This is a genomic window from Rhodococcus globerulus NBRC 14531 (assembly GCF_001894805.1).
GTDB classification, from domain to species: Bacteria; Actinomycetota; Actinomycetes; order Mycobacteriales; family Mycobacteriaceae; genus Rhodococcus_F; species Rhodococcus_F globerula.
The window spans coordinates 628,999-1,090,371 of sequence record NZ_BCWX01000001.1; the positions used below are offsets into that span (position 1 = coordinate 628,999).

394 protein-coding genes, 4 tRNA genes and 2 pseudogenes (1 of these 400 only partly in view) are annotated in these 461,373 nt (G+C 62.2%); 262 read left to right on the top strand and 138 right to left on the bottom strand.

Features of this window, described 5'->3' with window-relative positions; all coding sequences use genetic code 11:
* Positions 1-26: 26 nt before the first annotated feature.
* From RG2_RS02705 to RG2_RS02740, 8 genes are read left to right on the top strand one after another with little or no spacing between them, the layout of a single operon-like run.
* Positions 27-1,667, top strand: a complete 1,641-nt coding sequence (locus RG2_RS02705) for an ABC transporter substrate-binding protein (protein WP_033235629.1) — start codon at positions 27-29, stop codon at positions 1,665-1,667.
* Positions 1,668-1,670: 3 nt separating this feature from the next.
* Complete coding sequence (locus RG2_RS02710; RefSeq protein WP_033235628.1) at positions 1,671-2,669, top strand: ABC transporter permease; 999 nt, start codon at positions 1,671-1,673, stop codon at positions 2,667-2,669.
* Positions 2,662-3,552, top strand: coding sequence for an ABC transporter permease (locus RG2_RS02715; RefSeq protein WP_033235627.1), 891 nt, complete (start codon positions 2,662-2,664; stop codon positions 3,550-3,552). The genes RG2_RS02710 and RG2_RS02715 overlap by 8 nt, the downstream gene beginning before the upstream one ends.
* On the top strand, positions 3,549-5,171 hold the full coding sequence (locus RG2_RS02720) for a dipeptide ABC transporter ATP-binding protein (protein WP_033235626.1): 1,623 nt from the start codon (positions 3,549-3,551) through the stop codon (positions 5,169-5,171). Before RG2_RS02715 ends, RG2_RS02720 begins: the two co-directional genes overlap by 4 nt.
* Positions 5,158-6,276: an LLM class flavin-dependent oxidoreductase gene (locus tag RG2_RS02725; RefSeq protein WP_033235625.1), complete on the top strand. Its 1,119-nt coding sequence runs from the start codon at positions 5,158-5,160 to the stop codon at positions 6,274-6,276. Before RG2_RS02720 ends, RG2_RS02725 begins: the two co-directional genes overlap by 14 nt.
* 25 nt (positions 6,277-6,301) lie before the next feature.
* Positions 6,302-7,672: an NtaA/DmoA family FMN-dependent monooxygenase gene (locus RG2_RS02730; protein ID WP_033235624.1), complete on the top strand. Its 1,371-nt coding sequence runs from the start codon at positions 6,302-6,304 to the stop codon at positions 7,670-7,672.
* On the top strand, positions 7,669-8,475 hold the full coding sequence (locus RG2_RS02735) for a DUF1684 domain-containing protein (RefSeq protein WP_033235623.1): 807 nt from the start codon (positions 7,669-7,671) through the stop codon (positions 8,473-8,475). The genes RG2_RS02730 and RG2_RS02735 overlap by 4 nt, the downstream gene beginning before the upstream one ends.
* A gap of 1 nt (position 8,476) precedes the next feature.
* Positions 8,477-9,616, top strand: coding sequence for an LLM class flavin-dependent oxidoreductase (locus RG2_RS02740; RefSeq protein ID WP_033235622.1), 1,140 nt, complete (start codon positions 8,477-8,479; stop codon positions 9,614-9,616).
* A gap of 106 nt (positions 9,617-9,722) precedes the next feature.
* On the opposite strand, the gene RG2_RS02745 is transcribed toward RG2_RS02740, so the two are convergent.
* Positions 9,723-10,631 carry an alpha/beta hydrolase gene (locus RG2_RS02745; RefSeq protein ID WP_045066596.1) on the bottom strand — a complete coding sequence of 303 codons (909 nt, stop codon included), beginning with the start codon at positions 10,629-10,631 and terminating at the stop codon, positions 9,723-9,725.
* A 173-nt stretch (positions 10,632-10,804) separates the two neighbouring features.
* On the opposite strand from RG2_RS02745, the gene RG2_RS02750 reads away from it, so the two are divergent.
* From RG2_RS02750 to RG2_RS02775, 6 genes are all read left to right on the top strand, one after another.
* A complete protein-coding gene (locus RG2_RS02750; protein WP_051730648.1) occupies positions 10,805-11,533 on the top strand; it encodes a hypothetical protein in 729 nt (242 codons plus the stop codon).
* Entirely contained in the window at positions 11,533-12,009 is a 477-nt protein-coding gene (locus RG2_RS02755) for an RDD family protein (protein ID WP_033235621.1), read from the top strand. The genes RG2_RS02750 and RG2_RS02755 overlap by 1 nt, the downstream gene beginning before the upstream one ends.
* Positions 12,006-12,353 carry a YidH family protein gene (locus RG2_RS02760; protein WP_033235620.1) on the top strand — a complete coding sequence of 116 codons (348 nt, stop codon included), beginning with the start codon at positions 12,006-12,008 and terminating at the stop codon, positions 12,351-12,353. Before RG2_RS02755 ends, RG2_RS02760 begins: the two co-directional genes overlap by 4 nt.
* Positions 12,354-12,444: 91 nt before the next feature.
* Positions 12,445-13,458: a glucose-6-phosphate dehydrogenase (coenzyme-F420) gene (gene fgd, locus RG2_RS02765; RefSeq protein ID WP_033235619.1), complete on the top strand. Its 1,014-nt coding sequence runs from the start codon at positions 12,445-12,447 to the stop codon at positions 13,456-13,458.
* Positions 13,459-13,605: 147 nt separating this feature from the next.
* Positions 13,606-15,684, top strand: coding sequence for a phosphate acetyltransferase (pta, locus tag RG2_RS02770; RefSeq protein ID WP_033235618.1), 2,079 nt, complete (start codon positions 13,606-13,608; stop codon positions 15,682-15,684).
* A gap of 2 nt (positions 15,685-15,686) precedes the next feature.
* Positions 15,687-16,889 carry an acetate kinase gene (locus tag RG2_RS02775; protein WP_033235617.1) on the top strand — a complete coding sequence of 401 codons (1,203 nt, stop codon included), beginning with the start codon at positions 15,687-15,689 and terminating at the stop codon, positions 16,887-16,889.
* Between the two features lie 23 nt (positions 16,890-16,912).
* Here RG2_RS02775 and RG2_RS02780 read toward each other — a convergent pair whose 3' ends face one another.
* The 3 genes from RG2_RS02780 to RG2_RS02790 are packed head-to-tail and all read right to left on the bottom strand — an operon-like array spanning position 16,913 to position 21,592.
* Positions 16,913-19,249 (bottom strand): serine/threonine-protein kinase, encoded by a 2,337-nt coding sequence (locus tag RG2_RS02780; protein ID WP_033235616.1) that lies wholly within the window; start codon positions 19,247-19,249, stop codon positions 16,913-16,915.
* Positions 19,250-19,256: 7 nt separating this feature from the next.
* Complete coding sequence (locus tag RG2_RS02785; protein ID WP_033235615.1) at positions 19,257-20,243, bottom strand: glutamate ABC transporter substrate-binding protein; 987 nt, start codon at positions 20,241-20,243, stop codon at positions 19,257-19,259.
* Complete coding sequence (locus tag RG2_RS02790; protein WP_230590261.1) at positions 20,240-21,592, bottom strand: GlnX family signal transduction membrane protein; 1,353 nt, start codon at positions 21,590-21,592, stop codon at positions 20,240-20,242. The genes RG2_RS02785 and RG2_RS02790 overlap by 4 nt, the downstream gene beginning before the upstream one ends.
* A 163-nt stretch (positions 21,593-21,755) precedes the next feature.
* On the opposite strand from RG2_RS02790, the gene RG2_RS02795 reads away from it, so the two are divergent.
* The gene (locus RG2_RS02795) at positions 21,756-22,346 is read left to right on the top strand and encodes an NUDIX hydrolase (RefSeq protein WP_045064023.1); all 591 of its coding nucleotides are present in this window, start codon (positions 21,756-21,758) and stop codon (positions 22,344-22,346) included.
* Positions 22,347-22,486: 140 nt separating this feature from the next.
* Here the strand turns inward: RG2_RS02795 and RG2_RS32195 are convergent, their stop codons facing one another.
* The gene (locus RG2_RS32195) at positions 22,487-22,618 is read right to left on the bottom strand and encodes a hypothetical protein (protein WP_255285215.1); all 132 of its coding nucleotides are present in this window, start codon (positions 22,616-22,618) and stop codon (positions 22,487-22,489) included.
* A gap of 209 nt (positions 22,619-22,827) precedes the next feature.
* Positions 22,828-23,520: a thiamine phosphate synthase gene (gene thiE, locus RG2_RS02800; protein ID WP_033235613.1), complete on the bottom strand. Its 693-nt coding sequence runs from the start codon at positions 23,518-23,520 to the stop codon at positions 22,828-22,830.
* Between the two features lie 175 nt (positions 23,521-23,695).
* On the opposite strand from thiE, the gene thiO reads away from it, so the two are divergent.
* The 7 genes from thiO to RG2_RS02835 all read left to right on the top strand — a co-directional run bounded on the left by thiO (position 23,696) and on the right by RG2_RS02835 (position 30,049).
* Positions 23,696-24,775, top strand: coding sequence for a glycine oxidase ThiO (gene thiO, locus RG2_RS02805; protein WP_033235801.1), 1,080 nt, complete (start codon positions 23,696-23,698; stop codon positions 24,773-24,775).
* Entirely contained in the window at positions 24,772-24,987 is a 216-nt protein-coding gene (gene thiS / locus RG2_RS02810) for a sulfur carrier protein ThiS (protein WP_033235612.1), read from the top strand. The genes thiO and thiS overlap by 4 nt, the downstream gene beginning before the upstream one ends.
* Positions 24,980-25,732: a thiazole synthase gene (locus tag RG2_RS02815; RefSeq protein ID WP_033235611.1), complete on the top strand. Its 753-nt coding sequence runs from the start codon at positions 24,980-24,982 to the stop codon at positions 25,730-25,732. The genes thiS and RG2_RS02815 overlap by 8 nt, the downstream gene beginning before the upstream one ends.
* Positions 25,733-25,839: 107 nt before the next feature.
* Positions 25,840-26,814, top strand: coding sequence for an ABC transporter ATP-binding protein (locus tag RG2_RS02820; RefSeq protein ID WP_033235610.1), 975 nt, complete (start codon positions 25,840-25,842; stop codon positions 26,812-26,814).
* A complete protein-coding gene (locus tag RG2_RS02825; protein ID WP_033235609.1) occupies positions 26,814-27,581 on the top strand; it encodes an ABC transporter permease subunit in 768 nt (255 codons plus the stop codon). Before RG2_RS02820 ends, RG2_RS02825 begins: the two co-directional genes overlap by 1 nt.
* Before the next feature lie 110 nt (positions 27,582-27,691).
* A complete protein-coding gene (locus RG2_RS02830; protein WP_174557325.1) occupies positions 27,692-29,149 on the top strand; it encodes a M28 family peptidase in 1,458 nt (485 codons plus the stop codon).
* A 42-nt stretch (positions 29,150-29,191) separates the two neighbouring features.
* A complete protein-coding gene (locus tag RG2_RS02835; RefSeq protein ID WP_033235608.1) occupies positions 29,192-30,049 on the top strand; it encodes an adenylate/guanylate cyclase domain-containing protein in 858 nt (285 codons plus the stop codon).
* 5 nt (positions 30,050-30,054) lie between these two features.
* On the opposite strand, the gene thiD is transcribed toward RG2_RS02835, so the two are convergent.
* Together thiD and thiC are read right to left on the bottom strand one after the other, a co-directional pair.
* The gene (thiD, locus tag RG2_RS02840) at positions 30,055-30,897 is read right to left on the bottom strand and encodes a bifunctional hydroxymethylpyrimidine kinase/phosphomethylpyrimidine kinase (RefSeq protein WP_033235607.1); all 843 of its coding nucleotides are present in this window, start codon (positions 30,895-30,897) and stop codon (positions 30,055-30,057) included.
* Entirely contained in the window at positions 30,894-32,519 is a 1,626-nt protein-coding gene (gene thiC / locus RG2_RS02845; protein WP_051730621.1) for a phosphomethylpyrimidine synthase ThiC, read from the bottom strand. The genes thiD and thiC overlap by 4 nt, the downstream gene beginning before the upstream one ends.
* Before the next feature lie 243 nt (positions 32,520-32,762).
* Between thiC and RG2_RS02850 the strand changes: the two genes are divergently transcribed.
* The gene (locus RG2_RS02850; protein WP_371851292.1) at positions 32,763-33,158 is read left to right on the top strand and encodes a GNAT family N-acetyltransferase; all 396 of its coding nucleotides are present in this window, start codon (positions 32,763-32,765) and stop codon (positions 33,156-33,158) included.
* Positions 33,159-33,176: 18 nt separating this feature from the next.
* Here RG2_RS02850 and RG2_RS02855 read toward each other — a convergent pair whose 3' ends face one another.
* From RG2_RS02855 to RG2_RS02865, 3 genes are read right to left on the bottom strand one after another with little or no spacing between them, the layout of a single operon-like run.
* On the bottom strand, positions 33,177-33,980 hold the full coding sequence (locus RG2_RS02855; RefSeq protein ID WP_033235606.1) for an exodeoxyribonuclease III: 804 nt from the start codon (positions 33,978-33,980) through the stop codon (positions 33,177-33,179).
* Positions 33,981-33,996: 16 nt separating this feature from the next.
* Positions 33,997-34,872, bottom strand: coding sequence for a GNAT family N-acetyltransferase (locus RG2_RS02860; RefSeq protein ID WP_033235605.1), 876 nt, complete (start codon positions 34,870-34,872; stop codon positions 33,997-33,999).
* A 5-nt stretch (positions 34,873-34,877) separates the two neighbouring features.
* Positions 34,878-35,468 carry a peptide deformylase gene (locus RG2_RS02865; protein WP_033235604.1) on the bottom strand — a complete coding sequence of 197 codons (591 nt, stop codon included), beginning with the start codon at positions 35,466-35,468 and terminating at the stop codon, positions 34,878-34,880.
* Positions 35,469-35,650: 182 nt separating this feature from the next.
* Here RG2_RS02865 and napA point away from each other — a divergent pair, with 182 nt between their 5' ends.
* The 5 genes from napA (at position 35,651) to RG2_RS02890 (ending at position 40,114) form a co-directional block, all read left to right on the top strand.
* Complete coding sequence (gene napA / locus RG2_RS02870; protein WP_033235603.1) at positions 35,651-36,004, top strand: nucleoid-associated protein NapA; 354 nt, start codon at positions 35,651-35,653, stop codon at positions 36,002-36,004.
* Between the two features lie 71 nt (positions 36,005-36,075).
* Complete coding sequence (locus RG2_RS02875; RefSeq protein ID WP_033235602.1) at positions 36,076-36,645, top strand: LytR C-terminal domain-containing protein; 570 nt, start codon at positions 36,076-36,078, stop codon at positions 36,643-36,645.
* Between the two features lie 89 nt (positions 36,646-36,734).
* Complete coding sequence (sodC, locus tag RG2_RS02880; protein WP_033235601.1) at positions 36,735-37,439, top strand: superoxide dismutase[Cu-Zn]; 705 nt, start codon at positions 36,735-36,737, stop codon at positions 37,437-37,439.
* A gap of 87 nt (positions 37,440-37,526) precedes the next feature.
* Positions 37,527-38,651: a glutamate--cysteine ligase gene (locus tag RG2_RS02885; RefSeq protein ID WP_033235600.1), complete on the top strand. Its 1,125-nt coding sequence runs from the start codon at positions 37,527-37,529 to the stop codon at positions 38,649-38,651.
* An 83-nt stretch (positions 38,652-38,734) separates the two neighbouring features.
* Positions 38,735-40,114 carry a phosphatase PAP2 family protein gene (locus RG2_RS02890; protein WP_033235599.1) on the top strand — a complete coding sequence of 460 codons (1,380 nt, stop codon included), beginning with the start codon at positions 38,735-38,737 and terminating at the stop codon, positions 40,112-40,114.
* On the opposite strand, the gene mnhG is transcribed toward RG2_RS02890, so the two are convergent.
* The 6 genes from mnhG to RG2_RS02920 are packed head-to-tail and all read right to left on the bottom strand — an operon-like array spanning position 40,080 to position 46,377.
* Complete coding sequence (gene mnhG, locus RG2_RS02895) at positions 40,080-40,424, bottom strand: monovalent cation/H(+) antiporter subunit G (RefSeq protein WP_033235598.1); 345 nt, start codon at positions 40,422-40,424, stop codon at positions 40,080-40,082. The genes RG2_RS02890 and mnhG overlap by 35 nt on opposite strands.
* On the bottom strand, positions 40,421-40,690 hold the full coding sequence (locus RG2_RS02900) for a monovalent cation/H+ antiporter complex subunit F (protein ID WP_202026106.1): 270 nt from the start codon (positions 40,688-40,690) through the stop codon (positions 40,421-40,423). The genes mnhG and RG2_RS02900 overlap by 4 nt, the downstream gene beginning before the upstream one ends.
* On the bottom strand, positions 40,690-41,259 hold the full coding sequence (locus RG2_RS02905; RefSeq protein ID WP_033235597.1) for a Na+/H+ antiporter subunit E: 570 nt from the start codon (positions 41,257-41,259) through the stop codon (positions 40,690-40,692). The genes RG2_RS02900 and RG2_RS02905 overlap by 1 nt, the downstream gene beginning before the upstream one ends.
* On the bottom strand, positions 41,256-42,911 hold the full coding sequence (locus tag RG2_RS02910) for a Na+/H+ antiporter subunit D (protein WP_202026177.1): 1,656 nt from the start codon (positions 42,909-42,911) through the stop codon (positions 41,256-41,258). Before RG2_RS02910 ends, RG2_RS02905 begins: the two co-directional genes overlap by 4 nt.
* 17 nt (positions 42,912-42,928) lie before the next feature.
* Positions 42,929-43,546, bottom strand: coding sequence for a Na(+)/H(+) antiporter subunit C (locus RG2_RS02915; RefSeq protein ID WP_033235595.1), 618 nt, complete (start codon positions 43,544-43,546; stop codon positions 42,929-42,931).
* Positions 43,543-46,377: a Na+/H+ antiporter subunit A gene (locus RG2_RS02920; protein WP_033235594.1), complete on the bottom strand. Its 2,835-nt coding sequence runs from the start codon at positions 46,375-46,377 to the stop codon at positions 43,543-43,545. Before RG2_RS02920 ends, RG2_RS02915 begins: the two co-directional genes overlap by 4 nt.
* A 193-nt stretch (positions 46,378-46,570) precedes the next feature.
* On the opposite strand from RG2_RS02920, the gene RG2_RS02925 reads away from it, so the two are divergent.
* Positions 46,571-46,984 carry an NUDIX hydrolase gene (locus RG2_RS02925; RefSeq protein ID WP_230590259.1) on the top strand — a complete coding sequence of 138 codons (414 nt, stop codon included), beginning with the start codon at positions 46,571-46,573 and terminating at the stop codon, positions 46,982-46,984.
* Here the strand turns inward: RG2_RS02925 and RG2_RS02930 are convergent.
* From RG2_RS02930 to RG2_RS02945, 3 genes are read right to left on the bottom strand one after another with little or no spacing between them, the layout of a single operon-like run.
* Positions 46,941-48,284 (bottom strand): hypothetical protein, encoded by a 1,344-nt coding sequence (locus tag RG2_RS02930; RefSeq protein ID WP_230590257.1) that lies wholly within the window; start codon positions 48,282-48,284, stop codon positions 46,941-46,943. The two genes, RG2_RS02925 and RG2_RS02930, sit on opposite strands and share 44 nt — an antisense overlap.
* A 13-nt stretch (positions 48,285-48,297) precedes the next feature.
* Positions 48,298-49,668, bottom strand: coding sequence for a hypothetical protein (locus RG2_RS02940; RefSeq protein ID WP_033235592.1), 1,371 nt, complete (start codon positions 49,666-49,668; stop codon positions 48,298-48,300).
* Positions 49,669-49,694: 26 nt separating this feature from the next.
* Complete coding sequence (locus RG2_RS02945; protein ID WP_033235591.1) at positions 49,695-50,309, bottom strand: TetR/AcrR family transcriptional regulator; 615 nt, start codon at positions 50,307-50,309, stop codon at positions 49,695-49,697.
* Positions 50,310-50,426: 117 nt separating this feature from the next.
* Between RG2_RS02945 and RG2_RS02950 the strand changes: the two genes are divergently transcribed.
* From RG2_RS02950 to RG2_RS02960, 3 genes are all read left to right on the top strand, one after another.
* On the top strand, positions 50,427-51,695 hold the full coding sequence (locus RG2_RS02950) for a cytochrome P450 (protein ID WP_033235795.1): 1,269 nt from the start codon (positions 50,427-50,429) through the stop codon (positions 51,693-51,695).
* A 91-nt stretch (positions 51,696-51,786) separates the two neighbouring features.
* Positions 51,787-52,539: an isocitrate lyase/PEP mutase family protein gene (locus RG2_RS02955; protein ID WP_033235590.1), complete on the top strand. Its 753-nt coding sequence runs from the start codon at positions 51,787-51,789 to the stop codon at positions 52,537-52,539.
* Positions 52,540-52,541: 2 nt separating this feature from the next.
* On the top strand, positions 52,542-53,558 hold the full coding sequence (locus tag RG2_RS02960; RefSeq protein WP_033235589.1) for a DUF2804 domain-containing protein: 1,017 nt from the start codon (positions 52,542-52,544) through the stop codon (positions 53,556-53,558).
* A 9-nt stretch (positions 53,559-53,567) separates the two neighbouring features.
* On the opposite strand, the gene RG2_RS02965 is transcribed toward RG2_RS02960, so the two are convergent.
* The 8 genes from RG2_RS02965 to RG2_RS02995 form a co-directional block, all read right to left on the bottom strand.
* Positions 53,568-55,151, bottom strand: a complete 1,584-nt coding sequence (locus RG2_RS02965; protein ID WP_371851303.1) for an amidohydrolase — start codon at positions 55,149-55,151, stop codon at positions 53,568-53,570.
* Positions 55,152-55,198: 47 nt separating this feature from the next.
* Positions 55,199-57,373 (bottom strand): AAA family ATPase, encoded by a 2,175-nt coding sequence (locus RG2_RS02970; protein WP_033235587.1) that lies wholly within the window; start codon positions 57,371-57,373, stop codon positions 55,199-55,201.
* Between the two features lie 21 nt (positions 57,374-57,394).
* Positions 57,395-58,231 (bottom strand): CDP-alcohol phosphatidyltransferase family protein, encoded by an 837-nt coding sequence (locus tag RG2_RS02975; protein WP_033235794.1) that lies wholly within the window; start codon positions 58,229-58,231, stop codon positions 57,395-57,397.
* 56 nt (positions 58,232-58,287) lie between these two features.
* A complete protein-coding gene (locus RG2_RS02980) occupies positions 58,288-59,001 on the bottom strand; it encodes a phosphatidylserine decarboxylase (protein WP_033235586.1) in 714 nt (237 codons plus the stop codon).
* A 117-nt stretch (positions 59,002-59,118) separates the two neighbouring features.
* On the bottom strand, positions 59,119-59,244 hold the full coding sequence (locus RG2_RS32200) for a hypothetical protein (RefSeq protein ID WP_255285216.1): 126 nt from the start codon (positions 59,242-59,244) through the stop codon (positions 59,119-59,121).
* 280 nt (positions 59,245-59,524) lie between these two features.
* On the bottom strand, positions 59,525-60,547 hold the full coding sequence (locus RG2_RS02985; RefSeq protein ID WP_033235585.1) for a DNA polymerase III subunit beta family protein: 1,023 nt from the start codon (positions 60,545-60,547) through the stop codon (positions 59,525-59,527).
* Positions 60,537-60,983: a hypothetical protein gene (locus RG2_RS02990; RefSeq protein ID WP_033235584.1), complete on the bottom strand. Its 447-nt coding sequence runs from the start codon at positions 60,981-60,983 to the stop codon at positions 60,537-60,539. The genes RG2_RS02985 and RG2_RS02990 overlap by 11 nt, the downstream gene beginning before the upstream one ends.
* A 35-nt stretch (positions 60,984-61,018) precedes the next feature.
* The gene (locus tag RG2_RS02995; RefSeq protein ID WP_033235583.1) at positions 61,019-61,486 is read right to left on the bottom strand and encodes an SRPBCC family protein; all 468 of its coding nucleotides are present in this window, start codon (positions 61,484-61,486) and stop codon (positions 61,019-61,021) included.
* Between the two features lie 159 nt (positions 61,487-61,645).
* Here RG2_RS02995 and RG2_RS03000 point away from each other — a divergent pair, with 159 nt between their 5' ends.
* The gene (locus tag RG2_RS03000; RefSeq protein WP_371851293.1) at positions 61,646-63,076 is read left to right on the top strand and encodes an amino acid permease; all 1,431 of its coding nucleotides are present in this window, start codon (positions 61,646-61,648) and stop codon (positions 63,074-63,076) included.
* Here the strand turns inward: RG2_RS03000 and RG2_RS03005 are convergent.
* Together RG2_RS03005 and RG2_RS03010 are read right to left on the bottom strand one after the other, a co-directional pair.
* Positions 63,042-64,295 carry an NAD(P)/FAD-dependent oxidoreductase gene (locus RG2_RS03005; RefSeq protein WP_033235582.1) on the bottom strand — a complete coding sequence of 418 codons (1,254 nt, stop codon included), beginning with the start codon at positions 64,293-64,295 and terminating at the stop codon, positions 63,042-63,044. The two genes, RG2_RS03000 and RG2_RS03005, sit on opposite strands and share 35 nt — an antisense overlap.
* A 141-nt stretch (positions 64,296-64,436) precedes the next feature.
* Positions 64,437-65,582: a PucR family transcriptional regulator gene (locus RG2_RS03010; protein ID WP_033235581.1), complete on the bottom strand. Its 1,146-nt coding sequence runs from the start codon at positions 65,580-65,582 to the stop codon at positions 64,437-64,439.
* 72 nt (positions 65,583-65,654) lie between these two features.
* Between RG2_RS03010 and RG2_RS03015 the strand changes: the two genes are divergently transcribed.
* The 3 genes from RG2_RS03015 (at position 65,655) to groL (ending at position 68,946) form a co-directional block, all read left to right on the top strand.
* On the top strand, positions 65,655-66,440 hold the full coding sequence (locus RG2_RS03015; RefSeq protein ID WP_033235580.1) for an HAD-IIA family hydrolase: 786 nt from the start codon (positions 65,655-65,657) through the stop codon (positions 66,438-66,440).
* 80 nt (positions 66,441-66,520) lie between these two features.
* Entirely contained in the window at positions 66,521-67,078 is a 558-nt protein-coding gene (locus RG2_RS03020) for a DUF6764 family protein (protein ID WP_080711786.1), read from the top strand.
* Between the two features lie 245 nt (positions 67,079-67,323).
* The gene (groL, locus tag RG2_RS03025; protein WP_033235579.1) at positions 67,324-68,946 is read left to right on the top strand and encodes a chaperonin GroEL; all 1,623 of its coding nucleotides are present in this window, start codon (positions 67,324-67,326) and stop codon (positions 68,944-68,946) included.
* 146 nt (positions 68,947-69,092) lie between these two features.
* Here groL and RG2_RS03030 read toward each other — a convergent pair whose 3' ends face one another.
* The 3 genes from RG2_RS03030 to RG2_RS32205 form a co-directional block, all read right to left on the bottom strand.
* On the bottom strand, positions 69,093-70,553 hold the full coding sequence (locus RG2_RS03030) for a wax ester/triacylglycerol synthase domain-containing protein (protein ID WP_033235578.1): 1,461 nt from the start codon (positions 70,551-70,553) through the stop codon (positions 69,093-69,095).
* A gap of 413 nt (positions 70,554-70,966) precedes the next feature.
* The gene (locus RG2_RS03035; RefSeq protein ID WP_033235577.1) at positions 70,967-71,161 is read right to left on the bottom strand and encodes a hypothetical protein; all 195 of its coding nucleotides are present in this window, start codon (positions 71,159-71,161) and stop codon (positions 70,967-70,969) included.
* A gap of 28 nt (positions 71,162-71,189) precedes the next feature.
* On the bottom strand, positions 71,190-71,318 hold the full coding sequence (locus tag RG2_RS32205; RefSeq protein WP_255285217.1) for a hypothetical protein: 129 nt from the start codon (positions 71,316-71,318) through the stop codon (positions 71,190-71,192).
* A gap of 1,610 nt (positions 71,319-72,928) precedes the next feature.
* Here RG2_RS32205 and RG2_RS03040 point away from each other — a divergent pair.
* The gene (locus tag RG2_RS03040) at positions 72,929-73,480 is read left to right on the top strand and encodes a VOC family protein (protein ID WP_033235576.1); all 552 of its coding nucleotides are present in this window, start codon (positions 72,929-72,931) and stop codon (positions 73,478-73,480) included.
* On the opposite strand, the gene RG2_RS03045 is transcribed toward RG2_RS03040, so the two are convergent.
* Positions 73,462-74,259 carry an IclR family transcriptional regulator gene (locus RG2_RS03045; RefSeq protein WP_033235790.1) on the bottom strand — a complete coding sequence of 266 codons (798 nt, stop codon included), beginning with the start codon at positions 74,257-74,259 and terminating at the stop codon, positions 73,462-73,464. The two genes, RG2_RS03040 and RG2_RS03045, sit on opposite strands and share 19 nt — an antisense overlap.
* A gap of 284 nt (positions 74,260-74,543) precedes the next feature.
* Here RG2_RS03045 and RG2_RS03050 point away from each other — a divergent pair, with 284 nt between their 5' ends.
* The 5 genes from RG2_RS03050 to RG2_RS31725 all read left to right on the top strand — a co-directional run bounded on the left by RG2_RS03050 (position 74,544) and on the right by RG2_RS31725 (position 77,180).
* A complete protein-coding gene (locus RG2_RS03050; RefSeq protein WP_033235575.1) occupies positions 74,544-75,986 on the top strand; it encodes a wax ester/triacylglycerol synthase domain-containing protein in 1,443 nt (480 codons plus the stop codon).
* 220 nt (positions 75,987-76,206) lie between these two features.
* Positions 76,207-76,398 (top strand): hypothetical protein, encoded by a 192-nt coding sequence (locus tag RG2_RS31420; protein ID WP_045063985.1) that lies wholly within the window; start codon positions 76,207-76,209, stop codon positions 76,396-76,398.
* A gap of 59 nt (positions 76,399-76,457) precedes the next feature.
* Positions 76,458-76,601 (top strand): hypothetical protein, encoded by a 144-nt coding sequence (locus RG2_RS31720; protein WP_165826254.1) that lies wholly within the window; start codon positions 76,458-76,460, stop codon positions 76,599-76,601.
* 82 nt (positions 76,602-76,683) lie between these two features.
* Positions 76,684-76,977: a hypothetical protein gene (locus RG2_RS03060; protein ID WP_092802275.1), complete on the top strand. Its 294-nt coding sequence runs from the start codon at positions 76,684-76,686 to the stop codon at positions 76,975-76,977.
* Between the two features lie 59 nt (positions 76,978-77,036).
* Positions 77,037-77,180, top strand: a complete 144-nt coding sequence (locus tag RG2_RS31725; protein WP_165826256.1) for a hypothetical protein — start codon at positions 77,037-77,039, stop codon at positions 77,178-77,180.
* A 68-nt stretch (positions 77,181-77,248) separates the two neighbouring features.
* Here the strand turns inward: RG2_RS31725 and RG2_RS03065 are convergent, their stop codons facing one another.
* Complete coding sequence (locus tag RG2_RS03065) at positions 77,249-77,452, bottom strand: PspC domain-containing protein (RefSeq protein ID WP_033235574.1); 204 nt, start codon at positions 77,450-77,452, stop codon at positions 77,249-77,251.
* A gap of 138 nt (positions 77,453-77,590) precedes the next feature.
* Here RG2_RS03065 and ppk2 point away from each other — a divergent pair, with 138 nt between their 5' ends.
* Positions 77,591-78,505 (top strand): polyphosphate kinase 2, encoded by a 915-nt coding sequence (ppk2, locus tag RG2_RS03070; protein ID WP_033235573.1) that lies wholly within the window; start codon positions 77,591-77,593, stop codon positions 78,503-78,505.
* A 44-nt stretch (positions 78,506-78,549) separates the two neighbouring features.
* The gene (locus tag RG2_RS03075) at positions 78,550-79,383 is read left to right on the top strand and encodes an alpha/beta hydrolase family protein (protein WP_033235572.1); all 834 of its coding nucleotides are present in this window, start codon (positions 78,550-78,552) and stop codon (positions 79,381-79,383) included.
* A gap of 4 nt (positions 79,384-79,387) precedes the next feature.
* On the opposite strand, the gene RG2_RS03080 is transcribed toward RG2_RS03075, so the two are convergent.
* The 3 genes from RG2_RS03080 to RG2_RS03090 form a co-directional block, all read right to left on the bottom strand.
* Positions 79,388-81,439 carry a prolyl oligopeptidase family serine peptidase gene (locus tag RG2_RS03080; RefSeq protein ID WP_033235571.1) on the bottom strand — a complete coding sequence of 684 codons (2,052 nt, stop codon included), beginning with the start codon at positions 81,437-81,439 and terminating at the stop codon, positions 79,388-79,390.
* 84 nt (positions 81,440-81,523) lie between these two features.
* Positions 81,524-82,570: an alpha/beta hydrolase gene (locus tag RG2_RS03085; RefSeq protein WP_033235570.1), complete on the bottom strand. Its 1,047-nt coding sequence runs from the start codon at positions 82,568-82,570 to the stop codon at positions 81,524-81,526.
* 176 nt (positions 82,571-82,746) lie between these two features.
* Positions 82,747-83,793, bottom strand: a complete 1,047-nt coding sequence (locus RG2_RS03090; protein WP_033235569.1) for an alpha/beta hydrolase — start codon at positions 83,791-83,793, stop codon at positions 82,747-82,749.
* Positions 83,794-84,016: 223 nt separating this feature from the next.
* Between RG2_RS03090 and RG2_RS03095 the strand changes: the two genes are divergently transcribed.
* The 3 genes from RG2_RS03095 to RG2_RS03105 all read left to right on the top strand — a co-directional run bounded on the left by RG2_RS03095 (position 84,017) and on the right by RG2_RS03105 (position 87,587).
* On the top strand, positions 84,017-85,003 hold the full coding sequence (locus RG2_RS03095; protein ID WP_033235568.1) for a dipeptidase: 987 nt from the start codon (positions 84,017-84,019) through the stop codon (positions 85,001-85,003).
* 49 nt (positions 85,004-85,052) lie between these two features.
* Positions 85,053-86,456, top strand: coding sequence for a dihydrolipoyl dehydrogenase (gene lpdA / locus RG2_RS03100; RefSeq protein ID WP_033235567.1), 1,404 nt, complete (start codon positions 85,053-85,055; stop codon positions 86,454-86,456).
* Positions 86,457-86,594: 138 nt separating this feature from the next.
* On the top strand, positions 86,595-87,587 hold the full coding sequence (locus RG2_RS03105; protein ID WP_033235566.1) for an iron-siderophore ABC transporter substrate-binding protein: 993 nt from the start codon (positions 86,595-86,597) through the stop codon (positions 87,585-87,587).
* Positions 87,588-87,629: 42 nt separating this feature from the next.
* Here RG2_RS03105 and RG2_RS03110 read toward each other — a convergent pair whose 3' ends face one another.
* Positions 87,630-88,043 carry a winged helix-turn-helix transcriptional regulator gene (locus RG2_RS03110; protein ID WP_033235565.1) on the bottom strand — a complete coding sequence of 138 codons (414 nt, stop codon included), beginning with the start codon at positions 88,041-88,043 and terminating at the stop codon, positions 87,630-87,632.
* Positions 88,044-88,161: 118 nt separating this feature from the next.
* Between RG2_RS03110 and RG2_RS03115 the strand changes: the two genes are divergently transcribed.
* Positions 88,162-89,013: an SDR family oxidoreductase gene (locus RG2_RS03115; RefSeq protein WP_033235564.1), complete on the top strand. Its 852-nt coding sequence runs from the start codon at positions 88,162-88,164 to the stop codon at positions 89,011-89,013.
* A gap of 52 nt (positions 89,014-89,065) precedes the next feature.
* Here the strand turns inward: RG2_RS03115 and RG2_RS03120 are convergent, their stop codons facing one another.
* Complete coding sequence (locus RG2_RS03120) at positions 89,066-90,664, bottom strand: MFS transporter (protein WP_033235563.1); 1,599 nt, start codon at positions 90,662-90,664, stop codon at positions 89,066-89,068.
* A gap of 68 nt (positions 90,665-90,732) precedes the next feature.
* Between RG2_RS03120 and RG2_RS03125 the strand changes: the two genes are divergently transcribed.
* A complete protein-coding gene (locus RG2_RS03125) occupies positions 90,733-91,308 on the top strand; it encodes a TetR family transcriptional regulator (RefSeq protein WP_033235562.1) in 576 nt (191 codons plus the stop codon).
* 7 nt (positions 91,309-91,315) lie between these two features.
* Here the strand turns inward: RG2_RS03125 and RG2_RS03130 are convergent, their stop codons facing one another.
* The 9 genes from RG2_RS03130 to urtA form a co-directional block, all read right to left on the bottom strand.
* Complete coding sequence (locus RG2_RS03130; protein ID WP_033235561.1) at positions 91,316-91,849, bottom strand: carboxymuconolactone decarboxylase family protein; 534 nt, start codon at positions 91,847-91,849, stop codon at positions 91,316-91,318.
* Positions 91,846-93,018, bottom strand: a complete 1,173-nt coding sequence (locus RG2_RS03135; RefSeq protein ID WP_033235560.1) for an MFS transporter — start codon at positions 93,016-93,018, stop codon at positions 91,846-91,848. Before RG2_RS03135 ends, RG2_RS03130 begins: the two co-directional genes overlap by 4 nt.
* 10 nt (positions 93,019-93,028) lie before the next feature.
* Positions 93,029-94,018: an LLM class flavin-dependent oxidoreductase gene (locus RG2_RS03140; RefSeq protein WP_033235559.1), complete on the bottom strand. Its 990-nt coding sequence runs from the start codon at positions 94,016-94,018 to the stop codon at positions 93,029-93,031.
* 103 nt (positions 94,019-94,121) lie between these two features.
* Positions 94,122-94,823, bottom strand: a complete 702-nt coding sequence (locus tag RG2_RS03145; protein WP_033235558.1) for a GntR family transcriptional regulator — start codon at positions 94,821-94,823, stop codon at positions 94,122-94,124.
* Between the two features lies 1 nt (position 94,824).
* A complete protein-coding gene (urtE, locus tag RG2_RS03150; RefSeq protein WP_033235557.1) occupies positions 94,825-95,517 on the bottom strand; it encodes an urea ABC transporter ATP-binding subunit UrtE in 693 nt (230 codons plus the stop codon).
* A gap of 3 nt (positions 95,518-95,520) precedes the next feature.
* A complete protein-coding gene (gene urtD / locus RG2_RS03155; protein ID WP_033235556.1) occupies positions 95,521-96,339 on the bottom strand; it encodes an urea ABC transporter ATP-binding protein UrtD in 819 nt (272 codons plus the stop codon).
* Entirely contained in the window at positions 96,336-97,442 is a 1,107-nt protein-coding gene (urtC, locus tag RG2_RS03160; protein WP_033235555.1) for an urea ABC transporter permease subunit UrtC, read from the bottom strand. Before urtC ends, urtD begins: the two co-directional genes overlap by 4 nt.
* The gene (gene urtB / locus RG2_RS03165; protein WP_033235554.1) at positions 97,439-98,323 is read right to left on the bottom strand and encodes an urea ABC transporter permease subunit UrtB; all 885 of its coding nucleotides are present in this window, start codon (positions 98,321-98,323) and stop codon (positions 97,439-97,441) included. Before urtB ends, urtC begins: the two co-directional genes overlap by 4 nt.
* 48 nt (positions 98,324-98,371) lie before the next feature.
* The gene (gene urtA / locus RG2_RS03170) at positions 98,372-99,634 is read right to left on the bottom strand and encodes an urea ABC transporter substrate-binding protein (RefSeq protein WP_033235553.1); all 1,263 of its coding nucleotides are present in this window, start codon (positions 99,632-99,634) and stop codon (positions 98,372-98,374) included.
* A gap of 321 nt (positions 99,635-99,955) precedes the next feature.
* On the opposite strand from urtA, the gene RG2_RS03175 reads away from it, so the two are divergent.
* From RG2_RS03175 to RG2_RS03215, 9 genes are all read left to right on the top strand, one after another.
* Positions 99,956-100,699, top strand: coding sequence for a TetR/AcrR family transcriptional regulator (locus RG2_RS03175; RefSeq protein ID WP_033235552.1), 744 nt, complete (start codon positions 99,956-99,958; stop codon positions 100,697-100,699).
* 116 nt (positions 100,700-100,815) lie between these two features.
* A complete protein-coding gene (locus RG2_RS03180) occupies positions 100,816-102,000 on the top strand; it encodes an ABC transporter substrate-binding protein (protein ID WP_033235551.1) in 1,185 nt (394 codons plus the stop codon).
* Between the two features lie 15 nt (positions 102,001-102,015).
* Positions 102,016-102,891: a branched-chain amino acid ABC transporter permease gene (locus RG2_RS03185; RefSeq protein ID WP_033235550.1), complete on the top strand. Its 876-nt coding sequence runs from the start codon at positions 102,016-102,018 to the stop codon at positions 102,889-102,891.
* Positions 102,891-103,895 (top strand): branched-chain amino acid ABC transporter permease, encoded by a 1,005-nt coding sequence (locus RG2_RS03190; RefSeq protein WP_033235549.1) that lies wholly within the window; start codon positions 102,891-102,893, stop codon positions 103,893-103,895. The genes RG2_RS03185 and RG2_RS03190 overlap by 1 nt, the downstream gene beginning before the upstream one ends.
* Positions 103,892-104,686: an ABC transporter ATP-binding protein gene (locus RG2_RS03195; RefSeq protein ID WP_033235548.1), complete on the top strand. Its 795-nt coding sequence runs from the start codon at positions 103,892-103,894 to the stop codon at positions 104,684-104,686. Before RG2_RS03190 ends, RG2_RS03195 begins: the two co-directional genes overlap by 4 nt.
* Positions 104,670-105,374 carry an ABC transporter ATP-binding protein gene (locus RG2_RS03200; RefSeq protein ID WP_033235547.1) on the top strand — a complete coding sequence of 235 codons (705 nt, stop codon included), beginning with the start codon at positions 104,670-104,672 and terminating at the stop codon, positions 105,372-105,374. The genes RG2_RS03195 and RG2_RS03200 overlap by 17 nt, the downstream gene beginning before the upstream one ends.
* A gap of 9 nt (positions 105,375-105,383) precedes the next feature.
* Positions 105,384-107,030, top strand: a complete 1,647-nt coding sequence (locus tag RG2_RS03205; protein ID WP_033235546.1) for a class I adenylate-forming enzyme family protein — start codon at positions 105,384-105,386, stop codon at positions 107,028-107,030.
* Positions 107,031-107,158: 128 nt separating this feature from the next.
* Positions 107,159-108,094 (top strand): alpha/beta hydrolase, encoded by a 936-nt coding sequence (locus tag RG2_RS03210; protein ID WP_230590255.1) that lies wholly within the window; start codon positions 107,159-107,161, stop codon positions 108,092-108,094.
* A gap of 133 nt (positions 108,095-108,227) precedes the next feature.
* Complete coding sequence (locus tag RG2_RS03215) at positions 108,228-109,250, top strand: alpha/beta hydrolase (RefSeq protein WP_033235544.1); 1,023 nt, start codon at positions 108,228-108,230, stop codon at positions 109,248-109,250.
* A 10-nt stretch (positions 109,251-109,260) separates the two neighbouring features.
* On the opposite strand, the gene ramB is transcribed toward RG2_RS03215, so the two are convergent.
* Genes ramB through RG2_RS03230 form a run of 3 tightly spaced genes read right to left on the bottom strand, consistent with a single transcriptional unit; the run spans position 109,261 to position 112,305 of the window.
* The gene (ramB, locus tag RG2_RS03220) at positions 109,261-110,673 is read right to left on the bottom strand and encodes an acetate metabolism transcriptional regulator RamB (protein ID WP_033235543.1); all 1,413 of its coding nucleotides are present in this window, start codon (positions 110,671-110,673) and stop codon (positions 109,261-109,263) included.
* Positions 110,674-110,729: 56 nt separating this feature from the next.
* Positions 110,730-111,989, bottom strand: a complete 1,260-nt coding sequence (fmdA, locus tag RG2_RS03225) for a formamidase (protein ID WP_033235542.1) — start codon at positions 111,987-111,989, stop codon at positions 110,730-110,732.
* A gap of 28 nt (positions 111,990-112,017) precedes the next feature.
* Entirely contained in the window at positions 112,018-112,305 is a 288-nt protein-coding gene (locus tag RG2_RS03230; protein ID WP_072782287.1) for an FmdB family zinc ribbon protein, read from the bottom strand.
* A 520-nt stretch (positions 112,306-112,825) separates the two neighbouring features.
* On the opposite strand from RG2_RS03230, the gene aceA reads away from it, so the two are divergent.
* The 4 genes from aceA (at position 112,826) to RG2_RS03255 (ending at position 118,700) form a co-directional block, all read left to right on the top strand.
* Positions 112,826-114,115 carry an isocitrate lyase gene (aceA, locus tag RG2_RS03240; RefSeq protein WP_003941533.1) on the top strand — a complete coding sequence of 430 codons (1,290 nt, stop codon included), beginning with the start codon at positions 112,826-112,828 and terminating at the stop codon, positions 114,113-114,115.
* A 185-nt stretch (positions 114,116-114,300) separates the two neighbouring features.
* Positions 114,301-115,197: a 3-hydroxybutyryl-CoA dehydrogenase gene (locus RG2_RS03245; RefSeq protein WP_033235540.1), complete on the top strand. Its 897-nt coding sequence runs from the start codon at positions 114,301-114,303 to the stop codon at positions 115,195-115,197.
* 90 nt (positions 115,198-115,287) lie between these two features.
* On the top strand, positions 115,288-117,594 hold the full coding sequence (metE, locus tag RG2_RS03250) for a 5-methyltetrahydropteroyltriglutamate--homocysteine S-methyltransferase (protein WP_033235539.1): 2,307 nt from the start codon (positions 115,288-115,290) through the stop codon (positions 117,592-117,594).
* 65 nt (positions 117,595-117,659) lie between these two features.
* The gene (locus tag RG2_RS03255) at positions 117,660-118,700 is read left to right on the top strand and encodes an NAD(P)-dependent alcohol dehydrogenase (protein ID WP_033235538.1); all 1,041 of its coding nucleotides are present in this window, start codon (positions 117,660-117,662) and stop codon (positions 118,698-118,700) included.
* Positions 118,701-118,719: 19 nt separating this feature from the next.
* On the opposite strand, the gene RG2_RS03260 is transcribed toward RG2_RS03255, so the two are convergent.
* Together RG2_RS03260 and RG2_RS03265 are read right to left on the bottom strand one after the other, a co-directional pair.
* The gene (locus tag RG2_RS03260) at positions 118,720-119,532 is read right to left on the bottom strand and encodes a SigB/SigF/SigG family RNA polymerase sigma factor (protein WP_033235537.1); all 813 of its coding nucleotides are present in this window, start codon (positions 119,530-119,532) and stop codon (positions 118,720-118,722) included.
* Positions 119,529-119,960 carry an ATP-binding protein gene (locus RG2_RS03265; protein ID WP_033235536.1) on the bottom strand — a complete coding sequence of 144 codons (432 nt, stop codon included), beginning with the start codon at positions 119,958-119,960 and terminating at the stop codon, positions 119,529-119,531. Before RG2_RS03265 ends, RG2_RS03260 begins: the two co-directional genes overlap by 4 nt.
* A 489-nt stretch (positions 119,961-120,449) precedes the next feature.
* On the opposite strand from RG2_RS03265, the gene RG2_RS03270 reads away from it, so the two are divergent.
* Complete coding sequence (locus tag RG2_RS03270) at positions 120,450-120,671, top strand: hypothetical protein (RefSeq protein WP_033235535.1); 222 nt, start codon at positions 120,450-120,452, stop codon at positions 120,669-120,671.
* A gap of 27 nt (positions 120,672-120,698) precedes the next feature.
* On the opposite strand, the gene RG2_RS03275 is transcribed toward RG2_RS03270, so the two are convergent.
* Complete coding sequence (locus RG2_RS03275; RefSeq protein WP_033235534.1) at positions 120,699-121,553, bottom strand: polyphosphate kinase 2 family protein; 855 nt, start codon at positions 121,551-121,553, stop codon at positions 120,699-120,701.
* A gap of 49 nt (positions 121,554-121,602) precedes the next feature.
* Positions 121,603-122,337 carry a TetR/AcrR family transcriptional regulator gene (locus RG2_RS03280; RefSeq protein ID WP_033235533.1) on the bottom strand — a complete coding sequence of 245 codons (735 nt, stop codon included), beginning with the start codon at positions 122,335-122,337 and terminating at the stop codon, positions 121,603-121,605.
* A 136-nt stretch (positions 122,338-122,473) separates the two neighbouring features.
* Between RG2_RS03280 and RG2_RS03285 the strand changes: the two genes are divergently transcribed.
* The 6 genes from RG2_RS03285 (at position 122,474) to RG2_RS03310 (ending at position 127,742) form a co-directional block, all read left to right on the top strand.
* Positions 122,474-123,757 (top strand): DUF445 domain-containing protein, encoded by a 1,284-nt coding sequence (locus tag RG2_RS03285; protein WP_033235788.1) that lies wholly within the window; start codon positions 122,474-122,476, stop codon positions 123,755-123,757.
* Positions 123,758-123,863: 106 nt separating this feature from the next.
* Complete coding sequence (locus RG2_RS03290) at positions 123,864-124,373, top strand: helix-turn-helix domain-containing protein (protein ID WP_033235532.1); 510 nt, start codon at positions 123,864-123,866, stop codon at positions 124,371-124,373.
* A complete protein-coding gene (locus RG2_RS03295; protein ID WP_033235531.1) occupies positions 124,363-125,232 on the top strand; it encodes a heparin-binding hemagglutinin in 870 nt (289 codons plus the stop codon). Before RG2_RS03290 ends, RG2_RS03295 begins: the two co-directional genes overlap by 11 nt.
* Positions 125,233-125,325: 93 nt before the next feature.
* Positions 125,326-125,619, top strand: a complete 294-nt coding sequence (locus RG2_RS03300; protein WP_033235530.1) for a DUF2516 family protein — start codon at positions 125,326-125,328, stop codon at positions 125,617-125,619.
* Between the two features lie 105 nt (positions 125,620-125,724).
* A complete protein-coding gene (locus tag RG2_RS03305; protein ID WP_033235529.1) occupies positions 125,725-126,660 on the top strand; it encodes an AurF N-oxygenase family protein in 936 nt (311 codons plus the stop codon).
* Positions 126,661-126,710: 50 nt separating this feature from the next.
* Positions 126,711-127,742 (top strand): alpha/beta fold hydrolase, encoded by a 1,032-nt coding sequence (locus RG2_RS03310; protein WP_033235528.1) that lies wholly within the window; start codon positions 126,711-126,713, stop codon positions 127,740-127,742.
* On the opposite strand, the gene purU is transcribed toward RG2_RS03310, so the two are convergent.
* Positions 127,739-128,626, bottom strand: coding sequence for a formyltetrahydrofolate deformylase (gene purU, locus RG2_RS03315; RefSeq protein WP_033235527.1), 888 nt, complete (start codon positions 128,624-128,626; stop codon positions 127,739-127,741). The two genes, RG2_RS03310 and purU, sit on opposite strands and share 4 nt — an antisense overlap.
* Positions 128,627-128,690: 64 nt before the next feature.
* On the opposite strand from purU, the gene deoC reads away from it, so the two are divergent.
* Complete coding sequence (gene deoC, locus RG2_RS03320) at positions 128,691-129,356, top strand: deoxyribose-phosphate aldolase (RefSeq protein ID WP_033235526.1); 666 nt, start codon at positions 128,691-128,693, stop codon at positions 129,354-129,356.
* 37 nt (positions 129,357-129,393) lie between these two features.
* On the opposite strand, the gene RG2_RS03325 is transcribed toward deoC, so the two are convergent.
* A complete protein-coding gene (locus RG2_RS03325) occupies positions 129,394-130,935 on the bottom strand; it encodes an HNH endonuclease signature motif containing protein (RefSeq protein WP_072782290.1) in 1,542 nt (513 codons plus the stop codon).
* 79 nt (positions 130,936-131,014) lie between these two features.
* The gene (locus RG2_RS03330; protein WP_033235524.1) at positions 131,015-131,785 is read right to left on the bottom strand and encodes an LmeA family phospholipid-binding protein; all 771 of its coding nucleotides are present in this window, start codon (positions 131,783-131,785) and stop codon (positions 131,015-131,017) included.
* Between the two features lie 126 nt (positions 131,786-131,911).
* Here RG2_RS03330 and RG2_RS03335 point away from each other — a divergent pair, with 126 nt between their 5' ends.
* The 3 genes from RG2_RS03335 (at position 131,912) to RG2_RS03345 (ending at position 136,188) form a co-directional block, all read left to right on the top strand.
* Positions 131,912-132,490, top strand: coding sequence for a type IV toxin-antitoxin system AbiEi family antitoxin domain-containing protein (locus RG2_RS03335; RefSeq protein ID WP_033235523.1), 579 nt, complete (start codon positions 131,912-131,914; stop codon positions 132,488-132,490).
* A 147-nt stretch (positions 132,491-132,637) separates the two neighbouring features.
* Positions 132,638-134,077, top strand: a complete 1,440-nt coding sequence (locus RG2_RS03340) for an Ig-like domain-containing protein (RefSeq protein WP_033235522.1) — start codon at positions 132,638-132,640, stop codon at positions 134,075-134,077.
* A gap of 83 nt (positions 134,078-134,160) precedes the next feature.
* Positions 134,161-136,188 (top strand): Ig-like domain-containing protein, encoded by a 2,028-nt coding sequence (locus RG2_RS03345; RefSeq protein WP_033235521.1) that lies wholly within the window; start codon positions 134,161-134,163, stop codon positions 136,186-136,188.
* A 72-nt stretch (positions 136,189-136,260) separates the two neighbouring features.
* Here RG2_RS03345 and RG2_RS03350 read toward each other — a convergent pair whose 3' ends face one another.
* The 3 genes from RG2_RS03350 to RG2_RS03360 are packed head-to-tail and all read right to left on the bottom strand — an operon-like array spanning position 136,261 to position 138,114.
* Positions 136,261-137,049 carry a hypothetical protein gene (locus RG2_RS03350; protein WP_033235520.1) on the bottom strand — a complete coding sequence of 263 codons (789 nt, stop codon included), beginning with the start codon at positions 137,047-137,049 and terminating at the stop codon, positions 136,261-136,263.
* Positions 137,050-137,055: 6 nt separating this feature from the next.
* A complete protein-coding gene (locus tag RG2_RS03355) occupies positions 137,056-137,556 on the bottom strand; it encodes a DUF2505 domain-containing protein (RefSeq protein WP_033235519.1) in 501 nt (166 codons plus the stop codon).
* 60 nt (positions 137,557-137,616) lie between these two features.
* Positions 137,617-138,114, bottom strand: coding sequence for a DUF2505 domain-containing protein (locus RG2_RS03360; RefSeq protein ID WP_033235518.1), 498 nt, complete (start codon positions 138,112-138,114; stop codon positions 137,617-137,619).
* 74 nt (positions 138,115-138,188) lie between these two features.
* Between RG2_RS03360 and RG2_RS03365 the strand changes: the two genes are divergently transcribed.
* The 4 genes from RG2_RS03365 to RG2_RS03380 all read left to right on the top strand — a co-directional run bounded on the left by RG2_RS03365 (position 138,189) and on the right by RG2_RS03380 (position 142,881).
* On the top strand, positions 138,189-139,232 hold the full coding sequence (locus RG2_RS03365; protein ID WP_051730646.1) for a UDP-N-acetylmuramate dehydrogenase: 1,044 nt from the start codon (positions 138,189-138,191) through the stop codon (positions 139,230-139,232).
* Positions 139,233-139,265: 33 nt separating this feature from the next.
* Positions 139,266-140,462, top strand: a complete 1,197-nt coding sequence (locus RG2_RS03370; RefSeq protein WP_033235517.1) for a L,D-transpeptidase — start codon at positions 139,266-139,268, stop codon at positions 140,460-140,462.
* Positions 140,463-140,548: 86 nt separating this feature from the next.
* Complete coding sequence (locus RG2_RS03375; RefSeq protein WP_133637945.1) at positions 140,549-142,072, top strand: hypothetical protein; 1,524 nt, start codon at positions 140,549-140,551, stop codon at positions 142,070-142,072.
* 59 nt (positions 142,073-142,131) lie between these two features.
* Positions 142,132-142,881, top strand: coding sequence for an ESX secretion-associated protein EspG (locus tag RG2_RS03380; RefSeq protein ID WP_133637946.1), 750 nt, complete (start codon positions 142,132-142,134; stop codon positions 142,879-142,881).
* Positions 142,882-142,896: 15 nt separating this feature from the next.
* Here the strand turns inward: RG2_RS03380 and RG2_RS03385 are convergent, their stop codons facing one another.
* A complete protein-coding gene (locus tag RG2_RS03385) occupies positions 142,897-143,646 on the bottom strand; it encodes an SDR family NAD(P)-dependent oxidoreductase (protein ID WP_033235516.1) in 750 nt (249 codons plus the stop codon).
* Positions 143,647-143,661: 15 nt separating this feature from the next.
* On the bottom strand, positions 143,662-145,983 hold the full coding sequence (locus RG2_RS03390; RefSeq protein WP_033235784.1) for an arylsulfatase: 2,322 nt from the start codon (positions 145,981-145,983) through the stop codon (positions 143,662-143,664).
* A gap of 317 nt (positions 145,984-146,300) precedes the next feature.
* Between RG2_RS03390 and RG2_RS03395 the strand changes: the two genes are divergently transcribed.
* Complete coding sequence (locus RG2_RS03395; protein WP_033235783.1) at positions 146,301-147,563, top strand: ROK family transcriptional regulator; 1,263 nt, start codon at positions 146,301-146,303, stop codon at positions 147,561-147,563.
* A gap of 15 nt (positions 147,564-147,578) precedes the next feature.
* On the opposite strand, the gene RG2_RS03400 is transcribed toward RG2_RS03395, so the two are convergent.
* A complete protein-coding gene (locus RG2_RS03400) occupies positions 147,579-147,938 on the bottom strand; it encodes a YybH family protein (RefSeq protein WP_033235515.1) in 360 nt (119 codons plus the stop codon).
* 70 nt (positions 147,939-148,008) lie between these two features.
* Here RG2_RS03400 and RG2_RS03405 point away from each other — a divergent pair, with 70 nt between their 5' ends.
* A complete protein-coding gene (locus RG2_RS03405) occupies positions 148,009-148,878 on the top strand; it encodes a LysR family transcriptional regulator (RefSeq protein WP_033235514.1) in 870 nt (289 codons plus the stop codon).
* Here the strand turns inward: RG2_RS03405 and RG2_RS03410 are convergent.
* The 3 genes from RG2_RS03410 to RG2_RS03420 are packed head-to-tail and all read right to left on the bottom strand — an operon-like array spanning position 148,844 to position 151,056.
* Positions 148,844-149,848 (bottom strand): tocopherol cyclase family protein, encoded by a 1,005-nt coding sequence (locus RG2_RS03410; RefSeq protein ID WP_033235513.1) that lies wholly within the window; start codon positions 149,846-149,848, stop codon positions 148,844-148,846. The genes RG2_RS03405 and RG2_RS03410 overlap by 35 nt on opposite strands.
* The gene (locus RG2_RS03415; RefSeq protein ID WP_033235512.1) at positions 149,845-150,237 is read right to left on the bottom strand and encodes a PaaI family thioesterase; all 393 of its coding nucleotides are present in this window, start codon (positions 150,235-150,237) and stop codon (positions 149,845-149,847) included. The genes RG2_RS03410 and RG2_RS03415 overlap by 4 nt, the downstream gene beginning before the upstream one ends.
* Positions 150,238-150,282: 45 nt before the next feature.
* Positions 150,283-151,056, bottom strand: coding sequence for a PIG-L family deacetylase (locus tag RG2_RS03420; protein ID WP_033235511.1), 774 nt, complete (start codon positions 151,054-151,056; stop codon positions 150,283-150,285).
* Between the two features lie 101 nt (positions 151,057-151,157).
* On the opposite strand from RG2_RS03420, the gene RG2_RS03425 reads away from it, so the two are divergent.
* The 8 genes from RG2_RS03425 (at position 151,158) to RG2_RS03460 (ending at position 159,680) form a co-directional block, all read left to right on the top strand.
* Positions 151,158-152,384, top strand: coding sequence for an MFS transporter (locus RG2_RS03425; protein ID WP_033235510.1), 1,227 nt, complete (start codon positions 151,158-151,160; stop codon positions 152,382-152,384).
* Positions 152,330-153,157, top strand: coding sequence for an alpha/beta fold hydrolase (locus RG2_RS03430; RefSeq protein WP_033235509.1), 828 nt, complete (start codon positions 152,330-152,332; stop codon positions 153,155-153,157). Before RG2_RS03425 ends, RG2_RS03430 begins: the two co-directional genes overlap by 55 nt.
* A 12-nt stretch (positions 153,158-153,169) precedes the next feature.
* Positions 153,170-154,528 carry a D-inositol-3-phosphate glycosyltransferase gene (gene mshA / locus RG2_RS03435; RefSeq protein ID WP_174557326.1) on the top strand — a complete coding sequence of 453 codons (1,359 nt, stop codon included), beginning with the start codon at positions 153,170-153,172 and terminating at the stop codon, positions 154,526-154,528.
* A complete protein-coding gene (locus tag RG2_RS03440; protein WP_051730615.1) occupies positions 154,525-155,058 on the top strand; it encodes a type III secretion system chaperone family protein in 534 nt (177 codons plus the stop codon). Before mshA ends, RG2_RS03440 begins: the two co-directional genes overlap by 4 nt.
* A gap of 134 nt (positions 155,059-155,192) precedes the next feature.
* Complete coding sequence (locus RG2_RS03445; protein ID WP_033235507.1) at positions 155,193-156,794, top strand: AMP-binding protein; 1,602 nt, start codon at positions 155,193-155,195, stop codon at positions 156,792-156,794.
* Between the two features lie 46 nt (positions 156,795-156,840).
* The gene (locus RG2_RS03450) at positions 156,841-157,596 is read left to right on the top strand and encodes a phosphoglyceromutase (protein ID WP_174557327.1); all 756 of its coding nucleotides are present in this window, start codon (positions 156,841-156,843) and stop codon (positions 157,594-157,596) included.
* Positions 157,597-157,758: 162 nt separating this feature from the next.
* Entirely contained in the window at positions 157,759-158,994 is a 1,236-nt protein-coding gene (locus tag RG2_RS03455) for a sensor histidine kinase (protein ID WP_033235781.1), read from the top strand.
* Complete coding sequence (locus RG2_RS03460) at positions 158,991-159,680, top strand: winged helix-turn-helix domain-containing protein (RefSeq protein WP_033235505.1); 690 nt, start codon at positions 158,991-158,993, stop codon at positions 159,678-159,680. The genes RG2_RS03455 and RG2_RS03460 overlap by 4 nt, the downstream gene beginning before the upstream one ends.
* 58 nt (positions 159,681-159,738) lie before the next feature.
* Here the strand turns inward: RG2_RS03460 and RG2_RS03465 are convergent, their stop codons facing one another.
* Entirely contained in the window at positions 159,739-160,524 is a 786-nt protein-coding gene (locus tag RG2_RS03465) for a DUF3109 family protein (RefSeq protein WP_033235504.1), read from the bottom strand.
* A 66-nt stretch (positions 160,525-160,590) separates the two neighbouring features.
* On the opposite strand from RG2_RS03465, the gene RG2_RS03470 reads away from it, so the two are divergent.
* The 3 genes from RG2_RS03470 to RG2_RS03480 are packed head-to-tail and all read left to right on the top strand — an operon-like array spanning position 160,591 to position 163,458.
* Complete coding sequence (locus RG2_RS03470; protein WP_033235503.1) at positions 160,591-161,541, top strand: Ppx/GppA family phosphatase; 951 nt, start codon at positions 160,591-160,593, stop codon at positions 161,539-161,541.
* Positions 161,541-162,620, top strand: coding sequence for an Rv0497 family membrane protein (locus RG2_RS03475; RefSeq protein ID WP_033235502.1), 1,080 nt, complete (start codon positions 161,541-161,543; stop codon positions 162,618-162,620). Before RG2_RS03470 ends, RG2_RS03475 begins: the two co-directional genes overlap by 1 nt.
* 7 nt (positions 162,621-162,627) lie before the next feature.
* Positions 162,628-163,458 (top strand): sugar phosphate isomerase/epimerase family protein, encoded by an 831-nt coding sequence (locus RG2_RS03480; protein WP_033235501.1) that lies wholly within the window; start codon positions 162,628-162,630, stop codon positions 163,456-163,458.
* Between the two features lie 31 nt (positions 163,459-163,489).
* Here the strand turns inward: RG2_RS03480 and RG2_RS03485 are convergent, their stop codons facing one another.
* The 4 genes from RG2_RS03485 to RG2_RS03500 all read right to left on the bottom strand — a co-directional run bounded on the left by RG2_RS03485 (position 163,490) and on the right by RG2_RS03500 (position 169,478).
* Entirely contained in the window at positions 163,490-164,923 is a 1,434-nt protein-coding gene (locus RG2_RS03485; protein ID WP_033235500.1) for an HAD-IB family hydrolase, read from the bottom strand.
* Positions 164,920-167,232: a glycerol-3-phosphate 1-O-acyltransferase gene (locus RG2_RS03490; protein WP_033235499.1), complete on the bottom strand. Its 2,313-nt coding sequence runs from the start codon at positions 167,230-167,232 to the stop codon at positions 164,920-164,922. The genes RG2_RS03485 and RG2_RS03490 overlap by 4 nt, the downstream gene beginning before the upstream one ends.
* 3 nt (positions 167,233-167,235) lie before the next feature.
* Positions 167,236-168,702 (bottom strand): wax ester/triacylglycerol synthase domain-containing protein, encoded by a 1,467-nt coding sequence (locus RG2_RS03495; protein WP_033235498.1) that lies wholly within the window; start codon positions 168,700-168,702, stop codon positions 167,236-167,238.
* A gap of 128 nt (positions 168,703-168,830) precedes the next feature.
* On the bottom strand, positions 168,831-169,478 hold the full coding sequence (locus RG2_RS03500; RefSeq protein WP_051730614.1) for a TetR/AcrR family transcriptional regulator: 648 nt from the start codon (positions 169,476-169,478) through the stop codon (positions 168,831-168,833).
* A 135-nt stretch (positions 169,479-169,613) separates the two neighbouring features.
* On the opposite strand from RG2_RS03500, the gene RG2_RS03505 reads away from it, so the two are divergent.
* From RG2_RS03505 to RG2_RS03535, 7 genes are all read left to right on the top strand, one after another.
* Positions 169,614-170,258 carry a MerR family transcriptional regulator gene (locus tag RG2_RS03505; protein ID WP_033235497.1) on the top strand — a complete coding sequence of 215 codons (645 nt, stop codon included), beginning with the start codon at positions 169,614-169,616 and terminating at the stop codon, positions 170,256-170,258.
* Positions 170,258-171,103, top strand: coding sequence for a thioesterase family protein (locus RG2_RS03510; protein WP_033235496.1), 846 nt, complete (start codon positions 170,258-170,260; stop codon positions 171,101-171,103). The genes RG2_RS03505 and RG2_RS03510 overlap by 1 nt, the downstream gene beginning before the upstream one ends.
* A gap of 34 nt (positions 171,104-171,137) precedes the next feature.
* Positions 171,138-171,953 (top strand): pyrroline-5-carboxylate reductase, encoded by an 816-nt coding sequence (gene proC / locus RG2_RS03515; protein ID WP_033235495.1) that lies wholly within the window; start codon positions 171,138-171,140, stop codon positions 171,951-171,953.
* A gap of 127 nt (positions 171,954-172,080) precedes the next feature.
* Positions 172,081-172,317 carry a helix-turn-helix domain-containing protein gene (locus RG2_RS03520; protein WP_003941845.1) on the top strand — a complete coding sequence of 79 codons (237 nt, stop codon included), beginning with the start codon at positions 172,081-172,083 and terminating at the stop codon, positions 172,315-172,317.
* Between the two features lie 244 nt (positions 172,318-172,561).
* Positions 172,562-172,663, top strand: coding sequence for a 30S ribosomal protein bS22 (locus RG2_RS03525; RefSeq protein WP_003402602.1), 102 nt, complete (start codon positions 172,562-172,564; stop codon positions 172,661-172,663).
* A gap of 320 nt (positions 172,664-172,983) precedes the next feature.
* Positions 172,984-174,075 (top strand): NAD-dependent epimerase/dehydratase family protein, encoded by a 1,092-nt coding sequence (locus RG2_RS03530; RefSeq protein ID WP_045066581.1) that lies wholly within the window; start codon positions 172,984-172,986, stop codon positions 174,073-174,075.
* Positions 174,072-175,097: a lysophospholipid acyltransferase family protein gene (locus RG2_RS03535; RefSeq protein ID WP_033235494.1), complete on the top strand. Its 1,026-nt coding sequence runs from the start codon at positions 174,072-174,074 to the stop codon at positions 175,095-175,097. The genes RG2_RS03530 and RG2_RS03535 overlap by 4 nt, the downstream gene beginning before the upstream one ends.
* A 54-nt stretch (positions 175,098-175,151) precedes the next feature.
* Here the strand turns inward: RG2_RS03535 and RG2_RS03540 are convergent, their stop codons facing one another.
* Entirely contained in the window at positions 175,152-176,147 is a 996-nt protein-coding gene (locus RG2_RS03540; RefSeq protein WP_033235493.1) for an HAD family hydrolase, read from the bottom strand.
* 201 nt (positions 176,148-176,348) lie between these two features.
* On the opposite strand from RG2_RS03540, the gene RG2_RS03545 reads away from it, so the two are divergent.
* From RG2_RS03545 to RG2_RS03595, 11 genes are all read left to right on the top strand, one after another.
* Positions 176,349-176,609: a glutaredoxin family protein gene (locus RG2_RS03545; protein WP_033235492.1), complete on the top strand. Its 261-nt coding sequence runs from the start codon at positions 176,349-176,351 to the stop codon at positions 176,607-176,609.
* Positions 176,610-176,750: 141 nt separating this feature from the next.
* Positions 176,751-177,644: a redox-sensing transcriptional repressor Rex gene (locus RG2_RS03550; RefSeq protein ID WP_033235491.1), complete on the top strand. Its 894-nt coding sequence runs from the start codon at positions 176,751-176,753 to the stop codon at positions 177,642-177,644.
* Positions 177,641-179,002 (top strand): glutamyl-tRNA reductase, encoded by a 1,362-nt coding sequence (locus tag RG2_RS03555; protein ID WP_033235490.1) that lies wholly within the window; start codon positions 177,641-177,643, stop codon positions 179,000-179,002. Before RG2_RS03550 ends, RG2_RS03555 begins: the two co-directional genes overlap by 4 nt.
* On the top strand, positions 178,999-179,973 hold the full coding sequence (gene hemC / locus RG2_RS03560; protein WP_033235489.1) for a hydroxymethylbilane synthase: 975 nt from the start codon (positions 178,999-179,001) through the stop codon (positions 179,971-179,973). Before RG2_RS03555 ends, hemC begins: the two co-directional genes overlap by 4 nt.
* 60 nt (positions 179,974-180,033) lie before the next feature.
* Positions 180,034-181,596, top strand: coding sequence for a bifunctional uroporphyrinogen-III C-methyltransferase/uroporphyrinogen-III synthase (locus RG2_RS03565; protein ID WP_033235488.1), 1,563 nt, complete (start codon positions 180,034-180,036; stop codon positions 181,594-181,596).
* A 77-nt stretch (positions 181,597-181,673) separates the two neighbouring features.
* Complete coding sequence (gene hemB / locus RG2_RS03570; protein WP_033235487.1) at positions 181,674-182,648, top strand: porphobilinogen synthase; 975 nt, start codon at positions 181,674-181,676, stop codon at positions 182,646-182,648.
* Positions 182,649-182,699: 51 nt separating this feature from the next.
* Entirely contained in the window at positions 182,700-183,350 is a 651-nt protein-coding gene (locus tag RG2_RS03575; RefSeq protein WP_033235486.1) for a hypothetical protein, read from the top strand.
* Positions 183,351-183,556: 206 nt separating this feature from the next.
* Entirely contained in the window at positions 183,557-184,018 is a 462-nt protein-coding gene (locus tag RG2_RS03580; RefSeq protein ID WP_230590253.1) for a hypothetical protein, read from the top strand.
* On the top strand, positions 184,011-184,532 hold the full coding sequence (gene mce1N, locus RG2_RS03585; protein ID WP_033235485.1) for a transport-regulating membrane protein Mce1N: 522 nt from the start codon (positions 184,011-184,013) through the stop codon (positions 184,530-184,532). Before RG2_RS03580 ends, mce1N begins: the two co-directional genes overlap by 8 nt.
* Complete coding sequence (locus RG2_RS03590) at positions 184,525-184,782, top strand: hypothetical protein (protein WP_033235484.1); 258 nt, start codon at positions 184,525-184,527, stop codon at positions 184,780-184,782. Before mce1N ends, RG2_RS03590 begins: the two co-directional genes overlap by 8 nt.
* A 31-nt stretch (positions 184,783-184,813) precedes the next feature.
* Positions 184,814-185,095, top strand: a complete 282-nt coding sequence (locus RG2_RS03595; RefSeq protein ID WP_033235483.1) for a metal-sensitive transcriptional regulator — start codon at positions 184,814-184,816, stop codon at positions 185,093-185,095.
* 13 nt (positions 185,096-185,108) lie between these two features.
* Here the strand turns inward: RG2_RS03595 and RG2_RS03600 are convergent, their stop codons facing one another.
* Positions 185,109-185,720: a TetR/AcrR family transcriptional regulator gene (locus tag RG2_RS03600; protein ID WP_033235777.1), complete on the bottom strand. Its 612-nt coding sequence runs from the start codon at positions 185,718-185,720 to the stop codon at positions 185,109-185,111.
* Positions 185,721-185,974: 254 nt separating this feature from the next.
* Here RG2_RS03600 and RG2_RS03605 point away from each other — a divergent pair, with 254 nt between their 5' ends.
* The 9 genes from RG2_RS03605 to RG2_RS03645 all read left to right on the top strand — a co-directional run bounded on the left by RG2_RS03605 (position 185,975) and on the right by RG2_RS03645 (position 195,707).
* Complete coding sequence (locus RG2_RS03605) at positions 185,975-186,721, top strand: 3'(2'),5'-bisphosphate nucleotidase CysQ (protein WP_033235482.1); 747 nt, start codon at positions 185,975-185,977, stop codon at positions 186,719-186,721.
* On the top strand, positions 186,718-187,623 hold the full coding sequence (cysD, locus tag RG2_RS03610; protein ID WP_033235481.1) for a sulfate adenylyltransferase subunit CysD: 906 nt from the start codon (positions 186,718-186,720) through the stop codon (positions 187,621-187,623). Before RG2_RS03605 ends, cysD begins: the two co-directional genes overlap by 4 nt.
* Positions 187,623-189,524, top strand: coding sequence for a sulfate adenylyltransferase subunit CysN (cysN, locus tag RG2_RS03615; RefSeq protein ID WP_033235480.1), 1,902 nt, complete (start codon positions 187,623-187,625; stop codon positions 189,522-189,524). Before cysD ends, cysN begins: the two co-directional genes overlap by 1 nt.
* A 24-nt stretch (positions 189,525-189,548) precedes the next feature.
* Entirely contained in the window at positions 189,549-189,908 is a 360-nt protein-coding gene (locus RG2_RS03620; protein ID WP_033235479.1) for a nuclear transport factor 2 family protein, read from the top strand.
* Positions 189,902-190,693, top strand: coding sequence for an SDR family oxidoreductase (locus tag RG2_RS03625; RefSeq protein ID WP_033235478.1), 792 nt, complete (start codon positions 189,902-189,904; stop codon positions 190,691-190,693). The genes RG2_RS03620 and RG2_RS03625 overlap by 7 nt, the downstream gene beginning before the upstream one ends.
* Positions 190,694-190,733: 40 nt before the next feature.
* A complete protein-coding gene (locus tag RG2_RS03630) occupies positions 190,734-191,876 on the top strand; it encodes a sulfotransferase family protein (RefSeq protein ID WP_033235477.1) in 1,143 nt (380 codons plus the stop codon).
* Positions 191,877-191,911: 35 nt separating this feature from the next.
* Complete coding sequence (locus RG2_RS03635) at positions 191,912-192,973, top strand: DUF1214 domain-containing protein (RefSeq protein WP_033235476.1); 1,062 nt, start codon at positions 191,912-191,914, stop codon at positions 192,971-192,973.
* Positions 192,974-193,092: 119 nt separating this feature from the next.
* Positions 193,093-194,706 carry an ABC transporter substrate-binding protein gene (locus tag RG2_RS03640; protein ID WP_033235776.1) on the top strand — a complete coding sequence of 538 codons (1,614 nt, stop codon included), beginning with the start codon at positions 193,093-193,095 and terminating at the stop codon, positions 194,704-194,706.
* A 125-nt stretch (positions 194,707-194,831) separates the two neighbouring features.
* Positions 194,832-195,707: a TIGR03619 family F420-dependent LLM class oxidoreductase gene (locus tag RG2_RS03645; RefSeq protein ID WP_033235475.1), complete on the top strand. Its 876-nt coding sequence runs from the start codon at positions 194,832-194,834 to the stop codon at positions 195,705-195,707.
* Positions 195,708-195,712: 5 nt separating this feature from the next.
* Here the strand turns inward: RG2_RS03645 and RG2_RS03650 are convergent, their stop codons facing one another.
* Positions 195,713-196,273 (bottom strand): TetR/AcrR family transcriptional regulator, encoded by a 561-nt coding sequence (locus tag RG2_RS03650; RefSeq protein ID WP_033235474.1) that lies wholly within the window; start codon positions 196,271-196,273, stop codon positions 195,713-195,715.
* Between the two features lie 135 nt (positions 196,274-196,408).
* Here RG2_RS03650 and RG2_RS03655 point away from each other — a divergent pair, with 135 nt between their 5' ends.
* Positions 196,409-197,431, top strand: a complete 1,023-nt coding sequence (locus RG2_RS03655) for an ABC transporter permease (protein WP_033235473.1) — start codon at positions 196,409-196,411, stop codon at positions 197,429-197,431.
* A 38-nt stretch (positions 197,432-197,469) separates the two neighbouring features.
* Here RG2_RS03655 and RG2_RS03660 read toward each other — a convergent pair whose 3' ends face one another.
* Together RG2_RS03660 and RG2_RS03665 are read right to left on the bottom strand one after the other, a co-directional pair.
* Positions 197,470-199,401: an acyl-CoA dehydrogenase family protein gene (locus RG2_RS03660; protein WP_033235472.1), complete on the bottom strand. Its 1,932-nt coding sequence runs from the start codon at positions 199,399-199,401 to the stop codon at positions 197,470-197,472.
* Positions 199,402-199,444: 43 nt separating this feature from the next.
* Positions 199,445-199,792 (bottom strand): hypothetical protein, encoded by a 348-nt coding sequence (locus tag RG2_RS03665; protein ID WP_033235471.1) that lies wholly within the window; start codon positions 199,790-199,792, stop codon positions 199,445-199,447.
* Between the two features lie 110 nt (positions 199,793-199,902).
* Between RG2_RS03665 and hemL the strand changes: the two genes are divergently transcribed.
* The 7 genes from hemL (at position 199,903) to RG2_RS03700 (ending at position 207,873) form a co-directional block, all read left to right on the top strand.
* Positions 199,903-201,228: a glutamate-1-semialdehyde 2,1-aminomutase gene (hemL, locus tag RG2_RS03670; protein WP_051730613.1), complete on the top strand. Its 1,326-nt coding sequence runs from the start codon at positions 199,903-199,905 to the stop codon at positions 201,226-201,228.
* A gap of 57 nt (positions 201,229-201,285) precedes the next feature.
* Positions 201,286-201,945 carry a histidine phosphatase family protein gene (locus tag RG2_RS03675; RefSeq protein ID WP_033235469.1) on the top strand — a complete coding sequence of 220 codons (660 nt, stop codon included), beginning with the start codon at positions 201,286-201,288 and terminating at the stop codon, positions 201,943-201,945.
* Positions 201,942-202,553, top strand: coding sequence for a TlpA disulfide reductase family protein (locus RG2_RS03680; protein WP_033235468.1), 612 nt, complete (start codon positions 201,942-201,944; stop codon positions 202,551-202,553). Before RG2_RS03675 ends, RG2_RS03680 begins: the two co-directional genes overlap by 4 nt.
* Entirely contained in the window at positions 202,550-203,380 is an 831-nt protein-coding gene (locus RG2_RS03685) for a cytochrome c biogenesis CcdA family protein (RefSeq protein ID WP_033235467.1), read from the top strand. Before RG2_RS03680 ends, RG2_RS03685 begins: the two co-directional genes overlap by 4 nt.
* Entirely contained in the window at positions 203,377-205,041 is a 1,665-nt protein-coding gene (gene resB, locus RG2_RS03690; RefSeq protein WP_033235466.1) for a cytochrome c biogenesis protein ResB, read from the top strand. Before RG2_RS03685 ends, resB begins: the two co-directional genes overlap by 4 nt.
* The gene (gene ccsB / locus RG2_RS03695; protein ID WP_033235465.1) at positions 205,038-206,000 is read left to right on the top strand and encodes a c-type cytochrome biogenesis protein CcsB; all 963 of its coding nucleotides are present in this window, start codon (positions 205,038-205,040) and stop codon (positions 205,998-206,000) included. Before resB ends, ccsB begins: the two co-directional genes overlap by 4 nt.
* A gap of 463 nt (positions 206,001-206,463) precedes the next feature.
* Entirely contained in the window at positions 206,464-207,873 is a 1,410-nt protein-coding gene (locus RG2_RS03700; RefSeq protein ID WP_371851304.1) for a MinD/ParA family ATP-binding protein, read from the top strand.
* Between the two features lie 100 nt (positions 207,874-207,973).
* On the opposite strand, the gene RG2_RS03705 is transcribed toward RG2_RS03700, so the two are convergent.
* Complete coding sequence (locus tag RG2_RS03705; protein ID WP_033235464.1) at positions 207,974-208,180, bottom strand: hypothetical protein; 207 nt, start codon at positions 208,178-208,180, stop codon at positions 207,974-207,976.
* A 138-nt stretch (positions 208,181-208,318) separates the two neighbouring features.
* Positions 208,319-208,525, bottom strand: a complete 207-nt coding sequence (locus RG2_RS03710; protein WP_033235774.1) for a BldC family transcriptional regulator — start codon at positions 208,523-208,525, stop codon at positions 208,319-208,321.
* A 237-nt stretch (positions 208,526-208,762) separates the two neighbouring features.
* On the opposite strand from RG2_RS03710, the gene RG2_RS03715 reads away from it, so the two are divergent.
* Positions 208,763-209,149 carry a DUF4229 domain-containing protein gene (locus RG2_RS03715; RefSeq protein WP_033235463.1) on the top strand — a complete coding sequence of 129 codons (387 nt, stop codon included), beginning with the start codon at positions 208,763-208,765 and terminating at the stop codon, positions 209,147-209,149.
* A complete protein-coding gene (cds1, locus tag RG2_RS03720) occupies positions 209,146-210,249 on the top strand; it encodes an L-cysteine desulfhydrase Cds1 (RefSeq protein WP_033235462.1) in 1,104 nt (367 codons plus the stop codon). The genes RG2_RS03715 and cds1 overlap by 4 nt, the downstream gene beginning before the upstream one ends.
* On the opposite strand, the gene RG2_RS03725 is transcribed toward cds1, so the two are convergent.
* The gene (locus RG2_RS03725) at positions 210,215-210,751 is read right to left on the bottom strand and encodes a GNAT family N-acetyltransferase (protein WP_045063817.1); all 537 of its coding nucleotides are present in this window, start codon (positions 210,749-210,751) and stop codon (positions 210,215-210,217) included. The genes cds1 and RG2_RS03725 overlap by 35 nt on opposite strands.
* 93 nt (positions 210,752-210,844) lie before the next feature.
* On the opposite strand from RG2_RS03725, the gene RG2_RS03730 reads away from it, so the two are divergent.
* The 4 genes from RG2_RS03730 (at position 210,845) to RG2_RS03745 (ending at position 212,858) form a co-directional block, all read left to right on the top strand.
* Positions 210,845-211,582: a lysophospholipid acyltransferase family protein gene (locus tag RG2_RS03730; protein ID WP_033235461.1), complete on the top strand. Its 738-nt coding sequence runs from the start codon at positions 210,845-210,847 to the stop codon at positions 211,580-211,582.
* 72 nt (positions 211,583-211,654) lie between these two features.
* A complete protein-coding gene (locus RG2_RS03735; protein ID WP_033235460.1) occupies positions 211,655-211,888 on the top strand; it encodes an HTH domain-containing protein in 234 nt (77 codons plus the stop codon).
* A gap of 4 nt (positions 211,889-211,892) precedes the next feature.
* On the top strand, positions 211,893-212,438 hold the full coding sequence (locus RG2_RS03740; RefSeq protein ID WP_033235459.1) for a Clp protease N-terminal domain-containing protein: 546 nt from the start codon (positions 211,893-211,895) through the stop codon (positions 212,436-212,438).
* A gap of 39 nt (positions 212,439-212,477) precedes the next feature.
* A complete protein-coding gene (locus RG2_RS03745; protein WP_033235458.1) occupies positions 212,478-212,858 on the top strand; it encodes a phage holin family protein in 381 nt (126 codons plus the stop codon).
* A 46-nt stretch (positions 212,859-212,904) separates the two neighbouring features.
* Here the strand turns inward: RG2_RS03745 and RG2_RS03750 are convergent, their stop codons facing one another.
* Positions 212,905-213,774 carry a 1,4-dihydroxy-2-naphthoate polyprenyltransferase gene (locus RG2_RS03750; RefSeq protein ID WP_033235457.1) on the bottom strand — a complete coding sequence of 290 codons (870 nt, stop codon included), beginning with the start codon at positions 213,772-213,774 and terminating at the stop codon, positions 212,905-212,907.
* Between the two features lie 61 nt (positions 213,775-213,835).
* Between RG2_RS03750 and RG2_RS03755 the strand changes: the two genes are divergently transcribed.
* Positions 213,836-217,030: an AfsR/SARP family transcriptional regulator gene (locus RG2_RS03755; protein WP_230590251.1), complete on the top strand. Its 3,195-nt coding sequence runs from the start codon at positions 213,836-213,838 to the stop codon at positions 217,028-217,030.
* Between the two features lie 10 nt (positions 217,031-217,040).
* Here RG2_RS03755 and RG2_RS03760 read toward each other — a convergent pair whose 3' ends face one another.
* Entirely contained in the window at positions 217,041-217,868 is an 828-nt protein-coding gene (locus RG2_RS03760; protein ID WP_033235455.1) for an ABC transporter permease, read from the bottom strand.
* Positions 217,865-218,872 carry a daunorubicin resistance protein DrrA family ABC transporter ATP-binding protein gene (locus tag RG2_RS03765; protein ID WP_033235454.1) on the bottom strand — a complete coding sequence of 336 codons (1,008 nt, stop codon included), beginning with the start codon at positions 218,870-218,872 and terminating at the stop codon, positions 217,865-217,867. The genes RG2_RS03760 and RG2_RS03765 overlap by 4 nt, the downstream gene beginning before the upstream one ends.
* A 242-nt stretch (positions 218,873-219,114) precedes the next feature.
* On the opposite strand from RG2_RS03765, the gene RG2_RS32600 reads away from it, so the two are divergent.
* The 5 genes from RG2_RS32600 (at position 219,115) to RG2_RS03785 (ending at position 224,984) form a co-directional block, all read left to right on the top strand.
* Positions 219,115-219,582, top strand: a complete 468-nt coding sequence (locus RG2_RS32600) for a type IV toxin-antitoxin system AbiEi family antitoxin domain-containing protein (RefSeq protein ID WP_307718100.1) — start codon at positions 219,115-219,117, stop codon at positions 219,580-219,582.
* Positions 219,579-220,007 (top strand): hypothetical protein, encoded by a 429-nt coding sequence (locus RG2_RS32605; RefSeq protein WP_307718101.1) that lies wholly within the window; start codon positions 219,579-219,581, stop codon positions 220,005-220,007. Before RG2_RS32600 ends, RG2_RS32605 begins: the two co-directional genes overlap by 4 nt.
* Positions 220,008-220,276: 269 nt before the next feature.
* On the top strand, positions 220,277-221,503 hold the full coding sequence (locus RG2_RS03775) for an ABC transporter substrate-binding protein (RefSeq protein ID WP_116538726.1): 1,227 nt from the start codon (positions 220,277-220,279) through the stop codon (positions 221,501-221,503).
* A gap of 26 nt (positions 221,504-221,529) precedes the next feature.
* Positions 221,530-224,250 (top strand): branched-chain amino acid ABC transporter permease/ATP-binding protein, encoded by a 2,721-nt coding sequence (locus RG2_RS03780; protein ID WP_033235452.1) that lies wholly within the window; start codon positions 221,530-221,532, stop codon positions 224,248-224,250.
* The gene (locus tag RG2_RS03785; RefSeq protein ID WP_051730611.1) at positions 224,247-224,984 is read left to right on the top strand and encodes an ABC transporter ATP-binding protein; all 738 of its coding nucleotides are present in this window, start codon (positions 224,247-224,249) and stop codon (positions 224,982-224,984) included. Before RG2_RS03780 ends, RG2_RS03785 begins: the two co-directional genes overlap by 4 nt.
* Positions 224,985-225,003: 19 nt before the next feature.
* On the opposite strand, the gene menE is transcribed toward RG2_RS03785, so the two are convergent.
* The 5 genes from menE to RG2_RS03810 are packed head-to-tail and all read right to left on the bottom strand — an operon-like array spanning position 225,004 to position 228,300.
* The gene (gene menE, locus RG2_RS03790) at positions 225,004-226,143 is read right to left on the bottom strand and encodes an o-succinylbenzoate--CoA ligase (protein WP_033235451.1); all 1,140 of its coding nucleotides are present in this window, start codon (positions 226,141-226,143) and stop codon (positions 225,004-225,006) included.
* Positions 226,140-226,445 carry a DUF3349 domain-containing protein gene (locus RG2_RS03795; protein WP_033235450.1) on the bottom strand — a complete coding sequence of 102 codons (306 nt, stop codon included), beginning with the start codon at positions 226,443-226,445 and terminating at the stop codon, positions 226,140-226,142. The genes menE and RG2_RS03795 overlap by 4 nt, the downstream gene beginning before the upstream one ends.
* A 4-nt stretch (positions 226,446-226,449) precedes the next feature.
* A complete protein-coding gene (locus tag RG2_RS03800) occupies positions 226,450-226,782 on the bottom strand; it encodes a DUF3349 domain-containing protein (protein ID WP_033235449.1) in 333 nt (110 codons plus the stop codon).
* A gap of 55 nt (positions 226,783-226,837) precedes the next feature.
* Positions 226,838-227,101 (bottom strand): hypothetical protein, encoded by a 264-nt coding sequence (locus RG2_RS03805; RefSeq protein ID WP_033235448.1) that lies wholly within the window; start codon positions 227,099-227,101, stop codon positions 226,838-226,840.
* Positions 227,102-227,115: 14 nt separating this feature from the next.
* Complete coding sequence (locus RG2_RS03810) at positions 227,116-228,300, bottom strand: inorganic phosphate transporter (RefSeq protein WP_033235447.1); 1,185 nt, start codon at positions 228,298-228,300, stop codon at positions 227,116-227,118.
* Positions 228,301-228,562: 262 nt separating this feature from the next.
* Here RG2_RS03810 and RG2_RS03815 point away from each other — a divergent pair, with 262 nt between their 5' ends.
* The 5 genes from RG2_RS03815 to RG2_RS03835 all read left to right on the top strand — a co-directional run bounded on the left by RG2_RS03815 (position 228,563) and on the right by RG2_RS03835 (position 234,157).
* Complete coding sequence (locus RG2_RS03815) at positions 228,563-229,987, top strand: ABC transporter substrate-binding protein (protein WP_072782293.1); 1,425 nt, start codon at positions 228,563-228,565, stop codon at positions 229,985-229,987.
* Positions 229,988-230,069: 82 nt separating this feature from the next.
* Positions 230,070-232,322 (top strand): ABC transporter permease, encoded by a 2,253-nt coding sequence (locus RG2_RS03820; protein WP_033236482.1) that lies wholly within the window; start codon positions 230,070-230,072, stop codon positions 232,320-232,322.
* Entirely contained in the window at positions 232,315-233,058 is a 744-nt protein-coding gene (locus RG2_RS03825) for an ABC transporter ATP-binding protein (protein WP_033236481.1), read from the top strand. Before RG2_RS03820 ends, RG2_RS03825 begins: the two co-directional genes overlap by 8 nt.
* A complete protein-coding gene (locus RG2_RS03830) occupies positions 233,055-233,798 on the top strand; it encodes an ABC transporter ATP-binding protein (RefSeq protein ID WP_051730716.1) in 744 nt (247 codons plus the stop codon). Before RG2_RS03825 ends, RG2_RS03830 begins: the two co-directional genes overlap by 4 nt.
* Positions 233,795-234,157: a hypothetical protein gene (locus RG2_RS03835; RefSeq protein ID WP_174557328.1), complete on the top strand. Its 363-nt coding sequence runs from the start codon at positions 233,795-233,797 to the stop codon at positions 234,155-234,157. Before RG2_RS03830 ends, RG2_RS03835 begins: the two co-directional genes overlap by 4 nt.
* Before the next feature lie 66 nt (positions 234,158-234,223).
* Here RG2_RS03835 and RG2_RS03840 read toward each other — a convergent pair whose 3' ends face one another.
* Both RG2_RS03840 and RG2_RS03845 read right to left on the bottom strand, forming a co-directional pair.
* Positions 234,224-234,610: a VOC family protein gene (locus tag RG2_RS03840; protein ID WP_033236479.1), complete on the bottom strand. Its 387-nt coding sequence runs from the start codon at positions 234,608-234,610 to the stop codon at positions 234,224-234,226.
* 49 nt (positions 234,611-234,659) lie between these two features.
* Complete coding sequence (locus RG2_RS03845; RefSeq protein ID WP_033236506.1) at positions 234,660-235,553, bottom strand: 1,4-dihydroxy-2-naphthoyl-CoA synthase; 894 nt, start codon at positions 235,551-235,553, stop codon at positions 234,660-234,662.
* A gap of 83 nt (positions 235,554-235,636) precedes the next feature.
* On the opposite strand from RG2_RS03845, the gene RG2_RS03850 reads away from it, so the two are divergent.
* The 3 genes from RG2_RS03850 to RG2_RS03860 are packed head-to-tail and all read left to right on the top strand — an operon-like array spanning position 235,637 to position 237,788.
* On the top strand, positions 235,637-236,281 hold the full coding sequence (locus RG2_RS03850) for a PaaI family thioesterase (RefSeq protein WP_033236505.1): 645 nt from the start codon (positions 235,637-235,639) through the stop codon (positions 236,279-236,281).
* 1 nt (position 236,282) lies between these two features.
* Positions 236,283-237,293, top strand: coding sequence for an o-succinylbenzoate synthase (locus tag RG2_RS03855; RefSeq protein WP_033236478.1), 1,011 nt, complete (start codon positions 236,283-236,285; stop codon positions 237,291-237,293).
* A 48-nt stretch (positions 237,294-237,341) separates the two neighbouring features.
* The gene (locus tag RG2_RS03860; protein WP_033236504.1) at positions 237,342-237,788 is read left to right on the top strand and encodes a DUF6918 family protein; all 447 of its coding nucleotides are present in this window, start codon (positions 237,342-237,344) and stop codon (positions 237,786-237,788) included.
* 67 nt (positions 237,789-237,855) lie between these two features.
* Here the strand turns inward: RG2_RS03860 and RG2_RS03865 are convergent, their stop codons facing one another.
* Together RG2_RS03865 and RG2_RS03870 are read right to left on the bottom strand one after the other, a co-directional pair.
* Positions 237,856-238,683: a siderophore-interacting protein gene (locus RG2_RS03865; protein ID WP_033236503.1), complete on the bottom strand. Its 828-nt coding sequence runs from the start codon at positions 238,681-238,683 to the stop codon at positions 237,856-237,858.
* 43 nt (positions 238,684-238,726) lie between these two features.
* Positions 238,727-239,326: a flavin reductase family protein gene (locus RG2_RS03870; protein WP_033236477.1), complete on the bottom strand. Its 600-nt coding sequence runs from the start codon at positions 239,324-239,326 to the stop codon at positions 238,727-238,729.
* Between the two features lie 67 nt (positions 239,327-239,393).
* On the opposite strand from RG2_RS03870, the gene menD reads away from it, so the two are divergent.
* Genes menD through RG2_RS03890 form a run of 4 tightly spaced genes read left to right on the top strand, consistent with a single transcriptional unit; the run spans position 239,394 to position 243,383 of the window.
* A complete protein-coding gene (gene menD / locus RG2_RS03875; protein ID WP_033236476.1) occupies positions 239,394-241,007 on the top strand; it encodes a 2-succinyl-5-enolpyruvyl-6-hydroxy-3-cyclohexene-1-carboxylic-acid synthase in 1,614 nt (537 codons plus the stop codon).
* Positions 241,004-241,447, top strand: a complete 444-nt coding sequence (locus RG2_RS03880; RefSeq protein ID WP_033236475.1) for a DUF3592 domain-containing protein — start codon at positions 241,004-241,006, stop codon at positions 241,445-241,447. The genes menD and RG2_RS03880 overlap by 4 nt, the downstream gene beginning before the upstream one ends.
* Before the next feature lie 57 nt (positions 241,448-241,504).
* A complete protein-coding gene (locus RG2_RS03885; RefSeq protein ID WP_207787499.1) occupies positions 241,505-242,647 on the top strand; it encodes a glycosyltransferase family 4 protein in 1,143 nt (380 codons plus the stop codon).
* A gap of 37 nt (positions 242,648-242,684) precedes the next feature.
* Entirely contained in the window at positions 242,685-243,383 is a 699-nt protein-coding gene (locus RG2_RS03890; RefSeq protein WP_033236474.1) for a demethylmenaquinone methyltransferase, read from the top strand.
* Between the two features lie 11 nt (positions 243,384-243,394).
* On the opposite strand, the gene RG2_RS03895 is transcribed toward RG2_RS03890, so the two are convergent.
* A complete protein-coding gene (locus RG2_RS03895; protein ID WP_033236501.1) occupies positions 243,395-244,657 on the bottom strand; it encodes a geranylgeranyl reductase family protein in 1,263 nt (420 codons plus the stop codon).
* Positions 244,658-244,761: 104 nt separating this feature from the next.
* Between RG2_RS03895 and RG2_RS03900 the strand changes: the two genes are divergently transcribed.
* Positions 244,762-245,811, top strand: a complete 1,050-nt coding sequence (locus RG2_RS03900) for a polyprenyl synthetase family protein (RefSeq protein WP_033236473.1) — start codon at positions 244,762-244,764, stop codon at positions 245,809-245,811.
* Positions 245,812-245,949: 138 nt separating this feature from the next.
* The gene (htpX, locus tag RG2_RS03905) at positions 245,950-246,813 is read left to right on the top strand and encodes a zinc metalloprotease HtpX (RefSeq protein WP_033236472.1); all 864 of its coding nucleotides are present in this window, start codon (positions 245,950-245,952) and stop codon (positions 246,811-246,813) included.
* Positions 246,814-246,884: 71 nt separating this feature from the next.
* Here the strand turns inward: htpX and RG2_RS03910 are convergent, their stop codons facing one another.
* Positions 246,885-247,376: a YajQ family cyclic di-GMP-binding protein gene (locus tag RG2_RS03910; RefSeq protein WP_033236471.1), complete on the bottom strand. Its 492-nt coding sequence runs from the start codon at positions 247,374-247,376 to the stop codon at positions 246,885-246,887.
* A 222-nt stretch (positions 247,377-247,598) separates the two neighbouring features.
* Between RG2_RS03910 and RG2_RS03915 the strand changes: the two genes are divergently transcribed.
* From RG2_RS03915 to RG2_RS04040, 26 genes are all read left to right on the top strand, one after another.
* Positions 247,599-247,681, top strand: a tRNA-Tyr gene (locus RG2_RS03915).
* Between the two features lie 425 nt (positions 247,682-248,106).
* Positions 248,107-248,179 (top strand) — tRNA-Thr (locus tag RG2_RS03920).
* Between the two features lie 45 nt (positions 248,180-248,224).
* Positions 248,225-248,297 (top strand) — tRNA-Met (locus RG2_RS03925).
* A 61-nt stretch (positions 248,298-248,358) separates the two neighbouring features.
* Positions 248,359-248,526 (top strand): 50S ribosomal protein L33, encoded by a 168-nt coding sequence (rpmG, locus tag RG2_RS03930; RefSeq protein WP_003941903.1) that lies wholly within the window; start codon positions 248,359-248,361, stop codon positions 248,524-248,526.
* Between the two features lie 155 nt (positions 248,527-248,681).
* Complete coding sequence (hadA, locus tag RG2_RS03935) at positions 248,682-249,167, top strand: (3R)-hydroxyacyl-ACP dehydratase subunit HadA (RefSeq protein ID WP_172936632.1); 486 nt, start codon at positions 248,682-248,684, stop codon at positions 249,165-249,167.
* The gene (hadB, locus tag RG2_RS03940; RefSeq protein ID WP_033236469.1) at positions 249,154-249,579 is read left to right on the top strand and encodes a (3R)-hydroxyacyl-ACP dehydratase subunit HadB; all 426 of its coding nucleotides are present in this window, start codon (positions 249,154-249,156) and stop codon (positions 249,577-249,579) included. The genes hadA and hadB overlap by 14 nt, the downstream gene beginning before the upstream one ends.
* 186 nt (positions 249,580-249,765) lie before the next feature.
* Positions 249,766-249,838 (top strand) — tRNA-Trp (locus tag RG2_RS03945).
* Between the two features lie 31 nt (positions 249,839-249,869).
* Positions 249,870-250,361: a preprotein translocase subunit SecE gene (gene secE, locus RG2_RS03950; protein WP_033236468.1), complete on the top strand. Its 492-nt coding sequence runs from the start codon at positions 249,870-249,872 to the stop codon at positions 250,359-250,361.
* Between the two features lie 83 nt (positions 250,362-250,444).
* Entirely contained in the window at positions 250,445-251,296 is an 852-nt protein-coding gene (gene nusG / locus RG2_RS03955; RefSeq protein ID WP_033236467.1) for a transcription termination/antitermination protein NusG, read from the top strand.
* A 61-nt stretch (positions 251,297-251,357) separates the two neighbouring features.
* Positions 251,358-251,792, top strand: coding sequence for a 50S ribosomal protein L11 (gene rplK / locus RG2_RS03960; protein ID WP_033236466.1), 435 nt, complete (start codon positions 251,358-251,360; stop codon positions 251,790-251,792).
* A gap of 111 nt (positions 251,793-251,903) precedes the next feature.
* Positions 251,904-252,623 carry a 50S ribosomal protein L1 gene (gene rplA / locus RG2_RS03965; RefSeq protein WP_003941982.1) on the top strand — a complete coding sequence of 240 codons (720 nt, stop codon included), beginning with the start codon at positions 251,904-251,906 and terminating at the stop codon, positions 252,621-252,623.
* Positions 252,624-253,052: 429 nt separating this feature from the next.
* Complete coding sequence (rplJ, locus tag RG2_RS03970; RefSeq protein ID WP_033236465.1) at positions 253,053-253,646, top strand: 50S ribosomal protein L10; 594 nt, start codon at positions 253,053-253,055, stop codon at positions 253,644-253,646.
* Positions 253,647-253,724: 78 nt separating this feature from the next.
* Positions 253,725-254,111, top strand: coding sequence for a 50S ribosomal protein L7/L12 (gene rplL / locus RG2_RS03975; protein ID WP_033236464.1), 387 nt, complete (start codon positions 253,725-253,727; stop codon positions 254,109-254,111).
* Positions 254,112-254,366: 255 nt separating this feature from the next.
* Positions 254,367-255,482 (top strand): ABC transporter ATP-binding protein, encoded by a 1,116-nt coding sequence (locus RG2_RS03980; protein WP_279306237.1) that lies wholly within the window; start codon positions 254,367-254,369, stop codon positions 255,480-255,482.
* Between the two features lie 9 nt (positions 255,483-255,491).
* Positions 255,492-256,286: an MlaE family ABC transporter permease gene (locus RG2_RS03985; RefSeq protein WP_033236462.1), complete on the top strand. Its 795-nt coding sequence runs from the start codon at positions 255,492-255,494 to the stop codon at positions 256,284-256,286.
* Positions 256,287-256,291: 5 nt separating this feature from the next.
* The gene (locus RG2_RS03990; protein WP_033236461.1) at positions 256,292-257,152 is read left to right on the top strand and encodes an MlaE family ABC transporter permease; all 861 of its coding nucleotides are present in this window, start codon (positions 256,292-256,294) and stop codon (positions 257,150-257,152) included.
* Complete coding sequence (locus tag RG2_RS03995; protein WP_033236460.1) at positions 257,149-258,510, top strand: MCE family protein; 1,362 nt, start codon at positions 257,149-257,151, stop codon at positions 258,508-258,510. The genes RG2_RS03990 and RG2_RS03995 overlap by 4 nt, the downstream gene beginning before the upstream one ends.
* The gene (locus RG2_RS04000; RefSeq protein ID WP_033236459.1) at positions 258,507-259,586 is read left to right on the top strand and encodes an MCE family protein; all 1,080 of its coding nucleotides are present in this window, start codon (positions 258,507-258,509) and stop codon (positions 259,584-259,586) included. The genes RG2_RS03995 and RG2_RS04000 overlap by 4 nt, the downstream gene beginning before the upstream one ends.
* On the top strand, positions 259,583-260,578 hold the full coding sequence (locus RG2_RS04005) for an MCE family protein (RefSeq protein ID WP_033236458.1): 996 nt from the start codon (positions 259,583-259,585) through the stop codon (positions 260,576-260,578). The genes RG2_RS04000 and RG2_RS04005 overlap by 4 nt, the downstream gene beginning before the upstream one ends.
* Positions 260,578-261,825, top strand: coding sequence for an MCE family protein (locus RG2_RS04010; RefSeq protein ID WP_033236457.1), 1,248 nt, complete (start codon positions 260,578-260,580; stop codon positions 261,823-261,825). Before RG2_RS04005 ends, RG2_RS04010 begins: the two co-directional genes overlap by 1 nt.
* Positions 261,822-263,054, top strand: coding sequence for an MCE family protein (locus RG2_RS04015; protein WP_033236456.1), 1,233 nt, complete (start codon positions 261,822-261,824; stop codon positions 263,052-263,054). The genes RG2_RS04010 and RG2_RS04015 overlap by 4 nt, the downstream gene beginning before the upstream one ends.
* The gene (locus tag RG2_RS04020) at positions 263,051-264,298 is read left to right on the top strand and encodes an MCE family protein (RefSeq protein ID WP_033236455.1); all 1,248 of its coding nucleotides are present in this window, start codon (positions 263,051-263,053) and stop codon (positions 264,296-264,298) included. Before RG2_RS04015 ends, RG2_RS04020 begins: the two co-directional genes overlap by 4 nt.
* A 102-nt stretch (positions 264,299-264,400) precedes the next feature.
* Positions 264,401-265,054 carry a hypothetical protein gene (locus RG2_RS04025; protein ID WP_230590359.1) on the top strand — a complete coding sequence of 218 codons (654 nt, stop codon included), beginning with the start codon at positions 264,401-264,403 and terminating at the stop codon, positions 265,052-265,054.
* A 36-nt stretch (positions 265,055-265,090) separates the two neighbouring features.
* Positions 265,091-265,906: a hypothetical protein gene (locus RG2_RS04030; protein ID WP_033236453.1), complete on the top strand. Its 816-nt coding sequence runs from the start codon at positions 265,091-265,093 to the stop codon at positions 265,904-265,906.
* A gap of 433 nt (positions 265,907-266,339) precedes the next feature.
* Positions 266,340-269,846, top strand: a complete 3,507-nt coding sequence (rpoB, locus tag RG2_RS04035) for a DNA-directed RNA polymerase subunit beta (protein WP_033236452.1) — start codon at positions 266,340-266,342, stop codon at positions 269,844-269,846.
* A 118-nt stretch (positions 269,847-269,964) separates the two neighbouring features.
* Positions 269,965-273,921, top strand: a complete 3,957-nt coding sequence (locus RG2_RS04040) for a DNA-directed RNA polymerase subunit beta' (RefSeq protein ID WP_033236451.1) — start codon at positions 269,965-269,967, stop codon at positions 273,919-273,921.
* A gap of 53 nt (positions 273,922-273,974) precedes the next feature.
* Here RG2_RS04040 and RG2_RS04045 read toward each other — a convergent pair whose 3' ends face one another.
* On the bottom strand, positions 273,975-274,361 hold the full coding sequence (locus tag RG2_RS04045) for a glyoxalase superfamily protein (RefSeq protein WP_033236450.1): 387 nt from the start codon (positions 274,359-274,361) through the stop codon (positions 273,975-273,977).
* A gap of 88 nt (positions 274,362-274,449) precedes the next feature.
* Here RG2_RS04045 and RG2_RS04050 point away from each other — a divergent pair, with 88 nt between their 5' ends.
* On the top strand, positions 274,450-275,457 hold the full coding sequence (locus tag RG2_RS04050) for an MsnO8 family LLM class oxidoreductase (RefSeq protein ID WP_033236449.1): 1,008 nt from the start codon (positions 274,450-274,452) through the stop codon (positions 275,455-275,457).
* Here the strand turns inward: RG2_RS04050 and RG2_RS04055 are convergent.
* A complete protein-coding gene (locus RG2_RS04055; RefSeq protein ID WP_033236448.1) occupies positions 275,454-275,951 on the bottom strand; it encodes a SixA phosphatase family protein in 498 nt (165 codons plus the stop codon). The genes RG2_RS04050 and RG2_RS04055 overlap by 4 nt on opposite strands.
* Before the next feature lie 73 nt (positions 275,952-276,024).
* Here RG2_RS04055 and RG2_RS04060 point away from each other — a divergent pair, with 73 nt between their 5' ends.
* The gene (locus RG2_RS04060; protein ID WP_033236447.1) at positions 276,025-276,225 is read left to right on the top strand and encodes a hypothetical protein; all 201 of its coding nucleotides are present in this window, start codon (positions 276,025-276,027) and stop codon (positions 276,223-276,225) included.
* Here the strand turns inward: RG2_RS04060 and RG2_RS04065 are convergent.
* The gene (locus RG2_RS04065) at positions 276,222-276,980 is read right to left on the bottom strand and encodes an acyl-[acyl-carrier-protein] thioesterase (RefSeq protein ID WP_033236446.1); all 759 of its coding nucleotides are present in this window, start codon (positions 276,978-276,980) and stop codon (positions 276,222-276,224) included. The genes RG2_RS04060 and RG2_RS04065 overlap by 4 nt on opposite strands.
* Before the next feature lie 150 nt (positions 276,981-277,130).
* Between RG2_RS04065 and RG2_RS04070 the strand changes: the two genes are divergently transcribed.
* From RG2_RS04070 to RG2_RS04080, 3 genes are read left to right on the top strand one after another with little or no spacing between them, the layout of a single operon-like run.
* Positions 277,131-277,913, top strand: coding sequence for a hypothetical protein (locus RG2_RS04070; protein ID WP_133637947.1), 783 nt, complete (start codon positions 277,131-277,133; stop codon positions 277,911-277,913).
* Entirely contained in the window at positions 277,882-280,041 is a 2,160-nt protein-coding gene (locus tag RG2_RS04075; RefSeq protein WP_230590357.1) for an Rv1355c family protein, read from the top strand. The genes RG2_RS04070 and RG2_RS04075 overlap by 32 nt, the downstream gene beginning before the upstream one ends.
* Before the next feature lie 30 nt (positions 280,042-280,071).
* The gene (locus tag RG2_RS04080; RefSeq protein WP_033236445.1) at positions 280,072-281,928 is read left to right on the top strand and encodes a putative bifunctional diguanylate cyclase/phosphodiesterase; all 1,857 of its coding nucleotides are present in this window, start codon (positions 280,072-280,074) and stop codon (positions 281,926-281,928) included.
* On the opposite strand, the gene RG2_RS04085 is transcribed toward RG2_RS04080, so the two are convergent.
* On the bottom strand, positions 281,917-282,612 hold the full coding sequence (locus RG2_RS04085; RefSeq protein ID WP_033236444.1) for a GAF domain-containing protein: 696 nt from the start codon (positions 282,610-282,612) through the stop codon (positions 281,917-281,919). The genes RG2_RS04080 and RG2_RS04085 overlap by 12 nt on opposite strands.
* Before the next feature lie 338 nt (positions 282,613-282,950).
* On the opposite strand from RG2_RS04085, the gene RG2_RS04090 reads away from it, so the two are divergent.
* The 4 genes from RG2_RS04090 to RG2_RS04105 are packed head-to-tail and all read left to right on the top strand — an operon-like array spanning position 282,951 to position 291,182.
* Positions 282,951-284,810, top strand: coding sequence for a non-ribosomal peptide synthetase (locus RG2_RS04090; protein WP_051730714.1), 1,860 nt, complete (start codon positions 282,951-282,953; stop codon positions 284,808-284,810).
* The gene (locus tag RG2_RS04095; RefSeq protein ID WP_080711839.1) at positions 284,807-286,033 is read left to right on the top strand and encodes a cytochrome P450; all 1,227 of its coding nucleotides are present in this window, start codon (positions 284,807-284,809) and stop codon (positions 286,031-286,033) included. Before RG2_RS04090 ends, RG2_RS04095 begins: the two co-directional genes overlap by 4 nt.
* Complete coding sequence (locus RG2_RS04100; protein ID WP_033236442.1) at positions 286,030-290,148, top strand: non-ribosomal peptide synthetase; 4,119 nt, start codon at positions 286,030-286,032, stop codon at positions 290,146-290,148. Before RG2_RS04095 ends, RG2_RS04100 begins: the two co-directional genes overlap by 4 nt.
* 41 nt (positions 290,149-290,189) lie before the next feature.
* On the top strand, positions 290,190-291,182 hold the full coding sequence (locus RG2_RS04105) for a glycoside hydrolase family 6 protein (protein ID WP_051730717.1): 993 nt from the start codon (positions 290,190-290,192) through the stop codon (positions 291,180-291,182).
* On the opposite strand, the gene RG2_RS04110 is transcribed toward RG2_RS04105, so the two are convergent.
* The 8 genes from RG2_RS04110 to RG2_RS04145 all read right to left on the bottom strand — a co-directional run bounded on the left by RG2_RS04110 (position 291,131) and on the right by RG2_RS04145 (position 300,542).
* A complete protein-coding gene (locus RG2_RS04110) occupies positions 291,131-292,420 on the bottom strand; it encodes a glycosyltransferase (protein WP_033236441.1) in 1,290 nt (429 codons plus the stop codon). The two genes, RG2_RS04105 and RG2_RS04110, sit on opposite strands and share 52 nt — an antisense overlap.
* A gap of 13 nt (positions 292,421-292,433) precedes the next feature.
* Positions 292,434-293,744, bottom strand: a complete 1,311-nt coding sequence (locus RG2_RS04115; protein WP_033236440.1) for a lipopolysaccharide biosynthesis protein — start codon at positions 293,742-293,744, stop codon at positions 292,434-292,436.
* Positions 293,744-294,682, bottom strand: a complete 939-nt coding sequence (locus RG2_RS04120) for a hypothetical protein (RefSeq protein ID WP_033236439.1) — start codon at positions 294,680-294,682, stop codon at positions 293,744-293,746. The genes RG2_RS04115 and RG2_RS04120 overlap by 1 nt, the downstream gene beginning before the upstream one ends.
* Positions 294,679-296,574, bottom strand: a complete 1,896-nt coding sequence (locus RG2_RS04125; protein ID WP_072782296.1) for a putative glycosyltransferase family protein — start codon at positions 296,572-296,574, stop codon at positions 294,679-294,681. The genes RG2_RS04120 and RG2_RS04125 overlap by 4 nt, the downstream gene beginning before the upstream one ends.
* Positions 296,571-297,740 carry a glycosyltransferase gene (locus RG2_RS04130; RefSeq protein ID WP_033236437.1) on the bottom strand — a complete coding sequence of 390 codons (1,170 nt, stop codon included), beginning with the start codon at positions 297,738-297,740 and terminating at the stop codon, positions 296,571-296,573. Before RG2_RS04130 ends, RG2_RS04125 begins: the two co-directional genes overlap by 4 nt.
* Positions 297,737-298,594, bottom strand: coding sequence for a glycosyltransferase family 2 protein (locus RG2_RS04135; protein ID WP_080711842.1), 858 nt, complete (start codon positions 298,592-298,594; stop codon positions 297,737-297,739). Before RG2_RS04135 ends, RG2_RS04130 begins: the two co-directional genes overlap by 4 nt.
* Before the next feature lie 139 nt (positions 298,595-298,733).
* Entirely contained in the window at positions 298,734-299,819 is a 1,086-nt protein-coding gene (locus RG2_RS04140) for a glycosyltransferase family 4 protein (protein WP_051730713.1), read from the bottom strand.
* A gap of 3 nt (positions 299,820-299,822) precedes the next feature.
* Positions 299,823-300,542, bottom strand: a complete 720-nt coding sequence (locus RG2_RS04145; RefSeq protein WP_051730712.1) for an ANTAR domain-containing response regulator — start codon at positions 300,540-300,542, stop codon at positions 299,823-299,825.
* A gap of 378 nt (positions 300,543-300,920) precedes the next feature.
* On the opposite strand from RG2_RS04145, the gene RG2_RS04150 reads away from it, so the two are divergent.
* From RG2_RS04150 to RG2_RS04170, 5 genes are all read left to right on the top strand, one after another.
* On the top strand, positions 300,921-301,886 hold the full coding sequence (locus RG2_RS04150) for an NADPH:quinone oxidoreductase family protein (RefSeq protein WP_033236436.1): 966 nt from the start codon (positions 300,921-300,923) through the stop codon (positions 301,884-301,886).
* Between the two features lie 88 nt (positions 301,887-301,974).
* Positions 301,975-302,445 carry a MarR family winged helix-turn-helix transcriptional regulator gene (locus RG2_RS04155; protein ID WP_033236435.1) on the top strand — a complete coding sequence of 157 codons (471 nt, stop codon included), beginning with the start codon at positions 301,975-301,977 and terminating at the stop codon, positions 302,443-302,445.
* Positions 302,442-303,968 carry a DHA2 family efflux MFS transporter permease subunit gene (locus tag RG2_RS04160; protein WP_033236434.1) on the top strand — a complete coding sequence of 509 codons (1,527 nt, stop codon included), beginning with the start codon at positions 302,442-302,444 and terminating at the stop codon, positions 303,966-303,968. Before RG2_RS04155 ends, RG2_RS04160 begins: the two co-directional genes overlap by 4 nt.
* Positions 303,969-304,115: 147 nt before the next feature.
* Complete coding sequence (locus RG2_RS04165) at positions 304,116-305,210, top strand: LLM class flavin-dependent oxidoreductase (RefSeq protein ID WP_033236433.1); 1,095 nt, start codon at positions 304,116-304,118, stop codon at positions 305,208-305,210.
* Positions 305,211-305,249: 39 nt separating this feature from the next.
* Entirely contained in the window at positions 305,250-306,236 is a 987-nt protein-coding gene (locus tag RG2_RS04170) for a pirin family protein (protein ID WP_033236432.1), read from the top strand.
* Between the two features lie 40 nt (positions 306,237-306,276).
* Here the strand turns inward: RG2_RS04170 and RG2_RS04175 are convergent, their stop codons facing one another.
* The 3 genes from RG2_RS04175 to RG2_RS04185 are packed head-to-tail and all read right to left on the bottom strand — an operon-like array spanning position 306,277 to position 308,507.
* Entirely contained in the window at positions 306,277-306,804 is a 528-nt protein-coding gene (locus tag RG2_RS04175; RefSeq protein ID WP_033236431.1) for a gamma carbonic anhydrase family protein, read from the bottom strand.
* Positions 306,805-306,849: 45 nt separating this feature from the next.
* Positions 306,850-307,710: an EamA family transporter gene (locus RG2_RS04180; protein ID WP_033236430.1), complete on the bottom strand. Its 861-nt coding sequence runs from the start codon at positions 307,708-307,710 to the stop codon at positions 306,850-306,852.
* Positions 307,707-308,507: a crotonase/enoyl-CoA hydratase family protein gene (locus RG2_RS04185; RefSeq protein ID WP_033236429.1), complete on the bottom strand. Its 801-nt coding sequence runs from the start codon at positions 308,505-308,507 to the stop codon at positions 307,707-307,709. The genes RG2_RS04180 and RG2_RS04185 overlap by 4 nt, the downstream gene beginning before the upstream one ends.
* 109 nt (positions 308,508-308,616) lie before the next feature.
* Here RG2_RS04185 and RG2_RS04190 point away from each other — a divergent pair, with 109 nt between their 5' ends.
* The 14 genes from RG2_RS04190 (at position 308,617) to tuf (ending at position 324,455) form a co-directional block, all read left to right on the top strand.
* Positions 308,617-309,438, top strand: a complete 822-nt coding sequence (locus RG2_RS04190) for a TIGR03084 family metal-binding protein (RefSeq protein WP_033236428.1) — start codon at positions 308,617-308,619, stop codon at positions 309,436-309,438.
* Positions 309,435-311,156 carry an acyclic terpene utilization AtuA family protein gene (locus tag RG2_RS04195; protein ID WP_033236427.1) on the top strand — a complete coding sequence of 574 codons (1,722 nt, stop codon included), beginning with the start codon at positions 309,435-309,437 and terminating at the stop codon, positions 311,154-311,156. Before RG2_RS04190 ends, RG2_RS04195 begins: the two co-directional genes overlap by 4 nt.
* On the top strand, positions 311,153-312,301 hold the full coding sequence (locus tag RG2_RS04200; RefSeq protein ID WP_033236426.1) for an acyl-CoA dehydrogenase family protein: 1,149 nt from the start codon (positions 311,153-311,155) through the stop codon (positions 312,299-312,301). The genes RG2_RS04195 and RG2_RS04200 overlap by 4 nt, the downstream gene beginning before the upstream one ends.
* Complete coding sequence (locus RG2_RS04205; protein WP_019744291.1) at positions 312,298-313,896, top strand: acyl-CoA carboxylase subunit beta; 1,599 nt, start codon at positions 312,298-312,300, stop codon at positions 313,894-313,896. Before RG2_RS04200 ends, RG2_RS04205 begins: the two co-directional genes overlap by 4 nt.
* An 8-nt stretch (positions 313,897-313,904) precedes the next feature.
* The gene (locus RG2_RS04210; protein ID WP_033236425.1) at positions 313,905-315,890 is read left to right on the top strand and encodes an acetyl/propionyl/methylcrotonyl-CoA carboxylase subunit alpha; all 1,986 of its coding nucleotides are present in this window, start codon (positions 313,905-313,907) and stop codon (positions 315,888-315,890) included.
* Complete coding sequence (locus RG2_RS04215; protein ID WP_033236424.1) at positions 315,890-317,050, top strand: acyl-CoA dehydrogenase family protein; 1,161 nt, start codon at positions 315,890-315,892, stop codon at positions 317,048-317,050. The genes RG2_RS04210 and RG2_RS04215 overlap by 1 nt, the downstream gene beginning before the upstream one ends.
* Before the next feature lie 25 nt (positions 317,051-317,075).
* Positions 317,076-317,873: an enoyl-CoA hydratase family protein gene (locus RG2_RS04220; RefSeq protein WP_033236423.1), complete on the top strand. Its 798-nt coding sequence runs from the start codon at positions 317,076-317,078 to the stop codon at positions 317,871-317,873.
* Between the two features lie 16 nt (positions 317,874-317,889).
* On the top strand, positions 317,890-318,501 hold the full coding sequence (locus tag RG2_RS04225) for a TetR/AcrR family transcriptional regulator (protein ID WP_033236422.1): 612 nt from the start codon (positions 317,890-317,892) through the stop codon (positions 318,499-318,501).
* Positions 318,502-318,537: 36 nt separating this feature from the next.
* Positions 318,538-319,095 (top strand): DUF3558 domain-containing protein, encoded by a 558-nt coding sequence (locus RG2_RS04230; protein ID WP_051730711.1) that lies wholly within the window; start codon positions 318,538-318,540, stop codon positions 319,093-319,095.
* On the top strand, positions 319,092-319,616 hold the full coding sequence (locus tag RG2_RS04235) for a DUF3558 domain-containing protein (RefSeq protein ID WP_033236421.1): 525 nt from the start codon (positions 319,092-319,094) through the stop codon (positions 319,614-319,616). Before RG2_RS04230 ends, RG2_RS04235 begins: the two co-directional genes overlap by 4 nt.
* A gap of 364 nt (positions 319,617-319,980) precedes the next feature.
* Entirely contained in the window at positions 319,981-320,355 is a 375-nt protein-coding gene (gene rpsL, locus RG2_RS04240; protein WP_003941908.1) for a 30S ribosomal protein S12, read from the top strand.
* Complete coding sequence (gene rpsG / locus RG2_RS04245) at positions 320,355-320,825, top strand: 30S ribosomal protein S7 (RefSeq protein ID WP_003941856.1); 471 nt, start codon at positions 320,355-320,357, stop codon at positions 320,823-320,825. Before rpsL ends, rpsG begins: the two co-directional genes overlap by 1 nt.
* Positions 320,826-321,029: 204 nt before the next feature.
* Positions 321,030-323,132 (top strand): elongation factor G, encoded by a 2,103-nt coding sequence (gene fusA, locus RG2_RS04250; protein ID WP_033236420.1) that lies wholly within the window; start codon positions 321,030-321,032, stop codon positions 323,130-323,132.
* Between the two features lie 132 nt (positions 323,133-323,264).
* Positions 323,265-324,455, top strand: a complete 1,191-nt coding sequence (gene tuf / locus RG2_RS04255; protein WP_033236419.1) for an elongation factor Tu — start codon at positions 323,265-323,267, stop codon at positions 324,453-324,455.
* Between the two features lie 132 nt (positions 324,456-324,587).
* Here tuf and RG2_RS04260 read toward each other — a convergent pair whose 3' ends face one another.
* Genes RG2_RS04260 through RG2_RS04280 form a run of 5 tightly spaced genes read right to left on the bottom strand, consistent with a single transcriptional unit; the run spans position 324,588 to position 327,104 of the window.
* Positions 324,588-325,151, bottom strand: coding sequence for a hypothetical protein (locus RG2_RS04260; protein WP_033236418.1), 564 nt, complete (start codon positions 325,149-325,151; stop codon positions 324,588-324,590).
* Complete coding sequence (locus RG2_RS04265; protein ID WP_033236417.1) at positions 325,148-326,146, bottom strand: DUF6286 domain-containing Asp23/Gls24 family envelope stress response protein; 999 nt, start codon at positions 326,144-326,146, stop codon at positions 325,148-325,150. The genes RG2_RS04260 and RG2_RS04265 overlap by 4 nt, the downstream gene beginning before the upstream one ends.
* Entirely contained in the window at positions 326,133-326,312 is a 180-nt protein-coding gene (locus RG2_RS04270; protein WP_033236416.1) for a hypothetical protein, read from the bottom strand. Before RG2_RS04270 ends, RG2_RS04265 begins: the two co-directional genes overlap by 14 nt.
* Position 326,313: 1 nt before the next feature.
* A complete protein-coding gene (locus RG2_RS04275; RefSeq protein WP_033236492.1) occupies positions 326,314-326,613 on the bottom strand; it encodes an Asp23/Gls24 family envelope stress response protein in 300 nt (99 codons plus the stop codon).
* A gap of 26 nt (positions 326,614-326,639) precedes the next feature.
* Complete coding sequence (locus tag RG2_RS04280) at positions 326,640-327,104, bottom strand: Asp23/Gls24 family envelope stress response protein (RefSeq protein ID WP_033236415.1); 465 nt, start codon at positions 327,102-327,104, stop codon at positions 326,640-326,642.
* A gap of 187 nt (positions 327,105-327,291) precedes the next feature.
* On the opposite strand from RG2_RS04280, the gene RG2_RS04285 reads away from it, so the two are divergent.
* On the top strand, positions 327,292-328,470 hold the full coding sequence (locus RG2_RS04285) for an NAD(P)/FAD-dependent oxidoreductase (RefSeq protein WP_230590365.1): 1,179 nt from the start codon (positions 327,292-327,294) through the stop codon (positions 328,468-328,470).
* 62 nt (positions 328,471-328,532) lie between these two features.
* Positions 328,533-329,300 carry a glutamate racemase gene (locus tag RG2_RS04290; protein WP_033236414.1) on the top strand — a complete coding sequence of 256 codons (768 nt, stop codon included), beginning with the start codon at positions 328,533-328,535 and terminating at the stop codon, positions 329,298-329,300.
* A gap of 34 nt (positions 329,301-329,334) precedes the next feature.
* Here RG2_RS04290 and RG2_RS04295 read toward each other — a convergent pair whose 3' ends face one another.
* Together RG2_RS04295 and RG2_RS04300 are read right to left on the bottom strand one after the other, a co-directional pair.
* Positions 329,335-329,700: an SPW repeat domain-containing protein gene (locus RG2_RS04295; RefSeq protein WP_033236413.1), complete on the bottom strand. Its 366-nt coding sequence runs from the start codon at positions 329,698-329,700 to the stop codon at positions 329,335-329,337.
* A 135-nt stretch (positions 329,701-329,835) separates the two neighbouring features.
* The gene (locus RG2_RS04300) at positions 329,836-330,921 is read right to left on the bottom strand and encodes a phospholipase D family protein (RefSeq protein ID WP_051730710.1); all 1,086 of its coding nucleotides are present in this window, start codon (positions 330,919-330,921) and stop codon (positions 329,836-329,838) included.
* 256 nt (positions 330,922-331,177) lie between these two features.
* On the opposite strand from RG2_RS04300, the gene RG2_RS04305 reads away from it, so the two are divergent.
* Both RG2_RS04305 and RG2_RS04310 read left to right on the top strand, forming a co-directional pair.
* Complete coding sequence (locus RG2_RS04305) at positions 331,178-331,924, top strand: DNA alkylation repair protein (RefSeq protein WP_033236412.1); 747 nt, start codon at positions 331,178-331,180, stop codon at positions 331,922-331,924.
* Between the two features lie 83 nt (positions 331,925-332,007).
* Entirely contained in the window at positions 332,008-333,252 is a 1,245-nt protein-coding gene (locus tag RG2_RS04310) for a glycosyltransferase family 87 protein (RefSeq protein WP_045070911.1), read from the top strand.
* Here the strand turns inward: RG2_RS04310 and RG2_RS04315 are convergent.
* Complete coding sequence (locus tag RG2_RS04315; protein ID WP_033236411.1) at positions 333,236-334,291, bottom strand: ferredoxin--NADP reductase; 1,056 nt, start codon at positions 334,289-334,291, stop codon at positions 333,236-333,238. The genes RG2_RS04310 and RG2_RS04315 overlap by 17 nt on opposite strands.
* Positions 334,292-334,653: 362 nt before the next feature.
* Here RG2_RS04315 and mdo point away from each other — a divergent pair, with 362 nt between their 5' ends.
* From mdo to RG2_RS04355, 7 genes are all read left to right on the top strand, one after another.
* Positions 334,654-335,928: an NDMA-dependent methanol dehydrogenase gene (gene mdo, locus RG2_RS04325; RefSeq protein WP_033236488.1), complete on the top strand. Its 1,275-nt coding sequence runs from the start codon at positions 334,654-334,656 to the stop codon at positions 335,926-335,928.
* Between the two features lie 86 nt (positions 335,929-336,014).
* Complete coding sequence (locus RG2_RS04330; protein ID WP_033236410.1) at positions 336,015-337,097, top strand: MadB family AAA-type ATPase; 1,083 nt, start codon at positions 336,015-336,017, stop codon at positions 337,095-337,097.
* Positions 337,094-338,611 carry a MadC family VWA domain-containing protein gene (gene madC / locus RG2_RS04335; RefSeq protein WP_033236409.1) on the top strand — a complete coding sequence of 506 codons (1,518 nt, stop codon included), beginning with the start codon at positions 337,094-337,096 and terminating at the stop codon, positions 338,609-338,611. Before RG2_RS04330 ends, madC begins: the two co-directional genes overlap by 4 nt.
* A gap of 41 nt (positions 338,612-338,652) precedes the next feature.
* A complete protein-coding gene (locus tag RG2_RS04340) occupies positions 338,653-338,976 on the top strand; it encodes a hypothetical protein (RefSeq protein ID WP_045070904.1) in 324 nt (107 codons plus the stop codon).
* Between the two features lie 316 nt (positions 338,977-339,292).
* Positions 339,293-340,435 carry an iron-containing alcohol dehydrogenase gene (locus RG2_RS04345; protein WP_230590363.1) on the top strand — a complete coding sequence of 381 codons (1,143 nt, stop codon included), beginning with the start codon at positions 339,293-339,295 and terminating at the stop codon, positions 340,433-340,435.
* Positions 340,436-340,448: 13 nt separating this feature from the next.
* Positions 340,449-341,831 (top strand): MadS family sensor histidine kinase, encoded by a 1,383-nt coding sequence (locus RG2_RS04350; protein ID WP_033236407.1) that lies wholly within the window; start codon positions 340,449-340,451, stop codon positions 341,829-341,831.
* Positions 341,831-342,535 carry a MadR family response regulator transcription factor gene (locus RG2_RS04355; RefSeq protein ID WP_051730709.1) on the top strand — a complete coding sequence of 235 codons (705 nt, stop codon included), beginning with the start codon at positions 341,831-341,833 and terminating at the stop codon, positions 342,533-342,535. Before RG2_RS04350 ends, RG2_RS04355 begins: the two co-directional genes overlap by 1 nt.
* Here RG2_RS04355 and RG2_RS04360 read toward each other — a convergent pair.
* Complete coding sequence (locus tag RG2_RS04360; protein ID WP_033236406.1) at positions 342,532-343,020, bottom strand: GbsR/MarR family transcriptional regulator; 489 nt, start codon at positions 343,018-343,020, stop codon at positions 342,532-342,534. The genes RG2_RS04355 and RG2_RS04360 overlap by 4 nt on opposite strands.
* A gap of 68 nt (positions 343,021-343,088) precedes the next feature.
* Between RG2_RS04360 and RG2_RS04365 the strand changes: the two genes are divergently transcribed.
* Positions 343,089-344,024, top strand: coding sequence for an ABC transporter ATP-binding protein (locus RG2_RS04365; protein ID WP_033236405.1), 936 nt, complete (start codon positions 343,089-343,091; stop codon positions 344,022-344,024).
* The gene (locus RG2_RS04370) at positions 344,021-345,685 is read left to right on the top strand and encodes an ABC transporter permease (protein WP_045070899.1); all 1,665 of its coding nucleotides are present in this window, start codon (positions 344,021-344,023) and stop codon (positions 345,683-345,685) included. Before RG2_RS04365 ends, RG2_RS04370 begins: the two co-directional genes overlap by 4 nt.
* An 8-nt stretch (positions 345,686-345,693) precedes the next feature.
* Here the strand turns inward: RG2_RS04370 and RG2_RS04375 are convergent, their stop codons facing one another.
* Positions 345,694-346,164, bottom strand: a complete 471-nt coding sequence (locus RG2_RS04375) for a MaoC/PaaZ C-terminal domain-containing protein (RefSeq protein WP_033236484.1) — start codon at positions 346,162-346,164, stop codon at positions 345,694-345,696.
* 73 nt (positions 346,165-346,237) lie between these two features.
* On the opposite strand from RG2_RS04375, the gene RG2_RS04380 reads away from it, so the two are divergent.
* Together RG2_RS04380 and RG2_RS04385 are read left to right on the top strand one after the other, a co-directional pair.
* Positions 346,238-346,681, top strand: coding sequence for a DUF6314 family protein (locus RG2_RS04380; protein WP_033236404.1), 444 nt, complete (start codon positions 346,238-346,240; stop codon positions 346,679-346,681).
* A 41-nt stretch (positions 346,682-346,722) separates the two neighbouring features.
* Complete coding sequence (locus tag RG2_RS04385) at positions 346,723-346,932, top strand: DUF4287 domain-containing protein (protein WP_033236403.1); 210 nt, start codon at positions 346,723-346,725, stop codon at positions 346,930-346,932.
* A gap of 3 nt (positions 346,933-346,935) precedes the next feature.
* On the opposite strand, the gene mftM is transcribed toward RG2_RS04385, so the two are convergent.
* The gene (gene mftM, locus RG2_RS04390) at positions 346,936-347,760 is read right to left on the bottom strand and encodes a mycofactocin oligosaccharide methyltransferase MftM (protein ID WP_033236402.1); all 825 of its coding nucleotides are present in this window, start codon (positions 347,758-347,760) and stop codon (positions 346,936-346,938) included.
* Between the two features lie 12 nt (positions 347,761-347,772).
* Complete coding sequence (mftR, locus tag RG2_RS04395; protein ID WP_033236401.1) at positions 347,773-348,372, bottom strand: mycofactocin system transcriptional regulator MftR; 600 nt, start codon at positions 348,370-348,372, stop codon at positions 347,773-347,775.
* A 103-nt stretch (positions 348,373-348,475) separates the two neighbouring features.
* Here mftR and mftA point away from each other — a divergent pair, with 103 nt between their 5' ends.
* The 7 genes from mftA to RG2_RS04430 all read left to right on the top strand — a co-directional run bounded on the left by mftA (position 348,476) and on the right by RG2_RS04430 (position 356,089).
* Positions 348,476-348,571 (top strand): mycofactocin precursor MftA, encoded by a 96-nt coding sequence (mftA, locus tag RG2_RS04400; RefSeq protein ID WP_072782308.1) that lies wholly within the window; start codon positions 348,476-348,478, stop codon positions 348,569-348,571.
* Positions 348,556-348,843: a mycofactocin biosynthesis chaperone MftB gene (gene mftB / locus RG2_RS04405; protein WP_033236400.1), complete on the top strand. Its 288-nt coding sequence runs from the start codon at positions 348,556-348,558 to the stop codon at positions 348,841-348,843. Before mftA ends, mftB begins: the two co-directional genes overlap by 16 nt.
* Positions 348,844-348,918: 75 nt before the next feature.
* Positions 348,919-350,133 (top strand): mycofactocin radical SAM maturase, encoded by a 1,215-nt coding sequence (mftC, locus tag RG2_RS04410; protein ID WP_033236399.1) that lies wholly within the window; start codon positions 348,919-348,921, stop codon positions 350,131-350,133.
* Positions 350,134-350,173: 40 nt separating this feature from the next.
* On the top strand, positions 350,174-351,352 hold the full coding sequence (mftD, locus tag RG2_RS04415) for a pre-mycofactocin synthase MftD (protein ID WP_033236398.1): 1,179 nt from the start codon (positions 350,174-350,176) through the stop codon (positions 351,350-351,352).
* A gap of 26 nt (positions 351,353-351,378) precedes the next feature.
* Complete coding sequence (locus RG2_RS04420; RefSeq protein WP_033236397.1) at positions 351,379-353,322, top strand: mycofactocin system FadH/OYE family oxidoreductase 1; 1,944 nt, start codon at positions 351,379-351,381, stop codon at positions 353,320-353,322.
* Positions 353,319-354,140, top strand: coding sequence for a mycofactocin-coupled SDR family oxidoreductase (locus RG2_RS04425; protein ID WP_033236396.1), 822 nt, complete (start codon positions 353,319-353,321; stop codon positions 354,138-354,140). Before RG2_RS04420 ends, RG2_RS04425 begins: the two co-directional genes overlap by 4 nt.
* Positions 354,140-356,089 (top strand): mycofactocin system FadH/OYE family oxidoreductase 2, encoded by a 1,950-nt coding sequence (locus RG2_RS04430; protein ID WP_033236395.1) that lies wholly within the window; start codon positions 354,140-354,142, stop codon positions 356,087-356,089. The genes RG2_RS04425 and RG2_RS04430 overlap by 1 nt, the downstream gene beginning before the upstream one ends.
* A 57-nt stretch (positions 356,090-356,146) precedes the next feature.
* On the opposite strand, the gene RG2_RS04435 is transcribed toward RG2_RS04430, so the two are convergent.
* Positions 356,147-357,385, bottom strand: coding sequence for an HNH endonuclease signature motif containing protein (locus RG2_RS04435; RefSeq protein WP_072782310.1), 1,239 nt, complete (start codon positions 357,383-357,385; stop codon positions 356,147-356,149).
* A gap of 165 nt (positions 357,386-357,550) precedes the next feature.
* Between RG2_RS04435 and mftE the strand changes: the two genes are divergently transcribed.
* The 9 genes from mftE (at position 357,551) to eutC (ending at position 368,651) form a co-directional block, all read left to right on the top strand.
* Positions 357,551-358,243, top strand: coding sequence for a mycofactocin biosynthesis peptidyl-dipeptidase MftE (gene mftE, locus RG2_RS04440; protein ID WP_033236972.1), 693 nt, complete (start codon positions 357,551-357,553; stop codon positions 358,241-358,243).
* Positions 358,244-358,313: 70 nt separating this feature from the next.
* Complete coding sequence (gene mftF / locus RG2_RS04445) at positions 358,314-359,711, top strand: mycofactocin biosynthesis glycosyltransferase MftF (protein ID WP_033236971.1); 1,398 nt, start codon at positions 358,314-358,316, stop codon at positions 359,709-359,711.
* Positions 359,708-361,195, top strand: coding sequence for a mycofactocin dehydrogenase MftG (gene mftG, locus RG2_RS04450; protein WP_033236963.1), 1,488 nt, complete (start codon positions 359,708-359,710; stop codon positions 361,193-361,195). Before mftF ends, mftG begins: the two co-directional genes overlap by 4 nt.
* Positions 361,196-361,268: 73 nt before the next feature.
* Positions 361,269-362,576: a sigma-54-dependent transcriptional regulator family protein gene (locus RG2_RS04455; RefSeq protein ID WP_033236962.1), complete on the top strand. Its 1,308-nt coding sequence runs from the start codon at positions 361,269-361,271 to the stop codon at positions 362,574-362,576.
* A 165-nt stretch (positions 362,577-362,741) separates the two neighbouring features.
* Positions 362,742-364,265 carry an aldehyde dehydrogenase gene (gene adh, locus RG2_RS04460; RefSeq protein ID WP_033236961.1) on the top strand — a complete coding sequence of 508 codons (1,524 nt, stop codon included), beginning with the start codon at positions 362,742-362,744 and terminating at the stop codon, positions 364,263-364,265.
* A gap of 58 nt (positions 364,266-364,323) precedes the next feature.
* Entirely contained in the window at positions 364,324-364,896 is a 573-nt protein-coding gene (locus RG2_RS04465) for a DUF779 domain-containing protein (RefSeq protein ID WP_033236960.1), read from the top strand.
* Positions 364,897-365,008: 112 nt separating this feature from the next.
* Positions 365,009-366,472 (top strand): ethanolamine permease, encoded by a 1,464-nt coding sequence (gene eat / locus RG2_RS04470; RefSeq protein WP_116538729.1) that lies wholly within the window; start codon positions 365,009-365,011, stop codon positions 366,470-366,472.
* Positions 366,469-367,881, top strand: coding sequence for an ethanolamine ammonia-lyase subunit EutB (locus RG2_RS04475; RefSeq protein WP_033236959.1), 1,413 nt, complete (start codon positions 366,469-366,471; stop codon positions 367,879-367,881). The genes eat and RG2_RS04475 overlap by 4 nt, the downstream gene beginning before the upstream one ends.
* On the top strand, positions 367,878-368,651 hold the full coding sequence (eutC, locus tag RG2_RS04480) for an ethanolamine ammonia-lyase subunit EutC (RefSeq protein ID WP_033236958.1): 774 nt from the start codon (positions 367,878-367,880) through the stop codon (positions 368,649-368,651). The genes RG2_RS04475 and eutC overlap by 4 nt, the downstream gene beginning before the upstream one ends.
* A gap of 15 nt (positions 368,652-368,666) precedes the next feature.
* Here eutC and RG2_RS04485 read toward each other — a convergent pair whose 3' ends face one another.
* Positions 368,667-369,542, bottom strand: a complete 876-nt coding sequence (locus tag RG2_RS04485) for a glycosyltransferase family 2 protein (protein ID WP_033236957.1) — start codon at positions 369,540-369,542, stop codon at positions 368,667-368,669.
* Between the two features lie 363 nt (positions 369,543-369,905).
* Between RG2_RS04485 and RG2_RS04490 the strand changes: the two genes are divergently transcribed.
* On the top strand, positions 369,906-371,603 hold the full coding sequence (locus tag RG2_RS04490; RefSeq protein ID WP_133637950.1) for a hypothetical protein: 1,698 nt from the start codon (positions 369,906-369,908) through the stop codon (positions 371,601-371,603).
* On the opposite strand, the gene RG2_RS31425 is transcribed toward RG2_RS04490, so the two are convergent.
* The gene (locus tag RG2_RS31425) at positions 371,560-371,964 is read right to left on the bottom strand and encodes a hypothetical protein (RefSeq protein ID WP_133637951.1); all 405 of its coding nucleotides are present in this window, start codon (positions 371,962-371,964) and stop codon (positions 371,560-371,562) included. The genes RG2_RS04490 and RG2_RS31425 overlap by 44 nt on opposite strands.
* A 158-nt stretch (positions 371,965-372,122) precedes the next feature.
* On the opposite strand from RG2_RS31425, the gene RG2_RS04495 reads away from it, so the two are divergent.
* The 8 genes and pseudogenes from RG2_RS04495 (at position 372,123) to RG2_RS04530 (ending at position 383,025) form a co-directional block, all read left to right on the top strand.
* Positions 372,123-372,869 (top strand): abortive infection system antitoxin AbiGi family protein, encoded by a 747-nt coding sequence (locus RG2_RS04495; RefSeq protein WP_080711877.1) that lies wholly within the window; start codon positions 372,123-372,125, stop codon positions 372,867-372,869.
* Positions 372,870-373,053: 184 nt separating this feature from the next.
* A complete protein-coding gene (locus tag RG2_RS04500; RefSeq protein WP_133637952.1) occupies positions 373,054-374,247 on the top strand; it encodes a DUF6615 family protein in 1,194 nt (397 codons plus the stop codon).
* A 420-nt stretch (positions 374,248-374,667) separates the two neighbouring features.
* A complete protein-coding gene (locus RG2_RS04505) occupies positions 374,668-375,213 on the top strand; it encodes a hypothetical protein (protein ID WP_033236954.1) in 546 nt (181 codons plus the stop codon).
* Positions 375,214-375,432: 219 nt separating this feature from the next.
* A pseudogene (locus tag RG2_RS04510) lies at positions 375,433-376,783 on the top strand (MFS transporter).
* Between the two features lie 166 nt (positions 376,784-376,949).
* Positions 376,950-378,587 carry an AMP-binding protein gene (locus RG2_RS04515; RefSeq protein WP_033236953.1) on the top strand — a complete coding sequence of 546 codons (1,638 nt, stop codon included), beginning with the start codon at positions 376,950-376,952 and terminating at the stop codon, positions 378,585-378,587.
* Between the two features lie 3 nt (positions 378,588-378,590).
* Entirely contained in the window at positions 378,591-380,258 is a 1,668-nt protein-coding gene (locus RG2_RS04520; protein ID WP_033236952.1) for a sigma-54-dependent Fis family transcriptional regulator, read from the top strand.
* Positions 380,259-380,365: 107 nt separating this feature from the next.
* Entirely contained in the window at positions 380,366-381,865 is a 1,500-nt protein-coding gene (locus RG2_RS04525) for an aldehyde dehydrogenase family protein (protein ID WP_033236968.1), read from the top strand.
* A gap of 47 nt (positions 381,866-381,912) precedes the next feature.
* Positions 381,913-383,025, top strand: coding sequence for an NDMA-dependent alcohol dehydrogenase (locus RG2_RS04530; RefSeq protein WP_033236951.1), 1,113 nt, complete (start codon positions 381,913-381,915; stop codon positions 383,023-383,025).
* A 36-nt stretch (positions 383,026-383,061) separates the two neighbouring features.
* Here RG2_RS04530 and RG2_RS04535 read toward each other — a convergent pair whose 3' ends face one another.
* A complete protein-coding gene (locus tag RG2_RS04535) occupies positions 383,062-384,525 on the bottom strand; it encodes a zinc-binding metallopeptidase family protein (protein WP_033236950.1) in 1,464 nt (487 codons plus the stop codon).
* 107 nt (positions 384,526-384,632) lie between these two features.
* Here RG2_RS04535 and RG2_RS04540 point away from each other — a divergent pair, with 107 nt between their 5' ends.
* From RG2_RS04540 to RG2_RS04555, 4 genes are all read left to right on the top strand, one after another.
* Complete coding sequence (locus RG2_RS04540; RefSeq protein WP_033236949.1) at positions 384,633-386,867, top strand: MMPL family transporter; 2,235 nt, start codon at positions 384,633-384,635, stop codon at positions 386,865-386,867.
* A gap of 42 nt (positions 386,868-386,909) precedes the next feature.
* Positions 386,910-388,424 (top strand): hypothetical protein, encoded by a 1,515-nt coding sequence (locus RG2_RS04545; RefSeq protein ID WP_230590425.1) that lies wholly within the window; start codon positions 386,910-386,912, stop codon positions 388,422-388,424.
* The gene (locus RG2_RS04550; protein ID WP_033236947.1) at positions 388,421-389,785 is read left to right on the top strand and encodes an outer membrane protein assembly factor BamB family protein; all 1,365 of its coding nucleotides are present in this window, start codon (positions 388,421-388,423) and stop codon (positions 389,783-389,785) included. Before RG2_RS04545 ends, RG2_RS04550 begins: the two co-directional genes overlap by 4 nt.
* Positions 389,786-390,145: 360 nt before the next feature.
* Complete coding sequence (locus tag RG2_RS04555; RefSeq protein WP_033236946.1) at positions 390,146-390,406, top strand: GlsB/YeaQ/YmgE family stress response membrane protein; 261 nt, start codon at positions 390,146-390,148, stop codon at positions 390,404-390,406.
* Positions 390,407-390,489: 83 nt separating this feature from the next.
* Here RG2_RS04555 and RG2_RS04560 read toward each other — a convergent pair whose 3' ends face one another.
* Entirely contained in the window at positions 390,490-391,218 is a 729-nt protein-coding gene (locus RG2_RS04560) for a GTP pyrophosphokinase (RefSeq protein WP_045071233.1), read from the bottom strand.
* Between the two features lie 67 nt (positions 391,219-391,285).
* Entirely contained in the window at positions 391,286-391,885 is a 600-nt protein-coding gene (locus RG2_RS04565; RefSeq protein WP_033236945.1) for an SACE_7040 family transcriptional regulator, read from the bottom strand.
* A 98-nt stretch (positions 391,886-391,983) separates the two neighbouring features.
* On the opposite strand from RG2_RS04565, the gene RG2_RS04570 reads away from it, so the two are divergent.
* From RG2_RS04570 to RG2_RS04630, 10 genes and pseudogenes are all read left to right on the top strand, one after another.
* Positions 391,984-393,573: a carboxyl transferase domain-containing protein gene (locus tag RG2_RS04570; protein ID WP_033236944.1), complete on the top strand. Its 1,590-nt coding sequence runs from the start codon at positions 391,984-391,986 to the stop codon at positions 393,571-393,573.
* A gap of 5 nt (positions 393,574-393,578) precedes the next feature.
* Entirely contained in the window at positions 393,579-395,618 is a 2,040-nt protein-coding gene (locus RG2_RS04575) for an acetyl-CoA carboxylase biotin carboxylase subunit (protein WP_033236943.1), read from the top strand.
* Positions 395,618-396,781 carry an acyl-CoA dehydrogenase family protein gene (locus tag RG2_RS04580; protein WP_033236942.1) on the top strand — a complete coding sequence of 388 codons (1,164 nt, stop codon included), beginning with the start codon at positions 395,618-395,620 and terminating at the stop codon, positions 396,779-396,781. The genes RG2_RS04575 and RG2_RS04580 overlap by 1 nt, the downstream gene beginning before the upstream one ends.
* Positions 396,782-396,792: 11 nt before the next feature.
* Positions 396,793-397,287 (top strand): MaoC family dehydratase, encoded by a 495-nt coding sequence (locus RG2_RS04585; protein WP_033236966.1) that lies wholly within the window; start codon positions 396,793-396,795, stop codon positions 397,285-397,287.
* Positions 397,284-398,102: an HpcH/HpaI aldolase/citrate lyase family protein gene (locus RG2_RS04590; RefSeq protein WP_033236941.1), complete on the top strand. Its 819-nt coding sequence runs from the start codon at positions 397,284-397,286 to the stop codon at positions 398,100-398,102. The genes RG2_RS04585 and RG2_RS04590 overlap by 4 nt, the downstream gene beginning before the upstream one ends.
* 12 nt (positions 398,103-398,114) lie before the next feature.
* On the top strand, positions 398,115-398,870 hold the full coding sequence (locus RG2_RS04595; RefSeq protein ID WP_033236940.1) for a CoA transferase subunit A: 756 nt from the start codon (positions 398,115-398,117) through the stop codon (positions 398,868-398,870).
* On the top strand, positions 398,867-399,517 hold the full coding sequence (locus tag RG2_RS04600; RefSeq protein WP_033236939.1) for a 3-oxoacid CoA-transferase subunit B: 651 nt from the start codon (positions 398,867-398,869) through the stop codon (positions 399,515-399,517). The genes RG2_RS04595 and RG2_RS04600 overlap by 4 nt, the downstream gene beginning before the upstream one ends.
* 495 nt (positions 399,518-400,012) lie before the next feature.
* Positions 400,013-428,617 carry a non-ribosomal peptide synthase/polyketide synthase gene (locus tag RG2_RS04605; protein WP_165826267.1) on the top strand — a complete coding sequence of 9,535 codons (28,605 nt, stop codon included), beginning with the start codon at positions 400,013-400,015 and terminating at the stop codon, positions 428,615-428,617.
* A 121-nt stretch (positions 428,618-428,738) separates the two neighbouring features.
* Positions 428,739-441,772 (top strand): annotated as a pseudogene (locus RG2_RS32210) (amino acid adenylation domain-containing protein); the annotation flags it as partial.
* An 889-nt stretch (positions 441,773-442,661) separates the two neighbouring features.
* Entirely contained in the window at positions 442,662-448,460 is a 5,799-nt protein-coding gene (locus RG2_RS04630; RefSeq protein WP_072782318.1) for a non-ribosomal peptide synthetase, read from the top strand.
* A gap of 8 nt (positions 448,461-448,468) precedes the next feature.
* Here RG2_RS04630 and RG2_RS04635 read toward each other — a convergent pair whose 3' ends face one another.
* The 5 genes from RG2_RS04635 to RG2_RS04655 form a co-directional block, all read right to left on the bottom strand.
* Positions 448,469-450,154, bottom strand: coding sequence for an amidase (locus RG2_RS04635; protein ID WP_033231389.1), 1,686 nt, complete (start codon positions 450,152-450,154; stop codon positions 448,469-448,471).
* A 153-nt stretch (positions 450,155-450,307) separates the two neighbouring features.
* Positions 450,308-451,360, bottom strand: coding sequence for an alpha/beta hydrolase (locus RG2_RS04640; protein ID WP_045070840.1), 1,053 nt, complete (start codon positions 451,358-451,360; stop codon positions 450,308-450,310).
* 132 nt (positions 451,361-451,492) lie between these two features.
* Positions 451,493-452,356, bottom strand: a complete 864-nt coding sequence (locus RG2_RS04645) for an ABC transporter permease (RefSeq protein WP_033231548.1) — start codon at positions 452,354-452,356, stop codon at positions 451,493-451,495.
* A complete protein-coding gene (locus RG2_RS04650) occupies positions 452,356-453,219 on the bottom strand; it encodes an ABC transporter permease (protein ID WP_033231388.1) in 864 nt (287 codons plus the stop codon). The genes RG2_RS04645 and RG2_RS04650 overlap by 1 nt, the downstream gene beginning before the upstream one ends.
* Complete coding sequence (locus tag RG2_RS04655) at positions 453,216-454,205, bottom strand: daunorubicin resistance protein DrrA family ABC transporter ATP-binding protein (RefSeq protein WP_033231387.1); 990 nt, start codon at positions 454,203-454,205, stop codon at positions 453,216-453,218. Before RG2_RS04655 ends, RG2_RS04650 begins: the two co-directional genes overlap by 4 nt.
* 337 nt (positions 454,206-454,542) lie before the next feature.
* Here RG2_RS04655 and RG2_RS04660 point away from each other — a divergent pair, with 337 nt between their 5' ends.
* Entirely contained in the window at positions 454,543-455,394 is an 852-nt protein-coding gene (locus RG2_RS04660) for a glycosyltransferase family 2 protein (protein WP_033231386.1), read from the top strand.
* A 13-nt stretch (positions 455,395-455,407) separates the two neighbouring features.
* On the opposite strand, the gene RG2_RS04665 is transcribed toward RG2_RS04660, so the two are convergent.
* The 5 genes from RG2_RS04665 to RG2_RS04685 form a co-directional block, all read right to left on the bottom strand.
* The gene (locus tag RG2_RS04665) at positions 455,408-456,358 is read right to left on the bottom strand and encodes a diiron oxygenase (RefSeq protein ID WP_033231385.1); all 951 of its coding nucleotides are present in this window, start codon (positions 456,356-456,358) and stop codon (positions 455,408-455,410) included.
* 9 nt (positions 456,359-456,367) lie between these two features.
* Positions 456,368-457,252 carry a prephenate dehydrogenase dimerization domain-containing protein gene (locus RG2_RS04670; protein ID WP_033231384.1) on the bottom strand — a complete coding sequence of 295 codons (885 nt, stop codon included), beginning with the start codon at positions 457,250-457,252 and terminating at the stop codon, positions 456,368-456,370.
* Between the two features lie 6 nt (positions 457,253-457,258).
* On the bottom strand, positions 457,259-459,358 hold the full coding sequence (gene pabB / locus RG2_RS04675) for an aminodeoxychorismate synthase component I (RefSeq protein ID WP_033231383.1): 2,100 nt from the start codon (positions 459,356-459,358) through the stop codon (positions 457,259-457,261).
* Positions 459,355-459,762 (bottom strand): chorismate mutase family protein, encoded by a 408-nt coding sequence (locus RG2_RS04680; RefSeq protein WP_080711579.1) that lies wholly within the window; start codon positions 459,760-459,762, stop codon positions 459,355-459,357. The genes pabB and RG2_RS04680 overlap by 4 nt, the downstream gene beginning before the upstream one ends.
* A 230-nt stretch (positions 459,763-459,992) precedes the next feature.
* Entirely contained in the window at positions 459,993-460,481 is a 489-nt protein-coding gene (locus tag RG2_RS04685) for a hotdog fold domain-containing protein (protein ID WP_033231382.1), read from the bottom strand.
* A gap of 502 nt (positions 460,482-460,983) precedes the next feature.
* Here RG2_RS04685 and rpsJ point away from each other — a divergent pair.
* Both rpsJ and rplC read left to right on the top strand, forming a co-directional pair.
* Positions 460,984-461,289 (top strand): 30S ribosomal protein S10, encoded by a 306-nt coding sequence (rpsJ, locus tag RG2_RS04690; protein ID WP_003938093.1) that lies wholly within the window; start codon positions 460,984-460,986, stop codon positions 461,287-461,289.
* A gap of 17 nt (positions 461,290-461,306) precedes the next feature.
* Positions 461,307-461,373 carry the start of a 50S ribosomal protein L3 gene (gene rplC, locus RG2_RS04695; protein WP_033231381.1) on the top strand. It continues 590 nt past the right edge of the window, so the window shows 67 of its 657 coding nt (coding positions 1-67); it begins with the start codon at positions 461,307-461,309; the stop codon falls past the right edge of the window.

The following is a 461,373-nucleotide window of genomic DNA, read 5'->3' on the forward strand; positions in this document are numbered from 1 at the left end:
TCCGCATGCCTCTTTAGGAGTTCTTGGTGTCTTCACGCTCAATCGGTGCGCGCTCACGCGTCACCGTCGCCGCTGGTATCGGCGCTATTTCGGTCCTCGGCACCGTGCTTGCCGGTTGCAGCACCAGTAGTGGCGACACCAGCGCCGACGCCGGGCCGGCCCAGTCAGGTGGAACCCTGCGCTACGGACTCTCGACGGCGCCTACCTGCGCCGACCCCGCACAGGCGGGCACGAATCAGACCGTGTATGTCACTCGTACCGTGGTTGATTCGCTGACCGACCAGGATCCGGAGACGGGTGAGATCACACCGTGGCTGGCAAAGAGTTGGGGCATCAGCCCCGACGCCGCAAGCTTCACGTTCACGTTGCGCGACGATGTCACGTTCAGTGACGGTACGCCGGTGACGGCCGAGTCGGTCAAGAAGAACTTCGACGTGGTCAAGGATCTGGGCCCGAACGCCTCACTGGCAAAGAGCTACCTGTCCTCGTACACGGGCACCGAGGTCGTCGACGCCCACACCGCCAAGATCAATTTCTCCGGTCCCAATGTTCAGTTCCTGCAGGCAACTTCGACCCCGCAGCTCGGCATTCTGGCGGACTCGACCACGGCACTACCGTCGGAGCAGCGTTGCGCCGGGACAGCCGTTGTCGGATCCGGCCCGTTCGTCTACACGGATTGGCAGCAGGATCGATCGGTCGCGATCGAGAAGCGCGCCGGGTACAACTGGGCCTCGGATGTGACCGGCCACCAGGGGGAGGCGTATCTGGACGGCGTCAACTTCACGGTTGTGCCGGAGTCGGGAGTGCGTGCGGGCAGCGTCGCATCCGGCCAACTGGACGCGGTCAGTGACGCGTTGACGCAGGACGCTCCGCAGATCGAAGCGGCAGGCGGGCGAATTCTCACCCGGCCCAATCCTGGTGTGAGCTTCTTCTTCCAGCCCAACGTGAGCCGCGGTGTTCTTGCCGATCAGGCTGTGCGCCAGGCAATCATCCCCGCCATCAATCGGCAGGAACTTGTCGACACGGTGCTGGATCCGTCGTTCTTCCCGGCGACGAGCCCACTTGCGCACACCACTCCGCTCTATGCCGATCAATCAGGTGTCGTGACCTATGACGCTGACAAAGCGGAAAGGCTACTCGATGCGGCAGGGTGGAAGGCCGGTTCAGACGGAGTGCGTGAGAAGGACGGCCAGAAACTGACTTTCGCGATTTCCTTCAACCCGGCGTTCGCCGGCAACCAGGCAATCCTCGAGCTGGTTCAGCAGCAGCTGCGGAAGGTGGGTGTGGATGCGAAGCTCAACCTGCTGTCCAACGGGGAACTCACCGAGAAGCAGACTTCGGGTGACTACGATGCTGTGTACTACAACGCCACTCGTGCAGATGCGGACATTCTTCGGGCGTCATTCGGCATCGACGGTCGAAACCTCAACAAGCGCACCGCCGATCCGGAACTCGACAAGGTTTTGACGGAGCAGCTCGCAACCACCGACACGGCGGCACGCGGTGAATTGGTCGCTCAGGCACAGGAACTGATCATCGATCGTGGACTCTCGATTCCGACGATCGAACTGTCGCAGGCAGTCGGCGCCGGAGCCTCGGTGCAGGATCTGAAGTTCGAGGCCTCCTCACGTCTGCAGTTCTACGACGCATGGTTGTCGGGTAAGTAAGTCATGACGCGATACGTACTCGCCCGACTGGGGCAGGCTGCGCTGGTCCTCTGGGCAGCGTTCACCATCTCGTTCGTTATTCTGTTCCTCCTGCCGAGTGATCCGGTCAGCATGGCTGCGGAGTCGGCAGGACAGGGTGTGGCGGTGGATCAGGCTGCACTCGAACAGCTTCGAGCGCGATACGGCCTGGACCAGTCGGTGTGGGCGCAGTACTGGACTTCGTTGACCAATGCGCTGCGCGGTGATTTCGGCACGTCGATCTCCACCGGTCAGTCGGTGACGGATGCGATCTTCTCGGCGCTGCCGAGCACGTTGGTGCTGGCAACCACGGGTTTGGTTCTTGCCGTGTTGTTCGGAGTGTCGATCGCGTTCTTTGCTACCTACACCCGTAAGCGCTGGCTCGCGAACCTGCTGTTCTCACTGCCTCCTCTCGGGGTGGCGGTGCCTACCTTCTGGGTGGGTCTGATTCTGCTGCAGCTTTTCTCGTTCCGGTTGCACATCTTCCCCGCATTCGGAGACAAGGGATTCGCGACGGTTATTCTCCCGGCGATCACCCTGGCGATCCCGACTGGCGCCGTGATCGCGCAGGTGCTCACGACCAGCCTGCAGTCGACGCTGCGTTCGCCACACGTGGAGACCGCGTACGCCAAGGGTGCAAGCCGGTGGCGCGTGCAGACCCGTCATGCGTTGCGACTCGCGAGCATTCCGGCATTCACCATTGCCGGTGTGCTGGTCGGAACTCTGCTGGCCGGTTCGGTGGTCGTCGAAACGGTGTTCTCCCGCGCCGGAGTCGGGCGTCTGACTCAGACGTCGGTGATGGCGCAGGACACTCCGGTAGTCCAAGGCGTGGTTGTCTTTGCATCCTTGGCATTTGTGCTCGTCAACCTGGCGGTCGATCTCTTCTATCCGTTGATCGACCCACGCATTATCTCGGCCAAGACGTCCGACACCGGGAAGTCACAGTCCGAAAGCTCGACAGATCTGGAGCCGGCGCATGTCTGACACGTTGATCGAACCACTCTTGCTCGATCCGATACCGGAGGCGAAGTCGTCGGCTACCACGCATCGGACAACTTCGGTGATCCGACGGATCAGTAAGCCGGGTCTGCTGATTCCGGTGCTGATCGTGGCTCTGGCCATAGGCTTTGCCGTGGCCCCTGGCGTATTTGCCAGTGGCGACCCGTTATCCGGCGTGCCGGCAGACAAGTTGCAGGGACCGAGCCTGGCGCACTGGTTCGGAACGGACAACCTGGGACGAGATCTCTACACACGATTTGTGCACGGCGCTGCGCTGTCCCTGACCGCGACTCTCGTGGCCGTCGGTCTCGCGTTGATCGTCGGATCGTTGATCGGGCTGATTGCAGGATTTGTCGGTGGGGTTGTCGACGCAGTGCTGATGCGCATCGTCGATGTTCTACTCTCGATTCCAGCCTTGCTGTTGTCGCTGGCACTGGTCACGGCGCTGGGTTTCGGCACCATCAACGTCGCGATCGCAGTGGGTGTGGCGATGGTCGCGAACTTTGCCAGGGTGATGCGTGCCGAGGTGATGCGGGTACGCAGCGCCCAGTACGTCGAGGCGGCTTTCGGTTCGGGAGTGCAGTGGCTCGGAGTTCTGCGCCGCCATATCCTGCCCAACTCGTACGCGCCCGTGATCGCATTGTCTGCGGTCGAATTCGGGCAGGCAGTACTTGCGGTGTCCGCGTTGAGTTTCCTTGGCTTCGGAGCCGTGCCGCCCACCCCGGAATGGGGATCGCTGGTATCCGAGGGACGGAACTTCCTCGCCAATGCCTGGTGGATGACAACACTTCCCGGCCTCGCCATTGTTGCCGTGGTCATCTCGGCGCATCGCATCGGACACGAGATCGAAAGGAGCAACCGGCGATGAGCACAACGCAGGATCAGTTGCTTTCCGTTACCGACCTACAGATCTCCTACGGAGCCGCACCCGCGGTACGCGGCGTGAGTTTCACGGTCGGCCGTGGTGAAGTTGTTGCAGTAGTGGGCGAATCGGGCTCCGGAAAGTCCACAACAGCGCACGCGATTCTCGGACTGCTCTCCGGCAGCGGACACGTCACCGGGGGCAACGTCGAGTTCGAGGGCGAACGTATCGACGACTACTCGGACCGGGCCTGGCAGAAAATCCGTGGTGCACGTATCGGTTTGGTGCCGCAGGACCCCACAACGTCGCTCAATCCGGTAACCCGGATCGGTGATCAGGTTGCCGAAGTCCTCCGTATTCACGGCCTGGCCGACCGACGGAAAGCGCGGTTCGACGCCATCGAGGTGCTCGAGCGCGCGGGAATCGATCGTCCGGAGATCCGAGCACGGCAGTACCCACACGAACTCTCCGGCGGTATGCGGCAACGAGTTCTGATCGGCATCGCGCTGGTCGCGAACCCGGCACTGATCATCGCCGACGAACCCACCAGCGCCCTGGACGTCACGGTCCAACGACGGATCCTCGACCACTTGGACGAGCGGATCGCCGAATCCGGTGCCGCAGTTCTCCTCATCACACACGACCTGGGAGTGGCCGCCGATCGCGCGGATCGGATTCTGGTGATGCACGACGGTCGGATCGTCGAATCCGGGCCCACCGAAACGATTCTGGGAAATCCTCGACACGACTACACGAAGAAATTGCTGAGCTCGGCGCCGAGCCTGTCATCGGGACCCATCGATCGCCCGGTCCGAGCGCAGACGACTCCGTTGCTGACTCTGGCGGGAATCACCAAGCGCTTCACCGTCGGACGAGGCAGTGCTATCACCGCGGTCAACGATGTGTCGCTGACCGTACCGCGTGGACAGACAGTGTCGTTGGTGGGGGAGTCCGGGTCCGGGAAATCCACGACGGCGCGCATCGCAGTGCGGTTGGAGCAGGCGGATTCGGGAACCATCACCTTCGACGGCGCGGATATCAGCAGGGTCAAGGGCAGCGATCTGCGTGAACTACGCCGCAAGATCCAACTCGTCTACCAGAACCCGTACGCATCCCTCGATCCCAAGCTCTCGATAGTCGACATCGTGGCGGAACCGTTGCGTGCCTTCAAAGTCGGCACTCGAATTCAGCAGCAGGCCCGCGCCGCGGAACTACTCGACCAGGTTGCCCTGCCCGGGCAGTTCGGTAGCCGCAGACCTGCCGAACTGTCCGGCGGGCAGCGGCAGCGTGTGGCGATTGCGCGAGCGCTCGCACTGAAGCCCGATCTGCTTGTCCTCGACGAACCGGTATCCGCCCTGGATGTTTCGGTGCAGGCACAGATTCTGGCGCTCCTCGACGAGTTGCAACGCGAACTCGGATTGACGTACCTCTTCATCTCGCACGATCTGGCAGTAGTGCGGCAGATCAGCGACATCGTCGGTGTCATGCAATCCGGCCAGCTGGTCGAAATCGGCACTACCGCAGAAATATTCGACAATCCCCGCCACGACTACACCCGAACACTGCTCGGTGCCATCCCCGGGCGGGACCACGCAGCCGGAAAGGCCGAACATGTCCGAGCATAATTCCGCAGCATTTCTGATCGGCCTCGAATTCGAGGGCACCGGTGTGCACCCCTATTCGTGGCGCCGCGAGGATTCGCGGGCCGAAGAAGTGTTCACCTCGTCCTACTGGGTGGACCTGGTGACCGCCGCCGACCGGGCCGGCGTAGACCTGGCCTTCTTCCCGGATTCGTTTGCCCTGCAGACCCAGGGGCAGCATGCAACGCGTGGTCGACTGGAAGCAGTTGCCACAGCTGCCCGATTGAGCGGCGTGACCTCGCGGATCGGGTTGGTTCCCACCGCGACCGTCACCCACACCGAACCGTTCCACATCTCGAAAGCGATCGCGAGTATCGACTTCTCGTCTTCGGGCCGGGCGGGTTGGCAGGTAGATGTATCCGACACTGACGCGGCTGCATCGCTGTTCGGCCGAAAGGCCGTGCAGAGCGAACACTCGCTGTGGGAGGAAGCATCGGAGGCCGTCGAGGTGGTCAGCCGCCTATGGGACAGCTGGGAGGACGACGCAGAGATCAGAGATGTGCCGACCGGACGATTCATCGACCGGGACAAGCTGCACTACATAGATTTCGAGGGCAAGAATTTTTCGGTCAAGGGGCCGTCCATCACGCCGCGCTCACCGCAGGGACAACCGCTGATCGTGGTGGACGCGAGCAAGCCGCAGGCGCGGGAGTTGGCAACCGAGCGAGCCGATCTCATCCGCATCTCCGCCGCCGACCTGGGTGAGGCGCAGGCTACCGTCCGGCTGGTCCACGACAAAGCCGCGGAGAACGGCCGTACCGTTCGGGTTCTGCTCGACGTCGATGTTCTGCTCGGTGCCGATCGCGGGGCAGCGGACGACGCCCTCGCCGAACTCGAAGAGTGGGCAGGAGTGCCGTACACGCCGCACTCGGTGTTCTACCGCGGCGACGCCGGCGGACTGACCACGCTGCTTCGCGAGATCAGTGGTTCGGCCGGGCTGGACGGAGTGGTGCTGCGACCGTTGGCTCTGGCAGCCGGGGCAGCGAAGATCACCGCCGATGTACTGCCCGCGTTCAATCCGAGGCCGAACCTCGCCCCGACGCTGCGGGAGCGGCTGGGTCTGGGACTCCCCGTCAATCAGTTTGCGTAGCGGCGAGAAAAGAACAGGAAATTCGATGACACAGAACAAGATTCGTAAGCAAGTTCATCTGGGTGCTCACTTCCCTGGTGTGAACAACACCACCGTATGGGCTGATCCGGCCTCGAAGAGTCAGATCGAGTTCAGCTCGTTCGAGCATCTTGCACGCAGTGCCGAACGCGGCCTGTTCGACTTCTTCTTCCTCGCCGAGGGGCTGCGACTGCGCGAACATCAGGGCAAAATTCACGATCTCGACGTGGTCGGCCGCCCGGACACCTTCAGCATTCTCAACGCGATTGCCGGTGTGACAACACATCTCGGACTTGCCGGAACAATCAACACCACCTTCAACGAACCGTACGAGTTGGCCAAACAGTTCTCCACGCTCGATCATCTCTCGGACGGCCGGGCAGCCTGGAATCTGGTCACCTCGTCGGACGCTTTCACCGGTGAGAACTTCCGCCGCGGTGGATATCTGGAACACTCGCAGCGATACGCCCGCGCCAACGAATTGGTCGACGCGGTGCGGACACTGTGGGACAGTTGGAGTGTCACTCGCCCGCTCGTCGACCGTGAGCGCGGAATCTTTGCCACCGACCAGCAGGTCGGCCAGTTCTCGCACACCGGCGAACAATTCGACATCTCCGGACGATTCGAAGTACCTCGAAGCCCGCAAGGTCACCCAGTTCTCCTGCAGGCAGGTGACTCCGACGAAGGCCGAGAATTCGGGGCAGCCAAAGCCGACGCCATCTTCACCGGCCACGGAACGCTCGAAGCCGGAAAGGCTTTCTACGCGGACGTGAAGGGGCGCCTCGCCAAGTACGGACGGACGCACGCCGACCTCAAAATTCTCCCCGCCGCCACCTTTGTCCTCGGTGACAACGCGGCTGACGCCCAGGAGAAGGCGTATCATATTCGGAGGCAGCAGGTCGGACCGCAGACCGCTATCGCCTTCCTCGAACAAGTCTGGGGCCGAGACCTTTCCGAGTACGACGCCGACGGCCCGCTGCCGAAGGAAGACCCGACGGACGACGTCAACATCACCCGTGGACGCGTCCGTCACGTCAAGGATCCCCGCGCCGTTGCTGACCAGTGGCGAGCAAAGGCCGAAGCGGAAAACCTCAGCATCCGTGAACTGATCATCGATGTGACTGCCCGTCAACAGTTTGTGGGCAGCGCAACGGAGGTGGCTGCCGAGATCGACAGCTACGTCCAGGGTGACGCGAGTGACGGATTCATCCTCGTCCCTCATCTCACGCCGGCGGGTCTCGACGAGTTCATCGACACCGTTGTACCCGAGTTGCAGGACCGCGGCAGTTTCCGCACGGAGTACGAAGGATCAACTCTGCGCAGCCACCTCGGGTTGCGTCATCCCCACGAGCAGGCCGAAGGAGTTCGCGCATCATGACCGTCACCGAGACCGGAGACACCACCTTTGTCGGCGAATGGACTGCGTGGCATGCGTTGCGCGACGCCACCTTTGCCGAGCCGCTCGGTTGGCTGAGCCTGACCGCCCTGCACTGGCTGGTGGACACCGATTCCACTTTCTCGGACCTACCGGGTGCATGGCGGGCCGACGCAGATGCTGTTGTCGTCACCGCGAGGCCGGCAGACGACCTCTCGATCGACGGTGTTGCCGTGGACGGTTCGGTCACCCTGACGCCCGTCGAAGGCGCGCCGGGATTGATCGTGAATCAGGGGCCGCGTCGAGTCGAGGTCATCCGCCGCACCGGTGAGGTCGCTCTGCGCATTCACGATCCGCTTGCACCGGCTCTGGCGCAGTTCAGCGGTATCCCGACCTTCGTTCCGAATCCGCAGTGGCGCATTGACGCTGTCTTCACCGCTTTCAACGAGGCTCGAACAGTGACGACGGGCGCCGTCGTCGAGAGGCTCGAACATCACCACGATGCGCGCGGAACAATCAGTTTCGAGTACGACGGTGAAACTCGGACTCTGATTGCCTTCGCCGGCAAAGACGACGGCTTTCACATTCTGTTCACCGATGCGACCAGCGGGGTGACCACCTATCCGGCAGCGCGTTCGCTGCACGTAAGCCCACCAGTGCCCGGTGGTGCGGTAGTCCTCGATTTCAATCGTGCGTCGAATCTGCCGTGTGCCTTCACCGATTACGCGACGTGCCCCGTAGCCCCCGCGGAGAATCGCCTTCCGTTTGCGGTCGAAGCCGGCGAGAAGATTCCGGAAGTGCATTGACATGACGGTGCCGCTGTCAGTTCTGGACCTGTCGCCGATCAGCGAGGGCAGTACGGCGCGAGACGCGCTGCGAAACTCGCTGGACCTCGCGCGATCTGCCGAATCCTGGGGGTACAAGAGGTACTGGGTTGCGGAGCACCATTTTGTCGGCGTCGCGAGCTCGTCCCCGGCAGTACTCGTCGGGCTGATTGCTGCTGCCACCAACACTATTCGCGTCGGGTCCGCTGCCGTGCTGCTGGGTAACAACACGGCGGCCGAGGTGGTGGAGGCATTCGGCACCGTCGACGCGTTGTACCCGGGCCGGATCGATCTGGGTATCGGCCGCAGCGGGCAACGCCGGGTGGAAGCGCTTCGAGCCGTTGCCGCCGGCAAGACCGTGCCTGGTGCATCCAGGGAGACAGTGGTGCGTGAGGGTGTTGTGATCCCGGCGCCGTTCGATATTTCCGGACTGCTCACGTCACCGCGTCTGCAGGCGTCGCTGGAGGCCTTGGCATTTCCCGGCGCACAGGCCCCCGAGTTCGAGGAGCACGTCGGCGAGATCCTGGCCCTGTTGAACGGCACCCACCGCACCCGTGACGGCATCGAATTGCACGCGAGTCCTGGCGAAGGCGCCGACGTCGAGGTGTGGGTGTTCGGCAGCAGTGCCGGACCGAGTGCGGAGCTCGCGGGCAAGCTGGGGTTGCCGTTCGGTGCGAATTACCATGTGGCGCCGTCGAGCACACTCGAAGCGGTGCAGGCTTACCGCGCCGCGTTCCGTCCCTCGGACACGCTGGCGGAGCCGTATGTCGTGGTCTCTGCGGATGTCGTCGCGGCGGAGGACGACGCCACAGCGCGGGAGTTGGCGTCCACCTTCGGGCATTGGGCGCACAGCATTCGCAGCGGTGCCGGTGCAATTCCGTACCCGGATCCCGCGACTGCGCTCCCGTTGCCCGAGCGCGACCGCGCCTTGGTGGAGGACAGGCTGATCACTCAGTTCGTCGGCTCGCCCAGCACTGTTGCCGATCGGCTCGAGCGTCTGCAGAAGCTGACCGGTGCAGACGAATTGGTGATCACCGGCGTTACTCATAGGCATGAGGACCGACTGCGCTCGTACCAGTTGTTGGCCAGGGAGTGGGGACTGCCCGCACTGCTGGCGGCGTGAGTGCGGCGAGTGAGCATAGGTTTCGGCAAGTGAGCAGCCCCTCCTGCAGACGGGAAGGGTTGCTCACTGCGCAGAACCTATGTCAGCTCTTCAGCAAGCCCGACTCCTACGCTCCGATCGCCCCCGCGATCATCGGCCAGGACGCGCGCATGTCCGCTTCGAAGAGCCCCCACGTGTGGGTGCCCTCGGGTCGGTAGCTGAATGTGGCCGGTATGCCGAGTTGTGCGAACCGCCCCTGCAGCGCAGCGGTACACAGTTGAGTGATCCCTTCGAGCACGCTGCCGGGAATGACTCCGGCGATCGCGGGGATCGAGTTGATGCCGTCCACCGGTCCGGGGATACCGTTACCCGTGGCGATGAAGAGCTGTGTGCCGCGGAGCTTTTCGGCGTTGACCAACGGGTCGTGGGCAGCCCACTGCGGTCCGCCCGGCCGGCCCCACATGTTGTGGACGTTGCCGCGTCCGAGAACTTCCACCATGGATCGAACCGCCATCTGCCCCAGCCCGTCGACGGTTCGAGGACAACCACTGTACGAACCGACAGCGCGGTACAGTCCCGGCGCCTGAATGGCGAGGTCCAGTACCGGCCCGCCGGCCATCGACACTCCGCCGAGAGCGTTCACCCCGGTTGTGTTGTAGCGAGAGTTCACCGCCGCGGGGAGTTCCTGCGTCAGGTACGTCTGCCATTTGTTGCGGCCGAGCGCCGGGTCGTCGGCATTCCAGTCGGTGTACATGCTGTACTTGCCGCCGATCGGCATCACCACGTTGACGTGTTTGTCGTCGAAGAAATCGCGAACCCCGGTGTTGTTGAACCACGAGATCCCGTCTTCGCCGCCGCCGACCCCGGTCAAGAGGTAGAACGTGGGCGCTGGGCCACCGCCGGCGGGGGAGATGACGTCGTTGCTGATCCACCGGTCCATGGAGGGTGAATAGACGTCGAACCTCGTGACCGTGGACTGTGCCGACGCAGTAGGGGCGGTCAGGCTCAGAAAGCCTGCGACCATTACCGCCGCCATCGTGAGATGGATACCGAAGTGCTTCCCGAATCGCGTCACGATCACGTCTCCCCACGCTAGATGCTGACGGTTGCTGCTCGTCCCGGCGAATTGTGTATACCAACAGTGGCACAATGCGAAGCAGAGTAACGAATGTCCGTTATTCAGCTGGATGAGTGGTGGAGGGCGGTCTCGTGGGTGCACAACCGGATCGACCTGCGCCCGATCTTGTGCGTCTGGGCTTTGGATTGGCGTCGATCACGCTTGCCACGGCCCGGCGAGCGGCGACTGCCGTGTTGGACTCCGTTCCGCGGATTCCGATCGTCGGAGAGCCATTGGACCACGCAATTGTTCAGGTGAGTGCCCTCGGCAACGACGCAATCGCCTCTACCGCCGCGTTTGCCGACACAACCTTGCGGACGGTGATCAAGGCCGTGGTGGCAGCGGCGCTGGACGAAGTCGACATCACCAAGATCGTCATCGACAACGTCGACCTCGACACTATTGCCGAAACCATCGACGTCGACAGGATCGCCGAACGTGTGTCGCTGGAACCGATCATCGATCGCATCGACGTGGACGACATTGCGCGGCGATTGGATGTCGAAGCAGTGATCAATCGGCTCGACCTCGACGGCATCGTCGATTCCGTCGACATCGAACGGCAGATCTACCGGGTTGATCTGGTGAAGATCGCGGACCAGGTCATCGAGGGCGTGGATCTGCCACAGATCATCCGCGAGTCCACTGGGTCGTTGTCCACCGAAGCGGTCCAGGGTGCCCGCGTGCAGGGGATGCAGGCAGACGACGCCGTTGCGGATTTTGTCGGTCGACTCTTCGGACGCGAGAAGACCGACAGGACCGACAGGACCGACAAGACCGACAAGACCGACAAGAACAACGAGAACGCAGGGCAGGAGTAGTGGCGACATCCCAGAATTCGGGTCCCGCCGGAATTGTGACCCGCGGTATCGCCGGAGCGATCGACCTGGGTGTCGTACTCGTTCTGATGGGCGGTGGATACCTCGCGGTGGCCTTTGTGCGACTGCTGTTCTCGCCGCAGACGTTCACGTTCTCTCAGCCCGGGATCTTCCTGTCCACGACGGCATTCATCACGGTCTCGACTGTGTATCTGACGGTGTGCTGGGCGACCACCGGCCGAACTGTCGGCAATGTGGTCATGGGCTTGCGGGTCATCACGTCGGGGCATCGGCTGGTTCGCTGGCCGCTGGCACTTGTTCGGGCCGTGCTGTGTGTGCTTTTTGCCTTCGGCCTCGGCTGGGCGGTCATCGATCGGCGTCGACGCTCGTTGCAGGACATCGTGCTGCGGACGACGGTGGTGTACGACTGGCGTCAAGATCCGGACATCGTCGTTACCCACGGAGTGGAGCACTCGTGACCGAACCCAATAGACCGGACGAACGATTCACCCTCGCCAGCGAGCGAACCTTCCTGGCGTGGATGCGAAGTTCGTTGGCGCTGTTGGCCGGTGGGATCGCGATAGTGCAGTTGGTTCCGGGGTGGAGTACCGGGTGGGTGCGCACCACGCTCGGTCTTGTCCTGATTGTGTTGGCGGCGGCAGCCGCACTGGTGGGGATGCGTCGGTGGTTGCAGGTGAAGAAGGCGCTCGAAGACGGAGCCCCGATGCCGGAACCGCACGCGCTCTGGCTGTTTGCCCTGGCACTGGCCGCCGTGGCGGTTGCGGCCGGAGTGGCAACGGTGGTTACGAGCCTCGCCCGCTGATCCACACGTAGAAGTCCTGGAGTGGCCTGGATAGTGTGCAGAGAAGGCGATTTACACGTCATAGCAAAACAAAGACGAAGAGGAGCACACAGTGGCGCAGGAGCTCAAGCTCGGATACAAGGCCTCGGCGGAGCAGTTCGGGCCTCGGGAGCTGGTGGAGCTGGCAGTTCTCGCCGAACAGCACGGCATGGATTCCGTTGCGGTCAGTGACCATTTTCAGCCGTGGCGACACAACGGCGGCCACGCACCGTTCTCACTGGCCTGGATGACGGCAGTGGGCGAGCGGACCGAGCGCGTGCAGATCGGCACGTCGGTGATGACCCCGACGTTCCGCTACAACCCGGCCGTTATCGCTCAGGCTTTTGCGACCATGGGTTGCCTGTACCCGGGACGCATCATGCTCGGTGTGGGCAGTGGTGAGGCGCTCAACGAGATCGCCACCGGATTCCAGGGCGAGTGGCCGGAGTTCAAGGAACGCTTTGCGCGGCTGCGCGAGTCGGTTCGGCTGATGCGCGAACTGTGGCTCGGTGACCGCGTCGACTTCGAGGGTGAGTACTTCACGACTCGCGGCGCCTCGATCTACGACGTTCCCGAGGGCGGTATCCCCGTGTACATCGCAGCCGGTGGACCGGTTGTCGCGCGGTACGCGGGCCGCGCCGGTGACGGCTTCATCTGCACGTCCGGCAAGGGCATGGATCTCTACACCGAGAAGCTGCTGCCGGCAGTGGCGGAAGGCGCAGCCAAGGCCGAGCGCGACGTTGCCGAGATCGACAAGATGATCGAGATCAAGATCAGCTACGACACCGATCCCGAAGCCGCGCTCGAGAACACCCGTTTCTGGGCGCCGCTCTCGCTCACCCCTGAGCAGAAGCACAGCATCGAAGACCCCATCGAAATGGAAGCAGCAGCCGACGCGCTGCCCATCGAGCAGGTCGCGAAGCGCTGGATCGTCGCGTCCGATCCCGACGACGCCGTCGAACAGGTAAAGGCCTATGTCGACGCCGGACTCAACCACCTCGTGTTCCACGCACCCGGACACGATCAGCGCCGGTTCCTCGAACTGTTCGAGCGCGATCTCGCACCGCGGTTGCGCGCACTGGGCTGACGGACAAGCACATCCTTGACGGTGCCTGCCACTCGCCGCGTGGCAGGCACCGTTCGTCTGTCTCGGTGCCACCGGTGGGCTGATTCTCGGTGACGGTCACCACTCATTCGAGCAAGCTGGATGGGTGGCCCCACTAAGCTGTGGGGCATGTCCAGCGCGCCTGCACCCGTGTCGAGTGTCTACATTGCTTCTCCCGAAGGTGATACCGGGAAGTCCACCATTGCATTGGGCGTGATGCAGATGTTGTGCGCGACGGTCGCCCGCGTCGGCGTCTTTCGCCCCATCGCCCGGTCGACTGCCGAGACCGACTACATCCTCGAATTGTTGCTCGAGCACACCACAGCCGATTTGTCGTACGAGGATGCTCTCGGTGTCACGTACGAGCAGGTGCACGAAGATCCGGAGGCGGCGCTCGCGGACATTGTCGCGAAATACCATGAGGTGGCCGAGCGCAGCGACGCCGTGGTGATCATCGGCAGCGATTACACGGATGTCGCGAGTCCCAGCGAGTTGGGTTTCAACGCCCGAATTGCCGCGAATCTGGGTGCCCCGGTGTTGTTGGCGCTGAAGGGCGCTCGTCGCACCACACCGGAAATACTTCAGCTGGCGCAACTGTGCGCGTCCGAATTGTCCTCGAACCACGCGCATTTGCTGGCGGTGGTTGCCAATCGCTGTGATCCCGCCACGCTCGACGACGTGAATGCCGCATTGGCCGGATTGGGTGTTCCGACCTGGAGCCTGCCGGAGATTCCGCTTCTCATCTCGCCCACGATGGCAGAGTTGATGGAGGCCACCGGTGGTGAATTCTATTCGGGCGATTCCGAATTGCTGCACCGCGAGGCATTGAAGGTGATGGTGGGCGGGATGACCGCCGAGCACATTCTGGAACGGCTCACCGAGGGAATGGTGGTGATCGCTCCCGGTGATCGCTCCGACGTTCTGTTGGCATTGATGAATGCGCATGAAGCAGAAGGATTTCCCTCGCTGGCCGGCATCATCATGAACGGTGGAATTACCCCGCACCCGGCGATCGCCGCACTGATGGCCGGGCTCAAGCAGCGTCTGCCGATCCTGACGACAAAGCTCGGAACCTTCGACACCGCCAGTGCCGCAGCGCAAACGCGCGGCCGCGTCGCCGTCGGATCGCAGCGTAAGGTCGACACCGCGTTGAGTTTGATGGAACAGCACGTCGACGCCGCAACCTTGTTGGGCCGGATGGCATTACCGATTCCGTCGGTCATGACGCCGCAGATGTTCGAGTACAAGCTGATCGACCGCGCTCGCGAGAACCGCAAGCACATCGTCCTGCCGGAAGGTGGCGACGACCGTATCCTGCGGGCCGCCGGCCGAGTTCTGCAGCGTCAGGTTGCCGATCTGACCATTCTCGGTGACGAGGAAAGCGTGCGCCGACGGGCCGGTGAACTGGGCGTCGACATCAGTGCCGCTCGGATCCTGGCGCCGGCGCAGTCCGAGTACACGGAACGATTTGCGCAGGAGTACGCCGCGATTCGCGCCCACAAGGGCATGACCGTCGAACGGGCCCGCGACGTGATCGCGGACATCTCGTACTTCGGAACCATGATGGTGCACTTGGGAATTGCCGACGGGATGGTCTCCGGTGCCGCGCACACCACCGCGCATACGATCCGGCCGTCGTTCGAAATCATCAAGACGGCGCCGGGTGTGTCGACGGTGTCCAGCATCTTCCTGATGTGCCTGGCGGATCGTGTTCTCGCATACGGCGATTGCGCTGTCGTCCCGGATCCGAGTGCGCAGCAGTTGGCGGACATCGCTATCTCGTCCGCGCAGACTGCGAGCCAGTTCGGTATCGATCCGCGCGTTGCGATGCTCTCGTACTCCACCGGGGATTCGGGCTCCGGCGCCGACGTCGACAAGGTTCGTGCCGCAACCGCCCTGGTGCGCGAGCGACGCCCTGACCTGCTGGTGGAAGGACCCATTCAGTACGACGCCGCGGTCGAGCAAAGCGTCGCCGACCAGAAGTTGCCGGATTCACTGGTGGCAGGCAAGGCGACCGTGTTCATATTCCCCGACCTCAACACGGGCAACAACACGTACAAGGCTGTGCAACGCAGTGCCGGGGCGATTGCCGTCGGCCCCGTTCTGCAGGGGTTGAACAAACCTGTCAACGATCTTTCGCGCGGCGCGCTGGTTCAGGACATTGTCAACACGGTGGCCATCACGGCCATTCAGGCGCAGGGAGCGTAAGCATGAGCGACGGCACCGTACTGGTCATCAATTCCGGCTCCTCGTCCATCAAATTTCAACTCGTACACCCGGATACGGCGGAGTTGGTGGCACACGGACTCATCGAGCGCATCGGTGAATCCGACGGCCACATCGTCTACAACCACCGCACCGGAACCTCGGACCGCAACCTTCTCATTGCCGATCATCGCGCTGGACTGAAGATGGTTCTCGAGATTGTCGCCGAAGTGGGGCGGCCACTGAGCGAGGCCGGCGTCATCGCTGTCGGGCACCGGGTAGTACACGGCGGGAACGTCTTCTACGCGCCGACGCTGATCGATGATTCTGTTGTCAAGGCCATCTCCGACCTGTCGACCCTTGCGCCACTGCACAATCCGGCAAACGTGATCGGCATCGAGGTGGCCCGCGAGGAATTGCCCGACGTACCGCACGTCGCCGTATTCGACACTGCCTTCTTCCACACACTGCCGGCGGCCGCGTCGACGTACGCGATCGATCGGGACGTCGCCGAAGCCAACCAGATTCGTCGATACGGATTCCACGGCACGTCCCACGAGTACGTATCCGGCCGGGTCGCCGCATTCCTGGGCAAGGATCCGGCAGACTTGAATCAGATTGTCCTGCACCTGGGCAACGGTGCGTCGGCGTCGGCGATCAAGGGTGGCAAGGCAATCGACACCACGATGGGCCTCACTCCGCTCGAGGGCCTGGTCATGGGAACCCGCAGCGGAGATATCGACCCCGGCATCATTTTGCACCTCAACCGGAACTCGGGCATGAAGGTAGACGAGATCGACGACCTTCTCAACCGCCGCTCCGGGCTGAAGGGACTCTCGGGTGTCAACGACTTCCGGGCACTGCTCGAGCTGATCGCAGCCGGAGACCAGCACGCGATGCTCGCCTACGACGTCTACATCCACATGCTGCGAAAGTACATCGGCGCCTTCATCGTTCAACTGGGCGGCGTCGACGTCATCACTTTCACCGGAGGAGTTGGGGAGAACAACATCGACGTCCGCCGTGACAGCCTCGCGGGCCTGAGGCGTCTGGGCATCGAGGTCGACGCAGTACTCAACGAGACGAAGAGTCGCGACGAGCGTCGTATCTCTGCATCCTCGTCGGCCGTGGAGGTGCTGGTGATCCCCACCAACGAGGAATTGGCGATCGCGCGCGCGGCGCAGGCGCTGGTTTCCGAACTCCGGTAAATCTCGCACTGCCCGCTTCGTGATCAGAAATTACTGTGCGGCCGAACGCTGTTCGCGAGGTCGACCAGAGCATAGCGATGCGTTCGGGAGACGGTGGTACGGGCCAGCGTCCGAAGACACATTTCGGCACCCGTGCGCAAACCGCGCTCGGTGAAGGGCAGATCGAGGATGGGTTCGAGTTCGTCGTGCGCTCGGTTTCCGGCCCTGATCCAGTCCAGTGCCGTGCCCAGTACCAGGGTCCGCATCTGCAGGCAGCGACCCTCGTCGGCCGGCAGGGCGCGGACGCGTCTGGCAGCCTCTCGGAGAGTTGCCTCGTCGAGGTTTGCTATCTCGGTGCGTGAGAGCATCGTCAGCACGCTGGTCATGCGGGCAACGTTGTAATGGCGTGAGCTGGTGGGGACCTCGTCCAGCGCCGTGACCGCGGCACCGGTGTCGCCGCGTTCGGCAAGTTGGCGTGCCAACCCGAATGCCGCGCTGACGTAGTTGTGGTCGGTCCGCCACACCGTGCGGTAGTACTTACCGGCGAAGCGGCACCATTGATCAGGATCCTCGGAATCCCATTGTTGCAGTACCAATTCGGCAGTTGCGGCCAGTGCGAGTTTAGGCGCCAACTCGCCGGGCAAAGCCGTGAGAACCGATTCGAAATGGGTGAAAGCCGATTCGAATGCGCTCTGCTGCAATCCCACCAGCCCGCGGTACCACTCGATCTTCCAATGGTCGCCGATGGTGGAATGCAGGTCGTCGAGTATCTTCTGCGCGGCTTCGGGATCACTCAGGTCCAGGTGCGCTTTGGCTTCGGCCAGTCGGAACTCCCCGGAAAACGCCGCCTCGGTTGCTGAGGCAACCCGATCGATCCCACCCTCACGGGCGCGGCGGAGTGCGTCGAGGGTCTGGGACGGCTCACTGTGGACGGCCGCGGCCAGCAACGGTGCACTCGGATCGGTGGGGTCGACCAAGGGGATGGGAAGTGCATGCGCAACCTCGAGTGGATCGAGACCGCTGTCGCGGGAATTGCCGTCGACGTACACGTCGGTCTGCGCAACCAGATCGTCGGTGCCGAAAGAGGTTCGTTGTCTACTGAATACGAGTGAGAGTCCCGGGTTTTCCTGGCCGCTCTGGTGCGCCAGTACCTCGTGGAGAACACCGACAAGTTGGCCGCCGATCTCGTCCGCAGACTGGAATCGTTTCTTCGGATCCGGATCGGTGGCGCGCAGAAGCAACCGGTGGAAGAACTCGTACTCGCTCAGCACCGGCTCGTCGGCAGGATCGGGAAGACCGTCGAGGTAACGGCCGTGTTTGGAGGGCATGTCGAGAGTGAGCACGGCAAGTGTACGGCCGACGGTGTAGATGTCGGACGCAACCGTCGGCCCGGTCTCGATGATCTCGGGGGCCTGGTAACCCGCTGTGCCGTACAGGTATCCGAAATCTTCGATTCCCGACACGGCGCCAAGGTCGATGAGTTTCAACTGGTCCTCGGTGACCATGACGTTCTCGGGTTTGAGGTCGTTGTACGCCAAGCCGGTGGAGTGCAGATAACTCAGGGCGGGAAGGATCTCCAGTACATACCCGATGGCCTGCTCGATCGGCATGTGACGGCCGTCGGGGAACGTGGCGAGTACTTCTCGGAGCGATCGCCCACCGACGTATTCCATGACGATGTAGCCCATGGGGGTGCCGTCGGGGCGAGGGTGCTCGACGAAGTTGAAGATCTTGACGATGCTGGGATGCGCTACTTCTGCGAGGAACTGCCGTTCGGCAACCGCGACGGCCTGTGCCTCGGAATCACCGAAGTGTAAGAGTCCCTTCAGAACTACCCAGCGGTCGCTGACATTGCGGTCGATCGCGAGATAGATCCACCCGAGGCCACCGTGAGCTATCGGCCCCTGCACCTCGTACTGACCGGAAACCAGTTCGCCTTCTTCGAGCAGCGGACGGAAGTCGAAAGTCGAACCGCACTTGGGGCACACACCACTCTGGCGCGCGGACGTGCCTGCCGCCTTGCGGCCCACCGGTTCTCCGCACTTCCAACAGAAACGTTTGCGTTCGGGAACCGTCGCATCGCTCATCACCGCCGACGCCGGGTCTACGTGGGGAACCGGGGGAACCTCGACCAGACCGCCGCCCAGACGGAGTTTGCGTGTCGAGCGCGAGCGGCGGGAACGAGTGGACCGGCCCGTCGGCGTCGACACGGAGGAGGGAACGGACTCACGTAACTGTGCGGATGTCTGCTCGGGGCGGGCAGTGGCCACGGTGAAATCCGGCTCGAATCGCGGCGCCGCCTGTGTGGCAGCGTGATCGGGCTCGCCGTTCCGATCCCCGCCGTTCTGATCCTCGTCTTTCGGATCTCGAGATTCTGTCATGACCGCCTCAATCCCGATACGCGGCAGGTGGGGGACCAGGAGTCGGTCCGAGCATGGTGAGCCAACGGTCGTAGAGAGAGTTCCAGGTGCCGTCGGTGCGGATCCGGTCCAGGGTGCCGTTCACGAATCGGACCAGATCGGTGTTGCCGGCGTTGATGCCGATCCCGTACGGTTCGGTGCCCAACGAACTTCCGACCATGTCGAGATACGGGTCCTGCGAGGCAAGTCCGGCAAGAATGGTGTCGTCGGTGCTGATGGCGTCGACCTGCCCTTGTTGAAGTACCACAAGGCAATCCGACCACATCGGGACAGTGACAACCGTGGCCGCGGGTTGTAGTTTCTGGATGCGGCTCAGTGACGTCGTCCCGTTCGCGACACAGACCCGTTTATCGGCCAGGTCGTCGATATTGCGAATATCGGATCCCCGGACGACCAGAATGCGTTGGCGCGCAGTGAAGTATTCACTGGAGAACTCGATCTTCTCCCGCCGCTCGCAGGTGATGGACATGGTCTTGACCACGATGTCCACGGTGGAATCCTGCAGGGCTTCGATCCGCTCGTCGGACGTCAGGATTCGGTATTCGATCTTCTCGGGATCGCCGAGGACATCGCGGGCAACTTCACGGGCGATGTCGACGTCGAAACCCTCGAGGCGTCCGGTTGCGGGATCGCGGAAGCTCATGAGGTTGCTGCCGGTATCGAGTCCGACGATGAGGCGGCCACGTTCGCGAATCTTGTCGACGCTCGGCTGCGGCGGGCGAGGATTTGCGTCGGACGGGACCGGACGCAGGCTGGCCGTCGGATCTCCACAGTCGGCCGACGTTGTCGGCGTAGGGCTGGGCGCGATGGTCGCCTCGGCAGGTAGCGGCGGCTGCGTGTATGGCGTGGTGGTGGACGAGATGAGCTCCTCGCCGGGTTGGCCGCCGCACGCAACCAGGAACAGCGCGGCCGCACCTGCCGCAACCAGCGCACGCGCTTTTCCTCTGCCGCTCACTGATACTCCCGCAGCCGTGGCCAGAATCCGGCGGCGATACCGACAACGCCAAGTATGGCCAGCATCGTCACTCCCGGAGCCGACGCTGACAACACACGCGAGGCGTGTGAGATGTCGGCGCGAAGGCTCTCACGGGAATCCGTTATCGCCTCCCACAAGGCGTCGTCGAGCGCGCGGTACTCGGCAGCGGAATCTTCCGCACCCGATCCGACGGCGATGTTCGCAGCTCCCGTGAAATCTCCGACGCCGAGGCGCAGAGCCATCCGATCGTGCGCCGCCACCCATTGATCGCGGGCGTCGATCGCCTGCGTGAGCACGGCGGTATCAACTCCCGACCGCCCATTGCCTTGCAGCTCACGGAGAATGGCGTCGACGTTGCTCACCTTGTTGATGAAGATGTCGGTCTCGTCGCCGTCGGAATCACGCTGGGCCAAACCCAGAGTCTCAACTGTTCGCGCTTGCTGGGCCATGATGCGGGCCTCGGTCAACTCGTGCAGCGGACCCGCTCCCGCGTCGAGCGCGCGGGTGGTGGTGATCGCCGAGATCAACCCGACCGTCAACAGCCAGATCAGCGCTGCAGCAACAGCTATCGAGGCGAGGATCAATCCGAGATTGAAGCGTCGACGGCTGTGTTGCGCGATGCGGATCTGGACTGCGATGAGCATGGACAATGCCAGTGCAAATGCGATGATCGGCCACCACGGTGGGCGGACAAAATCATTCTGAACCTTGGTGACCTGCGCTTCTTGTGCGGAATGCAGGTGCTGAGCCGTGGGAAGCAAGGACGTTTGCATCAGATTCGACGCCTCGCCGAGATACGCGGCGCCCACAGGGTTTCCGACGCGATTGTTGGCACGCGCCGTCTCGATCAGCCCGGTGTACACAGTGAGGTCGGTCGAGATGGAGGTGAGGGCGGCTTGGCCGGCCATGTCCACAGTGTCGAGTCCGGCGGACGCGTTCACTATTTCTGCCGACGCCTCGCCGATCGACTGTGTATAGCGGTCGCGAACCGCCGGCGGTTCCAGTCCACCCCAGATGAACGCGGTGGCTGCGGCCGCGTCGGCAACCGACAGCGCGCTGTAGAGATTCTGAGCGGAGTTGGCAAGCGGTTCGGTTTCCGTCAGGACGTTGCCCAGGCGCGCTTGACGGTTCTCGATAGTCGCGGCGGCCAGGAATCCCGCCGCCAGGGTGAGCAAGATCAGGACTATCCCGACAGCGGTGAGGCGCCCGGGGGTCGACGTCATGAAATCGCGAAGTTCGCTCTGGATCATCGGCCTGGAGGCGGCTGTATCCACCGGGTCCTCGTCAGGCGAAGCGGGCGCGGTGCGAGGCTCGAGGGAGGGTGTCACGCGGCTGACCATCGAACACCTCTCACTCTCTGCACTCGGGCTGGAGGATCACTGGATTGCGGCCTCTTCGCGAGCATATAAGTATGGTCCGCACCGAGGGCAGATTGAACGGGTTAGTGTGGGGCAGGATAGTGGCGAATTTAAAGGCAGGGCGAGGTAGTCGATGCGTGGTGACGGTGACGGTTGGTCGGTCGGATCGGACGGAACTCGGCATTGGGGGCGTCACGGCGCCGCCGGATTGTTGTTGCGTGCCCCTGACGTAGACGGAACTCCGATGGTGCTGCTCCAGCATCGTGCGGCGTGGAGCCATCAGGGCGGAACCTGGGCTTTGCCGGGTGGCGCGCGTGACTCGCACGAAAACACAACGCATGCGGCAGTTCGCGAAGCACACGAAGAAGCCGGAATCGACGAGTCGTCGGTGCGGGTGCGGGGAGACGTCGTCACCATGCGCGCAGAGAGCGGATGGACCTATACGACGGTGGTTGCAGACGTCGAAAGTCCACTCGAGACGGTCGCGAACGGTGAGAGCACCGAATTGCGGTGGGTGCGCGAGGACGACGTCGAGAGCCTGCCGCTACATCCAGGATTTCATTCGGCCTGGCCGAGTTTGCGAACGTCCGTGGTTCCGGCGGACGAGGGAACGGATCAGGGCGGTGCCCGGACTGTTGTATTGCCGGACGGACGATTCGGTTGGACGTCGGGTAGTGCGGATTCTCTACAAGACGCCTCGGAGGCATCTCGCGCCCAGGCGTAGGACGGCTTCTCGCGCTCAGGCGTAAGACACTCCCGAGAAATACAAGAAGGGTCGGACTCGTCAGAGCCCGACCCTTTTCGTTGTAGTTTCGGCGCGGGCGGGAACGCGAACGAAGGGTCCGCAGCCAGCCGAAACGGCGCTCAGCTGAGCGTGTTCAGCGCGGTGATGAAGGAAACGGCGGTGATGCCGAGCTTGAGCAGTTCGCTGATCTTGCCGAGGTTCAAGTCTTCGAGTGAAGCGGTGCTCAGCGAGGCGGTGTCGATCGATCCCATGAAAACTCCTAAATTCGAATTGTTAGCTGAAGGTAAGCTATATCAGGAGAGTGTTGAACGCGGGACCAATGGACAGATCTGTGACCAAAATCACTAATTGGGATCATTCGGGCTGGTTAACGGACAATCGTGCAGCTTGTTTCTTGTCGAACTGGACAAGTTGACCAGTCCGGAACTTGCAGCTGGCCGCGAGCTGAACTGGAAGGTAACTAGAACACCATCATGTCGGCGAGGCGGCGCGCGGCTGCCTGCGGATCCGCGGCTTCCGTGATCGCACGAACGACGACAATTCGGGTGGCTCCGGCTTCGATGACCTCCGGAACGCGCGCCTCGTCGATGCCGCCGATCGCAAACCAGGGGCGCGTCGGCGTTGCATCGGCAGTCGAGCGGACCAGATCCAAGCCGGCCGCGCTGCGGTTCGGCTTGGTCGGTGTCGCCCAGACGGGGCCGGTGCAGAAGTAGTCGACGCCCTCTTCGATTGCAGCCAAACTTGCCTGCGCGCGTGAGCTCGTGGAACGGCCGATGACAACGTCGTCGCCGACAACCGTCCGCGCGTAGGGGACGGGGATGTCGTTCTGGCCGAGGTGCAACACATCGGCGCCTGACGCCATGGCCAGGTCGGCGCGGTCGTTGACGGCCAGGAGTGCGCCGTGACGCCTCGCGGCAGCCGAGAGAACGCCAAGCGCGATCAGCTCGTCCTTGGCTTCGAGCGGCCCGAACTCGCGCTCGCCCGCGGAGCCCTTGTCCCGGAGCTGAATGATGTCGACGCCACCGGACAACGCGGCTTCCGCGAACTGTGCAAGGTCGCCTTTGTCGCGACGTGCGTCGGTGCACAGGTACAGCCGTGCTGCTGCCAGGCGCTCGCGCCGGTCGAAGAGGTTACTGGGATGTGTGGGGTGCACGAAGCAAACGGTAGCCTCTAGGAAGCAAGGTTCGACACGGGAGTCCCGAAACTGTGCTGTCGCATTTGTCGCGAAGGCAAAGTTCGTGGGGCTGAGAGGGGATCGCGGCAAAGATCCCGACCGTCAGACCTGACCCGGATCATGCCGGCGCAGGAAGAAAAGGGTGGAATTTGTCATGAGCACGCACGCACGCTCGGTTGCGGTGGTCGGCGGGGGAGTCATCGGACTGTCCATTGCCTGGTACGCAGCGCGCGACGGATGGGCAGTACAGCTGTACGACCCGGCGATCGGAACCGGCGCATCCTGGGTCGCCGGTGGAATGCTCGCCCCGCTGTCCGAAGGATGGCCAGGTGAGGAAACGGCATTGACCGTCGGCGCAGCCTCGTTGGAGCGGTGGCCGGATTTCGGCGCGCACCTGCAGAAGTTCGGACCGTCGGTGTTCACCACCGACAGTTCACTCACCGTCGCTCTCGACAGCGCCGACGCCCAGGACCTGGCGACCATCGCGGAATGGGTCAGCGCGCAGGGACACGAACTACAGATCCTCGGCCGAGCGCAGATCCGTGAACTCGAACCGATGCTCGGCCGCGGCATTCGCTCGGGGCTCATGGCTGTCGGTGAATCCGCTGTCGACAATCGTGTGTTGCTGGCCGCTCTGCAGGCCGCGTGCGTGGCGTCGGGCGTCGAATTGATCAACCGCGCTGTCCACGATCTCGCGGAACTCGATACCGATCAGATCGTGCTGAGCGCGGGAATCGCCTCAGCGAAGCTGTGGCCAGGATTACCCGTTCGGCCGGTCAAAGGTGAGATCCTGCGTTTGCGCAGCCGGCCGGGAGTGACGCCGGCGCCCAGTCGAACCATCCGCGGCAGCGTCCACGGCCGACCCGCGTACCTCGTGCCGCGCGGCGACGGAATCGTGGTCGGTGCAACACAATACGAATCGGGCGAGGACACGCAGGTCACCATGGCCGGTGTGCGAGACCTGATCAACGACGCCGAAGCACTCATGCCGGCGATCGGTGAATACGAACTCTACGAGTGCGCGGCCGGCTTGCGTCCGATGACGCCGGACAACCTACCGCTGATCGGGCGGGTCTCGGAGCGTGTTGTCATCTCTACCGGGCACGGCAGGAACGGTGTGCTCCTGACTCCGGTCACCGCAGACGCGACACTCGCGTTGTTGAACGGCACATCATTGGTCGAGGTCAAAGGAACCGAACCCCAGCGGTTCGCAGCAGTGAAGGAAAATTCATGAGTGAGCAGGTCCCGATCGGGATCACCGTCAACGGCGAAGAACTCGAATTCGATCGAGCCGTCACGGTGACCGAACTTCTGACACACCTCGAACTGCCAAGCAAGGGAATTGCCGTCGCCGTCGACGGTGCGCTCTTCCCGCGTGGACGCTGGGACGAATCCGTCTCGCGTGGTTGGGAAATCGAGATCCTCACGGCGGTGCAGGGTGGCTGAACACGATCTCCTGACTATCGCGGGCCGTACGTTCGGCTCGCGGCTCATCACCGGCACCGGCGGCGCTGCCAACCTCGCAGTTCTCGAGGAAGCGCTGGTCGCGTCCGGCACCGAACTGACCACTGTCGCGATGCGACGCGTCGATGCTGCCGGCGGTACCGGCGTGCTGGATCTGCTTCGGCGCCTCGGAATCGAACCACTACCGAACACGGCCGGATGCCGCGGCGCGGCCGAAGCAGTGTTGACGGCGCAGTTGGCACGTGAAGCGCTCGAGACCAGTTGGGTGAAACTCGAAGTCATCGCCGACGAGCGAACCCTGCTGCCCGACGCCATCGAACTTGTCTCCGCTGCAGAACAATTGGTCGACGACGGATTTACCGTGCTGCCGTACACGACGGACGATCCGGTTCTGGCGCTTCGGCTCGAAGAGGTCGGTTGCGCAGCGGTCATGCCGCTCGGTTCGCCCATCGGGACCGGGCTGGGCATCGCGAACCCGCACAACATCGAGATGATCGTCGAGCGCGCAGGCGTGCCGGTCATTCTCGACGCCGGAATCGGAACGGCCAGCGACGCAACACTTGCCATGGAGCTGGGCTGCGACGCAGTGCTTCTCGCAACGGCGGTCACCAGGGCCAAGAATCCCGCGCTCATGGCGTCGGCGATGCGTCATGCCGTCGTTGCCGGTTTCGAGGCCAGGCACGCCGGCCGGATCCCGAAACGATTCTGGGCGCAGGCATCCTCCTAGGGGTCTTCTCGGGGTGGTTCCCGGGGTCCACGTCCTACCTGGGTACCACGTCGAACTAGACCTGCGACCGATGTGCAGGCGGTGCCGGATCAGGCAGAGTTCTCCTCATGATTGAACTGAGGGGATTGACCAAGGTTTACGGACCGACCAAGGCGGTGGACGATCTGACGTTCACCGTCCGCCCCGGCATCGTCACCGGGTTCCTCGGACCCAACGGCGCCGGCAAGTCGACGACGATGCGGATGATCCTGGGGTTGGATCGCCCGACGTCGGGTGAGGCGCTGATCGAAGGCAAGTCGTACCGCGAGCTCAAGGATCCGTTGCGTACCGTCGGCGCTTTGCTCGACGCGAAGTGGGTTCATCCGAACCGCAGCGCCAGGGCGCACCTGCAGTGGATGGCCGCGTCGAACGGGATTCCGAAGTCTCGGGTGGACGAGGTTCTCGGCCTCGTGGGGCTGTCCGAGGTTGCGGGCAAGAAGGCCGGCGGGTTCTCGCTCGGTATGTCTCAGCGTCTCGGCCTGGCCGGTGCGCTGCTGGGTGACCCGAAGGTGCTCCTGTTCGACGAGCCCGTCAACGGTCTCGATCCGGAGGGCATCGTCTGGATCCGTAAGTTCATGCAGCGACTGGCTGCCGAGGGACGCACCGTGCTGGTGTCGAGCCACTTGCTGTCGGAAATGGCTTTGACCGCGGAACAATTGGTTGTCATCGGTCGAGGTCGACTGATCTCGGACTCGACTGTCGCCGAGTTCGTCGATCGTTCGTCCGAGTCGACGGTTCGAGTGCGTAGTCCTCAGCTCGATGCATTGCGCAGCGTGTTGACGTCGCAGGGATTGACGGTGCGCGAAGACGGTTCGAGTGTTGTTCCCGCTCTGGTCGTTGTCGATTCCACCACCGAAATCGTGGGTAACTTGGCTGGTGCGCAGGGAATTGTGCTGCACGAGTTGGCTTCTCAGCGTGGTTCGCTCGAGGATGCCTTCATGAAGCTCACCGGCGACGATGTCCAGTACCACGCGACCGGGGTCACAGGCCCCGCCGTCGCGCAACCGAACGCTCACCAGAATGTCATGGGAGGTGCACTGTAATGGCTGTTCTCAGTGCTGAACGCATCAAGATCACCACGACCAAATCGCCACTCTGGTGCTCGGTCATCATCGTTGTTCTCGCTCTCGGATTTGCCGCCATCATGGGCACGGTAGCCAAGTCTGCGCTGACGTCGGACGCCCAAGGCGCCCCCGAACTCGACGCGGCACTTGCCACCGCCGGAATCTCGGGCTTCGGAATCATGGTCCTCATGATCATGGCGGCACTCGCGATCACCAGTGAGTACCGCTTCGGAACGATTCGCACCACATTCCAGGCAGTGCCCAATCGGGCATCGGTTCTCGCCGCCAAAGCCGGCCTGATCGGTGGATTCGGGGCAGTCCTGACCTTCGTTCTGGCATTCGGTGCCTACGCGATGGCCAAGGTCTTGGCCGGTGCCGACGCCAGCGTCGGCTTGACGCTGTCGAGCAGCTCTGACTGGCGCGCGATGTACGGCATCCCGATCTACGCGTTCTTCTGCGTGGTACTAGCCGTGGGTGTCGGTGCGATCATTCGTCAGTCGGCCGGCGCGATCGCCTTGCTGCTGCTGTGGCCACTGCTCATCGAGAGCCTCTTTTCACTGTTCGGCAGCTTCGGCGAGAAGATCATGCCGTTCCTGCCCTTCAACAACGCAAACCACTTCCTCAGCCCTGAAATGACGACCGGCGATTTCCACTGGGGACCGTGGGGCAGCCTGATCTACTTCGCGGTGTTCGTGCTGGTCATCTTCGGCATCAGCATTGTCCTGGTGAATCGCCGCGACGCCTGACCTCGACGCCTGACCTCGACGCCTGACACTGTGCGCCCTTGTCGACCGCCCGCGGTTGATAAGGGCGCACTGCCGTTTCCTTATCGGCTCCCGCGGTTACTCTTTCGCGCATGAGACTCCATCACGCGTTGGCAATCGGCATAGCCGGGGTTCTGGTGCTTGGTGGATGTTCGGCCGGGGCCAGGCCCGCAGACACGGCACTGATCGAACCGCAGGCCTTTTCGGGGACGGTCACCGTCGACGCGGTCATGGGCCATCTCGATCAGTTCGGCAAGATCGCAGCTGCCAACGGTAATACTCGGTCCACGGAAACCCCGGGGTACGACGCCAGCGTCGACTACGTCGCAAACCTGCTCGAAGACAATGGTTTCGACGTGGAAACCCCGGAGTTCGCGTTCAGCTCCTTCGACCCGGGAACCGAGCTGTTGACCTCCTCAGGCGGAGTCGACTTTCCGGTCCGCGCATTGACCTACTCGACGTCCACCGGACCGGACGGGATCACCGCACGCGTCGTGTCGGTACCCGCAGACGAGACACCAGGTTGTGAAGCCTCCGACTACGACGGGCTCGATGCTGCGGGAGCTATCGTCCTCGTCACCCGCGGGGTGTGCCAGTTCGGCGCCAAGCAGACCATCGCAGCAGATCAGGGCGCCGCTGCACTGTTGGTGGTCAACAACGAAGACGCGATGTTGGGCGGCGGAACCCTGGGCGATCCGGATATTGCGCGGATTCCCACGGGAGGCATCAGCCTGTCGTCGGGGCAACAGCTTGCCTCAGAGGGCGGTGACGTCACTCTGGTGCTGGACACGGTCACCACCACAACACGCTCGCGCAACGTCATCGCGCAGACGAAGACCGGATCAAGCAGCGACGTTGTCATGGTGGGCGCTCACCTGGACAGCGTTCCCGAGGGGCCAGGTATCAACGACAACGGCAGTGGCAGCGCGGCCATTCTGGAGACGGCGCTGCAGCTCGGTAGTTCGCCGGACATCACCAACGCGGTGCGGTTTGCGTTCTGGGGCGCCGAGGAACTGGGCCTCGTCGGCTCGACCGAGTACGTTGCCGGGCTCAGCCCGGAGGAACAAGCGGCCATCGCGCTGTATCTGAATTTCGACATGCTCGGCTCACCCAACCCCGGATATCTGGTCTACGACGGTGACAATTCGGATGGTCTCGGCGAAGGTCCTGGCCCGGAAGGCTCCGCCGGTATCGAACGCACCTTTGTCGACTATCTCGGCGGTCGCGGAATTCCGGCAGAGGGAACCGACTTCGACGGACGATCCGACTACGGCCCGTTCATCGAGATCGGAATTCCGGCAGGCGGCGTGTTCAGCGGAGCCGAGGAGCTGAAAACCGTCGAGCAGGCACTGAAATGGGGCGGCGAGCCCGGCGTGAGTTTCGATCCGAATTATCACACCGCCTTGGACAATCTCGACAACATCGATCGGGACGCACTCGCCGCGAATTCCGCTGCGGTGGCGTTTGCGGTGGCAACGTATGCGCAGGATATCGGGGGCCTCAACGGAGTTCCGGTAGGCGAGGCCAGAAGCTTGGCTCGAACCCGGTGATCATGAGGCGCGCGGTGAGCAGCTCTAGGTTACTCTCGAGTAATGAGCGATCCGATCCCGAGCGAAGTACCCGGTGACGTGCGCGATGCCGCTCCTTCCGGCGTCCGCTCGGTCATCGGATCGGTGCTCAACACCGCGTCGGATCTGAACGGACACCAGCAGATCGTCGAGGCGCTACGACGTGTACGTCGGTTGCTTCCGGGCGACCCGGGGTTCGGCGACCCGCTCTCCCTGTCGGGGCCTGGCGGCGCCCGGGCGGTGGCACGCGTCGCCGATCGTTTTCTCGACCACAAACCGGCCGCTACCAGGGAAATGAGCCTCGGCGCGTTGCAGGTGTGGCAGGCGGCCCTCGAGAAGATGGGCCGAGGCCGTGGTGATCAGGAACTGACTATCGTCTTCACGGACCTCGTCGGTTTCTCCACGTGGTCGCTCCACGCCGGCGACGGGGCGACGCTCGCGCTCCTGCGGGCGGTCGCGCAGGCTGTCGAAACACCCATCACGGATCGCTACGGTCACGTCGTGAAACGGATGGGCGACGGACTCATGGCAGTGTTCACCAGCCCAGACGCGGCAGTGGCCGCGGTCTTCGCGGCGCAGGAAGCCCTGGCGCAGGTCAACCTCGACGGCTATCGGCCCAAGATGCGCGTCGGCCTCCACACCGGAACACCCCGGCAACTGGGCGACGACTGGTTGGGTGTCGACGTCACCATCGCCGCCCGGATGATGGGATTGGGCGGCGACGGCAACGTCATGATGTCTGCGGCAACTCTCGAAGAACTTGCGCCGGGAACCCTCGAAGAGCTGAACCTGGAGATCCGTCCGTGGCGCCGCGGATTCTTTGCGACGACGCCGAACGGAGTACCGCAGGATCTGGGTATCTGGCGCGTGTGGCAGGCCTGATACTCCTACATTTCGAGCCGCCACAACGGTGACACGGGGCCGTGACCGGCTCCGAGGTCGTACGACGCCTCGAGGCACTTGGTCACCCATTCCTTGCCGAAGGCGACGGCGTCGGGAACCGAATAACCGTGTGCCAGAGCGCACGTGATGGCAGCAGCCAGGGTGTCGCCGCCGCCGTGATCGTTGCCGGTCGCGATGCGGGGACTGCTGAACTCGAGGAAAGTGTCACCGTCGAACAACAGGTCGGTGCTCATGTCCGAGGTGCGCAGGTGTCCACCCTTCACGATGGACCACTGAGCGCCCAAACCGTGAAGGGCCTCGGCTGCGCGACGTGCGGTGGCGTCGTCCTGGACGTCGATGCCGGTGATCAACCGAATTTCGTCGAGGTTCGGTGTCACAACAGTTGCGGCGGGGATAAGGACGTTGCGGACAGCGTCGAGCGCTTCCGCGTGCAGGAGAGGATCGCCGTGCATCGACGCACACACGGGGTCGACGACAAGCGGGATCGGCCGGTCGCGGCCGATCCCCACCTCCGCGGCAACCGCAGCTACCGCTTCGATGATGGTTGTCGACGCCAGCATGCCTGTCTTGGCGGCGCCGATGCCGATATCCGAGACCACAGTCCGCACCTGATCGGCGACGACCTGCGGCGGAATCTCGTGGAAACCGCTGACGCCCACCGAATTCTGCACGGTGACGGCCGCAACGGCCACGCACGCGTGGACGCCGCACATTGCCATCGTGCGGGAGTCGGCTTGGATGCCGGCGCCGCCGCCGGAATCGGTGCCGGCAATGGTAAGGGCACGAATCGGCGTCTGGCCGGAGGGCGTCAGGGGAAGCAGGTTCACGTCGGAGAGCCTACCGATCGGACCTGGGGAAACCCCAGTTCGGTCCGGGCAGGTTCGGTTTCCAGGAGGTCCGCGTACTGACGGACGTCCGCCGAGATCCGCATCGAGCAGAATTTCGGACCGCACATCGAACAGAAATGCGCAGTCTTGGCGGGCTCGGCCGGAAGCGTCTCGTCGTGGAATTCTCGTGCCGTATCCGGATCGAGCGACAACGCGAACTGATCCAGCCAACGAAACTCGAAGCGCGCCTTGGACAGTGCGTCGTCCCGGGCCTGAGCGTTGGGGTGTCCCTTGGCGAGGTCCGCAGCGTGCGCGGCAATCTTGTACGTGATCACCCCGGTTTTCACGTCGTCGCGGTTGGGCAGGCCGAGGTGCTCCTTGGGGGTGACGTAACAGAGCATCGCGGTTCCGGCCCGCGCGATCATCGCCGCTCCGATGGCCGACGTTATGTGGTCATAGGCAGGCGCGATGTCCGTCGCGAGCGGTCCGAGTGTGTAGAACGGCGCCTCGTCGCACAGTTCTTCCTCGAGGCGGACGTTCTCTTCGATCTTGTCCATGGGAACGTGTCCCGGACCCTCGATCATGACCTGGACGCCCGCGGCTTTCGCGATCTGGGTGAGCTCGCCCAGCGTGCGCAACTCCGCGAATTGCGCGCCGTCGTTCGCGTCGGCGATCGAACCGGGGCGAAGACCGTCACCGAGGGAGAACGTGACGTCGTAACGCCGCAGGATCTCGCACAGTTCGTCGAAGTGGGTGTACAGGAACGACTCCTGGCGATGGTGCATGCACCACGCGGCCATGATCGCGCCGCCGCGAGAAACGATTCCCGTCACTCGGTTGGCGGTCAGAGCGATGTAGCCGATTCGCACACCCGCGTGGACGGTCATGTAGTCCACACCCTGCTCGCACTGCTCGATTACCGTGTCGCGGTAGATCTCCCACGTCAGGGCGGTGGGGTCACCGTTGACCTTCTCCAGTGCCTGATAGATCGGAACCGTGCCAACCGGAACGGGTGAGTTGCGCAGAATCCACTCACGGGTGAGATGGATGTCCTTGCCGGTCGACAGGTCCATGATGGTGTCGGCGCCCCACCGGATCGCCCACACCATCTTCTCGACTTCCTCTGCCACAGAAGATGTTACGGCGGAGTTTCCGATGTTTGCATTGATCTTCACGGCAAACTTCTTGCCGATGATCATCGGTTCCAGTTCGCCGTGTCGATGGTTGGCCGGGATCACGGCCCGGCCTCTGGCCACCTCGGATCGAATGAGTTCCGCGGAAACGCCCTCTCGGACAGCGCAATACCGCATCTCCGGAGTGATCACGCCGGCTCTGGCGCATTCCAATTGTGTCGAATCTCGTGCACTCCGCTCCCACGCGTCGCGCGTTCTGGGGAGGCCGCGGTCGAGGTCGATCGTGGCGGCGGTATCGGTGTACGGACCTGACGTGTCGTACAGATCCAGATGCTCACCAGTGGTGAGGGTGACGCGTCGAAGCGGGATCCGGAGCGAATCCGATTCGAGATAGTGCTTGCTGCTGCCCTCGATCGGGCCGGTAGTCACAGCTGCCACGCCGTGGACAGCCTTGTTGGGGACAGTCTTGTTGACAGACTTCTCGTGCATTAATGCGCTCCCTACGCCGGCATTACCCGGTCAGGTTCATCCGGTCGACGGCCCTAGCCGTCCTCTCAGCCCGCTGGTGCGAGCCCCCGTGGTGGTTGTATGAAATTTTGTGCGCGTGCGCTCACAACGGCACCGGGCGACTGTATCTCAGTACCGAAAGAAAATCTCGGTGCGATTGCGGTCGGGTCGTTCTCGGTGCGAAAATTGGGCGATCCCGGGACAGCGTCGTCGGCAACTGTTTCTATGAGTGTCATGGATCACAGTTTGGGTACCGTGCGTGCAGCAGTGGAGGTTTCCACCATGAACAACTCCGCCATGAATAACACCGACATCACGCTGATCGACAACCCGTCACATGAACGGTTCGAATTGCTCGCGGGCGACGAACTGGTCGGCATCCTCGGCTATCGCGACGAAGACGAGATCCTTGGGTGCGGCGACGAAGCCGGCGATGTGGTGGCGTACATGCACACTGTCGTCAAGGAAGAGTACGGCGGCCAGGGAATGGCAGCCGTATTGGTGCAGTTCTCGATGGATTGCGCCCGCGAACGTGAGTGGTCGGTTCGCCCGGTGTGCTCGTACGTGCAGCGATACCTCGGCGAGCATCCCGAATATCTCGATCTGCTCGTCGAGGACTGACCGCGCCGCTCCCGCTTTTCAGGAACCCAGCTGTGCGATCACAGGGGCGTGATCGCTGGCGCCCTTGCCTTTACGCTCGTTCCGATCGATTTCGGCTGACTCGACGCGAGCCGCCAGTGCGGGCGAGCCGAGAATGAAGTCGATGCGCATTCCCTGCTTTTTAGGGAAGCGGAGCTGCGTGTAGTCCCAGTACGTGTACACGCCGGGACCGGGAGTGTGGGGGCGGACCACGTCCGTGAAACCGGACGAGATGAACGCGTCGAAAGCAGCGCGCTCGGCCGGCGACGTATGAGTCTTGCCTTCGAAGACAGCGGGATCCCAGACGTCCTCGTCGGTGGGTGCGACATTCCAGTCGCCGACGAGGGCGATCTGCTCGTCCGGGTTCTGCTTCAGCCAGCCTTCGGCGTCGTCGCGCAGCTTGGCGAGCCAGTCCAGCTTGTACGCGTAATGGGGATCGTCGAGTTCACGGCCGTTGGGAACATACAGGCTCCACACCCGCACCCCGCCACACGTCGCGCCGATCGCGCGGGCCTCGCGCACCTGCTCCGCTTCGGGGTCCTTGGTGAAGCCCGGCTGATCCTCGAAGCCGATCTGCACGTCGTCGAGACCGACACGCGAGGCGATGGCAACGCCGTTCCACTGGCTGAGTCCGACGTGAGCGACCTTGTAGCCGATCTCCTCGAAACGTTCGTACGGGAACTGCTCGTCCTTGCACTTGGTTTCCTGCATCGCCAGGACATCGACGTCGGATCGGTCGAGCCAATCGATGATCCGGTCGGTACGGGCACGGACGGAGTTGACGTTCCAGGTAGCTATGCGCACGCGGGCAAGCCTAGCGTCAGGCACCGACAGGCGCGGTGGCGTACCGGTAGCGATGATGTTCGACGAAGCCGAGCGAGCGGGCTGTCGCGACTGCCGCGGTGTTGTCTTCGGGAACGGCCAGGTAAGCATGGGTTGCGCCCTGGATTCGACTCCACCCGAGCAAGTCAGTGCAGATCAGAGTGCCGATTCCGTGCCGTCGGTGTGCATCCGCCACCGCGAGATCGAGTAGACCTGCCCACCGACGGCCGTCGGGCGCGTCGCTGACGGCGGCTCGTGCCGAAGCCAGGATCATCGTGTCGGCGCTGCCGATCGTTCCGGTGGCCACGCGCATGAGGGAGTCCCCGGCGCGAGCGTCGTCGATGGTGGTCGTGAACTGTGGCGGCGTCGGGGCTACGTTGTCGAGGTCGGCGGCAAATATGATGCCCTCGCCGCCGGAAATCCACGTGGGTGGGGCAATTCCGAGGCGGTCGGGCAGCATCAGAGTGGTCGGACGTCCCCGATCTGCGAACCAGGAGCGGATGGCCGCCAGCGTTTCCGGGGTTCGCGACGCACTGCCGCCGGGTTCGCCGAGGGGGAGTGCCGAGTCCATGTCATGGGGCGAGTGCCCGATGCGCAGCAGCCAACCGTCGATCCGAGCCTGCTCGGTTCCCGGCGAACCGGCGGCCGCCGCGATCTCGAGGTTGCGGATGTCGCCCACCCGAATGGGCCGCGCTGCAAGAACTTTGAGCGCGATTACCTGATCCGCCGATACGGTGACAACACGCCCGTCGTTGCCGCGAACCGTGATCGGGTCCGCGGATTCGAGGGTGCCGATCACGTCGGTCATCGGATGCGAGTAGCCGGGTGGGAGCTTGTACCGCAGCACCACCCGGCTACCGATCGAGATGGGCAAATGTCTCAGTCTTCGTCGTCGTGGCCGAACGGATCGTCGACCGTACCCGGAGTCCAGGTCAATCCGGGCTTACCCCAACCGGACTGCTTGATGGCCTTCTTCGCGGCGCGCGCATTCCGGCCGATCAGAACGTCGGTGTACAGGAAGCCGTCGAGGTGGCCGGTTTCGTGCTGGAGCATCCGGGCGAAGAATCCGGTGCCTTCGTACTCGACAGGGTTGCCGTCGGCGTCGGTTCCGGTGACCTTGGCCCAGTCGGCGCGGCCGGTGGGGAACTGCTCGCCGGGAACGGAAAGGCAGCCTTCGAAGTCGTCCTCGGGATCGGGCATCGTCTCGGGGATTTCCGACGTCTCGAGGACGGGGTTGACCACAACTCCGCGTCGGCGGGTGTCGCTACGATCGTCACCTGGGCAGTCGAACACGAAAAGACGCAGCGAAACACCGACCTGATTGGCCGCGAGGCCGACGCCGTTGGCGGCGTCCATCGTCTCGTACATGTCGGCGATCAGTTCGGCGATTTCCGCCGGAGACTGCGTGACCGGCTTTGTGGGCTCGTGCAGTACCGGGTCGCCGACGATTCGGATGGGGAGGATAGCCATGGCGTCAAGGATAGTGCGGCGCGCCCGCGTGGTTATCGCGGCCCGCCCGATACCTCGTGGTTCAATGGTTGCTGAAGAACAACGATGTGATTTGTTGCTCGGTCGGGCCACGTACCCGGGGGAACGCGGGCAACAGGGGGACACAGTCTCACTGACGGCGAATACAGCAGTCGAGGAGTGACATGGACAGCGCAGTTGCGCGTAGTCGAAGCCGGACCGATGGCGCCGAGGTCGAAGATGCTGCGGGCGTCAGCTCTGCCGGAATCAACGATGTCGGCGAAGACGGGCTTACTCGCCGAGAACACGACATTCTTTCCTTCGAACGCCAATGGTGGAAGTACGCCGGCGCGAAGGAAGTAGCGATCAAAGAGTTGTTCGACATGTCGGCAACCCGCTACTACCAGGTGCTCAATGCACTCGTTGATCGCCCCGAATCGTTGGCGGCCGATCCGATGCTGGTCAAACGCCTGCGCCGGTTGCGTGCCAGCCGGCAGAAGGCCCGGGCGGCTCGTCGCCTCGGCTTCGAAGTGACCTGAAGCCGCAAAACCTACACACAAACCTCTGTCGATGAACGGTCGAACCGCCCACTGGCGATAGGGTCGAGAGTGTGAGTACCCCGAAAGAGCAGCCGTCCGGACCACCCCTACGCGCTATCGCCATGGTGCTGATCGCCCTCGCGATCGTGTTCATCGGGCTCGGTGCGGCGTCACTCGGCGGTTCCGATTCCGACACCACGGCGGCCGAGCAGACCGAGACGAGCGCGCCGGCCGCAACCACAACAGCGGTTGCCCCCGTGACAACAGCACCGGCTGCCAAAACCGGCACCGACTCCGCGGAAACCACGACGACACGCCCGTCCGCGACCACGACATCAGCCGGCGCGTCGGTGAGTGTCGATCCGTCGACTGTCAGTGTCCGGGTGCTCAACAACAGCACGGTATCCGGGCTCGCAGCAGGAACCGCGGAAGAATTGACCGCTGCGGGTTGGAACGTCGAGGAGACGGGTAACTACAGCGAAGGAACGGTGAGCACCACCACGGTGTACTACGGATCTTCCGCGGCAGAGAAGGCAGCGGCGCAGCAGATTGCCGCCGAACTCGGTGTGACGGCAGAGCCGCGATTTGCCGGTATCGCAAGCGCGTCGCCCGGTGTGATCGTCATCGTCACGTCCAACTGACCCGTCGGTTCGGACCACCCGTCGGGTCTGTGTACTACTCACGCCGTTATGATCAGTTGCACTTCCTCGCCACCCAAAGGAGCGGTTCGATGGCCCCCAGCAGCACCCGGCGTATGTCCTGGCGCGTCGTTGCCCCCGTAGTCGCACTAGCCGCTTTCGGCTTGACTGCCTGCAGTAACAACGAAGAGCCCAGCAACGTCCCCGGTACAACTCCGCCTGTGTGGACGGGTGCGGCCGACCCAAGCGCGCACGAGAGCGAAAGCCACGGAGCGTCGTCGACTGCTCATGCCGGTAGCTCCGCAACCGAGACGGTTACCGCAACGTTGAACGGCGCAGACGGCAGCAAGGTCGGCACTGTCACGTTCACGCAGGAAGGTAGTGACGTCAAGGTCACCCTCGATGCAAAGGGCCTGACGCCGGGCTTCCACGGCTTCCACGTTCACCAGATTGCCAAGTGCGAGACCAACTCGGTTGCGCCCAGCGGCGGCGAGCCGGGCAACTTCCTCTCGGCCGGCGGACACTTCCAGGCAGAGGGCCACACCGGCCATCCCGCCAGCGGCGACCTGACGTCCGTACAGGTTCTCGAGGACGGCTCGGCCACCCTCGTGACCACCACCGATGCGTTCACGGTCGATCAGCTGGTGGCTAACGGCGGCACGTCCGTCATGATCCACGCAGGTGCCGACAACTTCGGCAACATCCCGACGCGTTACGCGCCGGCGCCGGATCAGCAGACCCTCGATACCGGTGACGCCGGCGCACGCGTTGCGTGTGGTGTCATCACCGAGAGCTGATCCTGCTCTGAGTTCTGTATCACTTCGGCAACTACCACGCAGTAGCCAGCACGGTGTTCTCGCGATCATTGTGGTTGGATTCTCTGCGTGGTAGTTCCATTTCCGGGTTCGCCGCGTCCGACGCTGGGCGTGGAGTGGGAGATCGCCTTGGTCGATCGTGTGACCAGAGATCTCTCCAATACAGCTGCCGAGGTGTTTTCGGCGGTCGAGGAGCTTGCGGGCTCCGAGACTCCGCACATCACCAAGGAGTTGCTGCGCAACACCGTCGAGTTGGTGACGGGCATTCACGACACGGTCGGCGAAGCCATGAGCGATCTCGATGCGTCCCTCGACCTGTTGCGCCGGGCCGCGGATCCGCTGGCCGTCGACCTCATCTGTGCGGGTACCCATCCGTTTGCCCAGTGGTCCACCCAGTTGGTCACGCGCACGCCTGATTACGACGAGCTGATCGAGCGCACGCAGTGGTGGGGCCGGCAGATGTTGATCTGGGGTGTGCACGTCCACGTCGGAGTGTCTTCGGCGGATCGGGTGTTTCCCATCATCAATGCGCTGTTGCAGCGGTACCCGCATCTGTTGGCGCTGTCGGCGTCGTCGCCGATGTGGGCCGGTGTCGATACCGGCTATGCGTCCAACCGGGCACTGATGTTCCAGCAGTTGCCGACGGCGGGTCTGCCGTACCAATTCGAGAGCTGGGCCGAGTACGAGTCGTTCATCGACGACCAGATGAAGACCGGCGTGATCACCAAGATCGGTGGCATGCATTGGGACATTCGTCCGGCGCCCAAGTGGGGAACCATCGAAGTCCGGGTGTTCGACGGGGTGTCGACGCGCGCGGAACTGGGCGCGCTGGTCGCATTGGTTCACTGCCTCATCGTTGATCTCGACCGCCGCCTCAGCGCGGGGGAGACGTTGCCGAACATGCAGCCGTGGCACGTGAAGGAAAACAAGTGGCGCGCAGCCAGATACGGTCTCGACGCCGAGATCATTCTGGACTCGGCCGCAAACGAATGTCTGGTCACCGACGACTTGGAGCGACTGCTCGAAGATCTCACGCCGATCGCGGTGTCGCTCGGGTGCGCGGACGAGTTGGCATCCGTCGCCGATATTCCGCGCCGCGGAGCGTCGTACCAGCGTCAACGACGCGTCGCGGAAGCTCACGGTGGAGATCTGGTGGCAGTGGTCGACGCGTTGGTCGCAGAGTTGGGTACGTGACGCGCCGCTGAGCAGTTCGGACAAACAGTTCATTTGTCTAGACGCCGTCCAAGCACCGTTCACACGCCGTTTACTATTATCCGGTGTTGACAGACAGTGTGTCCCGAAGTGGGGCTTCGACGGGACAGACGGGCCAGTCCTGGGCGGCTTCGCACAAGGTCCTGATTCTCGGTAGTGCCGCAGTGCTTGCCCTCGTTCTGGGCGTGCAAGCTTTTGCGTCCTACAAGGGATATCTCGGTCCGGTGGAAAGCCTGTTCGGTGACTACTTCCTGGTTCCTCGTTCGGCAACGATGCCGTGGGTGGGGCTGGCATTGGCCCTGGTCGGGCTCAATACCCGGGAGCGTGTGTACGCGATCTCCGCGGCTGTTGCCATCGACCTGGTGGTCGGAGTTATCCGCTGGTCCGCCGGCGGTCCGATCACGATGGGCACCGGCGGCACCTGGGTGCTCACTGCTATTGCGGTGTACGCGTTCTGGAAACTCACCGGTGAGCGTCGGTCCGGCGTGCTTCGCGGAGTGGTGTTGGGTGCGTTGCTGATCCTCGCCGCGAAGGTGGCCGAGACCTGGCTTTCGATCACCATCCTCCTCGGCACCGACGTGTGGGACGAGTACGTCTTCCTGGCCGATCAGGCGCTGGGCAACCCGTCGTGGGTCATGGGTCAGTTCGTCGACGCGCTCGGCCCGGTGGGAGCGGCGATCCTCGACTGGATCTACGTCGAATTGCCGGTCGCGATCATCGTTGTCGCGCTGTACCAATGCCGTAAGGGCTGGCCGTCGCATCACCTTCTCCAGACGTTTCTGCTGATCGGTTTGATCGGGCCGATCTTCTACATTCTGTTCCCCGTGGTGGGTCCGGTATTTGCGTTCGGCCCCCGCGGGTTCGGATTCCAGATCGGCGACTTCTGGCCGAATATCGTTCCGAACGTGGATTTCTCGGCGCCGGCGTCGCTGCCGTTCGACGACGCAGCACCACGTAACTGCATGCCGAGTCTTCATACGGCGTGGGCTGTTGCGCTGTTCACCCACTCGCGCCGCGGCCCGTGGTGGCTGCGGACCTTGGGTACGTTCTGGCTTCTCGCGACGTTGACGGCAACCCTGGGTTTCGGGTTCCACTACGGCGTCGACCTCATCGCCGGCGCGGTTCTGTGCCTGACTCTCGATGCCGCACTGCACGATCCGGAACGTGGTTGGGGTTGGTTCCGCATCAGGCTGGTGCTCGGCGGAAGCGCGATACTCGTCGGACTACTGCTGTCGTACCGGTTCGCGTCCGTGCAGATGGCGGCGTACCCGGAACTGTTCGGGCCGCTGCTCGTCGGAGTTCTGACCGCGATGTCGGTGGCCTTCTTCGCGACGTTCTACGCCAAGCCTGGCACTGCGCTTGCGCAGTGGGGCGGCCGGAGCGAAGACGTCGCGGACCCTACGGATTCAGCTACGGACTCTGCGGCGGGTCTTCCAATTCGTTGATCTTCATGACGGCGTCCTGCTCGCGCTGCTCGCGGTAGGCCACACGGCCGACGCTGTGTGCGATCACCGGCGCTGTCAGCATGGTGAAGATTCCGACCAGGACGAGCATCCAGATGTCGACGCTGCCGCGCAGCAGGAACACCGCGCCCATGAGAACAAGAACAAGTCCGACGACCTGAGGTTTCGTGGCCGCGTGCATCCGGCGCAATGTGTCGGGGAATCGCACGATGCCGACAGCTGCGGTCAGGGCGAGCACCGAGCCGAGGAAGATGGCGAGGACGCCGATGACGTCGAGGATGTTGCCGATCATCGGTCACTCACCCGGAATCGTGCAACCGAGACGGATCCGATGAATCCGACCAGAGCGAGTGCAACGATCGCGGGAACGATCGTGGTGTCTCCGCTGTACGCGGCCCATACTGCGAGTCCACACATGGCAACGGCGACAATCGTGTCCAGCGCGACCAGACGGTCGAGTGAGCTCGGCCCGTCGATGAGCCGGAAAGTGGTCAGGACTGCGGCGACCGCGAGCATCACTCCGGAGATGATCAGGATGGTGGTGATGAATCCGTTCATTATTGATCCTCCGCTCGTGGCGCATCGAATTCGTAGTCACGTTGGTGCCACGGGCTTGGTTGCCAGTCGGAGTCACGCTCGAACGACGCGATGAACAGTCGCTCCAGATCTTCGACCGAGCGATAGAACGCGCTCACCGCTTTCTGTGAACCTACGTCGAGGACGTGAACGTAGACGATCCGGCGGTTCTGGTCGATCTCGAGAACCATCGTTCCCGGGATCAGGTTCAGCACGTCGATGCACAGCGTGAGTACCAGATCGGACTTGATACCAAGTTGGTAGCGCAGAACACCGGTGACGGGCGGCGGCGACGGCCGGATGGCAAGCCACGCCACCTGGATGCTGGAGACGGCCGCGTAGTACACGATCACGCCGATCAGACGCAGGATCGAGAGCACGTGCACTCGACCTTCCACGGGGACCGGCGGCAGCGGTAGAAGGACCATGATGACCAGGCCGACAGCAAGTCCACCGAAGATATTGCCCCAGCTGACGTTGCCCCACAGCAGAATCCACACGATCATGAGCCACAGGAGGACTCCGATGCGGAGTACGAGTGAGCGTTTCATCGCGGCGCCTCCTCGGTGTCAGTCACAGGCGTGTCAGTCACAGGCGTGTCGGCTACAGGGGCGTCGGCTACAGGTATCGGTCGGTGATCGCCGAGAACCGCGTCGATGTAGATGGACCGATCCTGTAGATCCTTCGCGGCTCGGTCGCTGATGTCGATGATCTGCCCGGCAAACACCGTCAACGCGAGGCCGACGCCCACGAGTGCGACTGTCGGGATCAGCATGAAGGCGGGAATCTTGCCGACGTCCTCGCGGTCGTCGAACGCGATGTCCTCTTCGGATTCGTCGATCAGAGCCGACGGGCTGACATCGGCGAGGTCGCCTTCGGGTGCGTCGGCTCGGGCGCGCCAGAAGGCCTTGGTCCACACACGGGCCACGGCGTAGAGCGTCAGGAGGCTGGTGACGGTACCGCCTGCGACGAGTACCCAGGCGAGTGCGCTGGCGTCGGAGGCTCCGGCTTGCAGCAGCGCAACCTTGCCGATGAAGCCGGAGAACGGCGGAATACCACCAAGATTGAGAGCGGGAACGAGGAACACGATAGCCAGAATCGGGCTGGCAGCGGCCAAACCGCCGAGGCGTCGTAGTGACGAGCTTCCGGCTTGTCGTTCGATCAGACCCACGACGAGGAAGAGCGTCGTCTGCACGATGATGTGGTGCGCGACGTAGTAGATGGCGCCCGACAATCCCGAGGTCGTGGAGAGCGCGATACCGAAGATCATGTAGCCGATATGGCTGACCAGGGTGAAGGACAGTAATCGTTTGATGTCGCTCTGGGCGATGGCACCCATGATGCCGACCACCATGGTCAACAGACCGCACACCATCAGGACATTGTCGAGTTCACCTTGCGGGAACAGCAGTGAGTGCGCGCGGATGATCGCATACACACCAACTTTGGTGAGCAGGCCGGCAAAGACGGCGGTGATGGGCGCCGGCGCCGTCGGGTAGGAGTCAGGAAGCCACGCCGACAGTGGGAAGACCGCAGCCTTGATCCCGAACGCCACGAGTAGGACGCCGAAGATCGCGGTGCGGGTGCCGGCGGGGATGTTGTCGAACCGCAGGGCCATGTCGGCCATGTTGAGTGTGCCAGTCGCGGCGTACGCAAAGGCGATGCCGGCCAGGAAGATCAGCGAAGACACCATCGACACCATGACGTACGAGACACCCGCTCGAACGCGGTCGGCACTCGCTCCCAAGGTCAGCAAGACGAAGCTCGCGGACAGCAGCACCTCGAACCCGACGTACAGGTTGAAGAGGTCACCGGCGAGGAAGGCGTTGGAAATACCCGCGGTCAGAGCCAGATATGTCGGCAGGAAGATCGACACCGGCTGCGCTTCGTTACCGTCGCGGATACCCTGACCGATCGCGTACACCATGACGGTGAGCAGGACGATCGAGGAGACGACCAGCATCATCGCCGACAGTCGGTCGACGACGAGAGTGATGCCGATCGGCGAATCCCAGCCGCCCACCTGAACTGCGGTGGTGCCGTCGCGGTCTGCCAGATACAGCAGCATGCCGGACACAGCCACGACGGCGACCAGTGCGATCAGGGTGATGACTCGCTGGAACCGGGGACGTCGGCCGACAACAAGTGTGGCGGCAGCGCCCAGCATCGGAATCAAGACGGGCAGGGGCGCCAGTGCGCCCATGAGGTTGGACGAAATGGTCACGTGCGCGCACCTCCCTTACCGTCTTTCTGGCGCTTCTCAGGTTCTTTCTTGCGGGCGAGGTCAGTGGCCCAGTCGGGCACGGGTTCGTCCTCGAAATCCCCGTCGCGAAGATCTTCGTAGCACTCGATGTCCTCGAGGTTGACCAGTTGTTCCAGGGGGATGGGGTTGCCGTCCTTGTCGAATGCGTCGCCGCCGATGCTCGGCGCACCGGTGACGGGGTCGTCGGATCGGTCGTGGTCGGGAGCGTCGGCGGGCAACCTGCGCAGCAAGACCTTGGTGTCCTCGGGATCGTCTTCCACGGCGTCGGCGGTGTTGATCTTGTAAGACCGGTACGCCAGTGCCAGAACAAAGCCGGCCATGCCCATCGTGATGACGATCGCGGTCAGGATCATGCCCTGCGCCAGAGGATCGGCGATCTCTTCGTGCACGGAGTCGCGGCCGACGATCGGCGGATTGCCGTCACTGCCGCCGACGGTGAGGATCAGCAGGTTGATGCCGTTTCCGAGCAGAAGCATTCCCAGCAACATGCGGGTGATACTGCGCTCGATCAGCAGGTACACGCCCGTCGACGTCAGGACGGCGATCAGGAGGAGCATTCCGATATTTGCGCTCATGATGCTTTCACCTCGATTTCTGCGTCGAGGCGTGCGCCGAGACTTCGGAGTACGTCCAGCACCAGGCCGACCACGATGAGGTAGACGCCCAGGTCGAAGAACAGTGCGGTGACCAGTTTGACGTGGCCGATCAGCGGGAGGGTGAACTCGAAGACCGCCGACGAGAGAGCCGGGGCACCGAGGAACAGCGAGATGATCGCGGTGCCGGCCGAGAGAGCCAAGCCCAGGCCGAGGATCTTTCCGGCGTCGATGGGAACGGCTTCACCGAGTTCGTAGCGTCCACCGGCGAGGTAGCGCAACACGAGCGCAAGCCCGGCCGTCAAGCCGCCGGCAAAGCCGCCACCTGGCGCGTTGTGGCCGGAGAAGAAGAAGTAGATCGACAGCACCATGATCGTCGGGAAGACCAACCGGGTGGTGACCTCGAGGACCAGGGAGCGGTGACGCGGATCGATCAGGTCGCCGCCGCGCAGCCAGGTCGTGTCGGTGCTTGCGGCCGCTTTGTCGACGATCACCGAAGGCGCGTCGGACACTCGGGGCGCGATACCGAAGCGGCGGTTGCGGAACACAAGGCTGGCGACGCCCGTCGCGGCAACCAGCAGCACCGAGATCTCGCCGAGAGTGTCCCAGGCGCGGATATCGACGAGCAGGACGTTGACCACGTTCTTGCCGTTGCCGATGGTGTACGCGGCGTCGGGAAGCAGTTCGTAGATCGGGCGCGTATTGCGAGCGTTGACTGCGTACGCCGCGATGGCGGTGATCGTGATTCCGACGGCACCGGCCAGAAGGGCGCGCGGCAACTTGAACCCGATCGCCTTACTCTCGTCGATCTCGGCCGGGAACTTTCGAAGCACGAGCACAAAGATGACCAAAGTCAGTGTTTCGACCAGGAATTGGGTAAGAGCCAGGTCGGGGGCACCATGCAGCGCGAACAACACACCGGAGCCGTAGCCGGTGAGTCCGACCAGGATCACGGCGGCCAGACGGTTGCGCATCACAGTCGCAGCGATGGCTGCGGCGATCATCATCAGCGCGATCGTCAACTGGATGGGGGAATCCCACAACCGGAGATCGACGCCCGTGTCGGTGTCGATGATCAGTAGGACCAGGGGAACGACAACCAGCGTCGCGAGGATGGTCGACTGCGTCCGGGGCAGTGAACCACGCTGCGTGACTCCGGTCAGACGCATGGAGATGGTGTCCATGCCGCGCAGGGTCGCGTCGTAGATACGGTCGGCGTTGCCGAGCGGAGGGTGCTCGAAGTGCAGGCGGCTGATCTGGCGTTGCGCGATGTAGAGCGCAAAACCTCCGGCGATGACCACACAGGTGAGCAGCAGCGGCGTATTGACGCCGTGCCACAACGCCAGGTGATAGTCGGCGTGCGGACCGGCGGGCAGGGTGGTGGAGTACGGCGTCAGTAGCTTCTCGAGCTGCGGCGACAGTATTCCGGCAGCCAGTCCGGCAACGGCGAGCAGACCAGGGGAGAACAAGAACAGAGCGCTGGGCGCATGCATCTTGCTCACGGCGGGGCTGGGCTTGCTCAGGGTCTTGCGTCCGAACGCGCCCCAGATGAAGCGAATGCTGTATCCGACGGTCAGAATCGAACCCATCACGATGACAGTGATGACGGCGATGGACGACCAGTGGCCGAGGACGTCGGTTTCGAGCACCGATTCGAGGGCAGCTTCTTTGCCGACAAATCCGAGAAGCGGCGGTAGCCCGGCCATGCTGGCGGCGGCTAGGGCCGCGATGATCGCCAGCGCGGGGGCCGTCTTACCGAGATGGGCAAGTTTGCGCAGGTCACGGGTGCCGGTGGTGTGGTCGATGATACCGACCACCATGAAGAGCGCAGCCTTGAACATGGCGTGCGCCACCACCATCGTCATGCCGGCGAGGGCCGCGTCGCGGGTTCCCAGACCGACCAGAACCATCATGAAACCGAGTTGGCTGACGGTGCCGAACGCAAGGACGAGCTTGAGGTCGTATGCCCGCATGGCTCGCCAACCGGCCAGGATCATCGACAGCAAGCCGAGGCTGATGATGGTGATGCGCCACGGCGGTGAATCCGCGTATCCGGGGGCGAGACGGGCAACGAGGTAAATACCGGCCTTGACCATCGCGGCGGCGTGGAGATAACCGCTGACCGGGGTGGGCGCGGCCATGGCGCCGGGAAGCCAGAAGTGCAGCGGGACAATTGCGGATTTCGACAGTGCACCGATCAGGATCAGGACAATCGCGACGGACGGCAACCATCCCGTCGGCGGGTTGGCGACCAGGTCGGACAGGTTGTAGCTGCCACCGGCTTGGCCGAGGATGATCATGCCGACCAACATCGCGAGACCACCAGCGGTGGTGACCAACAGTGCCTGGGTTGCGGCGCGGCGACTGGTAGCGCGCTCGGCGTAGTGGCCGACCAACAGGAACGACAGAACCGTGGTCAGTTCCCAGAACATGTAGAGCAGCAACATGTTGTCGCTGGTCACGAGGCCGAACATGGCGCCGGCAAATGCCACCATTTCGGCAGCGAAGATGCCGAGGCGGGGTTCGTCGTCGTTGAAATATCGTGCGCAGTAGATCAGAATCAGCGTGCCGACACCCAGGACCAGGACGGCCATGATCGCGGAGAGCGCGTCGAATCTGAAGTCGATGTCCATCGACAGGCCAGGAGCCCACGTGATGTGGAGTGTCTCGACTGTGCCCCATTTGTCGATGACCCAACCGAGGCTGACCAGCGGAACCAGTGAGAGCGGGAAGAATCCATTTCGCCCGAACCTGCGCACCACAAGCGGAGCCAAGAGGGCGGCAACGGCATGGGCAAGCAGAATACTGAGCAAAAGGCACTCCGTCGTGTTGTGTTCAGCGGGCGGCGGGGTGTCCGAACAAATCGAACCTATCGGTAATTTCGGGACGTAGCCCCTTCACAAGGACACCGTCTGGGTGTATACATTACCGGCCCGTCTTCATTTGCCGTGCAGTGCGTCGCTTCGAACTACAACCGTGTGAACTGATACACGTATGTTGGACCGGGTGAAAACGCAGATCATCCGCACCGCTGCCCTTGCACATATTCGGGATCGCCGACTGATTCAGACCCGGTCGGTCGGGAAGACAGCGTTCTACATGGCCGGCGGCAAAATCGATCCGGGTGAGACCACCGAACAAGCATTGCACCGCGAGATTCGTGAGGAACTCGATGTCGGACTTGTCCCCGGCACCGTCGAGTTTCTCGACGTGTTCGAAGCTCAGGCGTTCGGGCATTCGGTAGGGACGGCGCTGCACATGAGTTGCTATCGCGCCGAGATGGACGGCGAACCCCGTCCGACGAGCGAGATCGCCGAGTTCCGGTACTTTACGTGCGCAGAGTACGAAGCCATGGACGACGTGGCACCAGGTTCGCTCAAAGTGTTTCGACGCTTGGTGTCGATGGACCTGATTGACTGATCAGACGCAGTCGGCGGCTCGCGTAGGCGCAGACGACCACGATCACGAGGGCTGTGCCGTTGAGGATCAAGACGTCGTCGGACGGTGCGAACCGACTGGCCGTGGTAGCTCCGGTGATGGGCGTGTAGTCGGTCCACCCGTAGGAGAACTGCGGATATACCAGTAAGGCCAATGCCGTGGGTCCGAAGATCACACTGAGACCGACGAGCAGTCGCGACGCGCCGGTCCGCGCCGGTTCGGACTGCATGGCGCTGACAATCGTGTACGCCGCGCCGGCGCCGCAGATGCGGATCAGGACGTCGCTGACCGAAAGCGCGTTCTCCGAAGAGAACGTGGTTGTTGCGACGTAACTCGCAATTCCGGCAACGGACAAGACAACGAGCACGATGTAGCCGCCCACGAGTGAGGGACGAAACGCTGCGAGCGTTGCTGCCGCGATGATGAGGACCGTGAGAAAAACCGCAGTCGGAACGGGCGCCGATGCCCCGGTGCTCACGGACGCAGACAGGCTGTTTGCCACCGCGGATGCCAGCATGGCCGCGGCGGCCGTCGACATCAGCAGGATCTGGCCGCCCTTCTCCAAAACACGTGCGGCAATGACGGTGACCAAAATGGCACAGGCGACGACGGGAATCGCCGCCCACACCGTGTTGATGGTGATCCACCAGTTCACGGCCACGCCCATGAGCGTCAGCACTGCCGAGATCACCACAGGCCGCACTGCCATCCGTTCCGGTGGCTCGTCGCGATGTCGGTCGGCGTTGCTGCGCCACCAAACGAGCGCCGTAAGTGCAGTCAGTCCGAGGGCGATGAGTGTGGCGGCCACGATCGGCGGCTGAAACTGGGTGGTGTCTTGCGCGAGGTAGTCCGCATAGCGACGTGGAACTGCCGTGGGGTCGAGCAGTGCATCCGAAACGAACACGGCAACAAGCACACCCGCTACGGTGGCAGCCCGCACCATGCGGGGAATCGTGACCGTTATTGCTCCGAGCGCCACGCCGGCACCAACCGGGGACAGCGCCTCGAAGGCTTGGTAATACAGGCCTGGCAGTTCCAGCAGGAGTCCGCCGAATGCAACCAGCGCCGACGTCCGAATGCGAGTTCGAGCCAGACCGGCCGCGGTGCCGACAGCAACAACCGCCAGAACGCCGGCCCCGATCGTGCCGATGGACCAGAACCGATCGCCCGACCAAATCGACCTGGACTGGCTTTCCAGGAAGGGAGCCAAGCCGACCACGGTGACCACGAATGCCGTCACGCCGCCGAGTATCAGACGGGGCGTCCTGCTTATGACGGGCACCACTTCACGGTAGTCAATGAGCGTCGGATACGCCGGATTCTGCTGAATTGGAGTTTTGTGGAACTCGTCTGATGGCGGCGCCGCACACAGCGATGATCGCGACAAAGAGGAGTGCTGATCCGATTGTCTGGGCGTTGACGTAGTCGACTGGAATCTCCGCGGTGTATATCGCAGGCTCCACAGAGGCGAAATTCACCCGCACCGGTGGCCACGAAAGTTGATAGGCCAGAACAGTGATCGAGGTAAACGTCATTGCCGCGAACGGGATCGCGAGTCCGAGGGTGGCGTCGACCAGGCTGGCCGGAGCAAGCGCACCGAGCAACGCCGCTCCGCCGAACCCCAGGGCGGCGATTTTCACCACGATCGAAACGGCTCCGTGTGCAGTGGTGAAAGGGAGAAGCTCGGACAGGGGCACCGCGGCGAGGATGACCACTGCGACGGTGGCAGGGATGCGCTTGCTCAGTCGCAACCCCAGCGCGACCGCCACACCGGAGGCGAGCACCACAACCCAAGGGGATTCCAGCGATGCCCACTGGCCGAATTGGCCGTTGACAAGCAGGGTCGGTGTCGACGCGGCTGCGAGTGCTGTTGCGGCCCAGAGAAACTTGCCGCCCGCGCCGGACTGCTCGCCGAGTTGGCGGGCAACGATCGCCGTCAGGGCCAATGCCGCTGCGGCGCAGAGAATCATGACCACCCAGGCGGTGCCCTTGCTCGCGAATTCCTGTCGGTCGACGATGGATCCGAGTATCCGGTGCCCGATTGCCAAGGCGATCACGGCAATGAGCGCGACGCGGATTTCGCCGGCGTCGGGGCGTCTGATGCGGAATCCGGACTGAGCGCTTATTGCGCAGGCGACTGCCAGTACAGCAGTTGCCGCCAGCAGAAACCACGCTGGTTCGCCCACAGCGGAGGTGCTCATCCTGCCGGCTCCGGTACCGAAGGCGTGCGCGGACAGATATCCCGCGATCACACCCAGTAGCACGCCGTTCCTTGCGGCGGTCCGATCCCAGCTTGCGGCAACTGCGCAGCCCAGAATGACGCCTGCCGCAACACTTTTGAGTACCACGAGTGTGATCAGCAGGTCGAGGACGGCAACGTCCGGAACGGCAACCCGGATCAGTGCGATGATCGCTGTTGCCGCGGTGACAACGATCCACGCTGCTCGGCGGGAACCGCTCCGCTGCGACAGTGCGCACGCGAGGACGGCTACGACGGCGCCCAGTGCAACGGAGGTGGGACCGCTGCTGATCCAGCGGTCGATTTCGGACTGCGAGGCGACAATCGCCCAGTCCTGCAGCGGGGGATTGGTCAAGGCGAAGGCGGCAAGTGCCCCCGACGCGAGTGCCGCGAGGGTGGTGAGGATCGCTCGGAAATCGACTGGCATCGAACCAACCTATCGCGGGCTCGCTCTCAGGCCGGTGGGGTCAGCGCGGGAAACCAGATGTCGGTCAGGACGTCGGCGGCCACGTCGGCGCCGGCGGTGATGGCGCCTTGCTCGGCCCATCGGATGAAAAAACGCTCGATCTGCGTGAGTAGCAGTTCAACTCGGAGTTTTGCCTCGTCATGTCGCTCCTGCGGCCAGCGGGCAAGGTACGACGTCATCGCATTGGGGAGCGCCGAGATGCCGTCGCGCGCGAGTGTGCGAAATTCGGGTTCGAGAACCATGGCCTCGTCCCACGCGCGCATCAGGTGGTGATGATCGCGGCACCAGTCGAGTGTCCGGTTGATCCACCCCGCAAATTCTGCGCGTGAACCGGAATCGAGGACGTGGTCGAGGTCCTGGAATATCGCGAGCGTGCTGATGACGACGGAATTGGACCCGAGGGCCTTGAGTATGTCGAGTTTGCCGGGGAAGTGGAGATAGAACGTGGCTCGGCTGCACCCGACCGCGGCGGCGATGTCTTCGACGGTGACGGCGGCGTAGCCCCGTTCGGTGAACAGTGCGTCGGCTGCGGCCACCAGGTCGGCACGGGTCTGCTGCTTCTGCTTTTCGCGCAGAGTCGGTTTGGCGGCGGTGTCTGTCATTGGAGGAATCTTACGGCTGTCGACGAATTTGCACGAGACTATCCGTCTGTCACTTGACAGGCCGTTAGTGAAAGCTACTCTGTGGTGCAGGGCATAATCGACCGATCAGAGGACGCCATGACTATCTCGGATACAACGCGCACACCTGACCTGCCAGCCGGATTCGACGTCACGGACCCCGCGATTCTCGGCGAGCGGATTCCGTTCGAGGAATTTGCCGAACTTCGCCGAAGCGCACCGGTGTGGTGGTGCGAGCAGCCGCCTACCGTCGGCGGATTTCAGGACGAGGGTTACTGGGTTGTTTCTCGACACGCCGATGTCAAAGAGGTCAGTCAGCGCAGCGATATCTTCTCGAGCTGGGAGAACACCGCCATTGCGCGCTTCGCGGACGACATGCCGCGCGAGGCCGTCGAGATGCTGCGGCACCTGCTCCTCAACAAGGATGCGCCGGAGCACACCAAACTTCGCAAGCTGATTTCCAAGCTGTTCACCCCGCGGGCCATCAACGGGATGCGCGACGAGTTGGACCGGCGCGCACGCAGCATCGTCGACACCGCCGTCGGTGAAGGCCCGGGCGATTTTGTGAAGCAGATTGCCAGTGAGCTGCCGCTGCAGGCGATCGCAGATCTGATCGGCGTCCCGCAAGACGATCGCGACAAGCTGTTCAAGTGGTCCAACGAGATGATGGGCTACGACGACCCCGAGTACGTGGGTGATCCGGCGGTCGCGTCCACCGAGGTGCTCGGATACGCATACCAAATGGCCGACGCGCGTCGTACCTGCCCGGCCGACGACATCGTCACCACTCTCGTCCAGGCCGACATCGACGGCGACGCATTGAGCCCCGAAGAGTTCGGATTCTTCGTGCTGATCCTCGCGGTGGCGGGCAACGAGACAACCCGAAATGCCATCACCCACGGCATGATTGCGTTCCTCGAGAATCCCGAGCAGTGGGAGCTGTACAAGAAGGAACGGCCCAAGACCACGGCCGACGAGATCGTCCGCTGGGCAACACCTGTCACCGCGTTCCAGCGCACCGCCCTCGAAGACACCGAACTGGCCGGCGTCTCCATCAAGAAGGGACAGCGGGTGGTCATGCTCTACAGTTCCGCGAACTTCGACGAGGATGTCTTCGAGGATCCGATGACCTTCGACATCACCCGTAACCCCAATCCGCACTTGGGTTTCGGTGGAACTGGCGCGCACTTCTGCATCGGGGCGAATCTTGCCCGGATGGAGATCGACCTGATGTTCAATGCACTCGCCGACAATGTCCCCGACATCACCAAGATCGGTGATCCTCGTCGTCTGCGCTCGGGTTGGATCAACGGCATCAAGGAGTTCCAGGTTGATTACAAGAGCACAGGCTGCCCGGTAGCTCACTAGGGGCTACGCCCCTGTGCGCCTTTCTGGTAGCCAGCGCTACCAAAAAGGCGCACAGTAAGGTGACATATCGCCTACTTTCAGGAGCCACCGTATGACATCGATCAACGACAAGGCCACCGCTCTACTGGCGCTGCACCAGCCAGGAAACCCCGTCATTCTCCCCACCGTCTGGGATGCCTGGTCCGCAAATCTTGCGGTTGCGGCCGGTTTTGCAGCTCTGACCGTTGGCAGCCACCCGGTATCGGATTCCATCGGAAAGCCCGATAACGAGGGAATCACGTTCGGCGAGTTGGTACGCCGGATCAAGCAGATCACCGGCGCCGTCGACGCTCCGGTTTCCGTGGACATCGAGAGTGGATACGGACTCGAGCCCGCTGTGCTCATCGAAGGGCTGATCGATGCCGGCGCTGTCGGTCTCAACATCGAGGACACCGTGCACAGTGAGGGTGGCCGTTTGCGGGAGGCGCAGGAGCACGCCGATTTTGTGGGCGGGCTTCGCCAGGCCGCCGACGCCGCAGGTGTCCACGTTGTTGTCAACGCGCGCACCGACCTGTTCGTGAAGCAGGTGGGCGACGAGGCTGATCGTGTGGACCGCGCCATTGCTCGCCTGAAACTGGCCGCCGATGCGGGAGCCGATGTTCTCTACCCCGTCGGACGGCACGACGACGCGGTCCAGCGGCGTCTGACGTCGGAGCTTCCGTTGCCGGTCAATGCAATCGGGATCCCGGATCAGGACGACCCGGCTAGTTTCGGCCCGCTCGGCGTCGCCCGCGTGAGCTTCGGGCCGTTCTTCCAAATGGCGTTGTCGACTCGGGCCAACGAGATTTTGGGGCGCTGGAAATAACAATGCAGAACGTGATGTCGCCAGGCCCGCTTCTCGATGCGCGTGGGCACCTCGTAGAGGCGGGCTGGGCGCCGTCGGAGGTCAAGACTTATCGGCGGTCGGCCGTCAAGGCGCCGAAGTTCCGGCTCAAGGAGTGGGACTACTACTGCGTGCTCACACCGGAATACGGGATTGCGCTGACCGTCGCGGACAACGGCTACATGGGGTTGCTCGGGGTGTCGTGGCTGGATTTCACCACTCCGGGTGAGGTCACGGAAAACGTGATGCTCCCCTTCCCGATGGGCAAACTTGGGTTGCCTTCCAGTGCCGATTCCGGCGACGTCGTTGTGTTGAAAGGTAAGGCGCGCTTCGAGTTCAGGCATGTCGACGGTGGTCGTCGCCTGATCGTGGACTACCCGGCATTCGACCATGGTAAGGGATTGCACGCCGATCTGTTTCTCGAAAGCCCCGCCGATGACCGCATCGTGATCGCCACACCCTTTCCGAAAGCTCCGCGGTCGTTCTACTACAACCAGAAAGTCAACTGCCTGCCCGCAACCGGAACGGTTCGGGTCGGATCACAGGAATTTGCTTTTGCTCCGGAAGATGCCTTCGGAGTGCTGGATTGGGGCCGCGGAGTCTGGACCTACGACAACACTTGGTACTGGGGCTCGGCATCGGGATTGGTGAACGGCGAGCGCTTCGGCTTCAACATCGGTTACGGATTCGGAGACACCACAGCGGCCAGCGAGAACATCGTCTTTGTGAACGGTGTTGCGCACAAACTGGATCGCCTGGCGTTCGAGATTCCACGAACCTACGACGGTGCGCCGTGGAACTTCACGAGCAACGACGGCCGGTTCGAGATGAAGTTCGAGCCCATCATCGATCGCGCCGCGAAATTCGACGTGGGTGTCCTGCGGTCCATTCAGCACCAGGTGTTCGGCAGGTTCACCGGCACGGTTGGTCTCGACGACGGCACATCGGTGGAAGTTCGCGACCTCCTCGGGTTTGCGGAGGAAGTTCGGAACCGCTGGTAGGGGTGCTCGCTAGCGGGCGGTGTTCAGGTCTCCGTATACCGTTCGCCCCTCGAGTACGGTGGCGCGCACCTCGATGTCGGCCAATTCGGTGGGCGCCACATCGAGGGGATTGGCCGACAGCACAACAAGATCCGCGTAGGTGCCCGGGAAGATTGCGCCGATGCTCTCCTCGCTGAAGAGCTGCCATGCGGCGTTGACGGTATGAGCGCGCAGCGCAGCGTCGACGGGGATACGTTCCTCCGGCGCACGCACCTGGCCACTCGGCGAGAGTCGGGTGACCGCGTCCTGCATGTTCCGCAGCGGGTTGGCCGGGGTCACCGGGCCGTCGTTGTGGAATGTGAAGCGCTGCCCGGCGGCAAGTGCAGAACCTGCTGCCGCCCATGCTCCGCCGTGCTCGGGACCGAACAGATCGTCGACCAACACGTCGCCCCAGTAGTGCAGGTGATCGATGAAGATACTGACGGTGACGCCCAGCTGCGCGGCCCGGCGGAACTGATCCGCGCGCATCGCGCCGACATGTTCGAGGCGCAAGCGGTGATCGGACCGCGGAAACTCCTCTAGCAGTTGCTCCCACGCGTCGAGCACCATCGTGATTGCGTTGTCGCCGTGGGCGTGGCACGCGATCTGCCACCCCTGCTCGAAGTAGGCTGCGCTGATGTCGTGGATCTGCTCACCGGTGTAGTTGGCATGACCGTGGGTGCAGGCGATGCCGAGTCCGCGAGTGGCGGCTGTGTCGAGGTACGGGAAACTGGTCGCGACGTTGCCGACCCACGGTGAACCGTCCGACCACACTTTGATGCCGATCTGCTTGACCAGATCATCGCCCTCGCCGGGGGTGGCGTCCGTGGCGCGTTCCGGTGTCGACATTTCGTAGAGGCGGAACCTGGTGGTGAGCCCGCCCGCGTCGGCAATTGCCTTCAATGCCGGGCGCATTCGTGGGTCGAACGACATTTCGGCGACGGTGGTGATGCCGGCCGCATTGAGCCGGGCGCACTCGGCGGCCAACAGTTGGGGGTAGTCGCTCCCGATGGTCATCGCGTGGCCGGCAACGGCAAACACGGCCGGTGTCTCGTAGGCGGCGCCGTCGAGTTCACCCGAGGAATCGTGGCCGTACGATCCGCCGATCGGATCGGGGGTGTCGCGGGTGATCCCGGCCTGCGCTGCTGCTGCGGAGTTGAAGTATGCGACGTGGCCGGAGTTGTGCATGATCACGAGCGGGTGGTCCGGTGCGATCATGTCGAGCCACGCGAGTGTGGGTTCGGGTAAACCCGTCTGCAGCAGAGGATCCCAACCGTTGAGCGATGCACCGGCCGCGCCGCATGCTGCAACGGTGTCGATGACCGTGGCAACAACGGTATCTGCGTCGGCGATCGTGACGGGGCGGATGTCGACCACTGCCGGCCCCAGCACGATCGCCTCTTCGAGTGGGTGCCCGTGCGGTTCGATGAATCCGGGGAGAACGCAGGCTGTTCCGACGTCCACCACGCGGGTGTTTACGCCGATGAGCGAGTCGATCTCGGTCCGCTCGCCGACTGCCGTGATCCGGCCACCGGTCACGGCCAGAGCGTTCGCGCGCGGAGCGTCCTCGTGCATCGTGACGATGTCGCCGTACAGAACCAGATCAGCATCCACGTCAGTCCTCATCGGTTGTCGGCGTATGCCTGCAGGTGGGCTACCTGCTCGGGATCGAGTGACGGGCGGACCTTGTCGCGCGCGGTGGCAACGTCGGCGGCGGTCACGTCGGCGGCGTCCATGCTGCGGCGCATGGCTGCCAGGGCGGCTTCGCGTAACAGAGCTGAGCAGTCGGCTGCCGAGTAACCTTCCAGATCGACTGCCAGCGCGTCGAGGTCGACATCTTCCGCCAGCGGCACAGACTTGCCCGACGCCTTGAGAATTGCCTTGCGCGCGTCCGCGTCCGGCGGCGGAACAAATACGAGGCGTTCCAATCTGCCTGGACGCAGCAGTGCCGGGTCGATCAGATCAGGGCGGTTGGTGGCGCCCAACACCACGACGTCACGCAGCGGCTCGACGCCGTCCATCTCCGTCAGCAGGGCTGCGACGACGCGATCCGACACCCCGGAGTCCGAGCTCTGCCCGCGTCGCGGTGCGAGGGCGTCGATTTCGTCGAGGAAGATCAGCGAGGGTGCGGAATCGCGGGCACGCTGGAACAATTCGCGCACCGCTTTTTCGGATGCGCCCACCCACTTGTCCATCAGCTCGGCGCCCTTGACGGCGTGCACGCTCAGGTGGCCCGAGCTGGCAAGGGCGCGAACAAGATACGTCTTGCCGCAGCCGGGAGGGCCGTAGAGGAGGACGCCGCGGGGCGGGTCGACGCCAAGGCGGGCAAAGGAATCGGGGTGCTGCAGCGGCCAGAGCACTGCCTCCGTGAGCGCCTGCTTGGTTTCGACCATGTCGCCGACGTCGTCGAGAGTGACGCTGCCGATGGACAGTTCTTCGGTACTGGACCGGGACAGTGGCCGAATCACCTCGAGCGCTCCGACGAGGTCGTCCTGCGTGATCTCCGGCGCTTCGGCAGATTTGGACGCTCTGGTCGCGGCTCGCAGCGCGGCTTCGCGGCACAACGCGGCGAGGTCGGCAACCACAAAGCCGGGGGCGCGGGAGGCGATGGCGTCGAGTTCGAGTGTGCCGGTGGGAACTCTGCGGAGCAACAGTTCGAGGAGTGCCTTGCGGGTGGCACCGTCGGGCAGGCTCAGGGAGAGTTCACGGTCGCACAGATCTTGACCGCGCAGGCGGGCGTCGACGGCTTCGGGGTGCGCGGACGTGGCGACAAACGCGATGCCGGGGGTGGCGACGGCGCTGCGCAGCTGTTCGAGGATGAGCGCGGAGACGGGTTCCGGTGTGGCGGGCAGTAATGCGTCGATATCGGTGATCAGGAGAACCCCACCGCCGCGCACACCGGCTACGGCGTCGACGATGCGCTGGAGTCGGGTATTCGCTTCGGTTGCACCGACTCCGGGGCCGTCGAGTTCCACCAGCTTTCGCGCCGAGAGAACTGATCGGGCGAGTGTGGCTTTTCCGACGCCGGCGGGTCCGGTGATCAGAACACCGAGGTGCGGGGAGGCGCCGAGTGTGCGCAGCAGTTCCGGTTCGTCGAGCGCCAGGCCGAGCCACTCGGTGAGTTTGGCGGCCTGGGCCTGCGCACCCACGAGGTGGTCGAGGGGAACGGCAGGGGTGGGCTCGGCAGGGACAGCGACAGCGGCACTGGAAACAACACGGGCAACGCCGGCGGGACTGGCCGTTCCCCAGTCCACCGCCGAGTTCGGCTGCACACTCACCGGCCCACCGGCCGGGTCGACGCCGGTGACGGTGAGCAGTTCCGACGTCCAGGCGACACCGAAGGTGCGGGAAAGAGCTTGAGTGGCTTCGGAAGTGCTGGTTCCAGGGCCCAAGTCGCGGGGGAGAAGCGAGACGGTATCGCCGACGCTCACCACCTTGCCGAGCAGAGCTTGGCGCAGGACGGTGGGGCTGATCGAGCGGGTTGCCATGGTGGAACCGGTGACGGAGACGGATCGTGCTCCGTACACCGTCACCGGACCCACCACGACGGACGCGTTCTCGGTGAGCCCCACGTTGGACATCGTGACGTCGTCCAACAAGATCGTGCCCGCCGGTGTGCCGGTGGGGGCCCGCCCCGCCACGGCAGCGGTTCCGCGTGCGCCCATCAAGGCGATGGCATCCCACTCGCGGATACCCAACGCTGCCAAGGCTTCGGGATGCAGGCGCACGACACCGCGTCGTAAATCTGCTGCGGAGGTGTTGAGTCGGACAGTCAGGGCGAGTTCCGGCGAAGTCACATACCGAGACTACGTCCTGAGCTAGCGAGGCCGACGTAAGCCGAGGCGCACCATCGAGCGTCGTCCACCCGCTGTGGGTTGACGACGGATCGCCCGGCGCTCCGACGGCTTGATGTCCCACGTTTCCGGCCGCGCCGCCACCCAGCGCTTGGAGCGGACGGCAAAGGGAATGTGAACCAGGTAGATCGCAATGAGAACGATCAACAGCACGTACGGGAAGGTGATCAGTGCGGCCGCGGTCAAGGCCACGAGGACCAGCAGCGCGGCAGCCATGTGCGGCGGCACGGATACCGATTTCATGGCCAGGGTCGGGATGCGGCTGACGATCAGAGCTGCCGAGAACAACATCCAGATGACTACAACTACCTGCGACGACCACCACCCGTCACCCCATTGGATGGTTGCAGCCAGGGGGGTGAGGGCGATCAGGGCGCCTGCGGGCGCTGGCACTCCGACAAAGTACTCGCGGGCATATGCGGGGACGTCGTCTTCGTCGAGCAGGGTATTGAACCGGGCCAGGCGCAACACGATGCTGACGGCGTAGACCAACGCGATGATCCAGCCGAAGTTGGTGTCGTCCAACAACGTCACGTACAGGACCAATGCCGGGGCAACGCCGAACGAGATGGCATCGGACAGTGAATCGAGCTCGGCACCGATCTTGCTGGTCGCGTCGAGAAGGCGGGCGATCCGGCCGTCGAGTGAATCGAGGACCGCCGCAGCACCGACCATCGCGAGCGAGATGCCAGGCTCTCCGTCGAGTGCGAACTTGACGGCGGACAGGCCCGCACACAGCGCGAGGATGGTGATGACGGACGGCAACAACCGCACGGCTTGCGTGCGTTTGGGCACCTTCATGGCCGGGCTGGTTGTCACCACCGGTCTCTTCACGGCTGGCTTCATTCTCGGTGTCTTCACGGCAGTTGCGCGATGACGGTTTCAGCGCCAATTGTGCGCTGACCTGGTTCGACCAGCAAGGTCGTTCCGGCCGGGAAGTACGTGTCGACGCGCGATCCGAAGCGGATCAGACCGTAGGTGTCACCGATGGGAAGGGCATCGCCGACACCGGCGTAGCAGACGATACGACGCGCGAGCAGACCGGCGATCTGCACGACGGCAACGTCGTGTCCGCTCGCGGTCTCGATGAGCATGCTGTTGCGCTCGTTGACCTCGCTGGCGTCGGCCAGGTCTGCGGAGAGGAACTTGCCAGGCTGGTGAACAACCGTCTTGACGGTGCCTCCGACGGGAGCGCGCTGGACGTGTACGTCCAGAACCGACAGGAAGATGCTCACGCGGGGGCGAGGTTCGCTGCCGAGGTTCAGTTCGGCAGGCGGGACGGCATTGTCGACCAGTGCGACCTCGCCGTCGGCCGGGGCCACGACGACGCCGATGCGGTTGGGCGGTACCCGGTGCGGGTGACGAAAGAACGTGGCGCACGCAGCTGCAGACACAAGGCCGGCTCGGCGCACCCACTTACGGTTGCGACCCAGGGCTGCAACACCCAGCGGAGCCAGCACAAACGGTAGACCGGCGGGATGAAGCGGCGGAATCGCATGCCGAACCAGATCGACGATATGTCCGATTCCGGTGGGTTGCGGGGTTCCGGGGGGTGTGGGTCGGCGTGCCACAGGCTCCTCTAACTACTCGGTCGGTGTACTGCTGGCCGCACAGACACTACGGGGCGTCGTGCATCACTAGATTACGTGAGGCATCCGTTACTGCGGCATCTGTTGTTGCGGCACCCGCTATCGTCCGCCCCAGATCATGTAGGCGCAGTAGCCGAGCACACCGACCAGATAGAGAACGGTCGGGGCGACGAGGAGCCAGGTATCGACGGAACCATCCGTCGATGTGCCCGCGACCGCTGCCATCCAGGCAAGTAACAGTGCGGTGGCAGCGCCGAGCCATTCGAGGTCTTCGGAAATTCTTCGATCGAACTCGGCGCGATTGACCGGGTCCGTCCAGTATCGATGGTTCGCGATGCTGATCGCGTGCCCAGGAACACGGGGGATCAGGAACCTCGCTGACCCGAACGCGAGAGTGAGACCGAGACAGATTCCGCCGATCGGACCGAGGAACGACCACTTCGAATCCCACCGGGTTACCGCACCGGACGCGTCGAAGTGACCGGGAATCTCGTAGGCAACTCTATTACGTGTGCGCAGCCTGTAGCGGCATCAAGTACGAGAAGTACCCGGCGTAGTCGGTGGTGCGGATAGCAAGAGGCAGTGCCGCGCCGCTCGCCCGAATCACCAGTGCCCGACCGGGTTGCGCTGCCGCGGCCTCGCGAAGTCGCTGCCGATCGACCAGCACTCGGAACCTCTCTGCGGGAACCACGTCAGCCGGATCGATCCGAGCGCTTCCGTTGCCGTCGACGCTCACGATCGCTGTTTCCGTGGAGCCGTTGAGCAGGGCCGCCAGTTGGTCACCTCTCAGTTCGGTTGCGCCACGGTCCTCGCGCAGGATGCGATGGTTCGGAAATTCACCGTCCTCGATGAGCGGGCTCGACACCGATCCGCCGGGATACGACGCGGTCACCGATCGGGTGGCGAAGGTGAGCGTCACGACTCCGGCGATGTCTCGCATCCTTCGCGCAAAGGCGAGCGGAACGACTGCCGAGACGGTCAAATTGGATCGCACGCTCACTTCTGCGACCGCTAGCCGGTACCGATCAGTGGTGACAAACGCCGCGACGCCGTCGTGAATGTCGATATGTACTCCGCGAAGGATCGGGAACTCCGAATCGGCGTCCACGGCAAACAGCACGGCGTCGAGTGCGCGTCGTACATCCCAGGAATCGAGGTCGACGCCGGTAGCGGTCGGCCGGGAATCGATGAGCCGATGGATTCGATCGAGTTCGGCGCGGGCGTCGGCGAGCCCGTCTTCGAGATTGCGCAAGTGCGCGTCCAATCGGGAGTGTGGGTCCGGCCCGGTCAGGACGGCTGTCATTTCCCGAACCGGGACACCGACGCGCCGCATGCCCGCGATCAGGCGAGCATCACGGAGTTGGTCGTCGGTGTACCAGCGATAACCGGTGTGAGGGTCGACGGAGTGCGGAACCAGCACGCCTTCCTTGTCGTAGAAGCGCAGCGCACTGATCGGTAGCGCCGACGCCCTCGCCATCTCGCCGATTGTCAGGAGCGCAGGGGTCAGGAGCGCTGGGCTAGTGGTCACGATCGAATTCTGCCCGCAATCGCGCGATGGCGCCCCGAATCATCCGGCCGTATCCGTCGTCGGTCAGTGTTCCGGCCGCGTCTTCGGCCTTGGTCAGATGCTCGTGAGCTTCGGCGACTCGACCGAGTTTGTTGTAGTCGGCGGCCAGGTTGAGGTGCAACGACGGGTAGAAGCCTGCAACCTGCAGCGTCGAATGGTGTTCTTGCGCCCGAGCATCGGTCAGCGAATCAGCCGCCTGGAGCGCGCGTAGATCCCAGCGGAGTTCGTCGGCGGGATCGTCCTGAACGTCGGCCATGTAGTGCGCGAGGGTGACAACGTGCAGCGGATCAGTGCCGACGTCACGCCATACGTTTTCGAACGCAGAGCGAGCCCCGGCCCGATCGCCGGAGCTCGCCAATTCTTGTGCCTGCATTATTCGGTTCATCACGGGATCCATGAAAGGAGATCCTGAAGTCTCGACCTGGTTGAGGGTCAAGCGAGAACGCTGGCTGCTTCCGCTTCCTTCTTCACACGCTCGAGAGTGGCGTTCATGCCCTTGACGAGTTCGACCTCGAAGCTGTCGTTGCCACCGAAGACCGTCTTGACCAGGAACTGCGAGACCTGGGACGTTCCGGTGGGAGCTTCACGGCGCTCGGTGAGCTTGGTTCCGGTTTCGGTCGCTTCGATGTTGTACGACCAGATGGTGCGGTTCTCGGCGATACGGAACGCGACGGACTTGTTGGGCTCGAACCGAACAACCTTCGCTGTTGTCGGCCAGACGAGAAGGCCCTTGCGGTTGATGTTCAGGGTCTTGGCACCCTCACGGACGGTTCCACCGATGACCTTCATCTTCTTGCACTGGGGGCTCCATTCGCCCATCCGCTGCAGGTCGGCGACGATGGCCCACACATCCTGCGGGGATGCATTGATGTCGATGCTGGCTTCGAGGGTGTTGGACAATGGTTTCTCCAGTCAATTTGATGATACGGCGAGTTACAAACACTTTTGCCGACGGTACGCGATACGTCAATACCCGATGTGCCTCAGGTCACCTTACGGCCAGGTCGCAGGGGTGGGCGGGAGGCCGGCGGCCGGTAGCGGACAATAGACGGCGCACGCATGCCTGCCATCCGACTGGAGTACCGAGTGAACACCGACGCCTTGCCCGACGAACGGGCCGGACTCAAGAGGGGGCTGACGGCGCGGCACATTCGTTTCATTGCTCTGGGCTCGGCAATCGGAACGGGACTTTTCTACGGCAGTGCCGAAGCGATCAAGCGCGCCGGGCCGTCGGTTCTGCTGGCATACCTGATCGGTGGCCTCGCGGTGTACCTGGTGCTGCGCGCTCTCGGTGAGATGGCGGTACGCAACCCAGTCTCCGGTTCGTTCAGCGAATACGCCAACCAGCATCTGGGGCCGCTCGCCGGATTCATGACGGGGTGGACGTACACATTCGAGATGGTGATCGTCTGTCTTGCCGACGTCACCGCGTTCGGCCTGTATATGCAGTTCTGGTTCCCGGACGTGCCACGCTGGATTTGGGTTCTGGCCGTCGTCTTCTTCATCGGCGCCCTGAACCTGTTGAGCGTCAAGGTGTTCGGTGAGCTCGAGTTCTGGTTCACGCTGGTCAAGATTACCGCCATCATCGCGATGATCGTGGGTGGTATCGCCATCATCGTGTTCGGATTCGGCGTGCACGACACCGACGCGGGAGTCAGCAATCTGTGGTCGGACGGCGGATTCTTCGCTACGGGAATCGGCGGGTTCCTCGCGTGCTTTGCAATCGTCATGTTTGCGTTCGGCGGCACCGAAATCATCGGAATCACTGCCGGTGAGGCAGAAGACCCCGCGCGGACCATCCGAAAAGCGGTCAACACCGTTCCGGTACGCATCATTCTTTTCTACGTCTGCACCCTCGCAGTCATCATGATCATCATTCCGTGGCAGACCATCACCAGCGACAACAGTCCCTTTGTGCAGATCTTCGAGAACCTCGGATTGGGCACCGCTGCTTCGATACTCAACATCGTGGTCATCACCGCGGCGCTCTCCGCCATCAACAGCGACGTGTTCGGCGCCGGCCGCATGATGTTCGGCATGTCCCACGCCGGTCAGGCCCCGCAGGTCATGAAGAAGGTGTCCCGCAACGGAGTTCCGTGGATGACTGTAGTGATCATGACCGTCGCCTTGTTGGTCGGCGTGGTGCTCAACTACCTGATCCCGGACCAGGTTTTCCTCGTGATCGCGTCGCTCGCGACCTTCGCCACCATCTTTGTGTGGGTCATGATTCTGCTGTCGCAGTTCCGTTCACGCCGCCAGATGAGTGCCGACGAAACAGCGGCACTGAAGTTTCCAGTGCCGCTGTGGCCGTACGGTCAGATCTTCGCGATCGGTTTCCTGGTGTTTGTCATCATCTTGCTGGGCGTCATTTCCGACACCCGTGTTGCTCTACTGGTGGGCGCCGGATGGCTTGTCCTGCTGGCCGGCGCGTACTACAAGTGGGTGAAACCCGCCGTCAGCGCAGCGGATCGAAGTGGCGCATCACAGTAGGCATCGTGCCTGCCGTCATCGACTCCGACATCATCTTTCCGGTCAACGGACCCAACGCGATTCCCCACATCCCGTGACCACCCGCGACATGGACACGCGGCGACTTCGTAGCACCGATCAACGGCAACCCGTCAGTGGTACAGGGACGTGATCCGACCCATTCCTCGTCACGCGCAGTCCAGTCGATGCCGCGGAGCATGGGCTTTGCGGCGTCGATGATCGCCTGCACGCGACGCGGATCCAACGGTGCGTCTGGGCTGCGGAATTCCATCATTCCGGCGACGCGGAACCTGTCGTGCAGCGGCGTGCACGCCACGCGCTGAGTGGGGAAGTACACCGGGTTCTTGGGCAGGTGATCGGGTGTGACGCTGAAGCTGTATCCGCGTCCCGCCTGCACCAGTTTGCGCACACCGAACGGCGCTGCCAGCTTGTTCAAGCGAGCGCCACTGGAAATCACGACGGCATCTGCTGCACGCGAATCACCGTTGGCGGAGCGAACACTCACGCCGTCGGCACGGTCGTCGATTGACGCCACATCGAAGCCGGTGATGATGTCGGCGCCACGTTCACGGACAGCGTCGGCCAACGAGTTCACGAATTGCGGGGGATCGATGAAACGCTGACCACGCAGCCGGATTCCGGCCTTCACGCCGGTGCCGAGGGTCGGCTCGAGCGAGTGGATCGCATCGTGGTCGAGGAGATCGAAGTCGACCTCGCCGCCGGCGGACTCCACATGACGGAACTCCTCGACCAGGTTCTCGCGATCCTGCTCCGACGCAAACGCCGCGAGGAATGGATCAGCCAGTCGGGTGTGCTCCTTGACGCCACCGTCGGCAAGTTCGTCGAATGCGCCCAGCGCAGTTCGGTTGACCTCCGTGTAGACGGACATCGCGTCCTGCCACTTCGAGGGCGTGCAGTGGCGAGCAAATCCGACCAGGAACCGGATCAGTTTCAGATCGGTTGTCAGCGGAACATACACCGGCGACGACGGGCTGAGCATCGCGCGCAGGCCGTACTGAAGGACAGCGGGTTCGGGGAGCGGAAGCGTGAGAGCGGGGGCGAGCCAGCCGGCATTTCCCCAGCTGGCATCAGCGGCGACGCCATCACGATCGACGACGGTGACGTCGACTCCACGTTCCTGGAGGAACCAGGCCGTCGACAATCCGACCATGCCTGCGCCGACCACGACCACACGATCGGGGCTCTGACGAGTTCCCATGACCTGCTCCTTTAGCTCCGTTGACATACGAGACGCCGGTCACACCGGCTCTGTTTCAAGCATGGGCTGAGGGGAAGGTAAAAGGAGTGGCCGTTCGGCCACAGGTAGAGATCAGGCGTTGTGCATATGCACAACGGGCGTTCAATTCCGCAGTTTGAACTGGAGCATCAGGATCAGTCGAGTGTCCGCGTCGGTCAGGTCAACACCACACATGTCTTTGCAGCGACGTAGCCGATTGCGCAGGGTGTTGGGGTGAACGTGCAGTGCTGCGGAAGAATTCGCGACATCACCGCCCTTGTCGAGGAAGGCGCGGGCCGTGGCGACAAGTTCGCTGCCGTGCCGACGGTCGTGCTCGTCCAACGCGCCAAGGGGTGTGGCATCGCCCAGTCCGTCGAAGATGTCGGCGACATGCAATGCCAGTACTGACGCCAAGGTGTCGTTCATTCCCGCGACAATCCCGCCGGACCGGTTGTGCCGCAGCGCGCCCAGAACATGGTCGGCGTCGGCCCGCGATAGATGGCATTCGCTGGCGGATTTCACAGTTCGGCCCACCGCCACGGCAAGTTGTGCGCGTTCGCGGGCGCGACCGAGGAAGTCCTCAAGCAACCGGCGGGTGTTCGCTTCGTCAGCGGAGACAACAAGATAGGTCGCGTCGATCAACTGCGCGATCACTGCGTCGACGGCCAGTGTGTCGAGATACAGACCCAACGACGCCGCGACGGTGCTCGGCATGAAACCGGCTGTCGCGCCAACCGCTACGACGGTCAGCGGTCCGCGCAGTCGCAAGTCCTCGGCGGCGCGGAATGCCTGCTCGCCGCCGCCGATCAGTGCTTTGACTCGCTCGGTCTGGCGGCGTCTGGTGCTGTTGATCCGGTCCCGCTCGGACGCGATGTGCTCCGCAACCACGGGCACAGCAGCGCGAAGTGTCGATTCCTGGGACGGCGTCGGCTCGCCGGCGAGTGCAACCCAGATAGACCCGACGGCAATGTTGTTCTCACGCACGGCGATGACAAGCCGGGGAGTGATCGCCGGATCGTCGAGGTTGACGTAGATAGGGTCCGTCTCGCGATGGAGGCGTTCGAAAACACCTGCATTCGAGAGTAGTTCGCGAATTCGGCCGGGTACCTGCCGGCCGAGGATGGTTCCGATCCGAGCCTCGTCCACGGCTTGTTCACCACCGGAGTAGGCAAGGACGGTCGAGTTCTCGTCCTCGATGGTGACGGGGGCTCCGAGTAATTCCGCCAAGGATCCCGCGACGCTGAAGAGATCGTCGTCGCGCAGGTCCATGAGGCTGAGCCTACTGAGCCGGTTCGTTTCTTGTGGTGCGACGCGTAGGGGTTGCAACTATAGGCTGGTGCAATGGCTGACATCGAAGGTGTTCTGTTCGACATCGACGGAGTCCTGCTCACGTCATGGCAGCCCATCGAGGGTGCCGGCGAGGCGGTCCGCGATGTGCGTAGTCGGGGCTTGGCGTGTGGGTTTCTCACCAACACCACCTCCCGCAGTTCGACCCTGATTGCGGAGGGACTGTGTGACGCGGGAATTGCCGTCGAGCCCAGCCAGATTGTCACTGCAGCAAGGCTCACCGCAGAGTACGTGCGCGCCACATATCCCGAAGCGAAGGCCTGGGTGCTCAACAACGGCGATGTGTCCAGCGACCTCGAGGGAATCGAACTGGTCGACAAGAACCCGGATGTCGTCATCCTCGGCGGCGCCGGCCCCGAATTCACACACGAGGCACTGAGTCAGGTGCTCGAATATTTGCTCGACGGTGTCCCGGTGGTCGCGATGCACCGCGGAATGATGTGGGAGACAGATACGGGCTTGAAGATCGACACCGGAACGTACCTACCGGGTTTCGAGGAAGTTGCCGGCGTCAATATCGCGGCCGTCGGCAAGCCGTCGCTCACGGGCTTTCTCGCGGCCACCGAATTGATGGACGTCGACGCCGAAGCGACGGTCATGGTAGGAGACGATCTGATCGGTGACATCCTTTCGTCGCAAAGGGTCGGGTTGACCGGAGTTCTGGTGCGTACCGGCAAGTTTCGGCAGGCAGTGCTCGAATTGGCGACGCAACAGCCGGACTATGTCATCGATTCCGTGGCGGATCTACCGGGCTTGTTGGAAACCTTGCTCGAGTCGTGACCTGCAAAGCGTGACGGACGTCATGTGAGCGGGTACTCTCGCGCCCGAATCCATGAACGTGTTCCAAGAAGGAGTTTTCTATGCCCTTGATCTCGTCAGTCTGGTTCCGCCGCTCGTCCTCACGAGTTAACGGAAGTACCAGTAGTCGGTTGGGGGGCCGCCTGGCGAGAACAGGGGCTGTGGTGACCGCGGGGATGGGCTTGGTTGCGGGGCTGGCGCTGGCCGGCGGGGGAGTCGCTTCGGCTGCACCCGTTACGTGTGTGTCGCCGCCGTTGGTCAACGACATCCAGGTATCGGACACCGCGAGCTGTGGCGCACAGGCTGTTGGTGCGGGACGCTCGCAGGCCGGTGCCATGGAGAGCGGAACAGCTGTCAGCGTCTCGGCTGACAACAGCTACACCAACACTTACGCCAACGGTTTCGGAACGGCTCTCGGTGCTTCGCGCGGCAACGGTCAGGCTCACGCCTATGCACTCGGTGGCGGCATCGCCCGTGCCGGTGCGGCCGACGGAAACTTCACCGTTGCCATCGCCGGGTGGGGAGCGGGAGCGACGGCTGACGCCAACGGAGTCAACTGCATGGGCAACTTGTCCTTCGCTGTGAACTTCACCAACGGACAGTTCTGCATCGCCGGCTGAGTCTTGACCTTGCACTCGGCACGCTCGAGTGCTAAAAATGCAATTGGCACTCGCGAGCTGTGAGTGCCAGGTCGAGTCAGTGAGACCGGGATCCATCGACACCCCCGGTCGTCCGTCGCGGGCACTGACTTAAGACCGCAGGCTAGATGGGTGACCTAAGCAAAATTCGGTCGCCCTGTGCCGATGAGGTGACCCGACGAGCGGTCACCTTGTGTGTCACCCCCTATCCGGAGGATCACTTCGCAATGGCAAAGATCATCGCGTTCGACGAAGAGGCACGTCGCGGCCTCGAGCGAGGCCTCAATGCCCTCGCCGACGCTGTCAAGGTGACGTTGGGCCCCAAGGGTCGCAACGTCGTTCTCGAAAAGAAGTGGGGCGCCCCCACGATCACCAACGATGGTGTTTCCATCGCCAAGGAGATCGAACTCGACGACCCGTACGAGAAGATCGGCGCGGAGCTCGTCAAGGAGGTCGCCAAGAAGACTGACGACGTCGCTGGCGACGGCACCACCACCGCCACCGTCCTCGCACAGGCACTGGTCCGCGAAGGCCTGCGTAACGTCGCAGCCGGCGCGAACCCGCTCGGCCTCAAGCGCGGCATCGAGAAGGCTGTCGAGGCTGTCACAGCTCGCCTGCTCGAAACCGCCAAGGAGATCGACACCAAGGAGCAGATCGCTGCTACCGCCGGTATTTCCGCAGGCGACCCGTCCATCGGCGAGCTCATCGCCGAGGCAATGGACAAGGTCGGCAAGGAAGGCGTCATCACGGTCGAGGAGTCCAACACCTTCGGCCTGCAGCTCGAGCTCACCGAGGGCATGCGCTTCGACAAGGGCTACATCTCGGCGTACTTCGCCACCGATGCAGAGCGTCAGGAAGCCGTCCTCGAAGACGTCTACATCCTGCTCGTCAGCTCCAAGATCTCCACGGTCAAGGACCTGCTGCCCCTGCTGGAGAAGGTTATCCAGTCCGGCAAGCCGCTCCTGATCATCGCCGAGGACGTCGAGGGCGAAGCTCTCTCCACCCTCGTCGTCAACAAGATCCGTGGCACCTTCAAGTCTGTTGCCGTCAAGGCTCCCGGCTTCGGTGACCGTCGTAAGGCTCAGCTCGCCGACATCGCCATCCTCACGGGTGGCGAGGTCATCAGCGAAGAGGTCGGACTCTCCTTGGAGACCGCAGGCCTCGAGCTCCTCGGCCAGGCACGCAAGGTTGTCATCACCAAGGACGAGACCACCATCGTCGAAGGTGCCGGCGACGCCGACGCCATCGCAGGTCGCGTCAGCCAGATCCGCGCTGAGATCGAGAACAGCGACTCGGATTACGACCGCGAGAAGCTGCAGGAACGTCTGGCCAAGCTGGCCGGCGGCGTTGCAGTCATCAAGGCAGGCGCAGCAACCGAGGTTGAGCTCAAGGAGCGCAAGCACCGCATCGAAGATGCAGTGCGCAACGCTAAGGCAGCTGTCGAAGAGGGCATCGTCGCCGGTGGCGGCGTAGCACTCATCCAGGCAGCTCCCGCCCTGGACGACCTCAAGCTCGAAGGTGACGAGGCAACCGGCGCGAACATCGTTCGCGTTGCACTGTCCGCTCCGCTCAAGCAGATCGCATTCAACGCAGGCCTCGAGCCCGGCGTTGTTGCGGACAAGGTCTCCAACCTGCCCGCAGGTCACGGCCTCAACGCTGCGACCAACGAGTACGAAGACCTGCTCGCTGCAGGCATCAACGACCCGGTCAAGGTCACCCGCTCGGCACTGCAGAACGCAGCGTCCATCGCGGCTCTGTTCCTGACGACCGAAGCTGTTGTCGCTGACAAGCCGGAGAAGTCTGCTCCCGCAGGCGATCCCACCGGCGGCATGGGCGGCATGGACTTCTAAGTCCGTCCCCTTAGCTCCTAGAGGCCCGGTCCACCATTTGGTGGGCCGGGCTTTTACGTGAGTGAGGGTGTGGTGGGGCTCGACTTCACAAGTTTCTTCGCATGGCGCACGGCTTCGATCAGTCTGTTGATCGGAGGTTGTTTCTGTCAGGAAGTGACCTTGTTTCTGTCAAGATCGCGGGATCTCTCATCGGATGCCATCTTGAGCTGCTCGAAACTCGCGCGAAGAAGCCCAATGTAGTGATGGAGATCCGGCATTGCCACTGTGTCCGCTATGACATTGAGAGTTAACCCACCGCCGGATGCGGCGACCATAAAGTGCCGCAGCCCATCCCCGTCCACTGGCGGTTGTGTCGCGAGCACAGCTGCGCCCGGTGCCCCGTTCAAAGTTAGCCCGTCGACCGAGAGCGGAATATTGCTCACCATTGTGTGCTGGTAGCAGGGGTGGTTCAGGTCGTAGGGGTTCTTCCTACGTGTATATGCAATCAACCGCAGCAATGGTGCCGGCGCTGTTTCGATCGCAGCGCTTACACGGCGGATCGCGAGGTGGGAAGTGCGAGCTTTCTCCAAACGGGCAGACTCTGCAATGAGCGCCACCCGTTTCAACGGATCTTCGACGTGGGTGTGCATATCAATTGCCAGGATTACCAACTGATTTGCAGACTCCCAGTCTTCTATCTTGCGCATAGACCGTGGCACCATCGCAACGAGTGATCCCTTCGGCTCTTCACCCTTCTCCGTCAGATACCTCATCAGAGCACCGCCGACGACTGCTAGCAGAACATCGTTGATGGTTGCCCCGGAGACTGCATCCTTGATCTGGCGAACAGCTGCACCGGGCAGCGTGATCTGCTCGAGTGTCCCAGACCCGCTCACCTTGCCGTTGAAACGGGTTGTTGGATGATCGCGGAAACTCTCGACCCATTCGCCAGCAGCCTGTGCTTCGGCAACGGCCCTGTGAGCCGCACGATTGGCGGGCACGTGTCTGGCGAATCGTAGAACCTGGTTTGGCATACTCAGCACAGCATTGAGGAGCATGCGCGCCTTCAAAAACGGTATCGCAGGCTCGAACTCCGCCGGCCGCAACGTATCCGAAAAGATGGCTTCACCCAACATTCGGATCGCAATTCCGTCCGCGCCGCTGTGGTGCGACTTGAGGACTACAGCAGTCAGTCGGCCGGGCAGATCGTCCAGTCCCTCTATTCCATTGAAAAAGTGCAGTTCCCAAGGTGGACGTGTCAAGTCCATCCGGGAGGTCAACAACTTGCTAAGCGGATCCTGCAGTGCGGCCCAACCAGGCTCGGTGATATTGGTGACTTGCACGTGGTCACTCACGTCGAAGTTGCTGGCTGGGACCCAATGCGGATGCTCGAGGCTCAGTGGTGTTCGCTGAATGCGTTGCGTAAACATCCGGTTGTGGCCGAGGCGCGCAGTGACCCACTCGACGGCTTGTTCCTGTGAGAATTCCGAATCGGGGTGTCGCGAGGTCTCGAAGAAATAGACGCCAATGAGGTGTCCCAGATGCCCATCGGCTTCGTTGTAGATGTAATCGGCATCGCGTGGGCTCAATTGCGTAACCCTCATTGCGAATGGATTGGACAATCTCATGGGTGCTCCTCGTGTGGGGGTGCAGAGCTATATGCTGGCGCTGCTGAAGTCGAAAATCCCCGAGGCTTATGTCAGCCTCGGGGATTCTCTGAGTTCCATGGATGATGGCCAGAAGACCATGATCATTTGGTAGATCGACGGCTACCATCCGTCCACCCAGACCGTTCACTTGGGGTTCTTGATCACCATGCTTCCGATGGCCGTGTACTCGGTAACGAGCCCAACCCAGTTCAGCATGTGGATAAGGTACCTCTCAATCATTGTAAATTCCTCTCATTTCAGACTGGTTGGGTGAAGGAAGACAAGGTGTCGAGGTACTTCGCAAATGTACCTACCAGGTCAACAGAACCGAACGCGACCATGTCGGACAAGTAGGCCAGAAGAATATTGAACATTGTTGTTTTATCTCCTAATTACGTGCCGGCGATGGAGCCGAGGCCCGATTGGATGAGTCCGGAGGATCCCGCAGAACCGGTAACCCCAAGATTGATGGCCGCGGACACGGTTGCGAATATTCCGCCAACTATGCCCTTCATCGACTCCAATACCGGCAGCAATAGTGCTGCATCGATGCTCCCGAGCGCGCCCATAAGGCTCGAAGTATCCACGATTTATTTGCTCCTCAACGATTGATTATTATTGAACGGGATTGAAATTCATATCGATGGACCCCATGACGGGAATCACGAATATGAACCCAATAATCATCTTGACCAGTTCACCGTACGGCGGGTCGAACATATCGGCGATTGATCCGAGTTTCATCATTCACTCCTGTCGTCAGAAAATATTCGGAAAAGAACTGCATTGCGATCAGCTGTTGCTGACGGCCTCGGCCAATGACCCCGTGCCAGCATCGACTCCGGGAATTATTGATCCGGAATACAGAACTCCCATGAGGTCGCTGAACATCGTCGCGGTCGTCGCAAAAAACAGTGCGAGCATACAGAGTTCCACCCTTTCGGTAGATCGGTAAACGATAGTTGCGCATTCATAAACGCCGGCTTGTGTAAGTCCACAAAGAGTAAAAACGTGGGCAGAGCTCAGGAAACACTGGTGTTCCAAACACTCAGATTTTCGTTGACCTGCTTACTCTTTGTGGATGCTTCTGGCATCACGCTAATGCAGGATAGCTCGATTCGGTCACTTTTTGTCAAAGAAATTTTCCGCAATCTGCAACATGTTTCAGTTTTTGCTGGTCACGCCCCTAGTTTGCGAACAATCGTCCTTGTATCGGCCGATCGATGTGGCAACGGATCGGCCCTCCTGTGTGCTGGCCGGCGTGGATGCGGCCGATCATCTGTCGAATCCTGTGCCTGTATAGGTTACTTAGGCTGTCTACCAATAATTTTCGACGCATTGGCCGCTTGTCGACCGGTAATTCGTTCGATCCAAGTGAATCGACCAGAGCGGCTCGCGCACCTGGCGTATCCATCGAAAGTACTAGTGTCCGAAGGGAGTTCAGTGGAACTGTATCCGTCGAAAGTACTAGCGGGTGGCTAGTTTCGGCGCACCGCATCCTCTGAAAGTACTAGTTTCGGTGTACTGAACCCACTGAAAGTACTAGTCCAAGTGGATAATTCGGATGCGTCTAGGTTGGAGGGTGTCGCCACACTGATCGTCAGCGGGTGGGTGCTGTGGTCAGTGCTGTCGGGGATTTGTAGTCGGCTTATTGCTGCATGTTGCGTGCTACGTCATCTCGTTTCTTAAGCTCAGAATTTTCGGCCAATGACCTGGCCCTCGATCCCGTGTGGGTGACCAAACTCCATCAGGGAGCCGCGCGATAGTTAGTCGTGAGACTGCAATTTTTGCATCGAATTGCGCTTCTTGATCGGAAATACGGTTTCGGTCGGGGTGTTGTTAGACGTTGATCTTGTCGCTAATTTGCGGACGGGAATCGGATGTTGATCTGTTGTCGTCACCATGGGTAAGAGTGGTCTGTGACCGGTGCTAGTGCGAACCCGGCGCGACTAGTAGTTGTTAGAAGTCGTTTGTCGAGAGCCTGTTCGCGAAGTTTGATGCGATTGTGTCGGTCGGACGATCACAGACATCGTGTGGACGCGGTCGGATACTCATGGCTGAAGCAGTGCGTATGTTTGTCGGATTGGCTCGTTCGTTCGCGAGCTTGCTAGTGACGTTGACACAATTTCAGGAACACTGAGTACTGGGTCCAAGCCTTGCGTTGGGAGAGCCCGACCTGAGCGCCGCAGCGAATTCAGTTTAAGCTGCTGAGTGTCCGAGGCAGTAGCGGAAATCCACAGGTTGCGGAGGAAGCTCTTGCGCATTACCTCGCTGCCACGCGTCATCGACGTCGCAGGATAAGCAAAGGGAATGTGTGCGATGACCGACCTGAGTTTGCCGGAGGTACGAGAGTAATGGCTATTCGAAGCCTGAACCATGCGGTGCTGTTCGTTTCCGACGTCGAGCGGAGTGCGTCGTTTTACTGCGATGTACTGGGATTCGAGAAGCTTCCCGTGAATTTCCCCGGCGGCGCGTTCCTTCGCGGAGCGAACTCGGCAAACGATCACGACCTGGGACTGTTTCAAGCCAGCGCGCCGCGGGCGCGTGATGGCGCGGTTGGTCTCTACCACCTGGCCTGGGAGGTCGAGACGTTGAGCGAACTCGCGCAATGCCGCGATCGCATGCTGGCCGCAAATGCTCTCGGCGGAGCGTCCAATCACGCTGCGACCAAGGCCCTGTACGGTCGCGACCCTGACGGAATCGAATTCGAAGTCACCTGGCTGGTACCGGACGGGCTACTCGACGGTGAACTTGTGCCTGGTGTTGCGCACACGCGACCGCTGGACATCGCTGCCGAGATCGAACGATACGGCGCTTCGACGCCTGGTGGTCCGCGAACGGATCGTGCGATTTACGCGCAACTCATGGGGCGCATGGAGGAACAGAATCAGGACGCTTCGAATTGATTCTTGGAGCGAAGATCGTTTGCGACGCAGGTATCCCAGATATCGCGCGCTGCGATACGCACCGTTGATACGAGTTGGTTCATTTTCATGTCATCGATCGGTCCGCAGACAGAGAGTGCTGCGCGGTTGCCGTAGTAGTGATCGCGCGGACCGATTGACGTTGCCACGCAGGCAATTCCGAGCACTGATTCTTCGCGGTCCATCGCTACCCCGCGGTCGCGGACGCGATCCAATTCTGTGTAGAGGTGTTCTTGCGACGCGATGCTGTACTGGGTTGTCTTGCGAAGCGGAGCGCGAGTAATGCTCTGCATCTTGTCTGGTTCGAGATTGGCCAGAATCGCCTTGCCGACGGCGGTGACGTGTGCGGGAAGTCGCGAGCCGACACGGCTGGGGAGTGCTAGTGGCGTTCGTCCGGGGACGCGGTCCAAGTACAAGACATCACTGTTGTTCAGTGCCGCCAGATGGACCGTCAGCCCGGTCGAACGAGCCAACCGGTTCAAGACAGGCACGGCACCGTGGCGTAGCCGGTTCTGATTGAGTGCCCACTGGCCGAGTTCGTACGACTTGCTGCCGAGTTCGTATCGGTGTTCTTGCCGAGTGATCCACCGTTTGGTCACGAGTTGCTCGAGCAGGCGGTGAGCGGTGGAGCGAGGGATCCCCGTTCGCTGAGTTACCTCGGCGAGCGTGAGTGGCCCTGTGTTTTCGAAGGTTTCGAGGATGGCCGAAATTCGATCGACTACCGACACCGGATCGTCCACCTTGCGAGTGGTTCTCACCATGAACTCCTGTCCTCGCCGCGAATCTGTGATCGCAGTCACCTTAGTGTTGCCCGATTCGCGTCGGCAATTGTTCGGCCCAGCCAGCGGGAGTGGACTGCGACGGCTCGGTCGAGTGTCGCGTGCACGGTTGCCCGCAACTCATCGGGTGGACGGAGGGCTGTGCCTGCCGCCAGGAACTTGTGTGCACTCAGGTCCGGGGGAGAAGCCTGGGCAATCCCCGGATATTTGGACACCTGACCGATACAATCCGGACAGTCTTCCAGCGTCGGATGTGAGGGGCACACATGATCTTTCGGAACTCGTTGCCAACCGGGGTAGCTCAGTTGGGTCCGCGGGATGCGGAGTTCATCTACAACGAGTCCGAGGGCCACCTCAGTCATATGGTGTGCGCGTACTTCTTCGACACTGCGGGCCACCCGCTGGCCGACATGACACACGCCGACGCGGTTGGATGGATTTCGGAACGGTTCGGGTACTGGCCGCTGTTCACGAGCCGAGTGCAGCGAGTTCCCCTCGACCTGGACTATCCGTACTGGGTGCCGGCACCTGATTTCGATGTCGACGATCATGTGCGGGTGCACAAGGCGTCGGGGCCCGGATGGGCACCGGTGCGGGCGTTGCTGGGCAAGTCTCTGAGCGCGCCGATGGATCTGACGCGGCCGCCCTGGGAGTTGGAGGTCATGACGGGAATCAGCGGGATCGACGATCTACCCGGCGACCTGACGCTGATCATGCTCAAAACTCATCACAGCGCCGGCGACGGTTTGGAGATCAGGAACCTCACCAACCGATTGTTCTCGGGGCCGGCAAAACCCAAGGCGCCCGCACGGGAATCGGGTTTGCCGCTCGTGGAGATGATGGGGCGCAGTGTCCTCGGGTTCCCGGGACAACTGATCCGGTTCGGGAAGGGTCTCTCGGCGACAAAAGTAGCCGCAGAAGAGATCACACAGGCAGAGGAATCCGGTGAGTTGGCGAAGTACGTCGCAGACCGCCCGCCGACGCGTTTCAACCACGTGCTGGAGGGTGATCTGGCTCTGGAGTTCGTGACGCTCGACGGTGCTGACATCAAGGCGATCAGAGCCGCCGTGCCCGGGGTGACGGTGAACGATATGTTCCTGACGGTGGTGGCTGGGGCGCTCGAGAAGTATCTCGAGGAGAAGGACGAGCGGCCGGAACGCCCTCTGGCGGCAATGGTTCCGCGCTCGATGCGGCAGATTGCGGAATGGGAGTCGGCCAATCAGCTCGCGCTCCTGACCGTCGATCTGCACTCCGACGTTGCGGATCCGGTCGAGAAACTGACCCGGATCCGGGATTCTGCGCAAGTGGCCAAGGAGCGTAGCTCGCACCTCGCTGTCCGGAAATTCAGCACACGTATCGAGACGTCACCTGCGCCGTTACTACGTTTGACGGGGCTGGCCAGGCGCCTCAACAAGCTGAATACGGATCGTGAGGTCATGCAGCACACCACGATCAGTAATGTCCCGGTGACGATCGACGGAAACGTGTTCGACGGTGCGCCCGCAGTTGCCGTGTTGGGTGGGCAGGCGCCGGTTGACGGAGATGTTTTGCGCCACTTCCTGATTGCCGCGGCCGGCGGCGCGTTGACGCTCAACGTCATCGTCGCTCGCGGAGCGATGCCCGATCCGGAGCACTATGTCGTGCTGCTGCGCGAGAGTTTCGACGAACTGCGCCAGGCAGTTGAGTGCGACGTCCCCGCCGTCGAATGATTTTCCGGTCAGGTGCCCGCCGGGCCGGAATTGTTGTGGATCGCAATGAATTTTGTCCGGTAAATTGTTTCGAGAATGGGAAAATCGAGTTAATCGTTCATTTCGGACACAGGTTCTAGGATTAACACTAAGGTCGTAGACGACACATCAACGGTGAACCTTCGCCGGAACCGATTCTTTGGCGGTCGAGTGGGGATCCTTCTAGATAGGGAGTTCAGTCATGGGTTCTTTGATGGACATTCTTCTTGGACCGGACGGGATGGGCACTCAGCTGGGGAGCCTTCTCAACATGCTGATGGGATTGGATAACTTGGGTGCCAATCTCTTCGGCTCTCTGAGTGACACCTTCGGAGGGATCTCCGGATCTCTCGACACGATTAGTTTCCTGCCTGAAGTTATCCCGCCAGCTTGATCCTGCAATCTGAGCAGTTGGCACATCCACTTCACTCAACAGATATTTAGGAGTACAACATGATTGAAGGATCCGTCATGGATGCTGCGGGTTCCGTTGGCACCATTATCGGCCAGGGCATGGGCAGTGTTGCCGATATTGCTGTCAAGGGCCTCACCGCTCTTGCCGAACTGAGCGGTGGAACGCTGAAAGCCGCCAAGTAGCACAAAAGAGCTTGGTTTTGGGGCCCGGGCGCACGTCGCGCGGGCCCCAAAATGCTCTGTACCTGCATATTTGACCTTAATTATGGAGATTGACAGACAATTTTCCATTTCGCCACTGAATTCCAGTTTTGCCGCTAACGTGCTGATAGACAATGTTCGCAAGTTTTCTGTTGAGGAGTTAAAAATGGGGTCGCTGGCAAACATCCTCGGTTATGTTATGGAGAATGGCGAAACCGCAACTCAGGCACTGGTGAATGTGCTGTTAGGGTTGGATAACTTGGGTGCCAACTTGTTCGGCTCGTTGGGTGATACCTTCGGTGGGATCTCCGGATCTTTTGATGCAATCAGTTTCGCACCCGCCGTTGTCGCTCCGTAGTCTTGCAGCTCTGAATTATCTGACCATCCCGTAACTGTGCGGATAGAAGGAGAACAAACATGATTGAAGGCTCCGTAATGGATGCTGCGGGTTCCGTCGGAACTCTTATCGGCCAGGGGCTAGGCAGCGTCAGCGAAATCGCTGTCAAAGGCCTGACCGCGCTTGCCGAACTCAGTGGTGGAACGCTCAAAGCCGCGAAATAGGTCAAGAGTTTTTATTGTGGGGTCCACGCGAGAAATGCGAGGGCCCCACAATACTTTTCACGGGCGCGCTATCCCAATGGCATGAGCATCCAGGCTGCAAGATAAACCAAGGCTGCAGTTCCACCGGTGCAGACGGCAGCAATTACTGCCAGAACGCGAACCAGATTGACGTCGGCGCCAAAATATTCTGCAATCCCGCCGCACACTCCGGCGAGCATTTTGTTGTCGGTGGATCGGGTGAACGGGCGGGGTGTGTTGCTCTCGAATGTCATGGTTCAAGTCTGGCCTGACCAGGCCACTTCGACCATCGGGAATCACCCCCATCTATCCCTGATCTTCACCGAGCATCGAATTCGCCCGTTCATCAGGGCGTCACCAACTGGTTGCTGTTGACGGCTAGCCTGTCGGGAATGACCGAGATAGCAGAGCGCCGTCCTTTTCTCAGTGCCTTCGCCGACCTGTCGAGTGCGGTGGACCTGACTGACACGACGGCATTCACCGTCGACGACAGTGACGACGACGATCCCGTGTTGCTCACGGCACCAGGCGGTTTCGAGGTCGACACGTGGCGCGAGGGATACCCGTACGACTCTCGGATGTCACGCGAAGAGTACGAGATCGCCAAGCGTCTGCTGCAGATCGAACTCCTGAAGCTGCAGAACTGGTCCAAAGAAACCGGTGCCCGCCACGCGATCGTGTTCGAAGGCCGCGACGCAGCAGGCAAAGGCGGCACCATCAAGCGCTTCATGGAACACCTCAACCCGCGAGGCGCACGCGTCGTTGCATTGGAAAAGCCGTCGGCGCGAGAGTCGACGCAGTGGTACTTCCAGCGCTATGTGCAGCATCTTCCCGCTGCGGGCGAACTCGTGATGTTCGATCGCTCCTGGTACAACCGGGCCGGAGTCGAGCGTGTCATGGGGTTCTGCACGGACGAGGAGCACGAGCGTTTTCTGCGGCAGGTTCCGTTGTTCGAGCAGATGCTTGTCGACGACGGCATCAGCCTCATCAAGTTCTGGTTCTCCGTCTCACCGCTCGAGCAGCGGACGCGGTTCGCGATTCGGCAGGTGGATCCTGTTCGGCAGTGGAAGCTTTCGCCGATGGACATCGCCTCCCTCGACAAGTGGGATGCGTACACCGCAGCGAAGGAAGAAATGATCCGCTTCACCGATACGGAGACCGCTCCGTGGACCGTCATCAAGAGCAACGACAAGAAGCGTGCGCGGATCAACGCGATGCGGCATGTCCTCAGCCAGTTCGATTACGACAACAAGGATCACGACATCGTCGGAACGCCTGATCCGCTGGTTGTGGGCAGCCTGGAATAGCAAGACTGCTGACCGATGCCGTCGCGGTCGTTAGTGTGAGACGAATGGAGACCGTGCCGATCCAACTTCCCGATGGAACCGTCACTCCGATCCGCCTGTTTCCGGGACCGGTCGACGACGCTCCCGTTGTCGTGATGTTTCCCGGTCTCGGTGTGCCTGCTGGGTTCTACGATCCGGTGGCCGAAGCGTTGGTCACCGCGGGGTTCAACGCGGCGATCGGGGAATTGCGTGGCCAAGGCGACAGCCGGCCGCGACCAAGTGCGTCGTCGAGTTTCGGGTATCAGGAGTTGGTGTCGGTAGATTTCCCCGCCACCTTCGAAGTGGTGCGCGAAAGGTTCCCGGCGAGTACACCATTCCTGCTCGGTCACAGCATGGGCGGCCAGTTGGGGACGATGTACGCGGCGAGGATTCGCGGACGCCTCGGTGGGTTGATCCTGGTGGCGTCCGGTTCGCCGTACCACCGGGGCTTCCCGGGCATTCGCGCTCCGGGGTTGTATCTGGGTTCGTCGGCGATGTCGGTGACAGCCAACATCGCCGGGTTCTGGCCCGGTGATCGCCTGAGTGTCGGCGGCTTCGGGCGGCAGTCGAAAGTGTTGATCACCGACTGGGCCAGATTTGCGCGCACCGGCACCATCGAACCCGTCGGCGCGGACATCGATTACGAGGAGCGGATCGCCCGCCTGAACCTGCCGGTCCTGTCCGTCACCATCGACGGCGACGACCTTGCTCCGCGTCGATCCGCAAAGAACTTGGTGGACAAGCTCACCGGCTCACAGGTGACGATGGTGCACGTCGACGAACCACTCGGTCACAACGGCTGGATCCGGAAACCGGATGCTGTGACCGAGTGCATCGTCGCCTGGCTGCGCGACCGCTGATCGCTCAGCCGAATTTCTGCCACAGGAATTCGTAGGTCAGCGCGGTCTTGTAGGCCAACTGCGCGTTGTCCGCGGCGCCGCCGTGCCCGCCTTCGATGTTCTCGAAGTACAGCACCGGCTTGCCCAGTTCCTCCAGGCGCGCGGCCATCTTGCGAGCGTGCGCTGGGTGGACGCGGTCGTCGCGAGTGGACGTCGCGATGAGGATCGGCGGGTACGAGCCGTCCGCGTCGATGTTCTGATACGGGCTGTACTGCGAGATGAAGGACCACTCGTCAGCGTTGTCGGGGTCGCCGTACTCCGCCATCCAGGATGCGCCGGCCAGGAGGAGATGGAACCGTCGCATGTCGAGGAGTGGAACCTGGCAGACTATGGCGCCGAACAGCTCTGGGTACTTGGTGAGCATGATGCCCATGAGCAGTCCGCCGTTGCTACCACCCTGGGCGGCCAACAATTCCGGTGTGGTGATGCCGCGGTCGACCAGATCGCGAGCGACAGCCGCAAAATCCTCGTGCACCTTGTGGCGTCCGGACTTGAGAACCTGTGTGTGCCAACCTGGCCCGTACTCGCCGCCGCCGCGGATGTTGGCCACGACATACGTGCCGCCGCGAGTGAGCCAGGCCCGCCCGATGGAACCGCTGTACGACGGCGTCAGCGACACCTCGAATCCGCCGTAGCCGTAAAGAAGAGTGGGTCCGGGTGTGCTGTCTTCGGTGCCGACCACGAAGTAGGGGACCTGGGTACCGTCGGCCGAGGTTGCGAAGAACTGTTGCGTCACAATATTTGTGGCATCAAAAAATGCGGGCGCAGCCTTGACGACCGTGGGTTCGGATTCCCCGATGACTCCGTGCAGAAGCGTTGCCGGCGAGGTGTATCCGCTGGCGTTGAGGAAGTACTCGTTGCCGGAATCGGGATCGGTGTCCAGGATTTCGATGGTGGTGAGCTCGGGCAGGCCCTCGAAAGGCCTTTCTTCCCAAGTGTTGTCGGCGGGAGTCAGAATGCGCAGGGTGGTCCGGACGTCGGTCAGAACGACGAGAATCAGATGATCGCGGGTCCAGCTGTAGTGGTCGAGCGACGAATGATCGTCGGGCTCGAACAGGACCGTGAGTTCGCGAGCGCCCGCGAGGTAATCCTCGTACCGAGCCGCCAGCAAGGTGCCCGTCGCGTACTCGGTGTTCTCGACCGTCCACGGCGATTTGGTGCGAATCAGCAACCACTCGTGGTGAATCGAGATGCCGGCGTCTTCGGGTGTGTCGATCAGAACGAGTTCGTCGTCGAGCGTGAGCTGGAACCGTCGTGAGTTGTAGAAATCGACGGAGCGGGTGACGAAGTCCCGCTCGAAGCCAGGCGTCGGATCATGTGATGCGGAAATCGCAACGTCGGTGCTTTCGCCCTCGTACAGCGTTTCGGCGCTGGAGAGGGGTGTGCCGCGCTTCCATCGCTGTGCGAGACGGGGGTAACCGGAATCGGTGAGTGATCCCGGCCCGGTATCGGTTCCGAGATACACGGTGTCGATGTCGATCCAGTCGATGTCGGTCTTGGCCTCGGGAAGGTAGAAACCTGCATCGGGTCCGTCAGGAGAGAGGAATTGTCGTGTCTCCATGTCGAATTCGCGAACCACTGCGGCGTCGGCTCCGCCGCGCGACAAACTGATCAAGGCGCGATCGCGGTGGGGGCGCAGCAACTGCGTGCCCTTCCAGACCCAGTTCTCGCCCTCGGCTTCGGCCAACGCGTCGAGGTCGACCAACACGTCCCACTCGGGGTTGTCGCTTTGATACTGCTCGAGCGTGGTCCGTCGCCACAATCCACGAATATTGGTGCCGTCGCGCCAGAAGTTGTACAGATACTCGCCGCGGCGACGCACGTACGGAATGCGGGCGTCGGTGTCGAGGACCTCGCGGACATCCGATTGCATCTGCTCGAAGCGCTCACCGGTTGCGAGTTGTGCTTCGGTGACGGCGTTGTGCGCACGCACCCAGTCGAGAGCGGTCTCGCCCGTGACGTCTTCGAGCCACAGGTACGGATCGCTGTCGACGGGGGAGTTCTGATCGGATGTCATGGCTCCATTCTTACTGCTCTCCGTCGACAGCATTCGACCCCGCTCCCGAAAGGCAGTGGGAACGGGGCCGAAAAGTGGGTGGACTCAGACGTTCAGCGAACGCGCGATCATCGGCCACGAGTTGTGGAGATCGTCCTGCCAGTAGCCCCACGAGTGGGTGCCGGTGGGCTTGAAGTCGAACTGTGCGGGGATCTGGAGCTGGTTCAGACGGTAGGCGAGGTTGTGGGTGCAGTAGTTGACCGCTGCCTCGATGAGGCCGCCCACGATGATCTGGTTGGCCAGATTGGCGGGTTCACCGTTCATCGCCGGGTTGGCGAGGGTGTCGTGCGGGCCGGGCAGACCGGACCCGGTGGAGACGTACAGCTCGGTGCCGCGGAGCTTCTCGGCGTTGACAACCGGGTCGTTGTCGATCCAACCCTGACTGCCCACCGGGCCCCACATGTTCGCGATGTCAGCCCCACCACGGATACCGGTGACCAGCTGAATAGCGCCCTGGCCGACCGGAGTGCTGGTCTCGGCGCAACCGCTGTAGGCGCCGACGCTCTTGTACAGGCCGGGGGCCGCGATTGCGAGATTGAGAACCGAGGTGGCGGTCATGGAGATCGCGGAGATCGACTGGACCTTGTTGGTGTTGAATTCGGCGTCGATGACGGGCGGGAGTTCCTGTGTCAGGAACGTCTGCCACTTCTGACGACCGAGTTCGGGATCGTCGTTGACCCAGTCGGTGTAGTAGCTGAATGCGCCTTCGAGTGGCGTCACAACGTTGAGGTTCTTGTCCTGGAAGAAGTTCATGACGTCGGTCTTGCGCTGCCACGTCGCAGAGTCTTCGCCGCCGCCTGCGCCGTTGAGGAGGTAGAGCGTCGGGCGCGGTGCGCTGTTGTCTGCGGGGAGGATGACCTCGAGCGGAATGTTGCGACCCATCGACGCCGAGTACACGGAGATCGTGGACTTGCGGCCATTGTCGCTACGGCTCGCGAGGTACGAACCGGAGGTACCCGATGTGGCTTGTGCCGTTGTGCCGGATGAGTCGCCGCCCGCGGAGGCGATGGCGGGACTGATCAGCATCGGGATCACGGACAGTGCCGCTACTGCAGCGACCAAACGTCCCCGCGTGAATGTACGAGCGCCCATACGATCTGAAACCTCCACTACGTGTGCCCCGGCGTGTGTCCGGGGTCGATGTCACTGGTCAGTAAACCAGAATTGCCATGGTCAGGGGAGCGTTTGATGGTTCCAGCATCCATGTAGCACACAACCCCGCTCTCCAAGTCGAGGAGAGCGGGGTCGAGTGCTTGAAGCTGGTGGTGTCAGACGCCCATGGAGTTGGCGATCATCGGCCACGAGTTGTGGAGATCGTCCTGCCAGTAGCCCCACGAGTGGGTGCCGGTGGGCTTGAAGTCGAACGTTGCCGGGATCTGCAGTTCGTTCAAGCGGTACGCGAGGTTGTGGGTGCAGTAGTTGACCGCTGCCTCGATGATGCCGCCGACGATGATCTGGTTGGCCAACACGCCGACCTGGCCGTCGACTGCCTCGTTGGCGAGGGTGTCGTGCGGGCCGGGCAGACCGGAGCCGGTGGAGACGTACAGCTCGGTGCCGCGGAGCTTCTCGGCGTTGACAACAGGGTCGTTGTCGATCCAGCCCTGTCCGTCGAGCGGGCCCCACATGTTGGTGACATCCGCGTCGCCGCGCATGCCGACAACCAGTTCGATGGAGCTCTGGCCGACCGGGGTGCTGGTCTCGGCGCAACCGCTGTACGCGCCGACGCTCTTGTAGAGGCCGGGGGCTGCGATCGCGAGGTTGAGCACCGAGGTGGCGGTCATGGAGATCGCGGAGATCGACTGCACCTTGTTGGTGTTGAACTCTGCGTCGATGACTGGCGGGAGTTCCTGTGTCAGGAACGTCTGCCACTTCTGAACACCGAGAGCCGGATCTTCGTTAACCCAGTCGGTGTAGTAGCTGAATGCGCCCTCGATCGGGGTGACGACGTTGACGTTCTTGTCATTGAAGAAGTCCATGACATCGGTCTGACGCTGCCAGGTCGCGCGGTCTTCGCCGCCGCCTGCTCCGTTGAGGAGGTAGAGCGTGGGACGCGGTTCGCTCGTGTCAGCCGGAAGGATGACCTCGAGGGGAATGTCGCGACCCATCGACGGCGAGTACACGGTGATCGTGGACTTGCGGCCGTTGTCGGTGCGGCTCGCGAGGTAGGAATCCGTCGAATACGCTGCGGGAGCGGTACGAGTTCCAGCGGTGTCACCACCGGCAGAAGCCATGGCCGGACTGACAAGCATCGGCAGCACGGACACCGCTGCAATCGCGGCGACCACACGGCCGCGCTTGAATGTACGAGAACGCATAGGCTTAAGAACCCTCCACCTGAATTACCTTGTAGATCCGCCCCGGGTGGAACGATCCTTCGTCGACACTTCTCCGTATGGGTTTTTGCATCCCGACGCATATAGAGCGTGCAAGTCTTGATCTTTCTACAGCATCGGCGCGCTATTCGCCAGTGAACCGAAGATTTGCTGAACGATTGACCAGTTTCGAATTGACCTGGCTGTTTACCTATATGCTCAACGGGTGAACCGGACATATCCGATCTGGGAACAGCACTGCTGCTTGCCGTTGCAGTCCAATGCCTCTATTGCGGAGCTATTGCGGTACCGGCGGCCTGAGGGCAGTTACGTTTCGGTCAATGTCGGCTACGCGCCGCACACACGTGCGGATTCAACCGCCCTGGTCAAGAGTTTTGCCTGGCAGGCGCGCGTCGAGTATCCGGAAATCACACCGGTCTCGACGATTCTCGACGTTGCAGACGTCCAGCGATCCGGCGGAATCGCGCTGGCATTCGACCTCGAGGATTCAAACCCGCTGGACGGCGATCCCGACAACATCGCGTACTTCTACGATCTGGGCGTGCGGTCGATGTTGCCGACGTACAACCACGTCAACGCCGCCGGCTGTGGGTGCCTCGACGCCGTCGACACAGGCTTGACTGCGTACGGCCGCGAACTCGTGGCCGAGATGAACCGCGTCGGCATGATGGTGGACGGCTCGCACTGCTCGACCCGGACCGGTCTGGATCTGGCCGCTGCCACGACACGTCCCATGATCTACAGCCATTCGAATCTCCGCAGATTGTGGGAGCACCCCCGAAACATCACCGACGATCAGGCCAAGGCGTGTGCCGACACCGGCGGAGTTATCGGGATCAACGGCGTGGGAATCTTCCTCGGCGTCAACGGCCCCGACGACAACAAAGCCAGGCTGGAGGCGATGGCCGATCACATCGAGGAAGCCGTCGGACTCGTCGGTGTCGATCACGTCGGGATCGGTTCGGACTATTCGTTCGACGCGGAGGACTTCCTCGACGAGATACACAATCACGCGGCGTCGTTCTCCGAGGCGTACACCGCGTGGGGACCACTGCAGTGGGTTCCGCCGGAAGACACCCTCACCTTGGACGTCGTTCTGCGTCGGCGCGGTTTCGACGAGTCCTCGATCGAAGCGATCTACGGCGGAAATTTCGCCCGAGTTGCCGCAGAAGTTTGGTCTACTGGCCGGTAAGGCGACCATCCGGGGACAGGAAAACGATGCAGGACTACCCTGTTACATCGTGACCTCACACTATGACGTCGTTGTCCTCGGAGCCGGCCCCGGTGGGTACGTCGCTGCTATCCGCGCGGCACAACTGGGCCTGAGCACTGCCATCATCGAGCAGAAGTACTGGGGCGGTGTGTGCCTGAACGTGGGCTGCATCCCGTCCAAGGCGCTTCTCCGCAATGCCGAACTCGCGCACATCTTCACAAAAGAAGCGAAGACGTTCGGCATGTCCGGAGACGTGTCCTTCGATTTCGGCTCCGCCTTCGATCGCAGCCGCAAGGTTGCCGACGGGCGAGTCAAGGGCATCCACTTCTTGATGAAGAAGAACAAGATCGCCGAATTCGACGGCAAAGGCACGTTCGCCGACGCCAACACCATCAACGTCGAGCTCAGCAAGGGAGGCACCGAGACGATCACGTTCGACAACGCGATCATCGCCACCGGTTCCTACACCAAGCTGCTGCCGGGCACCTCGCTGAGCGAGAACGTGGTGACCTACGAAGAGCAGATCCTCACCCGCGACCTGCCGGGCTCGATCCTCATCGTCGGCGCCGGCGCCATCGGCATGGAGTTCGGTTACGTCCTCAAGAACTACGGCGTCGACGTGACGATCGTGGAGTTCCTCGACCGGGCACTGCCCAACGAGGACGCCGACGTCTCGAAGGAAATCGCGAAGCAGTACAAGAAGCTCGGCGTCACCATCAAGACCGGCGCCGCTGTCCAGTCCATCAGTGACGACGGCAGCAAGGTCAGCGTTTCGATCAAGGACAACAAGTCCGGCGAGATCGAAACCGTGGTCGTGGACAAGGTTCTGCAGTCCGTCGGCTTCGCGCCGCGCGTGGAGGGCTTCGGCCTCGAGAACACCGGCGTCGCCCTCACCGACCGCGGCGCCATCGCGATCGACGACTACATGCGCACCAACGTCGAGAACATCTTCGCCATCGGTGACGTCACCGCCAAGCTGCAGCTTGCACACGTCGCAGAGGCGCAGGCCGTCGTTGCAGCCGAGACCATCGGCGGCGCAGACACGCAGACGCTCGGTGACTACCGGATGATGCCGCGTGCGACGTTCTGCCAACCGCAGGTCGCGTCCTTCGGGTTGACCGAAGAGCAGGCCAAGGCCGAGGGCTACGACATCAAGGTCGCGAACTTCCCATTCGCAGCCAACGGCAAGGCACACGGTCTCGGTGACCCGACCGGTTTCGTCAAGCTGATCGCCGACACCACACACGGCGAACTGCTCGGTGGACACCTCATCGGACCGGACGTCTCGGAACTGCTGCCCGAGCTGACCCTGGCCCAGAAGTGGGACCTCACGGTCAACGAGTTGGCACGCAACGTCCACACGCACCCCACGCTCAGTGAGGCGCTGCAGGAAGCGATCCACGGCCTCGCCGGCCACATGATCAACTTCTAGGTAGGGCCTGCGGCCCCCGTGCGTCTTTCTGGTAGCTCACGCAACCAGAAAGGCGCACGGGCCTTTTTGTATTGCCAATACGCCAGATCGCGACTTCGAGTCCAGGTCTGAGCTGACGGCGCACTAGCGTCCCGATTCATGAAAACTCGTTGTGTACTGCTCGCGGCCGCTCTGGCTCTCGGTCTCACCGCGTGTGGAAGCTCGGCCGGTACCGAGTCGACCGCGGCTTCGACGGCATCCGCCGAAGCCGGCGCCTTTCCGGTGAGGGTCGACCACGCCTACGGTTCGACCACGATCGATGCCGAACCCATGCGGATCGTGACCATCGGATGGAGCAGCCAAGATTCGGTGCTTGCCCTGAACAAGGTGCCCGTCGCGATGGAGAGCTTCTCGGGCGACGGTGTCGAGAACAACATATTGCCTTGGGACGCTTCATTGTTGAACGGCGCGACGCCGGTTCTGATGACCACCAATCCGGATGTGCCGTTCGAGCAGATCCTTGCCCTCGACCCCGACCTGATCCTTGCCGTGTATTCGGGGATCACCGCGGAGAAATATCAGCGACTGAGTGACATCGCGCCCACCGTCGCATTTCCCGATCAGCCCTGGGACACCGCCTGGGACAAGCAGATGAGCATGATCGGTGCAGCGCTCGGGCAGCCCGCACGCGCACAGGAGTTGATCGACGACACCGGAGCGTATTTCGAGCGGCAAGCCGCCGAACATCCGCAGTTCGAGGGCAAGACGGCAACATACGCGATGCGCACCGACGAGGGCCTGATCGTGTTCTGCAACACCGATCCTCGCATCCGTCTGCTGGGTCAGCTCGGGCTGAAGACCTCGCCCGGGGTCGACGCGGTGTGCACGTCCGGCGACAGTTCGGTGTCCGTGGGGATGGAGTCCATCGAAACCCTCGACGCAGACGTCTTCATTCTGGTTGACGCCGACGGCACCAATCTCGACAAGCTGATGGCCTTCGGTCCGTTTGCCAACATGACCTCGGTGTCGAACGGCCGGATCGTTCGCCTCGTCGGAATGGACTACGCGATGGCAACGTCAGCGCCGACGGTCTTGAGCGTCCCGTATGCGTTCGACGAGTTCATCGCTCAGCTTTCGGGGGCGCTCGACTGACTCTCAGGCTTTACCGATTGCGGGCCTCCCTGATTGCGGGCGTCACTGATTGCGGGCGTCGTAAGACTCTTGTGACGCAATGATTGTCGGCACGCGGGATTCGAGCAATTCGATCAGGGCGGTGATCTTGCCGGCCACGTCTGCGCCGAGTTCGGTCAGGCTGTATTCCACTTTGGGCGGGATGGTTTCGAGCACTTCACGGTGCACGAGACCATCCCGCTCCAGTGTCTGCAGGGTCTGCGAGAGCATGCGCTCGCTGACGCCGTCGACGCGTCGACGTAGTGCGCTGAACCGGTACGGGCCTTCGTGGAGTGCTGCCAATGCAAGTGCGCCCCAGCGGCCGGTTGCGTTCTGGAGCGCTGCCCGAGAATTGCATCCGCGAGCGAACACATCGGCCTCGAGGGTGGGATCCTGATCTGTTTCGGCAGCACAGGCAGGGGTATCGGTGCTGGTCATGTCTCCAGGTTACTACTAAACATACCGATAGCGCTAACTTCCATGGTTGCACTTACGAATAATTAGTGCATGATGGTTGCAGAGCACATTTACGCTTCAACCTAAAACGGGAGTTCGCATGAGCATCGCAGTCACCGGAGCAACGGGAAACCTCGGACAACTTGTTGTCGAGGCACTGATCACGCGGGGCACACCCGCGTCGGATATCGTCGCCGTGGTTCGTAATCCGGAGAAGGCGGCGGATCTCGCAGCCCGCGGCGTGGTGGTTCGCAAGGCCGACTACACCGACGCCACCGCATTGGAAGCAGCCTTTGCCGGCGTCGACAAAGTGGTGCTGATCTCGGGCAGTGAGGTGGGCCAGCGGCTTGCGCAGCACACAAACATCATCAACGCGGCAAAGGCTGCAGGCGTCGGATTCATCGCGTACACAAGCATTTTGGACGCTCAGGATACGCCGATGAAGCTCGCAGCCGAGCACAAGGCAACCGAAGATGTTCTGGCTGCCAGCGGCATTGCCTTTGCGCTCCTGCGCAACGGTTGGTACTGGGAGAACTTCCTCAATGACCTGGCCGGCGTTATCGAGCGCGGCGCGGTGGCCGGAGCGGGCGCTGACGGAAAGATCGCCGCTGCATCGCGGGCCGACTACGCCGATGCTGCCGCAGTTGTCGTCACCACGGACGGTCACGAAGGCGCAGTCTACGAATTGGGTGGTGACGAGCGTCTGACGTATGCCCAGTTCGCGGAGAAGATCAGCGAATTTGCCGGCAAGCCTGTCGTGTATCAGTTCGTGCCGGAGGAGGCATACAAGGGCATTCTCGAGAGTGTCGGACTGCCCGCCCCTGTCGCAGAGATTCTCGCGGATTCCGACGCTGCAATCGCCAAGGGAGCGCTGGACACCGAGTCCGGTGATCTGCAGAAGTTGATCGGCCGCGCCAGCACGCCGGTGGCTGAGGTTCTGAAGAAGGCGTAACCGCCGGTGCGCCTTTCTGGTAGCGGGAACTACCAGAAAGGCGCACAGGGGTTTACCCCATATGGACAGCGCCCTCAGCGGGGAGGTCGCCCTTCTTGGCGCGGACGAGCACCACAACGACGGGTGCGATGATCGCCAACAGGATTGCCGCCCAACCGAATGCGGCGGTGTATCCGGATACCTCGGCGCCGAAGACGTAGTCGGTCATCGAGGCGATGAAGTCCTGAACCGGCTGGGGGAGCAGAGCCAATTCGTCGCCGGTCGGAACGGTCGCGTTCGACATGTCGACGGGAATGCCTTCCGGGGGGATCGGCGCCGCGTTATCGGTGGTGAATGCAGACTTGGCCGACGCGTAGATCGTGGTGAAGAGTGCGGTTCCCAGTGCGCCGCCGATCTGCAGCGTTGCGTTGACGAGGGCGCTGGCTGCGCCGGCGTCGTGGTCGGGAACACCGATCAGTGCAAGGTTCTGCATGGGCACCATCAGCAGGCCCAAACCGAAACCGAAGATGGCAAGACCCGGGAACACGTGGGTCCAGTAGGAGCTGTGGACCTCGATCTGGGTGAGCATGAGCAGTCCGACTGCGGCAACCAGGGGGCCGGCAACCATGAGCGGCTTGGGGCCGATCTTGGTGGACAGCTGGGCGGCGGCGGTGGATGCAAGCACGATGAAGAAGGCCATCGGCAGTGAGCCGACGCCGGCCATGACGGGGCTGAATCCGAGCACGATCTGCAGGTAGAACGTCAGGTACAACGTGCCGCCGAGAAGCGCTGCGCCGACGAGCATGGACCCGATCAGTGCGGCGCCGCGGTCGCGGTGCCACGGAACGCTCAGTGGCAGAAGCGGATTCTTGCTACGGCTCTCGACGACCACGAACAGTGCCAGGAAGACCAAGCCCAAAGCGATGAACAGGAGGGTATCGGTCTGACCCCACCCGTGCTCGGCGCGCGTGAATCCGTAGACCAGGGATCCGAGTCCGAGTGCGATGAGGACGGCGCCGGGAAGGTCGTAGCTCGTGTCGCCGTGCGCCTTGGTTTCCTTGACGATCGGGACGGCAGCACCAATCGCGATGAGCGCGATCGGGATGTTCACGAGCAGGCACCAGCGCCAGTCGACGTACTGCGTCAGGACACCGCCGAGCAGCAGGCCGATCGCTGCGCCACCACCGGAAATCGCGCCGTAAACGGCAAAAGCCTTGGCGCGCTCCTTTTCTCCGATGAAGGTGGTGGTGAGCATCGAGAGCGCGGCGGGCGCGAGCAGTGCCGCGAAGACACCCTGCCCGGCGCGGGCGATGAAGAGTTCGATACCGGTCTGGGCGATCCCGCCGATGCCTGACGCCACGGCAAAGCCGGCCATGCCGACGATGAAGGAACGCTTACGTCCCCAGTAGTCGGCGATGCGGCCACCGAGCAGAAGCAGTGCGCCGAATGCCAGCGCGTACGAGGTGACAACCCAGGCGCGATCGAGGTCGCTGATTCCGAGTTCTGCCTGCGCGGCGGGCAGGGCGATGGAGACGATGGTGCCGTCGAGCACCACCATGAGTTGTGCAAACGCGACGATGCAGAGCACCAGCCAACGTCGTTGATGATTCGGGTTCTCGGAGATCGCCGGAGACGGCGGCGTTGCGCCGCTTTCGACGTCAGTGGTGGTCATCGTTACAAGGTAAGTGAGCGCTTCTTCGAGAGTCAAACGAAATAGTTCGTTCGGTTACGATAATCACTATGGCTCCCACAGATGTGACCGCAACGAAGCAGCGAATCCTTGACGCAGCGCTAGAAGAATTCGGCACCTACGGACTCGCCGGCGCACGGATCGATCGCATCGCGAAGAACGGCAACGCCAGCAAGGAACGGCTTTACGCGTACTTCGGTGACAAGGTGGCGCTCTTTCACGCCGTGCTCGACGCGGATTTTGTCGAAGCCATGGAATGCGTGGAGTGGGTGGGCGGGGACATACCGCAGCATGCTGTCGAATTGTTCGATGCCATGACCCGAAAGCCGCACATCCAGCGCATGATGATCTGGGGCCAACTGCAAGGTGAAGGCCCGCGGATGCGTAAGCAAGCCGAAGAGCACTCCAGTTGGCTCCCGCGGATGGCTGCGATCCGCAAGGCTCAGGACGACGGCGGCATCGCAGCGCACTGGAATCCGGAAGACCTCATCACCTTGATCTTCGGCCTCGTCTTTGCTTGGGTGGTCGCACCCGGCATTGTCGACAATCAATCCGTGGATGCGCAGGAACTCGCGCGCCGCCGTGAAGTGGTGCGGGAAGCGACAATTCGTATTTGCAAACCCTGATGGCCGGCTACGAAAAATCGCGTTGGACGCGCAACGTCGCGATAGTGGTAGCCAAGCCGTCGTATTGGGTGACCAGCAACGTGAATTCGATGAGCCGACGGTCGTCGAGGTGCTGGGACAACATGTTCCAGGTCACGTCGGTGACGTCTTTGGTGGTGACCAACTCGTCGACCGCGGTCAAGATCGCGTGGTGACGAGAACTCAACCCGGAAGCGTTGGGGCCCTCGATAATTCGGGCAAGCTCCTGGGCGTCGATTCCAGCCTTTCGGCCGAGCCTGATGTGGTGATCCATTTCGTAGTCGCACTGCCTCAGGTGTGCGACGCGCAGGATGATCAGTTCGGTGTCGTGGCGTGAGATCCTGCCGCCGGGCATCAGTGACCCGGAGTAGTGCAGCCAACCTCGGAACAGGCCGCCGGTCCGACCTAACGTGCTGAACAGGTGTGCGTCCGGTGCGCCCGCGGCTTTCGAGAGGACACGCCAGATTCCCCAGTTGATCGGGCCAAGTTCTTTGAATCGGCCTGGCCGGATGCGTGCGGTCATGACGCGTACTCCTCGAGTGTCGTGGGTTGATACGACGCTAACACTGCCCGGAATCGGATTACGGCAACCAGCGCGGCAAGTGCGGCGAGAACGAGCATCGGTATCGACGGTCCCAGGCTCGGTTCGAGGACAACCAGCAAGACCGGCAGTCCGAAGCCGAGGTACGTGCCGACGTAGAAGATGCCCGTCAATGTTCCGCGTGACGCCGGTGGCGCAAGGGTTTCGAGGTCGAGGAGACCACTACGCAGGCACAGGCCGTATGCGGTTCCGAGCGTGAGGGCGCACACGACAAACAGGGCAAGCGGCGGGTGGGCTCCGCCGGCTGCGACGAGGCAGTATCCGAGCGCGGCTAGTCCGGCACCGGCGCTTCCGGCCTGCCTGCCCCAATCGCGATGACGGGCAATGGTTTGAACGATGATGCCCGCGCCGAGTGTGAGTGCTGCGGCTATTCCGGGGAGTAGTGGTCCGGAGTATCGATCGCCTAGTCGCGCGGACATCGTCACGAATGAGACTGTCGCACTGGCAAACACCCAGGGCGCGAGCGGTAGCGCCCAGATCAAGGCCGAGCGGACGGATCGTTCCCCGTCGGCCGGTAACGGGAGCACTGCCGAAGGTGAGGTCGGTGTTCGACTCCACATCGCCGCGGCGGCAACGGAACAGACGGACAGCAGCGCCGAGACGACAAAGGGCGTGGCCAATGGAAAGGCCGCGAACTGGGCCATCAGGCCGGAGAACAAGGGACCCAAGGCGAAACCGGAAGTGAGGACAACGCCGGCCATCACGGTTCCGGCTTTGCCGCGCAGATCAGCGGCCCAGGCTGTGCCGGCGCCGATTGCCAGACCGGCGCCGACGCCGACCACAAGACGGCCAACCAGGAGGCCGGAAGTGTTGTGCCACAGCAAGAGAAATACCGTGCCCAGCGACGCCACCAGAGCTCCTGGCAGGACAACGGCTGCTCGTCCGACACGATCGGACAGCACACCACCGGTCAACAGTCCGGGCAGCAGACCCAGCGCGTAGATGCCGAACACGCCGTCGAGAACGGCGTGCGAGAGTTCCTCGTGTTCCCGCAGTACCGGGATGAGGGAGGCAAAGTGGTTGGCGGCCCACCCCGTCGACAGAAGTACGGCAAGTACCGAGATGAACCCGCGACGGGATGGATCGCCCATGCCCCGCAGCTTAGGCGGGCACCAGGTTGCTGACGTCGGCGAGTAGTTCGAACGTGCGCAGCCACGCGGCGCGGTTGGTGCCGGTTGAGACGGTGATCAACTCGTCGGCCTGCGCATGCTCGGTGAATTCGTCCAGGTACGTGCGGACTTCTGCGGGTGTGCCGACGGCGCTGTACCTGGCCATTTGCAGAACCTGTTGACCGGCGGGGGAGTCGAGCAACATGTCGGCCTCGTCGTCGGTGAACGTGCGGCCACGGCCGAGGAGCAAGCTGACGCGGTTGCGCTTGGATTCGAGGAACTCTTGCTGAGCCTGCTCGGTGGTATCGGCGGCGATGACATTGACGCCCGCGATCACGTACGGCTCCGCCAACTGTTCCGACGGCTTGAACTCCCGGCGGTAGATGGTCACGGCGTCGCGAAGAGCGTTAGGCGCGAAGTGTGACGCAAACGCGTAGGGAAGGCCGAGCATCGCGGCAAGTTTTGCGCCGAACAGTGACGAACCGAGGATGTAGAGGGGGACATGGGTGCCCTTGCCTGGCACCGCGCTGATGCCCGGAATGCGCGAGGTGTCGCCAAGATATCCCTGAAGTTCGAGGACATCCTGCGGGAAGCTGTCGGACGAACTGGGGTCGCGGCGCAGGGCCTGCATCGTCTTCTGATCGCTGCCGGGTGCGCGTCCGAGGCCAAGATCTATGCGTCCGGGGTGCAGTGTCTCGAGCGTGCCGAACTGTTCGGCAATGGTGAGCGGTGCGTGGTTGGGGAGCATGATGCCACCAGCGCCAAGTCGGATCTTGGTGGTGTGAGTTGCAACGTGGCCGATCAGGACACTGGTCGCGGACGACGCGATGGAGCCCATGTTGTGGTGCTCGGCGTACCAGATTCGCTGGTAGCCCCACTCCTCGGCTCGCTGCGCCAGCGTGACACTGGCGTCGAAGCTGTCTTTGGCGGTCTCGTTCTGGCCGATGTGCGCAAGATCGAGGATGGAGAGTGGAACCGACATGAAGTGGGCACCTTTCGAGGCGGCAGAAAACAGTTGTTGTGAGGTGCAACCGCCGCGAGTGCATTCCTATTTCCTCACCACCCGAAAAATCGAAACGCGCCCGTCAGTATCGAACCGCACTCGCCAGTGCCGCCAACGACAACGCCTGCCGCGCGTGCTCGACAACCACGAGCCTGCCGTCGTCGATGTGCGCCCGCAACGACTCGAACGCTTGTGGCAACTTGTTGTCGAGAACAAGTTCAGCTATCGCGATGTGCTCGTCGATCGTCGCTTCGATCCCGGCCGGCGTCAGGTAGTCGAACATCCGTACCGGCCGGATTTTGGCATTGACGGTTGCCAAGGCCTCCGTCAGTGCGGGGTTTCCGGCCGATACAAGTAGTGCCGTGTGAAACTCCTCGTCGAGAGTGACAAAGCTGGAGTCCGGTTCGAGCGAATGGGTGCGCAGCGCATACCACTTTTCGAGTTCAGCACCCAGAATATCTGCGTCGTGACGGGCGTACTCCGTATCGATGACTCGGCGAATTCCCTGTAGTTCGAGCAATATTCGTAGCTCGTACAATCCGTTGAGATCTTCCAGGCGTGGCCGATAAGGATACAGCCCATGCTCGCCGCGTTGAACCAAACCGTCGGATTGCAAGCGGGCCAGAGCTTCTCGCACCGGAGTTCTCGAAACTCCGTAGATCTGCGCGAGCCGCTCCTCGCTCAGTCGTTCCGTCGGCGTGATCTTCCCGGCCATCAGATCGGCCCGGATCGACTGATACACCTGATCCCGCAGCGATCCGGTCGAATGTTCGACGGCGGACATGTCAGATGGCCATCGCTCGTCGGACGGCATCGGTGGATGTGGTGCCTCCCTCTCCGGTCGACGTCACATGACCGGCCGCGAGAACGCTGTAGTGCTGCGCTGACTGGAGCGCGAACCCGATGTGCTGTTCGACCAGGAGGACTCCGAGATCGCCGCGATTGGTGAGGTCGATGATGGTGCGTTCGATCTCGGCGACGACGTTGGGTTGGATGCCTTCGGTGGGTTCGTCGAGGATCAGAATCTTCGGTTCGGTGATGAGGGCGCGGGCGATGGCGAGTTGCTGTCGCTGCCCACCCGACAGCAAGCCGGCTCGGCGGTCGAGCAGTGTGGTCAGCGCGGGAAACATATCCAATGCTTCTGCAATCAGCGCCTTTCCGCGTTTGCGGCCGTCCGCGACAACCTGAAGGTTCTCGGCCGTGGTGAGTTGGCCGAAGGATTGTTGTCCTTGGGGGACATAGGCGAGGCCGCGGGTGACGCGGGCGCTCGGCCGCAGTGTCGTGATGTCTTCGCCGTTCAGGAGGATCGTTCCACTGGTCGGCTTGATCAACCCGACAGCGGCTCGGAGCAACGTCGTCTTTCCGGCGCCGTTGTGGCCCATGACGGCGGCGACACCGTTGCCCGGGACGGTGAGCGAGATTCCGTGGATGACCTCGGTGCGTCCGTATCCGGCGCGGACGTCCTTGATTTCAAGCATGATTCACTCCTCGCCGTGAGGCACAGCCGCAGCGGTGCCGAGGTAGACCTCTTGGACTTTGGGATCGGCCTGAACCTGCGCGACAGTTCCTTCCGCAAGAACCTTGCCTGCTGCGAGGACGGTGACCGAGGTGGCAAATGCTCGCATGAAGTCCATGTCGTGCTCGACGACAACCACGGTGCGCGCACCACCGATACGACGCAGGAGGTTGCCGGTTTCCTCGCGTTCTTCCAGGCTCATTCCGGCGACGGGTTCGTCGAGTAGAAGTACCGAACAGTTCTGTACCAGAAGCATTCCGATCTCGAGCCACTGCTTCTGCCCGTGCGCGAGGATTCCGGCGGGTGTATCGCGTAGAGCTTCGAGTCCGGTGGTTTCGAGGGCTTCCTCGATCTCGGGGAGAACGGATTTGCGGGTGCGCAGCAACTCCCACGGGGAGCGGCCCGCACCGGCAGCGATGTCCAGGTTTTGCAGAACGGAGAGTTCTTCGAAGACGCTGGCGGTCTGGAAGGTGCGCCCGACCCCGAGGCGGGCGATCTTGTGAACCTTCTTGCCCAGCAACTGTTCACCGGACTTGGTGATCGAACCCGTCGCCGGTACCAATCCGGTGATGGCGTCGACAAGGGTGGTCTTTCCGGCGCCGTTGGGTCCGATCAGAAAGCGAAGGTCACCCTGCATCAGAGTCAGGTCCACACTGTCGACGGCCTTGAATCCGTCGAAGCTGACACTCAAGTTCCGCACTTCCAGGTATTCGGAAGACATTCCGGCATTGCCGCCCAATACGGGGTTCGGTGCGCTTGTGTCGGTTGTACCGGTGCTGGTCATACGGACACCTCCACAGTTTCCGGTTCGCTGATTTTCGGTGTTTCGGGGGTGGTCTTTTCACGCTTTCGGCGGTGGCGCAGGAGCGCAAAGAGCCCGGCGACTCCGGCGGGGAAGAACCCGACGACGACGATGAACATCAGACCCTGGGCGTAGATCCAGCCGGACGGCATCTTCTCGGAGAAGGCCGACTGGGCCCAGGCAACACCGATGGCACCGAGCACGGGGCCGAGAAGCGTTGCGCGGCCGCCGATCGCCACGCCGATGAGGAAGGCGATGGAGGGAACGATCCCGACGTCGGCGGGGGAGATGATGCCGACGATGGGCACGAACAACGCTCCGGCGATACCGGCCAGGAATGCGGCGGTGACGTAGGCGACCAGCTTGATGTTGGCAGGGTCGTATCCGAGGAAGCGCACGCGCTCTTCCTGATCTCGCACTGCGACAAGCAGTTCACCGTAGCGCGAGTTCATCAGCTGCCGGATCAGGGCGACGGAGGCGAGGAGCACTCCGGAGGCGATGAAGAACAGCATCTGCTTGTTGGCGGGGTCGTTGAGGTTGAAGCCGAAGAACGTGCGGAAACGGTTGAGTCCGTTGCTGCCGCCGATGGTCTGCTGACCGATCAGCAGGATGGCGAATGCCGCTGCGAGAGCTTGCGAGAGGATCGCGAAGTATGCACCCTTGACGCGTCGTTTGAACACGCCGAGTCCGAGGAGAAACGCGACGGTCGCGGGCAGGAACAGTACCGCGAAGATCGCGACGAACGGGGAGGCAAACGGCTGCCAGTAACCGGGCAGTTCGGTCTTGCCGGCGATCGCCATGAAATCGGGTACCGCGTCACCTTTGAGTTCGGCGTCGGCGATCTTGAGGTGCATTGCCATGACGTAGGCGCCGATGCCGAAGAACACACCTTGGCCGAGGGTGAGCATTCCGCCTCTGCCCCAGGCGAGTCCGATGCCCACTGCGACGATCGCGAAGCACAGGAACTTTCCCAGCAGGGAGAGTCGGAAGTCGGAGAGCACGGCAGGGGCAAGTCCGAACAGGATGATCGCGGCGAGCGCGAATCCGCCCCAGACCCGGATTCGGGGATTGGTCAGGACGCTCATACGAGGCTCCTTGTCTTGACTGCAAACAGTCCCTGGGGACGCACTTGGAGGAAGACGACGATGATGACGAACAAGATGACCTTGGCAATCGATGCGGTGGTGGAGTACTCGATGAAGGAGTTCAGAATGCCGAGTGCAAACGCGGCGATCACTGCGCCCTTCATCTGTCCGAGTCCGCCGACGACCACAACCAGGAACGCGTCGATCAGATACGACTGCCCGATGGTCGGGCTGGTGGAACCGATCAGGGTCAGGGCGACACCGGCAACACCGGCGAGGCCGGATCCGAGGAAGAAGGTGGTGATATCGGTACGGCGGGAAGATATTCCGCTGGTCTCGGCCAGATCTCGGTTCTGGACTACGGCGCGGATGCGCCTACCCATCGACGACTGCTTGAGTGCCAGAGACAATGCGATCACCGCCGCGATTGCCAGCACCAGAATGAAGATGCGGGTTTTCGGAACTACGGCGCCGAGGATGTCGACACCGCCCGAAAGCCAGGACGGTGCGGTGGTGTTGACGGCAGGCGCACCGAAGATGTCGCGCGCCAACTGCTGAAGGATCAGTCCGACGCCGAACGTCACCAACAACGTGTCGAGCGGGCGGTGGTACATCCGTGACACCAGAAGCACTTCCAGGGCCACACCCATCAATCCGCCGACGATGAAACCGACCAGTAGAGAGATGATCAACGAACCGGTTGCATTGGAGATTACCTGCTGCACAACGTAGGCCGTGTACGAGCCGGCCATGATGAACTCGCCGTGGGCCATGTTGATGACACCCATTTGGCCAAACGTGAGCGATAGTCCCAATGCAGCCAACAACAGAATCGAGCCGATGCTCAAACCTGTGAACAGCTGTCCGATCACAACATCCATGACAGACGTTCCACCTCTCTACCAGTCGGTTTCATTGCGGTCAGGTTGTTACTTGCTGGCGCCGAGACCTGAGGCCCACGGGTAGCTCTCGAGGTACGGGTCGGGCTCGATCGGCTGACCGGAATCCCAGACGGTGTAGATCAGTCCGTCGCTTCGGATTTCGCCGATGCGGGCGGTCTTGGTGATGTGATGGTTGTCGCCGTCGATGGTGACGAGGCCTTCGGGGGCTTCGAAGGTGACCCCGTCGGCGTTGTCCTGAATATCCTTGACAGCAAAGGAATTGGCCTTCTCGGCCGTGTTCTTCCACAGGTACACCGACGTGTATGCAGCTTCCATGGGGTCGGACGTCGGCTTGTTCTGGCCGTACTTCGCCTTGTATGCCGCGACGAACTTGTTGTTTTCCGGGGTGTCGATGGTCTGGTAGTAGTTCCAGGCCGTCAGCTGTCCTTCGACGTTCTGCACGCCGATGCCGCCGACCTCTTCCTCTGCGATGGACACCGAGACGACAGGCATGTCGGCCGGCTTCAGCCCCACATTGGTGTACTCGCGGAAGAACGCGACGTTCGAATCGCCGTTGAGCGTGTTGAATACGGCGTCGGCGTCAGCCGTGCGCACCTTGTTGACGATGGTGGAGAAGTCGGTCGAACCGAGCGGCGTGTAGTCCTCGCCCTTGATCTCGATGCCGTTTGCTTCCGCGTACGCCTTGATGATGCGATTGGCGGTCTGCGGGAAGACGTAGTCACTTCCGACCAGGTAGAGGGACTTGACGCCCTTTTCCTTCAGGTAGTCCAGTGCCGGGATGATCTGCTGATTGGTCGTAGCGCCGGTGTAGAAGATGTTCTTGGAATCCTCGAGGCCCTCGTACTGAACGGGGTAGTAGAGGAGCGAATTATTGTCTTCGAAGACCGGGAGCATGGCCTTACGGCTCGACGACGTCCAGCCGCCGAAAACTGCTGCGACACAGTCGCTGCTGATGAGCTTCTCCGCCTTTTCTGCGAATACCGTCGGCTCGGATGCGCCGTCCTCGGCGACGATCTGAACCTTTTTGCCCAAAACGCCACCGGCGTCGTTGATCTCCTGAACTGCGAGTGCAATCGAATCGCGCACTGTCACTTCACTGATGGCCATGGTGCCGGACAACGAGTTGAGTGAACCGACCTTGATCGTGTCGCCGGAGGTGTCGACGCACGATGCTGCCGTGGTGTCACCCGACGTTGTATCAGAGGCTTTGCTTCCGCAACCGGTGAGTACCAAACCCAGAGCTGCAAGAGCTGCCGGAGCGGCGAGGGTGCGCTTCGAGAAGGTTCGCATAGACGGGCCTTTCGTCTTCATGACTTCAGTACCTGGCTTTTCACCTACGTGAAAACAGGCGCGTGGCTACAGGTACGTGGCTTCGGGGAACGGACTACCGGATGTGATGTATCCGGCTCGCGTATACGGCGTTGTATTCGTCGATGCGGATGAGCGTAGGGAGAACTTGTTTCTGAAAGAAATAGACTCGATCACCATCGTGTGTCCGATATGACGGTTTGATGAACGAGTGCTCACTCCGCAGGTCAGAGCAGGCTCGGTGTTAGCATCCTCGATATTCGATCAAGCATTCGCTTGACGATTGATGAGGGGACTAGACCAGTGCGTTCGACCCGACGGGAAGAGATACTCACTCACGCGGCAAAATTGTTCAGCGAGCGTGGTATCGCGGCAACGACGGTGCGAGATATCGCCGACGAGGTCGGAATTCTGTCCGGAAGCCTCTATCACTACTTCGAATCCAAGGATGCGATGGCGCACGAAATAGTCGTGCGTTTCCTCGAAGATCTCAACATCAGATACGAGGACTCGATCGAACCTGGTGGATCAGCTCGCGACCGGTTGGCCTCCATGGTCGAGGTGTCGTTCAATACCGCGCTCGACCACCCATACGCCACCGAGGTCTATCAAGGCGAAGCGATCCTGTCGTCCCAGCCTTCCGACGCGCTGATCACCGTTGCGGTCCATCAGGCGCACAGCTACTGGCGCACGGCAATTGCGAGTGGGATTGCAGACGGGGAGTTTCGCGAAGACATCGATCCTGAACAGTTTCATCGGTTGATGCGGGAGTCGGTGTGGTCGACGGTGGCTCAATACCGTTCACAGTTGGCCGAGTTGGCGCCTGAACTGCAGCGGAATTTGATCCTTGTGTTTCTCGACGGTTTTGCCCGCCGCGGCGACGGTTCCACAGCGCTCGCTCGGGTGAAGGTCAAGACTGACAATGTCGACGTTGCACCGCCGGTCGGCGAGGTTGCCGAACTGCGTTCGGACGTCGACGAGTTGAAGTCGGTTATCCGCGATCTGAGCACCGCGATTCGCGATCTGCAGGCCGAACAACGGGGCTGATCGCTCCCTGTTACGGCGGTTTTGACTATCTATGTGACCCAGTGCATACTTCTGCCCAGCGTCGTAAATCAAGCGCTTGTTTGATTTACCAAATATCGTTTGGACAGGAGTGGGATGTGAGACTCGCGAAGGCAATAGCCGTAGCCGCGGCAGTCGTGCTCGGGGCAGGTGCGTGTGCATCTGCTGGAGTCATTCCGGACAACGAGATCGTGATCGGGCTGGACGAGGATTCGACGGGCCCCGGTGCGTCGTACAGCACCATCGCGGGCAAGACGGTCCGCCTCAGCGTCGACTTGATCAACCAGGCAGGTGGGATCAACGGCAAGCCCGTCCGCCTGGTTGTCGAGAATGACGAGAGCAGTCCCACCAAGACGCCGTCGATCATTCGTAAGTTGGTCGATCAGGGCGCAAGTGCCGTCATTCTGGCGACCGGCAGCGGCTCGGTCCTGCAGGCGAAGTCGATTCTCGAGCAGTCGAAGATCCCGGCGATTGCGCCCGTTGTCCTCAGCGACGCGTTTGCTTCCCCTCCGGGCAACGACTATTCGTTCATGATCCCCAACTCGCTCAAGCAATATGCCGAGGTGTATTGCGGAGCGTTCGAGAAGCTGGGCTACCGCTCACTCGGAATCCTCGGTGATGCAAGCGCTTCCATCGACGGCATCATCAAGACGCTGCGTCCGGCGCTGGAGAAGTGCGCAACGGTCACTGCCGTCGAGAAGGCTCCGGTAGACGCCGCGGACCTCACGGCGCAGGTGTCGCGACTCGCGGAGACGAAGCCTGACGCCATTCTTGTGGCCAGCATCGGTGGGCACTTCGAGATTCTGGCGCACAACACACTTTCGAAGATCGTTCCCGAGACGCAACGTTTCTCACTGGCCTCCATCGGAAACCAGCCGGCGTCGTGGGCTTTGGCCGATCCGAAGGCCCTGAGTGGCATGGTCTACATGGGATCGCTCAGTGCCGACAATGCGCGAACTGCGGAGTTGACCGAGAAGGTCCGGGCGGTCAAGGGCGCCGACTATCAGTTGACCGCCTACGACGCGCAATCGTACGACGCGGTCATGATGCTGGCGAAGGCCATCGAGATTGCCGGTGATCATCAGGACCGGACCGCCGTTCGTGATGCACTCCAGCAGGTTTCGGGTCTTCCCTCCAGTTTCGGCCAGGACGATTTGACACTGTCCTTCAGCCCGGGCGACCACTTGGCCCCGGACAGCCTGTGCGGACTGGTGCTCATCGAATTCGGTGACGACAACAAGCCCGCCCATCCGTGGGATTCCTATCAGCCCCCGTGCGGATAACCGAGGAGCTTTGACATGACAGACGCACAACTCTGGCTTGCAGCCATCGAGATCGGTGCTTTCTTCTCGTTGATCGCCCTGGGGATGTACCTCGTGGTGGTCGGCGCGGATTTCTTCAACTTCGCGATGGGTCCGTACGCCATGGCAGCGGCTATGGCGAGCAGTTGGATCGCGGTCAATCACGGGTTGGCGCTGTGGTTGGCCATGCCACTGGGAATTGCTGTTGCAGTGGCGCTTTCGGTGCTGACCGAAAAGCTGGTGGTGAAGCAGGTTCAGAAGCGTTCGGGGCGCGGTGAGCTGCCGGCCTTGGTAGCCGTGACGGCGGTGCTCTTCGGTATTCAGCAGCTTGCGGGAACCGTATTCGGGCGTACGCCGTTGCCGGGGCAGAAGATCTTCGACTTCGATCCGATCACCGTTGGCGGCGCAACGCTCGACAGCGCGACTGTAGTTCTGATCGTGGCGACTGCGCTGGTGTTCATCGGAATCGGACTGTGGCTGAACAGGTCCACCGCCGGCCGGTTGCTGCGCGCCGTGGGCGACAACCCTGAGGCAGCACGGGTACTTGGCTTGCCGGTCGACCGTGTTCGACTGATTGCCTTCACACTCGCGGGCGTCATCGCCGCGATCGCCGGACTGTTGTTCGCTCCCAAAGCCGGCGTGCAGTTCACCAGTGGATTGTCCTGGACGCTCACCGCATTCATCGCTCTGGTCATCGGCGGTACCGGGCGTAGCTGGGCACCGCTGATCGGCGGAATGTTGCTGGGCATCGTCCAGGTATTCGCGCCGTACTACTTCGGTGCCAGCGCCGCACAGACCGCGATCCTCCTGATCGCTCTGGTCTTCTTCGCCTTCCGCCCGGAAGGTCTGCTCTCGAGAAAGGTGCGCGTCTGATGGGTGCGATAACCACACCTCGCGCGATCAGGTCGCGAGCGCGGCTCGGCAACGTGTCGCGAGAAGTCCTGATTACGGTGACAGTTGTTGCCGTACTTCTCCTGTGGATGGGGCCGAGCCTGTACCGGCAGGACCTTATCTTCCTGGCCGCGACGTACTCGCTGATTGCGCTGGGGATGTATGTTCCCTTCGTTCTGGCAGGTTCCCTGTCGATGGCCTACAGCGCCTACGCGGCGATCGGGGCTTACGCGGTTGCCTTGATGTCGGTGAAGACCGGGATGTCGATGTGGTGGGGGTGGCTCATCGGCGCTCTGGTCGCGGCGTGTGTGGCAGTGCTGCTCAGTCTTGCCACGCAGAAGCTTTCCGGGTTCTACCTCGCCGCTGTGACTCTACTGTTCGGAATTGCCTTCGAGCACTGGCTCATCGACGGACCGAGTTTCACCGGCGGTTCGGCGGGAATCTCGGGCGTCGCGGCTCTCACGATGTTCGGCTGGGAACCACCTCGTTATGCGTTGGTCGTTTTCGCGATTCTGTTCGTCTGCGTCATCGCCGTTGCGGTCGATCGACTACGGAAGTCCGTGTGGGGCCTGATGTTGCAAGCTTCGCGGGACAATCGGAATGTCGCCAGGGCATCCGGTGTCAACCCGATGCATCTGACCGTCGTGGCACTGGCTATCGGCGCGGCAATCGCGTCGACCGGGGGATCGCTCTTCACCGTCTCGGTTCAAGCGGTGACGCCGGAAACCTTCACCCTCAGCATCGTCTTCCTTGCCATCTTCATGCCGATCATCGGTGGCCGCGGTTCCGCGTGGGGTGCACCGCTCGGCGCTCTCATCGTGGTGATCGTGACACTCAACATGCCCGGTTATCAGGGCAGTGGTGAACTCTTGCTGGCCGGTGCGGTTCTGGTCATCCTGATCGTCGCGCCTGGCGGCGTGATCGGTTGGTCTCGCGCGTTGATCAACCGTCTGACTGCTACCTACCAGGAGCGTGATTCCCGATGACCGATCCGTTGCTCGAGGTTCGTGGGCTCCACAAGTCCTACGGCGGTGTGCGTGCCGTCGACGACGTGTCGTTCAGTGTCGGTCGCGGTGAGGTGATCGGTCTGGTCGGACCGAACGGCGCAGGCAAGACAACACTCGTCGACTGCATCTTCGGTACCCAACAAGCCGATTCCGGAACGGTCACGCTGGCCGGTAAGTCCCTGACCGGCCCGTCGGAACGTCGTGCCAGGCAGGGGCTCTCGCGTACGTTCCAGCATCCGCAATTGGCACTCGAACTCAATGCCGTCGACAACATCATCCCGGGACTCTACGGGCACCGGATCACGTCGCCGCTGCGCTCGCTGTGGTGGGCGATCAAGGGGCCGTTCGAGAACTGGGACAAAGCGTCGGACCAGGCTTCGGCGCTCGCGCGGGAGTATTCGATCAGCGACACCGAAAGCGCGTGCGGGGATCTGAGTCTGGGAGCGCAGCGGTTGGTCGAGGTTGCGCGTGCGATGGCTACCGGTCCGGAAGTGCTGCTCCTGGACGAACCGTTTGCAGGCGCGGATCACGACGGCATCGACGCTGTTTCGGGCGCTGTCCGTTCCATTGCCGCGCAGGGCAAGGGTGTTGTTCTCGTCGATCACAACGTCGACCTCATCGCAGAACTTGCGACAACGGTTGTCCTGCTGAACTTCGGCGGCGTCGCGTTTTACGGTCCGCCGCAGGACTGCCTGTCCAGCGACGCGATGCGTGAGGTGTATTTCGGTTCCGACGACGAAGAGGGTGTGAGCAATGCTCGAGGTCGATAAGGTCACTGTCCGTTACGGATCGGCCATCGCGGTACGCGACGTCAGCTTCGTCGCTGCCCCCGGTCAGGTCACCGCGCTGGTCGGACCCAACGGTGCGGGCAAGACTTCTCTGATGGGTGCAATCTACGGTTCCGTACCGGCGTCCGGCCGGATAGCCGTCGATGGCCGCAGTGTCGAGAAGATGTCGGCACTCGAACGCGCACGCAGCGGTTTTGCTTATGTTCCGCAGGGACGGCAGTTGTTCATGCGCATGTCGGTCCGCGAAAATCTACGCGTGGGTGCCGATCTTCTAGGTCTGAACGCGGACGCAGTGGATTCGGCTTTTGCGCGCTTTCCCATTCTGAAGGACCGCGCTGAGAGTTTTGCCGGGGTACTCAGTGGTGGTGAGCAGCAGATGCTGGTTCTGGGCCGGGCGTTGCTGGCAAAACCGTCGTTGCTGCTTCTCGACGAGATGATGACCGGTCTCGCGCCCAAGATCGTGGCTGAATTACGCACGCTTGTAGGACAACTGGCATCGGAAGGGGTTACGGTGATTGTGGCCGAGCCCGCTTTGTCAGCATTGAAGGCGGTCGTGGACCGTGGGTACGTGATGCAACGCGGCGAGATTGTGCGCGAATGCGATTCCGCCGCTTCGCTGGATGCTGCTTACAAATTGTCGATGGGCGTGCACAGCGCCGAGGGGAGATGAACGACGATCATGCAGGAACCCACAACGTTGGACGTGGCAATCGGCGAGTTTGCCCTCGATCCGGATCGATTTTCCGGCGTCAGCATCAGTGAAATAGTCCGTCACTGGTCGGAGACCATTCCGGACCGCACGGCCTTCATCACCCCGACTTCGCGAATTTCGTGGGCGCAGTACGACGCGGCCGCGGACGCCATTGCGTCGGCACTCGAACTTTCCAGTGAGGGATACGGGCATGTAGCGGTGCTGCTTCCGGACACCATGGTCTTCCACGCCGCGCTGTGTGCCGCGTACCGGACCGGCCGGGTGGCCGTGGGAATCGGATCGCGATCCGGGCTCCGCGAGATCTCACATCTGATCGAACGTTCCGACGCCACAGTTCTGGTGACGACGCGATCTTTGCGCGGCGTCGACACGACGGAGTTGATCTCACAACTGCGACAGGCGCATCCCACCCTCGACGTGGTGTTTGCCGACGACACCGGAGCCGTGAGTTTCGAACGGGCCGCCGCGGTGGGAGGTGTTGTCTCTCTTCCCGTGCCGAAGCGGGTTTTCGAGGCCTCGAGCCCGACCTTCTCGACGGCTGCCGTGTCCATGCTTAACTCGACGTCCGGTACGACCGGACTTCCGAAGCTGGTAACTCAGACGGAAGATCGGTGGGTTGCATTCTCCGAGATCGGCGCAGAGGCAGCCGATGTCGGACCGGAAGAAGTCTTCCTCGGGGCGGTTCCGGCTCCCTTCGGTTTCGGCCTGTGGACGTCGCATTTCCTGCCCGCGTTGCTCGGCGCCCCCAACGTGGTCATGGAGCGATTCGACGTCGCGGTGATGATCGATCTCATCGAACGTGAAGGCGTCACCGTGTTGAACTGTGTGAGTACACAATTCAAGATGCTGTTGCGATCCGACGCCGCTGCGAGCGCAAACCTCGATACGTTGCGCGTCATGTTTACCGGGGGAGAGGCGGTTCCGTACTCGGAGGCGCTGGCATTCGAGGAACGAACCGGAGCAGCAGTGCTGCAATTCTACGGTTCCAACGAAACCGGAGCAGTCTCCGTCACCACCGTCGACGACGACTCCGATACCAGGCTGCGTACCTGTGGTCACGTCATCGACCGGATGCAGGTTCGGGTATTCGACGACGCCGCAAAAGAAGTGGTCGGATCCATGCGCCGCGGGCAACCGGCGGTCAACGGACCGTTGATGTGTCAGGGCTACTGGGGCGACGTCGACGCCAACAACGAGCTGTACACCGAAGACGGCTGGATGCTGCTCGGCGATATCGTCGAAATCGACGAGGACGGTCGCGTCCGCGTTGTGGGTCGTAAGGCCGACATCATCATTCGCGGTGGCAAGAACATCTCCGCCGTCGAAGTCGAGGAATACGTCCGTGCGCACCCGCTGGTGGATTTGGTTGCCGCGGTCGGCGTCGACGACGCTCTGTTCGGGGAAAAGGTGTGCGCCGTTGTCGTGACCACGGACAGTGAGGCACTGTCCGCGGCAGAGCTCACCGAGTGGATGCGTGAGCAGGGCATCACTCGCGAATACATTCCGGAGTATGTGATGACGCTGGCGGAGTTGCCTATGGCAGCCGGCGGAAAGGTTGCCAAAGGCGCCGTCAAGGAACTTGTGCGCGAGAAACTGGCTGAGGCGATCTGTTGATCCGGCGGCTTCGACGGTGTCGGGTTAGTCTGATTCGAACCTAGTGCCGAGCTGTCAGGACTCCGATGCCATATCGACTCAGGACACCGATGTCCCATCGACTCAGGACACCGATGTCCCATCGACTCATGACTCTGCTTCGCAGCCCGAAGCCCGGCGCGCTGATTGTGCGCTGGGTTTTCGGCCGCGACGCCGCGAAGGTCACCGACAAGCTACGCAAGCACGCGCCGGGAGGCGTCGACGCAATTCGGGATCAGTACTATCGCACCGATGATTCCGACGCCCGACTGGATGTGTATTTTCCGGCTGGTACGCAGACCGCGCTCCCCACCGTGGTGTGGACACACGGCGGGGCCTGGATTTCCGGAAACAAGTCCAACAACGCCACGTACTACGAGTTACTTGCCTCTCGCGGTTTCACCGTGGTGTCGCTGGACTACTCCATCGGGCCGGAGCATCGGTATCCAACCGCGATCGGTCAGCTCAACGACGCACACGCGTACATCCTCGCGAACGCCGAGAGGTTGCACGTCGATCCGTCGAAGATATTTCTGGCCGGTGATTCGGCAGGTGCTCAGTTGTCGAGCCAATTGGCAACGATCATCACCAATCCGGAGTACGCGGACCTTGTCTGTGTGAAGCCGGCCTTGCATCCGGATCAACTGCGCGGAGTTGTGCTGAACTGCGGAATCTACGATGTTGCGAACATGGTGGGTGGCCCCGGCATCATCGGCTGGGGTGTCGATCGCTCGCTGTGGGCCTATACCGGTGATCGCCTTTTTGTCGATAGCACAGCGGCGCAACAGATGTCGACGCTCCATCACGTCACGGCCGATTTCCCGCCCGCCTATATCAGTGGCGGCAATGCCGACCCGCTGACAGATCGTCAGTCGAAACCTTTGGCCGACAAGCTGACTGGATTCGGCGTCAAGGTGGACACGTTGTTCTTTCCGGAAGATCACGAGCCGCCGCTCGGACATGAGTACCAGTTCAACCTCGATGGTGCAGACGGCGTGGTGGCGTTCGAGCGCACCGTGGATTTCCTGTCGGCGCGGGTTGATTGATCGTATCCCCTTGTTCTGCTTGAGAATTTGACAATCCCGGCAATCTGGTCGTCGATAATTGACAGGCAATTCCCAGGAACCGCATCTCCGCTAGCCTTGTGCCCGATGCTGTTTCCGACGCCCAGGAGTTGCCGTGCCCAAGTCGTCCACACGTCGATCGCCCAGGTGGGCGCTCGGCCTGTTGAGCGCGGTGTTCACGCTGATGATTATCGGCGGATTGGCGACGTACTTCAGCCCATGGCCGGGGACGTTGGCAATGCGGTGGATGGCGGAAGGAAGTGCAGATTCGGTTTCTGCGACGCTGTCGGAGTTGGCTCCGTCCGGCGTCGAGACGCGTACCGATGTGACCTACCGCGACGGCGATCCGGATGCCCTACTCGACGTCTACTTCCCGGATTCGGCGTCGGCAGCGCTGCCAACACTCATCTGGACTCATGGTGGTAGTTGGATCTACGGCGACAAGGAAGATTACTCGGGCTACTACAAGAGTCTTGCCGGCCAAGGGTTCACGGTCATCTCCCTGGACTACTCTCTGGGCCCGGACGCGACGTACCCGACAGTGCTCCGTCAACTGAACGACGCCTATCGGTACATCACCGACAATGCGGAGCAGTTGCACGTGGATCCGAACGCACTCTTCCTCGGCGGCGATTCTGCGGGCGGCCAGATCTCGAGCCAGATTGCTGCAATGATCACCGACCCGGTCTACGCCGCCGAAGTCGGAGTCACGCCGAGCCTGTCGCCGCAGCAGGTCCGGGGCGTCGTCCTGGACTGTGGCGTCTTCGATATGTACGAATTCCTCGATCCCGACGGCAGATTCGGGTGGACGGCAGACCGCGAATCCGTTTGGGCCTACACCGGGACCAAGGACTTCGAGAACTCACCGGCGGTCAGGCAGATGTCGACGATGAACATCGTCACATCGGCTTTCCCCCCGACCTTCATCACCGGCGGCAATGCTGACGAACTGACCGCCGGCCAGTCGAAACCTTTCGCTGACAGACTCCTTCGTCTGGGTGTCGACGTCGACGCGCTCTTCTACCCGGATGACTACGAACCGGCGCTCGAACACGAGTACCAGTTCGATCTGGATACTCCCGACGGGCAGATCGCGTTCGATCGCACGGTTGCATTCCTGCGTGCGCATTCGCAGTAGCGTCGAGCCTCTACCGAATTACGTACGGCGAGATCGAGCTTCGATGCTCGCTGATGTCCAAGGCCTTGCCCAATGGAGGGAAAGCGCGCTGGGGGCAGTTCAAGCGTTCGCACACCCGGCAACCCGAACCGATCGGTGTGCCGGGATTGGACTCGTCCAAGTCCAAGCCGTCGCCGTAGACGAGACGGTGGGCATGGCGGATCTCGCAGCCCAACCCGATGGCAAAGATCTTCTGGGGCTGACCGTATCTCGCGGCCCGACGCTCCACTGTGCGTGCCACCCAGAGGTACCGTCTGCCGTCAGGCATCTGGGCGATCTGCGGCATGATCTTGCCCGGGTAGGAGAAGGTTTCGTACACATTCCACAGGGGGCACGTGCCGCCGCTGGTGGAGAAGTGAAAACCGGTGGCGGACTGACGCTTCGACATGTTTCCGGCGCGGTCGACGCGGACGAACATGAACGGGACACCGCGCAGTTTCGGTCTCTGCAACGTCGACAGTCGGTGGCAGATCGTTTCGTAGCTGGCAGAGTAGAACGCTGACATACGTTCGATGTCGTACCGGAAATCTTCGGCCACATCGTGAAACTGTCCGTAAGGGAGGACGGTAGCCGCGGCGAAGTAGTTGGCCAGCCCGAGGCGAGCCAGCGACACCGATTCCTCGCTGGTGAAGTTGCCTTCGGCGACGAGGGAGTCGAGTAGGTCGTTGTGTTCGAGGTAAGCGAGCTCGGTGGCGAACTTGAATACCTGCTGACCACCGGACAGGTGCGACGAGATCTCGAGGACCCGGTTCACGGGGTCGTACCGATGCAGAATGTTCTCGCCGAGGTCGATTCGGCGAACGATCTGCACGTCGTGAATCGTTTCCAGACGGCGGGCGATTTCGCCCGCGATGTCGCCACGGTGGAAACGCAGGCGTGACGTCAGTTCTTCCGCGGCAGTATCAAGATCGTGGATGTAGTTCTGCCGTTGGTAGAAGTAGTCGCGGACTTCCTCGTGGGGCATCGTGATGGAACCACTGCCGCTGCCGTCCGAAAAGCGATCCTCGGTGGCCGCGGCCAGCTGCGCCGTGGTGTTGCGGAAGCGGCGGTGCATGTTGACCATCGCCTTCGCCAACCCCGGATGGCTCGACACCATCTCGGCGATCTCGTGCGCGTCGGCGTCGATCCCCATTTCCTGATCGAGAGCCACCTCGCGCATTTCGGCGATCAGTCGAGTGTCGTCCTGCGACGAGAAGAAGGTGGTGTCGACGCCGAACACCTCGCTGATCCGCAGCAGGACCGGCACGGTCAGCGGGCGGACGTCGTGCTCGATCTGGTTGAGGTAACTTGCCGATATTTCGAGCGTCTTTGCCAACGACGCCTGGCTCAGCCCACGCTCGGTACGCAGTTGGCGGAGCCGGACACCGACGAAGGTTTTCGACATTCAGCCAGGATACGAGGGGTGTAGGAAGTTCGCAAACTTGTGTTTGCAGACTTAACCTAGGCTTTGTTCTCCGAACGCGGAGCACCCATGCCGGGATCGATCTGAAACGGACCGTTCGCAGACGGGGCAAGTGGGAAGTCGAAGATCGCGGTCGGGAGATACACCGTCGAGCAGGAGTTCGGAATATCGACGACGCCGGAGAGCCTGCCTTCGATCGGCGCGGCGCCGAGTAGCAGATATGCCTGCTCCGGTGCGTAGCCGAACTTCGTGAGGTATTCGATCGCGTGCAGGCAGGCGCGCTGGTAAGACAGATGGGAGTCGAGATACTTCTGCTCACCGTCCAGCGTCACGGATGTGCCCGAGAATGCCAGCCACTCGGAGTACTGCGGATCTGTGTTGCCCGGCATGAAGATCGCATTCTCGGATACCCCGTAGGTGTCCATGCCGCCTTTGATGATGTCGACGCGCAGATCGATGAAGCCGCCCATCTCGATGGCGCCGCAGAAGGTGATCTCACCGTCGCCTTGGGAGAAGTGCAGGTCGCCGACGGACAGGTTCGCTCCGTCGACAAATACGGGGTAGAAGATTCGGCTGCCCTTGGTCAGGTTCTTGATGTCCTGGTTGCCGCCGTTCTCGCGCGGGGGAGCCGTGCGGGCAGCCTCGCCGGCAACACGCGTGTAGTCGTCGCCGGTGAGGGTGCCGAGTACGGCGTCACGGGGCTCGGGTGGAAGTGCCAGCGGGGGAACGCGATTGGGATCGGTGGCAATCAATGCACCTTCGCGGGCATTCCACTTGGCGAGCAAGGCCGCTGACGGCGCAGTGCCCATGAGTCCCGGGTGCACGATGCCGGTGAACGACACGTGTGGGATATGGCGCGACGTAGCGGTCTGTCCCGAGAAATCCCATACCGCTTTGTATGCGTCGGGGAACTGCTCGGTGAGGAATCCGCCGCCGTTGTTACGCGGGAAGATGCCGGTGTACCCCCAGCCCTGGCCGGCCAACGGTCCCGAATCTTCTTGGGGGATAGGGCCGATGTCGAGAATGTCGACGATCAGGAGGTCGCCGGGCTTTGCCCCTTCGACGGCAAACGGGCCGGAAAGCGTGTGCACGGTGGTGAGGGGCGCATTGAGGATGTCGTCCGCGGAGTCGTCGTTGTGAATGGCACCGTCGAACCACTCGCGGCAGTGAACACGGAACGCATCGCCCGGCTTCACCGTGACTGCGGCCGGAATATCAGGGTGCCAGCGGTTATGGCCGACGATGGCCTGCTCGGTGAACTTCTTGGTGGAATCGAGGGGGAACAGCAACTCCGGCATGTGAACTCCTCATCATCGAAGGTGATACTCAGGGGCGAGGTAGCTTGCGGTGCAACGGATTAGACGTAGTCGGGGTGACGGTGCGGCGAGTGCCCGGTAGTGAGCCGTTGACTACTGCCGGCTCATGGGCGGATCGCGCAGTGGCGTCGAGTAGTCCCATCGCGGCAGAGGATGCGTGACTCAATCTCGGTGTGGACATCACGCGTCGGGAATCAGCGGAGCATTGTGGGCACACAATCGACGAGGGAACCTCGGCCATCGCAAACGACCGTTCGAGCGGTCCGCAGCCGGTGCAGCGAAACTCGTACAGGGGCATGGCCGTCACGCTAGTGGAGGTTGGCGTCGGCGGCAGCGGAACGGCGAGCCCAGGTGCACACAAGTGTGCGAAATCAGGCCGAAGCGCACGTTTCGAGGCAACTTGTGTGCAATAAATCCCGCCTGCGCACGGTGAATCTGCGAATTCCACCCAGACGGGCGTGATTGCGGTCACTTCGAGTCACAAAATGTTGCTGGGAGTGATGCTGGAGTTGCCCATCGGCGGCGCGCTTGCGTCGTCGCAGTAGGTTGCGTGCATTTCGTTCACAGCCTGCAGTTTCTTGCTACCGGCCAGTAGGAAACCTGCCCGATTGGCGAGGTTTGAACCCCTCTCGATCTTCACAGTCTTAGCAAAGTGTGTTGAAAAGCTAGCGAAGATTGGCATTAGCAACAGGTAGACGGCACTTTTTCGATGTGTCATTCTCGATGAGTACACAAAAAGGGCCTGGCAAGGATGTGAAGCAGTACGCACGTACCGCTCACAACGGGCCGGACCAGTAGATCAAAGAGATGGAGTCTTGATGTCGACCACCGGCACCCCGAAGACCGCAGCAGAGCTTCAGCAGGATTGGGACACCAACCCTCGCTGGAAGGGCGTAACTCGTAACTACACGGCCGATCAGGTCGTCAAGCTCCAGGGCACCGTCGTCGAGGAGCAGACCCTCGCTCGCCGCGGATCCGAGATCCTCTGGGATCTCGTGAACAACGAGGACTACATCAACTCCCTCGGTGCACTTACCGGCAACATGGCTGTGCAGCAGGTTCGCGCCGGCCTCAAGGCCATCTACCTCTCCGGCTGGCAGGTTGCCGGCGACGCTAACCTCTCGGGCCACACGTACCCGGACCAGAGCCTCTACCCGGCCAACTCGGTTCCGACCGTCGTTCGTCGCATCAACAACGCACTGCTGCGCGCCGACGAGATCGCCAAGACCGAGGGTGACACCTCCGTCAGCAACTGGCTCGCTCCGATCGTTGCCGACGCCGAAGCCGGCTTCGGTGGCGCTCTCAACGCATACGAGCTGCAGAAGGCCATGATCGGCGCCGGCGCAGCAGGCGTTCACTGGGAGGATCAGCTCGCTTCGGAGAAGAAGTGCGGCCACCTCGGCGGCAAGGTGCTCATCCCCACGCAGCAGCACATCCGCACCCTGACCTCGGCTCGTCTGGCTTCCGATGTCGCGGACGTTCCGTCCGTCATCATCGCCCGCACCGACGCTGAGGCCGCAACCCTCATCACCTCCGACGTGGACGAGCGCGACCGCCCGTTCCTCGACGGAACCCGTACGGCTGAAGGCTTCTACGGCGTCAAGAACGGCATCGAGCCCTGCATCGCTCGCGCCAAGGCTTACGCACCGTACGCAGACCTCATCTGGATGGAGACCGGCGTGCCGGACCTCGAGGTTGCAAAGAAGTTCGCCGAGTCCGTTCGCAGCGAATTCCCGGACCAGCTCCTGGCCTACAACTGCTCCCCGTCCTTCAACTGGAAGGCACACCTGGACGACGCGACCATCGCGAAGTTCCAGAAGGAGCTCGGCGCGATGGGCTTCAAGTTCCAGTTCATCACGCTCGCAGGCTTCCACTCGCTCAACTACGGCATGTTCGACCTGGCCTACGGCTACGCCCGTGAAGGTATGACGGCATTCGTCGACCTGCAGGAGCGCGAGTTCAAGGCTGCCGAAGAGCGTGGCTTCACCGCCATCAAGCACCAGCGTGAGGTTGGCGCCGGCTACTTCGACACCATCGCCACCACGGTTGACCCCAACACCTCGACGGCAGCTCTCAAGGGCTCCACCGAAGAGGGACAGTTCCACTAAGAACTGACATCGGGTGGGGGAGAGGCTCGGCTTCGGGTCTCTCCCCTGCTTGTATCACCGCACTACTTCTCTTCCGTCTTCAAAGCAGTTCCGATTGCGCCGGCCATCAGCGTCGACGCGGTTCGAAGTGCTTCCACAGCTACACCTCCACCAGACAAACTCCACGAGACAAACAAGGAGCTGACGTGACCAGCGAAAAAATTCAGCGCGTCGGCGTTATCGGCGCCGGAATCATGGGTGCCGGAATCGCCGAGGTGTGCGCCCGCGCACATGTCGATGTTCTGGTCTTCGAGCAGACTCGCGAGCTTGCAGCAGCCGGGCGTTCACGCATCCTGCGTTCGCTCGACCGCGGCGTGAGCAGCGGAAAGATCACAGAACGTGAGCGTGAGCAGGCCGCATGGCGTCTGCGTTTCACCTCCGATCTGGGAGATTTCGCGGACCGCCAGCTCGTTGTGGAGGCCGTCGTCGAAGACGAGAAGATCAAGAGCGAAATCTTTGCCGAGCTCGACGCGGTCGTGACGGATCCGGATGCGGTTCTCGCGTCCAACACGTCGTCGATCCCGATCATGAAGCTGGGTATCTCGACCAAGCGTCCCGAGCGAGTCATCGGTATGCACTTCTTCAACCCGGTGCCGGTTCTGCCGCTCGTCGAACTGGTGACGACGCTCAAGACCAGCTCCACGGTGTCGCAGCGCGCCGAGGCTTTTGCCAGTGACGTCCTTGGCAAGCAGGTTGTCCGCAGTGCCGACCGCTCCGGCTTTGTCGTCAACGCACTCCTGGTGCCGTACCTGCTCTCGGCCATCCGCATGGTCGAGTCGGGCTTCGCCACCAAGGAAGACATCGACAAGGCAACGGTTCTCGGCCTCGCGCACCCCATGGGTCCGCTGGCTCTGACGGACCTGGTCGGACTCGACACCGTCAAGTCCATCGCCGACTCCATGTACGAAGAGTTCAAGGAGCCGCTGTACTCCGCCCCGCCGCTGCTCCTCCGTATGGTCGAGGCCGGTCTGACGGGTAAGAAGTCCGGCGCAGGGTTCTACGAGTACACCGACAACGGTCGTTCCGCCAAGCAGGCAAGCTAAGGCCAATGGCCCTGTGCGCCTTTCTGGTAGTTCCGGCTACCACAAAGGCGCACAGGGCGCTTGCGCCCCTCGGTTAGAAAGGTCGACCGCATGTCCAGCAGCACTGCAGCATTCGGCTCCAGCGTCCTGGGGTACCCGCGCATCGGGCCGCGGCGGGAGCTCAAGCGTGCCCTCGAGTCCTACTGGCACGGCAATTCCGACAAGGACGCACTTCTCGCGGTTGCCAAGGAACTTCAGGAATCGACCTGGAGCGAATTGGCTGCAACGGGATTGAGTCAGGTTCCCGGCAATACCTTCTCGTTCTACGATCACGTTCTCGACAACGCCTTGCTGTTCGGCGCCGTGCCCGAGCGGTTCAAGCCGCTCGAAAGCGCTTTGGACCCACTCGATTTCTACTTCACGATGGCGCGTGGACGTCCCGACTTCCCGCCCCTGGAGTTGGTCCGGTTCTTCGGCACCAACTACTACTACCGTCAGCCCGAGATCGACGCCGCTACCGAGTTCTCACTCCACTCGGAGGCGTTGCTCGACGAATTCGAGCGCGCCAAGGAACGAGGCATCGAACTGCGTCCCGTGATCATGGGACCGGTGTCGTTGCTTCTGCTCTCCAAGGTGGGGCCGGCAACCGAAGCGGTCGACGCCGATTTCACGCCGCTCGATCGACTCGACGATCTACTTCCCGTGTACGAGAAGCTGTTCGAGCAGTTGGCCAAGGCCGGTGCAACATGCGTTCAGCTGGACGAGCCTTCGGTGACGGAGGATCGCTCGGCAGAAGAGCTCGATGCGCTCAAGCGGGCGTACGAGAAGCTGTCCACCGCGCCGCTGCGTCCGCGTCTGCTGGTCACAGGACCGTACGGCAAGTTCGGCGAGGCTCTGAACATCCTGGCTGCCACCAAGATCGAGGCATTCGGACTGGACCTCGTGCACGGCCGGATCACGGCCGAAGAACTGGCTGCGGTTCCCCACATCAAGCGCAAGCGGATCTACGCCGGTGTGGTCGACGGCCGAAACGTCTGGCGAGTCGATCGTTTCAACACCTTGACGTACCTCAACGAGCTCAAGGACGTTGTCCCGGATCTTGTTGTCTCCACGTCGTCTTCGCTGCTGCACGTGCCGTACGACGTGCTCTCCGAGTACGACATCCCGGGAGACGTCGCGGATCGTCTGGCCTTTGCCAAGCAGAAGGTCGGCGAGGTCGTGACACTTGCGAAGGCCCTCACCGAAGGTCCGTCGGACAAGTGGCGCAAGCGTCCGACAAAGGTGCACTTCAAGCTCAAGCACGCCGTGCGAGCCCGGGTCAACGCAGTCAAGCCCGAAGATCGTATCCGCGCTCCGTACGAAGAGCGTCGTAAGGCTCAGCAGGAACGGTTGAACCTGCCCTTGGTGCCGGCTCAGACATTGGGCTCGTTCCCGCAGACCAACGAAATCCGCCAGGCACGTTACGAACTCGGCGAGGGTCGGTTGGAGTGGGAAGACTACTACAAGCGCATCCAGGAAGAGATCGAACGCACCATCCGCCTGCAAGAGGACATCGGACTCGACGTCCTCGTGCACGGTGAGCACGAGCGCAACGACATGGTCCAGTACTTCGCCGAACTGCTCGAAGGGTATGCCTTCACGCACAACGGTTGGGTGCAGGCCTACGGATCTCGTTGCACGCGTCCGCCGATTCTCTACGGAGACATCGCGCGTCCGAAGCCGATGACGGTCGAATGGATTGCGTACGCGCAGTCGCTGACCGACAAGCCGGTCAAGGGCATGCTTACCGGACCGGTCACCATGATCGCCCGTTCTTTCGTCCGTCAGGATCAGCCGCTCTACGAAACGGCAGAGCAACTGGCCCTTGTCATTCGGGACGAAATTGCAGATCTCGAAGCGGCCGGCATCGCCATCATCCAGGTGGACGAGCCTGCAATTCGTGAACTGCTGCCGCTACGTGAGGACGGCCGGGAGGCCTACCTGGAGTGGGCCGTCGACGCGTTCCGTCTGGCAACAGGTGGAGCCAAGCCGGAAACACAGATCCACACGCATCTGACGTACTCCGCTCGGTCGTCGGTGGTCGACGCCATCGAACGGTTGGACGCCGATGTGACGGCTATCGTCGCGACCCGCTCCATCACGTGGGTGCTCGACGCACTGAAGGAAGGCGCGCTCACACACGGCGTCGGACCCGGTGTGTACGAGTCCCGTTCGGCGAGGATCCCGGATATCGACGAACTCGACGAATTGCTCACGGAGGCAAGCGAATCGATTTCTCTCGATCGTTTGTGGGCAAACCCGGACGGTGGGCTCAAGACCCGCCATCCGTGGCAGCTCGAGCCGTCACTGCGCAACTTGGTTGCGGCGGCGAGACGACTGCGTCGCCGGGCCGAGAACGCTCAGGATACCGACAACTAGACAAATCGGTACAAGAAGGGACCTGCAATTTGCAGGTCCCTTCTTGCGCGAGTAGGCATGTACCCATGGTTACTGCTGCTGCTTACGCCGCTATGTCCGCTGACGGTCCTCTGGAGAAGACCACCATCGAACGACGCGAGCTCGGTCCACTGGACATTCTCATCGACATCAAGTTTGCCGGAATCTGCCACTCCGACATCCACTCCGCCCGAAATGAGTGGGGCGGAACAAAATACCCGGTTGTCCCGGGCCACGAAATCGCGGGTGTAGTTGCCGCGATCGGCTCCGAGGTGACGACGCACAAGGTCGGCGACCGCGTGGGTGTCGGTTGTTTTGTCGACTCCTGCGGGGAATGTGACATGTGCGTCGCCGGTGAGGAGCAGTACTGCCGCACCGGAGTGACCGGCACTTACAACGCCAAGGGTCGCGACGGCGAGCGCACCCAAGGTGGGTATGCGACGTCCATCGTCGTCAACGAACACTTTGTTCTTTCGATCCCCGACGGCATCGAACTCGATGTCGCGGCGCCACTTCTGTGTGCAGGTATCACGTTGTACTCGCCGCTACGGCACTGGAAAACCGGACCGGGCACGAAGGTTGCGATCATCGGCTTCGGTGGTCTCGGCCATGTCGGTGTGAAGATCGCCAAAGCGATGGGGGCCGAGGTCACCGTCCTGAGTCAATCACTGAGCAAGCAGGACGACGGTCTGCGTTTCGGTGCGGATCACTACTACGCCACCAAGGACCCCGGAACGTTCAAGGCATTGCGTGGACAGTTCGATCTGATTCTCAACACCGTTTCGGTCAACCTCGACATCGACGCGTACATGTCGTTGCTCGCACTCAATGGAACCTTGGTCGAATTGGGATTGCCGGAGAAGCCGATCGAGGTGCGCGCGTTCTCGCTTGCCGCGAACCGTCGTAGCCTGGCCGGCAGCATGGTCGGCGGCATTCCGCAGACGCAGGAGATGCTGAACTTCTGCGCCGAACACGGAATCGGAGCCGAGATCGAACTCATTCCGGCAAGTGAGATCAACGTCGCTTACGATCGCGTGGTCGCAAGCGACGTCCGTTACAGATTTGTCATCGACACGGCCACAATCTGATCGCGGTCGCTACTGCGGGTTAGTCGAGTTGCTCGCGAAGGCTACTGAGAGTCTTCGCGAGCAACCGCGACACATGCATCTGCGATACCCCGACCTTCTCGGCGATCTGCGTCTGCGTGAGATTGCCGAAGAACCGCAGCATCAACACGGTCCTTTCCCGGTCAGGTAGCTTCTCCAGCAGTGGCCGCAGAGCTTCGTGATTTTCGACATTTTCGAGAGCTGCGTCGTAATCGCCGAGAGTTTCCACCAGGGGTAGATCGTCGGTGTGGTTGGACGCAGCGCCGTCGACCGACACTGTTTGATAAGCGTTTCCGGCGATGAGCGCTTGGGCTACTTCTTCGCGTTCGACACCCAGCGTCGCCGCAAGTTCGTCGACGGTCGGAGCGTGCCCCAACTGCTGTGACAGCTCGCTGATCGCCTGGCCGAGTTGGAAGTGCAATTCCTTCATGCGGCGAGGAACGCGGACCGCCCAGCCGGTGTCCCGGAAGTGTCGTCGGACTTCTCCCATGACAGTGGGGACGGCAAATGATACGAAGTCCGATCCACGACTGACATCGAACCGGTCGACCGCGTTGACCAGACCCAGCCGTGCGACCTGAACAAGGTCGTCGTGTGCCTCGCCGCGGCCGTCGAAGCGCCGGGCAATGTGCTCGGCCAGCGGCAGGCAGCGCGTGATGAGCGCGGCCCGCACTCGCTCGTACTCAACTCCGTGACGATCGAGGGTGTCCAACTTCTCGAAAACGGCTATGACGTCTCGATACTCGTCTGTCGACCGACGACGCGGCCGCGGTGGGCCATGCTCGGGCGATGCCCCGCGAGCGGACGATGTCACTGGCGCCTGCCGTCGGCTTTGGTGAACTTCATAGTCGTGATGTACCCGGCGCCATTCGGATCTTCTTCTTGATCAAGGGAAATCGAGTCGGTGAGGGCGGTGAGGACGTGCCACCCGAAGGATCGCTGGTCGGCACCGTCGGACTCAGCTGTCGTGGTCGCGACCGAAATATGTAATTGGGACGCCGCGTAGACAAATCGGCACACCAGTACAGAATCGGGGAGAGCTCGGACGATGAGATGCGTACAGATCTCATCCATGGCCAGCCTGATGTCGGCGATGGCGTCGAGGTCGAAGCTCTCCTGAATCGCGACGGTCGCAGCGAGCGCCCGCAATATCGACAGTTGGTCAAGGGTTGCCCGGATTCTCAACTCGACGACGGGTTGAGTGCGATCCTGATCGGGTTCGATTGCGCTGAGATGTGGCATGAGTTCTCCGGATCGTCGTACCAGGTGCCGGCCCCGGACGCTGGTGCGGTGAACCATACCGACCGATACGATCACAGACACCCCTATACAGAAAATATCTACGCCGGTGCGCAGACGCTTAATGGGGATTACCTCCAAAGGGCGCAGTTCAAACCACAACTTTGCGCAACCTCGACCACCAGCTCGTGACGTGCGACCGAACCGAACGCTCACACCGCGCTTGTGACCTCCGTCATCTCGGGGTACTGTTCCTAACCGAGGTTGAGCACACAGCCGATGAGGGATTATCCATTATTTATGGGGCCCGATATCGCGTGCGCCCCTGGTGGATGTCCACCGTCCAGTTGGTCGGCGGATTCGATTCTGCGGAAAAGGTTTCCGATATTCATGTAATTCGGCTACCCCAGGTGCCGCCGGGGAAACCCGCTTGTCGGGCTGTGTGCTCAGGCGTACGGTCGAATCGAAAGAGATCCGATCCGAGGAGCCAACATGAAGCTCAATCTCTTTGCGGCCTGGGCGTCGTACTTCCTGGTTCTAGTCACTGTGGTCTGTCTGGGCGGATTCCTCTTCGCAGCCGGATCAGGCAACGCCGGCTGGGCGCTGGTTTCGGGGTTGGCGGCAGCGGTGTCCATAGGCCTCATGATCGCGCTGTACAGCGGAACCGTTCGGCACGATCACAAGGTGCATCGGGAAACGCCCCACTTGTTCTGACTCTCCATCAGGCTGTTCTGAATATCATCAGGACTCGGCGAGTCGAGCCTTCTCGATCTCGACGTCGAAATCGGCTGGCGGCCATGACAGGTCGAGGCTCTCGAATGCGTCGATCAACAGTTCGGTGACGGCGATGCGGCTGTACCACTTGCGATCACACGGCACGACGTACCACGGGGCGTGCTCGGTGGACGTCTTGTCGAGCATCGCCTGATAGGCCTCTTGATATGCGGGCCACAGTTTCCGTTCGGTCACGTCGCCCGGGTTGTACTTCCAGTACTTCTCCGGCCGGTCGAGTCGCTCCTGCAGACGTTTCTTCTGCTCGTCGAGCGACACGAACATCGCGACCTTGACGATGGTGGTGCCGGCGTCGACCAGTTCCTTCTCGAACTGATTGATCTCGTCGTATCGTGCTCCCCAGACATCGGGCGGCACCAGATCGTGAACTCGCACCACAAGAACGTCCTCGTAGTGGGAGCGGTCGAACACCCCGAGATAACCGCCGCGGGGGAGTTGCTTCTTGATCCGCCACAGGTAGTGATGCTGCTTTTCCTCGTCTGTCGGAACACCGAAGGACGCGTGGTCGACACCCTGTGGATCGACGTGCCCCACGACGTGGCGGACCATTCCGCCCTTGCCCGAGGTGTCCATTCCCTGCAGGACGAGGAGGACTGACCGCGAGTCACCCGAGCGACCGTTGGCATACAACATTTCCTGCAAGCCAGACAGCACGGCGCCGCGTTCTTCGAGGAGACGCTCGCCGTCAGCTTTCTTCCCGGTGAATCCCGGAGTGCTGTTGCGGTCGAGACCTTCGAGATCGAAGCCAGGCTGCGATCGAAGAATCGTCACGGCCGGTGTTTCCCACAGCGAGTCGTCTGTCATACCCGGAGACTGTGCCACAGCCGAGGTGGCCTCGGTGGGAACTTCAGGCTCAGTCGTTTTCGGGAGCGATCAGCGGATGCGGCATGGATTTGAACTTGGCCGGCGAACCCTTGACGGCGGCGATACCGGTGATGCCGCCCCACGTCATCATCGTCAAGTAGTCGATCAAGGATTCAGCGGACATCGACTTGTTGGAGATCCACCAGTGCGTCGCCAACTGAATACCGCCGACGATGCCGTACGCCCACGGCAGAGATCCGCCGGAATCCATTTCCATCTCGCGCAGACGATTGCCCAGCACCGTGGACAGGAGTTCGGCGATCATTCGCTCCGACTCGGCGACGACGTCACGACTTGCGCCGGCTCCGTTTGCCATGACATAGAGGTAGATCGCCGGGTCCGACGCAACAGTCTCGACATACGCGGTGATCGTTGCGTGTGTCAGTTCGAAATCGTCGAGTTCGTCGCTGATGGCCTGATAGATGCGCGGCGCGAGAATTGTCTCGACGTACCGCATCATCGTGGCCGTCGTCAGGTCACTCTTGTCAGTGAAGTAGCGGTAGAGGACAGTCTTGGACACGCCGATTTCGGACGCGATCTCATCCATACCGATTTCACGGCCACGCGCCCGGATCGCTGCGATGGTGCCGTCGACAAGCTCTTCACGTCGGGCGATCTTGTGTTCGCGCCAGCGTCGTTTGCGTCCGTCGGACTTCTCGGGCTTCGTGTCAGCGACAACTGGGCCGTCTACCTGCTCGTTGTCCTGCACAGCGTTCTTAGCCACGGGGTATCTCATATCTGTGGTGCGATCCACGTCCGAGCGGTCTCATTCCGTTTCAGCTTAGTGTTCGGGGAATTACGGTGGGCACGCACCTGCGGCTTCGACGCACCAGCGACAAGCTTTCGGCACAATGGCAAGGGTGCAGCAATTGAGCCCTAACGCTTTCGACTCGACTTTCGGCGACGACGCCAAGCGTCGGGACCTCCGCAAGATGAAGTTCTTCGCGACCGGTCTCCTCGGTTTCGCGACGGTCGTCTATCTGTTCTGTCGATGGCAGGAATCACGCGGCGCGGGCGAGTGGGTCGGGTACGTGAGGGCTGCGTCCGAGGCAGGAATGGTCGGCGCGCTGGCGGACTGGTTTGCCGTCACGGCGCTGTTCCGTCATCCGATGGGCATACCGATTCCGCACACGGCGATCATCAAACGCAAGAAAGACCAGCTCGGGGCCAGTTTGAGTTCGTTTGTCGGTCAGAACTTCCTGGCCCCAGACGTTGTGTCCGCGAAGGTGCAGCAGGCACAGATCCCGCTGCGGCTCGGGACGTGGATGGCCGAGCGAGACAACGCTGCGCGTGTTGCCGCGGAGACGTCGACGATCCTGCGGGGACTGGTAGAAGTGCTGCGCGACGAGGACATTGCGCAGGTCATCGACCACACGATCGTCAAGCGGTTGGCAGAACCGATGTGGGGCCCGCCGATCGGCCGGGTACTCGGTGAGCTTCTGAAGGAGAACAAGCAACTGCCGATCATCGAACTGCTGGCCGAACGCGCCCATCAGTGGGCGCTCGGCAGTCAGGAGACCATCGACCGGGTGATCGTCCGGGACTCTCCCGCGTGGTCGCCGAAATTTGTCGATGCGATGCTCGGCGAGAAGATCTACAAGGAACTGGTCGAGTTCACGTGGAAGGTGCGGGCAAATCCCGAGCACGAGGTTCGGCTGGCGGCCAATCGCTTCCTGATCGATTTTGCGGACGATCTGCAGAACGATCCGGAGACGATCAAAAAAGCCGAGGGCATCAAGGCCGAGATCATGGGGCGAGAGGAAGTCACCGGACTCGCGTCGGCGACGTGGAAGGTCGCGAAGCGGCTGATCATGGAATCGGTCGACGATCCCAACAGCACCCTGCGGACCAAGGTCGCCGAGAACGTCGTCGGATTGGGCATCCGCCTGCGCGACGACGAGTCGATGCGAGGGAAGGTCGACGGGTGGCTGGCCGCCGGTACGACGTACATCGCGGAGAACTACACCGACGAGATCACCGGTGTCATCAGCGACACCGTCGAGCGCTGGGACGCCGAAGAAGCAAGTCGCAAGATCGAGCTTCAGGTCGGTCGTGATCTTCAGTTCATCCGCATCAACGGCACGGTGGTCGGCGCGATAGCCGGTCTGTTCATCTACACGGTGTCGACGCTGATCTTCGGCTAGTAATCGGCCCTCGAATGTGACGTGCACCCCAGTGCTAGCAGTAGTGCTTGCAATAGTTAGCACCCTCTCCTACTCTGGGAAATGTCCACAGGAAAGGGAAGACGCAATGTCTGCGAAGTCGACGAACTCCGATGAAGGAGAACGTGAATCATCCGGTGCCGCAGCCGGAGCCAGCGACTTGGCAGCGCGCGTCGTCAGCTCTGCGGCACACGACATCGGGGGATTCATTCGTGCGCAGCGCGAAGCCGCACAAGTCTCGATGCGCCAACTTGCACAGCTCGCCGGTGTAAGCAATCCGTACCTCAGCCAGATCGAACGAGGACTACGGAAACCGTCTGCCGACGTGCTCGCGCAAATAGCAAAAGGGCTCCGAGTGTCTTCGGAAGTCCTCTACGTCCAGGCCGGATATCTCGAACAACGGCCACATAGTCCGATCCGTGACGCCGTGCTCGCAGATACCTCCATCAGCGAGCGACAGAAACAAGTGCTGCTCGAGATCTACGACTCGTTCTGTCGGGAGAACGATTCGACGCGGCCCGCTGCAGTAGCCCAGAGCGCAGCCCCCACCACAATTCCGGACTCAGACCTCCCAGAAGGAGAACAACATGACCGATAAGACCGCCATCGACAACGTCAAGACCTCGATCTACGCCGCAGTCGGCGCCGGCGACCTCGTCGTCCAGGCCGTTGCCGACGTTGTTGCCCAGGTTCGTGAGCGCGCCGAGACCAGCCAGGACGAGGTCACGGGCCGCGTCGACGGTGCACGCGAAAAGTTCGCCGCAGTGCAGGGCGACGTCGTGGAAAGCGTTGAGGCTCTTCGTGAGCGTCTCGCCGGCCTGCCGTCCGAGCTGCCCGAGGAGCTTGCCGAGCTGCGCGAGAAGTTTGCACCCGACGAGCTCCGCAAGGTCGCCGAGGCATACCTCAAGGTTGCGGGCGATCTGTACAACTCGCTGGCAGAGCGCGGCGAAGATGCAGTTGAGCGCATCCGCAAGCAGCCGGCCGTCGAAGAGGGCATCGCCGCTGCGGAGTCCGCTCTCGGTGACGCTGTCGAGCTGACCGAAGACGCACTCGGAACCGTTGCCCGTCAGACGCGCGCCGTGGGCGAGCAGGCTGCCAAGCTGGCCGGCCGCGCTGCCGGACGCATCTCCGACACCGCCGAAGAGGTTGGCGAGAAGATCTCCGACGCCGGCGAGAAGATCGCCGATGTGGGCGACGAAGCTGCGCTCAAGGTCCTCGACCTCGGCGACCAGGCAGACGAGGCTTCCAAGGAAGCTGCAGCTCGCGTGACCGCTGCCGCATCCGATGTCCAGGAGCGCGCAACGGCCGCTGCCAAGAAGACTGAACCCGCCAAGGCTGCACCGGCCAAGGCTGCGCCGGCGAAGGCTGCTCCCGCGAAGGCTGCTGCCGCACCGGTGAAGGCTGCTCCGGCCAAGACCGCTGCACCGACGAAGGCTGCACCGACCAAGAAGGCTTGATCGGCAGGCTCGACAAGTGAGAAGGCTCCTGCGCTCTCGGGTGCAGGAGCCTTCTGTTCGTGATGTCGGACTACGGAAACTAGGATGTAAGACGTGGTAGCTGTGGATGGCATTATCGGCCTGATTTTTCTCGCACTGAAGTTGCTTGCCTTGGCAGGTGCTGTCTTCGCGATCGTGCATGCCGTGCGGCAGCGCCCTGACGCGTTCACCGCAGTCAACAAGCTGACCAAGCCGATCTGGCTTGGCATCCTTGTCGTCGCGGCTTTGGTGTTGTTGGTGACGTCTCCGGTGGGAATGCTGGGCATCATCGCGGTAGTCGCAATCTGCGTCTATCTCGTTGACGTGCGGCCTCGCGTGGACGACATCCAGCGCGGTCCGCGCTGGTAGCGCGTCTTTCGCAGTTCGTCCCCACCGGGGTGGCACTATGCGGTGCTATTGTGGGTTAACGGCAGTCACACATAGATTGCCGGTCCTCGTGGGGAGTGAACTGCGATGTCTGTCGAGCATGACCGATCTACGAACGATCGGCGCCCATCCCGACTGACGCGTGCCGGTGACCGCCAGGAAACAGCGTCCAAGCTCCTTGCCTCGGCTGCCCGCACGTCCTACGACCCGTTGATCGAAATCGACTGGGAAGCTCCCGTCCCCGGCGACCTGTACGGGATGAGCCCCGAGTGGTGCAGCCTCTACGGCACGCCGATGTGGGACGAGATGACGCAGCAACAACGCATCACGCTCACCATCCACGAGGCCGCCAGCATCGCCGGCACCGGCATCTGGTTCGAAATGATCCTCATGCAGATGCTCGTCCGCGACATCTACTTCCACGATCCTTCCACGGCGCACGTGCAATTTGCGCTCACCGAAATCGCCGACGAATGCCGGCACTCCACGATGTTTGCGCGCTCCGCAGCCAAATTCGGCGTCCCGTCCTACCGCCCGAAGACCTGGATCCGCACCGCTGCGCGCCCGTTCAAGGCCACGGCCACCGGATCCCTGGCCTACGGCGGAACACTCTTCGCCGAAGAAATCCTCGACATGATGCAACGCGAATTCATGCGAGACACCCGAGTACAACCGCTCACCCGAACCGTCAGCAGAATCCACGTGGTCGAAGAAGCCCGCCACATCAGATTCGCCCGCGAGGAAACCGTCCGACGAGCAGCCAACATCACCCGGTTCCAGCAAGCCCGCGTCCGGTTCGTCCTTGCCGTCACCGCTTACTTCGTGGTCACCAGCCTCGTGAACAAGAACGTTTACGCAGCCGCCGGACTCGACGCCGAAGCGGCAATCCACGCCGCCAAAAACAATGTCCACTACCACGACATGGTGCGTCGAGGATGCGCGAATACCGTCGAGTTTCTTACCGAGGTCGGCCTGATCGGCGGCCCGTCAACGATGTTGCTGCGCCGAGCGCACATCATCTGACACCCATCATCCGTATCGATTTTCTTTCGAATTCAGTCAGGGGTACATGCATGTCCAGCAGTTCGCGAACCACCACACTCCGGGTATTGGCCGGAGTTGCCGGAGCCGGAGCGTTTGCGGCAGCCGTCGCCGCTATCCGTCGTCGTAGCTCCACCAGAGGGCTCACTCTCGTTGCCGACGTCGAACCGAACGCACTCTTGAAGACCCCGACGTTCAAAGCGGACATCAGCGAACTGACCACCGAAGACGGCGCGATCATCAACATCCGGGCATACGGCCCCGTCGACGGTGATCCCATTGTTCTCAGTCACGGCTGGACCTGCTCAACCGAATTCTGGTACCCACAGGTCAACGCGCTGGCCGGCGAGTACCGGGTCATCACGTACGACCAGCGCGGACACGGACGCAGTACTGTCGGCACCCTTCCGCTTGGGCCCGACGTACTCGCCGACGATCTCTCGGCAGTGCTCGGAGCGACCGTCCGTGAAGACAAGAAAGCCGTCATCGTCGGACACAGCATGGGCGGCATGAGCATCATCGCGTGGGCCGGAAAGCACCCCGGCGACGTCAAGAAGTACGCGTCGGCGGTAATGCTGGCCAGCACGGCAAGTGACCGTCTGATTGCCGAAACCACCGTGATTCCGCTGCCGGAACGCTTCCCGCGGGTGCCGGTTCCGGTCGGCCGCGCCATCCTCAGCTCGCCCGTGCCATTCGTGTCCTCGGGCGCGATGACCAAGGCGATCCAGTACGTCTCGATGTCGCCCAACGCCACCAAAGCCGAAGTTCAGTTCTGCGAGAACATCGTTCGAGAGTGCAAGCCGCGCATCCGCGGCGGTTGGGGAGCGGCCCTGAGCACTCTCGACATTCACGAGGGACTCGACAATCTCGAAGTGCCGACCACCGTGCTCGTCGGATCACTCGACCGACTCACGCCACCCGTCCACGCACGCAAACTCGCGCAGGTGCTCGACGAAGCAGGCAACCTCGAACGGCTGATCGTGATTCCCGGTGTCGGTCACATGTCGTCCATCGAGAGCATCGACGAATTCGACCGCGAGATCGTGCGGTTGCGCAATCTCTAGCTGAACACCACAGTCTTGCGGCCGTGCACCAACACCCGATCTTCGAGGTGCCAGCGCAAACCGCGAGAAAGAACAAGCTTTTCGATATCGCGACCCTGGCGGACCATGTCGGCAACATCGTCGGCATGGTCGACGCGGATCACGTCCTGCTCGATGATCGGGCCGGCATCAAGTTCCGCGGTGACGTAGTGGCACGTCGCACCGATCAGCTTCACACCCCGAGCAAAAGCCTGGTGGTACGGGCGGGCCCCGATGAACGACGGCAAGAAGCTGTGATGGATGTTGATCGCGCGGCCCGCCCAGTGCTCGCACAGTGACTGCGGCAGAACCTGCATGAACCGAGCCAGGACAACCGCGTCCGGGTCATGGGCGTCGACCAGGGCGCGCACCTTCTCGAAGGACGGTCCGCGTTCGGCCGGGTCCTTGGGAAAGGGAACGTGGTGGAAGTCGATCCCGTGACGCTCGGTCACGCTGCGCAAATCCTCGTGGTTTCCGATGACGGCGCTGATTTCGGCTGGGAGTTCGCCGCCGGCCGCGCGTCCGAGGAGGTCGTGAAGGCAGTGACCTTCCTTGCTCACCAGCAGGACGATTTTCTTGGGAGCCCCCGAATCGTGCAGCGTCCACTCGGTTTCGGGTCCGATCTCGGCGGCAACGGCCTTGAAACGCTCACGCAGTTCCTCGATGCTGATACTCACCGACGATGCCCGCACTGCCTGACGAGTGAAGAACCAACCGGTGTCCGCGTCAGCGTGATACGCCGCTTCGACGATCCAGCCACCGACATCGGTGAGGAAAGACGAAATGCGCGCGACGATGCCCGTCGTGTCCGGGCAGCCGAGGGAGAGTACGTAGCGTCGATCATCAGTCGAGGGTGCAGCGGTCATACCGCCTAGTCTCTCAGGTGTCGCAGTGCCGCTCGACGCATGGTCGTATGCCAAGCTTTCTTTCATGGCCCACGCTGCGCTCACTCGTTCACAGGTTGCCGCAATGGTCGACCACACCCTGCTCAAACCCGAAGCCACGGCCGCCGACGTCACGGCGTTGATCGACGAGGCCCGGGAATTGGGCGTTCTCGCTGTGTGCGTCTCACCGTCGATGCTGCCGATCCGGGCCGACGGTCTGATCACCGCCGCTGTGGTCGGCTTTCCATCCGGCAAGCATCACTCCTTGGTGAAGGGTGCCGAGGCTCGTCTTGCCGTTGATCAAGGTGCCCGCGAGATCGACATGGTCATCGATGTCGGGGCAGCACTCGCCGGTGACTACAACGCTGTGCTTGCCGATGTACTCACCGTCCGTGAAGCCATGGGCGAGCACGCGGTGCTGAAGGTGATCCTCGAGACTGCGGCACTGCCCGACGAAGCGATAGTCGAATGCTGCCGCGCGGCAGTACATGCGGGCGCGAACTTCGTGAAAACCTCCACAGGTTTCCATCCCGCCGGCGGGGCAAGCGTCGAGGCTGTTGCGTTGATGGCCAAAACCGTCGGGCCGTCGGTGGGAGTCAAAGCCAGCGGTGGAATCCGCACGACGCAGGCAGCACTCGACATGATCGCTGCCGGTGCCACCCGCCTCGGGCTTTCGGGAACCCGTGCTGTGCTCGACGGTCTGGGGGAGTAGCACTGGATTACCCGATCGGAAGTGATTCAGACCTGATTCAAAACGGTGGCGGGTCGTTGCCGTAGTCGACGGGTTTGTGGGGCACCTGCTTTCGGGGCACATGTTTTCGGGGTGTGGAGATCGGGAAGGTTTGCCGCCGTTTGCGTTCCGCATTCTTCGCCGCCCGGTTTTGAATCTTGACGCGGCGATGTTTGCGTTCACTTCGGATGTGGGCGGCTTTGTTTTCCAGTCGTGTTCGTCGCGGTTTGCCGCCTTCCGGTGGCGGTGGTTCCTGTTGGCCGGCGAGTAGTCCGGCAGCTCTGGTGCGGTAGCAATGGCCTGTCTGCGAGGTCAGGGTGATGCTGTGGTCCGGGTTCGGGTGGAGTTGCCAGTTTCCGGAGTGCTTGAGGCGGTGGTGGTTGCGGCAGAACGCGCTCAGATTCGACGCGACGGTTTTCCCGCCGTTCGCGGGGTTGGTGTGGTTGAACGGATCGTTGTGGTCGAGGTCGCAGTTCCAGGCGGGGACATCGCAGTGCGGCCATTGGCAGCTTCCCGCGCTGACCCGCAGCCAGGTGTCGAGTGCCGCCCGGGGGCGGTACACAAACGCCGATGCCGGCGCAGGTGTCGGTTCGGGTTCAGCATCTGCCGGGACTCGCACTTCCCGAACGTCTGCGTCTTTCGCGATGGCGCGGGCATGCTCGGCGCTGATGACGCCATACCCGTCGAGATGCGCGGGTTCATCCGACCCTGCGCGCAGTGCGGAATCGTGTATCACCACATGCACGAGTGGCCGGCGAATGATGACAACACCGCTACGGTCCTGCGGGCAATCACCGCGGTCGCAGTCGCACACCAACACCGTCGAACCGCTCACCAACGCGCCCAACGCATCCGCGCGCCGCTGCTCATACGTACGGGAATCACGGCGACACACCGACATCGCCAACTCCCGCAACCTGCCGTCAAAGGCGCGGGCCTGCTCCGCCGGGATGCTGCCCAGGATGCGGGCCATGCCGTCCTCGGCGGCACTGACCCCCACGAACCTGTCGGCGAGGGCGCGGCGTCGTCGTTCCCGCATCCCCTCCGGATCGACCCGGGCCACGATCCGGTCGATCGCCGCCGTCAACCGGCGACCCGTCAACCCGATACCGCCGTCCACAGGTGGAGCCAACACCTGCTCGAGCAACAAGCGTTCGACCTCGTCGATCAACTCGTCACCGACATTCGCCGTCGCGGACTCGATCAACCCCACCCGATAGAAATCGAGTTCACCGCGGGCCATCGCCGCCCGCGTGCGATGCAACCGCGTCTTCAACGCAAAACCCAACCCGATGAGCTTCCCGGCCGCAGCACGCCCCATCGTGAGGACCGCGCCGACCTCGGATTCGGCCAACTCGTGCGCCGACGACGTCCACGTGCCGCCGTCGACATGCTCGGCGCTGCGGCGGGTGAAGAACTCCGCCACCACCGCCAGTTTCCGCTCGACCAACATCGCTTCACACGAATGCAACTCGGCCATCAAATCAACCAGGGCGCAATCGGTTTCGGTACCACTCAGCTGCGCTGAGATACCGAAACTTCCCACCCCCGGATCGAACATTCCCCAACCGTAATCGAAATTCTGTTCGAATAGAACGGTTATTCGAAATCAGTCGGAAAAGTCCGATAACAGGTAGAGATCAGGTGAGAATTCCGCAGCTGTCAGGGACTGCGGATGCATTCTGGGCCGAGGCATTGGCAACGGGCATCGCGTAGGCGCCGCCCTCGAGTGAAATCTCGATCGCGTCATCGGTAACGGTGAGCTCGGTGGGCTTCATGTCCAACGGGTAGGTCTGCAGGCTGTCGGTCAGAGTCTGGACGATGCCGTCGACCAGGTCGGTCGGAAGTCCGAATCCCAGGATCTCGGCGCCGACGGTTTGTACGTCGACAACTCCGTTCGAGATAGTCGGCTTGACCGTGAGCTTCGCGAGACCTGCCGGTCCGACGTCGAAGGCCAAAGTTCCCGCGGCGGAATCAGCCGTGACACCGGTGACAAGTCCGCCGAAGGTCTGTTCCTGGAGGGTGGCCAGGATTCCGGCAGTGGACCAGGTGACATCGGCGCTCGAGCTTCCGATGGTTCCGCTGTTTCCGTCGGACGGTTGGAGATTGATGTCGTTGACCTTTGCGTGGACCTGCATTCCCGTTGCCGGCCCGAATGACGAATCGTCACTGTCGATGGTGATGTACGGGACCTTCTTGTCGATGGCCTGAAGCAGGACAGGCTTCCAGCTCAAGCCCACGTCTACCTGCGAGCCGAGTTCACTCTGAAACTGGTCGGCCATGCAGCTTTTGACTTGATTGCGAACGTAGAGTTCTCCGCCGACAAGCGCTGCGACCAGTACAGCGATCACGACGAGCAGGATGATGAGCACACGATTGCGCGGGGGCGCGTTGTTTGCTGCGACAGTCATCTCAGGGATTCTTCCCGACGACTCTGAACGAACTCTGTGAATACGCGCCCATCCGATACTGTGATCTGAAACACAGAATGCCGTAGCCTGGCGGAAAAGCGCTCCAGACGGTCACCGGAGGTGGTCATGGCTCCAGACTATGAAGCACTCGAATTGTTGGCACTGCGCCAATGTGGGTTTGTTGCGACTGATCAGGCCGCCGCCCTGGGTTTTTCCGGCAGTGACTGGGACTGGCTCTTGGAATCCGGAACCTGGGTTTCGGAGTGTCCGGGGCTGTTCCGACTGGATCGGGTGCGCCGCACCGCGATGGACGAGTTTGCCAAATGGTGTACGTGGTTTGCCGGCCGAGCAACCGTTTCGCACTACAGCGCTGCCGAACTTCACGGTCTCGGCCACTTACAGCCACGGTTCCTGCACTTGTCCGTCGGAGTGCCCGTTTCGGCGCCGACTCGTCAGCTTGCTCTGCACCGATGCTTGCTCGCGGAATCGGAATGCGAGCAGTTCGGAGCCATTCGAATTACGACGCCGGTGCGTACTGTCCTCGACATTGCGTCGGGTGGCATTTCCCAGGACCTGCTCAACGAAGTGGTGTCCGACGGCGTCGCGATCGGTCGACTCGACGCCCATGAGTTGTACCGCTCGTGCGAGAACGCCGCTGTCGACGTGGCTGTTCGCGTGGAATTGGCACTCACCGCAAGCCTGTAGTCGTAACCGACCTTGTGCCAAATGCACCAATTTGGCGAAAAGGGTAGTTGCGTTACAGGCAAAGGGATAACGTCACGGCATCAAAGCAGATGGACACTTGTCCTAGACACCTGTACTGGACGCCTGTCTGCTCCGTCGTCGAGAGGGATGTCTGTGAGTGGTGTTCGCCGTGTTGTCGGTGGTTTGAGTGTTTTTGCTGTTGCTGCGGGTTTCGTGGCGGTTGCGGGTGTCGGGGTTGCGGGGGCTGCTCCGGTGACGGCTGAATTCAATTCGAGTGGTTACAAAATCACTCGAACAATCAGTGACGGGACGCCGTCCGAAGGTGATCTGATCACCTCCACCACGGTATTCAAGCGGACCGACTTTGTGGTCAATTATCTGTACGCGGTTCGGGATTTTCATCCGTCGTGCATGACGTATGTCGAGGGTTCGGCGAAGGTGAACGGGAAGGCGTACGCGCCGGAGACTCCGGTGAGCACTGACTCGGTGCGCGTGAGCGCGAGCATCACCGATTGGCCGTTGTATCAGAACAATACGAAGTCGTTCGAGTTTCAGTATCGGGTCGGCGCAGGGTGTGAGCGCGGTAATGATTTGGCGAGCACAGTGCATTTCGACGGTTCGGCTTGGGTGAATGACACGACAAGCGGTCGTGGTCCGTCGATCAATGTTCGGAAGAACGTGTCGTCGACTGTCGTGTCGCCGGTCAGCAGTGCCCAGGTGGGGCAACCGGTGACGTTGAGCGCGACGGTGACCGGTGGTGCCGACGGTGATCCGGTGGAGTTCTTCGACGCCGGTTCCAAGATCGGCGCCGGCACGCTCGCCAATGGTGTTGCCACACTTGACTGGACACCGACCACTCGTGGGAATCACTCGATTACCGCGAAGTTCGCCGGCACCGCGAGAGCTGTCGAGTCGACATCGGCGGCGCTGAACGTGAATGTCTCGCAGGCTGATTCTCCGTCGACTACAGCGCTGGCGCCGATCTCGGGCGCTCAGGTGGGTAAGTCGACCACCCTCAAGGCGACAGTGTCTGCGCCGGGAACGGGTGGGACGGTGACGTTCAAGGTCGGCGCCACGGTTCTGGCTTCGGTGCCGGTCGCCGGCAATGGCGAAGCCACTTACGCCTGGGTTCCGACGGTTGCGGGCGCGCAGACGGTTGAAGCTGTGTTCGCGGGCCGATCCGGTGTCACCGGGTCGAGCACCACAGCGAGTACGACAGTTGCCGAGCAACCAGTCGGAACGACAGATTCCACAACAGTTCTCAGCGCCGGAGCGGGTCAAGTCGGTGTTGCGCAGACCGTTTCGGCTCAGATCAACCCGGCAAACGCCGGTGGCACAGTCACCTTTAAGGACGGTGAGTCGGTCATCGGCACAGCAACGGTCGATTCTTCCGGCAAGGCCGGCATTTCGTGGACGCCGGCAACTCAGGGCCAGCGCGTCGTAACGGCCGAGTACTCGGGCGCCGGAACAGTGACGGCTTCGGCCGATCAGGTCTCCGTTCAGATCGCAGCACCCGTCGACGGCGGAGAGCCAGGTACAGGCGGAACAGGTTCGCTCGGCAACCTTGGAAACATCTTCGGCTCCTAAGGCATTCGACACCTGGTGATGCCCCGTCCGCGTGAAGCGGTGGGGCATCACCCATATCGCTCGCTTCTCGAGAAGGAAAATCTATGTCTGTTGGTTCTGCACGCCGTGTTGTCGGTGGTGTGAGTGTGTTTGCTGTTGCTGCGGGTTTCGTGGCGGTTGCGGGTGTCGGGGTTGCGGGTGCTGCTCCGGTGACGGCGGAGGGAAATGTGCACGGTTACCATGTTGTGCGCACTATTTCGAACGGAACGCCCAGTGTGGGTGAGACGATTACCGTGAAGTCGGTACTGACTCGAACTGGTTCCCTCGAATACTTGCAGCAGGTCAAGGATGTTCATCCGGATTGTCTTACCTATGTGACGGATTCGGCCAAGGTTGACGGTTCGGTGATCGGCCGTGACAAGGTCGAGGTTGCTGCCGACTACGAGAAGATCTCTGGCAGTTGGGCGGTTTACTGGGATGGTGGTCTGATCAATCCGAAGTACCGAACGGTTGAGTTCAGTTATACGGTCGGTGCGGGTTGTGCTCGTGGTGTGGATTTGACGACTGAGTTGCATGTGAGTGGGACTTTGGGGTCGGGGCAGCTCAAGGGTGTCGGTCCGTCGATCAGCGTCGCGAAGAACGTGTCGACGACGACGCTGTCCCCGGTCAGTGGCGTGCAGTTGGGGCAGTCAGTTCCGCTGAAGGCGACGGTTACCGGTGGCGGCGACGGTGATTCGGTGGAATTCTTCGACGCCGGTTCCACGATCGGCACTGGCACGCTCACCAATGGTGTTGCCACACTTACCTGGACACCGACCGGCGTCCGCACACACACCGTGACGGCCAAGTACCTCGGCAACACGAAGGTGGCAACCTCGACGTCGTCGGCAGTCGACGTCGTTGTGTCCGAAGCGGACAAGTTCACGGCAACCACGATCACCGGCCCAACGACTGCGGACGCAGGTGAGTCCGTGACTCTCGAGGCTTCGGTCTCGCCTGTTCCGGTGGGCGGCACGGTGCAGTTCAAGGACGGCACAACCGATCTCGGTCGCGCAACGACCGTCGACGCCAACGGCAAGGCCTCGCTGACGGATTCCTATGCAGCCGGTGAGCATTCGATCGTGGCGGTGTACTCCGGTTCCGGTCTTTACCAGACCTCGACGTCGACGCCGCATACCTTGACGGTCGCTCCCGTCGTGGTCGAGCAGAGCACCACGACCACCCTCGTCGGTCCGTCGAGCGCTTCGACAGGAGAGGAATTGTCGTTTACTGCCACGGTGTCGACCGGCGCTGCGGGCGGCACGGTGCAGTTCAGGGAAGGGGCCAGAGATATGAGCTCGCCGATTCCCGTAGACGCCTTGGGTAAAGCCACGATCACACCGACGTTCAACGACGCCGGTGAATACAACATCACCGCAGTGTTCTCCGGTTCGGGGAACTTCCTGGGTTCGACCTCGAGCGTTCAGACTGTGAAGGTCGCCGCGCCGGCTCCCGTCGATCAGCAGACCCAGACGGTCTTGACTGTTCCCGCGAACGCAAAAACCGGTACGGCAGTGGGTCTTTCCGTGACGGTCACGCCGGCTCCGTCAGGTGGCACGGTGCAGTTCAAGGATGGTTCGGGCACTCTCGGCCTGCCCGTGGTGGTTGTCGACGGCAAGGCGTCGATGATGCATGAGTTCGGCAGCGTCGGTACTCACGACATCACGGCGGTGTACTCGGGTGCGAGCGGATTCCTCACGTCTACCTCGGTCGTGCAAGCGATTTCGGTCACGGCTCCGGCCGCAGAAGATCAGGAAACGTCTATCACCGTGAGCGCTCCGGCGTCCGCCACGAAGGGCGCAAAGGTAGATCTGGCTGCTGCCGTTGTACCTACGCTCAACGGCGGGACGGTCCAGTTCATGGACGGCGCCACCCCGATCGGCGGACCGGTTGCGGTAGTGAACGGTAAGGCGACACTCTCGCATGCCTTCACCGAGGTCGGCGATCGTCGGATCACCGCGGTGTTCAGCGGAACTGACGGATACCTCGGTTCCGAGACGCAGGCCGGCGTCACCGTCAAGGTCACGGCAGAGCCTGGCACCGGCGCTCCGACCGGTTCGCTCGGAGACCTGGGCGCCATCTTCGGTTCCTAGCTCGAAGCAGCATTGACGACACGCCCCGCCGCAGAGAACACCTCCGCGGCGGGGCGATTCGTGTCTGTGAGGTCAGGGGTTCGGGGCGACAACGTGCCATGGCACGGTCAGGATGCAGTCACGCACGCGTCGCCGCGCCGGTTGAACCGGAATGCCCTGCCCACGAAGTATTTCCAGTGCCGCCGCCCAGCGGTGTCTGGGGCCGAACGACGCATGGGGCGCCGCAGTGGCCCACGCGCGATCCGCGGCCGTGAGTAGCGCGTGAATCGGTTCTCCCGGAACATTGCGGTGAATGAGGGCCTTGGGCAACCGTTCTGCGATGTCTGACGGTTTCTCGATGTCGAAGGGATCCCACGCCAAGGTGAGGGTCAGGGGTCGGTGCGCATCGAGCAGCACCCAGGCGCACCGACGCCCCAGCTCGTCGCACGTCCCGTCGAGGATCAAACCGCCAGGCGCCAAACCGGACTGAATGTGCGACCACGCCGATTCCACCGCGTCTTCGGGGTACTGGCGCAAAACGTTGAAAGCGCGAACGAAAATCGGTGACAGGCCGGCCAATTCGAACCCGCCGCGCGCGAAACTGACTCCGTTGCGGCTTTCCACCACGCGGGCGGGGTCGATTTCGAGTCCGATGACCCGGCGGTCGCGTCGTACCGCGGTGAGTCGGTCGGCCATCTCGAACGTCGTGTCGGGGCGGGCGCCGTAGCCGAGGTCGACTATCAATGGGTCGGCAGCGTCGTGCAGTGCCCGTTGAACGGCCCGGTTGTGCACGAGCCAGCGGTCGCTGCGCCGCAGACGGTTGATGCCGGTTGTGCCGCGTGTGATGACACCCTCGATCTTCGGGGGTGGAGCAGTCCTCACCGGGGGTCAGCGAGCGGCGAGCCAGGTCGCGGTGACCTGAGCTTCGGTGCGGAACAGATCGACAAGATTGGTGAGCATCAGCTCTTCCAACTTCCCGCCGACAAAGGGGATGTGCACTTTGGCTTCCGACGACGTCCGCAAGGTGCATCCTGTTTCGGTGCCGAACAGTTCCATGGTTCCGGTGAGACTGCCCGGTCCGGCCGGGATGGAGGCCTCGTAGGTTCCGGTTACCGTGTCACCGAACGGGCTGTAGGACTCGGTGCGCGTGATGATCAGGTCGTTGCGCATGACGGTCTGCGCGATATCGGGCAGATCGGTGCGTGGCAGGACGTGGTGCAGGACGAGTTCGATTCCGGAATCGCTGACCTCGAAATGTTCCACCCGATTTTCGGAATGCTTGCGCATCTCCTCGACCCGGGCGTCCCAGTATCCGCGATCGGTCAGTGCTCCGTAGACCTGTTCGGGGGAGTGCTGGTAGCGGGCGGAGTAGTCGATGCGTCGAGCCATGATCGCAAACGATACCGGCTACCTGCTGTTACAGAAAAAACCTACCCCGCCCGCAACGCCCTATTTTGCGATCCAGTCCCGCGTGAAGTCCTGCTCGGCCTCGATCAGACGGGTGACCTCGTCGACGATCGCGCTTTCGATCTTGCCGCCGAAAATCGGGATCTTGACCTCGACCTCGCCGGTGGCACTCAAGGTGCAACCCGTGTCGTCTCCGCTGAGCACCTGGGTGCCCTCGATGCGGGCAGGGACGCCGTCGACGTGCGCCGAGAAGGTTCCCGTCGCGGTTCCGCCGTTGAGCGGTGCGATGGTCTCGCTGCGCTTGATGACGATGTCACCCTTGATGAAGTTGGAGACCATGGAGGGAAGGTGCTCGGCTGGAATGACCTGAGACATGGTGACTGCGACGGTTTCGTCCCGGACAGTCAGTTCGTCGATGGTGGCGCCAGGGCCACCTACTGCGGCGATACGGTCACGCCAGTACTGCTCCGACGTCACCGCCTCATGGACCTTGGCGACGGGGACGGTGTACTTCGATGAATGCTCGATGCGACGGCTCACGATTGTGGAGGCTACCGTTTACCGATGTGTGGGACGTAACCATTGGCCAACGCGTCGTAGATTCCGGCGCTTTCGTGTCCGAGAACATTGACCTGTCCGGATTGACGACGCTCCGGGTAGGAGGACCTGCGCGGCTGCTCGCGGAATGCCCGACGACGCAGTCTCTGGTCGACGTCGTTCGGCTTCTCGATCGTGAAAACGTGCCGACGCTGATCTTGGCGGGCGGGTCGAATCTCGTCATTTCGGACGAGGGTTTCGACGGAGTTGTGGTTCGTGTGGCGAACACCACGGTGACCCTCGACACGGATCGTGTTGTCGCCGAGGCCGGCGCCGTGTGGGACGAGGTGGTTGGTCAATCCGTCGCCGCGGAATTGGGCGGACTCGAAGCCCTGTCGGGAATCCCTGGTTCGACGGGCGCAACCCCGGTGCAGAATGTCGGCGCATACGGCGTCGAGGTGGGCTCGCGACTTCGGCGGGTCCAGTTGCTCGATCGCCGCACCGGAGAGGTGTCCTGGGTCGATCCGTCGACTCTGCAACTCGGCTACCGCTCGAGCGTCCTCAAGCATTCGGACGCAGCGCTGGTTCTGGCGGTCGAACTCGACGCGACAACGGATGGACTGAGCGCGCCCCTGGCTTACCGGGAACTGTTCACGGCACTCGATGCTCAGGAAGGTGATCGATTGCCGTCGTCGCAGGTCCGCGAAGCTGTTCTGGGTTTGCGCGCCGGTAAGGCGATGGTGCTCGACCCTTACGATCACGACACGTGGAGCGCGGGTTCCTTCTTCACCAACCCGGTTGTGCCCGAGGATCGGTTGCCCGCAGTTCTTTCCGCTATTACGACGCAGCTCGGGGAAGTGACTGTCCCGCAGTATCCGGGGGTCGGCGGAACCAAGCTGTCTGCGGGGTGGCTGATCGAACGAGCCGGCTTTTCCAAGGGATACCCGGGCGAGGACGCGCCGGCTCGGTTGTCGACTCGTCACACACTCGCCCTGACAAACCGCGGCGACGCGAAGTGCTCGGACATCGTGGCTCTCGCCCGCACCGTGCGAGACGGCGTGGACGCCGCGTTCGGTGTGCGTCTCGAGCCGGAACCGGTCACCGTGGGTTGCCGGATATGAGCTGACAATCGTTAGCGCGGGTAGCCTGTTGAGGTGCATCAGCTGGGTATTCGGAGAAAACGTTCGCGTCTTGCTGCTTTGGTAGCTGTTCTGCTTGCGGCGATGCTCGCTGTTGCGGGATGCACCATCGGTGGCGCCGAGACGGCCGGCGAGGCATCACCAGCTGACAAGGCACCCGTTGCGCAGGTTGTCGAGACGCCGGTTGTCGGTGCCAGGGACGTCAGCCCGATCGCCCCGGTATCCGTCACAGTCACCGGCGGCACTCTCGACGAGGTTGCGCTGAACAACTCTGCGGGTACCCCCGTCGCAGGTCAGCTGTCTGCGGACCGGACGTCTTACGTCGTCAGCGAGGCTCTCGGGTACGCGGCCACGTATTCGTGGTCTGGTTCCGCCACCGGCACGGACGGAAAAACCGTTCCCGTCGAGGGCAGTTTCACAACGTTGGCACCCGATTCGCAGACCGGCGGCACCCTCAACATCGCCGACGGTCAGGAAGTCGGAATAGCAGCGCCGATCACCCTCCAGTTCGACAACTCCGTCGTCGACAAAGCAGCAGTGGAGAAGGCGCTTGTTGTCACGAGCGTTCCGGCGACCGCAGGTTCATGGGCGTGGCTGCCGGACGATAACGGGGGCTCGCGCGCGCATTGGCGTCCCGCCGAGTACTGGGTCCCGGGAACCGTCGTTCATCTGGACGCGAAGCTGTACGGACTGAACTACGGCGGCGGCGCGTACGGCGATCAGGACCTCACTCTCGATTTCACTATCGGTCGTAGTCAGATCGTGAAGGCAAACGCGCCCAGCCACCGTATGCAGGTCGTCCGCGACGGCCAGACGATCATGGACATCCCCGTCAGCTACGGCGAAGGCAACGAGGCCCGCAACGTCACGCGCAGCGGCATCCACATGGTGACCGAGAAGTACGAAGATTTCCTCATGTCCAATCCGCCGTTCTACGAGAACGTCCGCGAACGGTGGGCCGTTCGCATTTCCAACAACGGTGAGTTCATCCACGCAAACCCGCAAACCACGGGAGTTCAAGGTTCGTCGAACGTCACCAACGGATGTATCAATCTCTCGATGTCGGATGCGCAGGAGTATTTCGGAACCGCGCTGTACGGCGACCCCGTCGAGGTGACCGGGACGTCGATCGACCTCTCCGCCGCCGACGGCGACATCTACGACTGGGCGATCGATCTCCCGACCTGGAAGTCCATGTCCGCGCTCGCCTGAGCAACAAGAATCTTTTCTCTCGACGGAACCCCTGGCATCACCGATGCGTCTATCCAGGTAGACGCGGATGAATTCGGGGGATAGTCGTGAGTCTTCATGATGTTGTGGCGGATGGTCTCGCCCTTGTGGCATCGGTGCCCGGTCGTGTCGCCGATGTGGCATTGGCCCCGACCGCTGTGCTCCAACATTTCACCGACGATCGCGGCGAGTTCGACGACACAATCGCCGAAGCATCAAAGGTCGCCGACCTGGAACGCGAAGTGAACTGGGCAATCCGCGATGCACTGACTCCGCGGGCGACGGCGTTGGAGTACAGCGAACACGCCATTATTGAAGACGATCCCTTCGACGCGATGTCTCATGCTCAGATTTTTGCGCATGTCGACGAGATGAAGCCCGACATTCTTGTCGCGATCAGTAAGGCCTGGACCGAGATATCGGAGCGGGTTGTGAATGGAATCTCGGCCTTCAACCTCGCCGTCGGATCGGCAATCGGTGACGGCTGGCAGGGCAAGGGTGGATCTGCGGCCTTGGAGGCTGTTCTTGCGTACTCAGCTGACGGACAGGAACTTCAGACACGAGTGCAACTGGTAGCCAACAAAGTCGAAGAAGCAAAGATCGCACTGGGACAGGCAAAACAGTCGATACCGCGTCCAAGCGACGCATCGCTTGGGGAACAGCTCATCAGCATGATTCCAGGGGAGTCGTGGCGTCAGGCGCAACATGAAGCCGAAGAAGCGGAGCGACTGGCGCGCCAGGTCATGAAGGAGATGTACCTGCCGTACATGAAACGTGCCGATGATCAGGTTCCCGTTCTGCCGCCCGCATTCAATCCCATCACCTCCGGCGGCGGAACCTCCGGCGGCCGTAGTCCGTTCCAGACCGGTACCGATCAGATGTCGTACGAGCAAGCGGCATCCGCTGCGGGCAACTACCAAACATCTGGCGGTGGTAGCGGATTGGAACAGCGCACAGCTGATTCGCCAGGTGGCGCCGGGACAGACCCGACGGTCGGCGGCGCGGGTAACGGTGCTTCGGCTGGTGGATCAGGTGCGACGCCAGGCGCTGCGCTCGGCGACAGCGGACGGGTATCCGGGTCGGGAATCGGCCGGAGTGAAAGTGGTTCCGGGCCGGCGACTACCTCGGCGGCTTCCGCTGTGCCGCAGTCTGTCGGCAGTGGGTCCATCCCTGGTGTCGGACATGGCACCGGACTTGGTGGAGGTACCGGTCTCACCGGCGGACCTGGGAGTGGCGGATTTGGCGGTGGCGGATCTGCAGGTGGGGCAGGTGGCGGCATCGCGGGCGGTGGATCAGGCGCCAATGGATTGGGCGGCAGTGGTTTGGGCGGCAGTGGTTTGGGTGGCAGTGTGGCAGGCGGCGGCCTGGGCAGTGCCGGCGGCAGCGGTGCCCGCGGCGGTGCGGCAGGCAGTCTCGGAGCAGCCGGTAGCCGGGGCATGATGGCCGGCGGAATGGGAGGCATGGCAGGCGGCCGCGGACAAGGCGACGACGACAAGATGCACGAGACGCCGGGCTACCTCATCACTCTCGACAACGGAAACGAACTGATCGGGGACCTGCCGATGGTCACGCCGCCGGTGCTGGGGCAGTGAACACTGGTGCTGGGGCAGTGAACACTGGTGCTAGGGCAGTGAACACTGGTGCTGAAGCAGTGAACACACAGTCACAGTGGCGCTTCACAGGAATGGAATTCCAGATTCTGTGGGAAGCCGTAGGTCGGGACAGATTGCCGTACCCATTGAAATTCCGTCCGGCGGCCGAAACCATGACCGAACTGACTATGCAGCGGAAAAACGCGGCACTGCGGATCCGGCAGATTCTCGACGAGAGTATGACCGACGCGTTGCAGATACTGGCGGAGCCCACTGTACGCATCGAAGTGTCAGGATTTCACGGCGCCCGGATGAACACGGTGACACGGCTGCACGGTGCGATCGCCGGCGAGTGGGGAGTGCTGGTTGAGCAGTTGCCAGGTGCGGCAGCTGATTCCGGCTCCGATGTTGTTCTTTCGGTGCAACGGGCGTCGGTGCTGGTGTCCGCGATGGTGACGCACCTGCCGCAATGCCAGGCGGGGAAGGTTCGGGTCGCGTCGGCTCGGAACACGAAACATATTCCGGGAGAGTCGATCCTGAGTCGAGCCGACGATTCGCGACCAGCGCAGGAGCTGGTGAGGTTCTTTCGTCGGCCGCGCACGTCGATCGGTGAAATCACTATCTCGTCGGGCAGTGCCATAGACAGCAGGCCGAACCGGGGTGACGTTGTCTTTCAATGGAACGACTTTGCCGACGACGGTAGGTACATCGTGAGAGGTGGTGAAACGCTCAGCGCTGTTGCGGCTTCCGCCCTCGACGTGGAAACGGCGATCATGGCCGCCGTTTCCACGAAGAGGCAACAACGCTAGGTGGTTGGGCTTGTGCTAGGTCGTAGTGCGGTGGAAGCGTCCAGCACCTGCCTGATCGCGAGGACGCACGACGATCTGATCCAGGTTCACATGTGACGGACGTGCCGCGACAAAGCCGATGATCTCGGCGATGTCCTGAGCCACAAGCGGAGTGATGCCTTCGTACACCTTGTCGGCCTTCTCCTGATCGCCCTCGAAACGGACCAGGGAGAATTCGGTTTCGACGGCGCCGGGAGCGATCTCCGTCAACCGAACGGGCTTGCCCAACAATTCGCCGCGCAGGGTCCGATGCAGAACGGCCTGAGCATGTTTGGCGGTGGTGTACCCGGAACCGTTGTCGTATGCCTCGAGTGCGGCGATCGAGGTGATGGTGACCACCAAACCGTCGCCGGAGTCGATGAGCTTGGGCAGCAACGCTTTTGTGACCCGCAAAGTGCCCAGCACATTGGTTTCCCACATCCAGCGCCAGTCGTCGAGATCGGCCTCCATGACTGTCGCCAGGCCCTTGGCGCCGCCCGCATTGTTCACCAGGACGTCGACGCGGGGCAGGACCGCGGCAAATGCGTCGACGGAATCCTCGTCGGTGACGTCGAGTTCGAGCGCAGTGCCGCCGATCTCCTCGGCGATCTTCTCGAGGCGATCGAGGCGCCGGGCCCCGATCACCACGTGAAATCCCTGATCGGCAAGCGTGCGGGCAGTGGCCTCGCCGATTCCGGAGCTGGCTCCGGTGACAACAGCGACGCGGGCATCGGAAGAAATGGTCATGACGTAATCGTAGGGCTAGTCGGCCGCGTACTCTGCCTCCCGCTCGATGGATTCGATGTGACGGGCCGGGACCTGGACGGTTCCCGGGGTGTACGTGACGGCTCGGAGCGCGCCGCTGTAGCGGAAGCTGCCGCGTCGCCCGTGCAGGTCCCAGGACACCGGTCCACGCGCATCGACGCCGACCGAGATGCCGGTCCACGGCGCCATGCCCACAAGTTGGACCTGATCGCGGAGGTGGCCGGCCGGAACGCCGTCGACGCTGACGTCGAGGTTCCAGCGCAGGCGCGGCGCGACTCTCACCGCAACGTCGATGCGGGTGCTGCCCACCGCGAGCGGCCCGGTGTCGATGCTTCGGTAGTCCCCGAACGCGTTGTATCCGAGATGGAGATGGCCGTCTTCGACGTACAGGATGTACCCGCCTTGGGGGTCGCCGTGCGCTACGAGGACGCCGGAGTCGCCGCCCTGGTAACCGCTCAGTTCTACGGTGATGTCGAAGTCGCGGAAGGCGATGAGCCGAGACGATCGGTATCGCTCGAGGGTTGGGGTTCCTGCCAGGATTCGCACCGGCCGCGACAGCGCTTGTTCTTCGGGCCGACGCACCGCTCCGACGCCGTTGCCCAACAGCGGGAAGACGGTGTTCGCCCACGCCGAGTTGTCCCAGGCGTCGGCAAGTTCGCGGACCTTGTCCGGGTACTGCGCGGCGAGATTGTTCAGTTCGGTGGGGTCTGCGGTGACGTCGAACAGTTGCCAGTCGGGTTCGTCGATGTTGTCGGGTGCCAGCGCCAGCAGTTTCCAGCCGTCCTTGTAGTACCCGCGGTTGCCGGTCATTTCGGTGTATTGCTCGGTGTGGGAGCTCGGTGCCACCGGTGAATGCAGAACGTGGGCAGCCGAGACTCCGTCGAACTCCTTGGCGGGAAGGCCATGACGCACGGTCGGAACGTCGATGCCCGCAAGATCGAGGAGGGTGGGGGTCAGATCGGTGACGTAGGCAAACTGGTCTCGAATGCCGTTGTCGGCCGCAGCCGGTTTGATACCGGCCGGCCACGACAGGACAAACGGCACTCGGACGCCACCGGCAAACGACTGGCCCTTGTAGAACCGGAACGGGGTGTTGGACGTCTGTCCCCATCCGCGAGGGTAGTGAACACCCAACTGTGGCCCACCGATCAACGATTCGTCGTGCGGGACGTCGCCTACCCACTCGGGATCCTGCACGTGCGCGAATTGCGCGAAGTAGCTGCGCGTGCCGTCCGAACCACCCTCGGCCGTGCCACCGTTGTCGGAGGTGAAGACGATGATGGTGTTGTCCAACTCTCCGAGTTCTTCGAGCGTCTCGACAATGCGGCCAACGCTTTGATCAACCGAATCCACCATGCCTGCATAGACTTCCATGTAGCGGGCAAACCGCGACTGTTGCTCCGATGTCAGGGAATCCCATTCGGGAACGTCGAAGCCAGGCTCGGAATTACGCGGTGCTTGCCGCGTACCTTCGGGGAACAGTCCCGCCGCGAGCTGAGCAGCAAAGCGGGATTCGCGGATTCGGTCCCAGCCTTCGTTGTAGCGGCCCCGGTACTTGGCTTGATCTTCGGGTTTGGCTTGCAACGGCCCGTGCATGGCGACGTGCGCAAAGTAGAGGAAAAACGGTTTCTCCGCATCGTGAGCCCGGAGGTCCTTGATGTAGCTGACAGCTTTGTCGGTGAGATCGTCTGTCAGATAGTAATTCTCGGGATACTCGTCGACGTCGACGACGGAGTTGTCGGAGATCAATTGATTGGGGTAGTAGAAGGAATTGAGGCCTTCGAGTGATCCGTAGTAGCGGTCGAATCCGCGCTGCGTCGGCCAGGAGTCGCGGCTGCGACCCGGCGCGAGGTTGGCGTCACGCACAAGGTGCCATTTACCGACGGCGTATGTGGCGTAACCGGATTCGCGAAGAATCTCAGGCAGGGTCAGGATGTCGTCACCAAGCTCGAGCCGTAAGCCCGGGTAGCCGGGGTCTGCGTTTGCCACGAACCCGTATCCCGCGCGATGTGGATTGACTCCGGTCAGGAGCGCTGCCCGAGAGGGGGAGCACAGCGGCGTCGTGTGATAGTTGGTGAGCCGAACACCTTGTGCAGCAAGTCGGTCCAGGGTCGGTGTCTCGATCTCCGATCCGAACGGGCCGATGTCGCTGTATCCCATGTCGTCGATCAAGACGACCACGATGTTGGGGGCATCCGACGCCGGTGACGCTGTCGACGGCCAAGACGGGATCGAGTCGGCTGCGGTACGGCCGATCCGCCCACCGAACCCCTCGTAGCCGCGTGCGTGTGGTGGGGGAGTGGTGTCTGCGCCGGTCATGTCAGCACTAAAACAGCTGTATTTGCGGTTGGCCATAGTTGCATTCACTGTGATCGTTACCGCACCCGATTTGTGAAACTGGGCAGAGCTGCTATTTTTGGATCTATGTCGACCGACCAGCCTGCCGCTTTGCGCGTCACCTATGTGACCGCTGCGTTGGGGTCGCGTCTGCCTCTGGCACGCGAACTGTGTTGTTGCCGCCGTTCTTTCTGCAGCTAATTTTCTGCGCCGCTCTCCACCCTTTCTTCCTTGACCAGCATTGATGCCGGTCCGAGGGCTGAAGTGTGCGCTTTCTCCTCCTTCTGCAAGGGACTGCCATGTCGACCCCCACACTTACTGCCCCGCAGCTTCGATCACGAACCGTCCTCTCCGGACCGCGGCCTCAGGTTGTTGCACCTGAGCTGCGCATCGCCGACGGACCGGCGGCTACGGTCCTCCGCATCGCTCGGCTGCGAGGCCCGATTTCGCGGGACACTGCTGCCAAGGCCTCCGGGTTGAGCATTGCAACCGTCAATCGGCAGGTCACGAGCCTGCTCGACCTCGGAGTGGTCCGTGAGCGAGCAGATCTGATTGCCTCAGGTGCCATCGGTCGCCCCAAGGTTCCGTTCGAGGTGAATCACGAGCCGTATCTGACGGTCGGCATCCACATCGGTGCAGCCGTCACCAGCATCATTGCCAGCGATATTCGGGGCCGGGTGCTCGGCGCCGTCGAAATCCCGACGCCCACCACCAATTCATCTGTTGCACTCGCGACCATCGCGCGTTCGGCAAAATCGTTCACATCCCGGTGGCACAAACGTCGACCGCTGGCTGTCGGCGTTGCGATCGGTGGACGCGTCGACTCTGCTACCGGCGTGGTCGACCACCCCCGATTGGGATGGAAGGGAGCAAAGGTCGGCGCCGTCATCGGAGCCGGATTGGGCTTGCCGGTTTCGGTTGCCGCGCACGTCGAGGCCATGGCCGCATCGGAATTGCTGCTGAGCGCCGATCGCACCGAGACACCGGCTACCGGGACCACTGCGCTGTACTTCTATGCGCGCGAAACATCAGGCATTGCGATCACTTTCGAGGGTCGCGTGCACACCCCGTCCAGCGGACCGGGCTCGATCGCGCACCTGCCGACGGGGTCGTCGGCCCGGTGCGCCTGCGGTTCCGTGGGGTGCTTGGAAGCGACCATCAGCGATCGAGCGATTGTGACGCAGGCGCTGTCGAGCGGCGCGGTGATTCAGGGTAGCGAGCGCATCACCATCGCCGACGTGTACGCGGCGGCCTCTGCCGGTTCGGCTGCGGCACATGAACTCCTGGTCGAACGAGCACGGGTGCTGGGTCGCACGGTGGCGCTGTTGCGTGATCTGTTCAACCCGGATCGTGTGATCCTCGGTGGCCAGGCTTTCACCGACTACCCGGCCGGCGCGCCGTATGTCGCCGAGGCTTTCTCGACGACATCGTCCCTGGAGCGTAAGGACATTCGGATCACCGGCTTCGGGAATCGGGTGCAGGAATATGCGTCGACCGTGGTGTCGCTGAGCTCGCTGTTCGCTGATCCGGCCGCAGCGATGCGCCGGGCCGCCGTAATCTGACTTCGTCTGTGCCGGTTACAGCTCCGGCCGGTCGAGTACCCGCAACCACCGTCCGTCGGGCTGGCGGCGCGCAACCTGAGTGCGTCCGCCGGTACCGTCGGCCGGCGCAGTGGAGGTCATCGCGAGATCACCGCTGACGACCGTCGGCAGCGCCTTCTCGACGGTGAACGTGGGTGCGGCAGCGAGCATCTGTGCGATCACGTCGCGGATGGCAGAACGCCCGACGGTAAGTGAACCGGGCGGAAATGCCATCACGGCGCCCTCTTCGTAGAGTCCCGCTACTGCGTCGGCGTCACCGGCGTTGGCGAACTCGACAAAGAGGCGAGCGAGGTCTTCCGGGGTCCGGGCTTCTCGAGTTGTGTCTGTTGTTGTCATGCCTCCATCGTGCTGCGATGCTGATGATAAGTCCAAGATCTGGTTTGTCTCGTAGCTAGAATCAAAAGTTATGGAACTTCGGCAACTCGAGTACTTCGTCGCAGTGGTCGACGAAGCGAATTTCACCCGCGCGGCCGAGCGTCTACACGTCGCTCAACCAGGTGTGAGTGCGCAGATCAAACGCCTCGAGCGGGAGTTGGGGCAGGAACTGCTCGATCGAAGCAGCCGGACCGTACGTCCCACCGAAGCGGGGCGCGCTGTGCTGCCCCACGCTCGCGCTGCCCTGGCCTCCGTGGACAGCGTCCGCGACGTCGTGGACGCGCTGAAAGGATTGGTCCGAGGCTCGGTTTCCGTCGGGATGGTGACGGCCTGTGCTTCGGCTGACCTGACAGATCTCCTGGCTCGGCTGCACCTCCGACATCCGGGTCTGGATATCTCTCTGGCCGAAGATGATTCACGCAACCTTCTTGCCGGTGTCGCGGACGGAACCTTCGACATAGCGGTTGTCGGGGTGGCGGGGGAGCTGCCCGAGGGCCTCGAATCCCGCGTGATCACCGATGAGCGACTGGTGGCGGGAGTGGCCGCGAATCATCCACTTGCCGAACGGGATACTCTGCCGTTCGCGGAACTCGGGACGCGGTCCGTGATCTGCCTTCCGTCGGGAACCGGTATCAGGACGTGCCTCGACGCGGCCTGCGCGGCGGTAGGCGTCGCCCCCACAGTTGCGCTCGAGGCCAGCAATCTCGGGATTATCGTCTCACTGGCAGCGCAGGGGTTGGGGATGGCGGTAATCCCGGAATCCGCAGTGGGACAGTTGCATCGGATCAACCTCGAACCTGAGGCCCGGTCCCGCTTGGAACTGGTGTGGCGCGCCTGCGGCGGCAAGAATCCGGCGGCGTCGGCGCTCATAGATCTGGCGCGATCTGCTCCCGTCTCGTGACTTCCGATTGGGCGCGGTCCAACCCGCCGTGCTCGAGGGCCGCGAGGTGAGAAGTGTCGGTCCAGTACACAGCGCCTCGCCGACGTACGGTCACAGTCAACGTGGCACCCAGATGTTCCAGTGCGCCAGGAACGTTGCGGCGCTGCGCGGGAAGAGGTACCGGGAGGATATGGGCGTCCGACAGGGGAGCGCTGCCCTCGATCTCGACACTCCAGAGGTGATTGCGGCCGCGTAGTGTCCAGCGGTCGTCGGCAACCACTGTGGTCACGGGCGAGGTGACCGGGTTTCCCAGCCGGAATACGGTTCCGTCGGGCAGTGCGACAACAACGGCGGTGACTTCGGTGCGAAGCGGCCCCGCGCTGATCTGCCCGCCTGCGAAGGCGATACATGCATTCGGGTCGGTGAACCCCTGAGCCTGGCCCCACCACCAGGATTCGGGGAAACCACCCTTGCCCCAGTTCTTCTCGCCGTACACCTGTGCTCCGGTGAGATCCCAGGTCTCGCCGTCGATGATCGCGGCGCCCTCGGCTCTGCCACCGAGAAGCCACGGATGCCAGTACTGATTGAGAGCGGGAACAGACTGGAAATAGCTGGAACCGCCGAAGCGTCGACGCGGCCAGAATCGCTGGTTCGAGATGCGAACGTCCAGACGCGCGGTCTCGAGATCGGCGTGTACCTGATCCGTCGTGCCGCGAAAAGCGTTGTCCGCATAGGCCCCTAGCCGGTCAGGATCGGCATATCCGCCGGGATGCTCTGTGTCGCTGAGGAAACCGCCGGGATGCGCGGCTATCGCGAGCGTCGACCAATGGCCGTCGGCCGCTCGATTGATTCCGGCCAGTGCAATGACAACGCGGCCGCTTTCCGGCAGCGTGAACCGCCAGAAATAGCCTTCCATCGCAACATCGTGCGAGGCAAGTAGATTGCCGTACGGCGCGGTGGCGCCGGATGACCGGTACCCGGGAAGGTTCACGGCCCCAACACTGCCTGGGATGCCGTGACCTGAGCGACCAGACGGCCCTCGTCGTCCCGGAGTTCGGTGACTATCGCGATGGTGCTGCGGCCGGCATGCAGTGGCCGGGCAGTTGCAGTGACGGTGCCCTTGCGGACACCCCGAGTGAAGACCGTCGACGAACTGGTAGTCGAGGTGCCGGCGCCGGGTGGCAGGTTGAGGAATGCACAGACGGCGCCGACGCTGTCTGCCAGCGTCATCAAGGCGCCGCCGTGCATTCCGTTACCGGCGGTGGTGCGGTGGTTGTCCCAATCGAGGTGCCCGACAACCTCTTCGGAGGTCGCACTGTCCAACTGCACTCCGGTATGAACGGCAAAAGGCATGCTCGCGACAAGCTGTTCGAGGTCCATGCCTACCGATGCTAACCAGAAGTCGAAGCCGATGTGGAGCTTCGGCTACAGCGGAAGCGCAGTTTCCGACAGGCCGTCCGGGGCGTTGCGTCGACGGAACCACTCGGTACCGAATGCCGCGGTGAGCTGCTCGGTGGGCATTTCGAGGAACGGCCCGAAATCCCCGACCTGTGTGGCGTGCGCGTACATGGCCGCGCGCTTCGAGCTGATCACCGAACTGACGTCGACGGCCGTGGTGAGCTGTTCGGCTGGAAGGCCGAACGTCTCGATGTCCGGTGGCTGCGCTTCTTCCGTCCACTCCGGGTTGGCAAGCATCAGCATCTTCATGTGATCGCGGTTGGTGGACGCCTCGTAGACGAGCGGTGTGCCCGCGAGCTCAGCCGCCCGAATGCCGACGTAGTGCACCTGAATGTGGTCCGGGTGTCCGTAACCACCATTGGCGTCGTAGATCGTCAGGATGTCGGCGTTCTCCTCGCGAAGAACTTCTGCCAGACGCTCGGCCGCCTCGTCTACTTCGGCATTGCAGAAAGCGTCGGGATTCTCGTTCTCGGGGGTGCCGACCATTCCGGAATCCGGATAGTGCAGCGACACGACACGGCTGGCACCGAGGGCATCGGTGGACGCCTCGAGTTCGCGGCTGCGACGCTCCGCCAATGATTCGTGCTCGTCCAACAGGCCGTCGGGATACTCACCCAGCGCACCGTCGGTGGCCGTGACGACAACAACGCGATGACCCGCGTCGGCAGCCATTCTCATGACGCCACCCGTGATGAATACTTCGTCGTCGGGATGGGCGTGGAAACACACCAGGACACTCATTCGCGCAATCGTAGGGCAAGCTACCGACAGGTCAACTCGAGCCGGGATTTGTGGTGGCTGCACATATTCTGTGAACCTTGTGGGGTGCACGAGAATCAGTCATGACCAGTTCCGACGATAAAGGCCTGATGGGGGCATATCGCGAAATATTCGCCGCCCCTGGCGCCATTGCCTTCTCCGCCGCCGGTTTCATCGCGCGGTTGCCGATCGCGATGATCGGCATCGGAATCGTGACGATGATCTCGCAACTTCGTGGTGACTACGGGCTGGCCGGCGCGCTCGCAGCAGTATTTGCGCTGTCCTGCGCCGTCATAGCGCCGTTGGTGTCCCGCACGGTGGATCGATTCGGGCAGCGCGCGGTTCTGCCCCTGGCCGCTGCGGTCAGCGCCATCTCGATCGGTGCGCTGCTGCTGTCCGTGAGATTCGAAGCGCCGGACTGGCTGCTGTTCGCTCTGGTGATCCCGGCCGGTGCGACCCCGACGATCGGTGCGATGGTTCGCGCCAGGTGGGTTGCGATCTACGTCGGAGAACCTGAGTTGCGCACAGCTTTTGCGTTCGAATCCGTCGTCGACGAACTCTGTTTCGTGGTGGGGCCGGTGCTCTCGGTCGGTCTGAGCATCGGGTTGTTTCCCGAAGCCGGTCCGCTCGCGGGAGTAATTCTTCTTGTGGTCGGCACGCTCCTACTGGTGGCGCAGCGATCGACGGAACCCAAGATTCATCCGCGCATACCGGGCCGGGGACGCTCGGTTCTCGCGAACCCGGCGATGTGGATCGTCATCATCGTGATGGTGATGCTGGGAACCATGTTCGGCGTCATCGACGTCGGTGCCATCGCGTTCACCCAGGAACAGAACTCGCCCGGGTCGGCGACCGTCGTCCTCGCCCTGTTTGCCGGCGGATCGGGAATCGTGGGCTTGGTGTTCGGGTCCCGGCACCCGACGCGCTCGCTACGCGGACAGCTGATGATCGCGTCCATTGCCGTCACCGTGCTGAGCATTCCGCTCCTGCTGGTCGGCAACGTCGCGGGACTGGCAGCGGCCTACATCCTGGCCGGCGCGACAATCGCGCCGACGCTCATCATCGCCACAGCTCTTGTCGAGCAGATCGTCCCACCCGAGAAACTCACCGAAGGTATGACGCTGACGGTGACCGGCCTGGGCGTCGGCGTGGCGCTCGGATCCGCGCTGGCGGGGCAGCTGATCGACCGCTACGGAGTCTCGTCGGCGTACACGCTTGCCGTCGGCGCAGCGGTCACAGCCTCTATCGTGACGGCATGTCTATTCGTGAAGCCGTCAGCGTCGACGGCACGTCCATCGTCTACCGAGTAACCGGAAACCCGGAAGCAACCCCGCTGGTCCTGCTGCACGGCTGGGCACAGTCCTCGCAGTGCTGGGGTGAGCAGGTTCTGAGCGAACTGGCGTCCTCGCACCGGTTGATCGCCGTTGATCTACGCGGCCACGGATACTCCGACGCCCCCGAAGACGGTTACGACAACAGCGCGAACTGGGCCGGCGATGTTGCCGCTGTCCTGGCAGCCGAGGGCATCACCGAGAAAGCCGTGTTGCTCGGGTGGTCGTACGGCGGACTCGTGATCTGCGATTACCTGGCAGCGCACGGAACGGACGCTGTCGCCGGCGTTGTCCTGGTCGGGGCGATCACGAGCATCGGACGCGGTGAGAAGGGCGGCAAGGTGGGTGCGGCAATGCGCAGCGCTGTTCCCGGTGCCATGTCGGAAGATCCCCGCGAGGCGATTCGGGCACTCGGCGCGTTCGGCAACGCGCTCACCGGCCCGCCGGAAGGCAAAGGGGCCCAGTCGCAGGCCCTGTTCGGTGCGAGCCTCGCGACCCGCCCGCGCGTGCGGGCCGCACTGTTCAACCGTGCGGTCGGTCACGACGAACTGCTCCGTTCCCTCGACATCCCGGCGCTGGTTCTGCACGGCGCCGAAGACTCCGTTGTCGACGTGAGTGCAGGTAAGCACGCCGAAGAGCTGATTCCGAAGTCGCAGGCGTCGTACTGGGACGGCTGCGATCACGGGCCGTTCGTCGAGGATCCGACCCGATTCGTGTCCGAAGTGAGAACGTTTGTCTCCAGCCTCGGTTAGAGTTCGCGCCCGGTGAGGGGGCACTATGGAGTCGTGACACCCACGCACACTTCGCGCCCTCGCCGGGTGGCCGTACTGTCGGTCCACACCTCGCCCTTGGCGCAACCAGGCACCGGTGATGCAGGTGGGATGAACGTCTACGTCCTGCAATCCGCGATTCAGTTGGCTAAACGTGGTGTCGAGGTGGAGATTTTCACCCGCGCGACGTCATCGGCAGACTCTCCCGTCGTCGAAGCCGCACCGGGGGTTCGGGTGCGCAACGTCGCCGCCGGTCCGTTCGAGGGCCTCGACAAGGCAGATCTCCCGACGCAACTCTGCGCGTTTGTCGCCGGAGTCCTGCGAGAGGAAGCGCGTCGTGAACCGGGCTATTACAGCCTGATTCACTCGCACTACTGGCTGTCCGGGCAGGTCGGCTGGTTGGCTCGGGACCGCTGGGGCGTTCCGCTCGTCCACACCGCGCACACTCTTGCCGCCGTCAAGAACCTGTCGATGGCAGAGGGGGACACGCCCGAACCCGCCGCTCGGCAGATCGGTGAGCAACAGGTTGTGGCCGAGTCCGATCGGCTTGTTGCCAACACCACCGACGAAGCCAAAGCTCTCCACGAGTTGTACGGGGCCGACCCGACGCGCATCGACGTCGTCGCGCCCGGCGCGGATCTGACGCTCTATCGTCCGGGCGATCGTGATCGGGCCAGGGCGTCGTTCGGCCTGAATCCCAACGAAGTGATCGTGACGTTCGTCGGTCGCATTCAACCCCTCAAGGCGCCGGACGTCCTTCTGCGTGCCGCTGCGGAAGTCATCAGCCGCAACCCCGGATTGCCGCTGCGCATCCTGGTCGTCGGTGGTCCATCCGGCACCGGACTGGCTCAGCCGGACGTCTTGATCGAGCTGGCACGCACCCTCGGCATCACGGCGCAGGTGACCTTCCTGCCGCCGCAAGCGCCGACGCGGCTGGCCGATGTGTATCGGGCGTCGGATCTTGTTGCGGTACCGAGCTATTCGGAATCATTCGGCCTGGTGGCCATCGAGGCTCAAGCCTGTGGGACTCCCGTGATCGCCGCTGACGTCGGCGGGCTGGGTGTTGCCGTTCGCAACGGTGAGACGGGCCTACTGGTGCAGGGGCACAAGACGCAGGATTGGGCAGGCGCTCTCGAAGCGCTGGTCACCGAACCCGCGCGTCTGGAAACTCTTGCCGAGCGCGCTCCCCGTCACGCGGAGAACTTCTCGTGGGAACACACCGCGGACGGACTCCTCGAGAGCTATCGCAAAGCCGCAGTCAACTACAACAACGGAACCGGTCCCAGTGACTTCTCGCCCCGCCGCGCGCGGGGACTGTGGCGTCTGCGACGGACCGGAGGAGTGCGTACATGAGCAGTGTTTCCGACATCATCGAGCAGGCCCTCACCGAGCGTGAACTCGAATTCACGAAGCGCGACGGCACCCATTTCATCGTCGAACTTCCCGGTGAGCACAAACTCAAGACGTCGACTTTGCTGACCGTCGGGAACCACGGTGTGCGGGTCGAAGCTTTTGTGTGCCGCAAGGTCGACGAGAACTTCGAGGGTGTCTACAAGTTCCTGCTCAAGCGGAACCGTCGCCTGTACGGGGTGGCGTACACGCTCGACAAGGTCGGGGACATCTACCTCGTCGGCAAGATCTCCGAACATGCGGTGACCGGTGACGAACTCGATCGGGTTCTCGGCCAGGTCCTCGAGGCTGCGGACGGCGATTTCAACGTCATCCTCGAACTCGGATTCTTCTCGTCCATCAAGCGGGAATGGGCGTGGCGCGTCTCGCGTGGGGAGTCGCTGGCGAACCTGCAACCGTTCAAGCATCTGATCGAAGAAGCGGACGGCGAGAAAGCGGACGCCGAAGAATTGGACACTGCCGCCGAGAAGTGATGCGTGAGACATATCGGCGATGTGTCCCGTAGGGTGTTCTTTACTTTGTGACTACCATCACGGAATAATGCTGTTTCCGTAAGTCACAGTAAATTGTTCGTCACCTTGCCGCGCAACCTTCACGAGGAGCACCGTTGAGCTTCAAGAGTCCGTTCCCCGACGTCGACATCCCCAACGTCAGCGTCTACGACTTCCTGTTCGGAAACATCGAACCCGCTGATCTCGACAAGACCGCGTTTGTCGAGGGCGCTTCGGGCACCGTCACCACGTACGCCTCGCTGATCGCGCAGATCAACGGCGTCGCTGGAGCCCTCGCCGCGCGCGGACTCGCTGTGGGGGACGTCGTCGCTCTGCATTCACCGAACGTCCCGGCGTTCGGATCCGTCTTCCACGGCATCTTGCGTGCCGGTGGCGTTGCGACCACCATCAACGCTCTCTACACCGCCGAGGACATCGCCAAGCAACTCACCGACTCGAAGGCCACGTTCCTCTTCACGGTCTCGCCGCTGCTTCCGCAAGCCGAGGCGGCGGCCGACGAGGTCGGCATCCCGGCCGAGAACGTGATCGTCCTCGACGGCGCCGAAGGCCACCTCTCGCTGCGCGATCTGCTCGGTGAAGGTGCGACGCCGCCCGAGGTTTCCTTCGATCCGGCCACCCAACTCGCGGTGCTGCCGTACTCGTCAGGCACTACCGGTCGACCCAAGGGGGTCATGCTCACCCATCGCAACCTGGTCGCGAATGTCTGCCAGATCATGCCGCGGATGGGCATCGGCTCCGACGACAAGATTCTCGCAGTCCTGCCGTTCTTCCACATCTACGGCATGACGGTGCTGCTCAACGCCGCGCTCTTCGCCCGCGCGAGCCTGATTACGATGCCGAAGTTCGATCTCGTCGAATTTCTGCGGATCCTCGCCGAGCAGAAATCGACATACATCTTCGTCGCGCCGCCCGTCGCGGTCGCGTTGGCGAAACATCCACTGGTCGACCAGTACGACCTGTCGAGTGTGCACACGATTTTCTCCGGCGCCGCCCCGCTCGATGCCGCCCTCGGCAAGGCCGTCGCCGATCGCCTGAACTGCCGGGTCCGTCAGGGCTACGGCATGTCCGAGATGAGCCCGGTCAGCCATGCAATTCCGTTCGACCGGGACGACATGCCGCTCGACTCGTGCGGCCCGACCATCGCGAACATGGAATGCAAGCTCGTCGATCCGGGCACCGGTGAAGAGGTTGCATACCCCGCGGCCGGTTCCGGCGAGGTCAGTTCGCCCGGTGAGCTGTGGTGCAAGGGCCCGAACATCATGGCCGGGTACCTCGGGAACGAGCAGGCAACCAAAGACACCCTCGACGCCGACGGTTACCTGCGTACCGGCGACATTGCGACCGTCGACGCCGAAGGTGTCGTCACCATCGTCGACCGTCTCAAGGAACTGATCAAGTACAAGGGCTACCAGGTTCCGCCGGCCGAACTCGAAGCGTTGCTGCTCACCCACCCGCAGATCGCCGACGCCGCCGTCATCGGAGTGCTCGACGAGGAGGGCGAGGAAGTGCCGAAGGCGTTTGTCGTCCTGCAGGACGGTGCCGCGTTGTCCGAGACCGACGTCATCGCTTTTGTCGCCGAGCGCGTCTCACCGCACAAGAAGGTTCGCAAGGTCGCCTTCATCAGCACGGTCCCCAAGTCCGCGGCCGGAAAGATCCTCCGCAAGGATCTGCGCACCGCAGAAGCAGCGCAAAGCTGATTTCGCGGCAGGGTTGATCAAGACGTGTTCCGGTACTCATGCCAGGATGAACGGCATGAGTATCGGAACACTGGTCCTGCTTCGCCACGGCGAGAGCGAATGGAATGCACTCAATCTGTTCACCGGCTGGGTGGACGTACACCTGACCGACAAGGGCATGGCCGAAGGCAAGCGCGCCGGCGAACTGCTCGCCGAGCACGGCCTGCTGCCCGATGTCCTCTACACCTCGCTGCTTCGCCGCGCGATCAGCACCGCCAACCTCGCACTCGATGCGGCCGATCGCCACTGGATCCCCGTCGTCCGCGACTGGCGCCTCAACGAGCGCCATTACGGCGCCCTGCAGGGCAAGAACAAGGCTCAGACCAAAGAGGAGTACGGCAACGATCAGTTCATGCTGTGGCGTCGTAGCTACGACACGCCGCCGCCGGCCATCGAAGCGGGCAGCGAATACAGCCAGGACACCGATCCGCGTTACGCAAACCTCGACGAGGTGCCGCTGACCGAGTGCCTGCTCGACGTCGTCAAGCGGTTGATCCCGTACTGGGAAGGCACGATCTCCCAGGAACTGCTCGCAGGTAAGAACGTTCTGGTCACCGCTCACGGCAATTCGCTGCGCGCCTTGGTCAAGCACCTCGACGGTATTTCCGACGAGGACATCGCCGGTCTCAACATCCCGACGGGCATTCCGCTGCGTTACGACCTCGACGAGAACCTGCAGCCGCTCAACCCGGGCGGCACCTACCTCGATCCCGAGGCGGCCGCCGCAGGCGCTGCCGCAGTGGCGAATCAGGGCGCGAAGTAGCGCCATCATGATGACTTCCGAAGCCCCTCGAACTGACTGTTCGGGGGGCTTCGGCGAACAGCAGATGAACGGCGCGCCAACGCCGCCCACCGGGCGGATGACGTGGGCGGAAATGCTCGAACCCGCCGTAACCCACTCGACGCGCGAACGTACGATTGCGCCGTGAGTGTCGCAACTGCAGTGCTGCTGATCGTGGTTGGCGGCTTGATCGGATACCTCGTCGGAGGTGTGCTGATTCCGAGGCTGAGCTCACGGCACCGCGAACGTGCTGCAGAACAGACCGGGTTGACAATGTCGCAGGTCCTGGACCTGATCGTGCTGGCGTCCGAGAGCGGTATCGCCGTTGTCGACGGCTATCACGACGTGGTGCTGTTCAATCCCCGCGCGGAAGAGTTGGGGCTTGTCAAGAATCGCCGCGTCGACGAGCGGGCGTGGCAGGCAGCCCTGAAGGTGCTCGAGACCGGGCAACCCGTCGAAGTGGATCTGACGGCCACAACCGTCCAACGCGGACGCGACAAGATCGCGGTTCGCGGGGTGGCGCGTCTGCTCAGCAAGGACGAGCGCAATTTCGTGGTCCTGTTCGCGGACGACGATTCCGAGCAGGTTCGCATGGAGGCGACGAGACGCGACTTCGTTGCGAACGTCAGTCACGAACTCAAAACCCCGGTCGGAGCGATGAGTTTGCTGGCAGAAGCACTGCTGGAATCCGCCGACGATCCGGAGTCGGTGCGGCACTTCGGCGAACGAGTGCACAGCGAGTCGATTCGCCTCGGCAAGATGGTGACGGAACTGATCGCGCTTTCACGATTGCAGGGAGCCGAGAAACTTCCCGACCTCGATGTCGTGGACGTGGATACCGTTGTCTCCGAAGCGTTGTCGAGGTCGAGGTTGTCGGCCGAGGCAGCCGAGATCACCGTCACCACCGATCATCCGAGTGGACTCGAAGTTCTCGGCGATCAGACGTTGCTCGTTACCGCACTGTCCAATCTCATCGAGAATGCGATTGCATACTCGCCCAAGGGCTCTCCGGTTTCGGTCAGTCGCTCGATGCGCGGTGGCAACGTCGCCATCGCCGTGACCGATCGCGGCGAGGGAATCGCAAAAGCCGACCAGGAACGCGTATTCGAGCGATTCTTCCGGGTCGACAAAGCACGATCGCGCCAGACCGGAGGCACCGGACTGGGGCTCGCGATCGTCAAGCACGTAGCGGCCAATCACAACGGCTCCATCGACGTATGGAGCAAACCAGGAACCGGGTCCACCTTCACCTTGCAGATACCAGCGCATGTGGAGGAGACCGACGACCTCGACGACGGCGACGCGGGAGCACTCGGTTCCGGGCGAAGCGGTAGACGAGACTCAGGCAGTAAAGACACAGGCATGGAGGCCAAACGATGACGAGGGTGCTGATCGTGGAGGACGAGGAGTCGTTGGCGGATCCGCTGGCGTTCCTGCTCCGCAAGGAAGGGTTCGAGACCACCATCGTCAACGACGGCCCGTCGGCCTTGGCGGAATTCGATCGTTCCGGCGCAGACATCGTGCTGCTGGACCTCATGCTGCCCGGTATGAGCGGTACCGACGTGTGCAAGGCGCTGCGCACTCGTTCCGGTGTGCCCGTCATCATGGTGACGGCCCGCGACAGCGAGATCGACAAGGTTGTCGGCCTCGAACTCGGTGCGGACGATTACGTGACCAAGCCGTATTCGGCCCGCGAACTCATTGCCCGTATCCGGGCCGTGCTGCGCCGCGGCGTCGAGAACGAGGCAGACCTGGGTTCGGAAAACGGTGTCCTCGAAGCCGGACCGGTCCGGATGGACGTCGAACGCCACGTCGTCCAGGTGGGTGGGAATCCGATCACGTTGCCGCTCAAGGAGTTCGATCTCCTCGAGTACCTGCTCCGCAATTCCGGACGCGTGCTCACCCGCGGCCAGTTGATCGATCGTGTGTGGGGAGCGGACTACGTCGGCGACACCAAAACCCTTGACGTGCACGTGAAGCGGCTGCGTTCCAAGATCGAAGCGGACCCGGCCAAGCCGGAGCATCTCGTGACCGTACGTGGTCTGGGATACAAGCTCGAAGCCTGAAAGAACGACGAAAAAGTTCAGCCGCCCCACACGTCGTGTGGGGCGGCTGAAGTTGTTTTTACGCCTGAGCTTTGTTCTGAGCGATCGTGGTTGCCGGGTGGACTGCGATAAGGCCGAGCCCGGCCCGGCGCCTGCAGAGGCGAGCCAGCTCGTCGTAAACGGCCTTCCCGAGTAACTCGGTCAACTCCGGGGCGTACGACTGCCACACCTGCTTCTGGCCGACATGAGCGTCGGGCGAGCCCGAGCAGTACCAGGACAGGTCGTCGCCGCCCTCGCCCCAGCCGCGGCGGTCGTACTCGGTGATCGTGGTCTTGAGGATCTGAACCCCGTCCGGGCGGTCCACCCAGTCCTGGGTACGACGGATCGGAAGCTGCCAGCACACGTCCGGCTTCACCTCGAGCGGCTCGATGCCCTTCTTGAGCGCCATCGAGTGAAGCGCGCACCCCTGGCCGCCCGCAAAACCCGGCCGATTAAGGAAAATGCACGCGCCCTTGTAGCGGCGGGTGCGCAGCGCCGGCTCGTCCTCGAGGTCGTCTTCCTCGACGTAGCCCTTCTTGCCGAGACCCTTCTCCATGAACTGCCAGTCCTCGGCTGTGAGCAGTTTCACTGACGCATCGAGCTTGTCCTGATCCTCCTGATCGGAGAGAAACGCGCCGTGCGAGCAACATCCGTCGTCGGGACGATCGCCGAGAATTCCCTGGCATGCCGGAGTGCCGAACACGCAGGTCCAGTGCGAGAGCAGCCACGTCATATCGGCGGCAATGAGGTGTTCGGAGTTGTCGGGGTCGACAAATTCGACCCACTCGCGCGGGAAATCGAGGTCGACCTCGGGGCTTGGAGTCATCTTGTGGGACCGGTCTGGGTTACCTGCTGTCACAAGGGCAGACCGTAGACCCAGTAACGTGGCGATGTGCGACTAGGGGTACTCGACGTCGGAAGCAACACCGTTCATCTACTGGTAGTGGACGCCCACCGTGGCGGCCACCCAACACCCATGAGCTCCACCAAGGCGACTTTGCGGCTGGCGGAAAACACCGACGACCGGGGCGACATCACCGTCGTCGGGGCTGATCGGCTGGTCTCCACGGTCGGGGAATTCGCCGGTATCGCCAAAATGTCCGGATGTGAGGAAATGATGGCGTTTGCCACCTCCGCCGTGCGCGACGCCAACAATTCCGAAGCCGTGCTCGCCCGCGTGCGCGCCGAGACGGGCGTAGGACTCGAGGTGCTCTCCGGTGTCGACGAAGCCCGATTGACTTTCCTTGCGGTCCGCCGTTGGTACGGCTGGAGCGCCGGACGCATCCTGAACCTCGATATCGGTGGAGGTTCACTCGAGCTCACCGCAGGCGGCGACGAGGATCCGGACGTCGCGTTCTCACTCCAACTCGGCGCAGGCCGGCTCACCAGGGACTGGCTCCACGCCGACCCGCCCGGCAAGCGCCGCGTCGCCGTGCTTCGGGACTGGTTGGACGCAGAACTGCTCGGACCAGCCAAGGAACTCCGCAGCGCCGGCGACTGGGACCGGACCGTCGGCACCTCGAAGACCTTCCGTTCCTTGGCCAGGCTCACCGGCGCGGCACCGTCCGCAGCCGGGCCGCGTGCCAAACGGACCCTGACCGCCAGCGGACTCAGGCAACTCATAGCCTTCATATCCAGGATGACGGCGTCAGACCGTGCAGAATTGGAAGGAGTGAGTGCAGATCGGTCACAGCAGATTGTGGCCGGCGCACTCATCGCAGAAGCAACCATGCGAGCGCTCGGAGTGGACGAACTCGAAATTTGTCCGTGGGCATTGCGCGAGGGTCTGATTCTGCGGAAGCTCGACACAGAAATGGGCGGTGAATTGGTGGTGAGTGCTTGATGACCGAGGACAGTCAGCAGATTTCCGTAGCGGAACTGCTCAAGCGGAACGGTCAGACGGTCGAGTCCCGCGGTGGGCGTCGTCGTCGGGGCGTGGCCGGAGGTATCTCCGTAGCTGAACTCACCGGCGAAATTCCGATCGTTCGGCCTGCCGGTTCACGTTCGGCAGCCGAATCGGACGCACCCCCGGCACCGCCTGAAACCAAGCCTGCCGAGACCGAGATCGTCGAGACCAAGACCGTCGAGACCAAGCCTGAGTCCACTCAGGCTCCGGTGACAGAGTTCACGCAGTCGGTCGAGAACGACGAGTCGGACGACACCAAGATCGACCTTCACAAGCCGATCTCCAAGAGCGCGCCGGGGCAGTGGGTCAGCCGCGCACCCGTCGAGCCGAAGAAGGCTGCGCCTCTCCCGCCGACCCAGGCTGTACGTGTTGTGCCTACTCAGGCTGTGCCGGTTGTGCCCAAGAAGGACGTGCCCGAGACCACGACCAGGAAGCCGGTGCCGGCTGGGCCACCGAAGGTGACGCAGGAGCCTGCTCTGCTGTCCGGTCAGACGTTGGCAGGTGACCTGATGCGGCAAGAACGCGAGGTTTCCCAGAATCCGTCGATGCGCTCGCCGATCCTGCCTCCGCGAGTCGCGCCAAGCCCGGCTGACGCTGATGTCAGCACCGAGATGATGGCCTCGATCAGCGACGAACCCGCCGAGAATGCCGGTTCGACGGAACCAGCCGCCGCAGCGCCGGAGCCCTCGCCTGCTTCCGTGGAAGAGGTTGCACCGACCGAGCCTGCCACTGCAGAAGACACCGGCGATCGGAACTCGATCCGTGAATGGGCGATCCTGGCCGGACAGGTTGTTGTTGCGCTCATCATCGGCGGCGCGATGTTCAAGGGTTTCGAGAAGCTCTGGGACATGCTGCCGTGGGTGGCGCTGGTACTTGCCCTGATCGTTATCGTCGGTCTGGTGGCGGTTGTTCGAGTTCTGCGGAAAACGGACGACATCACGAGTTTTGTGATTGCGGTCGTTGTCGGCATGATCGTGACCTTGGGTCCGCTGGCGTTCTTGTTGACCTCGGGTTGATCCGACGATGATCGCTGTGGGCTTGTCGACGGCATCGGTTTATCCCGAGAACACCGAAGCTGCGTTCCGCTACGCGGCCGATTTGGGATACGACGGCATCGAATTGATGGTGTGGGCCGAGTCGGTCAGCCAAGACGTCGGTGGCGTTGCGGCGTTGGTGCGCAAATACGGGATTCCGGTACAGGCCGTTCATGCGCCGTGTCTGCTGATTTCGCAGCGTGTGTGGGGCGCCGATCCGATCGAGAAGCTCGAGCGGTCCGTCCGCACTGCCGAAACGTTGGGCGCCACCACTGTGGTTGTGCACCCGCCGTTTCGGTGGCAACGCAAATATGCCGACGGCTTTGCGGATCAGGTCGTAGACCTCGAATCGCGAAGCAGCGTCGTCGTAGCTGTCGAGAATATGTTCCCCATGCGTGCCGACAGCTTTTTCGGCGGCAAGGACCGCTCGGCCGAGCGACTACGTAAGCGCGGCGGTCCAGGAGCGGCGTTGTCGGCGTTCAGTCCGTCGTACGATCCCACCGATTCCGATCATTCCCACTACACACTCGACTTGTCGCACACCGCAACTGCCGGCATGGACGCATTCGAACTGGCTGCGAGAATGGGCAAGGGACTCCAGCATCTGCACCTCGCGGACGGGCGAGGCGCGTCGATGGACGAGCACCTGATTCCCGGCCACGGATCACAACCCTGCGCCGAGATATGCCGACACCTGGCCGCAACAGGTTTCACCGGCCAGGCCGTCCTCGAGATCAACACCCAGAATGCTCGCACGCGGCGGGAAAGATCCTCGATGCTGGCGCAGGCACTCGCGTTTGCACGCGAGCACCTGGCCTGAATCTTTGGTGGCTGTCAGCGATGTCCGATATTCAGGGATGCCCGGCAGTGAGCGCTGCGTCGAACTGTGAGCGCACTTCCTCGATGTGAGAATCGAGGTCGTCGAGTTGCCATCCTGTAGTGGAGATGGGGTCGAGAACCGAAACGTAGACCGGGCCCGGATGGGCGACAAGGGAATTACGCCACATGCGTTCACCGGCATTGTGGATCACAACCGGCACGATGGGAACGCCCGCTTGCATGGCCAGGTGGAACGCACCCTTCTTGAATGCCCCGAGTTTTGGTGTGGCGGAACGTGTTCCCTCGGGCGCGATGACTATCGAGACGCCGTTTTTCAGCTTGTCGACGGCCGGTTGCAATGCCGCCTTGGCCTTGGCGGTGTTGGATCGATCGATGTACGCGACGTCCAACAGGGCGCCGATCGGAATGAAGCGAGGATCGTTTGCCGCTTCCTTCTTCGCCACTCCGGTCACGTCGCGTTTGATGACGGTGCCCAGTACCAGCAGGTCCAGCGAGCTTTGATGATTGAACATGAAGACGGCTGGGCGGTGATCCCATATATTGTGCTCACCGTCGATTTCGACGTCGATGCCCAGTAGCGACAGGGAGATGTCGGGGCCGTATGTGCCCACGAGGTTGGCTCCCAATTGCCGGTTGCCGGTGACCAAACCGGCCGAGAAGCCCACCACAGCAGTGGCAGCCAATGCGCCCATCGCGGTGGCGGTGCGCACCGTCGAGAGGGGAGTTGCTCCGCGTTGTGGTTTACGCAGCGTGACGGAGGGCCAGCCCTTGCGCCTCGCGACACTCGCCAGGGTGCGATCCGGATTCAAGGCGACGGGGCGGCCGACGGATTCGAGCATCGGAACATCTTCGGCACCATTGGAATACGCAAAGGCATTCCGCAGATCGACGCCGCGCTTCTCGGCGTAGGCCGCGAGTGCGTCGGCCTTCGCGGGACCCCATAGTGCCGGCGCCGACAGGTCGCCGGTGAGCATGCCGTCGATCACTTCGATTTCCGTGCACAGCACGTCTTCGATGTCGAGATCCGCGGCAACCCCTCGGGCCTGGAACGGCGTGGCCGATGTGGCCATCACAACGGTGTGACCGGCCTTTCGATGCGCCGCGAGAATCTCGCGAGCGTCGGGGTAGATCATCGCGGCGATTTCCTGCCTGAACAGCCGCTCGCCCCAGTCGTTCAGTTCTTCCTCGGTGCGGCCGGTAAGCGCGCGGACTGCGATGTCCATGAGCGCGCCGACGTCGGCACCGCGAAACTGGGTGTCGATGGCGGCGCCGGTGGTCCGCAGCAGTTCGCCGAGGCTGATATCGAAGCGCCGCAGTCGATCACGGTAGACAACGCTGGCGGAGTACCCGCTGATGAGGGTGCCGTCCAGGTCGAACGCGGCAATGGTGTCGGGTCCGGCTGGGGCCGCTTTGATCGCGGCGTGCAGACGCTCGAGTCCGGTCACGGTCCTGCTTCCTCGTGAGGGGTGGGATTGGGAGTGGCTGCGGCGCCATAGGATCTGGTTGCCGCGTCGAGGCGGGAGTGGGCGAGTTCGCGGATCCGCCGCAACCGGTCGACCAATACCCGGAGTTCCTCGGCAAAGGCGACTCGACGCTCGGCGACCCCGTCGTCCACGGCTTCCACGAGATTGCGATTGCGTGCCAAATTGAGTGCGGTGGCAAACAATTCGCCGGATACCGATTCGCTGCTGGCGATCTGCTGGCGCAACCGACGCTCGTGGGCCACGTCGATGCAGTTGCGGGTGAACGACTTTTCGTCGAAGGACTTCGACACCGGCGCGAGGACCAATTGGTCGGCCACCACCTGGTACGCCTCGAGGAACGGTTGCAGTACACGGTGGGCTAGGTAAGGGCGAACGCCTTCGATGATGTGCGCGGTGCGGTTCGGGTCGGCGGTGACCGAGCTCCAACTGGGGTCGATCAGGTCCAGTTCGGTGCGCATCTCTTCTTCGAAGGTGTCCCGGTCGCTGAAGAAGAACTCGAACTTCATCAGGTCCCGAATGCGTTTGGCCTCATTCCAGCCGTCGAGGATCGGGTCGGTGAACTGCTCGTCTACCGCCGCCTGCAGAACCAGTTCCGCGATTGCCCGAGCAACGAGGAAATGAATGGTGTTGTTGCGGTAGAACGCTGCAACAAGACCTTGATCCTTGCCCAGGTAGAAGACCTTTTCGCCGCCCTTGTCGAAATGCATCAGCACGCCCGACTCGACATGCGTCTGCAGTGCCTTGTCGATGACGTGCGGATCGTCGAGTTCCACATCGCCGGCGAGCGGTAGTTTGCGCGCCGTGATGTATTGGAACAGGGGCGTGAGGATGAGGGTGAGTTCAGTGACGGTGAGCGCGCGATCCTCGATTCCGAGGAAGGGGAGCATCGCGAGAGAGGACACCGTAATCGGCGTCACCTCGTTGATGCGGTGGCACACTTCGATCGCCGCCTTCTGAATGGCCAGGCGCTGGTCGGGTTCTTGCCGGAGTGCTTCGGCAAAGGAAAGTGGCCGCCCGATCGTGACGTGTGCGACGCCGTTCCTCTTGCCTTGCGCCCGAACGTATCCGAACATCCAGCGCAGGCCTTCAGGCTTCTTCTCGGCGCCGAGGGCCTCGGCGGCCATGGCACCGACTTCGTAGAGTTGGTCGTAGCTCAGCGCCACCGGCACCAGGTAGACGTCGGAGGCGCCGCTGACGTGAAAAGCCTTGGCCAGATACGTCATCAACCCGAAACGCGGCGGACGAAGTTTGCCCGTGCGTCCACGACCGCCTTCGATGTACCACTCGAGATTGAATCGTTTGGTGAGCAGGTACCGCATGTACTCGTGCATCGACCACTTGTAGACCTCGTCGTCGCCGATGCTACGACGGATGAAGACGGTGCCACTGCGCTTGAGGATGGACCCCATTGGCCAGAAACTGATGTTGAGTCCGCCCATCACGTGATTGAGCGGAAGGCCGTTGTTGATCAGTGCGGGGCGGAGCACCAGCGGATCGAGATACGAGCGGTGGCTGGGAAGGAAGACAAGTGAATGTTCCTTGTTGAGCTCCCGCAGTTCGTCGAATCGGCTGGTGTCGACATCGATCGTGTACGCGCGAGCGAAGTAGCGTCCCAAACGATCCCACACCGCGATTGCCTGGCGGCTCTGGGTGGCAACCATTTCCTCGAGTGCTTCGCGCGCACGCCGGTCCACTTCGGCAACGGCGATGCCGAGACGGTCGGAGAGGGCCATGGTCTCGGTGGTGAAGCGCCGGGTGTCGGTGATTTCGTCGACGACAAATCGCGACACCTTGTACTGCCCGCCGATCAATTCGAGTTCTGCTCGCTCGAGGGAGAGGGCAGCCTGACGGCGGATGAACTCGGGCAAAGATCCGCCGCCGCTTTCGTCGAGGCGGCGTGACAGGTCGCTGAGCGGGGCGGGCCGGCCCTCGATGACCTGGCACCGGTCGGGGTCGGTACGCAGTGTGCGGCGCTGCGCGCTCCGGCCGGGGTGCAACGGATCTCGCGGGGCGAGCGCATTGCGAACGCGCCCTGCTACGTTCTGTTCGGTTCGGTTGCTGGGTAGCCACACCACTCGCAACGGAGCGAGCATCGGGTCGTCGGTTCGGCGGGACAGTTCGCCGAGCGTGCGATCGGTGATCGCGACGGTAGTCGACGGCTGCGCTGTGCCGCGAGCTTTGTCGGCCAACCACTTTCGCAGCACGCCTGCTTCGGCCTCGGTCATCGGCTCGGTCAGGTATACATTCTGTCGGGTCACGTCTGCGGTCATGACTCACGCACCTTCCGCAGCGGTTCCGAGGGCCACGATCTCATCGAGGCTGTCTTGGATGCACTGCATGAGTAATGCAGGTTTGGTGACGGCTGCGGTGTCGATATTGATTCCGATGCAGCAGATTCCGACGTGCGAGACCAGCGTTGCCATCACGGCGCAGCCAGGGGCGGGACCGAACGGGAACATCCGCTCGATCTTCGCGCCGGCAAGATAGACCGGGACGGGAACGCCCGCAACGTTGCTCGCTTGCAGATCGAGTCCGGTGGACTGGGACAGGTACCAGCTCGCGAGGAGCTGATTTGGCAGGCGCGCGAGGACGGGCGCAGCCAGGTCGACGGCGTCGAGTGCCGGCTCTTCGCGAAGGTTCAGAACGATTTCGCGGACCTGCCGGATTCGTTTGGCCGGGTCCGTCTCCGAGATCGGGCCGCTGAAGCGAACGGCGGCAAATCTGTTGCCGCCGGACGGATCCGAACCGGTGCGCATGCTGACCGGCATCCCCATGGGAACACTGTCGACCGATTGACCGAACGCGTCGTGATAGCGACGGAATCCGCCGAGTAGAGCTGCGACGTACGCGTCGTTGAGTGAGCCGCCGGCCGCTTTTGCGCCCGCTTTGAGTTCGGGCACACCAACTTCCAAGGTTCCGAACCAGCGACCGAGACCGCGTTCACGTAGGAGTGGAGAACCGGAACTGGCCGGCGGAGTGACAATTCGGCGCAGCGAGTTGGCGTAGTCCAGGACCTCGGTGGTTGTGGTGATCGGTTGTGTGATCGCGGTGGCCGCGATGTTGGTGACGCCGCGCAGGAGTCGTGCTACTCGCGACGGCGCCCGACGGATCTCGCCGATAACTTCTTCGCCGAAAGCACCGATCGAGGACAGATGCTCTGCCGGCGGCGGGGTGCGATCGGGCTTGTCCGGCGTGGGATCGGCGCGCCTGCTGTGCAGGAGCGTCATCATCTGGATTCCGCCCATGCCGTCCGTGATGGAGTGGTGGGTTTTGACGACAAAAACCGCGCGGCCGTCGTCCAGTCCCTCGATGAGCAGTGCGCTCCACGGCGGGCGAGCCTTGTCGAACGGTTCGGTGGCGAGGTGGCGGCACATACGCAGTGCGTGATCGAAATCGGCAGGCGCGGGTAGACGGACGCGTCGCAAGTGGTACCCGATGTCGAATTCGGGATCTACCGACCAGACCGGGTTACCCAGGTTCAGGGTGGGTTCGACAGCGCGCATCCGGATGCGGGGTACGACGTGCGACGCCCATTCGACAGCCCCGCGAAGACGATCCCAATCGGGCGCCTGGTCGAGGACTTCTACCGCGACGATCGGCGAGCGCAATTGTGGTTGCGCTTCTTCCATCCGCCACATCCCGGTCTCGAAATCGGACATCGTCCGGTTCGCGCCCCACGCGACCGCAGAGAGGTCGACGTCGACCGCACTAGGAGGAACAAATGGATTGTTGTCGGCCATACTTCAAGAACTCCCTCGGTCTTCGGGTCCACCCCGTCGTTCTGTATCTAAGTGTGGACCCGAGACCGTCGGCGCGTCCCGGTTTCGGTGGCAGTGAACAGATGTGACGTTCGACTGGACCGGTCAAATCAGACAGTGGCGACGGCGCCCACTGCGTTGAGTGCGATTTCTCGATAGAAGACACTGACTTCGTGCGGTGTCTGCGGACCGTCCGGCCGGAACCAGAGCGCCACCGATTGGCACATACCCAGCATGGCGCGCCCGGTGCCGGCGATGTCGGTGACGGTGAACTCGCCCTGTTCGACACCGGCGCTCAGGACGTCGGCCAGAAGGTTCTCGAGATGCTTTCGCTTGGCCGCATAGGCTTTTCGCTCTGTGTCTTCGAGGTAGCGCAGTTCGGAATCGAGGAAAGCGATGTCCGTTCGGCTGGTCATGTGCAATACAACGGCCTCGACAAGGTTTCCGAATTGTCGGGTAGGGGAGGGTCCGGCAGCGTCGACCGCTTCGCGTGCCCGGACGGTGACCGCTTCGATGCCGGTCATCATCAAGGCGACAAGAATGCCCTGCTTGTTTTCGTGGTGGTAATACAGCGTCGGAACGGTGACGCCGGCGCGTTTGGCGATATCGCGGACGGAGGCGCCGTGGTACCCGAATTCGTGGAAGGTGGCCAGGGCTGCTGTGAGGAGCGGCGTCAGAGTCAGTGGTTCGACGGTGCGCCACCCTTCGTCCTGGGACAGTGCAGCGTCCTGGGGCGGTGCAGAAGGTTTTCTTGCCATTGTGCCTGTGAGCTCCGCTCGACAATCGTTTCTTAGTGTTCGCTAGAACGTCCGAGGATAGTCCACGCAGGGGTGGGATCACGGGCGCATTTCAGTTGGATAGTATTGGTATCTAGTGAGGGGGCGAGGAGCGCGATGAAGATTTCCGAACTGTCGGCCAGATCCGGCGTGGCACTGCCCACTGTGAAGTACTACCTGCGTGAGGGTCTGCTGATGGCGGGCGAACCCACCAGTGCGACCGGCGCACAGTACGGCGACGATCACATTCGTCGCCTCGGGCTGATCAGAGCGCTCTCCGGGGCGGGCCTCTCCATTCCGCGCATACGTGCGATTCTCGATCTCGTATCGGCGACGGACCTCTCCGAATTCGAGCGGATCGGACGCGCTATCGCCCAGCTGCCACCCCACGTCGACAACGATCCGGTGCACGAATTTCCGCGGGCGCAGAAGGTGCTGGAGTTTCTCGGGCAGGTGTACGACCCGCGGTATGTCGCCGTCGCTCATCTGGAACAAGCGCTGATCGGTCTCGAAGGAGCAGGTCTGACGTTGAGCGAGGAACGACTGCGGGCTTACGGAGAACACATTCGAGGAATTGCCGAAGTGGAAATCGATCTGATGCCGCTCGGTTCGACGGAAGAGGCAGTTCGGTACGCGGTCCTCGGGACCGCGATGTACGAACCGGTCCTGACAGCACTACGACGCTTGGCGCACCAAGACCTAGGATCCGCAAAGTTCACGTCACCTGCGGAGCACACGACAAACCGGATGAAGGAAAATTGATGAGCACCAGCCCTTTTCGTGATCTGAACCGACTGGAATCGCTCGGTGGCGGCCGTTTCCGCGCAACGATCGACCCGATCTGGACCATCGGACCCAAGGTTCACGGCGGGTCGATGATGGCAGTGTGCGCGGCGGCTGCGAGAGCGGCGTTGCGCGACAATGCTTCCGGCAACGACGGCGTGCGGGCGATGCAACCTATTGCCGTCAGTGCGAATTACCTCGCCGCACCCGATCCGGGTGACGTCGATTTGGCAGTGACAGTGCAGAAGCAGGGGCGCCAGGTGTCGCTGGTGGACGTCGAGTTGAGTCAGGCGGGAAGGATTGCCGTCCGCGCCGCGGTCACACTCGGCATTCCCGACGGCGACGTTCCTGCCTTCGTGAGCACCTCGTCGATCGACGACATGCCCGCGGAACCGTCGGAGCACGCCGCCGCGGTAGAGGGTGATCATCCGATGGCGCAGATCGTGCATGTCGGTCAAGGCTGCGACATGCGGATCGACACGACGTCCGCGCACTTTCTCACCGGCGCTCAGGGGGAGCCGGAGGTGCGGATGTGGGTGCGCGCTCGGCCCGATGACGAAGCGGATGTCGACACCGCGGTGTTGTTCGCGATCATGGCGGGAGACATCAGCGCTCCGGTCACGATGAACCGTGGACTGTTCGGCTGGGCGCCGACCGTGCAGTTGACGACGTACCTGCGCAGGCTGCCTGCACCGGGCTGGCTGCGGGTTCGGGCAAGTTCGGATGTGTTGGGCAGCACGTGGTTCGAAGAGGATCACGACATTCTCGATTCCACCGGGGCCGTGGTGGTGCAGAGTAGGCAGTTGGCCATGATGCCCCGGTAATTCCCCTCGATGTCGTCGTGGCAGGCTTGACGGCATGACAAGAATTGCGATTATCGGTGGCGGCAAGATCGGCGAGGCGCTGATCTCCGGGTTGCTGCACGCAGGCCATGCGATCAAGGATCTGGTTGTTGCCGAGCAGTATCAGCCGCGCGTGGAGGAACTGATTGCCGAGTACTCCATCCGCGTCACCACGATCGAGGACGCGGCCGACGGTGCTGACGTTATCGTGATCGCCGTCAAGCCGAACGACGTCGAGGCAGCTCTGACAGCGCTGTCGAAGGTGGATCTCGACGGTGATCTCGAGCAGTTGATCGTCTCGCTCGCCGCCGGTATCCCCATCGGGTTCTACGAAACGCGGCTTCCTGCAGGGTTCCCGGTGATTCGGGTCATGCCGAATACACCGATGCTGGTCGGCGAAGGCGTCAGCGTTCTGGCGCCGGGCCGACACGTCAAGCCGGAGCACCTGGAATTGGTGCGCGGAATTCTGGGCAGCGTCGGCAAGGTCGTCACGGTGCCCGAATCGCAGATCGATGCTGTCACGGCTGTATCCGGTTCTGGTCCGGCATACATGTTCCTGGTGGCCGAAGCGATGATCGATGCCGGTGTCAGTCTCGGTCTCACTCGTGCAGTGGCGTCTGAATTGGTTGTTCAGACGATGGTCGGTTCGGCCGCGATGCTCGATCGCACCGGAGACAGCGCCGGCGATCTTCGGGCTGCCGTGACCTCGCCAGGTGGCACGACAGCCGCAGCGCTTCGCGAACTCGAGGCAGGCGGTCTTCGAACCGCGTTCTACAACGCTCTCGAGGCCGCTAAGACGCGTTCAGTCGCAATGGGTGCCGCTGTCGAATAGTCGCCCATTACGCCACACCCGTCGCTTTAACCCCACAAGTACAGCTAAGCTCGGGGTTAGTACGTACGTGTCTGTTCCGCCGGAGGGGAAGCCGGCGGCGCGAGTCGTACTGGAGGTATGTGGATTTATGGTGTCTGCAAACAAGCCGTCCATGGGTTCGTCCCACGACGGGAAGCCGGCCGTGGCCGGAACACAATTCCTCACGGTTGCCGAGGTGGCAACGTTGATGAGGGTGTCGAAGATGACTGTGTACCGTTTGGTACACAGCGGCGAATTGCCCGCTGTTCGAGTGGGACGTTCGTTCCGTGTACATGCGAAAGCGGTGCACGATTATCTCGAAACCTCGTACTTCGACGCAGGCTGACCAGCCGATTCGGAGAGGACGACCTCGGCGTAAGCCCTGTCGCGGGCACAGCAGAAGCTGTGCCGGAGGCTCGGTTTATGTCGAGTGAGTCCGCACCGGTACGATAATCAACTGTCGTACCAGCAAGCTGGTGTCGTAAGGCGCTGAGCTAGTTAAAACGAGGGCCAGGCGCCAGTTGCTTGGCGCAGGCGTACGTGACCGGCGTGCGCAGGAACGCTATAGAAGAACGTGAGGGACACCCGCTATGGGTTCAGTGATCAAGAAGCGTCGCAAGCGCATGTCCAAGAAGAAGCACCGCAAGTTGCTTCGTCGTACCCGAGTGCAGCGCAGGAAACTCGGTAAATAAGCAGTACTGTGCACTAAGCGTCGATGCCCGCCACTTCTTCGGAAGCGGCGGGCATCGTTGTCTGTTCGGGGTCTGTTCGGGGCCTGTTCGGGGGGTTATGGACACGCCGTCCCACTCCGTGGGAGATATGTCTTGAATGAGTGTGATGCGGGTAAACAGCGCGAGACCCCGACTGGCCGTATGGTGGGGGAAACTTGTCACAAAAGTGATTCGGGAACGATCGTTCGTCCTGGATAGGGGGGTACTTGGTGGTAGTTCGTGACACAGCAGCCGACGAAAAATCAGCAGGCGACACGAAATCGGACAATGTAGTTCCCCGCGTGGTTCTCGTGACCGGCACAAGCCGATTTCTGGGCGGTTACCTGGTAACCCGACTGGCGCAGAATCCGGCAATCGAGCGAGTGATCGCCGTTGACTCCGTGAGCCCGAGCAAAGACATGTTGCGCCGAATGGGCCGTGCCGAATTCGTGCGCGCCGATATCCGCAACCCCCTCATCGGCAAGGTCATCCGAGGCGCCGAAGTTGATACTGTCGTACACGCGTCGACCCTGCAGAAGGCCCCCAAATCAGGTTCACGCGCAGCGATGAAGGACATGAACGTCATCGGCGCAATGCAGTTGTTCGCCGTGTGCCAGAAGGCCCCTACCGTTCGCAAAGTCGTTCTCCGCTCCGCGTCGGTTGTGTACGGGTGCAGTGCCAAAGATCCCGCCCAGTTCACGGAAGAGATGAGTGCGCGTCGGCGCCCGCCCGGAGGCTACGCCAGGGACACCCTCGAAATCGAGGGGTATCTCCGAGGCATGGGACGTCGCCGGCCCGACATCGACGTGGCAATTCTGAGACTTGCTCCGCTGATCGGCCCCCAACTCACCGCAACGGTCGGGCACTACATCAGTGCACCGGTGGTTCCCACCATTGCCGGACGTAACGCACGTCTGCAGTTGCTGCACGCCGAGGACGCGCTTGCCGCGCTCGAATGCGCCACCGTTACCCCGGTGGCGGGAACGTACAACATCGCAGCAGACGGGGTTGTGATGATGTCGCAGGCCATCAGGCGAGCCGGACGCATCGAAGTTCCGATGCCGCTGGCGCTGTTCCGCAGCGTCGGCAACGCCTTGGTGGGTTCGTCCATGCGGTTGTACACCGACGAACAACTCGAGTACTTCCGGTTCGGGTGCGGTCTGGACACCACACGAATGCGCAGCGAGATGGGATTCGAGCCGAGGTGGACGACGATGCAGGCGCTCGACGACTTCGTCCGGGCCATGCAGACGCGGCGGATCATCGGGTCCGAGTGGATCGACCGGGCGGAGAAAACGTTGACCGCGATAGTCGGCGGCAACGGAGCCGTGGCGTCACCGAGCGCCGACGTGATGTCGATGACGACCCCGGACCGAGGTGTGGTGGAGCGATGAGTGACGTGGCAAAGGTAATTCCGTTGCGGCCGCACCCAGCCCGAAGCGAAGCAAGCTCACGTGAATCGGTAACCGGCGCACAACGATTGGTGCGAGAGCAGAGCGAGCGCCGGCATCCCTCGAGTGGGGCGTTGCCACCCAAGACTCCGAACGACGGGTCGTTTGTCGACACCGTCCGCTCGGGACTGGTCGATCAGATCGCGTCGACGGCGGAGTTCCTACGGCGCCGGATGGCCGGTGACTACGAGGTCGACGAGTTCGGGTTCGATCCGCACTTCGCGGACCACATCGTCATGCCGGTGCTGCGGCCACTGTTCGAGAAGTGGTTTCGTGTCGAGGTCAGCGGAATCGAGAACATCCCGCTTACCGGCGGCGCTCTGGTGGTCGCGAATCATGCCGGCGTGATTCCGATCGACGGGTTGATGACGTCCGTTGCCGTACACGATCACCATCCGGCGCACCGGCCACTGCGAATGTTGGCTGCGGACATGGCATTCGAGATGCCGCTGGTCGGCGGACTCGCGCGCAAAGCGGGGCACACACTGGCCTGCAACCCGGACGCCGAGCGACTTCTGCGTGAGGGTGAAGTGGCGGCGGTCTTCCCCGAAGGGTTCAAGGGAATCGGAAAACCGTTCAGTGAGCGCTACAAGTTGCAGAGGTTCGGGCGCGGCGGATTCGTTTCGGCCGCAATGCGTACCGGAGTTCCGATCATCCCGTGCTCGATAGTCGGCTCGGAAGAGATCTACCCGAAAATCGGCGACTTGACGACGCTGTCGCGGTTGTTGGGCCTTCCGTATTTCCCGGTCACTCCGTTGTTTCCGCATCTGGGACCGCTCGGGCTGGTTCCGCTGCCGTCGAAATGGCACATCGAATTCGGGACGCCGATCGTCACGGACACGTACGACGCAGGTGCAGAAGAGGATCCGATGGTTCTCTTCGAAGTGACCGACCACGTGCGCGAGACCATCCAGCAGACGCTCTACCGGCTGCTGGCCAAGCGCCGCAACATTTTCCTGGGCTGAAAGCTGGGCTGAACTGAAAGTCCGGATCGGATTCGATCCGGACTTTCGATTCCGTCAGGCGTTCTGTTCTTTCCGACGCGCAAGGATGACGGCGAGTGCACCACTGATCGCCCCGAGCACCAGCGCCGTGGGAACACCGATCTTGGCCGCTTTGCGCGCGGTGCGGAAATCACGCACTTCCCAGCCGCGGTTCTTTGCGAGTTCGCGAAGATCGGCGTCGGGATTGATCGCAACTGCGGTACCGACCAGGGACAGCATCGGGACGTCGTTGTGAGAGTCGGAGTACGCGGAGCACCGCTTGAGGTTGAGGCCCTCGCGAACCGCCAGCGTGCGGACGGCATGCGCCTTGCCCATTCCGTGCAGGATGTCACCGACAAGACGGCCGGTGAAGACGCCGTCCTCACTCTCCGCGACTGTGCCCAAGGCTCCGGTCAGACCCAACTTCTCGGCGATGACCTGCGCGAGTTCGACAGGGGTAGCCGTCACCAACCAGACCTGCTGGCCCGCGTCCAAGTGCATCTGAGCCAACGCACGGGTGCCAGGCCAGATCTTGTCCGCGATCACCTCGTCGTAGATTTCCTCACCGAGTCGGGCGAGTTCGGCCGTTGACCGGCCGGCGACAAACGAGAGAGCCTTCTCGCGGCCCTCGGCAACATCGTCACTGCTCTCGCGTCCGGTTACCCGGAATTTGACCTGTTTCCAGGCGAAATCCACCAGGTCCGACGTTTTCAGGTATTTCCGGGCGGCCAACCCACGTGCGAAGTGAATGATGGACGCACCTTGGACCATGGTGTTGTCGACGTCGAAGAATGCCGCAGCAGTGAGGTCTCGCGGCACCGCCGGTACAGCGTCGTCGGCCGTGGGCTCTTCCGCTTGGGCGGCCGCGGTGAGTGCCAGGGCCGCGTCCGCACTGGCCTCACCGGCGAGGTTGGCTCGAACTTCCGATTCGCTCGGTCCCAGCGGATTCTTGACCCGGCGACGACCGGGGAGAATGACCCCGGCCAGCCCCGACCCGAATCCGGAACCGTTCGGTAGTGATCGCGCAGGCACCCGCACCTCCCGTGTTGCACCGTTGAGCAGAGAACTCTTGAAGTCAGCCTATCCTCCGCGGTGAGGCTCCAAGGCGTGGATGGCGATGAGTGTCGGTGTGTGTGACCTTCCTCTCGGGCGATTTGGTATCGGGGTGGGCACAAAAGGCACACTTGACCGACTGATAGATGAACATCGCGCCTGAGGAAGGGTCCTTACTCGATGACTGTGAACACCCATGAAGTGACCTTGTTGACCCGTGCGGGATGTGCCTCCTGTGTAGGCGCGGCGGAGGTGCTGGCGCGGGTCTGCAGCGAGTTCGAGCTTGAAGTGACGTGCATCGACGTGGACGAAGCCGCAGCAAGCGACCCGGAACTGAGGGCCGAGTACGGAGACCGGCTACCGGTCATTCTTCTCGATGGGCGCGAGCACGGTTACTGGGAAGTCGACGAAGAGAGACTTCGAGCCGATTTACGCAAGTAAGGCAATGCTAAATATGGGGAAATCTGCCGCTCTGCAGGTTAAAGGCACATCGAACCCGTTCCAAGCAACTTTGTGCATGGGTTCACAAGCGGTTACCGTGGTGTGAACATTCCCCCCGGAGCATCGTGGAGGTCGACAACTGTGTCGGTCGGACGAGGAGCCAACGACGTGACCGAACCGCACCAGACGCACGAGCCATCGGCTCAGAGCGTCACCGGCGCTGCGGGCCGTCCTGTCACCACTGCTGCTCCAGTCGCTGCTGAGGTCGATTCCGCAACTACGCAGGATCGCGTCATCCCCCAGGCTACGGTGACCCGGTTGGCGGCATACCTGCGGGTCCTCGGAGTCATGTCCGATCGCGGTACGTCCATCGTCTCCAGCGAAGAACTGGCGCAGGCATCAGGCGTCGGATCAGCGAAGTTGCGCAAGGATCTTTCGTTCCTCGGTCCCAACGGTGTTCGCGGCGTCGGGTACGACGTCACCAAACTTCGCATCCGCATCGAGCGTGCGCTCGGGCTGGACCGCGGACACAAGGTTGTTCTGGTGGGCGTCGGAAACCTCGGGAAAGCACTGGTCGGCTACGGCGGGTTCAGCCGTCGTGGATTCGAGATGGTCGGACTCTTCGACAGCGACGCCGCTCGCGTCGGAACCCAGGTGGGGGATCTGACCGTGCGGGACACCGCCGAACTCGAATTCGCGTGCCGCGAACTGAAGGCCACCATCGGCGTCATCTCCACTCCGGACGAGGCCGCGCAGGACGTATGCGATCAGTTCGTTCGCGCCGGCCTCCTCTGCATCATGAGTTTCTCGCCGATCGCTCTCGACGTTCCGGATCACGTGGAACTGCGACGGGTCGACTTGGCAGTCGAAATGCAGGTTCTCTCGTTCAACAGTGCACGCAACGCAGATCAGGCGTCAGCTGCACCAAGAGTGCGCGTCGCTCATGCGGCACCCGCTTCGTCCCGTCCCTCCACAAGTTCACCCGCTCCGGTCGGAGCAGGTTCGACAAGAAACGGATCAGTGATCGCGCCGTGAGTGTTTTGCTTGTCGGGGTTTCGCATAGAACTGCGCCCGTGCCGGTTCTCGAGCGAGTGGCGGTGACCGACACCGACCGTCCGAAGTTGATCGACAAGCTTCTGGCGTCGTCGCACATCACCGAGGCGATGATCGTCTCCACCTGTAACCGGGTAGAGGTATATGCAGTCGTGGACGCATTCCACGGCGCTCTCACCGAGGTCGGCGAGATCCTCTCCGACCATTCCGGTCTGGACCTGACGGCCCTGCATGCCCACGCCTACGTGCGGTACAGCGAAGCTGCCGTCGAGCATCTCTTTGCCGTCGCGAGCGGACTCGACTCGATGGTGATCGGCGAGCAGCAGATCCTCGGCCAGATTCGTACTGCCTACGCGTCGTCCGACGCGCAGCAGGCGGCAGGGCGGGTTGTGCACGAGCTTGCCCAGCAGGCACTGCGTGTCGGCAAGCGGGTGCACTCCGAAACCGGAATAGATTCTGCCGGAGCATCAGTGGTGTCGGTGGCGCTCGACCGCGCTGCCGGAATCCTCGGTGACGGTGGATTGGTCGGGCGCACCGCAGTGGTTGTCGGCGCAGGTGCGATGGGCGGACTGTCGGTCGCGCACCTGACCCGCGCCGGAATCGATCGCATCATTGTGGTCAACCGCACCCGCGAGCGTGCCGAGCACTTGGCGGACACCGCTCGTTCCAACGGCGTCATCGCCGAAGCTGTTGATTTCGAGCAGCTTTCAGCGGTCATGGCGCAGGCGGACGTGTTGGTGACCTGTACCGGCGCGGTCGGAGCAGTAGTCACATTGGCCGACGCGCACCGCGCGCTCGCCGAACCCGATCGCAACCCGAACAAGCATCTTGTCATCTGCGACCTCGGTCTGCCCCGCGACATCGACCCTGCAGTATCGGGTCTGCCCGGCGTCACGGTCCTGGACATGGAAGCGCTGCAACGAGATCCGGCTGCCGGGGCCGCGGCATCCGACGCCGACGCTGCCCGCGCCATCGTTGCCGGTGAGTTGGCGATGTACCTGGCCGGTCAACGACTCGCCGAGGTCACACCCACGGTAACGGCTCTGCGGCAGCGCGCCGCAGATGTCGTCGAATCCGAACTGATGCGCCTCGATTCGCGGTTGCCCGATCTCGACGATCCGCAACGCGACGAAGTAGCACGCACCGTACGACGCGTCGTGGACAAACTGCTTCACGCACCTACCGTGCGCGTCAAGCAACTGGCGTCGGCGCCTGGCGGAGATTCATACGCGGCCGCGCTGCGTGAACTATTCGAACTCAGCCCGGCATTGCCCGCGGCAGTGGCCGCACCCACCGATCGGGTGGACGGCGATCGCGGTGGAAGGGACAAGCAGGTATGAGCACCACACCACTGCACTCCGAGGGCACCCTGCGGATCGGTACTCGCGGAAGCCTTCTCGCCACCACACAAGCCGGAACCGTGCGCGACGCACTCATTGCGGCCGGGCACCCGGCTGAACTGGTCATCATCAAGACCAAGGGCGATCAGTCCACCGATCCAGTGCAGAAGATCGGCGTCGGCGTGTTCACGGCGGAGCTTCGAGAAGCGTTGGCAGACAACCGCGTCGACGTTGCCGTGCATTCGTACAAGGACTTGCCCACTGCGCAGGACGAGCGTTTCGTGATCGCAGCGATCCCGCCTCGCGAAGATCCGCGTGATGCGCTGGTTGCCCGTGACGGCCTGGTGCTCGGTGAACTTCCGGCGGGATCCAAGGTCGGAACCTCTGCGCCGCGACGAGTGTCACAGCTCGCGGCCCTCGGCCTCGGGCTCGACATCGTGCCGCTGCGCGGAAACCTGCAGCGCCGGCTCGGCAAGGTCGAATCCGGTGAACTCGATGCCGTGATCCTCGCTCGCGCCGGTCTGTCCCGCATCGGCCTCCTTGATCTCATCACCGAGAACATCGAGCCCGTTCAGATGCTTCCGGCGCCGGCGCAGGGTGCGCTGGCAGTCGAATGTCTCTCTGCCAATGAAGAATTGGTGGCGATACTCGCAGAGCTCGATCACGCGGACACACGTGCGGCGGTCATCGCCGAACGCGCCCTGCTGGCCGAACTCGAAGCGGGATGTACTGCCCCCGTAGGGGCACTCGCCGAAGTTGTCGAATCAATCGACGACAACGGCAAGATTTTCGACGAACTGTCGATCCGCGGCTGCGCAGCCGCATTCGACGGTTCGGACGTCATCCGTACCGGTGCAGTCGGTGCACCGGACAACGCCGAGGAACTCGGCAGAGCGGTGGCCCGAGAGTTACTCGAACTCGGCGCCCGAGAGTTGATGAACGTGACCACAGGCGAGGCCGCCGATGTTTGACACAACCTATTGCACTTGCACCAAGTTCCCATTTCGATACAGCGCACTGGAGAATCACCGATGACCCGAGTCCGAAAGAACACTCCCGGACGGATCCTGTTCGTGGGATCGGGACCGGGCGACCCCGCCCTGCTCACCGTTCGCGCACGCGACGTCCTCACCGGCGCAGCCTTGGCATTCACCGATCCTGATGTGGACAAGGGCGTCGTCGCTCTCGTGGGCATCGACATGGGTCGCGACGAGGAAACCGGCGAACTGATCGCCGACGTGCGTCCCGCACTCGGGGAACCGGCCGAGGTCGCCAAAACTCTTGTGCACGAAGCCAAGAACGGCCACGACGTCGTCCGTCTCGTCTCGGGTGATCCGCTTACCACGGATTCCGTGATCGCCGAGGTCACCGCGGTGGCACGCACCCAGGTTCAGTTCGAGGTCCTGCCAGGACTGCCCTCCGGCTCAGCGGTTCCCAGCTATGCCGGCATGGCACTGGGATCGGGACACACCGAAGCCGACGTGCGCGGCGAGGTCGACTGGGCCGCACTGGCCGCAGCACCGGGACCGCTGGTCCTGCACGCAACCTCCGGACACCTCGCCGAGACCGCCAGCGCGCTGGTCGAGAACGGCATGGCTCCGCAGACCCCCGCAGCGATCACCGTGCGCGGCACCACCCGGCAGCAGCGCACCGTCGAAGCAACGTTGGCGACGCTCAACGAGGCCGGCTCCGAACTGGTCGGCTCCTTGGTCATCACGGTCGGCAAGGTTGTCGCCCAACGAAACAAGATGTCCTGGTGGGAATCACGCGCACTGTACGGCTGGACCGTCCTCGTGCCGCGCACCAAGGATCAGGCCGGCGAGATGAGTGACCGTCTGGTCACCCACGGCGCCATCCCGATCGAGGTCCCGACCATCGCCGTCGAACCGCCGCGCAGCCCCGCTCAGATGGAACGCTCCGTCAAGGGACTCGTCGACGGTCGTTACCAGTGGGTCGTCTTCACCTCCACCAATGCTGTTCGCGCAGTGTGGGAGAAGTTCGAAGAATTCGGCCTCGATGCCCGCGCGTTCTCCGGCGTGAAGATCGCCTGCATCGGCGAAGCCACCGCAGCCAAGGTCCGCTCGTTCGGTATCAACCCCGAACTGGTGCCGAAGGGTGATCAGTCCAGTGAAGGGCTGCTGGCCGAATTCGCGCCGTACGACGACGTTTTCGATCCGGTCAACCGAGTTCTGTTGCCCCGCGCCGACATCGCGACCGAAACCCTCGCCGAAGGCCTGCGCGAACGTGGCTGGGAAATCGACGACGTCACCGCCTACCGCACGGTGCGCGCCGCACCGCCTGCCGCCGAGACCCGCGAGATGATCAAGACCGGCGGATTCGACGCCGTGTGCTTCACCTCGTCCTCGACGGTGCGCAACCTTGTCGGTATCGCCGGCAAGCCGCACGCTCGCACTCTGGTTGCGTGCATCGGTCCGAAGACCGCCGAAACCGCTATCGAGTTCGGACTGCGCGTCGACGTGCAGCCCGAAACCTCGCAGGTAGGGCCGCTGGTCGAGGCACTGGCCGAGCACGCCGCTCGCCTGCGCGCCGAGGGTGCATTGCCGCCTCCGCGCAAGAAGTCACGTAGGCGCTAAAGCGCCTGTGCGCCTTTCTGGTAGTGCCCACTACCGGAAAGGCGCACAGCAACGTCCGACGAAGGAGAACCCGTCTCGTGTTTCCCACCCATCGTCCGCGCCGACTCCGGCGAACCCCTGCGCTTCGGCGACTGGTAGCGGAGACGACCCTCGAACCGCGGCACCTCGTGCTGCCGATGTTCGTTGCGGACGGGATCGCCGCCCCGCGTGAGATCTCCTCCATGCCTGGCGTATACCAGCACACTCTCGACTCGTTGCGAGCAGCGGCTACCGAGGCGGTGAGCGCCGGCGTCGGCGGTCTGATGCTGTTCGGTGTGCCCAAGCCCGAGGACAAGGACGCACAGGGATCGGGGGCTATCGACCCCGACGGAATTCTCAACGTCGGATTGCGGGCTCTCGCAGACGAACTCGGTGATTCGACGGTCATCATGGCCGACACGTGTCTCGACGAGTTCACCGATCACGGGCACTGCGGAGTGCTGACACCGGCCGGCGCCGTCGATAACGACGCGACCTTGATTCGATACGTCGAGATGGCGTTGGCTCAAGCAGATTCGGGTGCTCATCTCCTCGGGCCGAGCGGAATGATGGACGGGCAGGTCGGGGCGATTCGCGGCGCACTCGACGCGGCGGGGTACACCGAGGTCGGTCAGTTGGCGTACGCAGCGAAATACGCGTCGGCGTTCTACGGGCCGTTCCGCGAAGCAGTCGGATCCTCGCTGCAGGGTGACCGTCGTACCTATCAGCAGGACGCGGCCAACCGTCGTGAGTCGTTGCGCGAAGTTGATCTCGACATTGCCGAGGGCGCGGACATGGTGATGGTGAAGCCCGCCATGTCGTATCTCGACATCCTGCGCGAGACTGCGGACCGTTCACCGGTGCCGGTGGCTGCGTATCAGATCTCGGGGGAGTACTCGATGATCACAGCGGCTGCGCAAAACGGCTGGATCGATCGCGACGCCGCAGTTCTCGAATCGCTGACCAGCATCCGACGTGCCGGTGCCGACGTCGTTCTCACGTACTGGGCGTCCGAGGTCGCCGGTTGGTTGTGAGCTCGGACCAAGCCGGATGATCATGAAGTGCCGGACAGATAGGCTGTCATCATGACCGAGCCGTGGCAGCCTCCTCGCCAGGAACCGCCGTACGACAACCAACCGTCGTACGACAATCAGCAGTATCAGAACCAGCAGTTCCAGAATCAGTTCCATCCGCTGGGCCCGATGCCGACCAATCCGTCGTCGCATCCTTCGGGCACGCAGAAGTCCGAGCCGCCGACCGACGTGGTGACGGCGATTCAGCTGTGGTGGGCAGTGGCTGTGCTCGGTGTGGTGCAGGGCGGCGCGATGATCGCGATGATGCTCGGTCAGAAGTCGTCGTTCATCGACGAGATGATGAGCAATCCCGCCGCCGCCGACGCGGGTCTCACCCGCTCGGACATCGAGAGTGTTTTCCCGATGGCTGTGGTGGTGTCGGTGATCATGATTTTGGTGTTCACCGCGCTTTTCCTGCTGGTCGTGCGATCGATGAGCCGCGGCAAGAACTGGGCGCGCATGCTGTTGACCTTTGGTGGGGTCTTCATGGTCGTCTCTGCGATTCCGGTGATTCTCGGTCTCGGTGGGGGCGGTGACGGTGCCACCCTGCTGTTCGGCGGCGCGCAGATCCTGCAAGCTGTCGCGGCCGTCGGTGCCATCGTGATGATGCATCGCAAGGAGTCGAATCCGTACTTTCTGAGGTTCCCCCCACAGTCCCGGTGAGGCGCCATGCGGGGTAGTGTGAATCAGGTCACGACGGTAGTTGGGAGAGGCAAGCGCAGTGCATTCTCGAGACGCTTTGAACGCCGAGGGCACACATGACGCCCCACGACCGCGACGCAGCTCGCGAACCGAAATGATCGTATTTCTGCTGTTGGGTATATCCGTGATCGCCACTGCACTCCTGGTTGTCGTGCCAGGAGTCGTGAGTGGCTAGCGCGGACTCGGCACCTGTGACGACGTCGAAGAAAGTCCGGCCCCCCACCGCTGTCAACGCTGCCTTCTGGTTGTGGATAGCAAGTGCATTCCTCCTGATCCTGTTCGGCTTGATCAGTATGTCCAGCGCGTCGTACGAGCTCCGCGAACAGTTCGCCGATCAGGGGGTGTCGGCGGACAACATCGATACCTATGTCACGTTCGTTCGTGTGTCCGGTGTGGCGCTGTTGCTCAGCGGATTGATCATCGGCGGCTTGGCCGGACCGACGCGGCTCGGCCGGAGGTTGTGTCGACGGATACTCGTCATCTATTCGGGAGTCTTTGTGTGGCTCCAGCTGGCACTGGTGATCACCGGTATCAGCACCGCTCTGGCGTTGGTTGTTCCGGTGATGCTGATCAGCGCGGGGGTGTCGATTTATCGGGGCTCGACGCGCAGCTGGTTTGCTCATGGCTGACAACGCGTCCGAGGTTCTGTTCTACGAGCCTGGTTCGCGGATGTCGGCTGTTGCCCTCGGTCCGGCGTTCTGCCTGGTGGCTCTGGTGATCGAATTGTTCACCGGGCCGGTGGTGCACTGGTTCGGATTGGCAATGTTCGCGGTGATTCTGACGGGCTTGGTCTACGTGCAGGTCACCGCCGCGCGCCGGCATGTGAGCGTCGAGTTGACCGACGCGATGCTTCGTCAGGGCACCGAGGAGGTTCCGGTCGACGAAATCGCCGAGGTGTTTCCCGAATCGGACGACTCCGCCTACGAAGACGAAATGGAGCCGTGGGAAACCGCCCGAGCGCTCGGCGAACTGTCCGGAGTGCCACGTCGTCGTCACAGCATCGGCTTGCGGCTGACGACGGGTGGTCTGGTCCGAGCCTGGGCGAAGGACGACATCGTGTTGCGTGAGGCGTTGAATCAGGTAATGGCGCGCCGCGGCGAAGCGGAAAGTGCGCGAGATTCCGAGAGGGTGTCCGATGACTAGAAAAGTCGATGCCAAGACCTTGGTAGGTGTTCTGGGTATGGTCGCGGCGCTGACGCTGGCGCTCGTGTGCTGGCGATCAGGGCTGACCACGTCGACCTTCGGTCCGATTATCGAGGGCGCACCGTCGTTCGAGGGCACCCACTACGACGGACTGTGGATTTCCGGTGCCGGTCTGGCTCTCTTGCTGGCCGGGCTCATGGCGATCGATGTGACGCGTCGGCTCCGTATGGCATACGTCGCATCCGACTAAGCACTATACGGGTAGGGGGTATAGTGGCGTTATGAGTGGTTACAGCCCCGAGCAGGACGATCTGCTCAAACGTCTTCGCCGCATCGAAGGTCAGGTCGCGGGTATCTCGCGCATGGTTGCCGACGATCGGTACTGCATCGACGTCCTGACGCAGGTTTCGGCCGCAACCAGCGCGTTGCAGTCCGTGTCCCTGAAGCTTCTCGACGCGCATCTTGCCGGCTGTGTTGTCGAAGCCGCCAAGCAGGGCGGTCCGGAAGCCGACGCCAAGATCAAGGAAGCTCAGGCAGCGATCGCTCGCCTCGTTCGTTCCTGAGTAGCTGTTCGGTTCACTCCGTGATGGCCCGAGCGAGCGCGCGGGCGGAGAAGTTCACGAAATGCTCGGGTGTGATTTCTTTGGCGACGTTGATGACGATGGTGTCCGACAGGCCTTTGAGTCCGGAGAGCACAAGATGGATGAGCGCGGGGTCTTCGATCAACCGGCTGCCTTCGGCTGCAGCAGATTCGGTGAGCGCTCGAATCAATGCCGAGTTGAAGACCGCAACTGATGCGTGAAGTTCCCGCATGCTGTCGCGGTCGGATCCGGCCATTCCCTCGATGTCGCGCCACGTGGTGGTGAGTCTGCCGACTCGCGCCCAATGCCGCGCGAATTCGGGAATCATGGACTCGAGTAGCGGCGTCAGTCCTTGCTCGCGGGGGAGCGAGCTCACGAAGTCCGCCATTTCCAGTTGGCTCTCGCTGAGCAGGGCGGCAAAGATGTCCTGCTTGTCGACGAAGTACTGGTAGATCAGGCCGGTGCTGGTTCCCGATCGTTTTGCCACCGCGCGAATAGTGAGCGCGGAGTAGCCGCCTTCGTCGAGGAGTGCGATCGCCGCGTCCAAGGTGCGGCGTCGGCGCGCTTCGGCGTCGCCGTAGATCGAGTTAGTGCTGGTACTGCTCATTTGATCACCGTAGTCGGGACAGGCCGCAACCTCAATTGCAAATGAACGTCGTTCATTCTTGACCATAGGGTTTGCTGTTCAGTGATACCAATCACAGAAAGAACATTGTTCGAAATAGAATGAACATCGTTCATTCTGGTGCTACGCTATGGCGCAGACCACATCGAGACCAGTGCGTAGCGCTGGACACTCTGCGGTCGGCCTGACGTTTCTTCCCGTATCCATCGGGAGGTCTACACAGTTGTGGAGTACCTATGACACGCACCAACGATGAACGCGCGGCGATCGAGATCGCCGCTGCGGCTGGAGAACTTCTGCTCGAACACCGGAAATCCCTCGGTGCGAACGACGTCGATGCCGCGACTTTCAAGGACGCTGCCGATCGGCTCAGTCACGACTTCATCGTCGCCGAACTTGCCCGACGCTTCCCCGCGGATGCGGTGCTGTCGGAGGAAGGCGCTGACGACCTCGCGAGGTTGAATGCGGATCGGGTGTGGATCGTCGACCCGCTCGACGGCACCCGCGAATACGGAGAAGCCGGCCGATCGGATTGGGCCGTGCATGTCGCACTGACCGAAAACGGTGTCCTCACAACAGGTGCGGTCGCGATGCCTGCCCTCGGCGTCACCTATGCAAGTAGTGATGATCGAACCGATCGCGGCGCTACGACGCCGGTACGCGTCGTCGTGTCGCGGACGCGGCGTCCGGAACCGGTCATGCGAATGGCTGACTCGATGGGCGCGGAGCTGATCGAGATGGGCTCTGCCGGCGCCAAAGCGATGGCGGTTGTATCCGGAGAAGCAGATATCTATGCACATGCGGGTGGGCAGTACGAGTGGGATTCGGCGGCCCCTGTTGCCGTCGCACGCGCTGCGGGACTGCATGTTTCGCGTATCGACGGCAGCGAACTTCGCTACAACCAGGAAAACCCGTGGCTGCCGGATCTGCTGATCTGCCGACCTGAACTCGCCCCGAAAGCACTGGAGGAACTGGGCCGATGACCACGACACTGACGCACCTCGAACGACTCGAAGCCGAGAGCATTCACATCATGCGTGAAGCTGCCTCGCAGAGCGAGAACCCGGTGATGCTGTACTCGGTGGGCAAGGACTCCGCCGTGATGCTGCATCTGGCACGCAAGGCGTTCTACCCGTCGAAGCTGCCGTTTCCGCTGCTGCACGTCGACACCACGTGGAAGTTCCGCGAAATGTACAAACTTCGTGACAGTACCGCTGCTGCAGGCGATCTCGATCTGATCGTCTACACCAATCCGGACTGCGTCAGGCAGGGGATCAACCCGTTCACTCACGGCTCGGCCGTCCATACCGACATGTGGAAAACCGAAGGCCTCAAACAAGCCCTCGATCACTACAAGTTCGACGCGGCGTTCGGCGGCGCCCGCCGTGACGAAGAAAAATCCCGCGCCAAGGAACGGATCTTCTCGATCCGATCGGCAGCGCACCGCTGGGATCCGAAGCAGCAGCGACCGGAGCTGTGGCGGATGTACAACGTCCGCAAAGCGCCGGGTGAAAGCCTGCGCGTCTTCCCGCTCTCGAACTGGACCGAACTGGATGTGTGGGAATACATACGCCAGGAAGAGATTCCGATCGTTCCGCTGTATTTCGCCGACAAGCGTCCCGTCGTCGAACGTGACGGCGCCCTGATCATGGTCGACGACGACCGGATGCCCTTGTTGCCGGGAGAAACTCCGGAACTCAAGAGCGTCCGTTTCCGTACTCTCGGCTGCTATCCGCTGACCGGTGCCGTCGAATCGACCGCCACCAGCTTGACCGAGATCATCTCGGAAATGTTGCTCACCACCACCTCCGAACGCCAGGGACGGGTCATCGACCACGACTCGAGTGCGTCGATGGAAAAGAAGAAGCAAGAAGGGTACTTCTGATGACTGTTTCCTCGGATCTGATCGCCGACGACATCGAGGCATACCTCGAGCGCCACGCGAACAAGAGCATGCTGCGATTCATCACGTGCGGCAGCGTCGACGACGGCAAGAGCACCTTGATCGGCCGTCTGCTCTACGAATCGAAACTCGTCTTCGACGATCAGCTGACGGCACTCGAAGCGGATTCGCGCAAGAGCGGCACCCAGGGTGAAGGGCTCGATTTTGCGCTCCTCGTCGACGGTCTCGCAGCCGAACGTGAGCAGGGCATCACTATCGACGTCGCCTACCGCTACTTCACGACAGAACGTCGCAAGTTCGTTGTTGCCGATACTCCCGGGCACGAGCAGTACACCCGAAACATGGTGACCGGCGCATCGACAGCCGATCTCGCGGTGATCCTTGTCGACTCACGCAAAGGCATCCTGACGCAGACGCGTCGGCACTCGTATCTTGTGTCGTTACTCGGGATCAAGCACGTGGTGCTTGCGGTCAACAAACTCGACCTCGTCGACTACTCGCAGGAGGTCTTCGACGCCATCACCACGGACTACACGAGCTTCGCTCACGAGATCGGTCTCGACGGGTTTGTCGCCATTCCGATGTCGGCATACAAGGGCGACAATCTCACCGAGCGCAGCGCGAATACCCCGTGGTACTCCGGGCCCAGCCTGATCGAACATCTAGAATCCGTGGACATCGACGATGCCGCCGCCTCGGCTCCGTTCCGGATGCCGGTGCAGTGGGTCAACCGGCCGGACCTCGACTTTCGGGGATTCTCGGGCCAGATCGTCTCCGGGACAGTCTCTCCCGGTGATCCGATCCGCGTGCTCCCCAGTGGAAAGACGTCCACTGTCGAGCGCATCGTGACGATGGGCGGCGACCTCGATGTGGCCGGTGCGGGCCGCTCGGTCACCATCACACTCACCGACGAGATCGACATCAGCCGCGGCGACGTGCTGTCCATCGGTGACAATCCGCCGGCCGTCGCTGACCAGTTCGAGGCCCATATCGTGTGGATGGGCGAGGCGCCCATGCTGCCCGAACGGCCGTTCCTGTGCCAGATCGGTACCGTCACGGTCACTGCGCGCATCACGAAACCGAAACACAAGATCAACGTCAACACACTCGAAAAGACCGCAACGACAACCCTCGAGCTCAACGAAATCGGTGTGTGCAACATCAGTTTCGATCGCGCGGTCCCGTTCGACCCCTACACGGGAAACCGTGACACCGGCAGCTTCATCCTCATCGATCGCCTCACCAACGGCACAGTCGGTGCCGGCATGATCACGCACTCGCTGCGCCGATCCGACAACATTCACTGGCAATCCGTCGACGTGGACGAGGCCGCGCACACCAGGCTCAAGGGACATAAACCCGCCGTTCTGTGGTTCACCGGGCTCTCCGGTTCGGGGAAGTCGACCATCGCCAACGACGTCGAGCGCCAACTGCACGCTCTCGGCGCACACACCTATCTCCTCGACGGAGACAATGTCCGTCACGGTTTGAATCGAGACCTCGGGTTCACCGAAGCCGACCGCGTCGAGAACATCCGCCGCGTCACCGAAGTGACCCGCCTGATGGCGGACGCCGGCCTGATCGTTCTCGCGTCGTTCATTTCGCCGTTCGAGGCCGAGCGTCATGCGGCCCGTGAATTGATCGGGGACAGCCAGTTCGTCGAGATCTTCATCGATACCGCTCTTGCCGTCGCAGAGGAGCGAGATCCCAAGGGGCTGTACAAGAAGGCTCGACGTGGGGAGTTGGTGAACTTCACCGGCATCGACTCACCGTACGAAGCGCCGCAGAGTCCCGATATTCACATCGACACCAGTGTCACGACGACCGAGGATGCTGCGAGCGTCATTGTCGACTATCTCCGCGCCCGCGGAACCATTTCTTGACCCGCCTGAACATGAGGAGCCTTCATGCCTGACAGGGCTGAAATCATTTCTGTCGTAGAAGATTACGTCAAGTATCTCGGAAGTCACGATGTTGACAATCTGGTTGCGCTGTTTGCCGCCGACGCCGTTCAACACGAACCGTTGGGTGTCAAGACCTATCGCGGGGTCGACGAGATTCGCGCATTCGACACGGCAAACGCGCAGGTCGACTTCACAGTCAGCCTGCTCGGTCCGATTTCGGTGACGGGAAAGTACGCAGCAATGCAGCTTCGGGTGCAGCGCGTCGGTATGGCCGACTTCGCTGCCTCCGACCTGTTCGAGTTCGACGACAACTGCAAGATCGTCTCGTTGAGTGTGGTTCTCGATCCGCAGGCACTGTGTTGAGCGCTCAGGGCCTGCTGGCCGGCAAAGTAGTCGTGGTCTCGGGAGTCGGCCCGGCGCTTGGTCGTTCGATCGCAGTGCAGAGTGCGGCGGCCGGTGCGAAGGTTGTTCTGGCCGCCCGCACGTCCGAGCGTTTGGAATCGGTGGCAACCGAGATCCGTGATCGCGGCGGAATCGCTTTGGCGGTACCGACGGATCTCACCGACGTCGATTCGATTGCGTCGCTGGCGCAGACTGCCGTTGCTGAGTTCGGTGCCGTGGATTGCCTTGTGAACAATGCCTTTGTCCAACCGGCGCAGGTCCCATTGCTTGAAGCCGACATGGCTTCCATCCAGTCGGGCATCGACATCAACTTGCTTGCGGCGTTGAACGTCACACGCGCATTGGTGCCGGCATTGACCGAGGCGCAGGGGTCCGTCGTGATGGTCACGTCCATGGTGCTGCGCAATCAGCTTCCCGGGTTCGGGGCATACCGCGTGATGAAAGCCGGACTTCTGGCAATGGCCCGCAGTCTGTCGATCGACCTCGGTCCCAAGGGGATTCGAGTCAACTCCGTTGCCCCCGGCTATATCTGGGCGGACTCGGTCAAGAACATGTTCGAGAAGAAGGCTGCGGCCACCGGAGTCGACCCCAAGGTCATTTACGACGAGATCGCAGCGGGCGCCGATCTGCGCCGGCTACCAGAACCCGATGACATTGCCAACGCTGTCGTCTTCCTCCTGTCCGATTCGGCCAGGGCCATCGCCGGGCAATGTCTCGACGTCAACTGCGGTCACACGCACCACTGATCAACTCATACAAGACCGATCAATTCTCAAAGGACGTGTCATGACACAGGATTACGACGGCATTGGTTCCATCGAGGACTTGCACCAGGCTGCGCGCGAGGTGGCCGGTTACGAAGATTTCGGCAGTGACGGTTACCTCGATGGCCTTCGAGTTCTGCTCGAGTCGTTCCAGCAGGAAGCCGACCTCACTCCGCACGGCAAGGTGATTGCTCGCAAGATGATCATCGGAGCGCTCGCGGGACGACTGACCAGCGAGGCCGGATTCGCGAAATACCCCGAGCACGTCGATGTTCCGATCGAGCGTCCGATCTTCGTAGTCGGGTTGACTCGGACCGGCAGCACCGCGCTACACCGGTTGCTGGGCGCTGACCCGGCGCATCAGGGTGCCGAGATGTGGCTTGCCGAGACGCCGCAGCCGCGCCCGGAGCGCGACAAGTGGTCGGAGAACGAAGATTACGTTCGCTCAGACGCTTTCTACCGAGCCCGTCAGCGCAACGAGGCTGACCTGATGAAGGTGCATTTCATGGGGGCGGAGGAGGTCGAGGAATGTTGGCGCCTGCTGCAGCAGACGATGCTCTCGACCGCGTTCGAGACCGTTGCGTACGTACCGAGTTACACCCGGTGGCTGGCGAAGCAGGACTGGACCGAAACGTATGCGCGGCACAAGAAGAACCTGCAGCTGATCGGGCTGCACGATTCGGATCGACGATGGGTGCTCAAGAGTCCGAGCCACGTCTTCGCGATCGACGAGATCATGTCGGTCTATCCGGATGCGTTGTTCGTTCGCACATTCCGGGACCCGCTGACATCGATGGCGTCCACTTTCAGCCTTGCGGAGCAGGGCGGACACGATATGTCGAAGGCCTTCGACCGTCCGGCCATCGGACGCACCCAACTCGACCTGTGGGCGCGCGGTAACGCGAACTTCAACAATGCCCGTACCCGTTACAACTCCGATCAGTTCATCGACGTCGACTACAAGGACTTCATCTCCGATGCGGTCGGCACTGTCGAGAAGATCTACGCGCAGTTCGACCTGCCCTTCACGGACGAGGCTCGGGCCGCGGTGGATGCGTCGCATCAGGCGAGCCTCGCAGAACACCGTCGTCCGTCACACCGCTATTCGCTCGAGGAGTTCGGCGTGAGCGCCGCCGACGTCGAAGCGAAGTTCGCCGCCAGCTGATTGCTCGAAAAATCTACTAGAACAAGGAGACTCATATGAACGCTACTTGGGAAAAGTTCTGCGCAGATCTGCTCGAGGTCGGGAAGGTCCTGGAGGACGAGATCGTTCCTCAGGATCCGCTGACGCAGGCCGAGGGCGTCCGCTACCTGAGTCGGTTGCTCCGCTACGGCACAATCAACTGTGTCGAGTACACCGATCCGCGGTGGCCGCAGTTCACGTCCGCACCGAACCCGAACATGATGACGAAGATCGGTGCCGACAACCCGGACAACGTCTACATGCGCGCCAACATCTCCGGTAAGTACAGCTACCGGATCATCGGCAGCCGGGGCACGGTTCCGCTGATCACGTTCGGTTCACGCATCAATCGGTACCACATCGACGGCACGATGCTGCAGACCGGCGACCTGCACATCCACGACCTCGAGGTTGACGAGAACGGCCGTTTCGAGTTCATCGCGAGCGTGGACAAGCCGGCGGAAGGTGCCTGGCTGCCGCTGGCGGCCGACAGCAATCTCATCTCCGTTCGACAGACGTATCGGGATCGACGCAACGAGGTACCCGGTGAGCTGAGCATCGAGTGCCTGAACCCGGACGGCGACTTCGAGCCGCTGAGTCCGGAAGAGTTGGGCGTGCGCCTGAGCAAGTCGGTCGGGATCGTGAAGGGGATGGCGGAGACCTTCCTCGAATGGTCGCGCAAATTCCAACCGCACACCAACGAGATCTTCGACTGGGGACAGGACTACTTCCAGAACGCCGGCGGCGATCCGACGATCTTCTACTTGCACGGGTACTGGAAGCTCGCCGAGGACGAGGCGTGGGTCATCGAGACCGAAGTTCCGAACTGCGAGTACTTCAACTTCGTGCTGCAGAACTTCTGGGTGGAGTCGCTCGACTACAACCGGACGAACATCTACATCAACAACCACACTGCAAAGCTCAACGACGACGGAACCCTGACAATCGTGGTGGCGGCAAAGGATCCGGGTTACGGCAACTGGATCAACACCGATTCGCACGCGGAGGGGACCTGGGCGATGCGCTGGATCAAGGCGGACTCCCACCCGATTCCGACGTCGAAGGTAATCAAGCTCTAAGGCAGGCAGACTCACTCGGTCCTGTGTGAACAGTCGTACTACGTGGTCATATCGGCCGCGTAGTACGACGTTCGCCGCGCGGGATAATGTCACTGGTTCATCTTCAGCAGGGGAATCGTATGCACACCACAGTAATTCGGTCCACTACCCGCCTGGTTGCGCTCGGTATTGCCGGCGCGCTTCTGTTGACCGGCTGCGCGTCGAGTAGCGGCGACTCCTCGGATGCGAATCCCCAGACGCGCAGTGGTGCAGCTGGGTACGTCGGCGCACAGGACGCCGGGGAGCCGATCGGCGGGGGTGCTCTCACCTTCGGGTCCTATTCGTTCCCTTCCTCGCTGGATCCCACCAAAACTCAGGCTGCCGGCTCGACCGGCGGGACCGAAATGGCCGCAATCTACGACACGCTTGTGCGCAGCGACTCCGCAAGCGGGAGCTTCGTGCCACAGCTGGCGAAGTCGCTGACGAATAATGCCGACTTCACCGCGTACACGGTCACCCTGCCCGAGGGCTTGACCTTCAGCGACGGAAGCCCGCTCAACGCGGAAGCCGTGAGATGGAGCATCGATCGATTTGTGGCGGGCAAGGGGGATGTATCGCAGTCTTGGCTGAACATTGTGGAGCGGGTCGATACGCCGAACGAGACCACGATCGAGTTTGTGCTCAAACGGCCGTGGCGTCAATTTCCGGCACTGTTGTCGCTCGGCCCCGGAATGATCGTTGCGCGAAGTTCCGACGCAGGGGGAGCGTTCACTCCGATCGGGGCCGGGCCGTTCACCTTGGCCAAGTTCGCGCCGCACGAAGAGTTGATACTTGCCGCGCGCCCGGACTATCAGGGAGGTAAACCTCCGCTGGACACGGTGCGTTTTGTTCCCACCTCTGGCGCCCAGGCTCAGTACGAATCGCTGAAGAGCGGTCAGATCGACATGACGTACATCCTTCGCGACGAGGCCGTAATCAAACGCGCTCTCGACGACGGATACTCCGGCTACCTCAGTCCCACCGGTCAGAACGGGATCGGCACGATCAACAACCGCGAGGGCAGGCCAGGAGCCGACGTCCGCGTCCGCCAGGCAATCGCGTACGGGGTGGACCCGGAAGCCGTCAATACACGTGCGAACAACGGATTAGGCACTGCCAGTTCCGAACTGGTACCGGTGTCGTCGCGGTGGTTCAACAACACCGAAGGCATACCGTTCGATTCGTCGAAGGCAAAGACCCTGCTCGATCAGGCGAAAGCAGACGGATACGACGGCAAGCTCCGCTACCTCACGACCTCGGAACCCGGCCAACAGGCCACCGCATTGACGGTGCAGGCGTCGCTGAAAGCCATCGGTTTCGACGTCACCATCGACTACGCAACCGACGTCACGGATCTTGTTCGCAGGGTGTACAAAGACCACGATTTTGACATGACCAGGGGCGGCGCTCCGGTCGGGGAGGAAGCGCCATACATCAATTTGTACAACAGTATGGCCAGTGATTCGAAGAACAATCCTTCCGGTTTTGCAGATCCGGAAATGGACACGCTGATCACAGCCGTGCAGACTGCGCCCACCGACGACGCTGTCCGCGACGCCATCAGCAAGGTGCAGGATTACGCCAACGTAAGCGTGCCTTACGTAATCTGGGGCCCGGCAGCGGTATTGACGGCCTGGGACGACAACATTCACGGCGTCACACGCAACATCACGGATATCATGTTCTTCGACGAAGCCTGGATCTCACCGAAGTAAGTTGACTGCGCGAGACGATCCTGATGGACGTCCCGGTCATCAGGATCAGTCGAGTGATTGCCTGCTGCAAGGCAATACGGTCAGGTCTGACATGTCAGTCGACTAGCGATGAAAATGGTGGAACGATGAAGTGGTCGTTGGCGGGCGCGATGATCGACGCTCTGGAACTGTGCGAGTTGGCCCAGGTTACGGAAGAGGCGGGCTTCGACGGTATCGCAATGCCGGATTCCGTGTTCTATCCGGAGCAGGTGTCGGCGCCATATCCGTACACCGCTGACGGCAAGCGGATGTGGGCCCCCGAGACACCGATGCCCGATCCTTTCATAGCGATGACGGCAATGGCTGCGGTGACGTCTCGAATTCAGTTTTACACCAATGTATTCAAGCTTCCGCTCCGTGATCCGTTGTTGACGGCCAAGCAGGTTTCGACCATGGCGGTGATGTCGGGAAACCGCATCGCGATCGGCGTCGGGTTGTCGTGGATTCCTGAGGAGTTCACCTTCACCGGGACCGAGATGCGTACCCGTGGCGCGCGGACCGACGAAGCGATCGAGATCATCAAGGCCGTATGTGCCGGCCGTGGCCCGCAGTGGGTTGAATACCACGGCAAACACTACGATTTCGATGCTCTGATGATCAGTCCGGCTCCGGAGACTCCCGTTCCGATCTACATCGGTGGGCACAGCGAACCGGGATTGCGCCGCGCCGCGAGGCTGGCTGACGGGTGGATGTCGGTGAACACCACCAAAGCTGAATTAGCCTCTGCCATCGACCGTCTGACGAAGTTGCGGGCCGAGTTCGGCCGTGCCGACGTCCCCTTCGAGATCAACGTCTCGCCCACCGACGTACGCGACATCGATGGATACCGCGAACTCGAGGAGTTGGGCGTCACGGAAATCAGAGTGTCGCCGTGGTATCGCTACGGCGTAGACCCCGGAGATCGTCAGGGAAGACTCGACTCGATTCGACAATTTGCCGACGAGGTCATTTCCCAGTACTGATCTTCTCAGTACTGATCTATCAGCGTCTGCATCGCCCGGCCGTAGAGTTTTGCCACCTTGTCCCGATCTGCGGTCGGCGCGATGCTCTCGGTGCTGAGCGCGCTCAGCAACCCCGACACCTGGGCGGAGACGAGCAGTGCCCGGGTGTAGGCGTCGTCGCCCGGTAAACGGGCGGCGAGGTTGGTGGCAAATGTGCTTGTCATTTCCCTCAATCGTCCGCGGATGCGGGGGCTGTCGGATGCGCGTGTCAGCGCCGTGAACACCGACAGCATTCGGGCGTCTGCCTTGCCGAGGAGAAACGATGCGATCTGCTCGCCGAGTGTGTCGAGCGGACCGTCGAACTGGCCCTCGAAGTAATCCTCGACCGGTGTGGTTTCCAGGAACAGTGCTTCCTTGGATCCGAAGTGTCGGATGACCAGTGCCGGATCGACACCGGCAACCTTCGCGATGGCCCGAACGGATGTGCCACCGAACCCGTGCTCGCCGAACAGTTGGAATGCTGCGGCGCGAATCGCCTCGGGCGTCGAGGGATGATCCGGCTCTGGCGTCTGTCCACTGGGTGTCACGCTATCGACCTCTGTGCTCGCTCTCACGCCGACCTCGTTGTCAACGCTGTTGACTCTATCGTGTCAACGGTGTTGACTGTTGAGTCTGTCAACGGTGTTGACAGCTAGATGCGGTTAGCGAAAAGAGTGTGAAATATGACAGATACCGACGTCAGGGTCCCGAGCGAAGCGGCGAAGGCGATTGAGCCACCCACAAATTGGAAGATGGTGGGCGGCGGACTCGCGTTTCCGCTTTTCTTCGTCATCATGTTCTGCCTGTGCTACGTCAGCGCCTTCCACTCGCCGATGCCGAACAACGCGCCGATCGTGGTGGTGGGACCAGCGTCGGTGACCGCGCCCTTGATCGACGGAATCGAAAAAACGTCCGGCGGCAAATTCGACATCGTTGCCACGGATAACACAGCCGATGCGATCGCTCGGATCGGCAACCGTGACGCCATCGGCGCCATCGAAATCGGTGACACCGTGACCGCGCACATTGCAACCGGTGCCGGTGCCTCCACGGTGTCGGTAGTGACGGGACTGGCCCATTCCATCGCGGATCAGACGGGGCAACAGGTGACCTCGGTGGACTCGGCTCCGGTCACCGCGCGTGATTCCTCGACCGTCGGACTGTTCTACTTCCTGATCGTCTGCACCCTCGGTGGTTACCTGACCATGACTGTGCTCAGTCAGGTCGCGCCGAGAATGCGACTGAGAGAGCAATATTCGATTCTCGCCGGCGCGGCAATCCTCACCCCGCTCATCGCGTTCGGGATCACCAGCATCTTCATGCATGCATTTGGCGCGTCGTTCGGTGAGATCCTGCAACTGCTGGGGATTTCGATGGTCTACACCTTCACCGTGGGTGCAGTGTGCATTCTGCTCAATAAACTGCTGGGTCAAGCCGCGATCTTTGCGGTGTTGACGGTACTGGTCTTCATCAACTTTCCGAGTTCGGGCGGCGCTATTCCGGTGTCGTTCCTGCCGGGGTTCTGGCAGCACATTCATTCGTTCTGGCTCGGATCGGCGGCCATGGAGCCCATTCGGTCCGTCATCTACTTCGACGGCAACGGCGCCGGCCCGCACCTGATCGTTCTGGGTGTCTGGTTGGTTGCTGCTCTCGGGTTGACCGGCCTGGTCGCGTCCCGTCAGTCGAAGAAGGCAGCAGCGCAATAAAATTGGTGGGGCCGGATGCTCCCGGCCCCACCAGATTTCTACTTCAGTCGTACTGCGTCCGTGCCGTCACCGTCCAGCATCGCCGAACCCAGCAGAGATTCCGGGATTCCGAACCCGTCGATCAAGGTTGCGACATGCGGGCGCAGAGTGCGGCAGCGTTCGTTGATGCCGCGGGTGACGGCCTTCGAGCGCTCGACCGACAGATGCCGGTGCTCCATGAACCAGGCTTTGTCTGCTTCGATGACGGAGAGCGCGTAAAGGTCGCACACCTCGCCGAGAAGATCTTTTGCTGTCTCGTCCTCACACGAATCGATGCCGGCAACAAAGGCTTCCAGGATGACGCGCTCGATGTGCGCCTGCGCGGCTTTCAGCACGTGGTCCTGCACGAAGTTGAAGGCGTCGAACGGATTCTCCTCCCTCTTCTGTGCGGCCTGCAATCTCCGTGCGGCAGTGGAAAGCAGGTACTCTTCGCGGTCCTCGAACATCTTCATCTGAGTGCCGCGATTGAAGAGGCTGCCGTCCTCCTCGTTGTCCTGCCGAGTGTCGACAATCGTCTGCAGAATCTGTTGGGCCGCAGTACGCTTCTTGACCACATCGGAGACCGTCGTAGCGGCGAAACGCATCCAGTCGACCGGGCTCATGCCGCGAACTTCGTCGGCGTAGGAGGTGAGCAGTTCCTTGGCGACCAACTGTGTCAGCACATGGTTGTCGCCCTCGAAAGTTGTGAAGACGTCGGTGTCGGCTTTCAATGCGGTGAGACGGTTCTCCGCGAGATAGCCTGCGCCGCCGCAGGCTTCGCGTGCCTCCTGAATGGCGCGAGTGGCATGCCACGTGTTGGCGGCCTTGAGTCCGGCGGCGCGACCCTCGAGTTCACGCTGCTCCTGAGGGTCAGGGTTCTCGCTGCTCTGGATGTCATGCATCGCGGCCACCAGTTCGTTCTGTGCGAACTGCAATGCGTACGAGCGGGCGATCAGCGGCAGCAGGCGCTTCTGATGGACGAGGTAGTCCATGATCAGGACTTCATTGTCACTCTTGGGGGCGCTGAATTGCCTGCGCTGCAGGGCGTACCGACCCGCGATGGCCAAGCCGACACGTGCTGCCGCTGCTGCGGAACCGCCCACGGTGACGCGTCCGCGAACCAACGTGCCCACCATCGTGAAGAAGCGGCGGTTCGGGTTGTCGATTGCGGAACTGTACGTGCCGTCCTCGGCAACGTCGGCGTATCGATTGAGTAGGTTGTCGCGAGGGATACGCACGTGATCGAACATGATGCGCCCGTTGTCGACTCCGGGCAGTCCGCCCTTGAAGCCGCAATCCGACGTCGTGACGCCAGGAAGGTCGTTTCCGGCGGCATCGCGGATCGGAACGACGAAGCAGTGCACGCCCTGGCTTTCGCCTCCGGTGATGAGTTGCGCGAACACTGCTGCGACGGTGGCATGTTCAGCGGCCCCGCCGATGTAGTCCTTACGTGAGGACGGAGTGGGGGAGTCGATGACGAATTCGCCGGTGGCCGCGTCGTAGGTCGCGGTGGTCTCGAGTTCCTGGACATCGCTGCCATGACCGGTTTCGGTCATGGCAAAACACCCGAGAAGTTCCAGGTCGATGAGGGGTTTGACGTAAGCCTGGTGGTGTCGTTCGGTGCCGAGGTTCTCGATGGCTCCGCCGAACAGTCCCCACTGGACGCCGGCCTTGACCATGAGAGACAAGTCGGACATTGCGAGCATTTCGATACTGGTGACGGCGCCGCCCGCATCTCCGGTTCCGCCGTGCGCTACCGCGAAACCGTTTGCGGCATAACCGAGATCGGCAAGAACTCGCATCTGTTCGAGGGTCTTGGAGCGGGCGATGGCGAGATTCGGAGTGAAATGCGGAGCAAAACGCTCGTCGGACAGTTCGCCGCGAACTCGCTCCCGCACCTCCCGCCAGCGTCCGTCGAGAGTATTCCTGAGGTGGTCCGCTGTGGTGGCCATGGGATCGACCCTAGCGCGAGGGTGCGACCTGTCAGCAGTTTCCTCAGCAGTTTCCAGCGGCGCCGGCTTCGATTCCTTCTCGGAACAGTTGTTTGTCGGCTTCCGGCATCGCTTGATACGACGGGTCGTTCTCCACGATTTTCAGGAAGTCCGCCGCAGCGTCCGCCGGGGCTCCGCCGCTCTGCGTCTGCTGCGTGACGTAGACCGATACAGCCGAGCAACCACCGAGAAAGGCAGGCTCGGTCCGGGGCACGGCGGGGACCGAACTGACGGACGAATTGGCAGCGGAAGTCACCGTCGTAGCGCTCGGGGCCTCGGTTTCCCCGTCGGAGCTGCAGGATGTGACAAGAATCGCAACTGGAATCAACAGCGTGGTCAGCAGTCGCCTCATAGCCCAAATAGTCCCATAATTGGCCTGTTGGGGCCGGAAAACGCACTTCGGCGCCGTAACTCCTACACCCTGTCGTTGTCAGATTCGACAGAACTGGGACACTGGAGGTCGTGACTGTGTCTTCCGGTGATTTCGACGTGCATGCAACGAACTCGGCTCGGCTCTTCGAGCGTGCCGGCAAGGTTATTCCAGGCGGCGTCAATTCGCCGGTCCGAGCGTTCGGTTCGGTGGGTGGAACACCCCGATTCATCCGTGAGGCGTCCGGCTACACGCTGACCGACGTCGACGACAACAAGTACGTCGATCTCGTGTCGTCCTGGGGGCCGATGATCCTCGGACACGCCCATCCCGCAGTCGTGGAAGCCGTCCGCGAGGCAGCCCTCGGCGGACTGTCCTTCGGTGCTCCCACCGAAGGTGAAATCGCGCTGGCCGAAGAAATCGTTGCCAGGGTCGCCCCCGTCGAGAAGGTTCGCCTCGTCAACTCCGGCACCGAGGCCACCATGAGCGCCGTGCGCCTGGCTCGCGGATTCACCGGTCGCACCAAGATCATCAAGTTCTCCGGCTGCTATCACGGTCACGTCGACGCATTGCTTGCCGACGCCGGATCGGGTCTTGCCACCTTCGGACTGCCCACATCACCCGGTGTGACCGGCGCACAGGCCGAAGACACCATCGTGGTCCGCTACAACGATCTCGACGCCGTAGCCGCGGCATTCGCAGCCAACCCGGACGCCGTCGCGTGTGTCATCACCGAGGCCGCTGCCGGAAACATGGGGGCCGTCGCGCCGCTGCCCGGTTTCAACGAGGGACTGCGCGCGCTCACCCGCGAGCACGGCGCTCTGCTGATCATGGACGAGGTGATGACGGGATTCCGCGTCAGCGCGTCCGGTTGGTACGGCATCGACAACGTCGCCGGCGACCTTTACACCTTCGGCAAGGTCATGAGCGGCGGTCTTCCGGCCGCGGCATTCGGCGGTCGCGCCGACATCATGGGCCATCTCGCACCGGACGGCCCGGTCTACCAGGCAGGCACCCTCTCCGGTAACCCGGTTGCCGTCGCTGCCGGTCTCGCCAACCTTCGCGCTGCCGACGCCGAGGTGTACGCCAAGCTCGGAAAGAACGCCACCACCCTCGGCACGCTCATGTCCGATGCGCTCACCGCAGAAGGCGTCGTCCACCAGGTGCAGTACGCGGGCACACTGGTCAGCGTGTTCTTCTCCGAAAACACCGTCACGAACTACGACGAGGCGAAGGCCGCGCAGACGTGGCGGTTCCCCGCGTTCTTCCACGAACTGCTCGCTCGCGGTGTGTACGCGCCGCCGAGTGCGTTCGAAGCGTGGTTCGTCTCGGCCGCGCTCGACGATCGGGCATTCTCGATCATCGCCGACGCTCTGCCGCACGCAGCAAAGGCTGCCGCGGCAGCCGTCAAGCCCTGAGATGCACGATCCCGCTATTCCTTCAGCCCGTACCTACTTCAGCTAGGACTCTCGACTGTGACCGACGTCGACCATCCAGACCACACGTCCACCCGCACGATCGTGCATGTGCTTCGCCATGGTGAAGTGCACAACCCGCGCGGGATCCTGTACGGACGGCTACCGGGATTCCGGTTGTCGGTGGCGGGTGAGGCGCAGGCACGGGCGGTCGCGGCTGTTCTTGCCGATCACGACATCACCCATGTTGTCGCGTCGCCGTTGCAGCGGGCACAGGAAACCGCGACTCCGATCGCCGAGGCTCACGGCGTCGACATCACGACCGACGACAACGTCATCGAAGCCGGCAACGAGTTCGAGGGCCTCAAGGTCGCTGTGGGTGACGGCGCACTCTCGCGTCCGCGTCACTGGTGGAAGTTGCGCGATCCGTTCACTCCGTCATGGGGCGAGCCCTACCTGCAGATTGCGCATCGCATGCTCGCTGCCGTGAATGCCGCTCGCGTTGCTGCCGTCGGACACGAAGCTGTCATCGTCAGCCATCAGTTGCCGGTGTGGACTTTGCGACGGTTCCTGCAGGGCGAGCGCCTGTGGCACGACCCGCGTCACCGCCAGTGCGGCCTGGCGTCGCTCACATCGCTCGTCTACGAAGGCGACACTCTCGTCGACATCATCTACTCCGAGCCGGCAGGCGCATCCGATCCGAGAGTGACTGGAGCATGATTTTCCGCAAGGTCGCAGTAGCAGTCGCCACGGCTGCTGCAGCGATGCTCGTTCTCTCGTCCTGCGCGACCGGCGACGACGCCGTCGCAACGGGCGGCACGTTCGACTTCGTCTCGCCGGGTGGCCAGACGAAGATCTTCTACGATCCGCCGTCCGATCGCGGCACCATCGGAAAGCTCACCGGGCCGGATCTGATGACTGAAGACGCAACTGTCGCCCTCAGCGATTTCGAGGACAAAGTTGTCGTCCTCAATGTCTGGGGCCAGTGGTGTGGCCCGTGCCGCGCCGAAGCCGACGACTTGGAGCAGGTCTACGAGCAGACGCGTGATTCCGGAGTGCAGTTCCTCGGCATCAACGTTCGCGACGACACCAAGAACAAGGCACAGGACTTTGTCGTCGACAACAAGGTCTCGTACCCGTCGATCTACGACCCGTCGATGCGATCGCTGATCGCGCTCGGCAAGGGATACCCGACATCTGTCATCCCGACCACCATCGTCCTCGACCGCCAGCACCGCGTTGCCGCTGTGTTCCTGCAGGAATTGCTTGCCGAGGATCTTCTGCCCGTGGTCGAACGAGTGGCAGCGGAAGAGCCTGCGCAGCAATGACACTCGCAAGTACTGAAACACTCGGCGCCGGCGTCGGTGAAGCATTTCAAAATGCCGCCTCGTCCGGGCCGCTATTTCTTGCACTGGGAGCCTGCCTGCTCGCCGGTCTGGTCTCGTTTGCCTCACCGTGCGTAGTGCCGCTCGTTCCCGGTTACCTGTCCTACCTGGCCGGGGTGGTCGGTGCGGACGCTCCGGCAATCACGGCAGACGAAGCCAGGACGCGAACCATTGCCCGCAGTAGCCGTCTGCGAGTGGCAGGCGCCGCCGGACTTTTCGTGGCCGGCTTCACCGTCGTCTTCGTGTTGGCGACGGCTTCCGTGTTCGGGGTCATCTCCACCCTGCTGATCAACCGCGACGTGCTGATGCGCGTCGGCGGCGTAGTGACTATCGCGATGGGTCTCGTGTTCATCGGCCTGGTGCCCGCGCTGCAGAAAGACGTCCGCTTCGAGCCGCGTCGAGTGTCCTCCCTGGTGGGCGCTCCGCTACTCGGGGGTGTTTTTGCGCTCGGCTGGACGCCCTGCCTTGGCCCGACGCTTGCCGGTGTGATGTCCGTGGCCGCCGGAACCGAAGGTATGACCGCGGCTCGCGGTGTCACGTTGATCGTGGCGTACTGCATCGGGCTCGGCTTGCCGTTCATCATTCTGGCTCTCGGGTCGGCTCGCGCCTTGAACGGTGTCGGTTGGCTGCGCCGCAACGCGCGAACAATTCAGATTTTCGGCGGAATCATGTTGGTGGCGGTGGGTATTGCCCTCGTCACGGGCGCGTGGGACCAGTTCGTCGGCTGGGTTCGTGACGCATTTATCTCGGAGGTGACGCTGCCGATATGACAGCTGACGACAATCACGACAACTCGACTTCGGCATTGCCTCGGCAGTCGACGATCGGCCGAGTGATCGCGCTCGGACGCAACACGTGGCGCGGTCTCACCTCGATGAAGACGGCGCTCGTGCTGCTGTTCCTCCTCGCAATCGCCGCTATCCCCGGCGCGCTGTTGCCACAGCGTTCCCTCAACGAGGGCAAGGTAGCCGAATACATCGCCGCGCGGCCCACCTTGGGTCCGTGGATGGACAAGCTCGAACTGTTCGACGTGTTCAGCAGTTTCTGGTTCACCGCGATCTACGCCCTGCTGTTCATCTCACTCGTCGGCTGCATCCTGCCGCGCTGCGTCGAACACGCAAAGGCCCTGCGTACCCGCCCGGTGGCGGCGCCGCGCAACCTCTCCCGCTTGCCGCACCACACGTCGGCCGTCGTCCCTGGCGAGACGCCCGAACAGTTGGCGGCGCGTCTGTCCAAGGAACTCAAAGGATGGCGCGTCGAGACCCGCACCGACGACGCGCGGTCGAAGCGCGACGGTGAAATCACGATCTCGGCGGAGAAGGGGTACCTCCGTGAATTCGGTAACCTCGTATTCCACCTCTCGCTCGTCGGGCTCCTGATTGCCATCGCCGCCGGAAAGCTGTTCGGCTACGAGGGCAACCGCATCGTGATCGCCAACGACGGACCGGGATTCTGCACGACGTCGCCTGCCGCCTTCGACTCCTTCATCGCCGGACTCGAGCTCGACGGCACCGGGATGACGCCGCTGTGTTTACGGGTCAAGAACTTCGAGGCCGACTACCTCGAAACCGGACAGGCCGAGATGTTCACCTCGGACATCGCGTACCAGTCGGGCGATGACATCGACTCCGACACCTGGCGCGACACGACCATCGCGGTGAACCACCCACTGCGCATTGCCGGTGATCGCGTGTACCTGCAGGGCCACGGTTACGCACCGACCTTCACGGTCACTTTCCCCAACGGGGAGACCCGCACCGAGACTCTGCAGTGGCGACCCGACGATGCCGTCACCTTCCTGAGCAGTGGTGCGATGCGCTTCGACCCGCCAGGCGGCATGTACCCGGATGCCGACGAGCGACGCAAGAATCAGATCGCCATCGAAGGGCTGTTCGCGCCGACGGCACTGTTCCACGGAAATCTGCTGTCGTCGAGCTTCCCGGCGATGAACGATCCGGCCGTTGCCATCGACATCTACAAGGGTGACACCGGACTGGACACCGGTAATCCGCAGTCGCTGTTCGAGCTCAACACCGAACTCATCAATCAGGGCCGACTGGTCAAGCAGGAACGTGTCAACCTGATGCCCGGCGAGAGCGCAACATTGGCGGACGGCACGCAGGTACGATTCGACGGCGCCGTCGACTTCGTCAACCTGCAGGTTTCGCACGACCCGGCTCAGCAGTGGGTCCTGGTCTCGGCACTGACGATGATGGCGGGGCTACTGGTTTCGCTGCTGATCAAGCGTCGCAGAATCTGGGCCCGTATCTATCTCGACGACGAACGACGTACGGTAGTAGAGCTCGGCGGACTTGCCCGTACCGACCACGCCGGCTGGGGCGACGAGTTCGATCGTCTCGCAGATCGACTACTAGACAGCCACTCGACTAACTCGGTGACCACACCGCACGTGCAGGAGAATGCCCGATGACAACCAACGAGACTCTCGCTCAGTACAGCGACTGGGCCTTCAAATCAGCCTTCACGGTGCTGGTTCTGGCGTTTCTGCTGCTGATCGTCGAGTACGCGTCGGCTCGCGCCAAATCCGTTCAGGAGAAGGAACTGGTTGCCGCAGGTGGTGGGGACGCCCTCACTCCGGGTCGCGTGACCGAGCAGCCGGTCAAGCCGCTCTCCGAGCGCTTCGGCGGGATGGGCCGCGCAGTCCTGGTTGTCGGCACCGTTCTGATCATCGCGTCGATCGTGCTCCGTGGATTTGCCACCTCGCGATTCCCGCTCGGCAACATGTACGAGTTTGTTGCCATGGCGTGTGCTGCCGCGTTGTTGGTCGGTCACGTTCTGCTGGCCAAGGCAACGTACCGATCGATGTGGGTCTTCCTGCTCGTACCGGTGCTTATTCTGATGTTCCTTGCCGGAACAATCCTCTACGCCGACGCCGCTCCCGTGGTTCCCGCACTGCGGTCATACTGGCTGCCGATTCACGTGACCATCGTGAGCGTCGGATCCGGCATCTTCATGATCGGTGGCATCGCCAGCATCCTGTTCCTGCTGCGCCTCAAGTTCCCGCCAGGTGAAGAAGGTTCTGGCATCGGTGGCCGGATCGCCGAGCGGCTTCCCGACGCACAGACACTCGACCGCCTGGCGTACAAGAGCACCATCATCGCCTTCCCGCTGTTCGGTGCCGGAGTCATCCTGGGTGCTATCTGGGCGGAAGCGGCCTGGGGCCGGTTCTGGGGCTGGGATCCCAAGGAAACGGTGTCGTTCATCGCCTGGGTGATTTACGCCGCGTACCTGCACGCCCGCGCAACATCCGGTTGGCGTGAGACGAAAGCCGCCTGGATCAACATCGCAGGTTTTGTGGCAATGCTCTTCAATCTGTTCATCATCAACATGGTCGTGTCCGGCTTGCATTCCTACGCGGGGCTGACCTGAGTCAATCCGGTACGGTGGGTTGTCGCCGACCGGTCGGGTTTTGTGCCCGCCCAGTGCAGCTGCGGCGGGGTACACGGTAGCCGCGTACCGGCCACGAAACTAGCTACGCGATAGCTGTATGGTCGTGTCTGTATCGGGCTGGGTGATCGACACGGAACAGATTTCGACAGGGGCGGACATGGCTGACAAGAAGGACGACGCGGGAGCAGGGATCTGGGAACCGGTGCGTCCGGCGCCTGCTCCGCATCAGCAGGCCGCACCGAAGCCTGTTCATGCACCGACTCCTGCATCACCGAAGGATGTTGATCCGGGAATGCGAAGCTTGTTCGTCGCGCCGACGGACAACACAGCGCCGGGCCCCAACGGCCATGACTCCGTACCGATGTACCCGGCGCCGCCGACGCCTCCGTCCGCTACTACTGCCCCGCCCGCTACTACTGCCCCGGCTGCAGCGTCGAATCCGATGCCGGCCCCGAGCTCGACGCCTGTCCCAAATTCGACGCCTGCCCCCAATGCGGGGCGTGTGCCTGCTATTCAGTACCCCGGTGGGCCTCCCGGGCCGGCAAATGGACACTTTGCGTCCGGGCCATTCGCGGCCTCACTGCCGCCGCAAACCTATGAACCGTCGCCTGGGGTCGGCCGGACGAATGGTGCAGGCAATCCGGGTGTGGTGAATCCTGTTGCGGCGCAACAAGCTCCGGCGCCCCGGCCGCAGTTTCCGGCTGCGCCCGCACCTTCAGGTCAGATGCCGCCTGCTGCTCGGGTTCCTGTTTCGCCACCCGTGCCCAACCCCCAGATGCCCAACCCCCAGATGCCCAACCCCCAGATGCCCAACCCACAGATGCCCGTCCCGCGTCCGCCTGCCGCGGGTCCGGCGTCGATCGTGGGAACGCAGCCCGCGCCCGGTCGGCCGGAACCATCGCTGCCGATGTCGGCGCAAGATCTCTCCAACGCGCTGTTGCTCAAGCCTGTTAAGCCCGCTCCGGTCGGCGGGTGGCGCAAGGCCGTGTACACGTTGTCGGGACGGAGTCTCAACCTCGGTAACGGCGCCAAAGATCAGCAGATGCTCGAGTTGACTCACAAGATCAATCAGCCCATGCAGGGCTGCTACAAAGTTGCGGTACTCAGCCTCAAAGGCGGAGTTGGGAAGACAACGACAACAGCGACTCTCGGCTCGACGTTTGCATCCGTGCGCGGTGATCGCGTCATCGCAATCGACGCGAATCCGGACCGTGGAACGCTCAGTCAGAAAGTTCCTCTCGAAACCCCGGCCACAGTCCGTAACCTTCTGCGTGACGAAGCGACCATCGAGAAGTACAGCGACGTTCGTGGTTACACGTCACAGAGTCGGCACCGTCTGGAAGTGCTTGCCTCCGACAGTGATCCGGCGGTTTCCGAAGCATTCAGCGGGGAGGACTACACCCGCACGGTCACCATGCTCGAAAAGTTCTACAGCATTGTTCTCACCGATTGCGGAACCGGATTGATGCACTCGGCAATGACAGCGGTTCTCGAACAGGCAGATTCGTTGATCGTCGTCAGTTCCGGTTCGGTCGACGGCGCTCGTAGTGCCTCAGCCACCTTGGACTGGCTCGACGCACACGGACACAGCGCGCTGGTCTCCAACGCCGTCGCCGTCATCAATGCGGTACGGCCTGGTTCGGGAAAGGTTGATCTACCCCGGGTAGTCGAGCATTTCGAACAGCGGTGCCGCACCGTTCGGCTGATTCCGTTCGATCCGCACCTCGAAGAAGGCGCCGAGGTTGACCTCGATCGACTTCGGTCCGGGACCCGTGACGCTCTCTTCGAGCTTGCTGCCGCGGTTGCCGACGACTTCCCGCGTTCGCACTACGGACGTCCGCTGCAGCGCTGAAACTTGCACAGGGCGGTGACCCTACAAGCTGCACAGGGCGACCGCCCTACTGCTGTAGGGGCGATCGCCCTGGCGTAGGACCTACAGTGACGAATAGGACCTACTGCGACGAATCAGTCGGAGCGCCGTCCTGGCCTCCCTGCTGCTTGCGTCGAGTTTGCTGATTTACGTTCCACAGGAACTCGGGATCGTCGTCAGGTCCCTTCACGCCGCCACCCGAGGCTCGGGAAGTGGGGGACGGTCCGAATGCTTTCCACATCAGGACGACCAATGTCACCAAACCTACTAACGCCAACAGATACAGCACGGCGCACCTCCTTCAAGTACAAGGAAGAGCCTACTCAGTCTCGGGTCTGGATCACCAGAATCCCTGGGACGTGGGTGCGGCTTGGTGCGCCGTGCTGTATTCGGGTAGAGCATTTGGGTAGAGCGCGAGCTCCGGTATTCAGTTGGCTTCGGTGGTCAGCGAGCGCAGAAGCTGCATGACCTCGGTCTCGCGGAAGCGACGGTGTCCGCCCGGAGTGCGAAGTGATCCGAGTCGGCCGGCGTGCGCCCAGCGGGTCACGGTCTTGGGATCTACGTGAAACAGAGCCGCGACCTGGCCGGGTGTCATGAGTGCGTCTGCGGCTACGTTGTATGTTGGTGCGCTCATCTGATGTTCCTCCGTCTTGGCGTCGAACATGTGTTTCGAAACAGTAGCTCAAAACCTACGCCGAGTTTGTTTCGGCGGCCCCTGTGCACGTTCGACCTTTTTTGGATTGGTAGCGCAATGTTTGCACAGAGTTGCCCAGTTAGTCGATCCTTAATATTTAGGTAAAGAAAAAGTAAAGGACAAACCGGATAAAGCGGGCCGATTATTTTAGTCGCCCGGAGTAGGTAACCTTGCAGTGTGAGTAAGTTGCCTGAACGTCCGGAAAACCAGCCTTCTACGCCCGACCTGGCCAAGTCGGAGCCCGTTAACTCTGGGCAAGCAATTGCCTCTGGTGGGGTTGTCACGAAGGGGCAATTGGCGAGAGATGTCGTGCTGTACTCGGTTGCCCGACTCGTGCTGGTAGTCGTAATCGGTGCCGTCATCATGTTCGGTGGAAAGGCTGTCGGTGCAGAGGTTCCCCTGCTCGTAGCTGCCTTGTTTGCCGTGTTGATCGCGCTTCCGCTCTCGCTTCTGCTGTTTGCCAAGTTGCGTAAGCGCGTCAATGTCGGCATTGCCGCAGTTGACGCTCAGCGTCGCGAAGATCGCGACGATTTGCGCGCCAAACTGCGTGGTGACCAGCGGTGACGTCGGAGGTGGTCGACGTCTCGCGCCGTAGTGCGAGAGGTTGGGTCGACAACGCGGTCCGACTGATCGAAGCCGACGCTCAGCGCAGCGCCGACACCCACCTCCTGCGGTACCCGCTACCGAACGACTGGCCCGTCCAGCTCTATCTCAAAGACGAGTCGACGCACATCACCGGCAGCCTCAAGCATCGTCTCGCGCGCTCGTTGTTCCTGTATTCCATCTGCAACGGTTGGGTTACCGAACACACGCCCGTTATCGAGGCTTCGTCCGGATCGACGGCCGTCAGTGAGGCGTACTTCGCGAAGTTGCTGGGGCTCGAATTCGTGGCTGTGATGCCCGCTCACACCAGTCCCGCGAAGATCGCCCTGATCGAGGCGCACGGCGGACGTTGTCACTTCGTCACCGACCCGTCGTCGATCTACTCAGAATCCCAGCGGCTCGCGCGCGAGTCGGGTGGGCACTACATGGATCAGTTCACTCATGCCGAGCGCGCAACGGACTGGCGTGGAAACAACAACATCGCCGCGTCGATCTTCACTCAGCTCGAACGTGAGGAAAACCCGGTCCCGCAGTGGGTTGTCGTCGGCGCAGGCACCGGTGGAACGGGCGCGACCATCGGTCGCTTCCTGCGCTACGGCAAATTCGACACCGGGCTGTGTGTTGTCGATCCCGAACACTCGGTGTTCTTCGACGCCTGGCGGGCCGGTGATCCGTCCATAGTCGGTACTCGCGGCTCGCGAATCGAAGGCATCGGTCGACCTCGCGTCGAGCCTTCGTTTGTCGGTCAGGTCGTCGATCGGATGATCAAGGTGCCCGACGCCGGCTCCATTGCTGCCGCACGTCACGCCAGTGACGCGTTGGGGCGCAAGGTCGGTGGTTCCACCGGAACAAATCTGTGGGGCTCCTTCGCCTTGATCGCGGAGATGATGGCGGCAGGACGAAGCGGCAGCGTCGTCACCTTGCTCTGTGACGGCGGAGAACGCTATTCGGGGACGTACTACAACGATGATTGGGTTGCGTCCGAAGGTATTTCACTCGAGACGCCGACAGCGGTTCTGGACGAGTTCATCCGATCCGGGGCGTGGACGGCCGGCGCCTGAGCGTTGGACGGCTCATCGTGATCCTGGGCCATGAATCGAGTCCGGCCGCTTGCTCGTGCGTGCGGATCCGGATGAGATCCGGGGACATCGTGCTCTCGGGTATGCGCTCGAATCCGAGTCGCTCGTAGTAGGGCGCGTTCCAGGGGACGTCGGCAAACGTAGTCAGGGTCACCACGTGGTGATGGTGTGCTCCAGCCCAGTCGGCGATGGAGTCGATCAACTGCGCGCCGAAGCCTTTGCGTGAGTGCAGGGGGTGCACTGATACCTGCTCGATATGAACCCCGACGTCGATGATGTCGACAAGGGCGTATCCGAGAATTGTGTTCGCGGCATCGGTCATCACCCAGATGTGATCGGCTTCGAGGTACTTCGTGAGTTCGTCGAGAGTCGGGGGCGGATCGTCGGCAATGGCGTCCATTCCAACGTCTCGGAAGGGCTCACCCGCGGCTGTTTCGATCAGTTGCAGTGCAGGTAGGTCATCTGGGACAGCCAAGCGAATCACAGAATCCGTTGTACCTCGAGTGTCGAATTTCGCCCAGCCGAGTCGCCCGGAATCCCAAACCTACGCAACCGTAGGTTGTGTATCGTTTGGCCTATGGACGCTCCCGAGGTTTCGCTCGACAACTACGAGGCTGTGTACGAGTACTACCGCGGTCACCAGCAGAATCGGTTCGTGGCCAAGCTTGCCTATGCCGCGCTGGCACTGAAATATCGTCCGCGAATTGCTTATGCACCTGGCGCGGAAGCCGCGTTGGCGGCTCTACTCGGGCGTGGGACGCAACTGGTGGTTGCGGTCAATCACCTTACGGAGAGTGACCAATTCACGCTTGCGGCGACGGCGTGGCGCACCCCACTGCGGCGTGTGATCGGGCGGACTCGCGTGCTGGCGAAGGATGAGCTCTTCGTTGATCCAGCTCAGCGCAAGAAGGTCGACATGATGGGCAGCATTCCGGTGTTCCGCAGCAAGAATCACGGACTGCGGGCCGTGTCGGACGCGGGCCGCGTGATGATGGACGTTGCGGCGCAGCGCTTGAGCGAGGGGGACTGTCTGGCGATTTTCCCCGAGGGAACCTGCAATACCGAGGATCCCCGGACGCTGCAGCACGTCAACAGCGGAATCGGCCACATCGTTTCGCGCGCAGAGAAATTGGGATGCTCGCCTGCACTCCTGTCGGTTGGAATCAGCTACGGGCCGGAGGCGGGTCAGGTCAAGAGCGCCCGGGTTTTCATCGGCACTCCGGTAGTCGACCTGGGTGGAAAACCGATGGACATCGCTCGCGTCGTACAAGCTGATCTGCAGCGTGCCGTGGACGGCGCCGTGGCGAGTTACTGATCACTGCCCGCCATTCACCCCAATGTGTCAACTTTGGTTGACGCCTGCCGGCTGTCAACCTATATTGACAACATGACCGAAGCGACCTCACTCGCCACCGCCGCAGGCAGTCCCGATCCAGCGGAGGGCTTGCGGGCCGTTCGGGCGCTGCGACGACTGCTCGAACGACTCGAAGCCATCCAGGTTGCCAACGCGCGCAAGCAGGGATGGTCCTGGCAAGCGATTGCCGAGACTCTCGAGGTGAGCCGTCAGGCCGTCCACAAGAAGCATGCAAGCGCAGAGTCGCAACGAGGGAAAGGCAGGTAGGGAAATGTTCGAGAGGTTTACCGCAGACGCACGCGCGGTTGTCGTCGACGCGGTCGGCAGTGCCGATCAGGTGACTCCCCAGGAATTGTTGGAAGCACTTCTGGCCACCGACCGTGGCATCGCCACAGCGACCCTGCGCGAGTGCGGTGTCACCGCCGAATCGCTGCACAGCGAGACTCCGACGAACGATCTTGATCAAGACGCCGATGTGCTGGCGTCGATAGGCATCGACCTGGCCGCCATTCGGGAGAGCCTCGAGCAAGCGTTCGGGAAGGGAGCGCTCGACGAGCCTGTCGTGCCTGCCGGGATCGGTTCGCGTCGTAGCAGATTCGCCTTCCCGCGCTCGAGATTCGAGAAGGACGCGAAGAAGGTTCTCGAACTGTCACTGCGGGAAGCGGTTGTGCACAAGAGCAACCACATCGGCGCCGAGCACATACTCCTCGGCATCCTGCGTGTCGCCGATGGTCCGACGCGCACGGCACTCGAAGCGCAGGTCAGCATCCCCGAGATCCGTAGCCGGCTGGAATCGGCGATGCGCCCAGCGGCCTAGACATCACGACATGACGGGATCATGTGCCAGCATTCAGACATGACATTTCTGGCACGTCTCATAGTCAACGGAATAGCTATCTGGCTCGCCTCCATGTGGGTCACCGGAATCACCATCGACAGCAATCAAGACGATACGTGGGGAAACATCCTGGTCATCGCGATAATTGCGCTGATCTTCACCGTCGTCAACGCGTTCATCAAGCCGTTGCTGAAGCTACTGTCCCTCCCGCTGTTGATTCTCACGCTCGGGTTGTTCACGCTCGTCATCAACGCGCTCATGCTGATGTTGACGGCCTGGATCTCGACGTCGCTTGACGCCGGATTGACCGTCGACGGATTCTGGACCGCTGTTTGGGGCGCACTGATCATCTCCGTCGTGAACTTCGTCCTCAGCGCGTTTGTGCCCGAGAATCGCTGATCGGGCTTTCGCTGATCAGGGCCTTCGCTGATCAAGCTTTCGCTGATCAGGCCAGGCTGAGCGCAACTGCCGTCGCGGCACCCCAGACAAGCATTGCGAGTCCGGTGTCGCGCAGAGCAGGAATGAGAGCCATGCCCTGACCGCCCGAGCGCAGTGGTGCGTTGGCTCGGACTGCAAGTGGCAACGCGAGCAGTCCGAGCAGCGCCCACGGTGTTCGTAGAACAAGCAGCAGTGTTGCGATGAACGGAACAGCCAGCAGGACGACGTGCAACGTGCGGGTCTTCGCGTCGCCGAGGCGGACGGCGAGTGTGATCTTTCCGGATTCGGAGTCCGTCGGGATGTCTCGCAAGTTGTTGGCCACAAGAACCGCGCTAGAGAAGGAACCGATGGCAACGGCGCCGGCAAGTCCGGCAAGATCAATGCGTTCCGCCTGCACGAATTGAGTTCCCAGAACTGCGACCAGGCCGAAGAACACAAACACGGCGATCTCGCCGAATCCGCTGTACCCGTACGGCTTCTTGCCGCCCGTGTAGTACCAGGCGCCGATGATGCAGAACACGCCAACCGCGACCAGCCACCACGCCGTCGTAGCGGCCAGGGCAAATCCGGCAACAGCCGCGACGGAGAAGCAACCGAGGGCTGCGGCCTTGACGGTGCCGGGGCTGACCAGCTTCGATCCGACCAGGCGAATCGGCCCGACGCGATCGTCGTCCGTCCCGCGAATTCCGTCGGAGTAATCGTTCGCGAAGTTCACCCCGATGATCAAAGCCAGGGAAACGATCAGCGCGAGGAGCGCCTTCCACCACACCGCGTGATCCAGTGACGCCGCTGCTCCGGTGCCGACCAGCACCGGGGCAATCGCATTCGGGAGGGTGCGCGGTCTCGCGCCTTCGATCCATTGAGCAGCTGTAGCCATACAACGATCTTTGCACTGTGCAATACCATCGAACGCGGTGGATCAGGACAAGACTCGAGACGTGACTGGCATAACTCTGCTCGGCCCCGTGTCGATCGGGGCGGCGAATCGGTGGGTCGGAGTGCCCGGGCCGCGAGCGCGCGCCCTGCTCACCGCGTTGGCGCTCGATCCGGGGCATCCATGTTCGCCGCAGAGCCTGATCTCCGACATCTGGGGGTCGGAGCCGCCGCGTTCACCGACCAATGCCCTACACACGCAGGTGTCCAGGCTGCGATCCGCGCTCCCGGAAGGCGCCCTGGAGGTGACGTCGGCGGGCTATCGGCTCACGGTGACACGGGATCAGGTTGATCTCGCGCGAGCCGAAGACGAGGTCCGAGCGCTTCGCGGTATTGACGCACACCCGCGCGAGTTGCTGACGAGAGTCACTGCAGCTCTGAATCTCTGGCGGGGGAGCCCGGGCGACGATGTTGTCGGGCCGGCGGGTGAGCAGTTGGCTTCGCGTGCCAAGAGCCTGCGCCGCGAACTTGTCACACTGCGACTGCGCTCGCTGCTCGAGCTCGGGGATTTCTCCGAGGCACTTCCTCTTGCGCGAGAAGCTCACGCCGACAATCCTTTCGACGACACCGCTGCCGGGAACCTGATGCGATCGCTCGCAGGCTCGGATCGTGTCAACGAGGCGCTCGAGATGTTCGCGGTGCACCGCGAGCGCCTGGCTGACCGGTTGGGTGTTGATCCATCGCCGGCTCTGGTGGCGCTGAACGCGGACTTGCTCGCTGCGCCGACTGCGTCGACTGCGGCGGCCCGGAGTTCCCGCGCGATCGGTTTGCGCGCGGCACCCAACGCCATGTTCGGCCGCCGAGACGATATCGAGAGAATCGAGGCACTCCTCGAACGGTCTCGCGTCGTCACGATCCTCGGACCCGGCGGCGCGGGAAAAACCCGTCTGGCACACGAATTGGGGTCGCGGGCCTCGGCCCGCACGTCCGTTGTTCTGGTCGAACTGGCGTCGTTGCGAAGCAGCGACGACGTGATCGCGGCGATCGGTAGCACCCTCGGAATCAGTGAAGCCGATCTGGCACCAGGTCGCCTGACAGTCGGGCGAACGCACTCCGCCCGCGAGCGGTTGGTCGAGGTTCTTTCGGCCGGTCCGATGACGTTGATTCTCGACAACTGTGAACATGTACTCGGGGCCTGCTCGGACATCGTTGCCGAGATGATTGCAGCCAGTGCGCAGGTGACCGTTCTGACGACAAGTCGATCACCGCTCATGCTCAGTGCAGAGGTCGTCTATCCGTTGCCTCCGTTGGAGATTCACGGTGATTCCGGGTCTGCGGTGGAATTGTTCACGGCTCGGGCCAGAGCCGTGCGACCGTCCGTACATCTCGATTTGGTGGCCGTCGGAAAGCTGTGCGCGACGCTCGACGGCTTGCCGTTGGCCATCGAACTCGCGGCGGCCCGCGTGCGGACGATGAGCGTCGAGGAAATTTCGGCGCGCCTGAGTGATCGATTCGCGCTCTTGCGATCCGGTGACCCCACGTCGCCGGATCGCCATCGCACTCTGCACGCGGTGATCGACTGGAGTTGGAATCTGCTCGGCCCCGAGTATCGAGTGGCACTGGCTCGATTGTGCCGATTCCCGGCTGGTTTCACATTGTCTTCGGCGCGAGCGGTCGCCGAGTGGGACGGCGTGGATGACATAGCCGACGCGATCGAGGCTCTGGTCAACCAGTCGTTGCTTACCGTCGTCGACGGGCCGGACGGGTTGCGCTACCACATGCTCGAGACGGTTCGCGAATACGGCGAGGAGAAACTCGGCGATCTCGGTGAGGGGACGGAAGTTCTTCGGAGACTTAGTGGCTGGGCCGTCGCGATCGCCGGGGACGCTCGCCGACGGGCTCGTTCCGATCAGCTGCGCCTTGTGGGCGAGATCGACGCCGAACATGACAATCTCCTTGCTGTGCTGCGTTGGGCAGTCGACGGCAAAGACGGCGTGACCACAGCGAGTGTCTTCCCGGTTCTCGGAGTGCTCTGGTCGATTCGGGGTGCACACACGGAAGTAGCGAACTGGGCACCGAAGGTAATCGAAGCAACTCGAGATCACGACCTACGTGACGTAGACGGCGACTTGGCGGCCACGACGTTCATGCTGGTGGCGATGCATCTACTGTTCGCCGAACTCAGTCGCGATCACGTTCGAGCAAGGGTTCGCCTCCGAAAGATGCTGCGCGAGCGTGGCGATCTGCGGCCGATGTTCGTGTTTTTCATCCGACTGCTGAATAGTCCCCGCTCCGGGTACGGCGTTGCGCGGTTGTTGGCGGAAGGAGTCCGCAGCGCTGACACCGAGACCCGGACGGCCGCGTTGTTCGCGCGGTCGAACTTGCGCGAGAACATCGGCGACGTGCGGGGTGCACGTAGTGATGCCGAGGATCTTCTGCGGTACGCCCGAGAGATCGGAGACGAGTGGGGCGTCGCGATGGCCGCTCAACACGTCGGCTCGGTCCACAGTCAATCGACGAGGTATGCCGAAGCTGCCGAGTACTACGCGCTGGCAGCGGCGGCCAGCGAAAGTCTGGGAGCTCACGAAGAAGCGGTGCAGCTCATCGGGTTTCAGGCAAGCGCGTTGATCGCCGACGGCAATTCCACGGGCGGGCGCGCGTTGCTGGATCAACTGCGGCCCGCGCTGGCGCAAGTCGGCGCCAGCTCTGCGATCGAAAATCATCAGCGGCGGTCGGCGATGTCGGCCAATCTTGCCGAGGCAGACCTGGCGGAAGGCCATGTCGAACTCGGTCTACGCCAGTACCGAGAGGCGCTGGATCTGCTCGGCGACGCGATGGGCAATGTGTACGGAGATCCGTTTGTCATCCTGCTCAGCGCTGCCGCGGTATGCGCACACGCGCTGGCAGGGCAGTCGCCGAAGGTCGCGGATCACGTGCACCGGATGGTCGAGTCGAGTCTGATCAAGTTGCATCCCAACGGATATACCGATCTGCCACTGACGGGTTCGGTCGCAGCGGCCGTCGGTGCCTACGATCTGTCGACCGGGAACGTCGGGCCCGGCATCGAACTGTTGGCCCTGGCCGTCGTGATGCGGGGACGGCAGGATTTTGCCTCGCTGCAGCATGAACGGCTCATCGCATTCGCGCGCGGAATTGTCGGTGACCAGCAGTGGTTTGACGCGGTGAACACGGTTTCGAGATACCCACGCGCCACGACCCGCGAAGCAGTTCTTGCCGCGCTTCGCGGGTCGCGTGGGTAATCGTCTCGCTTTACGTCTTGCGCATGTACATCCGTACGGTCAGTGGTGCCATCACGGCCACGATGACTGCCGCTCCAACGAGCGACCACACAACGTGAATACCGAAGTGGCCTTCGTTCGCGAGTTCGCGGACTGCGGTCACCAATTGTGAGACCGGATTGACGTTCACGAACTTCTGCAGCCAGCTCGGCATGGTGGCGGGATCGACGAACGCATTCGACATGAACGTCAGGGGGAACAGCACGAGCATCGAAACGCCCTGCACCGTAGACGCTTTGTTCATCATCACGCCCATGAGTGCAAAGATCCAACTGATCGAGAACGCGCACACCATCACCAGAATCGCGGCAGACAGGATGCCGATCGCACCGCCGGCCGGGCGGTATCCCATGGCAAAACCGACGATGAACGTAATGGTGGTGGCGATGCCGTACCGAACGACGTCCGCGAGCAAGGCGCCGGACAGCGGAGCGATACGGGCGATCGGCAACGACTTGAAGCGGTCGAACACACCCTTGTCCATATCTTCACGAAGCTGAGTGCCGGTGACGATGGAACCGGTGATGACCGTCTGGACGAGGATGCCGGGGATGATCGTCGGCAAGTAGGCCGTGACGTCGCCGGCGATGGCGCCGCCGAAGATGTACGTGAACATCAGAGTGAAGATGATCGGCTGGATGACAACGTCGAACAGTTGCTCGGGATTGTGCTTGATCTTGAGAATGCCGCGGTACGCCATCGTGAACGTATTCGCGAAACTCTGCTCGAGACTGATCCGCCGCGGAGCCGAAGTGAGATCGGCGACTGGCGATTTGGTAGTGGTGAGAGTAGTGGTCATGCGGGAATCCGATCGGAGTTGTTGTCGGAATCGGCGTCGTTGCGTCCATGGTCTTCGGGTTGATGCCCGGTGATGGTGAGGAACACTTCGTCCAGACTGGGCTTCTGCACGTTGATCTCGTCGACGGCGATGCCGCGCTCCCGCAAACGGATCAGGAGATCGGCGGTTACGGATGGGTCGCTCAGCGGGGCGGTGATCCGGCCGACCTCGGGAGTGACACCTACCTCGACACCGAGCATCGACGCGATAATGGATCGGGCTTCGTCGGTTCGATCGCGCTCGACGAGTTTGAGATGCAACGACGAAATGCCCACCGACGCCTTGAGCTCGTCGGCTGTGCCGTTTGCGATCACTCGGCCACGGTCGATCACCGCGATCCGATCGGCCAACTGATCGGCCTCGTCCAGGTATTGCGTGGTCAGCATGACCGTCGAACCCTCGGCGACCAGTCGCCTGATCGTCTCCCACATCTGGGCGCGGGTACGCGGATCGAGGCCGGTCGTGGGTTCGTCGAGGAACAACAGAGGCGGGCGGGCGATCAGGCTGGCCGCGAGGTCGAGGCGTCGACGCATTCCGCCGGAGAAGTTCTTGAGAGGTTTGGCTGCGGCTTCGGTGAGGTCGAATTCCTCGAGAAGCTCGAGTGATTTCTTGCGGGAGTCCTTGCGGCTCAGACCGAGCAGACGGGAGAAGATCACCAGGTTCTCGGTGGCCGTCAGGTCCTCGTCGACGGACGCGTATTGCCCGGTCACGCCGATCAGGGATCGCACTGCCACGGGTTCGCGGCTGACATCGCGGCCGAAGATGCGGGCCTCACCGCCGTCGGGGCGCAGGAGGGTGGCGAGCATGCGAACGGTGGTGGTCTTGCCCGCGCCGTTGGGGCCGAGCACGCCGAAGACCGATCCCGTGGGCACGGTGAGGCTGACTCCGTCGACAGCGCGTTGCTCACCGAACATCTTGACTAGGCCCTCGGCCTCGATGGCAAGAGGTGAAGCTGTGTGGTTCATGGGATCAAGCGTGACAGAGTGCGCTTGCATTTGCCTTGCGTGGAACTTGCGCAGCCGTGCAAGGGGGACTGTGCCCCGCGCCGCAGGGCGATTATGCAGCCGCAGGCGCGATCAAGCGCGCGTGTGCTGATTCTGCGCGCGGCAGTGTTATCCATAGCGGCAGGCTTCTCCACAGTGGCAGCGTTATCCCCAGCCGAACATTTGTTGCTGACGTACGCAGATAGAGGCGGCACGCTCGCCACATGGGAATTCTCACGCGGGCACAGGCCCATCGGGACGGCATCAGCGACGCGCAGTTGCAGCGGGCCGTCAGGTGCGGAGAGCTGCACCGAATCGCAGCGGGAATCTACATGCGGGCCGATCACTACCGCGAACTCGATGCGCGAGCCCGTCACCGCCACACCGCCCTCGCCACCGCTGCAGCCTGCGGACCGGGCGCAATCGTCAGCCATGTATCCGCGGCAGTGATGCACGGTCTGGACTGCGGCGGGTTAGGCCTGAATGTTGTGCACGTGACGCGGAACAGAAGCTCGGGTGGGCGAAAGAGTGCCACCTTCCACCTTCATCCGGCACCGCTGGTTCCGGAGGAAATCGTGCTTGTCGACGGTGTGGCAACGACGTCGCTGGCGCGCACGTTTGTCGATATCGCGCGCACGACATCGTTTGAGAATGCCGTGGTGATCGGCGACTGTGCACTGCGCCGGGGGTGAGACGTGACGATCTTGCATCCGTGCTCGAACGTTTGCACGGCCGCCGCGGAATGAGCCGGGCGCGGGTGGTTGCCGAGTTCATCGAACCCGGTGCCGAGAGCCCAGGGGAGTCCATCAGCCGGGTGCGCATGCGCGCCGACGGATGGCCGATGCCGACCTTGCAGCAGGAGATCCGCCTCGGCGGACGATTCATCGGGAGGGTCGACTTCTTCTGGGAAGAATTCGGGGTGGTGGGCGAGTTCGACGGCATGGTGAAGTACCGCAGCGAGAATCCGGGTGCGGTGGTGGAGCGCGAGAAACTGCGCGAGGACGCAATCCGAGATGCGGGGTTCGAGGTATTCCGCTGGGTGTGGGCGGATCTGCGGGACTTCGAACGGGTGCGGGAGCGCTTCGATCGGGCGTGCGTGCGCGGCGTCGCGCGCTGAATGTTCGGCCGCGCGGGTGATCAGGCCTGCGGCTGAACATTCGGCCTGCGGGAGCTAGTCGAGCCGTGCGCGAACCAGGCAAAACGTAACATTGCATAGCGCTCCGTAACGAAATTTCGCGAAACCGCCCTTACGGAGCGACTCGCTCTAATACGCTGCTGCCAAGTCGGACGGACTGGCGCTTCCTCGGCTGAGTAGTCGCAGCTCAGTGGATCAGACCAGGGCAGGGCGTCCGAAACATCGCTGTCTACACACAAAAGGACGCGCACGTGAACTTGAAGAGAATGACCCCAGCAATCGCCGCGCTCGCGGCTGTAGGACTGCTCGTGTCGAGCTGTAGCAGCGATAGTGGTTCGGACCCGTCCGAGAACGCCGCGACCGGAGATCCGATCAAGGTAGGTCAGATCGCTCCGATCGAGGCGCCGGGGCTCGGCTCCGCCGCTTACGCCGCCGGCATGGTCGCATCGGTCGACGCTTTCAACGATCGGGGCGGCGTGAACGGACGCCCCCTCGAGCTGATTCAGTGCGACTCCATGGGTGATCCGAACAAGGAGGTCGACTGCGCGAACAAGATGGTCTCCGAGGGGGCCGTCGCGACGCTCGCGGACTTCACTCCGGTTTCGTCGGAGGCGTCGTCGAAGATCCTGCTGGACGCCGGAATCGCCCGCATCGGGCTGAACCCGGTGAACATGGCCGACTTCACCGCGACCAACGTCTACACGCCGTTCTCCGGTTCACTGCTCAACCTGTACGGAATGATCGACATGCTGGTGGCACAGGGCAAGACCAAGCTTTCCTTGATGCGCCCCGACCTTCCGGTGACCGCACAGCTGGTCGGCTTGCTGACCCCTGCGGTGCAGGCCAAGGGGGCGGAGATCGTCAACGACGTCGCAGTGGGTACCGGTGCGACCGACTACACCCAGTTCATCGCGGCGGCGGAGCGCAACGGCGCGCAGGGCGTGATCATGGCGCTGGGTGCGGCCGACGCGAACCCGATCGCGCAGTCGTTCGAGCAGCTCGGATCGAAGCTGACTTTCGCGTTGGGGTCGGCGGGCTTCTCCCAGGCGGACCTGCAGGATCTCGGCACCTTCGCCACGTCCTCGACGTACACCGGCCCGACTCCCGCAGCGTCGTCGAGCACCGACGACTTTCCCGGTCTGAAGGATTTCCTGGCAGACATGGAGAAGTCCGGTAAGGACGAACTGGGGCGCGAGAACCTCAACGGCGACGCGATGAACCCGTGGTTGACGGTGCGCGCATTCGGTGAGGTCGCAAAGGATCTCAAGGATGTCAACAAGAACACGGTCATGCAGGGATTCGAGAATGCCAAGGCACTTGACATGGCGGGCCTTGTGCCCGCTTGGACGCCGAGTGCGGTCGAGCCGTTCGGGATCTTCCAGCGCGTCTCGAACTCGATGATGTACCGGATGACGTTCGACGGTGACGTTGTCATCACCGATCCGGTTCAGTACGACCTGCGCAACCCTACTGCCTGAGCTGAATTCACCCTGGAGATTGACGAATGACTGAGTTCCTACAGTTTGCGATTCTCGGCCTGGGGGCGGGCTCTGCCTACGCGCTCCTGGCGCAGGGCATCGTGCTGGTTTATCGCGGTTCCGGGGTGGTGAACTTCGCGCAAGGCGCGATCGCCATGGTGGGGGCCTACTTCAGTTTGGAAACCCTTCAGCGCGATCATGATTGGGGCCTGGTTCCGGCTTTCCTCGTGGCAACGGTAGTGGCTGGACTGATCGGACTGGCATTTCAGCTGCTGGTGTTGCGGTGGCTCACCAATGCCGCGCCGATCGTCCGGCTGGCCGCCACCCTCGGCTTGATGGTGATCCTGCAGGCCGGGGTGCAGCAGTACTACGGCAGCACCCCGATCCGGGTGCGTGCCTTCCTGCCCGACGACGCGTATCACTGGGGAGGTGTTGTGGTACAGCAGGATCGGATGATCCTGCTGGGTATCGCGGTGGTGTCGACGGCGGCGCTGTGGGCCTGGACCACGTTCACCCGGGTGGGCTTGGCCATTACCGCGGCCGCCGAGCACGAGCGAGCGGCCGCTGCGCTCGGCTGGTCTCCGCAGCGTCTGGCAACGTTGACCTGGACCGTTGGCGGAGCGCTCGCCGGTGCCGCGGGAATCCTGGTGGCGCCCTTGACCGGGCTCACTCCGTCGGCGTTTGTGGTGATCGTGACGGTCTCGGCGCTTGCCGCGGCTTTGCTCGGTGGTTTCCGCTCCTTCCCACTCACTCTGCTCGGCGGATTGTTGCTGGGTGTGGGTGAGAGCCTGGTCGTCCTGTATCAGGACGGCCTGCGGGATCTCCTCGGGATGGAGACGCTCACCGGCGTCAATCGGGCTGTGCCGTTCGCGGTGATCCTGGTGGTGCTCGTTGTGCGGGGGAAGGGGTTGCCGCTGCGCAGTCATGTTTCCGAGCGGCTGCCCAAACTCGGATCAGGCGAGATCCGTTGGGCAGGTGTCATACTCGGAGTTCTGGTGGCTGTCGGCATTATTGCGGCCGGTGGCGACTGGCTGCGGTCCTTGACGCTGACTCTGGCTGCGGCGGTGTTCCTGCTCTCGATCGTGGTCCTGACGGGCTTTGCCGGCCAGCTCTCGCTCGCCCAGTACACCGTCGGTGGCCTTGGTGCGCTCTTCGCCGCGCGGCTCGTCGGGCAGGCCGGTTGGCCACTGGTGCCGGCGGCGCTGGTGAGCGTGGTGGCGGTGATTGTGATCGGGGTGGTGTTCGCGCTGCCGGCGTTGCGAACGCGGGGTGTGAATCTGGCGGTTGTCACACTGGGGCTCGGGTTCACCATCCAGGAGATGGTGTTCAACAATCCGACCTTCACCGGCGACAAGCTCGAGGGTTCGGTGAAGATCAACCAGCTGAGCCTGTTCGGGCTGGAGGTGACGCCAACGCGTTACCCCGAGCGGTGGGCTCTGCTGTGCCTCGTAGCGCTGGTGCTGTGTGCACTGATGGTCGCGAATTTGCGACGCTCGCGCACCGGCAGACGGCTGATCGCTGTGCGGACCAACGAGCGAGCGGCGGCGTCGCTCGGGATCAGCGTGTTTGCCGTCAAGATCTACGCGTTTGCGTTTGCGGCCGGTTTGGCTGCTGTGGCAGGCATTCTCCTCGGTCTACGCAACACCGCGGTCACCTATCTCGAGTTCAACGTGTTCGCGTCGATCAATGCCGTAGTCCAGACGGTGACCGGCGGCCTCGGCTTTGTACTGGGTAGCGTCATCGGTGCGCTGATGGCGCCGGGAGCGCTGTTCAGCCGACTGCTCTCGGGCTTGGCTCTGGCCGCACTGCTCGGCGGTGTGATCCTCATTGTCACTCTGCTCACCAACCAGAACGGTATCGCCGACATGATTTCGCGCGGGCTTCGGTCGGTTCCAGGGCTGAGCACGCTCGGCACCCGCAAAAAGGGCCGTGGTCATCAACTTTCGGATGAATCGCCAACTGGTTCGGTAACCCCGACGCCATTGATCGTACGGGGATTGACGGTGCGATTCGGCGGCGTCGTCGCTGTCGACGGTGTCGACCTCGATGTTGCGCCGGGGCAAGTGGTAGGTCTGATCGGACCCAACGGGGCCGGGAAGACCACGGTGATCGACGCGATCACCGGATTTGTCAGCCCAGCGGCGGGGCAACTCACCCTGGGGGACAACAACATCACCGGGTGGTCCACTGCGCGCAGGTCCAAAGGTGGGCTCCGCCGCTCCTTCCAGTCGCTCGAGCTGTTCGAGGACGTCACCGTCGGGGAGAACATCCATGCCGGCGCCGACGAATCGACTTGGCGCACATGGGTTACCGACCTGATTCGCCCCGGCCGTCATCCACTCTCACCGAGTGCGTCGACCGTTGTGCGGGACTTCGAGTTGGAGAACGATCTGGACAAGTTACCGGGCGAACTGTCGTACGGTCGGCGACGGCTGGTGGGCATCGCCCGAGCGGTTGCCTCCGCACCGTCCGTCATCCTGCTCGACGAGCCGACAGCCGGACTGGACGACGCCGAGAGCCGTGAACTCGCAGTTGCCATCCGGCACTTGGCCGTACAACGCGGCGCGGGGGTGCTTCTCGTCGAACACGACATGGGACTCGTGATGTCCACGTGCGATCGGATCGTGGTGCTCGAAGCCGGCCGGGTGATCGCGTCCGGAACACCGGACGAGATTGCCTCCAGCCCGGCTGTCCGCGACGCCTATCTGGGTACCGACATCGAGACGACAACGGAGGCAACACGATGACAAGCACCAGTGAGAAGACGGTGGCGGCGGACGTTGTCCTCGAATGCCGTGGCCTGAGTGCGGGTTACGCGGGGGCGGTGGTCTGCCGTGACCTCGACATCACGGTGCGATCGGGGGAGGTGGTGGCACTTATCGGCGCCAACGGCGCCGGCAAGTCCACCACCATGCTCACCGTGGCCGGAGAACTTGCCCCGATATCGGGCGAGATCTCGGTACTCGGCTCCAGTCGGCGTTCGTCCCTGTCGTCGTTGGCGCGTCGCGGTCTGAGCTACGTGACCGAGGAACGGTCCGTGATCATGGGCCTGACCGGGGCCGAGAACCTCCGCCTGGCAGGTGTATCCGCAGACGCAGCCTGCGCGATATTCCCCGAGTTGCGCGCTCTCCTGAAGCGTCCGGCAGGCCTACTGTCAGGTGGTGAACAACAGATGCTGACGCTGGCCAGAGCGCTGGCCCGGGAACCTCGTCTCCTGCTGGCCGACGAACTGTCGCTTGGGCTTGCGCCGCAGATCGTGCAGCGCCTACTCGCCGTGGTGCGGGAGGCCGCGGACCGCCAGGGTCTCGGTGTACTCCTCGTCGAACAACACGTGCGGCAGGTGCTCGCGGTAGCGGATCGGGTGTACGTCCTGCGCCGAGGCGCAGTGATGATGGAAGGCACCGCAGCAGAGATCGGTGCGGACCTCGACGCCGTGCAACGTGCCTATCTGGCGCAGGGTCCAACGAGCACAGAGCAATAGGCTTCCAGTGCGCAGAGCTTCAGCCGAACCTGGCCACCAGAGCCGCCCGGTCGAGTTTGCCTGGGCCACGGAGGGGGAGTGCGTCCACGACGAACAGCTCGCGCGGCGCTGCGGTCACATCGAGCGTGCGCTGAGCGTGGGCGCGCAATTCTTCGAGCGTCGGGGGTGCGCCTTCGGGCACAACGCACACCACGACCCGTTGGCCGAGGCGCGGATCGGCGACGCCGATGACAGCGCACTCCCGAACAGCGGGATGATCAGCGAGTGCGGCTTCGACGACCTGCGGCACCACAGTCAGCCCGCCGGTGGAGATCGCTTCGTCGAGGCGTCCGCTGATGCGCAGTACGCCGTCGACCACCGATCCGGCGTCGTCGGTGCGGAACCAGCCGGGCTCGGAAAAGGCCGGGTGATCCGGGAGTCCCCGATACCCGGACGCGAGCATCGGCCCGCCCAGCAGCACCCGGCCGCCGTCGATACGAATCTTTGCCCCGGACAACGGGATTCCGTCGTACACGCATCCGCCGGCGGTTTCGCTCATGCCGTAGGTTCGCACAACTTCGATGCCCGCCGCGGTGGCTTGCTCGAGAACCGGTGCGGGAGTTGCGGCTCCACCGAGCAGTACGGCGTCGAGGGAGGCAAGCGCGTCGACGGCACCGGGATCTGACAGCGCTTTGACCAACTGTGTCGGGACCATCGACGTGTACTTTCGCGGGCCACTCATCGCGGCAACCGCAGCGGGAAGCGCGGCGGGATCAAAACCCGAGCTGACGTCGACGACAACGGGTTCGGTTCCGGCGAGAGCGCTGCGCAGCAGAACCTGCATGCCCGCGATGTGGTGCGGCGGAAGGACAAGTAGCCAGGAACCGGGCCCGCCGAGGTACTCGTGGGTGGCCTCGCCGCTCGCGCGTAGTGCGTCGGCGCGCAGCATCGCTCCCTTCGGAGTCCCGGTGGTTCCCGATGTCGCCACAACCAGGGCAATGCCGTCGTCGATGGGTTCGCCGGGATGCAGAGCGTCGGAGAGCCTGGCTCTCTCGCGCGAATCAGCGGCCGGGACAGGGAGAACGGCGGGGCCTGTGCCGTCGAGTATCCGGGCGATGTGCGGCAAGACTTCGAGGACGGACGCGCCCTGCGGAATCGGTAGTGCTTCGAGGGTATTCATCGTCGAACGTCCGGTCCGGCCAGCGGCCAGCCGCCGGCAGCAAGATGACTGCGGACACGATCGACGTCGGTCTCCAGCGGCATCTCGTTGGTGATCTTGGTGATCAGGACCTGGATGTCGGTCTTCTCGATCGGGAGATCACCGTCTTCGATCAACGCGTCGGCAACCGCGTCGACTTCCGTTTCCGAGAGTCGACGCGTCAGCAGAGCAAACAACGGAATGTAGTCCTGTTCGGGAACGCCGTTGGGATAGCCGGCCCGCAACCAACCGACTATCGAGGTGAGGAAGGGCGGAAGGGCCATGACGTCAGCTCACATCTCGAACTTCATGTTCGGCGTTGTCGTCGAAGACGGGCCACCCGCCTGCGCGCAGACGCGCAGTCACACGTTCGACGTCCTCTTCGGAGGATTCCTCGTGGAGGATCCCCTCGATGATCGCCCGGAGCGTGTCGTAGTCGACGTGCCGATCCGGAACTTCGTGCGCGGATTCGATGGACATCGCGACGACCTGTTCGATTTCCTCGTCGGTCAGGCGTCGACGCAATACGGCGAGCAGCGCAAAATGATCTTTGTCCGGGATTCCTTCGGGGTATCCCGCCCGCAGCCAGTCGAGCACGCTGCGCAATGAATACTTGCTCAAATCCTCGGCCTCTTTTTCGTTTCGGTGGTGGAGTCGGATCGCCCTTGCGCCGGATTCAGAAGACGTTGATTCCGAACGTGCTGGCCAGGAAGTTCTTCATCAGCAGCAGTATCCCAGCGAAGATCGTGATCAGCACGACGGCAAAGCACAGATAGGCTCCGGCTTTGCCGAGTGGAGTGGGCCCGTCGGAGCCGTCGGCGTTCTGCAGACTCAGCGATTTGAGGCCGAGCGCAAAGATCGCGGGCAATCCGGCGCCGAAGAGCAGGCCGACGGCAACTACCTGCCAGAGTGATTCGAGAGTGTCGGTGAGGAGATGCATTCTCGTCTGCCCTTTCAGGAGTTGTGGGTGGTCTCGGGGGTCGGTGTCGGATCTGCGACGGGCACAGCTTGATTCTCGTCCCACTCAGCGGTCACGTTGGCCGCGTCGACAGGTTCTTTACGCGAACGCACGTACATGAAGATCGCAAACGCGATCAGGGCGGCGAAGACGACCAGAACACCGGCGAGTCCGCCGATGAAATGTGCGATGGCCCAGCAGATCGCGCCGACGATTGCGGCCGACGGGAGAGTGATCAGCCACGCGGCACCCATGCGTCCGGCGACGCCCCAGCGAACTTCGGCGCCCTTGCGGCCGAGGCCGGTGCCGAGGATGGATCCGGTGGCAACGTGAGTCGTGGACAGCGGGAGTCCGAGGTGGCTCGACGTAAGAATGATTGCGGCCGAGGATGCTTCGGCAGCTAGTCCCTGAGGTGCGGAAATCTCGACGAGACCCTTGCCGAGTGTGCGAATGATTCGCCATCCGCCGAGGTAGGTACCCAACGCAATTGCGACGGCACACGTGAACTTGACCCAGAACGGCATCTCCGTCTCGGCGGTGATGGATCCGTGAGCCACCAAGGCCAAAAAGATGACGCCCATTGTCTTCTGGGCGTCATTGGTGCCGTGCGCAAGGGAGATCAGTGAAGCGGTGCCGATCTGACCGAAACGGAATCCGCGCTCACGCTCGTCTTCCTTGACGGACGCGGTGATCCGGTAGACGAGCTTGGTGCCGACGCCGGCAACCAGTGCCGCCACCACGGGGGCCAGGAGTGCCGGAACGACAACCTTGGTGAGTACGCCACCCCACTCGACGCCGCCCATTCCGATGGACGCGATCGCCGCGCCGATCAGACCGCCGAACAGCGCGTGGGACGAACTCGACGGGAGGCCGAGCAACCACGTCGCCAAGTTCCAGATGATGCCGCCGACCAGACCGGCAAAAACGATCAGCAGAAGGTCCTGTCCGCTGACCGCGCCCAGGTTGACGACGCCTTTGGCGACCGTCGCCGCAACCTCGACGGACAGGAAGGCACCAACCAAGTTCAGGATTGCGGAGAGTGTGACCGCGACCTTCGGTTTGAGTGCGCCGGTGGCAATGGATGTGGCCATTGCATTGCCTGTGTCGTGAAATCCGTTCGTGAAATCGAACGCGAGGGCGGTGACAACTACCACCAGGAGGATTACGAGCTCTGCGGTCACAACGTGAATTGTGCGTATCGAACGCGTAAATGTACAGCCAACGAGATGTGACCTTCCGTGACATGAGGTAGAGGCGGGCGCGTGGGCTGCGCTACCGCAGCTGAGGGCGTGTTCAGTGACACTGCTCCGAACTCTTGTGTTGCGTTTCACTTTTCCGTCTCACTGACCGGGAAAGCACATTCGTCGCGTTTTGATCGCTGATTACCTACGGCACTGAGCGCGCTGTTCGGCAGCGCACGTGTGTGAGAAGGAGAGTTTCGAAGTGAAGCCCAACAAGACCGCGAAGCTGGTTGTGGCACTGGCCGCAACTGCTGCATTGGTCTCTGCCTGTGCAGGCGACCGCGGTGACGACCCGTCGGCAACGTCGAACGGTGCATCCGTTGCGACGGCCGACGTTGCGTCGAAGAGTTCCGATGCCAAGTTCGGAACCCTGGATTCGCCGTGCGGCGACGGAGATGCGAAGGGCGCGACGGATCAGGGTGTCAGCGACACCGAGATCAAGATCGGCTTCGGCGACGACCGCGGCTACGTGAAGTCGCCAGGCCTCAACAAGGAGATGAGTGACGCGGTCAACGCCCTCATCTCGTGGTGCAACGATCAGGGCGGCATCAACGGCCGCAAGGTTGTCGGTACCGACTACGACGCGGCGATGACGCAGGCCAATTCGGTCATGCAGGAAGCCTGCGCCAGCCAGTTCATGTTGGTCGGTCACGGATTCGCGATGGACCAGACCGCAGAGCAGACCCGTGTGGCCTGCAACATGGTTGCCGTTCCCGGATTCACGGTGTCGCCCGACGCCGCCAACGGACCGATGACGTTCCAGGGTGTCCCGTTCCCCGTCGACTACGCCAACGGTTCGCAGTGGTTCCAGATGGCCGAGATGCATCCGGACCTGCTGAACGACTTCGACGTCGTCAACAGCACGATGCCGACGATCATCACCTCCACCAACAAGATTCGGTCCATCGCCCAGGCTGCGGGCTTCAAGCTCAAGGACTGCGGCGTGACCCTCAACTACGAGGGCGAATCCAGCTACGTGCCGTTTGCCGAGAAGTTCAAGGAATGCGGTGCCAAGGGCATCTGGACCTCGCGTTCGGCCAGCCCGGCCGAGCTGAACTTCGTCAAGTCTCTCGATCAGGTCGGGATCGATCCGATCTTCTTCGGTGAGGCCACCTGGTACGGCGAGTCCATCGCGTCCTGGAACAAGGACACCGGCCTGCTCGACAACCTGAACGCCGGCATGACCTTCCAGATGCTCGAGAACGCGGACAAGGTTCCCGCTGTCGAGAAGTACGTCGACCTGGTCAACGAGCAGGGCGGCAAGACGGCACTTCTCGGTATGCAGGCTGCATCGTCGTTCCTGCTGTGGGCCACCGCGGCGGATGAGTGCGGCAGCGACCTGACGCGCCAGTGCATGGTCAACGAACTGTCGAAGATCGACGACTGGGACGGCGGCGGATTGCATGCCGCTACCGATCCGGGCAAGAACATGCCGGCCACCTGCGGCCTCATGACGTCACTGAAGGGCGCCGAGTACTCACAGGCGTTCCCGACGACGGCAGGCGAGTTCAAGTGCGACCCGAAGTACATGGTTGCCACGGACAAGAGCACGTGGGGCACCGATCTGGATGCCGATCGCATCTCCACGAAGTACCAGAACGCGAATGTGATCAAGCCGCAGTCCTGATCCACCTGAGGAAGGTGGCGCGCTCCGTGTGCTTCGAGTGCGCGCAGTGTGCCGCCTTTCCTCCCCTAACGAGGGTTCAGTTATGAACACTTTTGTCACTTTCACGATCTTGGGTTTGGTCCTGGGATCGGTGTATGCGATCGCCGCTTCCGGGTTGGTGCTCACGTACAACACGTCCGGAATTTTCAATTTCGCGCATGGCGCTCAGGCGATGCTCGGTGCGTTCATCTACTGGCAGTTGCGGTACGGCTGGGAACTCCCGACCGTGGTTGCGTTGCTGATTTCTTTGGTTGTGGTCGGCCCGTTGATGGGGCTGGGCCTGTATCTGTTCATCATGAAGGGCCTGCGCGATACGGCGGAGGTCACCAAAATTGTTGTCACGGTGTCGATCCTGCTGGGTATGCTCTCGATCTCGCATTGGTTCTGGCATCCGGAGACGGCGCGCACGATGCAGATGTTCTTCGGTGATCAGTCCAAGATCACAGTGTTCGGTGCGAGCATCCGCTACCACGAGTTGATCTGCATCCTCGTCGCGATCGGTATCGCGGTGGGTCTGCGGATCCTGTTCACCAAAACCCGCGCCGGTGTCGCGATGCGCGGTGTCGTCGACGATCCGGATTTGTTGCGCCTGAACGGTCATAACCCGGAACGCCTGGCGGCGTTGTCGTGGGCGATGGGATCGACGTTGGCGGTGTTGGCGGGTATCTTGATCACCCCGATCAGCGGCGGCACCCTCGAAGCGAACATGTTGACGCTGTTGGTGATCGACGCGTTTGCCGCCGCGATGTTCGGTCGGTTGCGCAGTATTCCGCGCACGTTTGTCGGCGCCGTGGTTCTCGGTCTGGCCGGTACGTACGTGTTGGCGTACTTCCCGACGAGTTGGAGTTGGACGTCGAATTTCCGTGTCTCCCTGCCGATGATCGCGTTGTTCGTGGTGCTGATCGTGCTGCCGCAGGACCGTCTGCGCGGCGCTGTCACCCGTACCCGCGAGCGGTATCACGTCCCGTCGGTCCGCAAGGCCGTCATCTGGGGTGTCGCGCTCATTGTCATCGTGTACCTGCTGCGTCTGCTGATGGTGACGTCGGCGATCACGACGTTGACGATCGGGATGACCTTCGCGATCATCGCGCTCTCGCTGACGTTGCTGACCGGATATGCCGGTGAATTGAACTTGGCGCCGGTCTCTTTCGGTGCCATCGCCACCATCGTGGCGTTCCATTTCGGTATCTCCGGTAGCGGGTTGGCGGCGCATCTGAACCTGTGGGGCATCGTCGTCGGTGTGCTTGTCACCGCCGTCATCGGTGGTCTCGTCGCGTTGCCGGCGCTGCGTCTGCGCGGGTTGTATCTGGCTTTGGCGACGATGGCGTTCGGTGTGTTCCTCTCCAACATGGTCCTGCGTGATACCACCGAACACGAGATGTTCGGCATCCGGTACTCGCTGTTCAAGGACGGCAACATCGCGATCCCGCCCCTGAAGGTCGGGCCGCTCGATCTCAGTAACGACACGGTGTTCCTGATGACCGTCACCGCACTGTTCTCCGTGCTCGGTGTCGGAGTGATCGCGTTGCGCAACAGCGGTTACGGCCGTCGACTCGCCGCGATGAAGGACAGCCCCGCCGGATCGGCGATGCTCGGCCAGTCGTTGGTTCGGCTCAAGCTCAGCGTGTTCATGATCTCCTCCGGCATCGCCGGATTGGGCGGCATCCTGATGTCGAGCGCGATGGGCTCGGTCTCGGGTGAAAGCTTCGCGATCATGGTCTCGTTGTCGTTGCTGATGCTCACCGTCGTCGCCGGAATCGGCTACGTCAGTGGCGCCCTGTTCGGTGGTTTGATGGCGGGCATCGGTTTTGCCGTCATCATGGTCTCGTTCACCAACCTCGCGTCGGCGCAGCCCGAACTCGAGGGAATGTGGCTGCTGCTGGGCAACATCGCGGCAGTGAGCCCGGCGTTGATCGGTATCGGTGTCGGCGCGAACCCCAGCGGCACCATCCACCAGGTCGTCGAAGGGTACCGCCGTTTGATGAACGCGAAACCGGTCCTCTACGGCGGCGCCGCCGTGATCGCGGTGACGTATCTGCTCGCCTTGGGTGGGGTGCTCGGGAACTGGTGGTTTGCCTCCATCACCATCGCGGTGGTGTTCCTGTTGCCGGTGATCGGTGAAATGGTCATGCCGGCAGCGGTTCTCACGCCGGAAGAGTTGGCGGCGAAGAAGACGCTGGTCCCGGAAGAGGTCGGGATCGACGTCCCGTACAGCGACGAGGTGCGCGGCGAACTCGACCGTGAACTCGGCATCGACCTGCGCAAGTCCGAAAAGGAGTTGGCCGCTCATGTCTGAGACGCCTTTGCTCGAAACCCGCGGTGTCACGGTACGTTTCGGTGGCCACGTGGCCGTCAAGGATGTGTCCCTGACGGTGGCTCCGGGAACGGTGACCGGGTTGATCGGCCCGAACGGTGCCGGTAAGACCACCCTGTTCAACACCATCACCGGGTTGCAGAAACCGACGTCGGGACAGGTCTTCCTCGATGGCGTGGACGTGACGAAGTTGGCGCCGCACAAGCGCGCCAACAAAGGTTTGGCGCGCACGTTCCAGCGCCTCGAGTTGTTCGTCTCGTTGTCGGTGCGCGACAACCTGCGCGTCGCCGGCGATATCCACAAAGCGAACAGCGGCAACAAGATCGACGTCGACGCCGAAACGGATCGACTGCTCGAGCTGACCGGCCTGAGCGATGTAGCGGAAAAGGATGTTTCCGACATCCCCACCGGCCGCGCCCGAGTCGTCGAGGTCGCGCGGGCCTTGATGACGAACCCGCGGATTCTGCTTCTCGACGAGCCGGCATCGGGTCAGACGGAGCAGGAAACGGAGGTGTTCGCGCAGATGCTCACCGACCTCGCAGCCGGGGGTCTGGGAATTTGTCTGGTCGAGCACGATATTCCGTTGGTGATGAAGGTGTGCTCGACGATTCACGTACTCGACTACGGAGCGGTGTTGGCCTCGGGTGATCCGGAGAAGATCCGCACCGACCCGGACGTGATCGCCGCGTACATCGGCACCGAGGAGGAAGCAGTATGACCGCAGCAACGATCGACCCGGCAGCGGCCGAAACACCGCGTCCGGAGCCGTTGCTCGAATTATCGGGTGTGCGTGCCGGTTACGGGGCCATCGAAGTCCTCCACGGCGTGGACCTCGTCCTGCAGCCCGGCGCCGTTGTCGCGTTGCTCGGCCCGAACGGCGGCGGAAAAACCTCCACGTTGAAGGTGTGCTCCGGTGTCCTACCGGTCACACGCGGGGAGTTCAAACTCGCCGGACGGGTCGTCAACGGAATCGAAGCGTCCGAACTCGCCCGGTTGGGTGTGTGTTCCATCCCGGAAGGGCGTGGGATCTTCGCGAACCTGTCGGTGCGCGAGAACCTGTGGATCGCCACCGGAACCGGAGCCTCCCTCGCGGACCTGGAAGAGGTTGCGTACACACGTTTCCCGATCCTGGGGGAGCGTCGGGGCCAGTTGGCGGGTTCGATGTCGGGCGGTGAGCAGCAGATGCTCGCTCTCTCGCGGGCGTTGGGAACTCATCCGACGGTGTTGCTGCTCGACGAGTTGTCGATGGGTCTGGCACCTCGAATTGTCTCGCAGATGTACGACGTGGTGGGTTCACTTGCCGCGGAAGGTATTTCCATCCTCGTGGCGGAGCAGTTCGCGCGGGCGGTGTTGCCGATCGCGACGTCGGCGGCGTTGATGTTGCAGGGTCGCGTTACTCGGGTCGGTGACCCGCATGAGATCGAAGAAGAACTTTCTACCAGTTATCTAGGAGGATGACGATGACGACAGTTGAAGATCGCCGTGATGAGTTCAAGAAGAACATCACCGACCTCAAACTCGACAAGGGACAGTCCGGTGGCGACGCGAAAACACTGTTCGGCGGCCTGATCCTGATGGTGGTGGGGGTAGTCGGCGCGTTTGTCCTCTACATCTCCTCGCTCACGGAATCGGATCTGCGCAACATCGCGTCGTACCAGATCTTGGCGATCGCGTTCCTGGCGTTGACGGTCATCGGAGCGGCGATGTTCATCGCCGCGTCCGTCGCCAAGGTTCTGCGGTTGTGGCTGGTGCGTCAGCTGCTCGAAGGCCAGGCCCAGACCGATCAGATCGCACAGGCACTGAACACCCGCATCTGATAACCCCGCTTCAACCGAGAATGCCCGCCACGGAAACTGTGGCGGGCATTTTCGTGCGCTCGGAGATTACTGCGGCGTGCGGGAATCGCGTCGGATCGGATGATCGTCCGGAATCTGCACCATGACAATCGGCGTCCCGTCGGGATCGGCGATCCACATTTCGTGAAGACCCCACGGTTCCTGACGTGCCTCTCGGGCAATCTTGACTCCGGCGAGCACCAGTTCCGTTTGCACGGCCGTGAGATCGCGAACCTGCAGCCAGATCGCGCCCCGGAACCCACCGTTGCCTGCGGCGCCGTGTGCGGCGATCTCGATCAACCCCTGGCCGGCGAAGAACACTGTGCCGCCGGGGTATTCACGGGCGATAGCCAACCCGAGGGTGTCTCGGTAGAAGCTCAGAGTCAGCTCGTAGTCGTCGGGGCGCAATATCGTTCGGCTGCTCAGAATCTCCACGGAACCATCCTTCCACGTCTCGCTCGGCGATATCAGAAATGCTCGGCAATCAGAAATACCAGGGATACGGCGACCAGTCGGGATCACGCTTCTCGAGGAAGGAATCGCGGCCCTCGACGGCTTCGTCGGTCATGTATGCCAAACGTGTTGCCTCACCGGCAAATAGCTGCTGGCCGACCAGGCCGTCGTCCTGCAGGTTGAACGCGTACTTGAGCATGCGCTGAGCTTGCGGGGACTTGCCGTTGATCTTGCCTGCCCACTCGATGGCAACGTTCTCGAGTTCGGCGTGATCGACAACCTTGTTGACCGCGCCCATCTGGTGCATTTCCTCAGCGGAATAGGTGTCGCCGAGGAAGAAGATTTCGCGAGCGAACTTCTGGCCCACCATCTTTGCGAGGTAAGCGCTGCCGTACCCGCCGTCGAAGCTGCCGACGTCGGCATCGGTTTGCTTGAAGCGGGCATGTTCACGACTCGCGAGGGTGAGGTCGCAGACGACGTGCAGGCTGTGTCCGCCGCCGGCGGCCCAACCGTTGACCAGGCAGATGACCACCTTGGGCATGAAACGAATCAATCGCTGCACTTCCAGGATGTGGAGGCGTCCGGCACGAGCCTTGTCGACGGTGTCGGCCGTTTCGCCTTCCGCATACTGGTAGCCGCTGCGGCCACGGATGCGCTGATCGCCGCCGGAGCAGAAGGCCCAGCCGCCGTCCTTCTCGCTCGGTCCGTTGCCGGTGAGCAGCACGGCGCCGACGTCGGACGTCATCCGGGCATGGTCGAGTGCACGGTACAGCTCGTCGACGGTGTGTGGGCGGAAGGCATTACGTACTTCGGGGCGGTCGAAGGCGATACGAACGGTGCCTTGACTGACATGCCGGTGATACGTGATGTCGGTGAGATTCTCGAATCCGGGAACGGGGCGCCAAAGCTGCGGGTTGAAGGTCACGTAGGTCACGATAGAGGCAGGCATCGTAACCCCGACGAGTACCTGGAGTAGAACATGTTCCCCCACGCGCTAACGTGCAGGTCATGAGCGAACCCACCGTAGAAGGCAAGGAGACCGTCGTTCCCGACGAGCGTCGAGGCGGTTTCCCGGTCTTCCGCCACACACCTGCAGGTCCCGACTTCGGTCGTTTCGTCGAGGCGATGCGCAGGTTGCAGGACCTGGCGGTGTCGACGCACGTCCCTGACGAAGTTCTCGCGGAGATCGCCACGCAAGCGGAGGAACTTGCCGATCGACTGGCCCCGCACGAGGTGCCCGAAGGGGCGTCGCCTGCAGGCTCGAATATTCAGTTGCCTGGTCGCGGCAGTCTCCTCATGCCGCCCTGGACAATCGAGAGATTCGACGCCGAAGGTGTGCGCAGCACCGGCATCTTCCGCCGCTACCACCTCGGTGGCAACGGCGCGGCGCACGGCGGAATCGTGCCGTTGCTGTTCGACGACATCTTCGGCATGACCACCCACGCGGGTGGCCGCCCGATGTCGCGAACCGGTTACCTGCACATCAACTACCGCGCGATCACCCCGCTGAACACGCAATTGGTGATCGAAGGAAAAGTGGATCGGGTGGAGGGCCGTAAGACGTTTGTCAGTGCACGGCTGACCGACCTCGACGGAAAGCTACTTGTCGACGGTGACGCGCTCATGATCGAGCTACTCCCCGGTCAGCCCTGACATGTCTCCCATCTTCGAGTTGCCGTCGTTCGACGATCTGATCGCCGACGCAGTTGTGGTGAGTTTGCCGATGCGGGTGCGTTTTCGCGGGATCACGACGCGTGAGGCGCTGCTTCTGCGCGGCCCGGCAGGATGGGGGGAGTTCGCTCCGTTTGTCGAGTACGACGACGAGGAAGCCGCGCACTGGCTGCGCGCCGGCATCGAAGCCGCGTGGCTCGGCCCCCCGCCTGCGATTCGGGCCACGGTGCCGGTCAACGCCACGGTTCCCGCGATCGACGCGTCGGCGGTGCCGGAATTGTTGGAGCGTTTTCCCGGATCGCGAACAGCCAAGATCAAGGTCGCCGAAAAAGGACAGTCGTTGGCGGATGACATTGCCCGGGTGAACGAGGTCCGTCGGCACATCCCCAATGTGCGTGTCGACGCAAACGGTGGGTGGAGTGTCGACGAGGCCGTTGTGGCGCTGCGGGCGCTGACCGAAGGCGGTGAGCTCGAGTACGCGGAGCAGCCGTGCGCAAGCGTCGAGGAACTGGTGCGGGTGCGCGCAGCGGGGACGGGTGTGCGGATTGCCGCGGACGAGAGCATCAGGCGCGCGGACGATCCGCTGCGAGTGGTGCGCGCTGGGGGAGCAGACGTCGCGATAGTGAAGGTGCCCCCGCTCGGCGGTATGCGCGCGGTGGTCGCGTTGAGTACCCAACTGGCCGAGTACGGCGTGCCGGTGGTGGTGTCCAGTGCGCTCGATACGGCAGTCGGGATGGCGTCGGGGCTCGCGGCCGCAGCTGCGTTGCCCGAGTTGCCGTTTGCGTGCGGATTGGGCACTGGCGGGCTGTTCGTCCGGGACGTCGCAGTTGTCGATCCGGCAATCTCGGGTGCTCTGTCCGTCGGCGCGGTCGAGCCTGATCCGTCGATCCTCGCGCAGCTGACGGCCACGCCCGAACGCACCGCGTGGTGGCTGGGCCGCGTCCGCCGCTGTCATCGGATACTCGATCGACGAGGCGCGCTGAATTTCGTATAGTGTCGGGCCCGACCTGATGAACATCAGTCAAGAATGAAGGGATCGAAAGTGGTTGCAGCTCTGAACGAAACCCTGCTCGAGGATTCACGGCTTCCCGCGGTCGTCGCGGACGTGCAGACCTTGATCGACGCAGAGGTTTCGGATAAGTCGGGGGCCTCAGGGCTAGCTCTCAAGGGCGGCTACGGCGCAGTCAAGAAGGTGAGCCCGTCCATCGTGCCGGACGCAGTCACCGCACTTCTGCCCGAATTCGTGGCAAAGCTCGAGCCGTACTGGCAGGAATTCTCCGCCTCGGGCGGCGGAAGCTTCGCGGAGTTCATCACGGCTCGCGGCGACGCCGTTGCCAACTCACTGCTCCAGGTGACGGACGAGCGCATCGAAGGCAGCGACAAGGCCGTCGTCAAGTCGATGTACTCCAAGCTGCGTGGTTCGGCGCAGAAGCACGTAACGGCCGCACTGCCGCGTCTGGGTGATCTGATCCAGAAGCACGCCGCATAAGTTCGACCAGCACGACACAGAGCGGCCCGGGAGGTTTCACTCCCGGGCCGCTCTTCGTTGTGCCAGATCAGTTCGCTGCGTGGCCGTCGCGCCAGAACCCGGTGAACGTGATGTCGGTTTTCGGGAACTTGCGGTCGTTCACGAGGTGGCGTCGTAGCCCGGTGGTGAGGGCCTGCTCGCCGGCGACAAACGTGTACGACGGGCCTTCGGGAAGTTCGGCCGCGCGAACAGCCTCGAGGGCAAGTGCTCCGGGCTTGGTGTCTGTGTCTTCCCGGATGATCCAATGCACGTTCACGTGAGCGAGCTGCGGGAGGTCCTGCTTGTCCTCGACGTTCGGGACCTCGATGAAGACCTCTGCCCGCAGATCGGCGTCTGCAGTCTCGAGAATTCCGGCGATTGCCGGTAGGGCACTTTCGTCTCCGACCAGGAGTTGCCAGGTGCAGTCGGGAGTCGGGTTGTAGATGCAGCCCTCGTCGAGAAGCGCTACCTTGTCGCCGCTCGAGGCCGTGTCAGCCCACGCGGATGCCGGACCGATATCGCCGTGAAAGGCGAAGTCGATGTCGATTTCCGCTGTGTCGCCGAAGAGCCCGGATCCGGCGGGCCGGTACTCGCGGATCGTGTAATTACGCACCACGGGACGGGTGTCCTTGGACATCACCAGGTACTGCGCATACCAGAGGTTGTTTGCCGCGGACGGCAGTCGCAGCTCACTCTGGCCGGCTTGCGGAATGAAGAGGCGGAACCAGTGATCGGCGCCCATCGGGGTGATGGTGCCCAGCTCCTCGCCGGCAATCGTGATGCGGATGAAGGTGGGACTGATCCGTTTGTTCGCGACAACTTGGGCTGACGTGATGCTGCGTGACACCGGTTTCACGAACTTGGAGCGCTTGGCCATGACGGAACCCTCGATCGACGACAATAGGTCAGGCAATCCTAACTTATCGCTTCGGTCTGCTGGGCCGCTCTTTGACGACAACCTCCGGCGGCAGGCCCCATTCCGAGCGGCCCAACCGACTCAACGGTGCCAACGCCGCGAACTCCGGCAAGCCGTCGTCGGCCAACGCGTCCGGGCGAACCGCGACGGCAACAACGTCGCCCATCACCACAAACGAATCACCGACCTCGATGACCTGGCGCAACGTGCACTCGATCGCAACCGGCGATTCCGCGACCCGAAGCGGGCGCACGCGTTCGCTCGGCTCACTGCGAATACCCAACTCGAGAAACTCGTCGGCGTCGGGAGCGTAGGGGGCCGAACTGTCGTTGATCAATTCGAACAACGACGCCGTTGCCACGTTGATCACGAACTCGCCGGTCGCCTCGATGTTGCGCAAACTGTCCTTGCGGCCAACCGAGGTGAACTGCACCACCGGCGGGGCCGCACTGGCCACGGTGAAGAAGCTGTGCGGCGCCAGATTGCCGACGCCGTCGGCCGAGAGCGTCGACACCCAGGCGATCGGCCGCGGAACCACCGTCGCCGTGAGCAACTGATAGAACCGGCGGGGTGAGGTGTCGGAGGGATCGAAGAGTGTGCGCACTCACACATGGTGCCGCAGACTCGCCCCTCGGAACGGCCCGGCCCGAACATCTGACACTCTTGAAGGCGTGAATCCGTCCACAGCACAAGCCACAGCCGTCGTCGACGAACTGGTTCGTGGTGGCGTGCGTGAAGTCGTGCTCTGCCCAGGCTCACGCAACGCGCCGCTCGCATTTGCCCTTCAGTCCGCAGACATCGAGGGACGCCTGCGTCTGCACATGCGGATCGACGAGCGGACAGCCGGCTTCCTCGCGCTCGGACTGGCAATCGCAGGCAAGCGTCCGGTGCCGATCGTCATGACGTCCGGAACGGCCGTCGCGAACCTCGGACCCGCAGTGCTCGAAGCGAACTACGCACGAGTGCCTCTGGTAGTCCTGAGCGCCAACCGGCCGTACGAAATGCTCGGAACCGGCGCCAACCAGACCGTCGAGCAACTCGGATTGTTCGGCAGCCAGGTGCGCGCCACCATCAGCCTCGGGCTGGCCGAAGACGATACGACGCAGAACAGCCAGTGGCGTTCCGCGGTGTGCCGGGTACTGGCCGCTGCCCGTGGAACCCGGTCAGGCAACGCCGGGCCCGTGCACTTCGACATACCGTTGCGCGAACCGCTGGTTCCCGACGTGCATCTGCAGGGGCCGGTTCCGGAAGGTCGGCCAGGCGGCGCAGCGTGGACCACCACGCAGAACGCAACACTCGACGTCCCCCTCGACCTGGATCTGACCGCAGACACCGTTGTCGTCTCCGGCCACGGCAGCGCGCTGCGACCCGAACTCGCCGGACTGCCGACCGTCGCCGAACCCACCGCGCCGCTGCACGGAATTGCGTTGCATCCACTGGCTTTGGCACAACTCAAACCCCGGCAGGTAGTCATCACCGGCCGTCCCACGCTGCATCGTCAGGTGTCCAAGGTGCTGGCCGACCCGAGCGTCGACGTCTATGCGCTCACTACCGGGCCGCGCTGGCCCGACGTGTCGGGCAACGTCCTTGCCACCGGAACCAGGGCCGTCGTGAGCGGAACACCGGACCCGGCGTGGATCGCGCGATGCATGTCGCTGACCGAGCACGCCGACGCGGCCGTCGCCAAGCAGCTGGCTGCCCACCCCAAGGCCACCGGCCTGCACGTAGCCGCAGCGGTGATGGGTTCTCTGGGCGACGGTGACCAGTTGCTTCTCGGAGCTTCCAACCCGGTGCGCGACGCGGCGCTGGTGAGTTACCCGAAGTCGTCGGTGCGAGTGCTGTCCAACCGCGGCGTCGCCGGGATCGACGGCACAGTTTCGGCCGCCGTCGGCGCTGCTCTGGCCTACGACGAGGGACGAACAATCGCCCTGATGGGCGACCTCACCTTCCTGCACGATGCCTCCGGGCTCCTGATCGGGACCGGGGAACCGCGGCCTCGCGACCTCACGATCATCGTCGCCAACGACGACGGCGGCGGAATATTCGAACTGCTCGAGCAAGGCGATCCGCAGTACGCCGGAGTGTTCGAGCGTGTCTTCGGCACGCCACACGGCATGGACCTGGCAGCACTGTGCGCCGCCTACCGCGTTCCGCACACCGCCGTGAGCGTCGACAAGCTCACGGAAGCGCTGGCACAACCCGCTGCAGGTATCCGGGTTCTCGAGGTTCCCACCGACCGCAGCGGTTTGCGGGAACTGCACGCATCAGTGCGAGCGCAACTGTGAGCGACGTGGTTCTGCGCCGTTTCCGCATCGGAATCCTCGTCGTTGCGATCGGCATTTCGGTTCTCGCGGTCATCCTCGTACTCGGTGCCTGGCGGAACGACCGGACCATCGAATCGAACATGGGGACCGCAACCGCCGAGGTGCTCTCCGCCGGTTCGCTGCGGTCCGCTATCAGCTTCGTGACGCCGGACGGCGCGAACCACAATCCCGAACTCGGCGTGCTCTATCCCACCAATCTGACTGTCGGACAACGCATCGAGGTCGAGTACTACAAGACCGACCCCGACCTGGTCCGGGTGGCCGGCCGCAGCGCGAGTGTCGCGCTGATTCCCGCCGGATCGGTCATCGTCGTGACGTGGCTCCTGGCCGGACCCGCCGTCTGGTACCTGCGCAAACGTGAGGCCCTGGTGCGCACGTCAGAGCCCGTCACCTCGAATTAGCCTGCGCTTCACACGAACACGGCACGGACTTTCCCTCGCACTGTCACCGTGATCGGTGTGAGAGTAGCCATCGTTGCGGAGTCATTCCTGCCCAACATGAACGGCGTCACCAACTCGGTCCTACGCGTGCTCGAACATCTCGACCGAACCGGCCATGACGCGATGGTCATCGCGCCGGACACCGTGGGAAATGGGCACGCCCCCACCCAGCACGACGGCGTCGCCGTGCACCGAGTGCCCGCCGTCATGGTTCCGAAAGTCAGTTCGCTACCGGTCGGACTGCCACAACCACGATTGACCGCCGCCGTACGCGCCTTTGCGCCCGACGTCATGCACCTCGCGTCGCCCTTTCTCCTCGGCGCCGGGGGAGTAGGCATCGCCAAACGACTCCACGTTCCTACCGTCGCCGTCTATCAAACCGATGTCGCGGGCTTTGCCGAAAGCTACGGACTCGGCCTCACCAGCAGGGCAGCGTGGGCGTGGACCCGGCGAATTCACAAGAGCTGCACCAGAACCCTCGCGCCGTCCACCTCCGCCGTTGACGCTCTCGAAGAACACGGAATTCCGCGGGTACACAAATGGGCGAGGGGCGTCGACGCAGCAAGATTCGCGCCGTCGCGTCGTAGCTCCGCTCTGCGCCGAACCTGGAGCGGGGACAGTGATCGCCTGGTTGTCGGCTTTGTGGGACGGCTGGCACCGGAGAAACACGTCGAACGATTGGCCGCGTTGGCCGGAGATCGCAGCCTGCAACTCGTGATCGTCGGCGACGGGCCGGACCGAGAGCGCTTGCGCGCGCTGTTGCCCGACGCGGTCTTCACCGGCGCGCTCGGCGGAACCGATCTTGCCGAGGCCTACGCCAGCTTGGACGTTTTTGTGCACCCGGGAGAGTACGAGACGTTCTGCCAAGCCGTCCAGGAAGCGCTGGCGAGCGGTATACCCGTCGTCGGGCCGGACGCGGGCGGCCCGCGGGATCTCGTCTCGCATTGCCGCAACGGCTACCTCCTGCCGGTGGACAGATTCGGCGAACTTCTCCCCAGCGCGATCGACGCCCTCCGTCAGCGCGATCTGCGAGTGCAGTTCGGTTCGGCCGCTCGGCGGTCGGTCCTGCACCGGACGTGGCCGGCTATCTGCGACGAGTTGCTGAATCACTACGAGGACGTGCAAGGTCTTGGCCGGCGAACCGGCGCCCGAGCAGCCTGAACCAGCCCACTTCGCGAGTGTTGGTAGCGTTTGACGTGTGGCGACTACACACGGAACCCGGGCAACTCTCGACAAACAACCGCGCGAGGTCGCGTCGATGTTCGACGACGTCGCCGAGCGATACGACCTGACCAACACCGTGCTGTCCTTCGGCCAGGACAAAGGCTGGCGCAAGGCAACGCGAGAGGCCCTCGACCTCAAGCCGGGCGAGAAGGTTCTCGACCTCGCCGCGGGCACCGGAGTCTCGACCGTTGAACTGGGCCGGTCGGGCGCGTGGTGCGTCGCCACCGACTTCTCCAAGGGCATGCTGCAGGCAGGCCGCTCCCGCAAAGTCCCGATGGTGGCCGGCGACGCCATGTTCCTGCCATACGCCGACGACGTATTCGACGCCGCGACCATCTCCTTCGGTCTGCGCAACGTCTCCGATTTCGAGGCCGGCTTGCGGGAGATCGCCCGTGTCACCAAGCCAGGTGGACGGCTTGTCGTCAGTGAATTCTCGACGCCCGTCTTCGGGCCCTTCCGCACCGTCTACATGGAGTACCTCATGAAGGCACTCCCACAGGTCGCCCGCGCCGTCAGCAGCAACCCCGACGCGTACGTCTACCTCGCCGAATCCATTCGCGCCTGGCCGACGCAGGAAGAACTGGCACGCAAGATCGAGGCAGCCGGGTGGAAGAACGTCAAGTGGCGCAACCTCACCGGCGGCGTCGTGGCGCTACATCACGCGACGCGCTGAACCTGCTGTAATCAGCCGAACAGCGGACGGGAGTCGATTCTTCGGGATGCGGCTCCCGACGCTCGCCAGGCCCGCGCCGTCAGATCAGCGTCGGCGTCGGTGACGAGGTTGCCCATCACCCTGACCGCGACGGTCATCATTGCCTTCGACCGCATCGCGATCGGGCCGGACGCGGGGAGGAACCGCGGAACCGTGAGCAGCCCGGCAAGACGCCGCGCGACGGAGAACGCCTGCCCGTAATGCTCGCGTAGGACGCTCGGCCACAGTTCGGTCAGATCGCCGTCGCCGAGGTGTTCGACGATCAACCGTCCACCCTCGAGGCCGTAGTCGATGCCCTCGCCGTTGAGCGGATTCACACACGCCGCGGCATCGCCGATGATCGCCCAGTTACGGCCGGCGATGTTGGATACCGCGCCGCCCATCGGTAGCAAAGCTGAAGCAACGGAATGGATTTCACTGTTCCACTGCCATTCGCCGCGGCGCTGATCGGTGTACAGATCCAGGAGCGGGCGCAATGCTCCGGGGGCCGGCCGCTTGGCTGTCGCAAGTGTGCCGACGCCGATGTTCACCTCGCCGGTGCCCAGCGGGAAAATCCAGCCGTATCCCGCCTGTAGGGTGCCGTCGCCGTCACGCAGTTCCAGGTGCGACGTAATCCAGGGATCGGCGCTGCGGGGAGTTCCGACATAAGCGCGCGCGGCCACTCCGTACGCGGTGTCCCGATGCCACTGCCGCCCCAGCTTCTTGCCGAGCGTCGAACGAACACCGTCGGCGACGATGAGGGTCTGGCACCGCAGAGTGCTGGTTCCGGAGGGGCCGGACAGCACAACTGCACTGACCCGATCACCGTCACGTTCGACGTCGACGGCTTTGGTGCCTTCCAGCATCACCGCACCGGACTCGATCGCGCATCGTCGGATCCGATCGTCCAGCTCGGCGCGGGGGACAGCGCTGCCGATAGAGGGGAACGCTGTGGACGGCCACTCCATTTCCAGCTCTTGGCCGAAGCCTGAGAGCCGGAGTCCCTTGTTCGTCGTGTGTGACCTAACCCACTCTCCGAGGCCGAGTCGATCAAGCTCGGCGACGGCCCGCGGAGTGAGTCCATCACCACATGTCTTGTCTCGGGGGAACACGGCCGCATCGATCAGGACGACGTCGCGGCCACTGCGCGCGGCCCATGCAGCGGCCGAAGAACCCGCAGGACCTGCACCGATGACCACAATGTCAGTTTCGGTCGGCTGGGAATTCACGGCGGGGGACTGCTCTTCGGCGGACACACTCACATCTTCCCAGGCTCGTGATCGAGACCGTGGCGAGGCCGTGCCAAGTGCGAACCGCTAGGTTCACTACCGTGGGAACCGAGCCGTCACTGACGACAGGAATGGGTACTGACATCGTGAGCACCGAAAAAACTGCTGCCGACACAACGGCAGTGAGCACCGTCGTAGCGGGCATAGACCTGGGCGACGAGAAGCTTGCTGATGTTGTCCGTAGTGGACTCGCCGATGTCGAAGAGTTGTTGGTCAGCGAGCTGTCCGACGGGGAGGACTTCCTCACCGAAGCCGCCTTGCACCTCGCGCGCGCAGGTGGCAAGCGGTTCCGGCCGCTGTTCACGATCCTGACGGCTCAACTCGGACCCAATCCGACCGATCCGTCCATCGTCACCGCTGCCACGGTCACCGAACTCGTGCACCTCGCGACGCTCTATCACGACGACGTCATGGACGAGGCGGAGATGCGCCGCAGCGCACCCAGTGCAAATGCTCGCTGGGGCAACAGTATTGCCATCCTCGCCGGTGACTACCTGTTCGCTCACGCGTCAAGACTGGTGTCGACGCTCGGGCCCGAAGCCGTTCGCATCATCGCGGAAACGTTTGCCGAGTTGGTCACCGGACAGATGCGCGAGACGATCGGTGCCAGGCAGGAACAGGATCCGATCGAGCATTACCTCAAGGTCGTGTGGGAGAAAACCGGTTCGCTGATCGCCGCTTCCGGTCGATTCGGTGGAACTTTCTCGGGATCCGACGCCACCCAGATCGAACGACTCGAGCGACTCGGCGACGCCGTCGGCACCGCATTTCAAATCGTCGACGACATCATCGACATCTCCTCCGTTTCGGAACAGTCGGGCAAAACCCCTGGCACCGACCTGCGCGAGGGAGTCCACACGCTTCCTGTGCTGTACGCCTTCGAGGAAGAGGGCGCCGACGCGGATCGTCTTCGCGAGCTGCTTGCCGGCCCGGTCACCGAGGATGCTGACGTCGAGGAGGCCCTCGCCTTGCTCGAACGTTCACCGGGAATGACCAAAGCCAAAGCAAAGCTGGGCGAATATGTCGATGCAGCCCTGGCTCAGCTGGCAGAGTTGCCGCAAGGTCCGGCCAACGACGCCCTCGTTCGCTTGATCGATTACACGGTTCGGCGGGTTGGCTGACGTTTAACCGCGTACACCGTTCGCGTTGCCGCGGGAACCTGAACACCCTTGCTCTTCGTTGTGCTAACGGGTCGGCTGCAAAAGCCGCGAAGTTACACGCGAGCAGTCGAGCTCGTTACGGGTAAGGGGTTGAGCGCTGTGCACGGCTACGCAAACGGAGCCAAGACTTTCGGGCTGCTGCTGGGCATGTCTGCCCTGATCGTGTTCATCGGATCGTTGTTCGGCAACCCGACCATCTTGTGGTTATCCGTACTTTTTGCCGTCGGAATGAACGCCTACGTCTATTTCAACAGCGACAAGCTGGCGTTGCGGTCGATGCATGCCCAGCCCATCACCGAGGTCGAAGCGCCCGTGATCTATCGCATCTTGCGCGAACTGGCGACTACAGCGCATCAGCCGATGCCCAGGCTCTACATCAGCCCGACCAACGCACCGAATGCCTTCGCAACCGGCCGTAATCCGCGCCACGCTGCGGTATGTGTGACCAGCGGAATCATGGGTTTGTTGAACGAGCGAGAACTGCGAGCAGTACTCGGGCACGAACTCTCACACGTCTACAACCGGGACATCCTGATCTCTTCGGTCGCCGGGGCCATGGCTGCCGTCATTTCCGGCCTGGCGAACTTCGCGATGTACGCCAGCATGTTCGGCGGACGAGGCAACGGTCAGGGAAGCAACCCGATTGCATTGCTGCTGGTCTCGCTTCTGGGACCGATCGCAGCCACCGTGGTCAAACTGGCGGTCTCGCGCTCACGGGAGTATCAGGCCGATCAATCGGGAGCCGAGCTCACCGGTGACCCACTGGCGCTGGCGTCGGCGCTACGAAAGCTGGAGGCAGGTGTAGCGGCGGCTCCGTTGCCCCCTGAGCCTCGATTGGCGGCGCAGTCGCATCTGATGATCGCAAACCCGTTCCGGGCGGGGGAGAAGATGAGCAGGCTCTTTTCGACGCATCCGCCGATGGCGGAGCGGATCGAGCGTTTGGAGAAGATGGCGGGCATGTAGGGGCCTTCGGCCCCGGTGCGCCTTTCTGGTCGTCGGAACTACCAAAAAGGCGCACAGGGGCGCAGCCCCTACTACCGGTAGTTCACGAACTGCAGGGCGATCCCGAAGTCCTCACCCTTGAGCAGGGAGATGACGCCCTGAAGGTCGTCGCGCTTCTTGCTGCTGACGCGCAGCTCCTCACCCTGGATCTGTGCTTTGACGCCCTTGGGGCCCTCGTCACGGATCTTCTTGGTGATCTTCTTCGCGTTCTCACTGGAGATGCCCTGGACCAACGTTCCGGACAGTTTGTAGATCTTTCCGGACTGTGCCGGCTCTCCCGCATCGAATGCCTTCAGGGAGATGTCCCGGCGAATCAACTTTTCCTTGAACACCTCGAGGGCCGCCAGCAAGCGCTCCTCGGTGTCGGCGTTCAACGTGATCGTTTCTTCACCCGACCACTCGATCGACGCACCGGTGTTCCGGAAGTCGAAGCGTGTGGTCAGCTCCTTGGCAGCTTGATGCAGGGCGTTGTCCACCTCTTGACGGTCTACTTTGCTCACCACGTCGAAGGACGAATCAGCCACTTCTACACTCCCGCTTTCCGGTAGTCACAACATCGAGGTCTGCCCACCTTCCGTGCCGGTGGACACCTCGACGTTATCGGGTCGGCACCGCCGCTCACCACCCGGTTTGCAAAAAGGGGGTGGGTTCGTTGTATTCTTCTTTCCGCACCAAGGAAGCCGTTCTTGGCCGCTGCGCGTCGCGATATACTTGCGAGTGCATCGGATCAAGACCTGGTGCAGCACGGCAGATTGCCCGAGCGGCCAATGGGAGCGGACTGTAAATCCGTCGGCTTATGCCTACGTAGGTTCGAATCCTACATCTGCCACACCAAGTCAGCCCCGATCCTGAATCAGGATCGGGGCTGACTTTTTTGTGTTCGGCCCCGGCGACTCCAGCTCAGTCCGTTCCGGTTCCGATCGCGTCGAGTAGTCGAAGGCGCAGCAGTAGGTAGATACAGAGTTGTAGATACAGCGATGCAGTGCGCTGTCGGCCGAGACGCGGTGTGGCCGTTCTCAGTGTCGTCGTTCTCAGCGTCGTCGTTCTCGGGCACGAACGGCCGTAATTAGGCACGAGCGGCCGTCATTGGGCCGATATCCGTTGCGTCAAAGGCCTCGCCATGGGCTCGGATCGGTGCAACAATGGGCTGCGGCACTGATTTTGCCCCGATGACCTGGCGATTTGGTGCTGGAGCGCGTTCGTGTGTAATCTTTCGGAGGCTTCAAGAGAGCGGCAACGCACTCCGGAAGCCACGCCCCCTTAGCTCAGTCGGTAGAGCGTTTCCATGGTAAGGAAAAGGTCAACGGTTCGATTCCGTTAGGGGGCTCGCTGGATTGTGGTGCCGCGCTTTTTGCGCGACACTCGACACCGAGGCGGTGTAGCTCAGTTGGTAGAGCAAACGACTCATAATCGTTGCGTCGCCGGTTCAAGTCCGGTCACCGCTACACAATATGCATGATCCACCCTGATTGTTCGTAATCAGATACACCCGAAAGAAGGCATCCCGTGGCCTCCTCGACCGACGTTCGGCCCAAGATCACCTTGGCCTGCGAGGTATGCAAGCACCGTAACTACATCACCAAGAAGAATCGGCGCAATGACCCCGATCGCCTGGAGCTCAAGAAGTTCTGCCCGAACTGCGGAACCCACCAGTCGCATCGCGAGTCGAAGTAGCAAGTCCTTAACGGGACGACGATTTTCGCGGAAGACCCTCTTGGGGCCTGCGTCTTCGGGTCCTAGCTAGAAGAGAGTTTCTCCGCGTGACTGATTTGCAAGAGAACAAGGCAGCGGCCGAGGTCCCTACGGACCCGGCCGCTCATGCCGTCCAGATGGTCGGTCACCATTATCGTGTCGAAGACTTCTACGAGGTCGGGCGCGAGAAGGTGCGCGAGTTCGCTCGCTCCGTCCAGGATTCACATCCTGCGCATTACGACGAAACCGCTGCAAAGGGCCTCGGATACGACGGCCTGATTGCACCGGTGACGTTTGTTGCGATCGTCGGCGGCATTGCCCAACGTCGACTCTTCGAAGAAGTTGTCACCGGCTACGACTTGAGTCAGATTCTCCATACTGATCAACGGATCGTGCTTCACGAACCGATTCAGGTGGGGGATCGACTGTTCTGCGACGTCTATCTGGATTCGTTCAGGCAGGCTGCAGGTAGTGACATCATCGTGACCAAGAACATCATCATCAACCAGCACGGTCGAGAGACCGTCACGATGTGGACAACCCTGGTTGCCCGCACCGGTGGTGAGGTGGACGAGAACATCGCCCACGCAGTCAAGGATGTGATGATGCATGTCGCTCCGTAAATTTTCCGACGTGAATGTCGGCGATCTTCTTCCTGAGAAGACCGTCACCGTCACGCGTGGAAACCTCGTCAATTACACGGGCGTATCGGGAGATCCAAACCCGATTCACTTCAGTGACGAGGTTGCTCGACTTGCCGGCCTGCCCGATGTGGTGGCGCACGGCATGCTCTCCATGGGCATGGGTGCCGGATACGTCACCGAATGGCTAGGGGACCCGGGTGCGGTAACCGAATACAATGTACGGTTTACTAGTCCGGTAATCGTGGCAGCCGACAAGGCCGCCGAGATCGAGTTCACCGCCAAGGTGAAGTCGATCGACGAAGACAGCAAGACTGCAGTACTGGCAATTGTGGCAAAATCCGAAGGTAGAAAAATCTTCGGCCGCGCCACGGCCACAGTCCGTCTGGCCTGATAGCCGGGTAGATTGTGTTTGTTCCGGGGCTTTGAAGTACACTGAGATTTCTGGGATTCCTCAGCGCTGCGCGCTGCCCTGAACGTCGCAAGATGTTCACATCGGGTAGCGCGTATGTTGTGTGATCGCAGAGCGGTTAACCGAACCAGCAGGGCATGAAAGTGCCGGGCTGCGGACGTCAACCAAAGGGGCGTAGCTCAACTGGCAGAGCAGCGGTCTCCAAAACCGCAGGTTGCAGGTTCAAGTCCTGTCGCCCCTGCCCCCGGATGCCAGCGACTGAGAGGAACGACGTGAGCGAGGATCGCGACAAGCGCGACGCCGACGCTTCGGACGCGGAGACTTCACCGTCTTCCGCTTCGAAGGCTGTCGACGACACTGCAGCTGACGCGGCCACGCGTTCCGATCTTTCGCTGGACAAGGGAGACGCCGTAGAGGCGGCTTCCGCATCAAGTGGGGTTTCCAACAAGCCGACCGGCAAGCGCGCTGCACGCGGCGCCTCGGTTGCAGCGTCCACCGTGAAGACTCCGGCTCGGACGGCGTCGCCGAAGGCGACTGCAAAGAACCCCGGTAAGAACCCCAAGGCGAAGAAAGACAACCTCTTCAAACGCCTTCGCAAGTTCTTCCGCGAGGTCATCGCAGAACTCCGCAAGGTCATCTGGCCGAACCGTAAGCAGATGGTCACCTATACCAGCGTCGTGCTGGCGTTCGTGGTCTTCATGGTCGCTTTCATCAGCGGCGTCGATATCGCTGTGATCAAGGGCGTTACCTGGCTGTTCGGCTGATTGTCGAATCGTCGGGCGTCCTTGCCTGCGAGCGCGAGAAAGACCCGCACGGGTCCGAGTAACGAGAGGAAGCGAGTGCCCCAGTGAGCACCCCCGAGAACGACACGAATGAGGCCTTGGCCGAAGAGCGTGTTTCTGCCGAGGCGGCAGCCGAAGTAGACGTCGAGGCTGGCGAAGGCACCGATACCGACGCTGCCGAAGACGCTGCAGACGGCACCGAAGCCGCGCAGACCGAGGCAACCGAGGACATCATCTCCGAGGACGCCGAGAACTCCGACGACGCTGCTCCGGCAGCCGACATCGAAGTAGAAGATCCGGTTGCGGAACTGAAGGCTGCTCTGCGCCGCGCACCAGGCGACTGGTACGTCATCCACTCGTACGCCGGTTACGAGAACAAGGTCAAGACCAACCTCGAGACCCGCGTTCAGAACCTCGACGTCGGCGACTACATCTTCCAGGTGGAAGTTCCCACCGAAGAGGTCACCGAGATCAAGAACGGCCAGCGCAAGCAGGTCAACCGCAAGGTTCTCCCCGGCTACATCCTGGTCCGCATGGAACTCAACGACGAATCGTGGGGCGCAGTGCGCAACACGCCTGGAGTCACCGGATTTGTCGGTGCCACCTCGCGTCCGTCGCCGCTGTCCCTCAACGACGTCGTCAAGTTCCTGCTTCCTCAGCAAGAGCAGAAGAAGCAGCAGGCTGCAGCAGCTGCCGTCGCAGCAGGCGAGGCGCCGGTCGAGTCCTTCGGTAAGCCCCTCATCGAGGTGGACTTCGAGATCGGCGAATCCGTCACGGTCATGGACGGCCCGTTCGCGACATTGCCTGCCAGCATCAGCGAGGTCAACGGAGAGCAGCAGAAGCTCAAGGTCCTCGTATCGATCTTCGGACGTGAAACTCCGGTTGAGTTGAACTTCAACCAGGTCGCGAAGATCTAACCCCCACACTTGCACTGTTAGACGCAAGACACACACCCAAGCTAGAAACTAGGAACTAGAGATGCCCCCAAAGAAGAAGAAGCTCGCCGGGCTCATCAAGCTGCAGATCCAGGCAGGTCAGGCTAACCCTGCACCTCCCGTGGGTCCCGCGCTCGGTCAGCATGGCGTGAACATCATGGAGTTCTGCAAGGCCTACAACGCGGCGACTGAGTCCCAGCGCGGCAACGTTGTGCCGGTCGAGATCTCGGTCTACGAAGACCGGACCTTCGATTTCAAGCTGAAGACCCCTCCCGCTGCTCGACTGCTCCTCAAGGCAGCCGGCGTAGCCAAGGGCTCCGGCGAACCGCACAAGACCAAGGTTGCCTCGGTAACCATGGATCAGGTGCGCGAAATCGCGAAGACCAAGGCTGAAGACCTCAATGCCAATGACATCGAGCAGGCCGCGAAGATCATCGCCGGCACCGCTCGTTCCATGGGCATCACGGTCCAGGGCTAATTCAGCAGCTCCACAGCATCACGTGGGAGGGCCGGCCAGGCCCTGACCACAACTGAACCATTCACCACTGCATCAAGTAACTCTCTGCAGTGATAAGTAAGGACAGAAGAAATGGCAAAGCGCAGCAAGGCGTACCTCGCCGCCGCTGAGAAGATCGACGCAGACAAGCTCTACAGCCCGCTTCAGGCTGCAAAGCTCGCCAAGGAGACGTCGTCCACCAAGATGGATGCAACCGTTGAGGTTGCAGTTCGTCTGGGCGTCGACCCCCGTAAGGCTGACCAGATGGTCCGCGGAACGGTCAACCTGCCCCACGGCACCGGTAAGACCGCTCGCGTCATCGTGTTCGCCGTTGGCGAGAAGGCAGCAGAAGCTGAGGCTGCAGGCGCTGACGTAGTCGGTGCAGAAGACCTGATCGAGCGCATCCAGGGTGGATGGGTCGATTTCGACGCCGCAATCGCGACTCCTGATCAGATGGCCAAGGTCGGCCGCATCGCCCGTGTCCTCGGACCCCGTGGCCTGATGCCGAACCCCAAGACGGGCACCGTTACCGCGGATGTCACGAAGGCTGTCAACGACATCAAGGGCGGAAAGATCAACTTCCGCGTCGACAAGCAGGCCAACCTGCACTTCGTCATCGGCAAGGCATCGTTCGACGATGAGAAGCTGGTGGAGAACTACGGCGCAGCGCTGGACGAGATCCTGCGTGCGAAGCCCTCGTCGGCCAAGGGCCGCTACGTGAAGAAGATCACGGTTTCGACCACCACCGGTCCGGGCATCCCGGTGGATCCGAACCGTACCCGCAACCTCCTCGAGGATGCTGCAGACGCGTAAGCAGTCCGCTGAACTGAAAGAAGGCCGATAGGGATTACCTCCCTATCGGCCTTCTTTTTTGCATTCAGGGAGAGGGCCCAGGGGCGATTTGGTGATGTGTTGCCCGGTGAGGTAGTCTTCAACGCGGAGTTCAGTGCTGGATATGAACTTCACCCCAAAATCATGTTCTACCCAAGACCGTTGGTTATTGCGCTTAGCGATGAGTGCAGTTGAAAGTCCGGAAATGTCCGGCGACCCACGCAGGAGGACGAGGTAAGGGGGAACGCATTCTGTGGTGGTTCTTTTCGCTTCCGTTTGTCTCCTCTGTACGCCCCGTGCGCCCTGCGCCGGGGCGTTTTGCATGTCTAGGACTTGTGGCTTGTCAGGTTCTCCTGGTGAGCCGCGGCGGTTCCGAAGTGGGATAACGACTGTCACGAGAGGAGGCGAAGTATGGCAAAGCCTGAGAAGGTTTCCGCAGTTGCGGAAATCACCGAGCAGTTCAAGGGTTCGACCGCTGCTGTGATCACGGAATACCGTGGTCTTTCAGTGGGCAACATCACGACACTGCGACGCGCTCTCGGAGAAGGTGCCACCTACTCCGTCGCCAAGAACACCCTGGTTAAGCGTGCCGCCGCTGAGGCTGGCATCGAGGGCCTTGATGACCTGTTCGTCGGACCGACCGCCATTGCATTCATCAAGGGCGAACCGGTCGACGCTGCGAAGGCACTGAAGAACTTCGCAAAGGAAAACAAGGCGCTCATCATCAAGGGCGGCTACATGGACGGCGCTGCGCTGTCCGTGGACGAGGTCAACAAGATCGCGGATCTCGAATCCCGCGAAATCCTGTTGGCAAAGCTTGCCGGCGCGATGAAGGGCAACTTGGCAAAGGCCGCAGGCCTGTTCAATGCTCCCGCTTCGCAGATGGCCCGTTTGGCCGCTGCACTGCAGGAGAAGAAGGCCGCAGAAGGCGGAGCTGCAGAAGCTCCGGCTGCTGCCGCAGAGGCTGCTACCGAGGCTCCGGCCGAGGCCGAAGCCGAAAGCTGATCCGCACCCGCGCATCACTGCTATATCCCCGCCCGGTCGCGGATCAGCGACATGGGACTTACAGGAAGGACCGCCACAATGGCGAAGCTCAGCACCGAAGAGTTGTTGGACCAGTTCAAGGAGCTCACCCTCCTCGAGCTCTCGGAGTTCGTTAAGGCATTCGAGGAGACCTTCGAGGTCACCGCTGCTGCTCCCGTCGCCGTCGCCGCTGCAGGCGCACCGGCTGCCGGCGCAGAAGCTGCTGAAGAGCAGGACGAGTTCGACGTCGTCCTCGAGTCGGCTGGCGACAAGAAGATCCAGGTCATCAAGGTCGTCCGTGAGGTCGTTTCCGGCCTCGGCCTGAAGGAAGCCAAGGATCTCGTCGAGAGCGCTCCGAAGGCAATCCTGGAGAAGGTTTCGAAGGAAGCAGCTGAAGCTGCAAAGGAAAAGCTCGAAGGCGCCGGCGCAAAGATCTCCGTCAAGTAAGACGGTTTTCTCCGCTGCTCACCTCGAGTAGTCGAAAGAGGGTCACTTCCTACGGGAAGTGGCCCTCTTTTTTATTGGGCGCATCCGGCGGGAATGTCCGGATCGGCGCAGGTCGGATGCGTGTCCGATTCAGGGTGCGTGTTAGTTTGTGCTTCGTACTTACTCGTTAGTAGTATTCGCAGTCACGGGTAACACTTCCATGCGATAGAGTGACCCAACCCACATCGGGTGGATGCATCGGACGGCGCGGAGGTAGTGGTGGGAGTAGAGGTAGCGGTAGACGGGCTGACTAAGTCTTTCGGGTCGCAGAGGATTTGGCAGGACGTGTCGTTGACGCTTCCCGCCGGTGAGGTGAGCGCATTGCTGGGGCCCTCGGGTACCGGCAAGTCGGTGTTCTTGAAGTCTTTGATCGGTTTGCTCCGCCCCGAGCAGGGTTCCATCGTGATCGACGGCACGGATATTTTGCAGTGTTCCTCGAAGGAGCTCTACGAGATCCGTAAGTTGTTCGGTGTGCTGTTCCAGGACGGTGCGTTGTTCGGTTCGATGAATTTGTACGACAACATCGCGTTTCCGCTCCGTGAGCATACGAAGAAGTCGGAATCCGATATCCGCAAGATCGTGATGGAGAAGCTCGATCTGACTGGTCTGGTCGGTGCGGAGGACAAGCTTCCCGGTGAGATTTCCGGTGGTATGCGTAAGCGTGCCGGTCTGGCGCGTGCACTCGTGCTCGATCCCGAGATCATTCTCGTCGACGAGCCGGACTCCGGTCTGGACCCGGTGCGTACGACGTACATCAGTCAGACGTTGATCGACATCAATGCTCAGTCCGATGCCACGATTCTGATTGTCTCGCACAACATCAACCTTGCTCGTACGGTGCCGGACAACATCGGGATGCTGTTCCGTCGCCAGTTGGTTATGTTCGGTCCTCGTGAGGTGTTGCTCACGTCCGACGAGCCCGTCGTCAAGCAATTCCTCAACGGCACGATGATCGGTCCGATCGGTATGTCGGAAGAGAAGGACGAGGCTCAGATGGCGCACGAGCAGGCGCTCGTGGATGCCGGTCACCATGCCGGCGGTGTCGACGACGTCGAGGGCATCGTGCCGCAGATGAAGGCGACGCCCGGTAATCCGGAGCGTCAGGCTGTTCGTCGCCGTCAGGAACGCGTCCGTCAGATCATGCACACACTGCCGGTGAACGCGCAGGCGGCAATCCAGGACAGTCTCAACGAGGAGACGGGTCAGTTCAACCACGCCTACGCGGACGCGAGCGAGTACCAGGGGGATTGGGACGGAAGCTCGCAGGATACACAGGTAATTCCAGCTTATGAGGGTGATCCCTACGGAAACACGACTCACGGACAAGGGTAGGCATAACGAATGGCGGGTACCCGCAACTCGGTTCTGAGTCCTGTACACGGGGCACTGACTCAGGCCGGCAACATCGTCGAACTCTTCGTCGAGGTCGTGAAGAATACGTTCCGGCGGCCGTTTCAGTTTCGCGAGTTCATCGAGCAAGCATGGTTCATCGCCAGCGTCACGATTTTGCCGACTGCGCTGGTCGCGATTCCGTTCGGCGCTGTCGTTTCGCTGCAGACCGGTTCGCTGATCAAGCAGTTGGGCGCTGAATCGTTCACCGGCGCTGCCAGCGTTCTTGCGGTGATTCAGCAGGGAAGTCCACTGGTGACTGCTCTGCTTGTCGCTGGTGCTGCCGGTTCGGCGGTCACCGCTGACCTCGGTTCGCGGACAATCCGTGAAGAGATCGACGCCATGGAAGTCCTTGGCATCAATCCCATTCAGCGACTTGTTGTTCCACGTGTGTTGGCGATGGTGCTCATTGCCGTATTGCTCAACGGGCTGGTATCCGTCGTCGGTATCGCGGGTGGCTACTTCTTCAACGTGATCCTGCAGGGCGGTAACCCCGGCGCCTACATCGCATCGTTCTCGGCGTTTGCGCAGCTGCCGGATATCTGGAGTGGCGAGATCAAGGCTGCGGTCTTCGGTGTCATCGCCGGAGTCATCTCGGCTTACAAGGGACTACACCCCTCGGGTGGGCCCAAAGGCGTTGGTGAGGCGGTCAACCAGGCCGTTGTCATCACGTTCCTGTTGTTGTTCTTCGCCAATCTGATTCTGACGATGGTGTACCTCCAGATCGTGCCGGCGAAGGGATCCTGACCTACATGACCATCGCACGAGGCCGCGGCGATCAGTTTCTGCTGAAGAGCCGCAAAGTAGCCAGAATGCCGCTCAACGTGCTTGATCGCGCGGGTGAGCAGATGTCGTTCTACGCGCGAGCCATTGCCTGGACACCGCGCACACTGCACCGCTACCGCAAGGAAACTCTGCGTCTACTCGCTGAAGTGACCTTCGGCAGTGGCGCATTGGCTGTCATCGGCGGAACTATCGGCGTCATCGCGATGATGTCCGGATTCACCGGCGTCGTTGTGGGATTGCAGGGGTTCGCGGCGCTGGAACAGTTGGGTAGCTCGGTCCTGACCGGCTTCCTGTCTGCCTACGTCAATACTCGCGAGATCGCGCCGATTGTTGCCGCGCTGGCCCTTTCGGCGACGGTCGGGTGTGGTTTCACCGCGCAACTCGGTGCTATGCGTATCTCCGAGGAGATCGACGCGCTCGAGGTCATGGCAGTCCCGTCGGTTCCCTTCCTGGTGACGACTCGCATGATCGCCGGCTTTGTGGCCGTCATCCCGCTGTATATCGTCGGCTTGCTTGCCGCCTATCTGGCCTCGCGCGTGATCAGTACGGTATTCAACGGCCAGTCGACAGGGTCTTACGACCATTACTTCAACTTGTTCCTGCCACCGCAGGACGTGTTGTATTCGTTTGCCAAGGTCCTGGTCTTTGCTTTTGTTCTGATTTTGATCCACTGCTACTACGGATTTCACGCGTCGGGTGGCCCGGCAGGCGTCGGCGTGGCCGTCGGTCGCGCCGTTCGTGCGGCAATCGTGACTATCGCAGTGCTTGACTTCTTCCTCAGCCTCGCAATCTGGGGCACCACGACAACAGTGAGGGTGGCCGGATGATCGAGGCTCCGTCCGTTCTGCGCCGCCGTGTGCTGGGAATTGTGTTCTTCGTTGTGTTGGCGCTGTTTCTCACCTTCACGATCGGGGCCTTCAACAAGTCGTTCACCGACGTCGTGAAGGTCGATCTCCTGTCCGATTCCGTGGGAAATGCGTTACCTCCCAACGCGGATGTCAAGGTTCGTGGAATGTTGGTCGGTGAGGTGCGATCCGCGTCGACAACCGATGGTGTCGTCACATCGGTTCTCGCGATCGAACCGGACAAAGCCGAGTTGATTCCCTCCGACGCGACAGCTCGTTTGCTCCCGAAGACACTGTTCGGTGAGCGGTACGTCTCGCTGATCATCCCGGAGGGGACAACGGCTCCGCCTCTTTCGGCCGGAACCGTGCTTCATCAGGACAAGAGCGGCAACGCGATCGAGGTTGGCGAGGTCTTGGACGGTTTGCTCCCGTTGCTGCAGGCAATTCCGCCGCAGGATCTCGCGAACACCCTCGGTTCGCTGGCACAAGGCTTGACCGGCCGCGGCGCTGAGTTGGGGCTCACCGTTGACCGTCTCGAGGAGATTTTCCGCGAGGTCAATACTGAACTCCCCGCCGTGCAGGAGGATCTGCGCAAGTTCGCTGACTTCTCACAGACCTATTCGGAGGCCGCGCCGGATCTGGTGAATGCACTCGACACTCTGCGCACCACCGGAAACACGGTGGTGGAGAAGCAGAATCAGGTCAACACCCTGTTGGCTTCGTTGACGGCGACGTCGTCGACCACCGCTGCGTTCCTCGAGACAAACGCGCAGTCCATCATCACGCTGTCCGCAGACTCACGAGAAGCGCTGCAGTTGTTGGCTCAGTACTCTCCGACGTTCGGGTGCACCTTCAAGGGATTCGCTGAAACTACGCCGAAGGCCGCCAAGATTCTCTCGGCTGACGCGCCTGATCCCGGTGTTCGGGCAAACATTCAGATCGTCAACCCGAAGGGGCGTTACATCCCCAACCAGGACGAGCCTCGACTCGTCGACAATCGTGGACCGGTTTGCTACGACAATGTCACCGAGCCCGGTCGACCCTTCCCACAGTATCCCGGCGGTTCGTACGGTGACGGCTCGTACCAGGTTCCTTCCCGCAACGGTGGCCCCGAAACGATGGAGTTCTTGCAGGCTCCGGAAGGTTCGGGACCGCAGATGTTCTCGACCAACACCACCGGTCCGGTGCAGCAAGCCGGATATGCGGGCTCGCAACTCGAAGAGGATACGTTGAAGGTCATCTACGGCCAGGCTAATGGTGTTGCACCGGAGAATGTTCCGTCGTGGACCACTATGGTCAGCGCTCCCGCATTTACCGGTGCGGAGGTGAGCTTCCAATGAGAGGTCTCGCAGCACCGCTGACAAAGCTCATCATATTTGTCGTGGTCACGATTCTGGCAACAGGATTGCTGGCGGCGAGTATCGCAAACCTCGGAGGGGGAGGCGGGACCAAGTTCAACGCCGTGTTCTCCGACGTGACCTCACTGAACGAGGGCGACGAGGTTCGGATTGCAGGTGTGCGTGTCGGTCAGGTCGAGAAGATCGCCATCGTCAACGACAACCAAGCCGAAGTGCAGTTCTCGGTCTCCGATCGAGATTGGTTGCCGGCCAGTTCCATTGCCACGATCCGTTTCCGGAACCTGGTCGGGCAGCGTTACATCTCGCTGTCTCAGGGCGAAGGCAGCCAGGGTAAGAAGCTGACCGCAGGCGAAACGCTCCCTCTCGAGCAGACCCGACCGGCCGTCAATCTCACGACCCTGTTCAACGGCTTCAAGCCGTTGTTCACGACTTTGAGTGCCGAGGATGTCAACAAGCTGTCGTACCAGATCATCCAGGTTTTCCAGGGAGAGTCGGGAACGATCAGCGAACTCGTCCGCAACACGGCCAGCCTGACAAACACGGTGGCGGACAAGGACGTTGTCATCGGCGCGGTGATCAAGAACCTCAACGAAGTGCTGTCGACAGTAAATGCGAACGACAAGAATCTGGATTCGCTCATCGTCAACACACAGCAGTTGGTAACGGGACTTGCCAACGAGCGCGGAGTTGTCGGGTCAGCAGTCACGTCGCTCGCCGGATTGACAAATGCAACGGCGGATCTGCTGGAGCCCACGCGACCGTCTATCCAGGGATCGATCACGGCGCTGGACACTTTGGCCACAACGCTGAACCGCCGTAGCGACGACGTGAATGCAGTGCTCGAGACCTTGCCCGTGAAGCTGGACAAGTTGACCCGCGTCGCCAGTTACGGATCGTGGTTCCAGTTCTACCTGTGCGGAATCGACATCATTGCAGGTCCTGGTCAGTCGGCAACATTGAACTTGCCGACCGGGTTGCCGACGGTCAATATGCCGATCTACACCAATGCGGCCAAGCGATGCACTCAAGACGGAATGAAGGAGTTGCAGGGCCGATGAAAAAGCGTCGTAGTCCGGCAATGGCCGGCGCCATAGGCATCGTCGTGGTGCTCCTGGCAACGTTGTCCGCCTTCTTCATGGATTCACTTCCCTTTGTCGGCGCAGGGTCTTCGTACGCGGCGGAATTCTCGGAAGCTGCTGGGCTCAAGCCCGGTAACGAGGTCCGCATCGCGGGTGTGAAGGTCGGCAAGGTGACATCGGTCGACCTCGACGGTGACCGCGTTCTGGTCGACTTCAAAGTCAAGGATGCGTGGGTCGGCGATCAGACGTCGGCGTCCATCCAGATCAAGACGATTCTGGGGCAGAAGTACCTGGCTCTGGATCCGCGTGGCACCGAAAATCTGGATCCGAAGGACCGAATTCCATTGGAGCGCACGACTGCTCCGTACGACGTTGTCGAGGCTTTCTCGTCGGCCGCGGACACTGTCGGTGACATCGACACGGAGCAGTTGGCGCAGAGCATGGAAACGCTGTCGGAGGCCTTCTCCGAGACGCCAGAGGACGTCCGAGCATCATTGAACGGCGTGAGTCGGTTGTCGCAGACTATCGCGAGCCGTGATCAGGACCTGCAGAAACTGTTCGAGGCAACGGGCAAGACGTCGCAAATCTTGGCGGACCGGAACAAGGAGTTCACTCAACTGATCAGTGACGGCGCTCTGCTGGTGCAGGAGTTGAACAACCGCCAGCAGGCGATCTCCCAGTTGCTCACCGGAACTCAGCGGGTGTCACAGCAACTCACCGGATTGGTCCGCGACAACGAGGCGGCAATCGGGCCTGCGTTGACCCAACTCAACGGTGTCATCGACATCCTCGAAGCCAACAACGAGAACTTGGACAAGGCTCTGAAGCTCTACGAACCCTTTATTCGCCTGTACGCCAACGTCGTCGGCAACGGCCGCTGGTTCGACCAGGTCGTTGTCAACCTCCTTCCACCTGGTCTGCCACTGATTCCGGGCCCTCGTGATCCGATTCGTACGTTGGGAGGTAACTGATGGCTGATATCACTGAAGCCGAAAGTGGCTCCAAGAAGCGAACTCTGGCGATCATTGCCGCAGCGTTGATTGGCGTGTTGGTGGTTGGCGGCGCCTTGTGGTGGGTGTTCACCCGCGCGGGCACAACAACGATCACGGCGTACTTCGACAAGTCCATCGGTATTTACGACGGTTCCGACGTGCGAGTTCTGGGCGTGAAGGTCGGCACTGTCACCTCGGTGGAACCGCAGGGCGATCAGGTCAAGGTCGACCTCCGCGTGGATCGCGGAATCGATATTCCGGTGGATGCCAATGCGGCGCAGGTGACTCCGTCAGTAGTGGCGGACCGCTACATTCAGTTGACGCCGGTGTTCACGGGCGGCGACAAGATGGCCAGCGGTTCGGTGATTCCGATCGAGCGCACCGCCACCCCGGTCGAGGTCGATCAGTTGTACGCGAGCATCAACGACCTCGCGTCGGCGCTCGGACCCGAAGGTGCGAACAAGGACGGTGCGCTGTCCAAGTTCGTCGAGACCGGTGCCGCGAACCTCGACGGCAACGGAGCAGCGTTGGGGGAGAGCATCACCCAGCTCTCCGACGCGGCTCGTACGTTGAACGACTCGAGTGACAACATCGCGGTGACCATCAAGAATCTCAATACTTTTGTCGGTGCGTTGGCGACCAACGATCAACAGGTGCGCCAGTTCAACACTCAATTGTCCGACCTCACCGGATTTCTGGCGGGCGAACGCGATGATCTGGGTGCCGCTCTGAATCAGTTGTCCTTGACTCTCGGTGATGTCGCTAAGTTCGTGGCAGACAACCGCGATCAGTTGGCGACAACTGCAGAAGGCCTGATTGCGCCGACGCAGACGCTGGCGAACAACAAGGAAGCGCTCGCCAACACCCTGACCTTGTTGCCTCTCGCCATTTCCAATCTGGTGAACTCGTATGACGCCGAATCCGGAGTTCTCGCTTCACGTCTGGCCTTCCCGGACTTGCAGAACCCGGCCGAGGTGCTGTGCAAATTGATGGATCTCGGCAAACTGGTGCCGGGTAATCCTCAGTTCGAGGAGTTGGGACGACAGATGCAACCCGCCATCGATCAGTGTGTGGCGGTGGCCGCTATGACGGATGCGGCCGACCAGGCCAAGAACATGAATCTCCCGTTCGGAATCCTGGCCGGCCCGGAGCGTGAGATGCAGGTTGTTCCTGGCACGGTGCCGGGTGTCGTGTCACCGCGACTGAGCAGCGGGGAGGGCGAGTGAAGCGCACAGTGATTGCCGGTGCGGGACTTGTGGTTCTGCTCGGTGCGAGTGCCTGCTCGTCGGAGGGCATCTATGCGGTGCCCCTTCCGGGTGGGCCTGACGTGGGATCGAATCCCATGAATCTGACCATTGAATTCGACGACGTTCTCGATCTGGTTCCACAGTCCGCGGTCAAAGTGGACGGTGTTCCGGTCGGGCGAGTAGAGAAGATCGGAGTCGGCCCGGACGGGTGGACCGCCGACGTGGGGATCATCTTGGATTCCTCGGTGGATTTGCCGGCCAATGCCGTTGCCGCCGTGGAGCAGACCAATTTGCTCGGCGAGAAATTCATTCAGCTGTCAGCGCCTCCTAGTGGCGCGGACACTACGGCCCAGTTGTCGGACGGCGACTTGATTCCGTTGGATCGCACTCGCCACGCCACCGAGATCGAACAGGTGCTCGGTGCATTGTCGCTCCTGCTCAACGGCGGCGGTGTCGGCCAGTTGCAGCCCATCGTCAAGGAGCTCGGCGCGGCGTTCGACGGGCGCGAGGGAACAACCAGAAGTCTTCTGGAACAGGCGAATACTCTCATCGGAGGCTTGAACGAACAGCGTGAGGACATCACTCGCGCGCTCGACGGTCTCGACGTGTTGTCCAGCCGGGTGAACGAGCAGAACGAGAAGATCGCCAAGGTCCTCGACGAACTGCCGGTGGCAATATCGGTACTCAACGAGCAGCGCCCGCAGTTGACGCAGATGCTCGCTCAAGTGGACCGCCTCGGAACCGTCGGTACCGACGTCCTGACACAGTCCAAGGACGATCTGATCGCAGATCTTCAGGCACTTCGTCCGACATTGCAGGCACTCGCTGCATCCGGTGACGACCTCGTCGGCGCGCTCCCGCTGCTTCCGACGTTCCCGTTCCCGGACGGAGTCGAGAAGATCACGCAAGGTGGGTCGGTCAATTTGTTCCTCGCTGTCGACCTGCAAATCGGTAATACGCTCTCCGGGCTTGGTGTCGGACAGGGAGATCCCGAGTATCGCCAGCCCAAGTTCGGTGATCCCAAGCCGGTGGTGGATCCGTCCAATCCGTATTACAACGGAAACGGACCGCGACCGGGCTGGCCCACAGTGTCACTGCTCCCGATCGCGCCGATCCTGCCGCAGTTGCCGATGGCACCTGCAGTCGGTGCCCCGCTCAACCCCATTCAGGGAATGCTGGATCAGTTCGGAATCGGTGGTGGACAATGAGATCGGCTCTGGTCAAGTGGCAGCTAGTGGGCTTCGTATTGGTCGCGCTCCTAGGACTTGTCTATGTGGGAGGCAAGTATGTGCGCCTCGACAACCTCCTGGGTTTCGGGCAGTACACGGTCAAGACGGAACTGCAGACGTCGGGCGGCATCTTCACCAATGCCGAGGTGACGTATCGCGGTGTGCCGGTGGGACGGGTTGGTGATTTGTCACTGACGGACGACGGGATCGAGGTCGATCTGAAGATCGACAACAATGCACCGCCGATCCCGGCGTCGACGAGGGCTGTTGTGGCCAACCGTTCTGCAATCGGCGAGCAGTTCGTCGATCTGATCCCCGATACCGATCAGGGTCCGTTCCTCGAGGACGGTTCTGTGATTGCAGTGGGTGACACAGCGACGCCGGTTCCGGTCGAAGAAGTGTTGACCAGTGCGAACGGCTTGGTCCATTCGGTGCCCGTCGATGCACTGCACACCGTCGCGGTCGAACTCGGTGCAGCCTTCAACGGCAAGGGTGAGGACATCCAGGTTCTGGCCGACTCGTTGTCCGGACTCTCGCAGTCCGGCCTCGACACCTTGCCTCAGACGCTCGGATTGATCCGTGACAGCCAGACGGTGCTCACGACCCAGTCCGACCAGTCGTCGTCGATCAAGCAGTTCAGTGCCGACCTCGATGTCATTGCCGCACAACTGCGGACCAGTGACCCCGACATCAGGCGTCTGATCGACAACGGCATCCCGGCAAGCGAGCAGATCGGGGCCCTCGTCAACGAGACCGGTCCGGCACTGACCACGGACCTGACAAATCTGGCGTCGTTCGGCAGGACGTTTGCGCCTCGTGCCATTGCGCTGCAGCCGTTTCTGATCTTTCTGCCGGGGCTGGCTGCGGCGGGGCCGACAGTGGCTCCTGGTGACGGAACCGTGCATCAAGGGTTGGTGCTGGAGACAAACAATCCGTTGTCGTGCACCGTCGGGTACGAAGGCACCATGGCGATTCTCGATGACATGAAGCGTCAGGATCCCAACTTCGACGACACGCAGCAGGACTTCCCGTTGAACACAGCGGCGTCCTGTGAGGTCCCGCTGGGCAGCGAGACGGGTGTTCGCAGTGCCAACCGGGTTATCTACGCCGATCCCGGCACGATTCAACCGTGGGACTTCAAGCCGAAGGTCGATCCTGACAAGTTGAATCTCAATCCGATTGCTACCCAGTTGGCGCCGATTCTCGGAGTGACGCCGAAGTAGAGTGCCCCAGGGTGTGCTATTGGGTTGGGGCAGTTGAGGATTCGAGGCAACGGAATTGGTGCTGCCAGGATCCGGACATAACAGGTAAGTAGGGTAGTGAGCGTGATTCAGAAAAGCAGTCCGAAGGGGGTGACGGCGCCGCTTGTTGCGGTCGGCGTTCTCCTCGTAGCCGCACTAGTTGCGCTAGGTGTGTTCGGCGTCCCGTACGTGAAGGCGTTGACCACTGACCGCAACACCGCAGAGATTCGCGACGAGGCGTTGATCGGCGCCCAGCAGGTTGCGATCAATCTCAACAACGCCGACTCGGCGAATCTCGACGCGTCGATCGAGACCATGCGGTCTTCGGTTACCGGCGACGAGATGACGGTGTACCTCCAAAGTGTTCAAGACTCCATCACGGACGAACTGCGGAACTCCGGATCCAAGGCCGACGCCGAGGTGATGTCTGCTGCGCTCACCGAACTCAACACGGACGACAGGACTGCGACGGCACTTGTGGTCGTGAAGGTCACTACCACCCAGGGCAACCAGTACGTGAAGAACCAGGTCGGTATGCGATTGGGCATGGTCGAGGTGGACGGTATCTGGAAGGCCAGTTCGGCCGAACCCGTCGGAAACCGGATCGATCTGGAGTCGGGCACATTGCCGGGCGCCGACGGCACCGGCAGTTCCGATGGGTCGACGCCGGCAACCGAATCACCAGCGCCCACCGAGGCGCCCGCACCGAGCGTAGGAGGCGATTCAGGTGGCCAGTAGTCAGCCTCGATCAGCCATCCGAAGGAGAAGCGCGTAATGCCACCGAAGCGCAGAGTCGGGATGCCGCAGGCAAACCAGAACCGTCGGCCGAAGATAGCCGGATCAGCCCGCTCGTTGAACGTCCCCGCGGGGACGCCGGCCGAGGAACCAGCGAACGTCGAGGCCGTCGAGGCCGAGGTAGCCGCAACAGAGGCCGTCGAGACCGAGGCCGTCGAGACCGAGGCAGCCCCGAAGGCAAGCCTTCGGAAAGCCCCGAAGCCGAGTCTCGAGAAGGAAGCCCAGCCGAGTCCCGAGACGGCAGCCGAGCCCAGCCTCGCGGAGGAACCGCCGGCACCAGAGCCTGCTCTGTCGAAGGAAGCGAGTCGCACTTCGTGGCCGCTGGTCATCGGGTTAGGCGCAGCAGCGGTAGTAGTCGCGGTGCTTGCGGGTCTGGCTTTTTTCAAGGTCGGCGCCCAGATGGACGATGTGGCATGGGTCGACGAGGGGGCGACGGCTGAGGTGCTGCGGGTGACTCCACCGGCGCTCGAGGCGGTGTTCACCTTTGCGCCCGGCACCTTCGACGCCGATTTCGACAAGGGCTTGCAGGGTCTGAACCAGGCCATGCGTGATCAGCTGACCGAGTACAAGGACACACAGAAGGCCGGCGTCGAACAAACCCAGACGGCGACTACGGCGGATGTCACGGAGATCGGTGTCACCAGGCTCGAGGAGGACCGAGCGCAACTACTCGCGCAGTTGAACGTCAGTTCGACGCAGAGTGGTGTGGCTGCCGGATCCCGTTCCGGGATGGTTGTCGTCAGCTTGGAGAAGCAGGACGGTAATTGGCTGATCTCGGAGATCCGCGACCGCTGACAAATGTGTGCGACGAGCTGGACCGGAAATAGATTCCGGTCCAGTTTTTCGTATCCGGGTCAGTGACTGGCTACACTACCGACAACGGTGTTCGAACCGAGTCGGTCGACTGTTCGAATGCCATGACTTACCTCGGCGCTCTTGACGGGGCGGTTCCGAAGGTCCAGTCTGAGCGGTGAACATGCACGGACGAGTGATCGGCAGTCTCACGTCAGCACCTGAATCAGACCCTCAGCTACACCCGACTCGACATTTCCTGAGTAAGGGTGTACTTTTGGACGTTGCGCTGGCTGCCTCCTGTCCACCCCTCGTCTCAACCGCTGCGAAGTCAAGTACTTCTTGCTTTCTGCGACGGGTTTCGTTCGGGTTGTAACCAGCGAAATTCGAAGCAGATACAGCGGCGGTCGCAACAGTACGGAGCGGCCCGCGTGAGGTGCTGGAAGGACGCATCTTGGCAGTCTCTAGCCAGACCAAGGCAGTTTCCGGAATCCCCGGAGCCCCGAAGAGGGTTTCGTTCGCGAAAGTTCGCGAACCCCTCGAAGTTCCCGGGCTTCTTGATGTTCAAACCGATTCGTTCGAGTGGTTGATCGGCGCGCAGAGTTGGCGCGAACGAGCAGCAGCTCTCGGCGACAATGCAGTGTCCGGCGGTCTCGAAGACATCCTCGCGGAGCTTTCTCCGATCGAGGATTTCTCCGGCTCTATGTCACTCTCCTTCTCTGATCCTCGATTCGACGAGGTCAAGGCCTCGACGGACGAGTGCAAAGACAAGGACATGACCTACGCGGCGCCGTTGTTCGTCACCGCGGAGTTCATCAACAACAACACTGGTGAGATCAAGAGCCAGACGGTCTTCATGGGTGATTTCCCGATGATGACCGACAAGGGCACCTTCATCATCAACGGCACGGAGCGCGTGGTTGTCTCGCAGCTCGTGCGTTCCCCCGGTGTGTACTTCGACAAGAGCGTCGACAAGAGCACCGAGAAGGATCTGCACAGCGTCAAGGTGATCCCGGGTCGCGGCGCATGGCTCGAGTTCGACGTCGACAAGCGCGACACCGTTGGTGTCCGCATCGACCGTAAGCGTCGTCAGCCCGTCACCGTCCTGCTCAAGGCACTCGGCTGGACCACGGAGCAGATCACGGAGCGCTTCGGCTTCTCCGAGATCCTCATGGCCACGCTGGAGAAGGACAACACCGCCGGTACCGATGAGGCTTTGCTCGACATCTACCGCAAGCTGCGTCCGGGCGAGCCCCCCACCAAGGAGAGCGCGCAGACCCTTCTGGAGAACCTGTTCTTCAAGGACAAGCGTTACGACCTCGCTCGCGTGGGTCGTTACAAGATCAACAAGAAGCTCGGCCTCAACGCAGGTCAGCCGATTGTTGCTTCGACGCTGACCGAAGAAGACATCGTCGCCACCGTCGAGTACCTCGTGCGTTTGCACGCTGGTGACACCTCGATGACGGCACCGGACGGCGTCGAGGTTCCCGTTGAGGTCGACGACATCGACCACTTCGGTAACCGTCGTCTGCGCACCGTTGGTGAGCTCATCCAGAACCAGATCCGCGTGGGCCTGTCCCGCATGGAGCGTGTTGTTCGTGAGCGCATGACCACGCAGGACGTCGAGGCAATTACGCCTCAGACCCTGATCAACATCCGCCCGGTCGTCGCTGCGATCAAGGAGTTCTTCGGAACGTCCCAGCTGTCGCAGTTCATGGACCAGAACAACCCGCTGTCGGGGCTGACGCACAAGCGTCGTCTGTCTGCCCTCGGCCCGGGTGGTCTGTCCCGTGAGCGCGCCGGCCTCGAGGTTCGTGACGTTCACGCGTCGCACTACGGCCGCATGTGCCCGATCGAGACCCCGGAAGGCCCGAACATCGGCCTGATCGGTTCGCTGTCGGTGTACGCACGCGTCAACCCGTTCGGCTTCATCGAGACGCCGTACCGCCGGGTTGTCGACGGCCAGGTCACCGATCAGGTTGATTACCTGACCGCTGACGAAGAGGATCGCCACGTCGTCGCACAGGCCAACTCGGCCATCGACCGTGACGGCCGCTTCACCGACGCGAAGATTCTCGTTCGTCGTAAGGGTGGCGAGGTCGAGTTCGTCTCGTCCTCCGACATCGACTACATGGACGTTTCGCCGCGCCAGATGGTGTCCGTCGCTACCGCGATGATCCCGTTCCTCGAGCACGACGACGCAAACCGCGCCCTGATGGGTGCGAACATGCAGCGTCAGGCTGTTCCGCTGGTTCGCAGCGAAGCGCCTCTCGTCGGTACCGGTATGGAGCTGCGTGCAGCTGTCGACGCCGGTGACGTCGTCATCACCGAGAAGACCGGTGTTGTCGAAGAGGTCTCAGCGGACTACATCACGGTCATGGCCGATGACGGAAGCCGCAAGACCTACCGGATGCGCAAGTTCGCGCGTTCCAACCAGGGCACGTGCGCCAACCAGCGTCCGATCGTGGACGAGGGACAGCGCGTCGATGCCGGCCAGGTCCTCGCTGACGGCCCTTGCACCGAAAACGGTGAAATGGCGCTCGGTAAGAACCTGCTCCTGGCGATCATGCCGTGGGAAGGCCACAACTACGAGGACGCGATCATTCTGTCGCAGCGCCTGGTGGAAGAGGACGTCCTGACCTCGATTCACATCGAGGAGCACGAGATCGATGCCCGCGACACCAAGCTCGGTGCCGAGGAAATCACTCGCGACATCCCGAACGTCTCCGACGAGGTCCTCGCTGACCTCGACGAGCGCGGCATCATCCGTATCGGTGCCGAGGTTCGTGACGGCGACGTGCTGGTCGGAAAGGTCACGCCGAAGGGCGAGACCGAGCTGACCCCCGAAGAGCGCCTCCTTCGCGCCATCTTCGGTGAGAAGGCCCGCGAGGTTCGTGACACGTCTCTCAAGGTTCCTCACGGTGAGACCGGCAAGGTCATCGGCATCCGCGTCTTCTCGCGCGATGACGACGACGATCTGCCTCCCGGTGTCAACGAGCTCGTTCGCGTGTACGTGGCCCAGAAGCGCAAGATCCAGGACGGCGACAAGCTCGCCGGCCGCCACGGCAACAAGGGTGTTATCGGCAAGATCCTCCCGCAGGAAGACATGCCGTTCCTTTCGGACGGCACGCCTGTCGACATCATCCTGAACACGCACGGCGTCCCGCGTCGTATGAACATCGGTCAGGTCCTGGAGACCCACCTCGGGTGGATCGGCAAGACCGGCTGGAACGTTCAGATTGCCGCTGATGGCACTCGTCCGGATTGGGCTGCGACCCTTCCGGAAGAGATGCTCGCCGCTCCTGCCGACTCGAACATCGCCACCCCGGTGTTCGACGGCGCGAAGGAAGACGAGCTCACTGGTCTCCTCGAGTCCACGTTGCCGAACCGCGACGGCGAGCAGATGGTCGGCCCCGACGGAAAGGCCACGTTGTTCGACGGCCGCTCCGGCGAGCCGTTCCCGTACCCGGTCTCGGTCGGTTACATGTACATCATCAAGCTGCACCACTTGGTCGACGACAAGATCCACGCTCGTTCGACCGGTCCGTACTCGATGATCACGCAGCAGCCTCTCGGCGGTAAGGCCCAGTTCGGTGGCCAGCGCTTCGGTGAGATGGAGTGCTGGGCTATGCAGGCCTACGGCGCGGCTTACACGCTGCAGGAACTGCTGACCATCAAGTCGGACGACGTGGTTGGTCGCGTGAAGGTGTACGAAGCCATCGTCAAGGGCGAGAACATCCCGGAACCCGGCATCCCCGAGTCGTTCAAGGTGCTCCTCAAGGAGCTCCAGTCGCTCTGCCTCAACGTGGAGGTGCTGTCCTCGGACGGCGCTGCCATCACGATGGCGGACGGCGACGACGAGGACTTGGAGCGCGCTGCGGCGAACTTGGGCATCAACCTGTCCAGGAACGAAGCGGCAACGGTCGACGACCTCGCGAACTAGGTTTCGGTCCCCGGGTTGCTCTGTGAAAGAGCGGCCCGGGGGCGTAGTTCACATTTGAATTGGCAGTCAGGTTGCCGGGTGACCGGCAACCGTAACCCCAACGGGGAAAGGAAGTTACGTGCTCGACGTCAACTTCTTCGATGAACTCCGCATTGGCTTGGCCAGCGCAGAGGACATCCGCAATTGGTCCTACGGCGAGGTCAAGAAGCCGGAGACCATCAACTACCGCACGCTCAAGCCCGAGAAGGACGGCCTCTTCTGCGAGAAGATCTTCGGCCCCACCCGGGACTGGGAGTGCTACTGCGGTAAGTACAAGCGTGTCCGCTTCAAGGGCATCATCTGTGAGCGCTGTGGCGTCGAGGTCACTCGCGCCAAGGTTCGTCGTGAGCGCATGGGTCACATCGAACTGGCCGCACCGGTCACGCACATCTGGTACTTCAAGGGTGTGCCGAGCCGCCTCGGTTACCTGCTCGACCTGGCTCCGAAGGATCTCGAAAAGATCATCTACTTCGCGGCTTACGTCATCGTCGGTGTCGACGAGGAGCTCCGTCACAACGAGCTGTCCACCCTCGAAGCCGAGATGCAGGTCGAGAAGAAGGCTGTCGCAGATCAGCGCGACGCCGATCTCGAGGCACGCGCGCAGAAGCTCGAAGCCGATATCGCCGAGCTCGAGGCAGAGGGCGCCAAGTCCGATGTCCGCCGCAAGGTCAAGGACGGCGGCGAGCGCGAAATGCGTCAGCTCCGTGACCGCGCGCAGCGTGAGCTGGATCGTCTCGACGAGATCTGGAGCACCTTCACCAAGCTGAGCGTCAAGCAGCTCATCATCGACGAGCTGCTGTACCGCGAGCTGGTCGACCGTTACGGCGAGTACTTCACGGGTGCGATGGGCGCAGAGTCCATCCAGATCCTGATGCAGAACTTCGACCTCGACGCCGAGGCAGAGTCTCTTCGCGAGACCATCCGCAGCGGCAAGGGCCAGAAGAAGCTCCGTGCTCTCAAGCGCCTCAAGGTGGTTGCGGCTTTCCAGACCAACGGCAACTCGCCGATGGGCATGGTCCTCAACGCTGTTCCGGTGATCCCGCCGGAGCTTCGCCCGATGGTTCAGCTCGACGGTGGACGTTTCGCGACGTCCGACCTCAACGATCTGTACCGCCGCGTCATCAACCGCAACAACCGCCTCAAGCGACTGATCGACCTCGGTGCTCCCGAGATCATCGTCAACAACGAGAAGCGGATGCTGCAGGAGTCTGTCGACGCCCTGTTCGACAACGGTCGTCGTGGACGTCCGGTCACCGGACCGGGTAACCGCCCGCTGAAGTCCCTGAGCGATCTGCTCAAGGGCAAGCAGGGTCGTTTCCGTCAGAACCTCCTCGGAAAGCGCGTCGACTACTCGGGTCGTTCCGTGATCGTCGTCGGTCCTCAGCTCAAGCTGCACCAGTGTGGTCTGCCGAAGCTGATGGCTCTCGAGCTGTTCAAGCCGTTCGTGATGAAGCGTCTGGTGGATCTGAACCACGCGCAGAACATCAAGTCGGCCAAGCGCATGGTCGAGCGCAAGCGCGTCCAGGTGTGGGATGTCCTCGAAGAGGTCATCGCCGAGCACCCCGTGCTGCTCAACCGTGCACCTACGCTGCACCGTCTGGGTATCCAGGCATTCGAGCCGCAGCTCGTCGAGGGCAAGGCCATTCAGCTCCACCCGCTGGTGTGTGAGGCCTTCAACGCCGACTTCGACGGTGACCAGATGGCTGTTCACCTTCCGCTGTCGGCAGAGGCTCAGGCCGAGGCACGCATCCTGATGCTGTCCTCGAACAACATCCTCTCGCCCGCTTCGGGTCGCCCGCTCGCTATGCCGCGTCTTGACATGGTGACCGGTCTGTTCCACCTGACGCGTCTCGACGACGGTGTCGTCGGTGAGCTCGCTGCAGCTACGTCCGAGGGTCCGGAGCAGGGCGTGTACTCCAGCCCCGCCGAGGCTCAGATGGCCGTGGATCGTGGCGCGCTGACGGTTCAGTCGCAGATCAAGGTGCGTCTGACCAACCAGCGTCCGCCGCGCGATCGCGAAGCGGAACTGTTCCCCGAGGGCTGGAACTACGGCGACGGCTGGACCGCTGTCACCACTTTGGGTCGCGTGCTCTTCAACGAGCTGCTTCCGGCGGACTACCCGTTCGTCAACGAGCAGATGCCGAAGAAGCGTCAGGCAACGATCATCAACGATCTTGCCGAGCGTTACCCGATGATCGTGGTCGCTCAGACCGTCGACAAGCTCAAGGATGTCGGCTTCCACTGGGCAACGCGTTCCGGTGTCACGATCTCCATCTCGGACGTTCTGGTTCCGCCGGAGAAGCCTGCCATCATCGAGGACTTCGAGGCTCAGGCCGACAAGATCGAGAAGCAGTACCAGCGTGGTGCTTTGGACAAGAAGGAGCGCAACAGCGCTCTGGTCACCATTTGGCAGGAAGCGACCGAAAAGGTCGGCAAGGCCATGGAGGCTCACTTCCCCGACAACAACCCGATCCCGATGATCGTGAAGTCCGGCGCAGCCGGCAACATGACTCAGGTTCGTTCGCTTGCCGGTATGAAGGGCCTGGTGACAAACCCGAAGGGTGAGTTCATCCCGCGTCCGATCAAGTCTTCCTTCAAGGAAGGCCTGACCGTTCTCGAGTACTTCATCAACACGCACGGTGCTCGTAAGGGTCTGGCCGATACCGCTCTGCGTACCGCCGACTCGGGTTACCTGACCCGTCGTCTGGTGGACGTGTCGCAGGACGTCATCGTTCGCGAGACCGACTGTGGCACCGAGCGCGGCATCGTCACCACGATCTCGGAGAAGCAGGCCAACGGCTCGATCATCCGCGATGCTCACGTGGAGACCAGCACGTACGCCCGCACGTTGGCTGCTGACGCAGTCGACGAGAACGGCAAGGTCATCGTCGAGCGTGGACACGATCTCGGTGACCCCGCGATCGACGCCCTGCTCGAGGCCGGCATCACGCAGGTCAAGGTCCGTTCGGTCCTGACGTGCACCACCGGCACCGGCGTTTGCGCCACTTGCTACGGCCGTTCCATGGCCACCGGCAAGCTGGTCGACATCGGTGAGGCTGTCGGTATTGTCGCCGCACAGTCGATCGGTGAGCCCGGTACCCAGCTGACCATGCGTACCTTCCACCAGGGTGGTGTGGCCGGCGCCGACATCACCGGTGGTCTGCCGCGTGTCCAGGAACTGTTCGAGGCACGTGTGCCGAAGGGCAAGGCTCCTATCGCGGACGTCACCGGTCGGGTGCAGCTCGAAGACGGCGATCGTTTCTACAAGATCACGATCGTGCCGGACGACGGCGGCGAAGAGGTTGTCTACGACAAGCTCTCCAAGCGTCAGCGTCTGCGTAGCTTCAAGCACAGCGACGGCGAAGACCGCCTTCTGGCAGACGGTGACCACGTCGAGGTCGGACAGCAGCTCATGGAAGGTGCTGCCGATCCCCACGAGGTCCTGCGAGTCATGGGTCCGCGTCAGGTTCAGATCCACTTGGTCAACGAGGTCCAGGAGGTGTACCGGAGCCAGAGTGTGTCGATCCACGACAAGCACATCGAGGTCATCGTGCGCCAGATGCTTCGTCGCGTGACGATCATCGATTCCGGTGCCACCGAGTTCCTGCCCGGTTCGCTCACCGAGCGCGCCGAGTTCGAATCGGCCAACCGCCGCGTTGTCGCTGAGGGCCGCGAGCCCGCAGCAGGCCGTCCGGTGCTCATGGGTATCACGAAGGCGTCGCTCGCGACGGATTCGTGGCTGTCCGCGGCATCGTTCCAGGAGACCACTCGTGTCTTGACCGACGCTGCAATCAACTGCCGCTCGGACAAGCTGATCGGTCTGAAGGAAAATGTCATCATCGGCAAGCTGATCCCTGCCGGTACCGGTATCAACCGTTACCGCAACATCCAGGTTCAGCCCACCGAAGAGGCCCGCGCCGCTGCTTACGCAGTGCCCGCGTACGACGACCAGTACTACAGCCCGGACGGCTTCGGCCAGAACACCGGTGCTGCAGTTCCGCTGGACGACTACGGCTTCAGCAACGACTACCGCTAGCGGTTAGTTCGTGAGAAATCCCCCGCCTCTGATGAGGCGGGGGATTTTTCGTTTCAGGAGTTACTGCCGCTGAGGTCGGGGATGACGATCTCCTGGACGGCCCACTTGTTGCCGTCGGGGTCGGCGAAGTAGATGAATCGTCCCCAAGCCTGGTCGTCGATCGGGCTGATATCGATCCCGCGGCTCTTGAACTCGCGCTCGGCCTCTTCGATGTCCTTGACTACCACCTGCATGCCGACGACCGAACCGGGTTCGGCGTCGGTGATTCCCTTGCCGATGCAGATGGAGCAGGCGGAACCAGGTGGGGTCAGCTGGACGAAACGCAGGTTCTCGTTGACGGTGTGATCGTGGTCGGCGTTGAAGCCGAGTCGGACGTAGAAGTCCTTGGCGCGGTCGATGTCGGTGACGGGAATGGCGACCAGTTCGAGCTTGATGTCCATGACGTGCCCTTCATGTGATGGTGAATTCCGGCGACAGGTCCAGTGTTGCGGGTATTGCGGTCAGAAACGGTCCTCGATTGCGAATCGGATGAAACTTTCCGAATTCCTTGTTGCTTCGAGAGTGCTTCTCTCACTGCTCGACCGATCCCGAACCCGGAGCGGATACCCCGACTCCGCCGCTCTGACTCATACCCTCGAGCGAGCCGAAGGTGCCGACGCTCTCGGCTACCACCGGTTCTGGGTCGCCGAGCATCACGCGGTTCCGGGTATCGCGAGTGGGTCGCCGGCTGTGCTTCTTGCAGCCATTGGCGCTCACACGCGCGACATTCGACTGGGCAGCGGCGGCGTCATGCTGCCGAATCATCAACCGTTGGTTGTCGCCGAACAGTTCCTGATGTTGGATGCCCTGTATCCGGGTCGGATCGATCTGGGTCTCGGCCGGTCATTGGGCTTCACGGAACCGGTTCGCCAGGCGCTACGACGGAGCGAGGACGCGCCAGACACGTTTGCCGCTGATATCGAGGAGCTGCGACGCTATCTGGACGGAACTGCCGTCGTCACGGCTCGTCCGGCGTCGCGCGGCGGGGTGCCGCTCTTTGTGCTTGCCACGCGCACCGGGTTGAAAGTGGCAGCGCAGCTGGGGCTTCCGGTAGTCGTGGGTGGGCCCATGCTCGAGATCGGTGGTACCAACAGGGTGGAGGCGCTGGACCAGTATCGCCGGACTTTCCAGCCCAGCGACGCGCACCCCGATCCTTATGTCGTGGTCTCGCTCGAAGTCATGGTTGCCGATACCACCGAGGCGGCCCGTGAGCTGTTGATTCCGGAGGCGTACGCGCTCGCGGAATCGTCACGGACAGGGGAGTTTCCGCCGCTCGTGTCGGCGGAACAGATCAGGGGCGCAGCGCTCAACGATCGAACCACCAGGCGTATCGACTCGTTCGTGGCTTCGGCCATGTACGGGACCGCAATCGAGGTGAAGCAGCACTCGAGTGATCTGGCCGAGCGGACGGGCGCGGACGAGTTGCTGGCGTCGACATCGACATACGACCGCGCCGCCCTGGAACACTCGGATCACGTACTGCGCGAGGTGATCTAGCGGGGAACGTGGAACTCCAGCAGCGTGGCCGCAGCGTCGTCGAGTTCTGACCACGGGACGGGCACGGACAACACGGCGATTGCCGAAGTCGGAAACTTGTCTCGAATCCGTTGGGCTGCTTCGGAATTCTCGTTCGATGCCAGATCCAGTGCAGTCCAGGGAATTCCCGGTTCATGGCCGATGACCAGGAGCGTGCTGACATTGGCGGACGTGGTCCGGATTGCGTTGATGACGTCGGCCTGGGATCCGCCGTAGATCGACTTGTCGAAGCCTGTCGGGGCGTCGACGGCGGTCGCGGCCAGGGTGTCGACGGTGCGCCGCGACGTCGAGCACAATACGGCGTCGATGGGTGGGACGTTCTCGCGGATCCATTCGCCGCCGAGGCGGGCTTCGCGCAGCCCCCGTTCGGCGAGTGGCCGCTCGTGATCGCGAATGCCTTCGGGATAGCTGGACTTTCCGTGTCTCATGAGAACGAGGGTGCGGTGGTCTGCCATGCGTTCACGTTATCCGCTTTGTCGCTACCAGTGACGGTTACTCTGGATGGTCAGGACCTTGAAGGAGGCTTCCATGGCAGGCAAGAAGCTCGATCGCACGCATGCTCGAACGGCTCTCGAGGTGGTACGGGAAAGCCCTACCATTGCACTCATCACTGTGGCGCCGGCTGTAGTCGTCTTCGGTGTCGTGTGGTGGCTCTTCGGTTTCTGGGCCGCGATCCTTCTCGCTCTGGTGTTCGGCGTTGCGGCAGTAGCTACTCGCAAGCTGCGTTAGAGCGCACTCACCTGTGCAACGGCGCGCAGTGCATCGCCCACCAGGAACCAGACGGTGAGGCGCGAACCTTCGACGTGGCTCCGTAGGACCACGTCGTCGCCGGCGACAAGGGGTGAGAGGTATTCGATCACCGCCCGGTGAGGCGTGCTGCGCAGTGCAGTTCGGGTACTGATCACCTCTTCGACGGCTTGCCAGTAAACGGCGTTGTTGACGTGATCGAACGGGTCGATATCAGTCACACGCAGGGTGAACGGAGTGTCGATGACGCCCGGTGCTTCGACGTCCGGTGCGTTGTCGGCGATCACACGTTTCCATTTGAGGCGATGTTCGTCGGTGGATTCCTCGAGTGGTTTCATGAAGTCGTCACTCATCCGGGTGGGCATACCGGACTCTGCACTGATGTGGATCCAGAACCCTTCCGTCTCGATCAGCGCACCGTTGCTGCCGTCGAAGCGGACACGCATGTTCGCCCACCTCGTCGAGAATGCGGAGCACCACCGGGTCATGGTCAGATATTCGGGCCAGATCGCCGGACGGATGACGTCGATGACGGTTCGACGCACGATCCAGAACGGGTGAGTGTCGACGGCCTCGATGGCCTCGATGTTGTCGGTGGCGATGTCTTGCAGGTATCGGGCGACGCCGTCCAACCGGAGCGCTTTGGCCGCGTTGATGTCGCCGGTGCGCACCGGGCGTGTTTTCACGAAAATCGGTCCGCGATCGGGCTGCGGCGCGAGTGTGAGGTCTGAGTTCACGAAAGTGATTCCTGTTCGCCGAGGGGTTGCTTGAATTCTGCCAGGTGGTCGGTCGACGCAGAGATTCGAGCATCGGTGCCGATTTCTTGCGACAATAAGATTCTCTCCTCGCGCTTCGACTACGCACCTTCTGGTGTGGACGGGACTGTCATGACTCGAGCGGCGAGCACAACCTCTGTTACTGCGGTACGCACGACTACAGCACCCACGACTACGGCATCGGAATGTGGCTATTTCGACGCTACGTCCCGGTGCTGGTTCCTTGTTGCAACACCAGCGTCGCATCCGCGATTATGGCGCGAGTATCTAGACGGTGCGCGGGAGAACTATCGACATCACGGAGTCGAGAGTGTCGTCGAATACGACGACATAGTGGACGGGCTCTCGACAACGCTGTTCTTCGTGGCTCTCGACGACGTGGGACGTGTTGTCGGCGGCGTGCGCGTGCAGGGGCCGTACATGTGCGCGGACCAGGCACACGCTGTCCAGGAATGGACCGACCACCCCGGTATCGCACAGGTTTACGCCATGATCGACGGGCGTATCCCAAGTGGTGTGATCGAACTCAAGACTGCCTGGTGCGGGGCGCAAGCGGAGAGACGTGGTGAGCTGACGTCGGCATTGTCGCGCATCGCACCGCATGCGCTGTCGCTGCTCGGAGTCAGGTTCGCATTCGCGACGGCCGCGGGGTACGTACTCGACCGTTGGGCTACCTGTGGCGGCGTCATGGAGGATTCCATTCCCGGGGTTCCGTATCCGGACGAGCGGTATCTGACCCGCATGATGTGGTGGGACAAGCACACGTACGTGGACAAGACGCACCATACTCAGTTGCCGGCACTCCTGGCGGAGGCAGCCCAACTCGAGGGGGCGCGAGTGCCGTCTCACAGCTTCGCGGAACATGGACTCGGCGATGGTGTCGGCCGGGAATGAGGCGCTCTGGCGAGCGAGATTGTTCGACGAGCGAGTCGCCGCCGACGCTGCCTCGTTGGAAGAGGTGAGGCGACAACCGGATACGTTGACTCTCGACCATCGGGCTCGGTTCCGCGACGAGTTGTCGGGACTTCGCGATCTTCCTGATCGCCGGGTTGTCGACGAACCTTGTCGTTGGGTGTACTACCCGTGGCGGCGCGAGCTGGTGGGAATTCTTGGTCCGCAATCATTTTCACTTCTCCGGTTGGACCGGAACCGGAACAAGATCACCCGTGACGAACAGGCGCGACTGAGACGGTTGCGTGTAGGAATCGTCGGGTTGAGTGTCGGGAATGTCATCGCGCAGGCTCTGGCGCTCGAAGGGTTGTGCGGCGAGCTGAGATTGGCAGATTTCGACAGTATCGACCTCTCGAACCTGAACCGAATCCCGGTGGGAATCACTGACGTGGGTGTCAACAAGGCGGTGGTCGCAGCGCGGCGTGTTGCCGAACTCGACCCGTATCTTGCTGTGTCGGTGTTTACGGCCGGGGTGACGGACGCGAGCGTCGAGAAGATTGTCGACGGTCTGGATCTGGTTGTCGAGGAATGTGATTCGCTCGACGCCAAGATGTCGATACGACGGGTGGCGCGTGGTCGTGGAATCCCGGTGATCATGGAGACAACCGATCGTGGGCTGCTGGACATCGAGCGTTTTGATCTCGAGCCGCAGCGACCGTTGTTTCACGGGCTTCTCGGGAATGTCGATACAGCGACCTTGGCCGGACTAACGGCCCAGGAGAAGATCCCCCATGCGTTGGCGCTCCTGTCGGCCGCAGAACTGTCGGCGAAAATGGCTGCGTCACTGGTCGAAGTCGGGTCGACACTGTCGACGTGGCCGCAGCTCGGAAGTGAATGCTTCGCGGGGGCATCCGCCGTTGCGACGGCGGTGCGCCGGTTCGGCTTGGGGGAGTCGCTGCCGTCCGGCCGGATCCGGATCGACTCGGGTGCCCGGCTGAATTGTCTGCGTGATCCACTGGTCGACGAGGATGGCTCGCAGAGCGATGTTCCTGAAACGAGTGTGGCGGCTGGCGCGGCACCGACGATGCCGGCCGACGGCGTCGAGGCTGTTCTCGAGGCGATCAGGTGGGCGCCGTCGGGCGGAAATGCCCAACCCTGGGCCGTCGAGGTCGATGGGCCGGTGATCCACGTTCATGCGGATCGTGATCGAACGTCGTTGATGGATCTAGAGGGCCGGGCAACCCATGTGGCGATCGGTGCTGCCGTCTACAACGCGAAGGTCGCAGCAGCGGCACACGGAATTCTTGGTGACACCGTTCTACTTCCCGATCCGGATTCGGTAGATTTGGTGGCAAGCGTCAAGCTGGGAGAAGCAACGAATCAGCTTCTGGCGCAGCACTACCCGGCGATGATGGAGCGAAGTACCAATCGAGGGGTAGGTGTGCAAGCACCGATCGGCCGTGAGCTCGAGGATGCTCTGCGGGGCGCCGCGCGTGATGAAGGCGGAAATCTTCATCTGTACACGGACCCGCGTGATCTTGGTGTGTTCGGGGACGTCGTGGGTGCCGCTGACCGTATCCGATACCTGACGCCGATGCTGCACGAGCAGATGATCGGCGAATTGCGTTGGCCGGGATCGGAAACAGCGAATACCGGGATCGATATCCGCACACTGGGGCTCGCCGACAGCGAGGTGGCATTCCTCGACGTCGTCAGGCGTAGTGACGTGGTGACCCGGCTGGCGCGATGGGGCGCGGGAGAAGTATTGGGGATCAGTGCTCGTGACCGCATCACGTCGAGTTCGGCATTTGGTGTGGTGACTGTGGACGGTTCCTGTCTCGACGACTATGTTCGCGGCGGTTCGGCTGCCGAAGCGGTGTGGGTGTGCGCACAGGAGCACGGATTGGGTGTGCAACCCATGTCGCCAGTGTTCCTGTACGCCCGCGACGGTAGCGACTGCGCGCGATTGTCTGACCCGTTTGCGAGCGAACTCGATGCATTGCGCCTGCGCATGCGAGTGCTACTCGATCTCGGTAGCGAGGAGTCCATTGCCTTGGTGCTGCGCCTGAGTCATTGTCCACCGGAAACAGTGCGCAGTGCGCGACTGCCGGCGAACAGTATTCGACGCTGAGGCACCGTAGAGAAAGTTGCAGGAGAAATCATGGACGGACGTAGCCTCGAACAGTTGGTGACCGACGTTGCCGGTCGACTGATGCCGGCCGACTCGACGACGTCGGTCGCAGCGGCCACCGAGGTCCTTCGCGACCTGGTCGAGTACTTCGGCGTCGACGTCAGCTTCCTGCGGCGCAACGATCACACGATCGGGGCGACGGTGCTGGTGGCGGAATGGCCGCAGCGCCAGGATGTTCCCGACCCCGATCCATTGGGAGTGGTGTATTTCCGGGACGCGGACCCGGTTTTTGCGGCCGCCGAGAATGCGCGCGAAGCAGTGATCATCCGTCCCGAACCGAGCGGGTATCAAGACAGGATCCGAAGCGGCGCAGGTGTCGTCGAGACGTCGATGGCCGCCGTGCCGTTGCTGTCCGGTCCCGTCACCACGGGGGTCCTGGGATTCATCAAGTTCGGTGACCGGGAGTGGTCAACTCGAGAAATCAATGCACTCAACGCTATTGCCACTCTGTTTGCCCAATTGCAGGCGAGGGTGGCTGCGGAGGGGCGTCTGCGCTACCTGGCGGATCACGACGAGCTGACCGGACTGTCCAATCGGAGGATGCTTCTCGGTGAACTCGAACGACGTCTGCAGCCGGGGGAGTCCGGGCCCGTTGCACTTCTGTTCCTGGACGTCGACCGGCTGAAGGTGGTCAACGATCTACTGGGACACAATGCGGGCGATGCGTTCATTCACGAACTCGGAAACCGCCTCGAAGGCAGATTTCCGGATGACGTCGTGGTCCGGCTCGGCGGTGACGAGTTTGTCATTGTCATGTCGGAACCGATGGACGCGAATGCGGCCGAAGTGGTTGCACGCGAAGCACAGTTGGTTGCGTCCACGCCGATCTCGCTGGGGACCGAAGAGGTGGGCAGAAGCGTGAGTATCGGTATCGCGGTGGCAAAACCGGGAGAGTGCAGCGTGGGCGAATTGCTCAGGTGCGCCGACGAGGCCGTGCTTACCGCAAAATCCGACGGAGGAAATGCGGTAGTGGTGTGCAGCGACGAGATGCGGGCAGCCAACGACGATCATGCTGAGATGGAGATGCACCTGCGCGCGGCAATTCGCGACGGCCAGTTGGAGGTGTACTACCAACCTGTTGTCGACCTGGAATCGGGTGCGATATCGGGTGTCGAAGCGCTGGTGCGGTGGAACCATCCGGTACGTGGTGTGCTTCAACCGGATTCGTTCATCGACATCGCCGAGGCTGCCAACCTGTCAGGGGAACTCGGCCGGCAGGTTCTCCGCGAGGCCTGCCGTCAACTTGCGCAGTGGAATGCGATGATTTCAGGGACACCACTGTTCATGTGCGTGAATGTATCACCGGCGCAGTTGATTACCAGTGACTTTGTGGATTCCGTTGCAATCGAGTTGGAAACGCATGGCCTCTTGGGCAGCAGCTTGTGTATTGAAATCACGGAGCGGGCGGTGATGCACGATCTGGCTCACGTGTTGGTGACATTGCGTGGACTGGAGGAACTCGGCGTTCGCATCGCTCTCGATGATTTCGGAACCGGGTACAGTTCTTTGGCTCAGTTGAAGGTGTTGCCGGTCGACACGGTCAAGATCGATCGGGGATTCGTTCATGAACTGGGAATCGATCACGACGATCTGGCGATAGTCCACTCGATTGTCGGACTTGCAGATTCCTTCGGGCTGGACGTGGTCGCCGAAGGCGTCGACTCCGGTCGGGCGGCGCAAATACTGCTCGATCTCGGATGCCGATATGCGCAAGGATTTCTCTTCAGCCCACCGGTGAAATCCGACCGTATCGCGGCGATGCTGCGGGCCGGGCGCAGGTCGTCGCCGCCCCTACGAGTTACAACTCTGACGCCTTCACACCCGTAGTCCGACATCGACTATTGCGCGTGCGACGGCGGATACCGAAGCGTTGCACAACTGTGCGTGAGCTTGGATCAGCGCGTACGCCTCGTCGATTCCGGTGCGCCGCGCATCGGCCGTGATGCCTTTGGCTTGTTCGAGAATGATGCGCACTTTCAACGATTCCTGTAGCTGAGAACGAATCTGCTGCAGTTGATGGCGTTTCGACGCGTTGACGCAGTACCCCGTTGCCATGTTCGCCACCAGGTACGTGAAGACGATGTCGTCGGCGGACCACGGTCGTGGCTCGTGCGCGTACAGACTTACAACACCGATCGTTTCGCCGTTGATCGACATCGGGACACTCGCAGTAGCTGCGATGTTCAACCGTCTGGCGTTCTCGGCAAATTCAGGCCAGAGATCGTGCCGTTGACGGATATCGGTGACAGCGATCCTCTCGCCCTTCTCGTATGCCGTCCGTCCGGGGCCGGATTGAAGTCCTTCCTGGCATCGTTCGATGTCGGCAGCGGAATCGGCAATCGACGTGATGCATCTCAGTTCGCCCCCACTGACCAGGCTGATGCTGCCACCCGAAACCCCGAGGGCGTCGACGCTGTTTTCCAGCAACTCCGTCATCACGTCGTCCACCACATAGACGGTCGGCAGCAGCTGCACAAAATGTGCAAGAAGATCGGCGAATTCGAGATTCATCGTGGCTACCTACTCGTCAGCGGAGCGAGGACGAGCTGCCGGGCATCAGGGGTAGCTCTGGAGAGGGCCTGCAGCGCTGCCGGGTGTGGAAGGGCAGACTGCCGCCTAGTCGAAAGCTACACCGATCCGGGCCGGTGTGCCATGGAAAGACATCTAGCCATCGACCCGTCAGTGACACCTAGCCATCGACCCGGCAGTGACACCTAGCCATCGACCTGGCAGTGGAGTAACTTTCAATTCAGAGCCGTTCCACCCCTGATTCCTGGTGGCGCGGTGCGTGGAGCTACCCCTGATGCCTGGTGGCTCGTCCGATCTGATGGACGAGTAGGCAGGCCCTCATGAATCACATTCAGCGTCACCTTCACTCTCATTTACCTGACGAACATTTGCCTGACGATTCCGTCGTGCGGCAGATCGCGCGAGTGGTGGAATCCGCGCCCCGCAGCTTAGCCGTTTCCTCAGTGGAAGAAGAGCTCGACTACGGCCAACTACATTCTCGCGCAATCGCACTCGCCGACGATCTGAAATCTGCCGGGGTGGTTCCTGGTGATCTTGTGGCTCTCTGTGTGCCGCGTTCGACGGACTGTGTCGTCGGTGCGTTGGGGATCCTCTCGGCGGGTGCCGGGTACGTGGCACTCGATCCGCGGCAGCCTGATGCGCGACTTCGGTTTGCCGTCCAGGATAGTTCTACTCGCGCGTTAGTTGCTTTTCCGGACGTTGCTGCGAGGCTCGATTGGGTCGACCCGATCGAGCCGCCGCACACTGTTGGCGCACCGGTCGACGGCGAGGCTGTCATTGCCGAGAAGTTCAGCACCCGACCGACTGATGCCGCTTACGTCGTCTACACGTCGGGTTCGACCGGTGAGCCGAAAGGCGTTGTTGCCGAGCACGGCGGATTGCTCAACCTGATCGACTGGCACAAACGATCATTCGAGCTGACCTCGAATGATCGATGCACGTTGATCGCGAGTCCGGGTTTCGACGCAGCAGTGTGGGAACTGTGGCCGGCTTTGACGGCGGGCGCGTCGTTGCACGTAGTTCCATCGGGATTGGAAAACGATCCGGTGCGGTTGCGTGATTGGCTGGTCTCCGAACGCGTGAGCGTGTGCTTTGTGCCCACCCCCCTCGCAGAATCGTTGATTGCCATGACCTGGCCGGAAAATACCGCACTGCGGATTCTGTTGACAGGAGGCGACGTGTTGTACCACCGTCCGCCGCCTGGCTTGCCGTTCACTCTCGTCAACAATTACGGACTGTCCGAGGCGAGTGTCGTCTCCGTGTCGGGGGTTGTCGATCCGCTCGCCGGTGACACCCCAGCAGACGCGTTGCCCGCACTCGGTCGCGCGATCGACGGTGTCGACCTCGAGGTAGTCGGTGAGGACGGTTCCCCGGTCCGTGCCGGCGAGGTCGGAGAATTGGTGATACGGGGTGTATCGGTAGCCCGCGGATATCTCGGTCTGCCGGAGTTGACCGCGCAGAAGTTCTCACAGCACGGCAACGACCCCGCACAACGCGAGTACCGGACCGGTGATCTGGTTCGGGTCAACAGATTCGGCGATGTCGAGTTCTCCAGCCGACGCGACGATCAGGTGCAGATCCGAGGTAACCGGGTCGAAGTCGGTGAGATCGCCGGGGTACTCGATCGACACCCGGCGGTGCAGGCCAGCGTGGTGATCGTTCGCGGGGATCGGCAGAATCCATCTCTGGCTGCGTTTGTCGTTCGGGATGACAAGACGGCGGACCTATCGGGGCTGCAGACGTATCTCTCGGCCCACCTTCCCGATCACATGTTGCCTCGTTCCATCATCGAACTTGACGAGTTCCCCACCACCGCACACGGAAAAATTGATCGCGCGGCGTTGGAGCGCGCGGCGCACTCGACCATCAGTGTCGACCGAGGCTCCTTGATCGCGCCTCGAAACGAGGTCGAGGCAGCGCTCGCCGAGATCGTCGCCATACGACTGGATCTGCCGGCGGTGGGGATCGACGAAAACTTCTTCGTTCTCGGCGGCCATTCGATGTTGGGCGCTCAGTTGATCATTCGGATAGCGGAGATGTACGGCGTCGAAATGACGTTGCTCGAGCTTTTCGACAATCCCACGGTTCGTGACATGGCCGCCAAGGTGGAACAACTGGTCGTGGAGCAGATATCCGGCATGAGCGATCAGGAGCTTCTCGACGCAGGACGGAGTGAATGATGACCACGGCACCGACCAAGGCTCCCAGTCTGATTCGACTACTCGACCCCGAAGTGCTGGCAGATCCCTACCAGCTCTATCAATCCTTGCGCGACGAGGCGCCGGTGATGTGGGATCCGTACCTACACGCGTGGGTGGTGACTCGTTACGCGGATGTCGCCGACGTACTCACCCGGTTCAAGGCTGATCGCACGCCCACCCCGGCAAAGTTGGCTGAGTTGGGGATGGAGCAATTGGCTCCGGTGGCGCAAGTGATGGTGCGTCAGATGCTGTTCCTCGATCCACCACAACACGGTCGGGTTCGCGGATTGGCGGCTGCGGCCTTCACACCGCGCCGCATTGCGGCCCTGCGCGGTCACATCCAGGAGATCACCGATTCGCTGATCGACGCGGTCATCGACGACGGGGGCATGGAGGTGATGGACACCCTGGCCAACCCGCTGCCCGCTATCGTGACGGCGGAGATGTTGGGAGTGCCCACCGAAGACCATGAACTGCTGAAGAACTGGTCAAGTGACTTTGCCGAGATGCTCGGCAATTTTCAGCACAATCCCGGCCGCGTTGCCGGTGTCCTGCGCAGCGTGGAGCAGATGACGGAGTATTTCCAGGCTGCGGTGCGGAATGAGGCCACGCACCCCACCGACGGTTTGATCGGTGCGCTGTGCGCCGCGGAGATCGACGGAGACAGTCTCAGCGAAGACGAGATAGTGGCCAACGTCGTGGTGACCATGGTCGGTGGGCAGGAGACAACCACCAATCTGATCGGCAACGGCTTGCTCACGTTGCTCCGTCACCGCGATCAGTTCGAGGAATTGATCGACGATCCCTCGGGTCTGAGCGCAGCCATCGAGGAACTGCTGCGTTTCGAGAGCCCGAGCCAACACACGGCACGGATTGCTCCGGACGCGGTGGAGATTGCCGGACAACCGATTCCGGCAGGCCAAGCGGTGATCGCCGTGATGGGGTCCGCGAATCGGGACCCCTCGAAGTTCACCGATCCTGGTCGGCTCGATTTGCATCGCGCACCCAACCGTCACCTCGCATTCGGTTGGGCGGGGCACTTCTGCTTCGGTGCGCCGTTGGCCCGGATGGAGGCGCAGGCGGCATTCGGGACGGTGCTGGCCCGGTTGCCAGGACTGGAACTGCAACCGGGACCGATCCGGTGGCGCCCCAATTTGGGATTACGTGGCCTTGCGTCACTGAACGTGCGGTGGTCGTTATGACCACCCTCGACAACGAGCGCCGGATCGCGGCGCGGAAAGCACTGCTCGAGAATCGATTGCGGGGAGCACAAGCGAACGGCGCATCACCTTCCGTGCCGCGCAGGCGGGGGAGTGAGACCGGTGTGCACTACGCGCCGCTGTCGGCCGCACAGTTGCAACTTTGGTACCTCAATCGGTTGGCGCCGAAAGCGCTTGCGTACAACGAACTTGCCATTGTGACCAAAGACGGGGCTTTCGACGTCGAAGCCCTCAGCTGGGCCTTCAACGAATTCATCCGCCGGCATGAAGCGTGGCGCACCACGTTTGCGATGGTGGGAGACGAGCCGCGGCAGGTGATCCATCCGCCGGCGGTGACGGAGCTGCCAGTCTTGGATGTGAGCCACTTACCGTTCGACGAAGCGGTCGGCGTGGCAACAGACCTTGCCGTCGAGCAGACACGTCAGCCGTACGACACGAGCGCGGGTCCACTGATCCGGCCGCAGTTGGTGCGTGTGTCCGACTCGTGTCATCGGTTGTACCTCGGACTGCATCACTTGATCTTCGACGGCGTCACGCTGTACCGGATATTTCTTCCGGAGCTGGTGTCGTTGTACAACTCTCGGATCGCAGGCACTTTGCCTGCGCTTCGTGAGTCGCCCGTTCAACACGGCGACTACTCCTCCTGGGAGCGGAAGTGGGTGGAGGGCGATGAGGTGGCGAACAGGATCGAATGCTACCGACGGCACTTCGAGGGGGCGCCGGCCTTGGACCTTTCGCTCGACCGGCCGCGTCCGCCGCGTCAACGGTTTGTCGGGTCTGTTGAGCCGGTTTCGGTTGACGCCGACACGGTGGCGAGATTGCGTTCCTCGGCGGGCCTGCAAGGGGCAACGCTATTCCATGCCTTGGCCGCGGTGTACGGGTACTGGCTCCAGTGTTACACGGGCAGTAGCGATGTCACGTTCGCAACACCGACAGACCTACGTCAAAGGTCCGAACTTGAGTCAATGGTGGGGTACTGCCTCACTCCGACCGTGTTGCGCGCGCGGCTCAGCGCAGAGTGGACGTTTGCCGAGGCCGTCGCCGCCATGCGCACCGAAGTACTGGATGCGCTCGGGCGTGTGGTGCCCTTCGAACGGCTGGTCCGGGGACTGGACGTGCCGCGAGATCCTCGTATGAACCCGCTGTTCCAGTCGGTCCTGGTTCTCGAACCCCCGGCGGTTCCCGTCGACGACGAGTGGTCGATGCAGCTGATGGAGAACGCCGTCGGCTCCGGAGTTGGGCAGGTGAAGTTCGATCTGAGCCTCGAGTTGGACGAGCGCGACGACGGTCGGTTGGTGGGCAGAATTAGCTACAACACAGACCTTTTCGATTCAGGAACGGTCGCGTTGATGGGGCGTCATCTGCACCTGTTGCTGCGGCGGTGCGCGGAAAACCCCACCGCCGTCCTGAGCGAGCTGTCACTCGCGGATCCCGAAGACGTGACTCGGCAGCTGAATCTCAATCCTGCCCCTGCCGAGTCGGGACTGATCGGACAAAGTCCTCCGCGAACGATCCACGAGGCAATCGTGAATCGGGCGATCACGTCGCCGAATGCACCAGCCGTGACAGTGGGTGCGATCTGCTTGACCTACGGCGAGCTGGTGAACCGGGCCCGTTCGATTGCCGGACGTCTTACCCGCGTGGGTATCGGTCCGGGAACTGTTGTGGCGGTGTTGATGCCACGCACGATTGATCTCGTGCCGGCGATCCTGGCCGCCTTGATGGTGGGCGCTGCCTATCTGCCGATCGAGCCTAGGCAACCGGTGCGGCGGGCCCGGTTCATGCTCGAGGACGCGCATGCGTCGGTAGTGCTGACTGCCGAATCCTTGGCGGAGGAATTGACGTGGGTCGACTGCCCAGTGGTGACAGTGGGCGGCCAGGAGCCCTCTGATCCAAGCACGGAACGGTTGGTCGACGGTCGGTACACGGGGGCAGTTCGGTCTGACGATTTGGCCTACATCATCTACACGTCGGGTTCGACAGGAACACCCAAAGGCGTTCAGGTGGAACACCGCAATGTACTGGATCTGATGTCGGCGTTGCCGGTGGCGCTGGGTCTCGATTCCGGCGACGTCGTGCTTTCGGTGGCCTCATACACGTTCGACATGTCGGTTGGCGACTACTTCGTGACTCTCGGGATCGGGGCCGGTCTTGTGGTCGCTACCACCGAGGAGATGCACGACCCGCGTCGGCTTGCGCACGTGATCGAGCAGTGCGGCGCCACGCGGATGAGCGCAACCCCCACCAGTTGGGCAGCGCTGATCGAATCGGGCTGGGCAGGAAGCCCCGGGTTGATCGCGGGTGCGGTTGGTGAACCGCTACCGCAGTCGGTGGCAATGTCGCTGTCCGGTCTCTGCGCCGGGGTGTGGAACGGGTGGGGCCCAACCGAGACGACAGTGTTTGCCGGCGGCGGATCGGTCTCCCCGGATGAACCGGTGACAGTGGGCCGACCGATGCCGGGAACACGTCTGTACGTCACGGATTCGAGTGGGCGGATCCTTCCGATGGGTGTGCCGGGAGAGATTGTGATCGGCGGACCAGGGGTGTCGCGAGGGTATCTCCACCGCACGGGTGAGACGGCGCAACGGTTCGTACCGGATCCGTGTGTGCCCGGAGAGCGCGCCTACCGCAGCGGTGATCGCGGGCGGTACCTCGCGGACGGACGGCTGCGGCACCTCGGGAGACTCGATGGTCAGGTCAAGATCCGCGGGTTCAGGATCGAACTGGGCGAGATCGAAGCGACGCTGAGAGATCATCCGGGCGTGGCAACGGTGTCCGTCGACGTCGGCACCGACCACCGCGGACAACCGCAGTTGCTTGCCTACATCGTCCCGGACGAGAATTACTCCCGGCAGAACCAACCGGATGACGACGCGAATCTGCGCGCGTGGACACGGCAACGACTGCCGGAGTACATGGTGCCGGCCGTGATCGTTCGAGTGCCGGCACTTCCCACCTCGGTAAGTGGGAAACTCGATCGCCGGGCCCTGCGCGACCTGGCCGCACGGGTGCAGCGCGAAGGCGCAGATGAACATCGCAGCGCGGCAATCGCTTCCGAGAGGTCTTCTGCACGGGTGCTCACGCCGACGGAGCAGAGGGTTGCCTCTCTGTGGTCGATGCTGCTCGCCACCGAGGTGTCGGATCTGGATCGGAACTTCTTCGATCTCGGCGGGCATTCGATTCTGGCCGCGAATCTTGTTGCGCAGATCGAATATCGGATGGGTGCGCAGGTGTCGCTGGTCGATTTCCTCGACAAGGGAACTACCGTTGCTGGGCTTGCGCGCCTCGTGGACGGTGCGTCGTCGCCGGCCGAATCCCACGCGCCGGCCGTGACGGATCGGCCGCCCGCCTTCTTCGTGTTTCCCGATCTCCCGAGCGCGATGAGTCTGCGGCATCTGCGGACGCTGTGGGGCGACGAGCAGAGTGTGTATCCGCTGCTGCCGCTTGCCGCGTCGATGCGCCCGGAACGCTCGGATACCGTCGAGCAGCTCGTGGAGCCCATGATGTCGGCGATGCGGGCCGTTCAACCGGAAGGGCCATATGCATTGGCCGGCTTCTCGTTCGGCGGGCTTGTGGCGTACGAGCTAGCTCGGCAGTTGGATCGCGATGGGCAGCAGGTCGCATGGCTGGGGATACTTGACACTCCGACGCCGGAAACCGCAGGGCGAGTGATGAAGCGATGGAAGTCGTCGTCGGGACGACTCGAGCGGCTGCGCCAGCCCGGCAGGATCAAGCTGGTGACCGAATATGCCCGCAACCTCAGATGGTCGGGCCGGGAGAAACTGATTGCCGCGGGAGTCATTCGGCGTTCGGCGACGGAGGATTTCGATCTCCGGGGTGTCTGGGACATCATGGCGCGCTACGAACAGCGCGGGCACAGCGTGCCACTCGAACTATTTGTCACGTCGACGACGGCGGCGGAAGTGCGAACACCGATTCTCGGGTGGGATACCTTCCACGAAGGTCGGGTGCGCACGCACTTTCTGTGCGGAAGCCACGACTCGATTCTCGACAGCCCACAAATCGAAGAACTGGCAGAGATCATGCTGGCAGGTCTTCACGATGCTCTTCATGAGACAAGGGTGGACCTACCGTGATGTGGAATCGAATCGTCGCGTGTGCCTGCGCGGTTGTGCTCATGACAGGTTCGAGTTGTTGTGCGGCGGGTGCGCGAGACGACCTGGCTACTCTGCAGCAGGTCGCGTCCGGAGGTTTCTACGTCGACCCGAATTCGAGTGCTGCGCGCGCGATGGTCGACTACCCGGAAACCGCCTCGACCGTTGCCAGATTGGCCGACACACCGCAGGCATTCTGGCTCAGTGCAACATCTCCGCCGTCAGCGGTTGCCAACCAGGTGGGGCGCTACGTCGACGGCGCGGCGAGTGCGGGTGCTGTTCCGGTGTTGGTCACCTATGCGATTCCCCAGCGCGACTGCGGTTCCTTCTCTGCCGGCGGGTACAGCAACGGCGCGGACTACCGGACCTGGTCGGACAATGTCGCGGCCGGAATCGGTAACCGTGAAGCCGTCGTCATCGTAGAACCGGACGCGCTCACCGACCGATCGTGCCTGTCTTCGGAACAGGTCACGGAACGAATGGATCTACTTCGCTATTCGGTGAATGCTCTTTCTGCGGAACCGAATACGGCGGTGTACATCGACGGTGGTCATTCTCGATGGCTGGATGCACCCGAGCTGGCGAGTCGACTGGGATCGGCCGGCGTTGATCGAGCCAGGGGGTTCAGTCTCAATGTCGCCAACTTCTACACGACCGCGGAGCAGGAAGCATACGGCGAGTCCGTATCGGCGCTGACCGGCGGAAAGGGCTACGTTGTCGATACGTCACGCAACGGCGCCGGACCACCACCCGAAGGGCCGCTCAACTGGTGCAATCCGCCGGATCGCGCATTGGGGTATGCGCCGACAACACAAACCCAGGCAGCGCACGCGGACGCGTATTTGTGGGTCAAACATCCCGGCGAATCGGATGGCACGTGCAATCGCGGTGAGCCGCCGTCGAGTGTGTGGTGGAATGCGTATGCTGTTGCGATTGTGCAGAATTCGGGACGGCGCAGAAATATTCATACGGCACGCCGTGAAATTGCGGCACGCCGTGAAATTGCTCTGGCGTAGGCGCGTCGAACCTGCGGCAGGACTGTCGATTCGGTATAGGCGCGGGCCCTGGTCCTTCCACCGTCAGCCAAACGTGTGTGGAGGGCCTGATCGTTGAGCAGCAGTTCAAGTGCCCGGGCGAGTTCGGCGGCATTTCCGGGAGGAACAAGCAGTCCGGAGCGATTGTGGTCGATCACGTCCCGTAGCCCGCCGATGTCGGATGCGACAACCGGGGTTCCCGCACTCATCGCTTCGATGGCAACAAGTCCTTGTGGTTCCGCCCATCTCGAGGGGACGCAGACCACGCGAGCCCTTCGCATGGCAGCCATGACCTGTTGGTGCCCGGCGTTGGTGCGAACGATCACTCGGCGTTCGGAGTCGCCGATCATCGATGGGGTATCGGGGCGTTGCATTCCGATCACGACCAGTGGAATCGGCGTGGGCATGAGCCGGTGCGCGTCCAGCAGTGTCGTGATTCCCTTGTGCGGGCCGATGGCACCGATGAAGAGGAGGTAGTCGGTGGACGGGAGGAAATCGGCTGTGCCATTCCCCAGCCCCTCGTCACCCTGCCCCTCGTCACCGAGCCCCTCGTCACCGACATCGTCGGGTACAAACGACGGTATTACGGCTACCCGATCCGGATTGACTCCCTTCAGACATGATTGCGCCACTGCTGTGCTGATCGGCAGAAAGAGCCCGACGCGATCGAGAAGATGTTGGCTCTCGGCCAGTCCGAGGACAAGTGGCACGGCCTTCGGTGCCCCGTAGAACTCGCTTGCGCACCGAAGGCACCGCTTGATTCCTGGGCCCGGGCATACGGTGTCGAGCGCGTTCGCGGGTACCAGAGTTTTCTTGGCACAGTTCAGTCCGTAGTCGTGGAGAGTGACTACCAGTGCGGTTTGCCGAGGTAAGCGCAAGCGCAGGCACGAGTGCAGGATCCATCCGTGGGCGTGCACTACATCGGGTTGTAGCCGATCGACAAGGCGCTGGAGGTGCCTCGTCAGTGCGGGATCGGGTGCGGTGGGATGAAATTGGTGGGTGGGGTCGGAGGTGAACGGTCGCAGGAATCGCGTCCAACCAGGTAGGTGGTGGACCATGACCAGGCCTTCGAGCGAATGCGAGGCTGTGCCGCCTCGGCTGAGTGTGGCGACTGTGACTTCGGTTCCGTCGCCGGCCAATCCGGTGGCCAGTGCATGCACGGCACGTTCGAGTCCCCCGGCCGCCGGTGGGTAGCTGTCGGAGACCACGAGGACCTTCACCGGCGAACCCCCTTCACCGAAGAACCCTCTGCTGTGCGGGCACGATGATGTAACGCCACCGCGCCAACGCCCAGAGTGCGCCGAGGCTCTGCGCTGCGAGCCAGCTGATTCCGACAGCAACAATCCCCATGGAGGGCAACAGGATCCAGGAGAGCGCCAGGCACATCAGCAGCATCGACACGTTGAGCGTCATTGCCTCGCGCAGCCTGCCGACTGCGCGCAGAACCGCCACCGCGATATTGGTGACGGCGTCCGGGATGGCAGAGAGGGTCAGCACGATCAGCAGCATTTTCCCGTGGGCACTGTACGACTCGCCGAATACCCGCAAGGCCCAACCCCCGCCGATGAGGTAGACGAGGATCAACGGGCCGAGCAGCGCCGCGATAATCCGACTGCAGCGCCGTGCGAGAGCCGGGATGTCTTCGGGATCTGTTGCGGTCTCGGCGAACAGCGACATCGCGATGCACGGACTGATCATGAAGAACACCGCGCCGAGCATCCAGGTCGCATAGAAGTAGGCGCCGTCGGATTCGGACAGTCTGGCGAGCACGATGATCGGCAGTACGAATGACGTGACACTCGCAGCCACAGTCACGACGTGTTGCCCCAGAAGCGACGCGCTCATGTCCCGGACGTCGGAGACGAGGTGTCCGAACAGTGGCCGCATGCTGTGCTCACCGCGAATTCGTCTGCACCAGAATGTCGAGAACACTACCGATATCACCGCGGACGCGCTCCAGGCCGTCAGAATCTGGTTGTGAGTGCCATTGATGAGCACGGGAAGGAACAGCAACGGAATGCGTAAGCCGGTGAACAGCATGTTGCGCGCGAGGAGCAGTCCGCTGCGGCGTAGCGCAACTGCCACGCAGTCGGCCAGCGTGCCGAGCGCGAAGAATGTGGCTCCCATCGTGAATGCCGCTGCGGCAACGGCGGTGCTCAGCGACGGGAGGGTGTGCAGAACGTATCCCAAGATGAGAACCACGACTGCGGACCCGGACACCGCAGTCACGATCACGACTGTCACTGCGGCGGTGAGTATTCGCCGCCAGCGATCAGTCGTGAGCGTGCGCGGTAACCACTCGACCATCGCGGTGGCAGCGCCGACGCTCGCGATCAATGCCGTCGCCTGCATGGCGCTGGTGGTGGCCGCCCCGACTCCGATGTCCGCTGTTGATGTCGTGTGAGCAACAACAAGCCAGAACACGTAGCCCATGAGGGAGGTGAGAACGGTGCTCGCCATCATGTAAGAACTGTTGCGCAGCATCGAGTCTTCGGCTATTCGGGTCCGCGCGATCTGGGGGAGAGAGCCGAGTGTCACCTTCATCAGGGCGCCACGGAGAGATAGAGCACGAGGGATGTCGGTCCGACACCGACGGTGTCGGGGGTCTGGGCTATCGCGATGTCGATCGCGACGCGGTACCGGCCGGGCTCGTTCGGTGCGAGGAACGACACCGTTCCGACCTGGGCACTGCGGGCATTGGTGTTGGTGTCGAAGGGCGCGGTCGGTGGTGTCGTGACAAACCGCGGATCGGTCGGTGAGACGCCACCGATGGTTGCGGACACGTCCGGCGGCAGGGTGGGAAAGAGGAATCCGTAGCTGTACGATGTCCATTCGATGTCGACCGGAGTACCGGGTGCCACTGCGAGTTGGCCAGCGATGGCAGTGTCGGGGCCGGTGAGAATCGTGTTGACATACCGTTCGGGCTGCGTTGTCTGCATCGCGAGCGCTCCGATCAACGCGCCGACGCACAGGGCCGTCAACGCGAGCGAGACCAGTGCGGTTTTCCCGACTCGGCGCCACGGTACGTCGGGGACTGCGCGCGATTCAGGTTTCCGCGGAGACTGCCGGATGCGAATGGCCAACAGGGACAACATCACCGCTGATACGGCAAAGAGCGCCAGTGCGATGGTTGACGTGGTCAGTTGAAATCCCAATGGTCCAAGTGCCAGAACGGTTTCGAGCAGGATGATGAGGGTGAACAGGGCTGGAAGAAGTACGCGCAGCGGTTTTTCGAGTCCGTCGAAGCGTGTGTCGGTACTACCGGGTGTCTTGCCGAGGATCAGCGCCGCGGCCGCCCACGCCGGTATGACGAGGAGTGCGGCCACTGCACACACCCGAAGTTCCACGGGAGCCCGGAGCAGTACCGCGGCGAGAGACACGGCCGCAACCACGGCGGATACCCTCACTCCGGTAAGGGTATCGGAGGTCAGTACCACGTCCAGGACTTGGCGACTCCGAGTGGCAATGTCAGTGCGTTTCATGGCGTTCCTGTCAGATCGGTCAGTTCGGTGCCGACGCTCGCCGAATCGAGTCGGTAGACCCGGAGATGCTCGGTCGACATGATCAGCGACGCCCATGGCGCGTGGTCGAGTCGGTCGAGGTACGACGGCGGTGTCGGCAGGCCGGCCAGGGGATCTCCGCTGCCGTAGTTGTCCCCGTTGAAGGGTGGGGAATCCGCCATTCGGGTATCGACGACAAGGTAGTCGTAGGTTGCCCCGGCCAGGTCGGTAGCGAGCTTCGTATCGGGGTCGGTGTCGGTCTGGGTCAGCTCCCACACCGGAAAGTCGGATGACGGTTCGGAGACGTAGAGTTCGCCGTACGCCGCCAGTGCCAGCGTTGTGTATCGGTCGGTCACGACGCGCACGCGACCTTCTCTCAGTCGAATGTGTTCGGCCACCGTCCGAGCTTCGGCGCTCGCGGATCTGGTGTCCGAGCCCCAGAGAAACGGGCCGGGAAAGCGGTACGGATCGTTGAGGCCGGCGCCGACATTACCGATCAGCAAGACGATCAGGACAGCGAGCGAGATCAGTTTCCGGAACCGGATCACAATGCGTGGTAACCGATCCTGGAATGCGACGACGAGGGCGCACATCACTGCCACCCCGACGTAACTGAACGCCCACGAGCGCCTGGCCCCCTCCGCACCCGATGGGGCCAGCACAAACAGAACGGACGGGAAGTAGACGGCCCCGATGGCGATGAACGCGAGGGTTGCGGACGTGACTTTGCCCCGCACACGCGCGATCACCAACAGGCCCAACGCGAATATCGCTGCGACCGCTGCCGGGGCGGCGGCAGTGAAGGCTCGTTCCCAGAGTGGTTGGACATTGGCGGCGAGCAGTTCGCGGCCACTCGATTGTGACGTGGCAATGCTGCTCAACTGAGTCACCGAGTTGGCGAGATACGGCGAGAGGTAGCTCACGGTCGGTGATGCGACAAAGACAAGCCAGGCGGCGCCGACGGCCGCGGTGCCGCTCAGCAGAACCCACCATGCGTATGGCCTTTGGTGTGCGCGTACAAACCCGAATGCGGTGACAGTGACGGCGATTGCACCCGAGATCAGGAGCAAGGCGATGGTGGTCAGATGGTGGGTCACGACGCATACGGCGCCGCACGTGACCGCGATCGACAGAAAAGCGATTCGACGACGACGATCGTCCGACCGTGCGGCAATCGAGGTCAAAGCCAACGCCCACATGAAGAATGTGATGGCAACACCCTCGTACGCGAATTGAGTGTCGAAATAGATGGCAGACGGATTGAGGGCGTAGATCAGCGCTGCCACGGCACCGGCACGGGCGGAGCGCAGTAGCGACGTTCCAAGGACGTACGCACCGAGAATTGTCATCACGTGGGTGACGACCATCAACACTTCGCCGGCGGACCAGGCCGAAAGTCCGGTCAGCTGAGCGATAGAGGCGGACAGGGCTGACGTACCCGGGAAGTATTCGACGATCGGGATGATCGAATTGGGTGGGAACAGTTGGCCGCTCGACATGACGTCGACGGATTCACGCCAGTGCGCATACTCGTCGTGATACGACGGACCGAAAGGGTTTCGGAGATACTTCGGGACTGCCGTGAAGAGTCCGAGCAACGCTATCGCGCCGATGCGCTGATTGACTGTTGTCCCGAAAGCCGCCAGTTTGGCTGCCAGCGGAATAACCCCGAGCAGCATACCGACCCAGAAGGTTGCGTAGTAGACATTCGGCGGTGAACCGTCGGACGACATCCGGTACGACACACCGATCAGGAGTATTCCGAGTGCAAGGAGGACGCCTGTCGATGTCCACGACCGCAGCGCCGAGCGTGAAGTGTCGGAGAACCGATGCCGCGGAGCCTGTTCGGCATCGACCGGGGCGAGTGCGATCATGATTGCGCCAACCGTTCGATCGCACGCAGGGTGGTCGACCACGACGTGTGGTCGGTGAATCGTCGATGGCGGTCCGGCGGAATCGACATCAAGGTACGACGGAGTGCGTCGACGTTGTCGGGTTCGACCAGATGGGCGCCTTCGTAGGTGCGAGTTGCTTCGACCAGTCCGCCCACCGCGTAGAGCACGACGTGTAGTCCGGAGTGCATTGCGATCTGCAGCGGACCGCTTGCCGACGCGCGCCGATAGGGAAGCACCACTACGTCTGTATCGCGGAAGAATTGGCCTGCCTCGGCGTCGCTGACGTAGCGATTCACGAAGGTAATGCGCCGACGGTGTGGACTGGCGGATATCAGTGCTGCCGGAGTCTGCCAGTTCTCCCAGGTTTCACCCACGATCGTGAGATGAAACTGTGCGGCCTGCTCGGCGCTGAGTTTGTTGAAGGCCACCAGGAGATCGTCGAGCCCTTTGTACGGTCTGATGAGGCCGAAAAAGAGCAGTCGGGTTGGCCCACTGCGGGAATCGTGAGAAGCCGGGGAATCGGCGGGGGAATCGGCGATGTGTGTGTACGGTCCGTGGGGTGCTGTTTCGATGTCGAGCCGGTCGAACGGACGCGAGCCGAATGTTCTGCGCAGTAACTCTAAATCATGGTTGTTGTGGACGAGCGCGCCGTGGGCGAGCGACAGCAGAAGGGGCATACCGCGTCGACAGTACATATCGACGCCCAAGACCAAAGCCTCACTGGTGTCCTGAGTCTCGTGAAACTCGACAACCACACGAATGCCGAGTACCCGGGCAAACAACGCGACGAGGATATAGGTGTGGAGTGTCGCGGCAGTCCACCATTGCAGTACAACCAGATTCGGCTTTGTCGAGCGAAGCCGAGCCAGGGCCCCCAATAGGCCGGGGAACCAGTACCAGTCGAGTTCGCCGATGCGAGTGACATTGTTGCCGTAGCGAAGCGCGGTGCCGGTATTCGGTGAGCGACGAGTAGTCGGATACAACCGCCGCGGGATGACCCGGCGTAGCAGGAGCACCGACACATCGTGTTCGCGACTCAGTTCGTTCGCAAGTGTGCAGGTGTAGGCCGACAACCCACTGAGGAAGTGAAAGCCCGGACCCACGAGCACTACCTCGAGTCTGCCTTCCGCGTTCACGCTGCTCACCCCGCAGCCTTCGGCAGATGCAGAACCGTGGGCGGACTGTTGGGTGGATTGTTCGGCGGATCACCCTGTGCTGCTGCGACTACCGAGATCCGGTGCACAATGGGTGCGATGTCCGGTCGGTGCTGCACCCGAATCCGAGTCAGGACGGCAAGGCAGGCAACACCATCTCGCCAGGTGATTTTCTTGCCCTCCGACACCGATCGTCCGTGATACGACACAGGCACCTCGAGAGGTCGGATACCGCACCGCAGTAATCGCGCTGTCATTTCCGTGTCGAGGCCGAAACCGCCCTCCGTCAATGTCAGGGAGCGCAGGTGATCGGTCGGGATGAGTTTGAGGCAAGTGTGCATGTCCGTCAGGCAAGCGTCGTACAACACGTTGGCAAACAAGGTTGTTGCGCGGCCTCCTATGGCAAACCGAAATGACGGAAAGCAGGCGTTGACTCCGCGGACCCTCGCGCCGAACACGTGATCGGAGTATCCGGCCAGTACCGGTGCGATCAGCGACGGAATATCGCTCGGCAGATATTCGAGATCTGCGTCGAGGATGACGAGGTGACTTCCGGCGGCGTAGTCCAACCCGGTTCGAATTGCCGCGCCCTTGCCGCGATTGACCGGATGGGTCACTACGACAATGTCTTTCGATGTCCGAGCGTCTGATCGCTGAGCTTCGAGAATTCGTGCGGTGCGATCGGTGCTGCCGTCGTCGACGACTATCAGTTCCATCCGGCACGGATAATGTACGGCGAATACGCGGTCTATCGCTGCCTTCAGCGTGCGTTCCTCGTTGAAGACCGGCATCAGTATCGAGAGGCTGACCAGCGGCTGGCTGTGCGGAAACGAAGGCTGATTCATTGCGGGTGCCACCTGACTCGTCCGTGCGGGGAGGGACGAGCTACCGGGAATCAGGGGCAGCTCCGAATATCGGTGCGGAAGTACCAGGGAACAAGGGCATGCCGACTAATTCGAACTTACTCCTCGGCGACACTCCACGCTACGGCTCCCCTCGGAGTACATGTCGGTACACCTGGGCTGTTGCGGTTGCCACGCCGGCCCAGTCAGGTAATACCACGTCGTCGCCGGTACCGGCACTCAATTGAAGTGCGATCGCACGGGCTATGGACGTGGCGCCTGCAGTCGGTGGGATCAGGACTGCTCCGGTACCGAGGAATCGCCGAACAATCTCACGATGAGCTGGTATGTCGCTCAGGACGATTCGTGATCCTGCCGCGGCCGACTCGAGGGGGGCGATGCCAAAGGCTTCATGCTCGGACAACGAGACGGACACGTCCGCCGTCCGGAGCCAGCGATGCATGCCAGGAGTGTCCAGCCGTCCCGTGAACCGCACCCGGTCGCCGAGTCCGAGGCGGGCGGAACTGGCGGCCAGTGCATTTCGAGCAGAACCGTCGCCGACGACAACAAGCTGGACGGTGTCGGGCAATTCGACCATGGCCTCGAGGATCCGATCCACCCGCTTGTATGGTTCCAATCGCCCGTGAAACAACAGCGTGGCGGTTTCGTCGGGATACGGCGTGGCGGCGCGTACTGCAGTTGCGTCGACGCCGTTGGGAATGACAGTTGTGTAGGTTTCGAGGCCCGGGAAATACGAATGCACCAACTCGAGTTCTGCATCGGAGACACAGACAACGGCGGAGCTCGAGGTGAAGAGCGCTCGGGAGAATTTCCGATAGAGCGAATGCAGCATGCGGGTGGATCGAGTGTGTCCGGTGCCGTGAAAATGTGGGGTGAAGACGACCGGCCGACGGAACCCCGTCAATGCGGCCAACGCGGAGCATGCGTGATAGCTGTGGACGTGGACGATGTCAAAAGTATTGTCGAGGTGCATGGTTCGCACCAAAAGTCGGGGTGAGACTGACATGGCGGTGGTTGTCCAGGCGGGGTAGCGGTGAACAATCGAATCGCGTTTTTGCGGGGTCGCCGGCGTTTCCGCTCGACGGCTACCGGTGAAAACTTCGACATCGATCCCGGTCGAGCTCAGATGTGTGGCCAACTGCGCGACGTGGTCTTCGACTCCGCCGATGGACGGCGGGAATGCCGGTGTCACCAAAGCGACGCGCATCGATCACACCTTCAGTCCCAGTTCGACAATCGCCCGCGCGACGGACAGCACGGTCGCGTTGTGGCTGCGTGCGCGTCGGCGGATGAGTTGGTATGCCGAGTCGATGGTGGTGTTGTGGTCCTTCGAGATGATCCCCTTGGCCTGTTCGACAACGATTCGGGTTTCGAGTGCATGTTGCAGCTGCGTGGATTCCCGTTCGCGCTCGTGTAGTTCGAGCGACATGAGTATGAACCCCATCGCGACGGTGGTCAGTGCCTGGGCTGCGCTCACATCGTCGTCGTCCCAGATGATCATCTCGTGTGAGAAGACGGTCAGTATCCCGATCGAGGTTCGGGCGGGGGACGCGGACCCACTCGAGATTCTCGCTTCCCGGTAAAACGGAAGCGCCGCCACGGCTTTGACGCCCAGGTGGCTCGCTTGGGCAGCAAAGGCAGGCCAGGCGTATGCGGCGCTCGGCACATCGGTGATCTGCACGCTGTCGAGTCGGGGTAACCTCCCCGGCCCTATCCGAAACTCTCGTTCGCATCGATCGAATTCGGGTGAACTGACCGACGTGATGTCCGGTTGATCGGGAAGGGCGACGGTGATGCTTGCTGCTGCGGTTTCGAATATGTCGGCGATGAAGCACACGAGTTCGTGGAGTGTTTGTGTTGCCGAGTTACCTTCGCGCGGCGGCGACGCGAAATGGGTCAGGGCACAGAGGTATAGGGCATCATCATGCATGGGTATCCCACCGTAGGTCGTTACCGGTACCGTGAATTGTCCCCGCAGAAGTGGTGTCTGCGCAGACGTGGCAGATGTTCCGTATCTTGTTCCAGTGCACAAGGTTCGGACATATTTGAATTCAGATGCTCTGAAATCCAGTTCCGAAGGACGGAACCTGAGGTCAGAAACAAACTGAAATCCCGATATGACCCAAGCGTACAGACCCAGGGAATGAATGGGAACCCATATGGCCCGTGGTCGACGGCGAATTTCCTTGCGACCCTTGCGAAGCGAGTTTCCATACCTTGCGTCCGGTTCTATCGGCCGGGATGGTCGGACGGCAGGCTAAGGTCGGGAACAGATGATGTCCGATTGCTTTCTCGATGAGGAGTTGCTGTGCGTGCGATGGTTGTTACCGAGTTGTCCGGCCCGCAAGGACTCGACCTCGAGGAGATCCCCGAGCCTGATGCGTCCGGCAAAGTTCTCATCGACGTCAAGGCCAGTGGAGTCTGTTTTCCGGACTTGTTGATCACCTACGGCAAGTATCAGATCCGGCCGGAGCCCCCGTTTGTCCCCGGTGCGGAAATCTCGGGTGTCGTGATCACGGCGCCGGAGGAGTCGGGATTCACTGCGGGCGACCGGGTCCTTGCGGCGACCTATCTCGGGGGATATGCGGAACGAATAGCAGTCGACCCTTCGCAGGTGTTGCGAATCCCGGACGCTTTGGATTTCGACGAAGCCGCGTCGTTGATCATCAATTACCAGACGATGGAGTTTGCGCTGGCTCGTCGCGCCAAGATCGTGGCCGGCGAAACCGTAGTTGTTCTCGGCGCGGCCGGCGGTGTGGGCACCGCGACCATTCAGTTGGCCAAGGCGCACGGTGCTCGGGTAATCGCCGTTGTTCGACGTGCCGGCGTCGAGGAGTTCCTCCGCGAGTTGGGAGCTGACGAGGTGGTGGCACTGGCGCCGGGGTGGGGTGAGCGGGTTCGCGAGCTGACCGGCGGCAAGGGGGCGCAGATAGTGGTGGATCCCGTCGGCGGTGACGCCTTCGACGAGGCGGTCCGCGTTCTGGCCCCTGAAGGCCGCCTTGTCGTGATCGGATTTGCCGGCGGCGGGATTCCCGAGGTGAAGTTGAACCGGGTGCTGTTCCGCAACATCAGCATTGTCGGGGCGGCGTGGGGTGAGTTCACACGTTCTGATCGCGACGCAGTTGCTGAGGTGCATGCATCGCTGGTGCGCCATGTCGAAAACGGGTTGCGTCCCATCGTCAAGGCTCGATACCTTCTGGAGGATGCGGCCTTGGCGCTTACCGATTTGGAAACGGGCAAAGTTCTCGGAAAGGCCATTTTGGTGCAGGAATGAGTTTCCCAGGGTGATGTTGCTCACCGGAAATCGGGTTGCGCGTTAGTTACGGTTGGGCAATAGTTGCATCCGCACTACTATTCGCCAGGTGATCGCCTCGGATTCTGATGACCTGTTCGGAGCACTCGACGAGTTGTTCACTCGCCTGATGAGCGCCGGTGATTCGGAGTCGATCGATGCACTGATCGAGTTGGATCTCTCGTTCAGTCAGGTTCGTGTGCTGTTTGCTCTCGGCCAGTGCGATGCGCCCGTCCCGATCAACGAGGTTGCCGACGAGCTTCGGCTCTCGGTGGCGGCGACGGGTCGCAATATCGACCACCTCGTGCAGATGGGGTTGGTCGTGCGGCGTGAGGACGAACGTGACCGGCGCGTCAAACGGGTTTCCCTGTCGGAGGCCGGCGTTAAGGTCACGTCCAATCACATCGAATGCAAGCGTGGACAGCTTCGTGATTTTGCGTCGCGCGTGCCCGCGCCGGAACGGCTTCGACTTGTCGAGGCGCTAGAGCCCATTCTCGCGGGTGACTACCTGCGAGCATCTACCCAGGAGACTTCGCGATGACATCGCCGAACGCGCCGGCACCGGCGTCCGACAAGTTAGACGGTGCGGTACTCAAAATCGCATCCGTGGTGGTGCTCGGTGCCATCATGTCGATTCTCGACGTGACCGTGGTCAGCGTCGCGCTGACTACATTTGCCGAGGAATTCGATACGTCCTACGCCACCGTTGCATGGACGATGACCGCGTACACGCTTGCTCTCGCAACAGTTATCCCGGTGACGGGTTGGGCGGCGGACCGTTTCGGTACCAAACGGCTGTACATGACCGCGCTCGTGCTGTTCGTGCTGGGTTCGGTTGCCTGTGCGATGGCGTGGGACATCACGTCGTTGATCGGTTTCCGAGTTCTGCAGGGTCTTGGCGGCGGCATGTTGATGCCGCTCGGTATGACGATCATGACCAAGGCCGCTGGTCCGGAACGGATCGGTCGTGTCATGGCTGTGCTCGGTATTCCGATGCTGCTCGGCCCCATCGGTGGACCGATCCTCGGTGGTTGGCTGATCGAGGTCGCAAGCTGGCACTGGATCTTCCTGATCAACCTGCCGATCGGTGCCATTGCGTTGGCGGCAGCCTTCAAGATTCTGCCTTCGGACAAGCCCCAGCCTTCGGAGTCGTTCGACTTCCTCGGCATGGTGCTGCTGTCGCCGGGCTTGGCGCTGTTCCTCTTCGGTGTGTCCTCGATCCCCGAGGTAGGGACCGTCGCGTCGGCCAGGGTCTTGGTCTCCGCCGGTATCGGTTTGGTTCTGATCATCGCGTTTGTGTTCCATGCGCTGCGTAAGGATCATCCGCTGATCGACCTGCGCTTGTTCAAGAACCGGCAGTTGTCGGTCGCCGTGATCACGACGTCACTGTTCATCGTGGCGTTCATGGGCGCGGGTCTGTTGTTCCCGAGTTTCTTCATCCAGGTGGGTGGCCACACGACCCTCGAGGCCGGCCTCCTCATGGCTCCGCAGGGGCTTGGCGCAATGCTGACCATGCCGATCGCCGGCCGACTCGTGGACAAGATGGGCGCAGGCAAGATCGTGTTGACGGGTCTGCCGTTGATCCTGATCGGCATGGGTGTCTTTACGCAGGTCGCTTCCGATTCCCCGACCTGGATGCTGATGGCTGCCCTGTTCGTGATGGGTATGGGTATGGGCTGCACGATGATGCCGCTGATGACGGCCGCGATCGTGACGCTGTCCAACGAGCAGATCGCTCGCGGTTCGACACTCATGAATATCGTTCAGCAGACCGCCGGCTCTATCGGTACCGCTGTGATGTCCGTGGTTCTCACCAACCAGTTGCTCAATCGCGATCTGACAAGCAATGAAGTCGGCATGGCGCACCTTCCGCCGCCGGTGGGACCGGATCCGTCGACGGTCGATTCGATTCTGAGTTCTGCCGCCGACGCATTCGGCAACACGTTCCTTGTTGCTACCGTCTTGATTGCTTTGACCTTCATCCCGGCATTCTTCCTGCCGCGTAGCAAGACGACGCGAGTTGTAGCCGAGGGTGATTCAGCGGCGCCGATCATGATGCACTGACACGTATTCTTTTGCGCTGAGGGCGGTAAGCACATGGTGTGCCTACCGCCCTCAGTGCTGTTCAGGGTGCGGGAATAGCCCCAGATGGTTGAATGTTAAATTATCTACATGCAGTCGTAGGGATCAACGCCCTGAACAGGAGTAGCCATGCAGTTCGGAATCTTCACAGTCGGTGACGTCACCACAGACCCCACGACAGGGGTCACGCCCACCGAGCACGAGCGCATCAAGGCGATGACCACTATCGCCAAGCATGCCGAAGACGTGGGACTCGACGTCTTCGCAACAGGCGAGCACCACAACAAGCCGTTTGTGCCGTCGTCACCCACCACGATGCTCGGCTACATCGCTGCACAGACCGAGAAGATCACGCTGTCCACGTCAACGACGCTGATCACCACCAACGATCCGGTGAAGATCGCCGAAGACTACGCGATGCTCCAGCATCTCGCGGAGGGTCGCGTCGACCTCATGATGGGGCGTGGCAACACGGCGCCCGTGTACCCGTGGTTCGGCAAGGACATTCGCGCGGGTATTCCGTTGGCCCTCGAGAACTATCAGCTCTTGCGCCGGCTTTGGGACGAGGAAGTGGTGAACTGGCAAGGGGAGTACCGCACTCCGCTGCAAGGTTTCACGTCCACACCACGTCCGCTCGACGGCATCGCACCCTTTGTGTGGCACGGCTCGATTCGCAGTCCTGAGATCGCGGAAATCGCGGCGTATCACGGTGACGGGTTCTTCGCGAACAACATCTTCTGGCCCAAGGAGCACTACATCGAGCTCATCAACCTCTACCGTCAGCGCTACGAGCATTACGGACACGGCACCGCCGATCAGGCGATCGTCGGGCTGGGCGGTCAGGTCTTCATGCGTAAGAACAGTCAGGACGCCGTCAAGGAATTCCGCCCGTACTTCGACAATGCGCCGGTGTACGGTCACGGACCGTCGCTCGAAGAGTTCACCGAGCAGACGCCGCTGACAGTCGGTTCGCCGGAGCAGGTCATCGAGAAGACCCTCGCGTTCGCGGATTTCTTCGGCGACTACCAGCGCCAGCTGTTCCTCATGGATCACGCGGGTCTTCCGCTGAAGACGGTGCTCGAGCAGCTCGATCTTCTCGGCGAGGAAGTTGTACCGGTTCTGCGTCGTGAATTCGCGGCCCGTCGTCCGGCGCATGTCCCGGACAACCCGCCCACCCACGCGTCGATGAAGGCCGCGCGTGACACAAGTGCGGTCTCGGCATAGTTCTGGGCACCCTGACGCAACCCGAGGCAGGATGAAGAGATGAGCAACCTCGACATGCATCCCGTAGAGCAGGAATGTGAAGGCAAACCTGACAACAGCGAGATTCAGATCCTCACCCCGCGGGATGTTCCGCTCGGTGGCCCACGGGCAATGCGGGTGCGGCGCACATTGCCGCAGCGCGATCGTTCGCTGATCGGGGCGTGGTGCTTCGCCGATCACTACGGGCCGGACGACGTCGGCTCGGGGCCCGGCATGCATGTGCCGCCGCATCCACACACCGGTTTGCAGACGGTCAGTTGGTTGTTCACGGGTGAGATCGAGCATCGCGACAGCATCGGCTCTCACGCGATGGTGCGCCCGGGCGAACTTAACTTGATGACGGCCGGTAGCGGGATCGCGCATTCGGAGGTCTCGACGCCGAAAACGAAGGTTCTGCACGGCATGCAGCTGTGGGTGGCTCTCCCGGACGCGGCTCGCGATACCGCCCCCGCGTTTGTTCACTATCGACCGGAACCGGTGACCATTGGGGGCGCCAGGCTCAGCGTGTTCCTCGGCTCGTTGGCCGGCGAGAAATCGCCGGTATCCACCTTCACCGAATTGCTCGGTGCCGAGATAGTTCTCGATCCGGGCGCTGACATTGCGCTCGACGTCGATCGTTCGCACGAACACGGAGTGATCGTCGATCAAGGATCGGTAGTGCTGCGTGGCACCACCGTCGGCTGGGCCGAGTTGGGTTATCAAGCACCGGGTTTCGGGAAGCTGACATTACGCAACCCGGGTTCCGAACCAGCTCGGGTCCTGCTGCTCGGCGGCAAGCCGTTGGGCGAGCAGGTCATCATGTGGTGGAACTTCATGGGCCGCACGCACGAAGAGATCGTCGAGTATCGACGCAAGTGGCAGGCCGAACTGGCCTCTGGATTCGACGGCAGCGTCCCTGATCAACGTTTCGGCGTAGTGCCGGGATACGACGGTCCGGCGCTCCCGGCACCCGAGTTGCCGAACAGTACGTTGCGGCCCCGAGGTTAGCCGCGTCTCTTGCTGCTTCCGGCCGCAAGCGTCGTGTCGATCAGGCCTGTTCGATGTCCTGATGGGCCTTGGCGAGCATGATGTAACCGGCGCCGTTGGCGCTGATCCCGGCCTTTTCGCCTTCGGAGAGTTCACGTTTGACCTTGGCCGGTACGCCGGCGACCAGTGATCCGGGCGGGATCTGCATCCCCTGCGAGACGACGGCGCCGGCCGCGATCAGTGATCCCGAACCGATGTGTGCGCCGTTGAGCACCACTGCGCCCATGCCGACCAGCACGTCGTCTTCGACGGTGCACCCGTGCAACACCGCGTTGTGGCCGACCGAGATTCGCTCGCCCAGAACCGCGGGGAACGTCGGGTCTGCATGCACCGTGCAGTTGTCCTGGATGTTGGTGTCCGCGCCGATGGAGATCGATTCGGCGTCGCCGCGAATGACCGCGCCGTACCAGATGCTGGCGCCGGCAGCGATGGTCACTGCGCCGACAACGGTGGCATTGGGTGCGATGAACGCGCTCTCGTCGATCTGCGGGGTGCGTCCGAGAACGGTGGCGATGATCGGGTTGGTCATGGTTCTCCTGTGCGTTGGAATGAACGTGCTCTGACGGTACCTGGACTATTTCGGGGTGGGCTTTCGATTCATGACAACGGTGCCGATGCCCGCCACGACCACAAGTCCGATGGCAACCAGGGTCATGGAGTCGAGTGTCTGTCCGATGATGACTACGCCGGCCAACGCTGCTGCTGCCGGTTCGAGCGCAATGAGGACGGCAAAGACCTTCTTGGCCAAGGATCGCAGCGCCCACATTTCCAGGCTGTACGGAATGACGGACGAGAGGATGGCTACGGCCGCGCCGGCGGCAAGCATCTTCGGATCGAGCAGTTCGGATCCTCCGGAGACCACACCGAACGGCAGGGTGAGGACGGCCGCCACAATCGTGGCACCGGCCAGACCGTCGGCACTCGGAAGTGTTGCGGCGAGGTGTGAACCGGCGATGATGTATCCCGCCCAGGCTGCGGCCGCAATGAGTGCGTAGATCACGCCGACGACGTCGAGTCCGGATTCCCCGTGATCACCCAATCCGAGGAGAAGTACTCCGCCGAAGGCAAGCAGCACCCAGGCACCGTCGGCCCAGCGCTTCGACAGCACCGCGGCAAGTGTGAGTGGCCCGAGAAATTCGATGGTGACGGCCGTTCCGATGGGCACCGTGTCGAGGGCCATGTAGAAGGCCCCGTTCATGACGGCCAGAGAAACGCCGAGCGCAAATATGCCCTTGCGCTGCCGGTTCGACCACCTGCTCCATCGTGGGCGGACGATGACTCCGAGGATGATCGCGGCGATCGTCAGCCGAAGCGTCGTGGCACCGGCCGGCCCGATCTGCGAGAACAGGGTCGTCGCGAATGCCGCTCCGAACTGGAGCGAAAGTATCGAGGTGAGGACTGCGCCGACCGGCAGAAGCTGACTGCCGGCCTTCATTCTCCGGTGAACTCAGGACTTCGACGCTCGAGCATCGCGGCAACGGCTTCGTGGTGATCGCGAGTGTGATGGGCGATCGACTGCATGGCGGCCGAGAGTTCGAGCAAACTCTCGAGGCTCTGGTGCTGGCCCTCGCGGAGCAGTTTCTTGGTCATGCGGAGCACCTGCGGGGGATTGGCGGCTACTCGCGCTGCCAAAGCGTGCGCTGCGGGAAGCAATTCTTCGGGCTCGGTGATCTGCGAGACCAGACCCCAGTCGAGTGCCTTGGTCGCGTCGATCGGTTCGCCGGTGAACGCCATCTCGGCGGCGCGGGCGTTGCCGATCGCGCGGGGGAGCAGCCAGGCTCCGCCGTCGCCGGGGATGAGTCCCACCTTGACGAAGCTCTCGGCGAAGACTGCGGCGGTCGAGGCGATGCGGAGGTCGCACATGAGTGAGAGGTCGCAGCCCGCTCCGATGGCCGGGCCGTTGACCGCGGCGATGGTCGGCACCTCACACGTGTACAGCGCGAGCGGAATGCGCTGGATGCCGTGCCGGTAGCCCTGGCGGATCTCGCCGGGAGCACCACCGAACATGCCTTCCTTGTCTCGCATGTGTTTGACGTTGCCGCCGGAGGAGAAAGCCGACCCGGCCCCCGTGAGGATGACTGCGCGCACACTCTGATCTCGGTTGACTGCGGTGACCGCGTCTTCGAGGGCCTCGATCATGTCGATCTCGGAGATGGCGTTGCGGGTGTCCGGGCGATTGAGGGTCCACGTGACCACATCGCCGGTTCGCGAGATCAGTACGGCGTCGCTCATGGGTGCTCCTGATAGTCGATGGCAGTTGAGCTCAGTCTCTCACCACGAGATTTCTCAATAACAATCATTCGTGCTTGATTTTTATGACTACGAGTGTGATGCTGATCGCATGGCCGAACTTCAGACGTTCATCGATGACTTGCGGGCCGAAGGCGAGAGCCTCGACGCGCTGGTTGCGGATCTGCCCGAGGCGAAGTGGGCGACAATGACGCCCGCGGAAGGGTGGACCATCGCGCATCAGATCGGGCACCTGCACTGGACGGACAGTGCTGCGATCCTGGCTGTCACCGACCCGGACGGGTTCGCGGAGCAGTTGAAGGCGGCGTTCGTGAATCCGGCGGGATTTGTCGACGACGGTGCTGCCGAGCAGGCAGCCCGCCCGCCCGCAGAGTTGCTCGCCGATTGGCGGGCGGGGCGCATTGCTCTCGTCGAGGCGCTCACCGCTGCCCCGGCCGGTACCAAGTTTCCTTGGTACGGCCCGCCCATGGGCGGAGTGTCCATGGCAACTGCGCGATTGATGGAGACGTGGGCGCACGGGCAGGACGTTGCCGACACGCTCGGCGTCGAGCGAGCCCCGACGGCGCGCATCAAGAACATCGCTCATCTGGGTGTCCGCACGCGGAACTTTGCGTACTCGGTCAACGAGAAGACGCCGCCCGCCGACGATTTCCGGGTGGAGTTGACGGCGCCGGACGGTTCGCTCTGGACCTGGGGGCCGGAAGATGCGCGGCAGAAGGTGACCGGGCCGGCGTTGGACTTCTGCTTGCTGGTCACTCAGCGTGCCAATCGCGCCGATCTCGATCTGGTCGCCGTGGGTGCCGACGCGGACGAGTGGCTCGGGTTTGCGCAGGCATTTGCCGGACCCAGCGGCGAGGGACGAGCCGCCATCGGATCCAGCGGAGCCGCACGAGAAGCGAAGGTGGGCAAATGAGTTCGGTACGGATCGGTAACTGCTCCGGTTTCTACGGCGACCGCGTCTCGGCGATGCGCGAGATGCTCGAGGGCGGCGAACTCGACTACCTGACCGGCGACTATCTGGCCGAACTGACGATGCTGATCCTCGGCCGGGACCGGATGAAGGACCCGTCACTCGGCTACGCGAAGACGTTCCTGCGACAGGTCGAGGACACCCTCGGCCTCGCGCTCGACAAGGGCGTGAAGATCGTTGCGAATGCCGGCGGCCTCAACCCGGCCGGACTGGCGGACGCGCTGCGCGAGGTCAACACCAAGCTGGGGTTGAAGGCGAGGATCGCCCACGTCGAGGGTGACGATTTGATCTCTCGGGCAGACGAACTCGGACTCGGCTCCCCGCTGACGGCCAATGCGTACCTCGGCGCCTGGGGCATAGTCGAAGCATTGTCAGCCGACGCCGATGTCGTGGTCACCGGTCGTGTCACCGATGCGTCGGTGATCGTCGGTCCCGCCGCTCATCACTTCGGTTGGAAGCGAGATGATTTCGATCAGCTGGCCGGTGCTGTCGCGGCTGGCCACGTCATCGAGTGCGGAACCCAGGCCACCGGCGGCAACTACGCGTTCTTCACCGAGATTCCCAATCTGGGCCGTCCTGGCTTCCCGATCGCCGAGATCAACGCGGACGGATCCTCGGTCATCACCAAGCATTCCGGAACGGACGGCGAGGTGAGCGTCGGCACGGTGACGGCGCAGCTGTTGTACGAGATCACGGGCGGACGCTACGCAGGCCCGGACGTGACCACCCGTATCGACAACGCGGTGCTCACCCAGGAAGGCCCGGATCGGGTGCTGATCAGCGGAGTCACGGGCGAGGCTCCGCCGCCGCAGTACAAGGTCTCACTCAACACGCTGGCCGGGTTCCGCAACGAGGCCACGTTCATCCTCACGGGTCTCGACATCGAGGCCAAGGCCGATCTGGCGAAGACTCAACTCGAATCCTGGCTGACGAAGAAGCCCGCCGAACTGGTCTGGACTCTCGCTCGCACAGATCACCCGGATTCCGTCACCGAGGAAACAGCGAGTGCGTTGCTGCGCTGCGTGGTTCGTGACTCCGACCCCAAGGTGATCGGTCGCCCCTTCTCCGCGGTTGCGGTGGAAATGGCACTCGCCAGTTACCCAGGCTTCTCGCTGACCGCGCCGCCGAGCAACGGACAACCGTACGGAGTGTTCACCCCCGGCTACGTCGACGCGGGATCGGTGCCTCACGTGGCCTTACTGCCAGACGGCACTCGCGTGGACATCGCTCCGTCGACGCTGACGCAGGACCTCGAACCGGTCGACGAACCTGAGCGTCCGGAGCCGTTGCCGCCACAGTCTTCGCTCTCGGTGCCGCTCGGCACGATCGCCGGTGCCCGTAGTGGCGACAAGGGTGGAAACGCCAACGTCGGCGTCTGGGTTCGCACGGACGATCAGTGGAAGTGGTTGGTGCACACTCTGACCGTCGAGAAACTCAAGGAACTACTGCCCGAGGCAGCGGAGCTTACCGTCACTCGCTACCAGCTTCCGCACCTTCGTGCCGTCAACTTCGTGATCGAGGGAATCCTCGGTCAGGGTGTTGCCTCGCAGGCGCGGTTCGATCCGCAGGCCAAGGGAATTGGTGAATGGCTGCGCTCGCGCCACATCGACATCCCGATTTCGCTACTCCCCACAACTGACGAGAAAGAGGATTCACGGTGACCGTGTGGACCACACCGGAAAGGCTTGCGCTTCGCGAGACCGTACGCGGATTCGTGAACCAGGAGATTCTGCCGCATCTGACGCAGTGGGAGCGCGACGGCGAGATTCCGCGCGAATTGCACCGCAAGGCAGGCGCTCTCGGGCTGCTCGGCGCCAGTGCTCCCGAATCGGCGGGCGGTGAGGGCGGCGACGCCGTCGACTCCATCGTGATCTGTGAGGAGATGCATCAGACAGGTGCGTCGGGCGGGCTGTTCGCTTCGCTCTTCACCTGCGGCATCGCGGTGCCGCACCTGATTGCGGCCGGCGACGAGGCGCAGATCGAGAAGTGGGTCAAGCCGACCCTGCGCGGCGACAAGATCGGCTCGCTCGCCATCACCGAGCCCGGCGGAGGCAGCGACGTCGGGCACCTGACAACCACAGCCAAGCGCGACGGCGATCATTACGTCGTGAACGGTGCCAAGACATTCATCACCTCCGGCGTTCGAGCGGACTTCGTCGTCACCGCGGTGCGCACCGGTGGTCCCGGCGCGGGTGGTGTCTCACTGCTCGTGATCGAGAAGGGCACACCGGGTTTCACCGTCTCGCGCAAACTCGAGAAGATGGGCTGGCGCGCATCCGATACCGCGGAACTGTCCTTTGTCGATGCCCGGGTTCCGGTGGAGAATCTGGTCGGCGCAGAGAACAGCGGCTTCGCGCAGATCGCCCAGGCATTTGTCTCCGAGCGGGTCGCGCTCGCCGCGCAGGCGTATGCCAGTGCAGAACGTTGCCTGGAGCTGACCCTCGAATGGTGCCGCGCCCGCGAAACTTTCGGTCGACCCCTCATCAGTCGGCAGGCCGTGCAGAACACCGTCACCGAGATGGCCCGCAAGATCGACGTCGCCAAGGTGTACACCCACTCGGTGATCGAGCGGTACATGGCCGGTGACGGCGATCTGATCGCCGAGGTGTGCTTTGCGAAGAACACGGCAGTCGAGACGGGCGAATGGGTTGCGAACCAAGCCGTTCAGCTGTTCGGTGGCCTCGGATACATGCAGGAAAGTGAAGTGGAGAGGCAGTACCGGGACATGCGAATTCTGGGAATCGGTGGCGGAACCACCGAAATCCTCACCGGCCTCGCGGCCAAGCGATTGGGGTATCAGTCATGAGTGTCATCCGGTCAACGCTGGACACCAATTCCGAGGTGTATCAGACCGCAACATCGACCATGAACACCAAGCTCGCCGAGATCGAGGTCGAGCACGCCAAAGCGCTTGCCGGTGGCGGCGAGAAGTACACCGAGCGGCACCACAAGCGGGGAAAGCTCCTGGCACGCGAGCGGATCGAACTCCTGCTCGATCAGGATTCGCCGTTCCTCGAACTGTGTCCCCTCGCTGCGTGGGGGAGTGACTTCCCGGTCGGCGCCAGCACTGTGGTCGGTATCGGCGTTGTCGAAGGTGTCGAATGCCTGATCGTTGCCAACGATCCCACCGTGCGCGGTGGCACCAGCAATCCGTGGACGCTGCGTAAGGGATTCCGCGCCAACGACATCGCCATGCAGAACCGCCTTCCGGTGATCTCCCTCGTAGAGTCCGGTGGAGCAGACCTGCCGACGCAGAAGGAGGTGTTCATCCCGGGCGGGCGTATGTTCCGTGACCTCACACAGCTCTCCGCCGCCGGTATCCCCACCATCGCACTGGTCTTCGGCAACTCGACTGCAGGCGGCGCGTACATCCCCGGCATGTCCGACCACGTCGTGATGATCAAGGAACGCTCCAAGGTGTTCCTCGCAGGCCCGCCGCTGGTCAAGATGGCCACCGGTGAGGAATCCGACGACGAGGCACTCGGCGGCGCCGAAATGCACGCCCGCAAGTCGGGACTGGCCGACTACTTCGCAGCCGACGAGCAGGACGCGATCCGCATCGGGCGCTCGATCGTCAAGCGCCTCAACTGGACCAAGAAGGGGCCGGCGCCTCGTGCCGAAATCATCGAACCACTCGAGGATCCGGAAGAGTTGCTCGGCATCGTTCCGGCCGACCTGAAGATTCCGTTCGATCCGCGTGAGGTCATCGCCCGTATCGTCGACGGTTCCGACTTCGACGAGTTCAAGCCGCTCTACGGTTCCTCCCTCGTGACCGGCTGGGCCGAGCTCAACGGTTACCCGATCGGCATCCTGGCCAACGCCCGTGGAGTTCTCTTCAGCGAAGAGTCCCAGAAGGCCACGCAGTTCATCCAGCTTGCCAACCGCTCCAACACGCCGTTGCTGTTCCTGCACAACACCACCGGCTACATGGTGGGTAAGGAATACGAGGAGGGCGGAATGATCAAGCACGGATCGATGATGATCAATGCGGTTGCCAACTCCAAGGTTCCGCACATCTCGATCCTGCTCGGAGCGTCGTACGGCGCCGGTCACTACGGCATGTGCGGACGGGCATTCGATCCGAGATTCCTCTTTGCCTGGCCCAGTTCCAAGTCCGCCGTCATGGGCGGTGCGCAGCTTGCCGGCGTCATCTCCATCGTGGGACGCGCTGCTGCCGAGGCCCGCGGCCAGGTTTTCGACGAGCAGGCTGATGCCGGCATGCGCGCGATGATCGAGAACCAGATCGAGGCCGAGTCACTTCCGATGTTCCTGTCCGGGCGTCTGTACGACGACGGCGTCATCGATCCCCGAGACACCCGCACCGTGGTGGGAATGTGCCTGTCGGCCATTGCCACCGCCCCGATCGAAGGCACCGAGAACTTCGGCGTCTTCCGTATGTGAGGCACGCCGTGACAATCACTTCAGTACTGGTCGCCAATCGTGGCGAAATCGCCCGCCGTGTCTTCGCAACCTGTCGGAAGAACGGAATCGGCACGGTCGCGGTATTTTCCGACGCGGATGCCGACAGCCCTCACGTCGCCGAAGCCGACGCTTCGGTTCGCCTGCCGGGTAACACGCCTGCCGAGACCTACCTGCGGGGTGAGCTCATCATCGCCGCCGCAAAGGCTTCGGGCGCCGACGCGATTCACCCCGGATACGGATTCCTCTCCGAGAACGCGGAGTTCGCGCGCAGCGTCATCGACGCGGGGCTGACGTGGATCGGCCCGCCCGTCGAATCCATCGAGCTCATGGGGTCGAAGGTCGAGTCCAAGAAGATCATGGACGCCGCCGGAGTGCCGGTGCTTTCCGAACTCGATCCCATTGCGGTGACCGACGCCCATCTGCCAGTGCTGATCAAGGCGTCGGCGGGCGGCGGCGGACGCGGAATGCGTGTCGTTCGTGAATTGTCGGCGCTGGAAGGCGAACTGGAAGCGGCGCGGCGTGAGGCGCAGTCCGCCTTCGGCGACCCGACTGTCTTCTGCGAGCGCTACCTCGAGACCGGTCGGCACATCGAGGTTCAGGTCATGGCCGACCGCCACGGTGGGGTGTGGGCGGTGGGGGAGCGCGAGTGCTCGATCCAGCGTCGGCATCAGAAGGTGGTCGAAGAGGCACCGTCGCCGCTCGTGCAACGCATCCCCGCCATGCGCGACAAGCTGTTCGACGCCTCGCGGCTCGCCGCCAATGCCATCGGCTACGAGGGTGCGGGAACCGTTGAATTCCTGGCAGACGAAAAGGGTGACTTCTTTTTTCTGGAGATGAACACTCGCCTGCAGGTGGAGCATCCCGTCACCGAGTGCACCACCGGACTCGATCTGGTGGAACTGCAATTGCAGGTCGCTTCAGGTGAAGTGCTTCCGGACGAGCAGCCGGAGATTCGCGGACATTCCATCGAGGTGCGCCTGTACGCCGAGGATCCCGCCAAGAACTGGCAGCCGCAGAGCGGAACCGTTCACCACATCGAGTTGCCCGGTGGCCCGCAAGAATTCAGTGTTCTGCGTGAGCAGGGCGTTCGCCTCGACTCCGGGGTCGTCGACGGCAGTGTTGTCGGCGTCCACTACGACCCGATGTTGGCCAAGGTCATCTCGTACGCGCCGACGCGGAACGCAGCTGCCCGGCTGCTCGCGTCGACGCTGGCGCGCACCAGGATTCACGGTCTGCGGACCAACCGCGATCTGCTCGTCAATGTCCTGGCTCACCCGGCCTTCATTGCCGGGGATACCGATACGGCGTTCTTCGAGACCCATGACCTCGAGAAGTTGTCAACGCCTCTGGCCGACACCGACGCCGAAAGGCTTTCGGCGCTGGCGGCGGCACTTGCCGATGCCGCGCACAACCGGGCGTCAGCGCGCGTCATCGGCCGCTTGCCCAGCGGGTGGCGCAACCTCCCGTCACAGCCGCAGAGCAAGAGTTACTCCACTGCGTCGGGCGACTACGACGTCCGCTACTCCCTGAGCCGAAGCGGCGTGCTGAGTGCAGAAGGGTTCGACGGCGTGAGCCTGGTATCGGCAACTGCGACCCGGGTAGTGCTCGAGCAGAGCGGAGTTCGGCGTTCGTTCGACGTGGCGGCCTACGGGAGTGAGATTTTTGTCGACTCCTCGCTCGGACCCGTCGCGTTGACGGCAGCACCGCGCTTCGTCGATCCGTCGGCGGAAGTCGCCGCCGGTTCGTTGCTCGCTCCGATGCCGGGATCAGTTATTCGCCTCGGCGCAGCACTCGGTGACACAGTCACTGCCGGCCAGCCGATTCTGTGGCTAGAGGCCATGAAGATGGAACACACCGTCACCGCGCCGACAGCCGGTGTCCTGGTAGAACTTCCGGTCGCCGTCGGCCAGCAGGTCGAGGTCGGATCGGTACTCGCACGTGTGGAAGAACCCGCTACAGAAGAGGACGCATGATGAGTTTCATCGAAACCGAAGAGCAGAAGGAACTGCGGGCATCCGTTTCCAAACTGGGTGAGCGCTTCAACTATGTCGACTACGTGCTGCCCAAGGCGCGCAAGGGTGAGCCGCTCACCGAATTGTGGAACGAGGCGGGCAAACTCGGGTTCCTGGGCGTCAACCTGCCCGAGGAATACGGCGGCGGCGGTGCCGGCATCTACGAACTCGCGCTGGTGCAGGAGGAATTGGCGGCGCAGGGTGCCGGTCTGCTCCTGGTTGTCGTCTCGCCGGCCATCTGCGGCACCATCATCGGCAAGTACGGCACTGCGGAGCAGAAGCAGCAGTGGCTGCCCAGCCTCGCCGACGGCTCCAAGATCATGGCGTTCGGAATCACCGAGGCCGACGCGGGTTCGAACTCACACCAGATCACGACGACGGCACGCAGGGATGGCGAAGACTGGATCCTGAGCGGCAACAAGATCTACATCTCGGGCGTCGATCAAGCTGACGCAGTGCTCATCGTCGCGCGCACCGAGGACTCCAAAACCGGCAAGCTCAAGCCCGCTCTGTTCATCGTCCCCACGGATTCTCCCGGATTCGTGAAGACACAGATGGAGATGGATATCATCGAGCCGGACCACCAGTTCATCTTGTTCCTCGACGATGTACGGCTGCCGGCCGACGCTCTGGTCGGCGAAGCCGATGCCGCCCTGATGCAGTTGTTCGCCGGTCTCAACCCCGAGCGCATCCTGGGTGCGTCGATGGCCATCGGAATGGGCCGTTACGCCCTGAACGCCGCGGTGAAGTTCGCCAACGAGCGCACGGTGTGGAAGACGCCGATCGGTGCCCACCAAGGTATTTCGCATCCCCTCGCGCAGGTGAAGATCGAACTCGAGCTCGCCAAGCTGATGATGCAGAAGGCCGCGGTCCTCTACGACAGTGGTGACGATTTCGGTGCTGCCGAAGCCGCGAACATGGCGAAGTACGCGGCTGCCGAGGCCAGCATCAAGGCACTCGATCAGGCGATCCAGACGCACGGCGGGGCGGGTCTGACGAAGGAATACGGACTGGCCGCCATGCTCGGCGCGGCTCGTATCGCCCGTGTCGCGCCGGTGAGCCGCGAGATGATCCTCAACTTCGTCTCGCAGCATTCTCTCGGTCTGCCTCGGTCTTACTAGACGGTCTCACTGGAAAGGGCGAAGCATGACGGACGAGGACAAGCCATACGTACGGTACGAAGTATCCGGTGGTGCGGCCACGATCACTCTCGACTCACCACACAACCGCAACGCGATTTCGACGCGGTTGGTCACGGAGTTGCAGGCTGGACTGACGTCGGCGGCCGCTGATCCGGCAGTTCGAGCAGTGGTGCTCACCCACACCGGTGGAACATTCTGTGCGGGAGCCGATCTCAGTGAAGCATCCGGGTCGTCCGTATCTCCGGAGGAGGCAGTCAAAGAGCGTGGGCGGGGGATGCTGACGCTCTTGCGCAGCATTCTCGAGCTGCCCAAGCCCGTGATCGGGCGCATCGACGGTCACGTCCGGGCCGGGGGTATGGGTCTTGTCGGGGCGTGCGACATCGTCGTCGCCGGACCGGCGAGCACCTTCGCGGTGACGGAATCACGATTGGGGTTGGCCGCGTCCATCATCTCGCTCACGGTCCTACCGAGGCTCGGCCAGCGATCTGCGAGCCGGTACCTGCTCACCGGAGAGAAGTTCGGACCGAACGAGGCCCACGCTATCGGGCTGGTGACGGAAGCGTCGCAGGGCACCGCTGAGTCGATCACTGAACTCTTGGTCACATTGCGTCAGTGCTCGCCACAGGGGCTGGCCGAATCGAAATGGCTCACGACCAGGCAGGTCCTGGCCGGATTCGACCGAGACGGCGAGGAGATGATCGCGCAGTCGGCGCGGCTGTTTTCCTCTGACGAGGCTCGTGAGGGCATGATGTCTTTCTTGCAGAAGCGTCCAGCAGCCTGGGCACAACAGAACGCACAGTAGAAGGGATGGCGGCGCGATGACTCGAGAACCCAAGCAGGACCGAAGTCGAGTCACGCGCTCCCACCTGCTCGAAGTGACGGTGGAGTGTCTCGCCGAACTCGGATGGGGTGCAACGACGATGAGTGTCGTCGCGCAGCGGGCCGGGGTATCCCGTGGTGCCATGCAGCACCACTTCCCGACGCGTGAGGACCTGATCACCGCGGCACTCGAGGTGATGTTCGACGCCCGAATGGATCAGGCACGCAAAGAGTCCACCGACCTTCCCGCGGGTGCCGGTCGAACCGAGGCGATCATCTCCCGATTGGTCGAGTACTACACCGGCACTCTGTTCAAGGCAGCACTTCAGGTGTGGACGGCGGCAGCTTCCGACCCGGACTTGCGAGCGCGAGTGTTGCCACTCGAGGAACGGTTCGGGCGCATCGCGCACCGCATGGCCGTCGAGAGTCTTGGCGCCGACGACGCAGATCCGACGACGCACCGTCTGGTGCAGGCGACCCTTGACCTTGCCCGAGGGCTGGGGTTGGCAGATGTCTTGACCGACGACTCGCGTCGACGGTCCGAGGTGGTCAGAACGTGGGCGGCGCAACTCGACTCGACTCTCGTGCGTGTGTCAGCGCCGGTGTCGTGATCGCGCAGCTCTGATCCCGGAAGTACAGTCACCTGCATGCCGCGCCGCAGAGCCCTGTCCTTCAGTACCCCGTTGGTGGTCGCTGCTGCGGTGCTGGTGTCGGCTACCGGCTGTGGGGCCGACGACGGCACAGCGGAACAGTCCACAGGTTCAGCGCCCACCGCCCAGGCAGCAACCGATCCCGGTCCGATGTTCGCAGAATGCGGATCGGTGACGGATGAGGAGGTGGTCGCGGCTTTCGGGCTCGCGTTCACCGATGTCACCAGAAACGGTGTCGGCTGTGAATGGACGGTTGCCGGTTCGTTGGGACCAAGCGTCGCGTTCTCCTGGTACCGCGGCAGCCCGATCGGCCGCGAGCGCGCCGGTTCCGACCTTCTCGGTCGACCTGCCGCCGACATCACGATCGAGGGCCACTCCGGTTTCATCGCGTCGCGAGAAGGCGTTCTGTGCGAGTTGGGTATTTCCTTCGGGGGCGATTTTGTCCATTGGTCGGTGAACTACGGCTCCGCGAACTCCGGGCTTGTCGCCCCGCCTGCCGATCCGTGTGTTGTCGGGAAGAGCCTGATGGAACTCACTGTCTCGAGGGCACAGTGAGTCGCGCCCGGGCGGCGGCGCTTGGCGCGTCGTTGATCCTGCTGACGGGGTGCGGTTCGACAGTGACGGGAACGCCGCTGGCCGAGGGCGGCTATCAGGGCAGTGGCAGCGAGAAGTTCGCCAACATCCTGCAGGAATGTGAAGCGGTGTCCGACCCGCAGATCGCGGCGGCAATCGGCGCCGACGGCGTCGACCGTGGTTTCTACGGGGCAATCTGTCGGTGGGACGGGGTTGGCGGCGCAGGTCCGGTCCATGTCACGTTCAACTGGTTCGAGACCGGCACCACCGATCACGAGGTCGCCGCATTCGAGCATCTCGGATATGTGGTCGAGAAGATCACCGTCAAGGGCAGTGACGCCTACCTCGTGCGGCAACCGGCGGATCCACAAAGCTGTGGCATCACCGCCGGCGCTCCGGCCGGGGGAGTGTTCGGTTGGTGGGTGCGCCAGCCGGCCGGCGGCATGGATGCGTGCGCGGGAGTCACTAAACTTGGAGAACTGACGCTCAACGTCAGTATTTGAACCTGCTGTCGAACCTGGTCGTTGCTGTGAGTTCCGTATCACTTCAGGCTCATTTTGACCACATAGCACGCTGGCAGGTATCGTTATGGGTCGTGTCCGGCATGCCCGGGCCGATCTGTGTGCCTAGCTAGGTATTGCCGTGCGCACGTTCGAGCAGTTACTGCTTCAGAACGAGCATCCGGCTGCCTGTGTGGGGGTATGCGACACGCCCGACCTCGGGTGCAGAGCGAGACGCATTTGCGCAGCGCAGCAGTATCAGAGGTGGGTGAGGAGCAGCAGCTATCTTGCTCCAACTGCTAGATCCCTAATTTCAGAACAGCCAAGGTTGCTTCGAGCAGTCTGTTCCGACGTAGAAAGCCGGTAAATGCCAACCATCAACCAGCTGGTCCGCAAGGGTCGCCGCGACAAGACCGCCAAGGTCAAGACGGCAGCCCTCAAGGGCAGCCCGCAGCGTCGTGGCGTGTGCACTCGCGTGTACACCACCACCCCCAAGAAGCCGAACTCCGCTCTCCGTAAGGTCGCTCGCGTTCGCCTGACGACTTCGGTCGAGGTCACCGCGTACATCCCCGGTGAAGGCCACAACCTTCAGGAGCACTCCATGGTGCTCGTCCGTGGCGGTCGTGTGAAGGACCTCCCGGGTGTCCGTTACAAGATCATCCGCGGCTCCCTCGACACCCAGGGTGTCAAGGGTCGCAAGCAGGCACGCAGCCGCTACGGCGCCAAGAAGGAGAAGAGCTAATGCCACGTAAGGGCCCCGCTCCGAAGCGCCCGCTCATCAACGACCCGGTTTACGGTTCCCCGTTGGTGACGCAGCTCGTCAACAAGATCCTGCTGGACGGCAAGAAGTCCACCGCAGAGCGAATCGTGTACCAGGCTCTCGAGCAGGCACGCGAGAAGACCGGCACCGATCCGGTCGTCACGCTCAAGCGCGCCCTGGACAACGTCAAGCCTGCACTCGAGGTTCGTAGCCGCCGCGTTGGTGGCGCTACCTACCAGGTGCCGGTCGAGGTTCGTCCCGGTCGTTCCACCACGCTGGCACTGCGTTGGCTGGTCACCTTCTCGCGTGCACGTCGTGAGAAGACCATGGTCGAGCGTCTCGCCAACGAGCTCCTCGATGCCAGCAATGGCCTCGGTGCAGCTGTGAAGCGTCGCGAAGACACTCACAAGATGGCCGAAGCCAACAAGGCATTCGCCCACTACCGCTGGTGATGTAAGCGTCGGAGCAACTGCCATCGGGTGGGTGCTCCGACGCTGTCGCCGTTGGCGACCTGATCACATCGGCCGGTTAATTCCGGACAGAGGTGGTCGGGTTGCCACGGCAGAGACATAATTGAAAGACCATGGCCTTGACGGTGGAACACACCGGATACGGCCGACACCCGAAAAACCAAGCAACGAGCGGGGAAGAAACCTGTGGCACAGGAAGTGCTGACTGACCTGAACAAGGTCCGCAACATCGGCATCATGGCGCACATCGATGCCGGCAAAACCACCACCACCGAGCGCATCCTGTTCTACACCGGTGTCAATTACAAGATCGGTGAGACGCACGACGGTGCGTCGACGACGGACTGGATGGAGCAGGAGAAGGAACGCGGCATCACGATCACGTCTGCCGCCGTGACTTGCTTCTGGAACAACAACCAGATCAACATCATCGATACCCCCGGCCACGTCGACTTCACGGTCGAGGTGGAGCGGTCGCTGCGCGTGCTCGACGGCGCAGTTGCTGTGTTCGACGGTAAAGAGGGTGTCGAGCCGCAGTCCGAGCAGGTGTGGCGTCAGGCTGCCAAGTACGACGTTCCGCGTATCTGCTTCGTCAACAAGATGGACAAGATGGGCGCGGATTTCTACTTCACCGTGCAGACCATCATCGACCGTCTCGGCGCGAAGCCGCTCGTTCTCCAGCTGCCCATCGGCGCTGAGGACGACTTCGACGGCGTCGTCGACCTGGTCGAGATGCGTGCCATCACGTGGCGCGGCGTAGTTCCGACCGGTGCACTGCCGACCATCGAAGAGATCCCCGCGGATCTCGTCGAGAAGGCTGCGGAGTACCGCGAGAAGCTGCTCGAAACCGTTGCCGAGTCCGACGAAGCTCTCATGGAGAAGTACTTCGGCGGCGAAGAGCTCACGGTCGAGGAAATCAAGGGCGCCATCCGCAAGATGACGGTCGCTTCCGAGCTGTACCCGGTTATCTGTGGCTCCGCGTTCAAGAACAAGGGCGTTCAGCCCATGCTCGACGCAGTCATCGACTACCTGCCGAACCCGCTGGATATCGGCGAGGTTGTCGGACACAAGCTCAACGACGAAGAAGTAGAGATCACTCGCAAGCCGAGCAAGGAAGAGCCGTTCTCGGCTCTCGCCTTCAAGATCGCTGCTCACCCGTTCTTCGGCAAGCTGACCTTCGTCCGCGTGTACTCGGGTCGTATCGATCCGGGCGCACAGGTGCTCAACGCAACCAAGGGCAAGAAGGAGCGCATCGGAAAGCTCTTCCAGATGCACGCCAACAAGGAGAACCCGGTAGAAGAGGCCGTAGCCGGCCACATCTACGCGATGATCGGCCTCAAGGACACCACCACCGGTGACACCTTGTGCGATCAGGCGAACCCCATCGTCCTCGAGTCGATGTCGTTCCCCGCACCGGTCATCCAGGTCTCCATCGAGCCCAAGACCAAGTCCGACCAGGAAAAGCTGGGCGTCGCGATCCAGAAGCTCGCCGAAGAGGATCCGACCTTCTCGGTCGAACTCGACGACGAGACCGGTCAGACCGTCATCGGCGGCATGGGCGAGCTCCACCTCGACATCCTCGTCGACCGCATGCGTCGCGAGTTCAAGGTCGAGGCCAACGTCGGCAAGCCGCAGGTTGCGTACCGCGAGACCATCACCAAGACGGTCGAGAAGCACGACTACACCCACAAGAAGCAGACGGGTGGCTCGGGCCAGTTCGCAAAGGTCATCATCGCTCTGGAGCCTTTCGTGGGCGAAGACGGTGCTACCTACGCATTCGAGAACAAGGTCTCCGGCGGACGTATCCCGCGCGAGTACATCCCCTCCGTGGATGCAGGCGCACAGGACGCGATGCAGTACGGTGTTCTCGCCGGCTACCCGCTCGTGAACCTGAAGCTGTCGCTGCTCGATGGTGCTTACCACGACGTCGACTCCTCGGAAATGGCGTTCAAGGTTGCCGGTTCGCAGGCGCTGAAGGAAGCCGCCCGCAAGGCCGGCCCCGTCATTCTCGAACCCCTTATGGCTGTCGAGGTCACAACGCCCGAGGAGTACATGGGCGACGTGATCGGCGATATCAACTCCCGCCGTGGCCAGATTCAGGCCATGGAGGAACGCAGTGGTGCCCGTGTCGTGAAGGCGCTGGTTCCGCTCTCGGAGATGTTCGGTTACATCGGTGACCTGCGGTCCAGGACCCAGGGCCGGGCGAACTTCTCCATGGTGTTCGATTCCTACGCAGAGGTTCCCGCGAACGTCTCGAAGGAAATCATCGCCAAGGCGACGGGCGAGTAAGTAGTAAGTACTGCGAGCTCCCCAGCCCGCGCCGGTAAGTAACCTCGGTTGCTTTCGGCACGAAGCACGACCAAGTAATAACCAACCGCACTGCTGCATACGGCAAGCAATTATCAGTCCAGGAGGACAAAAGTGGCGAAGGCGAAGTTCGAGCGGACGAAGCCGCACGTGAACATCGGCACCATCGGTCACGTCGACCACGGCAAGACCACGACGACGGCGGCCATCACCAAGGTGCTTGCGGATGCTTTCCCCGACCTGAACGAGGCTTCGGCCTTCGATCAGATCGACAAGGCTCCCGAGGAAAAGGCTCGTGGCATCACGATCAACATCTCGCATGTTGAGTACCAGACGGACAAGCGCCACTACGCGCACGTCGATGCACCGGGTCACGCCGACTACATCAAGAACATGATCACCGGCGCGGCTCAGATGGACGGCGCTATCCTCGTCGTTGCAGCCACCGATGGCCCGATGCCCCAGACGCGCGAGCATGTCCTGCTCGCTCGCCAGGTTGGCGTTCCGTACATCCTCGTCGCCCTGAACAAGGCCGACATGGTTGACGACGAAGAGATCCTCGAGCTCGTCGAGATGGAGGTCCGCGAACTGCTGGCCGCTCAGGAATTCGACGAGGACGCCCCGGTCATCCCGATCTCGGCACTCAAGGCACTCGAGGGCGACGAGAAGTGGACCCAGTCCATCCTCGACCTCATGGCTGCAGTCGACGAGTCCATCCCGACTCCGGTTCGTGAGACCGAGAAGCCCTTCCTCATGCCTGTCGAGGATGTCTTCACGATCACCGGCCGTGGCACCGTTGTCACCGGTCGTATCGAGCGTGGCGTTGTCAACGTGAACGAGGAGGTGGAGATCGTCGGCATCAAGGAGACCTCCACCAAGACCACCGTCACGGGCATCGAAATGTTCCGCAAGCTGCTCGACTCGGGCCAGGCCGGCGACAACGTCGGACTGCTCGTTCGTGGCATCAAGCGCGAAGATGTCGAGCGTGGACAGGTTGTCGTCAAGCCGGGCACCACGACTCCCCACACGGAGTTCGAGGGCCAGGCATACATCCTGTCGAAGGACGAGGGCGGCCGCCACACCCCGTTCTTCAACAACTACCGCCCGCAGTTCTACTTCCGTACCACGGACGTTACGGGCGTCGTGACGCTGCCTGAGGGCACCGAGATGGTCATGCCCGGTGACAACACCGAGATGTCCGTCAAGCTCATCCAGCCTGTCGCCATGGACGAGGGCCTGCGCTTCGCAATTCGCGAAGGCGGCCGTACGGTCGGCGCCGGCAAGGTTTCCAAGATCATCAAGTGAGACTCTTGTCTTGCTAGTTGATTCATAGCTCCGCACAGAAAGGCGCTCATTCCCTTCGGGGAGTGAGCGCCTTTCTTGTTGTTGTACTTGATTTCCGATGGTGCGGTTCCGGTCGGGAAACCAGAGCCGGATCTACTGCGCTGCGTCCACTCGATCTAGGTGCAGTAGTACCTGCACCGCAACATCAGAACCGTCGAGGTTGCGGCGCGTTGTCGACGCGATGTCCTCGGCGCGGGTGGTGAAGTCGACGACGTTGATTCCGGGATCGGCGTTGACCACTACGGAGAGTGTCGGGAGCCCACGGTCTACGGTGGCTCGTCCCTTAGCGGCACGGACACCGGGCAAATGTGCGAGTTCAGCTGCAACACCATCGGCGATCGGACCGAGATCAACACTGATTTCGGTGCCGGACTGTGCATGTCGGAGTGTTATTGCTCGGGCGCGGCGCAGCCGAAGATTGAGATACAGCAAGCCGAAGCCGGCAATCACGCAGAAGACAAAAGTTCCGGTGAGAACCCAATGCCACCAGGGCTGCTCGGGAATTCCGAGGAGTGTCGGTCGATCCAGCCGTGACACCCACGTCCGGATCAGACGGACGCCGGCATCCCAGGCGATGATGTACGCACCGGCGACGACGAGAGCAATGCCGATGATCAGCACAACGATTCGGTCGAGCGCGGCTATGTAGCGGTTCACGATTCGACCTTCTGCTTTGCTGCGATTTCTCGGGCGAGAACGGTCAGACGGACGGGGCGCTGTAGGACGTCGAGGTGCGGTTGAACTGCTGTTTCGACGGCCGTGATCAGTGCGTCGCGATCCCCGCCGACGGTATCGATATGGACCTTGGCGTGTTTGCGGTCGACGGTGGTGTGGGCGCGTTCGACGCCGGGCACCGTTGCGGCTTGTCCGCTGCACATGCGGGCGATGTCGGTCGGGCGCATCCATACGGTACCGGCATTCGGGTTCCCTAGTGGCACATGGGTTTTAGCGCGTCGCTTCATCGCCGTCATGATCAGAACGACCCCGGCGACGACTGCTGCGATTGCCGTCGGCAGCAGCCATGTCTGCCAGTGCAATCGTGATGCCCATTCGACGGAGTTCGCGATCCACGGCGCAGATTCGAAGGTGCCGCGATTGATGAACCATTCACGTGAGACCACAAAAGCAAGCGCGAGCAGTCCGAACGCGATCACTACTGCCGATACCGCTGCGGCGGGTGCGGCGGCAGGCGTTCGAGGGGGAGTCCACTGCGAAACCGGTTGCTCGGCAGTATCTTCGGGAATGCTGATGCCCGGTACGGCGCCCTCTTCGGGGACCGTGGTTGCCGCGATCAGAACGTTCATTTCGTGCAGCGGGTAGCCGGTGAGGGATTCGACACTCGTGGCGACCTCGTTGTGCACGCGACCTGTCAGTTCGACAACAGAGCACGGCCAGTTGACCGCAAGAAAGAGATTGACGGATACGGCGTCGGACCCCATCGCGATGTCTGCCCGCGGCAGTTCCCGTCCGGTCAACTTGCTGAGTCCGCCGGTTTGCCGGACAACTCCGGGGACGGTGATCGCGGCGGCTGTGGCGATTTTCGACATCGCGCGGTCCTTGATGACCAGTACGCCGCGAAGGCCGGGGTCAACGGGGTCCGGTGTTGATGTGCCCGCCGTGGGGGTGGGTGTGGTGGACTCAGCCACGGCCACGGCTTCGGAGGATGGCGCCGAGGTCGAGGTGACCGTCGCGATGCGCGCCGATCGCCATACCGGCTGCTCCGAGTAGGACGGCAAAGAGGAATCCGCTGAACCCGCCCAGGATTCCGGCGAGGGCGAGGAGCAGACCGACCAGCAGGCCGACTGTCGTGCTGTTCACATCAGTTCCTTTCTTCGATGAGGGGTGCGAGCTGATCGTCAGGGTGGCTGACGTCGCCGACGGTGACGGTGATCGGTACGTCGACGACCTGCCCGACCGCGTCGCGGACGTGTTGAGCGACAGTCACGACGTTTGCCGGGTAAGCGACGGATATGTGTACGTTGCAACCGTTTTCGTCGATGACCACGCCGGTGACGCGCTTGCCCGGGAGGTAGGTTCCGACTTCGCCGAACTCGCCGCCGTGCAGTGCGGCGACACCGTGAACCGCCAGCGCGGCGTCGGCGACGGTTTCGGCTGCCATACCGAGATCGATCCGTTCGGGACCGCTCACTGAACTCTCGGCTTCGCTTCCGGTTCGGTGCCCGGGTTCTCGGATTCGCCGAAGAGCATGACGTCGAAGACGGTGATGTTGACTTCGGTGACTTCGAGGCCGGTCATTCTTTCGACGGCCGCGATGACGTTGCGCCTGATTCCGAGCGCCAACTCGTGGAGGGCGACGCCGTATTCGGCGACGATTCCGATGTCGATCGCTGCCTGCTTCTCGCCGACCTCGACGGCCACGCCCTGCGCGTGATTGACGCGTGCACCAGGGATGCGGTCGCGGAGTGCGCCGACAGCGCGTGCGGTACCGCCGCCGACGTCGTACACACCGTTTATCTCGCGGGTGGCTATGCCGGCGATCTTGGCGACCACGGCGTCCGCAATGATCGTTTTGCCCTGCGTGCTGTGGAGCGCGGCGCCGCCGTCCGCGCCGAACTGGACGCTGCTGCTTCCACTGGAATCGCTGGTCATGCGGTGCTCCCTGCTCGAGTTTCAGTGTGTGCGTCTCACCTGTCATTAACTCTAGTGACAACCGCTGCTTCCCAGCGGGTGCACCACACCTACGTCCGAATTTGGTATGACAGAGTCTGACGTGAATACGTGACGGCTCTCATAGTGGGCGCCGATAGTGACGCAAGATCAGACGGGTGGGTGTGTGGTGGCACGGATTGTGATCGTGGGCGCAGGTTTGTCGGGGCTACGAGCCGCGGAGGAGCTGCGGCGCGCCGGTTTCGAGGGCGAGATAGTCCTAGCGGGCGGTGAGGCGCATCTGCCGTACGACCGTCCGCCGCTGTCGAAGGAAGTCATCCGCGGAGACAAGGACGAGACGACTCTGCGTCCGGCGGAGTTCTTCACCGAGAACGCGATCGACCTGAAGCTCGGTTCACCAGCACTCTCGGTGGATACCGCATCCAAGACCGTCGCGTTTGCCGACGGTTCGGAGCTGACGTACGACGATCTGATCATCGCCACGGGACTGACCCCAAGGCGCATCGGCGGTCTGCCTAAGCTTTCAGGCGTGCACGTCCTGCGTTCCATCGAGGAAGCACTCGCTCTGCGCGCGGACCTTGCGCCGGGCAAGCGAGCGCTGATCGTCGGTGCCGGCTTCATCGGCTGTGAATTGGCGTCGAGCATGAAGTCGCACGGAGTTGACGTCGTTCTGCTCGAACCGCAACCGACACCGCTTGCATCGGTACTCGGCACGACGGTCGGTGCTCTGGTGGAGCGACTGCACCGAGACGCGGGCATCGACGTCCGGGTTGGCGTCGGGCTCGAGACTCTGTCCGGCGACGGCGTCGTCGACACCGCTTTTCTCGGTGACGGTTCCGAAATTTCCGTCGACGTGGTCGCCATCGGCGTCGGATCATTGCCGGTGACGGATTGGCTTGCAGATTCCGGGATCGAACTGGGCAACGGAGTGCTGTGCGACACGGTGGGCCGGACAAGTGTCGAGAATGTGTGGGCGATCGGTGACGTGGCCGCATGGACGATCGGGGAAGCGCGCAAGCGCGTCGAACACTGGAGCAACGCCGGGGATCAGGCAAAGATTCTTGCCGGGGCGTTGACCGGTACCGGTGACGCGAATGCGCCCGCGCAGGTTCCGTATTTCTGGAGCGATCAATACGACGTGAAGATTCAGGCGCTGGGAACGGTGTCGTCCACTGATCAGGTGCATATCGTCAAGGACGACGGCCGCAAGTTTGTCGCCTACTACGAGCGTGACGGAGTGTTGGCAGCTGTAGTCGGCTGTGGCAGTCCTGCGGCGGTGATGAAGATGCGCGCGAAGATCGCTGCGGGTACTCCGATCGCCGAAGTGTTGGAAGCCGCAGCAGTGTGAGTTGATGGACAGGCGGGCGAGCTGATGCGGCTCGGTCGGGTTCGGGACGCTAGATTTGTTCGGTGATCGTTGCGCTCATCGACTCGGGTCTAGGTTTGCTCCCGACTTCCGCTTGGCTTCGCCGCCTGCGTCCCGAATTGGATCTGGTGTTGTCCTTGGATCCTGACGGCGCACCATGGGGGCCGAAGCCTGCGCCGTGGGTGATCGACCGGGTGCTCGGTGCTGCGGCGCGAAGTCTCGACCGGGGCGCGGAGGTCATCGTGCTGCCATGCAATACGGCGAGTGTGACTGCGCTCGAGCATGTCCGCGAGCTGGTCGGGCCTGGTATTCCCGTAATCGGGACGGTACCGGCAATCAAACCAGCGGCTGCCGTGTGTGAGTCGGTGGCGATCTGGGCTACGGCGGCAACCACGGCCAGCCGCTATCAGGCAGATCTGATCGCCGAATTCGCGGATGGAACCGAGGTAGTCGGCGTCGCGTGCCACGGCCTCGCCGACGCCATCGACCGAGGCGACCGAGCGGGCGCCTTGGCCGCGATCAGCGACGCCGCGGCCCGGACACCAGACGGTGTGCAAGGTGTTGTTCTAGGCTGCACCCATTACCCGTTGTTGCGGGACGAGATTGTTGCCGCGCTGCCCGAAGGAGTCTTGCTCTTCGACAGTGCCGAGGCCGTCGCAAGGCAGACACTGCGCCGTATCGACGCAGCTGAGATGGACACTTCAGTTGGTTCAGGGACGGTCGAGGTGTTCGTGAGCGGTCGCCCCGGCAGCCTTCCGTCCAGCGCCGAAGCATTCGACGCCGGACGGTTGTTGGGAGCAATAAGGGCCTGAGTACTCAGTGGGCGGCCACTCCGTGGTCACTGCTCTAATGGGCGGCCACTCCGTGGTCGCCGTGATGCATTCTGGCGGCCATCATCGGCATCGCACTCACTGCCACCACTACGGTGAGGACTCCGACAACCCAGGCTGTCCAGGCTGCGCCTTCGAGGGCGTGGAAGTTCATGACCCAGGGGGAGATGAACATCAGAACGCCGAAGACACCCATCGCGTAGTCGGCGACGGCCATGTCCGGTCGTGCCATGTGAGCCAGGCCGGCGAGTGCAACGAGCACACCCAGGACGATCAGTGACCACATAGCCCGGTCGTTGGTGGTCAACCAGATCGGCGACAGTGCGGCAAAGACACCGAGAACCACGGCTACGGCATCCTGCATTCGATTCCACGACTTCATGGCGAAACCTCCTCGAGCGAAAAGATTCTTTCACTCTCGAGTAGACGCCTTCCTGAGGTCGAGTTCAACTCTCCGACAATTGCATTCGGGTTGCAGTTACCCGCAGGCAGAGCCGGTTTGTATCAAGATTTGTGATCATAGGTGCGACTCGGGTGCGAGCCGTGCGATCTTTCGAAACCGGGGTGCACGGTGTGGGATAGCATCCGATCGCGATGCTGGGCCGGCAGGCACAAGTTCGGGGTCGTAGACGATTCGTGGTGTCGGCAATGGAGCAGTCAAGTCCCACACATCGAGCAACGCACGTGCGAGATCGGCATTCCAGTACGACAAATCTCCTTCGATGTACAGGTCGTCAGGGAGGAGTCGTTGGTAGTTTGACGAATCGAGTGCCTCCTCCAGTTCGTCCCACGATTTCCAGTCGAGATCAGTGCGGTACCGGTATGCCTGGTACCGGCTTCCGTCAGCCTGATCTCTTGGTATGTCTATGAAGACAACAGGGGCTTCGAGGCCGTCATCGTCCCAGAGGAAAAGCACGTCATCGATCCGGAACTCGTCTCCGTCCTCCAAGACGAGCCAGTCCGTGCCGAAATTTGTCGAGCGATGCGCGCGCCGGACAATCCGGTTCATTTCCTTGCCGGCGACTTCGTCGACATCGACCTCGCCGTAGTTGCATACGAAAAACCGTGCATCCGACGTGGTGACCAGTTCGTCGGCGGAGGTGTTGATTCCCGGAACGCCAAAACGGTCGTTGTCTTGATCTGCCCCGTCAGCCCACAGAGCGTTCAGGCGAGGCAGATCCTGCGCAGTGACCTGTTCTGATTCCGATTTCTCAGCAATGACGAAGGCACGTGTCCAGGCGATCATCGCGTCGGTACCGGAGATGACCGAAGCCTCGTTCGTTCGCCGCGAGGAGCGAGCAGAAGCATTCGCCGATCCGATCACTGCGCGCTCTGCGGTGGCAATCACCTTGGCGTGCAATGCCCCTGAGGACCACACCTCTACGCCCGCCGCGAGGTACGTTTCGATGGCCTGGGGGCTGGTGGAGTGCGAGCGGACGGCAGAATCCGATGCATTTGTCACCAGCACGTCCCCGAGTGTCAGTGGCATCAGTTTGGGCGCATCGCTGCCCAGAAATGCCACCGCCGCATACCGCGGACCTGCAGTCTGGATCGCTTTGGTGATCGCGCGCCACGCCTTCGGCCCGACAAACTTGTATTCCATCCCGGTATCCAACCAGACAGGATCAGATCTCACGCGGTGTCGGCAAGTTCGACTTTGTTTCAAGATTTGTGATCAGGGGTGCGGGCCGCGACCAGGCCGCGCGGGGCGGTGGCTGCGATGTGGCCGGAGAGCGCCATGAGCGTGAGTGTGGTGAAGGCCAGTGCGGTTGTGAGCATGGTTTCAGTGTTGCCGACCAGGCTGTGCCTATCTGGGGCGTTCGATGTGAGGACGCTGTGAGTTGTGAGATCGTGTCGGCATGGGTGATCTGAGTGCTCGTGTGGTGTGCGAGGCGTTGGCCGACCTGTCCGATCCGAAGGATGCTGTTCACCTTCAGCGGTTCTTCAAGACCGGGCCGGGGGAGTACGGCGAAGGCGACGTCTTCATCGGCGTTCGGGTGCCCAAGACACGGACTGTGGTCAAGCGGTTCGGCGGTCTCGAGTTGAGCGAAGTGCGTGTGCTGCTCGACAGCGAAGTTCACGAGTATCGTCTCGCCGGCCTGTTGATTCTGGTGGCGCAGTTCGAAAAGGCAAGCAGGCAGAGGTCTTTCGACGCCGAAGCTCGACGCACGATCGCCGAGTTCTACCTCGACGCGGTGGAGCGTGGGCGGGTGAACAACTGGGACCTGGTCGATTCGTCGGCCGGTCAGATTCTCGGCGGATGGTTGTTCGATCGGAACCGAAGCTTGGTGTTCGAGCTCTCGGATTCGGGCGACCTGTGGCGTCGGCGAGTGGCGCTGTTGACCACGTACGGCTTCATCACGCGGGGCGACGCGTCGACAACTCTCGAGCTCGCGGCGTCCGTCCTCGACGATCGTCGTGATCTGACGCAGAAAGCGATGGGCTGGATGCTGCGTGAGGTGGGCAAACGCGTCGACCGGGGTTTGTTGACCGGGTTCCTGGAGTTGCATGCGCACGACATGGGTCGTACCGCATTGAGCTATGCGTGTGAGCACCTCAGTGCGGAGGAGCGGACGCATTTTCGGTCGCTCCGTGCGCCGGTGTGAGACTTTGCCGTAACGGTCTGTGACACGATCGAGAGGTGCAGGCCTCCTCAGCTCGACTAGTTACAGCGACAACCATCGCGTCGATGCTCGCGGCAGCATGCGTGGTGCTGGCATATCTGGTGTACGTCGTGCGAGCCGTCGAACCTGTCGATTTCCTCGTCTATCGCTACGCTGTCGAGAAGTTTGCCAGTGGCGGTGACATCTATTCCGGGAACTTGTTCGGTCCGATGATCGAGCCTGAGGGAATGCCGTTCACCTACACGCCGTTTGCAGTGTTGTTGTTGTGGCCGACAGCGTTTTTCGACTGGTGGACTGCGTACCTTCTGTGGTCGCTTCTGTGCATTCTGCTGGTGGCGTGGACGGTTGCGCGCTTCACTCCGAGGTGGGTTCGCTTGCGGCCGTTGGTGATGGCGGCACTTCTGATCGGGGTGTCGGTGACACCGACGGTCAGCGCGCACATCTCGTTCGGTCAGGTAAATCTGCTGTTGATGGCACTGGTGCTGTTCGACATCACCCGAGATGACAATTCGATTCTCGGCCGGTACTTCCCGCGGGGACTGTTGATCGGCGTTGCGACCGCGATCAAGCTGACTCCGGGGTTGTTCGTCGTCTACTTCGTGGTGACACGGCAATGGCGACTGGCGATCTGGAGTTCTGTGGGTGCGGCCGCTGCCACTGTTGCTGCCGCACTGGTTGATCCGGCGCTGAGCAGAACCTTCTGGACCGAAGTCGTGTGGAGTTTGAGTGGCCGCGTGGATCTTACGGGCGAGGCGATTGCCAGTTCGGGTAACGGCTCGCTGCAGGGCACTCTGGCTGCGCTGGGTTCCTGGACGGATGCGGTGGTGATGCCGTTGATCGTGCTGGTCGGCGCAGCGGCACTGTGGATTGCGAGGCGGATATACCTCGACGGCCGTAGCGTCGACGCGGCACTGGTGATCGGGTTGAGCGCGCCGATTCTGTCGCCGATCAGCTGGATTCATCACTGGGTGTACCTGATCCCGGCGGCGGTCACGATACTGTTCCGGCTGCGTTCGCGTCGTGGTGTCGCGGTTTTTGTTGCAGCTCTGGTGGTGGTCTATTGCGGACCGAGTATGGGACAGCAGTTGATGGACGCGTCGGCGCTGCTCGTGCCGGTCGGAGCGATCTTGCGGGAGGGTTTCATCCTGGTCAGCGCAGCGGCAATTGTTGCTTTGTGGCAGATGCGGCCACGGCCGGACACTGTGTTCGGGCAGAATTCGGCGTTCGGGGAAAACGCTTCGGCCCCCGAATCCGAAGGGAATCAGGGGCCGAACAGTATCGAAGAATCCGGTGTCAGAACTCGATCTTGAGGCTGTCGGATACAGGCTTTGCCTGGCATCCGAGAATGTATCCGTTTGCGATGTCCTCGGCGTCGAGGATCTCGGAGTTGTCCATCTGCACTTCGCCTTCGGTGACGGTGCAGGCGCAGGAGCCGCATTCGCCTTCCTGGCAGGAGTACGGCACGTCGAGGCCCTTGGCGAGCATGATGTCGACGAGGGTCTGCTTGCGGGGCCAGACGAGTGTGTGGGTTTCGCCATCCAGTTCGACCTCGACCGTGGCGGCGTCTGCTGCTTCTTCGTCGGTGACCTCGGCGAGTTCGACGTCCTTGAACGGGTCACCGGCGAGTGAATTGAAGACCTCGGCGTGGACCTGTGTGCGGGGCATGCCGGCTTCGGCGAGTGCGTTGTGCACGGCGTCCATGAAGGGGCCGGGGCCACACATGAAGGCTTCGTAGGCGACAAACGGCTTGGCCAGCGTTGCCAGCTGCGATACAGCCGGGAGTCCCTGGACCGATTCGATCCAGTGAACGACGGTCAGCCGACCGGCGTACTTGGCCGCGAGTTCGCGGAGTTCTGCACCGAAGATGACGGACTTCTCGTCACGGTTGGCGTACACGAGGACAACGTTGCCGCTGCCCTGGGTGAGAGCGGACTTGAGGATCGAGATCACCGGGGTGATGCCGCTGCCCGCGCCGAAGAGCAGGAAATCGTGATCGAGCGACTTGGGGGTGAACACACCGGAGGGCGGCAGCACTTCGATGGTGTCGCCGACCTGAACCTTGTCGCACAGCCAGTTGGAGCCATAGCCGTCGACGGTTCGCTTGACGGTCACCTTGGGGGCGTCGTCGGTGAACGGTGAGCTGGCCAGGGAGTAGCACCGGGCAACAGAACCGGTCTGGTCGCTGGGGATGCGCAGGGTGAGGAACTGTCCGGGCTTGTAGTCGAACTTGCCCTTCAGGTCTGCGGGGATCTCGAATACCAGCGACCGGGCGTCCGAAGTCTCTTCCACGACTCCGGACACGGTGAGTACCGCCGATCGCGAGCTGTGCGGTACCTCGACTGTCGTCATCGCGAAGCAAGTCCTCTCGTGAAGCTGGGTAATGCGCAGGTCAGTGAAATGCTGCAGGTAGAACATGTTCTAGTTCAATGCTAGCAGTGATGAAAAGCTACTGGGGATCCTAGTCGCGCGGCAAAACGTTCCCGATCAGCGGGAATCAGACCGATCGTGATGGGGGCGCCTGGCGGGCCGGGGCGGTCACAACCTGCCCGAATGGGCGGTTCGGGGGCGGCGTCCGGGCGGTAATCGCAGCGAACTGTGGGTTCGGGCTGTCGGCCGGTCCACAGTGGAGTGCAGATGAGATGCCGATCACAAACAAGCGGCTTTCAATCACTCCCACCGTCACAGTCACGCATTCGCGAGGAGCAAAGAAGATGGCAATCGAGCTCAATCAGATCTGGGACTTCCCGATCAAGGAATTTCATCCGTTCCCCCGCGCACTCATGGGTGTGGGTGCTCACGACATCATCGGCGTCGAAGCCAAGAACCTCGGGTTCAAGCGCACCTTGTTGATGACGACGGGTCTGCGCGGCTCGGGAATCATCGAAGAACTGATCGGCAAGATCGAGTACCAGGGCGTCGAGGTGGTTCTCTACGACAAGGTGGAGTCCAATCCCAAGGACTACAACGTCATGGAGGCCGCGGCGCTCTACCAGAAGGAGAAGTGCGACTCGATCATCTCGATCGGTGGTGGCTCGAGCCACGACGCCGCCAAGGGTGCCCGCGTCGTGATCGCGCACGACGGTCGCAACATCAACGAGTTCGAGGGATTTGCCAAGTCCACGAACAAGGAGAACCCTCCGCACATCGCCGTTTCCACCACAGCCGGTACGGGTTCCGAGACGTCATGGGCGTACGTCATCACCGACACGTCTGACATGAACAACCCGCACAAGTGGGTGGGCTTCGACGAGGCGACCATCGTGACCCTCGCGGTCGACGACCCGCTGCTCTACTACACCTGCCCTCAGCACTTCACCGCGTACTGCGGCTTCGACGTACTTGCCCACGGCAGTGAGCCTTTCGTGTCTCGCCTGGATTTTGCGCCGTCGCTCGGCAACGCGATCTACTCGGTCGAGTTGGTCGCGAAGAACCTGCGCGAGGCTGTCTTCGAGCCGCGGAACCTCAAGGCCCGCGAGGGAATGATGAACGCGCAGTACATTGCCGGCCAGGCCTTCAACTCCGGCGGACTCGGAATCGTTCACTCGATCTCACATGCGGTGAGCGCTTTCTTCGACAGCCACCACGGTCTGAACAATGCCATCGCGCTGCCTCGGGTGTGGGAGTACAACCTGCCCTCGCGCTACGAGCGTTACGCCCAGTTGGCGGGAGCTCTCGGTGTCGACACCCGCAACCTCACGACGGTGCAGGCCGCCGACGCTGCCGTCGAGGCCGCGATCCGTCTGGCCAAGGATGTCGGTATCCCTGACAACTTCGGTCAGGTGCGCACCGATTCGTACGCGAAGAACCAGATGAACACCAAGAAGTACGAGGGTCGTGGTGATGTCATCAAGGGTGACGAGAAGACTGTGCGCGCCATCTCCGAGCACATTCAGGACGACTGGTGCACCCCGGGCAATCCCCGTGAGGTCACCGTGGAGTCGATGATCCCGGTTGTCGATCACGCGATCAACAAGTCCTACTTCTAACGGGCCTTCGGCCCCGTGCGCCTTTCTGGTAGCCCGCGCTACCAGAAAGGCGCACGTGGGGCTTGCCCCCCATTGAAAGGTGTTCCATGTCCAATCGCACTTTCTCCACCGGCGTCGAAGTGAAAGATGCGCTGCGCGAGCAGGACTACATCGCGGACGACGAGTTTGCGGTGGTAGTTCACCTTGCGACGGCGTTGGGGCGTCCACTCCTGCTCGAAGGACCGGCCGGGGTCGGCAAGACGGAACTCGCGAAATCGCTGGCCGCGATCGGTGGACGAAAGCTCGTGCGATTGCAGTGCTACGAGGGTTTGGATGACAATCGGGCGCTCTACGAATGGGACTACGCAAAGCAACTCCTGCACGTGCAGATGCTCCGTGACCGGATCAGCGATCAGGTGGCCGAGTTCGACAGCGTCGCTGACGCGTCGAAGTTTCTGGCAGATCAGGATTTCGGTTTGTACTCAGAGAATTTCCTGTCGGTCCGGCCGTTGCTCGAGGCGATATTGTCACCGGAACCGGTCGTGCTTCTGGTCGATGAAGTGGACCGCACCGAGGAGTCCATGGAGGCGCTTCTCCTGGAAATTCTGGCCGAGCAGCAGATCACGATTCCCGAGGTCGGTACATTCGTGGCCCGGTCGCAGCCCTGGGTCATCTTGACGTCCAACGATACTCGTGAACTCTCGCCGGCGCTCAAGCGTCGGTGCCTGCACTACCATCTCGGCTACCCGACGTCCGAGCGCGAGCGTGAAATCGTCACCGCCCGTGCACCGGAGGTTGATCAAGCCACCGCCTCCGAAGTAGTCGAACTGGCTCGAATCCTGCGTGACCTTCCGCTGCGCAAGAGCCCGTCGATCTCCGAGGTGATCGATGCGGCAAGGGCGGCAACGGTTCTCGCAGCCAGCGGCCTGGGGGTGTCGTCGGACGCCACGGTGCGCGACATCTTGCTGGCAGCGCTACTCAAGTACTCGTCGGATGTGACGCTTGCGAAGGAACGATTCGACGGAACAGCGCTGGAGTCACAGTCCCACAACGGCGGGGAGTCAGTCGAACGTGCCACTGTCGCAAGCAAGCCCGCGAACACGACGACAGCGGTGTTCCGGGGGACCGGCGGGCGGGATTCGCATCAACAAGGGATCCGCGGTGGCAGCGGACTCCGCTCGTCGCGATGACAATGCTCAGCTCTACCGCAAAGCCGTCGTTTGTCCTCGACGTGGTGTCGGCGAGCTTCGGCCGATTGCTGAGGGCGGCCGGAGTATCGGCGTCGCCCGCTGAGGTCATCGAGGTCCGGCGGGTCCTGGCGATGGTCGGGGCGTCGGATCGTGATGTCTTGCGTGCCTGCCTGCGGTCGGTGTGCGCCAAGTACTCTCACGAGCAACCGGGCTTCGATCGGGCATTCGACGCGTTGTTCCGTCCGATTCGAGACGGCAAGACGGCAGATCGCATTGCGTCCAGAGCGGAAGTGGCCGACGGTCTGCCGACCGCACTCGGTATCGACGAGGATCAGGAAGTCGGCCGCTACGCGGAGTACAACGAGCGTGCCGCCGAGGTGGGTGACTACTTCGATACTCCGGAGGCGGAGAAGGGATTCAACCCGCACAAGGACGACGACGATGTGTCGATGACGTCAAGTGATGCTGAACTGTCGGTGGATACCGGTTCCGAAACGGGGCGACGGGGGGTCAGCTACACCGTGGACGTGGACAGAGCGTCGTCGGCTGTAGTCGGTGATCTCAGTACGAGTGTTGCTGCCGCTGTGGTGGGTTCGTTGTCCTGGGACGATCCGACGTCCATTCTCGCGTGGCTCGACGCGTACGATCCCAGCAAGGCCTATGCGGACGTCTCCGATGACGGACCGCTGACGCAGGCGCAGCTGAACCGCCTGGTCGAAGCTGTCGAAGCATTTGTTCAGGCGCTCTCCGCCGCTGCCCTGGCGGAGTCCGCTCCCGATGCCCCTGACAGTGAGGCGGCCGCAGGCCCCTCACATAACGACGTCGAACTTGCGTGCCACGAAGTGTTGCGCCGGATGCGAGGCCCCGCGAGACCGCGACCGCGCGAACGCTCCCGTGGGCGTTTGGACATGCGGCGGACGGTACGGTCGAGTTTGCGGACTGACGGCATTCCCTTCCATCTGGTGGTGAAAGCTCCTCGCCCCGATCGGGTTCGGTTGTTGCTGATCGCCGACGTCTCGCTGTCGGTCCGGCCCGTTACCGCGTTCACCTTGAGGCTGGCCCAGGCGATGCACCGGCGCGCCGACCGCTGTGAGGTGCTGGCCTTTGTCGATCGACCCGTCGACGTCACGGACACCCTGCTCGCCAGCAGTGGTGACGGCGCTCTGGCAGCGGTCCTGGCGCATCCAGGTCTGGACCTGGAAGCCAGCAGTGATTACGGGCGAGTACTCACCGAATTGCTGGACGAGCACGGCAACGCCTTGAACTCACGAACGTCCGTCATCATCGTCGGTGACGGGCGGTGCAACGGATTACCTCCGCAAGTGGAGAAGCTCGAGGAACTACGACGCAAGGTTCATCGATTGGCCTGGATCACGCCGGAACCACAGCGATATTGGAACCAGGCGTCGTGTGCGATGCCGGAGTACTCGAAGATCTGTGACGAGGTGGTGGTGGCTCGCGATGCCGCGCAGCTGATGGCCAAGGCGGCGGAACTGGGTCACGCACTTCGCTGAGGTGTGAAAAGCAATCCGAGAGTAGTGATGTACTGATATCCATGACGGTGACGAAGGCCGAGAAGTCGGCGCTGCGCTGGAAACCGATACTGCTGCTGACGGTAGTCGGTGCGGTATGCGGCCTTGTTGCTCTGGGAGTCTTCCAGTGGTGGTGGCAATCGTTGGCATCGCCGCACATCCTCACTGGCGGCGCATACTTCGATCCCGAGCCTGGTTTCACCGGAGCCAGCTTTATGGACCTGTACCCCGCAGAGCCTGCGCCGTGGTTGTATTCCGGATTGGTCCTCGGACCGACCGTGGTCGGCTTGCTCGCCGGCATCGTGTTCGTGCTGTTCGGCGGGCGGGATCGTCGTCGTCAGGAGTAAGGGTCTCCCTGGACGCACGGTCGAGGCATAAAGACAGTACCTACCCGATCGGGTAGGTATTCACCTCTCCTTGGGCGGGTGTGTGTCCGTCGATGCCCGCGTAGTCTCGGAACCGGCGCTTGTTAAGTGGATCACAGACTCGGCGCCGGGCGAGAGGAGAGTGGGAGCCGTGTCGGTGGATGTTCCGGACGCTGTTGACGCAGGTGAACACCGCCGTGACGCAGGTGAACACCGCCGTGACGCAGGTGAACACCGCCGTGACGCAGGTGAACACCGCCATGACGCAGGTGAACACCGCCGTGGCACCGCTGCCAGATTGGTGAAGTTCCATGCTCCGGAAATTGTGTTCGGCATCGGTTCCCTGGTCGAAGCCGCTCACGCAACCCTCCGATTCGGCGGTTTTCGCCCCTTTCTCGTCACCGACCCGGGCCTGGTCGAATCGGGATGGGTCAGTGAACTCGAGGCGCACTTGGCCGAGCAGGGGCTGCAGCCGACGGTCTGGGCTGGGCTGACTCCCAATCCCAAGGACTACGAGATTGCGGCCGGCTTCGGGGTGTACCAGGAGGGCGAGTGCGACGTCATCATCGCGCTCGGCGGTGGGTCTGTCATCGATGCGGCCAAGGGCGTCGCGGTTCTGGCCGCAAACGGCGGAAACATTCTCGACTACGAGGGGGTCGATCAGGCGACCAAGCCGATTCCGCCCCTGGTGATGGTCCCGACCACGTCGGGTACCGGAGCAGATGTTTCCCAGTTCTGCATAGTCACGGACACCGCTCGGGGTACGAAGATCACGATCATCGGACGAGCGTTGGTTCCCGATGTCACCGTCATCGATCCACGGTTGCTCACAACGATGCCCGAGTGGCTCAATGCGGCAACCGGATTGGATGCGTTGACGCACGGTATCGAGGCTTTCGTATCGCTTGCCCACAATCCGCTCACTGATCATCACGCACTCCGAGCGGTCGGCTTGGTCACCGAGAACCTGGTGCGCACAATTCATGAGCCGATGGAAATGGAAGCGCGATCCGTCATGGCTCAGGCGAGTCTCGAAGCCGGTCTTGCCTTCACCAACGCGATTCTCGGCGCGGCTCATGCGATGAGTCATCAAGTCGGAGGCATGCTGGATCTCCCACATGGCGTCATCAACGGGATATTGCTTCCGCACGTCATTCGTTTCAATTCCACGACCGACGCGGCGCCGTTCGTGGCAATTGCTGCGGCGCTGAACCTTCCGGAGCAACGTGGCAGTGCGCAAGAAGCCGCGTTGGCGGTGGCGGATCGCGTCGAGCGGCTTGCCCGTGAGGTCGGTGTCCCGAAGGGTTTGGCGGAGTTGGGTGTTCGGGAGCAGGACTTGAGCCGCCTGGCAAGTTTTGCACTGCGTGATGCGTGCATGTCCACCAATCCGCGTGAAGCCACTCAGGAACAGATGGTGGCCTTGTTCCGGAGCGCGCTGTGAATCGGGCGAGATCATGACCGCAGACCTGTCGAGGCTCACCGGATTACGTTCGGGGAAGAGCACTTTCTATCCGCAGTACCGCGGCGCGGCTGAACGACTCGAGCGCGTCGTGCATGCATTGGAGTTGATTTCGCGGGCGCTGGTGAGAACAGTCGACGGCCCGGAGACGTTGGTCTGTGCTGTTGCCGAGGCCGCGCGTGCACATTTGAGTGCGCAGTGGGTGGTCTTTGCGCTCGCCGACGGCACCTTGCCTGACGCGGGGCCGCGACGGTTGGTTCTCGGACCGGACGCGACTCCATTCCTGGTCGACAACGTCGAGGGTCCACCGCTGCCGGACGACGTCGTGGATTGTCTCAACGACATTCGGTGCGGCAGTATCGAATCGAATTCCGTGGTCGATCCGCACTACGCGTTTGTGCCGATCGTGCTCGGGGGTGGTGTTGTGGGCGCATTTGCGGCCTGGACTCCGCAGAATCGCACTCTTGATTCCACCGACGGCGCAGTTCTCAGCATCTTGGCCAGTCAAACGGCTGTTGCGCTGCAGAATTCGGCTCTGTATCAGCGCGGGCAACTGCTGCTGTCGCGTGCCGAAGAGGCATTTGCGGAGGCCAATCGAACTGCCGCCGATCTGGCGGTGCGAAACAGTGAGCTGGAATCGACGCAACGTCAACTCGGGGTGGCGCACCGGCACCAGGTCGTCGACGACGAACGCCATCGCATCGCCCGCGAACTCCACGACAGCGTGACCCAGGCGGTGCTGTCAGCGGGTATGCAGATCGAAGTGTGCCGCAGTGACATTCCCGACGCCGAGCGAAGTGAAAGACTGGATCTGGCAAAGGATCTGACGAGGCGGGCCGTGGAGCAACTGCGCTCGGCGATCTACGCGCTCAACCACTCGTCGGATGAAGGCCGGACCTCGTTACCGGAGATGCTCGAGCAACTCAGCGTGGTCCACATGCCTGACGAGTTGGCCGTAAGTCTTCGTGTCGGCGGCACACCGGCCGAGCTTGCCGGTGAAACCGAACATGCATTGCTGCGGATCGCGGGTGAAGCACTCTTCAACGCCGCCGTTCACGCCCACGCCACTCGGGCGGTTCTCCGGTTGACGTATCGCACCGACACCGTGGTCTTGTCCATCTCGGACGACGGTGACGGAGACCCCGCGCGGATGCGATTGATCCTCAAACTGGCGGCGAGCAACGATCTCGACGGGCGGCACAGGGGCTTGGCCAACATGCAGTCCCGGGCACGCGAATTGGGTGGCACGCTCGATGTTCGTCGCGCGAGGATCGGGGGAGTCCAAGTGTTGGTTCGGGTGCCGCTCGCCGACAAGCCTGACAGTGATACTGAGACCGGCGCCGAAGATGCCTGTCCCACAACCGAGATCGAGGAATGATGACCACAGCACGCCCCGTCTCCGCCGGCCACGTCGGGCACAGAGATCCTGTCCGGCCCACCGAGAGTCGCGTAGTTCGTATCGTGCTCGTCGACGACCACGCAATACTGCGGCAAGGGCTGCGGTCGGTGCTCGAGAGGGAAAGTGATCTGCGCATTGTCGGCGAGGCATCGTCATTGCCGGAGGCATTGTCGGTTGTCGATCGGGTGAGTCCCGACATCGTCCTCATGGACCTCAAGCTCTCGGCGAGTTCGGACTACGAGGGATTGACGCTGTGCTCGCAGTTGTCCGTGGCGCATCCGAAACTCGGTTTACTGGTTCTCACCACATTTCTCGACGACCAACTGGTGGTTCGCGCTGTGCACGCCGGGGCGCGTGGATACGTTGTCAAAGACGTCGACACCACCGAACTGGTCCGTGCAATCCGGGCGGTATCTCGCGGCGAGAGTGCATTCGACTCGCGTAGTGCTTCCGCTGTGGTGCGCTCGTTGAACGGCCAGTCCACAACCAAGGACCGGTTGACGGATCGCGAACTCGAGGTCCTGCGGCTGCTCGCAAATGGATTGTCCAACATCAGGATCGGTGAGAGATTATTCATCTCGCCGACGACGGTGAAGTTCCATGTCAGCAATATCATGCGCAAACTCGAGGTGAGTCGGCGTGCCGAGGCAGTCTACGCGGCCAGTAAACAGGGATTGATCTAGACGCGCGTTGCTCGCCAGTCGGCCAGCATCCGCGGCATCTCCGCGGCCATGAAGTCGAAGAAGTCGCGAAGGTCGGCCATCCGGTCGCCGCCGCGTGTGCCTTCGCCAAGGACGCGAATGCCCTCTGCTGCTACCTCCGATACTTGGTACAGCGCAGACTGTTTGGTGACAAACGCGTCGGCCCACAGGTCTACACTGACGCGGTAGTGCTGACGCCTTGATCCCGGAACGGCGTCGCGTTCGATCAGGCTGACCTGTAGCAGGTATCGCACCGCGCCGGAAATGGCTGCCGCGCTCACGCCGAGCACCTCACCGAGATCGCCGGGAGTCGACGACGGCTGATTGCTGGTCATCAAAGCTGCCCAGACGCGTGCCGGCATGGGCGGGAAGCCCATGTCGATCAGCACCAGCGAGAGGCGCTCGACCAAGTGCCGGCTCTTGTCGGGATGGTCGGGCGGTTCATGTCGGGCGGTCATGTCGGTCATCGGGGAGTGTCCGATCTTTACGTTTTTCTATCTTCACACATTTGTGAAATCAGCGTACGGTCGAATTCATGGGTGCCGCAGTTTCGGTGAAAGACCTGGTCAAGACGTTCGGACCAACCCGAGCGTTGGACGGCTTGGATCTCGAGGTTTCCGAAGGCGAGATTCACGGATTTCTCGGGCCGAACGGTTCAGGCAAGTCGACCACCATTCGGGTACTGCTCGGCCTGCTGCGTTCGGATTCCGGCGAAGCAACGGTCCTCGGCGGCGATCCGTGGCGTGATTCCGTCGCCCTGCATCGGCGTCTGGCATACGTGCCGGGCGAGGTGAATCTGTGGCCGAATTTGACCGGAGGTGAGGCCATCGACCTACTCGCCGGCCTGCGAGGCGGGATCGATGTGTCTACGCGCGCAGAGTTACTCGATCGTTTCGAACTCGATCCCAGAAAGAAGGCGAGAACATACTCGAAAGGCAACCGGCAGAAAGTGGCACTCGTTGCCGCGTTCGCTTCGGACGTCGAACTCTATGTTCTCGACGAACCGACGTCCGGTCTCGATCCGTTGATGGAGGCGGTTTTCCAGGACTGCGTTCACGAGTTGGCCCATGCCGGGAAGACGGTTTTGCTGTCGAGCCACATTCTGGCAGAGGTGGAAGCGCTGTGCGATCGTGTCAGCATCATCCGTGAAGGGCAAACGGTGGAGTCCGGAACGCTGTCGGAACTGCGGCATCTGACCCGTACATCGGTATCGGTCACGACGCGCACACCGGTCGCCGGACTCGACGCCTTCGAGGGCACGTACGACGTGCTCGTCGATGGTGATCACGCGAAGTGTGAGGTCGACAGTGTTCGGCTCGGCGCACTGATGGAACACCTTGTCGGCTTCGGGATCGTGGCGCTGACGTCCACACCGCCAACTCTCGAAGAACTGTTCCTTCGTCATTACGGGGACGAACGAGCGAAGGAGAGTTCGGAGCATCTGCGAGCGGAATCGGGGGCGCGGCCGTGACTGCCACGATCAGCCCGGTCGACGTTCACCAAGGTACCCAGTTCACCGGTACATCACGGTTGGTTCGGCTTGCCTTGCGACGCGATCGAATTCAGCTCCCGGTCTGGCTGATTTCGCTGACCGTGTTTCTGATTTTTGTCGCTGCCAGCGTGGGTGGACTGTACAGCACTCCGGAGGAATTGCGTTCCGTTGCAGTCGGATCCGCAGTCTCACCCGTGGCGTTGGCCACCAACGGCATCGTGTCGGGATACTCCGAGGGTGCGATTGTTGCCAGCCAGGGCGTTCTGGTGTTTGCGTTGGCAGCGGCATTGATGAGCACGCTGGCGGTGGTGCGCCACACTCGGCAGAACGAGGAGACCGGGCGCGCCGAGATGATCGGTGCGGCGGTTGTCGGTAGGCGTGCGCTACTGACGTCGGCACTTGTTGTCACGATCGGTGCGAATATCGTTCTGGCTCTTGCCAGTGCAATCGGTCTGGTGGCCATCGGGCTTCCGGCGGACGGCTCGCTGGCGCTGGGAGCGGCGATCGGCGGCACCGGTATCGCGTTTGCCGGCGTTGCGGCTGTTGCGGCTCAAATCACGGACGGTGCCCGCACGGCCAACGGTATCGCGGGCGCGGCCATCGGAATTGCGTTCATGCTACGGGCGATCGGCGACGTCGACAGCACCGTTGTCGACGACGGTACCCGCGTGGTCAGTGGGTGGATGTCGTGGCTCTCGCCGATCGGGTGGGCGCAGCAGATACGACCGTACGACGACAACGCCTGGTGGATACTGCTGCTGCTCTTCGGTTTTGCCGTAGTTCACATCGGGATTGCCTTTGTGCTCATCGGTCATCGTGACCAGGGAGCGGGACTGGTCCAGCCGAGGCCGGGGCCACCGGTTGCGGCGCGCTGGTTGCCGTCGGCGTGGGGTCTGGCGTGGCGCATGCAGAGAGTGACGATGTTCTGGTGGCTATTCTCGGTAGTCATTCTCGGATTCTCGTACGGGGCAGTCGGAAACGAGATCGACCAGTTGGTGGGTTCGTCGCAGCAGACTGCTGACCTTTTCGAGCAGCTCGGTGGGGGATCAGCCGCATTGGTCGATTCCTACCTGGCGACCGCGTTGGGTTTTCTGTCGATAGTCATTGCGGCATATGCGGTTCAGAGCATTCTCCGCATGCATGGCGAAGAATCCTCGGGAAGGTTGGAACCGCTGTTGTCCACGGCACTTCCGCGCTGGAAGTGGATGCTTTCGCACGTAAGCACCGTTGTCGGCGGGGTGGTGCTCGCGCACATTCTTGCGGGTGTGTTCACCGGGTTCGCGTTCGGTCTGGTTACCGACGATATCGCGGGCAACACTGTGCGGATGGCAGGCGCGGCGCTGGCCTATCTGCCGGCAGTGCTGGTCGTTCTTGCAGTCGTGGCTTTGGTTTTCGGACTGTTTCCGGCGATTGCGTCGTCGCTGTCCTGGGGTATTTTTGCGGCCTGCATCGTTCTCGGGCAATTCGGCGTGCTGTTCAAGCTTCCCCAAGTAGTCCTGGACCTTTCACCGTTCACTCACGTTCCCACCGCACCCGCCGAAGCCGTGACCGCTTTGCCGCTGGTTGTGTTGACCGCTCTGGCACTAGCTCTCGGTGCGTCGGCGATTGCTGCGTTTGCACGCCGAGACATCCGAATGTAGCGGCTCGGTCACGATGTCGGTCGACAGTGGAGATACGCGTCTGTGACAACCTGGAACATGCGATTACCCTGCGCATCAACCAATTCGGCGGTTGTAGTCACCAGTCCACGCGAGCGCTTGTCGAGTACTACGTCGTCAACGGTGAGCGTGCCGCTCAAGGTGTCGCCGGGACGGAGTGGGCGCAGGAACTGTACGTCGCGCATGGACTTGCCGGCAATGACGTTCCATCGGTCGTAAATGCTTGCGACCACAAGTTTCTGACAAATTGCCAAAGTGTGTACTCCGCTGCCGATCAAGCCGCCGAACACGCCGGATTCGGCGGCCTCTTTGTCGGTGTGGAACCACTGAGGGTCCCATTGCGTCGCAAAGTCGACAATTTCCTGCTCCGAGACCGTGTATGAACTCAACTCCATGATCTGGCCGATCCGAAGATCTTCGGCGTAGACCGAGCGATGGTGAAGGGCGGCAGAATCGTTCATGTTCTTCTGGATCTCCTGCGGGTAGGCCTGTACTCGGAACATACGCCACCTACCGAGCCACTAGAATCGGCAGATGGTCAACGACAAGCACCTCGATCCAAACGCACTGGTAGGGGAGTGGAACTTCGAACGAAGGATCGTCGACCGCCGTGCAGAAGTCACAAAACGCGTCACAGGAACAACCACCATCGAAGATGCCGGTGACGGCCGACTGCGCTGGTACGAAAGCGGGACATTGTTCGACGGCGACCTGGAGTTGCCGGTTTTCCGCACTCTGTTCATCGAGCAGCATGACGGCGAGTGGGCAGTCACCTTCGAGGACGGTCGAGAGTTTCACGACTGGGCACCGGGAGACGACGTCGAGCATCTGTGCGGCGCAGATACATACCGGGGCCGCATCGACATCGATGTCGAGGAAGCCACAACTGATTCGCAGGCTGCGTGGTCGGTCGAGTGGACGGTGACCGGGCCGAGCAAGGACTACACGATGACGACGCACCTCGCGAGATCGTCGTAAATGACGCGCGACGCACGCATGGCGGCTGTAGATTCCGGGTCATGACTGAACCGGTGAAAGGCCCAGCGTCATATTTTCCGTCGATCGAGAAGAAATACGGACGACCGATCAGCGAGTGGCAGGAGCTGATTCGCAGTTCCGACCTGACAAAGCACATGGAACTGGTCACCTGGCTGAAGTCCGAGCACGGGCTGGGGCACGGACATGCCAATGCTCTAGTGGCGCATACCCTGAAGGAAGATGCCGGCTAGCACTTACCGCGCATCGAGTATCAGCCATCCACCGTGATGTTCGAACACCTCGAACGCCGCGCCGGTTTTCTCGCCAACGGCGCGCAGTGATTCGAGGTCGAAGGTCCGGATGTGCCCGTGGCATGCAGTTGCCTCGTCCTCGAACGGGACGGCGATGACAACACGCTCTCGGGCGATCCGCAGGGCCTGCGCGATCACCTTCTCTCCCACGGCATTGTCGACATGTTCGAGCAGATGAATTGCCGTGACGGTATCCGCACTCTTGTCGGGTGTTGGTACCTCACCGGCGTCGCAGATCAGTGTGTTGATCGTGATACCCAGTTCTGGGGCAACCGCGTCGAGCAGGATCATGGTTCCGGGCAGGATATCCGTCGCAGTGACGTCCATTCCGGCGCCGGCGAGGCGCAACGGCAGGAATCCGAAACACGACCCGAGGTCGAGGACGGAGCCGCGCACGAGTTCGTGTGCTTTCTCGTGGATGGGCGCAAAATCGGCGCTGCCGTCCAGGAGTTCGCGCAGTGAGTTCCGGTAGTAGGTGGTCCATGATTCGAGGGCTCCGTCGACGGTGGAGCGAACCAGTCCCACCATCGTGAGTTCGAATTCGTCCTGCCCGAAGTCGGCGTCCTGGATCGAGGCGGTCACGCCCGCGACGAGCCGTTCGCTGAGGTCGTCCTCAGTCAGGGAATGCCGCACCAGAAGTGTGCCGTCACTGCGATCGAGAGTGAGGGGACCTGACGCCACCCGCTCGACCGTGACGTGGCCGAACGACCATCGCCCGGGCGCCGAGGGCGCAAGTGAATCCATGACCGGTGCGGCGGGTGCTGACATGGTGGGCCTTCCTCAGATGCTGATACCGGTGCGCAAGGACTGCGTTCCGGTTCGCAGAAGTTCGGGTAGTTCCAGTGCGTCGTCGGTGAGCCACTGTTCGTAGGCGGCCATCGCGACACCGAGCAGAAGGTAGCCCACAGTCCGCGGACCGTGATCGGTCGGTTCGAGGTTCATTCGCTTGGCAGCGTACTCGGCGACAACCTGGCGCCAGCCTTCGTACATCACCACCGAGTATGCCTGAAGCGTGGGCACGGTGAGGATGAGTTCCATCCGGTTACGGTGCACAGCAGTCTCTTCCGGGGGAAACGTGTTGAACGTCAGTAGTGCGGATTCGAGGGCGTCGACAAGCGGCATGTCCTCGGGCAGCGAATTGAAGTGTTCACGCATCTGAGCCAGATGACCGTCGAAGTCGCCCCATGGCACAGCGTTCTTGGACGGAAAGTAGCGGAAGAACGTCCGGCGAGCGATTCCGGCAGCGTCGGCGATCTGATCGACACTGACCTCGTTGAAGCCGAGCGTGGAAAAGAGTTCGATGCCGACCGTACTGATCCCCTCCCTGGTAGTGGAGGGGCGACGACCTATCCGAGCGGACGGGTTTTTGCGGCTTCGCATACTTTTTCTGCTCCCAGTCTGTCATTCTGCACTCGATGCCATTACAGTGGTGAACCGAGTCACAGTGAAGTCCCACTCGTGACCACAGATTCAGGAGGAATCCATGTCCGATCGTGACAATAAGGCACTCGACAACGACCTCATCGAAGAATCGCTGGTCGAAGAGGTTTCGATCGACGGCATGTGCGGCGTGTACTGACCGTGCCTGCTTTGAATCTCGATGCGGGGTGGAAACTCCACCCGCAGGTAGCGCTTCGCCCCGAACCTTTCGGGGCGTTGCTCTACCACTTCGGAACGCGCAAGCTCTCGTTCCTGAAGAACACGACCATCGTTGCGGTGGTCAAGGCGTTGCCAGACCATCCTGATGTCCGGTCCGCACTGCGTGCGCAAGGCATCGAAGATGACGCGGCTCCCCAATATGCCCGCGCGCTGAGCACTCTCGCCGACTCGCACATGATTGTGCCTGTCTGAGTCGCTCGCACGCTCCCACGTGCGGAACAGCCCTCTGCACGTTCGCCCGCTTCATTTCTTTGCGAGGACACAGCCATGACCTCAGTTCTTGAACATCCCTCCACGCCGGCACCGGTGGGTCGCCTCGTCGATCAGTTCGAACTCGGACTCGACGCCCCCATCTGCCTGACGTGGGAACTCACCTACGCCTGCAACCTGTCCTGCGTGCACTGCCTGTCGTCGTCAGGTCGCCGCGACCCCAACGAGCTGAGCACCGAGCAGTGCAAGGCCATCATCGACGAGCTGCAGCGTATGCAGGTTTTCTACGTCAACATCGGTGGCGGCGAGCCGACAGTGCGCTCCGATTTCTGGGAGCTCGTCGACTACGCGACGGACCACCAGGTCGGCGTGAAGTTCTCCACCAACGGCGTGAAGATCGACAAGAAGGTTGCTGCGCGGCTTGCGGCGAGTGACTACGTCGACGTGCAGATTTCCATCGACGGTGCCACAGCTGAGGTCAATGATGCTGTGCGCGGGCCTGGTTCGTTCGCGATGGCCGAGCGTGCGCTTGCCAACCTGAAGGAAGCCGGCTTCAAGGACGCCAAGATCTCCGTAGTCGTCACGCGGCACAACGTCAGCCAGCTCGACGAGTTCAAGGCTCTCGCGGACAAGTACGACGCGACCCTGCGCATCACTCGCCTGCGTCCTTCTGGCCGCGGCGCCGACGTGTGGGATGATCTGCATCCGCGTCCCGAGCAGCAGCGTGAGCTCTACAACTGGCTGGTCGCCAACGGTGAGGGCGTCCTGACGGGCGACTCCTTCTTCCATCTCTCTGCGTTCGGCGATGCACTGCCCGGTTTGAACCTGTGCGGCGCGGGTCGAGTTGTGTGCCTGATCGACCCGGTCGGTGACGTCTACGCATGCCCGTTCGCGATTCACGATCAGTTCCTCGCCGGCAACATCGTGAAAGACGGTGGCTTCCAGCATGTCTGGCAGCACTCGGACCTGTTCCAGGAACTGCGTTCGCCGCAGACCGGTGGCGCGTGCAGCAAGTGCAACCACTACGACTCCTGCCGCGGCGGCTGCATGGCAGCCAAGTTCTTCACCGGCCTGCCGATGGACGGACCCGATCCCGAATGCGTCATCGGAAACGGTGAAATGGCGTTGGCCGGCGCGGGAGAGATCCCCAAGTCCAGCGTCGACCACTCACGATCCGGTCAACGTAAGACCCCGCGCGCATCGGTGCCCTTGACACTGATGATGCGTCCCCCCGCCAAGATTTGTGACGAAAACCCGCTAGCGGGAATGTAAGTAGCTTTCCGGGCTACTTGCGATACGAGAGGTTTGATTGATGGCAAAGAACGCATTCTTCGAGACCGTCGCTGAAGCACAGCGACGTGCGCAGAAGAGGCTGCCCAAGTCCGTGTATGCGGCGCTGGTGGCCGGATCCGAAAAGGGTCTGACCGTCGACGACAATGTCGCGGCATACAGCGAACTGGGTTTCGCTCCGCATGCGGCCGGATTGCCGAACGAGCGGAACATGGCCACCACCATTATGGGGCAGGACATTTCGCTTCCGGTGATGATCTCGCCGACCGGTGTGCAGGCAGTGCACCCCGACGGTGAGGTGGCGGTTGCACGGGCCGCTGCGGCGCGGGGAACGGCCATCGGTCTGAGTTCTTTTGCCAGCAAGTCCATCGAAGAGGTCGCTGCGGCCAACCCGCAGGTGTTCTTCCAGATGTACTGGGTCGGTAGCCGCGACGTGCTCCTACAGCGTATGGAGCGCGCTCGCGCTGCCGGCGCCAAGGGCCTGATCATCACCACCGACTGGTCCTTCTCGTACGGCCGCGACTGGGGCAGCCCGGCCATCCCCGAGAAGATGGACCTCAAGGCGATGTTCCAGTTCGCGCCCGAAGGCATCATGCGCCCGAAATGGTTGTTGGAGTACGCCAAGACCGGCAAGATCCCGGACCTGACAACACCCAACCTTGCGGCTCCCGGTCAGCCGGCACCGACGTTCTTCGGCGCGTACGGCGAATGGATGCAGACTCCGCTCCCGACGTGGGAAGACATCGCCTGGCTGCGTGAGCAGTGGGGTGGCCCGTTCATGCTCAAGGGCATCATGCGTATCGACGACGCCAAGCGTGCAGTCGACGCCGGTGTCTCCGCGATCTCCGTCTCCAACCACGGTGGCAACAACCTCGACGGCACCCCGGCGCCGATCCGTGTGCTTCCGGGTATCGCCGAAGCTGTGGGCGATCAGGTGGAAGTTGTTCTCGACGGCGGCATCCGACGCGGCGGCGACGTCGTCAAGGCTCTTGCGCTCGGCGCCAAGGCAGTCATGCTCGGCCGCGCGTACCTGTGGGGCCTCTCGGCAAACGGCCAGGCCGGTGTCGAGAACGTACTCGACCTCATGCGTATGGGCATCGACTCGGGCCTCATGGGTCTCGGCCATTCGTCCATCACCGAGCTCAGCAAGGATGACCTGGTCATTCCGGAAGGCTTCACCCGCACGCTGGGCGCGAGCTGAACCTCTGGCTCTGATCGAGCTGTGAGTTGAGCCTTCACGAACACACAACCCTGGCCGGACACCTTGTCCGGTCCAGGGTTGTTTTCGGTCCGCACGAGACCAATCTTGCTGTGGGAAGAGTTTTCTCGGATCGGCACCGCGCGTACTACCAGCGCCGCGCCGAGGGCGGAGCCGGGATCGTAGTCACCGAAACGGCGTCGGTTCTGGAGAACGACTGGCCATACGAGCGTGCGCCGCTGGCATCTCGGTGTGGGCCGGGTTGGCGAGCGATCTCATCGGCATGCGCGCCGCACGGCACCCTGGTCCTCGCGAGCCTGGGGCACACCGGGATTCAGGGATCGAGCGCCTACTCGCAGTCGGTTCTGTGGGGGCCGTCGAGGGTCGCTGATCCGGTGACACGCGAGTTGCCGATGATGATGGAACAGAACGACATCGATGCTGTGGTCGAGGGTTTCCGTACCTCGGCAGCGCTTGCCGTGGACTCGGGGATGGACGGGATCGAGATAGATGCCGGCCCGCGAAGCATTCTGCGGCAGTTCCTTTCGGGGTTGACCAATACGCGCGCGGACAGGTACGGACGTGATCGGCTGAGGCTGCTGCGGGAAGTCCTGCACGCAGTTCGCGGCTCTGTCGGTGCGAACCGTGTGGTTTCCCTGCGGTTGTCGTGCGACGAGCAGGCGCCATGGGCGGGTGTCACGCCGGAGCTCGCGGTCGGGTATGCCAGTGAGCTGGAGCGGTATCTCGATCTGCTGGTTGTGGTGCGCGGCGGTCTCTACTCGACCGCGGGGTATCGCCCGGACTTTCACGCAGAACCGAACTTCAATCGTGAACTGTGCCGAACCGTCAAGGCCGCAGTTTCGATTCCGGTTGTGTTGCAGGGGAGCGTCGTCGACATCGCGGACGCCCATGACGTGCTCGAGCATGTGGATTTTGTGGAAATGACCCGAGCGCAGATCGCCGACCCGGATCTGGTGGTGAAGTCAGCCCGCGGAGATCAGCCACGTCCGTGCGTTCTGTGCAATCAAACGTGCCTTGTGCGCGATCCGCGTAATCCGGTGGTGACGTGCGTCGGAAATCCGAGTGCAGGATTCGAGACGATCGATCCTGATGAGCGCGAGCAGGATTCGATTACCGGCCCGGTGCTTGTGGTCGGGGGCGGACCTGCGGGATTGGAAGCTGCACGAATCCTGGCCGGGCGCGGCGCTGCCGTCACCGTTGCCGAACAATCGTCACGGTTCGGCGGGATGATCCGAACCTTTGCGCAGGGGAAGGGGCGCAGTCGATTTTCCTTGCTTGCACAGTGGCTCGAAGACGAATGCCGTCGCAGCGGCGTCACCATGCTGACCGAGCACACAGTCAGCCCACCGGAGATCGACGACGCACGAGGCCATGGAGGCGTGGTGATCGCGTCGGGCAGCATTTCCAGGCCGCCGACGTACTCCGTGGACACATCCGTGCTCTGGATGGACGCGGCGCAGGCGCAGAGGCTTGGCGGCGATTCGATCAAAGGCCCTGTTGTTCTTGTGGATCCGTTGGGTGGGCCGATAGGTGTTGCAGTTGCAGAGGAATTGGCACTGTGTGGACTCGAGGTCTCGATCGTCACACCTGACACAATCGTCGGTTCCCGGTTGGGAATGAGCGGCGACCTTGTCGGAGCGAACACCAGACTTCAGCAGGCTGGGGTGAACCGAGTGTGTTCCTCGCGGGTACGTGCGGTTGTCGACGGCTGCGTGCGTATCGAGAACGTCTACACGGATGTCGCTGCAGGAATCCGGTGCGCGACCGTGATCGACTGCTCGCCTCGATTGCCTGACAGTTCCCTGCACTGTCCGGCAGGCGATTATTCGGTGTGGGCCGGCGTCGGCGACACGATTGCTCCGAGAACTGTTCTCGAATCCATCCACGAAGGGCGCCGCGCAGGGTTTACTACTGGAACAGGTTTCAATTCCGTGGAGAGGATCGATTCATGACCCAGGTACGTTCACTCGAAGGCCGTGTTGCATTCATTACGGGCGCGGCGCGTGGTCAGGGCCGCTCACACGCAATTCGCTTGGCCAGGGAGGGTGCGTCGATCATTGCGATCGACGTCTGCAGTGCGGTTGCCGAGCACAACACCTACGACGCGGCAACCTCGGAAGATTTCACTGAGACCGTCCGCCTGGTCGAAGCCGAGGGCGGCAAGATCCTCGCGCGTGAGGCTGACGTTCGAGACAGTGCCGCGCTCGCCGCTGTGGTGAAGGACGGTGTCGAGCAGTTCGGTCGACTGGACATCGTGGTGGCCAATGCGGGCGTCTGCAACTGGAATCGATTCTGGGAGATGTCGGACGAGCAGTGGGAAACCCTCATCGACATCAACCTCACCGGTGTGTGGAAAACGCTCAAAGCGGCGGTGCCGTCCATCATCGAGGGTGGCCGCGGTGGTTCGATCGTCGTGATCAGTTCGGTCGCCGGACTCAAGGCGATGCCCGGTCAGGCGCACTACGGAAGCGCAAAGTTCGGTTTGGTCGGTCTCACTCAGGCGGCGGCAAAGGAACTGGGGGAGTACAGGATCCGCGTCAACTCCATCCATCCGTACGGGGTCAATACCCCGATGGGTGTTGATCAGGGCGCTCTCGCCGTGTTCCAGAACTACCCGCAATACCTCCCGAACTTCACTCCCATTCTCACGGAGACGGCTTTTGCCGAGCCCGACGAGATCTCCGATACCGTCGTGTGGTTGGCCGGTGACGGTTCACGCACCGTGACGGCAAGCCACATCGCTCTTGATCAAGGTAACTCCAAGGTCTGATGACGTCATATCCTCGTCTCTTCGAGCCGCTGCGCCTGCGCGATTTCACCCTGCGTAATCGGGTGGTGTTCTCTGCGCACCTGACCAACTATGCAGAGAACGGGTTGCCGACGGCGCAGCATGCCGCGTATTACGAGGCGAGGGCGCGAGGTGGCGCCGGGTTGATCATCAGTGAGGAACATTCGACTCATCCGTCGGATCGACCGTACGAGAAGATGATCGCCGGATACAGGCCCGATGTGGTCGAGGGCTATCGCCGGATCACCGATGCCGTGCACGCGCACGGGTCGGTGATCCTCGCTCAGATCAATCACAATGGAGGACAGGGCGCCGGAACGTATTCGAGGCTCCCGCTCTGGGCGCCCAGTGTTATAGCCGATCCACTGTTCCGGGAAGTCCCCAAGGCTGTTGACGACGGCGATATAGCGGAGATCCTCGACGGTTTTTCGCTGGTCGCGCGGAACTGTATCTCCGGCGGGTTCGACGGCGTCGAATTGCAGGCGTCGCAGTCGTCGATTGTCCGAGCATTTCTGGCGCGGTCGACAAACCAGCGAACGGATCGGTACGGCGGTGCTACTGAGAACCGTGCCCAGTTCCTCCTGGAAGTGTTGCGAGTTCTTCGCCGCGCCATCGGCCCTGATCGAATTCTCGGAGTTCGTCTGAGCGGTTACGAAGGAACCAGCGGTGGTATCGAGTTGCCTGACGCGGTCCTGACTGCGCAGCTGGTGGAAGCCGACGGTCAGGTCGACTACATCAACACCGCTATCGGCATGGCCACAGAGACTTTGCATTTGATCGAGGCATCGATGGCGGTGCCGAAAGGTTACGCGAACTTCATTCCATCGGCGATCAAGGAAGTGGTGTCACTTCCCGTGATCGGTGTCGGCCGATTCAAGTCACCGGAACAGGCTGAGCAGGCGTTGGACGAAGGTCTGTGCGATCTAGTGGGGGTAGTGCGCGGCCAGATCGCAGACCCGGATTTTGTGAACAAGGCACGCGCAGGCCAGCCCTCGCAGGTGCGAACCTGCCTGTCCTGCAACCAGGAATGCGTCGGACGGATGGGGCTCAACCGTTGGTTGGGTTGCACGGAGAACCCGCGGGCCGGACGAGAGTCCGTTGCTTTACCCCGGCCGCGGTTGCAGGGCCGCAGCGTAGTTGTTGTCGGCGGCGGGCCGGCTGGTCTGCAGGCAGCGGCTACCGCCGCGCAGCGTGGGCATCGGGTGACGCTGTTCGAGCGCGACGCCGTTCTTGGTGGGCAGATCCGTACTGCCTGCGTGATGCCTGCTCGCCGGGAACTGGGTGATCTGATCCGAAACCTCGAATCCGAATGCCGCAGAGACGGAGTCGCCATCGAACTCGATACTGAAGTGACAGCGGAGAGGCTGATCGAGTTGGCCCCGGATGTGGTGGTGGTGGCGACGGGAGCAAAGCCAGTGCGCCCGGTGTGGGCGGGCGACCTGCGCAGAGTTGTGGGTGTTCGCGACGTGCTCGACGGGAAGGTGCTGCCGAGCGGTTCCGTATTGGTGTTTGACGAACTGGGATTCCACCAGGGCGCGTCGGTGGCGGAGTTCCTCGCAGATCGCGGGTGCGCCGTCACGATCGCTACCAACGGGATGGTTGTGGCCCAAGATTTGAGTATCACTTTGGATTTCGAAGGCTGGAACCGTCGGGCGCATGAGAAGTCGATAGTTCAGCGTACGGATCTGATGGTGACCGCGGTGCACGGCGAAGGTCCAGTGAGTGTCGAACTGGTGCACCATCCGACAGGAGTGTCCGAGTCTGTTGCTGCGGACTGGGTGGTGTTTGCGACGCAGCAGGAGCCGGTGGATGAACTGTGGAATGGGCTGCGTGGCAGTTCCTTCGAGGTCTACCGAATTGGTGATGCTCTGTCGCCGAGGCGTTCGCACAGTGCCGTCATTGAAGGTCACAGGGTTGCAGTGAGCCTCTAAGCGCACGCAGGCGTGTGCACCGGGGCGTGTTTGATCCCCGGTGCACACGGTGGTTTTTCAGGCCGCTGTCGGCGGTGTGTTCCCGGGAACGGGAACTTGATACGGATCCACGGACATCGGTGGATAGAACCGGGTCTTTCGATCGTCTCCGATGTCTACACGCCATTCGGTGTGATGCATCATCCGATGGTGGTGACCGCACAGCAAGATCAGGTTGTCGAGGTCCGTTGGGCCGTCATCGAGCCAGTGAATCAGATGATGGGCATCGCACCAGCCCGGTGGGGTGCCACAACCGGGGAAGGCACATCCGCCGTCCCGAACCGTCAGGGCCCGCCGCTGCGGGACACTGGCAAGGCGTGCCTTCATGCCGTGATTGAGGGGAACACCGTTGCTATCGAGGAGGATTCGGGTGACCTCGCAGTCGCAGGCCAGCATTCGGGCGGTGTCGAGGCTGATGGGGCCGGCCCAGTTGGTGATCGCATACCCGAGTTCCTCGGTGGAGGGCAGCATGTCTTTGAGGGCCTGAAGATCGGTCATGTCTTTTGCGGTGGCGGTGATCGTCAGGTGCGGTTTCACGCCGCCTTCGACGGGACCGAGACCCGCGGCTTCGTAGCGGCGCAGCATTTCGCAGAATCCGTCGGCGCGTCGAAGTGCCGGGGTGCGTTCGTCTTTCACACCGTCCTTCTCCGGTGTGGGCGCCGAGAGGGCGGACAGTAGTGCGATGAGACGGGCACCGTTGACGGCGTCGAGGTCACCTTTCACGCTGACTCGCCCGTACAAACCGCGGGAGGCGTAGAACTCGTTGAGCTCGGAGTCTTCACCGGCTGGCACTCCGTCGGCACGGTTGCCGTACTGCTTCTGGATCCGCCGTATAGCCGCGCGGACGGAATCGCAGTCGGTGACCTTTTTCGAGGCGAGGGCCAGGAGGATCTCGCGGGCTTTCTCGACGTCGGCGAGGCTCATGTTCTTGGGCGGGTGCTGGCAGAAGTGGGCAACCTGACGCGCTTTCAACGCGTCGATGTCACCGTCGTGAAAGGTTTGTCCGACAACAGGTTCGAGCATGAACAACCGCGCCAGGCCCACCAACTGACTGCATTCACCGATCTCGAGATTGGTGGACAGGTGCAGCCACTGCGCGATAGCGCGGAATCCTTTGCCGCCGAGGGTGTCGCGGGTGAACATTTCCGTGATCATCACAACCATGCGGGACTGCATCTCGTGCCGGGCGCGAGCGAGTCCTAGAACCTCGGTCTTGAGGCCCTCGCCGTCGTATTGCCACGCTTCCCGACTGTCCATGGGCCAATTCTAATCGAACAGGATTTCGATTCCGAGGGACATATCGGACAGGTTCCCGTCAATATTCTCTCGAGACATGTTGACTTGCAATAATATTCGATACATTGATACAAATCGGCCATGTGTGCTGCCCATGCGCGAACGGCCGACGAATATGATCTCATCATGACCGAAACCCGTGAACTGTCCGCTATCCCGAGCCCAGGGCTCGAGGGGTCTGCGCACACCGTCGTGGTTCCGGTCGGTTCTTTCGAGCAGCATGGCCCGCACTTGCCGCTGGACACCGATACCCGAATTGCGAGAGCGGTGTCGAACGAGCTTCCTGGCGTCGTGGTTGCCCCGGCCCTCGAGTACGGAGCGAGCGGGGAGCACGAGGGTTTTGCCGGGACGATTTCCATCGGCGCCGAGGTCATGGAAATGGTGGTTGTCGAGTACGGACGGTCGGCATTCCGGTGGGCGAAGAGGGTGCTGTTTGTCAACGGTCATGGTGGAAACGGTCCGGCGTTGGCAAAGGCTGTGGCGCTGTTGCGATACGAAGGCCGGGATGCAGCTTGGGTGCCTTGTGCGGTTCCGGGGGCGGACGCCCATGCGGGCAAGACAGAAACCAGCCTCTTACTGCACCTTTCGCCGGAATGTGTGGATATGAACCTGGCGGAGGTAGGAAATATTTCTCCTATCTCAGACCTGATGCCAGGATTGCGTTCGGGCGGTATGGTCGCTGTGTCGGATAACGGTGTTCTGGGTGATCCAGTTCAGGCAAGTGCCGTGGACGGCGCGCACATTTTCGACGAGTTGGTGCAACGTGTGACGGATGGACTGGCCCGGTGGAGTCCGGGCCCGGATGGGAGGCTTCGGTGATGGTTGTTACCGATGGGGGGCGGGCGATCTACCCGAACCGATTCGCGGTGTTTTCCCTGACGATCGCCTGATGCGACCCGCACGACTCCCCGACGGCTTCGGCATTCGGTTGGATCCCAAAGTTCGCACGTACTCGGGTGGCCGCGTGCTCATCGGCGGTTCGCCTACGCGCATGCTCAAACTGGCTCCGACAGCAGCGGCGATGATCGGCGACGGCTTCCTCGAGGTTGTCGACCACCAGAGCGCCGCGGTGGCGCGCCATTTGCTCGATTCGGGCGTCGCGAATCCTCGGCCCATGTCGACGCCGTCGGCGGCTGACGTCACTGTCGTGATTCCGGTCAAGGACAACGTTGCCGGCATCGAGCGGTTGTTGCCGGTGCTCAAGGATCTGGCGGTGATCGTTGTCGACGACGGGTCCGACGTTCCTCTCGATCCGCGGCGGGACTACCCGGGTACGGGAACTGTCACTGTTGTCCGGCACGAGTACGCGCGTGGTCCCTCGTCGGCCCGTAATACGGGATTGCGTTCGGCACAAACATGTTTCGTGGCGTTCCTCGACTCCGACGTCATTCCGCGAGCAGGCTGGCTCGAGCTGATGCTAGGGCACTTCAGTGATCCTGGTGTGGCGCTGGTAGCGCCGCGAATTGTGGCCCTCGATCCTTACGGGACGTCACTGGCTCGGTATGAAAGTATGCGTTCCTCCCTGGATCTCGGGCGGAAGGAAGCCGCCGTCAAGTCCGGCAGTCCGGTGTCGTACGTACCCAGTGCGGCCATGATCGTGCGGCGCGACGTGGCTCTGGACTGCGAGGGATTCGACGAAAACCTCGAGGTGGCCGAGGACGTCGATTTCTGTTGGCGCCTGCAGTCAGCCGGTTGGAGACTGCGCTACGAACCGGTTGCCAATGTCGCCCATGACCATCGGGTTCAGTTCGGCAAATGGTTCAGCAGACGAGCTTTCTACGGAACCGGCGCTGCGCCGTTGGCTGCACGCCATCCGGGTTCGGTGCCGCCCATGGCGATGTCGGTCTCGACGCTGTTCGCGTGTGTTGCGGCAGCAACGCTCACCAAGTCGGGGTTGGCCGGAGCGCTCGGCGCTTTGCTGTTCACCGTGTTCCGGTTGCGGAAGATGTTCACTGGTCTGACGCAGCCGACGCGCATCGCGGCGATTCTCACTGCCCAAGGATTTGTGGGCGGGTTCTGGCAATTGGCGTCGGCGATGTGCCGTCACTATTGGCCGGTGACGCTGTTGGCGGTGATCAGCTCACGCAAGATCCGGCGATTGGCGATTGCCGCGGCCGTCAGTGAAGGGCTGGTGGACTGGTATCGGCACCGCGAGCCAGGTGGTTTGGGTCCGGTTCGGTACGTGTTGTTCAAACGGGCCGACGACGTCGCGTACGGATTCGGCCTGTGGCGTGGTGCGATCGAGGCGCGCGACCTGGCGGCATTGAAGCCCCGAATCACCAAGTGAGCGTTCCGGATCGCGCAGACTTCGTGGTGGTCGGTGGCGGCACCACGGGCTGTGTGGTCGCGGCGAGACTCAGCGAGGACCCGGCCGCGCAGGTGCTTCTTCTCGAGGCAGGAAGTGGATATCGTTCGACGGTTGATCTTCCGGGTGTCCTCGATGATCCGTATTTGCTCCCGGTGGGACCGGCTAGTGAACACACCTGGACGTATCCGGTCGAATTGACGCCAAGTCGACGTGCCACCGTCTCGCGTGGGCGAACTCTCGGTGGGAGCGGCGCGGTAAATGGTGCGTACTTCGCGAGGGCCACGCGCACAGATTTTGACCTCTGGCCCGATTCCTGGAGTTACGAGAAGGTGCTGCCGTACTTCCGGAAGTCGGAGACCGATCACGATTTCGGCGGGCCGTATCACGGTGACAATGGTCCAATTCCGGTGCGTCGGCGCCAACTCGACGACATGCATCCATTCAGCAGTCGGTTCCATGACGCGGCACTTGCAGCGGGTTTCCCCGAGGACGCCGACAAGAATGCGCCGGATTCGAACGGCGTCGGCCCGGTCCCGTTGAATATCTCGGACCATCGTCGTATCAGTACTGCGGTCGGCTACCTGTTGCCGGCGATGGGGCGTCGTAATCTCACCGTCGATGTCGGTGTCACCGTGCTGCGGATCGTGTTCTCCGGGACGCGGGCGGTGGGCGTCGATGTCCTCGACGGCACAGCGTTGCGGCGCATCCGCGGGCGCCACATCGTGGTGTGCTCCGGCGCGGTTGCGACGCCGCTCCTGCTCCTCACTTCCGGCGTCGGATCGGCTGATCAGCTTGTGGCTCATGATGTTCCGGTGGTGGTCGACCTTCCGGGCGTGGGGCAGGGTTTTGTCGATCACCCGGAAGTGCTGCTGCCTTACCGGTATTCGGTTCCGGAGGCATTGCGGCCGCAGACCCCGGTGCTGGAAATGGCTCTGAACGACGCGGACCTCGAAATACGTCCGTACACAGCGTCGTTCACAGATTTGGTACCCGGAATTCCGCAGATGGATCATGGGATCGGAGTGGTGCTGATGGCTCCGCGCAGCCGCGGAACCGTCGAGCTCGATCCGAAGGCGCCCGGTGGATCGCCGCGGATTCGATACAACTATGTCGACTCAGCGCACGATCGTCGAGTCCTCCGGCGGGGAATACAGATCGCGGAGGACCTGCTCGAAACCATTGCGAAGACCGGGATGATCCGGCGGCCCGAGATCGAATATTCGGACGAGTGGATCGAATCGCGGTTGGGCACGTCGCTGCACATGTCGGGAAGTTGCGTCATGGGTTCGGAGTTCGATCCGGATGCGGTTGTCAACGATCGATGCAGTGTCCTCGGCGTCGAGGCACTCAGTATTGTCGACACATCGATCATGCCGGTGATTCCCACTCGCGGTCCCCATGCAACTGCGGTGATGCTGGCTGAACGAGCAAGTGAACTGGTGCGTGACGCTGCGCGGGCGTGAAGAGCAACCGACCATCTTCACCATTGTGATGTGATCGGCACTACAGTGGCAGGGGAGCGGAGGAACGCAGAATATGGCACGTGAACAGGCTGTGTACGGCAACCCGTGGGTAGCAGTGCGGCCCGGAGATGACGTAGCGGTGCTGGCACGTCGACTGTCGAGTGCCCATCAATCCTTTATCGATGCCCACGACGGGGCTGCAATAGCGGACGATTCGCGCGTGCGGTCCGTTGTGCTCGAATCCTGGATGCGTAGTCGAAACAAGGGCGTCGATCCTGACGTCGTCGGTGCTCCGGAGATGCTCGAGGGGCTGGATCTCGAGAGTTATCGCTCGTCCCATCCCATGTCTCTCATCCGGCCGGTGGTTCGAAAACTGCTGGTAGAGGATGCAGCGGATACAGGCCTGCTGATCGCGATCAGCGACGCACACGGTCGGTTGCTCTGGGTGGAGGGCGACAGTGCCGCCAAGGACCGGGCACTGTCGATGAATTTTGTCGAAGGCGCCGACTGGAGTGAAGACCGCGTCGGCACCAATGCTCCGGGGACGGCACTCGCGCTCGATCATTCGGTACAGATTTTCGGTTCGGAGCATTTCAACCGCACCGTGCACGACTGGAGTTGTTCGGCCGCGCCTGTCCACGACCCCACGACCGGACAGATTCTCGGCGCCATCGACATCACCGGTGGACCTCGGGTTGCCGTCCCGGAAGTGTTGTCGTTGATTCGTGCGACGGTGGCCGCCGCCGAATCGGAACTGCGGTTCCACCTGCTCAACTCGCCGATCCCGCTCACTGCCTCAGCTCCGAGGCTGGAGACGTTCGGCGGCGGACGACCGACTCTCGTACGTGGCGGTGAGCGGATTCCGGTCTCACAACGTCACGCCGAGATCCTGCTTCTGCTCGCGGAACATCCGGAAGGGCTCAGCGCCGATCACCTTGCGGTTCTCCTCGACGAAGGTGAATTGGACGGTGTCACTGTTCGCGCCGAGATGTCTCGCCTTCGTAAGGTTTTCGGCGCCGATCGGTTGGCGTCGAGGCCCTATCGCATCATTACCGAGTTCGCCACCGACGTCGACGACGTCCGCAAGGCTCTGGATCGCGGTGACGCAGCGACGGCCTTGCGCTTGTATTCCGGCCCGGTCCTGAGTGGATCCACCGCTCCGGGCATCGACGCCATCCGGGACGAACTGCGCACTCGGGTTCAGGCCGCGCTTCTTCGCGGCGGCGACGCCAACCTTCTCGCCAAGTGGACCACGTCGGTCCATGGCCGGGAGGATTCGGTCGTCTGGGAGGCGTATCTGTCGACACTCGACCCGAAATCTGCACTGTATTCGCAGGTCAAGGCAAAAATCGACCTGCTGGACCGGCAACTCGGACTCTGAGGAACGGGCACATTGCACCGACCGAACGGGCGCATTGCACCGACGCAACGTAGTTGCAACGTTGCAACTCCTAGTGTTGTGAATCACACCCCGCCGGGGGGTGGGACTGCAGTCACCGATCTCGGGACTGTGCCCAGGAAGATCACGTTTACATAGGAGCTTGCAATGACCGTGTACGCCCGCCCAGGTACCGCCGACGCGATCATGTCCTTCCAGTCTCGATACGACAACTGGATCGGCAACGAATGGGTTGCTCCGGTCAAGGGTCAGTACTTCGAGAATCCGACGCCGGTGACCGGACAGAACTTCTGCGACGTGGCACGTTCCACCGCGGAAGACATCGAGCTCGCTCTCGACGCAGCACACGCGGCGGCACCGGCCTGGGGCAAGACCTCTGTTGCCGAGCGCGCAATCATCTTGAACAAGATCGCCGATCGCATGGAGGAGAACCTCGAATCCATCGCGCTTGCCGAGTCCTGGGACAACGGCAAGCCGATTCGTGAAACCCTCAACGCGGACATCCCGCTTGCCATCGACCACTTCCGCTACTTCGCGGGAGCGATTCGCGCACAGGAAGGTTCGCTCTCGGAGATCAACTCCGACACCGTGGCGTACCACTTCCACGAGCCGCTCGGTGTAGTCGGTCAGATCATTCCGTGGAACTTCCCGATCCTCATGGCCGTGTGGAAGCTGGCTCCCGCACTTGCTGCCGGAAATGCCATCGTCCTCAAGCCTGCCGAGCAGACGCCCGTCTCGATCCTGCACCTCATCGGCATCATCGGTGACCTGCTGCCTGCCGGTGTTCTCAACATCGTCAACGGATTCGGCGTCGAGGCCGGCAAGCCGCTCGCATCGAGCCCGCGCATCAAGAAGATCGCGTTCACCGGTGAAACCACCACCGGACGCCTGATCATGCAGTACGCGTCGCAGAACCTGATCCCGGTCACCCTCGAACTCGGTGGCAAGAGCCCCAACATCTTCTTCTCCGACGTGCTCGCCGCTAACGACGACTACCAGGACAAGGCGCTTGAAGGCTTCACGATGTTCGCGCTCAACCAAGGCGAGGTATGCACGTGCCCGTCGCGTTCGTTGATCCAGGAAGATATTTTCGACGACTTCCTCGCAATGGCTGCCATCCGCACCAAGGCTGTGCGCCAAGGTGATCCGCTCGATACCGACACCATGATCGGCGCGCAGGCCAGCAACGATCAGCTCGAGAAGATCCTGTCCTACATCGAGATCGGCAAGGCCGAAGGCGCCAAGGTCATCACCGGCGGCGAGCGGGCTCAACTGGGCGGCGACCTCTCCGGCGGCTACTACGTGCAGCCGACGGTCTTCACCGGCAACAACAAGATGCGCATCTTCCAGGAAGAGATCTTCGGCCCGGTCGTATCCGTCACGTCCTTCAAGGATTACGACGAGGCCATCGAACTTGCCAACGACACCCTCTACGGTCTCGGCGCCGGCGTCTGGTCGCGTGATGGTGGAGTTGCCTACCGTGCGGGCCGTGACATCCAGGCCGGCCGAGTGTGGACCAACACGTACCACCAGTACCCGGCACATGCCGCCTTCGGTGGATACAAGCAGTCCGGTATCGGTCGCGAGAACCACCTGATGATGCTCTCGCACTACCAGCAGACCAAGAACCTCCTGGTCAGCTACGCGCAGAAGGCTCAGGGATTCTTCTGATCCTCGCTTCGCGCACCAGGTAAAGACAACACGAGAATACGAACACACGGAGGCTGGAATGGACGCTACTGATGTCACCGCAACTGATGACACGGCAGGCGTCGTTCCACCCCGTCTCGTGACTACCGCTGGGGCGGCTGATCTTCTGCGCCGCCTCAGCGGAAACCACGGCGAACTGATGATGCACCAATCCGGTGGATGCTGCGACGGCAGCGCACCGATGTGTTATCCCGCAGGCGAATTCATCGTCGGTGACCGTGACGTACTGCTCGGCGTCATCGATCTGCGGCTTGGGGTCGGTGAGGTTCCGGTCGACCTGCCCGCGGGTACGGACGCCGTTCAGGTCTGGATTTCCGGATCCCAATTCGAAGCGTGGAAGCATACCCAGCTGGTTCTGGACGTTGTGCCCGGTCGTGGCAGCGGTTTCAGTCTGGAGTCTCCTGAAGGATTCCGATTCCTCAGTCGAGCACGGGCTTTCACGCAGCAAGAGAACGATGCGCTCAACTCGTCCGCGATCTTGGTCGGCGCGCAGTGGGAGGCCGGGGTGCGTCCCCTTCCGCCAACAGTCCCTCAGGTTGTGGCCGAAGCGGTGGACGCTTGCCCGGTTCCGGGCATGGCCGGCCGAGCCTGAGCGTTTTACGGTCCCGTCATCGCCGCGGCGATTGCTAGTTACTTCTCACCCATACTGTTGAGCCACGCGGCGCCGGGCACTGGCGTCGTTGAATTCTTGACCGATTCAGAGGATGGACATGTCTCTTTCCGAGCACGTGCCGGACAAGTCGACGGGCGCGCACCACGACGGCGCCGATTTTCATGCAGAAGACAATTCGTATCTCGAAAAACGAACACTCCGCAAAGGCACGGCAGGATGGGTGCTGCTGGCCGGATTGGGAGTCAGCTATGTGATTTCCGGCGACTATGCGGGATGGAACAACGGACTGGCCGAGGGCGGATTCGGCGGTCTGTTGATTGCTGCCGTTGTCATCGCCGGCATGTACTTGGCGATGGTGCTGGGCATGGCCGAGATGTCGTCGGCTCTCCCGGCTGCTGGTGGCGGGTACACGTTCGCCCGTCGTGCCTTGGGTCCGTGGGGTGGATTTGCCACCGGCACTGCGATTCTCATCGAGTATTCCATCGCACCGGCTGCCATCGCGACGTTCATCGGTGCGTACGTCGAGTCGCTCAATCTGTTCGGAATCACCGACGGTTGGTGGGTCTACCTCGCGGTGTACGCGATCTTCATCGGCATTCACCTCACCGGTGCCGGTGAGGCGCTCAAAGCGATGTTCGTGATTACCGCCATTGCTCTCGTCGGCCTTGTCGTCTTTGCGGTTTCCGCTGTGGGACTGTTCGATTCGTCGAATCTCACCGACATCGCCGTCGATACTTCCGCGGCCGGGTCGTCGTCGTTCCTGCCCTTCGGTTTGATCGGAATCTGGGCAGCAGTTCCCTTCGCGATCTGGTTCTTCCTTGCGGTGGAAGGTGTTCCGCTCGCAGCTGAGGAAGCGCGCGAGCCGGAGAAGAACGTCCCGCGCGGCATCATCATCAGCATGCTGATCCTGATCGTCACGGGCGCAGCCGTTCTCTTCCTGGCGACGGGCGCATTGGGTGCCGACGCGTTGTCCACGTCCGGAAACCCGCTGGTCGAAGCGCTTGGTGACAGTGGCGCCGCCAAGGTCGTCAACTACATCGGGCTCGCCGGCCTGGTCGCGAGTTTCTTCTCGATCATGTACGCGTACTCCCGTCAGACCTTTGCGCTCTCGCGTGCCGGATACCTGCCCAAGAACCTGTCGGTGACAAACAAACGCAAGGCCCCGACACTTGCGCTCGTAGTCCCCGGAGTCGTCGGGTTTGCCCTGTCGCTCACCGGAGAAGGCGCGATGCTGCTGAACATGGCGGTGTTCGGCGCGGCTGTCAGCTACGTGCTGATGATGGTGAGCCACATCGTGCTTCGCAAGCGGGAGCCGAACATGCCCCGTCCGTATCGGACTCCCGGCGGAATTGCCACCACTTCATTTGCTCTTGTCGTCGCAGCGATATCCGTGGTCGCCACGTTCCTGGTCGATCCGATCGCAGCACTTCTCACGCTCGTCGCGTTCGGTGTTCTCATGGCCTATTTTGGTCTCTACAGTCGACATCATCTTGTTGCCAACTCGCCGGACGAGGAGTTTGCTGTACTTGCACAGGCGGAAGAAGAACTGGAATGAGCATGTACCACCAACAGGTTTCGGGCACGACTTACTCGTTCGAGAGTCTCGTCGACCTCATGGCCAAGGCGACACCACTTCGATCAGGTGACGAACTGGCCGGTTGCGCGGCGCACTCCGACGCGGAACGCGCTGCTGCCCAGTGGGTTCTGGCAGATCTTCCGTTGAAAGTATTTCTGGAAGATCTCCTGGTTCCGTACGAGGACGACGAGGTCACTCGGCTCATCATCGACAGTCGCAACCGTCTGGCGTTCCAACCGATCGCGCACCTGACCGTCGGCGGCTTGCGGGACTGGCTCCTCGAGACTGCGTCGGCGCCAGGTGCCGCGGCACAACTTGCGGCGGTGAGTCCTGGATTGACCCCGGAGATGGTAGCGGCGGTCAGCAAGATCATGCGTAATCAGGATCTGATTGCGGTCGCGAAGGCGATCAACGTCACCGCAGGCTTCCGGACCACCATCGGTCTGCCTGGTCGGCTGAGCACCCGGCTACAACCCAACCATCCCACCGACGACCCGCGGGGAATCGCCGCGGCCACGCTCGACGGTCTCCTCCTGGGTTGCGGCGACGCCGTCATCGGGATCAACCCGGCAACGGACTCTCCGCAGGCCACATCGGATCTGTTGCACCTCCTCGACGACATCCGGCAGCGATTCGAGATTCCGACACAATCCTGCGTGCTCTCCCACGTGACCACGACGATCGGACTGATCGAATCCGGTGTACCGGTCGATCTCGTCTTCCAGTCGATTGCCGGCACCGAAGGCGCCAATTCCGGCTTCGGAGTGAGTATTCCGCTGCTCCGAGAAGGTAACGAAGCCGGTCGGTCCTTGAACCGGGGGACTGTCGGGAACAACGTCATGTATCTCGAGACCGGGCAGGGTTCGGCGCTCAGTTCCGGCGCTCACCTCGGCACCGGCGGCGCTCCCGTCGATCAACAAACTCTCGAAACGCGCGCGTACGCGGTGGCCCGCGACCTCGAACCACTCCTGGTCAACACCGTCGTCGGATTCATCGGGCCTGAGTACCTGTACGACGGTAAACAGATCATCCGAGCGGGCCTCGAGGATCATTTCTGCGGCAAACTGTTGGGACTGCCGATGGGCGTTGACGTGTGTTACACCAACCACGCCGAGGCCGACCAGGATGACATGGACAACCTGTTGACCCTGCTCGGCGTGGCGGGTGCGGCATTTGTGATCGCGGTTCCCGGGGCGGACGACGTGATGCTCGGGTATCAGAGTCTGGCATTCCATGACGCGTTGTACGTGCGCCGGGTGCTGGGGCTGCAACCCGCCCCGGAGTTCGAGGCATGGCTGCACGGATTGGGGATGACGGACGGAGATGGACGATTATTGCCCGTAGACGCCTCCCTCTCGCCGCTGCGAGCACTGACGGTGAACCGATGAGCGACGACGCGGCACCGGTTGTCGATTTCTGGAGTCCGCTCCGTTCGACAACGCAGTCTCGAATCGGGTTGGGCCGCACCGGAGATTCGTTGCCCACCACACGAGTGCTCGAGCTCAAGGCCGCTCACGCCGCCGCGCGAGATGCCGTTCACGTTCCGCTCGATTCGGAGATTCTCGCTCGGCGGGTCGAAGCCGTCGGAATCGGAGCGCCCGTGGTGGTCACCAGCGGTGCGTCCACCCGGAGCGAGTACTTACGCCGACCCGATTTGGGACGCCGGCCGGCTGATCTGCGTGCGATCGAAAAGTCGGACCAGGACATTGGATTCATTCTCGCGGACGGACTTTCACCGCGCGCCCTCATGGATCACGGTGAGCAGTTACTCGCAGCGCTTGTTGCCGTGCTGGGAACGACGTATTCGATTGCGCCGCCCGTCATCGCGACCAATGCGAGGGTTGCGTTGGGTGATCACATCGCGGCGGCAATGGGTGTGCAGACTGCTGTGGTCCTGATCGGCGAACGGCCCGGACTCTCGGTTGCCGACAGCGTCGGGATCTATCTGACCCATCTTCCTCGAGTCGGACGCACTGACGCGGACAGAAACTGCATCTCCAACATCCATCCACCGGAAGGTCTGGGTTACGAGCAGGCAGCCCGCGTTGTCGCGGGTTTGGTGGCCGGTGCCCGGAAGCTGGGGCGTTCCGGTGTCGGCCTCAAAGACACGTCGCGGGCAGACCAGTTGGCATCGGGTGAGGTGCTGACCCTCGAGTAGCGCCCAGAACAGTGCTCAGATGAAGAGCACTCGATATCTGATGCTTCCCTGAACCTTCCCCACCAGATTGCCGGCGTGGACGAACCACTTACCGCGAGACATGGGGCAAATCCGTTGGGGCACAAGTGGGTTGAAGATAAGCAGGGCAAGGAGAGTCGCGGCGACGATACGAGGGGCAGTCCGGCGCTGACCGTGTTGGCGGAACCGTGAGTACAACTGCGCCGTGGCGATTCCGTAGGCGCGGGTTTGATTCCACGTTCCGCTGTACGTGTCACGAAGACGGTAGGCAACCACGGCATCGGGTGCGTGTGCCAGCGTCATGCCGGCCAACTGCAGGCGCCAGCAGAGGTCGATATCCTCGCCGGAATTGACGTATCGGAGATCAAATCCGTCGACCTTGTCGAATGCTGCGCGCCAGATGCCGAAGGTGCAGGTAATGCCGTAGGGGAGGAAATCCTCACTGCCGAACTGCGTTCCGGTGAAAGTGCGCCACGTGGCAACCTCACTCGAGTTGATCGACGCGGTTTCCACCACTCCGCCAACGGCATCCGAGTTCTCGGCGGCGCGGACGATCGCACTGAGCCACGACGGGTGGACGCGATCGTCTGCGTCACAGAATGCGATGAAATCGCCACTGGATGCGGCAACTCCGACGTTGCGTGCGTAGCCGCCGCCTCGTCCGGCCAACGCATCCACCAGGCGGAGCGAGAGGGCATCGGTCGACGGATGGTTGGTGATGAAGTGCGCGAGACCGTCGGTGGAGCCGTTGTCTGCGACGACGACTTCGAACGCTCCGTCGTAGTCCTGGGAGGACAGGGCATTCAGCTGTTCGCCGATGTGGTCCATGGCGTTGTACGCCGGGATCACCACGGACACAAGGTGCGGTTTCACGCGCCAAAGATACCGTATGCCCGATAAAGCCGCTGCGTCGGAATTGCCGCTGTCTCATGCGCGCGAAACGTCGCACGCACCAAATATGCCCGAACAGTGAAACCCCATACGCAAATCGGAGGTGTTGCATCCGCTGTCGAACCCGTTAACTAACAGGTCGTTCGACGTCCGTACTCTGCCAATGTGGGTAGAAATAAGCCAAGGCCGCCACCTAACCGCCGTATGACCAACGCAGAAAAGCGAGCGAAGCGCGCCGATGATCGTGGGCGGCGTGTGGGTACCTCCGTGCGTGATTACGAAAGAATATGTGTATCCGGACCCGATCGGCTTGCTCAAACGTTGATCGCCCGCCATAACCGGAGGATGGAGAACATCACTCAGTTACCGGATCAGTACCGGGCGCGGTCTATCGAACTGTTAGCGCCCTTGGGAATGCTGGATGCGGCTCACCGCAAACTGAACTTGACATTGGACCGCATTCCATCTGCTTACTACGGAACGTGGCCGCGAGATCTGGCGTGGGGAGTCGACAGCTGTGTTGCGGCGTCCCGGCTGCTCTTGGCCGGTCAACTCGTAGCGGCCGCCACTATCGCTCGGCAACAACTCGAACGATGGACTGCCATCATGGCTCCCGTAGTCGATGTCCACAACCGTGCAGACGAGGGAATTCAGGATTTCATCGCTCGCGCATGGACTGCTTATGCAGAGCGAGGCGATGGATCGATGCCAGACCCCGGGAAAATGGCGGAAAGCTTGGACGAGGTTGATTCACTGGACGATGGCTTTGCAATAAATGCACAAGAGCCCGACGATGATCACGAACATGTCTTCCTCTCCAATGGTGAAGAGGTTTGTCCCGCAATCACATACGGAATCCTCAGCGAAATCATGCATGCGCGATTGTGCGAAGGGGGCTTGTGGTGGGAGGCTGCCGAGCTGTTGGACAGGTTCAATGTCCCCGACGTCGCACACAGCGCAGTTTCGGTCATCGCCGACGCGCTTAGCCTAAGTTTGATACAGATCAGATATATGACAGCCGCGGCGCTCTTTCGCGAAGGACTGCATAGCGATGCCCTCGGCCTGATCGACAGACGAATCTGGCTCGATCGATATTCGCCGCCTACTATGGATGACGAAGATCTTCCCCCCGAAGCCAGTTCGTACCCCCTCGCCGCAGTGTTGCCGACGCTTCAAGCTGTAATGCCGCTCGCGCCAGGAGAAGGACTCGCAGAATGCAACGTTCGATACTTGGCCGGTCAAAGGGCGCGTTATCAATCGCTGGCTTTCGGTATTCGTCCAGAAGGACGGTTGTACCGGGATGACGAGTTCGCAACCCTAGCGTTTACCGCTCACCGACATGCAAGCGCGCGGTTTGCGCTACGGGCGATGGAAGTCGAGTGCGAACAACTCGGCGACAAATTCGATGTCGAGGCATTGACTTCGCGAGGAACGGACTATGTGATAATTGCCGAGTTGGCCGGAGTTGCCGCGTTGTGGACTCGCCAGTCGCCAGCTCTTTCAACAGCGTCTGCGCCGCTGGCTCTAGTTTCTTCGACATTACGTTCGGCATATTGGCTCTGGCTTGAGGATGACGACCGTGCAATGGCGTCATTGAGATGTACCTTGGAACAGATTGCGACAGTGCGTGTCATCCGAATGAAGCCGGATAAGGCCGTGGAACTGGCGTCGCGCTATTCGAAACCGCAGAGGTGGATTGAGGCGGCGGGATGGAAACGTCTGGCAGCACTCAATCGGGCCTTGGGCGAGTACGCACATGCCCATAAGGATCCTAACTGGGCGGGTGCTCGAAATCTGCTCAAGGAGTTGCAACTGGACGCTAACGGCGAAAATGCTATCTACACTGCACGGGGCCACGCATTGGAGCTTTTGGCCACGTTGGTGGCGAGAGAGACGATCAGTATTCTGTCGCTCCATTCGGAAGAGGTAGCAAAGGTGGCGTTCACCCTTGTCTCGAACTATTCCGGTATCGATCCCAGCGATGCGGCGCTGGATGCGATCATGAACAACTCGCATAGGCACAGAACACGCCCGCTGGCGTAGTTGTTGCCGCGCTAATTCCGGCATCGGGCAGGAGATATTGACCCGTAACGGCGCGATAGCCGGCAGGGGAGCTGCCGCCCAAGAGCGCTGAAGGACCTACCTGGCCGATGCTTCTGCCAACGACGGCTGAAAACACTTCTGACCCAGTGTCTGTCATAGTTTCGCCTTGCGCCGCGAAATATTCCTTCATGAGTGGAAATCGACAAGGTGGTCGTGCTTCTGTTCCGTTACCGGGCAGCAGATTCACGTCTTCATTGCGAGAAAACGCGGCTCTATCAGATGAAGCTGCACACACCCGAAACGCAACGGGATGGTCGAACGCTACAACCGCCTGCTTGTCGAAGAACTGCTGCACTTCCATGAGTACATCATCGAGACTTAACGACGCGCCGTATCGAAGTGTGAATTGCTTATTACAATGACCGTCGACCGCATTCGCCTGCTCTGCGTACGACTTCCTGCCGCTTCTCGCGGGCGTCGCGTTAGCGTCTACAGCTCGTACAACTAGCATTCTTGGTTATGGCTGAACGAATTGAAAACCTCTTGCAAACTCGGGCAGATCTGAGCCCGTATCTGATTCATTTCACGCGCGATACCGACTCTCCCGCGAGGGTAAATCTACTGAGCATCCTTGATGGCGGGACGATCGATGCGAAGACCGATTTCGGGATGGCCAAGGCGCTGGTGAACGAATTCGGCGCTGAGCAGGCGGGTGCCTTAGACGGCGCGGGATTGAGTCAGAAGGTGGTCTGCTTCACGGAGACGCCTCTGGAGCACTGTTCGATGATGGTCAAAGAGATTGTCGGACGGTCCTGTAGATTTACGTCTTATGGGATCGTGTTCACGAAATCCGTTGCGAAACAAAGAGACTGCAATCCGGTGTGGTATCTCAATATGGACGTGGGAAACCGGAGTTGGCTTACCAAGGATGTGAACGTGATGGTCGAGGACTGTATCAATCACATTCGTAGTGGAGGCAAAGCGGATCCAGCAAAGATGGGACGGTATCGGATGCTACGACTATTTCCATTTATGGAGCAGACCCTGGGTGTGAACAAGGATTTTTCGTGGGAACGTGAGTGGAGGTGTCGGGGTGATTTCGTCTTCGGTTCGAAGGATGTATCTGCTGTATTCGCGCCGGAGGCTGAGCATGACGACTTGAGTAGGGAAATCCGAGACCTCGCGACAGCATGGAAAACCCGTGATGTGCCGATTCTAGATCCGACTTGGTCGCTTGAGCGAATGATGTCAATCCTGGATACTTAGGGAGAACTGATCTCTGAGGCAGGTACGTGGGTTCGGGGACTATCTGTGTGGAGAGTGTCGTTGGTACTGCGCTGGGTTCGCTGTGCTGCGCGGTTTCGTACCGGCGGCAGAACGTAATGGTCAGCGCCGCTGCAGCGGAAGATATTTGCACTGCTGCGTTTCGCGATCGGAGATACTGGCTGGCATGGCAACCTCGAATGAATCTGGCGCGGGATCGACACTCGGCACATCCATGTTCAAGCAGGCGAAGAAGACCGGCTATGACCTTCGAGAAGGGGAGCGGTACGGAGTGCGGCAGGGTGAGGAAGGAATTACGGAGCGGATCCTGCTTGAGCTTGCGAAGAAGATCCCCGAATTACGCATTCAATCATTCGCGCATGCGAAAGAAGCGAAGAATGGCGCAGACTGGGAGTGGTGGATTTCCGATACCTCCGGGCGATGGATTCAGATTATAGTTCAAGCAAAAAAGTGGTGGCCGCAAACCCGCGGTAGGCAGATTGGTGGTCACTACAAGATCAACCATGTCATCGCACCCAAATCTGCGAACCCGCAACAGCAGATCGACGTTCTAGTGAAGCATGCGAAAAGTGTAGGGGCACTAGCGATTTATGCTCTCTACAACGAGGCATCACGTACAAAATACAGCAAACATCGTTGCTGTCTAGGTCCATGCGGTGACCGAATCACCGTCGTCAACGCGGACGCCGTCCGGCGGCGATTCAGGGGAGATAAGGATACGATCGCGGACGTCCCGCTCGTGAAAATCCGTCCCTTTGCACTTCCCTGGTCGTGCCTGCTCGATCGACCCACGTTACGTCCAGTCCCTGAAGATGTTAGAGGACTGGGTGTAGACGAAGTCGCGGAATCAGTGGCTTGGCTCATGTCAGGGAACAACCCGTCGGGTCGGGATGAAGGAAATTTGGCGGTACAACTGCTCGCGAATCTGCGTCGTTTGCACATAATGGACATTGGACGAAACGATGTAGGTGAGCCAATTGGTTTGGCACGGTATCGGCACCTGGTCAGTGATGGCGTGCCGGTCGAGTGGGCCCTCCCCGGCCTCCTAGTACGTGATACCCCGGCTCCGAAGATTTATGTGGATCGTCAGTCTCCTGAGTTCATGCGCAGGCATGCGATGCAGGGTTACGGGGACGAGCACTATCCGCCGTTGCCCGGGTATGTGCGAGCGGTGAGGGATGGCGAATCGCTCTACGAAGAGTCTGTTGAAGAAGTGTCCTATCCGGGCATCAATGGGAAGCTCGATGGTGATGACAATGCGTACAGGTCGTACGAACGATTCGACCATCCTCTAGCTGAGTTGGGCGCGTTACCAAAACACGTCGTCGTTTACGACGCGCGCTTGCTCGACCGCGGCTGACGAAGTACGAGTGCGATGGGTTCGCAGGGAAGCGGTGACCTTCCAGACAGTGCTGATGGTGAGAGACGTTCATGAGTGCGTCGCGCGGCCGGTCTGCTCAGGGCTATTTCGTGTCAGGGAATCAAGGCTCTGAAATCTCGGTTTTCTGGCCCACGGAGAGTAGGCCAAGTGGTCGGACCGGCCGCTAGTGTGAGGCAATAGTGGTTCGCGTCAGAGGTTTCCATTGGAAATCGGTCGGAGTATGTCTGCTACTAATGCGACGTGCCGCTGTGTCGGATTTGCGTTGATCGCAGGTAGCAGCGCTGGTGTGGCCGCTCCTGTGATGTGATTGCTGTCGAGCCCGTCAGGGCTTGCGATTCTTTTTCGGTATGTCGCACCAGTGTGAGAGCCGCCAAGGCGGCACGTGATGAGGAGAGAACGATGGCCTTTGCCGGCAACGTGGACGAATTGGCGCTGCTTCAGTCGGTGCGGCTCAAGGAACGCGTCGGATCGGGTGTTCTTGCCGAGCACCTGGGAGTGAGTGCGGCATCCGGACAGGCCGCGTACGACGCCCTGGTCGAACAGGGTAAGGCCGTGGAGAGCGACAATGAGATCAGTCTGACGGACAAGGGTCTCGCCGAGCTGAACGATCAGCTCGATGCCGAGCGCGTGTCCATCGACGAGGATTCGATTCTCGAGGTCCTCGAAGCCTTCCTGCCGTTGGACGAGGAATTCTCAGCTCTCCTCGCCAGTGCTGACGCCGCGTCGCTGGCAGAGCTGGATCGCCGCGCGTCCAACGTGTTCGACGATCTGTCCGCGTTTGTTCCGCGCCTGTCGCGGTATCAGGACTTGTTCTCCGACGCGCTTGCGAAAGTTCAAGCGGGGGAGTCGAAGTGGATTGCGGAACAGGGAATCGACTCGTACGCCACGGTGTGGGTGGAGATCCGCCAGGAGTTGTGCGAGGCGGCTGGCAAGTCGGAGAACTGAGCGTAGTTTCTCGCAGTTGGCCGTCCGTCTCCCCCGGGAGTCGGACGGCCTTCGTCGTGTCACAGCGAAGTGAAACTCGTTACTTCAGGACATGAAGCGTGATGCGCATCACCCCCCACCCCCTTTCGGGGGTAGTGCGGGGGTGAGCCGGATCACTACCTTTCCTCTTATCGACGGTGAAGCCCACAGGGCAACACCACCGGACCACGGAGGAATCGAGTGACCACAGTCTCTCCCGCAGGGGGATCGAGTGCCGCAGGCACTGCGGCAGCCCCCGCGAAGACAACGAGTGTGCGGCGAGTTGCCATCGCCAGTTGTATCGGCACGACCATTGAGTTCTACGACTTCTTCATCTACGGAACCGCTGCGGCGCTTGTCTTTCCGACGGTCTTCTTTCCGGCGCTCGGGGCCACTGCCGGCACAGTGGCGTCGTTCGCGACCTTTGCCGTTGCCTTCATCGCACGGCCGGTCGGCGCAATGTTGTTCGGGCACTTCGGAGATCGCATCGGTCGCAAGAAGACGCTCATCTCCACTCTGTTGCTGATGGGTATTTCGACGCTGCTCATCGGTTTGCTGCCCGGCGCCGACACAATCGGTGTTGCAGCTCCGATCATCTTGGTGCTCTTGCGCTTCGGTCAAGGATTTGCAGTCGGTGGTGAATGGGCGGGCGCAACCCTGCTCACCGCGGAATACGCCCCGCCCGGCAAACGCGGCCTCTACGCCATGTTCCCGCAACTCGGCCCGGCCATTGCTTTTGTTCTCTCGAGCAGCACGTTCCTCATCACCGGCGCAGTTCTCGGCGACACCAACCAGGCATTCCTCGATTACGGCTGGCGAATCCCGTTCCTGTTCTCCATCGTGCTCGTCGGTATCGGCCTCTACATGCGCCTCGCTATCGAAGAAACTCCGGTCTTCAAGGCGGAGCAAGCTGATCGCGTCGCAGCGGAGAAGAACGAAGCCCCCCCGCACCCTCCCGTTCCTGGATGCATGGCGTTTTCAGACCAAGGAAATTCTCCTCTCGGCCGGTGCGCTGGCCTGCCTGTTTGCCTTCTTCTATATGGGTACGGCATTCCTCACGAGCTACGGCACCAAGACGCTCGGATTCTCCCGCCCGTTCGTCCTGTCCGTCGGTATTGCGTCCGCCTTTGTCTTCGGCGCCGCGATCATCGTCTCCGCGCTGTACTCGGACCGGATCGGACGTCGCAAGGTCATCATGATCTCGTGTGGTCTGGCTGTGGTGTGGGCACTTATTCTGTTCCCGCTCCTCGATACCGGAACCCCTCTTGCATTCATCCTCGGAATGTTCGGCACTCTGATGATCTTCGGAATCGCCTACGGCCCGTGTGGCGCACTGCTCCCGGAAATGTTCCAGACCCGCTACCGCTACACCGGTGCCGGCCTCGGCTACAACCTCGCCGGTGTTCTGGGCGGCGCGGTGCCCCCGCTGATCGCAGCCCCGCTGGCCTCGGCCTACGGGAGCATGGCCATCGGAATCATGCTCGCAATCCTCGGTGTGGTGAGTCTCGTCTGCACCTGGGCGCTCGTCGAGACCAAGGACCACGCACTGTAAGGACAGTTGTCGGGCGGGGTGTCCGGACTTCAGACAGTTACGGACACCCCGCACCGGGAAGTATGTCGTGCATCACACCGAATCGAGTAAATTCGTAGATGAGAGGGTCCGCTGCGGCGGCCCCTCTCATAGGTGCCTGAACAGGTAACCGGAGAGGACAGAACACATGAGTACGCCGCTGCCCAGCTATACGTCCGGAGTATGGGACGGTCCGATGCTGGGCGACACCATCGGAGACAATCTCGATCGCACGGTTGCCGCGCACGGCGACCGTGATGCGTTGATCGACCATGCCAGCGGTCGACGATGGACGTACCGGGAGTTCGCCGAACAAGTGAACGGACTCGCTGCCGGACTTCTTTCCCGTGGTGTGGGGAAGGGCGACCGGGTGGGGATGTGGGCTCCCAACTGTCCGGAATGGACGTTCACGCAGTATGCGACGGCAAAGATCGGCGCGATCCTCGTCAACATCAATCCGGCGTATCGCTCGCATGAGTTGCAGTACGTGCTCGAGCAGGCCGGAATCTCGACACTGGTGTCTGCGGCCAGCTTCAAAACTTCGGACTACGCGTCGATGATCGAGACGGTGCGGCCGCAGTGCCCTGATCTGACGTCGGTGATCCTGCTCGGTTCACCCGAGTGGGACGGCGTGCTGGCGGACGGGTTGGCGGCGCAGGCAAGCGATCCGGCTCCTCTCGCCGCTGCGCAGGCTGCCTTGTCTGCGGACGATGCGATCAACATCCAATACACCTCGGGCACTACCGGTTTCCCGAAGGGCGCGACGCTCAGTCATCACAACATTCTCAACAACGGCTACTTCGTCGGCGAGTTGTGCCACTACACCGAAATCGACCGCGTGTGCATTCCGGTGCCCTTCTATCACTGCTTCGGCATGGTGATGGGCAACCTTGCATGCACCAGTCACGGTGCCGCGATGGTTATTCCGGGTCCGGCATTCGATCCGCGTGCGGCACTCGAGGCTGTGCAAGCGGAGAAATGCACGTCCCTCTACGGTGTGCCGACGATGTTCATCGCAGAGTTGGCGTTGCCGGAGTTCGATACATTCGACCTGTCGAGCCTGCGAACCGGAATCATGGCCGGCTCACCCTGCCCGGTCGAGGTGATGAAGCAGGTCATCGATCGCATGGGGATGGCCGAGGTATCCATCTGCTACGGCATGACAGAGACGTCTCCCGTGTCACTCCAGACCCGCTCGGATGATTCCATCGAGCAGCGCACCGAAACGGTCGGACGCGTCGGACCGCACCTCGAGATCAAGATCGTGGACCCGGCAACAGGATTGACGGTGCCGCGCGGAGAACCGGGCGAGCTGTGCACGCGCGGGTACTCGGTCATGCTCGGGTACTGGGAGAACGCGGAAAAGACTGCGGAGGCGATCGACGCTGCCCGGTGGATGCATACCGGCGACATCGGTGTCATGGACGAGGCCGGGTACGTCGCGATCACCGGACGGATCAAGGACATGGTCATCCGCGGCGGCGAAAACGTCTACCCCCGCGAGATCGAGGAGTTCCTCTACACCCACCCCGACATCCTCGACGCGCAGGTGATCGGCGTGCCCGACGCCAAGTACGGCGAGGAGTTGATGGTGTGGATTCAGATGCGCGAGGGCGCACGCGAACTGGACGCCGACGCCGTACGTGCCTACTGCACAGGTAAATTGGCGCACTACAAGATTCCGCGGTACGTGCATGTCGTCGACGAATTCCCCATGACCGTCACCGGAAAGGTGCGCAAGATCGCGATGCGCGAACAGGCAATGGAACTGATCGGGCAGGGCTGAGTCGTGTTCGATTCTTCAGGAACTCGCGATCCGGTTCGGCCCGAGATCGCGCTTTCCTGGAAACGCTCGCGGCTCAGCGGAGTCGACCCGTCCGCGGCAATCGCAGTGGATACCGCCGACCAGGATGCCGAGAGCCGGTTGCTGCGCGCGGCTACTCCGGTGCTCGACGAAGTTGCGCAGCAGCTCGCGGGCACCGGATTCTGTGTCCTGCTGGCAGATCGGGAGTGCCGCGTTGTCGCGTCGGTGTACTCGGACCGTCTGGTCGAGCGGACGATCGAGCGTTTGGGTGTAGTCAACGGTTCACGATTCGGTGAAGAACATGCCGGCACCAACGCCCTCGGTACGCCGCTCGAGGTGGGGAGAGCCGTGGTGATCCACGGCGAGGAGCATTTCCTCGACAGCCTCAAAGGTCTCAGTTGCTACGGACAGCCGATTCTGCACCCGGTGACTCGCCGGGTCGAAGGCATTCTCGACATGACCGGTATTGTCTCGCAAGCTAACCCGCTGTTCGCGCCGTTCCTTGCGCGGGCAGCGGCGGACATCGAGAAGCGCCTACTCGAGGGATCGAAAGCGTCGGAGCAGCGGTTGGTCGACGCATTCCAGAGAGTGTCGCATCAGCGCAACATTGCCGTCGCGGCCATCGGCGACGACATTTTGCTGAGCAACCGAACGGCGTTGGATCTGCTGGACACCGCAGACCATGTATCGCTCCGGTCTTTGATCGCCGACCTCAACCCGGACCAATCGAGATTGGTAACAGTCGAATTGGCGTCCGGTGCACTCGCGCGAGTCCAAGCCGACAGAATTTCCGGCGCCGACGGTGGAGCGCTTTTCCTGGTCGAACCACTCCAGCGTGAGCGGGCGCCAATTCGTCGGACGCATGAGCGGACTCCGTCTCCGGGGGAACGACTGCGCCGCGATCTGATGCGGGCGCGGGCGTCGTCGTCCGCAGTTGCCATCTCGGGTGAAGCAGGTTCCGGTCGAACTTCGGCAGCGTCGGACGTGGTCGGGAGCGTCGACGCCAGTTGGCACGATGCCACGCGAATCGCCTTCGACGGCCGTGAGCAATGGGTCACCGATCTCGTGCGAGCTGCCCGAAGGCGCTCGGGTGTTGTCGTGATCGAACAGGTGCAGCTGCTTCCCGATTCGGTGTTGCCCATGATCGCGGACTTGATCGACGCCAGCGCTGAGGGGCCGAGGATCGTTATGACCAGTGGAGCAGTAGCAGACCTACCGCCGACCATCGCGGCGTTGCTCTCGCGTTGCGCTTCCAGAGTTGTCATCGCCCCACTGCGCGAGCGGCAAGCCGAGATTGCCGAGTTGGCGCAGGCGATGCTGGAAGGGATCTCGCCCGAGCTGAGGTTGACCGCCAGTGCTGCCGAGGCGCTCACAGCGGCCAGTTGGCCGGGCAATCTCGCCGAATTGAGAGTTGTGCTGCATCGCGCCGCGGGCGATCGCGTGAGCAATCGCATCGACGTCACCGACCTGCCTGAGGACTATCGCACGACCACCAAGGTGTCGCGGTTGGCAGGACGGGAGAAAGCGGAGCGTCAGGCGATCATCGGAGCGTTGAAAGACTGCGGCGGCAACAAGGTTCACGCGTCGGCGCAGCTCGGTATCAGCCGAAGCACCCTGTACACACGGATGCGGGCGCTCGACATCACTGTGTAGTTGACTGTCCGAATTGAGTTGTACAAAGTTCGGACAGTTAGCACCCCCGGAAGCGCGGAAGTATGGCGTGCATCACATTTGCACCTCACTACTTCAGGGAGTTTCCGATGACGGCAGTAGCCGAGCACACCATCAGTTCCGCGGTACAGGGATTCCTGAACGGATCGAAAAAGCTATACATAGGCGGCGAATTCGTCGATGCCGCTTCGGGTCAGACCTTCTCGACGTACAACCCGGCTGACGGGCAGAAGCTCACCGACGTGGCGCACGGCCAGGCCGAAGACATCGATCGCGCAGTACGGGCTGCCCGCACAGCTTTCGAAGACGGACCGTGGTCGCGCATGAAGGCAAACGAGCGCGAGCGGATGATCTGGCGCGTCGGCGACATCCTCAGTGCCCGCGCCGAAGAGTTCGGTCAGCTCGAAGCTCTCGACAACGGCAAGTCCGTCGCCATCGCCACAGCAGTCGACGTGGCCTGGGCCGCAGACGTTTTCCGCTACTACGCGGGATGGGCCACAAAGATCGAAGGCAGCACGGTCAACGTGTCCATGCCCTTCTCTCCCGGCGGCGAGTTCCACGCATACACACTGCGTGAGGCGATCGGCGTCTGTGGTCTGATCGTGCCGTGGAACTTCCCGCTGCTCATGTCGTCGTGGAAGCTCGCCCCAGCACTTGCCGCCGGCAACACCGTGATCCTCAAGCCCGCTGAGCAGACCCCGCTCACCGCACTGCTTCTCGCGGAGGTCTTCGAAGAAGCCGGCTTCCCGCCCGGTGTCGTCAACATCGTTCCAGGCTTCGGCGATGCAGGTGCTGCACTGTCCGGCCACGACGACGTGGACAAGGTCGCGTTCACCGGTTCCACCGAGGTGGGTAAGAAGATCGTCGACGCCGCCAAGGGCAACCTGAAGAAGGTCACGCTCGAGCTCGGTGGCAAGAGCCCCAATATCGTGTTCGCCGACGCGGATTTCGATGCAGCGGTCGAGGGTTCACTCAACGCCTGGCTGTTCAACCACGGACAGTGCTGCGTCGCCGGAACCCGACTGTACGTCGAGGACTCCATCTTCGAGAAGTTCACCGAAGCGGTTGCCCACGCTGCGAGCCAGGTCAAGATCGGTCCGGGCCTCGATCCCACCACCCAGCTCGGGCCGCTGGTGTCGCAGGAGCAGTTCGACAAGGTCACCGGATACCTTCGCGAGGGAATCGCCGACGGCGCACGCGCACTCACCGGCGGCAACCGCTGGGGCGATCAGGGCTACTTCGTCGAGCCGACGGTTTTTGTCGACGTCAAGCCGGAATTCTCGATCGTCCAGGAGGAGATCTTCGGACCCGTCGTGGCAGCGCTGCCATTCAACGCGGACGACGGACCGATCACTGCCGCAAACGATTCCATCTACGGCCTGGCCGCCGGCATCTGGACCCGGGACATTTCCAAGGCTCACCGAACGGCAAAGCGTCTGAAGGCCGGCTCGGTGTGGATCAACCAGTACAACGGCTTCGACACCGCAATGCCCTTCGGTGGATACAAGCAGTCCGGTTGGGGCCGCGAACTCGGCGCATCCGCCATAGATCTCTACACCCAGACCAAGGCCGTCAACATCGCCCTCTGACCGACCCCATCGCTCATTCTCTCGTCCGACAATCAAGGAGATCACCAGTGAAGACCAAAGCTGCTGTACTGCTCGAGCCCGGAAAGCCTTTCGAGATCATGGAACTCGACCTCGACGGCCCGGGCGTGGGTGAGGTACTGATCAAGTACACCGCTGCCGGACTGTGCCATTCGGATCTGCACCTTACCGACGGTGATCTCCCGCCGCGCTACCCGATTGTCGGTGGGCACGAAGGTTCGGGCATCATCGAAGAGGTCGGACCCGGTGTCACGAAGGTCAAGCCGGGCGATCACGTCGTGTGTAGCTTCATCCCGAACTGCGGCACGTGTCGCTACTGCTCGACCGGTCGTCAGAACCTGTGTGACATGGGCGCCACCATCCTCGAAGGTTCCATGCCGGACGGGTCCTTCCGTTTCCATGGCAACGGCCTGGACTTCGGCGGAATGTGCATGCTCGGAACATTTTCCGAGCGGGCCACCATCTCGCAGCACTCGGTCGTCAAGATCGACGACTGGCTTCCCTTGGAGACCGCAGTGGTCGTCGGTTGCGGTGTGCCGTCGGGCTGGGGAACCGCCGTCAACGCCGGTAACCTCCGCGCCGGTGACACCGCAGTCATCTACGGCATCGGTGGCCTCGGTATCAACGCGGTCCAGGGCGCCGTTTCGGCCGGCTGCAAGTACGTCGTTGTGGTCGACCCGGTTGCGCTCAAGCGGGAGACCGCACTGAAATTCGGTGCAACGCATGCCTTTGCGGACGCCGAGAGCGCTGCCGTCAAGGTCAACGAATTGACGTGGGGCCAGGGCGCGGACGCCGCGCTCATTCTGGTCGGCACCGTCGACGAGGACGTAGTCAGTGCAGCGACGGCCGTAATCGGCAAGGGCGGCACCGTGGTGATCACGGGACTCGCCGATCCTGCCAAGCTGACCGTTCACGTGTCGGGTACCGACCTGACGCTGAACCAGAAGACGATCAAGGGCACGCTGTTCGGATCCATGAATCCGCAGTACGACATCGTGCGCCTGCTGCGTCTCTACGATGCGGGTCAGCTCAAGCTCGACGAACTGATCACCAACACGTACAGCCTCGAAGACGTCAACCAGGGCTACCAGGATCTGCGTGACGGTAAGAACATCCGTGGCGTGATCATTCACGACAAGTAGGACAAACTGCTGTGCGCCTTTGTTAACCGCGGGCGGTTAATAAAGGCGCACAGCGGTTTTTGCTTTTTTCAGGATCTGCATCAGCTTCAACAATGCCGAGAATTTCGCGAACACCGTCCGCCCGACTACCGAGCCGAACGCTGCGGAGTCCGTTGCGTCGAGGGCGTCGAGTAGATCGCGGAAGCTCTGGACTTGTTGCGCCATAACGTCGATGTCCACGTGTGTGGCTGTGTCCGGTTCGCGCAACGCCAGCAGGTATTGCGGCGCTGTCACCAACGCGACGGCCGGAATCTTGCGCTCGAACAGCGGTTCACCCTCACCGAAATGAATGACGGGGCCGGGGGCGACGATTCGACGGTCGCCGCTGCCGATGTCGCGCCACAGCGGTGCGACGATATCGTGGACTTCCCGGCTCGTCGCGTAGAGAAGTTCCGGTTCCGGGGTCGCGTCCAACGTATAGGTGCCGAGTGTGGTGTCCTCGGAGTCGCCGAGAGCGCCCAGATGCTCGATTGCTATCCCAGCCACCGCACGCGCCTGGCCCGCTTCACCTTTCCACATGTCAGGGTGGGCCTCCAGCCACGTCGATGTTGCCTGTCCGTGTTCGGAGACCGCTGGAATGCGCAGGTGACCGGTGGTCAGAACAAACACGTACGATCGTCGATGCGGCTGTGCAACAGCATGGCGAGCCAACTCCATCATGCCGAGGTGGCCGTTCTCCTCGACCCCGTTCGTCCCGTCGCTGTGGGTGATGACCAGAATCGTTTCCGATGGTGAAGTGCCGGGGGAGACGGCCCAAACGGTGTCGGTTGTTGTTCCGGGATGCAAGGTTGCGTCCAAAACGAGAGTCGCCTGCTGACCGGAATGGGCGGCAGCAACGACCTGTGCGCCCTCGTCACCCGCCACCCACACTGCCGGAATATCGTGATACGGCTGGGTGAACGGAAGATACTGTCCCAGAGCGTTGTCCGGCGCAATGCCACGCCACACCGCGATCACGCCGAGGACACCGGATTTGCGGGCCTTCTCGAGTTTCGGCCCCAACAGCGTCGCGGAGAGCACCGGATTGCGCAGGGTCTCGTCCGTCACCATCGGTCCCCACTCACTCACCAGCAGCGAGCGCGGGAGGTCGACGTGGGGAACCTCGATCACAGCGATAGCACCTTTGGCCTTCGACCACGAGGGGCGCTTGGCATTCAGATAGACCAGACGTGCGGTGATCCCAGCCGGTCCGGTGAGTCCGGAGTAGGGGAATGCGGACGAGACTCGCACCGGTCCGGTCGGCAGTTCGATGCGCAGTCCGTCGGCACGCTGAGGTAGATCCCAACGCTCGAAGGTGTGCGAATCACGGTGTACCTCGAGCCCGAGATCCACGAATTCGCGGGCGACTTCCTCGACCACCGCATGATGTGCGTCAGTGCCGGTCAATCGAGGTCCCAGGGCGTCGAGGCGTTGTTGCCCGGACTGAAGTAGGTCGCGGTCGACGCTCTGGCCGTGTGTCATGCGGATGCCTTTCGGGGGGGCTTCTTGGCAAATATCTAGTGCCATAACGCGAATCGGACCGTACCGTATGACGTGGCACCGAGAGTCCACGGCGAGAGAGGCTTACGTTGGCTACCTATTTGTACAGGCTTGGGAAGTTTGCATTCCGTCACAAGTACCTTGTGTTGGCAACGTGGGTGATCGTCATCGCGATTGTCGGCGGCGTGATCGGCGCTACCAGCCCGACGTTCTCGAAAGAATTCAATCTTCCCGGCACGGATTCCCAGCGTGCCACCGAGCTGATGAACGAGAATTTTGCGGCTGCGGCAGAGCAACAAAGTAAGGCATCCACCAGCATTCTTGTCGCGGCCGACGACGGACTTGCTGCGCACAGTGATCAGATCGACCAATTGATCGCGCAGGCAAAGACTCTCCCGGACATCGTTGATCCCGAAACGATCGTCAATCCGGTCGCCCTCGCGGCGGCTGAACCGGCGCTTGCCAGTGCCGTACTGGGCGACGACGGCAAGGTGGGGTTGATCCAGCTCAACCAGTCGATCCGCATCGAGGATCAGACGCAGGCCAACAAGACAGCTTTCCTCGATCTGATGGCCAAGTTCCGTACCGGCGGTTTGCAGGTCGAGGGCACCGGTTCGTTGATGCAGGTCCAGACTGCTGGCGGATTGTCGGAGATGCTTGGCTTCGCGGTGGCGTTCATCGTCATGATCGTGGCCTTCGGTGCACTGATCGCGGCGTTCATTCCGCTGTTCACCGCGATACTCGGCATCGCACTCGCAACGCTGACCGTGACGCTCGGGGCGGGATTCTTCGACATCAACGAGGGTGTCACGGGCATCGTGACGATGATCGGCATTGCCGTCTCGATCGACTACGCGCTGTTCATCGTCTCGCGGTACCGCAGTGAACTCAATCTGGGTGGTAGTAGGGAGGCAGCAGTCGGTCGTGCGGTGGGCACAGCCGGCTCGTCCGTCGTTTTTGCCGGCCTGACCGTTGTGGTTGCCTTGGCAGCGCTGGCCGTGGTGGGTGTACCGATGATCACCCAGATGGGAATCTCGGCTGCGATCGCCGTGATTATCGCGGTGTTGGGCGCGATCACGTTGATCCCGGCTGTTCTCGGGGTGTTCGGCCGCTTTGCCTTCTCGCCGCGCATCCCCGGCCTGCGTCACGGTGACGAGCCCGAATCGATGGAATCGAACGGGCACCGGTGGGCGAAGGTGGTCACCAAGTACCCGTGGCCTATCGCCGGCATTGCGTTGGTTCTGCTGGTGATCGCCGCGATTCCGATGACAAAACTCGAGCTCGGGCTTTCCTTCACTCAGGACGAGGAGCAACCGGCACTCGCGCTGATGCAGCGAGGTTTCGGTGAGGGTGTCAACGGCAAGTTGTTCGTTGTGCTCGACTCTCCCGAGGGGACAGACATCACGCCCGTCGCAGCCAAGACGATTGCGTACATCAAGGGTCTGGACAACGTCGCCACGCCGGATCTCCTGATGTGGACCGGCAACGGCCCGGACGCGGCCAACCCAACCGTTGGGGCAAACTCCGCCCTGATCGCCGTAACTCCGCAGCTATCGCCGAGCGGTCCCGAAACACACGAGTTGATGGATCAGATCCGCGAATACGGGTCGACGGTGAAAGCCGAGGGCGCTGAACTTGGCGTCGCGGGTCAGACGGCGATTGTTGCCGACATGTCGTCGAAACTCAGTTCCGCCCTCATTCCGTATCTGATTGTGGTCGTCGGGCTGGCGTTCATCATCATGATGGTCGTCTTCCGTTCGATCCTGGTTCCGCTGACTGCAACTCTCGGATTCCTGTTCTCCATCTGCGCCACGTTCGGTGCCACGGTGGCGATCTTCCAAGAGGGCGCATTCGGGTTGATCCAGCACACCCAACCGATCATCTCTTTCCTGCCGATCTTCATGATCGGTGTGGTCTTCGGTCTGGCGATGGATTACCAGGTATTCCTCGTGACTCGAATGCGCGAGGAATACGTGCACGGGTTGTCGGCAAAGGACGCCATCATCTCGGGGTACACCCACGGCGCGCGAGTGGTCGCGTCAGCGGCGATCATCATGATCTCGGTGTTCGGCGCGTTCATGTTGTCGTCGGAAACCACCAGCAAGATGATGGGCTTCGGCCTTGCTGCTGCAGTCTTCTTCGACGCCTTCATCATTCGCATGATCGTGATTCCCGCGGTCATGTCGATTCTCGGAGACTCGGCGTGGAAGCTTCCGGCCTGGCTCGACAAGATCCTGCCCAACGTCGATATCGAGGGCGAAGCGATCCGGCTCATCCCGATCGAACAGGATCCAGACGCAGATCCGGTGCCTGTCGGGGTGTAATGACTTCTCCAATGGAAACCATCCGGTTGGTAACAAAAGTCGGTGCCGCCGCGACAGGTCCGGGGAGAGGCAACGCCTGCCTGGCGTGCCCTGAAGAAACTGCGAGGGCTGGTGGCCGACAAGAATTCCGGTTCCGATCGGACCGAAAAGTGGACGGTCGCGCTCACGGTGGTCTCGTTGATGGCCGGCGGCATCGTCTTTGCCGGAGTAGTCGATCGATGGAGCGGTTCGGACTCCGGTGAACTGACTGCGTCGTCCGTCGGAACGACGCAGTCGACCGAGGAGACGCAGGCCGAGGAGACGCAGGCCGAGGAGAATTCGGAGTACACCTACGTAACACCAACGGTGGTGTACCCGACGAGTATCCCGGGATGCACCAGCGTCGAGTCGCCTGGCGACGGCTTGTCATCTATCTCGTACTGGTCGACCGGGGCACAAACGTACGACGATCCACGGTTCCCGTGGTTCTCCGCGCCCAAGGCAACGGTGATGTCCGAAGCCGTCCAGCGGTCGCTGCCGGCTGTCGCCGAGATCGAGTTCGCAAGCCCGGAACGATCGTTGAACTTCGGGCCCCTCCACGTTCCGTCGGAGTCGTCCGAACTGCCAGAGGGGTTCTCACTCGAGGAGATGGCGGATACGACGGCATCCGCGACGCTGGTACGGGACGGAAAGGCCGGAGCACTCGACATCCGGGTGACGTCCCATACGGGCCCGGTTCCCCCGTGTATTGCCGGCTCGCTCGTCGAGCGCCGCACTCTCGCCGACGGTTCTGTCGTGGACGCGCAGGACACGTGGAGCGAAACCAACGGCGTTCGCACCCTGTCGCGTTCAGCGCTTCTGTACGGCGCGGATAAAACCTTCATCCAGGCGAGCGCGACCGACGCGGTCTATGCCGGTAGCCCCGGGGTCGAGATCAGCGGGATGGTTCCGTTGACCGTCGAAGACCTGATCGCTTTGGTCAGCCTTCCGCAACTGCGCATTACGGCGCCGGTTCCACCAGGTACGGCGCCTATCCAGCCCGGTTGCCAAGGATCGACCCTCGACCCGTCCGGGCGGAAGCTGGATCGTGGCACCGTCGACGAGCTGGGAAGAGCTCTCCAATCAGGTTGGCGTGCGGCACCTCCCGGAATGCCAGTTCTCGAACCTGCGCTCGGGAGATTGGTTCTGGCCGAGAGCGACACCACGACTGCCTGTCAGGATCTTGTAGCGCGATCGGGCGGCAACGAGTCGGATCTGACTATTTCGATCACCAGCGGGCAGCCACTTCCCAAGGCGCCGAACAAGTACGACCCTTCGTACGACGGGCATCCGAAATCGGTGGTGACCGCCGAGGACGGCGCTGTGATCGTGCGCGACGAGCGTCATTACTCGGTCATGCCGATGGGGAATGGTGAAAGCACTCGCGAGGCAACGAGTGAACAGAGTCGGTCGGTAACTCTGACACAGCCCAATGGAACGCGGGTGTCGGTTCGTTCGTCGGCAGCGTCGCCGAACATGCCGATGACATATGAGCAATTGGAATTTCTCGCAACGATCGACGGGCTGGAGATTCGATGACCGAGGGGCTTTCCTCGCGGGCACGTCTGCGCATCGCGGCAGCTGCCGCGATAGTCACCGTTACCGCAGCAGTGGTTACCGTGACCGATGCCGGGAACCGCGCCCATTCCGTTGACGTCGGGGCGCCGCTGTGGACCGTCGACGCCGCCGACGTTCTCGGACGGGAGTTCGCAGTCTTTCGCAGCCCGCTCGGCGGAACCGAATTCAACATGGAGATGGGCGGATTCATCGACGCGGGCTCGATAGTGGTGACAATGGCAGGTATGCCGGACCGGCAGTCGTACTCCCTCGACGACGCGGAACTCGTTGCGCTCGATGCCGAAGACGGCTCGGTGCGCTGGCGCGCGTCGGCCGTCGATATCGGTGGGTGTTCTCCGGCATTGCTGGACGGTTCGCTGCTCTGCTACTCCGGGCCGTATGTCACTGCCGCCGCGTACTCGGTTTTCGACATCGAGAGCGGCGAGCGTCGAGACGTTGTCACGCCGTGGTCACCGATCATCGCGGTTGTCTCGGGCGACGATATCCTGGCCCTCGAAGGTGATATCGAGAGCAACGACGTTCGTGTCCACAGTGGAAGTGTCGACGATCCGGAAGCCAACTGGTCCAAGGCATTCGACGTCGGCGGATCGTGGGAATCCGGCTACGTCGAGCCGGTGATGTCGGTGCGCGGCGATCTGGGCCTGATTTCCCTCGACGAGACTCTGGGTTTCGATCCGGAGACCGGCGATCAACGGTGGTTGTACGGCTACACCACGTGCTCGACCACGCACACATCCTCTGACGGTGTCACTTTGGTTTTAGAACGTGATTGCCAGAACGATGGGCAGGTGACAAGAGCGTACGCAATTGATCAGTACGGGCACGAATTTGCCAGGGCGGATTTCGTGTCTTCCGGATCGGGATCGTATTTCAGTTTGCGTTACAGCCGTGACCAACCTGCCGGGGATTCGACTCCGATCATTCTGGGGGACAGCGGCTTCGACAGAAGGACCGGAGAGAAGCTGTGGACCAACCAGGAGGTGCTCGGTCCTGCGCAATCCTTGGCGGTGATCGGAGATGTGGTTGCTGTGACGAGCGCCGACGGTACGATCCGGTTCGTTGATCTGTCCAACGGGGAGGTCCTGTGGGATACCCGTACCGAACGTACCGGCGAGATTCTGTGGGACGGTGACCTCGTCGTAGACGAAGGAATTGTGTACGGAGTGAATCCTCGAACAGGTCAGCGCACCTGGGAGGTTCGTGTGGAACCGGACGGAGACGACGGCTTCGGCAGCTGGGTGCAACCGCGCGAGTTGTGGGGAGGAGAGCGGGTGCTGTTGCGCTCGAGTGAGGACCGCATCACTGCGTTGAAGCGCTCGTAAGTGCACCGGCCTGCGGCGCCGGAATGCTCCTTCCGGTGAAGGGATCCATCTCCTCGAGCGGTGGAATTCCTGGCGGCGCTCACACCGGTGACGTTTGATTGCGACAAGATAACTACAAGGTGTCCGGCGGGGTGAAAATCGAACTTCTTCAGTGCTCCATGGCATCGTCAATGTGGATTGCTGATGAGTCGCCACGTGTAGTGTGCTGTGTGTCGGTCGCATCTGGCGGCCGTGTATTTCAGGTTGCATCTCGGACAATAATTTGGACAACAGGCGACTGTTACCTGTAACTGTGGTTATTGTTCGACTGGGCGGAGATTTTTCGGCCGCACGCATGCACGACATGTGAGAGGGGCTGTCATGGGACAGATCATCGGAACCATTATTTTCGGTGCAGTAATCGGAATCCTTGCGCGCCTGGTGCTGCCAGGTAAGCAGCAGTACGGGATGATCATCACCATCGTCCTCGGTGTCGCCGGTGCATTGATCGGATACTGGGTGTGGGGCGCCATCTCGGACAAGGGTGATACCGGCGGAATCGACTGGATTCGCTGGATCATCAGCATCGCGGCAGCTGCAGTTCTGTCCCTCGGCTACAGCGCCGTGACGGGCAAGAAATAGGCATATCGCTTGGTCTGAAAAGTGCGCCCTCCCCATAGAGGAGGGCGCACTTTTGCCTGGGCAGAAATCTGTCTAGGCAGTGATCAGAGCCCGCGTTGTAGACGCAGGGCATTGAGAAACTGAGTCGGCAGTTCGAGTTCGACGCTCTCGTCGTCGGGATGAGGGAGAGCTTTGATCTTGGCGAACTCGTCGTTGAGTCGCTCCATCTTGACGTCCAGACGGTGTGCGGCGGCTGCGGCTTCGGTGAGCTCGTCGAGCAGTTCGGCCGGCACGTCCCGGTTGTACTTGTAGTAGATCTTGTGCTCGAGACTGGCCCAGAAATCCATTGCGATGGTACGGATCTGGAGTTCGATCGGCACGTAAGAGACGCGGTCGCTCATGAAGACGGGCACTTCGACTATGAGGTGCAGACTCTTGTAGCCGTTGGGCTTGGGGTTCGCGATGTAGTCCTCGCGCTCGATCACCCGCAGATCCGACTGGCTGGTGAGCATTTCGGCGATCCGATAGGTGTCGGAAATGAAGCTGCAGGTAATGCGCACGCCGGCGATGTCGAAGATGTTCTTCGAGATGTCCTCGATGGTGATCGGAATGCCGAGTCGCTCGGCCTTGCGCATGATGCTCTCCGGTGTCTTCACCCGAGATGCGACGTGTTCGATCGGACTGTACTGATTGATGTGGGTGAACTCGTCCTTGAGGATATTCACCTTGGTCATCAGTTCGGCGATACCGAATTGGTACAGCATCATGAATCGGGAGAACTCGGTTCGCAGTTCGGCGAAATCTGTTCGACTGATTCCACTACTGTCTTCCACGTTCGGCACGGCACCCTCATCTGTTAGCTGGTGCAACCAGTCTGCCACTGATTTTGCAGTGTCCGGTTCAGGGTGTGCGTAGTGCGGCGAGCGTCATAGCGCGCAGGACGCGGCGCGTTCGGGCAGGCGACGCCGGGTTGGCGCTGTGCGGAGTGGAGTTGATCAGGCCGAATGTGGCGTGGGCCTTGATTCGCGCGTCCGCTTCGTCGAGCGTCGGATCGAGCTGTTCGAGGACTCCGACCCACAGTTCCACGTATTTGCGCTGCGTCTGGCGGACTTGCCGTCGCGCGTCGGCCGGCAGGCTTTCGAGGTCGCGATCCTGGATGCGGATCAGGTCCGGTTCACCGAGTGCGAAGTCGAGATGGAACTCTACGAGGGCGTCGAGCGCTGACGTCGGGGAGTCGGCTGTCTCGGTTGCGGCCGAACCGCCCTCGTACAGCCGGGTGCTGATCCCGACGAGCAGTTCCACCAGGACGGCATCCTTGTTGGGGAAGTGCCGGTATACGGCAGGTCCGCTGATTCCGGCGGCGGCGCCGAGATCCTCGAGTCGAACGCTCACGAATCCACGTTCGGCGATCAGGCGTGCGGCGGCGCCGAGGAGTTGACGTCTGCGATCCGCCTTCATCTGATCGCGCCGGGTCGGAGCCGTTACCTGCTCAGAGGGCATTCTTTTGATCTTTCTTCGCGTGTGACCTGGACAACTCAGTTAATCATAGTTAATCTAGTTTCAGTTATCGAGCATTAACTCATGGCGAAGGCGGCGGGATGACTCCCAGTGGAATCACGCAAGGGTCGGGATACCGATCCGATCACACCGTTCTGGTGGATGAACTGAAGAAGAAACTGGCTCAAGCCGCCCTCGGCGGCAACCAGAAATCGAGGGATCGGCACGTCAGTCGAGGGAAACTGCTTCCCAGAGATCGGGTGGATTCACTGCTCGATCCGGGCAGTCCCTTCCTGGAGTTGTCCCCGCTGGCCGCAAACGGCCTGTACGACGACGAGTGCCCCGGTGCCGGCGTGATTACAGGAATCGGCCGGGTGTCGGGGCGCGAATGTGTCATCGTCGCCAACGACGCAACGGTCAAGGGTGGCACGTACTACCCGATGACGGTGAAGAAGCATCTGCGTGCGCAGGAAGTGGCGTTGCAGAACAACCTTCCCTGCATCTACCTGGTCGACTCCGGCGGCGCCTTCCTGCCGCGTCAGGACGAAGTCTTTCCGGACCGTGAGCACTTCGGCCGGATCTTCTTCAACCAGGCAACCATGAGCGCCAAGGGGATTCCCCAGATCGCTGCAGTTCTCGGTTCGTGCACCGCCGGCGGCGCCTACGTACCGGCAATGAGCGACGAGGCCGTCATCGTTCGTAATCAGGGCACCATCTTCCTCGGCGGACCGCCGCTGGTGAAGGCTGCGACCGGCGAGATCGTGACAGCCGAGGAGCTTGGCGGCGGCGACCTGCACTCCAAGGTTTCGGGCGTCACCGACCATCTTGCCGAGGACGACCGCGACGCACTTCGGATCGTGCGCAACATCATTGCCACACTTGGCCCCCGCTCCGAGCGCCCCTGGGACGTGATCTCGACAGTTCCGCCCGTCGCCGACCAGAGCGAACTCTACGACGTCGTCCCGACCGATCCCCGTACGCCGTACGACGTTCACGAGGTGATCACCAAGCTCGTTGACGGTGGCGCGTTCCAGGAGTTCAAGGCTGAATACGGCAAGACGCTCGTGACCGGTTTCGCCCACATCGAAGGCCATCCGGTCGGCATCATCGCCAACAACGGCGTGCTCTTCGGCGAATCCGCCATGAAGGGTGCACATTTCATCGAACTGTGCGACAAGCGCAGTGTTCCGCTGTTGTTCCTGCAGAACATCGCCGGCTTCATGGTGGGACGCGATTACGAGGCCGGCGGCATCGCCAAGCACGGAGCCAAGATGGTCACGGCCGTCGCGTGTGCACGGGTTCCTAAGCTGACGGTGGTCATCGGCGGTTCGTACGGCGCGGGCAACTACTCCATGTGTGGACGCGCGTATTCGCCTCGCTTCCTGTGGATGTGGCCCAACGCGCGCATCTCGGTCATGGGCGGCGAGCAGGCCGCGTCGGTGCTCTCGACAGTTCGCAGCGAACAGCTCGACAGCGCTGGTAACCCGTGGTCGGCTGACGACGAAGAAGCGTTCAAGGCGCCGATCCGTGAGCAGTACGAGGCGCAGGGCAATCCGTACTACTCCACTGCTCGACTCTGGGACGACGGCGTGATCGACCCGGCAGATACCAGAACTGTTCTCGGCCTGGCTCTCTCGGTGTGTGCAAACGCGCCGATCGAGCCGGTCTCCTACGGCGTCTTCAGGATGTGAGAGAGATGACTGAGCTTCGCACCATAGATACCGTCCTCGTTGCCAACCGTGGTGAGATCGCTGTTCGTGTGATTCGCACGTTGCGCGAGTTGGGAATTCGCAGCGTTGCCATCTACAGCGACGCCGACGCCAATGCGCGCCACGTCCGAGAAGCCGATACTGCCGTCAACATCGGTCCTGCACCGGCGCGCGAGAGCTACCTCGTCATCGACAAGGTGATCGACGCCGCCAAGGCCACCGGTGCCCAGGGTATTCACCCGGGTTACGGCTTTCTGTCGGAGAATTCGGCTTTCTCGGCAGCCTGTGCCGCGGCCGGGATCGCGTTCCTCGGGCCAAACGAGCGTGCCATCGAGGTGATGGGCGACAAGATCACCGCAAAGAACGCGGTGGCGGCATTCGACGTCCCGGTGGTTCCGGGTATCGCTCGCCCGAATCTGACCGACGAAGAACTGATCGCGGCAGCTGAGGACATCGGTTACCCGGTACTCGTCAAGCCTTCGGCAGGCGGCGGCGGTAAGGGTATGCGGTTGGTCGAAGATCCGGCCAATCTGGCGGAAGCGCTGCGCAGCGCTCGCCGCGAGGCCGCGTCGTCGTTCGGTGACGACACGCTGTTCCTCGAACGATTTGTCCTGCGGCCCCGGCACATCGAGGTCCAGGTTCTCGCCGATCAGCACGGCAACGTCGTTCACCTCGGTGAGCGTGAGTGCAGCCTGCAGCGACGTCACCAGAAGGTCATCGAAGAGGCGCCGTCACCCCTGCTGGATCAGGTGACGCGCGACCGCATCGGCGCAGCAGCGTGCAATACCGCTCGCAGCGTCGACTACACCGGTGCCGGTACCGTCGAGTTCATCGTTTCGGCCGACAAGCCGGACGAGTTCTTCTTCATGGAGATGAACACCCGACTGCAGGTCGAGCACCCGGTCACCGAAATGGTCACCGGACTCGACCTGGTCGAGTGGCAGGTACGCGTCGCGGCCGGGGAGAAGCTGGCTTTCGAGCAGAGCGACATCACCTTGACCGGGCACGCCATCGAAGCCCGCGTGTACGCCGAAGATCCGGGACGCGGATTCCTACCGACCGGTGGCAGCGTCGTCGGTCTCGTCGAGCCGTCGGGATCGGGCGTACGCGTCGATTCGGGCCTGCTCGAGGGAACCGTCGTCGGCAGCGACTACGACCCGATGCTCAGCAAGGTCATCGCACACGCTTCCGACCGCGCCGGTGCTTTGCGCAAGCTCGATCGTGCGCTCGGCGACACCGCGGTTCTCGGCGTGGTCACCAACATCGAATTTGCACGCTTCCTCCTTGCCGATCCGGATGTGATCGCGGGCAACCTCGATACCGGCCTCCTCGATCGTCGGGTTGAAGACTTTGTCGCGGCAGACGCCACGGACGAGGTCCTCATTGCCGCTGCGGCCTATCGCTGGCTGGCACGGTGGACGACTGCAGCATCGGTAGACCCTTGGGACGTTCCCAGCGGATGGCGCGTGGGGACTCCGGCTCCGACCAGCATCCGCCTGTCGGCCGGAACCCGGATTGCGCATGTGTCGATAGTCGGGACTCCCACAGACGCAAAGGTCGAGGTCGAAGGATCGCAGCCGCAGGCTTTCAGTGCCGGCTTGACGGGATCGGAACTGGCTGTGGTGATCGACGGGCGTCGGCGCACGTTTGTCGTGGCCGAGACCGAGGGTGGGTTGTGGCTGGCCGGCGGCGGAACCTGGCATGTCCGCGAAGTTGCCGAGGTCAGCGTCCGAGGCGACGACGCGCACGCCGGTGATGCCGAAATCGCAAGTCCGATGCCGGGTGCGGTGATCGCGGTCAACGTCGAGAACGGCGCAGCCGTGTCGGCGGGGCAGTCACTGGTGGTCGTCGAGGCCATGAAGATGGAGCACTCGCTGACCTCGCCGATCGACGGAACCGTGGAAGTGCTTGTCCGTCAGGGCGATCAGGTGATGGTGGATCAGATTCTGGCCCGCGTCGTACCCACCGCCGAAGCAGACACTGCAGAAGAAGACACCGAGAACACGACTCAGAAGGAAGAAGCCTGATGTCCGATTACCTTGCCACCGGAGCGCTTCCGGACGAGTACCAGCAGTTGGCCAAGACCGTTGCGGACTTCGCCAAGACAGTTGTGGCGCCGGTTGCCGCCGAGCACGACGCCAATCACACCTTCCCGTACGAGGTTGTTGCCGGGATGGCGGAGATGGGCCTGTTCGGTCTGCCGTTCCCCGAGGAGTACGGCGGAATGGGCGGCGACTACTTTGCCCTGTGCCTCGCGCTCGAGGAATTGGGCAAGGTGGATCAGAGTGTTGCGATCACTCTCGAAGCCGGAGTGTCCCTCGGCGCCATGCCGATCTACCGATTTGGCAACGACGCGCAGAAGGAAGAGTGGCTGCCGCAGCTCACCAGCGGAAAGTCGCTTGCCGCCTTCGGATTGACCGAGCCTGGCGCCGGTAGCGACGCCGGTGGAACCAAGACCACCGCCAAGTTCGACAGCGGCGAGTGGATCATCAACGGCAACAAGCAGTTCATCACCAACTCGGGCACCGACATCACGAAGCTCGTGACGGTCACCGCGGTTACGGGTGTCAAGGACGGCGGCAAGAAGGAAATCTCGACGATTCTCGTGCCGACCACGACGCCGGGATTCACGGCTGAGCCTGCTTACAACAAGGTCGGCTGGAATGCCTCCGACACCCACCCGCTCACGTTCGCGGATGTCCGTGTCCCCGAAGAGAACCTGCTCGGTGAGCGTGGCCGCGGCTACGCGAACTTCCTGCGCATTCTCGACGAAGGTCGCATCGCCATTTCGGCGTTGAGCGTCGGTGCCGCCCAGGGTTGCGTCGACGAGTCGATCAAGTACGCGAAGGAACGCGAGGCATTCGGACGCCCCATCGGTCAGAACCAGGCCATCGCGTTCAAGATCGCGCGCATGGAAGCTCGCGCCCACGTGGCCCGCACCGCGTACTACGACGCGGCCGCACTGATGCTGTCCGGCAAGCCGTTCAAGAAGCAGGCATCCATCGCCAAGCTCATCTCCTCCGAAGCTGCCATGGACAACGCCCGCGACGCCACCCAGATCCACGGCGGATACGGATTCATGAACGAATACGCAGTCGCGCGGCACTACCGTGACAGTAAGATTCTGGAGATCGGCGAAGGCACTACCGAGGTGCAGTTGATGCTCATCGCACGTGAGGCGGGGTTGTGACGAACTCTCAGATGAACAACGCAGAGACCAAGAAGATCACTCAGCGCGGACTCTGGTTCGAGGAGTTCGAACTTGGCGCAATCTACGAACACCGCCCAGGCCGCACGGTCACCGAGGCCGACAACGTACTGTTCACGACGTTGACAATGAACACGCAGGCACTGCATCTCGACGCCGCGTACAGCGAGGACACACAGTTCGGTGTGCGCCTGGTCAATTCGATGTTCACGCTGTCGACGATCGTGGGACTTTCGGTTGCACAATTGACGCAGGGAACCATCGTGGCAAATCTCGGGTTCTCGGACATCAGTTTCCCGAAGCCGCTCTTCCACGGCGATACCCTGTATGCGGAGACGTTGATCGCCGACAAGCGTGAATCGAAGAGCCGCCCGGGTGAAGGCATCGTGACGTTGGTCCACACCGGTCGTAATCAGCACGGCGACGTCGTGGCCGTGGCAACTCGTAAAACGTTGGTGCAGTTGAGGCCGCAAGGAGAATCGTCGTGACGTGGATTCCGCCGGGGCCGGCGTGGTTGTTCTGCCCGGCAGATCGCCCGGAGCGCTATGCAAAAGCTGCGGCGGCAGCCGACGTTGTCATTCTCGACCTCGAGGACGGCGTTGCCGCTGACGACAAGGAGGCAGCGCGCACCGCGCTGATCGACACACCGCTCGACCCGGAACGCACGGTGGTGCGCGTCAATCCCGTCGGCACTCGCGAGCACGAACTCGACCTGCTTGCCCTCGACGGCACGCATTACACGCGTTTGATGCTCTCCAAGTGCGAATCGGCCGACGACGTTCTCTCGCTGGCCCCCGCCGAGGTCGTTGCGTTGGTCGAGTCGCCGCTCGGCGCACTGGCCGTGCAGGAAATCGCTCTGGCGGCCAACACCATCGGCGTGATGTGGGGCGCTGAGGACCTGATCGCCGGTCTCGGAGGCAATGCCAGTCGTCATCAGGACGGTTCGTACCGCGACGTTGCGAGGCACGTTCGCTCGAATACCTTGCTGGCAGCGAAGAGCTACGGCCGACTGGCTGTCGATTCCGTGTACCTCGACATCAAGGACCTGGTCGGACTTGGCGTCGAATCCGCCGACGCCGTTGCCGTCGGGTTCGACGTCAAGGTTGCGATTCACCCCAGCCAGGTTGATGTCATCCGCGCAGCGTTCGCGCCGTCGGAGTCGGAAATCGACTGGGCACAAAGGGTTCTTGCGGCAGTGGCCCATGAACGTGGTGTGTTTGCCTTCGAAGGCAAGATGGTGGACGCGCCCGTTCTGCGTCACGCCGAGAAACTGCTGCATCGCGCCGGTATCCTCCCCGAGTAAGGAGAACAACGCATGAGCAAAGTTGTGAGTTCGGCACTCGACGCGGTTGCCGACATCGCCAGCGGGTCCACTCTGGCCGTCGGTGGGTTCGGACTGTGCGGAATTCCCGACGCCTTGATCGCGGCTATCGCCGAGGGTACCGCCACCGATCTGGAAGTGTTCTCCAACAACTGTGGTGTCGACGATTACGGTCTCGGAATTCTCCTGAGTGCTCATCGCATTGCCCGGGTGACGGCGTCGTACGTGGGGGAGAACAAAGAGTTTGCACGCCAGTACCTTTCGGGTGAGCTCGAAGTGGAGCTGACGCCGCAGGGGACTCTGGCAGAGCGTCTGCGTGCGGGCGGCGCCGGCATCCCGGCGTTCTACACGCCGGCCGGCGTGGGCACGCCCATCGAAGAGGGCGGGTTGCCCTGGCGTTACAACTCCGACGGATCCATTGCCGTCGCTTCTCCGCCCAAGGCGACCGCCGTTTTCGGGGATCGCCGCTATGTGTTGGAAGAATCGATTACCGCGGATTTTGCATTGGTGCATGCCGACTACGGCGATACCGAAGGCAACCTCGTCTTCAACAAGACCGCGATGAACTTCAATCCTCTTGCCGCAATGGCTGGTCGGATCACCATCGCACAGGTGGAACATCTGGTCGAGCCCGGCGAAATCGACCCGGCACACGTTCACCTTCCCGGTGTGTTCGTCCAGCGGGTCGTACATACGGGTGTGCAAGACAAGAGGATCGAGAAGCGAACCGTCTCAGGAGGCACCAAGTGACCAGTTCGGAGGAAACTCGTGTCGGTTGGACTCGCCACGAGATGGCCGCACGTGCGGCTGCGGAGATGCGGCCGGGCGAATACGTCAATTTGGGAATCGGACTGCCGACACTGATCCCGAGCTATCTTCCTGAGGGCGTGAGGGTCGTACTGCACAGCGAGAACGGCATCCTTGGCACCGGGCCGTACCCGACCGAGGATCAGGTCGACGCCGACCTCATCAACGCGGGCAAGGAAACCGTCACCGTCAATCCAGGCGCCGCGTTCTTCGACTCTGCACTGTCCTTCGGCATGATTCGTGGCGGCCACATCGATACTGCCGTTCTCGGTGGCATGCAGGTGTCGAGTACCGGTGATCTCGCCAACTGGATGGTGCCCGGCAAGATGGTCAAGGGCATGGGCGGCGCGATGGATCTTGTCCACGGCGCTCGCCGCGTGATCGTGGTGATGGAGCATACCGACCGGGAGGGAAACCCGAAGATCCTCGAGCGGTGCACTTTGCCGTTGACGGGCCAAGGTGTGGTACATCGCATCATCACCGATCTGGCCGTGCTGGATGTCACACCGGAGGGCATTGCGCTGGTGGAGCTGGCACCGGGCGTCAGCGCTGAGTATCTGCAGAATGTGACGGGCGTTACGCTCGTGTGAATGAGTTGTGAGGTACGGAGAAACGCGTCGGCGCATAGTCGGCGCGTTTCTTCGTGAGTAGGACCCGACCGAAGTCCGAACCGGCTGACGGCGGTCGATTTGTCTGGATAAAAAGGCCCGTGAACAGCGCGATTCCTCGCGAATTGCCGAGCCTGTACATTTATCGGGCGGTTACGCGGGGATTCGCGCGCGCGATAGGCCCGTGCGCGGAACTGCTTCGATCGTGCCCGTCGGAACGGTAGTGAGGGAGGGGGTTGTCCGCTGCGATTGTCGGATCCTGAGACGAGCCTTCGCGGTGGGCGAATTGTGGCTTGTTGCTGTAACGAACCTTCACTTCAAACTCGATATGTCTGGGTGTGGCTTTGTCATGCCTGCGGCCCATCGGAGATGATGGATCGTTCTGGCTCATTGAGGGTAGATGAGATCGGTACAAGTTGTGGCGGCGAGATGTGCGTCACAGCGTGTGCGTAATGGTGTGGAAGAGAGGCTGTGGGCGTGAAGTCGCTGGGAAACGGAAAACTGGAGAGCGGTAAGTCGGAGGTCGGCAGCTCGCCGGAAGAAGTTCAGCGATCTGGCGCATTCCCACTCTCGGCCGCACAGCTCGGTATGTGGTTCGCGCAGCACCTCGATCCCAGCGTCCCCGTCAACATCGCGCAGTACGTCGAACTTCGTGGCGCGTTGCAGCTGAACGTGCTCCGGGCGGCGTGCGCCGACGCCGGCCGCGAAATCGGTTCGGCCTTCGTTCGGATCATCGAAGTCGATGCACAGCCTTTCCAGATCATCGACGACACCCTTGACGACTCGGTCGGCTATGTCGACGTCCGCAGTGAGGCCGACCCCCACGACGCGGCAATGCGGTGGATGCGCGCAGACCGAAGCCGTCCCGTGGACATGCTCGAAGACCGGTTGATCTCGGCAACCATCCTGCGCCTCGAACAGGACCGCTACTACTGGTACACCCGGGTCCATCACACGATCCTCGACGGTTTCGGCGCGTCCACATTTGTCACTCGAGTCGCCGAGTTGTACTCGGCCCGCGTCGAAGGCCGTGAGCCCACGCCCAACGAGGCATCCGACCTGCGCGACGTGTACGAGGTCGACAACACCTACCGCAATTCCCATCGGTTCGACACCGACCGCACTTTCTGGGCCGAGAAGATCGCCGACCTCGACGAGATTTCGAGCCTGGCCGGTCGCAGCGCCCCGCCGACGCCGGTCAGCCGCATCAACAGTGCGGCGCTGTCCAACCATGTGGAAGCGTTGCTCGCGCGATTCCTCGAACGCGTCGAGAAGACGACGGTCGCCGGCACGGTGGTCGCAGCGTTTGCCGCGTACCTGGCCCAGATGACCGGAAGCGAGGACGTGTCGCTGTCGCTGCCCGTCTCGGGCCGCACCACGGCAGTGCTCCGCCGATCCGGCGGAATGGTGTCCAACGTGGTGCCATTGCGCTTGAGGATCACCTCGACGACAACCGTCCAGGAACTTCTCGACGCTGTTGGCAGTGAGATGTCGGGCGCCCTGCGCCATCAGCGATACCGGCACGAAGACATGGTCCGCGACGGTGACGGACCAGGTCAGGGCGGATTCTTCGGCCCGTGGATCAACATCATGATGTTCTCCACCGAACTTGCCTTCGGGCCACTGGTCGGTGAATTACACATCCTGTCAACGGGTTTGATCGAAGACCTCGGTGTCAACCTGTACCAGAGCGTCGGCGACACCCGGACGCACATCGACTTCGAGTCGAATCCCAACCTCTATTCGGCGTCGGTCGCCGAGCGTAACCACTCGCGCTTTGTCGAGTTCCTCGAAAAGTTCATCTCCGCCGAAACATCTCGCCGAGTGTGGGACCTGCCCATTGCGTCCGAAGAGGAGCGCAAGAAAGTCGCGCTCTGGAATCGCACCGGGTACCACGTACTTTCGCAGTCCATCACCGAGCCGTTCGAGCGTCAGGTCGATCGAACCCCGGACGCCACCGCGCTGATCTTCGAGGGGAGCTCACTCACCTACGCGGAGTTCGACGCGAAGGTCAACGGCCTCGCTCGCAAGCTCATCGACATGGGTGTTGGTCCGGAATCCCTTGTGGGATTGGCTATTCGGCGTTCCCTCGACCTCATGGTCGGACTGTATGCGATTGCAAAGGCCGGCGGCGCTTGGGTGCCGGTCGATCCAGACCATCCGGCAGATCGAACGGCGTACATCCTCGATTCCGCACGGCCGGTGTGTGTTCTGACCACCGCTCGGGATCAGGTGGACCTGCCGCTCGGAACCCGAGTTCTCGAAATCGACCAACTCGACGACGCGGAACTCGACACCAGTCCAGTCACGGATTCGGATCGGGTGTCGCCCCTGCGGTATTCGAATACGGCCTATGTCATCTACACGTCGGGTTCGACCGGTCGCCCGAAGGGCGTTGCGGTCACACATGCGGCGATCAACAACCAGCTCCAGTGGATGAACTCCGAGTACCACCTCGGCGCATCGGACGTATACCTGCAGAAGACAGCTACTACGTTCGACGTGTCTCTGTGGGGATTCTTCATGCCGTTGCGGGTCGGTGCGACCCTCGTGGTCGCGACCCCCGACGGCCATCGTGACCCGATGTACGTGGCTGCCAAGATTGCCGAGCATCGTGTCACCGTCACGGACTTCGTCCCGTCGATGCTCACCTTGTTCACCGCGAATGCCCCTGCCGGGTCATGTGATTCACTGCGCCACGTCTTTGTCATCGGTGAGGCATTGCCGCCCGAGACGGCTACGGCCTTCCGTGAACTGTGCAGCGCGGATCTGCACAACCTGTACGGCCCCACCGAAGCTGCGGTCTCGGTAACCTACTACGAGGCGCGCAGGTCCGACACTACGTCGGTCCCGATCGGCTTGCCGCAGTGGAATACTCAGGCCTACGTGCTCGATTCGCACCTCCGCGCAACGCCGATCGGCCAGCCGGGCGAGCTGTACCTCGCCGGAGTGCAGTTGGCCCGCGGATACGTCGGTCGACCTGACCTCAGCTCCGATCGTTTTGTGGCAAACCCCTACGGTCCCGCCGGGGAACGGATGTACCGAACCGGCGACCTCGTGCGTCGACGTGACGACGGAAACCTCGACTACATCGGACGCACCGACTTCCAGGTGAAGTTCCGCGGCCAGCGCATCGAGCTCGGCGAGATCGAGACCGTGCTGCTCGCGCATCCCGACGTCTCGCAGGCCGTCGTGTTGGTGGTGCAGACACCGACCGGCGACCAGTTGGTCGGCTACATCGTGCCGGGTCCTGGCCGTTCCGTTGATTCGGCTGCTTTGAGCGAATTTGCGGGTCGAAGCCTGCCTTCGTACATGGTTCCGGCTGCACTGATGGTCTTGGAAGCGTTGCCGCTCAACACCAGTGGCAAGCTTGATCGCGCAGCGCTCCCGGAACCTGTCTTCGCCAGCGCCAAGCAGTACCGGGAACCGCGCACCGATACCGAGCGAGTTGTCGCCGACGTCTTTGCCGACGTCCTCGGTGTGGAGCAAGTGGGTCTCGACGACGATTTCTTCGAGCTCGGTGGAAACTCCTTGGTGGCAACACAAGTGGTCACCAGAGTGGGCTCCGCGATGGGTGTCCAACTCGGTGTGCGCGAGCTCTTCGAATCGACCACAGTGGCGACGCTTGCCGCGCGGGCCGAATTGCTGGCGGGAAATGTTCGGCCGCTGGCGCCACTCGTCGCAAAGCCGCGTCCCGACGTCATTCCGGTGTCCTTGGCGCAGCAGCGAATGTGGTTCCTCAACAAGCTCGACCCGTCGACGCCGGTTTACAACCTTCCGTTCACGGTGCGATTGACCGGCGCTGTCGATCCCGCGGCCTTGCACGCCTCGGTGATGGATCTTCTCGAGCGGCACGAGTCGCTCCGCACGCTCTATCCCGACACCGACGGCACCGCGCAGCAGGTGATTCTGCCGATCGACCAGGTGTCCATCGATCTCACTCCGCGGCGAATCTCCAAGCGTGAGGTGCAGGCCGCCGCTGTCGAGATCGCCGGACGCGGATTCGACGTGGCAACCGAGATCCCGTTGCGCGTCACGTTGTTCGAGGTCACAGCCACCGATTTTGTCCTTGTCATGGTGTTGCACCACATCGCAGCAGACGGCTTGTCGTTCCGTCCGCTGGCCCGTGATCTCCTGGTCGCGTACTCCGCACGTAGCGAGCACACCGCACCGGCCTGGACGCCGCTGCCCGTGCAGTACGCGGATTATGCGCTCTGGCAACGCGCCGCCCTGGGATCCGAAGATGATCCTTCGTCGGAGTCTGCACGTCAGATCGCCTTCTGGCGTGAGTCACTCGCTGGGCTTCCCGACCAGCTGGATCTGCCGACCGACCGCCCCCGCCCGGCCGTTGCCTCCAATCGCGGTGCCAAGCACCACTTCCACATCAGTGAGCGCACGACGCGCAAATTGAACGCGTTGGCACGTTCGAAGAACGCGTCGCTCTTCATGGTCCTGCAAACGGCGTATGCGGCGCTGCTCAGCCGACTCAGCGGTACCTCGGATATTGCCGTCGGCGCTCCCGTCGGCGGTCGAAGCGACGAAGCGCTGAGCGATGTCATCGGTATGTTCGTGAATACCTTGGTGTTGCGGACCGAGGTAGACGCAGGCGAAACGTTCGAAGACTTGCTTGCCCGGGTGCGCGAGTCGGGACTGAGCGCCTACGGACACGCGGACGTGCCGTTCGAGCGTCTTGTCGAGGTCCTGAATCCGGCGCGGTCCCAGTCGCGTCATCCGTTGTTCCAGGTCGCGTTGACCGCCGAGATCAGTGGACGTCGCCAGTTGCAGTTCTCGGGGATCACTGCGGTCGCCACCGAACTGGAAGTTCCGGTCGCCAAGTTCGATCTCGAGCTGATGGTGTCGGAAAATCCTGAAGGAAGCGATGATTCAGATGTCCTGGACGCTACCTTCACCTATGCCACGGATCTGTTCGATGCATCGACCGTAGCTACGTTCGCCACTCGCTTCGTCCGGATTCTCGACGCGGTCACTGCTCGGCCGGCGACCACGGTCGGAGATCTCGAACTGCTCTCGCCGACTGAATTCGTCGACCTCACTTATGTCGCGTCCGACGACGCGATGCCGCGAGCGAGCCTGGCCGACATCCTCACTGCAGGTACGGCTGATCCGGAATCGGTCGCAGTGCGATTCGAGGGACGTTCGGTTACCTACCGTGAGCTCGACGAGCAGTCGTCACGGTTGGCCCGGGCGCTCATTGCACGTGATATCGGTCCGGAAACCACTGTTGCGCTGGCATTTCCACGGTCTTATGACATGGTTCGCGCGGTGTGGGCAGTGGCAAAGACCGGCGCCGCCTACGTTCCGGTAGATCCGAACTACCCGGACGACCGTGTTCGCCACATGCTGTCGGATTCCGCGGCACGAATCGGTTTGACGTCATCGGAGTTCCTGGGACAGCTGCCTGCCGCCACCGAATGGTGGGCACTGGACGATCCGTCCACCGTGAACCTCGTCGACGCCCAATCGGGTGCCACGGTCGTCGATTCCGAACGAACCACGCCGCTGCGCGACGAACATGTTGCGTACCTGATCTACACCTCCGGTTCTACCGGAAAGCCCAAGGGTGTCAGCGTTACCCACGGCGGGCTCCGTGGTGTTCGTGATGCCGCGCAGCGTCGGTACGGGGTCGACGAGGAGTCCCGGTTCCTGCACATCTGTTCACCGAGTTTCGATCCGTCGGTTCTCGAATGGATGGTGGCATTCTCCGCCGGCGCCACCCTTGTCATCGTTCCACCGGCGATCATCGGTGGCCCCGAACTGACCACACTGTTGCGCGACGAGCATGTCACCCACGCGATCATCACGCCCGCAGTGCTCGGCACGATGGACGCAGCCGAGCTGCCGGAGTTGGCCGTAGTCTCTGTCGGCGGCGACGTGACCACACCGGAACTGCTGGCAACGTGGGCACCGGGACGCGAGTACTTCAACGGTTACGGTCCTACCGAAACCACCATCATTTCGTCGTACGGGCACCTCACGGCAGGTCTGCCCATCGACATCGGCCGCCCCGTCGAGGGAATGTCGGCGCTTGTCCTCGATGAGCGACTTCACCCCGTCCCGGTCGGTACCAGGGGTGAACTCTATTTTGCGGGTGCGGCATTGGCCCGTGGGTACCACGATCGCTACGCGCTGACATCGGAGCGGTTTGTCGCCAACCCGTACTCGTCGGACGGCTCCCGGATGTACCGCACCGGCGACGTCGTGCGGTGGACCGGCACTTCTCGCGAGGGTGAGCCGGGCGTCCTGGAGTACATGGGCCGCAGCGACTTCCAGGTCAAGGTGCGTGGTTTCCGCATCGAACTCGGCGAGATCGACGCCGCGCTGACAGCACACGAGGACGTTCGTTTCGCCGTGACTCTGGGCCGTGAAGGCATCGCGGGAGTCATGGCCCTGGTCTCTTATGTCCAACTCGAAGGCGATGCGAGTTTCGACGCCGAACGCCTCGCGGGTTTTGTCGGTGAATCCCTGCCGAGTTACATGGTTCCGTCGGTCATCATGGCCTTGGACGAGGTTCCGCTGACTCCGGTCGGAAAGCTCGACCGGGACGCGCTGCCGGAGCCGGTGTTCGAGGTGCGTGAATTCCGCGCGCCTACAACGCCGGTCGAGGAAATCGTCGCACAGATCATTGCCGATGTTCTCGGGGTGGAACGAGTCGGACTCGATGACGACTTCTTTGCTCTCGGTGGCAACTCGCTCGTCGCCACGCAGGTCACCTCGCGCTTGGGCGCTGCACTCGACACCACGGTGCCGGTCCGCACATTGTTCGACGTGTCGAGCGTCGAGGCACTCGCCGCACGGGTGGAGACACACGCGGGCAGCGGTGGGCGCACCGCACTCGTCGCGCAGCCGCGTCCGAGCAGCATTCCGTTGTCGCTCGCCCAGCAGCGCATGTGGTTCCTCAACCGCTACGACACGGCGTCTGCGGCGTACAACATCACCTTCGCGCTTCACTTGAGTGGAAATCTCGACGTCGCCGCGATGGAAGCAGCGTTCGAGGACGTGCTGGCTCGGCACGAGGTTCTTCGCACGGTGTACCCGGATGCCGAATCCGGTCCGGTGCAGTCGATTCTCGACGTCGACAATGTGTTCCAGGGTCTCGATGTGGTGTCCGTCGACACCGGTGAACTCGACGACGCCATTGCCGCAGTCGGTTCGACAGCACTCGACATCACCGTTGACGTGCCGATCCGCGTGCGTCTGTTGACGTTGAGTGACACCGAGCACGTGCTGGCGATCATGGTTCACCACATTGCCGCAGACGGGTGGTCGATGGCGCCGCTGGGCCGCGACCTGATGATTGCGTACTCGGCTCGCAAGGACGGGATTGTTCCTCAGTGGCAACCGCTTTCGGTGCAGTACGCCGACTACGCGCTGTGGCAGCGTGCGGTCCTGGGTTCCGAAGACGACGCATCGTCACTGATGTCCCAGCAGATCTCGTTCTGGAGCGAGACGCTCGCGGGTCTGCCTGACCGGATCGAACTGCCCGCCGACCGGGCTCGACCCGATGTGGCGTCGATGCGCGGCGAACGATTCGCCTTCGACATCGCGCCCGAGTTGCATGTTCGCCTCGATTCACTTGCACGGGAGCACAATGCAACGCTGTTCATGGCGCTGCATGCCGCACTTGCGCTGCTGCTCGCCCGCCTGAGTGGGACATCGGACATCTCGGTGGGTACTCCGGTCGCCGGCCGCGGCGAGGCAGCGCTCGACGATCTGGTCGGCATGTTCGTCAACACTCTGGTCCTGCGCACCGAGGTCGACACGTCGGCTCCGTTCACGGAACTGCTTGCGGCGTCGAGCGATGCCGCGCTCAGCGCATTTGCCCATGCGGACGTCCCGTTCGAGCGGTTGGTCGACGTCCTGGCTCCCGCCAGGTCCCAGGCCAGGCATCCGCTCTTCCAGGTTGTTCTCTCGTTGCAGAATCTGGCGCAGACCGAGCTGGAACTTCCCGGCCTGGCAGTCAAGGCTGCCGAGATCGACACGACAACAGCGAAGTTCGATCTCGAACTGTCGGTATCCGAGTCCATCGGAGTGCACGGCGAACTTCAGGGAATAGCCGCGGAGTTCACCTACGCTGCTGATTTGTTCGACAGCGGCACCGTCGAGGGCTTTGCTCGCCGACTGGTGCGCATTCTGGAATCCGTGGTCGCTGCCCCCGCAGTCGCTGTGGGCGACATCAATATTCTCGAGTCTTCTGAGCGGCTCGAGCTGACCGATGTGCGCGGCGCACAGGGTATTTCGGGAACACTGGCCGGAATTCTCACCGATGCCGCAGCCGTGAACCCGGACGCGCAAGCTATCAGTTACGCCGGTGAAACGATCACCTACCGTGAGCTCGACGAGCGCTCGTCCCAGGTGGCTCGTGTCTTGATCGGCCGCGGTGTCGGCGCCGAAGATCGAGTGGCCATTGCCATTCCGCGATCGGCAGATTCCGTGCTCGCGCTGTGGGCGGTAGCCAAGACCGGCGCCGCCTTTGTGCCGGTAGACCCCACCTACCCGGTTGATCGCATCACGCACATGGTCTCGGATTCCGGTGCCACAGTCGGTCTCACGACGGAAGAGTTCGTGTCAGCGCTTCCCGCCGGATCCAACTGGATCACGCTCGAAGACGCTGTCATGGCCGCGGAGTCCGGCGCACCGATTCGCGCCGAGGAGCTGCGGGGCGTCGTCCGCGCGGAAAACGCGGCATACGTCATCTACACCTCCGGTACCACCGGGCTGCCCAAGGGCGTTGTCGTCGACAACGCCGGAGTGGCGAATTTCTGTGCCGTACAGGTCGAACGTTACGAGTTGACCGCAGACGCACGGACCTTGCACTTCGCGTCTCCGAGCTTCGACGCGTCGGTGTTGGAACTGCTCATGGCATTTGGCGCCGCATCGACCATGGTGATCGCGCCGACCACCGTCTACGGCGGCGCCGAACTGGCAGAAATCCTGAACTCCGAGGCTGTGACGCACGCCTTCATCACGCCCGCCGCTTTGGCGTCGGTGGACCCGGCCGGCCTCGACGCCCTTCGCGTTGTTGTCGTCGGTGGCGAGGCAAGCCCGCGCGCTCTGGTCGCCAAGTGGGCCGTACCGCTGCCGGACGGCTCCGTACGCGGCTTCTTCAACGCATACGGTCCCACCGAATCCACTGTTGCCAGCAATATCAGCGACACGCTGACCGCATTCGACCGGATGAACATCGGCGGACCGGTTCGCGGAATGTCCGCACGCATCCTCGACGACCGGATGCAGCCGGTCCCGGTCGGTGTTGCAGGAGAGCTCTACGTGTCGGGCATCCAGGTCGCCAGGGGATACCTCGGCCAGCCCGCTCTGACGGCAAGTCGATTTGTTGCCGACCCGTTCGGCGACGCCGGTGATCGGCTGTACCGCACCGGCGACGTCGTCCGCTGGATCGACGGCCGCGCAGTGGAGTACGTGGGCCGCAGCGACTTCCAGGTGAAGGTTCGTGGATTCCGCATCGAGCTGGGCGAGATCGAAGCAGCACTGTCTCGTTGCGAGGGCGTCGCACAGGCCGTTGCAGTAGTCCACACCGACGAAGAATTCGGTGATCGTCTTGTCGGTTACGTGGTTCCCGATGCCGGGGCTGCCATTGAACCTGCCGCGGTGATCGATTCCGTCTCGAAGTTCCTCACCGGCTACATGGTTCCCGACGCAGTCCTGGTGCTCGATTCCATTCCGTTGACCACGGCAGGCAAGACCGACACCAAGGCGCTCCCGGCGCCGGCTTTCGCGGCCAAGGCGTATGTCGCGCCGGTCACCGCAGCTGAATCGATCGTGGCCCAGGTGTTCTCCGAGGTATTGGGTGTTTCGCCGGTCGGCCGTGACGACGACTTCTTCGACCTCGGTGGCAACTCCCTGATTGCGACTCGGGTTGCCGCACGCCTGGGCGAGGCTCTCGACACCACAGTGCCGGTACGGGCGCTGTTCGAGGCGTCGACCGTACAAGCCCTTTCTGCTCGGCTCGAAGTCCATGCAGGCTCCGGCGCGGTTGCGCCGCTCGTTCCGCAGACCCGGCCGGAGCGGATCCCGTTGTCGCTTGCGCAGCAACGCATGTGGTTCCTGAACCGTCTCGAACCGGAATCCGCGGTCAACAACATTCCCGTCGCGATTCGTATCGACGGCGATCTGGACGTGGTGGCGCTGAGCGCCGCTGTGCTCGATGTGATCGATCGGCACGAGGTACTGCGGACCGTCTACCCGGACATCGACGGCGTCGGATATCAGGAGATCCTGCCGATTGCCGACGTTGCACTCGACTTGGTACCCCAGCCGTTGACGGCTGCCGAATTGCCTACTGCCGTGACGACGTCCGCGATGGCGGGTTTCGATGTGACAGCAGATATTCCGTTGCGGGCAGCGCTGTATCGCGTCGACGAGGCTGATTACGTACTTCTGTTCGTCGTCCACCACATCTCCACCGACGGCTTCTCCATGGGACCTCTCACCCGTGACGTCATGGTCGCTTACGAGGCACGCACTCGCGGCGGCGCTCCCTCGTGGACACCGCTGCCGGTCCAGTACGCGGACTACACGCTGTGGCAGCGCGACGTACTCGGTTCCGAAGACGATCCGCAGTCCACGATGGCACGCCAGATCGAATTCTGGACCGCTACGCTCGCCGATGCTCCGGTACAGCTCGAACTACCCACGGATCGTCCACGACCGGCGCAGGCCTCGGGTCGAGGACATGCGTATACCTTCGACATCGACGCGGCGACTCATCGCGGAATGTCCGAGCTGGGCCGTGCAAACGGCGCATCGTTGTTCATGGTCGTGCACGCGGTATTCGCGTCGCTCTTCGCTCGATTGGCGGCTACGGACGACGTCACGATCGGTACTCCGGTCGCCGGTCGCGGAGACGCCGCGCTCGACGATGTTGTCGGTATGTTCGTCAACACCCTCGTGCTTCGCACCGAGGTCGGTTCCGGCGTTGCATTCGAGGACTTCCTGGCTCAGGTGCGCGGTACCGATCTGGCCGCATTCGCGCACGCGGATGTGCCCTTCGAGCGGTTGGTCGAGGTGCTCGATCCCGAGCGGTCGAGGTCACGTAATCCGTTGTTTCAGGTGATGTTGGCTTTCCAGAACCTGGATCGTGTCGACTTCACGCTGGGCGGGCTCGAGGTCACGACCTTCGAACCGGAGTCGGAGAGCGCAAAATTCGACTTGTCGATTACGGTCACCGAACCGGTCGGCGCGACGATTGGCGATGCCGGGCTGCACGTGCAGATGGTCTACGCGACTGACCTGTTCGATGAAGCCACGATTGCCGCGACAGCGACACAGTTCGTCACATTGGCACAGGCGCTTGTTGCCGATCCGAGTCTGGTGCCGAGCGATGTCGACATTGTCGACGACGTGGAACGCAGCGTGCTGTCAGATGTGTCGGCCGGGTTGACGGTGCCGACGGACAACAAGACCTTGGTCGATGTACTCGATCGGGGAGTGGCGGGTTCATCGACTGACCTTGCAGTAGTCAGCGGCGATCTCACTCTCACCTACGCCGAATTCGATGCGCGCGTAAACCGTTTGGCGCGTCAACTGATTGATGTCGGCGTCGGCCCCGATTCGCGAGTCGCGCTCGTGATGCGCCGCTCGATCCATCAGGTGATCGGCGTGTACGCGGTACTCCGTGCCGGTGCGGCCTATGTTCCCGTTGATCCCGAGCAGCCGGCCGAACGCAATCAGTACATCGTGGAGTCGGCAGCGCCGGTCTGCGTGCTGACCACGGATTCCGAACGCGGTGACGTCCCCGCAGGGTGGCCGGTACTTGGTATCGACACCCTTGACCTGCAGAGTTACTCGCCGGCGCAGATCCGTGACGACGAGCGCCGTGCCCCGCTGCGCCCGGACAACATGGCATACGTGCTGTTCACGTCCGGATCGACGGGACGTCCGAAGGGCGTCGGAGTCACACACGCGGCCGTTGTCAACCAGTTGTCGTGGATGCAGGCCACTTACGGCCTTACTCCTTCAGACGTGGTGCTGTACAAGACACCCGCAACCTTCGACGCTTCGGTGTGGGAGCTGTTCTGGCCCTTGATGGTCGGTGCTCGAATGGTGATTGCGGAGGCCGGCGGTCACCGTGATCCCGCATACCTGAGCAGTATCATTGCAGGTGAATCAGTGACGGTGGCTCAGTTCGTGCCATCGGTGCTTGCAGCAATGGCCGACGAGTTCGAGACTGCGGCGCCCACTTCCTTGCGTGCGACGTTTGCGGGCGGCGAGCAGTTGAACAGCGCTCTCGCGGCCCGCTTCCGCGCGCTGACCGGTAGTGATGTCCACAACCTGTACGGACCGACCGAAACGACGATCCAGGTCACGAGCCATCGCAGTTCGGATCTCGACGGCGATGTTGTGCCCCTCGGTGGCCCGGCGTGGAACACCGGATTGTGGGTGCTCGACTCCAGAATGCTTCAAGTACCACTCGGTGTTACCGGTGAGTTGTACGTATCCGGCTCTCAGTTGGCCCGGGGATACTTCGGTGACGTCGTTCGCACTGCGGAGCGCTTTGTTGCGCATCCGTTCTCGGAAGCCGGCGAGCGCCTGTACCGGACCGGTGACCTCGTCCGCTGGACGCGCTCGGGTTCACTCGAATTTGTCGGACGTTCCGACTTCCAGGTGAAATTGCGTGGCCAGAGAATCGAACTCGGTGAGATCGAAACACTGCTCGCGGCACAAGACGTTGTGTCCCTGGCTGCGGTCGCGGTCATCGAGGACACGCTGGTCGCGTATGTGGAGCCGGCCAGCGGTGCCGTGATCGATGAGACGGAACTGCGCCGGCGCCTCGCCGACTCTTTGCCCGGCTACATGGTTCCGGCAGTCTTCATGGTGCTGGGCGCCCTGCCGCTCAACGCCAACGGCAAGGTGGATCGGCGAGCATTGCCGGTGCCCGCGTTCGAGGCAGCAGTGTTCCGGGCTCCGGTCAGTTCTGTGGAACAGGCTGTGGCGCAGGTATTCTCCGATGTTCTAGGAATCGAACAGGTCGGCCTGGATGACGATTTCTTTGCGCTCGGCGGTAACTCGCTGATCGCGACACGGGTGATGTCTCGTCTGGGGCAGGCGCTCGAAACCAAGATTCCGGTCCGGGTGCTGTTCGACGCGTCGACAGTGGAAGAACTTGCCGCGCGCATCGAAACACACGTCGGTGGCGACGGCACACGAGCATTGACCGCGCAGGTGCGTCCGGCGCAGGTGCCGTTGTCGCTGGCGCAGCAGCGTATGTGGTTCCTCAACCGCTTCGATACCGCGTCAGCCGTCAACAACATTCCCGTTGCGGTGCGTCTCACCGGCAACCTGGATTCAGGTGCGCTTCATTCGGCGATCGCCGATGTCATTGCGCGTCATGAGGTTCTGCGTACGCTGTATCCGGAAACCGACGGTGTCGGCTACCAGGAGATCCTCTCGCCGGAGGATGCCTCGATCGAATTCGAGACCGTACGCATTGCCGAGGGCGAGCTTCAAGCGGAGCTCTATGCATTCTTCGTCGAGGGATTCGACGTCACTGTCGAGGTTCCGTTGCGGGCCAGGCTCTTCCAGCTCGCCGACAACGAATTCGTGTTGTCCTTCGTGGTGCATCACATCTCCACCGACGGTTTCTCGATGGGCCCGTTGACCCGCGATGTGATGACCGCGTACTACGCGCGCTCACAGGGACAGACCCCGACGTGGGCTCCGCTGCCGGTGCAGTACGCCGACTACGCGTTGTGGCAGCGCGAGGTCCTCGGCTCCGAAGGCGAGCCGACGTCCGTCATCGCGCAGCAGATCAACTATTGGTCCGACGCCCTGGCTGATCTGCCCGAGCAATTGGACCTGCCGAGTGATCGCACCCGCCCCGAGATCGCAACGGGACAAGGAGCGAACCACACCTTTGTGATCGACCCGCAGTTGTGGGCCGATGTGGAAGCAACAGGTCAGACGGCGGGCGCAACCCCGTTCATGGTCGTCCACTCTGCGCTTGCCGTGCTGTTGGCACGCTTGTCCGCGACAACCGACATCGCAATCGGCGCTCCTGTCGCCGGTCGCGGTGAAGCGCAGCTCGACGATCTGATCGGCATGTTCGTCAACACTTTGGTGCTGCGCACCGAGGTTGATCCGTCGATGTCGTTCACGGATCTCTTGGCTTCTGCGCGTGAAGTGGATCTGCAGGCGTTTGCCCACGCTGACGTTCCGTTCGAGCGGATCGTCGAAGCACTCGATCCGGTGCGCTCGCAGGCACACCACCCGCTGTTCCAGGTGGCATTGACCTTCCAGAACCTTGGCCAGAGTGCTCTCGAACTGCCCGGACTCACCGCCGCTGCTGTGGAATTCGACGCAGCACTGGCCAAGTTCGATCTGCAGTTCACTCTTGAAGACGCTGCTGACGCCGGTATGTCCGGCACCCTGACTTACGCGACGGACCTGTTCGACGCGTCGACAGCGGCCGAGTTCGCTGATCGATTCGTGTCCGTCCTCCGTGGCGTTGTCGCGGACCCGACTGCCGCCGTGGGCGACGTGGATGTTCTGACTTCAGGTGAGTTGGATCGTGTTCTGGCGTGGAGTGACACGGGTATCGACAGCGGTGTGGAGTCGACGTTGCCGGCGTGGTTCGATCGTGCCGCTGCGGAGTTCGGTGATCGGATCGCGGTGCGGTTCGGTGACGAGTCGTTGACGTATGCGGAGTTGTCGGTTCGGTCGAATCGGTTGGCGCGCAGGTTGATTGCGTTGGGCTGTGGTCCGGAGACGTTGGTGGCGGTGGCGTTGCCGCGGTCGGCTGATCTTGTGGTGGCGTTGTTGGCGGTAGTGCAGTCCGGTGCCGGGTATCTGCCGGTGGATCCGTCGTACCCGAGCGACCGTATCGAGTTCATGCTCGCCGATGCTGCTCCGGTGTGCGCGATTTCGTGGTCTGAGCGTGAGTTGGTGTTGCCTGCTGGTCTGCCGGTGGTCGATATCGACGCGGTGGATCTGACCGAGTTCGATGGTTCGGTGGTGACGGATGCTGATCGTGTGTCGCCGTTGCGTACCTCGAATGTTGCGTATGTGATTTACACGTCGGGTTCGACGGGTCGCCCGAAGGGTGTGCAGGTTCCGCACATCACGGTGGCGAAATTGTTCGCGAATACCGAGAGTGTGTACGGGTTCGACGAGTCGGATGTGTGGACGATGTTCCACAGTTATGCGTTCGACTTCTCGGTGTGGGAGTTGTGGGGTCCACTGCTCTACGGCGGCACGTTGGTCGTCGTGGACTATGTGACGTCGCGGTCGCCGGAGCAGTTCCTGGAGTTGCTTGCTGCTGAGCGGGTGACGGTGCTCAATCAGACGCCGTCGGCGTTCTATCAGTTGGCCGAGGCTGATCGGTTGGCGTCGGAATCCGGTCAGGCCGCCGAGTTGTCGTTGCGGTGGGTTGTTTTCGGTGGCGAGGCGCTCGAGCTTCGACGCTTGTCGGACTGGTACGGCCGCCGCGGTGACAGCGCGCCGACGTTGGTGAACATGTACGGCATCACGGAGACGACGGTGCATGTGAGCCATCGCGTGCTGGACGCTGCGATGGCGGCGGATGCGTCGGCGAGTGTGGTGGGTCAGGCTATTTCGGGTCTGCAGGTGTTTGTGCTGGATACGCGTTTGGCTCCGGTGCCCGTCGGTGTTGCGGGTGAGATGTATGTCTCGGGTGTGCAGTTGGCTCGCGGTTATCTGGGTCAGCAGGGGTTGACGTCGACTCGGTTTGTGGCGAGTCCTTTTGCTGCTGGTGAGGTGTTGTACCGCACGGGTGACGTGGCTTCGTGGAACAGCGCTGGTGATCTGGAGTATCTGGGTCGCGCTGATGATCAGGTGAAGATCCGTGGTTTCCGGATCGAGATCGGTGAGATCGAGTCTGCGGTGTTGGCGGCTGTGTCGGTGGCGCAGACGGCGGTGGTTGTTCGTGAGGATTCTCCGGGTGATCAGCGGTTGGTGGCGTATGTGGTTCCGGCTGCGGGTGTGAGCGTTTCGGTCGACGATCTTCGGGTGTCGGTGGGTTCGTTGTTGCCGGAGTACATGGTGCCGTCGGCGTTTGTGGTGTTGGATGCGATTCCGTTGACGGTGAACGGGAAGTTGGATCGTCGGGCGTTGCCGGCTCCGTCGCTGCAGGTTGCGGTGTTCCGGGCTCCGACGTCGGTGGTGGAAGAGGTTGTGGCGCAGACGTTTGCGGATGTTCTGGGTGCCGAGCGTGTCGGTTTGGATGACGATTTCTTTGCGCTCGGCGGTAATTCGCTGATCGCGACGCAGGTGACGTCGCGGTTGGGTCAGGCGCTGGATGCTGCGGTGTCGGTGCGGGAGTTGTTCGAGGCGTCGACGGTGGAGGGTTTGGCCGCTCGCCTCGGTTCTCATGTCGGTGGTGGTTCGCGTGCGGCGTTGACTGCGCAGGATCGTCCGGCGCAGGTGCCGTTGTCGTTTGCGCAGCAACGCATGTGGTTCCTCAACCAATTGGACCGCGAGTCGGCAGCCAACAACATTCCGATGGCGATCACGCTTACCGGCGAGTTGGATGAGGCGGCGTTGTACGACGCTGTCATGGACGTAGTGAAGCGTCACGAGGTCCTGCGCACGGTCTACCCCGAGGTCGACGGAATCGGCTACCAGCGGATACTGCCGGCGGCAGCAGTTCCGGTGAATCTGGCTCCCGTGCAACTCGAGGCATCCGACATCGTAGCGGCGGTGACGGAGTTCGTCTCATCAGGTTTTGACGTCACGGCTGAGGTTCCGTTGCGGGCCAAGCTCTTCCAGCTTGCCGAGGACTCGTTTGTACTGGCGATAGTGATTCACCACATCTCCACCGACGGTTTCTCGATGGGCCCGTTGATCCGCGACGTGATGACCGCGTACTACGCCCGCTCACAGGGGCAGACCCCGACGTGGGCGCCGTTGCCGGTGCAGTACGCCGACTACGCGTTGTGGCAGCGTGGTGTTCTCGGTTCCGAGAGTGACACGGAATCCGTACTCGCAGAGCAGATCGGCTACTGGGCTAAGGCTCTCGACGGAGTTCCAGACCAGATCACCTTGCCCAGTGACCGCGCGCGTCCAGCCGTGTTCACCGGACGGGGAGCCACCTACAGCTTCCCGATTTCCGCGGATGTTCACCGCGGACTGGCTGCTGTGGGTCGCGAGCACCGGGCATCGCTGTTCATGGTGATGCACTCGGCGTTGGCAACACTTCTTGCCCGGTTGTCCGGCACCACCGACATCGCAGTCGGTACCCCGGTGGCCGGTCGCGGCGAAGCAGAACTCGACGATCTGATCGGTATGTTCGTCAACACGCTCGTGCTGCGCACCGAGGTCGATCCGGGGATGCGTTTCCTCGATCTGCTTACGTCGGCGCGTGAGAGTGATCTCGCGGCTTTCGCTCACGCAGACGTGCCGTTCGAGCGGCTGGTCGAGGTTCTCGATCCGGTGCGTTCGCAGGCTCACAACCCGTTGTTCCAGGTTGCCTTGGCATTCCAGAACCTGGGGCAGAATAACCTGACGCTGCCGGGACTCGATATCACCGAATTCGATATCGCGGAAACCGTAGCGAAGTTCGACCTTCAGTTGACCCTGGTGGAAGCTGCCGATGGTCACGGAATGACTGCGACCTTCACGTATGCGACGGACCTCTTCGACGAGGGGACAGTTGTCTCCTTCGCCGAGAGGTTGACTCGAATTCTCGAAGCCGTCGCCGTGGATGCGACGCAGGCTGTCGGCGACATCAACATCCTCGAAGCGCCTGAGCGCATCGAATTGACCAGTCGTCGAGCGTCCTCGGGCATCGAGCCGAAGCCGTTGGCCGACATCCTGGCCGAGACCGCGTTGCAGTATCCCTCCAACGAAGCTCTCCGCTACCAGGATCGGTCGATGACCTACGCCGAGGTCGACGAGTGGTCGTCGCGCCTCGCCCGTGTCCTGATCGCTCGCGGTCTGGGCGCCGAAGATCTGGTCGCAGTGTCGATTCCGCGTTCCATCGAATCGGTCCTGCTGGTGTGGGCGGTATCCAAGACTGGCGCCGCGGTTGTTCCCATCGATCCGCACTACCCGGCTGACCGCATCGCGCATATGGTCTCCGACTCGGGCGTCTCGGTCGGTCTGACTCTCGAAGCTGAACTCGCAGCACTTACCGACACCGTGGAGTGGCTCGCGATCGACAGTGATGCTTGCGCCGAACTGATGGCAGCGCAGGATAAGTCACCGATTCGTGAAGATGAACGTGTGCGCCCCGTCCTTCCGGCGCATCCCGCCTGGGTGATCTACACATCAGGCACAACGGGCTTGCCCAAGGGTGTTGTTGCTACCGGTGCGGGCCTCGCGAGCTTCAGTGCAACGCAGGCACAGCACTACCTGGTGACGCCGAACTCCCGCACGCTGCACTTCGCGTCGCCGAGTTTCGACGCGTCGATGCTCGAACTGTTCCTGGCTGTCGCGACAGGCGCTGCCATGGTGATCGTCCCGACGTCGATCTTCGGCGGCGACGAGTTGACTGCGCTGTTCAAGTCCGAACGCGTCACACACGCCTTCATCACGCCGGCGGCGTTGGCTTCCATGGATCCGTCGGGCCTGAACGATCTCGAGGTGGTTGGTGTCGGCGGCGAGGCGTACTCGCCGGAGTTGATGGCCAAGTGGGCGGATCAGCCGAACCGTCGACGTACGTTCCTCAATGTCTACGGTCCCACCGAGACCACTATCGTCACCAATGTCAGTGTGCCGCTGATGCCGGGCGACCGGATGACCATCGGCGAAACCATCGGCGACATGGCCGCGTTTGTTCTCGACACGCGTCTGCAGCCCGTTCCGGTTGGTGTTGCCGGTGAGCTGTACCTGTCGGGCCCTCAGGTCACCCGCGGCTATCATCGCCGGCCGGGATTGAGTGCGGATCGGTTTGTTGCCAACCCGCACGGCCTGCCTGGTGAGCGCATGTACCGCACCGGTGACGTTGTGCGTTGGACTGACCAATATCAGGTTGAGTATGTGGGCCGCAACGACTTCCAGGTGAAGATCCGTGGCTTCCGTATCGAGCTCGGTGAGATCGACGCCGCCCTTACGGCACATTCGGACGTCGAGTTCGCTGCGACGATGGGCACCACGCTGGCGTCCGGTGCTCCGGCACTGGTGTCGTACGTGTTTGTCGGCAAGGAATCTGCTGTCAGCTCGGCGGATCTGAGTGAGTTCGTCTCACGCACCCTGCCGGCGCACATGGTGCCTGCGTCGATCATGGTTCTGACCGACATGCCGCTGACCCCGGCCGGCAAGCTGGACCGAAAGGCTCTGCCGGAGCCGGTATTCGAGGTCAAGGAGTTCCGCGCTCCCACCACCGAGATGGAACGCATCCTCAGCGAGGTCTTTGCCGACGTTCTCGGCCTCGACCAGATCGGTACCGACGACTCGTTCTTCGCTCAGGGCGGAGACTCGATCATGTCGATCCAACTGGTATCCCGGGCCAAGGCCCGCGGTGTTCTCTTCACGCCCAAGGACGTGTTCGAGAACAAGACGGTGGCAGAGTTGGCCGAGGTTGCCGTCTTCGGCTCCGACGCCGACGCGATCACTGTTCTCGCCGAGATCGAAGGCGGCGGCATCGGTTGGATGCCGCTCACTCCGATCAAGCGCTTCATGTTCGAACGGCCCGGCAGCTACCAGCGGTTCAACCAGCTGTTGACGTTGGAATTGCCGCTGGGAATCGACCGGACCGGTGTTGTCGAAACGTTGACTGCGGTCATCGATCACCACGACATGTTCCGTTCGCGTCTGGTCGATGATCAGCGTGGTCCGGGCATGGCTGTGTCCGCGCCCGGAACCGTCGACGTGGATGGTTTGGTGCGCCGGGTGCAGGTTGACCCGGCGATTGCGGATTCAGAGCTGACGGCCATCGCGTCGGGCGCTCTCGACGACGCTCTCGGCCGGTTGGATCCGGCCGCTGGTGTCATGGCTCAGTTCGTGTGGATCGACTTCGGCGATACACGCACCGGCCGATTGATCGTGGCTGCGCATCACCTGATCGTCGACGGCGTCTCCTGGCGAATCATCGTGCCGGACTTGATTTCCGCGTGGGCCCAGCGCAGTGGCGGAAGTGTGCCCGTGCTCGAACCGACGGGCACGTCCATGCGTACCTGGGCGCACTCGCTGGCTGCGGAATCACGATCCGACAAGCGACTGGCAGAACTGCCACGTTGGCGTAAGACGCTGTCGACTCCGGACCCCATTCTCGGTTCGCGTGCGTTCGACCCCTCCGTCGACGTTGCGGCAACAGTCGAGCGTGTGCGCGTCGAGGTGCCCACAGACGTCACCGAGACGCTGCTGACCACCCTGCCCGAGATGTTCCGCGGCGGAGCCAACGACGGTTTGCTGGCCGGACTTGCTTTGGCGCTGGTGCGCTGGCGGCGTGACCGGGGCATCGACACCGAAGCGGCACTGCTCCAGCTCGAGGGCCACGGCCGCGAAGAGGGCGTCGTCCCGGGTGCCGATCTTTCGCGCACCGTCGGCTGGTTCACGGCGGCCTTCCCCGTCGCCCTCGACCTTGCCGGTATCGACATCGACGACGCCTTCGACGCCGGAGTTGCTGCGGGAGCGGCGATCAAGGCAGTCAAGGAGCAGTTGCTCGCCGCTCCCGACAAGGGTGTCGGCTACGGACTGCTGCGGTATGTCAACGACGACACCCGCACTGAGCTGTCGAAGCTGAGCAGCGGGCAGGTCAGCTTCAACTACCTGGGCCGCATTGTGGCGGAGGATATTCCGGCTGCAGCGCAAGGCCTCGGATGGATTCCGGCACGCGACTTCTCCGATGTCGCTGCGCCGGAAGACCCGGACATGCCGGCCAACAAGGTTGTCGACATCAATGCCATCGTCAACGACGGCCCTGACGGCGCGGTGCTCGAAGCATCGTTTGCCTTCCCGAACGGATTGCTGAGCGCCACCGAGGTGCAAGCCCTGGCCGACCTGTGGGTCGGAGCACTCACAGCGCTGGCGCAGCACGCACAGGCCGTCGGCGCAGGCGGACTCACGCCGTCGGACGTGCCGCTGGTAACGCTGACCCAGCAGGATCTCGACGGGTTCGAGCAGCGTTTCCCGGCGGTGCAGGACGTCTGGCCGCTGGCTCCGCTGCAGTCGGGTTTGCTGTTCCACGCTGTCATGGCCGAGTCGACCGTCGACCTGTACTCCGTGCAGATGGTTCTCTCGCTGTCCGGCCGCGTCGACGCGGATCGCCTCCACGCCGCAGCTCAGGCCATCATCGATCGTCATCCGAACCTGCGCACCGCATTTGTGGTCGATGGAACGGGGACGCCGGTCCAGGTAGTTCTCGGTGACATCGACGTGCCGTGGCGCGAACTGGATCTCACCACAATCGCTGACAGCGAAGAACGACGCCGCGAGTTGGATCGGATTCTTGCCGAGGACCAGGCCACGCACTTCGACATGTCGAACCCGCCGTTGATCAAGTTCACGCTGATCAAGATCGCGGCGAGCGAATACCGCCTTGTTGTGGCAAACCACCACATCATCCTCGACGGCTGGTCCATGCCGCTGCTGCTCCAGACGCTCCTCGGCCACTACGCGATGCGTGGGAACATTCCCGCTCAGACGCGGGCACTGAGCTACCGGAACTACCTCGCGTGGCTGGTCCAGCAGGATCGCAGTGTGTCCATGGATGCCTGGGCGAAAGCGCTGGGCGGCGTCGAAGAGCCGACGTTGTTGGCTCCCACCGTCGTTGGTCAGGAATTCAGTGCGCTGTCGCAGAAGTTGCAGATCTCGCTCAGCGAATCGGTGACCGCGACACTGACCGGTTTGGCATCGAGGACCGGCGTTACCGCCAACACGATCGTCCAGGCTGCCTGGGCAATTCTGCTGGGACGCATGACCGGTCGCCAGGACATCGTCTTCGGTGCCACGGTCTCCGGCCGTCCGCCACAACTCGACAGCGTCGAGAAGATGGTGGGTCTGTTCATCAACACGCTGCCCGTGCGTGTCCAACTGGATCTGGCCGAGTCCGTCGAGGCATTGCTCTCCCGGGTTCAGATCGAACAGGCGGGATTGCTCGATCACCATTACCTCGGCCTGACCGACGTGCAGAGCGCCGCGGGCGTCGGCGGACTCTTCGACACTCTGGTGATCTTCGAGTCCTACCCGGTCGACCGTGACGGTCTTGCAGCGCAAGCAGAGTTCTTGGACGGCATGGTGATCGACGACGTCGCCTCCGACGATTCCACGAACTACCCGCTCACCCTGCTGATCGGTCTCGACGACCAACTGCACTTGACCCTTCGTTACCTACCCGACTTCTTCGACGAGTCGTACGCGCAGGCCCTGCTGGGTCGCCTCGAGACTCTGCTGACAGAAATCGGTGAAACTCCGTCTACTGCAGTCGGTGACATCGAGATCATGACCGCGCCTGAGCGTGCTTTGGTGCTCGAAACCTGGAACGACACGTCTCGTCCGGTTGTGGGTGGGTTGTTGTTGGATGGTTTTGATTCTGTGGTGGGGGTTTCTTCGGGTTCGCGGGCGGTGGTGTGTGGGGATGAGGTGCTCTCGTATGGGGAGTTCGATGAGAGGGTTAATAGGTTTGCGCGTTATTTGATCGGTTTGGGTGTTGGGCCGGAGTCGTTGGTGGGGTTGGCTGTTCGGCGGTCGGTTGATCTGTTGGTTGGGTTGTATGCGATTGTGCGTGCGGGTGGGGCGTGGGTGCCGTTGGATCCTGATGCTCCGTCCTCGCGTAATGAGTATGTGTTGGATTCGGCTGATCCGGTGTGTGTGGTGTCGACGGAGCGTGATGGTTTCACGGCGTCGGGTCGTCGGGTTGTGTGTGTCGATGTTGTTGATGTGTCTGGTTTTTCGGGTGCGCGGGTGTTGGATGTGGATCGGTTGTCGCCGTTGCGGGCGTCGAATACGGCGTATGTGATTTTCACGTCGGGGTCGACGGGTCGTCCGAAGGGTGTGGCGGTCTCGCATGCGGCGATTGTGAATCAGCTCGAGTTCATGCAGGGCGAGTATGTTTTGTCGGCTGCGGATGTGTATTTGCAGAAGACGGCGACGACGTTCGATGTGTCGTTGTGGGGTTTTTTCATGCCGTTGCGGGTGGGTGCGGTGTTGGTGTTGGCGTCGGCTGATGGTCATCGGGATCCGGGGTATTTGGCGTCGGTGATTGACGAGCAGGGTGTGTCGGTGACGGATTTTGTGCCGACGATGTTGTCGACGTTTTCGTCGTTGGTGGATCCGGGGTTGTTGGGTTCGTTGCGTGATGTGTTGGTGATCGGTGAGGCGTTGCCGGTGGAGGCGGTGCGTGAGTTCGGGTTGGTGTCGTCGGCGCGGTTGCATAATTTGTATGGTCCGACTGAGGCTGCGGTGTCGTTTACGTTTGCGGATGTGACGGGTGCTGGGTCGGGGTCTGTGGTGTCGATTGGTGTGCCGGAGTGGAATTGCCGGGTGTTTGTGTTGGATTCGCGCCTTCGGCCGGTTGCGGTGGGTGTTGCGGGTGAGTTGTATTTGTCGGGTGTGCAGTTGGCTCGGGGGTATGTGGGTCGTCCGGATTTGAGTGCGGATCGGTTTGTGGCGTCGCCGTTCGGTGTGGGTGGGGAGCGGATGTATCGGACGGGTGACCTTGTGAGGTGGTCGTCTGAGGGGGATCTGGAGTACATCGGTCGTACTGATTTTCAGGTGAAGTTCCGGGGTCAGCGGATCGAGTTGGGGGAGATCGAGGCGGCGTTGGTGTCGCATTCGTCAGTGTTGTCGGCTGCGGTGGTGGTGCGTGGGTCGGCGACGGGTGATCAGTTGGTGGGGTATGTGGTGCCGGCTGTGGGCAGTGTTGTGGATGTGTCGGTGTTGCGGGGGTTTGTGGGGGAGCGGGTTCCGGGTTATATGGTTCCGGCTGCTGTGGTGGTGTTGGATGCGTTCCCACTTAATTCGTCGGGGAAGTTGGATCGGGCGTTGTTGCCGGAGCCGGTGTTCGAGGCTCGGGTGTTTCGGGCTCCGGTGTCGTCGGTGGAGTTGGTGGTGGCGTCGGCGTTTGTGGGTGTGTTGGGTGTTGATCGGGTGGGGTTGGATGATGATTTCTTCGAGTTGGGTGGCAACTCCCTCATCGCGACTCGGGTTGTCATGCGGATCGCCGAAGAACTCGAGACGGCCGTACCGGTTCGCCTTCTGTTCGAAGCGTCCACCGTTCAGGAACTCGCCGCACGTCTCGAATCGCACGTCGGCGAAGGAAGCCGCCTTGCGCTGACAGCTCAGGATCGTCCGGAAGAGATTCCGCTTTCTCTTGCGCAGCAACGTATGTGGTTCCTCAACCGGTTCGACGGCTCCGCCGGTGCCTACAACATGCCGTTTGCTCTGCGACTGAGCGGCGAACTCGATCTGAGGGCGATGCGTGCGGCTATCGGCGACGTCGTTGCCCGTCACGAAACCCTGCGCACTGTGTATCCGGAAACCGATTCGGGACCGGTCCAGGTCATCGAACCGGTAGGACATACGCCGGTGCAATTGGACGTCGAAAGCGTCACGGAAGCCGAGATTGTCGGCAAGCTGGTCGAATTGGCGTCGACGAGGTTCGACGTGACGGCCGAAATCCCGCTGCGGATTCGGTTGTTCCAGGTAGCCGAGAACGAGTACGTTCTCGCCGTCGTGGTGCACCACATCGCCGCGGACGGCTCCTCGACTACTCCGTTCGCCCGCGACCTCGTCATGGCCTACGCGGCACGGGCGCAGGGAACGGCGCCGGGTTGGGCTCCGCTGGACGTGCAGTACGCCGATTACAGCCTGTGGCAGCGCGAGGTGCTGGGCAGCGAGGACGACCCGGAATCCGTGTCGTCCGAGCAGATCGCCTACTGGAGCCAGGCTTTGGCCGGGCTGCCGGACCAGCTGGACCTGCCGACGGACCGTCTGCGTCCCGCCGCGCAGTCGTACCGCGGTGGCTACCTTCAGTTCGAGATCGACGCAGCAGTGCATCAGGGTCTGTCGGCGCTGGCCCGTGAGCACGGAACCACCTTGTTCATGGTCACGCACGCAGCGTTTGCGGTCCTGCTGGCGCGCTTGTCCGGTACCGACGACATCGCGGTGGGCACCCCGATCGCCGGTCGTGGTGAGCGTGCGCTCGACGACCTGATCGGCATGTTCGTCAATACCCTGGTGTTCCGGACACACGTCGACGGCGCAGACAGCTTCACGGAACTGCTTGCCCGCGTGCGAGAGAACGATCTGCAGGCATTCGCGCATGCCGACGTTCCGTTCGAGCGACTGGTCGAGGTTCTCAATCCCGCCCGTTCGACTGCTCGCCACCCGCTCTACCAGGTGGGCTTCCTCTTCCAGAACATGGAACAGGCAAGCCTGGAACTGCCTGGTCTCACGGTGAAGGGCCTGGAGATCGACAACGGTGTTGCCCAGTTCGATCTGCAGTTGATCGTCGGTGACAACTACGACGAGCGTGGTGTTGCCTCGGGCATCTCGGCTGTATTCAGCTACGCCCATGACCTTTTTGACGAGTCGACAGTCCAGTCCTTTGCTGATCGGTTCAACACCGTTCTGGCCGCGGTTGTTGCCGATCCGTCGATCGTGGTCGGCGACATCGACGTGCTCGATCCGCATGAGTCGAATCAGGTTCTGCAGGAATGGAATGCAACGGAGCATGTACTCGACTCCGAGGCGACCCTGGTCGATCTGTTCGATCAGCAGGTTGCCGCGCACGGTGATTCCGTTGCGTTGGTGCACGGACTCGAATCGCTGACGTACGCGGAGTTCGACAACAAGGTCAACCGGCTCGCCCGCCACCTGATCGAACTGGGTGTCGGTCCGGAATCGTTGGTGGCGTTGGGAATGCGACGCTCCATCGATCTGGTGATCGGCATGTATGCCGTTGCCAAGGCAGGCGGCGGTTACGTTCCGATCGATCCGGATCATCCGGCCGATCGAACCGGTTATGTCCTCGAGATGGCCGCTCCGGTGTGCGTGCTCAGTACCGAGGACGACGCACCGTCGCTCACGGGGATCGACAACGTTCTGGTCATCGACACCCTCGATCTGTCGGGCGTCTCCGGAGCGCCTGTACACGGCGACGAGCGGATCGCACCGCTTCGTTCGGCGAATACCGCGTACGTGATCTTCACGTCGGGATCGACCGGCAAGCCGAAGGGTGTGGCGCTGTCCCACGCCGCGATCGTCAATCAGCTTCTGTGGAAGCGTGATCGCTACGGTCTCGACCAGACCGACGCAATGTTGCTCAAGACCGCAGCAACATTCGACCTCTCGGTCTGGGAGTTCTGGTCCGCGTTGACATCCGGGTCCCGCCTGGTCATCGCCGACCCGGACGGCCACAAGGACGCCGAGTACATGCTGGCGCTCATCGCCCAGGAGAAGGTGACGACGCTGCACGCGGTGCCGTCCATGCTCTCGATGCTGACGGCCGCAGCAGACGGCACTCTTCCGCAGTCGCTCGAGCGTGTCCTTGCCATCGGTGAGGCCTTGCCCGCGGCAACGGCGGCAGAGTTCCGCAAGGTGTCCGATGCGGCACTGGTCAATCTGTACGGTCCGACTGAGGCTGCGGTGTCAGTGACGGCGCACGATGTGGACGAGAGCGACACCTCGTCGGTCTCGATCGGTGCCCCGGAATGGAATACGCAGGTCTACGTGCTCGACGAGCGACTGCATCCGGTCCCGGTCGGAGTCACCGGTGAGCTGTACCTGGCCGGAACCCAGTTGGCTCGCGGTTATCACGGCCGCGCCGACCTGACGTCGGAACGCTTTGTCGCCAACACCTTCGGAGAACCGGGCTCACGTCTGTACCGCACCGGCGACCTCGTTGTCTGGCGCAGTGGCGGTGAACTCGAGTACGTCGATCGTGCCGACTTCCAGGTGAAGATCCGTGGCTACCGCATCGAACTCGGTGAGATCGAAGCTGTTATCAGAGCTGCTGAGTCCGTGGACGCCGCGGTTGTCGTCGCGAAAACCGATCCTCGACTGGGGGATCGACTGGTCGGGTACCTCGTTCCGCAGGCCGGGGCCACCGTCGACGTCGACAGCGTGAAGGCGGAGCTCGTCCGCGAGTTGCCGAGTTACATGGTGCCGTCGGCGTTGATGGTGCTGAGCGAATTGCCGCTCAACATCAACGGCAAGATCGATCGAAAGGCGCTGCCGGAACCCGAATTCGAGGCAACGGAATTCCGTGCCCCGAGCAACCCGGTGGAGGAGATCGTGGCGTCGGTGTTTGCCGAAGTCCTGGGCGTTCCACGAGTCGGGTTGGACGACGACTTCTTCGATCTCGGCGGAAACTCGCTGATCGCCACACAGGTCGTCGCACGCTTGGGGCAGGCACTTGACGCCCAGATTCCGGTGCGGATCATCTTCGAAGCGTCGACTGTCGGACTGCTGGCGTCGCGGGTGCTCGAACATGCCGGTTCCGGTTCGCGGGCACAGTTGGTGGCGCAGGAACGACCGTCGCAGATTCCGTTGTCTCTCGCTCAGCAGCGGATGTGGGTTCTCAACCAGATCGATCGCAGGTCTGCCGCGTACAACATCCCGGTCGCGATCCGGATGTCCGGCGATCTCGACGTCGCAGCATTGCAGTCGGCCGTCTCCGACCTTGTTGCTCGCCACGAGATCCTGCGGACGTTCTATCCCGATCTCGGGGACGGCCCGACGCAGTCGATTCAGTCGAAGTCGGCAGCCGTTGTCGACATGGCCGTGCTGTATGTCGGCGAAGACACGATTGGGGCCGAGGTCGCGAAGGTTGTCGGTCAGGGCTTCGACGTCACTGCCGGTGTTCCGCTGCGCGTTCGCCTGTTCCAGATCACGCCCACCGAGCATGTCCTGATCGTGGTGGTCCACCACATCAGCGGCGACGCCTTCTCGATGGCTCCGATGATCAGGGACACGATGATCGCGTACACGGCGCGTACCGGGGGAGCGGCACCCGAATGGAGTCCGCTCGAAGTCCAGTACGCGGACTACACGTTGTGGCAGCGCGACGTACTGGGTTCCGAGGACGATCCGGACAGCGAGCTGTCGACGCAGCTTGCCTACTGGACGCAGGAACTCGCCGGCATTCCCGAACTTCTGGAACTGCCGACGGACCGTCCTCGCCCACCGACGCAGTCGATGAAGGGTGCGGACTTCCTGTTCACACTCGGCACCGACTCCACGCGTCGAATTGCGGAAATCGCGCGCGAGCAGAACTCGACCGTGTTCATGGTCGTGCACGCCGCGTTCTCGGTGCTGCTGTCCAAGCTCAGCGGCTCGAACGACATCGCGATCGGTACACCGGTGGCGGGCCGTGGTGAGCGAGTCCTCGATGACCTGGTCGGTATGTTCGTCAACACGCTGGTGTTGCGCACGCAGGTGAAACCGGCAACCACGTTTGTGGACCTGCTGCAGCAGGTGAAGGAGAAGGACCTCGCGGCGTTCGGACATGCGGATGTGCCCTTCGAGCGTCTGGTCGAGCAGATCGGGCGTGAGCGCTCACAGGCGTACTCACCGCTGTTCCAGGTGATGCTCACGTTCCAGAACATGGCACTTGGCACGTTTGCGCTGCCGGGGCTCGAACTGTCGGCGGTCGATGACGGATTCGACTCGGCGATGTTCGACCTGCAGCTCACCGGTATCGAGGAGTTCGACGAGCGCGGAGCGTTGTCCGATATCCGGATGCGGTTCACCTACGCAACCGATCTGTACGACGCCGCGACCATGGAACTGTTCGCAGCCAGGTTGCGGGCCGTGGTCGACGCCGTTGCCGCAGATCCGACGGTGGTTCTGCGGACCATCGACATCGTGACGGACTTCGAACGCGCGCTGATCGAGGCCGCCGAGCCGAAGACTGCCGCCGATCTTCCGGACCTCGCAGCAGCGGCCGCCGCAGCAGATCCGACGGCGGTTGCCTTCACACACGGCGACACCGTGGTGACCTTCACACAGCTGGCCGAGAAGTTGGCGCTGATGAGAGCGACGATGGGTGCCGCGCTGGGTGCGGATGCCTTGATCTCCGTGTCTCTGACCGGCCTGGTTCCGGGAATTCTCCCGGCGCTCGGTGCTGACGGAATTGCCTCGTTGGTGAGCTCTTTGATTGCGGATGCGCAGGCGAGCGCGGAAAAGGGTGACCGTATCGACGGGTAATATGCAGTATTTGCCCAGTGGGCGGCATCGGGACGGCACACACTGTGCCTTACCGGTGCCGCCGTGTGTTGTCAGTTCGTGCTGTTGTCGGCTCGTGCGCAGTCAGTTGGAGGAAGCCTAGATGTCCGTCGGAATACCTGGACCACAGTCGCTGACGATCGAGGATCTCCCGAGACTGATCGCAGCGGTTGCCGAGGTGGAACCGGGCCGGCGCGCACTTGCCCACGGCGATACGGATATCAGCTACGAACGTCTACACAGCGAGCTCACAACCCTCGACGCAGCGATGGGCGGCGCGTTGGGGGCCGACGCGCTCGTCCCCGTTGTCATCTCCACCGTGTTACCTGAGCTGATCGCATCCCAAGACGGCGGACTCGGTGGCGTCGTGGACGCCTTGATTGCCGATGCCACGTCTGTGGTTGCCGTCGACGAGCCGACCGTTGTCGAGACAACCCTGGTGAGTCTGTTCGACGAGCAGGTGTCGCGAACCCCGGACGCGATCGCACTCCGGTTCGGCGACACGTCGCTGACGTATGCCGAATTCGACGGCCGCGCCAATCAGCTCGCCCGCGAACTGGTCCGACGTGGGGTCGGGCCGGACACACTGGTCGGTCTCGGTATCCGGCGGTCCGTGGAACTGCTGGTGGCGATGTACGCGATCGTGAAGGCGGGCGGCGCGTATGTGCCACTCGATCCCGATCATCCAGCCGAACGCGTGGCCTACGTCCTCGATGTCGCGGCGCCGGTCCTGGTGCTGACGGTGTCCACTGACGAGCTGACCCTCCCGGATGGTGTTTCCGTCCTCGAGATGGATACGACCGATGTGTCGGTTCATTCCGCCGAGCCGCTCGCCGATACCGACCGGCGCTCACCGCTGCGCGCTGACAACCTCGCGTACGTCATCTTCACCTCCGGCTCCACCGGGCGCCCCAAGGGCGTCGGGGTTGCCCACGGTGCGATCGTCGCCAACCTCGCGTGGCGCCAGGACGAGTACGCCTTCACCGCCGCGGATGTAATCTTTCAGAAGACACCCTTCACGTTCGACGTGTCGGTGTGGGAGTTCTTCTGGCCGTTGCAGATCGGTGCATCGCTTGTCATCGCGGAGCCGGACGGACATCGTGATCCCGCGTATGTCGCCCGCACCATGATCGAGTACGGCGTCACGGTCGTTCACTTCGTGCCGTCGATGCTGGCTGTCTTTGTAGCCGAACCCACGGTTTCCGAGATCACCACTCTCCGTTACGTTTTTGCGTCCGGCGAAGCGCTTCCGGCGCAGACGGCGGCGCGTCTGCGCGACGTCAGTTCGGCTGCGCTGCACAATCTTTACGGTCCGACCGAAGCTGCCGTCGACGTCACCTACTACGCCACCGGCGAACAGGACGAGGTGGCCGTTCCGATCGGGCGCGCGGTAGCCGGCACCGAACTACTGGTGCTCGACGACGCCCTGCGGGCGGTTCCTCCCGGAGTCCCCGGCGAGTTGTACCTTGCCGGTGTCCAATTGGCGCGCGGCTATGTCGCCCGTCCTGATCTCTCGGCCGATCGGTTTGTTGCGCATCCCACCGAGGCCGGTGCTCGTATGTACCGGACCGGCGACCTCGTTCGCTGGCGCGGGCTTGGTGCTCAGCGACTCCTCGAGTACATCGGCCGCACCGACTTTCAGGTGAAACTGCGCGGGCTGCGCATCGAACTCGGCGAGATCGAATCCGCACTTCTCGACAACGCTGCAATCGCGCAGGCGGCTGTTCTCGTCCATTCCGACGCGACTCTTGGTGACAACCTCGTGGCGTACGTGGTTCCCGCGCTAGGTGTTTTACTCGACACCGACGCTCTTGCAGATGAATTGGGCGGGCGCCTGCCGGACTACATGGTCCCGTCGCTGTTTGTCGAACTCGAGGCATTTCCGCTCAACGCCAGCGGCAAGCTGGACCGCAAGGCTCTGCCCGCGCCCGAGTTCACAGCGCAGGTTGTCGAATACCGCGCACCGAGCACCCCGGTCGAGAAGACGTTGGTCGCGATCTTTGCCGACTTGCTCGGCCGCGACGATCTCGGCATCGACGACGGATTCTTCGACCTCGGTGGTAACTCGCTCCTCGCAACCCGGGTCGTGGCACGCGCCAACGCCGAACTCGGCGTGGAACTCGACATGCGAGCTTTCTTCGATGCTCCGACCGTATCCGAATTAGCCTCTCTGGTAGTCGATTCTGCCGGTGGCGGTACCAGAGCTCCGCTGGTTGCTCGAGAGCGTCCGGCACAGATACCGCTGTCGCTGGCACAGCAGCGCATGTGGTTCCTCAATCGGTTCGATTCCACGTCAGCCGTCGATCACATTCCAGTGGCACTCCGGCTGACCGGCGCCCTCGACGTCGAGGCACTACGCGCCGCTATCACCGATCTGGTCGAGCGCCATGAGAGCCTGCGCACCGTCTACCCCGAAATCGACGGTGTCGGATACCAACAGGTTCTCGCCGCGTCGGACGTCGTGCTGGACGTGACACCGGTTGTAGTCCCGGAATCCGACCTGATCGGCCGTGTCACTGCCGTTGTCACCGAGGGCTTCGACGTCACGACGCAGGTTCCCTTGCGGGCCAGCCTGTTCCAGGTCGCAGACTCGGAATACGTCCTCGTCTTTGTGGTTCACCACATCAGTGGCGACGGTTTCTCGATGGGGCCGTTGGTCCGCGACGTTGTGAGTGCGTACGCAGCTCGATCGCAGGGTTCAGCGCCCGATTTTGCTCCTTTGGGGGTCCAGTACGCGGACTTCACGCTGTGGCAGCGGTCGGTTCTCGGTGACGAGAGCGACCCGGAATCGTTGATTTCGCGGCAGATCGACTACTGGACGCATCAGTTGGCAGGGATGCCGGAACTGCTCGAACTTCCGACAGACCGCCCGCGCCCTGCTGTAGCAACCAACCGTGGTGCGTCGCACCAGTTCTCGATCGAGAAGAACTTGCTCGTCCGGCTCGAATCGTTGGCGCAGCAACACAAGGCTTCGGTCTTCATGGTGCTGCACAGCGCCATTGCCGTCCTGCTTGCCCGGTTGTCCGCTACATCGGATATCGCGATCGGTACGCCGGTCGCAGGTCGTGGCGATCGCGCTCTCGACGATGTGATCGGAATGTTCGTCAACACTCTGGTCCTGCGCACCGAGATCGACTCCGCGAGTTCGTTCGCGGACGTGCTGAAAGCCGCTCGCGCGACCGATCTTGATGCCTTCGGCCATACGGACGTTCCGTTCGAGCGCCTTGTCGAGGTCCTCGATCCCGCCCGCTCCCAGGCGCACAACCCTCTCTTCCAGGTCATGCTGGCGTTTCAGAACCTCGGCCAGAGTGAACACGGCGCTACCGATATCGGCGGGTTGACGGTCACGGGCGTCGAACTCGAATCCGCGGTGGCCAAGTTCGACCTCCAGTTCACCGTCTGGGAAGACCCCGAGCACGGCGGGCTGTCGATCATGATCGATTACGCCACAGATCTTTTCGATCCGTCGACCATCGATTCTGTTGCCTCACGGTTGGCGGCGCTCCTCGGCGTCGTCGCGGAAGATCCGGCCATCGTGGTCGGTGACATCGACCTGCTCACCGTCGACGAGCGCGAATTGGTGATCGGCACCTGGAATGCGACCGGCCATGAGGTGCCGGAGAAGACACTGGTCGACATGTTTGTCGAACAAGCGCATCGGACTCCGGACGCCACGGCACTCGTCTACGAGGACGAGCTGCTGACCTATCGCGATTTCTCGGCGCGTGTGCATCGACTCGCCCGGATGCTGGTGACGATGGGCGTCGGACCTGACACCTTGGTGGGCTTGGCAATCAGGCGGTCCATCGACTTGGTTGTCGCGATGTACGCGGTGATCGAAGCAGGCGGGGCCTATCTGCCGGTCGATCCCGATCAGCCCGCCGATCGCAACGAGTACGTTCTGGGGACGGCCGGACCGGTGTGCGTGCTGACCACCGATCGTGACGGTTTCACAGCGAGCACCACGGTTGTCTCGTTGGATTCGCTGGATACTTCCCAGTTCTCGGACGCAGCGCTTGTCGATACCGATCGGCTGGCGCCGCTGCGGCAGGACAACACGGCGTACGTGATCTTTACTTCCGGTTCGACCGGTAAGCCGAAGGGTGTTGCGGTTTCGCATCGGGCGATCGTGAATCGTTTGGTGTGGATGCAGGCGGAGTACGGGCTGACCGGCGATGATGTGGTGTTGCAGAAGACCCCGTTCACGTTCGACGTGTCGGTGTGGGAGTTCTTCTGGCCGTTGCAGGTTGGTGCCCGGTTGGCTGTTGCCGAGCCGGACGGACACCGTGACCCCGCCTACCTCGCGTCCGCCATTTCGGAGTACGGCGTCACCACCGCGCACTTTGTGCCGTCGATGCTCGACGTGTTTGTCGGAGAACCCTCGGTGGCGGCGTGTACTTCTTTGACCCGGGTGTTCGCCTCCGGTGAGGCGTTGACACCACAGGTGGCGTCAACGCTGCGGACGGTTCTTCCCGCTGCGCGCTTGCATAACCTGTACGGTCCGACCGAGGCCGCGGTCGACGTGACGTACCACGAGGTCACCGAATCCGACGTCGCAAGTGTGCCGATCGGTGCGCCGGTGTGGAACACCCGGGCGCTGGTGCTCGACTCGCGGTTGCATCCGGTGCCGGTCGGAGTTGCGGGGGAGTTGTACCTCGCCGGTGTCCAGCTTGCACGCGGCTACCTGGCGCGGCCCGATCTGAGCGCCGACCGGTTTGTCGCGGATCCTTTCTCCGGTAACGGGCAGCGGCTTTATCGCACGGGTGACCTGGTGCGGTGGAACAGTTTTGGTGAGATTGAGTACATCGGTCGAACGGATTTCCAGGTCAAGCTGCGCGGACTGCGCATCGAACTCGGTGAAATCGAATCGGCTCTACGCGATCACCCCGCGGTATCCGCGGCGGTAGTACTGGTTCGCAGCGACCAGTTGGTGGCGTATCTGACGCCGGCAGCGGGCGTCAGCCTCGACTGGGACGATATCGCCGATGCGTTGTCGCAGCGGTTGCCCGCATACATGATTCCGGCCTCTCATGTGGTGCTCGACAGCTTCCCACTGGGCTCCTCGGGCAAGCTCGACCGTGCGCAGTTGCCGGATCCAGTGGCTCGTAGTGCCGAGTTCCAGGCGCCGGTCACGGGTGCCGAAATTGCTGTGGCTCAGGTCTTCTCGGACCTTCTGGCAGTCGAGAAGGTGGGATTGGGTGACAATTTCTTTGCCCTGGGGGGTAACTCCCTCATGGCGACTCAGGTTGTTGCGCGGCTGGGACAGAGGCTCGACACCACCGTCGGTGTGCGGACCCTGTTCGACGCACCGACCGTCGGGGCACTTGCTGCCCGTATCGATGCGGGAACCACCACGGCAGCGCGGCCTCCGCTCACCGCGCAGGTCCGGTCGGAGCGTGTGCCGCTCTCGCTCGCGCAGCAACGCATGTGGTTCCTGAACCGCTTCGAACCGGGATCGAATGTCGACAACATCCCAGCCGCACTTCGGCTGACCGGGACACTCGATGTCGACGCGCTCCAGGACGCTCTCGACGATCTGGTGCGTCGTCACGAGAGCTTGCGAACTATTTACCCCGAGATCGACGGCGTCGGTTACCAGCAGGTTCTCGAACCCGCTCGTCTGATCAATCTTGCCCCGATCGACGTGGACGCCGATGATGTGGTGGCTCAGGTCGCCGCTGTGGTGGCGCCCGGGTTCGACGTGACCACCGAAGTGCCCATTCGCGTTTCGCTCTTGCGGATCACCGATTCCGAGTTCGTTCTCGTATTTGTCGTCCATCACATCAGTGGTGACGGATTCTCGATGCTTCCGTTGGTTCGGGACGTCGTCGCGGCATACGGTGCGCGATCGGCCGGAGCGGCGCCGCAGTGGGAACCACTTCCGGTGCAGTTTGCCGATTTTGCTTTGTGGCAACGCGAAGTCCTGGGCAGCGAGAGCGATCCGGACTCGGTGATTTCCGGGCAGTTCGACTATTGGCGAACACAATTGGCCGGTGTTCCGGATCAACTCGAGTTGCCGACGGATCGTCCGCGGCCCCGAATTGCAACCAATCAGGGTGCCTACCACGACTTCTCCGTTGATGCGGATTTGCTCGAGCGCTTGAACGCGGTCGCCCAGGCATCGAACGCCTCGCTGTTCATGGTTGTGCATTCTGCGCTTGCGCTGCTGCTCGCAAAGCTGTCGAGTTCCACCGACATCGTGATCGGCACTCCCGTTGCCGGACGCGGTGAGCAAGTGCTCGACAACGTCATCGGAATGTTCGTCAACACGTTGGTACTGCGAACCGATATCGATCCGGCGTCGACGGTCGCCGACCTGATCCACCGCGCCCGTGAAACCGATCTCGGCGCATTCGATCACGCGGACGTCCCGTTCGAGAGCCTTGTCGAGATCATCAACCCCGAACGGTCACAGGCCCGGAACCCGCTGTTCCAGGTCATGCTGACAATGCAGAACCTCGGTGGCTCTAGTCCGGAGTCGGCAGCGATGAACGGTGTTGCGGTGTCCGCCGTGGACATCGAATCGCCCGTCGCGAAGTTCGATCTCCAGCTGACGGTGAGCGAGGCGCCACAGGGCGGCCTTCTTGCGCAGTTCAACTATGCAACAGACCTTTTCGACGCAGCAACCGTGCAACTGTTTGCGCAGCGTTACGTCACGATTCTGCGCGCCCTGGCGGATGATACTTCTGCTGTCATCGGCGACATCGACGTATCGAGTGCCGACGAGCGTCAGCGGGTGCTCGTCGAATGGAACTCGACCGAGCGTCGTGTTCCCGACTCCACCCTGGTAGATCTCTTCGACGCCCAGGTGTCGGCAACACCGGATGCGCCGGCAATCACGTTCGACGCTACGACGCTGACATACGCGGAATTCGACGCCCGGATCAATCGTCTTGCACGCCATTTGATCTCGATCGGTGTCGGTCCCGATGCCATGGTGGGATTGTCGATGCGACGATCGCTCGACCTGCTTGTCGCGATGTACGCGATAGTGAAGGCGGCGGCGCGTACGTTCCGATCGATCCGAATCAGCCGACCGAACGTAACGAGTACGTTCTTTCGACCGCGGCTCCGATCTGTGTCCTCACGACCTCGCTGGACCAATTCGAGACGTCGGTTTGCCCGGTTGTTCAGGTCGACACGATCGACCTGTCCGCTCACTCGGACGCTGCGATCTCCGATGCCGATCGCCTGGCACCGCTGCGGCCGGACAACACGGCGTACGTGATCTTTACTTCCGGTTCGACCGGTAAGCCGAAGGGTGTTGCGGTTTCGCATCGGGCGATCGTGAATCGTCTGGTGTGGATGCAGGCCGAGTACGGGCTGACCGGCGATGACGTTGTGTTGCAGAAGACGCCTTTCACGTTCGACGTGTCGGTGTGGGAGTTCTTCTGGCCGTTGCAGGTTGGCGCTCGGTTGATCGTTGCTGCAGTGGACGGACACCGGGAACCGGCATACCTCGCAGCTGCCATCGCGGAACACGGCGTCACCACTGTCCACTTCGTGCCCTCGATGCTCGAACTGTTTGTCGCAGAACCCGCAGTTCGCGGAGCGGATGCTCTGCGTCGGGTATTTGCCTCGGGCGAAGCGCTGCCACCGCAGGTTGCGCAGGAACTGTGCACACTCCTTCCGCAGGCTCGACTGCACAATCTGTACGGGCCTACCGAAGCGGCAGTCGACGTCACATTCCACGAGGTCACGCCATCGGATTCCGAGATCGTCCCGATCGGATCGCCGGTCTGGAACACTCGTGTCCTGGTGTTGGATTCGCGTCTGCGCCCGGTGCCGGTGGGTGTCTCGGGTGAGCTGTACCTGGCGGGAATCCAGTTGGCGCGCGGCTACGTCGGTCGGCCGGACCTCACGGCAGATCGTTTTGTCGCAGATCCGTACGGACCTTCCGGCAGTCGGCTGTATCGCACGGGTGACCTGGCGCGGTGGAAACGGTCGAGCGGAGCGAGGGGGGATGTTTCCAGCGTTGGTGAGATCGAATACATCGGGCGGACCGACTTCCAGGTCAAACTCCGCGGATTGCGGATCGAACTGGGCGAGATCGAGGCAGCATTGCGCGATCAGCCGTCCGTTGCGTCGGCTGCGGTGGCAGTGCGCAACGAACAATTGGTTGCCTACGTTGTGGGACACGCCGGCGCGGTAGTGGACTGGGCATCGGTCGAGACAGCACTGGCCGCACGACTGCCCGGTTACATGGTCCCGACGGCGCACGTTGTGCTCGAGGCATTCCCGCTGGGCACGTCCGGCAAGCTGGATCGAAAGCAGTTGCCCGATCCTGTTGCTCAGATCGCTGCCTTCCGTGAGCCACGGAGCGTGGCGGAGCTTGCGGTCGCGCGGATTTTCTCCGACCTGCTCGGCATCGAGCAGGTTGGCCTCGACGATGATTTCTTCTCGCTCGGCGGCAACTCGCTCATCGCGACTCAGGTCGTTGCGCGACTCGGCGAGGCGCTCGACACGACGGTTCCTGTTCGCCTGCTGTTCGACGCGTCCAGTGTGGAATCCTTTGCCTCGCTTATCGACTCGCAATCCGGTAAGGGCGCCCGCCCGCCGCTGGTGGCGCAGGAACGACCGGATCGTGTTCCGTTGTCGATTGCGCAGCAACGCATGTGGTTCCTCAACCGGTTCGACGCGTCCTCGGGTGTGGACAACATCCCGGTGGCCATCAGGCTGACCGGAGAGCTGGACATTGCGGCGATGCAGGCTGCGCTGGTGGACGTGTTCGAACGTCATGAGATTTTGCGAACGGTGTATCCCGAGATCGACGGCGTCGGCTATCAGCAGTTGGTGGATGTGGACCGGATGGTTCCGGATCTGACGCCGGTTCGCATTCACGAATCCGTTGTCATCGATCGGGTTGCAGGCGTGATCCTTCCCGGATTCGACGTCACCCACGAGGCGTCGGTTCGAGCGCAATTGTTCGATTTGAGCCAGTCCGAGTACGTCCTCGTTTTTGTGATCCATCACATCAGCGGTGACGGCTTCTCGATGGGCCCGCTGATCCGCGACTTCGTCTCCGCGTATGTTGCACGGTCGCAAGGGCAGTCGCCGCAGTGGCAACCATTGCCGGTGCAGTACGCCGACTTTGCGTTGTGGCAACGCCAGATCCTCGGCAGCGAAGACGACCCCGAATCGGTTATCTCCGAGCAGGTCACGTACTGGCAGGAACGCTTGGCCGGCATTCCGGACCAGTTGGATCTGCCGACGGATCGTCCGCGGCCGCGCATCGAATCGCACCGCGGAGCGGGATACGATTTCTCGATCGATGCCGAGCTCCGTGCGGGTCTCGATCGAGTGGCCCGTGAGGTCAATGCATCGCTCTTCATGGTGGTGCACAGCGCCCTGGCGGTCGTGCTCGCGAGGTTGTCCGGGACATCGGACATCGTGATCGGTACCCCGGCCGCCGGCCGTGGTGAACGTGCTCTCGACGATCTGATCGGTATGTTCGTCAATACCCTGGTGCTTCGCGCCGAGGTCGACCCCGAATCGTCGTTCGCAGACTTGGTCAGACATGTGCGGGAATCGGATCTCGGCGCGTTCTCGCACGCGGACGTCCCCTTCGAACGGCTCGTCGAGATTCTCAACCCCGAGCGATCTCAGGCCAGGCATGCGTTGTTCCAGGTCGGTCTGGCGTTCCAGAACCTGCAGCGATCGGTTCTGCAGTTGCAGGATCTGGACGTTGCAGACTTCGCGTTGCCGGACCTGCTGGCAAAGGTCGATCTGCAACTGACCTTGATCGAGTCCGAGTCGTCTGGCAACGGAGGACTGACCGCCCAGTTCACATACGCGACCGACCTGTTCGACGAGTCGACAATCGCATCCCTCGCGAACCGATTCCTCCGCGTTCTTAATGCTGCAGTAGTTGACTCGGCGCAGGTGGTCGGAGATATCGATATCATCGAAACATCCGAACACGCACAGATTCTCGACTGGTCACGGGGCAGTAACGATGGCCGGCTCGACGCGTCACCGATGACGTTGTTCGCGCAGTACGTCGACACTGATCCGTCGGCGTGCGCAGTGGTGGCCGGTGATGTCGAATTGTCCTACGGGGACCTCGATGCACTGTCCTCGGTCGCGGCCGCTCAACTCGTCGTCGCCGGCGTCCGTCCGGACGACGTTGTCGGCTTGATCCTGCCGAGGTCCTGGCAGTGGGTCGTAGCGATGGTGGCCGTGTGGAAAGCCGGTGCCGGCTATCTTCCGATCGACCCTGCTCTTCCGGAAGAACGGGTGAGCGTACTGCTCGCCGATATCGCGGCACGGTGTGTGGTGGCGATCGAGACGCCCGACCTCGATCTCCCAGTGGTGCTGATCGGTGACGAGCATGTGGTCGCTGCCGACGCACCGGGTTGGGTCGATCGTTGGAGTGAGGACGGCGCGGATGCCCGAGTCGGCTACGTCATTTCGACGTCCGGTTCGACCGGGCGACCGAAGCCGACCGTCGTTCCGATGGCAGGTATAGCGAATACCGTTGCGTGGTATAACTCTTCGCTGCCGGCACGCGCCGGGGTTGCAGTGGCGTCGTCACCGAGTTTCGACCTCACGCAGAAGAACGTGTGGGGACCACTGACGAGTGGTGGAAGTGTGCACCTCGCACCCGCCGGCTTCGACCCGAGTGAGATCCTTCGTGTCATCGCAGACGAGCGAGTCACGACGGCAAACATGTCACCCAGTGCTTTCGACGCTCTGATCGATTCCGACGAAGACGACGCGCTGGCAAGCCTCGAGGTGGTGTTCCTCGGCGGAGAGCCGATACAGGTCAGCCGTCTGGGGCACCTGCTTTCGCGCGGAGTTCGAATCGTGAACAGCTACGGTCCCACCGAAGCGTCGGATGTGGTGTCGTTCCAACAGGCGACGGTAGCGGACACACTCGGTGTTCCGATCGGCTCACCGGTGCCGAACATCGATCTCTACGTGCTGGATTCACGATTGGGTCTTGTTCCGTCCGGAGTTGTCGGCGAGCTGTACGTCGGTGGTATCGGAGTCGGTCGTGGTTACGGCAACCGGTACGACCTGACGGCAGAACGGTTTGTTGCCAACCCCTTCGGGGCGGCCGGCGAGCGCATGTATCGAACCGGCGACCTCGTGCGCCGCAACACGGCCGGTGAGCTCGAGTACATCGGGCGCACGGACTTCCAGGTCAAGATCCGCGGTTTACGCATCGAGCTCGGTGAGATCGAATCTGCCTTGAACGCTGTGGATTCCGTCGGGACCGCCGTCGTCACAGTCCACGCTGATTCGGCGGTGGGCGACCGGTTGGTTGCCTATGTCGTTGGCGTCCCAGGCGCTGTGATCGTTCCGGAAATCCTGCGGGACGCTGTAGCGCAGCGTCTACCGGAGTACATGGTTCCGTCGGCGTTCATCGTCCTGGACTCGGTGCCGCTCAACGCGAACGGAAAGATCGACCGTCGGAGCCTGCCCGACCCGGTGTTCGACACGGCGCAGTACCGCGAACCGCTCACCGTTGTCGAGAAGGCAGTTGCAGTTGTTTTTGCCGATCTTCTCGGCGTAGACCGAGTCGGACTCGACGACGATTTCTTTGCACTCGGCGGAAACTCGCTAATCGCGACGCGGCTCGCGGCCCGTCTCGGTCAGGCGCTCGATACCACCGTTCCGGTTCGGATGCTGTTCGACGCCACGACAGTTGAAGCACTGGCCCTGGCCATTGCGGCATCGGTAGGGTCGGGTCGACGAAAGTCGCTCGAAGCCGCCGAACGCCCGGACCGGTTGCCACTGTCACTGGCGCAGCAGCGGATGTGGCTTGTCAACCAGATGGACATGGCCGCAGGGACGTACAACATTCCGATGGCGCTGCGGTTGACCGGCGACCTCGACGTCGACGCATTGCGGGCAGCTCTGCGCGATGTCACCGATCGGCACGAGTCGCTCCGGACGTTCTATCCGGCAGACGACAACGGACCAACACAACGGATTCTCGACGTCGACGAGGCGCCGCAGTGCGCCGTCGTTGCCGTTGCGGACGCATCCGAGTTGTACTCGCGCGTCGCCGCTGTGATGTCGACGGGCTTCGACGTCTCCACAGAAGTACCTGTGCGGATGGAACTTCTGCACTGCGGGACCGGCGAGTACGTCTTTGCGCTTGTTGCACACCACATTGCCGCCGACGGTGAGTCGATGGCGCCGTTGGCGCGCGACATGATGGTCGCGTACGAAGCCCGGACCAGAGGCAGCATTCCCGGATGGAGTCCGTTGACCGTGCAGTACGCGGACTTCGCGCTGTGGCAGCGTGACGTCGTGGGCACGGCCGACGAGGTCGGTAGTGTCGCTGCCGCTCAACTCGAGTACTGGCGGGGCAAGCTTGCTTCGCTTCCCTCGATGGCCGGACTTCCGACGGATCGCCCACGTCCGAGTGCGGTGTCACCGGCAGCGGGTGCCGTCGAGTTCACCGTGAGTGAGCAGATCCACGCCCGGTTGGTAGAGATCGCCCGCGAACGGAATGCGACTGCCTTCATGGCATTGCACGCCGCACTGGCCGTATTGGTTGCTCGCGTCGGGGCAACCAATGACTTTGCGATCGGTACCGCCGTAGGTGGGCGAGGGGAGCGTGCGCTCGACGATCTGGTCGGAATGTTCGTGAACACGCTCGCCTTGCGGACTCAGGTAGATACTGCAGCAAGTTTCGACGATCTGGTAGTTGCCGTGCGCGACGTGGATCTGGAGGCCTTCGGGAAGTCCGACCTCCCGTTCGAAGAAGTGTCCGAAGCGCTGGGTGCCTCGGCCGACGGACTCTTCCAGATCATCTTGTCGCTGGAACCCGCTGGCGGAGCCGAGTTCTCGCTGCCGGACTTGACGATCAGCGGAGTCGATTCACCTGTGGCGACCACGAAGTTCGACATGCAACTGACGCTCAGTAGCGCCGCGGACGGATACGGACTCTCCGGCGTCTGGATCTACTCGACTGATCTGTTCGACCAGGGAACCGTCGAATCGTTCGTGGAGCGGTTTGTTCGCGTACTCGAACAGGTCACCGACAACCCGTCGAGGCCGGTCGGCGACATCGAATTGCTCACCGCAGCAGAGAAAGACGAGGCTCTCGGCGCTGCAGTTCAGTCCAGCGCTCCGAGTGGATCGAGCGCGGCCCTCCTGCCCCAACTGCTGGCGTCGACAGTCGAGGCTGACCCCGAAGCTCCCGCCGTTGTGGTCGGCGACGAGGAAATCGACTATGCCGCAGTCGATTCACGTTCCTCGCAGCTTGCGCGTCTGCTCATCGATGGTGGCGTCGGTCCAGGAGACTCCGTGAGCCTCTCCGGCGTATCGGGAGCAGGCGAAGTAGTGGCGTGCTGGGCAATTGTCAAGACCGGGGCAGCGATTGCAGTCGGGCAGGCCGGAGAGATTCCGGACTCTGTCGTGACGATCACGCCGGAAACACTCGACGCTGCGGTCGCACAACCCGCGCGTGCGATCAATTACACCGACCGCATTCGCCCGCTCACCGCGGACGACGCCGCATTCCAGGTGTTCGGAGACGGAGCCTGGGAGCAGACGTACGGGGAACTCACCGCAACCCTGTCGACCTGGAGCGAGAAGTACGCGGTTGATGTCGAGTCGCGAGTGCTGCAGACCGGCTCGATCGACGCGAGCGGACGGGTGCCCGCGATTCTGCTCGCTGCATCGGCGGGTGCTGCGTGGGTGGTGGCAGGTAGTGACATCGAATCGCTCGACGACCTGCTGGCCGACGAGTGGGTGACACACGCGGTGCTGTCGGTGGATGACGCTGCAAGCATCGATCGCAGCGAACTGCCGGATCTCGAACACGTCCTCGAGGAGCACAGCCCGCGCTCGTGGTGACCTCACGTACCGCGAGTGGTGGAACTCATATCCACTCGCGGTATGCGGCGCTCGGCAACTCCGCGGCTGTAACAATGGCACTCGGTTGCCGATGCATTGTGGGGAGCCGCAACGGGCGAGATGACCGTGAAAACAAGTATTACGCGAAGGTGAGTTGTCTGATGGCGCAAGGGGCCGACGTACATGCTGATCGATCATCGGACGTGATCGCATGAGCGCGGACGATCTGACCCCCGCAAAGACACGCGGAAGCCGCAAACCCCGTCCCACCCGTACTCGCCGCGTTCGAGTGCCCTTGCTGCCGCAGCTACTGGCGGCTGCCGTCGATATCGACCCAGGCGCCGTCGCCATCCGCTTCGACGGTCGTTCCGTCACCTACGCCGAGCTGGATGCCGCGTCGTCGCAGCTGGCGCGTCTCCTCATTGCTCACAGAGTGGGACCGGAAGATCGGGTAGCGATCTCCATCCCACGCTCCGTCGAGTCGGTGTGCGCACTGTGGGCCGTCGCGAAGACCGGGGCCGCATTTGTACCGGTTGATCCCAACTACCCGGCCGACCGCGCCTTGCACATGCTTGTCGATTCCGGCGTCTCGATCGGCTTGACGGTAGGCGCTGTCGCCGACGGACTGCCGGCGAGTTTGCAGTGGTGGGAACTCGACAACGCCGAGTTCCTGGCAAAGGCGGCCGAACTTCCTGCCGAACCGGTGTCGTACACCGAACGTGTCGGAACTTTGCGTGCGGAGCATCCCGCCTACGTGATCTACACCTCGGGTTCGACCGGTCGACCCAAGGGCGTTGTCGTCACGCATGGAGGCATTGCGAACCTGTGTGCCGAGCAGATCGAGCGCTACGGTCTCACTTCTGCATCCCGAACCCTGCACTTTGCATCGCCCAGCTTCGATGCCTCCGTTCTGGAATTGCTCCTCGCATTCGGCACCGGTTCCACGATGGTGATCGCACGCCCCGATGTGTACGGCGGCGACGAGCTCGCCGAACTGCTCACCGAAGAAAAGATTACCCACGCGTTCATGACTCCTGCGGCACTGGGATCGCTCTCTGCGGAGGGTGATTTCGACACGCTCGACGTTGTTGTCGTGGGCGGCGAAGCATGTTCGCCCGCACTGGTGACTCAGTGGGCGCCCGGACGAAAATTCTTCAACGCGTACGGCCCCACCGAAACCACCGTCGTCGTGTCGATTGCCGAACTGACGGTCGACAGTCCGGTCACGATCGGCGGCCCGGTGCGCGGCGTCGGACTCTACGTTCTCGACTCCCGCCTGCAGCCGGTGGCGACCGGCACTGCCGGCGAATTGTATGTTTCCGGAACACATCTCGCCCGTGGGTACAACCAGCTTCCCGCGACAACCGCAGCAAGTTTTGTGGCAAACCCGTTCGCGGACACGGGCGAACGTCTGTACCGCACCGGCGACACCGTTCGCTGGATCAAGGCCGGCGACGACCAACGCAGTCTCGAATACCTCGGCCGCGGTGACTCTCAGGTCAAGATTCGCGGATTCCGCATCGAACTCGGTGAGATCGACGCAGTTCTCGCCTCGGTGCCCGGCGTCGAATTTGTGGCGACACTTCCTCGGAGTGGGCCGACGGGCGAACCAGCATTGGTGTCGTATGTAAAGGCCGGAAACACTCTCGACGCTGAGGCATTGACAGTCCACGCACGCGGCGCACTGCCTCGGCACATGGTCCCGGCAGCAATGGTGATGCTCGAAGATATTCCGCTGACTCCGGTCGGCAAGCTCGACGTCGACGCATTGCCGGCGCCGACATTCGAATCACGCTCGTACCAAGCGCCGTCCACGCCTGCCGAGAAGCTTGTGGCCGACGCGATTGCCGATCTCCTCGGCCTCGAACAGGTCGGCGCTTCGGATGATTTCTTCGAATTGGGTGGGAACTCCCTGATCGCCGCCAAGCTGGCCGGTCGTCTGGGCGCAGCGTTCGATACCCGCGTTCAGGTGAAGACTCTGTTCGAAGCGTCTACCGTCGAAGCGCTCGCCGCTCGCATCGAAGCCGAGACGGAAACGATCGGGCATGTGGCCTTGGCGCCGATGGTTCGTCCTGATCGTGTGCCATTGTCTCTTGCACAACAGCGCATGTGGTTCCTGAGTCGGTTCGACGCGGAATCTGCAGTGAACAATATTCCGATCGTTTTGCGACTGTCCGGTGAACTGGACGTGAGTGCGCTTGCGCGCGCTGTTGAGGATGTTGTCGCTCGGCACGAGGTGCTGCGGACTGTGTATCCGGAGTTCGGTGGTATCGGCTATCAGGACGTTCTCGAAGTGTCCACGGCAGATATCGATCTGGATCCTCGGGATCTCGACGAGTCGGAGTTGCTTGCAACTTTGGCGCCGCTGGTGACCGTTGGGTTCGACGTTTCCGTTGCAGTTCCACTTCGGGTTCGTCTGTTCCGTACCAGCCCAAGTGAATTCGTTCTCGCAATGGTGGTTCACCATATCTCTGCCGACGGTGTTTCGGTGGGTCCTCTGGTGCGTGATGTTGCATTGGCCTATCTTGCCCGGGCGCAGGGCGGCGCGCCGGCGTGGTCGCCGCTTGCGGTGCAATACGCAGATTTTGCGTTGTGGCAGCATGAGGTTTTGGGGGTCGATTCTGATCCGGCGTCGTTGATGTCGGAGCAATTACGTTATTGGAGTGAGAATCTCGCGGGGTTGCCGGAGAAGATCGATCTGCCGTTCGATCGGAAGCGCCCGGCGGTTGCGTCGACGCGTGGCGCGGTGCATCGTTTCGATATCGACGGTGAGTTGCACAGGGCTCTGGAGCAATTGGCGTTGGATCGTGGTGTTTCGCTGTTCATGGTTGTGCATGCGGCGCTTGCGGTGCTGCTTGCGCGGATGGCGTCGACTGACGACGTGGTTATCGGTTCGCCGATTTCCGGTCGGGGGGAACCTGCGCTCGATGATCTGATCGGGATGTTTGTCAATACACTGGTGTTGCGTACGCCGGTGACGCCGAACATATCGTTTGCCGATCTTCTCGATCAGGTTCGTGAAACCGATTTGGGTGCATTTGCCAACGCGGACTTGCCTTTCGAGCGTTTGGTGGAGGTTCTCGATCCGGCCCGTTCGCAGGCGCATCATCCGTTGTTCCAGGTTGCGTTGTTCTTCCAGAACATGGCAGGTGACGCTCTGGAGTTGCCTGACCTGCGAGTCTCGGAGTTCGATGCGGGAATCGATATCGCAAAATTCGACCTTCAGCTGACGGCATCGCCGGTTGAAGACGAGGCCGGCGTCGGTACCGGCATGGTGATGTCGTGGCTCTACGCCACAGATCTTTTCGACGCCGCTACTGTTGGCGGGCTAGCCGAGCGCCTGACCACCATTCTCCGTGCGATGGTCACGAATCCGGGAACTGCTGTCGGTGACGTGGAACTGTTGTCCACCAAGGAAATACAGAACATCATCGAAGACTTCAATGACACCGCGCGTCCGGTTGTGGGTGGGTTGTTGTTGGATGGTTTTGATTCTGTGGTGGCGGTTTCTTCGGGTTCGCGTGCGGTGGTGTGTGGGGATGAGGTGCTCTCGTATGGGGAGTTCGATGAGAGGGTCAATAGGCTTGCGCGTTATTTGATTGGTTTGGGTGTTGGGCCGGAGTCGTTGGTGGGGTTGGCTGTTCGGCGGTCGGTTGATTTGTTGGTTGGGTTGTATGCGATTGTGCGTGCGGGTGGGGCGTGGGTGCCGTTGGATCCTGATGCGCCGTCCTCGCGTAATGAGTATGTGTTGGATTCGGCTGATCCGGTGTGTGTGGTGTCGACGGAGCGTGATGGTTTCACGGCGTCGGGTCGTCGGGTTGTGTGTGTCGATGTTGTTGATGTGTCTGGTTTTTCGGGTGCGCGGGTTTCTGATGTGGATCGGTTGTCGCCGTTGCGGGCGTCGAATACGGCGTATGTGATTTTCACGTCGGGGTCGACGGGTCGGCCGAAGGGTGTGGCGGTCTCGCATGCGGCGATTGTGAATCAGCTCGAGTTCATGCAGGGCGAGTATGTTTTGTCGGCTGCGGATGTGTATTTGCAGAAGACGGCGACGACGTTCGATGTGTCGTTGTGGGGTTTTTTCATGCCGTTGCGGGTGGGTGCGGTGTTGGTGTTGGCGTCGGCTGATGGTCATCGGGATCCGGGGTATTTGGCGTCGGTGATTGACGAGCAGGGTGTGTCGGTGACGGATTTTGTTCCGACGATGTTGTCGACGTTTTCGTCGTTGGTGGATCCGGGGTTGTTGGGTTCGTTGCGTGATGTGTTGGTGATCGGTGAGGCGTTGCCGGTGGAGGCGGTGCGTGAGTTCGGGTTGGTGTCGTCGGCGCGGTTGCATAATTTGTATGGTCCGACTGAGGCTGCGGTGTCGTTTACGTTTGCGGATGTGACGGGTGCTGGGTCGGGGTCGGTGGTGTCGATTGGTGTGCCGGAGTGGAATTGCCGGGTGTTTGTGTTGGATTCGCGCCTTCGGCCGGTTGCGGTGGGTGTTGCGGGTGAGTTGTATTTGTCGGGTGTGCAGTTGGCTCGGGGGTATGTGGGTCGTCCGGATTTGAGTGCGGATCGGTTTGTGGCGTCGCCGTTCGGTGTGGGTGGGGAGCGGATGTATCGGACGGGTGATCTTGTTCGGTGGAACTCGATTGGTGAGTTGGAGTACATCGGTCGTACTGATTTTCAGGTGAAGTTTCGTGGTCAGCGGATCGAGTTGGGGGAGATCGAGGCGGCGCTCACGGCGCATGGGTCGGTGTTGTCGGCTGCGGTGGTGGTGCGTGGGTCGGTGATGGGTGATCAGTTGGTGGGGTATGTGGTGCCGGCTGTGGGGTCGGTTGTGGATGTGTCGGTGTTGCGGGGGTTTGTGGGGGAGCGGGTTCCGGGTTATATGGTTCCGGCTGCTGTGGTGGTGTTGGATGCGTTTCCGTTGAATTCGTCGGGGAAGTTGGATCGGGCGTTGTTGCCGGAGCCGGTGTTCGAGGCTCGGGTGTTTCGGGCTCCGGTGTCGTCGGTGGAGTTGGTGGTGGCGTCGGCGTTTGTGGGTGTGTTGGGTGTTGATCGGGTGGGGTTGGATGATGATTTCTTCGAGTTGGGTGGCAACTCCCTCATCGCGATGAAGTTGGCGTCCGAACTGAGTGCATCTGTTGGTGCCGACGTCCCCGTGCGCATGCTGTTCGGTGCATCGACAGTTGAATCCCTCTCTGCCCGAATCGAAGACACACTTCGTGGCAGCGCGGCGTCGTCGAATCAGGCAGTCGATGTTCTATTGCCGATCCGGGAAGCTGGATCGTCCGTACCGGTATTCTTCATCCACCCGATGAGCGGGCTGGCATGGAAGGCCTCCGGCCTGGTACCTCACCTCGACGCGCAGACGCCGCTCTACGGTCTGCAGGCACCGGTGATGGCGGAACCGTGGTCTCTGCCCACGTCGGTCGACGCATTGGCCGAACGCTACGTTCGCGAGATGCTGAGAGTGACTCCGAGCGGCCCGTTCCACATCGTCGGCTACTCGCTCGGCGGGTTCATCGGACACGCGTGTGCAGTTCTATTGCGCTCGAAGGGGTTCGACGTGAAGCTGGCAATGATCGATCCTCGCGGCACAACCGAAGTCGGGGAGAACCAGGCCCGGGACAACGTCTCCGAACTGGCCGCTGGATGGGGGGTCGACGTCGGGGACACCCTGGATCTCGGTGCGTTGGGCCGGGACGAGATTCTCGCGCTCGGCCGATCGCTCGATTCCCTGTCGTTCCTCTCCGACGAGCAACTCGGATCTCTGTACGATTTTGCGATCTCAGCTGCCTCGATAATCGACGGGTACGTACCGCGCGTCTTCGACGGTGACGCTGTACTTCTCAGCGCCACCGTGGCAGTCGGTTCGACAATCGAACTTGCCGAGGCCTGGAAGCCTTACGTCAACGGAACCCTGGCTGAGACAACGGTCGAGAGTTCGCATCACTCGATGATGGAAACCGATCAGCTCGAGCTGATCGGTCCACGATTGGCGGCGTTCTTCAGGAGCTGATCGGAGCGTTAAGAGGACGTCGGCACAAATCTGAACGAGAAGCCGACGTTCTGCGTGTTTGTCGGGTCAGGTCCCGGGCCGGGTTGGGCAATAACCGACGTCGGTATCTGCCTGGCATTTTGGGTCAGAGGTGGCGCTTCCTGCCAAAAAGGCTGGGCAGCTTGGAGTTCCAACGCAATCTGAATGAGACCGGCTTCGTCCCACATGCGACCACCGAGTTGGACTCCGAACGGAAGTCCGGTCTCCTTCGACCTTCCGGCCGGCGTCGTGACAACCGGAGCGCCTGTGTAGTTGGCCCAGGCGACGTCGGCGGTGACTCCGTCGAACAGTGCGATGCCCGCGACCTCAGAACGCTTACTGCCGTCCACACTGGCGCCTGGTACGAGAATGGCGTCGAGATTCTGCTCGGAGAGCATGCGGTTGTAGTCGTGTTGGTAGCGAAGCCTGTTGTGCGCCAACGTCATGTAGTCGGCGACTGGAACCGCCATCGATGCAAGGGCCTGCCCGACGAAGAGTGCTCGCTCCGGTTTGTACAGTCCGATCCGGTCGGAGAACTGCTGGTGATAATGGCCGGCCTCGGCCATATCTCCGGTCAGTAGTCCTGTCGGATAGGTCGGCATCGACACGTCGACTAGGGTGCCCCCGAGTGCGACGACGGTGTCCGTGAACGCGGCGAACAGTGTGCCCAACGACGCCGGCAATTTGTCGACACCTTTACGGGGGATGCCGAATCGGCGGCCGGCGAGCGGTGACTGTCCACCCTGAGCTGCCAAGGGGTACCCGTCAGCCGGAACCGGGGGACCGGCAGACGTAGTTGGATCGTTGACGTCGACGCCGGCCATGTAACTGAGCAGCAAGGACGCATCGGCCGCACTTCGGGCCATAGGGCCGGTATGGTCACGCGTCCAGTTGAGGGGGATCGTTCCGTACGTGCTGCAACGTCCGAAAGTCGGCTTGACAGAGGTGATTCCCGTTGCGCTTGCCGGCAAGCGGAGCGATCCGCCAGTGTCGGTTCCAGTTGCCAGCGGACTGAAGCGGGCGGCCAGGACTGCAGCACTGCCGCCCGACGACCCACCCGGTGAGTACTCGGCATTCCAGGGGTTGCCCACTTGTGCCGTCGCCACACCGATGGCGAACTCGTCGCAGTGCGCGTGACCCATCAACACCATGCCCGCGTCACTCAGGCGGCGCCATACGGTCGAGTCACCCGCGGCGATGTTCCCTTCGAGGACGCGACTCGAGGCTGTGACCGGTAATCCCGATACCGCAAACATATCTTTCAGAGCGATCGGCAACCCACAGACCAGTGGTGGCGCTTCACCATCGCTCGTCCGCCCTGCGGTCGAGAGTCGTTGCGCTGCCTTCTCGGCGGCAGCGTACGCGACCTCCGGATAGATCCGGATCCATGAACCGATTCCACCGTCGTACTCGTGACTGCGTGTCAAGCACGCGTCGAGTAGCTCGCGTGGATGAAGGATGCCTTCCTGGAGCAGACTCGCGGCTTCGGTAGCGCTGAGCAGTGCAGGGTCGGTCGCGTCAATTGTGCTCGGAGCCGGCAATTGACTGTGTCGAGACGCCGAACGAATCGGCGTGGCTGCTGCAGGTTGTACGGCAGCGCCAACTGCAGTGGCACCGGCTACTCCGAGTGCAGTTGCGGCGCCGAGGAAACCACGTCGGGAAATGCCTGTGTTCACAAGAGATGCCTTCGAAAGTGTTGCTGGGGATGATCAGGAGATTTTGTCAGGTCAGGTAAGCGGAACCGCACCTGACGACAAAGGCCACCTGCTCGGACACTCCACAACGGGAGTGTCGCGAGCAGGTGGCCTTCGAGGTGAATCAGGGGCAAATCAGATTCCGAGCGAACCGGCGATGAACGGCCACGACTTGTGGAGATCGTCCTGCCAGTAACCCCACGAGTGGGTGCCCGTCGGGCGGAAGTCGACCACGGCGGGAATGTTCAGCTCGTACAGGCGCTTGGCCATGTTGGAGGTGCACAGGTTGGTAGCAGCTTCGATGACGCCGCCGACGATGATCTGGTTCTCCAGGTTTGCGCGTCCGTCATTCATGCGAGGGTTGAGGCTCGTGTCGTTCGGGAAGCCGGGAAGACCGTTGCCGGTGCTCATGTAGATCGGAGTTCCGCGGAGTTTTTCGGCGTTGACCAGCGGATCGTGATCGCGCCAGCCCTGACCGTCGAGCGGACCCCACATGTTGGTGACGTCGTCGACTCCACCGATCCATTCGGTGGTGATCCTGACGAACTGCTGGCCGAGCGGGTCACTGGTCTGAGCGCAGCCACTGTACGCGGCAACCGAGTTGTACAGTCCGGGATGCTCGATAGCGAGGTTCAGAACAGACGTACCGGACATCGAGATAGCGGACAATGCCTGCTCCCCGTTGCTGCCCAGTTCCTTGTTCAGGAGTGGCGGCAGTTCCTCGCCGAGGAAGGTCGACCACTTGTTGCGCCCGGCCTTCGGGTCGTCCTGCTCCCAATCGGTGTAGTAGGAGAGGCGTCCGCCCACCGGCGTCGCGACATTGACGTTCTTGTCGCTGAAGAAGTCGACGACGTCGGTCTGACGCTGCCAGGTCGCGGAGTCTTCGCCACCGCCTGCGCCGTTCAAGAGGTAGAGAATAGGACGTGGTTCGGAATTATCGGCCGGGGTGATGACCTGAATGGGCACCATCTTGTCCATCGACGCAGCGTAGACATTGACGACGAGTTGCCGATCATTGATCTTCTGCACGGACTTGACGTACGAACCGTTCGCGGCCACGTCGGATGCGGAATTGCCCGAGTTGTCGGGAGCGGCTTGTGCAATACCGGCGGTGAACAATGAGCAGGCGATTGCCAGAACTCCGACATGTGTGGCGCGACGCCAGGCTGGTTTCGTGTTTCGCGTCAAGACTTCTTACCTCTCGGTTGAAACGGTTCTCGGAAAAGCGGCGGTCTTTGCTTCCCGATTGGATATGTCGACCCGACGGTCGGATACGTTACGGGACGCCCCCGACTCGGTAGATCGATTTTCATTCAGGCGTTAGTCCGATGCAGCCCGACGGTATCCCTGAATTGCCGGATATATGAATATTGCGATCATTCCGAAGGACCAGGCAAATGTTTTGAGCACAGGTTCGAGAACTGGCCCACCAAGCGACATTCCTCGCATCGCTTCCACTGCTACCGACATCGGTTGTGCTGCGATCACCGGTTGCAACCAGACGGGATACGCCATTGTGGGGACAAAACCACTGTTGAAGAACATCAGCAGTGTGCAAACGATGGAGACGATCTCGACGAGTGGAAGATTGTCCGACACTGTAGCGAGAGCCGTCACCATCACGGCAAATCCGATACCGAAGACAATCGGCAGAAGGAGCATTCCGATCGCGGCAACTGGGCCTTGGTTGAATCGGAAACCGGCGATGAAACCGACTCCGATGATCACGATCGTCGTCACGAGGACACGGATGGCCTCGGCGATCATTCGCCCGACCAACCCCGACGCACGGTGGGCCGGCAGCGTCCAGAAGCGGCTGAGTAGTCCGCTGGTCTTCTCGGTCCGTAGCCCGACAGCACTGGCAATGGAACCGAACATCGCGCCGACCAGAATGATCAGCGGAACAGTTCCGTAGATACTCGGCTGACCGGTGGCCGCGCTGATCGAGTTTCCGAGGACAACTCGGAACATGATGAGCGTCAAGGCCGGGTACAACAACGCTTGGATAGCGGTGGATGGATCCCGCGCCCAACTGACGAGCAGCCGCCGAGCTTGAATCAGGCTGTGAGTCCACAGAGCCTTCGCGGAGTTTTCCGGCAACGCGGCGTTGGGTTCCGGAAAGTTCAGCGTGCGACCGCGTCGTGGCTCGCTCTGGTCGAGTTTGCTCCTGTCGGTACTTGTCATCATGCCCGCCTTGTACTCGCCCAGTAGGCAAGGGGAGCGCAGACGACCAGCAGTCCCAACGACCACATCACAACCGGGAACATCGTGTGCGACGTGACGCCGCCGTGCGCGAGATCGCGCATCGCGAAGGAGAATTGTGAGACTGGCTGATTGCGCACGAAGGGGCGGATCCACTCGGGAAAGCCCGTCTCAGGAGCGAACCCACACGAGAGCATGCCCAGGATCAGCTGGGGAAGGGTAAGGGCCTGGCTGGTTGCCTGCGGACTCTTCGAGAGTGAGCCGATAGCGTCGGCGCCCAGTGACAAGCATGTGCTGAACACCAAAGCCAAGCCGCAGAAGAGCGCTGCCTGGCCAAACCCTTCGGTGAATCGAAAACCGATCGCATGTCCGTAGACGAGTGCGGCCGTCAACGACACCACGGAACGGACGAATCCGCTGCTCATCCGGGACAGCAAGGGGACCGGTCCGTAGACCGGCATGGTCTGCATGCGCGAACTGAATCCGGTGATCTTCTCTTTTGCCGACATCTGTGCGGCCGAAATCGACGTGAAGGCCATCGCCTGCAACACGATGATCGGCATCAGGAACTGCGCGTAGTCGATGCCTTGGAGCTGCATCACGAACTTGAGCGGCAGGTAGAAACCCACAGTGAAGATCAGTGGAGCGATGACGGCGATAACCAACTCGTAGCGTCGAACCATCGCCCGCAACGTGCGACCCGTGAGAACCCACCACTGCATGAGCGCCGACGGATTCGGGCGACGGTGACGTCCCACTCGCGTGGCAGCCGGAACCGAGATCTCACGGCGACCGGTCTTCTGCAGCGTCAGGTTCGGGGTTTGGTACTTGGTCGTAGTGGTCATGCAGGCTCACCGGCCTTGCCGGGTTCGGCAGCCTGAGGGCGTCCGGTCAACGAGAGGAAAACATCGTCGAGAGACGGGCGCCGCAGCGCGATGTCGGCAAGCGGAATTCTCGCGTGATCGAGGCGGCGCAAGGCCTCGGCAAGCGTCGCGGAACCGCGCGGTGCCGGGATTGCGATCTTTCCGTTGTCCTTGGCGATATCGAAACGGAAGTCCGGCGGAAGTAGGTTGCCCAGAGCGTTGGCTGCGGGGCCGAGTAAATCGGCGGACAGTGGAACGATCTCGCAGAAGCTCGCTCCCGTACGGGCCTTGAGCTGATCTGCGGTTCCCTCGGCGATGACCGAGCCCTTGTCGATCACGATGATGTTGTCGCTGAGAAGGTCGGCTTCCTCCAGGTACTGCGTAGTCAGCAGAACCGTGATGCCTTGTTCCTTCAGCGTTTGAACGAGATTCCACACGCTCTGACGGCTGCGTGGATCCAATCCGGTGGTCGGTTCGTCGAGGAACACGACCTCGGGACGAACGACGAGCCCGCAGGCGATGTCGATGCGACGACGCATACCGCCCGAGTAGTTGGCCACTGTGCGAGCGCCAGCCTCGACCAGGTCGAACTCTTCCAGGAGGTCAGCGGCCCGCTGCTTCGCCGACGCACGATCCAAGCCCATCAACTGTGCAAACAGTTCGATGTTCTCGCGGCCGGTCAGTGCATTGTCGAGTGCCGCGAACTGCCCCGTCATCATGATCGAACGACGAACTTCGGGGGCATTTCGTACGGCGTCGTATCCGGCGATCATCGCGCGTCCGCTGTCGGGACGAATCAGCGTCGACAGCACCTTGACCGTGGTGGTCTTGCCTGCACCGTTGGGTCCGAGAATGCCGAGAACCGATCCTTTGGGGGCCTGGAAGTTGATACCGCGCAGAGCGTGGACATCTTTGAAGGACTTGTGAACGTCCTCCACGACTACAGCCGCGTCCGTGGGAAAGGGCATCAATTCTCCGCTGTCTACATGGATGTGGTGGGGCTACCTTGGGTGGCCTGGTTGTGCCGATCCGGCTTGTGGTGAGGCCGGAGGGCGCAGCCGCGGATGACCCACACGGATTGCGGGAACCTTGGTTGTCTATCTCCGAACGCACTGAGCATGTTACCGGAGGTGACACGTGCAACTTTGGCCTCAGACGGGGTGATTCGGTCGCTTTGCCTGGATAAGGCAAGCAAGCACGCAGTTGGGCCAGGACTAATTTGTGTGCCATCGCACACTCGGTTGCTCCGTGTCGGATACCTGACCGCATCGGTCGAATATCGTGCGTGGTGATAGCGTGCCGTCCATGGGCGTCCAGTTGTCGGTTGTTGTTCCGGTGTACAACGAAAAAGAATATCTTTCGGAATGCCTGGAATCCTTGTTGGAACAAGGCGACGATATTTCCGAGATAGTGGTTGTGGACAACAACTCGACCGACGGAACAGCTGAGATAATCAAAGAATTCGAACGGCGCTCGCCGAAGATTCGCTATTTAGTGGAAACTCGGCAAGGTGTTGTTTTTGCCCGAAATCTGGGATTCAATTCAGTGCAGGGAGAATTGATCGGCAGAGTGGATGCCGATACCCGGGTACTACCTGGCTGGGCTCGCGAAATACATGATCTGTTCACGGATCGGGAATTCGATGCCGTCACCGGATTCTCGTTGTTCTACGAATCGCCGTTCGCAACCGCGCAGCGCAACGCAGTTGCAAAGCAGGACAATCTCGGAAATCTCGGTGGCCTCAAAGATGCGCCTTCCCTGACCGGGTCGAATATGGCGATCAGAAAATCTGCTTGGCTGTCCGTGCAGGGATCGGTCAGTGATCGCAAGGATTTCCACGAAGACGTCGATCTGTCGTACTGCCTTCTCGGAAATGGCATGAAAATAGTCCAGAACCTTGCCATGCGAGCAGAAGTGTCCGGGCGCCGCGGGGAAACCGGTCCGATCGAGTTTCTGTCCTACAACAAAGCGTCGATCGCAACACTGAAACACCACGGCGCAATGAACCGTCGACTTCGCTTCATGATTTTCCGTAGTTCGATACTTCACACAGTTCTGTGGCCCGCATATCGCATGTACGACAAGAACACCGACGCAATGTCCGTGAAGCGACTGTTCTTCAGACCCGCCGCCCGTCAGATGCCGGTCGAGGCCTGAAGGAAGCTGATCCCTACGGTAGAGGGCGGTCGACACCGAGCGCGTCGTACAACTTTTTGATCCCACTGAAGTCCTGCACGAGTAAGCCGGATTCGGGAGAGTGCTCGACGTCGTCGATCATCCGGTGACCGCCGGCGATGCCCTCGGTATCCATGATCGCCCGCCACGCGCCGAAATCATTGCCGGCAAATGCTGCCATCGCGTCAGCCGCGCCGTCGACGAACCGTCGACGCTCATCCGAGTCGAGAGTGTCGAACACCGACACGGCCAGAGCGTCGGCGATCGACGCATGACAAAGTTCGTCGCGATTGTGAAGTCGGACCGTCGCACGATTGACCGGCTGAATGTCCTCACCGTCGATGATCACGTCCAGGTACGAGCTGATCGAGATCTCGGCGACGGTCATATATGCCAGTGCGACCACTGCGCGGGAACGCTCATCGGAGCATTCCGACAGTGCTTGCGCGCGAGCACGCACAGTCAGAACGTCCGGGAGAGACTTCGTGGGCAGCGACCATCCCCGTCCGCGACGGGTCGAGGAACTCGCGTTCAGATGCATCAGCGTGTGGTATTGCTCGTCGACCATGGCCTGATTGACAGCGACCGCGACGGAATCGGCGAACCCGACATCGAACGCGTCCACCGCGAGTAGCTCGAACCCGGGATTCACCACGCACCGCTCGATATCCATGACGTTCTTGTTGAAGGCAATCCAGGCCCACGCGCGGAGCCGTTCTTGCTGCTGCGGCGCGAGTGCCGTGTACACAGGGTGCTGGGCAAACGGCAGCAACGAGTCCGGATAGTCGAGTTTTGTGTGGTCGAAGAGATCGTCCAGATCAGGTTCGGGCTTCTTGACGGCGGCGCGACGAGGCCAGTTCTCGGCAAGTCGGCGCACGATTGCGCTCTCGACGGGATCCTCGGCGTCGAAGCCGGGAAGCGCAGGTGGTGCCACTCGATTGTGCATTGGTCCCTCCTACTCTCGGTTGCGCTCGGCTTCGTGGGAGCCGAGGTCCTCGAAGAGCGTCGTGGCGACCTCGTTCAGTTCCTCCGACTGATTACCCAGCGCACCGGCCGCCGACGCTACGAGATCCGAAAAGTCGTCGAAATTTCCTGTTGCCGCCTCCAACCGGGCAGCCGCAGCAGTCAACGCTTTGCGCGCAGTCGCGGCATAGGGATTGCCCGATTGAACATCCCAGTACACCTCGGGCTCGCCCGTGACGATTCGGGCAAGCAATGCGGAGAGTGTTCGATGGGGCGGCGGTCCGACATCGAGGGCGAGCTCCGGTGCCACGTCGAGTTCCGTCAACGCCAGACCGAAAGCCAACACCGAAGCATGGGTCAGGGCCTGGGTGGCAGCGGCCAGCCGATCATGACGGTCCGGATCCATGACAGGCGTCGACGCACCCCATGATCTGACCTCGTCGAGGAATTCGCGACACCGGGGGCCGTCGACGTAGGGAACCGCGATGACAGCACGACCACGCGGGCCGAGGGAAGGCCGGAACATCGGGTTGAGTCCGAGGAATTCACCGGCGCGACCGGATTCCTCGACGGCAACGGCAATGCGGGATTTGACCGACAAGGTGTCGACGATCAGCGTGTCGGCGCGTGCGGCACGCGTCAGTGTCGGCAATGCTGCGAGTGCGGTTTGCTCGGCTACGGCCAGGACAATCAGTTCCGCCTGCGCGAGGGCGCCCCGTACCGGCCCGTCGGGGCAGGAGATGTCGCCGACGAGATCGCTGCCGCGCGTCCGGTCCAGAACCGTCACGGATCTGCCGTCGTCGCGCAGGAGATCGACGAACATGGATCCCACCGCGCCGGCGCCACCCACTACGATCACATCACCCTGCGCCGGCATCGTGGGCTACCTTCCTATGCCCTTCTGGTGGCTCGGAGCTACATCGAGTGCGCGGAGCATCGTCGACGCCTTGACCGTTGTCTCGTCGAATTCCTCCTCCGCGTCCGACAGCGCGGTGATAGCGCCGCCGATACCGAAGCTCACTCCGGAAGACGTCGAAACCAGGGAGCGGATAACGATCGACAGATCGGCAGCGCCGCCGAGCGCAAAGTATCCGATCGAGCCGGAATACACTCCGCGAGGACCTGATTCGAGTCGGTCGATGATTTCCATCGTGCGCACTTTGGGTGCGCCCGTCATCGATCCGCCGGGAAACGCCGCTCGAACGCAGTCGACCGCTGACGAGTCGCCGCGCAACATTCCGCGCACCGTCGAGACCATCTGGTGAACGGATGAATACGATTCGATCCCGAACAAACGTGGCACGTGGACGCTTCCCGGAACGCAGACTTTCGCCAGGTCGTTTCGGGTGAGATCAACGATCATCAGATTCTCTGCTCGGTCCTTCTCACTGTCGAGGAGGTCTTGCCGCAGTGCCGCGTCCCGCGCCCGAGTGACGCCACGGGGGCGAGTGCCTTTGATCGGTTTGCTCTCCACCTTGCCGTTGGAATCGACTCGTAGGAATCGTTCCGGAGACGCTGAGATGACCGCAATTCCGGTGAAATCGAGCAGTGCGCTGTAGGGAGTGGGGTTGATTGCGCGCAGATACTCGAATGTGCGCAGGGAGTCGATTGCCCCGTCGACAGCGGCCATATTGGTCAGGCACACCTCGTACGATTCACCGACGCGGATCTGTTCGAGCGCGTCCTCGATCAACGACAGGTACCGAGCCCGGTCGTGACGCAAACGTGCTTGTGCCCAAACGGTTTCGCTGATCAGGGGAACCGGAATTCGCTCCTCGTCAGCGGCGCCGACTGCGGCAAGGACGTTGACGGCATGCGCGAGCCAATCGTCACGATCGTCTGCCTGCTGTGTTTCACGTACCGGCGTTTCACGTAGTCGCAATACATGGGTTCGGCCGGCGGTGTGATCGATGACAATCGCACGATCCGCGAAAACCATTGCCGCGTCGGGCGCCTCGGACGAGTGTGCACGGTGACCACCGGTCTGCGCCTTCAATTCGTATCCGAGGTAGCCGACATATCCGAGGTTGAAGTCCAGTTCCGGATCCGCGGGAATGTAGCGCGTCGCGAGTTGTCCGTCGAGATAGTCGAAAAACGGGACGTGAATGTGCTCGTCAGGCAGCCCCTTTCGCGTCACGGTGAGAACTCCGGTGTCTACGTCGTAGGTGATGAACTCCGCCAACGGGCCGGAAGAGTCGCCCATGATCGTGAACCGCGCATCGGGTTCCGACGTGGCGGCTCGATCGAGCCAGTAAGCGTTGGGTCCTTCGGCAAAGAGAGCGGCGTATGCGGCGGACGGATCCACGGCAAAATCGAGCCGAACCTTGTCGACCTGGTACGACGACGCGGGCCGCAAACTTGGTGCCCGGGGAGTTGGATCCGGGCGCATCACGGACTCGAGAGTTCGGCCGACCGACAGATCGCGGAAGTTCGTGAGCAGTTCCACTCCGAATTCGGTGCTGATCGACTCGGGATGGAACTGAACTCCCCACATCGGCTTCGTCCGATGCCGCACTCCCATGATCACGCCATCCGGCGTCCATGCCGTCCGAACGAACTCGTCGGGAAGATTCTCGACGGCCAGTGAGTGGTAGCGGACTGCACGGAACGGAGAGGGCAGGCCGGCAAATACTCCGGACCCGTCGTGATCGACAAGAGAAATCCGCCCGTGCATGGGTGCCGGCGCGAGTACGACATCAGCGCCGAACAGCTGACACAGTCCTTGATGTCCGAGGCACACACCGAGAAGGGGGAGCGGACCTTCCTCGATGAACCTGCGGCTGATCCCGAAATCCCGTTTCCGATCCGGTCGACCCGGCCCGGGTGAGATCACCACGTTGTCGAACTCGGCGAGATCGAGGGATTCCCACTCGGCGTCGTTGGTCACCACGGTGGGCACCACGCCGTTGACCTTGGTCAAGAGGGTGAAAAGGTTGTACGTGAACGAGTCGTAATTGTCCACGAGGAGCGTGCGGGAACTCATCTCGTTAATCCTGATCTCGGGCCGACTGATTCCCGCACATTTTCCACGTTGGCTTCCGGCCCGTCGATCACCAGGTCCTCGAGGCGGCATGTTTCCGCGATCAGGAGCTCGTAGAGGGAGCTGAAGAACTCAGGTGACAGGTTGTGCTGGCGGGCGAATTGACGCGCGCGTTCCTGCACGACATGGACGCGAGATGGCTGCATCATCGGAACGTGACTCGTCCGCTTCCACTCGCCGATCTGCAGGCATAACAGGAGTCGTTCACGCACGGTCTCGAGCAGGGCGGCGTCGATGGCGTCGAGTTGGCGCCGGAATTTCTCCAGGTCGTCGCCGGGATTACGGTCGTGGGTCTGCGGGATCTCCCCGTGCGCGTCGGTGCCGGTCGAGTGCTGGAAGTCTGCCACGGTGCCTCCTGCTGCTGCGCTGTCGGAGGCGACGCCTACCCGTGACCGACGCGTTCAGCTGGCGCCGGCCACCGGTACCCCGACCGATCATCGCCGTTCGGGAAGGTGTTCCACCAATCCGACGACTCGAAACCCTGGACATTCGTTCCTGAGAAGGCCACTTCTCGGTGTCGTGGACGACGTCGATGTTCGTGAATCGTCCTGTTGCCCAAATGTATTCGTACTAGTTGTTACTTCTTTGTCACCCAGGTGGTGATTTCGGCGCGGACGACTTCCTGGCCGGCGCGATCGACGATCGTGATCGGCACGACCAATTCGGTGCCGGTGGAGATAGCGCTGAAATCCGGCATGGGTGAAAGCTGTGCCACGGCGCGCAGGCCGGTCTCGGCCTTGGCCAGGTACTCGACGTTCATCGATTTCGGGATCCATCGGTGGGTGCCGGGGACGGTAGCTTCGCACAACATTCCCATCGCGACTTCGGCGAGGTTGCAGGCCGCTATCGCGTGGAAAGTGCCGAGATGGTTGTGTACGCCCCACCACTTCGGGGCGCGCACCTCGCACAGGCCTGGTTCCAGGGTTGTGACGCGGGGGAGAATGGACGCGAAGTAGGGAACGCGAACCGACATGGCAAGTGAGAAAACTGCCTGACCGAATGGGTTGTTCGGAAGCTTCTGCCAGGCGCGATAGGTGGGAGTCGTCGTACTCGAGGTCGAAGTCATGACGCGATCTTACTTGGGAGTAAGATCGTTGTCGCCCACATCACTATCGGAACGTGAGTGCCCGGAGTTGAGTAATTCGGACGCCTACGGCATACTAGTCGGGTTGCCTTGTCTGGGACTGGGTCGCTTGCGGCCAAGAGCAGTCAAGGGTGAAGACGTCACGAACAGCGTGTTGGGGTAACCCACCGATGATCGTGGCCAAGTAAGACGAGATGTAAAGCAAGACGGAAGCAGTACCTACTTTGTGTTCGACTTCGAACACGTCCGGTACACATCACGCGCCAGATGGTCGAAAGATCATCGGCGCAGGATGAGTGAGAGAGCGACACGCCCGACCGCGTGTACCGGAGAACAATGACAAACGAACAGCGGCAGCGGATCTGGATGCGTCCCGATCGCTTAAGTGTTCGTCGTGTCATCGTCCAGGCAAGGACTGTGCAGACGAGGTAGCTCGAGCCTGACCAGGTGGGCTACGAAACGCGGCAAGAAAAGGACACTAAGCGTGGCGGGACAAAAGATCCGCATCAGGCTCAAGGCCTACGACCACGAGGCGATCGACGCGTCAGCGCGCAAGATCGTCGAGACGGTAACCCGTACGGGTGCCCGCGTCGTTGGACCTGTGCCGTTGCCGACCGAGAAGAACGTATATTGCGTCATCCGCTCGCCGCACAAGTACAAGGACTCGCGCGAGCACTTCGAGATGCGTACTCACAAGCGGCTGATCGACATTCTCGACCCGACGCCGAAGACGGTTGACGCGCTTATGCGCATCGACCTTCCGGCCAGTGTCGACGTGAACATTCAGTGACGGCGGAGACAAAAACAATGACTGATACCAAGATCAAGGGAATCCTGGGCACCAAGCTCGGCATGACCCAGGTCTTCGACGAGA

Bases quoted from the DNA above. Each gene is read 5' to 3' on its own strand.
- RG2_RS02710 (WP_033235628.1), top strand. From the start codon at position 1,671: ATGACGCGATACGTACTCGCCCGACTGGGGCAGGCTGCGCTGGTCCTC.
- RG2_RS02715 (WP_033235627.1), top strand. From the start codon at position 2,662: ATGTCTGACACGTTGATCGAACCACTCTTGCTCGATCCGATACCGGAG.
- RG2_RS02720 (WP_033235626.1), top strand. From the start codon at position 3,549: ATGAGCACAACGCAGGATCAGTTGCTTTCCGTTACCGACCTACAGATC.
- RG2_RS02725 (WP_033235625.1), top strand. From the start codon at position 5,158: ATGTCCGAGCATAATTCCGCAGCATTTCTGATCGGCCTCGAATTCGAG.
- RG2_RS02730 (WP_033235624.1), top strand. From the start codon at position 6,302: ATGACACAGAACAAGATTCGTAAGCAAGTTCATCTGGGTGCTCACTTC.
- RG2_RS02735 (WP_033235623.1), top strand. From the start codon at position 7,669: ATGACCGTCACCGAGACCGGAGACACCACCTTTGTCGGCGAATGGACT.
- RG2_RS02740 (WP_033235622.1), top strand. From the start codon at position 8,477: ATGACGGTGCCGCTGTCAGTTCTGGACCTGTCGCCGATCAGCGAGGGC.
- RG2_RS02745 (WP_045066596.1), bottom strand. From the start codon at position 10,631: ATGGCGGCGGTAATGGTCGCAGGCTTTCTGAGCCTGACCGCCCCTACT.
- pta (WP_033235618.1), top strand. From the start codon at position 13,606: ATGTCCAGCGCGCCTGCACCCGTGTCGAGTGTCTACATTGCTTCTCCC.
- RG2_RS02775 (WP_033235617.1), top strand. From the start codon at position 15,687: ATGAGCGACGGCACCGTACTGGTCATCAATTCCGGCTCCTCGTCCATC.
- RG2_RS02780 (WP_033235616.1), bottom strand. From the start codon at position 19,249: ATGACAGAATCTCGAGATCCGAAAGACGAGGATCAGAACGGCGGGGAT.
- RG2_RS02795 (WP_045064023.1), top strand. From the start codon at position 21,756: ATGCGTGGTGACGGTGACGGTTGGTCGGTCGGATCGGACGGAACTCGG.
- RG2_RS32195 (WP_255285215.1), bottom strand. From the start codon at position 22,618: ATGGGATCGATCGACACCGCCTCGCTGAGCACCGCTTCACTCGAAGAC.
- thiO (WP_033235801.1), top strand. From the start codon at position 23,696: ATGAGCACGCACGCACGCTCGGTTGCGGTGGTCGGCGGGGGAGTCATC.
- thiS (WP_033235612.1), top strand. From the start codon at position 24,772: ATGAGTGAGCAGGTCCCGATCGGGATCACCGTCAACGGCGAAGAACTC.
- RG2_RS02820 (WP_033235610.1), top strand. From the start codon at position 25,840: ATGATTGAACTGAGGGGATTGACCAAGGTTTACGGACCGACCAAGGCG.
- RG2_RS02825 (WP_033235609.1), top strand. From the start codon at position 26,814: ATGGCTGTTCTCAGTGCTGAACGCATCAAGATCACCACGACCAAATCG.
- RG2_RS02830 (WP_174557325.1), top strand. From the start codon at position 27,692: ATGAGACTCCATCACGCGTTGGCAATCGGCATAGCCGGGGTTCTGGTG.
- RG2_RS02835 (WP_033235608.1), top strand. From the start codon at position 29,192: ATGAGCGATCCGATCCCGAGCGAAGTACCCGGTGACGTGCGCGATGCC.
- thiC (WP_051730621.1), bottom strand. From the start codon at position 32,519: ATGCACGAGAAGTCTGTCAACAAGACTGTCCCCAACAAGGCTGTCCAC.
- RG2_RS02850 (WP_371851292.1), top strand. From the start codon at position 32,763: ATGAGTGTCATGGATCACAGTTTGGGTACCGTGCGTGCAGCAGTGGAG.
- RG2_RS02865 (WP_033235604.1), bottom strand. From the start codon at position 35,468: ATGGCTATCCTCCCCATCCGAATCGTCGGCGACCCGGTACTGCACGAG.
- napA (WP_033235603.1), top strand. From the start codon at position 35,651: ATGGACAGCGCAGTTGCGCGTAGTCGAAGCCGGACCGATGGCGCCGAG.
- sodC (WP_033235601.1), top strand. From the start codon at position 36,735: ATGGCCCCCAGCAGCACCCGGCGTATGTCCTGGCGCGTCGTTGCCCCC.
- mnhG (WP_033235598.1), bottom strand. From the start codon at position 40,424: ATGATCGGCAACATCCTCGACGTCATCGGCGTCCTCGCCATCTTCCTC.
- RG2_RS02900 (WP_202026106.1), bottom strand. From the start codon at position 40,690: ATGAACGGATTCATCACCACCATCCTGATCATCTCCGGAGTGATGCTC.
- RG2_RS02905 (WP_033235597.1), bottom strand. From the start codon at position 41,259: ATGAAACGCTCACTCGTACTCCGCATCGGAGTCCTCCTGTGGCTCATG.
- RG2_RS02910 (WP_202026177.1), bottom strand. From the start codon at position 42,911: ATGGGCGCACTGGCGCCCCTGCCCGTCTTGATTCCGATGCTGGGCGCT.
- RG2_RS02915 (WP_033235595.1), bottom strand. From the start codon at position 43,546: ATGAGCGCAAATATCGGAATGCTCCTCCTGATCGCCGTCCTGACGTCG.
- RG2_RS02940 (WP_033235592.1), bottom strand. From the start codon at position 49,668: ATGCCAGTCGATTTCCGAGCGATCCTCACCACCCTCGCGGCACTCGCG.
- RG2_RS02945 (WP_033235591.1), bottom strand. From the start codon at position 50,309: ATGACAGACACCGCCGCCAAACCGACTCTGCGCGAAAAGCAGAAGCAG.
- RG2_RS02950 (WP_033235795.1), top strand. From the start codon at position 50,427: ATGACTATCTCGGATACAACGCGCACACCTGACCTGCCAGCCGGATTC.
- RG2_RS02955 (WP_033235590.1), top strand. From the start codon at position 51,787: ATGACATCGATCAACGACAAGGCCACCGCTCTACTGGCGCTGCACCAG.
- RG2_RS02960 (WP_033235589.1), top strand. From the start codon at position 52,542: ATGCAGAACGTGATGTCGCCAGGCCCGCTTCTCGATGCGCGTGGGCAC.
- RG2_RS02965 (WP_371851303.1), bottom strand. From the start codon at position 55,151: ATGCACGAGGACGCTCCGCGCGCGAACGCTCTGGCCGTGACCGGTGGC.
- RG2_RS02975 (WP_033235794.1), bottom strand. From the start codon at position 58,231: ATGAAGGTGCCCAAACGCACGCAAGCCGTGCGGTTGTTGCCGTCCGTC.
- RG2_RS32200 (WP_255285216.1), bottom strand. From the start codon at position 59,244: ATGGCAGCGGTCGCGGGCACATCGACGGATGGTTCCGTCGATACCTGG.
- RG2_RS02990 (WP_033235584.1), bottom strand. From the start codon at position 60,983: ATGGATCCCGTGATGAACCGAATAATGCAGGCACAAGAATTGGCGAGC.
- RG2_RS03000 (WP_371851293.1), top strand. From the start codon at position 61,646: ATGCCTGCCATCCGACTGGAGTACCGAGTGAACACCGACGCCTTGCCC.
- RG2_RS03005 (WP_033235582.1), bottom strand. From the start codon at position 64,295: ATGGGAACTCGTCAGAGCCCCGATCGTGTGGTCGTGGTCGGCGCAGGC.
- RG2_RS03010 (WP_033235581.1), bottom strand. From the start codon at position 65,582: ATGGACCTGCGCGACGACGATCTCTTCAGCGTCGCGGGATCCTTGGCG.
- RG2_RS03015 (WP_033235580.1), top strand. From the start codon at position 65,655: ATGGCTGACATCGAAGGTGTTCTGTTCGACATCGACGGAGTCCTGCTC.
- RG2_RS03020 (WP_080711786.1), top strand. From the start codon at position 66,521: ATGCCCTTGATCTCGTCAGTCTGGTTCCGCCGCTCGTCCTCACGAGTT.
- groL (WP_033235579.1), top strand. From the start codon at position 67,324: ATGGCAAAGATCATCGCGTTCGACGAAGAGGCACGTCGCGGCCTCGAG.
- RG2_RS03030 (WP_033235578.1), bottom strand. From the start codon at position 70,553: ATGAGATTGTCCAATCCATTCGCAATGAGGGTTACGCAATTGAGCCCA.
- RG2_RS32205 (WP_255285217.1), bottom strand. From the start codon at position 71,318: ATGAAACTCGGATCAATCGCCGATATGTTCGACCCGCCGTACGGTGAA.
- RG2_RS03040 (WP_033235576.1), top strand. From the start codon at position 72,929: ATGGCTATTCGAAGCCTGAACCATGCGGTGCTGTTCGTTTCCGACGTC.
- RG2_RS03045 (WP_033235790.1), bottom strand. From the start codon at position 74,259: ATGGTGAGAACCACTCGCAAGGTGGACGATCCGGTGTCGGTAGTCGAT.
- RG2_RS03050 (WP_033235575.1), top strand. From the start codon at position 74,544: ATGATCTTTCGGAACTCGTTGCCAACCGGGGTAGCTCAGTTGGGTCCG.
- RG2_RS31420 (WP_045063985.1), top strand. From the start codon at position 76,207: ATGGGTTCTTTGATGGACATTCTTCTTGGACCGGACGGGATGGGCACT.
- RG2_RS31720 (WP_165826254.1), top strand. From the start codon at position 76,458: ATGATTGAAGGATCCGTCATGGATGCTGCGGGTTCCGTTGGCACCATT.
- RG2_RS03060 (WP_092802275.1), top strand. From the start codon at position 76,684: ATGGAGATTGACAGACAATTTTCCATTTCGCCACTGAATTCCAGTTTT.
- RG2_RS31725 (WP_165826256.1), top strand. From the start codon at position 77,037: ATGATTGAAGGCTCCGTAATGGATGCTGCGGGTTCCGTCGGAACTCTT.
- RG2_RS03065 (WP_033235574.1), bottom strand. From the start codon at position 77,452: ATGACATTCGAGAGCAACACACCCCGCCCGTTCACCCGATCCACCGAC.
- ppk2 (WP_033235573.1), top strand. From the start codon at position 77,591: ATGACCGAGATAGCAGAGCGCCGTCCTTTTCTCAGTGCCTTCGCCGAC.
- RG2_RS03075 (WP_033235572.1), top strand. From the start codon at position 78,550: ATGGAGACCGTGCCGATCCAACTTCCCGATGGAACCGTCACTCCGATC.
- RG2_RS03080 (WP_033235571.1), bottom strand. From the start codon at position 81,439: ATGACATCCGATCAGAACTCCCCCGTCGACAGCGATCCGTACCTGTGG.
- RG2_RS03085 (WP_033235570.1), bottom strand. From the start codon at position 82,570: ATGGGCGCTCGTACATTCACGCGGGGACGTTTGGTCGCTGCAGTAGCG.
- RG2_RS03090 (WP_033235569.1), bottom strand. From the start codon at position 83,793: ATGCGTTCTCGTACATTCAAGCGCGGCCGTGTGGTCGCCGCGATTGCA.
- RG2_RS03105 (WP_033235566.1), top strand. From the start codon at position 86,595: ATGAAAACTCGTTGTGTACTGCTCGCGGCCGCTCTGGCTCTCGGTCTC.
- RG2_RS03110 (WP_033235565.1), bottom strand. From the start codon at position 88,043: ATGACCAGCACCGATACCCCTGCCTGTGCTGCCGAAACAGATCAGGAT.
- RG2_RS03115 (WP_033235564.1), top strand. From the start codon at position 88,162: ATGAGCATCGCAGTCACCGGAGCAACGGGAAACCTCGGACAACTTGTT.
- RG2_RS03120 (WP_033235563.1), bottom strand. From the start codon at position 90,664: ATGACCACCACTGACGTCGAAAGCGGCGCAACGCCGCCGTCTCCGGCG.
- RG2_RS03125 (WP_033235562.1), top strand. From the start codon at position 90,733: ATGGCTCCCACAGATGTGACCGCAACGAAGCAGCGAATCCTTGACGCA.
- RG2_RS03130 (WP_033235561.1), bottom strand. From the start codon at position 91,849: ATGACCGCACGCATCCGGCCAGGCCGATTCAAAGAACTTGGCCCGATC.
- RG2_RS03135 (WP_033235560.1), bottom strand. From the start codon at position 93,018: ATGGGCGATCCATCCCGTCGCGGGTTCATCTCGGTACTTGCCGTACTT.
- RG2_RS03140 (WP_033235559.1), bottom strand. From the start codon at position 94,018: ATGTCGGTTCCACTCTCCATCCTCGATCTTGCGCACATCGGCCAGAAC.
- RG2_RS03145 (WP_033235558.1), bottom strand. From the start codon at position 94,823: ATGTCCGCCGTCGAACATTCGACCGGATCGCTGCGGGATCAGGTGTAT.
- urtE (WP_033235557.1), bottom strand. From the start codon at position 95,517: ATGCTTGAAATCAAGGACGTCCGCGCCGGATACGGACGCACCGAGGTC.
- urtD (WP_033235556.1), bottom strand. From the start codon at position 96,339: ATGACCAGCACCGGTACAACCGACACAAGCGCACCGAACCCCGTATTG.
- urtC (WP_033235555.1), bottom strand. From the start codon at position 97,442: ATGAGCGTCCTGACCAATCCCCGAATCCGGGTCTGGGGCGGATTCGCG.
- urtB (WP_033235554.1), bottom strand. From the start codon at position 98,323: ATGGATGTTGTGATCGGACAGCTGTTCACAGGTTTGAGCATCGGCTCG.
- urtA (WP_033235553.1), bottom strand. From the start codon at position 99,634: ATGCGAACCTTCTCGAAGCGCACCCTCGCCGCTCCGGCAGCTCTTGCA.
- RG2_RS03185 (WP_033235550.1), top strand. From the start codon at position 102,016: ATGACAGACGCACAACTCTGGCTTGCAGCCATCGAGATCGGTGCTTTC.
- RG2_RS03190 (WP_033235549.1), top strand. From the start codon at position 102,891: ATGGGTGCGATAACCACACCTCGCGCGATCAGGTCGCGAGCGCGGCTC.
- RG2_RS03195 (WP_033235548.1), top strand. From the start codon at position 103,892: ATGACCGATCCGTTGCTCGAGGTTCGTGGGCTCCACAAGTCCTACGGC.
- RG2_RS03200 (WP_033235547.1), top strand. From the start codon at position 104,670: ATGCTCGAGGTCGATAAGGTCACTGTCCGTTACGGATCGGCCATCGCG.
- RG2_RS03205 (WP_033235546.1), top strand. From the start codon at position 105,384: ATGCAGGAACCCACAACGTTGGACGTGGCAATCGGCGAGTTTGCCCTC.
- RG2_RS03210 (WP_230590255.1), top strand. From the start codon at position 107,159: ATGACTCTGCTTCGCAGCCCGAAGCCCGGCGCGCTGATTGTGCGCTGG.
- ramB (WP_033235543.1), bottom strand. From the start codon at position 110,673: ATGTCGAAAACCTTCGTCGGTGTCCGGCTCCGCCAACTGCGTACCGAG.
- fmdA (WP_033235542.1), bottom strand. From the start codon at position 111,989: ATGCCGGAGTTGCTGTTCCCCCTCGATTCCACCAAGAAGTTCACCGAG.
- RG2_RS03230 (WP_072782287.1), bottom strand. From the start codon at position 112,305: ATGCCCCTGTACGAGTTTCGCTGCACCGGCTGCGGACCGCTCGAACGG.
- aceA (WP_003941533.1), top strand. From the start codon at position 112,826: ATGTCGACCACCGGCACCCCGAAGACCGCAGCAGAGCTTCAGCAGGAT.
- metE (WP_033235539.1), top strand. From the start codon at position 115,288: ATGTCCAGCAGCACTGCAGCATTCGGCTCCAGCGTCCTGGGGTACCCG.
- RG2_RS03255 (WP_033235538.1), top strand. From the start codon at position 117,660: ATGGTTACTGCTGCTGCTTACGCCGCTATGTCCGCTGACGGTCCTCTG.
- RG2_RS03265 (WP_033235536.1), bottom strand. From the start codon at position 119,960: ATGCCACATCTCAGCGCAATCGAACCCGATCAGGATCGCACTCAACCC.
- RG2_RS03270 (WP_033235535.1), top strand. From the start codon at position 120,450: ATGAAGCTCAATCTCTTTGCGGCCTGGGCGTCGTACTTCCTGGTTCTA.
- RG2_RS03275 (WP_033235534.1), bottom strand. From the start codon at position 121,553: ATGACAGACGACTCGCTGTGGGAAACACCGGCCGTGACGATTCTTCGA.
- RG2_RS03290 (WP_033235532.1), top strand. From the start codon at position 123,864: ATGTCTGCGAAGTCGACGAACTCCGATGAAGGAGAACGTGAATCATCC.
- RG2_RS03295 (WP_033235531.1), top strand. From the start codon at position 124,363: ATGACCGATAAGACCGCCATCGACAACGTCAAGACCTCGATCTACGCC.
- RG2_RS03305 (WP_033235529.1), top strand. From the start codon at position 125,725: ATGTCTGTCGAGCATGACCGATCTACGAACGATCGGCGCCCATCCCGA.
- RG2_RS03310 (WP_033235528.1), top strand. From the start codon at position 126,711: ATGTCCAGCAGTTCGCGAACCACCACACTCCGGGTATTGGCCGGAGTT.
- purU (WP_033235527.1), bottom strand. From the start codon at position 128,626: ATGACCGCTGCACCCTCGACTGATGATCGACGCTACGTACTCTCCCTC.
- deoC (WP_033235526.1), top strand. From the start codon at position 128,691: ATGGCCCACGCTGCGCTCACTCGTTCACAGGTTGCCGCAATGGTCGAC.
- RG2_RS03325 (WP_072782290.1), bottom strand. From the start codon at position 130,935: ATGTTCGATCCGGGGGTGGGAAGTTTCGGTATCTCAGCGCAGCTGAGT.
- RG2_RS03330 (WP_033235524.1), bottom strand. From the start codon at position 131,785: ATGACTGTCGCAGCAAACAACGCGCCCCCGCGCAATCGTGTGCTCATC.
- RG2_RS03335 (WP_033235523.1), top strand. From the start codon at position 131,912: ATGGCTCCAGACTATGAAGCACTCGAATTGTTGGCACTGCGCCAATGT.
- RG2_RS03340 (WP_033235522.1), top strand. From the start codon at position 132,638: ATGTCTGTGAGTGGTGTTCGCCGTGTTGTCGGTGGTTTGAGTGTTTTT.
- RG2_RS03345 (WP_033235521.1), top strand. From the start codon at position 134,161: ATGTCTGTTGGTTCTGCACGCCGTGTTGTCGGTGGTGTGAGTGTGTTT.
- RG2_RS03355 (WP_033235519.1), bottom strand. From the start codon at position 137,556: ATGGCTCGACGCATCGACTACTCCGCCCGCTACCAGCACTCCCCCGAA.
- RG2_RS03385 (WP_033235516.1), bottom strand. From the start codon at position 143,646: ATGACCATTTCTTCCGATGCCCGCGTCGCTGTTGTCACCGGAGCCAGC.
- RG2_RS03390 (WP_033235784.1), bottom strand. From the start codon at position 145,983: ATGACCGGCGCAGACACCACTCCCCCACCACACGCACGCGGCTACGAG.
- RG2_RS03395 (WP_033235783.1), top strand. From the start codon at position 146,301: ATGTCGACCCCCACACTTACTGCCCCGCAGCTTCGATCACGAACCGTC.
- RG2_RS03400 (WP_033235515.1), bottom strand. From the start codon at position 147,938: ATGACAACAACAGACACAACTCGAGAAGCCCGGACCCCGGAAGACCTC.
- RG2_RS03405 (WP_033235514.1), top strand. From the start codon at position 148,009: ATGGAACTTCGGCAACTCGAGTACTTCGTCGCAGTGGTCGACGAAGCG.
- RG2_RS03415 (WP_033235512.1), bottom strand. From the start codon at position 150,237: ATGGACCTCGAACAGCTTGTCGCGAGCATGCCTTTTGCCGTTCATACC.
- RG2_RS03420 (WP_033235511.1), bottom strand. From the start codon at position 151,056: ATGAGTGTCCTGGTGTGTTTCCACGCCCATCCCGACGACGAAGTATTC.
- RG2_RS03425 (WP_033235510.1), top strand. From the start codon at position 151,158: ATGACCAGTTCCGACGATAAAGGCCTGATGGGGGCATATCGCGAAATA.
- RG2_RS03430 (WP_033235509.1), top strand. From the start codon at position 152,330: ATGTCTATTCGTGAAGCCGTCAGCGTCGACGGCACGTCCATCGTCTAC.
- RG2_RS03440 (WP_051730615.1), top strand. From the start codon at position 154,525: ATGAGCAGTGTTTCCGACATCATCGAGCAGGCCCTCACCGAGCGTGAA.
- RG2_RS03450 (WP_174557327.1), top strand. From the start codon at position 156,841: ATGAACGGCATGAGTATCGGAACACTGGTCCTGCTTCGCCACGGCGAG.
- RG2_RS03460 (WP_033235505.1), top strand. From the start codon at position 158,991: ATGACGAGGGTGCTGATCGTGGAGGACGAGGAGTCGTTGGCGGATCCG.
- RG2_RS03465 (WP_033235504.1), bottom strand. From the start codon at position 160,524: ATGACTCCAAGCCCCGAGGTCGACCTCGATTTCCCGCGCGAGTGGGTC.
- RG2_RS03475 (WP_033235502.1), top strand. From the start codon at position 161,541: ATGACCGAGGACAGTCAGCAGATTTCCGTAGCGGAACTGCTCAAGCGG.
- RG2_RS03480 (WP_033235501.1), top strand. From the start codon at position 162,628: ATGATCGCTGTGGGCTTGTCGACGGCATCGGTTTATCCCGAGAACACC.
- RG2_RS03490 (WP_033235499.1), bottom strand. From the start codon at position 167,232: ATGACCGCAGACGTGACCCGACAGAATGTATACCTGACCGAGCCGATG.
- RG2_RS03495 (WP_033235498.1), bottom strand. From the start codon at position 168,702: ATGGCCGACAACAATCCATTTGTTCCTCCTAGTGCGGTCGACGTCGAC.
- RG2_RS03500 (WP_051730614.1), bottom strand. From the start codon at position 169,478: ATGGCAAGAAAACCTTCTGCACCGCCCCAGGACGCTGCACTGTCCCAG.
- RG2_RS03505 (WP_033235497.1), top strand. From the start codon at position 169,614: ATGAAGATTTCCGAACTGTCGGCCAGATCCGGCGTGGCACTGCCCACT.
- RG2_RS03510 (WP_033235496.1), top strand. From the start codon at position 170,258: ATGAGCACCAGCCCTTTTCGTGATCTGAACCGACTGGAATCGCTCGGT.
- proC (WP_033235495.1), top strand. From the start codon at position 171,138: ATGACAAGAATTGCGATTATCGGTGGCGGCAAGATCGGCGAGGCGCTG.
- RG2_RS03520 (WP_003941845.1), top strand. From the start codon at position 172,081: ATGGTGTCTGCAAACAAGCCGTCCATGGGTTCGTCCCACGACGGGAAG.
- RG2_RS03525 (WP_003402602.1), top strand. From the start codon at position 172,562: ATGGGTTCAGTGATCAAGAAGCGTCGCAAGCGCATGTCCAAGAAGAAG.
- RG2_RS03535 (WP_033235494.1), top strand. From the start codon at position 174,072: ATGAGTGACGTGGCAAAGGTAATTCCGTTGCGGCCGCACCCAGCCCGA.
- RG2_RS03545 (WP_033235492.1), top strand. From the start codon at position 176,349: ATGACTGTGAACACCCATGAAGTGACCTTGTTGACCCGTGCGGGATGT.
- hemC (WP_033235489.1), top strand. From the start codon at position 178,999: ATGAGCACCACACCACTGCACTCCGAGGGCACCCTGCGGATCGGTACT.
- RG2_RS03565 (WP_033235488.1), top strand. From the start codon at position 180,034: ATGACCCGAGTCCGAAAGAACACTCCCGGACGGATCCTGTTCGTGGGA.
- RG2_RS03575 (WP_033235486.1), top strand. From the start codon at position 182,700: ATGACCGAGCCGTGGCAGCCTCCTCGCCAGGAACCGCCGTACGACAAC.
- mce1N (WP_033235485.1), top strand. From the start codon at position 184,011: ATGGCTGACAACGCGTCCGAGGTTCTGTTCTACGAGCCTGGTTCGCGG.
- RG2_RS03590 (WP_033235484.1), top strand. From the start codon at position 184,525: ATGACTAGAAAAGTCGATGCCAAGACCTTGGTAGGTGTTCTGGGTATG.
- RG2_RS03595 (WP_033235483.1), top strand. From the start codon at position 184,814: ATGAGTGGTTACAGCCCCGAGCAGGACGATCTGCTCAAACGTCTTCGC.
- RG2_RS03600 (WP_033235777.1), bottom strand. From the start codon at position 185,720: ATGAGCAGTACCAGCACTAACTCGATCTACGGCGACGCCGAAGCGCGC.
- RG2_RS03605 (WP_033235482.1), top strand. From the start codon at position 185,975: ATGACACGCACCAACGATGAACGCGCGGCGATCGAGATCGCCGCTGCG.
- cysD (WP_033235481.1), top strand. From the start codon at position 186,718: ATGACCACGACACTGACGCACCTCGAACGACTCGAAGCCGAGAGCATT.
- cysN (WP_033235480.1), top strand. From the start codon at position 187,623: ATGACTGTTTCCTCGGATCTGATCGCCGACGACATCGAGGCATACCTC.
- RG2_RS03620 (WP_033235479.1), top strand. From the start codon at position 189,549: ATGCCTGACAGGGCTGAAATCATTTCTGTCGTAGAAGATTACGTCAAG.
- RG2_RS03630 (WP_033235477.1), top strand. From the start codon at position 190,734: ATGACACAGGATTACGACGGCATTGGTTCCATCGAGGACTTGCACCAG.
- RG2_RS03635 (WP_033235476.1), top strand. From the start codon at position 191,912: ATGAACGCTACTTGGGAAAAGTTCTGCGCAGATCTGCTCGAGGTCGGG.
- RG2_RS03640 (WP_033235776.1), top strand. From the start codon at position 193,093: ATGCACACCACAGTAATTCGGTCCACTACCCGCCTGGTTGCGCTCGGT.
- RG2_RS03645 (WP_033235475.1), top strand. From the start codon at position 194,832: ATGAAGTGGTCGTTGGCGGGCGCGATGATCGACGCTCTGGAACTGTGC.
- RG2_RS03655 (WP_033235473.1), top strand. From the start codon at position 196,409: ATGACAGATACCGACGTCAGGGTCCCGAGCGAAGCGGCGAAGGCGATT.
- RG2_RS03660 (WP_033235472.1), bottom strand. From the start codon at position 199,401: ATGGCCACCACAGCGGACCACCTCAGGAATACTCTCGACGGACGCTGG.
- RG2_RS03665 (WP_033235471.1), bottom strand. From the start codon at position 199,792: ATGAGGCGACTGCTGACCACGCTGTTGATTCCAGTTGCGATTCTTGTC.
- RG2_RS03680 (WP_033235468.1), top strand. From the start codon at position 201,942: ATGATTTTCCGCAAGGTCGCAGTAGCAGTCGCCACGGCTGCTGCAGCG.
- RG2_RS03685 (WP_033235467.1), top strand. From the start codon at position 202,550: ATGACACTCGCAAGTACTGAAACACTCGGCGCCGGCGTCGGTGAAGCA.
- resB (WP_033235466.1), top strand. From the start codon at position 203,377: ATGACAGCTGACGACAATCACGACAACTCGACTTCGGCATTGCCTCGG.
- ccsB (WP_033235465.1), top strand. From the start codon at position 205,038: ATGACAACCAACGAGACTCTCGCTCAGTACAGCGACTGGGCCTTCAAA.
- RG2_RS03700 (WP_371851304.1), top strand. From the start codon at position 206,464: ATGCCGGCCCCGAGCTCGACGCCTGTCCCAAATTCGACGCCTGCCCCC.
- RG2_RS03710 (WP_033235774.1), bottom strand. From the start codon at position 208,525: ATGAGCGCACCAACATACAACGTAGCCGCAGACGCACTCATGACACCC.
- RG2_RS03730 (WP_033235461.1), top strand. From the start codon at position 210,845: ATGGACGCTCCCGAGGTTTCGCTCGACAACTACGAGGCTGTGTACGAG.
- RG2_RS03735 (WP_033235460.1), top strand. From the start codon at position 211,655: ATGACCGAAGCGACCTCACTCGCCACCGCCGCAGGCAGTCCCGATCCA.
- RG2_RS03740 (WP_033235459.1), top strand. From the start codon at position 211,893: ATGTTCGAGAGGTTTACCGCAGACGCACGCGCGGTTGTCGTCGACGCG.
- RG2_RS03745 (WP_033235458.1), top strand. From the start codon at position 212,478: ATGACATTTCTGGCACGTCTCATAGTCAACGGAATAGCTATCTGGCTC.
- RG2_RS03750 (WP_033235457.1), bottom strand. From the start codon at position 213,774: ATGGCTACAGCTGCTCAATGGATCGAAGGCGCGAGACCGCGCACCCTC.
- RG2_RS03760 (WP_033235455.1), bottom strand. From the start codon at position 217,868: ATGACCACTACTCTCACCACTACCAAATCGCCAGTCGCCGATCTCACT.
- RG2_RS03765 (WP_033235454.1), bottom strand. From the start codon at position 218,872: ATGAACCACACAGCTTCACCTCTTGCCATCGAGGCCGAGGGCCTAGTC.
- RG2_RS32600 (WP_307718100.1), top strand. From the start codon at position 219,115: ATGGGAATTCTCACGCGGGCACAGGCCCATCGGGACGGCATCAGCGAC.
- RG2_RS03780 (WP_033235452.1), top strand. From the start codon at position 221,530: ATGACTGAGTTCCTACAGTTTGCGATTCTCGGCCTGGGGGCGGGCTCT.
- RG2_RS03785 (WP_051730611.1), top strand. From the start codon at position 224,247: ATGACAAGCACCAGTGAGAAGACGGTGGCGGCGGACGTTGTCCTCGAA.
- menE (WP_033235451.1), bottom strand. From the start codon at position 226,143: ATGAATACCCTCGAAGCACTACCGATTCCGCAGGGCGCGTCCGTCCTC.
- RG2_RS03795 (WP_033235450.1), bottom strand. From the start codon at position 226,445: ATGGCCCTTCCGCCCTTCCTCACCTCGATAGTCGGTTGGTTGCGGGCC.
- RG2_RS03805 (WP_033235448.1), bottom strand. From the start codon at position 227,101: ATGCATCTCCTCACCGACACTCTCGAATCACTCTGGCAGGTAGTTGCC.
- RG2_RS03820 (WP_033236482.1), top strand. From the start codon at position 230,070: ATGAACACTTTTGTCACTTTCACGATCTTGGGTTTGGTCCTGGGATCG.
- RG2_RS03825 (WP_033236481.1), top strand. From the start codon at position 232,315: ATGTCTGAGACGCCTTTGCTCGAAACCCGCGGTGTCACGGTACGTTTC.
- RG2_RS03830 (WP_051730716.1), top strand. From the start codon at position 233,055: ATGACCGCAGCAACGATCGACCCGGCAGCGGCCGAAACACCGCGTCCG.
- RG2_RS03835 (WP_174557328.1), top strand. From the start codon at position 233,795: ATGACGATGACGACAGTTGAAGATCGCCGTGATGAGTTCAAGAAGAAC.
- RG2_RS03850 (WP_033236505.1), top strand. From the start codon at position 235,637: ATGAGCGAACCCACCGTAGAAGGCAAGGAGACCGTCGTTCCCGACGAG.
- RG2_RS03855 (WP_033236478.1), top strand. From the start codon at position 236,283: ATGTCTCCCATCTTCGAGTTGCCGTCGTTCGACGATCTGATCGCCGAC.
- RG2_RS03865 (WP_033236503.1), bottom strand. From the start codon at position 238,683: ATGGCCAAGCGCTCCAAGTTCGTGAAACCGGTGTCACGCAGCATCACG.
- RG2_RS03900 (WP_033236473.1), top strand. From the start codon at position 244,762: ATGGGTACTGACATCGTGAGCACCGAAAAAACTGCTGCCGACACAACG.
- hadA (WP_172936632.1), top strand. From the start codon at position 248,682: ATGGTCGGTCACCATTATCGTGTCGAAGACTTCTACGAGGTCGGGCGC.
- hadB (WP_033236469.1), top strand. From the start codon at position 249,154: ATGTCGCTCCGTAAATTTTCCGACGTGAATGTCGGCGATCTTCTTCCT.
- rplK (WP_033236466.1), top strand. From the start codon at position 251,358: ATGCCCCCAAAGAAGAAGAAGCTCGCCGGGCTCATCAAGCTGCAGATC.
- rplA (WP_003941982.1), top strand. From the start codon at position 251,904: ATGGCAAAGCGCAGCAAGGCGTACCTCGCCGCCGCTGAGAAGATCGAC.
- rplJ (WP_033236465.1), top strand. From the start codon at position 253,053: ATGGCAAAGCCTGAGAAGGTTTCCGCAGTTGCGGAAATCACCGAGCAG.
- rplL (WP_033236464.1), top strand. From the start codon at position 253,725: ATGGCGAAGCTCAGCACCGAAGAGTTGTTGGACCAGTTCAAGGAGCTC.
- RG2_RS03985 (WP_033236462.1), top strand. From the start codon at position 255,492: ATGGCGGGTACCCGCAACTCGGTTCTGAGTCCTGTACACGGGGCACTG.
- RG2_RS03990 (WP_033236461.1), top strand. From the start codon at position 256,292: ATGACCATCGCACGAGGCCGCGGCGATCAGTTTCTGCTGAAGAGCCGC.
- RG2_RS03995 (WP_033236460.1), top strand. From the start codon at position 257,149: ATGATCGAGGCTCCGTCCGTTCTGCGCCGCCGTGTGCTGGGAATTGTG.
- RG2_RS04000 (WP_033236459.1), top strand. From the start codon at position 258,507: ATGAGAGGTCTCGCAGCACCGCTGACAAAGCTCATCATATTTGTCGTG.
- RG2_RS04005 (WP_033236458.1), top strand. From the start codon at position 259,583: ATGAAAAAGCGTCGTAGTCCGGCAATGGCCGGCGCCATAGGCATCGTC.
- RG2_RS04010 (WP_033236457.1), top strand. From the start codon at position 260,578: ATGGCTGATATCACTGAAGCCGAAAGTGGCTCCAAGAAGCGAACTCTG.
- RG2_RS04020 (WP_033236455.1), top strand. From the start codon at position 263,051: ATGAGATCGGCTCTGGTCAAGTGGCAGCTAGTGGGCTTCGTATTGGTC.
- RG2_RS04030 (WP_033236453.1), top strand. From the start codon at position 265,091: ATGCCACCGAAGCGCAGAGTCGGGATGCCGCAGGCAAACCAGAACCGT.
- RG2_RS04045 (WP_033236450.1), bottom strand. From the start codon at position 274,361: ATGGACATCAAGCTCGAACTGGTCGCCATTCCCGTCACCGACATCGAC.
- RG2_RS04050 (WP_033236449.1), top strand. From the start codon at position 274,450: ATGAAACTTTCCGAATTCCTTGTTGCTTCGAGAGTGCTTCTCTCACTG.
- RG2_RS04055 (WP_033236448.1), bottom strand. From the start codon at position 275,951: ATGGCAGACCACCGCACCCTCGTTCTCATGAGACACGGAAAGTCCAGC.
- RG2_RS04060 (WP_033236447.1), top strand. From the start codon at position 276,025: ATGGCAGGCAAGAAGCTCGATCGCACGCATGCTCGAACGGCTCTCGAG.
- RG2_RS04070 (WP_133637947.1), top strand. From the start codon at position 277,131: ATGACTCGAGCGGCGAGCACAACCTCTGTTACTGCGGTACGCACGACT.
- RG2_RS04075 (WP_230590357.1), top strand. From the start codon at position 277,882: ATGGACTCGGCGATGGTGTCGGCCGGGAATGAGGCGCTCTGGCGAGCG.
- RG2_RS04080 (WP_033236445.1), top strand. From the start codon at position 280,072: ATGGACGGACGTAGCCTCGAACAGTTGGTGACCGACGTTGCCGGTCGA.
- RG2_RS04085 (WP_033236444.1), bottom strand. From the start codon at position 282,612: ATGAATCTCGAATTCGCCGATCTTCTTGCACATTTTGTGCAGCTGCTG.
- RG2_RS04090 (WP_051730714.1), top strand. From the start codon at position 282,951: ATGAATCACATTCAGCGTCACCTTCACTCTCATTTACCTGACGAACAT.
- RG2_RS04095 (WP_080711839.1), top strand. From the start codon at position 284,807: ATGATGACCACGGCACCGACCAAGGCTCCCAGTCTGATTCGACTACTC.
- RG2_RS04100 (WP_033236442.1), top strand. From the start codon at position 286,030: ATGACCACCCTCGACAACGAGCGCCGGATCGCGGCGCGGAAAGCACTG.
- RG2_RS04105 (WP_051730717.1), top strand. From the start codon at position 290,190: ATGACAGGTTCGAGTTGTTGTGCGGCGGGTGCGCGAGACGACCTGGCT.
- RG2_RS04115 (WP_033236440.1), bottom strand. From the start codon at position 293,744: ATGAAGGTGACACTCGGCTCTCTCCCCCAGATCGCGCGGACCCGAATA.
- RG2_RS04120 (WP_033236439.1), bottom strand. From the start codon at position 294,682: ATGAAACGCACTGACATTGCCACTCGGAGTCGCCAAGTCCTGGACGTG.
- RG2_RS04125 (WP_072782296.1), bottom strand. From the start codon at position 296,574: ATGATCGCACTCGCCCCGGTCGATGCCGAACAGGCTCCGCGGCATCGG.
- RG2_RS04135 (WP_080711842.1), bottom strand. From the start codon at position 298,594: ATGAATCAGCCTTCGTTTCCGCACAGCCAGCCGCTGGTCAGCCTCTCG.
- RG2_RS04140 (WP_051730713.1), bottom strand. From the start codon at position 299,819: ATGCGCGTCGCTTTGGTGACACCGGCATTCCCGCCGTCCATCGGCGGA.
- RG2_RS04145 (WP_051730712.1), bottom strand. From the start codon at position 300,542: ATGCATGATGATGCCCTATACCTCTGTGCCCTGACCCATTTCGCGTCG.
- RG2_RS04160 (WP_033236434.1), top strand. From the start codon at position 302,442: ATGACATCGCCGAACGCGCCGGCACCGGCGTCCGACAAGTTAGACGGT.
- RG2_RS04165 (WP_033236433.1), top strand. From the start codon at position 304,116: ATGCAGTTCGGAATCTTCACAGTCGGTGACGTCACCACAGACCCCACG.
- RG2_RS04170 (WP_033236432.1), top strand. From the start codon at position 305,250: ATGAGCAACCTCGACATGCATCCCGTAGAGCAGGAATGTGAAGGCAAA.
- RG2_RS04175 (WP_033236431.1), bottom strand. From the start codon at position 306,804: ATGACCAACCCGATCATCGCCACCGTTCTCGGACGCACCCCGCAGATC.
- RG2_RS04180 (WP_033236430.1), bottom strand. From the start codon at position 307,710: ATGAAGGCCGGCAGTCAGCTTCTGCCGGTCGGCGCAGTCCTCACCTCG.
- RG2_RS04185 (WP_033236429.1), bottom strand. From the start codon at position 308,507: ATGAGCGACGCCGTACTGATCTCGCGAACCGGCGATGTGGTCACGTGG.
- RG2_RS04190 (WP_033236428.1), top strand. From the start codon at position 308,617: ATGGCCGAACTTCAGACGTTCATCGATGACTTGCGGGCCGAAGGCGAG.
- RG2_RS04195 (WP_033236427.1), top strand. From the start codon at position 309,435: ATGAGTTCGGTACGGATCGGTAACTGCTCCGGTTTCTACGGCGACCGC.
- RG2_RS04205 (WP_019744291.1), top strand. From the start codon at position 312,298: ATGAGTGTCATCCGGTCAACGCTGGACACCAATTCCGAGGTGTATCAG.
- RG2_RS04215 (WP_033236424.1), top strand. From the start codon at position 315,890: ATGAGTTTCATCGAAACCGAAGAGCAGAAGGAACTGCGGGCATCCGTT.
- RG2_RS04220 (WP_033236423.1), top strand. From the start codon at position 317,076: ATGACGGACGAGGACAAGCCATACGTACGGTACGAAGTATCCGGTGGT.
- RG2_RS04225 (WP_033236422.1), top strand. From the start codon at position 317,890: ATGACTCGAGAACCCAAGCAGGACCGAAGTCGAGTCACGCGCTCCCAC.
- RG2_RS04230 (WP_051730711.1), top strand. From the start codon at position 318,538: ATGCCGCGCCGCAGAGCCCTGTCCTTCAGTACCCCGTTGGTGGTCGCT.
- rpsL (WP_003941908.1), top strand. From the start codon at position 319,981: ATGCCAACCATCAACCAGCTGGTCCGCAAGGGTCGCCGCGACAAGACC.
- rpsG (WP_003941856.1), top strand. From the start codon at position 320,355: ATGCCACGTAAGGGCCCCGCTCCGAAGCGCCCGCTCATCAACGACCCG.
- RG2_RS04275 (WP_033236492.1), bottom strand. From the start codon at position 326,613: ATGGCAGCCGAAACCGTCGCCGACGCCGCGCTGGCGGTTCACGGTGTC.
- RG2_RS04280 (WP_033236415.1), bottom strand. From the start codon at position 327,104: ATGACCAGCGATTCCAGTGGAAGCAGCAGCGTCCAGTTCGGCGCGGAC.
- RG2_RS04295 (WP_033236413.1), bottom strand. From the start codon at position 329,700: ATGAAGTCGTGGAATCGAATGCAGGATGCCGTAGCCGTGGTTCTCGGT.
- RG2_RS04300 (WP_051730710.1), bottom strand. From the start codon at position 330,921: ATGGAATACAAGTTTGTCGGGCCGAAGGCGTGGCGCGCGATCACCAAA.
- RG2_RS04305 (WP_033236412.1), top strand. From the start codon at position 331,178: ATGGGTGATCTGAGTGCTCGTGTGGTGTGCGAGGCGTTGGCCGACCTG.
- RG2_RS04310 (WP_045070911.1), top strand. From the start codon at position 332,008: ATGCTCGCGGCAGCATGCGTGGTGCTGGCATATCTGGTGTACGTCGTG.
- RG2_RS04315 (WP_033236411.1), bottom strand. From the start codon at position 334,291: ATGACGACAGTCGAGGTACCGCACAGCTCGCGATCGGCGGTACTCACC.
- mdo (WP_033236488.1), top strand. From the start codon at position 334,654: ATGGCAATCGAGCTCAATCAGATCTGGGACTTCCCGATCAAGGAATTT.
- RG2_RS04330 (WP_033236410.1), top strand. From the start codon at position 336,015: ATGTCCAATCGCACTTTCTCCACCGGCGTCGAAGTGAAAGATGCGCTG.
- madC (WP_033236409.1), top strand. From the start codon at position 337,094: ATGACAATGCTCAGCTCTACCGCAAAGCCGTCGTTTGTCCTCGACGTG.
- RG2_RS04340 (WP_045070904.1), top strand. From the start codon at position 338,653: ATGACGGTGACGAAGGCCGAGAAGTCGGCGCTGCGCTGGAAACCGATA.
- RG2_RS04350 (WP_033236407.1), top strand. From the start codon at position 340,449: ATGACCGCAGACCTGTCGAGGCTCACCGGATTACGTTCGGGGAAGAGC.
- RG2_RS04355 (WP_051730709.1), top strand. From the start codon at position 341,831: ATGACCACAGCACGCCCCGTCTCCGCCGGCCACGTCGGGCACAGAGAT.
- RG2_RS04360 (WP_033236406.1), bottom strand. From the start codon at position 343,020: ATGACCGACATGACCGCCCGACATGAACCGCCCGACCATCCCGACAAG.
- RG2_RS04365 (WP_033236405.1), top strand. From the start codon at position 343,089: ATGGGTGCCGCAGTTTCGGTGAAAGACCTGGTCAAGACGTTCGGACCA.
- RG2_RS04375 (WP_033236484.1), bottom strand. From the start codon at position 346,164: ATGAACGATTCTGCCGCCCTTCACCATCGCTCGGTCTACGCCGAAGAT.
- RG2_RS04380 (WP_033236404.1), top strand. From the start codon at position 346,238: ATGGTCAACGACAAGCACCTCGATCCAAACGCACTGGTAGGGGAGTGG.
- RG2_RS04385 (WP_033236403.1), top strand. From the start codon at position 346,723: ATGACTGAACCGGTGAAAGGCCCAGCGTCATATTTTCCGTCGATCGAG.
- mftM (WP_033236402.1), bottom strand. From the start codon at position 347,760: ATGTCAGCACCCGCCGCACCGGTCATGGATTCACTTGCGCCCTCGGCG.
- mftR (WP_033236401.1), bottom strand. From the start codon at position 348,372: ATGCGAAGCCGCAAAAACCCGTCCGCTCGGATAGGTCGTCGCCCCTCC.
- mftA (WP_072782308.1), top strand. From the start codon at position 348,476: ATGTCCGATCGTGACAATAAGGCACTCGACAACGACCTCATCGAAGAA.
- mftC (WP_033236399.1), top strand. From the start codon at position 348,919: ATGACCTCAGTTCTTGAACATCCCTCCACGCCGGCACCGGTGGGTCGC.
- mftD (WP_033236398.1), top strand. From the start codon at position 350,174: ATGGCAAAGAACGCATTCTTCGAGACCGTCGCTGAAGCACAGCGACGT.
- RG2_RS04425 (WP_033236396.1), top strand. From the start codon at position 353,319: ATGACCCAGGTACGTTCACTCGAAGGCCGTGTTGCATTCATTACGGGC.
- RG2_RS04430 (WP_033236395.1), top strand. From the start codon at position 354,140: ATGACGTCATATCCTCGTCTCTTCGAGCCGCTGCGCCTGCGCGATTTC.
- RG2_RS04435 (WP_072782310.1), bottom strand. From the start codon at position 357,385: ATGGACAGTCGGGAAGCGTGGCAATACGACGGCGAGGGCCTCAAGACC.
- mftE (WP_033236972.1), top strand. From the start codon at position 357,551: ATGACCGAAACCCGTGAACTGTCCGCTATCCCGAGCCCAGGGCTCGAG.
- mftF (WP_033236971.1), top strand. From the start codon at position 358,314: ATGCGACCCGCACGACTCCCCGACGGCTTCGGCATTCGGTTGGATCCC.
- RG2_RS04455 (WP_033236962.1), top strand. From the start codon at position 361,269: ATGGCACGTGAACAGGCTGTGTACGGCAACCCGTGGGTAGCAGTGCGG.
- adh (WP_033236961.1), top strand. From the start codon at position 362,742: ATGACCGTGTACGCCCGCCCAGGTACCGCCGACGCGATCATGTCCTTC.
- RG2_RS04465 (WP_033236960.1), top strand. From the start codon at position 364,324: ATGGACGCTACTGATGTCACCGCAACTGATGACACGGCAGGCGTCGTT.
- eat (WP_116538729.1), top strand. From the start codon at position 365,009: ATGGACATGTCTCTTTCCGAGCACGTGCCGGACAAGTCGACGGGCGCG.
- RG2_RS04475 (WP_033236959.1), top strand. From the start codon at position 366,469: ATGAGCATGTACCACCAACAGGTTTCGGGCACGACTTACTCGTTCGAG.
- eutC (WP_033236958.1), top strand. From the start codon at position 367,878: ATGAGCGACGACGCGGCACCGGTTGTCGATTTCTGGAGTCCGCTCCGT.
- RG2_RS04490 (WP_133637950.1), top strand. From the start codon at position 369,906: ATGGAGAACATCACTCAGTTACCGGATCAGTACCGGGCGCGGTCTATC.
- RG2_RS31425 (WP_133637951.1), bottom strand. From the start codon at position 371,964: ATGGAAGTGCAGCAGTTCTTCGACAAGCAGGCGGTTGTAGCGTTCGAC.
- RG2_RS04495 (WP_080711877.1), top strand. From the start codon at position 372,123: ATGGCTGAACGAATTGAAAACCTCTTGCAAACTCGGGCAGATCTGAGC.
- RG2_RS04500 (WP_133637952.1), top strand. From the start codon at position 373,054: ATGGCAACCTCGAATGAATCTGGCGCGGGATCGACACTCGGCACATCC.
- RG2_RS04505 (WP_033236954.1), top strand. From the start codon at position 374,668: ATGGCCTTTGCCGGCAACGTGGACGAATTGGCGCTGCTTCAGTCGGTG.
- RG2_RS04515 (WP_033236953.1), top strand. From the start codon at position 376,950: ATGAGTACGCCGCTGCCCAGCTATACGTCCGGAGTATGGGACGGTCCG.
- RG2_RS04525 (WP_033236968.1), top strand. From the start codon at position 380,366: ATGACGGCAGTAGCCGAGCACACCATCAGTTCCGCGGTACAGGGATTC.
- RG2_RS04535 (WP_033236950.1), bottom strand. From the start codon at position 384,525: ATGACACACGGCCAGAGCGTCGACCGCGACCTACTTCAGTCCGGGCAA.
- RG2_RS04550 (WP_033236947.1), top strand. From the start codon at position 388,421: ATGACCGAGGGGCTTTCCTCGCGGGCACGTCTGCGCATCGCGGCAGCT.
- RG2_RS04555 (WP_033236946.1), top strand. From the start codon at position 390,146: ATGGGACAGATCATCGGAACCATTATTTTCGGTGCAGTAATCGGAATC.
- RG2_RS04565 (WP_033236945.1), bottom strand. From the start codon at position 391,885: ATGCCCTCTGAGCAGGTAACGGCTCCGACCCGGCGCGATCAGATGAAG.
- RG2_RS04570 (WP_033236944.1), top strand. From the start codon at position 391,984: ATGACTCCCAGTGGAATCACGCAAGGGTCGGGATACCGATCCGATCAC.
- RG2_RS04575 (WP_033236943.1), top strand. From the start codon at position 393,579: ATGACTGAGCTTCGCACCATAGATACCGTCCTCGTTGCCAACCGTGGT.
- RG2_RS04580 (WP_033236942.1), top strand. From the start codon at position 395,618: ATGTCCGATTACCTTGCCACCGGAGCGCTTCCGGACGAGTACCAGCAG.
- RG2_RS04585 (WP_033236966.1), top strand. From the start codon at position 396,793: ATGAACAACGCAGAGACCAAGAAGATCACTCAGCGCGGACTCTGGTTC.
- RG2_RS04595 (WP_033236940.1), top strand. From the start codon at position 398,115: ATGAGCAAAGTTGTGAGTTCGGCACTCGACGCGGTTGCCGACATCGCC.
- RG2_RS04630 (WP_072782318.1), top strand. From the start codon at position 442,662: ATGAGCGCGGACGATCTGACCCCCGCAAAGACACGCGGAAGCCGCAAA.
- RG2_RS04645 (WP_033231548.1), bottom strand. From the start codon at position 452,356: ATGACAAGTACCGACAGGAGCAAACTCGACCAGAGCGAGCCACGACGC.
- RG2_RS04650 (WP_033231388.1), bottom strand. From the start codon at position 453,219: ATGACCACTACGACCAAGTACCAAACCCCGAACCTGACGCTGCAGAAG.
- RG2_RS04655 (WP_033231387.1), bottom strand. From the start codon at position 454,205: ATGCCCTTTCCCACGGACGCGGCTGTAGTCGTGGAGGACGTTCACAAG.
- RG2_RS04660 (WP_033231386.1), top strand. From the start codon at position 454,543: ATGGGCGTCCAGTTGTCGGTTGTTGTTCCGGTGTACAACGAAAAAGAA.
- RG2_RS04665 (WP_033231385.1), bottom strand. From the start codon at position 456,358: ATGCACAATCGAGTGGCACCACCTGCGCTTCCCGGCTTCGACGCCGAG.
- RG2_RS04670 (WP_033231384.1), bottom strand. From the start codon at position 457,252: ATGCCGGCGCAGGGTGATGTGATCGTAGTGGGTGGCGCCGGCGCGGTG.
- pabB (WP_033231383.1), bottom strand. From the start codon at position 459,358: ATGAGTTCCCGCACGCTCCTCGTGGACAATTACGACTCGTTCACGTAC.
- RG2_RS04685 (WP_033231382.1), bottom strand. From the start codon at position 460,481: ATGACTTCGACCTCGAGTACGACGACTCCCACCTATCGCGCCTGGCAG.